This window comes from Pseudomonas sp. FeN3W (assembly GCA_030263805.2).
Taxonomy (GTDB): domain Bacteria; phylum Pseudomonadota; class Gammaproteobacteria; order Pseudomonadales; family Pseudomonadaceae; genus Stutzerimonas; species Stutzerimonas stutzeri_G.
This window is the reverse complement of the sequence record CP136010.1, coordinates 2,577,062-3,038,434: the sequence shown is the minus strand read 5'-3', so window position 1 is coordinate 3,038,434 and position 461,373 is coordinate 2,577,062. Positions and strand designations below refer to the sequence as shown.

Sequence of the window (461,373 nt, the reverse complement as noted above, 5' to 3'; positions counted from 1 at the left end):
GAAAATGCCGGTGAGGGTACACAAGGCCAGGAAGGCCACACCAAAGATGATCATTGTTCTTGTCCTTTTTGGTTGCGCCGCCTGCAGAGGGCTTGGCGCGTGTTATCGAGGTCGTTGTTTTTATCCATCGATCAGCCGCGAGTAAGGCTTGCTCGCGCTGAATGTGCACGCGGTCTATCGGCTCTGGCTGCCCTCCTGACGCAGCAAGGCGTCCAGTGTGTCGAGCCGGGCGCCGTCGAAGGCGACCAGCGTACCCTGTTCGAAAACCCGCCGCGCCAGGCCGGTGAGCACCTGGCCCGGGGGCAGTTCGATATGCAGGCGCACCCCGCGTTCGTAGGCGGTGCGCAGGGTGCCGTGCCAGTCGACGACACGGCACATGTTGAAGGCGAGGTCATCGCGCAGACGCTCGGCATAGAACAGCGGGCGCGCCAAGGTACCGCTGAGGTAGCGAATCCGCGGCGCGCGCAAGCTGACGGCGGCGAAGGCTTCGGCCAGCTGCCGCGCCGGCTGCTCGAGCAACGCGCAATGCGACGGCACGCTCATCGCCAGACGCCGCGCACAGGAGGCACCGAGGGCCTTGGCGCGGGCGGCGACCGCGGCCATGGCGGTATCGCTGCCGGCGATGACGAGCTGGTTGTCGGCGTTGATATTGCCCAGATGCACCGGCCCCTCGGCTTCGGCCAGTAGCGACTCGACCGTGCCCAGCGACAGGCCGAGGATGGCGGTCATGCCGTAACCCTCGGGGTAGGCCTGCTGCATCAGCTCGCCGCGCAGGGCGACCAGACGCAGCGCGTCGGCGAAATCCAGCGACTCGGCGACTACCGCCGCGGCGTAGGCGCCGATGGACAGCCCGGCGACGTAGTCCGGCCGCTGGCCGCGACGCATCAGCAGGCGCGCCCCGGCGACCCCGGCGACCAGCAGGCAGAGCTGCACGGCGCGGGTCGAGGCCAGCGCCTCGGCCGAATCCAGCGCCAGCACGTCCTCGCCAAGTACCGCGCTGGCCTCGGCCAGGGTTGCCGCAACTTCCGGTGCATCCGGCAGGCGCTGCAGCATGCCGGGCTTCTGCGCACCCTGGCCGGGAAAGGCGAACAGGCTGCTCATGCCGCCTGCTCCGCATGCCAGGGATCGTCAACCAGCCGGGGGCCATCCGCCGTCTTGACCAGCACCCGCGAGGACGTGCCAGCCCACTCGCGCAGCGCCAGGCCACCCAGCGGCGTTTCCAGTTGCAGATCGACACGGCAGGCGCTGCCCTCCAGCAGCTGCAGTAACGGGCGCGCCTCGCTGCGTGGCAGCGGGCGCTCGGTTCTGAGGAGCAGATCGAGATCGCTGTCCGGATGCGCCGTCGGCAGCCCGGTGGCCAGCTGAAAACCGGCCGAGCCGGTGACGCCCCAAACGTGGCCCAGCGCGTCGAGCAACGGGCGAAGCTCGGCCAGCACACGGAATACCGGAAGATCTTCGCTGGCCTGACGACCGAGCAAATCTTCCGGCGCGAGCCGATGAGCGATCACCTCGACCGGCATCAGCGCGGCCAGGCGTTGATCACGCGTCGCACCACGCAAGCCGACCGCGACCAGGCCAGAGGCCACGCGCGCACGTCGCACCACCACCGGCTGGCCAGCCGCGAGCACGGCGACCGCCCAGGCCGGAGCATCGACCGGCAACTGCTCGGGGCGCATGCCCCAGAGCAGGTCGTGGGGCAGCAGATCTTCAGGCTGGTACATGGCAGTCTCCTGCTCTTGTTGTTCATTGCCGGGTTGACCGGCCAGGGACGGCCGCCTCGTTGGCGGCCGCGCCCGTTACCACTGCGCGCGCAACAGCTCGCGTACCCGCGATGACGCCTCGCGGTTCGGCGCGCCCAGACGGCCGCGCAGGTCGCTGCTGTCGCCAATGTCCGCCACAGCCTTGTTCAGGCAGTCGCGCACACGCGCCAGATCATCCGCCGAGGGCTGCTCGATGCTGTCCACCGAGAGGGTTTCCCAGAGCAGGCCGAGGGTCGCGTAGTTGTCGATGTCGTAAGCCATTGGCGGCACCGATTCGGCCAGGGCTTCGAGCTCCTCGACGCTGCGCAGGGTGATGCGCGCCGCGGCGGCCTTGCCCATGGCGTGCACCATCACGCCCGGATCGCGCAGTGCGATGATCCGCTGGGCCTGATAGCCATGAGCGAGAAAGGCGCCGGACATGGCCTTGCCCACCAGCAGCGCGATCACCGGGTGCCCGGCCAGCCGCGCACGGGCATAGCCGTCCACCGCGCCGGCGAGGGCCTGATGAATGCCGAGGGCTTCCTCGCGGCGGCCATAGGCCTGGCTCGGCACGTCGACCACGGCGACCAGCACGCGCTTCTCCGCCTTGTCGCGATCGGACTCGATCACCTCGTCCACGGCCTGGCCCAGGGCCCAGCCTTCGAGCAGGCCGACCTCGCCATTGCGCGCGCGCGGGAAGGGATTCTCGGCGTCTGGCACCACGGCGATATAGCGGGCGGCGCGCTCACCGAGCGTGCCGTCGACCACCTTCACCGAGGCCGGATAGCCCGCCAGTACCTGACCGCCGGCCAGGGCTTGCAACCAGTTCAATCCACGGCTCATTGGGCATCTCCTTGGTAGAGGGCACGCACAGCGGCGGCATCGAGCTGCGCGCGGGTGTCGGCGTCGGCCAGACGCTGCAGGTACCAGGCGTGGCGGCGGCTGCGCGGTTGTTCCGGCTTGCCCCGGGCGAACAGGCTGTGCAGTTCGGCGCGGATCGCGTCGCTGTCGTCGGCGACGTAGCTGTCCACCAGGCCGCTGGCATGGCGCTGCTCGCCGCCGGTCAGGCTCCAGATGAACGGACGGTCGCGCGAGTCGTATTCCTCGATGCCGGCTTCCTGCTCGATCACCTGCGGGCCGTTGAGGCCGACGCGGGCCTCACGGGTGACGACCAGATAACTGCATAGCCCGGCGGCGATGGACATACCGCCGAAGCAGCCGACGGAACCGGCGACCACGCCGATCACCGGCTGGTAGTCGCGCAGTTCGACGATAGCCGCCTGGATCTCGGCGATGGCGGCCAGGCCCAGATTGGCTTCCTGCAGGCGCACGCCGCCGGTTTCCAGCAAGAGCACGGCGCGGGTCGGGATGCCGTTGCGGTTGTCCTCGACGGCCAGCTCCAGGCTGCCTGCGATCTTCGCGCCGCCGACCTCGCCCATGCTGCCGCCCTGGAAGGCGCCTTCGATGGCGGCGATTACCGCCGGCTGGCCGTCGATGGTGCCCTTGGCCACCACCACGCCGTCGTCGGCCTGGGTGACGATGCCCTGCTTCGGCAGCCAGGGCGAGGTGACGCGATCGAACGGATCGAGCAGTTCGCGGAAGCTGCCTTCGTCCAGCAGTGCGCGGGCGCGCTGGCGGGCACCGAGTTCGACGAAGCTGCGCGACTCGAGTAAACGGGCCACGGTGTTAGCGGACACATCAGTCATGGCCGACCTCCTCCAGTCCCTGCTCCAGACGCAGACGCACTACGCCGGGCGTGGCCCCAAAATCGTGAATATCGATGTTCAGCGCCGGCAGGTTCTGCTCGCGGAACATCCGCTCGAACAGGCTCTTCCAGCGTTGCTCGGCGCCATTGACCGAGGTGACCACCTGGATCGCCAGCTTGCCGGCCTGGCCGGGTTCGAGCAGCACTTCCAGATCGCCCGAGCCGACCACGCCGACCAGGGCCTTGCCGCGGGCGGGTTGCCCGGCGGCGAATTCGAAAGACAGGGTTTCCATGTTCAGTTGCTCCCAGTCGGCGCCGGCGCATGCGGCGCCAGGCGGTCGAGGAATAAGGTGGCGGCCAGCAGGTCGGCGGCACCGCCCGGCGAGGCACGCAGCGACAACATCTCGCCTTCCAGTGCGCGCAGCTGGCGGCGCCCGGCGAGGCTGGCGCAACCGCCGGCAGCCAGTACGGCACGGGCGCCCTGCTGCATCCGGGTCAGGCCGTCGAGGCCGGCACGGTGCAGCACGCAGGTGTCGCTGAGCTCGGTCATGATTGCCAGCAACGCATCGAGCCGGGCGTTCTGCTCGCCGGCCCCGCCGCGGCGACTTACCAGCAGCTGCGGCAGGCCCTGTTCGATGACGGCAGGAAAGCCATGCTGCGCCTGCTCCCGCGCACCGAGCACACCATAGGCACGGCAGACGCGCGCGCCGTGGCTGTCGGAAGTGACCGGTACGGCCGGGTCGCTCAAACGGGCCAGAGCCGCGGCCGTTGCCGCAACGCCTCGGGCGTCAGGCGCGTCGGCTTCCAGCGCCGCCGCCGCACTGAGCAGCCCCAGCGCCCAGATCGCCCCTCGATGGGTATTTACGCCACCCGTCACGCGGAGCATGTCGGCTTCGCCGTCGCGGCCCAGTTGGCCGAGGGTTTCGCGCAAGGGCTGGCCAACTTCGCCAATTTCCTGCGCCGCTTCGGCCATCGCCTTGAACGCCGGCCACAGCGCATGGGCCGAGGCGTGCATCAGACCCAGATGCAGATCGTCGTGCGCGCCGTTGCCGCGCCGATCCACCAGCCCTGGCTTGGGCGACAGGTCGGCCTCGTCGATCAGCGCCTGCACCGCCAGATCCGCCAGGCGCTCGGCCAGTGTCGGCTGCGCCTGTCTTGCAATGAGTGCGCTCATCACCAGCTCCTGAACTTGGCAGGCGGGTTGTAGAGGCCGCCGGACCAGTCGACCAGCTCAGCGATGCTCTTGGCCGCCAGCAGCTCGCGGGTCGCGTCGTTGCGGCGGATGCCGAGGTCTTCCGGCAGGGCGATCAGCCCTTCGCGGCGCATGCGCTCGGTGTCCTTCGGGTTGTGCCGCAGGCCGATGCTGGTGACGCCGGCCACCGCGGCGATCATCGCCTGGCGTTCCTCCAGCGAGCGGGCCTTGTACAGGTAGGCGATGCCTTCCTCGGTGAGCAGATGGGTGACGTCGTCGCCGTAGATCATGATCGGCGCCAGCGGCATGCCGCTCTTCTTTGCCACGTCCACCGCATCGAGCTGCTCGACGAAGGTGGGCTTGCCGCCTTCCTGGAAGGTCTCGACCATCTGCACCACGAGCTTCTTGCCGCGTTCGAGCAGGGTCACCGGGGCTTCGCCGCCGGGCATGGCCATGTCCAGCCAGGCCGGGGTCGGATGGCGGCGACCGCGCGGGTCGTGGCCCATGTTCGGCGCACCGCCGAAACCGGCCAGGCGCCCGCGGGTCACGGTGGAGGAATGGCCGTCGCCATCGACCTGCAGGGTGGCGCCGATGAACAGGTCCACCGCGTACTGCCCGGCCAGCTGGCACATCATGCGGTTCGAACGCATCGAGCCGTCGCGGCCGGTGAAGAACACATCCGGGCGCTGAGCGATGTAGTTCTCCATTCCCAGCTCGGTGCCGAAGCAGTGCACGCTCTCGACCCAGCCGGTCTCGATCGCCGGGATCAGCGTCGGGTGCGGGTTGAGCGTCCAGTTGCGGCAGATCTTGCCTTTCAGGCCGAGGGATTCGCCGTAGGTCGGCAGGATCAGCTCGATCGCGGCGGTGTTGAAACCGATGCCGTGGTTGAGCGACTGCACGTTGTGTTTTTCGTAGATGCCGCGGATCGCCATCATCGCCATCAGCACGTGCACCGGCTTGATGTGGCGCGGGTCGCGGGTGAACAGCGGCTCGATGTAGAACGGCTTGTCGGCCACCACCACGAAATCGACCCAGCTCGCCGGGATGTCCACGCGCGGCAGTTCGTCGACGATCTCGTTGACCTGGACGATGACGATGCCGTCGGAGAAGGCGGTCGGCTCGACCAGCGCCGGGGTGTCTTCGGTACTGGGGCCGGTGTAGATGTTGCCGTGGCGGTCGGCCTGGAAGCCGGCCACCAGCGCGACATTGGGGATCAGGTCCACCAGCAGGCGCGAGTAGAGTTCGATGTAGGTATGGATGGCGCCGACTTCCAGCAGGCCGTCCTCGAGCAGTTGGCTGATGCGCAGGCTCTGCGGGCCGGCGAAGGAGAAGTCGAGCTTGCGCGCGATCTGCCGTTCGAACAGATCCAGATGCTCGGCGCGGCTGACGCTCGGCATAATCATGTGCAGGTCGTGCAGCTTGCCGGGGTCGGCCTTGGCCAGGGAGCGGGAGAGGAAGTCCGCCTGCTTCTGGTTGTTGCCCTCGAGCACCACCCGGTCGCCAGGGGCGATCAAGAGTTCGAGGGCCTCGACGATCCGCTCGCTGGGCAGCACCACGCCATCGGCGAGGCTGCGCACCTGATCGAGACGACGGGCTTTTTCAGCGCGACGACGCGACCACTGCGGCGGTGGGGAGATTGTTGTTGTCATGGCGACTCCACAGTTTTTCCGCTTGTGGAGCGCACAGTAGGGACGTGACCGAAGGGTCATCAATCAAGCAGCAGGCACGACCATTACGCTTGGGTTAACGATATGTCTGAACGGCCTGTTTGCGAGGCATGCAGCAGGCGCGGCGCATTGCGCGCCATGCCTCTTGGAGCGATTACTTGTCGCGATTGATGTTGAACGGCGACCAGGCCTGGCGTGTCGGCATCACTTCCAGGCGGTTGATGTTGATGTGCTCCGGCAGGGTGGCGACGTAGAAGATTTGCTCGGCGATGTCCTCGGCGGTCAGCGGCGTGGTGCCGCGGTACAGCGCGTCGCTGGCGGCCTGGTCGCCCTTGGTGCGGACCAGGGTGAACTCGGTCTCGGCCATGCCCGGGGCGATGTCGGTGACGCGCACGCCGGTGCCGAGCAGGTCGCAGCGCAGGTTGTAGCCGAACTGCTCGACGAAGGCCTTGGTCGCACCGTAGACGTGGCCGCCCGGATACGGCCAGTGGCCGGCCACCGAGCCGATGTTGACGATGCTGGCGCCCTTGCCGGTGGCGATCAGCGTCGGCAGCAGCGCGTGGGTGACGTTGACCAGGCCGGTGATGTTGGTGTCGATCATGGTGTGCCAGTCGGCCAGGTCGACCTGCTGCGCCGGCTGCGGCGCCAGCGCCAGACCGGCGTTGTTGACCAGGCAATCGATCTGGCTGAACTCGCTGGGCAGCTGCTCGACCACCTCCTTCACCGCGCCGGCATGGCGCACGTCGAGGGTGGCGATATGTACCGGCACCTTCGCCGACAGCTCGCTCTGCAGCTCTTCCAGGCGCTCGCTGCGCCGCCCGGTGAGGACCAGCGCCCAGCCAGCCTCGGCGAAGCGGCGGGCAGTGGCGCGGCCGAAGCCGGAGGTGGCGCCGGTGATGAATACAATCTTCTGTTTCATGCTGTTCCTCTTTCTCTGTAATGCCCGACCGTCGTATAGGCGACGCGGCATGGGGGCGCTGTAACGGCGTCCAGCCTAGTGTCGCGACAGCGTTGAAATGTCGGTTCGCGTGATAAGCGTGCGATCTGCCGTGATTGCGAGGGTGGTGCCGTCCCGTAGGTTGGGCTGAGCTCGCGAAGCCCAACGGCGATGTCCAGCCTGACCTCGGCATTGCGCCCACCATCGCCCGTTGGGCTTCGTCGCGTTGCTCCTCAACCCCAACCTACTGTCTACATACGACATTTGACCGATGGTGCCACACTAGGGTCTGTTCCCGCTTCGTCGCAAGCCGCGTCGACCGCCAAAGCTTCACCGAATGGTCATCGCAGCTTCATCGACGCTTAGCGGGACTGCAACAGAGCCTGACTACCTTCTCGTCTAGACAAGTTGGCCGACCTCCCCGGCCGCGCAGACGAGAGGGCAAGACATGAATGCGGCTATTCGAGTCGAGCGACTGAACAAGACCTTCGCCGGCAAGCAGGCGCTGTTCGACCTGGGCCTGACGATACAGCCGGGCGAGATGGTGGCGCTGATCGGCGCGTCCGGTTCCGGCAAGTCCACGCTGTTGCGCCACCTGGCCGGACTGGCCTGCTGCGACCGCGCCGCGGGCGGGCGCATCGAGGTGCTCGGCCGCGAGGTGCAGGCCACCGGCCGTCTGCATGGCGAGGTGCGCCGTTTGCGCGCCGACATCGGCTACATCTTCCAGCAGTTCAACCTGGTCAACCGCCTCAGCGTGCTGGACAACGTCCTGCTCGGCTTTCTCGGCCGCATGCCGCGCTGGCGCGGATCGCTGGGCATGTTCAGCGACGAGCAGAAGCGCCAGGCCATGGCCGCACTGGAGCGCGTCGGCCTGGCCGAGCGCGCCGCGCAGCGCGCCTCGACGCTCTCCGGCGGCCAGCAGCAGCGGGTGGCGATCGCCCGCGCATTGACCCAGCAGGCCGAGGTGATCCTCGCCGACGAGCCCATCGCCTCGCTCGACCCGGAGTCGGCGCGCAAGGTCATGGAAATCCTCGCCGACATCAACCGCCAGGACGGCAAGACCGTGGTGGTGACCCTGCATCAGGTCGACTACGCCCTGCGCTACTGCTCTCGCGCCGTGGCGCTCAAGGGTGGGCGCATCCATTACGACGGCCCCTCGGCGGCACTCAGCGACCACCTGCTCAACGATCTCTACGGCGCCGATCTGGACGCCAGCCTGCTGTTCTCCGACCGCGCCCGCGCCGCCGAGCCGCGGCAGCTGCAGCTGGTCAACGGCTGAGCCGCAAGCCGACCCGACAACCAACGCCACACCTCAGGAGTGACCTCCATGTTGAAACGCTTCAGCCGCGCCCTCGCCGCCTCCACGCTGCTCGCCGGTGCGATGTTCGGCACCGCGCAGGCCGCCGAGACCATCACCTTCGGCATCATCTCCACCGAGTCCTCGCAGAACCTGCGCAGCGTCTGGGAACCCTTCCTCGCCGACATGAGCAAGCAGACCGGCTACGAGGTGAAGGCCTTCTTCGCCCCGGACTACGCCGGGGTGATCCAGGGCATGCGCTTCGACAAGGTCGATCTGGCCTGGTACGGCAACAAGTCGGCGATGGAAGCGGTGGATCGCGCCGGCGGTGAAATCTTCGCTCAGACGGTCGCCGCCAACGGCAGCCCGGGCTACTACAGCCATCTAATCGTGCACAAGGACAGCGCCCTGAATTCGGTCGAGGACGTGCTGAAGAGCGCCAAGAGCCTGACCTTCGCCAACGGCGACCCGAACTCCACCTCCGGCTACCTGGTGCCCGGCTATTACGTATTCGCCAAGAACAAGGTCGACGCCGGCCAGGCTTTCAAACGCAGCCTCAACGGCAGTCATGAGGTGAACGCGCTGTCTGTGGCGAACAAGCAGGTCGATGTCGGCACCTTCAACAGCGAAGGCATGGAGCGCCTTGAGATCACCGCGCCGGACAAGGCGGCGCAACTGAAGATCGTCTGGACCTCGCCGTTGATCCCGGCCGACCCGCTGGTGTGGCGCAAGAGCCTGAGCGACGAGCAGAAGAACAGGCTGCGCGAGTTCTTCATGAGCTACGGCGCCAAGCCGGCCGAGAAGGAAATTCTCGCCAACCTGCAGTGGGCGCCGTTCCGCGCTTCCGACAACGACCAGCTGCTGCCGATCCGCCAGCTGGAGTTGTTCAAGAAGCGCAGCGAAGTCGCCGCCGACAGCAAGCTCTCCGACAGCGACCGCCAGGCGCAGCTGCAGGGCATCGACCAGGAGCTGGCCAAGCTGGAGCAGCGCATGGCCGAGCGCGAGCAGAAGAGCGCCGCCGCCAAGGCCAGCTGACCAACGCCGGGCGTGGCGCGCTGGCGCCACGCTCCCGTCCGCGCCGTTTTCGAGAACCGAACATGACCACTCTGAGCACCACACCGCCTCTGGCGGGCAACGACAAGCGCAGCTGGCTGCGCCTGCTCGGCTGGGGCCTGTGCCTGGCCGTGCTGGCCTGGTCCTGGCAGGGCGCGGAGATGAATCCGCTGCTGCTGATCCGCGACAGCGCCAACATGGCGACCTTTGCCGCCGACTTCTTCCCGCCGGACTTCAGCAACTGGCAGCTGTACCTCAAGGAGATGGTCACCACGGTGCACATCGCCCTGTGGGGCACCCTGCTGGCGATCGTCTGCGCCATTCCGCTCGGGATTCTCAGCTCCGAGAACATCGTGCCCTGGTGGGTCTACCAGCCGGTGCGCCGGCTGATGGACGCCTGCCGGTCGATCAACGAGATGGTCTTCGCCATGCTCTTCGTCGTCGCCGTGGGCCTGGGCCCCTTCGCCGGCGTGCTGGCGCTGTGGATCAGCACCACCGGCGTGCTCGCCAAGCTGTTCGCCGAGGCGGTGGAAGCCATCGAGCCGGGGCCGGTGGAAGGCGTGCGCGCCACCGGCGCCAGTGCGCTGCAGGAAGTCATCTTCGGGGTGATTCCGCAGGTGCTGCCGCTGTGGATTTCCTACTCGTTGTACCGCTTCGAATCCAACGTGCGCTCGGCCACGGTGGTCGGCATGGTCGGCGCCGGCGGTATCGGCGTGATCCTCTGGGAAGCCATCCGCGGCTTCCAGTTCGGCCAGACCGCCGCCCTGCTGCTGATCATCATCGCCGTGGTGAGCCTGATCGACCTGCTCTCCCAACGTCTGCGCAAACTTTTCATCTGACGGAGTGAGGCGCCGCGCGCCTCTCGAAAAAACCATGCAGTTGTCTAGACAACCCAGCGAACCGCTCTACCTCGAACTGGCCCAGGTGCTGCGCGGCGAGCTGCGCCACTACCGCATCGGCGACTTTCTCCCCGGCGAGATGCAGCTGGCGCGGCGCTTCGCGGTCAACCGCCACACCCTGCGCCGCGCCGTCGACGAGCTGATCAACGAAGGCCGTCTGTTGCGCCGCCAGGGCAAGGGCACCCAGGTGTTGCAGCGCCCGCTGGTCTATCCGCTGCAGGCCGACAGCGCCTACAGCGAATCGCTGGCCGCCCTCGGCTTGCGTACCGAGGCGCGCCTGCTCGAGCGCCGTCAGCTCAGCGCCAGCGCCGAGGAGGCACGCCACCTGCAACTGGCCGAAGGCGCCGCGCTCATCGAGCTGAGCACCCTGCGCCTGCTCGACGGCGAGCCGGTCAGCCTGATCCGCCACCGCTACTGCGCCAGCCACGCCGAACGGCTCGCCGACTACCAGGGCGGCTCGCTGCGCCGCTACCTCGGCGAACGCGGCCTGCCGCTGACGCGCCGTTTCAGCCTGATCGGCGCGCGTCTGGCCGATCGCGACGAGGCCGCACAGTTGCTGATGCCCCTGCGCATGCCACTGCTGTCGGTATTCACCCTGTCCTGCGATGCCACCGGGCGACCGGTGGAGATCGCCCTTTCGGCCAGCCGTTCCGACCGTTTCCAGTACCAGGTCGCCACCTGATGGAGAACTCCATGCACACCCGCGAACAATCCCCCCGCCAGCGCTGGATGGCCGTGCTGGCCCGCGCCAGCGCCGCCGACCTGGTGCCTTTCGAGAGTGACCTGCGCGACTGCGCCTACCAGCTGATCCGCCCCGCGGAAATCGGCATGACCCTGGTTCGCGGGCGCATGGGCGGCACCGGTGCGCCGTTCAACCTCGGCGAGATGAGCGTCACCCGCTGCGTGGTGCGCCTGGCCGACGGCAGCACCGGCTACAGCTACCGCGCCGGCCGCGACAAGCGCCAGGCCGAGCTCGCCGCCCTCGCCGACGCCCACCTGCAGGGCCCACAGCAGAGCCGCTGGCTCAATGAACTGATCGAACCGCTGGCCACCGCGCAGGCCCGACGCGCCGCGCAAAAGGCCGCCGAAACCGCCACTACCCGCGTGGAGTTCTTCACGCTGCTGCGAGGAGAAGACTGATGAATCGCGCCCCATCCGACCTATTGCAGGCCGCCTTCGCCGACCCGGTGCTGGATGCACAGAAGAGCTTTCGCGCCGCGCTCAAGTCCCTGGCCGAGCCGGGCACGCGCCAGCCGCTGGTCAGCGTCGCCGCCATCGACCATCTGCAGGCCGCCAGCTACGCGCTGTGCCTGAGCCTGCTGGATAACGACACACCACTGTGGCTGGCGCCGGCCTTCGATACCCCGGCGATTCGCGCCAACCTGGCCTTCCACTGCGGCTGCCCGATCGTCGAGGCGCGTGAGGAGGCCATGTTCGCCCTGCTCGACGCCGCCGCGCTGGACGACCTCTCCGGCTTCTACAACGGCAGCGAGCGCTACCCGGACCAGTCCTGCACGCTGCTGATCCAGCTCGACCGTCTCGACCGCGGCCCGGCGCTGAGCTGGCAGGGCCCGGGCATCGACGGCAGCCGCCTGGTCGGCCTGCCACTGAAGCCAGCGTTCTGGCAGCAGCGCGCCGCACGCAACGACTTCCCGCGTGGGCTCGATGCGCTGTTCTGCGCCGACGGCGAAGTGCTCGGCCTGCCGCGCAGCACGCGGATCGGCGATTCGCTGCAGGAGGTGGCCTGATGTACGTCGCGGTCAAGGGTGGCGAACAGGCCATCGACAACGCCCACGCGCTGCTGGCGAAGAAGCGCCGCGGCGACACCGGCATCGCCGAACTCGGCGTCGAGCAGATTCGCCAGCAGCTACCACTCGCCGTGGCGCGGGTGATGAGCGAGGGTTCGCTGTATGACGAAGAACTCGCCGCGCTGGCGATCAAGCAGGCCGCCGGCGATCTGGTCGAGGCGATCTTCCTCTTGCGCGCCTACCGCACCACGCTGCCGCGCTTCGCCGAAAGCCTGCCGGTGGACACCGGCGCCATGCAGCTCAGCCGGCGCATCTCGGCGACCTTCAAGGACGTGCCCGGCGGCCAGCTGCTCGGCCCGACCTTCGACTACACCCACCGCCTGCTCGATTTCGCCCTGCTCGCCGAAGGCCAACACCCCGGCCCGCCGGTGGATGAAAACACCACGCTGAGCAATTGCCCGCGGGTACTCGGCCTGCTCGGCGAGGAAGGCCTGATGACCCCGGAACTCGACCGCGGCGAGCCGGTGCCGGACCTCACCCGCGAGCCGCTGGAGCTGCCCTGCAGCCGCGCCGAACGCCTGCAGGCGCTGGCCCGCGGCGACGAGGGCTTTCTGCTGGCGCTGGGTTATTCGACCCAGCGTGGCTACGGCCGCAACCACCCGTTCGCCGGCGAGATTCGCATCGGCACCACCGAGGTCTGGATCGAGCCGCAGGAGCTGGGCTTCCCGGTCTGCCTCGGCGAGATCGAGCTGACCGAGTGCGAGATGGTCAACCAGTTCGTCGGCGAGAGTGCCGCGCAGGCGCAGTTCACCCGCGGCTACGGCCTGGCCTTCGGCTATGCCGAGCGCAAGGCGATGGGTATGGCGCTGGTCGACCGCGCGCTGCGTGCCGGCGAGTACGGCGAGGAGGTGCAGGGCCCGGCGCAGCAGGAGGAGTTCGTCCTGATGCACTGCGACAACGTCGAGGCCGCCGGTTTCGTCTCGCACCTGAAGTTGCCGCACTACGTCGACTTCCAGTCCGAGCTGGAGCTGATCCGCAAGCTGCGCCAGCCGCAGGCCGAGCAGACCGAAGCCGACGCCGAGACGCCTGCGAAGGAGAAACGCGCATGAATGCACAGGCCATTCCCGCCCGCGAGGCGGGCTACAACTTCGCCTACCTCGACGAGCAGACCAAGCGCATGATCCGCCGCGCACTGCTCAAGGCGGTCGCCATTCCCGGCTATCAGGTGCCCTTCGGCGGCCGCGAGATGCCGCTGCCCTACGGCTGGGGCACCGGCGGCATGCAGCTGACCGCGGCCATTCTCGGCGCCGACGACGTGCTCAAGGTGATCGACCAGGGCGCCGACGACACCACCAATGCGGTGTCGATCCGCCGCTTCTTCGCCCGCACCGCCGGGGTCGCCACAACCGAACGCACCCCGGAAGCGACGGTAATCCAGACGCGCCACCGCATCCCGGAAACCCCGCTCGCCGCCGGGCAGATCATGGTCTATCAGGTGCCGATTCCCGAGCCGCTGCGCTTCATCGAGCCGTCGGAAACCGAGACGCGCACCATGCACGCGCTGGGCGACTACGGCGTGATGCACGTGAAACTCTACGAGGACATCGCCACCTTCGGCCACATCGCCACCAGCTACGCCTACCCGGTGACGGTGGACGGGCGCTACGTGATGGACCCGTCGCCGATTCCCAAATTCGACAACCCCAAGCTGGACCGCAGCCCGGCACTGATGCTGTTCGGCGCCGGCCGCGAGAAGCGCCTCTACGCCGTGCCGCCGTACACCCGCGTGGTCAGTCTGGATTTCGAGGATCACCCCTTCCAGATCCAGCAGTGGGAGCAGTGCTGCGCCATCTGTGGCAGCGGCGATTCCTACCTCGACGAGCTGATCGTCGACGACGCCGGCAGCAAGCAGTTCGTCTGCTCGGATACCGACTATTGCGCGCAGCGCGCCCAGCCCCAGGAGAGCCGCCCATGAGCGCCGCCGAACAATTGCTGCCCGCCGCGAGCGTCGGCACCGAGCCGCTGTTCGCGGTGCGCGACCTGACCCGTCTGTACGGTCCGGACAAGGGCTGCCAGGGCGTGTCCTTCGAGCTCTACCCCGGCGAAGTGTTGGGCATCGTCGGCGAGTCCGGCTCGGGCAAGTCCACCCTGCTCTCGCTGCTCTGCGGCCGCTGCCCGCCGGATCGCGGCAGCGTGCAGTACCGCGATGCTGCCGGCGACTGGCTCGACCTCTACGCCGCCAGCGAGGCCGAGCGGCGCACGCTGCTGCGCAGCGAATGGGGCTTCGTCGAACAGAACCCGCGCGACGGCCTGCGCATGGGGGTTTCCGCCGGCGCCAACATCGGCGAGCGGCTGATGGCCCAGGGCGTCAGGCATTACGGCCAGCTGCGCGCCGCCGGGCTGGACTGGCTCAGACAGGTGGAGATCGACCCGGCACGCATCGACGACCTGCCACGGACCTTCTCCGGCGGCATGCAGCAGCGCCTGCAGATCGCCCGCAACCTGGTCTCCAGTCCGAAGCTGGTGTTCATGGACGAACCCACCGGCGGCCTCGACGTGTCGGTGCAGGCACGTCTGCTCGATCTGCTGCGCGGGCTGGTGCGTGAGCTGGACCTGGCGGTGGTGATCGTCACCCACGACCTCGCCGTGGCGCGCCTGCTGGCCGACCGGCTGATGGTGATGCGTCGCTCGCGGGTGGTGGAGGCCGGCCTCACCGACCAGATTCTCGACGACCCGCAGCACCCCTATACGCAGCTGCTGGTGTCCTCGGTGCTGCAACCATGAAGGAATCCGTCATGACGAACCTGATCGAGGTCCGCGACCTCGCCAAGACCTTCACCCTGCACCAGCAGCACGGCGTCAGCCTGCAGGTGCTGCGCGGGCTGAACTTCACCGTCGCCGCCGGCGAGTGCCTGGTGCTGCACGGCCAGTCCGGTGCCGGCAAGTCGACGCTGCTGCGCACGCTGTACGGCAACTACCTGCCGGCCGGCGGCAGCATCCGTATCCGCCACGCCGGCGACTGGCTGGAACTGGTCGGCGCCGAGCCGCGCCAGGTACTCGCCGTGCGCCGGCAGACGCTGGGCTATGTCAGCCAGTTCCTGCGGGTGATCCCGCGGGTGCCGGCGCTGGAGGTGGTGATGGAACCGGCACTGGCGCGCGGCTGGAGCCGTGCCGAAGCCGAGGCGCGGGCCAAGGCGCTGCTGACCCGGCTGAACATTCCCGAGCGGCTCTGGCAGCTGGCCCCCGGCACCTTTTCCGGCGGCGAGCAGCAGCGCGTCAACCTGGCGCGCGGCTTCATGGTGAGCTGGCCGGTGCTGCTGCTCGACGAACCCACCGCCTCGCTGGACGAGGCCAACGCCGGCGTGGTGCTGGAACTGATCGCCGAAGCCAAGGCCGCCGGCAGCGCGCTGATCGGCATCTTCCATGACCGCGCGATCCGCGAGGCAGTCGCCGACCGTTACCTGGACATGACGCAGGAGGACCTGGCCCATGCCAGCTGAACAGATACTCAGCAACGCCCGCCTGGTGCTGGCCGATCAGGTGATCCATGGCAGCCTGCTGATCCGCGACGGCCTGATCGCCGACATCAGCGAAGGTGCCAGCAACCTGCCTGAGGCGCAGGACCTGGACGGCGCCCTGCTGCTGCCGGGGCTGGTGGAACTGCACACCGACAACCTGGAAAAGCACATGAGCCCGCGCCCGGGAGTGGACTGGCCGTCCGCCTCGGCGGTGCTGACCCACGACGCGCAGATCGTCGCCGCCGGCATCACCACGGTGTTCGATGCGCTGTCGATCGGCGACATCAATCCCAAGGGCAAGCGCATGCAGCAGCTCGGCGTGATGCTCGAGGCCATCGCCGAGGCCGAAGCGTCCGGACAGACCCGCGCCGAACACCGCCTGCACCTGCGCTGCGAGGTCAGCCACCCGCAGTGCCTGGAACTGTTCCGCGAGCTGGTCGAGCAGCCCCTGGTGCAGCTGGTCTCGGTGATGGACCACGCGCCGGGCCAGCGCCAGTTCGCGCGCATGGAGAAGTACCGCGAGTACTACATGGGCAAGTACCACCTGAGCCCCGCGGAGATGGATGCCTTCGTCAGCGAGCAGCTGGCCAACTCGGCGCGGCACAGCGACTCGCAGCGCGCCGCCATCGTCGACATCTGCCGCAGCCGCGACCTGGCGCTGGCCAGCCACGACGACGCGACCCTGGAACACGTTAGCGAGTCGGCGGACTACGGCATGGCCATCGCCGAATTCCCCACCACCTTCGAGGCCGCCGAGGCCAGCCACGCGCGCGGGCTGAAGGTGCTGATGGGCGCGCCGAACATCGTCCGCGGCGGCTCGCACTCGGGCAATATCGCCGCCGCCGACCTGGCCCGGGGCGGCGTGCTGGACATCCTCTCCAGCGACTACTACCCGGCCAGCCTGCTGCAGGCCGCGCTGGGTCTGGCCGAACAGGACAACGGCTATGACCTGCCGCGCGCCATCGCCACCATCAGCCTGGCGCCGGCACGCGCGGCCGGGCTGGACGATCGCGGCGAGATCGCCGTCGGGCTGCGCGCCGACCTGGTCCAGGCGCAGGTGCACAAGGGCCAGCCGGTGATCGGCCAGGTCTGGCGCCAGGGCCGGCGGGTGTTCTGATGCATTCGCGCCCGCACCATGATGTCCCCTGCGGGGCGGCTTGCCGCTACCATGCCGGTCCACACCCCGCGTTCTCCCGTCTCTGGAGGTGATCTGATGCAAGGCCGCCTGATCTACCTGATCGGCCCGTCCGGCGCCGGCAAGGACAGCCTGCTCGACGCCGCACGCGAAGCGCTCGCCGCGCGTGGCGTGCGCATCGCCCGGCGGGTCATCACCCGCTCGGCCGAAGCCATCGGCGAAGCCGCACACTCGGTGAGCGTCGAACAGTTCGCGCGCCTGGAGGCCGAGCGAGCATTCGCCCTCGCCTGGCGCGCCAACGGGCTGGCCTACGGCATTCCCGCCGAAATCGACGCCTGGCTGGCGGCCGGCGAGGATGTGCTGGTCAACGGCTCGCGCGGCTATCTGCCCGCGGCGCGGCAGCGCTACCCGGACCTGCTGGCGGTGCTGCTGACCGTCGAGCAGGACGTGCTGCGCGAGCGCCTGCTGACCCGCGGCCGGGAAACGCCCGAGCAGATCGAAGCACGCCTGGCACGCAATGCGCTGTTCAGTGGCGAACTGGACGACTACATCCGCCTGGACAACTCCGCCTCGCTGCAGAGCAGCGTCGAACGCCTGCTGCAGCTGCTCGACGAGCATCGCCAATGCGGCTGACCCTGCTCGGCACCGGTGGCGCCGCACAGGTGCCGGTGTATAACTGCGCCTGTCCGGCCTGCCGCGCCGCGCAGCTCGACCCGCGTCGCCGCCGCCGTGCCTGCTCGGCGCTGGTGGAATGTGGCGATCAACGCTGGCTGCTCGACAGCGGTCTGCCTGATCTCTGCGAGCGCTTCGCCCCCGGCAGCCTCAGCGGCATCCTGCAGACGCACTACCATGCCGATCACGCCCAGGGCCTGCTGCAGCTGCGCTGGGGCGTGGGACTGAGCATCCCTGTGCACGGCCCGGACGATCCCGACGGCCTCGCCGATCTCTACAAGCATCCGGGCATCCTCGATTTCAGCGAGCCGTTCGCCGCCTTCGAAGAACGCATGCTCGGCACGCTACGGGTCACCGCGCTGCCGCTGGTGCATTCGAAACCCACCTTCGGCTACCTACTGGAAGGCAATGGGCGCCGTATCGCCTACCTCACCGACACCGTCGGCCTGCCGGACAGCACACGCGAACGGCTGCAGGACACCGCGCTGGATGTGCTGGTGCTGGACTGCTCACAGCCACCGCGCGATACGCCACCGCGCAATCACAACGACCTGACCCGCGCACTGCAGAGCATCGATGACCTACGCCCGGAACAGGCCGTCCTGACCCATATCGGCCACGAGCTGGATGCCTGGTTCATGCAGGCGCCACGGAAACTGCCGGGCAACGTGTGCCTGGCATACGACGGGATGACGCTTTAGCGCTTCGCAGATAGACGTTTCCATGGACCAGAGGCGGGAGAAACACCGAGCCGCCTGCTCGCAACGCGTGGAAAACGCTGCGCGGTTTTCCACCCTACCGATGGCGATGGCGATGGCGATGGCGATGGAAGCGTAGGGTGGATAACGCGAAGCTTATCCACCATGGGTCCGTTGCATGGCGAAACGTCGGGCAGGGCCATGAAGCATGGAGCGGATTCCGGACTGACGCCGGCTAGCGCCCCGGCTGCGGGCGGAAACCCGGCACGCTGCTCGGGCGTTCGACCCGCGCGGCCGGCATGCTGCAGTTGAGGTCACGGAACGGGCGACCGTCGAGTTTCTCCCAGCCCTCGCCCGGTGAGGTCTGGCGGCAGATGATGGTGCCGTCGAGTTTGCTCTGCCATTGGTAATAGGGCGCCGGCGCGGCGCTGGCCGCGATGGGCAGGAACAGACTGAGGGCGAGCAGAACAATGCGCATGGCGGACTTCGGCGTTGCGATGGCGCCACTCTAACCCTTCGGCCGCGCTACGCAAGCGCCGTCCGGCGCGCTCAGTACCAGACCCTGGCGGCCTCGCGCATGAAGATTTCCACGGTCTTCGGCCCGATCCCCTCGAATTCCGCCAGCCGCCGTTCCAGGTCCTTGCGGTTCTCGCTGAGTTCATGGATGCGCCCGAGCTTGCCGCCATATTCCTGGTTGAGCTTCTCGCAGAGCTTGAGCAACCGCTCGGCGGTGGACTCGTCGTAGCGTACGTAGTGCCCTTCGCCGAGCATGTCCACCAGCTGCTGCCAGCTGCAGTTGCTCAGCTTTCGCGGCGTATCGCGCTTGTGCTTGTCGACGATCACGCGATACGCCTCGGCGGCGATGTCCTGCTGGATGCGCTTGCCGAACAGAAAGCTGGCGAGAAACCACTTGAACAGCGCGTGCTCACCGTCACTCATGTCGATGCCCAGATCCTTGGCGCTGATTTCCGCGCTCATGACGAGCCCTCCATCGAACGATTTGTCCGCATTCGAAGCCCACGCGCCGGGCAAGTTTCGCGCTCACTTCAGCCCTGATGAGCGGTTTCTTGCCGAACCTTCTCATCACATAGGCGGATTTTTGCCTATCCCATCTGTCTGTGCAGGCAGCAGCCCTTGTAGCAGGGACCATACGAGACTGGCACGGCTTCTGCTAATGGCAATGTGCTCGATGCGATTCCAACGACAAGAAGAGCTACCAGCGATATCCATCCCTCCGGACCTCTCCGGTGTCATCGCCCCTCTGCTTGTCCGTCTGGCGCGTTCCCGAACGCGGCATCGTCTATCGTCAACATGCTGCGTCAACCAATAAAAACGAAACGGAGATCCACCATGAGACTGACCAAACGCCTGGGCCTGCTCGCTGCCGCTGCGGCCTTCACCGCCAGCACCGCGGCTGTCGCTGCGCCGACCTTCATCAACATCCTCACCGGCGGCACCAGCGGTGTGTACTACCCGATCGGCGTGGCCCTGTCGCAGCAGTACAACAAGATCGACGGCGCCAAGACTTCCGTGCAGGCCACCAAGGCTTCGGTGGAAAACCTCAACCTGCTGCAGGCCGGCCGTGGCGAACTGGCCTTCTCCCTGGGTGACTCGGTGGCCGACGCCTGGAACGGTGTCGAGGACGCCGGCTTCAAGGCGCCGCTCAAGCGCCTGCGCGCCATCGCCGGTACCTACAACAACTACATCCAGATCGTTGCCAGCGAAGAGTCCGGCATCAAGACCCTGGAAGACCTCAAGGGCAAGCGCATCTCCGTCGGCGCGCCGAAGTCCGGCACCGAGCTGAACGCCCGCGCCATCTTCAAGGCCGCCGGCCTGGACTACAAGGACATGGGCCGCGTCGAGTTCCTGCCCTACGCCGAGTCGGTCGAGCTGATCAAGAACCGCCAGCTGGACGCCACCCTGCAGTCCTCGGGCCTGGGCATGGCCGCCATCCGCGACCTGGCCAGCACCATGCCGGTGACCTTCGTCGAGATTCCGGCCGCCGTGGTCGAGAAGATCGAGAGCGACGCCTACCAGGCCGGCGTGATCCCGGCCGGCACCTACGACGGTCAGGATGCCGACGTTCCTACCGTGGCCATCACCAACATCCTGGTCAGCCATGAGAAGGTCTCCGACGAAGTGGCCTACCAGATGACCAAGCTGATGTTCGACAACCTGTCGGCCCTGGGCAACGCCCACTCCGCCGCCAAGGACATCAAGCTGGAAAACGCCACCAAGAACCTGCCGATTCCGCTGCACCCGGGTGCCGAGCGCTTCTACAAGGAAGCTGGAGTTCTCAAGTAACCCAGCGCTGACAGACGGGCGGAGCGGGCCCTGCGGCCTGCTCCAGCCCGCATCCTTGTAGCAGCAGGCTTGCCCGCGTTGCCTCGTTGGCAAGCCTGCTTCTACAGGCCCCACCTTGCAGTGAGAGAGTGATTCCCATGAGCGAAAGCCAAGGGCTGCACGCCAGTCCCAGCGAATGGCCGAGGGCGCTGTTCTATGTCGCCCTGCTGTTCTCCATCTATCAGATCGTCACCGCCGCCTTTCACCCGGTGTCCAGCCAGGTGCTGCGCGCCGGTCACGTCGGTTTCCTGTTGCTGCTGGTGTTCCTCTGCTATCCGGCCCGCGGCAACGGCAAGCCGTTCCAGCCAGTGGCCTGGCTGCTCGGCCTGGCCGGTTTCGCCACCTTCTTCTACCAGTGGTATTTCGAGGCGGACCTGATCCAGCGCTCCGGCGACATGACCACCACCGACATGGTGGTCGGCCTGACGCTGATCGTGCTGGTGTTCGAGGCCGCCCGCCGAGTCATGGGCATCGCCCTGCCGATCATCTGCGGGCTGTTCCTCGCCTACGGCCTGTTCGGTGAGTACCTGCCCGGTGATCTCGCGCACCGCGGCTATTACCTGGACCAGATCGTCAACCAGCTGTCGTTCGGCACCGAAGGCCTGTACGGCACGCCGACCTACGTCTCGGCGACCTACATCTTCCTCTTCATCCTGTTCGGCTCGTTCCTCGAGCAGGCCGGGATGATCAAGCTGTTCACCGACTTCGCCATGGGTCTGTTCGGCCACAAGCTCGGCGGCCCGGCCAAGGTCTCGGTGGTGTCCTCGGCGCTGATGGGCACCATCACCGGTTCCGGCGTGGCCAACGTGGTCACCACCGGCCAGTTCACCATCCCGCTGATGAAGCGCTTCGGTTATCGCCCGGCCTTCGCCGGCGGCGTCGAGGCCACCTCGTCGATGGGCAGCCAGATCATGCCGCCGGTGATGGGCGCGGTGGCGTTCATCATGGCCGAGACCATCAACGTGCCCTTCGTCGAGATCGCCAAGGCCGCGCTGATTCCGGCGCTGCTGTACTTCGGCTCGGTGTTCTGGATGGTCCATCTGGAAGCCAAGCGCGCTGGCCTCAAGGGCCTGCCGAAGGACGAGTGCCCGAGTGCCTGGGCCGCGGTGAAGGAGCGCTGGTACCTGCTGATCCCGCTGGTGGTGCTGGTCTGGCTGCTGTTCTCCGGACGCACGCCGATGTTCGCCGGCACCATCGGCCTGGCGCTGACGGCGATCGTCATCCTCGGCTCGGCGATCATCCTCAAGGTGTCGTCGTTCGGCCTGCGCATCGCCTTCTGGATCGCCCTCGGCCTGCTCTGCGCCGGCTTCTTCCAGCTCGGCATCGGGGTGATCTTCGGCGTCATCGCCGCGCTGGTAGCGGTGTGCTGGTTCATCAAGGGCGGCCGCGACACGCTGATCATCTGCCTGCACGCGCTGGTGGAAGGTGCGCGCCATGCGGTACCGGTGGGTATCGCCTGCGCCCTGGTCGGCGTGATCATCGGCATCGTTTCGCTGACTGGCGTGGCCTCGACCTTCGCCGGTTACATCCTCGCCGTGGGCCAGGACAACCTGTTCCTCTCGCTGCTGCTGACCATGCTGACCTGTCTGGTGCTGGGCATGGGCATCCCGACCATTCCCAACTACATCATCACCAGCTCGATCGCCGCACCCGCGCTGCTCGACCTTGGCGTGCCGCTGATCGTCTCGCACATGTTCGTCTTCTACTTCGGCATCATGGCCGACCTGACTCCGCCGGTGGCGCTGGCCTGCTTCGCCGCCGCGCCGATCGCCAAGGAGAAGGGCCTGAAGATCAGCATGTGGGCCATCCGCATCGCCATCGCCGGTTTCATCGTGCCGTTCATGGCGGTGTACAACCCGGCGCTGATGATGCAAGGCGGGGACTGGGGCGCCACGCTGTACATGCTGTTCAAGGCGGCGTTCGCCATCGGCCTGTGGGGCGCGGTGTTCACCGGCTACCTGCAGCGGCCCATGGCGCTGTGGGAGAAAGTGCTGGGCTTCGTCGCCGGTGCGGCGATGATCCTCGCCACGCCGATGAGTGACGAGATCGGCTTCGCCCTCGGCGCGATCTTCCTCGCTCAGCACATCTGGCGCGCCCGTCGCGCCGAGCCGGCGGCGGCGTGATCGGTCTGTGCCTGGGGCTGGCCGGTGTGGTGTGGGCCGAAGTGCCCACGCCCACCTTCACCCTGGCGTGGAACCACACGATCGAGAAGATCCGCTGGGAAGAGGATTACCGCGTGACGCCGGACGGGCTGCTGCTCGGCGAAGCGCGGGTCAAGGGTTCTGGTGCCGGGATGGAGATTCCGGATGACGCCGAACTGCGCGACGGGGCCTGGCACTACCAGCGCCAGATGCCAGCGTTGCCACTCCTGCGCCTGGGGCGAACCCCCGAGGCAGGGGATTACCAACTGTGTTTTGACCAGCGTTGCCACGCGATGAGCGAATGGCTAGGCCCGCCACAAGCGGACCAGCCGACGCTGGAAGTCTGGGGCTGTACCGTGCAAGCGGCGAGTGTCGGGAACGATTGACCGGCTGGCCGGTGGTCGTTGAGGAGGGGTGTTCGCGCAGGCGGCACCCCTTTTTCTTTTGGCTCGTCGCGATCAGCCAGTTTCGACAGTCTGGAGTTCCGCTCGTCGGCAGGCAGTTCCGTGAGTGCCGCGACCGCCTGGTGAAAGCGCGCCCAGTCCCGCTCGCATCGCTCGAACAGCGCGGCAAACGCCGGCACCCAGCGGTCGTACAGGCCGAACGGCAGCAGCGTGGCGTTGTTCAGCGGCTGGGCGAACCAGCGATCGAAGCGACCATCGCCGTTCCACTGGCTGTCACGCAAGTGTCGATAGCGCTGGCGCAGCGTTGCGAACTCGGCCTGCTTCAGCGCACGCAACTCGGTTGCCGGGCGCCCCGAGGCATACAGCTGGTCCAGCCGTTGACGGGTATCGAGCAACAGCTCAACCAGTTGCCGATAGCGCATCCGCGCCTGGTCATCCTGCTCCGGCAGCCCGCGGCTGGCACGCCACTGGCGCAAGCCCTCGCGCTCGACGAAGGTGGCATAGGACTCGTTGAAGGCGGTGTCGCCGGGCAGATACAGCTGCTGATGCGCCAGTTCGTGGAAGATCAGCGCCGCCAGCTGCTCGTCGTTGCGCCGCAGCATCGAGCTGAGTAGCGGATCGGCGAACCAGCCGAGCGTCGAATAGGCTTCGACACCTGCCACATGGGTATCCAGCCCGCTCAAGCGCAACCGCGCTGCCTCGCCGCGGGCGGCACCCTGGCGGAAATAACCGCGATAGGCGACGCAACCGGCGATGGGAAAGCAATGCTCCAGCGGTTTGACCGAGAACGCCTCGGTGGCGAACAGGTTCCACACCACATAGGGCCGGCCGAGTTCGGCGTAGAGCCGATAGCTGTCGTTGTCCGGCAGCGCCAGCGCCTGGCTGGCGAAGCGACGCGCCTGGAGTACCTCGCCCAACCGTCGACGCAACGCCGCATCGCGCGATTCATCGGCGAGCAGCGCTTCGATGGGTTCGCGTTGGCGCAGCAGATCGAGCTGGCCAGCGGCGAGCTGGCCGTAATAGCTGCAACCATTCAGACAGACGGCAAGCAACAGGGGAACCCAGCGCAGGCTGCGGCTGTCGATGGAGGCGGCGTTGGGCTTGGGCATCGGGTGTACCACTCAGTGGCCGGGCTGGCGCCGGCGCGCGTAGCGCACCCTACAAAGGCCGTGCTGCCGATTGCAACCTGCGGCAGCCCATGACGTCCTCAATCGAACCCTTGCCGGCCTCTGATCACCGGCTGGAGCCTTGTACATGCGCGGTTTCCTTCTCGTCACCCTGCTCGCCAGCCTGGCCGGCTGTTCCATGTGGATGCCCAAGCCCGATCCCGAGCAGGCCTGGATCGAGCTCAACCCGAACGGCGAAACCCAACTGCAGGCGGTCGCCGTAGATGGCAAGACGTTGGAGGACGACCGCTACTTCCAGGTGCCGCCTGGCAGCCGCAAGCTGGAGATGCGCTACCGCTTCGAGGTCAATGGCGCCAACGTCGGCCCCGGCAGCAGCTCGCTGCCGCGCGACTGCAAGCTGACCCTGGAATACGACAAGTTCACCGCCGGCGCGCGCTATCGCCTGGTGGCCGGCGGCTATGGCTTCCGGCCCTGGGCCAAGCTCTACGACCAGCACCAGTACGTGCTGGCGCGCGCCGAGGAAAAGGGCTGCGGCGACCTCGCCGGCCGCTGAGTTCGCGTTGAAATGCGCCGTCATCTGGCGCACCCTCGGCGACATCGGTGAGGCGTAGCGCGTCTCGCCCAGCCATTCGCCGAGGATTCAGCCATGCGTCGCTCACTCCCCCTCGCCCTGCCCGCCCTTCTCGCCCTGGCCGGCTGCGCCGGGCCGCTGCCACAACCCGACCCGAACATGGCCTGGGTCGACATGACCGCGCAGCCCAGCGACATCTTCATGTCCGACCAGCTGGACGGCAAACGCACCCCCGACGGCCGTTATTTCCAGGTCCCGCCGGGCGCCCATGAACTCGAAGCGCGCTACGAATTCGAAGTGACAGGGGGCGACTTCGGCCTGTTCGGCGAAACCCACACCATTCGCTGCACCCTGGTGATCCGCTACGACGACTTCCAACCCGGCCAGCGCTACCTGTTCCAGGCCCGCTCGCTGGGTTTCACCCCACAAGGCTGGTTGCGCGACGAACAGCGCAACGTGCTGGTCGAGGCCGAGGCCGAACATTGCCGCTGAGCCCGCTCGCACCCGACCGCCTTACGTCATGAGGTAAACGATGTCCCGCATTGCAAACACCCGCTTTTCCGCGCTCGACCTGGCGCCGATCCGCGACGACGGCACGCCGGCCCAGGCGCTGCACAATGCGCTGGCCCTGGCACGTCACGTCGAGGGGCTCGGCTTCCAGCGCTTCTGGGTGGCCGAGCACCACAACATGGACGGCATCGCCAGTGCCGCCACCGCGGTATTGCTCGGCTACCTGGCCGCCAATACCACGCGCATCCGCCTCGGTGCCGGCGGGGTGATGCTGCCGAACCACGCGCCACTGGTGATCGCCGAGCAGTTCGGCACCCTGGAAGCGCTCTACCCGGGCCGCATCGACCTCGGGCTCGGTCGCGCCCCCGGTGCCGATCAGTTCACTGCCCATGCGCTGCGCCGCGACCGCATGGGCAGCGCCGACGATTTCCCGCAGGACGTCGAGGAGCTGGAGCTGCTGCTCGGTCCGCGCCAGCCCAATCAGCGCGTCATCGCCATGCCGGGAGTGAACAGCAACATACCGATCTGGCTACTCGGCTCCAGCCTGTTCAGCGCCCAGCTGGCCGCGGCCAAGGGCCTGCCCTACGCCTTCGCCTCGCACTTCGCGCCGCGCTACATGCACCAGGCGATCAAGCTCTATCGCGACAACTTCAAGCCCTCGGCGGTGCTCGACAAGCCCTACGTGATGCTCGGCGTGCCGCTGATCGCCGCCGACAGCGACGAGCAGGCCGAGTACCTGGTGACCAGCGTCTACCAGCGCATCCTCTCGCTGATCCGCGGCCAGAGCCTGGTGCTGCGCCCACCGGTGCAGAGCATGCAGGGCCTGTGGCTACCGCATGAGCAGCAGGCGGTGGGCGACTTCCTCGGCCTGGCGCTGATCGGCGGTCCGGAAAAGGTTCGCGCCCGCCTTGAGGTGCTGCTCGAGCAGACCCAGGCCGACGAGCTGATTTTCACCTGCGATCTCTACGAGACCACTGACCGCCACCGCGCCTTCGAGATCGTCGCCGACCTGCGCCAGTAGAAAGCGGGGCCGGCCACGCGTGGCGATCAGCTGTTCTCGAGGCGGAAGCCGACTTTCATGGTCACCTGGAAGTGACCGACCTTGCCGTTCTCGACGTGCCCACGGATTTCGCCGACCTCGAACCATTCGACGTTCTGCAGAGACTTGGACGCCTCGGCGATACCGTTCTGGATCGCCTCATCGACGCTGTTGCGCGAGGAGCCGACGATTTCAACCTTCTTGTACGTGTGATGATCCGACATGATGTCCCCTTCTGGTCTGAAGAGCCTCCGCTCGGTAATGCGCGTCCTGCCTGATTGAGGCCCGCAGAGCGCCCCGGAAGTTCAGCGCAGCGGTCGACCGGTCGATCGCGGATGACGAATCGCCCCGGTGGAAAATGCTGCGCAGTTTTCCACCCTACGCATCCACGTTGTGGTCCGTAGGGTGGATGTCGCTTCTTACATCCACCGCGTGCCGCCCGGCCTACGGTGTGCAGGCATACGTAGGGTGGATAACGCGCAGCTTACCCACGCGCTCCCGGCACGCTCACTCAACGCGCCGATAGCGGTAATGCTGCGGCTTGAACACCTGGTTGAAATGCCGGCCCAGCGAGTCGGCGTCGAGCAAGGCCTGCACCGCTTCGGGCGGGACCGCTTCATAGCGGTACAGCGCGCCGCTGCTGAACTCCACTTCCAGCACCTGCTGCTCGGGGTCGTAGCCGAGCGCGCGCAGGCTGCTGGAATTCACCGCGACACGCTTCATGGCACCACATCGGTCTGCGGGGTAAAGCCTTCGGCCTGCATGCGCCATAGTGCGGCGAACTCACCGCCGCGGCGGCGCAACTCGTGCGGCGGGCCGTCTTCGACGATGCGGCCGTCGCGCAACACGAGGATGCGGTCGAAGCTCGCCAGGGTGGACAAGCGGTGCGCCACCGCGACCACGGTGCGGTTGTGCACCAGCAGGTTGAGCGCCGCCTGGATCTCGCCTTCGGACTGGGTATCCAGCGCCGAGGTGGCCTCGTCGAGGATCAGGATCGGTGCGTCCTTGAGGAACGCCCGGGCGATGCCCAGGCGCTGTCGCTGGCCGCCGGAGAGCATCACCCCGCGCTCGCCGACCAGGGTCTCGTAACCCTCTGGCAGCTCGCGGATGAAGCCGTCGCAGAAAGCACTGCGCGCCGCCTCGATCACTTCCTCGTCGCTGGCATCCGGACGCCCGTAGCGAATGTTCTCGCGGATGCTGCGGTTGAACAGCGCGGTCTCCTGCGGCACCACGGCGATCTTCTCGCGCAGGCTGTCCTGGCTGACGCTGCGGATGTCCTGGCCGTCGACCAGGATGCGCCCGCCCTGCACATCGTCGAGGCGCTGCAGCAGGTTGATCAGGGTCGACTTGCCAGCCCCGGACGAGCCCACCACGCCGACCTTCTGCCCCGCCGGAATGTGCAGGTCGAGATCCTCGAACACCACGCCGCGGCCCGGATAGGCGAAGCGGATGCGTTCGAAGGTGATGTCGCCCTCGGCGAGCATCAGCCGATTGTCGCTGTCGTCCAGGCCATGGGGCTGCACGATGATGCGCAGGGTATCGTCGATGGCGCCGATCTGCTGCGTCGTGTCCACCAGCGCCAGGGCCAGATCCCGCGAGCCGTGCAGGATGCGAAAGGTCAGCGCGCTGACCAGCACGACGTCACCGGCGGTCACCGTGCCGGCGATCCACAGCTTGATCGCCCACACCAGCATGCCGCCGGCCATCACCGACAGGCAGATGTCGTGCATCACCCGCGCCTTTTCCAGATACATCCAGCTGCGCCGCTGGGCGCGGGCTTCGTAGCCGATCTCGTGGGCCAGGCGCTCGGCCTCGCGGTAGCGGGCGGAAAACGCCTTGATGGTCCAGACATTGGAGACCGCGTCCACCAGCTCGCCGCCGACCCGTGCCGATTGCGCGGCGAACCGTTGGTGTTTGGCGCGACCGCGAATGCCGAAACCGGTGATCAGCGCGGCAACGATGGCGACGAAGCCGATCAGCGCCACGGCCATGCGCACGTCCACCGTGAGCAGCACCACCACCGCACCGAGGAAGTCGACGATCGGCGGCACGATCTTCCACGCCAGGCCGCCGTAGATCGCGCCTGCAGCCTGGCCGACGGCGGAGATGCGATTGCCCAGCGAGCCGGCGAAGTGCTCGGTGAAATAGCGCATCGGATGGCCGGTCAGGTGCTTGAACAGGTCGACGCGGATATCCACCACGCTGGCCACCACGGTGCGACAGCCGAGCCAACCGCCGAGGCGCCACAGCACGTTCTCGGTGACGATCAGGCCGATGAACAACCCCAGCGGCCACCAGACATTGGCCGATGCGCGATCCGCCGTGCCCTGCGCCATGGCATCGACCAGCAGTTTCATGCCGTACTGCACCGCCACCGCGCAGCTGGCCGCACCGATGATCAGCGCCAGCAACCCGCCGAAATGCCAAGGCCGGGTGCAGATGTAGTGCCAGAGGAAGGCGACCGGGCGGCTGGGTAGCGGCAGCTCTTCCGGCTTGGCCTGAGGCACGCCGGCCGCCTGGTTCACGGTAGGGCTTCGGCGTGGCGCGACGTGGAATTCGACTGACTGAAGCGCGCCTGTTGCAGGCGCAGCTCATCGGCCAGCCCCTGGTGCACGCAGCGCTTGCCGTGCTCGTCGGGGAAGCCGAGCAAGCCGACCGGACAATGCCGCTCGTCCGCCCAGCCGGGGTAGTCCAGCACCGGATACAGGCAGATGCCTTCCACCGGCACCCCAGCCTGCATCGCCAGCCCGGCCTGCTCGCTGACATAGCGCAGCCAGTCGCCACGCAGGTCGCCCTCGGCGCCGGTCTCGGCGATCAGCAGCGGACGCTGGTAGCGCTGCCAGATCTCCCGCAGGATGCCCTTGAAGGGTCGGTAATCCGGGTTGTCGCGCTCGATGGTGTGGCCATCGCCGTGGTACCACTGGTTGTTCGAGTAGTAGTTGACGCCAATGATGTCGAGGTATTCCGGCGCGCCGCCGAGTCCCGGCCATTGCTCGCCGCAGAGCATGTCCCAGGCCTCGAACTGCGCCTGGCGGAAGCGCTCGGCGTCGCGCTGCGGACCAGGCCGGTCGTTGCCCGCGATTACATGAATGGCCGGATCGACCTGGACGAAACGCGCCCGCGGCTCGACCGCGCGGATCGCCTGCATCGCGGCAATGGTGGCGCGCACCAGCTGGTGCTTGAGCTCAGGGCCGCGGCCGCGGGCCATCGGGTTGAAGTAGGCCTCGTCGCCACCAGCCCAGGCCCAGAAGGAGATTTCGTTGAGCGGTGCGAAGAACGGCACCTCGCCGGTCTCGTCCTTGATCAGCTGCGCGGCCGCCGCGGCATAGCGGGCGAAGCGCTCGACGAACGGCGGGCGCCAGATGTCGATGTCGTCCGGCCAGCCGTAATGGCACAGGTCCCAGATCACCTGGGTGCCCTGGCGCTGCGCCGCCTGCAGCATGGGCAGGAAGCTCGACCAGTCGTACTGCCCCGGCGTGTGCTCGATCAGGTGCCAGCGCAGGCCGTCGCGCACCGTGCGGATGCCGTGGCGGCGCAGCGCGGCATAGTCCTCGGCGGCCCAGCGGTCATGCCCGGTGGCGACCAGCAGGTCGAGCCGGCGACCGTCGCCGCGCCGATGGGTCGAGCATTCGAAGCCGCCGAGGAAGAAACTGTCGAACAGGCTGGGATGGTGCATCGTTTACCTCTGTGTCATGTCGGGATCGGGGGGGTGTTGGGCTTCGCTTCGCTCAACCCAACCTACGGTTGATCGCCGGATGCGTAGGTTGGGTTGAGGAACGCAGTGACGAAGCCCAACGAGCGAACCCCGCCCCACCACCGCGCGCCTGCCGCTCCATGGGCAACGCACGCCGCCCACTCAGCGCATCGCCGCCCGCCTCAACCCACGACCGGCGCCATGGCGCGTTCGGCTTCCTCGATGCGCTTGTACAGCGCCAGCGCCTGCCCCACCACCTGATCCATGTTGTAGTACTTGTAGGTGCCGAGGCGGCCGACGAAGGTCACGCCGGGCGTCTCGTCCGCCAGCTGCTGGTAGCGCTTGTACAGCTCGGCATTTTCCGGCCGCGGGATCGGGTAGTAGGGATCGCCCTCGGCCGCGGGGTACTCGTAGGTGATGCTGGTCTTCGGGTGCACCTGCCCGGTCAGGTGCTTGTATTCGCTGATGCGTGTGTAGGGCACGTCTTCGCTGGGGTAGTTGACCGTGCCCACGGCCTGGAACCGTTCCTGCTCGAGCTGCTTGTGCTCGAACTTCAGCGAGCGGTACGGCAGCTTGCCGAAGCGGTAGTCGAAGTACTCGTCGATCGGCCCGCAGAAGATCAGCTGGTCATGCTGCACCTCGTCGCGGATCTCGCGGTAATCGGTGTTGAGCATCACCTTGATGTTCGGATGCGCCAGCATCTTCTCGAACATCTTCGTGTAGCCGTGCTTGGGCATCTGCTGGAAGCTGTCGGTGAAGTAACGGTCATCGGTGTTGGTGCGCGTGGGGATGCGCGAGGTCACCGACTTGTCCAGCTGCGACGGGTCCAGGCCCCATTGCTTGCGGGTGTAGCCGCGAAAGAACTTCTGGTACAGCTCGCGGCCGATGCCGTTGATCACCACATCCTCGCTGGTCTGGATGTTTTCCACCGGCTCGGCGCGGCTGGCGAGAAAATCCGCCGCTTCCTCTTCGCTGCTCATGTTCAGGCCGTAGAGCCGATTCAGCGTGGTCATGTTGATCGGAATCGGCACCTGCTGGCCGTCCACCTGCGCCAGCACGCGATGCTCATAGGGGCGCCACTCGGTGAACTGCGAGAGGTAGTCGACGATGCGCTGGGCATTGGTGTGGAAGATGTGCGGGCCGTAGCGGTGGATCAGCACGCCGGACTCGTCGTGGTAGTCGTAGGCGTTGCCGGCGATGTGCGGCCGCCGGTCGACCACCAGCACGCGCTTGTTCAAGCCCCTGGCCAGCCGCTCGGCGAGCACGCTGCCGGCGAAACCGGCGCCGACGATCAGGTAATCGAAGCCACGCCTGCGCGCCTGTGGCTGGTCGCCCGCGCCTGCGCCGAGACGTTCCGGGTTGCTGTCCTGCGGGCTCATATCGCGCATTGCATTTTTTCCTTCATCAGGCTCCAGGTGTGATCCCAGGACATGTCGCCGAGGATCTCGTCGGCCTTGGCCAGGAGACCGTCACGGTCTTCGGCATCGGCCAGGGCGGCTTCGCTGGCGGCGACGAACGCTTCGGCGCTGTCGGCGATGCGCACGATGCCGGTGTCGCCGTAGGTGCGCAGCACATCGGTGATCGGCGTGGACACCACCGGGCAGCCGCCGGCCAGGTATTCGGGGGTCTTGGTCGGGCTGATGAAGCGGGTCGATTCGTTCAGCGCGAACGGCATGATCGCCACGTCCCAGCCGGACAAGTATTGCGGCAGCTCGTCGTAGGTCTTGCCGCCCAGGTAGTGGATGTTGTCGCGCTGCGGCAGCTCGGCGGGGTCGATCTTGACCACCGGGCCGACCAGGACGATCTGCCACTCCGGCTTCATCCGCGCGACCTGCTCGATCAGTTCGAGGTCCAGGCGTTCGTCGATCACGCCGTAGAAGCCCAGACGCGGATGGGGGATTTCCGCCTGGTCATCCGGGTCATGCTGCGGCCGGCGCGCGGCGGCGAAGTGCTCGACATCCACGCTGCTGGGGAACGGGTGGGCGTTGTCGTGGCGCTGGCGCTTGGCCTCGTAGAGGCTGTAGCCGCCGGTGAAGACCAGGTTGGCACGGCACATCAGCTCCACCTCGCGCTCGATCAGCTGCGGCGGCGCCCCGCGAAACGCCGAGAGCTCGTCCATGCAGTCGTAGACGATCAGGTTCGGCGCCAGGTGATCGGAGAAGGCCAGGCTCATTGGCGTGTAGTACCAGAGCATCAGCTCACCGACGCCGAGTTTTTCCAGGTAGTCGTCGAGCAGCTGGCGTTGCACGCGAATCGCCTCACCGCCCTCGCAACCGGCCGGCAGGCGCGGGATCAGCACCTGTACGCCGTTCTCCTCGGGGCGCACTTCCAGCCAGGGCTGGGCATCCTCGGTGGGAATGGGTTCTTCATGGAAGAGCACGTTGTAGTCGCGGGCGAAGCGCGACATCAGGTGCTGCGGGCGCTGGTAGACGAAGCTCCAGCGTAGGTGCGAGAGGCACAGCAGCGTCGGGATCTGATCATCGAAGACCACTTCGGCCGGCGCCTGCTGCGCGTTGCGGGATTTACCGATGTCGTACTGGAACGGGCCGGCCCAACTCATGTAGCACCTCATTTCGGTAGCCGTGCCCAGGCATTCCTGCCCACTCACCATGCCACGTCGATGCCAGCGCTGCCCTGCGTAAGGCGAGTCATCGCGCCACGACAACGGAGCCATCAGATGGCCTGCAACCCGCGTCGTTCGCCGATAGTGGACGGCAATCGGCGGTTCGGGTTCCCGCCAATCATCCGATAGCACAGCCCGTCGGCCGTCCGGCGGCTGGATGGAACTCGCCAGAACCTTGTCCCGTCCCTATCAACAGGACGCCTTACACCGGCACCGGAACTCCTGCGCGCAGCTCGTCGTCGCCGTCCCGTTCCGTTTCGCCGATTCCAGATTACGGAGACTCATGCAGCGCCACTCACTGGCCAGCCGCAGTGTCCCGAGCGTGTCGAAAAGACAGCGAATGCGGAGGTAGACAGATGATTCTGGTAACAGGAGGAGCCGGCTACATCGGCTCACACGCGGTGCTCGAACTGCTGCAGGCCGGGCACGAAGTGCTGGTGCTGGACAATCTGTGCAACAGCTCGCAGACGGCTCTGGACCGCGTCGAACAGCTCGCCGGCAGGCCGCTGCAACTGGTCAGGGGCGACGTGCGCAATCGCTCGCTGCTCAAGGCACTGTTCGCCGCCTACCCGATCAGCGCGGTCATGCATTTCGCTGGCCTGAAGGCGGTTGGCGAAAGCGTGCGTGAGCCGCTGCGCTACTACGAAACCAACGTCGGCGGCAGCATCGCGCTGTGCCAGGCGATGGCCGAAGCCGGTGTGTTCAGGCTGGTGTTCAGCTCATCGGCGACGGTCTACGGCGAATCGCCGGTGATGCCGATCATCGAGGACCGGCCCATTGGCGTGCCGACCAACCCCTACGGCCAGTCCAAGCTGATGGCCGAGAACGTGCTCAAGGGCCTGGCCGACTCCGACCCGCGCTGGTCCATCGGCCTGCTGCGCTACTTCAACCCGATCGGCGCACACGAGTCGGGGCTGATCGGCGAAGACCCCAACGGCGTGCCGAACAACCTGCTGCCCTACATGCTGCAGGTGGCGGTGGGCCGACGAAAGCAGCTGAACGTATACGGCAACGATTACCCGACCCCGGACGGCACCGGCGTGCGCGACTACATTCACGTGGTCGACCTGGCCAAGGGACATCTGAAAGCGCTGGAGCGACTGCAGCTGATTCATGGTGTTTCCACGTGGAACCTCGGCACCGGCAAGGGCCATTCGGTACGCGAGATGATCACCGCCTTCGAGGAAGTCACCGGCCGCCCGCTGCCCCACGTGATCAAGCCACGTCGCAGCGGCGACATCGCCCAGTGCTGGTCGGACCCGAGCAAGGCCGAACTGGAGCTGGACTGGCGCGCCGAAAAGGATCTGACCACCATGCTTGCCGACGCCTGGCGCTGGCAGAGCCGCAACCCGCGCGGGTACGCCGAGGAAAAGGCCGCCGCCGCGGAAGCCACTGCGCAGACCGCCCTGGCCAGCTGAGGCCCGGTCGTGCGGCGCATCCCGCCGCACGACCAGTCGCTCGAGACGGCGATGCTCGTCCTAGTGCCGGTCGATCTGATGACCGACACCGGACGAGGAAAGCGCCGGCTCATCCCCACGCCACTGCAAGCGGTTGTCGATGCCATCCAGGGTGACCTGTGCCGGGCCGTCGAACACCAGCTCCAGCCCATGCTCGGCGCCCGACACCTCGACGATAGCGGTCTGGCCACGGCCGAGGACGATGGTGCGGACACGGTTCTTGTTGGTGTCCACGGTCAGGCGGTCGACGGACTTCGCCGATACGCTAATGCCGCTGCCGGACACCTCCAGCGCGGACGCCTTCTCCAGGCTGACCTCATGATCTGTCCCGTAAACCTGCACCACGCCGCACTCCCCGGTGAGGCTGATCCTGTTGGCGTTGCCGGAGATGTTCACGTCCTTGCCGAGGCAGGGCACATCCCGCGACAGCTCGATGCCCTCCAGTTCGATCGGTTGAGCATGGGCCGCCGTCGTCAACAGCAGGCCGACCGCGAGCATCGCAGCAGAAGCGCAAGCATTCATTCGCTAAGTCCTTTCGAGGCAGAAGAAAGCATCGGAGAAAACCGCTGCGATCGGTGATCGCTCCGCTGCCGTGCGGCGTAGGACTCGATGGCGACGACCGAGTTCAAGCCGCCATGGACGCGCCGCGAATGACTGCGGTTGCCGCGGTGCCAGGCGTCTGCACGCTCAGATCACGACACCCCGAACGTATTCTTGAAATGACCGCGCTGCGCCTTCCCCATACAAGAAAGGCTGCCGTGGAAGCGATCTGCGCATTCCAGACCCCGCGTCTTTTGCGGGACCATCCAATCGCAAATCAAGCCACGCCGACGCTTACCCGGGCTTCTCTGCACTGCGCAGCTCGTCTCGCAGCCACTCAGCCAGGCGCTCGGCCCGCCGGTCCAGCCGCCGCGCCGGCACCCAGAGCGCCAGCCGGGCGCTCGTTTCGACGAAACCCCAGGGCGCCAGCAAACGCCCTGATTTCAGGTCGTCGGCGACCAGTTGCTGCGGTGCGATGGCCACTCCGAGACCAGCCAGTGCCGCCTCGAGAAGGAAGTACAGGTGCTCGAAGCTCTGCCCGAGGCGCAGCTGCGTGGGGTCCAGCTGCTGCCGGCGAGCCCAGCTCGGCCAGGCCTGCGGGCGCGAGGCGGTATGCAGCAGCGCCTCTTCCAGCAATGCCGCGGGCGGCGCGCTGCGCAGCTCGGCACAGCGCGGATGGTAGGGGCTGAGCACCGGGCCAATGCGCTCGGCGGCCAGCTCGAACACCTGCATATCCGCCGGCCACGGCGGCTCGGCGTACCACAGCGTGGCATCCAGGCCCGGCTTGCGCGGGTCCAGCTCGCCTTCGCTGGCGGACAGCTGCAGGCGCAGCTCGGGCAGGTCGCGATTGAGCCGGTCCAGCCGCGGAATGAACCAGCGCGCCAGCAGGCTGCCGGGGCAACCGAGGACGAATGGCGCTTCGGCGGTCTGCCGCTGCAACTCGGCACAGGTGCTGCGCAAGCGCTCGAAGGCCTCGCTGGCGGCATCGCGCAGGCGCACCCCGGCATCCGTGAGTTTTACGCCACGACCTTCTTTGACGAACAGGCCAATGCCCAGCTGCTCTTCGAGCTGCTTGACCTGCCGGCTGACGGCTCCGTGGGTGACATGCAGCTCGCGCGCCGCTTCGCTTACGCTACCCAGACGAGCGGCCGACTCGAAAGCGCGCAAGGCGTTGAGCGGAGGAAGATCCCGAGCCATGAATGTGAGTTTTCCTGACAGGTTATGGCGATCTTATCGCTTTTAACCCGGCGCCGGCAGCCGTAAGCTCTCCTCAATGACTGCCGTAGGGTGGAAAACTCGCGAAGCGAGTTCCACGCTGGCGTGCATCGATCGCGTGGACAAGGCTGCGCCGTTGTCCACCCTACGGTCACCCGACTGCGTGTCGGCACCATCCAAGGAGCCTCACATGACCTCATACCGCACCGGCCCCGACACCCGCGGCCTGTTCGGCCGCTTCGGCGGCCAGTTCGTCGCCGAAACCCTGATGCCGCTGATCAACCAGCTGGCCGCCGAATACGAGAAGGCCAAGAGCGACCCGGCCTTCCTCGAGGAGCTGGCCTACTTCCAGCGTGACTACATCGGCCGCGCCAGCCCGCTGTACTTCGCCGAGCGCCTCTCCGAGCACTTCGGTGGCGCGAAGATCTACCTCAAGCGCGAAGACCTGAACCACACCGGCGCGCACAAGATCAACAACTGCATCGGCCAGATCCTCCTGGCCAAGCGTATGGGCAAGCAGCGCATCATCGCCGAGACCGGCGCCGGCATGCACGGCGTGGCCACCGCCACCGTGGCCGCGCGCTTCGGCATGCAGTGCGTGGTGTACATGGGCACCACCGACATCGAGCGCCAGCAGGCCAACGTCTTCCGCATGAGGCTCTTGGGCGCCGAGGTGATCCCGGTCACCGCCGGCACCGGCACGCTGAAGGACGCCATGAACGAAGCCCTGCGCGACTGGGTGACCAACGTTCACAACACCTTCTACCTGATCGGCACGGCCGCCGGCCCGCACCCCTACCCGGCCATGGTGCGCGACTTCCAGTCGGTGATCGGCAACGAGGTTCGCGAGCAGATCATGCAGAAGGAAGGCCGCCTGCCCGACTCGCTGATCGCCTGCATCGGCGGTGGTTCCAACGCCATCGGCCTGTTCCACCCGTTCCTCGATGACGAAGGCGTACAGATCGTCGGCGTCGAAGCGGCCGGCCACGGCATCGACACCGGCAAGCACGCCGCGAGCATGGCCGGCGGCGCGCCGGGCGTGCTGCACGGTAACCGCACCTTCCTGCTGCAGGACGCCGACGGCCAGATCACCGACGCGCATTCGATTTCCGCCGGCCTCGACTACCCCGGCGTCGGCCCCGAACACGCCTGGTTGCACGAGATCAAGCGCGTCGAATACGTGCCCTGCACCGATGACGAAGCCCTGGCCGCGTTCCACCAGTGCTGCCGCCTGGAAGGCATCATCCCGGCGCTGGAATCGGCCCACGCCCTGGCCGAAGCCTTCAAGCGCGCGGCAACGCTGCCCAAGGAACACCTGATGGTGGTCAACCTCTCCGGCCGCGGCGACAAGGACATGCAAACCGTCATGCACCACTACGACGAACAGGAAGAACATATATGAGCTCGGTGAACTCCCGCTTGCAGGCCCGCTTCGCACAGCTGAAGCAGGAAAACCGCGCCGCGCTGGTGACTTTCGTGACCGCCGGTGACCCGGACTACGCCACCTCGCTCGCCATCCTCAAGGGCCTGCCGGAGGCTGGCGCCGACGTCATCGAGCTGGGCATGCCGTTCACCGACCCGATGGCCGACGGCCCGGCGATCCAGCTGGCCAACATCCGTGCCTTGGCAGCGAAGCAGAATCTACCGAAGACGCTGCAGATGGTCCGCGAATTCCGCGAGACCAACAGCAGCACCCCGCTGGTGCTGATGGGCTACTACAACCCGATCTTCGCCTATGGCGTCGTGCGCTTCGTCAGCGATGCGAAGGAAGCGGGTGTCGACGGCCTGATCGTCGTCGACCTGCCGCCGGAGCATAACGACGAGCTCTGCGACCCGGCCCAGAACGCCGGCATCGACTTCATCCGCCTGACCACCCCGACCACCGACGACCAGCGCCTGCCGGTGGTGCTCAATGGCAGTTCGGGCTTCGTCTACTACGTCTCGGTGGCCGGCGTGACCGGTGCAGGTTCCGCCACCCTGGAACACGTCGAGGAAGCGGTGGCGCGCCTCAAGCGCCATACCGACCTGCCGGTGTGCGTAGGCTTCGGCATCCGCACGCCGGAACAGGCCGCCGCCATCGCCCGGCTGACCGAGGGCGTGGTGGTGGGCTCGGCGCTGATCGACCAGATCGCCGGGGCCAAGAGCGCGGAGGCTGCGGTGGAAGGTGTGCTCGGCCTGTGCCGCGAGATCAGCGCCGGAGTACGTGGCGCCCGCGGCTGAGGTTTAGGGTCTGTTGCCGTTTCATCGCGAGCCGCGTTGCTGCGAGAAATGGCAACAGACCCTAGTGCCGTAACCGAAAAGCCGCTGCCCCCGTGAGAGGGCAGCGGCTTTTTCATTCATGCACCTGGCGTCCGTGGTTTACCGCGGAAATGGCGTCCCTGGTGGGCTTCAGCCGACCAGCCGCATCTATCGGCTGCATCGAACACAGCACGCTGTGCGCGCCACCGCGATATCGCCGAGCCCATTGACTTGCATCAAAGTGCAAAAGACAACGGACGGAAGCCATTTGATTTGCTTTCTATTGCAATAAATAAACTTCCAACCTAGATTGTTTGCAATTTTCTGCAAACACTACCGACATGCCCTATTCCCTGACGATCCAGGCCTTCATCGACCAGCAATGGCGCGATGCACTGGTCATGCAGTTCGCGAACCCCGAGCAGGTCGAAGGTCATCGCTGCGCGAGCGGCTATGTGCAGAGTTACCTTCTCGATCACCTCGATCTGATCGATACGCCGTTTGCCGAGTCGGTGAGCGTCTGCAACCGCCTCGGCTGGCATAGCCAGTACACGAGCGGTTTTCCCGCTTTCGTCTACGACATCATTCCCTCTGGCGCGGCGCGAAAGTCGCTGGAGCGCCGCTTCGGCCACGAGCGACCGGTCGATATGGACCTCAACCTGTTCCTGCTCGAGCGCTGTGCGCCCGCGCCTATCGGCCATCTGCGCGTAAAGGAATCCATCAGTCATATCGATGCGAACAGCCGCGTCGCCTTCAGCCGCGCCGATGTGGTGGAGCGCACCAGCGCCTTTCTCGAATATGCCTATGAACAGGGTGCAGCCATCGGTGGCGCAACCGGCGCCGGCGGTGAGGCGCCCAAGCTGCTGATGACCGAAGACGCCCACGGCGACCTGCATGCCGATGCCACCCTGCCTGATGAGCAGGCCCATCGCCATTGGCTGGTGAAGTTTGCGCGCAACCAGGCCGGCGAGCGGGATCGCGACATCCTGCGCACCGAGTATCACTACTACCAGGCCATTCGCCAGCTGGGCCTCGACACCATTCCGGCGGACGGGCTGGTGCTGGAGGAAGCCGATAGGCCGAGCCTGTGGATGCCACGCTTCGATCGGCGGGCCAGTGGCGGCAAGGTCGAGCGCGTCGCACTGGAGTCCGTCTATTCGCTATGCGACAACACGCGGCCCGGCTCGCACATGCAGCATGAAGACGTTATCGCCAGGCTCGTGCAGCTGTGGACGGAGGCTGGCCAGCAGGCAGATATCCCAGAACTGGTATTCGAGTATGTCCGTCGTGACCTGCTCAATCGCATCCTCGGCAACTCCGACAATCACGGCAGAAACACTTCGATCGCCCGCAGCGGTGGCCGTCTGGCACTCGCGCCCATCTACGATCTGGCGCCCATGGTGCTCGACCCGGAAGGTATCAGCCGCGTCACCAAATGGCGCGATGAGCGGCTGGGTGAACCGCAGTGGCGAGACGTATGCGCCCAGCTGAATGCCTTCGCAGATCCCGAAACCATCTACGAACGGCTGCGGCAAGCCGCGAGGGATTTTCTCGCCTTGCCCAATCTGCTGAGCGGTATTCCAACCGGCATCAAGCAGGCCACTGGACGCTTGCCGGTGCTCCAGTTGGAGCTCAACCTGAAACGCTGGGGGCTGCTGTGAAGACGATGAGCATCGAAGAGCGCGACCTGCTGATTCGCTCGATCTGCCAGCAGGTCGCCGACGGCACACTGGGCATGCCGGACGCGATCCGGCGGCTGCGCGTCGAGGTTACAGGGTTGAATCAGGCCCGCTTCGCCAAGATGTGCAAGATCTCCATGCGCGCCCTCAACCACCTGGAATACGGCGACGGCAACCCCACCCTCAAGACGCTGGAGTCGGTGTTCAGGGTGTTTGGCATGCGGATATCGCTGGCGATGGTTACCGGGCCGGTCGAGACACAGTGAGACGTCAACCTGAGCTGCGGAGGGCGTTCATGAAGGTAGGCCCTTGCCGTTACAGCTTGCGGTAGCGGCGATACTGCTGAAAGTTTTCCCATGAGGGAAAAATATTCTCGCAGAACAAATCCTCGCCCATCGATGACCAATATCGACCCGCTTGATTTCGACAGCGCCGGCCGAGGGCGTAGCATGCCCTGCACATCCCCAGCAGCCACCGAGGAGATTGTTCATGCCTGATACCCCTTACGTCCCGCCGAAGGTCTGGACCCACGACGCGCCCTCGGGCGGCAAGTTCGCCAGTATCAATGCCCCCACCGCCGGTGCGCGGGAGGAGAAGGTGCTGCCGGTGGGCAAACATCCGTTGCAGCTCTACTCGCTGGCGACACCCAATGGCGTGAAGGCCTCGATCATGCTTGAAGAGCTGCTCGCCGCCGGCCACACGGGTGCCGAGTACGACGCCTGGCTGATCAACATCGGTGAGGGCGACCAGTTCGGCAGCGGCTTCGTCGAGATCAATCCGAACTCGAAAATTCCCGCGCTGGCCGATCACAGCGTCGATGGCAAGCCGCTGCGGGTGTTCGAATCCGGCTCGATCCTGGTCTACCTGGCGGAGAAGTTCGGCGCCTTCCTGCCCACGGAAACCCGTGCGCGTACCGAAACGCTGAACTGGCTGTTCTGGCAGATGGGTTCGGCGCCCTTCCTCGGCGGTGGCTTCGGGCATTTCTATGCCTACGCGCCGGAGAAGTACGAGTACCCGATCAACCGCTACGCCATGGAGGTCAAGCGCCAGCTCGACGTGCTCGACCGCCAGCTGGCGGAAAATCGCTACGTGGCCGGCGACGACTACAGCATCGCCGACATGGCGATCTGGCCCTGGTATGGCGTGCTGGCGCTGGGCGAGCTATACGGCGCCGGCGAATTCCTCTCCGTGCAGGACTACAAGCACCTGCAGCGCTGGGCAGCGGAAGTCGCCGAACGCCCGGCCGTGATCCGCGGGCGCAAGGTCAACCGCACCTGGGGCGAGGAAGCCGAGCAGGCGCCGGAGCGCCACAGCGCAGCCGACCTCGACTGACGTTACAACCGATCGGACGGTGGCCGGGGTGAAGCCCTTTCCACCGCCCTCGTGCGCGCCGTCGCCATGTAGCCGGCGCGCTCTGCTCGGAAGCCTTCCCAGCATCGCGCAGCAACTGCGCCGCCCTCCTCCGACCGCTGATCCTCCACGCTGAACTATGCCGGTGCGCTCCGACCCAATGTCTATGAGCGCCGCGAAACCCGCGACCGGCGCGGCATCGCCAGCACTCGGGGCGCCAACGTCGCAACACGCGAAGCGCTCGCAACCCCGGTTGTTCAACACAACGTGAGGTGGATCATGAGACATACACTGGTAGCAGCGTTCGCAACGCTGACCGACGCCAACCGCACCCGCGGCGACCTGATGGCGCGGGGCATTCCGCGGGAACAGATTCACGCCGTAGGCGCCGAGAGCGCCGATATCCATGCCTACGACGCGCCCTACACCACCACCCCGGACACCCCTGTGGACCGCACGCATCACGAGTCCAAGGTCGCGCACTTCTTCAAATCGCTGTTCGGCCACGAGCCGCACGAGCAGCACCGCGCCTACGCCAGCGCCTATCCCGATGCGGTACGCCGCGGCGCGCTGGTGATCGCCGTGGACGTCGACGATGAGGATCAACTGGCCAAGGCGCGCGATGCCCTGGAATACAACGGTGCCATCGACATCAACGAGCGTGGCGGCAGCGGCGCAGTCGAAGGCTACGCCGGCCCGACCAGCCCCTATGCCGGCGCAACCGGCGGCGACAGCCACCTGGACAAGCACTTCAGCGCAACCGGCACGGCAACCGCTGGCAGCGACCGCCCCCTGAGCGGCGTGCACACCGGCGACAGCGCCCGCGTTGGCGATACAACCGCGCCCAGCGCCGACCCGACCGATTACAACGACCGCAGCTCGGCCGACACCGGTCGCTATGACATCGGCAGCGCGGCCAAGCGGGCCGGCACCGACTACCCGGACACCACCGCCACCACGGTACCCACCGGCGCCGGCACGACCGGCCACGGCAGCAGCCCGGAAACACCGGAAGTGGCGCCCGGCGTCGGCACCCGTGACGCCGGCCTCTGCCGCGACCGCATCTGCGTGATCCAGCGGCCGAGCTGATCCGCCGTCATCCACGGGCCGCGCCATGCGGCCCGTTCTTTATCTCAGCCGGTGTCATCGACTCGCTGGTAAACGACCACGCCGCCAGGTGCGGCCCACACTGCGCCGCCACAGTCTTATGCAGCATTTCGCCCTGCGGCGATTCGCGCAGGGCCGAGCTGGTGAGCAGCCGATACCGCTGGCGTATGCTGGGATCTCCCGGCGGCCCGAGTGCTGCCACGTCCTGCCTGCCCTGCGAGACCAAGCCATGCGTACGTCGAAAGCCGTTTCGCCCTGCCTGCTGCTTTGCTTGTGCGCCGCTGTCGGCAGTTGGGCTGCCGGGCCGGCCATGCAGCAGACGGAAGGTGATTCGAAGCGTGCGTTCCTGCTGCATGAAGGCGGCAACATGCACACCGACCAGGCGGCCCTGCGCGAGCGTCGCGCCCGGGCCTACGAAGTCGAACTGCGCGAAGCCCATGACGAGCTGATGGCCGCCAAATACGCCATCACCCAGAAATACCTGGCCAAGCTGCCGGCCCATGAGCGCGACGCCATGCAGGCCGAACTGGCCGCGCAACACGCCACCTTCGCCTACCGCTACCCCGAAGCCCACGCGCGCTTGCTGCAGAGCAACCCGCACAAGGCCGATATCAGCCAGGACTAACGGGTCCCGAGGGCAACCCGCGTAGGGTGGAAAACGGCAACGCCTTTTCCACGCGTCCACATCACCACACTACGAAACGCGAGAAGTTCACGGCGTCCTAGCGCCGGCGCCGACTCTCGCCCAACGCCCGCCGCAGCCCGGCTCGGCCAATCGCCAACGCCAGACATTCCTCCACCGCACCCAGCGCCGCATTGACCAGCGGCCTGGGCTGATAGGGTTTGCGCAGGCTCAACCCGATCTTGGCTGCGACCAATGCCGCCGTCGCGCCGAGCAACGCCGGCACCAGCACCGGCTCGCGGCGCACGCCTGCCAGCGCCGCCGCACTCACGCCGCCGGACAACGCGCGGAACATCATCGACGGCACGATGGTGCGATCCGGCGCGAAGGGCATCTTGTCGCCAATCATCTCGCTGGCCGCGAGCGTTGGCAGAAAGGTCTGCGCCGTATCCGACGTCAGCAACTGCACCGCCTCACCCGCCCCGGCTAGATCATCGCGCTCGCTCAACGCCCGACTGACCAGCGTCGGCGCCAGTATGCTGCGCATGCCCGTCACCGCTCCGATCGCCAGGGCGGCCCATAACAGATTGCTCGAAGTCGACATCGTCAGATCTCCCGGTGGTTACCTATACCGACCGGGCGCCCGCCACCGGCGTTCGGCTGCGCAGCGCAGACAGCGACGGATGACACGCCGCAGCATCCTCACCACTGGTAGAGCCCGTAGGCGACCACGCCAAGACCGAAGCCCATCTGCGCCAGCAACAGCGCGCGGATGGCGAAGGTGTAGCTGATCACCCGGCTCTGCCCCAGCGCATCGGCGGCGAACAGCCGGTAACTCTCGGGATAGTCGGCTTCCATCTCCTTGAGTGCCGCGATGGTCAGCTCCAGCAGCTGTCGGCTGCGTGCATCCACCAGCCAGAACACCTGCGCCAGCAGCATGGTGAAGGCGCCCAGCAGGATCAGCAGCCCAGGCGAGAACCCCCGCTCCAGCGCCGCCAGCACGCCGCCGTCGGCAAAGATCGCCAGCACCACGAAGAAGTTGAAGCCACGCAGGCGCTGCTCGGCATTGAGCTTGAAGTGCGCCCAGACAAACTCTCGACCATCCACGCGATTGCCCTCTGACGAAACCGGCGAGCGCTGTCACACGGCGCGGCGGCAGCGATCACTCAGATCCCGGCAATAAATCCCGCCGGGAAAGGCGTGCCGCTCAGGCCGGATCGACCAGATCCTGCCACTGCGCGTGGCGCTCGATGTACTTGGCGATGAACTCGCACTGCGGCACCACGCGCTTGTCGCGCTGCCGTGCATCCTCCAGCGCGGCCTTGGCCAGCACGCTGCCCATCCCCTGCCCGGACAGGCTGGGGTCGACCTCGGTATGGGTGAAGACCACCCGCTCGCCTTGCTCGCTGTACTCGGCAAAGCCCAGTGGCTGGCCGTCGACCAGCAACTCATAACGCTGCTGCGCGGCATCGTGGCGGACGGTGGCTTGTCGATCGCTCATGGTAACTCCTCTCAATGAATGACTGCGGCTAGAGGTACGAGTAGGCGCAGTGTATGAGGGTTCAGCGTGAGACGCGGCTTCACGTGCCTGCCCTCATTCCACCCCGACAAAACCACCGGTCTGGTGCTGCCACAGCCGCGCATAGAGGCCGCCGCGGGCGATCAGCTCGGCGTGGGTGCCGGTTTCGATCACCTGGCCCTCGTCGATCACCACCAGTCGATCCATGCGCGCGATGGTCGACAGCCGATGCGCGATGGCAATCACCGTCTTACCTTCCATCAGGGTATCCAGGCTCTCCTGAATCGCCGCCTCGACCTCCGAATCCAGCGCCGAGGTGGCTTCGTCGAGCACCAGGATCGGCGCGTCCTTGAGCAGCACCCGGGCGATGGCGATGCGCTGCCGTTGCCCGCCGGAGAGCTTCACGCCGCGCTCGCCGACCATCGCCTCGAAGCCCTTGCCGCCCTGGCTGTCGTCCAGGGTCTTGATGAACGCGTCGGCGCGGGCCTTGCGCGCCGCGGCCCAGAGTTCTTCTTCCGTGGCGTCGGGCTTGCCGTAGCGCAGGTTGTCGCGGATCGAACGGTGCAGCAGCGAGGTGTCCTGGGTGACCACGCCGATATTGGCGCGCAGGCTTTCCTGGCTGACCTCGGCGACGTTCTGCCCATCGATGAGGATGCGCCCGCTTTCCAGGTCATAGAGACGCAGCAGCAGGTTGACCAGCGTCGACTTGCCGGCGCCGGACGGCCCGACCAGGCCGATCTTCTCGCCTGGGCGAATGTCGATGGTCAGCCCGCTGATCACCCCGCCCTGCTTGCCGTAGTGGAAATGCACGTCGTCGAAGCGCACGCCGCCCTGCTCCACCTGCAGCGGCCCGGCGTCCTCGGGGTCGAGCACCTGGCGCGGCTGGACGATGGTCTTCATGCCGTCCTGCACGGTGCCGACGTTCTCGAAGATGCCGTTGACCACCCACATGATCCACTCGGCCATGTTGTTGATGCGAATCACCAGGCCCAGCGCCAGGGCGATGGCGCCTGTCGTGATCAGCGCCTCGCTCCACAGCCACAGCGCCAGCGCGCCGGTGCCGACGATCAGCAGGCCGTTCATGAAGGTGATGAGGAAATCCAGGCTGGTGATGACGCGCGACTGCAGGCGGAACTTGCCGAGCAGCTCCTGCATGGCCTCGCGTGCGTAGCTTTCCTCCTCCCGCGAGTGGGCGAACAGCTTGAGCGTGGCGACGTTGCTGTAGCCGTCCACCACCCGCCCCATGACCTTCGAGCGCGCGGCGGAAGCGGCCGCCGAGCGCGCCCGGATACGCGGCACGAAGTACCAGAGCGCGGCGCTGTAGCCGACGATCCACAGCAGCAACGGCACGATCAGACGCAGGTCGGCGGCGGCGAACAGATACAGCGCACTGCCCGCATAGACCACCACATGCCAGAGCGCATCGATCACCTGCATGGCCGAATCGCGCAGCGACGGCCCGGTCTGCATGACGCGCTGGGCGATGCGCCCGGCGAAATCGTTCTGGAAGAAGTTCAGGCTCTGCTTGAGCACGTAGCGGTGGTTCTGCCAGCGGACCAGGTTGGTCAGCCCCGGGTTGATCGCCTGATGGGTGAGCAGATTGTGCAGGCCGAACACCAGCGGCCGAATGACCAGCGCCACCGCCGCCATCCACAGCAATTCGTTGCGGTGCTCGGCGAAGAAGGTCCGCGCATCGCCGGTCGCCTGGGCCATATCGATCAACTGACCGAGAAAGCTGAACAACGCCACCTCGATCACCGCCGCGAAAAAGCCGACCACCAGCACAGCCGTCATCAGCGGCCAGACCTGCTTCAGGTAATGGGCGTAGAAGCGCAGCATCCCGGCGGGCGGCGCGACGTCCGGGCTGGGCTTGAAGACATCGATCAGGTTTTCGAAACGGCGGAACAGCATGGGGAAGTCTGCTTTGTGGCGAGGTGGGCGAACGTCGTTCGCAAATACGCCCGCGCGGGCGCGGCATCCCGGTTGGACGCCCCAAGCCCCGGAGCGTTTCGCCAACCACCTGCCCTGCCCGTCGATTCGCATCGGTGGACAAGCGCAGCGTTGTCCACCCTACGCCACTCCGCACCCCTCTGCCGACAGCGCATGCGTAGGGTGGAAAACGGCGAAGCCTTTTCCACGCGTTACGTCCGGGCTACCTCGCTGGTTGTCCGGCCGATTACGCGTCCGCTCTGCGAGCGCGTCCAGCCATTCCAGTCCACGACACAGCATCCGGCGTACCTAAATCTGTTCCCATCGGTATGCTGCAACCTCGCATCCATGTAACGCAGAGCAATGAACAGACCCAGCACCGGCCGCGACTGGCTTGCCCGCGCCGCGCCATCGACAAAGATGGAGCGCATCGAAGCCTATTTCCGCGGGCACGGCTATACGCCTCATCGGCATGACACCTACGCCATTGGCACCACACTGTCGGGCGTGCAGAGCTTTCATTACCGGCAATCGATGCGGCACAGCCTGCCGGGCGGCACCATCGTGCTCCACCCGGACGAGATCCATGATGGCGAGGCCGGTACAGAGGCCGGCTTCCGCTATCGAATGCTCTACATCGAGCCGTCAATGATTCAGGACGTGCTGGGCGGCGAGCCGTTGCCCTTCATATCGGGCGGTCTGTCGAATGACCCTCGGCTGCTTTCAGCCACCCGTCGCCTGCTTCACAGCCTGGACGCGCCACTCGACCCGCTCGAAGAGGACGATGCCATCTACGACCTGGTGCAAGCGCTAAGGTCTGCTGCAGGCAAGCCGCGCGGTCGGCAGGCCGTTGACTACATGGCGGCTGAGCGGGCCCGCGCGTTCATTCATGACGCGCTTGGCGAAGGCATCACCCTGGATGCCCTGGTGCAGGCCAGCGGTCGGGACCGCTGGAGCCTGTCGCGTGACTTCCGCGCGCTGTACGGCACCAGTCCTTATCGTTACATCACCCAACGGCGCCTTGCCGAAGCACGCAACCGGATGCTGGCCGGTGAGTCACTAACCGATGCTGCGCTTGGAAGTGGCTTTTTTGACCAATCCCACATGACCCGACTGTTCACACAGACCTTCGGCATCTCCCCCGCCCGTTGGCTGAATATGCTCAAGCTGCGGTAGCCGACCGCAGGCGGCACTTGCACGATCATGCGATACGGATCGAGCGGTGCAGCGATAGCGTAGTGGGCACCTACCACAGCCACTCGCGAGCCTCCCCATGAACACGCCAAAGCCCACCTACTCCGCCATCAACTTCGCCGACAAATTTGCGTTATTCCATGACCAGTGGGCGCAAAAGGTCATCTCCGAAATGAACGACTACCAGTTCAAACTGGCCCGGCTGGAGGATGAGTTCATCTGGCACCGACATGCCGACACGGATGAAACCTTCATTGTGCTTGAGGGCGAGCTGGTTATTTATTTTCGAGACGGGGAGGTGACCGTTGGCGCCGGAGAGCTGTATGTGGTGAAGAAAGGGATAGAGCACAAGCCCCATGCACCGAAGGAAGTGAAGCTGCTGCTGATCGAGCCGAGGGGTGTGTTGAATACCGGAGATGAGACCAACGAGCGGACGGCTGAGAATGATGTCTGGATTTGATTGAGACCGACCAGCAAGCGGAGAGGCGGATAATCGCTCCCTCCTCCTGCGGCTTCGCTAGCCTTTTGGGATCGATTCCGAACGCAGATAGGGCAGCATGTGCGCCACGTAGTCCGCCTCTGCCGACACCGCTCATGCATAGGATGGAAAACGGCGAAGCCTTTTCCACGCGTATGGCCAGGCTACCTCGCCGAAGAATTAATCCAAGGTGCGCATGAGGGGAGTACGTGTCTACCATTTATGTAAAGCAACCTTGACCTCGCAACCAACCACCTCTAGTGTAAAGCTCGCTTTCCATTCAGAGGTCACTGCGCATGGGCCATCAACGCTTTCTCGTTCACTTTTCCCTGGCGAAGGGGGCGTATGTCGTCGCCGTCGTGATCAGCGTCCTGCTGCTCATCAATCTTCACGGTGGCGCGCTACGCACCCTCTCCGCCCTGCTGCCGGTGTTGCCGATGATCGCGGTCGCAATAGTCGTGATCCGGCAGATTCGTCACCTCGACGAGCTTGCACGGTTGATCCATCTCGAAGGCCTGGCCGTTGCGTTCGTTGGCACGGCGCTGGTCACCTTCAGCTATGGCTTCCTCGAAACCGCCGGCTTTCCGCGGCTGTCGATGTTCCTGGTCTGGAGCCTGATGGCGCCCCTCTGGGCATTGGGCAGCTTTTTCGCCTGGAGGCGCTACCGGTGATCAACCATGTGCGCGAGCGGCGCACCGAACGCAACTGGTCGCAGGCCGACCTGGGCGAGAAGCTGGGCGTCTCGCGGCAAACCGTCAATGCCATCGAAACCGGCCGCTACGATCCCAGCCTGCCGCTGGCCTTCAAGATTGCCCGGCTGTTCGAAGCCCGTATCGAGGATCTGTTCGAGGGCCCGGAGGCATGATCCGCAACCCTGCCTGCCGGTTCGATAGCTTGAGCGGAACACCCTGTACCTTCGTTGGCCGAAGAAGAGGCAAACGCCGCCGCTAGCCCTTGGGAATCGATTCCGGCCGCAGATACGGCAGCATATGTGCCACGTAGTCCGCCTTGCCCAGCTCGATCCCTTCCTTACGCAGGATCGAATACGCGGTCATCACGTGGAAATAGAACTGCGCCAGCGTCCAGTCACGGGCGTACTGGTCCGCGGCCAGGTCGAAGATCATCCCGTTGGCCAGCTCGTGGGCGATTGGCTTGTCCGCTTCCATATCCAGCGCATCGGCGGCGAGACCGTCGAGTAACGCCACCGTCTCGTCGATCCGGGCATAGGCATCGGCCAGCGTGCCCGGCCGCTCACCCGCCTGCCGCCCCTCGTCCAGCAGTTCGTTGATCACAGCCGGGAAGGCCTCGCCTCTCAGCCGGCAAACGGCCTCCCGCGCCTGCACACAGGCAAAGCGAACCTGGGTCGACAGCGGAAACATATCCGGCGCCAGCCGCGCGGATAACAACGCCCCTGCCTCCCCTTCCGGCAGCTGGGCCTGCGCCTTCTTTAGCCAGCCTGAGAGGGTTTTGAGCATTTGGGTGTAGGTTGGGACAAGGAGGGTTGTAAGTTGCATGGGTTTTAACCTTGTGGAGAGCTACGCCGGAGAAAATGACAGGGACAGAGCTATGTAGCCAGCCACCTGAAAATAAAACTGTCCTCTTTTCGTTTCTTTCTCTTATTGTAACTTTTCGACTAGCAGATCTTCGCTGTGCGCTGGCAATCCCTAAGAAACGTGTAAAAGGTGATATCCGTGCATTGAGTCCAAGACACCGACTGCCAAATGCAATTAAAGAAAAGGTAAGTTGGAGATGCAAATGTGAATAGGATAATTACTACTGACAAACATGAAAGAAGCATAATTAACGAAAAATTTATGTAGTTAGTAAAATTCCCATAAAAATAAAAAAACCGTCAAGAGTGAAGCTTCCGCTACCCATTATCGCAATCAATATAGATATCAAAGCTATACTCAATGCGATCACCCGCTCTTTTGGGAGACTAAAAAACTTTCCCATTGATTTCCCATAACTTCCAATGGCTCTATCTTCGTAATTCTTCATCTTTAGATACGTCTCCTCGAAGACCATGCAAATTTTGGCAAGCGCCATAACATCGCAATTCATCTTTCGGCATAACCAAACTCTCTTATAATTATTCATATTTTTCTGATCATAAGTATTGAGCGACGAGACAATTCCTTGTGCCATTAGTGCTTTTGCTACCTGATCTTTACTTTCTAAATGCATAAAAAGCAAACCTAATATCTCAAAAAAAACTGCCATACCAAAAATTGAGAATGCTGCCGGAGGCAATCCAATTGAGTATAAATATGCCGATGAAAGGAGAAAAAATATAAAACAAACCCAAGAGATATACGATAGCCCGCCTAAAAATCCAAATTTTCGAGGATGCAGATCCAAATAAAAAGTCAAATAGAACTCTTTTGCGAGATATCTAATCTGTACTATATTCATACGCGCGCGCCATGTAGTGCCAACCTAATCAGGGCAGCCAGTCAATAGTCATCGTCCACACGGCCTGTATTTTCATAGAAGCTTTCAAACATCTGACCGGGCATAGGAATTTCTCCGCTTTCTATCAAAGCAGCTTCAATATCATCAACGTTAGCTTCTTCAACATCCATGATAACGCGTATTCTTAGAAACTCATCAACAAGGGAATAATTTTTATCATCACACATGTTAATTATATTTCTTGATAACAACCAACTTATAGAGCTTAACTCAATTAGCTCATGAGCTTTGGTCTGATCAATTTTGCTAGGGAATTTTCCCCCAGCAAGCTCGACCAATATAGAGTAATCCGAAAATACAGAATCATTCTTCATTGTATGAATCAAAAGATCATAATCCCTTCCTCTCGATTCATAGCAAATAGTTCTTAAGGAGTCCGCCAGATCTTTTGTATCTATGCAGCCGTCTGGATCAGCATATTCATGTTCAACAACGTGTGAACCCAACAACTGTAACAAATGAGGATGCCCGCCTGATATTTCTGCAATTCGATCAATCACATCCGGGTTGATTTTTAAAACCTCTCCTTCGCTTTCTGCCGACGATAATACTGGGCGGTTGCAGGAGCTGAGTGCAACACGGTTATTGAATTGAAACCGGAGCATCATGCCGCATTGCCATGGCATTTTGCATGACCTCTCCCATCACCTCGATGGGGCATTTGAAGTCGAAGCGCTTGCGCGGTCGCATGTTCAGTTGCAGCGCAATGGCGTCCAGCTCCTCCTGGCTATGTACCGACAGGTCTGTGCCCTTGGGCAAGTACTGGCGAATCAGGCCGTTGATGTTTTCGTTGCTGCCGCGCTGCCAGGGGCTGTGCGGGTCGCAGAAGTAGATCGCCACGCCGGTTCTTTGGGTGATCTCGGCGTGTCGCGCCATCTCCCGGCCCTGGTCGTAAGTCATGCTCTTGCGCATCTCCAGCGGCATGCTATTGAGCGCGGCGCTGAAGCCTTCCAGCGCCGAAGTCGCCGTCGCGTCGTTCATCTTCACCAACATCAGGTAGCCACTGGTGCGTTCCACCAGCGTACCGACGGACGAGGCGTTGGCCTTACCCTTGATGAGGTCGCCTTCCCAATGCCCCGGCATCAGCCTGTCTTCAATCTCCGGCGGGCGCACATGAATACTGACCATCTCGGGGATCTGGCCGCGCCGATCCACGCCACCAGAGCGCGGCCGGCGCGTCGTCTTGCCTTGGCGCAGACAGATGATCAGCTCCTTACGCAGCTCACCCACTGGCAGGGCATAGATCGCGTTGTAGATCGTCTCGCGACAGACGTAGGCATCTCGCAGGTTGGGTATGTTCATGCTGCGCAGCTTGCCGGCAATCTGCTCGGGAGACAAACGCTCACGCAGCATATGGGTCACCAGTTCGAAGCGCTCGCTACCCGGCAACAGTTTTCGCATCGGTCGACAAACCTGGCGGCGGGCCTGCATTTGCTGCTGGGCCAGGCGGGCCGAGTAGCCACCGCAAGCACCTCGGTTACGGCGCAGCTCACGGCTGATGGTCGAAGGGGATCGGTTGATCAAGCAGGCAATCCTGCGCAGGCTGAAGCCTTGGGTACGACCGATTTGAATGGTGGCGCGCTCTTCAACGCTGAGTTCGGTATAAGACATAGGGGCAGCACCGTACCGGAAAGGTCAGGTGTTGCACTCAGTTTTTGCCGCCGCCCTGCTTTAAACTTTTCGTCCAAAAGCGCTAATGCGGAATCTTTGTCTAGCGGCTCTAGATTAATGGACTTATAAATAAATCTAGTTACGCCTCTGTCAGTAGCTGCCATATCTTGGTAAAACGGGCTGACGCCTGCAAGCAGAAACCTTAGGTTTTTAATGCCCTGCAGCTGCACCTCTGTCCCTAAAGTTCTCATCAAACGTGCAATGGCCGGCGCACATTTCTCACACTCATCAATAGCGATAATAAGCTTATCCGCTTGAGCCAATTGCAGCTTAAACACTTGGTCCGATATTATCTTGGACAAAGCTGCAAGATGCCGACCTTCCTGAAAAAAGCTATACGCCTCCGTTGACTCATATGAAATAATTTTGGGAATTCCAATTACAACCTTGCTTTCTGCCCTATCAAAACTTGCGAGTTTCTCTAAAACCAAGAGAGCCGCATCATCTACCGTCTCAATATCAGCATGCCCAACCGCTATTAAGTAAATCGAATTTTCATTCGAAGCGAATCCATCCATATGCAGCAATGTCCTAGATAAAAAAGACGATTTACCTATACCGAACGAACCCTCAATACAAACTGACCCCTGATTTATAGCTCTTGCCAGCTGCGAAATCTCCTTATCTCTACCAAAAAAATCTTCAGGCAAACTAGCAATATCTGACGGAGTAAATGGGTTAATCATAAGAGCAATACCGTAATATCATCGTCTGTGAAGGCTATTGAAAATATACAATATATAAAAGTCTTCCCGTTGCGGTATCACAATCCTTTTACCGTAACGATGCAACGGGATCGAGCACTATATTTCTGACGTTTTCCACATTAACCATTGCTTCCGTATGGGTAAAGCAGACGATGGATTAATCCTCGGTTTTCACGCCGTCGCCTGACGCGCGGTGATTCGCGCCGTATGCACTTTACGGCCACCTACCCTGTCCACCCCTGCATGGCTCAGTTGCGGAGGTGATTGTGGAAGGCATGTTTTTCAGTAGCGCAACGACGTTGATACGCACACTGGTGGTGGGCGTGCTGGCGTATATCAGCCTGGTGCTGTTGTTGCGCCTGTCGGGGCGGCGGACGTTGTCGAAGATGAATGCGTTCGATCTGGTGGTGACGGTGGCGCTGGGTTCGACCTTCGCGACGATTCTGCTCAATCGCGATGTGTCGCTGGCCGAGGGGGTGCTGGCGTTCGCCCTGTTGATCGGGCTGCAGTACGCGGTTACCTGGTCCAGCGTGCGGGTGGCGTGGGTGCGGCGTACGGTGACGGGCGAGCCGGCGCTGCTGTTCTTTCGCGGGCGTTTTCTCGGCGATGCCATGCGCGTGGCGCGGGTGACCGAGGATGAGGTGCGGGCCGCCGCGCGCAGTCAGGGGCTGGCCGCGCTGGATGGCATCGAGGCGGTGGTGCTGGAGACCGATGGCAGTTTCAGCGTGATCACCGATGGCGCCGGCGACAGCCGTTCCACGCTGGACGGGGTGAATGTGCCGGGGCCGAACGAAAAGGGTGTTTGAGGCCGTGGCACCCTTCGCTGGCGGCTGATCGACGGGCCTGCCTCCGGGGGCCCGCGCCGGTCCGGTTGCCGCCACGCGGCGCTGCCGCCAGACTCGTTGCTCCTGCCAACCCTTCGATGCGACTCCCACCGATGAAAACCAACCTCGACGAAATGCTCGCCTTTATCAGCGTGGTCGACAGTGGCTCGATCAGCGCTGCGGCCGTGCAGCTGGACCAGACCGCTTCGGGCGTCAGCCGGGCGTTGAGTCGGCTGGAGGACAAGCTGGCGGTAACGCTGTTGCGCCGCACCACACGGCGCCTCGAGCTGACCGAGGAGGGCGAGGTGTTCCTGGCGCAGGCGCGGCGCATTCTGGCCAGCGTGGAGGAGGCCGAGGAACAGATGGCGCTGCGGCGGCAGACACCGGCGGGGCGTCTGCGGGTCAACACCGCGTCGCCGTTCATGCTGCACGTGATTGCGCCGCTGATCGGCGACTTTCGCGCGCGCTACCCGCAGATCGAGCTGGAGCTGTACAGCGACGATCGCATCATCGACCTGCTGGAGCGGCGCACCGATCTGGCCATCCGCATCGGCCCGCTGCCGGATTCCAGCCTGCATGCGCGGCCGCTGTGTCACACCATACGGCGGGTGCTGGCGAGCCCGGCCTATCTGCAGCGGCATGGCGTGCCAGAGAGCGTCGAGGCGCTGGCCGGGCACAGTCTGATCGGCTTTACCGAGCCCGATCGCCTCAACGACTGGCCGCTGCGCCATGCGCTGGGGGAGAGCTGGCGAATCACCCCGGCGCTGCGTGTCTCCAGCGGCGATACGGCGCGTGAACTGGCGCTGGCCGGTGAGGGGCTGGTGTGTCTGTCCGACTTCATGACGGACAAGGATCGCCAGCGCGGCGAGCTGGTGGAGGTGCTGGCGGCGCAGCGCGTCGATGTGCGCCAGCCGATCAATGCGGTGTACTACCGCAACAGCGCGCTGGCTTCGCGCATCGCCTGCTTTATCGACTTTCTCAGCGAGCGCCTGGGCGCGTAGCCGGCCACGCTCAGCCGTTGCCGAGCATCTCGCCAACCTTGGTGGCAAAGACGTCGATGGCGAAGGGCTTGGTGATCACCGCCATGTCCGGGCCGAGAAAATCGTTGGCGGCAAAGCTCTCGGCATAGCCGGTGGCGAACAGCACCTTCAGACCGGGGCGTTGCTGGCGGGCGATGTCGGCCAGTTGCCGGCCATTCATGCCGGGCAGGCCGACGTCGGAGACCAGCAGGTCGATGCGCTGCTCGCTCTCGGTGATGCGCAGCGCTTCGCTGGCCTCGCCGGCTTCCAGCGTTTCATAGCCCAGCTCGTTCAGCACCTCGACCACCAGCGAGCGGACCACCGGCTCATCCTCGACCACCAGGATGGTTTCGCCAGAGCCTGTAGGCGTGCGCTCGGGTTCGTGGGCGAGGGCGCTGACTTCGCCCTGATGCACCGGCAGGTAGAGGTGCACCCGCGTGCCGATATCCGGCTCGGACTCGATCTGGATGTAGCCCTTGGCCTGCTTGATGTAGCCATACACCATGGACAGCCCGAGCCCGGTGCCCTGGCCGATCGGCTTGGTGGTGAAGAACGGCTCGAAGGCCCGTGCCACGACGTTCGGCGCCATACCGGTGCCGGTGTCGGTGACGCTGAGCAGCACGTATTCGCCGGCACTCATGCCGCGCTTCTTCGGGTCGGGTGTGTCGCCCATGGTGAAGCTGGCGGTGGACAGGGTGATGCGGCCGCCGTAGGGCATGGCATCGCGCGCATTGATGACGAGGTTGATCAGCGCGCTTTCCAGCTGGTTGACGTCCATGCAGGCAGGCAGCAGCCCGGCGCTGAGCCGCGTCTCGATGGTGATGTTCTCCCCCGTGGTGCGATGCAGCAGATCCTCCAGCGAGGCCACCAGCTGGTTGACGTCGACCGGTTTGAGGTCGAGCGCCTGCTGCCGGGAGAAGGCCAACAGGCGCTGGGTCAGCGCGGCGGCGCGCTGGGCGGACGTCACGGCGGCACCGATGTAGCGCTCCAGCTCCAGCGGCTCGTTGCGCTGATGGCGCCGCTGCATCAGGTCGAGGCTGCCGATGATGCCGGTCAGCAGGTTGTTGAAGTCGTGGGCGATACCGCCGGTGAGCTGGCCGACGGCTTCCATCTTCTGCGCCTGGCGCAGGGCTTCTTCGGCGCGGCTGCGCTCGGCGACCTCGGTGGCCACCCGCGCTTCGAGGGTCTCGTTGAGCTGGCGCAGGCTGTTCTCGCTGACGCGCAGGGCGTCTTCGGCATGCCGGCGGGCGCTGACATCCGTACAAGCTCCGGCGACGTAGACCAGCTTTCCGCTTGCGTCGCGGAAAGCCTTGGCCTTGCAGGCGAGCCAGCACTCTGCGTTGGTATGTACCAGACGAAACTCCACAGTGAAGTCATCGCCGGCAGCATAGTGCTCAAATGCCAAGCGCACCTGCGCACGGTGGTCAGGATGTACTTGCTCCACGAAACCATCGACGCTGGTGACCTTCATCCCGAGCGGCAGGCGGAATATCTGCTCCAATGCATTGTCCAGACTGAGGCTGCCGTCACGGAGAAACCAGGTGAACGTACCGGTGCCAGATGCGAGCAGTGCGGCACGAAACAGCTCCTCTGAGTGACTGAGGCTGGCCTTCTCCTGTCGCGCTACGTCCTCGGTGACATCTTCCACCTGATGGATGATGTAGAGCACTTCGCCGTGCTCATCGAGCACCGGAACGTTCACCGGCCGCCAGTAGCGCAGCTCGAAGCCACCACCCGCCGCCGCAGGCCGCGGGATGTCATAGCGGGTGATCGCCATGCGGTCCGGTACTCGGGTACGAAGCACCCGCTCCAGCGAGTCGCGTAGTACACCTGAGCCAATCTCGGTAGGGTCGTTCGGATTCTTGCGGAACACCTCGAATACCGGCCTGCCGATACTTTCTTCCCGGCTGGTATAAGTCGCGCGCAGTTGCGCATCGCTCGCGGCCAGGATGGTGAAGTCCCGGTCCGGCGCGAGGATCAGGTGCAGGTTGGGGACAGCTTCGAATATCGCCTGATAATTGAGCGTCTGCGTCATCGGAGTAGCGGAACCTTTGAATGAAAACCCCGGCAAGGCGGTTTGCCATCAGCCAGAGGCCGCATGGTTTGAGCGTACGTGTTCTCGATGCGTCAGGCCGGAATCGGCTAAATCCCGATACGGCCCGAGCAATTGCCATATCTAGCAGAGGTGGCGAGCGCGACGATGGTTCCGGCCACCTGACGGAGCGCAGGCGAATACCGGGGTAGACCGACGCGCGGGCGGCATGCGATGCAGGCAGCGGTCGCATAATTGGCCGGGAGAGGGATGGTCAGGGCGATGAAGCAGGCTCGGGATGGCCGCAGCCGGGCCAAAACCAAGCGGCCCTGCCCAGCGAAGTGCTGAACAGGGCCGCGTCGTTTTCTGTCACTGCGGACGCATCCGCAGGCTGGCGCTTACTGGCCGAGCAGGCCGGCGTTCTGCGCCGAACCGAAGGCGAAGCCGATGAATTCCTGCACGCTCATCTCGCGGCCATTGAAGGTCACCCGGTTGTCGGCGTAATGCAGCGAGCTGACCAGGCGTTCGCCTTCCAGACGCGACCAGCCGGTGTTCAGCGCCATGCCGCTGAACAGCTCGGTGGCGGCATCGGTTTCCTGCTGCAGTGCGGCCTTATCGAGCTGGCCGTCAGGCTGGTTGTTCTGCGCGACCAGCCCGGCGATGTCGCGCACCAGGTCCTTGTCGATACCGGCTTCGGCCTCGAGCGAGGCGAGCATGCTGGTGATCATCGCATCCGGGGTGAAGGCGTCCGCGCTCGGCGATTGCAGATCCAGCACGACGGACAGGCGGGCTGAGCCGTGGGCGGTTTCGAAGCCGAATTCGTCGATGGCCAGGGTGGGTTTGTGTTCGAGCAGCTGCAGGCCATGGGCCTGCAGTTCCTGCTGCTGGGCGGTGGTCATGCCGGCGAAGGATTCCTGCGGCATGGCGCTGCTGTCGAGGATTTCCTTGTAGCTCGCCAGCAGCGCCTTGAGGCTGCTTTCCTCGAGGTTGCGCAGGCTGAAGGCAAGGACGAGGTTGCGCAGTTTCTGGCCTTTGGCGCTGACCTCGCCGATGCGGTAGGCGATGCTCTGGTCGAGGCCACGGCTGCCGTGGCTCAGCGACTCTTCGACCGAGGCCTGCTGGATGACCACCGCGGGTTCGTCGCCGGCCTTGATCTCCATGCGCTCCAGGGTGATGGCGGACGGGCCGAAGCCGAAGCCCGCGTCATAGTCCTGCTTGTCGGCGCTCAGGCCGATGCCACGCAGGCTGACCTGTACCGGCTGGCCACTGTCGCTGCGCTGCAGGTCGATATCGACTTGCGCCAGTTCACCGTCCATGCGCACGTCGCTGCCGTCCTTGTTCGCCTCGAAGTTGAGGGTGGCGGGGGCGATGCGCACGCTGCCGTACTCGTCTTCGATATTCAACGCGGCGGTGCGCAGATCGCCGGCCTGGCCGCCGTCGTAGCCGATGGTCACGTCACCCACCAGCGGCACTTCGCCGGAAGCGGCGTCGAACAGCTTCTGCGTCAACGGCGTGCGTTCGAGTTCGAAGTGACTTTGCGCGGCGACCGGCATCAGTTGGCCACGGGTCAGGCGCGAGACGGGGAAGGGGCCGTGTTCGAGGCGATCCCGCAGCAGCAGGGCGTAGTGCTCGGTGTTGCCTTCGTCGTCCGCCACTTCGATGCCGATCTGGTAACGCGCGTCGCTGGACAGCAGGCCGCGCTCGAAGCTGAGCAGACTGAGGCTGACATCGGCACCGGCGCCGACGCCCATCTCGCGCAGCTTGAGGTTGGCCTGCTCGACGGCATCACGGGCGGTCGATTCGACCTGGGTGCTGGTGTAGAAGGTGGCGGCGCCGAAGAGGGCCAGGGGTACGGCAACGGCGAGTGCGAGTTTTTTCATGGAAGCATCCTGTGCGGTGGCTGGGCAGACGTCCTGTCAGCCGGGGGTTGGCAAGCGGCGGCACTCTAGCAGCGCGTGGCGGCAGGCTCCAGCGCGCCTGGGCAGAGGATGGGAAGGCTGAGAACGCGGCAACAGAATCGGGCGGGACGACGCCTGCTGCGCCTTCGCCGCCCTGTCTGCGTGATTAATGCACGTTGTCCGATTTCGGCATGGGTATCGCCACACTGCTTTCCACGCTGCCGGCCTCGGCATTGCCTTCCTTGTAGAAGGGCTCGATTTCCTCGCGGGCTTGTTGCCAATGCTCGCTTTCCTTGCCTTCCGGCTGGCCTTCGGCTTGCCAGATCTCATAGGCGCGCTGGCGGATTCGTTCATCGACGTTCATGTGACAACCTCCTGGTCACGGGCTCGCGAACGCGAGCCGCTAAGCAGTGGAAAGGGGGCTGCGGTGGAGGTTCCGGCGGGGCGACGAGCGCACTTGGCCAAAACGTCGCAGGCCGGATAACGCCGCGCATGGAACCGCCGCCGCTGATGCGGTCGAAGCTCTGGATAAATGGCGCCGACTGGCGTTTCATTCGCTTCGCGCCGCGCCCCTCCGGGCCGGCGTACCGCCTTCTCGCACAGGACTGACCGATGAGTATCGCCGCCAACGCAGGACGCCTGCCCGCCCCGCACACCCTGACCCACCTGCCGCGCCTGGTGGCGCGTTACTACAGCGACCGGCCGGACCCGTCCGACCCGGCGCAGCAGGTGGCGTTCGGTACCTCCGGGCATCGCGGCTCCTCGCTCAAGGGCAGCTTCAACGAATGGCACATCCTCGCCACCACCCAGGCGATCTGCGACTACCGCCGCCAGGAAGGCATCGACGGCCCGCTGTTCATGGGCATGGACACCCACGCGCTGTCCGAACCGGCATTCATCTCGGCGCTGGAAGTGCTCGCGGCCAACGGCATCGAGACGCGCATCGACGCCGGCTGCAGCGAAACCAACGGCGAGCCGGGCTACACACCGACCCCGGCGATCTCCAACGCGATCCTCGCCTACAACCGCGGCCGCACCAGCGGGCTGGCCGATGGCATCGTCATCACGCCTTCGCACAACCCGCCGGGCGATGGCGGCTTCAAGTACAACCCCAGCAACGGCGGCCCGGCCGATACCGGCGTGACCAAGTGGATTCAGGAGCGCGCCAACGCGCTGCTGGTCGCCGGACTTGAGGGCGTCAAGCGCATGGATTACCGCCAGGCGCTGAAGGCCTCGACCACCCAGCGCTTCGATTTCATCGAGGCCTATGTCGGCGGGCTGGAGCGGGTGATCGACCTCGACGCCATTCGCGGCTCGGGCCTGAAGTTCGCCGTCGACCCGCTGGGCGGCGCCGGCGTGCACTATTGGCCGCGCATTGCCGAGCGCTTCGGCCTGCCGCTGGAGGTGCTGTCCACGGTGGTCGACCCGACCTTCCGCTTCATGCGTCAGGACTGGGACGGCAAGATCCGCATGGACTGCAGCTCGCCGCATGCCATGGCCGGGCTGATCGAGAACAAGGACCGCTTCGACGTAGCCTTCGCCTGCGACACCGACCACGACCGCCACGGCATCGTCACCCGCTCCGGCGGGCTGATGAACCCCAACCATTACCTGGCGGTGGCCATCGAATACCTGTTCACCCATCGTCCGGGCTGGAGCGCCGAGGCCGGCATCGGCAAGACACTGGTGTCCTCGTCGATGATCGACCGCGTCGCCGCCGGCATCGAGCGCCGCCTGGTGGAGGTGCCGGTGGGCTTCAAGTGGTTCGTCGACGGCCTGATGGACGGCAGCCTGGGCTTCGGCGGCGAGGAGTCGGCCGGCGCTTCGTTCCTCGACAAGCAGGGCGGCGCCTGGTCCACCGACAAAGACGGGCTGATCCTCGGCCTGCTCGCCGCGGAGATCACCGCAGTCACCGGCAAGGACCCGAGCGAGCGCTACCAGGCGCTGACCGACCGCTTCGGCGCGCCGGTCTACCAGCGCATCGACGCCCCGGCCAATCGCGAGCAGAAGGCGCGCCTGGGCAAGCTCTCCGCTTCGCAGGTCGCCGCCAAGGAGCTGGCCGGCCAGCCGATCACGCGCATCCTCACCGAGGCACCGGGCAACGGCGCGGCGATCGGCGGGCTGAAGGTGGAAACGGCGAACGGCTGGTTCGCCGCGCGGCCGTCCGGCACCGAGGACGTCTACAAGATCTACGCCGAGAGCTTCGAGGGCGAGGCGCACCTGGCGCGCATCCAGGCCGAGGCCAAGGCGCTGGTGGATTCGGTATTGGCGGGCTGACAGTCCAGGCCCGGCGTCAGGCGTCGGGCTCCAGCTGCTGACGGTCACTGATGCTGACCGCGACCTGCGCGGCTTCGACGTCGTCAGTCAGGTAGCGGCTGATGCCATTGGCATCGGTGACCCGATAGAGCGTGGCGATATCCGGGTGGCGCAGGTGCTCGGGAATGTCGGCGCCCTCGAGCTTGGTCACGGTCACACTCATGGCTCGGCTCCTGTTGGCGGTGTCTGTCTGGCATGTGACTGCGCCGCAGCCGATGCGATCCGCTGAAACCGCCTCCGGACCCAGCGCATCCGACACGACGCGAGCGCCCGTTCAGGGCAGCGCATCCAGCGCCTTTTCCACCTCCAGTTCCAGCGCATACGCCGGCTGTTCCACGGCGCGGTGATCCAGCGTGTAGCGCCGGGCGAACTCCGCGACGCCCCAATCCAGGTACTGTTCGACGTGCTTGAGCTCGTGGGCCCAGAGCGCGACGTTGTCCTGCGCGTCGCTGGCGTGGCGGAAGACGATTACGTCGATCAGGGTCACGGCGTTGACGTCCGGGTTGCGCAGCAGCGTGTTGCCGGCATTCAGCGCGACCTCGTCGCCGACGCGATAATGCGCGCTTTCCAGCACGACCAGTTCGAAGAAGGGTTCGAGCTGCGAGCGGATATGCAGCGGCATCGGCTCGACGCCGCCGGCCACCAGGCGATCGCGCGATTGTTGAATCCAGCTCTGCAGCGCCAGCGCGGCCAGGCGCTGTACGCGGTCGTACACGGCCTGGGTGTCGCTTGCCGAGCCGGGCACGCAGAGGCAGCTGCCACTCAGGCAGATCGGTTGCTGGCCGGGCGGGCAGGCGGTCTGTGCCAGAGCCGGAGCGCCGGCCCAGGCCATGCATGCGAGCAACAGGGGGAGGCGGCGAAGAAGCGGGATGAACGACACGCGAAGTCCTCGAAGGCGAGGGCGAGCCCCGGACCGGTGCGCACTATAGCCGTGCGCCCGGGGCTCGCGAAGAGGGCCTTCAGATCACCGGCGACGCGGCGCTCACCACGCGCAGGGCCAGGCCTTCGTAGGGGTCGAGGTTGAAGGTCAGCTCGCAGTTCTCGGTGAGGTCGCCTTCGACCCGCTCGTGGATGATGTCCACTACCGGGCCGGGCGCGACGCCGGGCAGGCAGACGGTTTCGCTGATGGTCTCGGCGCTGAAGTTCAGCGCGGTGATCTGCACGCCTTTGCCGGCCGGCAGTTCGTGAACCATGATCAACAGCCCCGGCGCCTGCACATCGGGAATCAGGATCTGCTTGCTCGCGGCGATGTCGTAGGCCTGGCGCACGCTGAGGATGCGCTTGAGCTGGCAGGCGAAGGAGCCGCCGTGCTGCAGCTGCTCGGCCAGGCTGCCGTACAAGGCGCGGGCTTTCGGCAAGCCTTCGGCGGACGTCGACGCCTCGGGTGCCAGGTCCGCCAGGTCATAACCGCCACGGTTGATCCAGCGCGTGTCGCCATCGCCCATCAGATGCTCGACCTGCTCGGGCGCCAGCGGCAGGGCGCCGACCAGATCCCAGCCGGAGAGGGCGAACACGCCGGGCTGCATGGCATTGAACATCACCAGCAGGAGATGCAGGCGCTGGATCTGCTCCACTTCGGCTGGGCCGATGGCGTCCAGATCACGGATATTCAGCGCCGCCGCGATCACGCTGGCGGTGGTGCAGGCCACGCCGTTGGTGACGAACTTGAGGTTGTAGGGCGCGTGCTCGCCGGTCAGCCGTTCGTACAGCTCCTCACGAATCAGCTCGCGCAGGTGCCCGCCGGGCAGCGTCTGACCCTTGTAGTGGTAGTGGTCGTAGGCATGCAGCGTCCAGAAATGCACCAGCTCCAGGGTCAGCTCGTCGTGGTTCTGCAGCGCATGGATCAGCGAGGCCGGGTCGATGCCGAAGGCGTGCACCTCGCGCAGCATCATGCGCAGGAACTCGGTGTCGCCGGTCACCAGCGCGTGGTGGTAAGCCGGACGGGTGATGAAGTCGTAGGACAGGTCGGCGCCGCCGTGGGACATGGCGGCGATGTCGTCGATGGTCAGGTTGAGTTCCTGGAAGCTGAAACCACCGGCCTTGCGGATCGCGCCGGCGAGCAGCTGGTTGCCGGTGACCGACAGCGGGTGGCCTTCGGACCAGGCGGTGCCCTCGGCCCGTCGCTCGACGCCGAGGAAACCGTTGGCATCCAGGCGCAGCACCCGCGCGCCGGCGACGTCGATGGCATGCAGGGCATCGCCGATGATCAGCTGCTGGGCGGCGAAGGTCGGATCGAGCCAGTTCAGCGAGGGCTGGCCTTCCTTGAAGTAGTGCAGGTAGACCCAGCGCCTGACCTTGCCGTCGACGCCGGTGATCTCGCCGGTGACGCTCCAGTCGGTGTCCTTGATGCCGGGCTCGAAGAAGATCACCCGCTGCAGCTGGCCGACGATGTAATGCTTTTCATGCAGGCGGTCGACCACCGGCGGTTCGAGGTTGACCGAATCGCGTCCCGGCGGCACCTCGGGCAGCAGTTCCCAGTCTTCCTCGCGGATCTCCACCATGTGGTAGAGCCCGGGGTAGTCGCCGTAGGCCATTTCCGCGAGGCGGAAGTCGGCGCCCTTGCCGGTGTGCGCCGGAACGATGTCGTCGATGACGATGGCGTTGTGCGCGGCGGCGACCCGGCTGAGCTGCAGCATCTGCTCTTCGGTGCCCAGCTTCGGGTCGATATCGAAGCTGATGCGATCGAAGTTGCCGTCGATGGTCGGCGTGAATTCGCGACCACGCAGGCCACCGGAGCGTTTCATCGGACCGTTGTGAATGCCCTGCACACCCAGCTCGGAGAGCGCGCTCCACAGGCGATCATCACCCAGCGCTTCGAGCACCGTACCGCCCTCCGGGGTGATGATGGCTGCCGGGTAGGCGGTGAACCACACCGAGCCGATGGCGCTGGCATCGCGCGGCCGTGCCTGGGCGTAGGGCCGCTGCCAGAGCCGCGCCTGGCCGGCGTAGAGGCGCGAGCGCTCGCGCGCCGCGTGCAACATGGACTGGTCCACCAGCCACTGGATATAGCTATCGTCTGGGGTGCTCATGCGACCTCGGTTCCCGCTGTGCTAAGGGAAATGTAGTCGTTTGAGTCGAGTGCTCCGTCATCGTTGCATCGGATCGTCCGCCGAAGTTGTCCCGGCCAGCCGCGACGGCCGGGCATCCGACGCGGCCCGTGGCCGACCGCGCAGACGGCGCCAGCCCAGCAGCACGCCGCTGACGGCGATCACCAGCATGCCGGCGCTGAACGCCAGCAGCAGGCCGTCACGCAGCAGCGGCCGTTGCAGCAAGGGCAGCCAGTCCCAGCTGTGCAGCAGCTTGAACACCCAGCGCACGGCCCGCCGGCGCTGGTCCAGCTGTTCGATGACGGTGCCGCTGTAGGGATCGATGTGCAGCCAGGTCGCCGCCGGATCGTCGAAACGCACCCGCAGCAGCGGCAACCGTCGCGGCAGATGGCTGTAGAGGCTCGGTTCGCTGCGGGCGTAGTAGTGGAAGTCTTCCTGTTCCAGCCAGTCGAAGCGCAGCCGCTGCTCCGGCCAGGCCTGGCGGACCTGGCGCTCCAGCACCGCGCGTTCCAGGCGCAGCTGTGCCGGCGCGGAACTGGTCGCCGACAGGATGCGGGTTTCACCCCTGGCATCGATGCCGAGCAGATAGGGCTGATCACCGAGCACCTGCCATTGCAGTTCCACCGCCGCGATACCGGCCTCGCGGAAACGTGCCAGCGTGGCGCTCAGATCCGTATCCAGCGCTTCGGCATTCAGCGGCGCTTGCTGCAGCGCGGCGGCGTCGATGGTCGAGCGTTTCTCGAACAGGCTCCAGGGCTCCATCGACAGCATGCCGCTGACCAGCCAGACCAGCAGCGCCACGCCGATCAGCAGGCCGCCAACGTGATGCACGCGGCCAGCACCGGCCGGGTAGGGCGAGTGCGAGCCGTTGCGGTAGCGGCCGGCGAAGCGCCAGCGCAGCAGCCCGATCGCCATGCCCAGCAGCACCAGCACCGCGGCGAGCAGCGCACCGTAGACCAGCGCCACCGACCAGAGCGCCTTCGGCATTACCTCACGCAACGGGTAGAACCAGTGCAGCCAGGCCCCCAGCAGGTTCCAGGCACGCTCGTGGGCCGTGGCGTCGCGCACCACCAGCCCGGTATGGCTGGACACGTACAGCAGACGCCGTTCGGCATCGTCCGCCTGGAGGCGATACAGCGGTCGCTCGCGGGCCAGCGCATGATTGCGCGTCCAGGCGTCCTCCTCGACCCGGTCGAGCAAGCGCACCTCGGCACCGGCGAATTGCCGCGCGCTGGCCAGGGCCTCGGCAGCGCCGATGTGTCGGATGCGCGTGCCGCTGCGTGCATCCACCACCAGCAACGGACCGTCGCCGTAGTCCAGCAGATAGCGCGGCGAGCCACCGGCGCCCGTCAGACGCAGGCTGAGCGGGGTACGCGGGTCTGCGCCGGCGGCAAGCGCTGCGCCCGGTGCGATGCAGCAATCGGCACTCAGCGGCTGCAAGCGCGACAGGTGCTCGGCCGGCGTCAACTTGGGATAAGCGACGAAGAGCATCACCACGCCGCTGACGATCCAGAGCAGGACGAACAGGCCCAGCCCGATGCCCAGCCAGCGGTGCGCGAGGTACAGATAGCGCTTCATGGCGGTCAGAAGTCCAGAGTCACGGCGGCATACAGCGCGCGGCCATCACCCGGCGCATGCAAGGTCTCGGCACCGTCGTACCAGACGTACTCGTAGTAGCGGTCAGTAAGGTTCTTCAGCTGCAGGTCGACGGCCAGCTGCTCGGTCAGCTGGTAGCTGGCGCCCAGGTTGAACAGCACGTAGCCGCCGTACTTGCCCTGGATGTTCTCGCGCTCGAGGTAGTAGTCGGTCTGGCCGTTGAGCCAGGCGCTGAGCTGCAGCTCCGGCGCCGCCTGGTAGGTGCTGCCGGCCGAGTACAGCCGCTGCGGCACGTGGTCGATCTGCCGGCCCTGGCTGGCCGGCAGGCTCGGGTCGGCCTTCTCGATCTCGGAGAACTGCCAGGAGTGCGCCAGCCACAGGCTCAACTCCGCGCTCGGGTAGAGGTTGAGCTGGGCGTCGTAGCCCCAGCGGCGCGTCTGCCCGAGGTTCTCCGATTCACCGCTGGGGTCGTTGAGCCGGCGCCGCACCTCGTCCGTGGCCACCTGCTCCCAGTAGGCGATGCGCCCATCGATCCAGTGCGCTGGGCTGAACTTGATGCCGGTTTCCCAGCCATCGTTGATCGATGGCGAGAGATCGCTGGTGCGCGGCGGCACCTTGTAGGCGGCCGCACCCGTGCCGATCTGGAAGGTCCGGCCCCAGTTGCCATACAGGCTCAGCTGCTCGATGGGGGTGTAGATCAGGCTGATCTTCGGCTGCTCGATGCTGCCGTAGTCGTTGATGGCGTAATCGTTGCCACTCAGCTCATCGGTGAAATCGCCCCTGATGCGATCGACGCGAAACGCCGGGATGATCTTCAACGACTCGACCGGCTGGATCACCGCCTGCAGGTAGGCGCCGTAACTGTCGTAGTCGAAACGCTGGTCGCGGGTCTGGGTCACGACCTGGCGCTCGACGGTGGTGTAGCGCTCGCTGCGGTTGCGCTGCTGCTCGGTGTCCAGGCCGCCTTCGAGGGCCAGGTCATGCAGCCAGGACAGGACCGGCCGGTAGGTCAGCGAGGTGCGCGCGCCGTAGTGTTTCTCTTCCGTCGTGCGCCGCTGTTGCGGCTGGGCCTGGGAGAAACGCACCCAGCGGTCGTCGTCCAGGGTGTTGAGCCAGACCTTGGTCGACCAGCTGAGATCGCTGGCCAGCTGGCTGTCCAGATGCAGGCTGAGCTGGTTCATGCGCCGCTCGCCCATGTCGCTGGCCGACAGCGCATAGGACCGGCGTGGCGAGTGCCGTGCGTCCTCACGCGACAGGTAACCCGGCTCGTCGGCCTCGGCCTCGTAGTGCCGGGCGATCAGACCCAGGCGCCAGTTGCCGTCATCCGGCGTGTAGAACCATTTGCCGGACAGGCTGGTGCGTTCGCTGCCGGCATGGTCGCGATAGCCGTCGCTTTTCTGCTGGCCGATGAAGTAGTTCTGCGTCCAGTTGCCGCTTTCGATGCCCTTGGCCAGCTGCAGCTCCTGGGTGTCGTAGCTGCCGTAGCGCAGGCGCGCCTTGCCGTAGTCGCCACCGATGCGCGACTGCACGGCGACGTTACCAGCGATGTTGTACAGGCCATAGCGCGGGTCGTTGGTGCCACGCACCACCTCGATGCCGTCGATCTCCAGCGGAAACAGCATGTCCAGATAGGGCATGTTGCCGTCGTTGCTGTTGCTCGGGACACCGTCGATCAGCAGCTTGACCGCGTTGACCTCGCCTTCGCCATTGAAGCCGCGAAAGGACAGCTTGCCCGAGGTGGTGCCCTGGCCGAATTCGGTGAGCATCACCCCCGGCGCACGACGAAAGAGCTCCCAGGCATAGAGCACCGGTTGCTGTTCGAGGATGTCGCCGCCGAGCAGATCGACCGAGCTGATCACACTGCTGGTCGGCAGGCCACCACCCGACTGGGTCGCGGTGACGGTGCTGCTGCCCAGCGACAGGGCGGAGGCGGCGGTATCGGCAAGGCTTGCCGGCACATAGGCAGCGGCCAGGGCCGCGACAAGCAGACAGGGCAGCGCAGGGCGCCGCGAAGGGTGCGCAGGATGTTCGAGCATCTCGCATGTTCCTTGTGCAACAGGCAGGGCCGTACGGCGAATAGCCGCAGGCGGACGCCAACACCACAGTGGTCAGTGCAGGCAGTTCAGGCGTAGCAACGAGGGGGGTGACGCCGGCGGCGTCAGGCGAGGGGAGAGGCGCGAGGATTGAGGGCCGGCCACTGTTGCCGTGGCGACGGCCGATGGGCACGGGCTTCGACAATGAGGACAGGGCCGCCCCGAATGTCCTGCGGCAACAGCGGCGCTGCGCCGGGCAGCGCCGCCAGGCCCATCGAACCGGCACAGCAGCAGCACGGCGGCATCCCGCCATGGGCGCTCGGCTCATGCTCGCCATGGGCCGTCGACTCGTGCAGCGCGTGCGAGTGCTGCTGCGCCTGCATCAGCGGGCAATGTCCGCTCCAGCCGAGCAGCCGCTTGGCATCCGCCGGCAACAGGCCCGACAGCGGCATGCTCAGCAGATGGATCAGCAGGGCGAAGCTGGCGAACCAGGCGGGGAGGCGGCGGCGTGTCATCGGTGATCCGAGCAGGCGCAGGTATGCATGGCGTTCATGACAGGAACGACTCTCAACAAAAAGAGTTGAGCAAACTCACGAATGTTCGCTGCGCGACGCACTCGCCACGCAACGAACAGCGGACCTCAGCGGGCGTCGAGCAGTGCCTGCGCCGCGTCGGTGGGCTGGCCAGCCAGCTGGCGCTGCGCCTGCTTCTGCTGCTTGTAGGCCAGCGCGGCGGCCGGCACCGGCGTCACGGTGCCGGTTTCCAGCCATTTCTTCAGGCGGTTGGCATCGGCCATGTGGGTGTACTTGCCGAACGCGTCGAGCACCACGAAGGCCACCGGGCGCTGCTTCATGGTGGTGCTCATCACCAGGCAGTGGCCGGCGGCATTGGTGAAGCCGGTCTTGCTCAGCTGGATGTCCCAGTTGTTCTTGCGTACCAGGGCGTTGGTGTTGCGAAAGCCGAGGGTGTAGTTCGGCTTGCGGAAGGCCACGGTCTTCTCGCCGGTGGTGCTGAACTGCTGGATCAGCGCGTACTGGCGACTGGCGCGGATCAGCTTGACCAGGTCATTGGCACTGGAGACGTTGCGCTCGGACAGCCCGGTGGGCTCGACGTAATGCGTGCGGGTCATGCCCAGCGCCCGCGCCTTGGCGTTCATCGCCTGGATAAAGGCCGAGTAGCCGCCCGGATAGTGGTGGGCAAGGCTCGCAGCCGCGCGGTTCTCGGAAGACATCAGGGTCAGCAGCAGCATCTCGCGACGGCTGATCTCGCTGCCGATACGCACGCGGGAGAACACGCCCTGCATCTCCTTGGCATCGCGGATGGTCACCGGCAGGGCCTGATCCAGCGGCAGCTTGGCATCCAGCACGACCATCGCGGTCATCAGCTTGGTCACCGAGGCGATCGGCACCACCATGTCCGGATTGCTGGAATAGAGCACTTCGTTGGTCTTCAGGTCGACCAGCAGGGCGCTGCCGGAGGCGAGTTCCTGAACGGTCGGCTTGGCGGCTTGGGCATGGATGGCTGGCAGCGCGGCCAGGCAGGCGAACAACAGACTGGCGAGGGTACGACGAAAGTTCACGATGGGTTTTTTCCCCGCGATGGAAGGGCGAAATGCGCTAAATGCGACGTGGTAGACGTTGCGCCAGTATAGGGAATCGCCCGCAGACTCGCCTCTTTCCGATGAACGGTTCGTCGGACGAAGCAGCGCCAGAGCAGCCGCTTGAGGTTCCGGCCGGCGCTGCATGCGAAGACCGGGCCGCACCTCTGCCTGTTTTCGGAGTCCAACAACCACACTTACCGAGGGGAGGTCCCACCATGTCCCGTTTCAGCAAAGCCACCACCCGCGAAGAAGTCCAACACGAGATCGACAGCCTGATGCGCGCGCTCGATGAGCTCAAGCACGATGCCGCCCACGACTCGCGCAAGCGCCTGAGCGCACTGCGTTCGCGTGCCGAGTCGCTCTGGCACGACAACGATTGGGATGAGCACTATGCCGATATCTCCCGACGCACTCGCGAAGCCAGCCGTGCTGCGCGTGAATGCGCCAAGGAACATCCGCTGGGCACCCTGGCCCTGGCCGCGGGCGCCTTTGCCGTGATCGGCTATCTGATCACCCGCCGCTGATCGGCAACCGTCATGCTCAATGCCGAAACGCCGCGGTTGAAGTTCGCCCTGTACGGCGCCCACGACGACCTCGGCAGTGCGCTGCTGGTGGAGCTGCTCAGCCGCCAGCATGAGGCCGTGGCATTGCTCGACGACCTCAATTCGATAGCCGCCCGGCCGGGTCTACGGACCAAGCCGGGCGACCCGTTCGATGCAGTGAGCGTCAGCGAGAGCGTGGCCGGGATGGATGCGGTGGTCTGCCTGTTTCAGACGCCGCGGCTGCCGGGAGCCGATGCGGTTACCGGCGAGTCGCCCCAGCGCGATTTCTACCAGGCGGTCGAGGCACTGTTGCTCGGCCTGGAGCGTGCCAAGGTGGAACGCCTGCTGCTGGTTGCCGATTTCCCGGCAATCGAGCTGCAGCCGGAAGTCGAAGCGGCGCTGCAACGCCTGATCGCCCATCCGCTGAACTGGACGCTGGTGGACGCGCCCTCAGCCGGTGACCAGCTTACCGTCGAGGCGCTGGCCGAAGCGGCTGGCAAGGGCGACGCCAATCCCTATCGGGAGCTGCAGCGCATCGCCGCCGGCATCGTCGATGAACTGGAAAGCCCCCAGCACATCCATCAGCGCATCCACTTCAGTAGCTAACTAAGCTGCCGGCGCAGTTCGGCAAGCACCGGCGCGCTGTCGGGGCGTACGCCGCGCCACAGTTCGAAGGCCTCCGCCGCCTGCTCGACCAGCATGCCGAGCCCGTCACGAGTGTCCGCGCCCAGCGCTGCCGCCCACTGGCAGAACGCCGTGGGCCTGGCGGCGTACATCATGTCGTAGCAGAAGGTCTGACCTGGCCGGATCAGGCTGTCGGCCAGCGGTGGCAGTTCGCCACCGAGGCTGGCCGAGGTGCCATTGATGATCAGGTCGACCGGTTCGGTAAGCTCGGCGAAGGTGCTGGCGGACAGCGGGCCCAGTTCGGCGAATTCCTGCGCCAGCTGTTCGGCCTTGCTCGGCGTGCGGTTGGCGATGATCAGCGCCGCGGGCTTGTGTGCCAGCAACGGCTCGAGCACGCCGCGCACGGCCCCGCCGGCGCCGAGCAGCAGGATGCGCTGTCCACGCAGCGCCACGCCGGCCTTCAGCAGATCGCTTACCAGCCCGGCACCGTCGGTGTTGTCACCGAGCAGGCGGCCGTCTTCGAGCTTCTTCAGGGTATTCACCGCGCCGGCCCGGCGGGCACGCTCGGAGAGTTGATCGGCCATCCCATAGGCCTGTTCCTTGAACGGCACGGTGACGTTGGCGCCCTGGCCGTCGCGGAAAAACGCGCGGGCGAACCCGGGAAAGTCGTCCAGCGGCGCCAGCAGCGGTTCGTAGCTCAGCGCCTGGCCGGTCTGCGCGGCGAACAGGGCGTGGATCTGCGGTGATTTGCTGTGGCCGATGGGGTTGCCGAAAACGCCGTAGCGGTCCATGGGACTCCTAAGATGAAAGCAGGAAGCTTGAAGCTTGAAGCTTTTTTCTTCCCGCTTCCAGCTTCAGGCTTCCTGCTCTCCAAGCCAATCGCGGTCCTGCAGGAAGTATTCAGTCAGGCGCGCTTCCGGAGTGCCCGGTTCGGGATGCTTGTCATAGCCCCAGGCCACTTGCGGCGGCAGCGACATCAGGATGGATTCGGTACGCCCGCCCGATTGCAGGCCGAACAGGGTGCCGCGGTCGTAGACCAGGTTGTATTCGACGTAGCGGCCGCGGCGCAGCAGCTGGAACTGCCGCTCGCGGTCGCCGAACGGCGTGGCCTTGCGGCGCTGGACGATGGGCAGATAGGCGTCGAGGTAGGCATCGCCGACCGCGCGCATGAAGGCGAAACTGGTGTCGAAATCCCACTGGTTCAGGTCGTCGAAGAACAGCCCGCCGACGCCGCGCGGCTCGTGGCGGTGCTTGATGTGGAAATAGCGATCGCACCATTCCTTGTAGCGCGGATAGACATCCGCACCGAACGGCGCGCAGGCGTCCCGCGCGACCCGGTGCCAGTGCACGCAGTCTTCTTCGGCGCCGTAGTAAGGCGTCAGGTCGAAGCCGCCGCCGAACCACCAGACCGGTTCCTCGCCTTCCTTCTCGGCGATGAAGAAGCGCACGTTGGCGTGGGAGGTGGGTACATACGGGTTGTGCGGGTGGATCACCAGCGACACGCCGAGGGCCTCGAAGCCGCGCCCGGCCAACTCCGGGCGATGGGCGCTGGCCGACGGCGGCAGGCTGTCGCCATGCACGTGGGAGAAGTTCACGCCGCCCTTCTCGATCAGTGCGCCATTCTCGATCACGCGGGTCCGGCCACCACCGCCACCGGGCCGCGTCCAGGCATCCTCGACGAAGCGCGCGCCGCTATCTTCGCCCTCCAGCGCAGCGCAGATGCGGTCCTGCAGATCGAGCAGGTAGGCTTTGACGGCTTCGGTCCTGTGGTTCACGAAATCACCTTGCAAATGGCCGCTCGCAGCCCCTCGAGGCGCGGCTGAGCGGTGCTTGAAACGGGGTCGGCCGGCAAGCATAGCATTCAGCCGATTGACGAACGCAGCCCCGGCGGGTTGGATAGACGCTCTTTCAATGACCAGGAGCCAGACATGTCCCAGCGCATCCAATTCAGCCAGCACGGCGGTCCCGAAGTCCTGGAACAGGTCGATGTGCCGCTCAGCGCGCCGGCCGCAGGCGAAGTGCGGGTGCGCAACCATGCCATCGGCCTGAACTTCATCGATACCTATTTCCGTGGCGGTCTGTACCAGCCGCCGAGCCTGCCATCCGGGCTGGGCGTCGAAGGTGCCGGTGTGGTCGACGCGGTGGGCGAGGGCGTGCAGCACCTGAAGCCGGGCGATCGGGTCGCCTATGCCACCGGCCCGCTGGGTGCCTACGGCGAACATCACACGCTGCCGGCGCGGCATCTGGTCAAACTGCCGGATTCGATCAGCTTCGAGCAGGCTGCCGCGGTGATGCTCAAGGGCCTGACCTGCCAGTACCTGCTGCGCCAGACCCACTCGCTGCAGGCCGGCGAGACGGTGCTGTTCCATGCCGCCGCCGGTGGCGTCGGATCGATCGCCTGTCAGTGGGCGCGCGCACTGGGCGCACAGTTGATCGGCGTGGTGGGCTCGGCGGAAAAGGCCGAGCGGGCCAAGGCCCTCGGCGCCTGGGCCACCATCGATCGCACCCGCGAGGACGTGGTGCAGCGCGTGCTGGAGCTGACCGAAGGCAGGAAGTGCCCGGTGGTCTACGACTCGGTGGGCAAGAGCAGCTGGGAGACCTCGCTGGACTGCGTCGCCCCACGCGGCCTGCTGGTCAGCTTCGGCAACGCCTCCGGCGCCGTCACCGGGGTGAACCTGGGTGTGCTGGCGCAGAAGGGCTCGCTGTTCGTCACTCGGCCGACTCTGGCCGGTTACGCCGACACGCCGGAACGGCTGCAGGCCATGGCCGATGAACTGTTCGAGATGATCGGCAGCGGCAAGATCCAGGTCGAGATCGGCCAGCGTTATCCGCTCAGCGAAGCGGCCGAAGCCCAACGCAAACTGGCGGCGGGGGAAACCACCGGATCGACCATTCTGCTGCCCTGACCGCCGCGGCGGCTGCCTTTATAAGGGCAGCCGCGCAGCGGTTTCACCGTCGGTTCAGGCCGGACGAATCACTTCGCCCGTGCGCAGATCGCGAATGACGCTGGGGTTGCGCCGTCCGCCCAGCGGGCCGGTGAACACGGCGTCGAGCTGACGCGGAAAATACTGCTCGACCCGCAGCCGCGAGCGCGCCGCGGGACGACCGGCAGGGTTGGCGGATGTCGAGACCAGCGGGCCGGTCAACGCACACAACCGCGTGACCAGTGGATGATCGGTTACCCGCAGCGCGACGCTGTCGTGCCGCCCGGTGATCCACTCCGGCAGGCGACCGCGATGCGGCACCAGCCAGGTGTTCGGCCCCGGCCAGGTACCAGCCAGGCGGTCCAGCCAGCGCTCGGGCAGATCCTCCAGCAGGAAATCGAACTGCTCGATGCTGTCGGCGATCAGGATCAGGCCCTTCTCCACCGGCCGCTCCTTGAGCGCCAGCAGGCGCAGCACCGCCTCTTCGTCCCATGGGTCGCAACCCACACCCCAGACCGCTTCGGTCGGGTAGGCGATCACTCCGCCGGCGCGAACCACCCGCGCCACTTGCTGCACACGCCAATCGCCGATCATGCCGACCTCTGCCTGACTGAAAAACCGGCAGTTTACCCAAGGCATCTGCCGTCGAGCAGGGGGCTGGGCGGCCGATTCGCAACAGCCTGCAACAGACCATCCGCATTTCGAGCGCGCAAACGACAGGGCGTGGATCGGCATTCGCACGACAGGTCTGCTGTGCGGCTCGGCTTCGCCTAATGCGAGATCACCGTCCAGAAACCGTTGTCGCAGGCCACCAGCCCGTCGACTTCCAGTTCGGTCAGCTGCGCCAGCACCTGCCCCAGCGGCTGTTCGAGCACCATGGCCAGTGCTTCGCTGCTGCGCGGGGTGGCCAGCAATTCGCGCAGCAGCGGATTGTCCGGCTGCTTCGGCGTCGGGCCTTCGCCGTCGGACGACCCGACGCGCTGCCAGCCACGCAGGGCTTCGAGCACATCCTCGACCGACTCCACCAGCGCCGCGCCCTGGCGGATCAGCTGATGGCAGCCACGGGCGCCGGGATGATGGATCGAACCAGGAATCGCGTAGACCTCGCGGCCCTGCTCGGCAGCGAGTCGCGCGGTGATCAGCGAACCACTGGACGGACTCGCCTCGACCACCAGCACGCCCAGCGAAAGGCCGCTGATGATGCGATTGCGCCGCGGAAAATTGCTCGCCTGCGGCGGACAGTCCAGCGGCAACTCGGACACCAGCGCGCCGCCTGCTTCGACGATCTGCCGGGCGAGGCCGATGTGACGCTGCGGATACAGCCGTTCCAGGCCGGTACCGAGCACCGCGACGGTCTTGCCGTCAACATCCAGCGCACCCTGATGCGCAGCGCCATCGATGCCCAACGCCAGCCCGCTGGTGATGACGAAGCCGGCACCGGCCAGGCTGCGGGAAAAGGCGTGGGCATTGTCCAGACCATTGCGCGAGGCGCGGCGGCTGCCGACCATCGCCAGCTGCGGTCGCTCGAGCAGGCTCGGATCGCCGGCAATGAACAGCAGCGGGGGCGCATCCGGCAGTTCAGCGAGCAGTGCCGGGTAGTTGGGATCGTCCCAGCAGAGCAGATGCCGGTCCGGCTGCTCCAGCCAGGCGAGGGCGGCACTGGCACGCTCGCGGATGTCGGCACTGCGTCGTGGCTCGGCACAACTGACCGGCAACCCCAGCGACCGCCAGGCACTGGCCGGCGCGCTCAAGGCCGACGCGGCATCGGGAAAGGCGCTCAGCAACTTGCGCAGGCGGCGTGGGCCGAGTTCGGGCAATAGATGCAGACGCAGCCGGGCTTCCAGCTCGGCAGGGGAAATGGCAGGCACGGTGAACACTCCTTGTCTCGTTACACCGCATCCGTGCGGTGTCGCAGCATGAAAAAACCCCGCTTTCGCGGGGCTCTGTTGTTTCAGGGGTTACGGACCTTGTCGCTCACCGCCAGTGAGCGGGTGGCCTGCAGTATCAGGCCGTAGCTGAGCTTGTCGTAGGTGCGGAACACCATCAGCAGACCGGAACGCTCGTCCGGAATCTTCACGTTCTCGCCGGTCACGCGGTCACGTACGGTTTCGCCGGTCTTGTAGACCGCCAGCACGTTGCCGTCCTGCAGACCGTCGCGAGCCCCCTTGTTCAGGGTGACCACGTCGAACTGGCCGATCTGGGTAACGCCACGCGGTACATCGAGAATCACGCCGTCCACATCCGTCGAAGGCGAGCTGGGCATGAACGTCGAGTTGATCGCACGCTCTTCGCTGGGGAACAGGCGATCACCGATGCGGGCTTCCTGGGTGGTGCGGGTCAGGTGCATGGTGGCGATGTCGCCTTCGACCTCGACGATGTCCACGGTGCCGATGTCATCGGCGTTGATGCCGAGGAACTCGCCGGTTTCCGGATCGACGTAGGTCTTGCCCTGACGGAAGATGCCGTACGCCGGCATGTTCTCTTCGAAGCTACCGCGGCCGTAGATGCGGTCGCCCGCGCCGCTGACCACCCGCTCGGCGTTGCCGGCGACGATGTAGGGCGCACCCTGGAACTGCTCGGCGGTGTCGATGATGCGGTTGCTCAGCAGGAAGCTGTTGATCGCCTCCAGCGGAATGGTCGGGATGGCTTCGGCCATCGGCGTGGTGCGTACGGTCGGCGAAAGCTTGATGGTGCCACGCGAGGCGCCGCGGTCGAGCACCAGGCGCGGCTGGCCGTCAACGTAGACCAGGCTCAGGGTGTCGCCGGGATAGATCAGATGAGGGTTGGCGATCTGCGGGTTGGCATGCCACAGCTCCGGCCATTTCCACGGCTCGCGCAGGAAGCGGCCGGAAATGCCCCAGAGTGTGTCGCCCTTCACCACTGTATAACGCTCCGGATGGTTGTCCTTGAGCTGCACCGCAGCCTGGGCGAGCCCGCCAACGGCCACCAGCAGCAGGGCGAGTAGTGATTTCCTCATGTGGTGAATCCCTTTATTATGTGCCTTCACGTAAAGCGCCCTAGCGCCGCGGAACCCTTTTGGATCGCGGCATTAAGCCGTTTTCCATGCTGCTCGGCATCTTAGCAGCGGCTTTTGACTTTATTCCATAAGTGCATCACAAACGCATATGGCCATTCTGAACATCCTTGAATTTCCCGATCCGCGGCTGCGCACCATCGCCAAACCGGTGGATGTGGTCGATGACGGCATCCGTCAGCTGATCGACGACATGTTCGAGACCATGTACGAGGCTCCGGGCATCGGCCTGGCCGCGACGCAGGTCAATGTGCACAAGCGCGTGGTGGTGATGGACCTGTCCGAAGACCGGTCCGAGCCGCGAGTCTTCATCAATCCCGAATTCGAATCGCTGACCGACGAGATGGATCAGTACCAGGAAGGCTGCCTGTCGGTCCCGGGCTTCTACGAGAACGTCGACCGCCCGCAGAAGGTGCGGATCAAGGCGCTGGATCGTGACGGCAAACCCTACGAACTGGTCGCCGAAGGCCTGCTCGCGGTGTGCATCCAGCACGAGTGCGATCACCTCAACGGCAAGCTGTTCGTCGACTACCTGTCCAGCCTCAAGCGCGACCGGATCAAGAAGAAGCTGGAAAAGATCCACCGCCAGCAGGCTTGATTCCCGACCCTCAAAGGCTTGCTATACAGACTGAGTGAAAACGTCGCGAGCGAAGGTTAGGCAAGGACTAGGCGTCCCCGCAAAAACAGGCGAGGAAGCGGAGTTTACGGGTTGTAAATGAGCATTCCGAGCCTGGTTTCAACGCAGCATCAACCGAGCGCAGCAGTTTTCAGCAGCCTGTGCCGCAAGCCTTTTTCTTAGCGAGCCCCCATGACCCAGCCCTTGCGCATCGTTTTCGCCGGCACCCCGGAATTCGCCGCCCAGCACCTGCAAGCCCTGCTCGACGCGGGCAAATCGATCGTTGCCGTCTACACCCAGCCGGATCGCCCCGCAGGACGCGGCCAGAAGCTGATGCCCAGCCCGGTCAAGCAGCTCGCGGTGCAGCACGATATTCCGGTATTCCAGCCGCAGACGCTGCGGGACCCGGCGGCGCAGGCGGAATTGGCAACCCTGCAGGCGGACCTGATGGTGGTGGTCGCCTATGGCCTGATCCTGCCGCAGGCGGTGCTCGACTTGCCGCGCCTGGGTTGCATCAACAGTCATGCCTCGCTGTTGCCGCGCTGGCGTGGTGCCGCGCCGATCCAGCGCGCGATCGAAGCCGGTGACAGCGAATCCGGCGTCACCGTGATGCAGATGGAGGCGGGCCTGGACACCGGTCCGATGCTGCTCAAGGTCAACACACCGATCACTGACGACGACAGCGGCGGCACGCTGCACGACCGTCTCGCCGTACTCGGCTCGCAGGCCGTGGTGCAGGCGGTCGATGCCCTGGCCGACGGCACGCTCGCAGGGGAAGTGCAGGACGATCGCCTCGCCACCTATGCGCACAAGCTGAGCAAGGACGAAGCCCGCATCGACTGGACCCGCCCGGCGCTCGAGCTGGAGCGGCTGATCCGTGCCTTCAACCCCTGGCCGATCTGCCACAGCACGCTCAATGGCGAAACGCTGAAGATTCACGCCGCACGCCTCGGCGAGGGCCAGGGCGAGCCCGGGCACATCCTCGAAGCGAGCAAGGCCGGACTGACCGTTGCCTGCGGTGAAGGCGCCCTGTCGCTGACTCGCCTGCAGCTGCCCGGCGGTAAGCCACTGGGCTTCAGCGACCTGTACAACAGCCGCCGCGAGCAGTTCGCCCCCGGCCTGGTGCTCGGTCAATGAACCCGCGCCTGGCCGCCGCCCGTGCGCTGAGCGTCGTGCTCTCGGGCAAAGCCTCGCTGGGCAGCAGCCTGCCGGAGGTCCTGGGCAAGGTCGACGCCCGCGACCGCGGCCTGACCCAGGACCTGGCCTTTGGCACCGCGCGCTGGCAGCCACGCCTGGCCGGCCTGGCTGACAAGCTGCTGCAGAAGCCATTCAAGGCTGCCGATCGCGATGTCGAAGCCCTGTTGCTGGTCGGCCTGTATCAGCTGCTGCATACCCGCATCCCGGCCCATGCCGCCATCGGCGAAACCGTCGGCTGCGTCGACAAGCTGAAGAAGCCCTGGGCCAAGGGCCTGCTCAACGCCGTGTTGCGCCGCGCCCAGCGTGAGGGCGAAGCCCTGCTGGCCGAACTCGAGCACGATCCGGTGATTCGCGTCGCTCACCCGCGCTGGCTGCAGAAGGCGCTCAAGGCCCACTGGCCCGAGCACTGGGAAGCCATCTGCGCGGCCAACAACGCGCACCCGCCGATGATGCTGCGGGTCAATCGCCGGCAGGTCAGCCGCGACGCCTATCTGGCTGAGTTGCAGGCCGCCGGAATCGACGCCCATTCGTGCGAGCTCAGCGAGGACGGCATTCGCCTGGCCGCGCCGTGCGACGTGCATCAGCTGCCCGGCTTTGCCGAAGGACGGGTCAGCGTGCAGGACGAGGCCGCACAGCTGGCCGCCGCGCTGCTCGACCTGGCGCCGGGCCAGCGCGTGCTGGACGCCTGCTGCGCACCGGGTGGCAAGACCTGCCATCTGCTCGAGCGCGAGCCACAGCTGGCCGAACTGGTTGCGCTGGATCTGGAACCCAAGCGATTGGTGCGCGTGCGGGAAAACCTCGAGCGCCTGCAGCTCAACGCCGAACTGGTCGCCGACGACGCCCGCGCCACCGAGCGCTGGTGGGACGGCAAGCCGTTCCAGCGCATCCTGCTCGACGCGCCCTGTTCGGCCACTGGCGTGATCCGCCGCCACCCGGACATCAAGTTGACACGCCAGGCCGATGACATCGCCCCCCTTGCCACGCTGCAGGGCGAGATGCTCGATGCGCTGTGGCCGACCCTCGACGTCGGCGGCGTCCTGCTCTATGCCACCTGCTCGGTGTTGCCGACCGAGAACCGCGAGGTGATCGGCGCCTTCCTCGAACGCACGCCCGGCGCCCGTGAGCTGGATCTGCCAGGCGGCTTCGGCCTGCAGCAGCCGCATGGTCGCCAGCTGCTGCCGCAGGAGAACGGCCACGACGGCTTCTACTATGCCAAGCTGATCAAGATCGCGGCCCAGCCACGTGGCGTCAGTGGCTGAGCCGAAACCCCGGCGCGGTGCGCGCGGGCCCAACATGGAAGCGGCGGCAAGCGTCCGCCTCTCAGGAGTGATCGCGTGAAGATCATCATTCTCGGCGCCGGCCAGGTCGGCGGTACCCTCGCCGAACACCTCGCCAGCGAAGCCAACGACATCACCGTGGTCGACACCGACGGCGACCGTCTGCGCGATCTCGGCGACCGACTCGACATCCGTACCATCCAGGGACGCGGCTCCTTCCCCACGGTCCTGCGCCAGGCCGGCGCAGACGACGCCGACATGCTGGTGGCGGTGACCAACAGCGACGAAACCAACATGGTCGCCTGCCAAGTCGCCTACACCCTGTTCCATACGCCGACCAAGATCGCCCGCGTGCGCGAAGCGGCCTATCTGGTGCGCTCCGGTTTGTTCGCCAACGAGGCGATCCCGGTCGATGTGCTGATCAGCCCGGAGCAGGTGGTCACCAACTACATCAAGCGCCTGATCGAGCATCCCGGCTCGCTGCAGGTGATCGACTTCGCCGAAGGCAAGGCGCAGCTGGTGGCGGTGCGCGCCTACTATGGCGGTCCGCTGGTCGGCCAGGAGCTGCGCCAGCTGCGCCGTCACATGCCCAACGTCGATACCCGCGTGGCCGCCATCTTCCGTCGCAACCAGGCCATCCTGCCCCGAGGCGACACGCTCATCGAGGCCGATGACGAGGTGTTCTTCATCGCCGCCAGGGGCCATATCCGCGCGGTGATGAGCGAAATGCGCCGGCTCGACGAGAATTACAAACGCATCGTCATCGCCGGTGGCGGCCACATCGGCGAGCGACTGGCCGAAGCGATCGAGAGTCGCTATCAGGTGAAGATCATCGAGATGAATCCGGCGCGCTGCCGCTACCTGTCGGACACGCTGGACAGCACCATCATCCTGCAGGGCAGCGCTTCGGACCGCGACCTGCTGGTCGAGGAGAACATCAGCGAAGCGGACGTGTTCCTCGCGCTGACCAACGACGACGAGGCCAACATCATGTCGTCGCTGCTGGCCAAGCGGCTGGGCGCGCGCAAGGTGATGTGCATCATCAACAACCCGGCCTACGTCGATCTGGTTCAGGGTGGCGAGATCGACATCGCCATCAGCCCGCAGCTCGCCACCATCGGCACCCTGCTCACGCACGTGCGCCGCGGCGACATCGTCAGCGCCCACTCGCTGCGCCGTGGCGCGGCCGAAGCCATCGAGGTGATCGCCCATGGCGATCCGCGTTCGAGCAAGGTGATCGGGCGTCCCATCGAGAAGATCGCGCTGCCGCCGGGCACTACCATCGGTGCGGTGATTCGCGACGACCAGGTGCTGATCGCCCATGACGACACACGAATCGAGTCCGGCGATCACGTCATCCTGTTCCTCGTCGACAAGAAGCATATTCGCGACGTCGAGCGCCTGTTCCAGGCCGGTCTGACTTTCTTCTAGCGATCGTTGCGACTGCATAGACGGCCCGCCACTCGGCGGGCCGTTTCGTTTTTTCAATTACCCACCACTCCTGGCCCGATCAGCTGCAATACACGGCATTCCTGCCGATCGCCTCCATTCGATCCCAATGCCCTCCGATTTCCATTTTATGACCAGCTTTTGTACCCTCCTGGCTTGCCGTCTGCGCGGCCTGACGATTGAGCCACACTATCGTCGCTCGGTTTTACCGCACCATCCGTCGTCAGAAGAGTCCCTAACTGAACTCGAGCAATTGCCCCTCCTAGACAAATAACGATCCGATTCCTCGGGTCTCTACAAGGAACAGGAGAAACTCCATGAGGAACAGCACCATCCCGACACGCTCCCGCCGGCTGCTGATCGGCTGCGCCGCCCTGGCCAGCATCGGTTTCGCCAGCCTGACCCAGGCCGATACCCTGGAAGACATCAAGGACAGCAGCAGCGTCCGCATCGGCTACGCCAATGAAACCCCCTTCGCCTACACCGCCCTCGACGGCAGCGTCACCGGCGAATCGCCCGAGATCGTGCGCAAGGTGTTCGAGCGCATGCAGATCGACACCATCAAACCGGTGCTCACCGAGTGGGGCTCGCTGATTCCCGGCTTGCGCGCCGGGCGCTTCGATCTCATCGCCGCTGGCATGTACATCACCCCGGAGCGCTGCAAGCAGGTGCTGTTCACCGATCCGCACTACCGCCTGCTCGACACCCTGCTGGTGGCCGAAGGCAACCCGAAGAACCTGCGCAGCTACGAGGACATCGCCAACAATCCCGACGTGAAGATCGCCATCATGTCCGGCACGGTGAACCTCGGTTACGCGCGCCAGGCCGGCATCAAGGATTCGCAGATTCTGCAGGTCCCCGACACCACCTCGCAGCTGCAGGCGGTACGCGGTGGCCGCGCCGACGCCGCCATCGGCACCCAGCTGACCATGAAGGGACTGGCGGACAAGGCCGGCGACGATGTCGAAGCCATCGCCGACTTCAAGGACGATCCGGCACGCGCGGGCTACGGCGCGCTGGCCTTCCGTCCGCAGGACAAGGCGCTGCGTGACGCGGTCAATGCCGAGCTCAAGCAGTGGCTGGGCAGCGAGGAGCATCTGAAGACCATCGAACCGTTCGGCTTCGATCGTTCCAACGTCACCGACAAGACTGCCGCCGAGCTCTGCGGCGCCTGAAGCCCGTCGGGATGGCTGGTTGGCGCCGCCGACCCGCTGTCCCGCCTGTGAACGCTGAGCGAGGCTGCGCCACTGTTTGCGCAGCCTCGCTCAGCGCTCCGGAAAACCGGATAGCGCCATCATGATCGAACTGCTTCCTCTGCTGTTGCAGGGTGCCTGGGTCACCGTGAAGGTGACTTTCTTCGGCTCCCTGCTGGCCATCGCCTGCGCGCTGATCGCCGCGCTGGCCCGGCTTTCGCCAGTGGCGCCATTGCGCTGGCTGGCCATCACCTATATCGAGGTCTTCCGCGGCTCGTCGCTGCTGGTGCAGCTGTTCTGGCTGTACTTCGTGCTGCCGATGCCACCGTTCAATGTCGAAATGAGTGCCTTCGCCGTGGCCGTGGTCGGCCTTGGGTTGAACATCGGTGCCTATGGCGCCGAGGTGCTGCGCGGCGCGATCCGCTCGGTGCACCAGGGCCAGCACGAAGCCTGTCAGGCGCTGAACATGACGCCGCTGACACGCATGCGCCGGATCATCCTGCCGCAGGCGTTGCTCGCGGCGATTCCGCCCGGCACCAACCTGCTGATCGAGTTGCTGAAGAACACCTCGCTGGTGTCGCTGATCACCCTGTCGGATCTGGCCTTCCGCGCCCGCCAGCTGGATCAGGCGACGCTGATGACCATGGAGATCTTCGGCTTGGCGCTGGTCATTTATTTCGTCCTGGCGCAGGCGATCAATTTCGGCATGCGCCAGCTGGAACGCCGCCTGGCCCGCGGACGGATGCGCGGAGGCTTGTCATGAACTTCTTCGACTGGCACTTCGCCCGCGAGATTCTGCCGCGTCTGCTGGATGCCTCGCTGACCACCATCGGCATCGCCCTGGCCGGTTTCGCCATCGCCGTGGTGCTCGGCCTATTCCTCGCCATTGGCCGCCGCAGCCGCCTGCGCTGGCTATCCTGGCCGATCACCGGGCTGATCGAGTTCATCCGCAGCACGCCGCTGCTGATCCAGGTGTACTTCCTGTTCTACGTGTTCCCCAACTACGGCCTCAACCTCAGTGCGATGCAGGCGGGCATCATCGGCATCGCCCTGCACTACGCCTGCTACACCGCCGAGGTCTACCGCGCCGGCCTGGACGCGGTGCCACGCTCGCAGTGGGAAGCCGTCACCGCGCTGAACATGAAGCCCTGGACCGCCTACCGCGACGCGATCCTGCCGCAGGCGCTGCGCCCGGTGCTACCCGCGCTGGGCAACTACCTGATCTCGATCCTCAAGGACACGCCGGTGCTGTCGGCGATCACCGTGGTGGAAATCATGCAGCGGGCCAAGAACATCGGTTCCGAAAGTTTCCGCTATCTCGAGCCGATCACCATGGTCGGCCTGTTCTTCCTCATTCTCAGCCTCGGCCTCGCCTGGTGCGTGCGCCGTCTGGAAAACCGCATGGAGCTGGCCCGATGAGTACGCCAATGCCTGCCACAGAACAACTGAAAACCGCTGCCGAACCAGCCGAGGCAGCGTCACCGATGGTGCGCTTCGCCGGCGTGACCAAGCGCTACGGTGAACTGACCGTGCTCGACGGGCTCGATCTGCAAATCGAGGAAGGCGAGAAGGTCGCGATCATCGGTCCCAGCGGCTCGGGGAAATCCACCCTGCTGCGGGTACTGATGACCCTGGAAGGCATCGACGAAGGCGTGATCGAGGTCGACGGCGAGCCACTGACGCACATGCCCGACGCCAGTGGCCAGCTGGTCCCGGCCAATGCCCGTCACCTGCGACGGGTGCGCGGCAAGGTCGGCATGGTGTTCCAGAGCTTCAACCTGTTCCCGCACATGAACGCCTTGCAGAACGTCATGGAAGCGCCGGTGCAGGTGCTCGGGCTGAGCAAGCGCGAGGCCCGCGAGCGGGCAGAGGAGCTGTTGGCCATGGTTGGCCTGGAAGACAAGCTGGAACACTTCCCGGCGCAGCTCTCTGGCGGCCAGCAACAGCGCGTGGCGATTGCCCGTGCACTGGCGATGCGGCCGAAGGTGATGCTGTTCGACGAGGTGACCTCGGCACTGGACCCCGAGCTCTGCGGCGAAGTGCTGAATGTTATCCGCCGCCTCGGCGAGGCACACAACCTGACGATGCTGATGGTGACCCACCAGATGGGTTTCGCCCGAGAGTTCGCCGATCGGGTGTGCTTCTTCCATCAGGGCCGGATTCACGAGCAGGGCAGCCCGGACGAGCTGTTCAACAACCCCCGCGAGGAACGCACCCGGGAGTTTCTCAGCGCGGTCAACGAGGCCCACTGACCCGGCGCAGGGAAGACAGCGAAAGCGCCGCAGCAGCTAAGACCAATGGCGTATGCTGCCGCTATTGCCCGGCGGCGGCGATGCACTAAAGTGAGGAAACGCCCGGAGCGGCGCACCGAAAAGGTCTTCAAGATGCTCGAATCGCTGGAAAAGATGCTTTCCCAAGGCATGGACAATCCGATGCTGCGTTTCGGCCTCGGCAAGGGCTACATGGATGCAGGGCAACCGGCGCGGGCGGCAGAGCATCTGCGCCGCTGCGTCGAACTCGATCCGAAATACTCCGCCGCGTGGAAACTGCTGGGCAAGGCGCTGCAGGCCAACGGCGACAAGCCCGGCGCCCATCAGGCATGGGAACGCGGGATCGCCGCGGCGAACGCCCAGGGCGATAAGCAGGCGGAAAAGGAAATGAGCGTATTCCTGCGCCGGCTCGACCGGCTGACGCCCGACTGAACCGGCGCGCCGCGGCCAGCGGTCAGGTTTCGCGCACGAATTGCAGGCCGACCCCTTCGGCATCCACCCGCATCACCACCATCCGCAGTTCCGGCGCCGGAATCGGCAAGTCCTGGACCTGGCCGGTGACCTCGTCGCCGGGATGCAGCACCACCAGCTCCGGATGCCGGACGTAGACGCCGCCATCGGATAGATCGCGGGTCTGCGCGAAGACCTCGCCAAAGGCCGGATGCGCAATGCGGATGCGGCACTTCATGTTGGTACGCGGATGCTGTCTCTGGTTTTGCATGCGCTCGTCCCTGTCGTTGTTGTTTTAGCCTGATCAGTACCAGCGCTTCTCGCCGGCGGGGCGCTTCTTGAAACGCTTCATGGTCCACATGTACTGGCTGGGATGGGCGCGCACATACTTCTCGATCATCGTGCTCATCGCCGCCACGCCAGTTTCCGCATCCTCGCTGTACATCCCTTCGGGCGCGGCCTCGAGGATCACTTTGTAGCCGGAACCATCATCCAGACGCAACGCATGAAGAAACACCCCAACCGCCTTGCCACCGGCGAGCATGCCGGGGACGAACTTGCTGGTCAGCGCCTGGGTGGCGAAGAAGGGTACGAAGATGCCACTGCCTTCGCTCGGCTCGGGGTCGGCCGGGATACCCACGGCGCCGCCACGGCGTACTTCCTTGATGACGCTGAGAATGCCTTCGCGGGTCGACGGGGCGACGCGGTTGCCCAGCTGCACGCGCTGACGCTGCAGCAACTCGTCCACCGCCTTCAGCTTCGGCGGTCGGTAGAAGATGATCGGCTTGCATTGCGCGCAGTAGAAATGATTGAGCACTTCCCAGTTGCCCAGGTGACTGGTGATGCCGACCACACCCTTACCCGAGGCCAGAGCCTGTTCCAGTACCTCCAGCCCCTCGACCTGGCGGACCAGCCTCAAGGTCTTTTCCGCCGGCCAGATCCAGGCGCAGGCGCTTTCGGTGAAAGTCATACCGGTTTCACGCAGGGTACGGCCGAGCAGGGCGTCGAGTTCCGCCGGACTCAGCTCGGGGAAACACTTGTGCAGGTTGATCCGCGCGACGTCCCGCGAGCGGTTCGGCAGCTTCCACATCAGCCAGCCGATCATCGAGCCCACGCCCTGGACCATGCGCCAGGGCAGTCGAGCGAACAGTCGCAGGGAGCCGACCAGCAGGGCGCCTTTGAGCTTTTCCACGGAACACTCCAGAGACCGAAAGGGCAATAGTTTAACCACTTCGGGGCGATTGCCGTGGGGCCGTGCGCGCACATCACCGCAACGGGGTGAAGCCGTTCGGATACAGACTGCCAGAGACGTGTCCATGCCCGCCTCGCCGTGTCGCAGACCGAGATATTGCCCTCGAGCAAAGGCCTTCAGGCAGCGACTGATATTAAAATGATATTACTTTGACGCCAATTAAACCACGCACCGCCGGCTGTCCCGACCGACGAGCGGTCATGCCGTCCGCTTGCCGAGTGCCCAGAAAATCCCAAGGAAGTTGCACATTGAGAACAGAAGCAGCAAACAATCGCCGGAGCGCCTCTGCCACCGTCAAGCCGGTTACGGGTTTCGCCGTTCTGCTGGTGCTGATGATCAGCATTGCCGTAGTGGCCAGCTGGCAGGTCGGGATCATCGACTCGACGCTGAGCGCAATCGTCGACGGCAATGCAGTCAAGCAGCGCCAGGCCATCAACTTCCGCGGCAGCGTACATGACCGCGCCATCGCCTTTCGCGACTTGGCCCTGCTGGATGACGAAGACGAGCGCCAAGCGAGCCTCGAGGAAATCCGGCGTCTGACGCTCATGTACGAGGAATCGGCCCGCCGGCTGGATACCATCTTCAGTGACCCAGACGGCGCCGGGAACGAGGAGCGGGCACTGCTCGACGCCATCAAGGCCATCGAACGCCGCACCCTTCCGATGCTCGAGCGCATCCTCGGACACTATCGGAGGGCGATCGGGCAGCCGCTGAGCGGGTGCTGATGCAGGACGCCCGCCCGGCCTTCAGCGACTGGCTGGCCAGCATCAACCGCTTCATCGACTGGCAGGAAAGCAAGAGCCAGCATGAAACCGGCATCACCCGTGCGACGGCCGGGAGCTTCACCTCTCTGATGTTCATCCTCTGCAGCATCGGTGTGCTGATCGGCGGTACCGTGGCCTTGCTGATCAACCGCTACCTGCTGCATAGCCTCGGGGGCGAACCGAGAAAGGTCGCCGCGATGGTGCAGCGCATTGCCGACGGCGATCTCAGCGCGACGATCCGCAGCGATCATGCCGAAAGCGTAGCGGCGGCGGCCGCCGACATGCAGACGAAACTGCGCGAGATGCTCATGCAGATCGCCACCACCGGCTACGACATCGGTTCGCAGATCAAGCACCTGAACGAATCCTCACGCAGCATGCTGCGTACCACCGAGGAACAGGCCGCGCGTTCCACCGCCGCCGCGGCCAGCCTGGAGGAAATGACCCAGAGCCTGCGGGAAGTCTCCGGCATCACCCAGCATGCCGAGACCAATTCGGTGAAGGCCGCACAGCTGTCGGCGGCCGGCATGGAACTAGTCAGATCGGTGGCCGGCGAAGTGACCACGGTAGCCCGTGCCGTGGCGGATACCTCGGCGCAGATCACCTCCCTGCAACGCCGCTCCGAGGAGATTTCCGGCATCACCGGAGCCATTCGCAGCATCGCCGACCAGACCAACCTGCTGGCACTCAACGCCGCCATCGAGGCGGCACGGGCCGGGGACAACGGCCGCGGCTTCGCGGTGGTGGCCGACGAGGTGCGCCAGCTGGCACAACGCACCACCGAGGCGACCGAGGAAATCGCCCAGATGCTGGTGCTGATCCAGAACGAAACGCGCGAGGCGGTCACGCTCATGCAGAGCACCGGAGCCCAGGTGCAGCATGGCCTGGAACTGGCCAACGAGGCCGCCGAGCGCCTGGAAGAGATCCACGGCCAGTCGCAGGATTCGGCGCGCAACGTGAGCCAGATCGTCGAACTGACCGAACAACAGGCGTCGGCGATCGGCGAAATCGCCAGTCACGTCGAGCGGATTTCACTGATGTCCGGGGAAACCTCCGAGGCCACGCAAGGCAACGCCAGAGCCACCGAGGTGCTGGAGCGAACCACGCGGCTGCTGGAGCAGGAGGTCCAGCGCTTCCGTATCGACTGAAACAGGCCGGACGAGAATCGCCCGGCCATACAACGGCGCCGGCGCGGCTCAGCGATCGACCAGCAGGGCGCCGTGCCGCTCGCAATCGATCAGGTGATCCATGACCATCCCCGTAGCCTGCATGTAGGCATAGCAGATGGTCGGCCCGACGAAGCTGAAGCCAGCCTTCTTCAACGCACGGCTCATCGCCTCCGCCTCGGGCGAGACCGCCGGCACCTGGTCGAGGCGCTCGAAGCGGTTGATCTTCGGCACATCACCGACGAACGACCAGACGAACCCCGCCGGATCCTCCAGCTGCAACCAGGCACGCGCGTTGCTGCGCGCCGCCTCGAGCTTGCGCCGGTTGCGGATGATGCCGGGATCCTGCATGCGCTCGTCGATCTCGGCATCGCTCATGTGCGCCAGGCGCTCGGCATCGAAGCCGAACAGCACCTGCCGATAGCGCTCGCGCTTGCGCAATACGGTGATCCAGGAAAGCCCCGCCTGAAAGGCCTCGAGCAAGAGGAATTCGAACAGCACCTGCGGATCGCGGGCCGGTACGCCCCATTCGCGATCGTGGTAGTCGATGTACAGCGGGTCCGTGCCGCACCAGGCGCAACGTGGCATGTGGTCTCCTTGCGCAGGCCTCGTCCGATGGCCTAAACCATCGCAAGCGCAGCCATGCGGGGGGTATACTCCGAGGCTTTCTGTCGAAGCCCAGCACAGGTGAAATTTTGAGCCAGACTACGCCTGCCGTGCGCACCTTCCAAGACCTGATCCTCGCCCTGCAAAGCTACTGGGCCGAGCAGGGTTGCGTGGTCCTGCAGCCCTATGACATGGAAATGGGCGCCGGTACATTCCACACCGCCACCTTCCTGCGCGCCATCGGTCCCGAGACCTGGAACGCCGCCTATGTTCAGCCTTCGCGCCGTCCGGCCGACGGCCGCTACGGCGAGAACCCCAACCGCCTGCAGCACTACTACCAGTTCCAGGTCGTGCTCAAGCCCAACCCGGACAACATCCAGGACCTGTACCTGGAGTCGCTGCGCCGCATCGGCGTCGACACCTCGGTGCACGACGTACGTTTCGTCGAGGACAACTGGGAGTCGCCGACCCTCGGCGCCTGGGGTCTGGGCTGGGAAGTCTGGCTCAACGGCATGGAAGTCACCCAGTTCACCTACTTCCAGCAGGTCGGCGGCGTCGAGTGCTACCCGGTCACCGGCGAGATCACCTACGGGCTCGAGCGCCTGGCCATGTACCTGCAGGGTGTCGACTCGGTGTACGACCTGATCTGGGCCGATGGCCCGTTCGGCACCGTGACCTATGGCGACGTGTTCCACCAGAACGAGGTGGAGCAGTCGACCTACAACTTCGAGCACGCCAACGTGCCGAAGCTGTTTGAACTCTTCGATTTCTACGAGAGCGAAGCCAACCGCCTGATGACCGCCGAGCTGCCACTGCCGGCCTACGAGATGGTGGTCAAGGCCTCGCACACCTTCAACCTGCTCGATGCTCGGCGCGCCATCTCGGTGACCGCGCGCCAGCAGTACATCCTGCGCGTGCGCAGCCTGGCGCGCTCGATCGCCCAGAGCTACCTGCTGGCCCGGGCCAAACTCGGCTTCCCCATGGCCACCCCCGAACTGCGTGACGAAGTGCTGGCCAAGCTGGAGGCTGCAGAATGAGTGCACTGGATTTCCTCGTCGAACTGGGTACCGAAGAACTGCCACCGAAGGCGCTCGCCAAGCTGGCCGAAGCCTTCTGCGCCGGTATCGAGAAGGGTCTGAAGGACGCCGGCCTGGACTTCGTCAAGGCCCGCGCCTACGCCGCGCCGCGCCGCCTGGCGGTGCTGGTCGAGCAGCTGGCGACGCAGCAGCCCGATCGCAGCATCAACCTCGACGGCCCACCGCTGCAGGCGGCCTTCGACGCCGAAGGTGAGCCGACCCAGGCCGCGCTGGGTTTCGCCCGCAAGTGTGGCGTGGACCTGGCCGAGATCGATCGCAGCGGGCCGAAACTCAAGTTCAGCCGCACCATCGAGGGCCAGCCGGCCGCCCAACTGCTGCCAGGTATCGTCGAAGCCTCGCTGAACGACCTGCCGATTCCCAAGCGCATGCGCTGGGCCGCCCGCAAGGAAGAGTTCGTCCGCCCGACCCAGTGGCTGGTGATGCTGTTCGGTGAGCAGGTGATCGATTGCGAGATCCTCGCCCAGCGCGCCGGTCGCGAATCGCGCGGCCACCGCTTCCACAGTCCGGGCCAGGTGCACATTTCCAAGCCGTCCAGCTACCTGGAAGACCTGCGTGGCGCCCATGTGATCGCCGACTTCGCCGAGCGCCGCGAGCTGATCGCCAAGCGCGTCGAGCAGCTGGCTGGCGAGCAGAACGGCACGGCCATCGTGCCGCCGGCGCTGCTCGATGAAGTGACTGCACTGGTCGAGTGGCCGGTGCCGCTGGTCTGCTCGTTCGAGGAACGTTTCCTCGAAGTGCCGCAGGAAGCGCTGATCACCACCATGCAGGACAACCAGAAGTATTTCTGTCTGCTGGATGCCAACGGCAAACTGCTGCCGCGCTTCATCACCGTGGCCAACATCGAATCGAAGGACCCGGCGCAGATCGTCGCCGGCAACGAGAAGGTCGTGCGCCCGCGTCTGACCGACGCCGAGTTCTTCTTCAAGCAGGACAAGAAGCAGAAGCTCGACAGCTTCAACGAGCGTTTGAAGAACGTGGTGTTCCAGGCCCAGCTCGGCACCGTGTATGACAAGGCCGAACGCGTCTCGCGTCTGGCCGGGCTGATCGCCGAGCGCACCGGCGGCGACAAGCAGCGCGCCGCGCGCGCCGGCCTGCTCTGCAAGTGCGACCTTGCCACCGAAATGGTTGGCGAATTCCCGGAAATGCAGGGCATCGCCGGTTATTACTACGCGCTCAACGACGGCGAACCGCAAGACGTGGCGCTGGCGCTGAACGAGCAGTACATGCCGCGCGGCGCGGGCGGCGAACTGCCGAGCACACTCACTGGTGCGGCCGTGGCCGTGGCCGACAAGCTCGACACCCTGGTCGGGATCTTCGGCATCGGCATGCTGCCCACCGGTTCCAAGGACCCCTACGCCCTGCGCCGTGCCGCCCTCGGCGTGCTGCGCATCCTCATCGAGAAGCAACTGGACCTGGATTTGGTCGAGGCGGTGAACTTCGCCATCGGCCAGTTCGGTACGCAGGTCAAATCTGCCGGGCTTGCCGATCAGGTACTGGAATTCATCTTCGACCGCCTGCGCGCACGCTACGAGGACGAAGGCGTCGACGTCGCCGCCTACCTCTCGGTGCGTACCGTGCAGCCCGGTTCGGCGCTGGACTTCGATCAGCGCGTGCAGGCGGTGCAGGCGTTCCGCACATTGCCGGAAGCCGAGGCGCTGGCCGCCGCCAACAAGCGCGTCTCCAACCTGCTGAGCAAGTTCGAGGCGAAGCTGCCGGAAGCGGTTGAGCCGCGCTGGTTCGACAACGCCACCGAGTTCTCGCTGTATTCGGCGATCCAGCAGGCCGAGCAGGCCGTGCAGCCGCTCGCTGCCGCGCGCCAGTACCGCGAGGCGCTGGAGCGCCTGGCGCACCTGCGTGGCCCGGTTGATGCGTTCTTCGAGGCGGTGCTGGTGAATGCCGAGGATGCCTCGGTGCGTGCCAACCGTTATGCCTTGCTGGCCCGGCTGAGAGGATTGTTCCTTGGCGTTGCCGATATTTCCGCACTTGGCTAAGCCCGTGAAACTGATCGTGCTGGACCGCGACGGGGTGATCAACGAAGACTCCGACGAGTACGTCAAGTCGCTCGACGAGTGGATTCCGATCCCGGGCTCGCTGCAGGCGATCGCGCGGCTGTGCAAGGCCGGCTGGACGGTGGCGGTAGCCACCAACCAGTCCGGCGTGGCACGCGGCAAGTTCGACCTGAGCACCCTCGGCGACATGCATTTCAAGATGCAGCAGCTGGTGATGGAGCAGGGCGGGCGCATCGACCTGATCGTGCACTGCCCGCACGGTCCGGACGACGCTTGCGAGTGCCGCAAACCCAAGGCAGGAATGTTCCGCACTATCGCCGAGCATTTCGGCCTGGCAGACCTCAAGGGCGTGCCGGTGGTGGGCGACAGCCACCGCGACCTGCACGCCGGTATGCTGCTCGGCGGTTTGCCCTACCTGGTCAGGACCGGCAAGGGCTTGCGTACGCTGGAAGGCACCTTGCCGCCCGGTACGCAGGTCTTCGATGACCTCGCCGCCGTAGTCGATCATCTACTCGAGAGTTCTCGATGAGCCTCCTGTTCCCCGTTCGCATCGTCCTCTTCTATTTCCTGCTGGCCTTCACCGCGTTCGCTTGGTGCCTGGTCAGCCTGGTGTTTGCACCTTTCATGGCGTTTCGTGCCCGCTATCGCTTCGTGGTGCAGAACTGGTGCCGCTGCGCCGTCTGGCTTGGCAAGACACTCGTTGGCCTGCGCTATGAGGTGCATGGCGCGGAAAACGTGCCGGCACGTCCCTGCGTGATCCTCGCTAAGCATCAGAGCACTTGGGAGACCTTCTTCCTCTCAGCGTACTTCGAGCCGCTGACCCAGGTACTCAAGCGCGAGTTGCTGCGGGTACCGTTTTTTGGCTGGGCGATCATGCTGCTCAAGCCCATCGCCATCGACCGCGACAACCCGAAAGCGGCGCTGCGCCAGGTCGCCAAACAGGGCCACGAGCGCCTGGAGCAGGGCGCCTGGGTACTGATCTTCCCGGAGGGCACCCGCACGCCGGTGGGCCAACCGGCAAAGTTTTCCCGCAGCGGTGCGGCACTGGCGGTCAACGCCGGGCTACCAGTGTTGCCGATCGCCCATAACGCCGGCATGTTCTGGCCCAAGGCCGGCTGGGGCAAGCGCCCCGGCACCATTCAGGTGGTCATCGGGCCGCCGATGCTGGCCGAAAGCGAAGGCCCGCGCGTGGTGGCCGAACTCAACCAGCGCGCCGAAGACTGGGTCAACGCGCAGGTCAGCCAGCTCGAAGCACAGGGTCGCCCGACCTCCTGATCACCACCGGGGCGGCAGGGATGCCCGCCCATCCTAGCGAGTCCCTATGCAGCAAATACCCAACCACCAGCTGGTCGCCGAATGGCTGCGCCTGCTGAACGGCTATCCTGCGGATGCCGCCGCCGCGTTGCAGGCGGTGGCGGCCGATAAGAGCCAGGAACTGGCCGAGCACTTCTATTCGCAGATGCTTGCCGATCCCCATTCGGCCAGCTTCCTGTCTCACGATCAGGTGAGGAACCGTCTCGGCAAGTCCATGCAGAAATGGATCGTCACGGTCTGTTCGTCGACGGCCCACGGCGACCTCGACGCCGTGATCGACCTGCAGCGCAAGGTCGGTGATATCCACGCCCGTATCGAGATTCCGGTCAGCCTGGTGCTGCGCGGCTCCCGCTCGCTCAAGGGCCGCCTGCGCCAGCTGCTGGAGCAGCGTGAACTCGACGAGCCGGTCAGGCGCAAGGCCGCACGCATGGGTGCCGATCTGATCGACCTAGCGGTGGAGATCATCTGCTTCGCCTATTCCCAGTCCCACGACCGCAATTCGCGGGCGGAAGAGGCCTATCGGCTGTTCTCGGTTTCGCAGAACATCGGCGTCGAAAAGGAGCGACAGCGCGCGGCACTACTCGATTGGGAAAATCAGCTGATGTTCGACCTGGCGATCGGCAACCTGACCGGTGCACTGCCGCAGCTGGCCGGTTCCGAGTTCGGCCTGTGGTTTCGCCACAAGGCATCCCACGCGTTCCAGGGCTCGCCGGAGAGCGCGAGTATTCTCGACTACATCGCGCAGATCGATGGAGAGCTCAAGGCCATCGCCACGTTGGACGATGCCGCTGGGCGCCTGGCCAAGCTGCACCAGATCCGCGAGCAGACGCGCTCGATCAAGTTCCTGCTAGACAGCCTGTTCGAACAGGCCAACGACCTGGAAGCCGGCCGTGACGTGCTGACGCGGCTGCTCAACCGCAAGTTCCTGCCGGTGGTGATGGCCAAGGAAGTGCTCTACGCGCGCCAGTCGAACAACACCTTCGGCGTGCTGGCCATCGACGTCGATCACTTCAAGCGCATCAACGATACCCATGGCCACGACAGCGGCGATCAGATTCTGCAGCAGGTTGGCGCGTTGCTGGCGAGCAACACCCGCGGTGGCGACTATGCGTTCCGCCTGGGTGGTGAGGAGTTCCTGCTGGTACTGGTGGACATCGATGCCAACAAGGCGCTGGCGGCTGCGGAAAAGCTGCGCGAACGCATCGCCCGAGAATACTTCCGGCTATCCAGCGGCGACGTGCTGCAGGTCACGGTCAGCATCGGCATGGCGGTCCATGACGGCCATCCGGACTATGAACGGCTGCTGCAACAGGCCGATCAGGCGCTTTATCAGGCCAAGCACAGCGGGCGCAATCGCTGCGTGCTACACGCCGGCTGAAGACAGGCCCACCGTATAAAGCAAGAAGGGGAGCACCGCGAGGAGGTTGCTCCCCTTCTTTCTGCGCCTCGATTCAGGCCGGCGCGGAAGACCGGATCAGGTGATCGAAGGCACTCAGCGAGGCCTTGGCGCCTTCACCCACGGCGATCACGATCTGCTTGTACGGCACCGTGGTCACGTCGCCCGCGGCGAATACGCCGGGAATACTGGTCTGGCCCTTGGCATCGACGATGATCTCGCCGAAGCGCGACAGCTCCAGGGTGCCCTTGAGCCATTCGCTGTTGGGCAGCAGGCCGATCTGCACGAAGATGCCTTCCAGCTCGACGTTGTGCAGCTCCTCGCTGATGCGGTCCTTGTAGATCAGCCCGGTGACTTTCTGGCCGTCGCCCTTGACCTCGGTGGTCTGCGCCATTTTCAGCACGCGGACGTTGGGCAGGCTGTTGAGCTTGCGCTGCAGCACCGCGTCGGCCCGCAGTTCCTCGCCGAATTCCAGCAGGGTGACGTGGGCGACGATGCCGGCCAGGTCGATCGCCGCTTCCACGCCGGAGTTGCCGCCACCGATCACCGCCACGCGCTTGCCCTTGAATAGCGGGCCGTCGCAGTGCGGGCAGTAGGCCACGCCACGGCCACGGTACTCCTGCTCGCCGGGCACGTTCATTTCGCGCCAGCGCGCGCCGGTGGCGAGGATCAGGGTCTTGGCCTTGAGTTCGCCGCCGTTCTCGAACTGCACGCGGTGCAGGCCGTCTTCGCCCGCCGGGATCAGCTGGCTGGCGCGCTGCAGGTTCATGATGTCGACGTCGTATTCGCGCACATGTTCTTCCAGCGCGCGGGCCAGTTTCGGCCCTTCGGTTTCCTTCACCGAGATGAAGTTCTCGATGGCCATGGTGTCGAGCACCTGGCCGCCGAAGCGCTCGGCCGCCACGCCGGTGCGGATGCCCTTGCGTGCGGCGTAGATCGCCGCGGCGGCGCCGGCCGGGCCGCCACCGACCACCAGCACGTCGAAGGCGTCCTTGGCCTTGAGCTTCTCGGCATCACGGGCGCTGGAGCCGGTGTCGAGCTTGGCGAGGATCTCTTCCTCGCTCATGCGGCCCTGGGTGAACAGCTCGCCGTTGAGGTAGATGCTCGGCACCGACATGATCTGGCGGGCTTCGACTTCATCCTGGAACAGCGCGCCGTCGATGGCGACGTGCTTGATGTTCGGGTTGAGCACGGCCATCAGGTTCAGCGCCTGGACCACGTCCGGGCAGTTCTGGCAGGACAGCGAGAAGTAGGTTTCGAAGCGGTAGTCGCCCTCCAGCGCCTTGATCTGTTCGATCACCTCCGGCGCGGTCTTCGACGGATGGCCACCGACCTGCAGCAGGGCCAGCACCAGCGAGGTGAATTCGTGGCCCATGGGGATGCCGGCGAAGCGCAGGCTGATATTGCCGCCGATGCGGTTGAGGGCGAACGAGGGCTTGCGCGCATCGTCGCCGTCGGTCTTGAGGGTGATCTTGTCGCTGAGGCCGGCGATGTCCTGCAGCAGGCTCAGCAGCTCCCGGGATTTCTCGCCGTCATCGAGGGAGGCGACGATCTCGAAGGGCTGGGTGACCTTCTCCAGGTAGGCTTTCAACTGGGTCTTGAGATTGGTGTCCAACATTGGCGACTTACCCCATCAAAGTATGTTGGCCCTGAGGGCTCTAAGTGAATGACTCGAATGGACAAACTCTACCTGGCTGTAGGGTCATTACGAAATTGATTAAAACAGTCGTGACGATTCAATCTGCCTATCTGAAAAAAGGAAACCCCAGCCAGGACCGGGGTTTTCTTCGTAGCATCACGCGGGTTTACAAGCGCATCAGAAGTCCAGATTCGAGACTGCCAAGGCGTTGGATTCGATGAATTCCCGGCGCGGTTCCACCGCATCGCCCATCAGTGTATTGAAGATCTGGTCGGCGGCGATGGCATCCTCGATCGTCACCTTGAGCATACGGCGCACGTTCGGGTCCATGGTAGTTTCCCACAGCTGGTCCGGGTTCATCTCGCCCAGCCCCTTGTAGCGCTGCACGCTATGACGGCGGGTGCCTTCGGTCATCAGCCAGTCGAGCGCTTCCTTGAAGCTGGCCACGGGCTTCTTGCGTTCGCCACGCTGCACGTAGGCGCTGTCCTCGAGCAGGCTGTTGAGCTTCTCGCCCAGCGCGGTGACGGTGCGGTAGTCGTTGCTGGCGAAGAAATCACGGTTGAAGGTGATGTAGCTGGCCAGCCCGTGGGAGCTGATCTCCACCTCGGGCAGCCACAGGTGCCGCTCCTTGTCCTCACGCAGGCTGGCCTTGTAGACCAGTCCGGAACGTTCGATGCCCTTGAGCAACGCGCTGTACTGCTCCAGCCAGGCCTGCATCGCGGCCTGGTCGGCCAGTTGCTCGACGGACACCCGCGGCAGGTAGATGAAGTGCTCGGTCAGCTCCTGCGGATACAGGCGCGACAGACGCTGCAGGGTTTTCATCACCGTGCGGTAGTCGTTGACCAGTTTTTCCAGCGCCTCGCCGGCCAGGCCGGGGGCGTCTTCGTTGACGTGCAAGCTGGCGTCTTCCAGGGCCGACTGGGTGAGGTATTCCTCCATCGCCTCGTCGTCCTTGATGTACTGCTCCTGCTTGCCGCGCTTGACCTTGTACAGCGGCGGTTGCGCGATATACACGTAGCCTCGTTCGATCAACTCGGGCAGCTGGCGGAAGAAGAAGGTCAGCAGCAGGGTACGGATGTGCGAACCGTCGACGTCAGCATCGGTCATGATGATGATGTTGTGATAACGCAACTTGTCGATGTTGTACTCCTCGCGGCCGATACCGCAGCCCAGCGCGGTGATCAGCGTGCCGACCTCCTGGGAGGACAGCATCTTGTCGAAGCGCGCCTTCTCGACATTGAGGATCTTGCCCTTGAGCGGCAGGATCGCCTGGGTCTTGCGGTTACGGCCCTGCTTGGCCGAGCCACCCGCGGAATCACCCTCCACGATGTACAGTTCGGACAGCGCAGGATCCTTCTCCTGGCAGTCGGCGAGCTTGCCCGGCAGACCGGCGATGTCCAGCGCGCCCTTGCGACGGGTCATTTCCCGCGCCTTGCGCGCGGCCTCACGGGCGCGGGCGGCGTCGATCATCTTACCGACCACGGCCTTGGCTTCGTTGGGATGCTCGAGCAGGAAGTCGGCGAAGTACTTGCCCATCTCCTGTTCCACCGCGGTCTTCACCTCGGAAGAAACCAGCTTGTCCTTGGTCTGCGAGCTGAATTTGGGGTCCGGCACCTTGACCGAGATGATCGCGGTCAGGCCTTCGCGGGCATCGTCACCGGTGGTGGAAATCTTGTGCTTCTTCGCCAGACCTTCCTGCTCGATGTAGTTGTTCAGGTTACGCGTCAGCGCAGAGCGAAAACCGGCCAAATGGGTGCCGCCGTCACGCTGGGGGATGTTGTTGGTGAAGCAGAGGATGTTCTCGTTGAAACTGTCGTTCCACTGCAACGCGACTTCGACGCCAACGCCATCGTCACGCTGGATGTTGAAGTGGAACACCTGGTTGACCGCAGTCTTATTGGTGTTCAGGTAGGCGACGAAAGCACTCAGACCGCCTTCGTACTTGAACAGCTCTTCCTTGGCGGTACGTTCGTCACGCAGGAAAATGCCGACGCCCGAGTTGAGGAACGACAACTCACGTAGGCGCTTGGCCAGAATGTCCCAGCTGAAATGAATGTTCTGGAAGGTCTCGGCAGACGGCTTGAAATGAATCTGCGTGCCCGAAGTATCGGTTTCGCCAACTGGGGCGAGGGGTGCCTGAGGTACGCCGTGGCGATAGAGCTGTTCCCAGACCTTGCCTTCGCGGCGGATGGTCAACATCAACTCTTCGGACAATGCGTTGACCACTGAAACCCCTACGCCGTGCAAACCGCCGGAGACCTTGTAGGAATTGTCGTCGAACTTACCGCCGGCGTGCAGCACGGTCATGATGACTTCTGCAGCCGAAACACCTTCTTCATGAATATCCACCGGGATGCCACGGCCGTTGTCGCGGACACTGATGGACTCATCCGTATGAATGGTGATGGAGATTTCACTGCAGTGGCCGGCCAGCGCTTCATCGATCGAGTTATCGACGACTTCGAAGACCATGTGATGCAGGCCGGTACCGTCGTCGGTGTCGCCGATATACATGCCGGGTCGCTTGCGCACTGCATCGAGGCCTTTAAGTACCTTGATGCTTGACGAGTCGTACGTATGGTTTTCGCTCATGCCTTCACTCCCGAGGGGCCGTGGACGTGGGTGATTTGCCCATGTTCCACGTGAAACATTGAGACTGGCGTCTGTTCATGCCAGCCTTCTTGCAAAACAGTTGAATCGACACAGGTGATAAAAACCTGACAGTTAAGTTGCTCAAGCAACTTGCACAGCGCAAGCCGATGCTGCGCATCCAATTCGGACGGCAGATCGTCGACCAGATAGATGCATTGACCGCGCTTCGCTTCGCTGACCAGATGGCCCTGAGCAATGCGCAATGCACACACCACCAACTTCTGCTGGCCGCGAGAGAGCACTTCAGCCGCATTGTGGTTACCGGCCTTCAATCGCAGATCCGCTCGCTGCGGGCCGGCTTGGGTATGCCCTAACGATCTATCTCTTTCCAACGAGGACGCCAGCACATCAGCCAAGGATCGGTCCTTATCCCATCCTCGGTAGTAACTCAGCTTCAAGCCGTCCTGGTCGAGCAGGGCGGCCAGCGTCGACTCGAACACTGGCTTCAAGGCCTGAATATAGGCTCGCCGATATCCGTCAATCTCATCGCTGGCCAGCGTCAACTCTCGGCTCCAGGCGGCGTCTGAAGCGCCGTCCAGTGTACCATGCCGCAGCCACGAGTTCCGTTGTCGGAGGGCCTGCTGCATGCGCTGCCAAGCCGGCATGAAACGATGTTCCACGTGGAACACGCCCCAATCGAGAAACTGCCTGCGCAACTTGGGGGCGCCTTCGAGCAAACGAAAGCTATCGGGATTGATAAGCTGCAAAGGCAGCGTATCGGCAAGTTCCGCGGCCGACCTGACCCCTTGCCCATCGATACGAATTCTGACGTCGCCGTTACGGTCTCGTGAAACACCCAATGCACGACTGTGTTGATCCGGCAGATCGACCTGACCAAAGATAGTGCAAGCCGGCTGTTCGTAAGTGATGACCGGATTCAGCCGAATGCTGCGAAACGAACGCGCCAGACCCAACAGGTGGATGGCTTCGAGCAGGCTGGTTTTGCCGCTGCCGTTATCGCCGAAGAGGATGTTGATGCGAGGGGAGGGAGACAACGTCACCGGGTGCAGATTGCGAACCCCGGTGACGGAAAGACGGCTGAGGGACATTAAGTTGTTTTACAGACGCATCGGCATCACGACATAGGCGGAGTCGTCGTTGTCGAATTCCTGAACCAGAGCGCTGCTGTTCGCATCAGACAGAATCAGACGCACCTGCTCGGTGGTCATCACGCCAAGCACATCGAGCAGATAACTGACGTTAAAACCGATCTCCAGCGAACCACCGTTATAGTCGACCGCAACCTCTTCCTCAGCCTCTTCCTGCTCAGGGTTGTTCGCCTGAATCTTCAGCAGCCCACTTTCCAGCTGCAGACGAATGCCACGGTACTTTTCGTTAGACAGAATCGCCGTGCGGCTGAATGCTTCACGCAGTAGCTGACGATCCCCCACCACCAGCTTGTCGCCGCCACGCGGTAATACGCGCTCGTAGTCAGGGAACTTGCCGTCCACCAGCTTCGAAGTGAAGGTGAACTCGCCGGTGGTAGCGCGAATGTGATGCTGGCCCAGAACGATGCTGACCTCGGCGTCCTGATCGTTGAGCAGACGCGCCAGTTCGAGGATACCCTTGCGCGGCACAATGACCTGGTGCCGGTCGGGTTGCTCGATTCCCGCCTGCATCGAGCACATCGCCAGACGATGGCCGTCCGTTGCAACTGCGCGCAGCATGCCGCTGGAAACTTCGATGAGCATACCGTTGAGGTAATAACGCACGTCCTGCTGCGCCATGGCGAAGCTGCTGCGTTCGATCAGCTTACGCAGCTTGCCCTGTTCGACGGTGAATGAAAGCGAACCAGGGCCTTCTTCAACCGTAGGGAAGTCGTTGGCCGGAAGTGTAGAAAGCGTGAAACGGCTGCGCCCGGACTTGATGACAACCTTCTGATCATCGAGCCGGATATTGATCAGCGCGTCGCTCGGCAAGCTCTTGCAAATGTCCATGAGCTTGCGCGCTGGAACCGTGATTTCACCCGGCTCGGCTGCGTCTTCCAACGCAACGCGGCCAACCAGCTCGACTTCGAGATCGGTACCGGTCAGCGACAATTGCTGTCCTTGCACCACAAGCAATACGTTGGACAGCACCGGCAAGGTCTGACGGCGCTCTACGACGCCAGCAACCAGCTGCAGGGGTTTCAACAGGGCTTCGCGCTGAATGGAGAAATGCATGGTCTGGTCCCTTGCCTATAGATTAGGTCGCACTCAGGTTGTCAAAGTTCGCAGCAAATTCTTGTAATCTTCACGGATATCCGCGTCAGTTTCCCGTAGTTCGGCGATCTTACGGCAAGCGTGGAGAACCGTGGTGTGATCCCGCCCACCGAACGCATCGCCGATTTCCGGCAGGCTGTGGTTGGTCAGTTCCTTGGACAAGGCCATGGCCACCTGCCGCGGACGGGCGACCGATCGCGACCGCCGCTTCGACAGCAGATCGGAAATCTTGATCTTGTAATACTCAGCCACGGTGCGCTGGATATTGTCGACGCTGACCAGTTTATCCTGCAACGCCAGCAAGTCCTTCAGCGATTCACGAATCAGTTCGATGGTGATATCGCGCCCCATGAAGTGCGCATGGGCGATGACGCGCTTCAGCGCACCCTCGAGCTCACGTACGTTCGAACGAATTCGCTGGGCGATGAAGAAAGCCGCATCGTGGGGCAGGTCAACCTTCGCCTGGTCCGCCTTCTTCATCAGGATCGCTACGCGAGTCTCGAGCTCGGGCGGCTCGACGGCAACGGTGAGCCCCCAGCCAAAACGCGACTTCAGACGCTCCTCGAGGCCATCGATTTCCTTCGGATAGCGGTCACTGGTGAGGATGACCTGCTGACCACCTTCGAGCAACGCGTTGAAGGTGTGAAAGAACTCCTCCTGCGAGCGCTCCTTCTTGGCGAAGAACTGGATGTCGTCGATCAGCAGCGCGTCCACCGAGCGGTAGAAGCGCTTGAATTCATTGATGGCATTGAGCTGCAGCGCCTTGACCATATCGGCGACGAAGCGCTCGGAGTGCAGGTAGACCACCTTGGCGTTGGGGTTCTTCTTCAGCAGGTGATTGCCCACCGCATGCATCAGGTGGGTCTTGCCGAGGCCGACGCCGCCATAGAGGAACAACGGGTTGTAGCCGTGCTTGGGATTGTCGGCCACCTGCCAGGCTGCGGCTCGCGCCAACTGGTTGGATTTGCCCTCGACGAAATTCTCGAAGGTAAAGGTCCGATTGAGGTAGCTGGTGTGCTTGAGGCCACCCTCCACCTGCACGGCACGCTCGACACGCGGCTGTTCGGGTTCACTGGTGTCTGCCGACAACGGCTCGAAGCGTGGGGCCTGCGGCTGCACGAGAGGCGCAGGGGCGCTTATAGCCGGTGGCTGCGGCTGGGCCCGCGCAGCTGCAGCAGAAGGCAGTGCGGCGGATGAGGTTCGTTTACTGCCTATAAGGAGAGAAAGCGCCGGAGCTAGTCCGCTGGAGCGCTCCGACAGCAGTTCGAGCAAACGAGAGAGGTACTTTTCATTGACCCAGTCAAGCACGAAGCGGTTGGGCGCATAGACGCGCAATTCATCATCGTCGCCTTCCACCTGTAGCGGGCGAATCCATGTGTTGAATTGCTGAGCAGGCAGTTCATCGCGCAAAAGCTCAACACACTGCTGCCAAAGTTCCACCGACACGGAAGCTCCTATCGACTCAGTCGAGGTAAGACGGCGGCCATTGTAGCGACGCCACCGCTGGTTATCCACAACAAACCGGGATGGCTGGACGAACAACCACCAACGCCTGTTAACCGTCGATTCGATAGGAAAATTTTTCTGCCAAAGGCTGTTGATAAACGTCGCTGAGGGCAGTGATCAAGCCTGTTCAAAAACCGTGCTTAACAAGATCTGTGGATATCTCACTGTTTAATCCCCAGCTTGCTCAGAACCTCTGCACGGGCAGAACACGGCTTCCACACCTGGTTCAGATTCGCTGAAACACTTGTAAAACCTGGCCTGTAGCCATCTATCCACAGAAAGCACGCTGCACATATATAAGCATTACATCTTAAGAGCTTATATTTCTTTCTCTTTTATTTTTTCAGCCATACAGCGCTGGTTGGAAATTGACCTGGCCCGACAGCTTCTCTACAATCGCCGGTCTCTTAAAAGGGGGCCATTCCGGCCCGCAATGAATCACCAGGTAAACGCACCATGAAACGCACTTTCCAGCCCAGCACCATCAAGCGCGCTCGTACTCACGGCTTCCGTGCCCGTATGGCCACCAAGAACGGTCGTCAGGTTCTGTCGCGTCGTCGCGCCAAAGGCCGCAAGCGTCTGACCGTCTGATATCGGAACAGGTAGTGAGTCGGGGCTTCGGCCGGGAAAAGCGACTGCTGACTCCCCGCCAATTCAAGGCAGTCTTCGACTCCCCTTCCGGTAAGGTGCCTGGCAGGAACGTCCTGCTGCTGGCACGTGAGAACGATCTGCAACACCCCCGCCTTGGGCTAGTGATCGGCAAGAAAAGCGTCAAGCTTTCGGTCGAACGTAACCGCATCAAGCGGCAGATACGTGAGACCTTTCGCCATCACCAGTCGGATCTGGTGGGCTGGGACATCGTGATCGTCGCCCGCAAGGGATTGGCTGATCTGGACAATCCCGAACTGGCGAAGCAATTCGCCAAGCTCTGGAAGCGACTGTCACGCAGTCCATCCAAGACCGCCGTCGAACCTGGAGCCGCCAACAGCACCCATGCGTAAATTGGCCATCGCTTCGATCAGAGTCTACCAGTACGCCATCAGTCCGATGATGGCCAGTCACTGCCGTTTCTATCCAAGCTGCTCCTGCTATGCACTCGAGGCCATCGAAACTCATGGCCTGTTGCATGGTGGCTGGCTGAGCCTGCGCAGGTTAGGGCGCTGCCATCCGTGGAACCCCGGCGGCTACGATCCCGTGCCTTCCCATAACACCTCCAATTCATCTCCGATGGCCGAGTAACCATGGATATCAAACGCTCGATACTGCTCGTCGCATTAGCAGTCGTTGCCTACCTGATGGTTCTTCAATGGAATCAGGACTACGGTCAGGCAGCCCTACCGACCGAAACCGCGCAAAGCCAGCCGGGCGCACCGGCTCTTCCGGATAGCCCGGCCGCCAACAGTGAAGGCACCGCTGGCGACGTGCCCGCGGTTGCCGGCCAGCAGCAAGCCAGCGCTCTGCCGGCTAACGCGCCGAGCAGCCAGCTGATTCGTGTGCGCAGCGACGTGCTGGATGTGGCCATCGATCCGCGCGGCGGCGACATCGTCGAACTGCATCTGCCGCAGTACCCGCGTCGGCAGGATCGTCCCGATGTGCCGTTCCAGCTGTTCGAGCGCAGCGGCGAGCGTGTCTACGAGGCACAGAGCGGCCTGATCGGCGACGGCCCGGACAAGGCGAGCGGTCGTCCTCAATACAGCAGCGAGAAAAGCGAATACCAGCTGGCCGAAGGTCAGGACCAGGTGGTCGTCGATCTGAAATACAGCGCCGATGGTGTCAACTACATCAAGCGTTTCACCCTCGAGCGCGGCAACTATGCGCTCAAGGTGAACTACCTGATCGACAACCAGAGCGCTCAACCCTGGACCGGTTACCTGTTCGGCCAGCTCAAGCGCGACAACAGCGGTGACCCGTCCTCGAGCACCGCCACCGGCACCGCTACCTATCTTGGCGCTGCGCTGTGGACCAAGGACGAGCCGTATCGCAAGGTCTCCATGGGTGACATGGATGAAAGCAATCTGCGTGAAAGCGTGCAGGGTGGCTGGATCGCCTGGCTGCAGCATTATTTCGTCACCGCCTGGATTCCTCAGCCGGGCGATACCAACCAGGTACAGACGCGCAAGGACAGCCAGGGCAACTACATCATCGGCTTTACCGGCCCAGCCGTCAGCGTACCGGCCGGCGCACAGGGCGAGACCGGCGCCACGCTGTATGCCGGACCGAAGAGCCAGGACAAGCTGGAAGAACTGTCGCCCGGTCTACGCCTGACCGTCGACTATGGGATCCTCTGGTTCATCGCTCAGCCGATCTTCTGGCTGCTGGAGAACATCCATGCACTGCTGGGCAACTGGGGCTGGTCGATCATCGTTCTGACCATCATCATCAAGCTCGCTTTCTTCCCGCTCTCCGCGGCGAGCTATCGGTCGATGGCGCGAATGCGCGCAGTGTCGCCGAAGATGCAGGCGCTCAAGGAACAGCATGGCGACGACCGCCAGAAGATGTCTCAGGCGATGATGGAGCTGTACAAGAAGGAAAAGATCAATCCGCTGGGCGGCTGTCTGCCGATTCTGGTGCAGATGCCGGTGTTCCTGGCCCTGTACTGGGTGCTGCTGGAAAGCGTCGAGATGCGCCAGGCGCCGTGGATGTTCTGGATCACCGACCTGTCGATCAAGGATCCGTTCTTCATCCTGCCGATCATCATGGGCATAACCATGTTCATCCAGCAGCAGCTCAACCCGACACCGCCGGATCCGATGCAGGCGCGAGTGATGAAGCTGCTGCCGGTGATCTTCACCTTCTTCTTCCTCTGGTTCCCTGCCGGTCTGGTGCTGTACTGGGTGGTCAACAACGTCCTGTCCATCGCTCAGCAGTGGTACATTACCCGCAAGATCGAGGCCGCGGCGAAGCCCGTCTGACGCCTCAACCGCCAATGCACAACGCCCCTTGATTGGGGCGTTGTGCTATCTGCCATCCAGAAAGGAGGCCGCATGAATCCAGTTCGCGACACCATTGCCGCCGTCGCTACCGCCCCGGGACGCGGAGGAGTCGGCATCGTTCGGGTGTCAGGGCCGCGGGCCAAGGCCATCGCCATTACCCTGACCGGTCGTGAGCCGACGCCGCGGTATGCACATTACGGTGCGTTTCACGCAGACGACGGCGAGGTGATCGACGAAGGCCTGTTGCTGTTTTTTCCAGGTCCGCATTCATTCACCGGTGAAGACGTACTCGAACTTCAGGGGCATGGTGGCCCGGTCGTTCTGGATATGCTGCTGCTGCGCTGTATCGAGCTCGGCGTGCGCCTGGCTCGACCAGGAGAATTCAGCGAACGCGCATTCCTCAACGACAAACTCGATCTGGCCCAGGCCGAGGCGATCGCCGATCTTATCGAAGCCAGTTCGGCGCAGGCCGCGCGCAATGCGGTGCGTTCTCTACAGGGCGAATTCTCTCGCCGCGTGCATCAGCTGACCGAAAAGTTGATTCAGCTACGTATCTATGTCGAAGCGGCGATCGATTTTCCCGAAGAGGAAATCGACTTCCTTGCCGATGGGCATGTTCTGGCACAACTGAATGCCGTGAAGACCGAGTTATCCACAGTGCTGCGCGAAGCCGGACAGGGCGCCCTGCTGCGCGACGGAATGACCGTGGTGATCGCAGGGCGCCCCAACGCCGGCAAGTCCAGTCTGCTCAACGCACTGGCGGGCCGTGAGGCCGCCATCGTCACCGATATCGCCGGTACCACCCGGGATGTCCTGCGCGAACACATCCTGATCGACGGCATGCCGCTGCATGTGGTCGATACCGCAGGCCTGCGCGACACCGAAGACCAGGTGGAGCGCATCGGTGTGCAGCGCGCGCTCAGCGCCATCGGCGAAGCGGACAGGGTGCTATTGATGGTCGATGCCAGTGCGCCTGAGGCGCAGGACCCACTGGCCCTGTGGCCGGAGTTTCTCGAGTCCAGTCCCGCGCCGAACCGGGTGACGCTGATTCGCAACAAAGCCGACCTCAGCGGTGAGCCGATCTCGATTCGCTTTGACGAGAACGGACAAGCGACACTGAGCCTTTGTGCACGATCCGGCGAAGGTATCGAGTTGCTGCGCGAACACCTCAAGCAGTGCATGGGATACGAACAAACCTCTGAAAGCAGTTTCAGCGCCCGCCGCCGCCATCTGGACGCATTGCGTCTGGCCGATCAGTACCTGCAGCATGGCCATGCCCAGCTGACGCTGGCCGGCGCCGGCGAGTTGCTGGCCGAGGATCTGCGCCAGGCACAACAGGCGCTTGGCGAGATCACGGGTGCGTTCAGCTCGGACGACCTGCTCGGGCGAATCTTCTCGAGCTTCTGCATCGGCAAATGACATGCACAGGGCGCTAACCGCGCCCGCCCCCTCCATCACAACGCATAGCGCCACGCAGAAGAACTCGTGACGCAGGCATTCGGCTGCCCATTTCTCCTGTCATGAGTCCTGTGGAAAAAGCCGCCTGAGGGCAGTAGAAAACTCATGACAGAAGCTGGTGAAAAACCGCCCTGTGCATAAGCTTCACTTTAATCCACAGGATGCAGACGGTATCCACACCGTTAACGCCCAACCGAAGCACAGCTTTATCCTTCGCTACAGAGTAGACATGACAAGGGATACAAGCGGTTATCCACAGAAAATCGCTTCACCATTCATAAACACATAAATAAGCTTCTTATATATTTCTTCTCTATTTCTATGTTTATCCACCGACTTGTCTCCGCCCGATGGTTGGTCATTTTTTGCTCAGAGCCCTTCTTTAGCTCCGGCTAAATCCCTATACTTCGCGGCTTCCCGAATTTCCCATCTGAACAGGCACGAGGTGCATGGTGGACTTCCCTTCCCGTTTTGACGTGATCGTTATCGGTGGCGGCCATGCTGGCACCGAAGCTGCGCTGGCAGCGGCACGCATGGGCGTGAAGACCCTGCTGCTCAGCCACAATGTGGAAACCCTCGGCCAGATGAGCTGCAACCCGGCTATCGGCGGCATCGGCAAGAGTCATCTGGTCAAGGAAATCGACGCCCTGGGTGGGGCCATGGCAATGGCTACGGACAAGGGCGGCATCCAGTTCCGTGTACTCAACAGCCGCAAGGGACCAGCGGTGCGCGCCACCCGTGCGCAAGCGGATCGAGTTCTTTACAAGGCTGCAGTGCGTGAAGCGCTGGAGAATCAGTCCAACCTGTGGATATTCCAGCAGGCCGCTGACGACCTCATCGTCGAGCAGGATCAGGTTCGTGGTGTGGTTACCCAGATGGGCCTGCGGTTTCTGGCCAGCTCGGTGGTGTTGACGACAGGAACCTTCCTCGGTGGACTTATCCACATCGGCTTGCAGAATTATTCAGGTGGGCGCGCAGGCGATCCGCCTTCGATCGCCCTGGCTCAGCGCCTGCGCGAGTTGCCACTGCGCGTCGGTCGACTGAAAACCGGCACCCCGCCTCGTATCGATGGTCGTTCGGTGGATTTTTCCCTGATGACCGAGCAGCCTGGCGACACACCGCTGCCGGTGATGTCGTTCATGGGCAGTCGTGAGCAGCATCCGCGTCAGGTCAGCTGCTGGATCACTCACACCAACGCCCGCACGCACGAAATCATTGCTGCCAACCTCGATCGTTCGCCGATGTATTCCGGCGTGATCGAAGGCGTGGGGCCGCGCTACTGCCCGTCGATCGAAGACAAGATCCATCGTTTCGCCGACAAGGACAGCCATCAGGTCTTTCTCGAGCCGGAAGGCCTGACCACCCATGAGCTGTATCCCAATGGCATCTCCACCTCGTTGCCGTTCGATGTGCAGCTGCAGATCGTGCAGAGCATCCGTGGCATGGAGAACGCCCACATCGTGCGGCCGGGCTATGCCATCGAATACGACTACTTCGACCCACGCGATCTCAAGTACAGCCTGGAGACCAAGGTGATCGGCGGGTTGTTCTTCGCTGGCCAGATCAACGGCACCACCGGTTACGAAGAGGCCGGTGCCCAGGGGCTGCTCGCCGGAGCCAACGCCGCGCTACGCGCGCAGGGCAAGGACAGCTGGTGCCCACGGCGTGACGAGGCCTACCTCGGTGTGCTGGTCGATGACCTGATCACCCTTGGCACTCAGGAGCCCTATCGGATGTTCACCTCGCGTGCCGAATACCGGCTGATCCTGCGCGAGGACAACGCCGATCTTCGTCTGACCGAGAAGGGTCGCGAACTGGGGCTGGTGGACGATGCCCGTTGGGCGGCGTTCTGCGCCAAGCGCGAAGGTATCGAGCTCGAGGAGCAGCGCCTGAAGAGCTGCTGGGTCCGTCCCGGCACCCCACAGGGCGATGCGATCGTCGAGCGCTTCGGCAGCCCTCTGGCCCGCGAGTACAACCTGCTCAATCTACTGGCTCGTCCGGAGATCGATTACCAGAGCCTGATCGAACTGACCGGTGACGGTGCGCCGGATCCGCAGGTCGCCGAGCAGGTCGAGATCAAGACCAAGTACGCCGGCTACATCGAACGTCAGCAGGACGAGATCGAGCGACTGCGTGCCAGCGAGAACATCGCCCTGCCGGCTGATCTCGACTACACGACGATTCCGGGCTTGTCGAAGGAAATTCAGCAAAAGCTCGATCAGGCAAGGCCGGAGACACTCGGACAGGCATCGCGTATTCCGGGAGTCACTCCCGCTGCGGTGTCGCTGCTGATGATTCATCTGAAGAAGCGCACTGCCGGCCAGCAGCTGGAGCAGAGCGCCTGATGAGCCTGGTCAGCGAATCCCATGCCGCGGAACTCGTTCGTGGCGCCCAGGCGCTGGGCGTCGAGTTGAGTGAAGGGCAACAGCAGCAGTTGCTGGCCTACCTGGCGCTGCTGATCAAGTGGAACAAGGCCTACAATCTCACCGCCGTGCGCGATCCAGACGAAATGGTTTCGCGGCACTTGCTCGATAGCCTGAGCGTGGTGCCTTTCGTTGCCGGGGCTGGACGGACCTGGCTGGACGTCGGCAGTGGTGGTGGCATGCCTGGCGTGCCGCTGGCGATCATGTTTCCCGATCGCGGCTTCACGCTGCTGGACTCCAATGGGAAAAAAACACGCTTCCTGACGCAGGTAAAGCTGGAGCTGAAACTGGCCAACCTCGAAGTCGTGCACAGCCGAGTCGAGCAGTTCCAGCCGGCGGAAGCCTTCGAAGGCATCACCTCGCGTGCCTTCAGTTCTCTCGAGGACTTCGCCAATTGGACGCGTCATCTGGGCAATACCGAGACGCGCTGGCTGGCGATGAAGGGCGTGCAGCCGGACGACGAGCTGCAACGGCTGCCTGCGGATTTCCGCCTCGATGCCTGTCACGTACTCAAGGTTCCCGGTTGCCAAGGCCAGCGCCATCTGCTGATACTGCGCCGCACTTCATGACCCGGACAGACACTGACCATGGCTAAAGTCTTCGCCATTGCCAACCAGAAAGGCGGTGTCGCCAAGACCACCACCTGCATCAACCTCGCGGCTTCGCTGGTTGCCACCCGCCGGCGCGTGCTGCTGATCGATCTCGATCCGCAAGGCAATGCCACCACCGGCAGCGGTGTGGACAAGCTCGGCCTGGAGTACTCGATCTACGATGTGCTGATCGGCGAATGCAGCCTGGTCGATGCCATGCAGTTTTCCGAGCATGGCGGCTATCAGCTGCTGCCGGCCAACCGCGACCTGACCGCGGCGGAAGTGGCCCTGCTGAACCTGCCGGCCAAGGAAAAACGCCTGCGTGAGGCACTGGCACCGGTGCGGGAGAACTACGACTACATCCTCATCGATTGCCCGCCGTCGCTGTCGATGCTGACCATCAACGCGCTGGCTGCGTCGGACGGCGTCATCATTCCCATGCAGTGCGAGTACTACGCGCTCGAAGGGCTTACCGATCTGGTCAATTCGATCCAGCGTATCGGCCAGGCGCTCAACCCCAGCCTGAAGATCGAAGGTCTGCTGCGCACCATGTACGACCCGCGTAGCAGCCTGACCAACGATGTATCCGAACAGCTCAAGGCGCATTTCGGCGACAAACTCTACGACACCGTCATCCCACGCAACGTGCGGCTTGCCGAGGCCCCCAGCCACGGCATGCCGGCGCTGGTCTACGACAAGCAATCCAAGGGTGCTCTGGCCTATCTGGCCCTGGCCGGTGAACTGTCGCGACGCCAGCGCCAGTCGGCGCGTGGCGCCCTCGCATAAGGACTACTCATGGCGACCAAGAAAAGAGGCCTAGGCCGTGGACTCGACGCTCTGCTCGGCGGCGCCAGCGTTTCGGCAATGCAGGAAGAGGCTGCGAAGGTCGATACCCGTGAACTGCAGCACCTGCCGCTGGACCTGATCCAGCGCGGCAAGTACCAGCCGCGCCGCGACATGGATCCGCAGGCCCTGGAAGAGCTGGCGCAGTCGATCAAGAACCACGGCGTGATGCAGCCGATCGTGGTGCGTCCCGTCAGTGGTGGCCGCTTCGAGATCATCGCCGGTGAGCGCCGCTGGCGCGCCAGCCAGCAGGCCGGCTTGGAGAAGGTACCGGCGCTGGTTCGCGAAGTGCCGGACGAGGCGGCCATTGCCATGGCGCTGATCGAGAACATCCAGCGCGAAGACCTGAATCCGATCGAGGAAGCCGTCGCGCTGCAGCGCTTGCAACAGGAGTTCCAGCTGACCCAGCAGCAAGTCGCCGACGCCGTAGGCAAGTCGCGCGTCTCGATAAGCAACCTGCTGCGCCTGATCGCACTGCCGGAAGAGATCAAGACACTGCTGTCCCACGGAGACTTGGAGATGGGGCATGCGCGTGCGCTGCTTGGCCTGCCGGCCGAACAGCAGGTCGAGGGCGCGCGGCACGTTGTCGCACGTGGGCTGACCGTGCGCCAGACCGAAGCCCTGGTGCGTCAGTGGTTGAACAGCAAGGAGACACCGAAAGCCGAGGCCAAGATCGACCCGGACATCAGCCGTCTGGAGCAGCGTCTGGCCGAACGCCTGGGCTCTCCGGTGCAGATCAAGCACGGGCAGAAGGGCAAAGGGCAGCTGGTGATCCGCTACAGTTCGCTGGATGAACTGCAGGGTGTATTGGCCCACATCCGTTGATACAAATTGTTTGTAGTGCCGGTCGGAAAATACTACCGGAGAGTTGAACCCTGGCTGGCCTGCTCCTATACTCGCCGCGCTTTTTTTGACTGCGGACAATTATTTACGCGGCCTGCTGCAGCGATGGAATTCAGGTGAACATACGCAACAGAACACCCTTCCATCGCCTTCCGGCGTTTCGCGTATTGCAGATGCAGGCGATGGTCGTAGTAGCGACCGCTGTCTCATGTGGCCTGGTTTTTGGTATGGTCGCCGGCTACTCCGCGCTGTGCGGCGGTTTGATTGCGCTGTCGGCGAACGTGTATTTCGCGTACAAGGCCTTTCGTTACTTTGGCGCACGTTCGACTCGGGCGATCATCCAGTCGTTCTGGTCCGGCGAGATGGGTAAACAGATTCTGGCAGCAGCGCTTTTTGCGTTGGTGTTCGTGGGAGTGAAACCGCTGGAACCGATCGCCTTGTTTGCCGGCTATCTGCTGGTTCTGGGCGTCGGAGCAAGCGCGCTCCTGCTGATGAAAAACAATCCGAAGCATTGAGCATTGAGGCGTTTATGGCGAGTACCCCCGCTGAATATATCCAGCACCACCTGCAAAACCTCACCTACGGCAAGCTGCCGGCAGGTTACGAGCGTGCTGATGGCTCCGTTCTCGATCAGGCCACCTGGACCATCGCTCAGACAGGTCTGGAAGCTCGCGACATGGGCTTCATGGCATTCCACCTGGATACCCTCGGCTGGTCGCTGCTGATGGGCGCCATCTTCATCCTGCTGTTCCGCAGCGCCGCCAAGTCGGCCACCGCCGGTGTACCGGGCAAGCTGCAGAACTTCGTCGAGATGTGCGTCGAGTTCGTCGAAGGCGTGGTGAAGGACACCTTCCACGGCCGCAATGCTCTGATCGCTCCGCTGGCGCTGACCATCTTCGTCTGGGTGTTCCTGATGAACAGCCTGAAGTGGATTCCGGTCGACTACATCCCGGGTCTGGCCAGCCTGCTGGGCCTGCCGGCATTCAAGATCGTGCCGACCGCCGACCCGAACGGCACCTTCGGCCTGTCGCTCGGCGTGTTCATCCTGATTCTCTTCTACAGCGTCAAGGTCAAGGGTTTCGGTGGCTTCAGCAAGGAGCTGGCGTTCACTCCGTTCAACCACTGGTCGCTGGTGCCGTTCAACCTGTTCCTCGAGATTCTCGGCCTGCTGACCAAGCCGCTCAGCCTCGCGCTGCGTCTGTTCGGCAACATGTATGCCGGTGAGGTGGTGTTCATCCTCATCGCTCTGCTGCCGTTCTACGTGCAGTGGACCCTGAATGTGCCTTGGGCGATCTTCCATATTCTGGTGATCCCGCTTCAGGCCTTCATCTTCATGGTACTGACGGTGGTGTACCTGAGCTCTGCCCATGAAGAACATCACTGAAAACCGCTAACGCTTTAACCGAAAAACCTTAACCCCCCTTAGCTTCAGGAGCTTTACATGGAACTCGTCTACATCGCCGCCTCCATCATGATCGGTCTGGGTGCCCTGGGCACCGGTATTGGCTTCGCCCTGCTGGGCGGCAAGCTGCTGGAATCCACTGCTCGTCAGCCTGAGCTGGCTCCCCAGCTGCAAACCAAAACCTTCCTGATGGCCGGCCTGCTCGACGCCGTGCCGATGATCGGCGTTGGTATCGCGATGTACCTCATCTTCGTTGTCGCCGGTTAATCACTTTCCGGTTTGAGATGGGGTTCGCCGGGCGAGCCCCGTCGCCGTGGAATGACTCCCGCGTTGAACGAGATAGCACGAGGTAAATCGCTGTGAACATTAACTTGACGCTGTTCGGTCAAACGCTCGCCTTCGCTATCTTCGTCTGGTTCTGCATGAAGCTCGTATGGCCGCCCATCACGGCAGCCATGGCAGCACGCCAGAAGAAGATCGCTGAAGGACTGGATGCGGCAGGCCGTGCGCAGCAAGACCTGAAACTGGCTCAGGACAAGGTGTCCAACACCCTCCGCGAGACCAAGGAGCAGGCAGCCCAGATCATCGAGCAGGCGAACAAGCACGCCAATGCGATCATCGAGGAAGCCAAGCAGCAGGCACGTGTCGAAGGCGAGCGACTGGCCGCCGGCGCCCGCGCCGAGATCGAACAGGAAGTGAACCGTGCCAGGGACCAACTGCGCAGTCAGGTAGCGGCTCTTGCCGTCGCCGGTGCAGAGAAGATCCTGGAGTCCCAGGTGGACGCCAAGGTGCACAACGAGCTGGTCGAAAAACTGGCCTCCCAACTCTAAGCGAGGCAAGCGATGATCAATACCCAGACGCTTGCTCGGCCTTACGCGAAAGCCGCTTTCGAGTTCGCCAGCGCCGCAGGAACGACCGAGTCCTGGTCGAAAATGCTGAACCTGGCCGCCATCGCTGTTGAAGTCCCAGAAGTCGCAGCGTTGCTGAACGACCCCCGCCTGACCAGCGAAAGCAAGGTCCAGGGGCTGGTGCGTCTACTCGGTGACGACGCCGACGAAGCTTTCCGCAACTACGTCCAGACCCTTGGCGAGAACGATCGCCTGTCGGTACTGCCGACCGTGTGGGAGCTGTACGAGGACATCAAGGCGCAAGCCGAGAAAACGCTCGAGGCAGAAGTTGAAACCGCCTTCGAGCTCAGCAACGAGCAACTCCAAACTTTGGCTGCCGCCCTGTCGAAGCGGCTAGATCGCACCGTCAACCTCCAGCAGGCCGTGAATCCTGCGCTGATCGGCGGCGTGTTGATTCGCGCCGGTGATGTGGTTGTCGACGGTTCGGTCCGCGGCAAACTGAGCCAGTTGGCCGAATCGTTGAAATCCTGATTTGAGGGTCATGGCATGCAGCAACTGAATCCTTCCGAGATTAGTGAAATCATCAAGCAGCGCATCGAGAAATCGAATGTCGCTGCTCAAGCCCGTAACGAGGGCACCGTCGTCAGCGTTTCTGACGGTATCGTACGCATCTACGGTCTGGCCGACGTCATGTACGGCGAGATGATCGAGTTCCCTGGCGGCATCTTCGGTATGGCACTGAACCTGGAGCAGGACTCCGTAGGTGCCGTGGTTCTGGGTAACTACCTGGGCCTGACCGAAGGCATGAGCGCCAAGTGCACCGGCCGCATCCTCGAAGTTCCGGTTGGTCCGGAACTGCTGGGTCGCGTAGTCGACGCACTGGGTAACCCGATCGATGGCAAAGGCCCGATCAACGCTCAGGCAACTGATGCGGTCGAGAAGGTCGCGCCGGGCGTGATCTGGCGTAAGTCCGTCGACCAGCCGGTGCAGACCGGTTACAAGTCGGTCGACGCCATGATCCCGGTAGGCCGTGGCCAGCGTGAGCTGATCATCGGTGACCGTCAGATCGGCAAGACCGCCCTGGCCATCGACGCCATCATCAACCAGAAGAACAGTGGCATCCGCTGCGTCTACGTCGCCATCGGTCAGAAGCAGTCGACCATCGCCAACGTGGTGCGCAAGCTGGAAGAGCATGGCGCGCTGCACAACACCATCGTTGTCGCTGCGTCCGCTTCCGAATCCGCTGCCCTGCAGTATCTGGCTCCTTACGCCGGTTGCACCATGGGCGAGTACTTCCGCGACCGCGGTGAAGACGCGCTGATCGTGTATGACGATCTGTCCAAGCAGGCTGTGGCTTATCGCCAGATTTCCCTGCTGCTGCGTCGTCCGCCGGGACGTGAAGCCTACCCGGGCGACGTGTTCTATCTCCACAGCCGTCTGCTGGAGCGTGCGTCGCGTGTTTCCGAAGAGTATGTCGAGAAGTTCACCAACGGTGCCGTAACTGGCAGGACCGGCTCGCTGACCGCTCTGCCGATCATCGAAACCCAGGCGGGCGACGTTTCCGCGTTCGTTCCGACCAACGTGATTTCCATCACCGACGGTCAGATCTTCCTGGAATCGGCGATGTTCAACGCAGGTATCCGTCCGGCCGTCAACGCCGGTATCTCGGTATCCCGCGTCGGTGGCGCCGCGCAGACCAAGATCGTCAAGAAGCTGTCCGGTGGTATCCGTACCGCTCTGGCTCAGTACCGTGAACTGGCTGCGTTCGCGCAGTTCGCTTCCGACCTCGACGAAGCGACCCGCAAGCAGCTGGAGCATGGTCAGCGCGTTACCGAGCTGATGAAGCAGAAGCAGTACGCGCCGATGTCCATCGCCGACATGTCCCTGTCCCTGTACGCCGCCGAGCGTGGCTTCCTGACGGACGTGGAAGTGGCCAAGGTTGGCGCCTTCGAGCAGGCCCTGATCGCCTTCTTCAACCGCGAGTTCGCCGATCTGATGGCGAAGATCAACGTGAAGGGTGACTTCAACGACGAAATCGACGCTGGCCTGAAGGCTGGTATCGAGAAGTTCAAGGCCACGCAAAGCTGGTAAGCCGCAGCGGGAGCCGAGAGGCTCCCGCCTGCTAACCCGATAGGTGTCAAATGGCAGGCGCAAAAGAGATTCGCAGCAAGATTGCGAGCATCAAAAGCACGCAGAAGATCACCAGCGCCATGGAAAAGGTGGCGGTCAGCAAGATGCGCAAGGCACAGATGCGCATGGCTGCCAGCCGCCCATATGCGGAGCGGATCCGGCAGGTCATCGGCCATCTGGCCTTTGCCAACCCGGAGTACCGTCACCCGTTCATGGTGGAGCGTCCGGTCAAGCGTGTCGGCTATATCGTCGTGTCTACTGATCGTGGTCTTTGCGGTGGCCTGAACATCAACCTGTTCAAGGTCCTGATCAAGAACATGAAGGAGTGGCACGACCAGAAGGTCGAAGTCGACCTCTGCGTGATCGGCAACAAGGGCGCGAGCTTCTTCCGCAGCTTCGGCGGCAACGTCGTCGCAGCGATCGGCAACCTCGGCGAAGAGCCATCGATCAACGATCTGATCGGCAGCGTCAAGGTCATGCTCGATGCCTTCCACGAAGGCCGGATCGATCGCTTGTACCTGGTATCCAACAAGTTCATCAACACCATGACCCAGAAACCGACGGTCGACCAACTGCTGCCACTGGCCGCAGACGAGAACGCCGAGCCGGTCAAGAAGGGTCAGTGGGACTACCTCTACGAGCCGGACGCCCAGCAGCTGCTGGATGCCCTGCTGGTTCGTTTCATCGAGTCCCAGGCCTACCAGGCGGTGGTCGAGAACGGCGCGGCCGAACAGGCGGCGCGGATGATTGCCATGAAGAACGCAACCGACAACGCCGGTGAGCTGATCGGCGACCTGCAACTGGTCTACAACAAGGCCCGTCAGGCTGCGATCACTCAGGAAATTTCGGAAATCGTCGGCGGCGCTGCCGCGGTTTAAGAACGGTTCAAATATTCAGAGGAACCAAACATGAGTAGCGGACGTATCGTTCAAATCATCGGCGCCGTTATCGACGTGGAATTTCCGCGCGATGTGGTACCGAACGTCTATGACGCGCTGAAAGTTCAAGGCGCCGAGACCACCCTGGAAGTCCAGCAGCAGCTGGGCGACGGCATTGTCCGTACCATCGCCATGGGTTCGACCGAAGGCCTCAAGCGTGGCCTGGACGTCGTCAACACCGGCACCGGTATCTCCGTACCGGTCGGCAAGCAGACCCTGGGTCGCATCATGGACGTCCTGGGTAACCCCATCGACGAAGCCGGCCCGATCGGCGAAGAAGAGCGCTGGACCATTCACCGCGCTGCTCCGTCCTACGCAGAGCAGGCTGGCGGCAACGAGCTGCTGGAAACCGGCATCAAGGTTATCGACCTGGTTTGCCCGTTCGCCAAGGGCGGTAAGGTCGGTCTGTTCGGTGGTGCCGGTGTCGGCAAGACCGTAAACATGATGGAGCTGATCCGTAACATCGCCATGGAGCACAGCGGTTACTCCGTGTTCGCCGGTGTGGGTGAGCGTACTCGTGAAGGTAACGACTTCTATCACGAGATGAAGGACTCCAACGTTCTGGACAAGGTTGCCCTGGTTTACGGCCAGATGAACGAGCCGCCGGGAAACCGTCTGCGCGTAGCGCTGACCGGCCTGACCATGGCCGAGAAGTTCCGTGACGAAGGCCGTGACGTTCTGTTGTTCGTCGACAACATCTACCGTTACACCCTCGCCGGTACCGAAGTATCCGCGCTGCTGGGTCGTATGCCTTCCGCGGTAGGTTACCAGCCGACTCTGGCCGAAGAGATGGGCGTTCTGCAGGAGCGCATCACCTCCACCAAGAACGGCTCGATCACTTCGGTACAGGCCGTATACGTACCTGCGGACGACCTGACCGACCCGAGCCCGGCGACCACCTTCGCCCACCTCGACGCCACCGTCGTACTGTCGCGTGACATCGCCTCCCTGGGTATCTACCCGGCGGTCGATCCGCTCGACTCGACTTCGCGTCAGCTGGATCCGCTGGTGATCGGCCAGGAGCACTACGACACCGCTCGCGGCGTTCAGTACGTGCTGCAGCGCTACAAGGAGCTGAAGGACATCATCGCGATCCTCGGTATGGACGAACTGTCCGAGACCGACAAGCAGCTGGTATCCCGTGCTCGTAAGATCCAGCGCTTCCTGTCCCAGCCGTTCTTCGTGGCCGAAGTCTTCACGGGCTCGCCAGGCAAGTACGTTCCGCTGAAGGAAACCATCCGTGGTTTCTCCGGCATCCTCAATGGCGACTACGACCATCTGCCGGAACAGGCGTTCTACATGGTCGGCAGCATCGACGAAGCCATCGAGAAAGCCAAGAAACTGTAACTGGCGCGCCCGTTCGCGGGCGCCAACCAGCTTGACCGGCAGCTGCCGGTCAGGCTGATTACCGAGGCATGAACATGGCTATGACAGTGCATTGCGACATCGTCAGTGCGGAAGAAGAGCTGTTCTCGGGGCTGGTGGAAATGGTCGTCGCCCACGGCAACCTGGGTGACATCGGCGTTCTGCCGGGTCACGCGCCGCTGCTGACCGATCTCAAGCCGGGTCCGGTTCGAGTGATCAAGCAGGGTGGTGACGAGGAGATCTTCTACATCTCCGGCGGCTTCATCGAAGTGCAGCCGAACATGGTGAAGGTTCTCGCCGATACCGCTACGCGCGCCAAGGACATCGACGAAGCTGCCGCTCAGGCTGCCGTCAAAGCTGCCGAGAAGGCCCTGCACGAGAAGGGCGCGGAGTTCGATTACGGCTCCGCCGCCGCTCGTCTGGCCGAGGCCGCAGCCCAGCTGCGGACCATCGAGGCAATGCGCAAGAAGTACGGCCGGCACTGATCGGCCCGCGACTTCATCGCGCTCGAGTAAAAGGGTAGCCTTGGCTACCCTTTTTCTTTTTCTGCCATTTGTCGGCGCTGATACCAGCTGCACCCTGACTGCGTATGGGTGAGCTGACGGGCCGAAACCGTTCAGGAATCGCTTCATGTCTCTCGATATCGTCATTCTCGCCGCAGGCCAGGGCACGCGCATGCGTTCGGCGCTGCCCAAGGTGCTGCATCCGGTCGCCGGAAAATCCATGCTCGGGCATGTCATCGACACGGCCCGTGCGCTGCAGCCGCAAAGCATCCAGGTGGTCATCGGCCACGGTGCCGAGCAGGTGCGCCAGCGGCTGACCGGCGATGATCTAGCCTTCGTCATCCAGGCCGAGCAGCTGGGAACTGGCCATGCCGTGGCCCAGGCGTTGCCGAATCTGTCGGCCGAGCGCGTGCTGATCCTCTACGGTGACGTACCGCTGATCGAAGTTGAAACCCTGCAGCGTCTGTTGCAGAAGGTCGGGCCGGAGCAGCTGGCGTTGCTGACGGTGAAGCTGGACGACCCAACCGGCTATGGCCGCATCGTCCGTGATGCGCGCGGCGAAGTGCAGGCCATCGTCGAGCACAAGGATGCCAGCGACGAGCAGAAGGCGATCCGCGAGGGCAATACTGGCATTCTCGCCGTACCGGGCAACCGTGTCGGCGAATGGCTCGGCCGCCTGTCCAACAGCAATGCCCAGGGCGAGTATTACCTGACCGACGTGATCGCCATGGCCGTGGCTGACGGTCTGCGCGTCGCCACCGAACAGCCGCTGGACGCCATGGAAGTGCAAGGCGCCAACGACCGCATCCAGCTGGCGGAGCTGGAACGCCACTACCAGCTGCGTGCCGCTCGCCGTTTGATGGCCCAAGGCGTGACGCTGCGCGATCCGGCGCGTTTCGATCTGCGTGGCGAGGTGGACGTCGGGCGAGACGTGCTGATCGACGTCAACGTCATCCTCGAAGGCAAGGTGACCATCGAGGACGATGTGCAGATCGGACCGAACTGCGTGATCAAGGACAGCACGCTGCGCCGCGGTGCGATCGTCAAGGCCAACTCCCATCTCGAAGGTGCGGTGGTCGGCGAAGGTGCCGATTGCGGCCCGTTCGCGCGGCTGCGTCCGGGCAGCGTGCTCGGTGCCAAGGCGCACGTGGGCAATTTTGTCGAACTGAAGAACGCGACCCTGGGCGATGGCGCCAAGGCCGGTCATCTGAGCTACCTGGGCGACGCCGAGATCGGCGCGCGGAGCAATATCGGCGCTGGGACAATCACCTGCAACTACGACGGCGCCAACAAGTTCAGGACAGTGATGGGCGAGGATGTCTTCATCGGCTCCAACAGTTCGCTGGTTGCACCGCTGAATCTGGGGGATGGCGCGACGACCGGCGCCGGTTCGACGATCACCGAGGACGTACCGGCGCATACTCTGGGCCTCGGCCGCGGCCGCCAACGAAATATCGAAGGCTGGCAGCGACCGAAGAAGCAGTCGTAGATCCTGCGTTCGGAACGGGGATGCCGGCGTGCTCCCCGTTATCGGGGCCGAGGCTGGATCGCCAGCAGCTTGCAGCCCGCAAGCACTTATGTTTTGATTCGCGCCGTTATCTTTCGAATCGAAACATATACATGTCGAAGCGCAACACCCCGCAACGTCGCCACGCGATCCTCGCCTTGCTCAACGAGCGCGGCGAGGTCAGTGTGGATGAGCTGTCGCGGCGCTTCGAAACCTCGGAAGTCACCATCCGCAAGGATCTCACCGCACTCGGGAAGAACGGCCTGCTGCTGCGCCGCTACGGCGGAGCGGTGCAGTTGCCGCAGGAGCTGATCGGCGACAGCGTGCAGCCGGTGTCGTCCTGGAAGCAGGCGATTGCCGCCGCCGCGGTCGGCTGCATTCGCGAGCACGCACGGGTCATCATCGACAGCGGCACCACCACGGCGGCGATGATTCCGCAACTGGGCCACAGGCATGGCCTGGTGGTGATGACCAATTCGTTGAACGTGGCCAATGCCCTGCGTGAGCTGGAGCATGAACCGGTGCTGCTGATGACCGGCGGCACCTGGGACCCGCATTCGGAGTCCTTTCAGGGCCAGGTTGCCGAGCAGGTGCTGCGCTCCTATGACTTCGACCAACTGTTCATCGGTGCAGATGGCATCGATCTGGAGCGGGGCACCACCACCTTCAACGAACTGCTAGGGTTGTCCCGAGTGATGGCCGATGTCGCGCGGGAAGTCATCGTGCTCGCCGAGGCCGACAAGATCGGTCGGCGCATTCCCAATCTCGAGCTGCCTTGGAGCAGCGTGCATACCCTGATCACCGATGAGCGCCTCAGCGACGAGGCGCGCAGCAGCATCCTGGCCCGCGGCGTCAAACTGATCTGCGTGGCCGTCGAAACCAATCTGGAGACCTGAGCATGTGTGGCATCGTTGGCGCCGTCGCCGAACGCAACATCACCGCGATCCTTCTCGAGGGCCTCAAGCGCCTGGAATACCGTGGCTATGACAGTGCCGGCGTTGCCGTGCTGGATGAGAACGGCACGCTCGAGCGCCTGCGCCGTAACGGCAAGGTCGCCGAACTGGAACAGGCTCAGCAACAGACGCAGCTGGCCGGCCGCCTGGGCATTGCGCATACCCGCTGGGCGACCCACGGTGCACCCTGCGAGCGCAATGCTCATCCGCATTTCTCCGGTGACGATCTGGCCGTGGTGCACAACGGCATCATCGAGAACCACGAGGCACTGCGGGCTCAACTCAAGGAGATGGGTTACGTATTCCTCTCGGATACCGATACCGAAGTCATCGTGCACCTGCTGCACCACAAGCTCGCTTCGCTTGGCGACCTCACCGTTGCGCTGAAGGCGGCAGTCAAGGAACTGCATGGCGCCTACGGCCTGGCGGTGATCTCGGCCCGCCAGCCCGATCGCCTGCTCGCCGCGCGCAGCGGCAGTCCGTTGGTGATCGGTCTGGGCCTGGGGGAAAACTTCCTCGCTTCCGACCAGCTGGCGCTGCGTCAGGTCACCGACCGTTTCATGTATCTGGAAGAGGGTGACATCGCCGAAATCCGCCGTGATGCGGTGCATATCTGGGATGTCGATGGCCAGCCGGTGCAGCGCGAGGCCGTGCAGTACCACGAAGGTGCCGAAGCGGCGGACAAGGGCGAGTATCGCCACTTCATGCTCAAGGAGATTCACGAGCAGCCGAAGGTCGTGCAGCGCACCCTGGAAGGCCGGCTAGGCGATCATCAGGTGCTGGTGCAGGCGTTCGGACCGCAAGCCGCCGAGCTGTTCGCCAAGGTGCGCAATGTGCAGATCGTCGCCTGCGGCACCAGCTATCACGCCGGCATGGTCGCGCGTTACTGGCTGGAAGAACTGGCCGGTATTCCCTGTCAGGTCGAGGTTGCCAGTGAGTTCCGCTACCGCAAAGTGGTGGTGCCGTCGGACACCCTGTTCGTCACCATCTCCCAATCCGGCGAGACGGCCGATTCGCTTGCAGCGCTGCGCAACGCCAAGGCGCGCACCGAGCAGGAAGGTCGCTATCTGGCCAGCTTGGCGATCTGCAACGTCGGCATCAGTTCGCTGGTACGCGAATCGGACCTGACCTTGCTCACCCAGGCCGGCCCGGAGATCGGCGTGGCTTCGACCAAGGCCTTCACCACCCAGTTGGTCGGCCTGTTGTTGCTGACCCTTTCGCTGGGCCAGGTCCGTGGCACGCTTTCCCCTGCGCTGGAGGCCGAGCTGGTCGACGAGCTGCGCCGGCTGCCGACCCGCCTCGGCGAGGCGCTGGCGATGGACGCTACGGTGGAGAAGATTTCCGAGCACTTCGCCGAGAAGCACCACACCCTGTTCCTCGGCCGCGGCGCGCAGTATCCGGTGGCGATGGAAGGTGCGCTCAAGCTCAAGGAAATCTCCTACATCCATGCCGAGGCCTACCCGGCCGGTGAGCTCAAGCACGGCCCGCTGGCACTGGTGGACGCCGACATGCCGGTGGTCACGGTGGCACCGAACAACGAGTTGCTGGAGAAGCTCAAGTCCAACCTGCAGGAAGTGCGCGCCCGTGGCGGCGAGCTGATCGTCTTTGCCGATCGTGAAGCCGGGTTCGACAACGGTGAAGGGATCTTCGTGGTGAACATGCCGCATATTCACGACGTCCTGGCACCGATCCTCTACACCCTGCCGCTGCAACTGCTGTCGTACTACGTTGCCGTGCTGCGCGGTACCGACGTCGACCAGCCGCGCAACCTCGCCAAGTCCGTCACGGTGGAGTGACCGGCTAGCGTGCCTATACAAAAAAAATGTGGGATGAAAATAAAGTCTCAGACGTATTCGCAGTCGTGTTCCAGCGCGGCAGCTTCGGTGAACAGTGCGAAGGTCCGTTCGGCGGCGACCAGCATCGGGTCCCAGGCGCAGCTGGCGGCATCCTGTTCGAGACGGGCGAGAAAGGCTGGCCAGAGCCTGGCGACGTCACCATGCTCGAGGTAGCGAACGGGCGCGGTCGGGTTGGCCTGGCGTATCCGCCGTGCGAGTACGCGGCCACCCAGGCGCGACCCTTCCAGCACGTAGGCGACGCCCCAGCAGCTGGCGAAATCGCTCAGTGACGGTAGCGACAGCGCTGGCGGAGGCGGGCACTCCAGCTCGGCCAGATCGGCCCACAAGGCATGGCGGCGCACCCGCATTGGCCAGTCGTCCAGCAGATCGGCGAAACCGGCGCGCTCCAGCGCGATCTCCGTGGCGCTCAGGACCCGGCTGTGGGCACGCAGGAAGCGGCGATAGCCATCCGGCTGATCGAGGCTGAAACTCGAGAAGGCGGCATCGACCTGTTCATGCAGCGGCGCCGTGGCTTGTCTGAGGCGTGCACGCAGCTCAGCCATCGGTCAGGCTGCCTTCCTTGAGTGCCAGGTAAATTTTGTTCGCCAGCTGTTCCTCGCGGAACGGCTTCTGGATGATCGAGTAGCCGGCCAGGCCCAGTTCGCACAGTTCGGCGTAGCCGGTCACGAAAATGACCGGCAGCTCAGGGTGGCGCATGCGCACGGCGCGGGCCAGTTCGCCGCCGTTCATCCCCGGCATGGCGAAATCGGCCAGCAGCAGATCGACTTCGATATCACCTGCCAGCAGCTGCAAGGCGTGGTCGCCGCTGTCCGCCTCGGTCACCGCGAAGCCGAGATCCTGCAGCATCAGTGCGGTCACCTCGCGCACGCTGGGATCGTCGTCCACCAGCAGGATGCTGTGTTGCGCATTGTCTTCGCGGCTGCCGGCACTCACAGCCACGGTCGGCTCCTGCTGCTGCGGAGCCGCGGTGCGGGGCAGGAATACCTTGACCGTGGTGCCGACGCCCTCGCGGCTTTCGATACGGGCACCGCCACCGGATTGCTTGGCGAAACCGAAAACCTGCGCCAGGCCGAGGCCCGAGCCTTTGCCGACTTCCTTGGTGGTGAAGAAGGGCTCGAACGCCTTGCTCAGCACTTCCTCGCTCATGCCGGTGCCGGTATCGGTCACCGACAGCACCACGTACTCGCCTGGGCCGGGGTCTTCGGCGCGCAGTGCCGCCTCGCTGACCACCACATTGCGCGTGCCCAGCGTCAGTCGCCCGCTGTCACCCATGGCATCGCGAGCATTGATCGCCAGATTGAGGATGATCATCTCGATCTGGGTCGGGTCCACCAGCGCGTGCCAGATGTTGGCCTGGGTGTCGGTCTCGATGCTGACGCTGCCGCCGAGGGTGCTCTTCAGCAGGCTGAGCAGGCTGACCAGGGTGTCGTTGAGGTCGATCGCCGCCGGCGTGAGCTGCTGGCGCCGGGCGAAGGCGAGCAGCTGACTGGTCAACGTGGCACCGCGCTCGCCGGATTCGCGGATGTACTGCAGACGCCGCAAGCTACGCTCTGCCGGGGCGCCCTGTTCGAGATCGCTCTGCAGAAAGCTGGCGCTGGTGAGGATGACCGTCAGCAGGTTGTTGAAGTCATGGGCGACGCCGGCGGTCAGCTGGCCGACGGCTTCCAGACGCTGCATCTGCTGCAGCGTGGCCTCGACGCGTTCGCGCTCCTGGATTTGCGCGCGCAGCTCGCGGTTGGCCTCGGCCAGTTTGTCGACCGCGGCGATTTCGCTGGTGATGTCCCGCGCCGCCGAGTAGATGCGTCCGTCATCGGCGACCACCGACCAGGACAGCCAGCGATAGCTGCCATCGCGATGGCGCATGCGATTGACGAAACGGTTGGTGACCTTGCCTTGGCCGACACGGGCATTTTCTTCCTGGGTCGCCTGCAGATCGTCGGGATGCACCAGCCAGCTCAGCGGGTGCTGCATGAGCTGTTCCAGCGGCCAACCGAAGGCGTCTTCCCAGATGGGATTGAGCGCGACCGGCATCATGTCCAGGTGGGTGACCGCCAGCAGGTCGCGGGACAACTCCCAGGTGCGGTCACGTTCGCGGGTGCGCTCCTGCACGCGCTCGCCCAGGGTTTCGTTCATCTGCCTGAGGGTCTGGGTCGCCAGCTGTTGTTCGGTGATGTCCATCATCACGCCGACGAAGCGCGAGCACTGCTCGCCTTCGAAGAAGGCCTGGCCGCGGGTTTCCATCCAGCGCAGGCTGTCGTCATCGAAAAGCACGCGGTAGGTGATGCAGTACTCACCGCCGTCTTCGCCGGCGATGGCGCGGGCGATCTCCTCGCGTATCCGCTCGCGGTCTTCCGGGTGGCAGAGCCGTTCGAACAGCGGCATGTCCACCGGGTCCTGCGCGCCGATACCGAGCATGGCCCGGCAGCGCTGATCCCAGATCAGCGTGCCACTCTGCGGTTCGTAGTCCCACATGCCCAGGCGTGCCGCATCGATGGCCAGGCGCGCGCGCACCTCGACCTCGCGCAAGGCCTGTTCGGCCTGCAGGCGGCGGCGCCGTTCGTCGACTTCGGCCAGTGCCCGCTCCACGGCCTTGGGCAGAAAGCCGAGGTTCTGCTTGAGCACGTAGTCGACGGCGCCGGAGCGCATCATGTTGACCGCGTGCTCCTCGCCGAACACGCCGGAGAGGAAGATGAAGGGGGTCTGTGGCGCCAGCCGGCGTGCTTCCTGCAGGGCCTGGCTGCCGGAGAAGCCTGGCAGAATGAAGTCCGCCAGGATCAGGTCGAAGGCGCGCCGCTGCAGTGCTTCCACCACGCCGGCATGGCTGTAGACCAGTTCGGTGTGCAGGGTGTAGCCACTGCGCTCCAGCGCCAGCTGGGCGAGTTCGGCGTCGTGCGGGCTGTCCTCGATGAACAGGACGCTGATGTTCTTTGACGCTGGCATATCCATCCTGTCGAGGAAGCACGAATCATTGAAACGGCACGCCAGGCGCGGGCTGGCAATGCTCGTTCAGTTCTTTTCGTCTTTGTTGCGCGCGCGTTTGAGTCGCAGCGAACCGGGTGGCGGCTCGTTGAGCACGGCCCAGAAGATGCCGAGGTCGGAGATTGCGGCGACAAAATCTTTGAATTCGACCGGTTTGACGACGTAAGCGTTCACCCCGAGCTCGTAGGCTTTCATCAGGTCGGGTTCCTCCCGCGAGGAGGTCAGCATGACCACCGGAATGCTGCGCAACTCGGCGGTCTCACGTACGGTCTTGAGCACTTCCAGGCCGTCGACCTTGGGCAGTTTCAGGTCCAGCAGCAGCACTGCCGGATTGCCATCGGCGCGATCGGCGTAGGCGCCGGTGCGCTGCAGATAGCTCAGCGCCTCGGCACCGTCACGCATGATCACCACTTCATTGGCCAGCTGGCTGCGCTCCAGCGCGATCAGCGTGAGTTCCAGGTCGTGGGGATTGTCTTCGACCAGCAGTATCGGTTTGAGCATCAGATGTCTCGGTCCAGGAGGGGCGATGTGTAGGACAGTTTGGGGAGTGAGAAGTAGAACGTGGCGCCCTTGTCCAGCTGGCCTTCGGCCCAGACCTGGCCATCGTGGCGCTCGATGATGCGGCGCACGCTCGCCAGGCCGATGCCGGTGCCTTCGAATTCCTCCATACGGTGCAAGCGCTGGAACACGCCGAACAGCTTGCTCGAGTACTGCATGTCGAAGCCGACGCCGTTGTCACGCACGTAGATCACCACCTCGCCGGCGCGCTGCTCGGCGCCCACTTCGATGACGGCCACCTCACGGGTGCGGCTGTACTTGACCGCGTTGTCGATCAGGTTGCGCAGCACCATATGAATGAAGGCGGCATCGGCGACGACGATCGGCATCGGCAACAGGTGCCATTCGATCTGGCGATCTTCGCAGTCGGGGGCCAGCTCTTCGCGGATCGAGGCGACCAGCGCACCGAGGTCGACATCCGACAGCCGCAATGCCGAACGGCCCATCTGCGAGAAGCTCAGCAGGTTGTCCACCAGCGTGCCGGCAAAGCGTGCAGCGTCGGCGATGTTGTCGAGAAAGCGAATCCCGCGTTCGCTCAGCTGCTTGCTTTCCATCTCGCTGAGCAGCTCGGTGTAGCCGGCGATATGCCGCAGCGGCGCGCGCAGGTCGTGGGAAACGCTGTAGGAGAAGGCCTCCAGCTCCTTGTTGCTGGCGCGCAGCTCGCCGGCCAGCTGGGCCATCTCCTCGGCTTTACGCAAGACGATGCCGAGTACCGCGTTGCGCAATTCCAGCGCGCCTTCGATCACCACCTGATCCCAGGGCTGAGCATAACCGCGCAGGGTTTCCTGCCATCGTTCGAAGCTGTGCCGCGGACTGAGCGCGCCGCTCTGACGGTCGATCTGCTTTTCCGGCTGCCCGGCCCAGTTGACGGTCTTGATCTGTTCGTGGCGAAACCAGATCAGATAGTGCGCGTGCAGGCGCGAGATGGAGATGGCCATGACCCCGGCGCAGTGCTTGGCGAGCACCGGCATGTCGGGAATGTCGCGGCTGATGCAGTCACTGTAAAAGACCAGCTCGTCGCGCCGTTCACCCAGCCACTGCGCCAGCTGCAGGAGCTGCTCATGATCCGGTGTGTCGCCGACGGTCTCGCACTTGTCCGCGGAGATGATCGCCGCGCCGCTGGCGCCGGCGAATCCCAGCACCACCTCGGGGAGGTTACGAAAACCCTCGACCACGCTGTCGCGATCGGCCATCGCCGCGAGCAGGTGGACGATCTGGTGACGCAGTTCCAGCTTGCGTTGCGCGAGAATCTCGCTTTCCCGCGCCTCGATCTGCAGCGAGAGGATGCGGCCGAGCAGCTCGCAGGCAGTGCGCGTCTGGTAAGTGACCGCTCGTGGTTCGGCATCGTGGCAGGAAATCAGTCCCCAGAGGCGGTCGCGGATGACGATGGAGATCGACATCGATGCCAGCGTGCCCATGTTGCGCATGTACTGCAGATGCACCGGGGAAACGCTGCGCAATGCGGCGAAGCTCAGGTCCAGCGGTGCGCCGGAGTCCGGATTGAGCGCCGGCACCAGCGGCGAGGGTTGGTAGTTGGCGTCCTGAATCACCCGGATCAGGTTCTCGCGATACAGCCGGCGCGCTTGCTGTGGGATGTCGGCGGCCGGGAAACACAGTCCGAGATAGCTCGGATAGCCGGGGTCGGCGACCTCTGCCAGTACCACGCCGTTGTCGTCGGCATCGAAGCGATAAGCCTTGACGCGGCCGAAGCCGGCGATGCGCTTGACCTCCCGAACCGCCAGTTGGCAGAGCGCTTCGAGCTCGCGGCTGTCCTGCAGCTGGGCGACGAAGGTGCGCATCAGCGGGTAGAGGGTGTCGTAGGCCTGGCCGGAGGTTTCCGCGCGTTCGAATTCGAGGATCAGCTGCCCGCGATGGCGATGGCCGAGCAGGGCGAACGCCTGGCCGGCGACACCGGTGAGACCGATGCTCACATCGCTCAGATGGAAGGGGTTGTGGTCGTCTTCGCTCAGAGCCGTTAGACCGGCTTCGATGCGTGCGGTGGGCAGCAGGTTCGACAGTGGCTGGCCGAGCAGCGAGCGGGCGTCGATTCCGAGCCAGTGCTGAACGTTTTCACTGACCTGCTGCACGCGCAGCTCGGGCTCGCTGACCACCAGCAGGAAACCGTGAGGCTGGATGCTACCGGGGATGTGGATCGGCTCGTTGGCGCATCGGTCAATGGCCTGGAGCAATTCCTGGGCTTCGGTAGTGGTCATTGTGTGTCCTTGTTCAGGTCCGAGTGGACCAGATGCGGCTGGCAGGCACCAATGCAAATTGCTACCTAATGTCTGCAATTGTGCGGATTGAGTCGGGCGAGTCGCCGTGAATGACTTAATCGAATGATTCGCTAGGCCATGCACTTTAACGCGACAGCACTGGCTCGCCAATCCGGCGGACTGTATAAACGGGACCTTGCCTGGGGGCATACGACAGGAGGTGGATATGGAAGAAGTCATCGAACAGCTGCGCGAGCTCAACGAGCCGGTGCCGGTGCCGCTGGAACTGCCCGACGACGATCTGCTGGTGGAGATCGAGGAACAGCTGTTGATCAACCTGCCGTTCGGCCTGCGCGAGTTCCTGCTCCAGGTCAGCGATGTGATCTACGGGCGCCTGGAGCCGGTCACCGCCACCGATCCGCAGTCGCACACCTACCTGCCGGAAGTCGCCGCCAATGCCTGGGATGCTGGCGTGCCACGCGATCTGATTCCGATCTGCCAGGACGGGCGTGACTACTATGTGGTCGACCTGGAAGGCGAAGTAACCCTGTGGGACGGCGATGACTGCGAGCTGACCCAGGAAACCTGGGAGACGGTCTGGCACTGGGCACGCGACGTCTGGCTGGAAAGCTGAAGCGGATGTACGACGCTGTCCACACGGCGGCGCCGTGGCGGCCTGTTAAGCTGTGCACCCGCCAGCCACTTTCCAATACTTCATGCTGACTCTGAGCAACCTCTTCCTGTTCATGCTGCTGGCTGGCGCGGGCGCCTGGCTTTGGCATTCCCATGGCATTCGCGAGCGTGCCCTGCAGGCGGTGCGGCGGCACTGCCAGAAGCTCGATGTGGAACTGCTCGACGGTAATGTGGCGTTTCGCAAGCTGACCCTGTTGCCGGATGCACGCGGCCAGCGCCGGCTTGCCCGCATCTACGGGTTCGAGTTCACGGTCACCGGTGAGCAGCGGCACCCCGGCACCATCGTCATGTTCGGCGCCCAAGTCGGCCGTATCGAACTGGCGGCGCATCCGTTCCAGCCCGCAGACGAGCCGGGGCGGGTGATTCAACTGGACGACTGGCGTCGCCCCCGCGATTGATGGGTCAGTCGTCTATGCGGCACTCGGTCATGCCCTGTTGCAGTTCCGCCTGCGCCTGCGGCTCGCTGAAGATCAACTCTATCCTCGAATCCCGCCGCCACTCGCTGCTCCTGAAGACCAGCGCCTGACCATCCAGTGCATTGGCCGATTGCCAGCCGCTGCGGCCGTGGGCCACCAGCTTGGCGCGACGCCAGGGCCAACGCGCCAGCCATTGCGAGAGCTGGTCGAGATCGAAACGCTGGCTCGGATGCCAGCGCCAGCCGATGCTCCAGTGCTCCGCTGTCGTCTGAGCCTGGCAGATCGGCTGGCGCGGATCGAGCCACACCTGCGCCAGCGCCGCCGAACCGCTGGGCAGGGTGGGCGCGCGTGCTGATTCACTGGCGCATGCACCGATACCGGGAAGACGTTCCAGGGGCAGCTGGCCTTGTGTGGTCCAGTAAAGTGTTTGCTCGGGCAGTTGCTCGGCCAGTCGTGTTCGGCCGGGTGCATCCAGTGATTCACTCTTGTTCATCAACAGCAGACCGGCTTGCGCCAGGGCCTGCTGGTGGCTGTCAGGCAGGGCTTCGCCGCGGCTGAGGGCGCCGGCATCCAGCACCAGCACGCTCGGCTGGATGCTCAGCACGCTCTGCCATGGCGGCTGGCCGAGCTGGCGCAGCAGTTCCGCTGGATGACCCAGGCCGGAGGGCTCGATCAGCAAGCGGTCTGGTTTTGCCTGGCGTAGCAGGCGCGCCAGGCCGACCTGGAACGGCACGCCGTTGACGCAGCACAGACAGCCGCCGGGGATCTCCGCCAGACTGATATCGTCTGTTTCGGTCGTCAGCAATGCGGCGTCCAGGCCGATCTGGCCGAACTCGTTGATCAGTACGGCCCAGCGTTCGTCGGCGGGCTTCTGATCGAGCAGATGGCGGATCAGGCTGGTTTTGCCGGCGCCCAGCGGGCCGCCGATGACATGGGTCGGAATATGTTCGAGCATGGCGGCTATGTTGCGCACTTTGCGCTGGGTCTGAAAGGGGGCAGTGGCTCATGCTAAAGTCGCCGGCGGTTCTCGGAGAGGTGAAATCGTGCGGCTACCGTTCTTGCTGACAGTCCTGTGCGGCCTGCTCGTCGCTGGCGACGTGATGGCCGAAGCGTGCGTCATTAACAGCCACGACGACCGCGTGGCAGTGAAGCTTTGTCAGGCGAACATCAACATCCCCGCAGAGCTGTTCCGCACCGGTTTCTGTCAGCCGCAGCTGAAGGATCACGAGGTCGAAGTCGAGTTCGTCGACCACTGCCCGGACGGTGCCTTCGGTGTCTGCCGCAACGCGCAGGTGTCGAACATGCCGTACCGGCAGGACATCCACTATTACGGCATCGCCAGTGATGCGCGCTTTCTCCAGCCCGCCTGCGAACAGAACAACCAGGGCCGCTGGGAGAAGAACTGACGCCAGCCCAGCAGCCATAGGGGTTTCACGTGGAACCTCGGCTGGATTTCCCGGTTGCCTTCTACCGAGCCGGTTTCAATGCGCCGCAATCGTCCGCTATCCAGCGCGCGTGGGATTCGATTCGTGACGTTCCGGTTTCAGTGCCCTGGCGGTATTGGCTCTCCACGGTGCTGACGAATTCCTTGTCGCTAATGAAGCGCGTCTCACCCTGACCTCGCGCATCAGGGCACTCGAAACGGAATTTCCACAGCTTGTCGCCACGCTCGGTGATCTCCTGGGTACAGGCCGGATCATCCTGAAAGGGCAATTCATCGGACTCCACCTGGGCCTTGCTCAGACAGATCTGCACACCCTTGCCGCCAAGCTTGACGCCTTGCGCGGCCAGCATTTCCTCCATCATCCGGCGTTGATCGGCGGGCAGGTTCTCCATCTGCGCCAGCATCGCGTCCATGCCCGGCATCTGTTGGCCGTCCACCTGTATATCGCCGCTGCTGAATTCCCAGAGGCCCGGCAGGATCTGCTGCGCATGGGCGGGCATCAGCGTCAGGGAGAGAAGCGCGAAAGCGGCCAGACGTGGCAGTTGGGTCATGAGCGTGGCTCCGGAGATGGGTTTTGTTCCTTCAGCCTAGTCGAGCTTTTCCGCACCGTGCCCGAACGGGCAGCGGACAGCAAAGAACGCGACAGCGATTGCCGATGGATTTATGTTGTTGAGAAGCGTTAGCATTAGCGCCTGCAGCGCTCATGGGAGGCCGCATGGCAACTGAAGGTATGGTTCGGCAGCAGATGCTGCATCGGCTCTATGCCGACCATCACGGCTGGCTGAACGGCTGGCTGCGGCGCCAGCTGGGCTGCAATCAGCGGGCCGCCGATCTCGCACAGGATACCTTCGTGCGGGTGATGACCAAGGATCAGGACATGAGGGCCATCCGCGAACCCAGGGCTTACCTGCATACCATCGCCAAGGGCCTGTTGATCAACCATTGGCGGCGTCGGCAGATCGAGCAGGCCTATCTCGATGCACTGGCACTGCAACCCGAGCCGGTTGCACCGTCGCCGGAATCCCAGGCGCTGATCGTCGAAACCTTGCTGCAGGTCGACGCCATGCTGGCTCAGCTGCCGTCAAAGGTGCGCAGCGCCTTTCTCATGTCGCAGCTGCAGGGCATGACCTACGCTGCAATCGCCGTCGAACTCGGTGTTTCCGAGCGGATGGTGAAGAAGTACATGGCTCAGGCCATGCTGCATTGCCTGCTGCTGGTGGCGGAGGACTGATGGGTACCGATTACCGCGTGCTGCAGGAAGCGGCGAAGTGGTTTGCCGTGTTGCAGTCCGGCGCGGCCAGCGCTGGCGAGCGCCAAGCCTGGAGCGCGTGGCTGGAACAGCCGGAACATGCCCGTGCGTGGGCCAAGGTCGAGCGCATAAGCGGTCAGTTCCAGCCGCTGGCCGACGATGCCGTCGGGCGCACCGCCGGCGCGATGTTGCACAGCCGCCAATCGAATCGCCGCCAGGCACTGAAGGTGCTATCCGTGCTTTGTGGTGGTGCGGCCCTGAGCCTGGCCGGCGGATCGCTGCCCTGGCGACAGTGGGCGGCCGATGAGCGGACCGCGGTCGGTGAAGTTCGTGATCTGCGTCTGGCCGATGGCTCGCGGCTCTGGCTGAACACCGATACCGCAGTGGATATTGCCGATGACACGACCGCGCGCAGGCTGGCCCTTTACCGTGGCGAGCTGCTGGTCGATGCCTCGCTCAGTCGAAGCGGGCGGCCGTTGCTGCTGACCAGCCGTGAAGGCCGCGTGCGCAGCGAGCAGGCCGCGCGTTTCTCGCTGCGCCAGGAAGATGGCCATACCCGGCTGAGCGTGTTCGCCGGCGTTGTGGATATCCAGCTGGATGGTTTCGGCACCACCCGTGTGGCGGCCGGGCAGCAAACCGATTTCGGTCGCCGCCATATCGCGCCCCTGTCGGCGGCACGCGCCGAGCATCAGGCCTGGGCGAGCGGCGTGTTACTGGCGGACAACCAGCGCCTGGAGGATTTTCTCGTCGAGCTGTCGCGCTATCGACACGGCTATCTCGGTTGCGATCCGCGTATCGCCGATCTGCGCGTGGTCGGCGCCTTTCCCCTCGGTGACACCGAGCGTGTGCTGGATGCGCTGGCGGCGACGCTGCCGGTGCGTATCGAGCGGCGCATGGCCTGGTGGGTCAGCCTCGAACCTGCCGCGGCACGAGGTGGCGCGTAGCTCGTTGCGGACACGAATAAAAAATATTCGCATCTGTAGTTCCCCTTCTTCGATCTGGCTGGGCATAGGGCTAAATCCGTCACTCGAACAGGAACACCCATGCGCTCGACCGCCTTGCCGTTCATTCCCAATCGCTCCCGCGCCCTGGCACTCGGCATTCGTGCCGCGCTGCTGTGTCTGCCGCTGGCCAGCGTCGTGCCCGGCGCTGCTGTGGCGCAGTCTGCGACCCAGCAGGCGGTACGCAGCTACGACATTCCCGCCGGCCCGCTATCGAGCGCACTGAGCCGTTTCGCCGGTGAGGCAGGTGTGCTGCTCTCGGTCGATGGCAGCCTGCTGCAGGGCCTGGACAGCAACGGCCTGCAAGGGCAGTACGGGGTCGACGAGGGCTTCGCTGCGCTGCTGCAGGGCAGCGGCCTGCAGGCCGTACGCGACAGCCAGGGCAACTATTCGCTGACTCGCCGCACGGCACAGAGCGATGCCGTCGAGCTGCAACCGATGACCGTCGAAGGCTTCGCCCTAGGCAACGCACTGGGCTCGATGGACGGCTACAACGCGACCCACAGCAGCGTGGCGACCAAGACGAGCATGCCGTTGGTGCGCACCTCGCAAAGTGTTTCCGTGGTTACTCGTGAGCAGATCGACAAGCAGGGCTCGATGACGGTTGCTGAAGCCGTGCGTTACACACCAGGTGTACTTAGCAACCCCTATGGCAACACGCGGCGCTACGACTACTTGGCGATGCGGGGGATCAATGATGGCTCGGTCGACAACATCATCATCGACGGCTTGAAGTCCATGGGTGACCCAGGCTCTTACAGCAGCCTGCAGATCGACCCCTATTTCATCGAGCGTATCGACGTGCTCAAGGGGCCGTCGTCTGTTCTGTATGGTCGCAGCAATCCCGGTGGGCTGGCGTCGCTAACGACCAAGCGACCCCAGTTCACCGAGGCTGCTCGCATAGATCTGTCTTACGGCAGCAATGACTACAAGAGCCTCGGCTTCGATGTCACCGGACCGCTGAACGAGAATATTGCCTATCGCGTGGTCGGGGTGGCGAAAGACGCCGATAGTCAGGTCGACTATGTCGAAGAAACCCGCTACACGCTGATGCCCAGTCTCACGCTGAACCTCAGCGAGGACACCAACCTAAACCTATATGCATATCTTCAGCACGACCCCAATGGGGGATATCACGGAAGTTTGCCGGCTTCCGGAACGTTGGGAAAACGGAATGGCCGTCGTTTGTCCGGCAGCTTCTTCGAAGGCGACCCAGATATCGAAGAGTTCAAGCGTACGCAAACCATGGTTGGTTACGAGTTCCAGCATCGTTTCAATGATGTATGGAGTGCGCGGCAGAACTTCCGTTATCTGGATGCAGAGGTGGAGAACAGCCAGGTCTGGCAAAGTGATTATTACTGGGTACCCACTGATAGTAACGAGCTTTATCGCGGGTTCAGCGGAGGAGAGGAAAGCCTGCATGCCTGGATCGTCGACAATATGCTGCAAGCTGAATTCGCTACCGGTTCCGCCCTTCATACCGTTGTTGTAGGTCTGGATTACCAATATACGAAAAACAAGATTTTCAACGACGCGGACCGCTCTGTTTACGACCCTAGAACGCCCGGCACAGTGCCAACTCTTGATACTGGCAGTTCAGGCTATCCATCCTTTGCGTTATCGCCGTTTGCTACAGCGGATGCGTTGCGCCGGCAAAAGCAAGCCGGTCTCTACATTCAGGATCTGGTGGAGCTGGGTAATTGGAATCTCTCAGCAGGGTTGCGCCAGGATTGGTACGACGTATCGATCGATGATTCCATCAGCGGCAAGGATGCGAATCAGGGCGAGAAACTCAGCGGCCATGTAGGAGTGCTCTATGCGTTCGAAAACGGCATTTCTCCCTACCTGAGTTATTCGACATCGTTCAATCCGACGTCCAACTACTCCAGTGGCGCTCAGATACTGGAGCCGACTACAGGCAAGCAGTGGGAAACCGGCGTGAAGTACCAGCCGGTCGGCAGTGACGACCTGTATACCCTATCGTTCTTCACGATCGACATGGAAAACCTGTTCGCCAAGGAGAACAGTCTGGTCACCGATAACTTCTATAAGGGTGTCGGTGGCATGAAGTCGCGAGGGGTTGAGCTTGAGGCTCGGGTGAGTGTTACCAAAAACTTGCGCTTGCTCGGCAGCGTCACGCTGAACGATGTGGAGTACAGCAAAAGTTATTACGCCTATAACTCTGCCGGTGGGGTTGTCGACGCAAAAGGCAATACCCCATATCAAACGCCTGAACGCATGGCGAGCCTGTGGGCTGACTACAATTTCGCCGATGGGCTGCTGGCGGGCTTGAACATTGGCGGTGGCGCGCGTTATGTCGGTTACAGCTGGGGCAACGACGCCCATGATTTCAAAGTGCCGTCCTACACCCTATTCGATGCCTCCATCGGCTATGACCTCAGCCGAGTGGGGCTGAACGGCACATCGCTTCGACTCAACGCCAACAACCTGACCGATGAGTACTACGTGGCGTCCTGCTACAACGCCTCCTCGTGCTATCTGGGTGCAGAGCGCAATGTCGTGGCGACCATCACGTATCAGTTCTGATCAACAAACCAGCCGCCGGCCTCACAGGGCCGGCGGCTTTGTGCTTTCTGAAAGACGGACGACCGACGATGCGTTCCATTCTCGTGCTCTTGCACCGCTACATCGGCCTGGCCACGGCGATCTTCCTGTTCCTCGCCGGTATCACCGGCAGCATCCTGGCCTTCCATCACGAGCTGGACGAATGGCTCAACCCGGAGTTCTACCACACCACCAGCGAGGGTCCGGTGCTGGCGCCAGGAACGCTGGTGGAACGCGTCGAGCAGGCCAACCCGCGCATGCAGGTCTGGTACATGGAATTTCCCAGCGAGCCCGGGCACGCCGCTTTGATGGCGCTGGTGCCGCATAACGATCCGGTCACCGGCAAACCTTATGACGAGCGGCCGGTGGTGCAGTACATCGACGCGGTGACCGGCGAGCCGGTGGGTACGCGCTACTGGGGCGAATGCTGCTTCTCGCGCAAGAACTTCGTGCCCTTCATCCTCGAGTTCCACTACAACCTGTCGTTGCCCGGCAACTGGGGGCTGTGGTTGATGGGCATCGTGGCGATCGCCTGGGTGATCGATTGCTTCGTCTCGCTGGTGCTGACCTTTCCTCGTGGCCGGCCTTTCCTTTCCAAGTGGTGGACGGCCTGGAAGATCAAGCGTCAGCGCATGAACCACGACGTGCACCGCGCCGGTGGCCTGTGGCTGTGGCTGCTGCTCACGCCGGTGGCGGTCAGCAGCGTGGCGATGAACCTGCCGGAGCAGGTGTTCAAGCCGGTGGTTTCACTGTTCTCGCCCGTTGAGCCGAGCGTCTACGAGGCCCGTGGGCGGATGCCGGCCGAGCAGCTGGGCACCACCGCCTACGACTTCCACCAGGCATATGACTACGCCATGCAGCACGCCACCGAGCTCGGCCTGACTGAAGCGATCACCGAGCTTTACTACAGTTTCGAGTACAACTTCTACGGTGCCGGCTTCGGCGAGCACGACAGCAATCAGGGCAACGCCTGGCTGTTCTTCCATGGCACCGACGGGCGCCTGCTCGGTCAGGAGATTCCCGGCCAGGGCACGCTGGGGCAGCAGTTTCACCTACTGCAGCCGGCGATCCACGGCGGGCGTATTCTGGGTTTGCCGGGGCGCATCCTCATTGCCGTGCTGGGCGTGGCGATCGCGGTGCTGTCGGTCACCGGAGTGGTGATCTGGTGGCGCAAGCGACGGGCACGCATCAGCGCGGCGCTACGTGAACCGCGCAGGAGACGCGCGGCGTCGGGTTAGTTCGGTTGGCGAGCGATAATGGTCATGAGTTGAATCGAGGATCATCCCCTCACCGCTATGCCGGGCGCCCCAGCCCTCTCCCCAGAGGGGCTAGGGGGTGGTTCTGAGAGGTATGTGAGTACTGCGGCAGTGCTCAGTGTCTGTGTGGGCATGGATGGTTGTTGTGCGAGGTGCTGACGGATTAGGCCTGCCGCTCGCTAGGCCGGGGATTGGTCCGCCAGCGTCTGAGCCATCGCCGAACAGTCCCCTCGCCCCTTTGGGGAGAGGGCTAGGGTGAGGGGCGAGCGATCAAGCCCAATGCCAGATTTGGTTCGTACGCTGCAAACGAAACGAGCCACGCAGGCGGGAGCGCCATCCTCACTCCGCCCGGTTGACCAGCTCAGGTAGTTGCTCGGCCAGTTTCTGCACCCGCAAAGGCGAGCGGATAAAGCCGCGCTGGCGACCGTCCGGGCCGATCAGCACAAGGTTGCCGCTGTGGTCGACGGTGTAGTTTTCCTTGCTGGTATCGCCCGGAATGAAGGGAATGCCGACGCCGTTGGCCAGGGTCTGAATGTTGTCCAGTGGGCCGGTCAGGCCCTGGAAGCCGGCGTTGAAATAGCCCAGATACTCCTTGAGCTGCGCGGGCGTGTCGCGATTCGGATCGACGCTGACGAGGATGATGCGCAGCTGGTCGCGCACGGCGTCAGGCAGCATGCCGTTGAGCTGGCGCAACTCGGCCAGGGTGGTGGGGCAGATATCCGGGCAGAAGGTGTAGCCGAAGAACAGCAGCGTCCACTGCCCGCCCAGCTCGTCCACTTTTACCGCTTCGCCGTCCTGATCCGTCAGGCTCAGCGACGGCACCGTGCGGCTCTGCGGCAGCAGGACGATGCCGGCATCCAGCAGCTGGGTGGGGTCGAGCTGGCGCTGGCTGTTGAGCACCTTGGAAACCGTCAGCCCGACGACCAGCGCGATCAGCGCCACGAGAATGAAGACGGTTTTCTGGATGCGGGTCATGGGTGTCCTTGATCGATGGCTCAGAAATCGAGCAGCAGATAATGATCAACCAGCAGCGCGATGAACAGCGCGAACAGGTACCAGATGCTGAATTTGAACGTCTTGATTGCCGCATGTGGCCGGCTGTCGCGGTACAGCGCGATGGTCCAGTAGAGGAAGCGCGCACCCAGCAATGCCGCGGCGGCGAGGTACAGCGGGCCGCTCATGTGAATGGCGAAGGGCATGAAGCTGACCGCCAGCAGCATCACCGTGTAGAGCAGGATATGCACCTTGGTGTAGTGCACGCCGTGGGTCACCGGCAGCATCGGCACGTTGACCTTGGCGTACTCGTCCTTGCGGTGAATGGCCAGCGCCCAGAAGTGCGGCGGCGTCCAGGCGAAGATGATCAGCACCAGCAGCAGCGGTTCGGCGGTAACCTGGCCGGTTACCGCGACCCAGCCGAGCAGCGGCGGCGCGGCGCCGGCCAGGCCGCCGATGACGATGTTCTGCGGCGTGGCGCGCTTGAGAAAGCCGGTATAGATCACCGCGTAACCGATCAGCGAGGCCAGCGTCAGCCAGGCGGCGAGGACATTGGTGAAGGTCAGCAGCAGGGCCAGCCCGCTGACGCCGAGGACGAAAGCGAAGGTCAGTGCCGCCGCTGGCGAGACCCGGCCTTCGGCCAAGGGCCGCTTGTGGGTGCGGGCCATCACCGAATCGATCTGCCGGTCCACCACATGGTTCACCGCCGCCGCACCGCCGGCACACAGGGCGATGCCCAGGTTGCCGAACAGCAGCACCGTCCACGGCACGCCGGCGCGGGTGGCGAGGAACATGCCCACCAGCGAGGTGATGAGCATCAGCAGCACCACCTTCGGCTTGGTCAGCTCCAGGTAGTCGCGCCAGCTGGCCTGGGCGTCGCGTTCGCTGAGTAGAGTCGCCATGGGGGTTCTCCTTGTGGTCATGCGCGGGGCAGATCGAGCTGCCCCGTCGTGTTCGAAATCGTCGCTGTCGCGCTCTGCCGAGTCGCATGCGCGGGCCGGCGCAGCCGGTAGTTGATCAGCACCAACACCAGCAGCAACGCGGCACCGCCGCCGTTGTGCGCCACGGCGACCGCCAGTGGCAGGTTGAGCAGCACGTTGCTGATGCCCAGGCCGACCTGCAGCGCCAGCGCGGCGACGAGCAGCCCGGCCAGCCGGCCGAGGCTGCGACGCCAGAGCATGGCTGCCAGCGCCAGCAACAGCAGCGTCACGCACAGCGCGCCGATTCGGTGGGTGAGATGGATGGCGGTGCGCGCTTCGCCGTAGAGCAAGCCGCCGAGGTAGTTCGGGCCGATGTCGTGGTGGGTCAGGTTGAAGGCGTTGGCGAAGTCCATCCGCGGCCACCATTCGCCGTGGCAGGTGGGGAAATCGGTGCAGGCCACCGCCGCATAGTTGCTGCTGACCCAACCGCCCAGGGTGATCTGCGCCACCACCGCGAGCAGGGCGATGCCGGCGAATCTGCGCAGACGACCGTCCACGGCCGGCAAGGGAGCAAGTGCGCCGGAGAGCCGCAGGCACAGCAGAAACAGCAGACTGAGCGTAGTGAAACCCCCGAGCAGGTGCGCAGTGACCACCTGCGGCCAGAGTTGCAGGGTCACCGTCCACATGCCGAAGATCGCCTGGGCGATGACCACCGCGAGCAACAGCAGCGGCAACTTGAGTGGCTGCCCGGGTTGGCCACGACGGCGTATCGCCTGCACGGCGAGGGCGAGGATCACCAGCCCGAGGGCGCCGGCGAAATAGCGATGGACCATCTCATTCCAGCCCTTGCGCACCTCCAGCGGTGCATCGGGAAAGCGCAATGCGGCGAGGTTCTGCTTGTGTTCGCTCATCGGCACGGCGAGAAAACCGTAGCAGCCGGGCCAGTCCGGGCAGCCGAGGCCGGCGTGGGTCAGCCGCGTATAGGCACCGAGCAGCACGACCACCACCGCCAGCAGCGTGGCGATCAGGGCGAGACGGTATCCGGGTTTGGCCATTGGTTTCTCCTTGGGCGGCCAGTTTGGGACCCCAGCGAAGCGGCAGAGTGCGTCAGCCGATCTGCGAGATCTTCAGCAGGTATTTCAGGTCATCGAGGATCGCCTTGCCGTCGGCTTTGGCGTCGTAACGCAGCACCAGATTGCCGTGCGGATCGACGATCCATAACTGCGGCGTGGCCGGTGCTTCGGAGTTGCGGGCATACACGTTGGCGTCGAGGTCGTGGCGTTGCAATTGCGGATACTCGCGGCGCAGGCGCTGTTCGTAGGCCTCGTCCAGAGCGGTCGCGCTGGCCAGTGCGTGGCTGGCTCGGGCGGCCTCACGGGCCAGACCGATATTGATCTGCCGGGCCAGATAGACCAGCTGCTGGCACTGTGCTTCGCAGCCCTGCGGGGCGGTGACCAGCAGCTCCCAGCGCCGTTCGGCGTCAGTCGCGGTGACGCCGATGGCGGCACGGTCCTGGCCGTTGGCGATCAGCACACCGTCGTAGCTGCGGGTCTGCGGCACCCAGAAGCCGAAGCGATACATGGCCGAGGCCAGCAGCATCGGGCCCAGTACCACGGCGATGATCAGCAGCAGTTGCAGCCGGCCACGACCGCGTTTCGGCTCACGGCCGGCAAGGGTTGGATTCATCGTCGTCACTGTGCTTCTCCCGTGCCTGATGCACGCCGAAGTAGATGAACAGCGCCAGCAGGGCGGCCGCCATGGCAAACCACTGCACGGCGTAGCCCAGATGCTGCGACGGACGCATGCTGGTGATCGCCCAGTCGGCGCGGTAGGCACTGGGGCCGGGCTCCAGACGCAATTCATGGATCACGCCTTCGCGGCCGGCCTGCCGCCACATCGCTTCGATGTCGACATGGTTGATCAGCCGCGGCCAGCCCTCGGCCGTGCGGTGGCTGAAGATGAACGGTTTGCCTGGCGGCACGTAGACCCAGGCTGCCAGCTTCAATGGCTGCGTCGGCGTGTCGAAGGCCGGCGGCACACGGCGATCAGGCCAGGGAATCCAGCCACGGTTGACCATCACCCAGCGGCCGCTGAGTTCGTCATGGAAGGGTTGCAGCAGTTCGACGCCGACCTGGCCGTCGCGGGTGCGGCTGTCGAGCAGGAAGCTGTGTTCGGCATCGAAGCGACCCTGCAGGAACACCCGGGCGAAGGCCGGATCGTTCAGCCGTTCGATCTCGTGCGGTGCCAGCGGTGCGGCCTGCTGACGGGCTTGCTGGCGTTCCAGCAGCTCGCGCTTCTGCTCGCCACGCTCCAGCTGCCAGAAGCCCAGCCAGACCAGCACCGGCAGCATGGCCAGCACCAGCAGGGTCGGCAGCAGCCCGGGCCTGAAGCCGCTCATGGCCGGCAGCCTGTTGTGTCGATACGGCTGGCTATACTCCACCCCCAATACCCCTGTCGTGGAATCGCTCATGCTCAAGGCGGCGATCGTTCTGTTGTTAGTGGCCACGCTGGTCAGTCTGTTCAGTGGGTTGTTCTTCCTGGTCAGGGACGAGGGCCGCACCTCCCGCGTGATCACGGCCCTGTTCATCCGGGTCAGCCTCAGTGCACTGACCGTTGCGCTGATCGGCTGGGGTTTCTATACGGGGCAGCTGCGTCCCGCCTTCGGTTTCTGATTCGCTAGATCACGTAGACGAAGACGAACAGCGCGATCCACACCACGTCGACGAAGTGCCAGTACCAGGCCGCCGCCTCGAAACCGAAGTGCTGCTCCGGGCTGAAATGTCCGCGCAGAATGCGCACCAGCATCACCGTGAGGATGATCGCGCCCATGGTCACGTGGGCGCCGTGAAAGCCGGTGAGCATGAAGAAGGTCGCGCCGTAGATGCCCGAGCCCAGGGTGAGCCCGAGTTCGGTGTAGGCATGCACGTATTCTTCGATCTGCAAGACCAGGAACGCCGCACCGAGCAGTACGGTCAGGCCCAGGCCGAGCTTGAGGTGCTGGCGGTTGTTCTTGCGCAGCGCATGGTGCGCCCAGGTCAGGGTGAAGCTGGAGCTGACCAGCAGGATGGTGTTGATCAGCGGCAGGCCCCAGGCACTGATGGTGCCTTCCGGTGCCGGATAGAGCTTGGGATCGGGGGTATTGAGCAGTGGCCAGGTGTATTCGAAGTTGGGCCAGAGCATGTTGCTGATGCCCTTGTCGCCTTCGCCGGCCAGCCAGGGGCCGGCCCAGTAGCGGATGTAGAACAGCGCGCCGAAGAAGGCGAGGAAGAACATCACCTCCGAGAAGATGAACCAGCTCATGCCCCAGCGGAACGAACGGTCCATCTGTGCGCTGTACAGTCCGGCGCGGCTTTCCTTCACCACGGCGCCGAACCAGCCGAACATCATGTAGGCGATCAGCAGGGCGCCGACGAAGAAGATGATGGGCCCGTTGGATGAATCCCGCGCGGCCTTCAGGTCGTTGAACCAGCTGCCCAGTCCATAGAAGGTGACCAGCAGGGCGATGGTGGCGATGATCGGCCATTTGCTCTGATCGGGAACGTAATACTGCTCGTGGGTGGTCTGTTGGCTCATTGCAGACTCTCCTTGGCCGGTGCCGATGTGGCGTTGGCGGCCACCGGCGGCTGGCGGGACGTGATGTCGAACAGCGTGTAGGCGAGGGTCAGGTGATGCACGTCGGCGGGCAGGTCGCGATCGACGATGAAGCGCACCGGCATTTCGATGCGCTCGCCCGGTTGCAGCACCTGCTGGGTGAAGCAGAAGCATTCGGTCTTGTGGAAGTAGGCGGCCGCCCGTGACGGCGAGACACTGGGAATCGCCTGGGCGGTCATCGGCTTGTCGGTCGGGTTGTAGGCGACGAAGCGGATTTCCTGGCTGGCGCCCGGGTGCACGCTGAGCTGGTCGGCCAGCGGGCCGAACTGCCACTGCATGCCGGCGGCGTTGGTGGCGAGGAACTGCACCCGCACCGCACGCGCCTCGTCGGCGCTCTGCACGCCGGTGTAGGCGCCGGCGGTCTTGCCGTTGATGCCGAAGGCCTGACACATCACGTCGTAGATCGGCACCAGCAAGAAGCCGAAGCCGAACATCGCGATCACGACGAACACGAGGCGGCGGACCAGGCGCCGAGTGGACAGGGCTTCGCTCATGGCAGCCTCTCCGATTGGCAGTTGCGGGTGGCCCGGCACCCCCCAGCCAAGCCCCGATGCGTGCTCACGGCAACAGCTCCCCGCCGGTGCCCTTGCGGTGTTCGTGCACGTCGCTCATGTCCGGCGGCACCTGGAAGGTATGGTAGGGCGCCGGCGACGGCACGCTCCATTCCAGCCCCTCGGCGCCGTCCCAGGGCTTGGCTGGTGCCGGTTCGCCGCCGCGGATGCACTTGATGACGATGAACAGGAACAGCAGCTGGGTGGCGCCGAACATGAAGGCACCGACGCTGGAGACCATGTTGAAGTTGGCGAACATCATGTTGTAGTCGGGGATGCGCCGCGGCATGCCGGCCAGACCGACGAAGTGCATCGGGAAGAACGCCAGGTTCATGCCGATGAAGCTCATCCAGAAATGCAGCTTGGCCAGCGTCTCGTCGTACATGTGGCCGGTCCACTTCGGCAGCCAGTAATAGGCCGAGGCGAAGATGCCGAAGATCGCTCCGGGCACCAGCACATAGTGGAAGTGCGCCACCACGAAGTAGGTATCGTGATACTGGAAGTCCGCCGGGGCGATGGCCAGCATCAGCCCGGAGAAACCGCCGATGGTGAAGAGAATCACGAAGGCCACGGCGAACAGCATCGGCGCCTCGAAGGTCAGCGAGCCGCGCCACATGGTGGACACCCAGTTGAACACCTTCACCCCGGTCGGCACGGCGATCAGCATGGTGGCGTACATGAAGAACAACTCGCCGGTCAGCGGGATGCCGACGGTGAACATGTGGTGCGCCCAGACGATGAAGGAGAGGAAGGCGATCGCCCCGGTGGCGTAGACCATCGAGGTGTAGCCGAACAGCGGCTTGCGGCTGAAGGCCGGGATGATCGAGCTGACCGCGCCGAAGGCCGGCAGGATCATGATGTACACCTCGGGATGGCCGAAGAACCAGAACACGTGCTGGAACAGCACCGGGTCGCCGCCACCGGCCGCGCTGAAGAAGCTGGTGCCGAAGTGGATGTCCATCAGCATCATGGTCACCACGCCCGCCAGCACCGGCATCACCGCGATCAAGAGGAAGGCGGTGATCAGCCAGGTCCAGACGAACAGCGGCATCTTCATCAGCGTCATGCCTGGCGCGCGCAGGTTGAGGATGGTGGCGATCACGTTGATCGCGCCCATGATCGAGCTGATGCCCATCAGGTGGATGGCGAAGATGAAGAAGGTCACCGACTCCGGCGCGTAGGTGGTCGACAGCGGCGCATAGAAGGTCCAGCCGAAGTTCGGCCCGCCGCCCTCCATGAACAGCGTCGAGACCAGCAGGCCGAAGGCGGCTGGCAGCAGCCAGAAACTGAAGTTGTTCATCCGCGGCAGGGCCATGTCCGGCGCGCCGATCATCAGCGGGATCATCCAGTTGGCCAGGCCGACGAAGGCCGGCATCACCGCGCCGAAGACCATGATCAGGCCGTGCATGGTGGTCATCTGGTTGAAGAACTCCGGCTGCACGATCTGCAGGCCCGGCTGGAACAGCTCGGCGCGGATCACCATGGCCATCGAGCCGCCGAGCAGGAAGGCGCAGAAGCTGAACCACAGGTACATCGAACCGATGTCCTTGTGGTTGGTGGTCAGCAGCCAGCGCGAGAGACCCTTGGCCGGGCCGTGGTGGTGGTCATGTCCGGCATGACCATGATCGTCGATCACTGCACTCATCACCGAATCCTCTTACTGGGTGGCTTCTTCGGCCTGTTTGAAGTCGAGCACGTCTTTCGGCGTGACCATGTCGCCGGTCTCGTTGCCCCAGGCGTTGCGCTCGTAGGTGATGACCGCGGCCAGGTCGACTTCCGACAGCTGCTTGCCGAACGCCGCCATGGCGGTGCCGGGCTTGCCGTTGACGACGATGTCGATGTGCGCCTCGATGTCGCCGGTGGCGATGGCTGAGCCCTTGAGGGCCGGGAACATCGGCGGGATACCTTCGCCGCCGGCCTGGTGACAGGACGCGCACGAGGTCTGGTAGATCTTCTCGCCGCGTTCGGTGAGTTCTGCCAGCGTCCAGTCCTTGCTGGTCAGTTCGGCCACCTTGGCGGCCTCTGCTTTCTTCTCGCCGAGCCAGGCGGCGTAGTCCTCGGCGGATTTCACCTCCACCACCACCGGCATGAAGCCGTGGTCCTTGCCGCACAGCTCGGTGCACTGGCCACGGTAGATGCCGGGCTCTTCGACGCGGGTCCAGGATTCGTTGATGAAGCCGGGGATGGCGTCCTTCTTGACCGCCAGATCCGGTACCCACCAGGAGTGAATGACGTCCGCTGCGGTGATCAGGAAGCGCACCTTGGCGCCCGCGGGAATCACCAGCGGCTCGTCGACTTCCAGCAGGTAGTTCTCGCCCTTGGGCGCCTGGTTGTTGATCTGCTCGCGCGGCGTGGTGAGGTTGCTGAAGAACTCCACATCCTCGCCCAGATACTTGTAGTGCCACTTCCACTGGTAGCCGGTGATCTGCACGTCGACGTCCGATTCGCTGGAGTCGTAGATGTGGATCAGCGTGCGCGTCGCCGGGATCGCCATGCCCACCAGGATCAGCAGCGGGATGACCGTCCAGAGCACCTCGACGCGGGTGTTTTCGTGGAAGTGAGCGGAGTGCTGACGCTTGGAACGGCGATGCGCGACCATCGACCAGATCATCACGCCGAATACCAGCACGCCGATGACCACACAGATCCAGAAGATGGTCATGTGCAGATCGAACACCGAACGGCTGACATCGGTGGCGCCGGAGCGCATGTTCACGTCCCAGGCCGCCTGAGCCTGGCCAAATATTGCCGAAAGCCCAAGCCCCATCCAGATGCATGGATGTCGAGACATTGCGGGTTCCCCTTATGATTCTTGTTATCCCGCCGACCGCCATCGCACCGCCGAAAATCGGCTGGCCGGGGAAACCATTCCCGTCATGCCAGCTACGTTCTCGATCGGTCCGATTCTGCCCAACGCCACCGGCGAAACGCTCGCCGGCGCCATGGACGCTTGCACGCGCAGTCGGAACTCAATCAGGTACGCCTACGATTCGGAGTATAGACAGCGATCCCACTCTGGCAATTTAAGCGCGGGGCGCGTCTGGCTCGGGCTGTGTGGGGGCATCGTTCTTCTTCACGCCGCGCAGGTTCATCAGCGCCAGGCAGACCTGCAGGGTGATCAGCGCCCAGGCCTCGGCGTGCCAGCCCCAGATCACCCAGAGCAGGTTGCTCAGCAGAAAACAGCAGAAGCCGACGAAGCGCCGGCCGGGCTGCAGCGAGCCGATCAGCCAGGCGGCGGTCACCGTGACCAGCATGGCCGGCCATTGCAGCAGATCGATATAGACGTCCAATTCAATCCTCCAGAAGGGCCGGCAGCGCATGGGCTTATCCGATGCGCTGCCGGCGTGTGCACGTTGTGCATAGTCGTGTCTGAAAGATGAGGGGGTGGTCGCCCTGATTAGTTCCCGTCGGCCGCTGCGGCAAGATGCACGGCCTGTCGGCGGCGACCTTCCACCCGCCGTGTCAGTGCCCGCGGTTCGATGATCAGCCGTGCGCCGCTGCCCTGATTCGCGCGCTGCCATTCTTCCAGCAGCTCCATGCAGGCATGGTCGATGTACTGCAGGTGCGTCATTGGCACATGCACGCAGGCATTCTTCGGTATGCCCTCCAGCGCACGGGCCAGTCGCGGCACCTTCAGAAAGGTCGCTGCGCCCTGCATGCGCAGTTCGACCCGGCGGCCTTCCTGCACCACAGTGACCTTCAGCTGCGAAGCCTGCCAGGCCAGTTGCCCCAGGGTCAGCGCGAAGCCCAGCAGCACGCCGGTCAGCAGGTCGGTGGCGACGATGGTCAGCGCCGTGACGAGATGGATCAGCATGGCCATGCGCCCGTAGCGGCCGAGCTGGCGCAGCGCGTTCAGGTCGATCAGCTTGAGCCCGGTGTAGACCAGCACACCGGCCAGGCTGGCGATTGGAATCTGCTCCAGCAGCGCGGCCAGCAGCACCACCGCGGCCAGCAGCCAGAGTGCGTGCAGCATGGCCGACAGCCGCGTGCGCGCACCGGCCTGCACGTTGGCCGAGCTGCGCACGATCACGCCGGTCATCGGCAGCGCGCCGAGCAGGCCGCAGAGCATGTTGCCGATGCCCTGAGCGCTGAGCTCGCGGTCGAAATCGGCGCGCGGACCCTGGTGCATGCGGTCGACCGCTGCCGCCGACAGCAGGGTTTCGGCGCTGGCGATAAAGGCCACGGCCAGCGCCGCGACCAGCAGACCGGGGTCGGCGAAGGCCAGCAGATCGGCCGGTTGCAGCCAGCTGATGGCATCGGCGAGATTGTCCGGCACCTCGACACGGCGCACGTCGAGCCCCAGCCACAGGCCCGCCAGGGTTGCCGCCACGACACCCAGCAGCGCGCCGGGCAGCAGGCGCAGGCGCTGCGGCTTGAGCCGATCCCATGCCCACATGCAGGCGATGGTCAGCAGGCCGAGAGACGCGGCGATCAGTCCGTTACCGCCGCCGGAAAACGGCAGCGCGGCCCATAATGCGGCGGGAAAGGCGCCGAGATTGTCCAGTCCGGAGGCTTCCGGCTGGCCGTCCAGCATCACGTGCAACTGCGACAGCACGATGAGGATGCCGATGCCGGCCAGCATGCCGTAGACCACCGCCGGCGCGGTGACGCGGAACCAGCAACCCAGTTTCAGCCGTCCGGCCAGCAGCTGCAGTGCGCCGGCCAGCAGCAGGATCGGCCCGAGCATGGCAGCGCCATACTGCTGCACCAGTTCGAACACCAGCACCGTGAGTCCGGCGGCTGGGCCGCTGACCTGTAACGGCGCACCGGCCAGCCAACCGACCACCAGCCCGCCGACGATGCCGGTAATCACGCCCTTGGCGGGCGGCATGCCCGAGGCGATGGCGATGCCCATGCACAACGGCAGGGCCACCAGAAAAACCACCACGGAGGCCATCAGGTCACGCGGCAGCGTTGCTTTGAGCGTTTCTGCATTCATTCGAAAATCCTCGACACGCGGCGACGCCTCTGGACGCCGCCTGAAGCGACAGCCAATGCCTTGCGGCCGGCGGTTCAGGCTTGCAGGTAGCGCGCTGCGGGCGTTGCCACCGGCAGCGGGCCGTCGCCGTCCAGCGGCGCGAAGCGGCCGCTGCTGGCGTCGTAGGCGAGGATTTCGCTGGTTTCGATGCAGTAGACCCAGCCATGGATCGACAGCTGACCGCCGGCGAGGCGGGCGGCGACCGAAGGATGGGTGCGCAGGTGGTCGAGCTGCGCCACCACGTTCTCCTCGGTAAGCACGCCCAAGGCCTCGCCGGCCGTGCAGCTGCAGTTCTGCTCGACCAGGCTGCGCGCCACTTCGCAATGCCGCAGCCAGGCCTTCACCGTCGGCATCCGCTGCAAGCCGGCGGGATCGAGCACGGCCTTCATCGCACCGCAATCGGAATGCCCGCAGACGATGATGTGCTGCACGTCTAGCGCCATCACCGCGTACTCGATGGCGCTGGAGACGCCGCCGTTCATCTGGCCATAGGGCGGCACCACATTGCCGACGTTACGGGTAACGAACAGGTCGCCGGGCGAACTCTGGGTGATCAGCTCGGGAACGATGCGTGAGTCGGCGCAGGTGATGAACATCGCGCGCGGCTGCTGGGCCCTGGCCAGGCGGGCGAACAGCGCCTGCTGTTCGGGGTAGACCTCGGTGCGAAAGCGGCGAAAGCCATCGACCAGATGGGCGAAGGATTCGTCGGCGCTTTCGCCACGTGTGGATGGTTCGTTGCGCTCGGCGCGAGCGGTGAAGATTTCACGCATGGGTCAGGTCTCCTGATGCAGGGGCAAGGCGTGCCAGCACTCAATCAGGCCGTTTGTGCGCCTGGTGACTGGCTGGTCAAATTTGCCCCGAGGCTAGTCGGCGAGACTTAACTGAAGCTGAACGAGCCGCTCTAGGACGAGCCTTTGCGGCAGATTGACAGCCACCGTAATGATGGCGCTGGCGGCGCTTGCGAGACCTCAGAGCAACGACATCTGCGAACCCGGCACGGCGAAACGGCTGCAATCCAGGCCGAAGTTCTGATCCCGTCGGTTGAGGCCCAGGCGCTTGCACGCCAGCTGAAAGCGCTGGGCCAGCAGCTGGGCGAATTGACCTTCACCGCGCATGCGGCTGCCGAAGCGGCTGTCGTAGTCCTTGCCGCCGCGGGACTGGCGGATCAGGCTCATGACATGGGCGGCGCGCTGCGGGAAATGCTCCTGCAGCCATTCATCGAACAGCGTCGCCACTTCATGAGGCAGGCGCAGCAGCACATAGCCAGCCGATCGCGCGCCGGCCTCGCGGGCGGCTTCGAGCAGGCGCTCCAGCTCCATGTCGTTGATCATCGGAATCATCGGTGCGCACATCACGCTGACCGGCACGCCAGCCTCATGCAGGGTGCGCAACACCCGCAGCCGCGCCGCCGGCGAGGCCGTGCGCGGTTCCATGATGCGCTTGAGCTCGTCGTCCAGCGTGGTCAGGCTGACTGCGACGCTGACCAGCCGCTGCTCGGCGAGCGGCACCAGCAGATCGAGGTCGCGTAGCACCAGCGAGCCCTTGGTGATCAAGTGCACCGGGTGTTTGAAGCGCAGCAGGATCTCCAGCGCCTGGCGGGTCAGGCGCTGCTCGCGCTCCAGCGGCTGGTAGGCATCGGTGTTGATGCCCAGGGCGATCGGCTGCGGCACGTAGCCGGGCTTGCTCAGCTCGGCCTCCAGGCGCTCGGCGAGGTTGGTCTTGGCGATCAGCCGCGTCTCGAAATCGATGCCGGGCGAGAGGTCCCAGTAGGCATGGCTGGGCCGTGCGAAGCAGTAGATGCAGCCATGCTCGCAGCCACGATAGGGATTGACCGAGCGATCGAAACCCACGTCGGGCGACTGGTTGCGGGTCAGTACGCTCTTGGCCGTCTCCAGGCGCACTTCGGTGGCGCGGGTCGGCGGCACCTCCTGCTCCCAGCCGTCGTCGTACGCCTCGCTGCGTGTCGGGGCGAAACGGTTGTCCGGGTTGATCGCGGTGCCGCGACCGCGTGGTGTGGCACGGTGGAAGCTCATGGGTCATCGATCCTGTTACTGTTCATGCATACAGTAATTGCCTCAGTGACAGCATGCCAGCGCCGCTGATCGGCGCTGCCTGCTACCACCTGTCGGCTGGCTCGGGAACATTTGCCCCGCGTGCGGGACAAAGGGGCTGACCGGGTAACGCTTGCACGCGCGAGCGACGCCTGTCGTGGAGCCGGCCGGCAAACAACAAGGACGATCGGAGCGCGACGCGCAACCGATCCGGCAGTACCGGCATGCACCGCTTGCGTGCGCTCCATCCTTCACGTCACTGCCGCTACTCGTCAGGAGCAGACCATGCATCCCACCGGCTCTTTCCACACCCGGGAGAACAATTTCGACTTCCTGCGCTTCTTCGCTGCGGCGCTGGTGCTGTTCGCCCACAGCTATCCGTTGGTTGGCCGTCGCGGTGATGAACCCCTGACGTTGCTGACCGGCTACGAAAAGGGCGGCTCGATCGCCGTCGGCATCTTCTTCGTCATGAGCGGCTATCTGATCACCTCGTCCTGGCTGGCCAGCAGCAGTCCGAAGAGCTTTCTGATCAAGCGGGCGCTGCGCATCTTCCCGGCACTGATCGTCGCGGTATTGCTTTCGGCCTTCGTCATCGGGCCGTTGGTCACGCAATTCGACCTCGCGCGCTATCTGGCCGCGGATGGCACCTGGACCTATCTGCAGAACATCCTGCTGGTGACGCGCTACGAACTGCCCGGGGTGTTCACCGGCAACACCTACCCCGACGTGGTCAACGGCTCGCTGTGGACGCTGCCGCTGGAAGTGCTGATGTACATCGGCGTGATGATTCTCGGGCTGACCGGTTTCCTCAAGCGGCGGCTGATCTTCCTGCCGATTGCGGTGCTTGCGGTCGGGCATTTCTGGCTGCTGGGCAAGCTGGGGATCGAGTCCTACTTCATCAAGAACATCTTCAAGCTGGGCCTGCTCTATTACAGCGGCGCGGCGCTGTTCCTCTATCGCGACGACATCCCCTGGCGTGGCTGGATCGCGGCGCTGTTGTTTGCCGCGCTGGTGGCGACCTTCCGTACCGACATCGGTCCGCTGGTGTACTTCATCGCGCTGCCGTATCTGGTGCTCTACCTGGCCTATGCGCCGTTGCCGCTGATTTCGCGCTTCGGCAAGTACGGCGATTTCTCCTACGGCCTGTACATCTACGCCTTCCCGTTCCAGCAGCTGACCGTCTACCTGTTCGGCCCGCAGATCGGCGTGCTCGGCCTGACGCTGATCGCCTTCGTGCCGACGCTGATCCTCGCCGCGCTGTCCTGGCATTTGATCGAAGCGCCAGCGATGAAGCTCAAGCGTCTGTTCGCCTCGCCACCGCAGCCGGGACGGGCGACGCCCAAGGTGGAAGGCTGAAAGGGCCGCATCGCACGGATAGGCAGGTGCCCCGCGCACCGCGGGCTTTTGGGGCGGCGCGATCTCAGCTGGTGCGCGGAGCGCACCCGGGATCGTCGTGGGCAAGGCAGCCTGTAGGTTGGGTTGAGCGCAGCGAAGCCCAACGAGCGGAGCGTCATGCCGGAATGGGGTATGCGGCGTACCGAGTGTTGGGCTTCGGCGCTGCGCGCCTCAACCCAACCTACGCGCTGAAAGGCCGCATCGCACGGATAGGCAGGTGCCCCGCGCACCGCGGGCTTTTTGGGGCGGCGCGATACTAGCTGGTGCGCGGAGCGCACCCGGGATCGTCTGTGGGCAAGGCAGCCTGTAGGTTGGGTTGAGCGCAGCGAAGCCCAACGAGCGGAGCGTCATGCCGGAATGGGGTATGCGGCGTACCGAGTGTTGGGCTTCGGCGCTGCGCGTCTCAACCCAACCTACGCGCTGGCCCCGTTGGGTGCATCCCGGACCTTCTGGCACCTTCAACCGAGGCGGCGGACCTGCAGGTCCCGGTAGCCGGCCGCCGAATCGCCGCGCAATTCCAGCTGCCCGGCCGCAGCCAGTTCACGGGCGCGCCAGTAGAGGAAGAAATCGGTGGCAAAGAAGCCGTCGCAATGGCCCATGACCTCGGCCATCGCACGCGCCAGCGGAGCGAACTGGTTGGGGCTGGCAGCGACCAGCGCCGCGTCGATCAGCCGATAGTCTTCGCCCCGAAACGCCCCCTCGCACCAGCGGCGAATGTCATGCGAGCTGGCGCGCTGCTCGTGCCAGACCGCGGCCAGTTCAGTCTGGCGAGATGCCGGAACCGCCTGGGGACGGTAGAGCGCCGCCAGTGCTTCGGGCGAATGCATGGACACCGCCTTGCGCTGGCCGGCGCGGCTGTCTCCGGTACCGCAAGAGACTTCATGCAGTCCACAGCTTGAGCCCTGCAATGCCGCGGCGACGCGCGCCAGCAGCAGCTGTTCGGATGCGCTGTCGCCGTGCCAAACCGTTACGGCTGCAGCCTGTTTGGCTAGGTTGGCTAGCCAGCGTGCATCAGCCGCCAGCTCATCGGCGAACGCCGGGCGCGGCGCCACCTCAGCGGGCCAGACCTGCTCCCAGAATGCGGCGCGAGCAGCACAAGGCGCGCTGTCCACGCCGCTCAACGGCCCGACGGCCAGGTCGTCGCGCAATACCCGCACCTGTGCCTCAGGCTCGTGCCTGGCCAGCAGCGCACGCACGCTGTCGCCGGCCAGGTCGCCGCAGGTCAGGTGCAGCACAGCGGCTACTCGGGCTTCTTCAATTTCGGGTTGGGGAAAAACTGCACCGACTGCACCTGCGGGTTGGCCGGCTTGGGCTGCACCTTGTTCACCCGCGTGCCGAGCTCGGTCGGTACCGACTGGCCCTGCGCATTGAGGGTGTCGGCGTAGCCGCAATCGATGCATTCGCGATGCGGCACACCGTCGACGTCCCACATCTTGATGCAGTCCGTGCCGCCGCACGCCGGGCACACGGCCCCGGCGATGAAGCGCTTGGGGGTGACACGGGTTACTTCGTCGTTCATGCCGCAGCCTCCGCTACCAGCCCGAGGTGGCGCAGCAGGGCGTCGATGGACGGCTCGCGGCCTCGGAAATCGACGAACAGTACCATCGGCTCCTGGGAGCCGCCACGGGCCAGGATCGCCTCGCGGAAGGCGCGCCCGGTCTCGGCGTTGAACACCCCTTCTTCCTCGAAGCGCGAGAAGGCGTCGGACGACAACACCTCGGCCCACTTGTAGCTGTAGTAGCCGGCCGCGTAACCGCCGGAGAAGATGTGCGCGAAGCTATTGGGGAAGCGGTTGTACGCTGGTGGGCGCATCACCGAGACCTCGTCGCGGATATGTTCGAGCACCTCGAGCACACTGCGGCCGTCGCCGTGGGTGGCGTGCAGTTCGAAGTCGAACAGGGAGAACTCCAGCTGGCGCGCCATCATCATGCCGGACTGGAAGTTCTTCGCCGCCAGCATCATGTCCAGCTTGTCCTGCGGCAGGGCTTCGCCGGTCTGGTAGTGGCCGGAAATGTGCGCCAGGCCTTCGGGGTCCCAGCACCAGTTCTCCATGAACTGGCTCGGCAGCTCCACCGCATCCCAGGCCACGCCGTTGATGCCCGACGCGCCAGCGTGCTCGACCTGGGTCAAGAGGTGGTGCAGGCCATGGCCGAATTCGTGGAACAGCGTGGTGACCTCGTCATGGGTCAAGAGCGCCGGGCGCTCGCCCACCGGCGGGGTGAAGTTGCAGACCAGGTTGGCCACCGGCGTCTGCAGCGTGCCGTCAGCGGTGCGGCGCTTGTCGCGGGCGCCGTCCATCCAGGCGCCGCCACGCTTGTTCGGTCGCGCGTAGAGGTCGAAGAAGAAGCGCCCGACGTGCTGGCCGTGCTCGCGGATTTCGAACAGGCGCACGTCCGGATGCCAGCCATCGAAGCCTTCCAGCTCGTGGATCTCGATGCCGTACAGGCGCTGGACGATGCTGAACAGCCCGGACAGCACCTTGTCGATGGGGAAATAGGCGCGCAGTTCTTCCTGGTTCAGGCTGTAGCGCTGCTGGCGCAGCTTCTCGGCGTAGTAGCCGAGGTCCCAGCTCTGCAGGTCGTCCAGACCCTGCTCGGCGGCGAAGGCGCGCAGTTCGGCCAGGTCGCGCTCGGCGAACGGCTTGCTGCGCAGCGCCAGGTCACGCAGGAAATTCAGCACCTGCTCGGTGGATTCGGCCATCTTGGTTGCCAGCGACAGCTCGGCGAAGTTGCCGTAGCCGAGCAGCCCGGCCAGCTCATGGCGCAGTTCGAGGATCTCGGCCATTACCGGACCGTTGTCGAACTGCCCGGCGTTCGGGCCCTGGTCCGAGGCGCGGGTGCAGTAGGCGGTGTAGACCTCCTCGCGCAGGGCGCGGTTGTCGGCGTAGGTCATCACCGCGTAGTAGCTGGGGAATTCCAGGCTGATCAGCCAGCCGTCGAGGCCCTTGGCCTTGGCTGCCTCGGCCATCTGCGCCTTGGCCGAATCGGTGATGCCGGCCAGCAGGCTTTCGTCGGTGATGTGCCGGGTCCAGGCCTGAGTGGCGTCCAGCAGCTGGTTGGAGAACTTGCTGCCGAGCTCGGCAAGCTTCATCTGGATGGCGCCGAAGCGCTGCTGCTCGACCGGCGGCAGGTCGATGCCGGACAAGCGGAAATCGCGCAGCGAATGCTCGAGGATGGTCTGCTGCGCCACCTCGAAACCGGCAGCCGCGGGGCTCGCGGCCAGCGCCTGGTAGGCCTCGAACAGCGCGCGGTTCTGCCCGAGTTCGGTGTAGTAGGCCGACAGCTTGGGCAGGCAGGCCTCGTAGGCCGTGCGCAATTCCGGGCTGTTGCACACGGAGTTGAGGTGGCCGACTGGGCCCCAGGCGCGGGCGAGGCGCTCGTTCAGCTCGTCCAGTCCGACCACCAGGGTCTGCCAGTCCAGGCTCTCGGCCGGGCGGCTGAGCAGCTCCTGGATCGCCACGCGGTTGTCGCCGAGGATGGTGTCGACGGCTGGTTCGACGTGCTCCGGGCGAATCTCGGAGTAGGGTGGCAGGTCGAATTCTTGCAGCAGGGGATTGTTCGCGCTCACGGGGACACCTTGTGACGAAGAGGATTGCAGGCCGCTCGCTGGAGCGAGGCCGGACGTGGCAGGCAGATGTCCTAGATGGACGCGCTGTCGTGCTTTTTCAACGCCGGTCGGCCGGTTGTTACTCTGACCACGGCGGGCGGCATGCTGCTCAGCCCGGGTCCGCAGCGGCAATGCCGCCCATCTTAATTACAATCGACCCTTCCCGCAGCCAAAGAGGTTTCTATCGTGGCGATACGCAGCTACCACAACAGCACTCCACAACTGGGCGAGCGCGTGTTCGTCGACGACTCCGCCGTGGTCATCGGCGATGTCGAGATCGGCGCCGACAGCTCGGTGTGGCCGTTGACGGTGATCCGCGGCGACATGCACCGCATCCGCATCGGTGCGCGCTCGAGCATCCAGGACGGCAGCGTGCTGCACATCACCCATGCCGGGCCGTACAACCCGGACGGCTTTCCGCTGACCATCGGCGACGAGGTCACGGTCGGGCACAAGGTCACCCTGCACGGTTGCACCCTGGGCAACCGCATCCTGGTCGGCATGGGCTCGATCGTGATGGACGGCGTGGTGGTCGAGGACGAGGTGATCATCGGCGCCGGCAGCCTGGTGCCGCCGGGCAAGACGCTCGAGTCGGGCTACCTCTACGTCGGCAGCCCGGTGAAGCAGGCGCGGCCGCTGACCGACAAGGAGCGCAGCTTCTTCAGCTATACCGCCGGCAACTACGTCAAGCTCAAGGACCAGCACCTCGCCGAGCGCGGCTGAGCCCGCTCACTTGGCGAACAGCTGGCCGATGTCCTTGAACGCCTTGAACTCCAGGGCGTTGCCGCAGGGATCGAGCAGGAACATGGTGGCCTGCTCGCCGACCTGGCCTTGGAAGCGCACGTAGGGCTCGATGACGAAGCGCGTGCCACGTGCCTTCAGCCGCTCGGCCAGCGCTTCCCATTGTTCCCAGCCGAGCACCACGCCGAAGTGCGGCACCGGCACGTCGTGGCCATCCACCGGGTTGCTGTGCGCCGCCTCCTGATGCGGCATCTTCGGCGCTTCGTGGATCACCAGCTGGTGGCCGAAGAAATCGAAATCCACCCAGTGCTCGCTGCTGCGGCCCTCGGCGCAGCCGAACGCCTCGCCGTAGAAGGCGCGGGCGGCGGCCAGATCGTGGACGGGAATGGCGAGATGGAAGGGCGAAAGCGTCATAGGTGGAACTCCTGAGCATGGGACGCTTCGAGTCTAGAGCCTTTTTCTGCCGATCGGCCTACCCTCAGCAGAACGGAGACGAAAGGAGAGACGTCGATGCGCGCCATGTTGCTGGAACAGATTGGCCAACCGTTGCAGCTGCGCGAGCTGCCCGAGCCGCAACCGGGGCCCGGTGAGCTGCGGGTCAAGGTACTGGCCTGCGGCGTCTGCCGCACCGACTTGCACGTGGTGGATGGCGAGTTGCCGGAGGCGCCGCTGCCGATCATTCCCGGCCACGAAATCGTCGGCCGCGTCGATGCGCTGGGCGAAGGCGTCAGTGGCTTCGAGCTGGGCCAGCGGGTCGGCATCCCCTGGCTCGGGCATACCTGCGGCACCTGCAGCTATTGCCAGCACGCCGAGGAAAACCTCTGCGACGCGCCGCAGTTCACCGGTTACACGCGGCCCGGCGGCTATGCCGAGTACGTGGTGGCCGATGCGCGTTTCGCCTTCGATCTGGGTGAGGAGGGCGACGCCGTGGCACTGGCACCGCTGCTCTGCGCCGGGCTGATCGGCTGGCGCTCGCTGGTCAAGGCCGGGGATGGCAAGCGTCTCGGCCTGTATGGCTTCGGCGCCGCAGCGCATATCGTCATGCAGGTCGCGCGCTGGCAGGGTCGTGATGTCTATGCCTTCAGTCGTCCCGGTGACCTGGCGGCGCAGGACTTCGCCCGTTCGCTGGGGGCGCTCTGGGCTGGTGATTCGGGCGAGTCATCGCCAGTGCCGCTGGACGCGGCGATCATCTACGCACCGGCCGGCGAGCTGGTGCCGGCGGCACTGCGTGCCGTGCGCAAGGGCGGTCGGGTGGTCTGCGCCGGCATCCATATGAGCGACATCCCGAGTTTTCCCTACGACATCCTCTGGCACGAGCGCGAGCTGGTCTCGGTAGCCAACCTGACCCGTCAGGACGGCCTGGACTTCTTCCCGGTCGCGGCGCAGGTCGGCATCCATACCGAAACCCATGCCTACCCGCTGGAGCAGGCCAACCAGGCGCTGGACGATCTGCGCCACGGGCGTTTCCAGGGCGCGGCGGTGCTGGCGCCCTGAAAAATCGAAACCGCATGCGGCGGGTTTTCGAGTAGATCGTAGGTGGGGCCGCGTAGGTTGGGTGGGGGCGCCTAGCCTGAGCGCAGCGAAGCCCAACGGGCCGGTGCGTCAGGCGACGCCTCGGTGCGAGTTGGGCTTCGGCGCTGCGCGCCTCAACCGCAACCTACGGTCCCCCCACAGGGCTGTGCATGTGGGCGGAGTGTGGTGGTCGGTCGTAGGTTGGGTGGGGGCGCCTAGCCTGAGCGCAGCGAAGCCCAACGGGCCGGTGCGTCAGGCGACGCCTCGGTGCGGGTTGGGCCTCGGTGCTGCGCCCCCCGCCCCAACCTACGGCCTGGCCTATCGCGGTGGATCAGAACGCCGGCACCACGGCGCCCTGGTATTTCTCTTCGATGAACTGGCGCACGGCTTCGCTGTGCAGCGCGGCGGCCAGCTTCTGCATGGACTCGCTGTCCTTGTTGTCCGGACGGGCGACCAGGATGTTCACGTAGGGCGAGTCGCTGCCTTCGATCACCAGGGCATCCTGGGTCGGGTTCAGCTTGGCTTCCAGCGCGTAGTTGGTGTTGATCAGCGCCAGGTCGACCTGGGTCAGCACGCGCGGCAGGGTCGCGGCTTCCAGTTCGCGAATCTTGATGTTCTTCGGGTTCTCGGCGATGTCCTTCGGCGTGGCGGTGATGCCGGCGCCGTCCTTCAGCGTGATCACGCCGGCCTTGGCCAGCAGCAGCAGGGCGCGGCCGCCGTTGGTGGCGTCGTTGGGGATGACCACGGTGGCGCCGTTGGGCAGCTCGTCCAGCGACTTGACCTTGCTCGAGTAGGCACCGAAGGGCTCGATGTGCACACCGGCAACGCTGACCAGCTCGGTGCCCTTGCCCTTGTTGAACTCATCCAGATACGGCTGGTGCTGGAAGAAATTGGCGTCCAGGCGCTTCTCGGCAACCTGGATGTTCGGCTGCACGTAGTCGGTGAACACCTTCACGTTCAGCTCGACGCCCTGCTCGGCCAGTTGCGGCTTGACGAACTCCAGCAGCTCGGCGTGCGGCACGGCGGTGGCGGCGACGGTCAGGGTTTCGGCAGCCTGTGCGGAAAACGCCGCGACGGTGGCCAGGGCGGCAATCAGTTTCTTCATCATTCGGTTCCTTCGTAGGTTGAGCGGGGTGCGAAGGTTCGCTCGCCCTGGTTGCGGTTCATTTACGCGAAAAGTGGGTAACCAGCCGGTCGCCGACGCTTTGCAGCACCTGCACCAGTACCAGCAGCAGGACCACGGTGACCACCATCACGTCGGTCTGGAAACGCTGGTAGCCGAAGCGGATGGCCAGGTCGCCGAGGCCGCCGGCACCCACCACACCGGCCATCGCGGTGTAGGAGACCAGGGTGATGGCGGTGACGGTGATGGCGGCGATGATGCCCGGACGCGCTTCCGGCAGCAATGCGCTGAAGATGATCTGCCGCGTCGTCGCGCCCATTGCCTGGGTCGCCTCGATGATGCCGCGGTCCACCTCGCGCAGGGCGGTTTCCACCAGGCGCGCGAAGAATGGCGCGGCACCCACCACCAGCGGCGGGATCGCCCCGGCCACGCCCAGCGAGGTGCCGGTGATCAGCACGGTGAAGGGGATCATCACGATCAGCAGGATGATGAACGGCAGCGAGCGCAGCACGTTGACCACGAACGACAGTGCGGCGTACAGCGGGCCGTTCTCGAACAGCTGGCGCGGACCACTGAGAAACAGCAGCACGCCCAGCGGCAGGCCGAGGATGATGGTGAACAGCAGCGAGCCGCCGAGCATCAGCAGGGTGTCCAGCGTCGCCAGCCAGATTTCGTACCAATCTACGTTGGTGAACAGAGCATCCATCAGCGCAATACCTCCACGTGCACGTCGGCCGCCTGCAGTTGTGCCATTGCCGCTGCCATGTCACCGCCGATCAGCGCCAGGGTGAGCTGGCCGTAGGGGGTGTCCTTGATGCGATCGATGCGTCCGGAAAGGATGCTGTAGTCGACCCCGGTTTCACGGGCGACGGTGCCCAGCAGCGGCTTGTAGGTGGCGTCACCCTGGAAGGTCAGGCGCAGGATGCGCCCCGGCACATGGGCGAAATCGTCGTGCAGCTCGCTTTCGTCCATCGCCTCGTCTTCCAGCACGAAGCGCTGGGTGGTCGGGTGCTTGGGGTGCAGGAACACTTCGGTGACCGGCCCCTGTTCGACGATGGCACCGGCGTCCATCACCGCGACGCGGTCGCAGACGCGGCGGATCACATCCATCTCGTGGGTGATCAGCACGATGGTCAGCTTCAGCTCGCGGTTGATCTCGGCCAACAGTTGCAGCACCGATGCGGTCGTCTGCGGATCGAGGGCGCTGGTGGCCTCGTCGCAGAGCAGGATGCTCGGCTCGGTGGCCAGTGCCCGGGCGATACCGACGCGCTGCTTCTGGCCACCGGAGAGCTGCGCCGGATACTTGCGCGCGTGCTCCTTGAGGCCGACGCGATCGAGCAGGGCGGCGACGCGCGCATCGATCTCGCTGCGCGAGCGGATGCCGGCCAGACGCAGCGGCATGGCGACGTTGTCGGCCACGGTCTTGGACATCAGCAGGTTGAAGTGCTGGAAGATCATGCCGACGCGCTGACGAAAGCGCCGCAAGCCGTCGGCATCCAGCGCGGTGACGTCTTCGCCGTTGACCAGGATGCGCCCGCCGGAGGGTTCCTCGAGGCGGTTGATCAGGCGCAGCAGGGTGCTCTTGCCGGCGCCGGAGTGGCCGATCAGGCCGAAGACTTCACCGGAGGCGATCTCCAGCTGCGTCGGTTGCAGGGCGGGGACGTCCCTGCCGCCGGTCCGATAGGTTTTGTGGACTTGATGGAATTCGATCACGGGCGAACCTTGTGGGTGCGGCGTTCGTTGCCGGGATATTCGGCGAAAGCCGGGCATTCTACCCGTTTGCCGGCCGGGTCGCTCGAATGTGCCCATTCGATTGGCTGAATATATCGCTGCCATAGGCAATGCAAATCGTCGCAGGCGGCAACCTTGCGGCGATCGATGGGGTCACTAACCGGTACGCCGTGAATCGATCACGCATCTGGCCAGCTCCCGGCCCGATCGTTCGCGGTTCAGCTAACCGGCTAACCGAGGCCCATCATGACGCATAAGACCCCCAAACAGAGCGAGCTCGCCGGCACCGACACCGTCGACCGCGGCAATCACAACGCCAAGCTCGATCAGCTGGAAGAGTTTCGTAGCGATGCCACCGGCGAGGCGCTGCGCACCAATCAGGGCGTGAAGATCGCCGACAACCAGAACACCCTCAAGGCCGGCGACCGTGGGCCCTCGCTGCTCGAAGATTTCATCATGCGCGAGAAGATCACCCACTTCGACCATGAGCGCATCCCCGAGCGTATCGTGCATGCCCGCGGCGCCGCGGCGCACGGCGTGTTCCAGAGCTACGCCGATCACAGCTGGCTGACCAAGGCCTCGTTCCTCGCCGCCGAAGGCAAGGAGACGCCGGTATTCGTGCGCTTCTCCACCGTGCAGGGCTCGCGCGGCTCGGCGGACACCGTGCGCGACGTGCGCGGCTTCGCCACCAAGTTCTACACCGACGAGGGCAACTTCGACCTGGTCGGCAACAACATGCCGGTGTTCTTCATCCAGGACGCCATCAAGTTTCCGGACTTCGTCCACGCGGTGAAACCCGAGCCGCACAACGAGATCCCGCAGGCGCAATCGGCCCACGATACCTTCTGGGATTTCGTCTCGCTGACGCCTGAGTCCGCACACATGGTGCTCTGGACCATGTCCGACCGCGCCCTGCCGCGCAGCTATCGGGCGATGGAAGGCTTCGGCGTGCACACCTTCCGCCTGATCAATGCCGAGGGCGTCAGCCGCTTCGTCAAATTCCACTGGAAGCCGGTGGCCGGCGCCTTCTCGCTGGTCTGGGACGAAACGCTGAAGATCGCCGGCAAGGACCCGGACTTCAACCGCCGCGACATGTGGGAGTCCATCGAGATGGGCGACTACTTCGAGTGGGAGCTGGGCGTGCAGGTGGTCGAGGAGGCCGACGAGCACAAGTTCGACTTCGACCTGCTGGACCCGACCAAAATCATCCCCGAGGAGCTGGTGCCGGTGCAGAAGCTCGGCAAGATGACCCTCAACCGCAACCCGGACAACTTCTTCGCTGAGACCGAGCAGGCCGCCTTCCACATCGGCCATATCGTGCCGGGCATCGGCTTCACCAACGACCCGCTGCTGCAGGGCCGGCTGTTCTCCTACACCGACACCCAGCTGCTGCGTCTCGGTGGGCCGAACTTCCACGAAATCCCGATCAACCGTCCGCTGTGTCCGTTCCACAACAACCAGCGCGACGCCTTCCATCGCCAGACGATCAACAAGGGCCGCGCCAACTACGAGCCCAACTCGGTCGACAGCGGTTGGCCCAAGGAAACCCCGCCGGCGGCCCAGGGCTGCGGCTTCGAGAGCTATCCGGAGCGCGTCGAGGGGCACAAGATCCGCAACCGCAGTGAATCCTTCGGCGACCACTTCTCCCAGGCCACGCTGTTCTGGAACAGTATGAGCGGCCCGGAGAAGGAGCACATCATCGGCGCCTACACCTTCGAGCTGGGCAAGGTGGAGCGGGTGTTCATCCGCGAGCGCCAGGTCAACGAGATCCTCGCCAACATCGACCTGGAGCTGGCCCGCCGTGTCGCCGAGAACCTCGGTCTGCCGGTGCCGAGCGCGCCGACCGTGACGCCGAAGACGCCAACCCCGCAGGATTCGCCGGCGCTGAGCCTGATGAACCATGCACCGGGCAATATCAAGTCGCGCAAGGTGGCCATCCTGGTAGCCAACGGCGTCGATGGTGCGGCGATCGATGCATTCAAGGCCAAGCTGGCCGAGCAGGGCGCGCTGGCCAAGATCATCGGCCCGTCGCCGGCTCCAGTGAAAACGGCGGACGGCAAGATGCTGCCGGTCGATGCCGCGATGGACGGCATGCCCTCGGTGATGTTCGACGCGGTGTTCGTCCCCGGCGGTGCCGATGCCGCGGCGGCCATGGCCAAGTCCGGCGAGGCCAAACATTACGTGCTGGAGGCCTACAAGCATCTGAAACCCATCGTGGTGCTCGGTGCAGCGCGGCCGCTGTTGGCGTCGCTGAACCTCACCTCCGATGCCGGATTACTGGAGGGCGATGACGTCGATGCGGTGTTCGGCAACTTCGCCCAGGCGCTCGGTCAGCACCGGGTATGGGCTCGTGAGGCCGCAGCGGAAGCGATTCCGGCATAACGGGTCAGCGTAGGGTGGATGGCTGAAGCCATCCACGCGGATGAGGCGGCAGGTCCGGCATGAGGCGAAACCAGGCGCTGACGCGTGGAAAATCGCTTCGCGAGTTTTCCACCCTACGCAAGTTCCAGCCGGGCGGCTGGTCAGCTGTCCTGCAGCTCCCGCCAGTGCAGGAACAGCCGCAGGTCGAACTCGATCTGCCCATAGCCGGGCAGCATGTGCTCGCACAGCTTGTAGAAGGCGCGGTTGTGCTCGCTTTCGCGCAGGTGGGCGAGCTCGTGCACCACGATCATCTGCAGAAATTCCGGCGCCGCCTCGCGAAACAGTGCGGCGACGCGGATTTCCTTCTTCGCCTTGAGCTTGCCGCCCTGTACCCGCGACACCGCGGTATGCAGGCCCAGCGCACGATGGGTCAGGTCCAGGCGATTGTCATAGAGCACCTTGTCGATCGGCGGCGTGCTTTTCAGGTACTCCTGCTTGAGCGTTTGCACGTAGCCGTACAGGGCTTTGTCGCTCTGCACCTGATGCCGGCCGGGATAGCGCCGCTGCAGATAGTCGCCCAGACGCTGCTCGGCAATCAGCTGGCGCACTTGCGTCAGCAACGGCTCGGGGTAGCCGCGCAGGTACTTGAGATCGGTCATGCGCGCTTCGGCCAGGCGAAGCTGAGCAGGAACAGCGCGGCGGCGCTGACCACGATGGACGGCCCGGCCGGGGTGTCCTCGAACCAGGACAGCGTCAGGCCCAGGCATACGGCGACGATGCCCAGCGTGCTGGCGCCCAGCGCCATCTGCTCCGGGGTGCGCGCATGGCGTTGTGCGGCGGCGGCGGGAATGATCAGCAGCGAGGTGATCAGCAGCACGCCAACGATCTTCATCGCCACGGCGATCACCACGGCGATCAGCAGCATCAGCGCCAGGCGGATGCCGGCCACCGGCAGCCCTTCGACCTTGGCCAGCTCTTCGTGCACGGTGATCGCCAGTAGCGGTCGCCACAGCGGGATCAGCATCAGCAGCACCAGGGCGCTGCCGCCGATGATCCAGGCCAGATCGCTCGGCCCGACCGCGAGCAGATCGCCGAACAGATAGCCCATCAGGTCGATGCGCACGTCATCCATGAAGCTCAGCGACACCAGGCCCAGCGACAGCGTGCTGTGCGCGAGGATGCCGAGCAGCGTGTCCGAGGCCAGGGGCTGGCGCTGCTGCAGGGTCACCAGCAGCAGGGCGAGCAGCACGCAGCCGACGGTCACCGCCAGGGTCAGGTTGACGTCCAGCATCAACCCGAGGGCGACGCCGAACAGCGCGGCGTGTGACAGCGTGTCGCCGAAATAGGCCATGCGCCGCCAGACGACGAAGGAGCCGAGCGGGCCGGCGACCAGCGCCAGGGCCAGGCCGGCGAGCAGGGCGTTGAGAAGGAAATCAGGCATTGCGCAGGCTATCCGTGTTTACAGTCGGGGCCGTGGACGTGGGGCTTTCCGGTCACCACGCTGCCGTGCAGATCGTGGCTGTGGTCGTGCTGGTGGTGGTAGATCGCCAGGCTGCGTGCATCCTGACCGAACAGCTCGACGAAGGCCGGGTCGCTGCTGACCTGTTCCGGGTGCCCCGAGCAGCAGACGTGGCGGTTCAGGCAGACCACCTGATCGGTGGCACTCATCACCAGGTGCAGGTCGTGGGAGACCATCAGCACGCCGCAGCCGTAGCGGTCGCGCAACACACCGATCAACCGGTACAGCTCGGCCTGGCCGGCGACGTCGACACCCTGCACCGGTTCGTCCAGCACCAGTAGTTCGGGCTCGCGCAGCAGCGCGCGGGCGAGCAGCACGCGCTGCATCTCGCCGCCGGAAATCTTCTGCAGCGGGCTGTCGATGACATGCTCGGCCCCCACTTCGTCCAACGCTGCCAGGGCGCGGGCGCGGTCGACACCGGGCACCAGGCGCAGGAAACGCAGTACCGACAGCGGCAGGGTGGCATCGACGTGCAGCTTCTGCGGCATGTAGCCGACGCGCAGCTTCGGCTTGCGCCAGACCTGGCCGCGATCGGGTTTCAGCAGGCCGAGTACGGCGCGCACCAGCGTGGTCTTACCGGCGCCGTTGGGGCCGATCAGGGTGACGATCTCGCCGCGATGCACCTGCAGTTGCGCGCCTTCCAGCACGTTCTGGCTGGCGAAGCGCACGTGGATGTCATCCAGCCGCAGCAGCACCTCGCTCATGCGGCTTCCCGGCAGTTCGAGCAGAGGCCGACCACTTCCACGGTCTGCCCCTCGACGGTGAAGCCGACGCTGCCGGCGGCGGCGTCGATGGCCTCGGCGATGGCCGGGCGCTCCAGCTCGATGGCGGTGTGGCAATGACGGCAGATGAGGAACTGGCCCTGGTGCGGATGCTCCGGATGGTTGCAGCCGATGAAGGCGTTGAGCGATGCGATGCGATGCACCAGGCCGTTCTCCAGCAGGAAATCCAGCGCGCGGTAGACGGTGGGTGGTGCGGCGCGGCGGCCGTCCTGCTCGCTCAGCACGGCGAGGATGTCGTAGGCGCCGAGCGGCTTGTGGCTCTGCCAGACCAGCTCCAGCACGCGCTTGCGCAGGGCGGTCAGGCGCACGCCCTGGCGCGCGCAGAGGCTATCGGCTTCGGCCAGCGCGTGGCTGACGCAATGGTCATGGTCGTGGGGCGTACAGGCCAGCGGGGTCTTGGACATGAGCGGCGACGTGTTGGGGTAGAGACGTTATTATGTACCAATTCCCTCCGTACGAGTGACGCCCGTGAATCGTCTTTTCTCTCTTCCCTTGTTGGCGGCGCTGGTTGCCGGCGCCGCGTCCGCCCACGCCGAGGTTCGTGTGCTGACCAGCATCAAGCCGCTGCAGCTGATCGCTGCGGCCGTGCAGGATGGTGTCGGTGAGCCTGATGTGCTGCTGCCTGCCAGCGCTTCGGCGCATCATTATTCGCTGCGTCCGTCCGACGTACGGCGCATCCGCGATGCTGAGCTGTTCTACTGGATCGGTCCGGATCTGGAGAGCTTCCTGCCGCGCGCGCTGAGCGCTCGCGAAGGCACGACCGTGGCGGTGCAGGACCTGCCGAAGCTGACCCTGCGTCGTTTTGGCGATGCGCACGTGCATGACGCGGCTGAGCATCACGATCACGACGATCACGACGATCACGACGATCACGACGATCACGACGGCCATGACCATGATGCTCACGGGCATGAAGAGGCCGCGCATGGCGAGACCGCCCATGCCGACGAGCACGACCACGACCATCGCCCGGGCACGCTCGATGCGCACCTGTGGCTGCTGCCGGCCAATGCGCTGATCATCGCCGAGCGCATGGCGGCTGACCTGGCCGTCGCCGATCCGGCCAATGCACAGCGCTATCAGGCCAACTCGGCGGCCTTCGCCCGGCGCATCGAGGCCCTCGACACACGCCTCAAGCAGCGCTTCAACCAGGTGCAGAACAAGCCATTCTTCGTTTTCCACGAGGCCTACGACTACTTCGAGGCGGCTTACGGTCTGCGCCACGCCGGCGTGTTCAGTGCCGGTGGCGAGTCGCAACCCGGCGCCCGGCATGTGGCGGCGATGCGCGAGCGGCTGCAGCAGGCCGGGCCGAGCTGCGTGTTCAGCGAACCGCCGGCGCGTCCGCGTCTGGCCGAAACCCTGACTGCCGGGTTGCCGGTGAAGATGGCGGAACTGGATGTGCTGGGCATCGGCTTGCCGACGGACGCCAAAGGTTACGAACAGCTGCTCGAAGGTTTGGGCGATACCCTGGCCGACTGCCTGGAATCGCTGTAACACCCATGACCTGTAGGTTGCGGTTGAGGCGCGCAGCGCCGAAGCCCAACTCATGCCGAAGCGTTGCCTGGCACATCGTTGGGCTTCGCTGCGCTCAACCCAACCTACGCCCACCTACGTGAGGGCCGGTCTTTCAGCCGGCTTGGCGGATGCCATCGGCGAGCTGCGCGATCATCGTGTCGATCTGCGGTTTCTCGACGATCAGCGCCGGCGACAGCGCAATGGTGTCGCCGCTGGCGCGTACCAGCAGGCCCTTCTCGAAGCACTCGCGGAACATCTCGTAACCGCGCTTGCCGACGCCATCGGCATGGGCGGCGAACTGGATACCCGCGACCAGCCCGACCGTGCGGATGTCGATCACGTTGGGCAGGTCCCTGAGGCTGAACAGCGCTTCCTGCCAGTAGGGCTCCAGGTCGATGGCCTTCTGGAACAGGTTTTCCTGCTGATAGATCTGCTGGGTCGCCAGCGCCGCCGCGCAGGCCACCGGATGCCCTGAGTAGGTGTAGCCGTGGAAGAACTCGATGACGCTTTCCGGCCCGTTCATGAACGCATCGAACAGGTGGTCGGCGACCAGCACCGCGCCCATGGGGATCGCGCCGTTGGTCAGCCCCTTGGCGCAGGTGAGGATGTCCGGCGTGACGCCCCAGCGCTGCGCGGCGAAGGCTTCGCCGACGCGACCGAAGCCGGTGATGACCTCATCGAAGATCAGCAGGATGCCGTGCCTGGCGGTGATCTCGCGCAGCCGCTGCAGATAGCCCACCGGCGGCAGGATCACCCCGGCCGAGCCGGACATTGGCTCGACGATCACCGCGGCGATGTTCTCCGCACCATGCAGCGTCACCAGTCGTTCCAGTTCATCGGCGTGCTCCACGCCATGCTCCGGCAGGCCGCGGCTGAAGGCATTGCGCTGCAGATCGAGGGTGTGCGGCAGATGATCGACACCCGGCAGCATCGGGCCGAAGGCGCGGCGGTTGTTGGCCATGCCGCCGACCGACATGCCACCGAAGCCGACGCCGTGATAGGCCAGCTCGCGGCCGATCAGCCGCGTGCGCGAGCCCTGACCGATGGCACGCTGATAAGCCAGAGCGATCTTCAGCGCGGTATCGGCTGATTCCGATCCGGAGTTGGTGAAGAACACCCGGTTCAGGCCTTTGGGGCTGATGGTGGCGAGCTTCTCCGCCAGCTCGAAGGGCAGCGGATGGCCCATCTGGAAGGTCGGGGCGAAATCCATCTTGGCGATCTGCTTGCTCACCGCCTCGCTGATTTCGCGGCGCCCATGGCCGGCATTGCAGCACCAGAGCCCGGCGGTGCCGTCGAGCACCTGACGGCCGTCGCTCGCCGTGTAGTACATGCCCTCGGCGCTCTCCAGCAGACGCGGCGTGGCCTTGAACTGGCGGTTGGCGGTGAAGGGCATCCAGAAGTGATCAGGCGAGGCGTTGGGATGGAAATCCTGGGACATGGGCTGGCTCCGGGTGGCGAGCAACTATGCTGCGGCAGCGAGCCGCAGGGTTTTCATCGAGTCTATGTTTAATAAAACGAACAAAACAAGGCGATTGGCCGGCCGTTCGTAAAAAATATTGATAGGGTCCGCACCGCTGGTTTAGGGTGCCTTTTCCACAGTCCGAAGATCTGACAGAGAGGATGCACCATGCCCACCCTGACCCTCGCCGACTGGCAACAGCGTGCCCGCGACCTGCACATCGAAGGTCGCGCCTTTATCCAGGGTGGATATTGCGCCGCGGTGGACGGTGGCCAGTTCGACTGCATCAGCCCGGTGGACGGACGGCTGCTGGCGCAGGTCGCCAGCTGCGACCAGGCCGATGCCGAGCGTGCGGTGGCCAGCGCCCGTGCTGCATTCGAGGCCGGCAGCTGGTCGCGACTGGCACCGGTCAAGCGCAAGGCGGTAATGATCCGCTTCGCCGATCTGCTGGAAGCCAACCGCGAGGAGCTGGCGCTGCTGGAAACCCTCGACATGGGCAAACCGATCGGCGACTCGCTGGCGGTGGACATCCCCGGCGCCGCGCGGGCGCTGCGCTGGAGCGGCGAGGCGATCGACAAGATCTACGACGAGGTGGCGGCCACGCCCCATGACCAGCTGGGCCTGGTTACCCGCGAGCCGGTCGGCGTGGTGGCGGCCATCGTGCCGTGGAATTTCCCGCTGATGATGGCCTGCTGGAAGCTCGGCCCGGCGCTGGCCACCGGCAACTCGGTGGTGCTCAAGCCCTCCGAGAAGTCGCCGCTGACCGCCATCCGCATCGCCCAGCTGGCGATCGATGCCGGCATCCCGGCCGGCGTGCTCAACGTCCTGCCGGGCTACGGCCACACCGTCGGCAAGGCGCTGGCGCTGCACATGGACGTCGATACCCTAGTGTTCACCGGTTCCACGCGGGTCGCCAAGCAGCTGATGATCTATGCCGGCGAATCGAACATGAAGCGCGTCTGGCTGGAGGCCGGAGGCAAGAGCCCGAACATCGTTTTCGCCGACGCGCCCGACCTGCAGGCGGCAGCGCAAGCCGCGGCTGGCGCAATCGCCTTTAACCAGGGCGAGGTCTGCACCGCCGGCTCGCGGCTGCTGGTGGAGCGTTCGATCAGGGAGCGCTTCCTGCCGATGGTGGTCGAGGCGCTCAAGGGCTGGAAGCCGGGCAATCCGCTGGACCCGGCGACCAACGTCGGCGCGCTGGTGGATACCCAGCAGCTCAATACCGTGCTCGGCTATATCGACGCCGGTCGCGAGGCGGGAGCGCAGGTGCTGATCGGCGGCCAGCGTACGCTGGAGGAAACCGGCGGGCTGTACGTCGAGCCGACCATCTTCGATGGCGTGAGCAACGCGATGAAGATCGCTCAGGAGGAAATCTTCGGCCCGGTGCTCTCGGTGATCACCTTCGACAGCGCAGAGGAAGCGGTGGCGATCGCCAACGACACGCCCTACGGCCTGGCTGCGGCCGTATGGACCGCCGACCTGTCCAAAGCGCACCGCACCGCGCGGGCGTTGCGCGCCGGCAGCGTGTGGGTCAACCAGTACGACGGCGGCGACATGACGGCGCCGTTCGGCGGCTTCAAGCAGTCCGGCAATGGTCGCGACAAGTCGCTGCACGCCTTCGACAAGTACACCGAGCTGAAGGCGACCTGGATTCAGCTCTGACGTCATCCGTAGGGTGGATGTCGCTTTTTACATCCACCTTGTCGCACAGCCATGGTGGATCGATGAAGCGTGATCCACCCTACGGTTTTCTGAGCGTTCAGCTAGCTTTGCCCCCACTGCCCGCTGCGGCGCATCGCGCCCCACTGGTGCTTGCGCCGGGAGAACCATTGCCAGAGCCCACGGCAGCGCCAGACGGTGTTCAGCTGGCGGTAGCCGAAGTTCTCCAGCACGGCCATCAGAAACAGCTGCAGCATGTCGCGCCGGCGGTTGTAGACGCGGAAGGACATGGTCTCCAGCAGCAGGCCGTTGACCGATAGCAGAATGCCCATGCCAATCGCCACCAGCAGGAAGGCCGCCAGCGCCGCGTAGGACACCACCCCGAAGGCGAACCCGGCGAGCATGAAGCCGTAGCCGACCAGCTCGATCAGCGGGCCGACCCATTCGAACAGTGTCATGAACGGCCAGGCCAGCCAACCCGGCGTGCCGCCACGCCGACTGAAGGCCAGCCGCGCATGGCGGCTCAGGCTTTCCGCCAGGCCGCGTTGCCAGCGGCTGCGCTGGCGGCCGAGAGTGCCGAGGTCTTCCGGGCATTCGGTCCAGCAGATTGGATCGGGCAGGTAGCGGATGCGGTAGGGGATGCGCTTCTCGCGATGATAACGGTGCAGCCGCACCACCAGCTCCATGTCCTCGCCGACGGTATCGGTGCGATAGCCGCCGATCGCCATCACCCGTTCGCGGTCGAACAGGCCGAAGGCACCGGAAATGATCAGCACGGCATTGAGCGGCGACCAGCCGAGGCGGCCGAAGAGAAAGGCGCGCAGGTACTCGACGATCTGGAAGCGCGCCAGCCAGTTGCGTGGCAGCCCGGCCTGGATCAGAAAGCCGCCACGCACCTGCGAGCCATTGGCGATACGCACCGTGCCGCCCGCGGCAATGGTGCGCTCGTCCTCGAGGAAGGGCTGCACCACGCGCAGCAGGCTGTCGCGCTGCAGGATCGAGTCGGCATCGACGCCACAGAACAGGCCGTAGCGCGCGGCATTGATACCGGCATTCAACGCATCGGCCTTGCCGCCGTTGGCCTTGTCCACCACGCGCAGGTTGGCGTAGCGGCGCGAGCGGTAGATGGCCTGCACCGGTTGATGAGCCACCGCCTGGCGTAACGGCTCGGGGTGCGGCACCAGGTCGAATTCCTCGATCAGCACGGCGAGCGTGTTGTCCTTCGACCCATCATTGATCACCACGATCTCGAACTCGGGGTATTGCAGCTGCAGCATCGAGCGCACCGAGGTGCGGATCGTCGCTTCCTCGTTGAAGGCCGGCATGAGCACCGACACCGGTGGTTCGACGCCGAGATAGGGCGCCAGCTCGCCGGTTTCCGCGCGCTGGCGGATATAGCCCATCAGGCTGGCCATCGACAGCAGGTTGAGCAGCAGATACATGCCGTTGAGCAGCAGGAAATAGAGGATGAATGCGACCTGCAACCACCACAACCAGGTTTCGGTCACCGGCGCACCTCCGCGATGGCCCGCCGCAACGCGTCCTTACCGTAACGATCATGAACCTGCTCGAGCAGTTGCTGCAGGCCTTTCGGCGTTGCGCCTGGCAGCGTCGCCAGGCTGTCGGCCGCGGCCTGGCGCACCCACCAGCTGCTGTCGGCGAGCAGTGGCAGGAACAGCTCGCCGTCTTCCCAGCGCGCCTGCTTGTGCAGCGCCTGTAGCGCAGCCAGGCGTACGCTGTCCTGCTGGTGTTCGAGGGCACGCAGCAGGCGCGGGCGATCACGCGGATCGCCGAGCTCGTACAGGCAGCGCAGCGCCACCTGCAGGTATTCCGCGGGCGCGCCTTCGTCCAGACGGGCTCGCGCCCAAGGCGCAGCATGGCGCGGATCACCCTGCGTCAGCAGTGGAACCAGACGCTCCCGGCGCGGATCTTCCGAGGAGGCCAGCACGATCAGCAGGGGCGTGGTCACGGCCTGTTCGCCAGCCTGCTGGCAGAGGCTGATCAGCCGCGGCAGCGCCCAGTCGGGGCGATTCACCGCCGCCGGCAGGATCAGCTGCATGGCTTTGCTGGCGTCCATCGCTACCAGGGTCTGGGCGGCGGAGAGGGCGACGATGGCGTTGCGGTTGAGCAAGAGCGGCTGCACCGCGCCCCAGTGCGCCGGATCCGCCAGATGGCGCAGACAGGTCAGGCCGATCAGCTTGCTGCGCACCCGTCCGCGCAACAGGGCCAGTGCCTGACGATCCATGCCCAGGGTGATCAGCGCGCGGTTCATGCGCTCGCGCGCGGCGCCGCGCAGCTGCAGCTGGGTGCGGTTCCACTGCAGCAGGAACCAGAGCTGATGCCGCCGCGGCAGCGGCGCATGGCTGGTCGGCAGTTCGTCGCTGAGGCTGCAGAGGGCGAAGAAGGGCCGCCACTGTTCGTTGAATTGCTGACGGCGCACGGCGCGCCGGCGCGACAGCTCGCCGAGCAGCAGCACCTGCAGTAGCACCAGCAGGGTCAGCGCACCTAGGCCGAAGGCGCAGTACAGTGCCAGCTGCAGCATGCGATCTTCCGGCCAGACACTCAGCCAGAGTCGACCGGGTACCTCGCACAGCCAGGGCGGGCAACCGGCCAGCCATTCAGAACGCATGTCGCAGGCCGAGCTGCAGCCATTGCCGGTCGTAGTAGCTGCCCTGCTGGTGATAGCCAACCTCCCAGCTCAGCGCCCAGCGGCTGTCGAACCAGTGGCGACCCTGCAGGCTGACGGCGCGCACGTCGCTGGTGATCAGCTGCTGTTCCTCTACCGCCTCTTCCTCGCCGACGGTCAGGCGCAGGCCGGCGTAGCTCAGGCCATGGTAGTAGTAGTCCAGCGCCAGGTCATGGCCGATCGGCGTGCCGGCATTGGCGACATCGGTGACATTCAGCGTGTAGCCGGCGCGCCAGGCGTTCCAGTAGCGTTCGGCGCTCAGCGCCAGGCGGTCGACCCGGGTGGTCTCGTATTCGGTGCGGCGGACACTGACGGCGCCGAGGTAGCCGTCCGGCAGCCGCCGCTGCAGGCGCAGATCGGCATGCCATTCGGGGAGGAAATACGGCGATGGCTGGTAGCCGACCTCCGGTTGCAGGGTCCAGTTCTCGTCCAGCGCAATGACGACGCCGGCTTCCACGCCCTCATCCCACTCGCCGAAGCGTTGCTCGCGGGTGAGCGCGCCATACCAGCCGAGGCCTTCCGGTTTCGTCGAGGCGTAGTCCAGGCGCTGGCTGCGCCAGTTGTCGAAGCCGCTGTCGAGCCAGTCCTGGCGGGCGGAAATTTCCAGTTCGTGGCGCCGCCTGGTCGCGGCATCGACCACCGGAACTGGTGTCGCCGCACTGCTGGGCACAGTCAGCGCGGCACGAGCCTGCTGGATCACCTGCTGCACCTCGGCATAGTCCGGCGCGAGCTGGGCGGCGCGCTCGAGCGAAGCCAGCGCACGTTGTGGATGGCCGGCCCAGAGCAGTGCCTGGCCCTCGCCGAGCAGGTAGTCGGCGTTGTCCGGCTGTTGCTGCAGCAGGTGGCGATAGATCGGCAGCGCCCGTTCCGGACGGCCTTGCCAGCTCAATATGCGGGCGAGCAGGAACTGCGCCGCGGTGTCGTCCGGCTGCTTGGCCAGATGAGCCTGCAGCGTGGCTTCGGCAGCTTCCAGTTGTTGCGCCTGGACCTGCCGCTCGGCGGTGGCGACATCCGCCAGCGCCGCACCGCAAGGCAGCGCCAGGGCAAGCAGCATGACCGCTCGCTTCATCGGCGACCCCTCAGCAGTCGGCGAATGCGTGCCAGCAGTTCTTCCGGCTGGAAGGGCTTGGTCACGTAGTCATCGGCGCCGAGCTCCAGCGCGCGGACGATGTCCACCTCGCGCGCCTTGGCGGTCAGCATCAGCACCGGCACGCTGTGCCAGCCGGGTTGCGCCCGCAGCCGTTCGATCAGCTCGAGGCCGTCGTGGTAGGGCAGCATGATGTCCATCAGCGTCAGGTCCGGCGGCTCGGCCTGGGCGAAGTGCTCCAGGGCCTGGCGGCCATCGGCGGCGTGGTCGACGACGAAGCCGTGACGTTCGAGCATGTAGCGGATGAGAAAGGCGATGTCCTCTTCGTCTTCCACCATGAGAATGCGTTTGCTGGCGGATTCGCTCATGGATGAGCCTCGTCGGTTTCGTGAGTGTGCCCCGGCGGCCAGTGTTGCAGCAGGTGCTGGATCAGCCTGGCCAGCTCATCGCCGTCGTGACGGGATTTCACCAGTTGGCGCAGCGCCAGGCGGTTGTCCTGAATCGGGGTGTCGAGCGCGGAAAAGATGATCACCGGTGGTGGCGGGACGCTCTGTGCCAGCTGGTCGAACAGCTCGGTGCCCTGGCCGTCCGGCAGCATCAGGTCGATGATGGCCAGGTCGAAGGTCTGTGCCGCGATCAGCTCGCGGGCGTCGTGCAGCGTCGCGGCGCCGGAAAGGTCGACGTCGAGCGCGGCGATCTGCCTGGCCAGCAGGACCCGCAGGTCGTCGTCGTCCTCGACGTGCAGGATGCGTGGCTTGTGCCCGCCGAGCTGCAGGCAGGCGCGGATCACGTCCATGACTCGTGAGGGATCGATCGGTTTGTGCAGCCAGTCGATCACACCCACCGCGCCGCCGCGCAGCGTGCCGTCGTCGTTGTCGCGGCGCTGCGGCTGCAAGCTGACGATCAGCACCGGCAGGTTGCGGTAGTTGTGCTGGCTGCGCAGGCTCTGCAGGAAAGCCGCGCTGTTCTCGTCATCCAGTGCCGGGCTGAGGGTCAGTGCCTCGACGTCGAACTTCAGCAACAGCTGGCGTGCCTCGGCTGCGCTCCCACTGATCAAGGTGGCGTAGCCATGTTGCTGCAGCGCTGTGGCCATCTGCTCGGCGGCCCGCGTGTCCGGCTCGAGGATGAGGATCAGCGGCGCGTCGTCACCCTGAGCGGCTCTGGCCCGTGGTGCGGCGGGTCGCTGCAGGGGCGCTGCGGATTGCTCCTCCAGTGGCAGCTGCAGCCAGAAGCGCGAGCCGTGGCCTTCCTGGGAGTCGAAACCGATCTGCCCGTGCATCTGCTGCACCAGCGAGCGGGTGATCGCCAGGCCCAGCCCGGTGCCGCCACGTTGGCGGGCGTCGGAGGAGTCGGCCTGGGCGAAGCGTTCGAAGATCCGCCCGCGGAAAGCCTCGGGAATCCCCGCCCCGTGATCCTGTACACCGAGTTCCAGCACGTTGTCGTGGTGACCAAGATCGACCGTCACGCTGCCGCCGGCGGGGGAATGCTTGATCGCATTGGACAGCAGGTTGGCCATCACCTGGGCGAAGCGGTCGGGGTCGACCATGGCGTCGCTCGACCGCGACTCGTCGCCGCTCACCAACGCGAGGCTGACGCCGTAGTCGCGGGCGTACGGCTCGATGTCCGACAGCGCCTGCTGCACCAGCGCGCGCACGTCGTGGCGGCCGAAGTTGAACGCCAGGCGCCCGGCTTCGAGCTTTTCGATGTCGAGGATGTCGTTGATCAGGCGCACCAGGCGTTCGCTGTTCTTGTGCGCGATATCCAGCAGCGGGCGGGCGTCGTCGCCGATATGCCCGGCGATACCGCCGATCAGCATGCCGAGCGCGCCGCGGATGGCGGTCAGCGGCGTGCGCAGTTCATGGCTGACGGTAGAGATGAATTCGGTCTTCATCTGCTCCATGCGTCGGCGCAGTGAGATGTCCACCGCTACCGTGACCACATGGCAGGTGCGTGCCGAGATCCGCAGCGGTCGCTTGACCACCTGGAACCAGTGCTCCGTGCCATGGGCATCGGTCAGCGCAACCTCGCTACTGCGCAGTTCGCTGCTGCCTCCCGCCAGCTCGGCCAGCTCTTCGTCACCCAGCAGCAGCGGCTGCAGCCGCACGGCTGACGGCACTTCATCGGGGCGACGCTGCTCGATGTCCTGCGGGCGCACGTTCAACAGCGTCGCGAGCGCCGAATTGCAGAGCAGGAAGCGACCCTGGGCGTCGCGAACGAAGATCAGGTTGTCGTCGGTGTCGACCACCCGGCGGAGGAACACCTGCTGATCGTGCAGGCTGTCGCGGTTGCGCTGCAGTTCGCTGACGTCGCGCGCGATGGCCAGATGGTCGCCCAGCCCGGTGGGCATCAGGCGCACCTCGAAGGTGCGCTGGGTCTGCAACTCGCACCAGGTCTTCTGGCGTAGTGCGCCTTCGTCGGTCTGATTGAGCAGCTCGACGAGCAAGGGTTCGATCGCTTCCGGTGGCGGCGCGCGGCGCGGGGTGCCACGCGAAATGCTGGAGACCTGCTGCCGCTCATCGACCGCGTAGAGATGGTCCGGGATGGCCTGCAACAGCGCTCCGAGACGTGCCTCGCCGGCCTGGGCACCACGGGCGAGCTGCTGGCGAATCTGCAGATTTCGCTGCAGGGCCCAGAAGGCGGCCAGGAACAGTCCGATCACCACCAGTGTGCCGATCAATGCCAGCCGTTGAGCGCGCTCGGTGGTGCGTGCCACGGCTTCGCTGGCGGCGGCCAGGTGGCTGCGCTCGTGCTGCTCGACGGCGTTGAGCAATGCGCGCAGGCGGTCCATCAGCAGGTGCCCGCCGGCCTTGCGTAGACGCTCCACGGCAGCCTGCAGCCCGGCTTCGCGGCGGGTCTGTATGTTGCCTGCGGCTACTTCGAGGCGTTCGGCGATGGTCGCATCGAGCGTCTGGAACCAGCGCCGATCGGGAAAGTGGCGCCCCTCGACCTGGCGCTGCAGGCTGCGCCGGTTGCCTTCCAGCTGTCTGAGGCCACGCTCGTAGGGCTCGAGATAGGTGGGGTCGCCGGTGAGGATGAAACCGCGCGAACCGGTTTCGATGTCCTGCAACGAAGAAAAGATCGCCTGGACCGAGGTGATGATTTCCAGGCTGTGACTGACCGAGCGATTGGTCTGCAACAGCGCTTCCTGCGTGCGCTTGCCTTGCCAGCCAAGCGCGACGAGCAACAGAAACGCAGCGAGAAAGGCGATTGAGTGCCAACCGATCGCGAGTCTTGCGGGCAAACCGGACTCCTTCCGACGGGGACGACTGCACAGAATCCCCAGTTGCCTCGCTACCGCGTGGTCACCGGGATGAGTTCAGTATAGTCAGACCTGCCCGGACCACCGCGGTTCGCCGCCGAAAGGGCCGGGCGCTCAGCGCTGGGCGATCTGCACCTGGTTGCGGCCATTGTGCTTGGCCACATACAGCGCCTGGTCGGCACGCTCGAGCAGCAGGCCAGCGGCGCTGTGACCGTCGGTTTCGCAGATGCCGGCGCTGAAGGTCACGCAGAACTCCTGGTCGCCGGCATTGAAGCTCAGCGCGGCGAAGCGCACGCGGATTTCGTCGAAGATGCGCCGCGCTTGCAGGGCCGAGCATTCGGGCAATACGGCGACGAACTCCTCGCCGCCATAGCGGCCGAGGCTGTCGATACGCCGCAGGCGCTGGCGCAGCAGGTTGGCCAGGGCGCGGATCACGTTGTCACCGGCGGCGTGCCCGTAGGTGTCATTGACCTGCTTGAAATGATCGAGATCGAGCATCACCACGCTGGCCGGTTTGCCGGTACGGGTGGTGCGCTGCACTTCCAGCGCCAGCTGCTCCTTGATATCGGCGTGCTTGAGCAGGCCGGTAAGGCTGTCGCGGGCCAGCGCGGTGCTCAGCGAGCGCGCACGCTGGGCATGGGAGTACACCGCGGCGACCAGCGCGGTGTCGCTGATCGGCTTGGTGATGAAGTCGTCGCCGGCCTTGAGCAGCGCTGCCATCTGCCGGTGGGTATCGGTCTCGGCAGAAAGGTAGATGATGGTCACCCGCAGCCATTCGTCATGCAGGCGGATCATCTGCGCCAGCTCCGGGCCGGAGCAGTCCGGCATGTTGATGTCCAGCAACAGCACCTCGGGATTGAAGCTGCGCATGGTGTCCAGCACGCGGGTCGGTTCGGTGAGGATCTGCACCTGCATCTGCGCGTTGCGCAGCACCAGGCTGTAGCGTGCCGCCAGTTCGGCGTCATCATCGACGATCAGCACGCGGAACGGCTCGCCCTGCTGTCGATCGAGGCAGCGCTCCAGGCTGTTTTCCAGCTGGGTGATGTCCAGCGGACGGACGAAGAAGCCCTGGGCCCCGGCGCGTACCGCGGCCAGCTGGCTGGCGAAATCGGCACGATCATGGATGACCAGCAGCGGCAGTGGTTGCTCGAGGCTTTGCTGCAGGGCGGCCAGCGCCTCGAAATCGCCTTCCTGTTCGACGCTGACGATCAGGGCGTCGGGCAGCTCATCGGCCACGGCCTCCTGCAGCGCGGCGAAACTGAGCCACTCGCTGACCAGATAGCCGAAGTTGCGCAGGGTCACCGCCATGCTGGCGCCCGCGACCGGATCGGCCTTCATCAGGTAGATGCGACAGCCGGGTGCCGGGTCCTCGTGATGTTCGGGCAGCTCCGCCGCGCCGTGGCGTTCCTGGCCGGGGGTTTCGCTGGCCAATTGCAGCACCGCGCGGGCGAAGGCCTCGGCCGCGCGACTGCCCGGCTTGGCCGAATCCAGCCAGCGGTCGGCACGTTGTTCGAGTTGTCTGGCGCGCTCCCCGAGCTTGGCGAAACCAAAGGTACCGGCGGCGCCGGCCAGACGATGCAGGCGCTCGCGGATGTTCAGCATCACCAGCCGGCGGCTGGCAGTGGCGCGAGTCTGCTGCAGATCCTGGGCGAGCGCGGCGAGGTCAATCAGGTCGGCCTGCAGCCGTTCGCCGAATTGCTGTTCCAGCTGCGCCAGCTGCTCCTGCAGCGCCAGGCGGGTGCGATCATCCATGCTCGGCCTCCCAGATCTGCCGCAGCTGGGTGGCAAGCTGCAGCGGATCGAAGGGCTTGCTCAGCACCTGGCGCACGCCGAGCTGGCGCAGCTCCTGCAGCCGTTCGGGCTGCAAGTGGCCGGTGAGAAACACCACGGGCGTCTGCTGCAGGTCGATCAGATGGGAGAGCTGGCGAACCAGCTCGATGCCGTCCATCTGCGGCAGCATCACATCGAGCAGGATCAGATCAGGGGCGAAGGCCTGCACCTGATCGAGCGCGGCCTGACCGGACTGGCAGCTGAGCACCTCGAAGCCGCCGAGCTTTTCCAGGGCGATACGCGTCACCACCTGGATGGACGGTACGTCTTCGACGTGCAGGATGCGCTTGAGCTGTTTCATCATGGTCTCTCCTTGGCCTGGCCTTGTGCGGGTAGTTCGAACCAGAAGCAGGCGCCACGGCCGGGCTCGGATTCGAAGCCGATCTGCCCGCCCATGTGCTCGATCAGCTCCTTGCTGATCGCCAGGCCCAGCCCGGTGCCGCCTTGCTGGCGGCTGTCGGACGAGTCGGCCTGGGCGAACTTCTGGAATACCCGCGCATGAAATTCGTCGGAAATGCCCGGGCCCTGGTCTCGGACGCTGACCCGGACCCGGCCGTCACTGAATTGGGCTGACAGTTCGACCTGCTCACCGGCCGGGGAGAACTTCGCTGCGTTGGAAAGTAGATTGCTCAATACTTGCTGCACACGCATGGCATCGACCGTCACGCTCACCGCCGGGCAGGCGCCGAGGTGCAGCTGCACGCCATGCCGCTCGGCGTAGCTGCCGTTACTACGCAGGGCCAGTTCCAGCAGGGGCGGCAGCGGTTGCTCGAGCATGTCGAAGCGCATCTTGCCGGCGTGCAGTTTTTCCATATCCAGCAGATCGTCGATCAGCGCGCCCAGGCGCTGGCTGTTCTGTTGGGCGATATCCAGCAACTCGAGCATCGATTCAGGCACTTCGCCCATGACGTTCGAACAGATCAGCGCCAGGGCGCCGGTGATGGAGGTCAGCGGCGTGCGCAGCTCGTGGCTGACGGTAGAGATGAACTCGCGCTGCAGGCGTTCGATGCGCTTGCGTTCGGTGATGTCGTGCATGACGACGACCGCGCCCAAGGGATGGCCGTCGGAACTGAACAGCGGATCGGCGTTGGAGAGCACATATCGTGGCGCGCCCTGACTCAGCAGGACCATTTCATGGTTGATGACATGCTCGCCATGTAGCGCACGGCGCAGCGGAATCTCTTCGGGCTGCAACGGCGTCATGCCGTCGGCGCGAAACAGTTGATAGCGCGTCGCCCACTGCTCCGGCGAGCCCGACTCGGCGTCAGCCCCATGCCACTGTTTAGCTTTCTCGTTGAACAGGGTCAGATTGCCCTCGGCGTCGCAGGCGATCACCGCTTCGCTCAGCGCTTCGAGCAGGCGCCGGTTCATTTCCTGCTGCTTGTCCAGCTCCAGCTGTTCGGCCTTGCGCGCGGTGATATCGGTGACGAAACCATGCCAGAGCACCGAGCCATCGACCTGTTGCAGCGGCGTGGCCCGCGCCTCGACCCAGATCAGCCCCTTGCGCGGGTGCTCGACGCGGTGCTCGCTGTGCCAGGGCGTGAGCTCGCTCGCCGCCTTGCGGATGCTGAGCAGCAGCGCGCTGCGGTCGGGCCCGTGGACCCGGCAGACGATCGGTGCGAAGCTGCTGGCCAGCTGTGCGGGGCTGAGCCCGTAGGTTTGCTCGACGCCTTCGCTGACGTAGGGAAAGCACGACGCCCCATCGGCGCGCCAGTGGAACTGGAAGAGCATGCCCGGGACCTGCGCGGCGATCTGCTGCAAGCGTAGTTGCAGCTGCTCCTGATAGGCCAGGTCGTAGGCGTTGACCAGGTAGCCGCGCAGGTGCTCCTGCTCGTCATGGATCGCGCTCACCCCCAGCAGCACCGGCACCTCGTTGCCGTTCTGGTGGCGCAGGCGCCATTCGGACATGTCGCGTCGACCGCGGTGCAGCGGCGCGGTCAGTACCGAGAAGTCAGCCTCGACCGGCATCTGCAACTCGCTGGAAAGCAGCAGCGCCCGGCGCTGCAGCGCCTCCGGGCGGAACAGCGCGGCGGTCAGCGGATGGCCGACCAGGGTCTGCTCGCTGTAGCCCAGCAGGCGCTCGGCGGTCGGGTTGACGCTGGTGACGATGCCGTCGGGACGGGTCACCAGTACGGCGCTGGAGGCGCTGTCGAGGATCGCCTGCTGCAACGCCGCCTGCTCGGCGTGGCGGTGCGCCAGCAGATGCTGCTCGAACAGGCGGATCACCTGACGCCCGAGGCGCTCCAGGGTCTCGCGTTGCTCCGGGCTGAGGCGCCGTGGCTGGCGGTCGATCACGCACAGGGTGCCGAGGTTGTAGCCATCCGGCGAAGTCAGCGGCGTGCCGGCGTAGAAGCGGATATGCGGGTCGCCGAGCACCAGCGGGTTGCTGCAGAAACGCGGGTCCTGCAGGGTATCCGGTACCTCGAAGATTTCGTCGCCAGTGATCGTGTAGGTGCAGAAGGAGATTTCCCGCGGGGTCTCGCTGACGTCGAGGCCGACCCGGCTCTTGAACCACTGGCGACGGTCGTCGACCAGCGAGATCAGCGCGATGGGCGTGTCGCAAATCTGCGCGGCAAGCGCGGTGAAGTCATCGAAAGCGCTGTCCTCGGGCGTGTCGAGGATTTCGTAGCGCAGCAGCGCTGCCAGGCGTGACAGCTCGCGTGGCTGGGCGGTGGATGGCATTGGCGTCGTGCTTTGTTGCGGTGACTCCATCGTCGCGCCTTGCTGGTTCGGTGGGAGGCATCCGGGTCGGCAGCGTGTCACGACCGGGGGATTAAGCAGTTCTGCCTAGTATCGGCCACTTAGCCAGATGCTGCGAATCTGCTCGGCCAGCTGCATAGGGTCGAACGGCTTGACGATCACGTCGCGCGCGCCCAGCTTGCGCAGGTGCTCAATCTCGCTCGGCTGCACCTTGGCGGTCATGAATGTTACCGGAATCCGTTCCAGGTCGATGCGCTCGCGCAGCCTGAGCAGCGTCTGCGGGCCGTCCATGCCCGGCATCATCACGTCCAGCAGGATGAAGTCGGGGGCGAAGGCTTCGACTTCCTCCAGCGCCTGTGCGCCCGAGGAGCAGGACAGCACCTGATATCCGCCAACGGCCTCCAGGGCCAGTTTGGTCACCGCCTGAATCGACGGATCGTCTTCAACGTGCAGGATGCGCCTGAGTTCGGCCATTGTGCCTCCGGGGGGTCGTTTGCGTGCGCGTCCGCTTATACGGAAGCATCAGGATTGATCTTGCGCCAGCGGCACGACTGGCAGTTCGCACCAGAAACAGGCGCCTTCACCGAGCTCGGAATCGAAACCGATCCGGCCGTGCATGTGTTCGATCAGTTCCTTGCTGATGGCCAGGCCCAGGCCGGTGCCTTCCTTCTGGCGGCTGTCGGAGGAGTCGGCCTGGGAGAATTTCTGGAAGATCCGTGTGTGGAATTCGGGGGCGATACCCGGTCCCTGATCCCGTACCGAGATTCGTATCCAGCCGTCGCACCGCTCGCTGGCGAGCGAAACAGTGCCACTCCGCGGCGAGAATTTGACCGCATTGGAGATGAGATTGGCCAGTACCTGCTGCAACCGATCGTCGTCTGCCATCAGCTGGACATCCGGCGTCGGCAGCAGCTCCAGTGCGACGCCGTGTTTGGTGGCATAGCCCTGATTGGCGGCGATCGCCTGTTGCAGCAATGCCGGCAGCGCATGCGCGCGAACGTCGAGGGTCATCTTGCCGGCGACCAGCTTGTCGATGTCCAGCAGATCGTCCACCAGGCGTCCCAGACGCAGGCTGTTCTGGTGGGCGATGTCGATCATCTGGCGCATGTTCGGCGAAGGCTCGCCGAGCGCACCGCCGACGATCAGGCCGAGGGCGCCGGAGATCGAGGTCAGTGGCGTACGCAGCTCGTGGCTGACGATGGACACCAGTTCGCTCTTCATTCGCTCGATGCGCTTGCGCTCGGTGATGTCGCGCACCAGGCCGATGAACCGGCGCTCGCCGTGGTGGTTGATCTGCGAGACGCGCAGTTCGATGGTGAAGGTTTCGCCGGTACGGCGCAGGGCGGTGAGTTCGCGGTTCTGTTCCAGCGCCCGAGGAATGCCGCGTCGCTCGTAGGTCTCCAGATAGCTGTCGTGGGCGGAGCGGTCCGGTTCGGGCATGAGCATCGACAGGTTGCGGCCGATGACCTCTGCGGCGCTGTAGCCGAAGATCTGTTCGGCGGCGTGGTTGAAGGTCTCGATGATGCCGCGGGCGTCGATGATGATGATGGCGTCGATCACGTTGTCGATCAGCATGCTCAGGTAGCGCTCGCGCTCCTGCATCTCTTCCTTGGCCAGTGCCTGGTCGGTGACGTCCCAGATGAAACCGTCGCACCAGCCGACCGGGTCGTCGCGTTCGCGCAGTACGCGGGCCTTTTCGCGCACGTAGACGGTCCGGCCTTCGGCATTGATGAGCCGGTAGATGCCCTCGAAGGTGTCCTGCTCGGCGTGTTGCCGGGCCAGCTCGAGGTCGTCTGGGTGGATCAGGTTGGCGTAGCTGCGCATGCGGTCGCCAATGAAATCGCTGGCCGGGTAGCCGGTCAGGCGTTCGATGCCGTTGCTCAGATAGCTCATGCGCCGGCGGCCGTCGTTGCGGCAGCGGTAGACCACGCCCGGCAGGTTGCCGACCATGGCGCGGTAGCGGCTCTCGCTCTTCTGCAGCGCGCGGGTGGCTTCCATCAGTTCGGTGATCTCGGTGACGAAGCCGTGCCAGAGCACGGTGCCGTCAGGGCGACGTTCGGCGGTGGCACGTCCCTCGGCCCAGAGCAGGCCGCGTTGCGGATGCTGGATGCGGAATTCCACCGAGCCGGTCGTCGACCGCGCGGCCAGGCGCAGCAGCGCGGCTTTCAGCCGTGGCAAATCCTGCGGATGAACGTGCGCCAGCGCCTGGGCAGCATCTACCAGTAGCCGCTGCGGGTCGATACCGTAGAGGTCTCGTGCGCCCTCGCTGACATAGAGGAAGGCATAGCGGCCGTTGGCGAACCGCTTGAGCTGGAACACCATGCCGGGCAGCAGGCTGGCGATTTTCTGCGCGCGGTCGAGCAGGCGCTGGCGGCGACGGCCCTGCTGTTGCTGGCTGAACTGATGCTGCAGCTGCGCGCCGATGCGCCGTTGCAGCAGCACCGCCAGGGTCAGCAGCAGCGCCTCGGCGATCAGCCAGGCCAGACTCCATTTGAGCAACAGCCGGCGTTCGGCCTGCTGGTGCTCCTGCTGCATCGCGCTGATATCGCGCCAGACCAGCGCCGCTGCCAGCAGCGGCGCCGATGGCTGGGCCCGGCGGTCGCTGTGCAGGGGAATCTGATTGAGCATATAGGTGCGACCGTCGGCACTCAGCAGGCGCAAGGCCAGGCCGATCTCCGGCTCGGGCAGCATGCCTTGCTGCGCCCAGTGCAGAATCTGCGTCGCCGAATGCTCGATCAGCAGCCAGTCGCCGTCGCTGCGCAGTTGCACGCCGCTGGGGGCTTCCACGTCGGCTGCCTGCAGTGCCTGGCGATTGACCATCAGCGCCAGTCCGGCGGCCAGCTGGTCGCCCAGCTCGGGCAGTTCCGGCAGCACGTTGTAGCCGACTTCCAGGGCGCCGATGATCTCGCCGGACTCGCTGTCGGTTGCACGCAACGGAACGATGGCACGACTGCTGGCGCCGAGCGCATTGACCTCCATGCCGTACTGCATGCTGCCTTCGCTTATCGCGCGGCGCAGCATTGGGCGTTGCGCCGCCATTGCGTCACCGAAGCGCTCCGGTTGCTGCATGCGCAGCAGGGCGACCCCGGCGTCGCTCCAGAAGATCTGCAACTGCAGTGCGCCGTGGCGTTGCATGGCGCTCCAGGCCGGGCTCAGCGCGGCACGCAGACGCTGGCGTGCCAGTTCGATGCGCGCATCGTCCATGGCCCTGCCATCGCGTAGCGCCGTATCGATCTGGCGTAACTGGCGCAGCACTTCGGCATTGCCAGCCAGCGCAGTGGCGACCATGTCGGCCTGACGCCGCTGATTGAGCTGCGCGCTCTGCAACGCGAGGCTCTGCAGTTCGCCGTGGGTGTCGATTTCCAGGTGCCAGGCGGCATCGCGCGCGCGGTAATCGTTGAACGCCAGGCTGCCGAACAGCAGCACCAGCAGCAGGCTGCCGAGCGCGAAGATCCAGTGGGGGGTGGTGATGCCGGCGTTCGTCATCGGCGGGCCGGCCAGTGGCGCGAGGTGCTGCGCTCGCCGTACGACGTTTGCATGAGCCGCAACTTTCCAGGGCAAAAAAGAAACAATGATAGCTCTATGCTAGTACGGCCGGTAGCGTCTTTCGGGAACGCACGTCAGCCTTGCGCTACGTACCGAAGCGTAGCGATTGCAGCCGAATCTGGCTAAAAAATCACCAGCTTTTAGACGGTCGGTCGGGCCGTTTCCTAGACTCGCCGACGCCTGGTGTTAGGCTGAGGCCAGGTGAACGTCAGCGGAGGTCGTTGGCGCACCGTTCTGCAAGAGGCACCCCGTTATCATGTGGCACACCGGTTTACTCGACCTGTCGGTCTGGCAACTCATCGCGACCACGCTGCTGCTGACTCACGTCACCATCGTCAGCGTCACGGTCTATCTGCACCGTTACTCGGCGCACCGCTCGCTGGAGTTGAATCCGGCGCTCAAGCATTTCTTCCGTTTCTGGCTGTGGCTGACCACGGCGATGAACACCCGCGAGTGGACCGCCATCCACCGCAAGCACCACGCCAAATGCGAGACCCCCGATGACCCTCACAGCCCGGTGCAGAAGGGCCTGAGCACGGTGCTGCGCAAGGGCGCCGAGCTGTACATGGAAGAGGCGAAGAACGAGGAAACCCTGCGCATCTACGGCAAGAACTGCCCGGACGACTGGATCGAGCGCAACCTCTATTCGCGTTTTCCCAATGTCGGCATCGTACTGATGCTGCTGATCGACCTGGCGCTGTTCGGCGCGCTCGGCCTGACCGTCTGGGCGGTGCAGATGATCTGGATTCCGTTCTGGGCCGCCGGCGTGGTCAACGGCCTCGGCCATGCGGTCGGCTATCGCAACTTCGAATGTCGCGATGCGGCGACCAACCTCGTGCCCTGGGGCATCCTCATCGGCGGCGAGGAGCTGCACAACAACCATCACACCTATCCGAACTCGGCCAAGCTGTCGGTGCGCAAATGGGAGTTCGACATGGGCTGGGCCTGGATTCGCCTGTTCAGCCTGCTGCGGCTGGCCAAGGTCAACCGTACCGCGCCGATCGCCCACCGCATCGAGTGCAAGCAGCAGCTGGACATGGACAGCGCCATGGCGATCCTCAACAACCGTTTCCAGATCATGGCGCAGTACCGCAAGCTGGTCATCGTGCCGCTGGTGCGCCAGGAGCTTGGCCGCGCCGACGCCACGCTGCGTCATCAACTGCGCCGCGCCAAGCGTCTGCTGGCGCTGGAGCCGAGCCTGTTGCAGCAGGATCAGCAGGCGCACATCGACGACATGCTGGCGCAGAGCCAGTCGCTCAAGGTGATCTACGAGAAGCGTCTGGCGCTGCAGCAGATCTGGACGCGAACCAGCTCGAACGGCCATGAAATGCTGGCGGCGATCAAGCAATGGGTACACGAAGCGGAGGTCAGCGGCATCCAGTCGCTGCGCGAATTCGCCGAGCATCTGCGGACCTATTCACTGCGCCCGTCAGTCGCCATCGCCTGACCTTCCATCGGCTCAAGCACAAGGCCTCCAGCCGGCCGGAACTTTGCTTCTGGCCGGCTCTCTGAACAGCATTCTCAATATGCAGTACTGTCGCAATCGCGACGGTCGTTTCAGGAAGAAGGCTATGCGGCTGGCGAGTGATCTGGGTGATTCGGGTATGGGCATGCCACCGGGCGGCGATGCGCAGACATTGCTGGCGCTGATGCATGCGCGCGCGGAGGCTGCCCGTCTGGGCGAGCGCGAGCAACTGTTCAGCACCCTGTTGGGCGGCGTCAATGCCGTGCTCTGGGCGTTCGACTGGCAGGCGCAGCGGATGATCTACGTCAGCCCTGCCTACGAGCGCATCTTCGGGCGCTCGCCGGCCCTGCTGCTGGCCGATTACGGCGAGTGGCGCAACGCAATCTATCCGGATGACGTCGAGTTTGCGCAGAAGAGCATGCTCGCCGTGCTCGATGAGGGCGCGGTGGAAACCCGCGAGTACCGCATCATCCGCGGTGACGGGCAACTGCGCTGGTTGAGCGACAAGTGTTTCCTTGGCCGCCGTGCCGATCGTGGCCAGGGCCCGATCATCGTCGGTATCGCCGAAGACATCACCGAGAAGAAGCAGCTCGAAGGCGAACTGCAGCGCCTGGCCACCACCGATGTGCTGACCCAGAGCAGCAACCGCCGGCACTTCTTCGAATGCGCTCGCGCCGAGTTCGAGCGAGCGCGGCAGTTCGCTTCTTCGCTGGCGTTCCTGCTGCTGGATATCGATGACTTCAAGCGCATCAACGATACCCACGGCCACCAGATGGGCGATCAGGTGCTGCAGAAGGTCGCTCGTTGTGGTGCCTCCGTGCTGCGCCAGAGCGATCTGTTCGGGCGTATCGGTGGTGAGGAATTCGCTGCGGTGCTGCCGGGCTGTCAGCCGGATCTGGCCGAACAGATCGCCGAACGCCTGCAGCGCGAGATCGAGCGGGTGGTGTTCACCGCCGAGAATGGCGAGCGCTTCCGTGTCACCGCCAGCCTGGGTCTGACCTCCCTGAAAGCCAGCGATCTCGAGCTGAGCAGCGTGTTCGCCCGCGCGGACGCGGCGATGTACACCGCCAAGCGCCTGGGCAAGAACCAGGTGATCGTCGGCTGAGCTGACTGGCGGGGTGTTCGATCGGTTCAGTTGGCCAGCTCGTCGTAACCACGCTCAGTGAACTGCAGCAGGCAGAAGCCATGGCCGAACGGATCGGCCATGAGCGCCAGTTTGTGGCCAACCTGAGTCGCTATCGGCTGCTCCAGCCGTGCACCCTGGGCGATGGCCCTGGCGGTCGCGGATTCGATGTTCTCGACGACGAAATCCAGGTGCAGCGGCGTCCAGTGCCGCGCGTAGTCGCGGTGCCGAGAGCCGTCCGCTGTGGCGGCGCTGCCAGCGGTCTTGTGCAGCAGATAGATTGGCGTCGGACCGCCGAGCATTTCCACGGCGAAAGTGCCGAGACGGCGGCCGACCCGCAGGTCGAACACCGATCCGTAGAAGTCGACGGCCCGTTCCAGGTCGTCGACGTCGAGGTTGACCAGAAACTCCATCGAACCTCCTCCTGCCTGGCTGGCAGGCTCAAGGCCAGCGTTTCAGCGCGACAGCGGTGCCGGCTGCTGCTGGGTGATGCAGTGGATGTTGCCGCCGCCGACCCGGCCACCGCGTGACGGGCAACCGCCAGCAGAACTCGGACGGCGCCGGCTGGGAGTTCGTCCGTGTAGCCATCGATGATGCCAGCCGAATAGCGTTCAGCTCCCTGCATCCCGATGAGCGCGGCACCAGCGCCTGCGGCGCGCTTCTTCAGGCGCTGCGCTACTACCGGGGCCTCGGCTTACTCGCATCATGACTGACAATGGCGTCTGCTGCCGATCCAAGCGCTTGCGCCGCCTGGTGCGCAGACTTGGCTTGCTCCATCTATGGACCAAATCCTACAGGCATCGCACCAATGGCAAGGCCGGACGCTTCATCCAGACTAGCTTGCGTGAGTGGGCATACGTCTGCAGTTATGACACTCCAGAGCAACGTGCCGCTCACCCGCTACCTTGGCTGCATCAATACAACTGGCACAGACCTCATGCCAGTCTCGGTTACCCACCTCCCATCAGCCGCGCTCCACTTCCTCCGGTCAACGCGGGTTTACACAGCTAGCAGCCACAGCCGCCAGTTCAAGAGCGAGCTGCGCGGGTGGCTCGCGCTTTTTACGCCAACCGTGACTGCAGAGCGATGGATCGACAAGGCGTGTCCACCCTGCGCCGTGCGAATGGGCAGGGTGAGCAATGGCCGGAAGGCTGTTGCCGACCTCCTGGCCAGGCCAGAGCCGTGCTGGCTGGTGGTCGACGTCGGCGGCCGTTAGCCGAGAATCGCGTTGAACAGCAGAAGGGTGAGCAAGGAGCTGAGCCAGCCGAGCGTGGTTGGAACCGACCAGGTGAGCAGCTGGTGCTTGGCATTGGTCACTCCGAGCATGCGGTTGACGACCCAGAAATAGCTGTCGTTGAAGTAGCTGAATACCATCGACCCGATCGCCGCTGCCTGGGCGGCGAATACCATGTTGACATCGGGTATCGAGGCCAGGATCGGCGCGGAAATGGACGCGCCGGTGATCATCGCCACCGTACCGCTGCCTTGGATCAGGCGCACCAGCGAAGCGATCACGAAGGGAATCAGCACGGCCGGCAGTGGCAGCGTGGCCACCCACTCGCCCATGTACTGGCCTGCACCGCTGTCGCGCAGCACCGCACCCAGCGCGCCGCCGGCACCGGTCACCAGCAGGATGATGCCTGCGCTTTCCACGCCCTTTTCCATATGCGCGATGACTTCCTCGCGCGGACGCCGTGGCACCAGGCCATACAGCGCAGCCAGCACTCCGAGCCCGACGGCGATGACCGGGTTGCCAACGAAAGCGATCGTTTGGCCGAACAGGCTCTGGGCGAGGGTGCTGTCACCGTTGAGCTTGGTGATCGCGACGATCAGGGTGTTGGCGAAGATCAGCAGAATCGGCAGCAGAATCGGCAACATCGACAGCCACAGCGGTGGCAGTTCGGCCTCGCGGGCATCGGCACGCTCGAGCACATCGCGGTAGGCTGCGGCCGGCTCGAGCGGTGCCTGGCCGCTCTGGGCGATCATCGCCTCGATCCGCGGGCCCATGATGCGGGCATAGGCCACCAGCACGAACATGCCGGGAAGGGTGAACACCATGCCCCAGAAAATCATCAGCCCGACGTCGACGTTGAAGATCCCGGCGATGCCCAGTGGCCCGGGAGTCGGCGGCACCGCATGGTGGGTCAGCATCAGGCCGGCGGCCAGGGCGATACCCAGGGTAAGCATCGATTTGCCGGTGTTGCGCGACAGTGCACGGACCAGCGGGTTGAGGATCACGAATGCCGAATCGCAGAAGATCGGTACCGAGACGATGTAGCCGGTAACCATCATCGCCCATTCTTCGCGCTTGCTGCCCAGCCAGCGCACGAAGGTGTAGGCCATTCGCTCGGCCGCGCCGGAGACTTCCAGCAGGCGGCCCATCATCACACCGAAACCGATCACCAGGCCGATGGTCGACAGCGTGGCACCGAATCCGGTCGTGATGGATTTGACCAGCGCATCGGGCGCCATGCCGCCGACCAGGCCGGCGATCGATGCGGCGATGATCAGCGCCAGCAGGGCGTGGATACGGGTCTTGAGCACCAGTACGATGAGTACGATGATGGCCAGGACCAGGCCCACCATCAGCTGTGGGCCGGCGATAGCAGTTGCGTCCATTGGAAATTCCTCTTGTTGTTATTGGATGGCACGACGACGCCCCATGGCGCCGTCTGGGTCAGCGATTCATGTCGCGCTGATATGAGCCCTCACCACGCTGTCGAAATCCGCATCGACGCGAAAGCCCAGCTGCAGCGGTCTCTGGATGTCGAAGTCACCGGGCCAGCTGCAGACGATGCGCTGCACCCGCTCGTCCGGCTCGAAGCTGACCCGTGCGCGCGCCGCATCGCCGCCGATGCGGGCGAGGCTGTCGAGCATGTCGCTGACACGCACGCTGATGCCGGGCAGGTTGAGCGTGCGGCGTAGGCCGAGCGCCTGGCCATCGAGACGCGCGGCATGGACCAGGTTGTCGATCACGGTCTGTGGCGAGGACAACCACAGGCGGGTTTCGAGCGGCACTGGGCAGTTGCTCGCTTCGCCCGCCAGCGGCTCGCGCAGGATGCTGCTGGCAAACGACGAGGCGGCGGCGTTGGGCTTGCCGGGGCGCACGGAAATCGTCGGCAGACGGCAGACCCGGCCATCGACGAAGCCCTTGCGCGAGTAGTCGTTGATCAGCAGCTCGGCCATCGCCTTCTGCGCGCCATAGGACGATTGCGGCAGCGGTGCGAGGACTTCGGAAACCTGCTCGGGCATCGGCCCGCCGAACACCGCCAGCGAGCTGGCGAAAACGAAGCGCGGCGTTTGCCCCTGCTGGCGGCATGCCTCGAGCAGGGCACGGGTCGCATCGAAGTTGACCCGCATGCCCAGGTCGAAATCGGCTTCGGCCTGGCCGCTGACGATTGCGGCCAGATGGTAGACCAGGGAGATGTCAGGACCTATCAGCGAGGTGATGAAGGCTGGGTCGGCGATGTCGCCGGTGTGCGAGACCACGCGGGGATCATCGATTGGGCAGGCTGCCAGGTCGGCCGTGACGAGGGTGGCGCCGGCTGGCAGCAGGTCGCTCGCACCGGGCGCCAGCAGCGCTTCGATCAGACGGGTGCCGAGAAAGCCAGCGCCGCCGGTTACCAGGATCTTCATGTCTGTACTCCGTTTCAGGAAATATCCGAAGCGTCCTGTCGAACGCCCGTATTCTTGTTATCGACGAACCAGGTGACAGCTAGTTGTCATGTTGTATGATGAATTTAATGTGGACGCAACCGTTGGCAATGTTTCTTTTGCCCGCAGCGTGGCAAAAGTCGCAGCGGTTGCCAGGAGATCCGAGTGGATATGCTGAACGACACCACCCCCAGACTCGCCGAACGACTGGCCAAACGCCTGAGTGCGGCGGTTCATGAAGGCCAGCTGGCCGCCGGCAACCGGCTGCCCACCGAACAGGCCTTGTGCGAACAGTACGGCGTCAGCCGCACCGTGGTACGCGAAGCCATTTCGATGCTCAAGCGCGAGGGCATGCTCACCTCGCGGCAGGGCAGTGGCACCTTCGTCGTGCCCAATCCATCCGTGGCACTGCGCTTGTCTCCGCCTCAGGGCAACTTCGAGGCGGTGGTCGAAATCCTCGAGTTGCGCAGCGCGCTGGAGATCAAGGCCGCCGAGCTGGCTGCGGCGCGGCGTAACAATGCTCAGCTGCGGGCGATGCGCAATGCCCTGGCCGAGCTCGACGAGGCGGTCGAGCGGGGCGAGAACGGCGTGCGCGAGGACCTCGCCTTTCACCGCGCGGTAGTCGCCGCCACAGGCAACCAGCACTTTCTCGAAACCATCGATTTTCTGCACCAGCTGCTGCAACAGGCGATCAGCGTGACTCGCCGCAACGAAGCGCGTAATGCCCAGTACATGCGACAGGTCGATCAGGAGCACCACGCGCTGCTCAACGCGATCGCTGTCGGTGACAGCGAGGCGGCACGACGTGCTGCCTCCTCGCACTTGCGCAACGCCGAAGCCCGCCTGCGCGAAGCGCGAAGCGAGGCCGACGCATCCGGATAACAACCACAAGAGGATTCACCCGTGACAGCGATATCCAGTATTGGCGTGGTCGGCCTGGGCTCCATGGGCCTGGGCATGGCGCGCTCCCTTTGGCGCGCCGGGTTGCCGGTATGGGGCTATGACATCCGCGAGGACGTGCGTCAGGCCTTCGCCGCCGAAGGAGGCCAGCCGGTGGTCGCGCTGGGCGATAGCGCGGCGCTCAGCGATCTGCTGTTCATCGTGGTGGTCAATGCCGCCCAGACCGAGCAGTTGCTGTTCGGTGAGCAGGGTATCGCCTCGCGGTTGCGCCCGGGCACTGTGGTGATCGCTTGCGCGACCATCTCCGCTACAGCGGCGCGGCGCCTCTCGGCACGGCTGGCCGAGCAGCAGGTGATGATGCTCGATGCGCCGATTTCCGGGGGTGCGGTGCGTGCCGCGGCAGGCGAGTTAACGATGATGGCCTCGGGGCCGGCTGCTGCCTTCGAGCGGGCGCAAACGGCCCTCGCGGCGGTCGCTGCCAAGGTCTATCGGCTGGGCGAGGAGGCGGGGCAAGGGTCGCAGATCAAGCTGGTCAATCAGCTGCTTGCCGGGGTTCACATTGCCGCGGCGGCCGAAGCCATGGCCTACGGCATCCGCCAGGGCTGCGATCCCAAGGCCCTGTACGAGGTGATCAGCCACAGCGCCGGCAATTCCTGGATGTTCGAGAACCGCGTACCGCACTTGCTGGCCGGCGATTATCGGCCGCGCTCGGCAGTGGACATTTTCGTCAAGGATCTGGGCCTGGTGCTCGACAGCGCCCAGGATGCGGTCTTCCCTCTGCCGCTGACCGCCAGCGCGCATCAAATGTTCAAGCAGGCATCGGCCGCCGGGCTGGGACGCGAGGACGACATCGCCGTAGTGAAGACCTTCCCCGGCATCAGCCTGCCTGCTGCGGCCAACGAGGAGATTTGACCATGCCTCTGATCGGATGCATTGCCGACGATTTCACCGGAGCAACCGACCTCGCCAGCATGCTGGTACGTGGCGGTGCCCGCACCGTGCAGACCATAGGCGTGCCGTGCCGGCCATTGGCGCTGGGCGAGGCCGACGCGCTGGTCGTGGCACTCAAGTCACGCAACCTGACACCCGAGCAGGCGGTCGCGCAATCGCTGCAGGCATTGGGATGGCTGCGCCAGCAGGGCTGCCAGCAGTTCTACTTCAAGTATTGCTCGACCTTCGACTCCACCGCCGAGGGCAATATCGGCCCAGTCAGCGATGCGCTGCTCGACGCGCTGGGCAGCGACTTCACCGTGGCCTGTCCGGCCTTCCCGGAAAACCGCCGCAGCGTATTCAACGGCTACCTGTTCGCCAACGATGTGTTGCTCAACGAAAGCGGCATGCAAGACCATCCACTCACGCCCATGCGCGACGCCAACCTGCTGCGCGTGCTGCAGCCGCAGACACGTTATCCGGTCGGCCTGATCGACTACCGAACGCTACGTGCCGGTGTCGAGGCGACCCGTCAACGGATCGCCGCGCTACGCGCCGACGGTATCGGCATCGCCATTAGCGACGCCATCGACAACGAGGATCTAACCGTGCTCGGCAGTGCCTGCGCCGACCTGCCGCTGGTTACCGCCGGGTCCGGGTTGGCGCTGGGAATGGCCCAGGACTGGCAGGCCAGGGGGCTGTTGCAGGCCAACGGCGAAGCCAGCCGGCTGGAGCCAGGCTGGGGACGCCAGGCGATTCTCAGTGGTAGCTGCTCGCGGGCGACCCTCGGTCAGGTCGAGCAGGCTGCAGCGGTCTATCCCGCCTTCCGCCTGGAGGCCGCCGAGCTGATGGCTCGCGGCGACGCGCTGGTCGGCGAGGCGCTGGCCTGGGCCTCCGGGCATCAGGGGCCATTGCTGATCTACGCCAGCAGTCCGGCCGACGAGGTACGCCGCGTGCAACAACAGTTCGGCGCGCAGCAGGTCGGTGAACGCATCGAATCGGCCCTGGCCGAGATTGCCCGCGCGCTGGTCGAACAGCAGGGCGTGGGCCAGTTGCTGGTCGCCGGTGGCGAAACCTCCGGTGCGGTGGTCGGTGCGCTGGGCATCGAAGGTTTGCGCATCGGGCCGAGCATCGACCCCGGCGTGCCCTGGACCCAGACGCTCGGCCAGGCCGGTCGGCCGCTGGCGCTGGCGCTCAAGTCCGGCAACTTCGGCAGTGCCGATTTTATGATCAAAGCATGGGAGATGCTGGCATGAGCAAAGAAAGCGCACTGCGCGAAGAGATCGTCGAGATCGGTCGCTCGCTCTATCTGCGTGGGCTCAGCCCGGGTTCCTCGGGCAATATCAGCGTGCGTCTGGACGATGGCTGGCTGCTGACGCCGACCAATGCCTGCCTCGGCCAGTTGGATCCGGCCGACATCGCCAAGCTCGACTGGCAGGGCAACCACCTGGCTGGCAAGCCCGCATCCAAGGAAGCCTTCCTGCACCGCGCGGTCTACGAAGGCCGCGAGGGTTCGGAGGCCATCGTGCACCTGCACTGCACACATTCGGCAGCGCTGTCCTGCCTCGATTGCCTGGACGCGTCCTCATGCCTGCCGCCGCTGACGCCTTACTTCGTCATGCGCGTCGGTCGGTTGCCGCTGATCCCGTACCACCGGCCCGGTGATCCGCAATTGGGCGAGGCGATTCGTGGTCTGGTCGGCCAGCACAGTTCGGTGTTGCTCGCCAATCATGGGCCGGTCGTCTCGGGCAAGAGCCTGGAAGCGGCGACCTACGCCATCGAAGAGCTCGAAGAAACCGCCAAGCTGTACCTGCTGCTGCGCCAGCAGCCGGTACGTACGCTGAACGACGAACAAATCGACGAACTGCGCCAGACCTTCGGCGCTCAATGGTGATTGCCATGCCACGCTTCGCTGCCAACCTCAGCATGATGTTCAACGATGCACCCTTTCTGGAGCGCTTCGGTCGCGCCGCCGCCGCCGGTTTCCAAGGCGTGGAGTACCTGTTCCCCTACGAATTCGCACCGGCGGAGCTGGCCGGGCGCTTGGCCGACCATGGGCTGGAACAGGTGCTGTTCAACCTGCCGCCGGGTGACTTCGCCGCCGGCGAGCGCGGTATCGCCGCGCTGCCGGGCCGCGAGGCGGAGTTTCGCGAAAGCGTCGATCGCGCCATCGAATATGCCCGCGCGCTGGGCTGTCCCAGGCTGCACGCGATGGCGGGGCTGGTGAGCGATGAAAACCTGCGCCCGCGCATGCGCGAGGTCTATCTGGACAACTTGCGTTACGCCGCGCGGCGACTGGCCGAGCATGACCTGACCCTGTTGATCGAGCCGATCAACAGCCGCTCGATTCCGGGCTACTTCATCAATCGACAGGTCGAGGGTCATGCGATCCTGGCCGAGTTGGGCGAACCTAATCTGCGTGTGCAACTGGACCTGTTTCATGCGCAGATCATGGAGGGCGATCTGATCGCCGGTTTCCAGCGCTTCTGCGCCGGCGTCGGGCATATCCAGATCGCTGGGGTGCCGGATCGGCACGAGCCGGACCTCGGTGAAGTTAACTACCCGTACTTGTTCGCCCTGCTCGACGAGGTCGGCTACGACGGCTGGATCGGTTGCGAGTACAACCCGCGCGGCTTGACCGAGGACGGCTTGGGCTGGTTCGCCCCTTGGCGACGCTGAGCCGGCAGCGGCTGCTGCTGGGTGATGCAGTGGATGTTGCCGCCGCCGAGGAGGATCTCGCGGCCGGACACCATGGCGACCTGATGCTCGGGAAAGAGCTGCGCCAGGATGCGCTCGGCTTCGGCGTCCAGCGGGTCGCCGAAGGCCGGGGCGATGATGCCGCCGTTGACGATGAGAAAGTTCACGTAGCTGCCGGCCAGTCGTATCGACGGGTCGCGCGGCTGGCTGCCATCCAGGGCGAGCACACCGGCGCATTCTTCAGTGGTCGCGTGCAGCGGGCCGGGGATCGGCATCTTGTGCACCGTCAGCGCGCGGCCCTTGGCGTCGCGAGTGCTCTGCAGCACGGTCATGGCCGCCTGACAGCGCGCGAAGTTGGGGTCGTTCGCGTCGTCGGTCCAGGCCAGCAGCACTTCGCCCGGGCGTACGAAGCAGCAGAAGTTGTCGACGTGGCCATCGGTTTCGTCGTTGAACAGGCCGTGCGGCAGCCAGATGATGCGGTCGACCGCCAGGTGCTCGCGCAGCACCGCCTCGATCTGCTCGCGGGACAGATGCGGATTGCGGTTGCGATTGAGCAGGCACTCCTCGGTGGTGATCAGCGTGCCTTCGCCGTCGACGTGGATCGAGCCGCCCTCGAGCACGAAGCCCTCGGTGCGGTAGCGGTCGCAGTATTCGATCTCGAGGATCTTGCGTGCCACTTCGTCGTCGCGCTGCCAGTCAGCGTAGAGCCCGCCGTCTTCGCCACCCCAGGCATTGAACGTCCAGTCGACGCCGCGCAGGCCGCCTTGGTCGTCGATGACGAAGGTCGGCCCGGTATCGCGCACCCAGGCGTCGTCGCTGCTCAGTTCCACCACGCGGATGCGCGGATCGTCCAGTGCCGCGCGGGCAGCGAGGTACTGCTCGGCGCTGGCGCAGACGGTGACCGGCTCGAAACGGGCGATCGCCTTGGCCACGGCGGTGAACGCGGCCTGCGCGGGCGCGCCGTTGTCACGCCAGTTGTCCGGGCGTTGCGGCCAGACCATCCAGGCCTGGCTGTGCGGTGCCCATTCGGCGGGCATGAAGTAGCCGTCTTGGCGGGGCGTAGAGCTGAGGGTGGTCATGGCTGAGATCCTGGTAGGGTGGAAAACGGCCGCAGGCCTTTTCCACCATGTGCGTCCCTGGTGGAAAACGCTGCGCGGTTTTCCACCCTACGTTCATTCCGACGGCGTTTCACCGTCCAGGGTCTTGATCGAGCCGTACAGGTTCGGCCGGCGATCACGGAACACGCCCCAGGCGCTGCGGATGTGTTCCAGCTGGTCGAGGTTGAATTCATGCACCAGCACGCCTTCGCTGGTCTGGTCCATTTCCTCGACCTTGGCCCCGAACTGGTCGGCGATGAACGACGAGCCGTAGAAGGTGATGTCGTAGCCGTCCTGCTCTTCCTTGCCGATGCGGTTGCTGGCGATCAGCGGCATCAGGTTGGCGCCGGCATGGCCCTGCTGCACACGCTGCCAGTGGTCGCGCGAAGTGATGGTCGGATCGTGCGGCTCGCTGCCGATGGCGGTCGGGTAGAACAACAGTTCGGCGCCCATCAGCGCCATGCTGCGTGCGGTCTCGGGGAACCACTGGTCCCAGCAGATGGCCACGCCGATCTTGGCGTAGCGGGTGTTCCACACCTTGAAGCCGGTGTCGCCGGGATTGAAGTAGTACTTCTCGTGATAGCCGGGGCCATCCGGGATGTGGCTCTTGCGGTAGACGCCGAGCAGCTTGCCGTCGGCATCGATGATGGCGATGGAGTTGAAGCGGGCACGTCCGGCCAGCTCGAAGAAGCTGATCGGCAACACCACCTGCAGTTCGGCGGCGACCTTCTGGAAATGCTGGATAGCCGGATTTTGCTCGACCGGCGTGGCCAGCTGCAGGTACTCGGCATTGGGCTTCTGGCAGAAGTAGGGTGTCTCGAACAGCTCCTGGATGAGAATGATCTGCGCGCCCTTGGCGGCGGCCTCACGCACCAGTTTGTCGGCATTGGCGATGTTGGCCTGGCGATCCCAGGAACAGGCCATCTGGGTGGCGGCAACGGTAACGACTCGGGACATGGAAACCTCGCGGCTGCGGTTGAAAGGGCGGCGGCTATCGAAGGCGCAAATTTATTCGATAGTTATCCGGATTGATAGTGCCATGAATGCCTTGGTGAACGAGCTGGCTAACCGTTTATCGATATTTATCGATCAGTAGTTCGGCGATTCACGCTTCGGCAAGCACGGCGGCAGATACAGATTAAGGTAGGCATCGAATACGCGCAGGCCTTCCTCGGCCATGCGCGGCGTCAGGCTGCCGTACAGCTGTATGGATCGAGCATAGACGCGGTCGCCGAGTTCCACGGCCATGGCGAACACATCGATGTCCTGCGGCAGCGGCGGCAGGGCGAAATGCCGTTCGAACACGGCCTGCATGGCCTGGCCGAGTTCCAGGTCCAGACGCTGATCGGTCTGCGTCACCTCGCCAAGGCCATGCTGCACCAGGATCAACTGGCGGGCGGCGCTGTCCTGCTCGTAGATCCTGAGCATGCGTTGTTCGATCAGCCGCGACAGGTCGCGCCAGCTGGTCAGGCTCTGGTGATCGATGGGCTGCTCGAGGCTGGCCCTGAACATCGCGTGCACATCCGCCGTCAGCGCCGCGAGCAATGCCGGTACGCCGGAGAAGAAGTGGTAGACGGAAGAGGGCGGGATGCCGGCACGCTCGGCCACCGCGTATACCGACAGCGTCGCGGCGCCCTGCTCGGCGAGCAGTTCGCGGGCGCTGGAGAGAATCTGCCGGATGCGCGCCTGGCTGCTGGCGCGCGGGCGGCGACTGGGCGTCGCGGGGTTGGGCTTGGTCATCGGCGTATTTGATGCCAGCCCGGCGGCGGATGCAAACCGCCGTGGCGGTCGCCCCGAGCGCGCGGGCCTGCGGCTAGACGGTATGCAGATACCAGTTGTATTCCAGGTCCGAGATCGAATGCTCGAACTCGGCCAGTTCGCTCTCCTTGCAGGCGACGAAGATATCGATGTAATCGGGGCTGATGTAGCGCGCCATGATCTCGCTGTCGTCCAGCTCGCGCAGGGCGTCGCGCAGGTTGGTCGGCAGGCTCTGCTCGACCTGCTCGTAGGAGTTGCCCTCGATGGGGGCATCCGGCTCGATCTTGTTGGTCAGGCCGTGATGCACCCCCGCGAGAATGCCGGCGAGCAGCAGGTAGGGGTTGGCGTCGGCGCCGGCGACCCGGTGCTCGATGCGTACCGCGTCCGGGCTGTCGGTCGGCACGCGCAGTGCCACGGTGCGGTTGTCCATGCCCCAGCAGGGCGCGTTGGGCACGTAGAACTGGGCGCCAAAGCGGCGGTAGGAGTTCACGTTGGGGCAGAGAAAGGCCATCGAGGCCGCCATGGTCTGCTGCAGGCCGCCGATGGCGTGGCGCAGCGGCTCGCTTTCCAGCGGATTCTCGGTGGCGAATATATTGTTGCCCTTCTTGTCGAGCAGCGAGATGTGCACATGCAGACCGTTGCCGGCCTGGCCCGGGTAGGGTTTGGCCATGAAGGTGGTGTCCATCTCGTGGTCGTAGGCGATGTTCTTGATCAGGCGCTTGAGCAGCACTGCGTAATCGCATGCCTTGATCGGATCGGCGACGTGGTGCAGGTTGACTTCGAACTGCGCCGGGGCGCTTTCCTTGACGATGGCGTCGGCTGGAATGCCTTGCTCCTTGGCGCCTTCGAGAATGTCCTGCAGGCAGTCGACGTACTCGTCGAGATCGTCGATCAGGTAGACCTGGGTCGAGTGCGGGCGCTTGCCGGAAATCGGCGAGCGCGGCGGTTGCGGCCGGCCGTTGATGTTCTCCTGATCGATCAGATAGAACTCGAGTTCGAAGGCGGCGCAGATGGTCAGGCCCAGCTCGTCGAACTTGCTCACCACCTGGCGCAGCACCTCGCGCGGGTCGGCGAAGAAGGGATCGCCGTCACGCTCGTGCATGGTCATCAGCAGCTGCGCGGTGGGGCGCTTCTGCCAGGGTTCCTTGCACAGCGTGTTGGGAATCGGGAAGCAGGTGCGGTCGGAGTCGCCGATGTCCATGCCCAGGCCGGTGCTTTCGACGGTGATGCCGTTGATGTCGAGGGCGAACAGCGAAGCGGGGAGGTTGATACCCTTTTCGTAGACCTTGTGCAGGCTGGCGCGCTCGATGCGCTTGCCGCGCACGACTCCATTCATGTCGGTGATCAGCAGATCGACGTACTGAACCTCCGGATGTTCCTTGAGAAATGCGTTAGCTTCGTTGAGCTGAACGGCACGCGGCGGGGCCATGATGAATTACCTTAATTGTTAAAAATTTCAATCATCAGATGCTTGTCTGGGAGTCAATCGAAAAGCCTGTTCACTGTCAATAGTAGCCCGCCAGCGCCCCATGAGTGCCCACAATGGGCCTTTTTTGGGGCATCTCCGGCGCGCTGGAGGTATCGCGCGCCAGGCTAATATTCGGGCTATTGTCTATAAAAATGAACAAGACTACTCTCCGGTATGCCCCATTCGACCAACGAGTATCCCATGCCTCGCAAGCCCCTGATCGGCGTTTCGGCCTGTACCAAGCAGATCGGACATCACAGCTTCCACATCGCCGGTGACAAATACCTGCGTGCCGCGGCGATTGCCGGCGTGCCGCTGGTGATCCCGGCGCTGGATGAGCTGATCGACCCGGCGACTCTGCTGGAAACCTTTGATGGTCTGCTGTTCACCGGCTCGCCGTCGAATGTCGAGCCGCATCAGTATGGCGGTCCGGCGAGCGAGGCGGGTACCCATCACGATCCCTTGCGCGACCGCCTGACCCTGCCGCTGATTCGCGCGGCCGTCGAGGCGGGCATCCCGGTGTTCGGCATCTGCCGGGGCTTCCAGGAAATGAACGTGGCCTTTGGCGGTAGCCTGCTCCAGAAGGTTCACGAGGCCGGCCCCTATCAGGACCACCGGGAACGTCCGGACGATCCGCTGGAGGTGCAATACGGCCTCAGCCATCCGCTGCATGTGCAGCCGGGTGGCCTGCTCGAGCAACTGGGCCTGCCGGCGCAGATCCAGGTCAACTCGGTACATGGCCAGGGCGTCGAGCGGCTCGGCGCCGGTCTGCGTATCGAGGCGCTGGCGCCGGACGGGCTGATCGAGGCGTTCTCCGTCGAGCAGGCGCGCAGCTTCGCCCTGGGCGTGCAGTGGCATCCGGAGTGGCAGGTTCACGAGCATCCACACTATCTGACGTTGTTCCGTGGCTTCGCCGAAGCCTGCGAGGCGCACGCCCGACAACGCTGACGGCCGACCCTGGCGGCCCTCCCCAGCAATCCCGAGGTCAACATGAGTATCCAACTCGACCAGCTCACCGGCTGGCTGAAAGAACGCAAGATCACCGAAGTGGAATGCCTGATCAGCGACCTGACCGGGATCGCCCGCGGCAAGATTTCACCGACCAATAAATTTCTCGACGAAAAGGGCATGCGTCTGCCGGAGAGCGTGCTGCTACAGACCGTGACCGGTGATTACGTCGAAGACGACATCTATTACGAGCTGCTCGACCCGGCCGACATCGACATGTTCTGCCGGCCCGACCCGAACGCGGTGTTCCTCGTGCCTTGGGCCATCGAGCCGACCGCCCAGGTGATCCACGACACCTACGACAAGACGGGCAACCCCATCGAGCTGTCGCCGCGCAACATCTTGAAGCGCGTACTGAAGATGTACGCCGATCGCGGCTGGCAGCCCATCGTCGCGCCGGAGATGGAGTTCTACCTGACCAAGCGCTGCGAGGATCCGGATCTGCCGTTCCAGCCGCCGATCGGTCGTTCCGGCCGCCAGGAGACCGGCCGCCAGTCGTTCTCCATCGACGCCGCCAACGAATTCGATCCGCTGTTCGAGGACATGTACGACTGGTGCGAAGCGCAGGGTCTGGATCTGGACACGCTGATCCACGAGGAAGGTACCGCGCAGATGGAAATCAACTTCCGTCATGGCGAGGCGCTGCACCTGGCCGACCAGATCCTGGTGTTCAAGCGCACCATGCGCGAGGCGGCGCTCAAGCACAACGTCGCCGCCACCTTCATGGCCAAGCCGATGACCGGCGAACCGGGCAGTGCGATGCACCTGCACCAGAGCGTGATCGAGCTGGAGACCGGGCGCAACATCTTCTCCAACGAAGACGGTTCCATGAGCCAGCTGTTCCTGCACCACGTCGGCGGCCTGCAGAAGTACATCCCCGAGCTGTTGCCGATGTTCGCGCCCAACGTCAATTCGTTCCGCCGCTTCCTGCCCGACACCTCGGCGCCGGTGAACGTCGAATGGGGCGAGGAAAACCGTACCGTCGGCCTGCGCGTGCCGGATTCCGACCCGCAGAACCGCCGCGTCGAGAACCGCCTCGCCGGCGCCGACGCCAACCCCTACCTGGCCATCGCCGCCAGCCTGCTGTGCGGCTACATCGGCATGGTCGAGCAGTTGCCGCCGAGCCAGCCGGTCAAGGGCCGTGGCTATGAACGGCGCAATCTGCGCCTGCCGCTGACGCTGGAAGCGGCGCTGGAGCGGATGGAAACCTGCCGCGAGCTGGAGAAGTACCTGAGCCCGAAATTCATCACCGGCTACGTCGCGGTCAAGCGCGCCGAGCAGGAGAACTACCACCGCGTGATCAGCTCCTGGGAGCGGGAATTCCTGATGCTGTCGGTCTAAAAGCAGCCGGAAGCCGGAAGCCGGAAGCCGGAAGCCGGAAGCCGGAAGCCGGAAGCTCGGGGCTTCAAGCTTCAAGCTTCAAGCTTCAGCCAAGAGCAAAAATCAAACGACGGGACCAATCGAGAGGTGACTGATGAGCGATTCGCAAACCCTGCACTGGCAAGCGCTGAGCCGCGACCATCATTTGCCGCCGTTCACCGATTACAAGGCGCTGAACGCCAAAGGCACGCGCATCATCACCAAGGCGTCCGGCGTCTACCTGTGGGACAGCGAAGGGCACAAGATCCTCGATGCCATGGCCGGGCTCTGGTGCGTCAACCTGGGCTACGGTCGCGAGGAACTGGTCGAGGCCGCGACCAGGCAGATGCGCGAACTGCCGTATTACAACCTGTTCTTCCAGACCGCCCATCCGCCGGCCGTAGCCCTGGCCAAGGCGATCGCCGACATCGCGCCGGCCGGGATGAACCATGTGTTCTTCACCGGCTCGGGCTCGGAGGCCAACGACACCGTGCTGCGCATGGTGCGCCATTACTGGGCGATCAAGGGCCAGCCGGCGAAGAAGGTGGTCATCGGCCGCTGGAACGGCTATCACGGCTCGACCATCGCCGGCGCCAGCCTTGGCGGGATGAAGGCCATGCACGAGCAGGGTGACGGCCCGATTCCCGGTATCGAGCACATCGACCAGCCCTACTGGTTCGGCGAAGGCGGCGACATGAGCCCGGAAGAGTTCGGCGTACGCATCGCCGACCAGCTGGAGCAGAAGATTCTCGAGGTCGGCGAGGACAAGGTCGCCGCCTTCATCGCCGAGCCGATCCAGGGCGCAGGCGGCGTGATCATCCCGCCCGAGAGCTATTGGCCGCGGGTCAAGGAAATCCTCGTGCGCTACGACATCCTGTTCATCGCCGACGAGGTCATCTGCGGCTTCGGCCGTACCGGTGAGTGGTTCGGTAGCGACTACTACGGCCTCGAGCCGGACCTGATGCCGATCGCCAAGGGCCTGACCTCCGGCTACATCCCCATGGGCGGCGTGGTGGTACGCGACGAAGTGGTGCACACGCTCAACGAGGGCGGCGAGTTCTACCATGGCTTCACCTACTCGGGGCATCCGGTGGCTGCTGCGGTGGCGCTGGAGAACATCCGCATCCTGCGCGAGGAGAAGATCGTCGAGCGGGTCAAGACGAAGACGGCACCCTATTTGCAGTCTCGCTGGCAGGAACTGCTCGAGCATCCGTTGGTGGGCGAGGCGCGAGGTGTCGGCCTGCTCGGTGCGCTCGAACTGGTCAAGAACAAGAAGACCCGCGAACGCTTCGCCGACCCCGGCGTGGGCATGCTCTGTCGCGAGCACTGCTTCCGCAACGGCCTGGTGATGCGTGCGGTTGGCGACACCATGATCATCTCGCCACCGCTGGTGATCGGCGAAGAGCAGATCGACGAGCTGGTCGGCAAGGTGCGGTTGTGCCTCGACGCCACGGCCAAGGATGCGCTGGGTTGAGCCGGGCGGCAGCCCGCGCCAGCTGAGCTAAGTTTGTCGTTTGCACCGCTGTGCGTTCGGCTTGTTGAAAAGTGGGGCCTGACCTTGCCAGACTGCGCGCGTGCTGGAGGCCAGACCTGCCGAGGGTGTGTCGATGCCGCCACACCGCCAGGCCGCCGTGTGTTCATGGCCTGTTCCACTGCCCCGACATTAATGATGACAACAGGAGCTGCACGGATGAATCCCTTCGCCAAGACACTACTTGCCATGACGCTGGCCGGCACCGTTGCCGGGGCTGCGCAGGCCCAGGAAAAGGTTCTGCACGTCTACAACTGGTCCGACTACATCGCCGAAGACACCCTGGAGAACTTCACCAAGGAAACCGGTATCAAGGTCGTCTACGACGTTTTCGACAGCAACGAAGTGCTGGAAGCCAAACTGCTGGCCGGCAGCTCCGGTTATGACGTGGTGGTGCCGTCCAACCCTTTCCTGGCCAAGCAGATCAAGGCCGGCGTGTTCCAGAAGCTGGACAAGTCCAAGCTGCCGAACTGGGAAAATCTCGACAAGGACCTGCTCAAGGCGCTTGAGCCGAGCGATCCGGGCAACCAGTACTCCATTCCCTACATGTGGGGCACCATCGGCATCGGCTACAACGTCGACAAGGTCAAGGCCGTGCTGGGTGAAAACGCGCCGGTGGATTCCTGGGACCTGGTGTTCAAGCCGGAAAACATCGAGAAGCTGAAGTCCTGCGGCGTTTCCTTCCTCGACTCGCCGACCGAAATCCTCCCTGCCGCCCTGCATTACCTGGGCTATGCCCCGGACAGCGGCAAGGCCGACGAGCTGAAGAAGGCCGAAGAACTGTTCATGCAGATCCGTCCGCATGTGGCCTACTTCCACTCCTCCAAGTACATCTCCGACCTGGCCAATGGCGAGTCCTGCGTGGCGATCGGCTATTCGGGTGACATCTACCAGGCCAAGGCGCGCGCCGAGGAAGCCGGCAACGGCGTCAACGTCGGTTACAAGATTCCCAAGGAAGGTGCCGGCAGCTTCTTCGACATGCTGGCCGTGCCGGCCGACGCGAAGAACGTCGACAGCGCCCATGCCTTCATCAACTACCTGATGAAGCCGGAAGTCATGGCGTCGATCACCGACTACGTGCAGTTCCCCAACGGCAACGCCGCGGCCACCCCGCTGGTGGACGAGGCGATTCGTACCGACCCGGGCATCTACCCGAGCCAGGACGTGCTGAAGAAGCTGTACACCTTCCCTGACCTCGATCCGAAAACCCAGCGCGCCATGACCCGCAGCTGGACCAAGATCAAGTCGGGTCGCTGATACGACCGATCCGGTGCCGGGCCGCATGGAGCATGCGTACCGGCACCGGAGTCCGGCCAGGCGCAGCTCGTTGCGTTGCCACGTATTCCTTGTCTTTTGTGATGCACCGACATTTGCATCAAATCTGTTGATTTTCAGAGGTTTTTCCAATAAACAGCCCGCCTTTCCCGCCGGGATCACGCGCGGCCTGTAACAAGAGGACTCATCCCATGCGCTCGACACTCAAGTCGTTGATCGTCGCCGCCGCCGTAGCCGGTGCGGCCACCGCCCAGGCCGCCTCCGTGCATATCTACAACTGGTCGGATTACATCGGCGAAACGACGCTGGAGGAGTTCGAGAAGGAGACTGGCATCAAGCCCGTCTACGATGTCTTCGATTCCAACGAAACCCTTGAAGGCAAGCTGCTGGCCGGTCGTAGCGGCTACGACGTGGTGGTGCCTTCCAATCATTTTCTCGGCAAGCAGATTCGCGCCGGCGCCTTCCAGGCCCTGGACAAGAGCAAGCTGCCGAACTGGGAAAACATCGATCCGGCACTGCTCAAGCAACTGCAGAAGAACGATCCCGACAATGCCCATGCGGCACCCTATCTGTGGGGCACCAACGGCATCGGCTACAACGTCGAGAAGGTCAAGGCGGCCCTCGGCGTCGACCGGATCGACTCATGGGCGGTGATCTTCGAGCCGGAAAATGCCGAGAAGCTGGCCAGCTGTGGCATCGCCTTTCTCGATTCCGCTGACGAGATGATCCCGGCCATGCTCAATTACCTGGGGCTCGATCCCAACAGCGAGAACGCGGCGGACTATCAGAAGGCCGAGGAGAAGCTTCTGGCCGTGCGACCGCATGTGCGTTATTTCCACTCGTCCAAATACATTTCCGATCTGGCCAATGGCAATATCTGCGTCGCCGCCGGGTTCTCCGGTGACGTCTTCCAGGCCGCCGCTCGCGCCGAGGAAGCCGGCAAGGGTGTCGAGATCGCCTACGCCATTCCCAAGGAAGGCGCGAACCTCTGGTTCGACATGCTCGCCATTCCCGCGGATGCCAGCAACGTCGAAGAGGCCCATGCTTTCATCAACTACCTGCTGCGCCCCGAGGTGATTGCCGCGGTGAGCGACTACGTCGGTTACGCCAATCCCAATCTCAAGGCAGGCGAGCTGATGGACCAGGAAGTGCGCGGCGATGCCTCGGTGTATCCGCCGCAGGAAGTGCTCGACCGGCTGTACGTCTCCGCCGAGCTGCCGCCCAAGGTTCAGCGGCTGTCGACCCGCTCCTGGACCAAGGTGAAATCCGGCAAGTGAACTTCAGGGCCTGTTCCCGTTCCGTCTGCGGCAGTGCCGGTGGCGAATCGGAGCCGGCCGATCGGGAGCGCGTCTGGCGACGCGCTCTCTGCAACGACCATTAAATGCCCGGCGCAGGCCGGCCAATCTTTTTCATTTCGGGAGTTCGCGCATGGCCGTTGCCTCCAGCGCCTACAAGAAAGCCCTCAGTGGCGAAAGCAAGAACAAGCAGGTGCTGCTGAAGATCGACCGCGTCACCAAGAAGTTCGACGAAACGGTGGCGGTCGATGATGTCTCGCTGAGCATCCATCAGGGCGAAATCTTCGCGCTGCTCGGTGGCTCGGGTTCGGGCAAGTCGACCCTGCTACGCATGCTCGCCGGCTTCGAGCGGCCCACCGAGGGGCGCATCTTCCTCGATGGACAGGACATCACCGACATGCCGCCCTACGAGCGGCCGATCAACATGATGTTCCAGTCCTACGCGCTGTTCCCGCACATGACGGTGGAGCAGAACATCGCCTTCGGCCTCAAGCAGGATGGCCTGCCGAAAGAGGAAGTCGAGGCGCGGGTGAAGGAAATGCTCGGTCTGGTGCAGATGACCCAGTACGCCAAGCGCAAGCCACATCAGCTGTCCGGTGGCCAGCGCCAGCGCGTCGCCCTGGCGCGCTCGCTGGCCAAGCGGCCGAAGCTGCTGCTGCTCGACGAACCCATGGGCGCGCTGGACAAGAAGCTGCGCTCGCAGATGCAGCTGGAACTGGTGCAGATCATCGAGCGCGTCGGCGTGACCTGCGTGATGGTCACCCACGACCAGGAAGAGGCCATGACCATGGCCGAGCGCATCGCCATCATGCATCTGGGCTGGATCGCCCAGGTCGGCAGCCCGATGGACATTTACGAGACGCCGGCGAGCCGCCTGGTCTGCGAATTCATCGGCAACGTCAACCTGTTCGACGGCGAGCTGATCGAAGACATGGGTGACCATGCCGTGATCGCCAGCCCAAGCCTTGAGAACCCGATCTACGTCGGCCATGGCATCAGTACCCGCGCCGAGGACAAACAGATCACCTACGCGATTCGCCCGGAAAAGCTGCTGATCGGCACCGAACTGCCAGAGCTGGAGCGCCCCGGCTACAACTGGGCCAAGGGCGTCGTGCACGACATCGCCTACCTCGGCGGCCACTCGGTGTACTACATCAAGTTGCCGTCCGGCGGCGTGCTGCAGGCCTTCATGGCCAACGCCGAACGTCACGTGAAACTGCCGACCTGGGAGGAAGAGGTGTACGTGTACTGGTGGGATGACAGCGGCGTGGTATTGCAGGCATGAAGCGCTCGCCCCTGAATACCGGGCGCCGACTGGTCATCGGCGTGCCCTTCCTGTGGCTGATGCTGTTCTTCCTGCTGCCCTTCGCCATTGTGCTGAAGATCAGCTTTGCCGAAGCGGATGTGGCCATTCCGCCGTACACCGACATCTTCGCCTATGCCGACCAGCAGCTGCAGGTGCTGATCAACCTGGGCAACTACATCTTCCTCAGCGAAGACGAGCTGTATCTGGCGGCCTATCTGGGCTCGCTGCGGATCGCCTTCTTCAGCACGCTGCTCTGCCTGCTGATCGGCTATCCGATGGCTTACGCCATTGCCCGTGCGCGCAAGGACCTGCAGACGGTTCTGCTACTGCTGATCATGATGCCGACCTGGACCGCCATCCTGATTCGCGTCTACGCCTGGATGGGCATCCTCAGCAGCAACGGCATCCTCAACGGACTGTTGCAGGGCCTCGGCCTGATCGACGCGCCATTGCAGATCCTCAATACCGACGCCGCGGTGTACATCGGTGTGGTCTATTCCTACCTGCCGTTCATGATCCTGCCGCTTTACGCCAACCTGGTGAAGCATGACCCGAGCCTGCTCGAGGCGGCTTCCGACCTCGGCGCGCGCAACCTCACCAGCTTCTGGAAGATCACCGTGCCGTTGTCGAAGAACGGCATCATCGCCGGCTGCATGCTGGTGTTCATTCCGGTGGTAGGCGAGTTCGTCATCCCCGAACTGCTCGGTGGCCCGGAGACGCTGATGATCGGCAAGGTGCTGTGGCAGGAGTTCTTCAACAACCGTGACTGGCCAGTGGCTTCGGCGCTGGCGGTGGTGATGCTGGCGATCCTGCTGGTACCGATCATCCTGTTCAACCGGAACCAGGCGAAAGAGCTGGAGGGCAAGCTATGACCTACCCGACTCGCTGCCTGTCCTGTTCAACCGGCTCTTCATCCATAAGCATGGCCAAGGAACTGGAGGGCAAGCTATGAGGCGCTGGAGCTTTTCCAACCTGATCCTGGTGCTCGGGCTGCTGTTCATCTACCTGCCGATGGTGATTCTGGTCATCTACTCGTTCAACGCCTCGCGGTTGGTGACGGTGTGGGGCGGCTGGTCGCTGAAATGGTACGCCGGCCTGCTCGATAACTCCCAGCTGATGGGCGCGGTGATGCGCTCGCTGGAAGTCGCCGCCTACACCGCGATCGCCGCGGTGGCGCTGGGCACCATGGCCGCCTTCGTGCTCACGCGTATCCCGGTATTCCGCGGCCGCACGCTGTTCGGTGGCCTGGTCACCGCGCCGCTGGTGATGCCGGAAGTGATCACCGGCCTGTCGCTGCTGCTGCTGTTCGTCGCCATGGCGCAACTGATCGGCTGGCCGGCGCAGCGCGGGCTGGTGACCATCTGGATCGCTCACACCACGTTCTGCTCGGCCTACGTTGCGGTGGTGGTGATGGCGCGCCTGCGCGAGCTCGACCTGTCCATCGAGGAAGCGGCGATGGACCTCGGTGCGCGGCCGTGGAAGGTGTTCTTCCTGATCACCATGCCGATGATCGCACCGTCGCTGGCCGCAGGCGGCATGCTGTCCTTCGCCCTGTCGCTGGACGATCTGGTGCTGGCCAGCTTCGTCTCCGGCCCCGGCTCGACCACCCTGCCGATGGAGATCTTCTCCGCCGTGCGCCTGGGGGTGAAGCCGGAGATCAACGCGGTGGCCAGTCTGATCCTGCTCAGCGTGTCGCTGGCAACCTTCCTTGCCTGGTATCTCACCCGGCGTGCCGAGAAGCGCCGCATCCGCGCGATGCAGCAGGCGATGGATGAAACCACTGGCAATCCCACCTGGCGCCAGGTGATCGACAGTCGCAAGGTGCCGGTGCCGCCCTCGGCGCATAGCTGAATCCACCTACGGTTCTCGGCGATGGTGTGGATGCGAACCCGTTCGGCGGGTTGCAACCCGCCCTGCGTTGGACGGCATCTCGTTCGGCGCATAGCTGACAAATCCACCGTAGGTTGGGTTGAGGCGCGTAGCGCCGAAGCCCAACACACGCGCAGGTGATGCACGACCTCCGCCCGTTGGGCTTCGCTACGCTCAACCCAACCTACGGTAGCGCCGGGGGCGAGCCGTGTCGCAGGCCCGTCCGCGCGGTCACGCATCCGCCTGACCGGCATGTAAGCCTTGCCTTATCGGTGGGTTCTGTTTTTACGGTGAGGCACGGCTCGGCGATGGTGTGGGTGCGACCCCCGTTCGGCGGGTTGCAACCCGCCCTGCGTTGGACGGGATCTCGTTCGGCGCATAGCTGACAAATCCACCGTAGGTTGGGTTGAGGCGCGTAGCGCCGAAGCCCAACACACGCGCAGGTGATGCACGACCTCCGCCCGTTGGGCTTCGCTACGCTCAACCCAACCTACGGTAGCGCTGGGGGCGAGCCGTGTCGCAGGTCCGTCCGCGCGGTCACGCATCCGCCTGACCGGCATGTAAGCCTTGTCTTATCGGTGGGTTCTGTTTTTACGGTGAGGCACGGCTCGGCGATGGTGTGGGTGCGAACCTCGTTCGGCGGGTTGCAACCCGCCCTGCGTTGGACGGGATCTCGTTCGGCGCATAGCTGACAAATCCCCCGTAGGTTGGGTTGAGGCGCGTAGCGCCGAAGCCCAACACACGCGCAGGTGATGCACGACCTCCGCCCGTTGGGCTTCGCTACGCTCAACCCAACCTACGGTAGCGCCGGGGGCGAGTCGTGTCGCAGGCCCGTCCGCGCGGTCACGCATCCGCCTGAAGTCGCGGTTTCCTGCGGTTCCTCGCAACCCTGGCCGCCGTCCGGCCGGGGACGTAGCCAGACCGGCGCCAGGTAGCGGCAGGCCAGGGCAAAGGCTGCCAGCCAGCCGAGGCCGGCCAGCAGCGTCAGCACCTGCGCCGGCGCGCCCGAGAGGCCCGCGCCCGCGCGCAGCAATGCGGCCAGCACCAGCAGTGCGGCCGCCAGCGGTACCCAGCGCCGCTGATCCAGTGCATAACCGCTGTGGGTGCGCCCGGCGATGCACAACACGGCCAGAATCGATACGCCCATGGCGCCGAGCGTCAGCAGATGGCGCCCGGCGCTGCTGGCAAAACCGTCGGTGAGCAGTGAGATGCCCAGTGCGCCATAGCCCAGCGCCATCAGCCAATAGACGCTGTAGAGCATCAGCGACCAGCGCTCCAGCAACGCGCGGCCGATGTGCCAGTCGTTGAGCAGATTGAGCATGGCTGCCGCCGTGGCCAGCGCCAGCCAGCCGTTGAGCGGCGCCGGCAGGGCCAGCCATTCGGCGAGGCTGAACAGGCTGATGCAGAAGATCGCCAGATTGCGTCGTGGCGGGCGCGCGCGGTAGTCCTCGTCCACTTCGTGCCCGGCATTCCGGCGTGCCTGAATGGCGTCGTTGAGGATGCGCATGGAGATTCGGCTCATGGCTACCACGATCAGCACCATCATCACGCCGATGCCAGCGTACAGCCAGCGCATCGGGTACTGGCCGCCGACGGCATCGATATGAAAGCCGACAGTCACCAGCGCCAGCGCGCCGAGCCCGCCGCAGAAGCCGTACTGCCGGCGCAGCGGGTCGCCCAGCAGACGCGGTGCGAGCAGCACCAGCAGGGCGATGGCGAAGACGCTGTTGAACAGCGCCGCCGGCCACGGCCCGATTGCGCCGGAAAGCCAGAAGCTCAGCCTGGCCGCGAGCCACAGCAGTAGAAAGCCGAAACCTACCGGCCGACCGAATGCCGCGGTGGCGGTAAATTCCGGCACCGCGGTGAGGACGAAGCCGGCGACTGCCGCAAGACCGAAGCCGAGCAGCATTTCGTGGGCATGCCATACCAGCGGTCCACCCGGCACGCCTGGCAGCGGCAACCCGAACCCGAGAAAACCCAGCCATAGCGCGACGCCAGTCACCGCCAGCAGCACGGTGGCGAGAAACAGCGGACGGAAGCTGCACAGCAGCAGCGGCCAGTTGGCGAGTCGCGGCGATAAGGTTTTCAGCATCGTGAGCGCGCTCTGCTGGCGGAGGGCGAGGGTGCCGCCTCGCGAATGACGACTTTGGCGACGTTAGGCAAGGTCTGCGGCGCACGGCTGGCCAGGCCGAAACTCTCCCGTACGGCCGGCAACTGCAGCAATTCGGCGGTGTGCTGGTAGATCCAGGCGTCGCTGCGCTGCACGGCTGGCAGATCCAGCGCCAGGTGACTGACGATGCGCCCCGGCTCGGCAGCCATGATCAGGATTCGATCCGCCAGGCGCACGGCTTCCATCAGGTCGTGGGTAATCATCAGCACGCCCATGCCGCGTGCGGCCTGCTCGGCCAGCAGGAGTGCATAGAGATCTTCCTTCAGGCCGATGTCGAGCGCGGCGAATGGCTCGTCGAGCAGCAGCAGGTCGGGTTGCAGTACCAGCGCCCTGGCCAGCGATACACGACTCTGCATGCCGCCGGAGAGTTGGTGCGGGAACTTGTCGAGGTCGCCCGCCGCCAGCCCCAGGCGCAGCGCCAGCGAACCGGACTGTCGCAGGCGCTCGCGCCGACCGCCGCCACGAGCCTTGAGTCCCAGCGCGATGTTGTCGACGGTGGTCTTCCATGGCAGCAGCCGCGGGTGCTGGAACATGCTCGCAGGGTTGTCGAAACCGTTGTCGATTCGCCCCTCCTGCACGTCCAGCAAGCCCGCGCACAGGTGTAGCAGGGTGGTCTTGCCACAGCCGGACGGGCCGACCAGCGCGACCACCTCGCCGGCAGCAAGACTGAAATCGATGCCGCTGAAGATCTCGTCACGGCCAAAGGCATGCGCCAGGCCGTGGATATGCAATTGCGTCATGAGGCCACCTCGCGCCAGCGTTCGACTTCGCGCTTGATCGGCTCCAGCAGCAGGTACTCGACAGCCAGCAGCAGGCCGACCACGGCGGTAATCCAGGCCATGGTGGCGCTGGTGTCCAGGTGCGAGCGCGACACCGCCAGGGCGGCGCCGACGCCGTCCTGGGTGGCCAGCAGCTCGGCCATCACCACGATCTTCCAGGCCATGCCGAGGGCGGTGATCCAGGCGGGGAACAGGTAAGAGACGACATGCGGCAGGTAGACGTCGAAGAACAGCATGTGTCGTGGCAGGCGGAAGGCCAGAGCCATGTCCTTGAGCTGGTTGTCCAGGGTGCGGGTGCCCTGCAGTGCGCCGACGAACACCAGCGGAAAGCTGGCGATGAATACGGTGAACACCGGCGTGCCGTCGCTGGCGCCGAACCAGAGCATGGCCAGTACCAGCCAGGCGATCGGCGGCATGCCCATGAGCACGGTGACCAGCGGCCGCGCCATCATCGAGGCGGTCATGGACACACCGGCGGCGAGCCCGAGCACGCTGCCGACCAGTACGGAAAGCGCGAAGCCGAGCAAGGCCCGGCGACTGGTGGCCAGCAACTCCGGCCAGGCTGCCCCTTCGTCGATCAGCTGGAGCAGACGGGAGAAGGTTTCCAGCGGTGCCGGCAGCACCAGCGCGCCATAGTGGCTGGCAATCGCCTCCCAGGCCGCTAGCAACAGACACAGGCTGGCCAGCGCGCCCCAGCCGCTCCACAGGTAGCCGGGCAGGCTGGCCAGCCAGCTGCGCAGCAGGCTCATGGCTGGTCATCGACCGGTGAGTAGAAGTCATCTGCTGGCAGCTTGCCGCCAATCAGCGCCGGATTCTTTTTCAGTAGCAGCTCGAACAGGAACTCGACCTCCGCTCGCGCTTCGCTGGCGGGTACAGCGTTCATCTGCGCCACGGCCAACGAATCGGTTACCGCTTCGGCGTTGAGCATCGGCAGATGACTGGCGACCAGCTGGCCGCAGCGCTCGGCGTTGGCGCTGCACCAGTGCAGCGAGTCGGTGTAGGCCTGGGCGATCCGCGCGGCGATCTGCGGCTGGTCTTTCACGCTGGCCATCAGCGCGATACCGGCCTGGGGGATGCGCGCTTCGCGTTGCAGCAGGCGACCCCATTCCTGTTGCAGGTCGACGCTGCGATACAGGTCCGGTGCGACCAGCCCCAGCGGCCCCTCGCTGGCCTTGCGCAGGGCCATGGAGATGGCCGGCTCGGCGAGCAGGGCGTGGTCGGTGCGGCGCATCAGCAGCAGCTGCATGGCGTCGATGGGGGTGGCGACGTAGCGCAGACGCAGGTCCTTGCGCACATCGATGCCGGCACGCTCGGCCAGCAGGCCGAAGAGGATATCCGGCATGTCGCCGCGGAACGGCATGGCGATTTCCTTGCCGCGCAGCTCGTCCAGGGTGGTCAGGCCCTGTTCGCGGGACACCAGCCAGAGCAGCCCCCAGGTCGAGACATTGAGCATGCGCAGCTTGGCGCCACGGTTGTAGAGGTTGGCCGCGACGTTGACGGGCATGGCCAGCACGTCCGCCTGCTGGTTCAGCGCCAGCAGGCGCAACTGGTCGGGATCGCGCCAGCTGACGAATTCCACCTTGTCCGCCAGGTCGTCCAGTGCGCCGGATTCGACCATGTGGATCAGCGGATTCGATACCGACGAAGAAGGGCCGGCCAGGACCAGGCGCGGCAGTTTGTCCGCCAGCGCTGGTGCCCCGGCCACCAGCAGGACGACCAACAGCAGACGGCGGAGCATCAGAAGCTCCCGCTCAGCGCGACGGTAATGCCGCGCCCGGGTGCTTCCAGCTCGTCGCCGCTGATGCCATCGGCCAGATGCTCGTGGTAGGCCTTGTCGAACAGGTTGCTCAGGCGCACATCGAGGTTGGCGGTCTGCAGCACGCCGATCTTGCCGAAGCCCCAGCCGAGACTGGCATCGGCGGTAACGAAGCCTGCGGTACGGTCCTCACCGCCGCGGGTGAACTCGATCGCTACACGATCCTGCTCGGCGACCGCACGCAGCTGGGCATGCCAGTAGAGACCGCGCTCGGCTGGCTGGCCGATGCCCAGGGTCAGCTCGTGGGCTGGCATCTGGTGCAGTGGTTCGTCGTCCTGTTCGTTCTCGCCGCGCAGCCAGGTGAAGCTGCCGTCCACCACGAAGGCGCCGACACCCTTGCTGGCACTGCCTTCGAGGCCGTAGATCACCACTTTGTCGAGGTTCTCGGTGCGCTTGATCGGCAGCCCGTTGGGCGCGTTGGTGCCGGTCACCCGGCCGGCGATGTAATCGTCGATGCGGGTGTGGAAGGCTGCCAGCTGATAGGTGAAATCGCCATCGCTACCCTTGAGGCCGAACTCGAAACTGGTGGAGCGCTCCGGGTCCAGCTGCGGATTGCCGACATGGAAGTAGCCGTCGCCGCGCGGCGCATCGTCGTAGCGCTCGCGCATGTCGGCGGCGCGGTAGGCCTGGCCGATGTTGGCGTAGAGATTGAGGGTGTCTGTCAGCGGGTGCAGCGCGCCCAGCGACCACGACAGGTTATGGTCGCTGCTGTCCAGGCCGCTGGTTCTCAATGACGGGCCGTTGCCCTTGGCGCGGGCATCGGCGCTGATGCGATCGTAGCGGGCGCCGGCGGTGAACCGTGTCTGGCCGAGGTCGAATTCGTCATGCACGAACAGCCCGTAGGATTCGATCTCGGCATCCTTGAAGGGGTCGTTGCGCTGGTTGTTGTTGAAGGTCGGTGGGCCATCCACGTAGCGCTCCGGATCGCCGGTCATCTTCCAGCCGTCGACGCCCACCGTCAGCAGGTGATCGGCGACCGGCACCACCCAGCTCGAGCGCAGCCCATGAGTGATGAAGCTGACGTCGTTGCGAACGTAGTCGCGGTCGAGCCGTTCGGAGTAGGCACGGATCTCCCGGTAGACCTCCTGACGATAGAGTTCGGTGGTCAGGGTGCCTTCACCGAGGCCGTTTTCCAGACCGATCTGGAACAGCTCGCGCTGCTGTTGCGGCGAATGGATGGTCGCGGTACCGAGTGGTACCGGGATGCCGGCGCCGCCCGGCTGGCCGCCGGTGCGCGCCGAGCCCGGGTACCAGACGTCGCGGTCGGTGTGGCGCTGGACGTTCAGGTTGACGCTGACATCCTCGGCCAGGCGCTGCTTGTACTTGAGCAACAGCGTATCGGAGCTGTAACCGGTGTTTTCTTCGGTGCCGCTGGGGCTCTTGTAGTCGTTGACCTTGCGCCCGGCAACGCCCAGCACCAGCGCATGATCGCTGCTGGAGTCGCGCAGCAGCGTAGCGCCGGCGAAGCCCTTGTCGATGCTGCTGGCGCTGGTGGAGAAACGTCCGCTGCGTTCGTTCTGCTCGGTGAAGCGTGCCTGTGGCGTGATCAGGTTGACCACCCCGCCCATGGCGCCGCTGCCGTACAGCACCGAGCCCGGTCCCTTGACCACTTCGGCACGCTCCAGCAGGCCGAGATCGAGCATGGATGCCAGCGAGCCCTGCGGCTGGCCGGAGTTGACCCGCACGCCGTCGACCATCAGCACCACGCTTTCCTTCTTCATGCCGCGCAACACCGGGTTCTGTCCCCAGGCGCCGTCGCTGTGCACGGCCAGGCCCGGCTTGCCGCGGAACAGGCTACCGGCCGGCGCTGCCGTTTCGGCTGGCTGTGCCTGCAGCACCTCGATGGCTTGCGGAATGTCCTGTGTCGCGGCCTCGTAGCCCTTGGCGGTGACGACGGTTTCCTGCAGCTCCAGCGGAGCGGCGAGTGCGGAGGTGCTGGCGGCCAGGCAGGCCAGGGCGAGTGGGTGAAGACGGAGGATCATCGAACGGCTCCCGGATGGTTCGTCGGCTGCGATAGCGACTGGATGGGAGCGATTCTGGTTTAGTTGATAATAATTATCATTTGATCGGAATCAAGTTTGCCGCTCGCCGCCTTACCGCTGCCACTCGCAGAAGCAGGCCACCGCCAGCGAGTGGGTGGCGCGTACCTTGCGCCCGGCCAGCACCGCCTCGAGGATCGGCTCGACGAAGCTGTTGTCCGAGCTGCATACCGCGCCCTCGCTGTAAGGCCCTATATAGACCAGCTCGCCATGTTGATCCCAGATGCCGACGGCGGGGCTGGCGGGCAATAGATCGGAGCCGGGCAGGGAGCCGAGGGATTTGAGCGACGCCAGCGGCTGTGGCAAGCGGCCCTTGCTGCCCGGCCTGCGTACTTCGTAGAAGACCACCGGTTGTCCGGCAAAGTGCTTGAGCAATTCTTCCAGGTGCTGCTGATTGCCGACGTTGCACGGGCATCCCGGGTCCCAGAAGTGCACGAAGCGCACCGGTCCCGGGCCCTGCAGCTCGGCCGGCAGGCGCAATGCATCGCCGGAGAACAGCTCGGCGCGCTCGCCGTCGAAAGTGCGCAGGTAGCGCGCCTCGAACCACCAGAACGCGGCCAGCATGGCGCCGCCCCAGAGCAGGGCGACCAGGGCGGCGATCAGGTATTTGCGACGAGCACTCATGGCGGGTTCCGATATGGGTGCGCAAGCTTGCCATGGGGCGGCGCAGAGCTGAATATCCCAGGTCAACGCAATCGAAGAATTTCCATGCCCTCGCGTATCGATCCCGAGCGCCTGCGTAACAGCCTGCCCGCCCTGACCGAGGCGGTCGCCGCAAGCGCCGAAACCCTCCATTACCAGGCCTACTACGGGCTCGATCTGCCGCATCGCACGCAGGTCCAGCGCCGCCTGGGACGCTTTCGCGTGCACGACTACGATGTCGTCGCCCAGGCCTGGTGGCCCGAGCAGCCCCACGCCAGCCTGCTGATCCTGCACGGCTACTACGACCACATGGGCCTGTATCGGCATGTGGTCGACTGGGGGCTGCAGATGGGGTTCGCCGTGCTCGCCTGCGACCTGCCGGGCCATGGGCTGTCCAGCGGCCCGCGGGCAAGCATCAACGAGTTCGCCGAATACCAGGCGGTGCTGGGCGGGCTGTTCGAGCAGGCCCGTCAGCTCGATCTGCCGCGTCCCTGGCATCTGCTTGGCCAGAGTACCGGCGGTGCCATCGCGCTGGATCACCTGCTGCATCAGGCGCATAGCCCCGACCTGGGGCGCACCATCCTGCTGGCGCCGTTGATACGCCCGCGCGCCTGGTTGCGCTCGCGGATCAGCTACGAGCTGCTGCGGCGCTTCGTTCAGCAGATTCCGCGAACGTTCAGCGAGAACTCCGGCGACCCGGCCTTTCTCGAGTTCGTCCAGAGCCAGGACCCGCTGCAACCGGACATTCTGCCCACGGCCTGGGTCGGCGCCCTGTCACGCTGGATTCCCCGTATCGAGGGTGCGGCTGACAGCAGGCACGCGCCGTTGATCATTCAGGGCGAGGCGGACATGACCGTGGATTGGCGGTACAACCTGCCGATCCTGCAGCGCAAGTTTCCCGGTGCGCAGGTGCTGCGATTGCCAGAGGCGCGCCACCACCTGGTGAACGAGCGCGAGGAGCTGCGTCAGGCGTACTTCGACTTCCTGCGCGAGCGCCTCAGATAGCGGATCAGATGCTCTGCTGCGGCTCCAGCTCGGCGCCGCTCATGCCCACCGCCAGGCCGGCGCGTAGTGCCTGCAGCGCGGCCTGGTAATAGGCCTTGCCTTCGTCCGACTGGGCGAATGTCACGTATTCCTCCAGCTCGGCATCGGACAGGTCGCGATAGACGTACAGCAGCGTGTTGTCGAGATCGGCATCGATCTGCTCGATCATGCGCTGTCGCTGGCTGCTCAGCAGGCTCTGCGCCTGATTGCCACCGAGCAGGCCGGGGATCATCTGGCTGAGACTGTCGGCGGCGACGCCGGCCAGCGCCAGGCTGACTTCCGCACCCGCCTCGCTGGCTGGCAGCGCCTGGGCCAGATGTCGGATCAGCAGCTGCCGGTTGCTGCCGGCTTCCACCCGCGGCAGGCCGGCGGCGTGCTTGGCCAGCTGTTCGCGGCGTGCGGCGAGCACTTCGGCCGATACGATCTTGCGCCCGAGGGTCGATTGGAAGAATTCCAGCGCCGGCTGTGGTTCGGCCAGGTTGTCGCGCAAGGCCTGCTGCGCGCGCTGGTCGATGGCATGGGCGGCGAAGCGGCGATTGCTGTTGGTCACCAGCGCCTGGAATACCGCCGGGGGCAGGGTGTCCTTGTAGCGTTGCTGGGCCGCGGTCAGGGCATCGCCGAAATTGGCGCGCTGCTCGGTCCAGCCGGCGGTTTCGTAGAGTTCCTGATAGGTGTCGGCGAAGGTGCTGAAGCTCAAGGTCAGCAGTACACAGGTCAAGAGGGCGCGCATGGAAGCTCCTGTCTGGCGGGCGGTTCATTTTCCGTGCCTCGACGCATGCTTGTCGAGGCGCACGGCTACTGCTGCCATTTGGCGCAGCGACGCAGCTTGTAGCGGAGTCTCAACAGACCCTAGACTCCTGCGGTATCCCTTCGGAGTCACTTCCTTGCCGTTCTCTTCGATCATCGACGACCTGGCCGAGCGCGGCTGGTCGCTGCAGAGTTCCTTCCTTCCCAGTAATGTGACCCACAAGCTGGCCGACGAGTGCCGCAGACGAGAAGCCGAGGGTGCGCTGGCACCGGCCGGGGTCGGTCGCGGTGAGGCGCAGGCGGTGCGCGAAGGCATTCGTAGCGATCATATCCAGTGGCTCGAAGCGGGCCAGTCGGCAGTCTGCGACCAGTACCTCGGGCTGATGGACGAGCTGCGGCAGAACCTCAACCGCGAGCTGTTCCTCGGCCTGGAAGAGTTCGAGTGCCATTTCGCCTTCTACCCGCCGGGTGCCTTCTACCAGACGCACCTGGACCGCTTTCGCGATGACGACAGTCGCTCAGTCACCGCCGTGCTGTATTTGAATCCGGACTGGCAGCCCGGCCATGCCGGCGAACTGCGGATGCACATGCCCGATGGCACGCAGCTGGACGTGCCACCGCTGGCCGGCAATCTGGTGGTCTTTCTCTCCGGCGATTTCCCCCATGAAGTGCTGGTCACCCAGGCCGACCGTCTGTCGCTGACCGGCTGGTTCCGCCGGCGACCGGCGGATGTGCTGGCGCTCTGACGAGCAAAACGCGCGGACGAAAAAAAGCCCGGCGCAGGCCGGGCTAAAGGGAAGTAACTGTTTTCAGGCTACATGCCCAGCCAGTTCGGCAGCGCCAGGGAAATCGACGGCACGTAGGTGATGATCATCAGGAAGCTCAGCAGCAGCGCCAGCCACGGCATTACCGCACGGATCACCTGAGTGACCGGCATGCCGGTCACCGCCGAGGCGACGAACAGGTTCAGCCCCACCGGCGGCGTGATCAGACCGATCTCCATGTTCACTACCATGATGATGCCCAGGTGGATCGGGTCGATGCCCAGCTGGATGGCGATCGGGAACAGGATCGGCGCCAGGATCAGGATGATCGCCGACGGCTCCATGAAGGCACCGGCGATCAGCAGCACGATGTTCACCACCAGCAGGAACATCCACGGCTGCAGGCCGGCCTCGATGACCCAGGCAGTGATCGCCTGCGGAATCTGCTCGGTGGTCAGCACGTGGGCGAAGAGCATGGCGTTGGCGATGATGAACATCAGCATGATGCTCAGCTTGCCCGACTCCAGCAGCACCTTCGGGCAATCGCGAATGCGCAGGTCCTTGTAGACGAACAGTGCGACGAAGGCCGAATACACCGCCGCCACGGCCGCCGCCTCGGTAGGGGTGAACATGCCCGAGTAGATACCGCCGAGGATGATCACCATCAGCAGCAGGCCCCAGACCGCCTTGCGCGCGGCGGAGAGCCATTCGCGGAAGCTGGCGCGCGGCAGTGCCGGCAAGTTCTTCTTGATCGCGATGACGTAGATGGCAACCATCAGACCCAGGCCGAGCATGATGCCCGGGACGACACCGGCCATGAACAGCTTGCCGACCGAGGTCTCGGTCGCAGCGGCGTAGACCACCATGACCACCGACGGCGGAATCAGGATGCCCAGCGTACCGGCGTTGCAGACGATGCCGGCGCCGAAGGCCTGCGGATAGCCGGAGCGCACCATGCCGGCGATGGCGATGGAGCCCACCGCCGCCACGGTGGCCGGCGACGAGCCGGACAGCGCGGCGAACAGCATGCACGCCAGCACCGCGCCGATCGCCAGGCCGCCACGGATGTGGCCGACGCAGGCGTTGGCGAAGTCGATCAGGCGGCGGGCCACACCACCGGTGGTCATGAAGGCACCGGCCAGCAGGAAGAACGGGATCGCCAGCAGGGTGTAGTGCTCGGAGGTCTCGAACAGCTTGATCGCCAGTGAGCGCACCGAGTCCTGGCTGAAGATCATGATGGTCAACGAGCCGGCCAGGCCGAGGGAAACGGCCACCGGCACGCCGATGAACATCAGCGCGAAGAGGGCGACGAACAGGAACAGGATGGTCATTGCTTGGGCTCCTCTTCGCCGAGCTTGGCCGCTTCGGCCGCTTCATCGGCCAGGCCGAGGCCGGTCTGCTCGTTACGCAGAATGCGCACGAAGATTTCGGCGAAACGGATGAACACCATGGCGAAGCCGAATGGAACGATCATGCCGATGTGCCATTGCTTGACGCCGATGTGACCCAGGTCCTCGGCGCCGATGTTGGCGATGAACAGGGTCTGGATCCACTCGAAGCTGGCCACGGTCAGCAGGCCGGCGTAACCCAGGCAGAACAGGCAGGCGATGATGCCGATGACACGCTGGATATGCCTCGGCGCCAGCTTCACCAGTGCATCGACGCCGATATGACCGGCGGTGCGCACGCCATAGGCGAGCCCGGAGAAGATCAGCCAGGCGAACAGCGCCTTGGTCAGCGCGGTGCTCCAGGTCATGGACTGGGCCAGGCCGATGATGAAGTCACCGATGGCGAACCAGAAATCGGCGCTTCCCTCGAACCGGTCGCCCAGGTCGTAGAAAAGGGTGTAGAGGTTGTTGAGGATCACGTAGACGAAGGTCACCAGTGTCATGGCGGCCAGCAGAAAGGCGATGAAACCTTCCTCGAAGTGGTCCCAGACGCGCCAGAGGGCGTTCATGGATGACATCTCCCGATGGACTGCTTGTTGTATCGAAGGCAGCACGGAGGTGCGCCGTGAACCAGCCGGGGCAGGCTGGGGGACAGAGCAATGAAAAACTCTTGTTGTCGCCATCGAAGCGGCGCGGCCCGGGATCGCCTTGGCCTGACCTGTCTGCCCTTGGTGCGGGCTTCGTCTTCGCTAGCTGCTTTGTTTTTTCACTGAGCTGTCGGGTATCGCTGGGTGATGCGGCAAAGGGGCGGAGTGTCCGCCCCTCGGCAGAGGCTTAGTTAGCCTGGTTGGCAGCTTCGGCGGCCTTGATCAGGTCAGCACCGATTTCGCCTTCGAACTTCTTCCAGACCGGCTTCATGGCTTCGCGCCACTTGGCACGCTCTTCCGGCGTCAGCACGAGGATTTCGGTGGTGCCGGCGGCCAGAATGTCAGCCTTGGCCTTCTGGTTCAGGTCGTCGGCCTGCTTGTTCACCTCAACAGTGACTTCTTCCACGATCTTTTCCAGCTCGCCACGTACATCGGCAGGCAGGCCGTTCCAGAACTTGGTGTTGGTGATCAGCATGTAGTCCAGCAGGCCATGGTCGGACTCGGTGATGTGCTTCTGCACTTCGTGCATCTTCTGCGAGTAGATGTTCGAGTAGGGGTTCTCGGCACCGTTGACCACGCCGGTCTGCAGGCCCTGGTACACCTCGGCGAAGCTCATCTTGCGCGGGTTGGCACGCAGCGCCTTGAACTGCTCGTCCAGCACTGCAGACGCCTGTACGCGGAACTTCAGGCCGCGCGCGTCTTTCGGCTCACGCAGTTCCTTGTTGGCCGACAGCTGCTTCATGCCGTTGTGCCAGTAGCCCAGGCCGGTGATGTTCTTGTCTTCCATGGAACGCAGCAGGCCCTGGCCAGCCTCGCTCTTCTGGAAGCGGTCGACTGCCGCGATGTCATCGAACAGGAACGGCAGGTCGTAGACCTGAACGCCCTTGGAGTAGTGTTCGAACTTGGCCAGCGACGGAGCGATCAGCTGCACGTCACCCAGCAGCAGGGCTTCCATTTCCTTGCCATCACCGAACAGCGAGGAGTTCGGGTAAACCTGCACCTCGACCTTGCCGGCCAGACGCTCTTCCACCAGTTTCTTGAACATCAGGGCGCCCTGGCCTTTCGGCGTGTTTTCGGCGACCACGTGGGAGAACTTGATGGTGATCGGGTCAGCCGCGTGGGCCAGACCAGCGATGCTCAGCGACAGGGCGCATGCCAGCGCCTTGGCAGTCAGTTTGAACATTGATGTTTCCTCTTGTTGTGGGTGGGAGGCCACACGGCATCCCGGCAGTAACCAGCTGGACAAGTCTAGGCGCTGAAGCCTGGGTGCGATGCTCCATCGCAACTCGTTCCGTCCGGTTCATTGAGTTTCAGGAGCAATGCCTGTGCCAAGAGCTGGCAGAGCCGCCTGAGGGCAGTGAGTTTACCCAGCAATAGATGAAGGTTTGAATGGCCAATTGCCAACAAGCGCGTCTAGGTCGCACCTTTGCGCGGGAGTTCTGGCGCTGGCACGGCCCGCGCACAGGCCGTGGTCGCTGCCGGCGAGCACGGTCCTAGTCAGTGAAGAGGATGGCGGATTTCCGCCATCTACTCGTTTTCATCGGGCGAGGTTCCGCCAGCGTCGGTAAAACTCAGCCCGTGCTTGCGTAGCTTGTCGTGCAGTGTCTTGCGCGGCAGGCCCAACGCCTCGGCGACGCTGCGCAGCGAGCCATGCGGGCGATTCAGCTCGGCGGCGATCAGCGCGCGCTCGAAGGCCTCGACCTGCTCGCTCAGGTTGCCGCCGCCGCCGATGCCGACAGCCGGCTCGCCGGCCGACTGGTCGAGCCCCAGGCCAAGGCCCAGGGCGAAGCGCTCGGCGGTGTTCTGCAGCTCGCGCACGTTGCCCGGCCAGGCGTGACGTAGCAGTACGGCGCGTTGTTCCGGCTGCAGCTCGCGGATCGGCAGGCCATGGCGTCGGGCCGCGGCTTCGGCGAAATGCTGGAACAGCAGCAGGATGTCCTCGTTGCGCTCGCGCAGCGAGGGAATCCGCAGCGGCGCGACGTTGAGCCGGTAATACAGATCGGCGCGGAAACGGCCCTGATCCGCGGCCACCCGCAGGTCCTCCTTGGTCGCGGCGATGACCCGGATATCCAGGGCGATCGACTGGTTGCCGCCGAGTCGTTCGACCACCCGTTCCTGCAGCAGGCGCAGCAGCTTGACCTGCACATCGAGGCTCATGCTCTCGATCTCGTCGAGGAACAGCGTACCTCCGTTGGCGAATTCGAACTTGCCGATGCGCCGCTTCTGCGCACCGGTAAAGGCGCCCGGCTCGTGGCCGAACAGCTCGCTTTCCACCACCGATTCGGCCAGCGCCCCGGCGTTGATCGCGACGAACGGGCCGTTGCGCCGGCTCGACAGGTCATGCAGCGCCCGGGCGACCACCTCCTTGCCGGCGCCGGTCTCGCCGAGAATCAGCACATCGGCCTGGGTCCCGGCCAGCGCGCCGATCTGCTCGCGCAGGCGCAGCATCGCCTGGGAATGGCCGAGCAGGCGCGCCGACAACTGTTGGCGGTCGGCCAGGGCCAGGCGCAGGGAGCGGTTGTCCAGCACCAGTTGGCGCAGCGCCAGGGCGCGGCGCACGCTGTCCAGCAGCGCTTCGCTGGGGAAGGGTTTCTCCAGGAAGTCGTAAGCGCCGGCACGCATCGCCTGCACCGCCAGCTGGATGTCACCGTGTCCGGTGATGAGGATCACCGGCATCTCGCTGTCGCGGGTGCGCAGCTGTTGCAGCAGCTCAAGACCATCGATGCCGGGCATGCGAATGTCGCTGACCACCACGCCCGGCCAGTCCGCCGGCAGGCGCGCGGCCAGATCGCGGGCATCGCCCAGGCTGACGACCTTGAGGCCAGCCAGGTCGAGGGTCTGGCTCAATGCCTGACGCAGGTGCGGATCGTCGTCGATCAGCAGCACCTGCGCCTGGGCGCTGATCGGGTGGTCACTGCTCATTGAAAATGGTCCTCGCTGGGGAAGGCGACGCCAGGCTCGGCGCAGCGCAGAAACAGGTTGAGCTGGGCGCCGCCCTCGGGGTGGTTGCTCATGCGCAACTCGCCGCCCAGGGCGCGGCTGAGGGTATCGCAGATCGCCAGGCCGAGGCCGAGGCCCTGGGCGCTGGTCTTGGTGGTGAAGAACGGCTCGCGGGCGCGCTGCAGCGCTTGCTCGCTGAAGCCGGGGCCGTTGTCGCGCAGGGTCAGCAGCACGCCGTCACCCTGCTGCTCGGCGCGCAGCCAGATGCGCCGCGGCTGCGGTCGCTCGGCCAGCGCATCGAGGGCGTTGGCCAGCAGGTTGGCGAGGATCTGCCGCAGCCGCGTTTCGCCGGCCTGCACCCACAGGGTCGCTTCCGGTAGATCGCGGATCAGCTCGACACCCATGGCCTGGCGGCGCTTGGCGAGCAAGGCGAGGGCGTCGTCCAATGCCGGCTGCAGCGCCACCCGTTCCGGCGCGTGCTGGTCGCGGCGGGCGAAGGCGCGCAGGTGGGCGATGATCGACGCCATGCGCGCGGTCAGTTCGCTGATCAGCCTGAGGTTGTCACGGGCTTCGGCGTTGCGCTGCTGGTCGAGCAGCACGCCGGCATTGTCGGCATAGCTGCGGATCGCCGCCAGCGGCTGGTTGAGCTCGTGGCTGATGCTCGCCGACATGGTGCCCAGCGCCGACAGCTTGCCGGCCTGCAGCAACTCGTCCTGGGCGCGCACCAGTTCCTGCTGGGCCTGCTCGCGTTCCAGCACCTCGATCTTCAGCCGGCTGTTCAGCGCTTCGAGGTCGTGGGTGCGCTCCAGCACGCGTTGTTCGAGCTGCTGTCGCGCCTGGCTGTCCAGTGCCAGGCGTTCGATGAAGTGTCGGCGGCGCTGCATCAGCAGGCCGAGCCAGAGCAGCAGAGCAAGCAGGGTGGCAGCGCCGATGGCGACCACGGTGCGCACCGGTCGCTCGATCAGGTTGATCGGCGCAAGGATGCGCACCGTCCAACCGGTCTCCTTGAGTTCACGGCTCTGGATCAGCCAGGCATCGATGTCCAGGGTCAGGTGGCGCGGCTGCAGAGTTGGGTAGGGCTGGTCGGAGGCGATCTGCTCGCGTTCGTCAGCTTCCAGCGCGCGGGTGGCGCGAAACCGCCACTGCGGTTGCGAGGTCAGAATGACCACGCCGAAGTTGTCGGTCACCAGTAGTTGCTCCGGGGTATTGCCCCAGAGCGTCTCGGTGTGGTCGAGGTCGACCTTGACCACCAGCACGCCGAGGATGCCGCGCTCGTCGCGCACGGCGGCGCCGAAGTAGTAACCGCGCTTGCCGGAGGTGGTGCCGAGGCCGAAGAAACGCCCCAGGCGACCCTCCATGGCCTGACGAAAATAGGGGCGGAAGGCGAAGTTGCGGTCGACGAAGCTGTCTTCCTCGTCCCAGTTGGAAGCTGCAAGCGTATTGCCTTGCGTGTTCATCAGGTAGATCACGTCGGCGCCGGTCTGGTTGCGCAGGCGTTTGAGCAAGCGATTGGCATCGTCCCGCACGGCCGGTGCTTCGGCCTGCTGCAGGACTGCTCGCAAAGCTGGCAGGTCGCCGAGGATGCGCGGCAATACCTCGTAGCGGTTCAGCGTGCCGAGCAGGTTGGCGACATAGAGATCGAGGGTCTGACGGTTCTGCTCGGTCAGCTCGTTGCGGTAGTAGCGCTCGGCGAGCTGTTGCAGCGGCCAGAGCAGAGGCGCGAGCAGCAAGGCCAGCAGGGCGAGGTTGCGCCAGCGAGGGCGACGGGGAGGATGCAATGCAGTCATGCGTGGGCGCCTGGATGTCGGGCGCATTATGCACGCAGAGCGTACCGGCGTTCAGCGTCGCTTATCGAGCCGACCGGCTTGGACTGGAATGACAGGGCGGTCGAGGTGCTCAGCCGCTGCTTGCCCTAACGGCCGGCTGCAGCGGTTTGGGGCGCACTCGCTGCGTCGACGTGCCGGGATCGGGCAAGGCACTCGTGCAATGCCGTCTCCCAGTCCGGCAGGCGGATGCCCCATTCGTGTTGCAGGCGTGCACAGTTCAGGCGGGAGTTGAGCGGGCGCTGGGCGGCGGTCGGGTAATCCTTCGACAGGATCGGCGTGATCTCGGCGCGCAGACGGCCCTGCTGACGAAGCTGCTCGGCAATGCTGCAGGCGAAGCCGTGCCAGGAGGTCTCGCCACTGGCTGTGAGGTGATACAGGCCGCTGGGGCCTGCTTCGCCTGCACTTCGCTTGCGCACCATTTCTGCCGTGGTACGGGCGATGGTGGCGGCCCAGGTCGGTGCACCGATCTCGTCGCTGACCACCGACAGCGCATCGCGCTCCTGCAGCAGGCGCTGCATGGTCAGCAGAAAGTTCTTGCCGTGCTGCGAATAGACCCAACTGGTACGCAGGATCAGGTACTCGCAACCGGCGGCCTGAATCGCCTGTTCGCCGGCCAGCTTGCTGGCGCCGTAGACGCTGAGCGGCTGTGGCACGTCCGCCTCGCTGTAGGGCTCGGCCTTGCGGCCGTCGAACACGTAGTCGGTGGAATAGTGGATCAGCGGCACGCCAAGACGTGCAGCCTCTTCGGCGAGTACCTGCGGCCCGCGCGCATTGACCGCGAAGGCCAGCTCACGGTGGCTTTCCGCCGGGTCGACGGCGGTGTAGGCCGCCGCATTGATGATCAGGTCCGGCCGCAACAGGCGCACCTGCTCGCGAATCTGCTCCGGATCAGCCAGATCCAGTGCGTTGTGCCCAAGCGCCAGCAGCTTGCCGGCGCCCGCCAGCTCCAACTGCAGCTCGCGGGCGAGCTGGCCCGTGCTGCCGGTGATCAGGATTTTCATGGAAACAGCTCCGCATCGCTGAGGCGCTTGCCAGCCTGGTCCTTCGCGGACAGTTGTGGTGCTTCGTCGAACGGCCATTCGATGCCGAGCTCCGGATCGTTCCACAGCAGGCTGCGCTCGTGCTCCGGCGCGTAGTAGTCGGTGGTCTTGTAGAGAAATTCGGCAGTTTCGCTGAGCACCACGAAACCGTGCGCGAAACCTTCGGGAATCCACAGTTGGCGCTGGTTCTGCGCACTCAGGTGAGTGCCGCACCAGCGGCCGAAGCTCGGTGAACTCCTGCGCAGGTCGACGGCGACATCGAACACCTCGCCGGCCACTACCCGCACCAGTTTTCCCTGCGGCTGCTGGATCTGGTAATGCAGACCGCGCAGCACGCCGCGCTGGGACTTGGAGTGATTGTCCTGGACGAACTGTCGCTTGAGCCCCGTGGCCGCTTCGAAAGCGGCCGCGTTGAAGCTCTCGTAGAAGAAACCGCGTTCGTCGCCGAAGACCTTGGGCTCGATGATCAGTACGTCGGGAATGCAGGTTTCGATCACTTTCATGCGTCTTCACCCGCCAGCTTGAACAGGTACTGGCCGTAGCCGGTCTTGCCCAGGGCATCGGCGCGGCGCAGCAGCTGCTCGCGATCGATCCACTTGTTCTGGTAGGCGATTTCCTCCAGGCAGGCAACCTTCAGGCCCTGGCGGTGCTCGATGGTCTGCACGTACTGCGAGGCTTCCAGCAGGCTGTCGTGGGTGCCGGTGTCGAGCCAGGCGAAGCCGCGGCCGAAGCGTTCGACGTTGAGGTCGCCGCGCTCGAGGTAGGCCATATTGACGTCGGTGATCTCCAGCTCGCCGCGTGGCGAGGGCTTGATCGACTTGGCGATCTCGATCACGTCGTTGTCGTAGAAGTACAGGCCGGTCACCGCGTAGCTGGACTTGGGCTTCTTCGGCTTTTCCTCGATGGACAGCGCCTTGCCGCTCTCGTCGAAGTCGATCACGCCGAAGCGCTCCGGGTCCTTGACCCAGTAACCGAACACGGTGGCGCCGCTTGGCTGGGCCGCGGCGCGTTGCAGTTTCTCGGTGAAGTGCTGGCCGTGGAAGATGTTGTCGCCGAGGATCAGGCACACCGAATCGTCGCCGATGAACTCTTCGCCGATCAGGAAGGCCTGCGCCAGGCCGTCCGGCGAGGGCTGCTCGGCGTAGCTGAAGTTGACCCCGAACTGGCTGCCGTCACCCAGCAGGTTCTTGTACTGCGGCAGATCCTGTGGCGTGGAAATGACCAGGATGTCGCGGATGCCGGCGAGCATCAGCACCGAAATCGGGTAGTAGGCCATCGGCTTGTCGTAGATCGGCAGCAGCTGCTTGGATACGCCAAGGGTGATGGGGTGCAGACGGGTGCCGGAGCCTCCGGCGAGGATGATTCCTTTCATGCGTTCTCCAGGGCGCCAAGGCGCTCGCGTTGATAGCTGCCGTCCTGAACGCGACGGCACCATTCGAGGTTGTCCAGGTACCACTGCACGGTCTTGCGCAGGCCGGTCTGGAAGGTTTCCTGCGGCACCCAGCCGAGCTCGCGCTCGATCTTGCTGGCGTCGATGGCGTAGCGCAGGTCGTGGCCCGGACGATCCTTGACGAAGGTGATCAGGTCTTCATAACGGGCGAGCCCGGCAGGCTTGCTCGGCGCCAGCTCTTCCAGCAGCGCGCAGATACCGCGCACCACCTCGATGTTCTTCTGCTCGTTGTGACCGCCGATGTTGTAGGTCTCGCCGACCTCGCCTTCGCTCACCACCTTCAGCAGCGCGCGGGCGTGGTCCTCGACGAACAACCAGTCGCGGATCTGCGAGCCGTCGCCGTAGACCGGCAGCGGCTTGCCATCGAGGGCGTTGAGGATCACCAGCGGGATCAGCTTTTCGGGGAAGTGGAACGGCCCGTAGTTGTTCGAGCAGTTGGTCACCAGCACCGGCAGCCCGTAGGTGCGTTGCCAGGCGCGCACCAGGTGGTCGGACGAAGCCTTGCTGGCCGAATAGGGCGAGCTGGGCGCGTAGGGTGTGGTTTCGGTGAACAGGTCGTCGACGCCGTGCAGGTCGCCATACACCTCGTCGGTGGAGATGTGGTGGAAGCGGAAGGCCTCGCGGCGCTCGGCCGGCAGGCTCTGCCAGTAGGCGCGGGTGGCCTCCAGCAGCTGATAGGTGCCGACGATGTTGGTCTGGATGAATTCGGCCGGGCCGTCGATGGAGCGGTCGACGTGGGATTCGGCGGCCAGATGCATGATGGCGTCTGGCTGGAAGTCCAGCAGCGCCTCGCTGACCCGCTCACGATCGGCGATGTCGGCCTGAAGGAACTGATAGCGCGGGTTGCCTTCCACGCTGGCCAGCGACTCGAGGTTGCCGGCATAGGTCAGTTTGTCCAGGTTGAGCACGCTGTGCTCGGTATCGAGGATGAGGTGACGGATCAGTGCGGAGCCGATGAATCCGGCACCGCCAGTAACGAGAATGCGCATAGTGATGGGGCTTCCTTGGCGCGCTGTCGAGCATCAGGCTCTTAGCATGTCGGCACGATAGACCGGCCACTGATACAAAAATTCCCGAGCGCTTCGGAGCGTCGGGTAACCGTGTGGTTACCAACATAAACACAGAGTGCTGGCGTGATGCCATAAAGCTCTGGGCTAGAGCGGTTGCCCCGGTGATGCGGGTGCTTTGAGGAGCGCCGCTAGCGCAACGACACCCGCAGTCGCGACAGCGCTCCGATGAAGAACACCGTGCCGATCAAGCCCAGGGCGAGCAGCTGCGGCCAGACGATGGACGGGCCGGCGCTGCGGAACAGGATCGCCTGCGCCAGCTCGACGAAATGCGTGGTGGGTGCCACCAGCATGATGTTCTGCACCAGCCCGGGCATGCTCTCGCGCGGCGTCACGCCACCGGAGAGGATCTGCAGCGGGATCAGCGTGAGAATCACCAAGAGGCCCAGCTGCGGCATGGAGCGCGCCACCGTGCCGAAGAAGATGCCCATCGAGGTGGCGGCGAACAGGTGCAGCGCCGCGCCCCCGGCGAACAGCCACAGCGAGCCCTGGATCGGGATGTCCAGCCAGCCCTCGACGACGAAGCGCAGGGCAAACGCCGCTGCCGCCAGCACCACCAGGCCCATGGCCCAGACCTTGCCGACCATGATCTCGAACGGCGTCACTGGCATCACCAGCAGGTGCTCGATGGTGCCGTGCTCGCGCTCGCGGATCAGCGCCGCGCCGGTGAGGATGATCGCCAGCATGGTGATCTGGTTGATCACCTCGTTCACCGCGCCGAACCAGGCCCGGCTGAGGTTGGGGTTGAACGCGGTGCGCACCACCGCTTCGACGGGCAGGGCGTCTTCACTGCGGTAGCGACGGACGAACTCGGCGGTTTCGCTGGCGATGATCTGCTGAATGTGCCCGGCGCCGGTGAACGCCTGGCTGACCTGGGTGGCATCGACGTTGAGCTGGATGGTCGGCTGGCGGCCGGCGAGCAGGTCCTCCTGGAAGCGCGGCGGGATGTTCAGGGTGAAGGTATAGAGGCCGTCGTCCATGCCGCTGTCCATTTCCTGCAGGGTGATGGCTTTCGGCTCGATGAAGTAGGGTAGCTGGAAGGCATTGATGATACGCAGCGAGGCCTGCGAGCGGTCCTCGTCGACCACCGCGATGCTCGCCCGGTGCGGCGCCTCGGGAACTGCCGTGGCGCCTTCGTAGATGGCCAGGGTGAACGAATAGATGATCAGCACCAGCATCGCCGGGTCGCGGTAGAGGCTGCGCAGTTCCTTGAGGCCGAGTTGGAAGATGTTGCCGAGTTTGCGTCGCAGGCCGCCCATGTCATTTCTCCTGCTTGCGCAGGCCGGCGACGCTGAGCAGGGTCAGCAGCGGAATGGCCAGCAGCATGGGAATGAAATAGGGATACAGCTCGGCCAGGCCGAGCGATTTGGAGAACACCCCGCGGCTGATGATGAGGAAATGGCTGGTCGGGTAGAGCTTGCCGAGGAAGGCGCCGACGCCCTCCATCGCCGAAACCGGATGGATCAGCCCGGAGAACTGGATCGCCGGCAGCAGCGTGACGATGGTGGTGCCGAAGATCGCCGCGATCTGGCTGTTCAGGATCGACGACATCAGCAGGCCCAGACCGGTGGCGCAGGCGACGTAGAGCAGCGCGCCAAGGCAGAGGGTGAGAATGCTGCCCTTGATCGGGATGCCGAAGACGAATACCGCCAGCAGTGCCAGGGTGGCGAAGTTGAACATACCCAGGGCGATGTAGGGCAGCTGTTTGCCGAGCAGGAATTCCAGGCGAGTGGTCGGCGTGACATAGAAGTTGGTGATCGAGCCCAGTTCCTTCTCGCGCACCACGCCAAGGGCGGTGAGCATCGCCGGGATCATCATCAAGAGCAGCGGAATCATCGCCGGCGCCATGGCCGGCAGGCTCTGCACGTCGGGGTTGTAGCGGTAGCGGATGGCGACGTCGGCCGGTGACACCTGCCCATCGACACCGGCCTCGCGGGCCAGTTGCTGCAGGTAGCTCAGGTGAATGCCCTGCACATAGCCCTTGACGGTGTCGGCACGCATCGGCATGGCGCCATCGATCCAGAACGCTACTTGCGGGACCGCACCGCGCTTGAGGTCGCGGCCGAAGTTCGGCGGGATTTCCACCGCCAGGCTGATGTCGTTGCTGCGCAGGCGCTGGTCCAGCTCGGCATGGCTGGCCAGCGGCGCCTTCTCGATGAAGTAGCGCGAGCCGGCCATGTTCAGCAGGTAATGCTGGCTGGTGGTGGTCTGGTCGCGGTCGAGCACGGCATAGGTCAGGTTCTCCACGTCGAAACTGACCCCGTAGCCCATGATGAACATCAGCAGCACGCTGCCGAGCATGGCCAGCGTCGCGCGGATCGGATCGCGGCGCAGCTCCATGGCCTCGCGGCGGGTGTAGCTGAGCAGGCGGCGCAGGCTGAAACGGGCCTGGCGTGCGTTATTGCCTGTGGTCTGGGTGGGACGGCTCGTTGCGGCGAGCGGCGCTGCTGGCTGTTCGGCAGCACATGCGGCGGCGGCTTCTTCCAGGTAGGCGATAAAGGTCGCTTCCAGCGTCGGCAGCCCGCGCTTGGCCATCAGCGCCTGCGGCGTGTCGCTGTCGAGCACCCGCCCGGCGTGCATCAGCGAGATGCGGTCGCAGCGCAGTGCCTCGTTCATGAAGTGGGTGGAGATGAAGATGGTCACGCCGTCTTCGCGCGACAGCTGCACCAGGAGCTCCCAGAAACCGTCGCGCGCCACCGGATCGACCCCCGAGGTGGGTTCGTCGAGGATCAGGATTTCCGGGTTGTGGATCACCGCCACCGCCAGCGACAGGCGCTGGCGCACGCCCAGCGGCAGGCTGCTGGGCAGGCTTTCGGCGTCGCCGCTGAGGCCGAAGCGTTCGAGCATCTCCTGGATGCGCGCCTCGCGCCGCTCTGCCGGCAGGTGGAACAGCCGCGCGTGCAGGTCGAGGTTCTGCCGCACGCTCAGTTCGCTGTACAGCGAGAAGGCCTGGGACATGTAGCCGACGCGCTGGCGGGTCTGCATGTCGTGCGGGTCCACCGGTTTGCCGAACAGCAGCGCCTCGCCCTCGCTGGCGGGCAGCAGGCCGGTGAGCATCTTCATGGTGGTGGTCTTGCCGCAGCCGTTGGAGCCGAGGAAACCGAAGATCTCACCGCGAGCGATGCGGAAATTGACCCGGTCCACCGCGACGAAATCGCCGAAGCGCATGGTCAGGCCGTGAGCCTCGATGGCGATGCTGTCGCTCGGCGGCTGCGGCGGGATGATCAGCTCGCGGTGCTGGCTGCGCTTGGCATCCGGCAGCAGGCGGATGAAGGCCTGCTCCAGGGTATCGCTGGCGGTGCGCGCCAGGAGCTCGGCCGGTGTGCCGGTGGCCAGCACCTGACCGGCGTCCATCGCCACCAGATGGTCGAAGCGCTGCGCCTCGTCCATGTAGGCGGTGGCCACCAGCACGCTCATCTGCGGGCGCTCGCCACGGATGCGCTCGATCAGCTCCCAGAACTGCGCGCGTGACAGCGGGTCGACGCCGGTGGTGGGTTCGTCGAGGATCAGCAGGTCGGGATCATGGATCAGCGCGCAGCAGAGGCCGAGCTTCTGTTTCATGCCGCCGGAGAGCTTGCCCGCCGGACGCTCGACGAAGGGCGCCAGGCCCGTGCTGCGAGTCAGCTCGGCGATGCGCCCGCGGCGTTCTTCGGCGGCCTGGCCGAACAGCCGGCCGAAGAACTCGAGGTTCTCGAACACCGTCAGTGTCGGATAGAGATTCTTGCCCAGCCCCTGGGGCATGTAGGCGATGCGCGGGCAGACCGCACGGCGGTGGCCGGCATCGCTCATGTCGCCATCGAGCACCTGCACGCGGCCCTGCTGCAGCTTGCGTGCGCCGGCGATCAGCGCCAGCAGGCTGGACTTGCCGACCCCGTCCGGGCCGATCAGGCCGACCATGCAGCGCGCCGGCAGGCTCAGGCTGAGGTCATCCAGCGCGCGGGTCTTGCCGTATTGCAGGCTGACGCCGCTGATCTCGGCGACCGGGGCAGGGGACTGGTTCATTGGCCGACATTGATCTGCAGGTGCGCCGGCCATTCGGCGTCGGCGTCCAGCTTCAGGTAGGCGACGCCCGGCAGGCCGGTCTTGACCTGTTCCATGTGCTGTTTCAGCAGCTCGGGATCGATCCGCGCCTTGACCCGGAACATCAGCTTCTCGCGCTCGCTTTCGGTTTCCACCGTCTTCGGCGTGAACTGCGCGACGCTGGCGACGTAGGTGATCTTCGCCGGGATCACGTACTGCGGCGCGGCATCGATGATCAGCCGCGCCTCGGAACCCATGGCGACACGGCCTGCCTGGCGCTCGGGCAGGAAGAAGGTCATGTAGACGTCGGCCAGGTCGACCAGATTGAGCAGCTTGCCGCCGGCGCCAAGCACCTCGCCCGGCTGCGCCACGCGGTACTGCACGCGGGCCACGCGGTCGGTCTTCAGCTCGCTGTCGCTGATGTCCGCCTGCAGCCGCACCACGCTGGCCTGGGCAGCCTCCAGCGCCGATTGCGCCTCGATGACCTGCGACCTGGCTGCAGCGATACCGGCATCGGCGGACAACACCTGGGCGCGCGAGGCGGCCAGCGCGGCCTGAGCGCTCTGCATGGCGGCGAGATCATCATCCAGCTGCTGGCGCGGCATGGCGTTGCGGTCGACCAGCGTCTTGGTGCGCTGGTGGCGCTTCTGCGCGGCGGTCAATTCGGCACGGCGCTGCAGCACCACGGCCTCGGCGGTGGCTTTTTCGCTCTCGCGCTGGGTAACCAGCGCCTGGGCGGTGAGGATGGCGTTCTCCGCCTGGCGCACCTGGGCGCGGGCCTGGTTGAGCTGGGCGTCGAGCACTTCGGTGTCCATGCGAGCGATGACCTGGCCCGGCTGGACGAAGTCGCCCTCGTCGACGCTGATCTCGCGGATACGCCCACCGAGCTTGGTCGCCACGTCTATCTCGGTGGCTTCGATGCGCCCGTTGCCGCTGGCGAAGCCATCGCCCAGACCATCCGTACGCAACTCCGACCAGGCCAGCAGGACGATGACCACGAGCGCGACGAGTGCGAACAGCACCCGGCGAAGGTTTTTCTGGGCTGGCGCTTTCATGAGCATTCCTTACGTGAAGCGATAGTTCGCATGCTAAGCGATGGCCGGGTGGGTTGCGCTTAGCCTGAATCAATAAAACCGCTGTTTAGCGCGTTTATATGACCGTTTCGCCGGATTTCACCGCGCAAACTGGCTTTTTGCCACCTCGATCGTCCAGCGTTGCAACTGGCGGCTCAACTCGTCGCTGGCCGCGCCGAAGGCCGCCACCACGCTTTCCAGCTGCGGGCTCGCGCTGGGCCGACGAATCTCGAAGCGGCGGCTGGCGAGGATGCGCTGGCCCGGGGCCGTGGCCAGCTGAGCATCCAGCCGGACCAGCACCTGCGGCCGGCCATCGATGTATTCGCTCTGGAACGCGCGCAGTTCGCTGAACAGCTCCAGCTCGGCGAACAGGTTGCTGTCCTCGTTGCTCACCGCCACCGGTCCGCTCTGGCGGAACTGCTCGATCAGCCGGTCGCGCAGCAGGGTCGGCGCGGCGTCGCTCCAACGTGCGCCCTGGTAGCTGCTGATCTGGTTGCCGTCCGGCACCACGGCAATGCGCGAGCCGGCCAGGATGCGGCTGGCATGCGGGGTGTGGATGCGCAGTGCCTGCTGCAGCCGCTCGCCTGGCTGGCTGGCCGGCGCCTCGGCGGCAGGCAGCAGGTACACGCGGATCGACTCGGCCTCGGGCAGCAGGGTGCAGGCCGCGAGTGTGCCAAGCAGGCTCGCGAGGGCAAGGGGGCGGATCAGCGCAAGGCGACTCATGGGGTGAACTCCTGGATCTTCTCGCGGCCGAGCAAAAAGCCGCTGGGATTGTCTTCGAGGCGCTGGGTGACACGCCGCAGGGCGCCGAGGGTGCCGCGCAGTTCGTTGACCGCCGGCCCCAGCTCGCTGAAGCCCTGCAGGCCATTGTTCAATGCACCCTGATTGCTCGATAGCAGGTCGTCCAGGCGCGACGTGGCGCGCTCCAGCGCGGCCATGGACTCGCCGGCGCTGCTCAGCAGCTGGCGTCCTTCGTCATCGATCAGGCCGTTGGCGTTCTGCGTCAGGCGGGTGATCTCCGCCAGCGCGGTGTTGGTCTGTTGGCCCAGCTGGGCGAGCTGGGTCAGCGCTTCGCTGAGATCGCCACGCTGTTCGGCCAGCACGCTGGTGGCCTGTTCGAGATTGGCCAGGGTGCGGCCGATGCGCTCGGCGTTGTCCTCGGAGAGCATCAGGTTGGCGCTGCGCAGCAGGTTGTTGATGTTGGTCATCAGGTCCTCGCCGTTCTCCAAGAGCGCGCTCAGTGGCGAGGGGTCGGCGATGATCAGCGGCGGCTCGCCGCGCTTGCCCTCCAGCGGCGGGCTCTGCGGTGTGCCGCTGTGCAGCTGGATGATCATGCTGCCGGTGATGTTGGCCAGCGCCAGGCGTGCGCGGGTGTCCTGCTTGATCGGCGTGCCGGCATACACGCGGATGCGCGCGCGCACCTTGCGCGGATCGTCCGGCTCCAGCCACAGCGCTTCGACGTCGCCAACCTTGATGCCGCTGTACTCCACCGAACTGCCGTTGGACAGCCCGCTGACCGCGCGATTGAAGCTGATCTCGTAATAGTTGTATTCGCGATCCATGCTCGACTTGCCCAGCCAGAGGGCGAACAGCAGGGCGCCGCCGACCGCGAGGACGGTGAACAGGCCGATCAGTACGTGATGGGCGCGGGTTTCCATGTCAGTTCTCCAGCAGGTCGGCGGCTTGCTGCGCCGCCCGGCCGCGCGGGCCGTGGAAGTAGTCGCGGATCCAGGCGTCGTCGGTGGCTTCCACCACCTCCAGGCGATCGGCCACCAGCACGCGCTTGCGCGACAGCACGGCGACCCGGTCGCAGATGGTGTAGAGCGTATCCAGATCGTGGGTCACCAGAAACACGCTGAGGCCCAACGCGTCGCGCAGGGTCAGGATCAGCTGGTCGAAGGCCGCCGCGCCGATGGGGTCGAGGCCGGCGGTGGGCTCGTCGAGAAACAGCACTTCCGGGTCCAGCGCCAGCGCGCGGGCCAGCGCGGCGCGCTTGATCATGCCGCCGGACAGCTCGTCGGGGTACTTGCAGGCGGCGTCGGCCGGCAGGCCGGCCAGCGCCAGTTTCAGCCGCGCCAGGTGCTCGGCGTCGCGGCGCTCGAGCCCGGCGTGCTCGATCAGCGGCAGGGCGACGTTCTCCTGCAGATTCAGTGAGGTGAACAGCGCACCGCGCTGGAACAGTACACCGAAGCGCCGTTCCACCTGGGAGCGGCGTTCGGCCGACAGCTCCAGCAGGTTTTCGCCGAACACGCTGACGCTGCCGGCGTTGGGCCGGCGCAGGCCGACGATGCTGCGCAGCAGCACCGACTTGCCGGTGCCCGAACCGCCGACCACGCCGAGAATCTCGCCGCGACGGATGTCGAGGTCGAGGTTGTCGTGCACGGTCTGGCTGCCGAAGCGGTTGACCAGCCCGCGTACCTGGATCAGCGCGTCGTCGCTCACCAGCCCATCTCCATGAAGAACAGCGCGGCGATGGCATCCAGCAGGATCACCATGAAGATCGCCTGGACCACGCTGGAGGTGGTGTGCTCGCCCACCGACTGCGCGCTACCGCTGACCTTGAAGCCTTCCAGACAGCCGATCACCGCGATGATGAAGGCGAACACCGGGGCTTTGCCCAGCCCGACCAGAAAATGGCTGACGGCGATGTCGCGCGCCATGATGTTGAAGAACATGGTCGGCGAGATGTCCAGCGCCAGCACGCACACCACCAGCCCGCCGGCGATGCCGCTGAGCATGCCGACGAAGGTCAGGATCGGCAGCGTGATCAGCATCGCCAGCACCCGTGGCAGCACCAGCAGCTCGACCGGGCTCAGGCCGAGGGTGCGAATGGCGTCGATCTCCTCGTTGGATTTCATCGAACCGATCTGCGCGGCGAAGGCGCTGGCGCTGCGTCCGGCGAGCAGGATCGCCGCCAGCAGCACGCCGAATTCGCGCAGGAAGGAAAAGCCCACCAGGTTGACGGTGTAGATGGTCGCGCCGAAGTCGGCGAGCACGGTGGCGCCGAGAAAGGCCACCACCGCGCCGACCAGAAAGGTCAGCAGCGCGACGATCGGCACCGCGTCCAGCCCGGTCTGTTCGATATGCACGGCCAGCGAGGTGAGCCGCCAGCGTCGCGGCCGTGGCAAGGTCAGCAGCAGCGTCTGCAGGGTCAGGCCGATGAAGCCGAGTAGTGCGCGCTGTTGCTTCCACAGCGCGGCGACGGCGCCGCCGATATGCGCCAGCACATCGCCGAATTCATAACCGCGCGGCGGCTCGGCGGCATCCGGTTGATTCAGGGCGGTGGCGACGGTGCGCAGCAGCGCCAGGCGTTCGGCCGGCAAGCGCGGTGCCCAGGCTTCGATGGCGGCGATCCGCGCGTGTCCCAGCAGCTCCACCAGCAGGCCGGCGCCTGCCGTATCCAGTGCACCCAGTTCGCTCAGTTCGATCTGGCTGCGCTCGTCGATCCGCGCCCTGAGCCGCTTCACCTCATGTTGCAGTGCCGCGTAATGGGCGAGGGTCCAGTCACCGACTATGCGCGCCCGCAACGGTGAAGCGCCCGGTTCGATTGTCACCGAACCGGGAGACGAGGACGTGGTGGCGCTCATCTTCTGCAAACGGGTGCCTATGTCGGGCGATGGAGTCCTGATTGATGCTAGCAGGGCACTGCCCGGCAAAACAGGACCGGGTAGCCCAACGTCGGCAATCGGCGGTGGGCGTCGGTTGCTGATCCATGGGCCTCGACGGTCGCGTCAAAGTGCGCCGTTACGCTCGAGCCGATAACTGCTGATCGCCTCGTACACCGCCTTGCGCAACCGATTGATGCCACCGATGGGGCGATGCTCCGGCAGTGCGTGCCAGGGGTTGAAGCTGAGGTTGTCGCAGGCCAGGTTCTGCTCGGGGCTGTCGAAGTCCTGCGGCGGCAGGCGGATGTCGGCGACCGTCTCGAACGGGGAAACGGCCTCGCTCCATTCGATGCTGGTGTCCTCGATGGGCATGTAGTGCTCGGCGTTCTGCCGCTGCACCTGCAGGGCGAAGCAGGCGGGTGCGCGGTCGAGGGACAGTTGCTGGTAGAGCGCGCTGCGCAGGAAGTTCGGCAGGTCGTGGTTCTGTTCGGGCAGCTGGTAGGTCGGGCAGTCTTCCGGCGCCGGGATGACCCGGTACTTGATGTTGTGCGGGCCGAACTTGTACGGCGCCACGGAACTGTAAGTGGTGGCCACCGGGCTCTCGGGCGCGGGCGCCAGGGTCTGCAGCGCGATGAATAGATGGCGCAGCTCCCAGCTGCGCGGATCGATGCTCGGGAAGAACGCCAGCGCCTTCTTGCCCTGCGCCTGGGCGGCGAAGTTGCTGCGGTACTCGGCGACATCGCGGACGAAGAACACCGGATGGTTGAACATCACGAAGTCCTGCTCGCCGGCGTGGCGCGGGTCACGCGTGAGCTTTTCCCCCGGCACGTCGAGCAGCTTGATCGCCATGCCGCGGGCGTCTCGGATGCGGTCGAATTGTGGGTAGGCGTTGCCGTTGGACAGCCGTACCCAGGCCTGCCAGGTCTTGCCCGGCTCGTTGAAAACGCCCTGGCGCAGTGCCGGTTCCAGGTCGGCGCGCACGCTGACTTCGGCGCGTACGCAGCCGTGGGCCTTGGCATGGGCGTCGCGCAGCACGCGGGTGTTCTCGCTGTGCTGTTCGACCACGGCGATGGCGTCGGCGATGATCGCCTGGGTGTCGGCCGCTTCGCTCGGCGCGATGACCTCTTCGCTGGAGACGGGGCCGCGATGGGTCAGGTGAAAATGCACGGCGGCAATCGCCCAGCCGGCCAGGCCGATGACAGTGATGGCCAGCAGCAGCCGGCCCAACAGGCGACCGATCCAGAGCCAGAGTCTTGTGAGCATGTGGCAGATCCTTGTACGGGGACGGGTCAGGGGCAGCTTGGGCCGGGGTTGTGGGCGCGCGCCGGCAATTCCTCGAGGCGCGGCTCGAAGCGGGGGTCGCCGAGCACCTTGAGGTACTCGACCAGCGCCCAGCGCTCATGCGGCGCCAATGCCCGGCCGATCACGCCATTGCCGCGGCAGCCGGCGCGGAATTCATGGCCGCGGTTGCCGTTGCCGGTGATCGCGGTATCCAGCAGAAAGCCGCCGTCGAAGCGCTCGGTGCGAATACCCACATGCCGCGGATCGTATTCGCGGCTGCCGACCCAGAACTGCTTCTGCCGTTCGGCCACCGGCGACAGCAGCTGGAACAGCGTCGGCACCGAGCCGTTATGCAGGAACGGTGGCGTCGCCCAGATGCCGTCCAGCGGGCGTGCCTTGTAGCCGCGCAGTTCCTGCACGCCGATCGGCAGACCGAAGCCGTCGAATTCCGCGCGCTCGGCCTCGCCGATGCCGGCGTCACGGTAGGCGCGCGCTTCGACATAGGCGGTGATATAGGCCAGCCCCTTGGCGCTGGACAGGCTGGCGAGATCGAGCGGGCCGGATGGCGCGCCATACAGCTGTACATCCAGACGATCCAGCTCGTCCTGGGTCCAGCCCAGGCGGGTCAGGTCGAAGCGATGGTCGGCGATATTGTCGGCCGTGGTCGGATCGGTACCGACGAAGGAGGTGGGGATCACCTTCATGCGCCACTCGGGGTCGCGCTCGGCAGCGAAGCGCTTGTCGACCGGCTTGGGCCTGGCGTCGTGACAATGCGCGCAGTTCTCCCGATACAGTGCGCGACCGAGGCTGGCCTGCTGGAGATCGATCGCGCCCAGCACTTCTTCTGGCCAACGTGGCGGGGTCAGCTGCATGAGGGTGGTTTCCAGCCTGTGCAGGTCGCGTACACGAACGCCCGATGCGTAGCGCTCGTTCTCGGCGACGGGCTGGCCGTTCTCGTGCAGCAGCTGCAGCGTGGCGCCGACACCCAGCGCTTCGCCGATATTGCGCGCCATCGGCTGCATGGCCGAGCCGTTCCATTGCACCCAGTCGAACTTCCAGATATCCCACAGATGCGGGTAGCTCACCGGCGCGTTGGCCACGCGGTAGTTCGCCGGATCGATGGCATCGCCGAACACGCTGTTGGCGATGCGGCCGAATGCATCGGTGCGGCCGAAGCCTTCTTCGGTGGGGTAGAGCCCACGGTGCCAATCGTTGTAGGCGGTGCCGAGCAGGCGGTCGAGCACCTGCTTGAAGTCGTGGCGCAGCTGCTCGCGATCCTGCTCGTAGCGTTCGCCCAGCACCTGCTCGGCGAAGCGACGGAACTTGAGCGGGTTGTAATAGGTGAAGGCCATGCTCATGCCGAGCGCCTGGCCAAAGGCGCCACCACGCAGGGTCGGTACGGTGGAGGCCAGCGAATGCATCGCCGCGCCACCGTCGATACGAATGGCCTGACCCTGATAGCGCAGCTCGCCGGTGTGGCAGGCCGCGCAGGTGACATCCAGGTACGCGCGGCCGCTCTCATCATCCTCGTGACGGGCAAAACCGACCGGCAGGTTGCCAGGATTGGCCGCGGTGGCCTGCTGCGCGGGATCGACCAGAAAGCCGAAGCGGGCGAGGTAGTCCGGCGTGGCGAACTTGTCCCGGCTGAAGGGCAGCTCCAGCGCGCGGAACCAGTCGTACTCCAGCCCCTTAACCTGGGTGCCTTGCGGCGTGTAGTAGTAGGTCTGCCGCTGCGCGGCGTCCCACTGCTCCAGATAATTCAGTGCCTCGGGCGCCTTGTACTCGGGCAGGTTCGGGTAGGCCACAAAATACAGCCCAACCCCCGCGGCCAGCACAGCCAACAACAAGACAGCCCCCAGGGCTCGGCGCAGCAATCGCATCGGTACATCCTTGTAGCATCATGGCGAGTGCGCGTTTATGGCAGAGTTGTGGGGTGATGGCAATAAGATGTCGCCGCTTTTGCGGTGACAGATAAGGGTGAATGCGTGCTCGGACAGTTATTCAATGTCAAGCAAACTTCCCTTCACGGAGGCTGAAATGCATGAGATATAAGTTAAGTAGTTAGAATTTTTCTTAACTAATATGCCGTGCTCGGGTATTTGGACATCAGCCACTCTGTTAATTCTGGATGTAACCGTATACGAATAGGCGCCATTGGTGAACGTGACAGAGTTACTCAGTTCGCTGCCGGTCGCGTTACCTATTGATATGTCAACCTCATCAACTAATCTGTTTAATTCAAGCTCGGGTGTGCGGCCCGGATGCCCAAATTTATAGCTGATCGTATTGTTCTGTTTATATAGCTCTAGGGTTCTATCGGATTCCGATTTGCAGTAAAAAAATGGTGGTAGACGTTCCACTGCTGCTGTAACTGGAGCAGTAAGTGCCACGATCATAGCATAGATGCTGGCGTGTATAATTCTAAGCATCATATTGGACGGGGTGCCTCAGGCGGTGAGAAAGTTTAGTTTTTATTAATAGCTTGCAATAGCTCTGTAGCTGTCAGGCGCTTCAATGAATGTGCGACAGGGTCCGTTTCCACATCCAGTGCTGATGCTGTAACACCATCGACGTCATAAACCAAATAAGCGTTACCGGTCACTACATAAATTTTCCCGGCTGCTGACGCTATGGTTTTCGGAGTAGTAGAAATTAGATCTTCGATCGAGTCGTAGCGAAGCGCAACAAGCACATTGCCTAGCTTGCCGAGGGGTGTCACAGCGGCTTCAGCAGGCTCGGCCATAACAGATTTTAGGGACGCTCTATTAGACTCATCAATCCAGGCGTCTGTGTAACGGAAAGCTATCCTGGTAATTGCTCGATAGTACCTTGTTAAGGTTGCAAAAAGCTTTTCGAATGGAGGCACCATTCTGCCCGTTGCGAATATTGCTGTATATGCAGTCGATAAGAGGGATATTATCTTTGAATTTTAGGGTATAAAAGACTTCGAAATGTGTATTCGATCCAGAGTTTTCATAGCTCAATGCGGGCCCGCCATTGAACCGCACCAACGTTCTGGCTGGCTGCCCTGCGTAGCCAACAATGTCGGTGATAATTGTCGTTTCCGTTCCCTGCTTGATCGTCAGAGTGCCCGCGTCCATGTCTGCTGTATAGATTTCCGCCACCCCGTCATCGTTGGATGAAATGGTGTAAGCGCTTGCGTGTGCGCTAGTGGTCAGCGTTAGTGAGATAAGCAGAGCTAAAAACCGTACGTGTTTCATGGAGCGAAGATTTCCTTGCCGAGGACGTTTTCCTAAGGATGGATTAATACTTTCTTGCATAGCCGGCTATAAGTTTCTGCTGATCAGATCCGTTGATTATTCTACGAGTCCTTACATAATCTACCCCAGCAGAACTAATATAGCCGTTTAGTTTTTTGCCGGTAAAAATCCCTTCTTTCATACCCCAAATCATAATTGGCACAGAGTGTTTAGGCTCGGCTGTTTTATCCGGGCGGTTGCAGGAGCTGAGTGCAACACGGTTATTGAATTGAAACCGGAGCATCATGCCGCATTGCCATGGCATTTTGCATGACCTCTCCCATCACCTCGATGGGGCATTTGAAGTCGAAGCGCTTGCGCGGTCGCATGTTCAGTTGCAGCGCAATGGCGTCCAGCTCCTCCTGGCTATGTACCGACAGGTCTGTGCCCTTGGGCAAGTACTGGCGAATCAGGCCGTTGATGTTTTCGTTGCTGCCGCGCTGCCAGGGGCTGTGCGGGTCGCAGAAGTAGATCGCCACGCCGGTTCTTTGGGTGATCTCGGCGTGTCGCGCCATCTCCCGGCCCTGGTCGTAAGTCATGCTCTTGCGCATCTCCAGCGGCATGCTATTGAGCGCGGCGCTGAAGCCTTCCAGCGCCGAAGTCGCCGTCGCGTCGTTCATCTTCACCAACATCAGGTAGCCACTGGTGCGTTCCACCAGCGTACCGACGGACGAGGCGTTGGCCTTACCCTTGATGAGGTCGCCTTCCCAATGCCCCGGCATCAGCCTGTCTTCAATCTCCGGCGGGCGCACATGAATACTGACCATCTCGGGGATCTGGCCGCGCCGATCCACGCCACCAGAGCGCGGCCGGCGCGTCGTCTTGCCTTGGCGCAGACAGATGATCAGCTCCTTACGCAGCTCACCCACTGGCAGGGCATAGATCGCGTTGTAGATCGTCTCGCGACAGACGTAGGCATCTCGCAGGTTGGGTATGTTCATGCTGCGCAGCTTGCCGGCAATCTGCTCGGGAGACAAACGCTCACGCAGCATATGGGTCACCAGTTCGAAGCGCTCGCTACCCGGCAACAGTTTTCGCATCGGTCGACAAACCTGGCGGCGGGCCTGCATTTGCTGCTGGGCCAGGCGGGCCGAGTAGCCACCGCAAGCACCTCGGTTACGGCGCAGCTCACGGCTGATGGTCGAAGGGGATCGGTTGATCAAGCAGGCAATCCTGCGCAGGCTGAAGCCTTGGGTACGACCGATTTGAATGGTGGCGCGCTCTTCAACGCTGAGTTCGGTATAAGACATAGGGGCAGCACCGTACCGGAAAGGTCAGGTGTTGCACTCAGTTTTTGCCGCCGCCCCGGTTGGCTTACGAAATTGAAATTGGCTTGTAGAGTGCGGGCGGATCGTAAGGTTGATACTCATCATTTGATCAGCAGCACCGACGGGTTGATCTTGAAGCTCAGTCATTACCTAGCGCGCCGCGCGCATGCTTAGCGACAGCGGGCTACAGGTGGTCCCCGCAATCAATTGAAGAACTATAGGATTGATCGTCATGTTCTCCGTCCACAATCCTTGTTCTACTTTTTTTGAAGATGGAGTGCCTATAAGCCATCAGCTCCCATGGGAGTAAGATATTTTCGCTCGAAGTATTTCTGGCTTATTGATCTGGTTGTGGTTGTATTTGTTTTTAAATCAGTTACGCGTTCAACCCCTGTAAGCTTCTCATACTCGAATTCGGCAGAGTGCTTTTCGTGGCCCACTGATTTTGAGGCGATGTAACGACAACAGCCATCTCGAGATAAGGATAGTATCGCCCTTTCGCTATGCAGAACTTTAGGGTTCGACAGCATTGACGTTTCCTCAGAGTATTCAAATGCTTTTTTATTTGGCTTGTAAGTCCATGCAATGTAAGTTGTATTGGAGCCAGTGCTGCTCTCGAGTACTCTCAAATCAGGGAAGCCGTCGAAATTGTAGTCCTCGAACACTATCGATGTGGTATCCGTTAGGGTCTCTACTTCAAGATTTTGGGTTCTGCCATCTATAAATTTAATTGCTATATTAGTGTTTGGGTGATTTTTGGAAATGTCTATTCCGTTAATGAGATTTTTGTAGCTTTTGCTGAGGGCGCTGGCATGAATACTGTGGCTAATCCTGTCACCTTTCCAAGTGCCCTTCATCAATTGATTGTCAAGCTCGGCACTTATCTTTACCTCGCCTAAGGTGGACTTTTCTATCAATATTATATGGTTGTTTTCAATTGAGCCTCGCAGCGGTATGGCTGTGCCATATTTTTTATAGTGGTAGCCTCCTACGATATCGCCGTCAGTTTCCGATAGCGTCATAAAAATTTCGCTTCCAGCGACCTTGCCTTCATAGGCTATTATCTCTGTTACAGATGCAGTTTCAGCATGGCATACGTGCAGATAAGCTAATGAAAGAACTGCAGTGATAACTTTCTTCATAGAATTCCCAAAGCTCGCTTTGCTCGTTCCAGCATTTGCGCGCGGTGATGCATGTTGTTAGGTTCTTTGCTTCTGTTTGGGTAGAATGGCCTGTCCTGCCTTGCCCATCCATTCACGTAGACTGATACCCAAAATAAGTCATCGCTATCAGCGGCTGCATTTAAGTTAGGTTTCAGCATAGCCCAGTAGTAGCCGGATGCGAGTGCTGCAAGCTTTGGATTGTACGCCAGCTGCTCTGCGCGCTCAGTGGAACTTGTAATATCGAGGTTTTCGAACTCTTTTATGTTTTTTAGAAAGGCTTCGCAGGCTTCGTAATTGCTTCGCCCAGTTATTTGCAAGAGTCCGCGCCCTTTAAATTTTTTCCCGTCGCCTGCTTGGGTGTTTCCCAGGTCTGAACGACCTTCGTATTGTTTGCCAGAGCTGAGTTCCGCAGAGTACCGTAGCTCTCCTGTTTCATGCCCTATTTGAGACAAAAAATGTGCTATACGAAGAGGTGTGTTTATTTCAAATGCTTCAAGCGTATTGTTGATCGGAAGAAGGTACTTATCGAGTATCTCGTCGGAAGCTGAGTTCATGATATATGCAAGCGTTGCTCTAGAAACCAGAAGAGCCCTGTTGGCGAAGCTTGATAAAAAACCGTTTGGTGAAATATTCCACATTATTCCGCTCGTAGGAATCCCATGTCTCCCAGCTAAATCGCTCCACCAACTCAACGTCTCGATTCGCTGCTTTTCCACCTCCCAAACAAGGTTCGGTTTTCCGGGCTCCTCCGCTAACAAGGGATCAAGCTCATCCCACTTGGCCTTGTTCCAGAACCACTCGCTTTCATATCTTGCAACCAGTTGACCGAGTACTTGAGCGTGCCAAGGCCTGGCCAGCGCTGCTCGGATTTCAGCGCTGGTCAGTACGCCATCCTTATCGGTATCGGTGATATCGTAGAGACGAGCGAGCGTTACGATTGGGCCGCCATCGGCCTTGCTGATCTGCGCCCGGTAGTTGTGCTGTTCGTCTGCGCTCAGCAGGCCTCTGGCATTGAAAGCGTAGGCGAGCTTTTCGAGGGGCGTTCCGGTTTCCTCGATGCACTGGAAGCCTTCCCACTCCCACGGGCTGTGGCGAGTAGTGATCAGCTCCTGCTCGGCGAGCCAGCCGTCGATGGGATTGCCGTCAGCGTCGGCGAACAGGCCGTCCAGCCGCCACCAGTGCATAGTGTTGTCAGCGCCATCCTTGACCTGGATTTTTCTCGAAGCGGGAAGCTCATCCAGCAAGGACTGCGGAATGATCAGGTCGACGCCGATCTGCGTGCCGTCGTCGTCCAGCTTGGGCGGGTTTTCGGCGCTGATATTCTCCCGGTGCGGGATCAGTTTGCTCGCGCCTTTATAGACCTTGAGCAGGGTTTTCTGGTCGTCCGGCAAGCGACTGGCCCAGGCGCGGCTCCGGGCGATGAACGCGGGCACATCGTCGCAGCTGAACAGTTCGACATGGACCATGCGCTGAGCAGCGCTGTCGTGATTCTGGTACAGGCCGGGATGGCCAATAAGGTCACCTGCCTTGATCGGCACTCCGCTGTCGAGAACGACTACCTTGTCGTATTCCGCTGGCTCGCTGTGCGGTTTGAGCAAGCTGGTGGATACATAGCCGGGTATGTGCCCCTCGTCGTCGGCTGATAGGGCGGGTTGTGCCGTCCCGCTGATGAGGCTGAGCAGCTTGCTGAACTCGCCTTCCGTCTCGCCGATGGTGAGCTCGGCACCCTTGGACAGCTCCGACAGCTTGGTGGTGTGCTTGCTCGGACCTGCGCGAACGCTCAGGCCATCGTGCTGCGTATTCACGGTATAGCGTTTGGTTTCCCAGAAGGCGGGGCGCGGAAGGTCCGCTTGTGCCTGGTAGCCCGCCCAATCCAGCAGGTGCATGTACAGGCTGTAGAGGGTGAGGCTTGGAGGGGTTTGTCCTTCGACGATGCTGCCGTCAGCGTTCTTCAGTGGCGGCGGCTGCAGGCTGTGCTTGACCAGCACGAACCCCGTGGAAAAGGGCGCACGTTTGACCAAGGGAATCTCGTCGGTGAATTCGCTGACCGGGTAGCGCTGGTCGATGCGGTAGGCAATCACCTCGCCGTCGGCGATACAGCGCACGCTCGACTGGTCGAATACAGCGGCCGTGCCTTCGTCGAAATGCACGCCGCCATGCCATAAGCCGTTTTCGCCGGTGGGGTAGAACCCGCCTTTGGCCTGGGCCATATGTGTAAGCAGTTGCAGCGGATTGTGGCTGGTGTCCTTGCTGGGAAACGGATAAGCCCAATTGATCGGCTTGTGTTCGGCCATGTTCGATGCTTCCTTGCGTTCGAGCCGGCTGCGCAGCCGGCTCTGTCCTGTTCTTAGCCTGAAAAATTGAGCGAGCGCTTGCGTTTGCTGAGCAAGCTGTCCGCCTTACCCGGCATTGCCTGCTCTAGTAGGCTTCCGGCCTTGTCGCTATCTGCCATTCCCGGTAGCACCGGTGATTTGATCTTGATCCCCGAACCCTTGCCCGGTGCGCCGCCGGCGTTGATTCGCGCCAGCGGGCCGGAGACGGTGATGCCGCCGGGGTCGAGCTTGATGAAGCTGCCGCCGGCCTTGAGGGTCAGTTCGACGCCGGCTTCGATGACCATTTTCTGCCCGGCCTTGAGGTGTATCTCGCGGCCGGCCCTGGTCAGCTGGGCGGTGCCGAGCTTGATGTGCTGGGTCTGGGCGATGGTGAGGTGGTCGTCGGGTTTGACTTCGACCTTGCGATCGCCTGCGATGATGAGGTGCTCCTCGGCGCGGAACTCGCTGTAGCTGTTGGCTTCGACGGTTTCGTGGCGTTCGTGGCCGACGCGGATCTTCTGGTCGTGCTCGATGTTCTCGTCCCAGTCGCGCTGGGCGTGGACGTAGATCTGCTCGGCGCCCTGGCGGTCTTCGATGCGCAGTTCGTTGTAGCCGCCACCGCCCGGGCTGCTCAGGGTCTTGAACAGCGTGCGGGTCTTGTTGGCCGGGAGGTCGTAGGGGACCTGATGCTCCTTGTGGTACAGGCAGCCGGTCACCAGCGGCTGGTCGGGATCGCCTTCGAGGAAGGTCACCAGCACCTCCATGCCGACCCGCGGGATGGCGATGCCGCCGTAGCGGTCGCCGGCCCAGCTGGAGGAGACGCGCAGCCAGCAGCTGGTCTTGTCGTCGGCCTGGCCTTCGCGATCCCAGTGGAACTGGACTTTTACGCGGCCGTACTCGTCGCAGTGGATCTCTTCGCCGGCGGGGCCGGTGACCACGGCGGTCTGGCTACCGAGCACCTTCGGTTTAGGATGGTGAAGGGCCGGGCGGAAGGGGATGTCCCAGGGCGTGGCGCTGAAGCGGTTGCGGTAGCCCTGATGGAACTGAGCGTTGCCTGGAGCGCCCTCCCCCCCAGCCCCTCTTCCGGAGGGAGAGGGGAGCTCCAGTACCGACTCCTCCAACACCTGCGGCTGCTTGCCTTCATGCAGCACCTCGGTGAGCAGCCAGAGGTCGTTCCATTCGCGGCGCGGGTGGTCGGAGATTTCCAGTAGATGGCCGCTGACCAGTCGCGGCTGGTCGCTGTTGCCCTCGCCCAGGCGGTAGTCGTGGCGGTGGCGTTCCAAAGCGCGTTGCGACAGGTGCTTGCCATGGGCGCGTTCGGTGAAGCGGCCCGGATAGTCGTAGTCTTCCAGGTCGGGCTGCGGCATGGCGTCCGCCGCCGGCTCGCCGCGATGGGCCGCTTCCATCAGTAGCCTGGGTTGTTCGAAGTCGTAATCACGACGGCTGACGCGGCTGGTGCGGGTCGCGACGCGCACGGCGAAGCGCTTGATCACCGGCTCGTCGGCCGTCATGCCGTTGTCCTGCAGATAGGCGGTCGGCTGGCCGAGCCTGGCGAAGCTGGTCTGATCATCGCCGAAGACCAGCGCATGACCTGTCGTGCTGTGCTCGAAGTGGTAGTGGATACCTTCTTCCTGGCACAGACGCTGAATGAAGTGCAGGTCGGATTCGTCGTACTGCACGCAATACTCGCGCGGTGGGTAGACCACCGGGCCGAGTTGGAAGCGGTAGGCGTTGGCCTGGATGCCGTGTTCCTCGAGCACCTGGGCGACGATCTGCGGCACGCTGAGGTGCTGGAAGATGCGCTGGTTGGTGCTGTGGACGAGATAGGCCAACTGCGGCACGAGCGTGAGCCGGTAGCGGGTCAGGCGCTTGCCCGATTCACCCTGGGCGATGCGGTGGACCAGGCCGTGGATGCCCATGCCGGCGGGGTCGAAGGCGAGAAAGGCGGGCTTATGCAGCAGTGCCTGTAGATCCAGGTCGGGGCGCTCGCTGACCAGTTCCAGGTCGAAGCGATAGGGCTGGCTGATGGCCTCGCGGCCCTGGAATTCGAGCACCTTGAAATCGTGTGCGACGCCTTCCAGGGTGAGGCTGAAATGGGTTTCGTTGGCCGCGTTGAACATGGGCTTTCCTTGTCCTGATGTCATCCATGGGTGTGCCCGAACCAGCGCTGCCAGCGGCTCGGTACGGGGCGGCTGAAGGCGTGCAACAGGCCCGCTGCATCGATGCTGCGCTGCGCCTCGTCGAATGCCAGCGCCAGACGCAGTGCCGGCCAGCAGTGCGCGGGCAGTTGCGGCGGTCGTTGCAGGGCGCGGTCCAGTTCCATCGCCTTGGCCTGGCGGGCGCTGAGCCGGCGAAACGGATGGCTGCCGCTGGCCAGTTCGTAGAGCACGCAGGCCAGCGCGTAGATATCGGCGCTGGCGGTCAGCTCGCTGCCGTCGAGCAGCTCCAGTGCCGCATAGCGCGGCGTCCAGGCCGCAAAACGCGTGCGGCACAGACGCGGCAGGCCGGGCAGCAGGCCTTCCAGCGATTGGCCGAGGCCGTAGTCGAACAGGCGCAGGCCGTCATCGGCGAGCATCACGTTGCTCGGTTTCAGGTCGCCATGCAGCACGCCCAGGCTGTGGGAATAGCTCAACGCTTCCAGCAGTGGCAACGCGATGCCCTGCAGTTCGCTCCAGGCCATGCCCTGCGGGCGCTCGCACAGCAGCTGGTCAAGGGTTGGCCCCTTGAGCAGCTCCAGGGTGATGAAGGCGCGCTGGCTGCCCGGGTCGATGTCGAAGTTGTACAGACGCACCACATGGCGATGGCTGAGGCGTGTGGTCAGCGCGTATTCGCTGTAGAGCAGCGCGCTGGCGTCGGGGTATTCGGCGAAATCCTCGCTGAGTGTCTTCAGTGCCACGTAGGGTTCCGGATCGCCGAACTGTTCGCGCAGCAGGTCACGCGCGCGATAGACCGCGCCCATGCCGCCGACGCCGAGCAGGCGTTCGATCCGGTAGCGGCCGCCGAGTACGTCCGGCAGCTCGCCGGGGACTGCCTTCGGTTCGACCGCTGCAGGCGTGGCCGCGGTAGACGCCAGGGCAAAGTAGGTGAGGTCGCTGGCCTGCAGTTGCCGTGCGTTCATCGGCGGATCACCACGGCGCTGATGTTGTCCCGCGCCGGCCCCTTCAATGCCTGGCGAAACAGCCGTTCCAGTGCCAGGTGAGTGGATGGCAGGCTGAGTGCTGCACCGAGGGCATCGGCGGACATGCTTTGATGAAGCCCATCGCTACACAACAACAGCGTGTCGCCGGGAAACACGTCGAACTCGAGTATGTCCAGCTCCAGCTTTTCACTGGCCCCGATGGCGCGGGTCAGCGCATGGGCGGCCGGGTGTTTGGCGGCCAGCTCGGGGCTGAGCTGCTGCTCGTCGATCAGTTGCTGCAACAAGGAGTGGTCGCGTGACAGCTGATAGAGACGGCCGCCGCGCCACAGATAACAGCGGCTGTCGCCGGCCCAGATGCATGCCGCACGGTCATCCTCCACGAGGAGGGCGACTACGGTGCTGCCGATCACCGGGTCAGGACGTGCGGCGGTGACCGTCAGTTCCTGGCTGAGCCGCCGATTCAATTCATGCAGGCAGCGCCGCAGCGCCAGCACCCGCTCCGGCAGGTCACCCGCAGCGGAAAGATCGGCCAGCTGTTCGACGATCAAGCGACTGGCCAGCGCGCCGTTCTGGTGTCCGCCCATGCCGTCGGCCACGGCCCACAGCCCCGTCTGCGGCAGGTCGAGGAAGGCATCCTCGTTGCGCGCCCGCACCTTGCCGGTGTCGGTGCGCGCCACGCTGCGCCAGCTGCATGCCGTCGCGCTCATCACAGTGCCGCCGGCAGCTTGAAGCCGCGCAACAGTGCGAGGTCGAACGGATTCGGCGAGCGCTGGGCGTGCAGCAGGTAGTTGGCGCGCAGGCCGCCGAGATCGGCCTTGAGCATCAGCACGTCGCGGCCGCTGTGGTAATCCACTTGCATCAGATCGATCAGGCGGAACAGCGACCAGGGCCCGGTGTTCTTCTCGATGCCGACGCGGCGGCCGCCGAGTTCTTCCACTACCAGGCTGGTGCGCCCATCGTCGGCTTCGGCCGGCCAGCGGAAGGCGGTCTGCACGATCGGGCCGTGGCGGTATTCCAGCTGTTGGTTGCCGAAGCGGAAATCGGCGCGGCCGAGGCTCGAATCCAGCGAATAGGGTTCGAGCTTGAACAGGATCTGCGGTTCGTTGGGGTTCTCGGCGAAGAAGCTGCGGCGAATGGTCTGCGCCCGGCTCATCTGCGCAAGGAATTGCTCGGACAGCGGCAGGCCGCGGCCGTCGACGCGGCGCAGCTGGTACTGGTCGGCGCTGCCGCTGACGAAGGGCTTGAGGTAGCGCTCGAAGAAGCTGTCCGCCAGGCCCTGGGCCTTGAAGAACTCGCGGAAGTCGGCGAGGGCGACGTCGCTGGCGCTGTGGGCACTGAACGGATAGCGCTCGCGCAGGGCACCGCGGTAGCTGGCGTAGAGCTCGTTGCGATAGCGCTGGTTGAGATAGTGATAGGCGTCGCTGAGGACCAGCGACCAGCTGTCCTCGGCCAGCAGACCAAGCCACTTGCCGACCGGTTGCGGCAGCCGAGCAGCACTGCTGCGCAGCTGGTTGATGGCGTCGCGCTGGCCGCCCATGCGCGCCTTGGCCATCTCGAAGGCAGCCTGTTCCGGTGCGCTGGCGTGGGCCAGCGCGGCCAGCTGCAATTGCAGGGCGTCGAGTGCCTGCAGGCTTGCCGTCAGCTCCGGGCCAGTCGCGCCGTTTTCGTCGAGCAGCTGGTGCAGCGGCGCGAAGCGGCGTTCGAGGGTCTTGCGTGCGGTGTCCGGTACATTCTTCAGCAGCGCAGCTTGTGCCTGTTCCGCCGCGGCGGTGGCCAGTTTGGCCGCTTTGCCAAGCTTGCCGCCAGCGTTCTGGGCGGCATCGGCCAGGTCGCCGGCCTCCGCAGTCGCGTCGGCGAGACCGGCAAAGCGGGTGTTTTCCCGCACCGCCAGCAGCAGTTGCAGCAGCGGCGAGTTGGCTGCGGTGAGCCCGGCGAGCTGCGCGGCACCCTCGGCCGCACTACCGGCCGGGAGGATGTTCAGCTGAGCGATCGCCTCGCTCCAGTGCGTGGCGTAGTCGCGGAAGTACAGCTGCTCCATTTCCACCAACAGGCGGCCGAGGTCCTTGGCGCTGAGGCTGTCACCTTCGCCCAGCACCCAGTTGTCGCGCAGGATCTCGCTAACCAGCTCGGCGCCCTGGGCGACGAACAGCTTGTTATAGCCGCGCTGGGTGTAGAAGCCGGGAATCGCATAGTCGCCACCGACGAACAGGGACGCCTGCGGACCGAGCTGCGTGTTCAGTCGATAGTCGGGAAGGTTGCGCGCCTGATCGCGCAGCATGCGGTATACCACTGCCGCCAGCGATTCGCTGCGCAGCTGGGCACGGGCCTTGGCCACCAGACTGTCGTTCAGCTGATAGGGCACGAACGACTCCTCCAGCAGGCGGGAAAAATGGGTGTTCAGGCCTTGTTGGGCAACCGCGTTGCCGCCATGACGCAGCGACCAGTCGGCGGCCAGCCAGTCCTTGAGAAAGGCCGCATCACGGCGTTCGGCCAGGTTCAGCATGAGGTACGCGCGCAGGCTGCCGAGCAGTTGTTCGCGGTCGTTCAGGTTGGCGCGAATCTGTGCTTCCAACTGACGGCCGACACGTGGCAGCAGCAGCGTTTCCAGATCGCGGCGGTAGGCGTCGTGCAATGTCGGATCGACCGCCTCGCCCTGGTACAGGCCACCGCGGCGCAGCCAGGACACATCGTCCCTGGGCGGAAAGACCTGGGTTGCCGCGTAGCTGCCATCCAGCACCTTGAGGGTGCGCAGTGCTTCGTCTTCTGCCTCGATGGTCTTGCGTTCGCCGCCCAGCGTCTGGGCGATGTCCCGCAGCTGTTCGAGGCGCTCGTGGTTGCTGGAGAAGTTCAGTGCCCAGGCGCCGCCGAACAGCACCAGGCAACCGAAGGCGCCGGCATAAAGCGCGCGTTGGCCCCAGTCGATGCGGCGGACCTCGCGCTGGTCGAGGCCCGCCAGTTCGGCTTCGGGAAAGATCACTCGGCTGAGCAGCTGATTGATGAAGCGCGCGCGGCCGCTGCGCAAGGTCGGTAGCGCACTACTGGCCAGGCCGAGCTGGCGGCCAATGCCGGCGGTGAGCGGGTCGAGACCCTCGCGCAGCTGTGGCGCGCTGGTCAGGTAGAAGCCACGCAGTTGGCTGGCACGCTGGTAACGGTTGCCGGCGAAGGCCAGTTCGATGAACAGGCTCAGACGCTCGCCGATCTGCCCCAGCTGATGCGGGAAGTCGAGAATGCGGCCGCGGCGCTGGGTATCGCGTTCCTGGTGCATGCGCATGATTACCTGGCTGTTCAGCCGGCGCAGCAGTTCCTCGAACTCCTCGCGCACCACCTGCGCATCGCTGCCGTTCTGCTCCTTACGGAAGCTTGCACCGAGTACCTGATCGCTTTCCTCGCGGGACAGCTGATCGAAGAACTCGTCGAAACCGAGAATCCGATCGGCCTTGCTCAGCACCAGGTAGACCGGCACGTCGACGTTCAGACGCTGATGGATCTCGTGCAGGCGCTGGCGGGTCTGGCGGGCGAGGTTTTCCAGCTCCAGTTCATTGCCGCCTAGCAGCTGGTCCACCGGCAGGTTGACCAGCACGCCGTTGAGCGGTCGTGCGCGACGCTTGCGCAGCAGGCCGAGCAGGGTGTCCCAGGCGCTGCCGTCGACGGCTGCGTCGGGCTGGGACAGATAGCGGCCGGCGGTGTCGATCAGCACCGCATGATCGGCGAAATACCAGTCGGCATAGCGGGTGCCGGAGACATCCTTGGTCAGGCGCTGCTGCTCGCTGCGGTTGAGCGGGAAATCCAGCCCGGAGAAATCCAGCAGGCTGGTCTTGCCGCTACCCTGCGGGCCGATCAGCAGGTACCAGGGCAGCTCGCTGCGCCATTTCTCGCTGCGCCCACGATAGAGGCTGGAGGTCTTCAGGGTACGCAGCGCCTGCTTGAAGCGATGGCGCAACTCCTGTTGCTCCTCGCCGATCAGACCGTCGCGGCGCAGCTGCTCCTGAACGTCCTGGTCCTCGGCGTCGCGCTTCTTGCGCGCGCTGGCGCGCCAGCTGGCGAAGACCATGGCCAGGCCCCAGCCGAGGAACAGCACGCTGATGCTCAGCAGGCGGCTGCTGGATGACTCCCAGAACCGATGGTCATTCACCGCCAGCAGCGGCCCGACGAACCACACCAGGACCGCCAGCAGCAGGACCAGCAGCAGGCTCCAGACCCAGGTTCGGCGCAGTATGGCGCCGAGTTTGCCGAAGAACGTCTTCATCTCATTTCATCCCTGAAAAAGTGGAGTCGCCGGCATCCATGTCCAGCGAGCGATAGGGTTGCAGCACGCTCTCGCGCTGTTCGCCGAGCACCCAGGCGAAACCGCCGTAGATCACTCCGAGGCACATCAGAGTGAACAGCGCGACCATCCACCAGGGCACGATGCGCACCAGGCGCCGGCGGCTGTCCTTGAGGCCTTCCCAATGCGGCGACAGCTCGCGCGGTATATCGCCGCGCATCTGCCGGATCTGCCGGTAGAGGCTGTCGCGCACCGCTTCCAGCTCGAGCATGCCGCGCGGTAGCACGCGGTACTTGCCCTCGAAGCCAAGGGACAGGCACAGGTACATCAGCTCCAGCATCGGCAGGTGCTTGACCGGGTTGCGCGCCAGTCGCTCGAGTAGTTGGAAGAACTTCTCGCCGCCGAAGGTCTCGTTGTGGAAGGAGGACAGCAGGCTCATCTGCGACCATTCACTCTCGTTGCCCCAGGGCGTGGTCACCACGGCCTCGTCGAGAATGGTGCAGAGCACGTAGCGCGCCGCCATCACCTGGCTGCTTTCGGCGCCATCATGCAGCGAGCGGTGCTCGAACAGCTTGATCGCACTGCTCAATTGCCGGTGCAGTGCCTGCAGGTCTTCGCTGTCCAGGCTGTGCTTGAGCCGTACCACTTCCGACAGTAGCGGCGAGGCGGCGGCCACCAGCGGATTGAGACTGATGTTGAAGGTTTCCGCCGGGCGCAGGCGGGCGGCGTAGATCATCCGTTCCTCCAGCTGCTCGAAGCGCGGCGGGGTGTCGAAGTCGGTCAGCGGGCTCTGTGCCGGCGCTTCGCCGGCGCGGTTGACGATGACCGTGTGGTCGTTCTGTCCGTAATCCATTTCCTTGATCATGTCGCTCAGTCCCTGACCGCCCAGAATTTCAGTTCGAGCCCGGCGAAGTCACCGGACACATGGAAGGCAAAGCCGCCGGAGCGCTCCAGCTGCGCCTGGTCCTCGGAGCTGAGCTCCAGCGCGAAATAGGTCTTGCCGGCATGGAAGGGGATCTGCCGCGGCGCCACCGGCAGCGGCTTGAGGCGGATGCCCGGCAGATGCAGGTTGACCAGTTGGCGGATGCGTTCCACCGGGCCGATCTTCAGGTGCGCCGGCAGGCGGTTGCGCAGGGTTTCGGAATCGCATTGGGCGCTGGCGGCGAGCACGAAGGAGGCCGTGCCGAGCAGCTTGTGGTCATGCAGTGGCGATACCTGGATACCGTACTGGCGCTGCTGCAGCAGCAGTTCGATGGCGTGCTGCTCGAGCACCATCGACAGCACCTGGCGGATCGCGTCCATCAGCTTGCGGAAGCTCGCGCCCTGGTCACTATGCTGGTAACGGCCATCCAGGCGCGGGCGCTTGCTCTCGCTGGAGAAGGTCGCCAACTCGCCAAGCAGGCCAAGCAGGTCGCGGTAGATCTGCTCCGGGTGTACCTGCTCCACGCCCAGGTAGTGGCGCAGCACCGGCTCGTGACGGTTGATCAGCTGCAGCATCATGAAGTCGCCGACCTCGGCGCCACCCACCTTGCCGGTGGCGCTGATGCGCTCGGCGAGGGTATCGCCGCGGTGGGCGAGCATGCTGATCACTTCCTTCAGGCAGGACAGCAGGTAGCCCGAAGCCTGGAAGTTGACGTAGGTCGGAATGAACTCGGGGTCGAGGCTGATGACCCCGTCCGGCGTGGTGTCGAGCACCTCGCACAGCTGCAGCTTCACGTAGGCCTGGTCGCTCTGCTGCTCGCCCAGCAGCAGGCGGAAATCCGGCAGCCCGGTGCTGACCTGGCTGGAGCTGCTGTCGCCGGCATTGGAGTCGGCGACATCCAGCTCATGGGCGGTGTAGCGCGCCAGCACGTCCTTCTGTTCGGGGCGGCGGGTCTCAATGTGGTTGCCGGTGACCAGCGGCAGCGCAAGGTATACCGGTGTACTGCCGGTGTTCGGCGGGATGTCCAGGGCCAGTGGCTCGCGCTCGCTGCCCAGCTCGAACAGCGTACCGTCCGGTAGGATGCCGCTGGCCTGGCTGAGCACCAGCTTGCCCATGTTGAGGAACTGGCGGTCGATCTCCAGGTTGAAGAACCCCCAGGCATAGTTACCCAGCTTCTGGGTGCGCGCCTTGAGCTGGTGGTCGTAGTAGCGATCGCTTTGCTGGAAGTGCTGCGGGCGCAGCAGCATGCCTTCCTGCCAGACAACTTTTTGCAGGCTCATGCTTACTGTCCTTCTTCGGCGAGCGGGTCGAGCAGCGCGATGCCGCGCTCGTCCAGGCTCAAGGCGACATGGGTGCGCTCTTGCGGCGGCACGGCGATGACGTAGCGCCAGCTGGCTTCCGGCAGGTCGCGGTAGGCCGCCAGTACGCCGACGTAGCGACTGCCGTCCTGCACCGAGAGCCTGAGTTCACGGCTCTCGCCGGGACGCAGTTCCAGTTCCTCGGAGGTCACCAGGTCTGGCGCCAGGACTTCCTTGGGCCGCTGGTAGAGGGCGAAGAAGTCGCCGTTCTCGAACGCCACCGGATGCTTGAGCTCCAGCAGGCGCAGGACGATCGGCGAGGGCCGGCCGTTGAGGTCGGGGTTGAGACGGTCGCTGCCGTGCAGTTCGAGGTCGAGCTTGGTCAGCTTGGAGTAGGGCGACAGCGCCGAGCAGCCGCCCAGCACGAGCAGCGAGGCCAGCATGGCCAGAGTGATGCGACGAGACATGGAATCATCCTTGATGGGTGGAATCGAGCGTGGCGATCAGGCGCACCTGCTCCTCATAGGTCTTGGCAAAGTCGCGGGCGAACAGTCGCTCGCTCCAGTCGGCATCCTGGCCGAGGCTCTGATGCAGCCTGCGATAGGCGCGCCAGCGACTGCCGGAGGTGGCGATCAGCGGTTTGCGGCCCTCGCGTTCGAAACGCAGCGCCAGCTGCTCTGGTGCCAGTTGCTCGAACATTGCGTGGACGGCCGCGCGGCTGGCAGCCAGCAGCGCCACCTGATGTGCTTGCAGGTCGCGAAAGGCGCGGCCGATGGCCTGTTCGGCCGATAGCTGGCCGGGCTTGCCACCGCGCAGCAGGGCGCTCAGCGCTTCGCCGCTGTCCGTGCTGTGCTTGAGCGGATTGTTGCCGGAACTCTGCACCGTAGTCAGGGCCAGGCGCAGCTCGTTCTTCAGCTCGCTGCGGGTGCGCAGGCTCTGCTGCAGGCCGCCGACGCTCTGCTTGAGCAGGCGAGCGGCGTTCAGCGCCAGCGCCTGGCGCTGCTCCTCGTCGAGCTCATCGAGTTCGATACCCAGCGCCTCGCCGAAACGGGTCCAGAATCCCTGCGGCAGTCGTTCGGGCTCGGCTTCGCGCTTGGCTTCCGGCGCGGCCTTTGGCATGACCAGCTCCGGCAACGGAAGGCTTTCCATGTCGATGCGCGCGTAGTCGCGCTGTTGCGCCTGGCGTTGCGGCGCAACCAGGGCGAGGTCGAGGTCGTCGACCTCGGCATAGACGCGCTCCTGCTGATCCATGGCGACCAGCGGATCGAGGTCGAGAAACGCGTCGTCGGGGATGATGCTGCCGGCCGGCTGTGGGCGACCGATGTCACCTTCGAACAGCGCCGGGTCCTGGATCAGCCGTGCGCGAATCTCGAAGTCGCCGAGGCAGTAGACGCTGCCGTGCTCGACTCGCTGCGGCTGGCCCTTGACCAGGCTGGCGCCGCTATCCTTGAGCTGGACGCCATTGCTGCTGGTGTCGGTGAGGAAGAAGGCGCCGTCGCGATAGCTGATTACCGCATGACGCCCGGAGAGTACGCGCTTGCGATCCGGGATCACCCAGTCGCAGCCTTCGGCCCGGCCGATCACGCCGCCGGCCTGCTTGAAGGTTTTGGTGGTCAGCAGACCCGGCACGAATTGCTGGGCACCCACCATATCGAAGACCAGTTCCATGGTCGTGTCGCTCCTTGCGGTCACTGGCCGCGATTCAAAGCCTGCGGGTCGCCCAGCGGACGATAGTGGTCATCGTTGAATTTGTAGTTGCCGGTGCAGCCGGTGAGCAGGGCTGCGGCGAAGAGCGAAACGAGGGCGTAATAGCGCACGGGCACGCGATTTCCTCCTTGAAGTCGTGTGTGGGGGCAAGGTGCGCATGGCGCGACCTGGTCGGCGCATTGAAGTTCAGTTGTCCTGCAGGCTCGGTGATCGGGTTCACAGAACACTAGTTGGATGCGTCTAAAACGAGCGTGAGGTCAGGTTGGCGCAGTCCGATGGCGCCGCATGGCGGGTTTTCCTTGCATCAGCATCACGATGCAGGCAGGCGACCTGCACTCGCCTGGTGTTGGCTTTTGGTCGTTTGCGGACAACGGCCTGAAGATGGTGCGCAGAAACGACAAAGCCCGCAGCGAGCGGGCTTTGTCGGAGCGCTTCGAGCGGGGCCTCGAAACGACTATCTATCTATATGGCGCATCCGGCGGGATTCGAACCCACGACCCCTGCCTTCGGAGGGCAGTACTCTATCCAGCTGAGCTACGGATGCGTTGCGGGGCGCAATCATACGCATGTCGTTGACGGGCGTCCATGCTGGTGCGGCCGGGTGGATATGCCCAGGTGCGGCTTTTTCGCAGCTGTCTGTGGCCGCACCGGCTGGTACCCTTGCGTGTCGCGGCCCGGGGCCGTGGGTGTTCGAATGGGCGAGGGGATGGAGATGTCGGGCCATATCAAACTCTGGGATGCGCCGCTGCGGCTGTTTCACTGGTTATTCGCCGGGACGGTGGTCGCAGCCGTCGTCACGGGCTGGGTGGGCGGCAGCCTGATGCTGTGGCATGGCCGGCTCGGTCTGCTGGTGCTGGGGCTGCTGGTATTCCGTCTGGTGTGGGGCTTCGTCGGTTCGACCTACGCGCGCTGGTCGCGGATCTTCGCGGCAACCGTCGGGGTGAAGGATTATCTGCAGGGCAACTGGCGCGAAGCCGGGCACAATCCGCTCGGTGCGTTTTCGGTGCTGGCCATGCTCCTGCTGGTGGGCTTTCAGGTGACCAGCGGCTTGATGGCAACCGATGACATCGCCTTTCAGGGCCCGCTTTATGCGCTGGTCAGCAGCGAAACCGGCAGCGCGCTGAGCGGGCTGCATCGGCAGGCGAAATGGTTGCTGCTGGTGCTGATCGGCATGCATGTCGCGGCCATCGTCTATTACACGCTGGTGATGCGTCGGCCGCTGGTGCGGGCGATGATTGCGGGAAGAACTCGGCGTGAGCATCCGACCCAGCAGGATGCCCGCGGTGGTTCGCTGCTCGCGGCGGTGCTGGCGATTGCGCTGGGCGCCGTTTGCGTATGGGGCGTACAAGCGGTGGGGGATTGGCTGGAGCCGGAACCCGCAGCGGTCGCACCGAGTCTGGACTGGTGAGCCAGCCGACGGGCAGGTGTCGACCGGCTGCGACGGGTCAGTCGGCGCGGAACTTGTCGTGGCAGGACTTGCAGCTACCACCGACATCACCGAAGGCTTTCTTGATGGCGGCCTGATCGCCTTCTGCCGCGACCTTGGCGAGCTGGTTGGCGGCGGCAGTGAAGTTGCGGCCGATCTGCCCGGCCTCATCGAGGTTCTGGAAGAACTCAGGCTTCAGGCGGGTCGCCTTGCCCAGCTGCTCGGTGGTGGTATCCGGGCTGTACAGGCTGCCCATGCCGGAGTTGGCGATGGCTGCGATGGCATTGGCGGCGGCAGCCACCTTGGCCTGATCGTAGGGCTCCTTGCCGTCGACTACCTGGGCCTTGATCTTGCCCATGTTCCACGACATGAACTGGTAGCCGGCCTGGCGGGTTTCGACCATCTCTTCCGGTTTCATCTGCGCCTGGGCGGCAGTGCTGACCAGCAGGACGGCGGCCACGGCGCCTGTCATCAATGCTTTCACGGTAACTCCTTATCGATCCTTGGTTGTCGGCGGCTGGCGCCGTTCGTGCGCAACTATACCCCGGCCAGTAGCAGGTTTTGGGTAACAAGTCGTGACAGACCGTGCGATGCATCAGGCTGGTCAATGGCGCGACAACGTCATGCGTCATGAGCTTGCCGGGTCAGTGGCTGCGGTCCTAGCATGGCTGTTCGCAGTGCAATGCGGCGACAGGAACCGGGCGGCGCAGGACGGTTCAGATGATCGTCGTATCAGCCAAACTTTCCGCAGCGGGCCTGCCGCTACGATGCCCGAGGAGACTGCCATGCAACTCAAAGACACCGCTCTGTTCCGTCAGCAGGCCTATATCGATGGCGCCTGGGTCGATGCCGACAGCGGCCAGACCATCAGCGTGAACAACCCGGCCACCGGCGAGACGCTCGGCACGGTGCCGAAGATGGGCGCCGCGGAAACCCGCCGCGCCGTCGATGCTGCCGAGCGTGCACTGCCGACGTGGCGTGATCTGACCGCCAAGGAGCGTTCGCAGAAGCTGCGCCGCTGGTTCGAGCTTTTGATGGAGAACCAGGACGACCTCGGCCGGCTGATGACCCTCGAGCAGGGCAAGCCGCTGGCCGAGGCCAAGGGCGAGATCGCCTACGCTGCCTCCTTCATCGAATGGTTCGCCGAGGAAGCCAAGCGCATCTACGGCGACACCATTCCCGGCCACCAGAAAGACAAGCGCATCATCGTCATCAAGCAGCCGATCGGCGTGACCGCGGCGATCACGCCGTGGAATTTCCCGGCAGCGATGATCACCCGCAAGGCCGGCCCGGCACTGGCGGCCGGCTGCACCATGGTGATCAAGCCCGCATCGCAGACGCCGTTCTCGGCCTTGGCGATGGTCGAACTGGCCGAACGTGCCGGCATTCCCAAGGGCGTGCTCAGCGTGGTCACCGGCTCGGCCGGCGACATCGGTAGCGAGCTGACCGCCAACCCCAAGGTGCGCAAGATTTCCTTCACCGGCTCCACCGAAGTGGGCGCCAAGCTGATGGAGCAGTGCGCGCCGGGGATCAAGAAGGTCTCGCTGGAGCTCGGCGGCAACGCGCCGTTCATCGTCTTCGACGACGCCGACCTGGACGAGGCGGTGAAGGGCGCCGTGCAGTCCAAGTACCGCAATGCCGGGCAGACCTGCGTCTGCGTCAACCGCATTTATGTGCAGGATGGCGTGTACGACGCCTTCGCCGAGAAGTTTCAGGCGGCTGTGGCCAAGCTGCGGGTCGGCAATGGCCTGGAGGAGGGTTCCGACCTCGGCCCGCTGATCGACGATCGCGCGGCCGCCAAGGTCCGCGAGCATATCGAGGATGCTGTCGCCCAGGGTGCGCGGCTGGTGGCGGGCGGCCAGGCTGATGCATTGGGCGGCAGCTATTTCGAGCCGACCGTGCTGGTGGATGTGCCGGACAGCGCCAAGGTGGCCAAGGAAGAAACCTTCGGCCCGCTGGCACCGCTGTTCCGCTTCAAGGACGAGGCCGAGGCGATCGCCAAGGCCAACGACACCGAGTTCGGTCTGGCCTCCTACTTTTATGCGCGCGATCTGGGCCGGGTGTTCCGCGTCGCCGAGGCGCTGGAGTACGGCATGGTGGGCATCAATACCGGGCTGATCTCCACCGAAGTGGCGCCTTTCGGCGGGGTGAAGTCCTCCGGCCTTGGCCGCGAGGGCTCCAAGTACGGCATCGAGGATTACCTGGAGATCAAGTATCTCTGCATGGGCATCTGAGCCACCTGTGACAGCTGGCCTCAGGGTCTGAGGCTGGCTTTTTGCTATCGGTCCGTGCAGAATCGCGCCCCCGCTTGGCGCGATTCCACTCCAGGGGTCTGTCGCCATCCACCTAGACCGTCGCTAGGCTGTGGTGACATCTCCAGTGAGCATCTCCGCCCAAGTTTCCTTCGTTCTGGTTGCCTACAACGAACCCTGGCGCGCGGATCAGCTTTGTCAGCTGGTGCGCGAACTGCGCCCCGGTATGCGTGTGCAGCCAGCGGCAGACGGGCATGCCGCGCTGGAACTGTGCAAGCGTCAGGTGCCCAGCCTGCTGATCGTCGATGGTGAACTGGATGGCCTCGATGGCCGCCAGCTGCTGCGCGAACTGCGGCGCCACGGTCCGACCCAGCGCCTGCCCTGCGTGCTGATCAGCGCACGCACCGATACCGCCAGCGTACGCACCGTGCTGCCGCTGGCACCCGCCGCCTACCTGGGCAAACCCTACGATCTCGACGACCTGCGCCAGCGCCTGGACCGGTTGCTGCCACGCTCGGCCGGCCGTGCAGGGATGACGACGCCTGCTCCGGCAGACAACGTGGATCGCTTTCTCGAGCGCATGCGCCCCTATAACCGCGGCGCGCCGCTGCAGGAGGCTGTGCTGGTGGCCCTGCAGCGCCTGCAGGGCGGCGATCAGGATTTCGCCGAGCTCGAAGAGCTGTTGTCCCGCGACCCGCAGGTGACTGCACGACTGATCAGCGTCGCCAGCAGCGGTGCGCAACAGGCCACGCCTTGCCTGAGCCTGGGCGAGGCACAGCGTCGACTCGGTGCTGCGCGCAGCCTACAGCTGGTGACCGAACTGGCACTGCAGCACAACGCCCGGCTGGTCGAGCCACGTCTTGCCGAACTGGGCGCGCAGCTCGGCGCGCAGGCGCTGCGCACCGCACGTCTGGCTGACTGGCTGGCAGGGCAGTTGAAGCTGGACAGAGAGCTCTGCTTTAGCGCCGGCCTGCTACGGAACATCGGTGAATTGGCGCTGTTGCGCAGCCTGCAGGACTGGCTCGACAGTGGTGGCGAGCTGGATGAAGCGGATCTGCAGCGCTGCCTGCGCGAGCGCGCGGCCGGCTTCGGCTCGGCGCTACGGGCACAGTGGGCGCTGCCGCTGGAGCTGCGCCAGGTGATTACGGCCTACTATGCCCTGGGCGCCGGCGCACTCAGCCGCGAAGCGCTGGTGCTCAACCTGACGCGGCTGCTGATCGAGCTGCCGGAAGACACCGAGCCCGCCTCCCTGGCCAGCAAACGAACGGTGCGTTTGCTACGTATCGACCCCGACCTGTTGGCCCGCGCCCCGCGGCATGCCGTTTCCGGCTGAAGTCGCTGTACCCGCTTTGGCGGCGACATTCCCCTGATTGATAGTGCTGCTCGACGCCGGTTCGGCTGCCGGCAATATCGAGCGCTGACGCGCGCTACATCCCTTTCCCGCTTGGTATTGCTTGGCGATGTCGGCCTATCGACATGCATAACGTGACTCCTATATTCTGCTGTGCGAAACATGATTCCGTGAAATTACAATTCCAATCAGCATTTCACACAGCGGAGGCCAGTCATGACAGATGTCGTACGGCTCGAAGTTCAGGGCGAGATCGCGCTGATCACGGTCAACAATCCACCGGTCAACGCTCTCGGCCAGGCGGTGCGTGACGGGCTGCTGAAGGCCTTTCAGCGTGCCGAAGCGGACCCACAGGTCCGCGCCGTGGCGCTGATGTGCGAGGGCAATACCTTTATTGCCGGCGCCGACATCAAGGAATTCGGCAAGTCCCCGCAGGCGCCGAGCCTGCCAGACGTAATTGAAGTTATCGAAGTCTGCAGCAAGCCGAGTGTCGCGGTGATTCATGGCACCGCGCTGGGTGGCGGACTTGAAGTGGCGCTGGGTTGTCATTACCGCATCGCGCGCAAGGACGCCAAGGTCGGCCTACCGGAAGTGAAGCTGGGTCTGCTGCCGGGCGCCGGCGGCACCCAGCGCCTGCCGCGTCTGGCCGGTGTCGCCAAGGCGCTGGACATGATCGTCAGCGGCCAGCCCATCGGTGCGGCGGAGGCGGTCGAGCACAACATCGTCGATGAGCTCTTCGACGGCGAACTGCGCGAAGCCGGCCTCGCCTATGCCCGCCGTATGGTCGACGAAAGCCGCGCACCGCGACGCACTGGCGAGCAGACCCAAGGCCTTGAGGGCGCCGACAACGAGGCGCTGATCCGCACCAAGCATGCTGAAGTGGCCAAGCGCATGCCTGGACTGTTCTCGCCGTTGCGTTGCATCGCGGCGGTCGAGGCGGCGACGAAGCTGCCGTTGGCCGAGGGTCTCAAGCGCGAGCGTGAACTGTTCGCCGAATGCCTGAACTCGCCACAGCGTGGTGCTCTGGTCCACTCGTTCTTCGCCGAGCGTCAGGCCGGCAAGATCAACGATCTGCCGGCAGACGTGAAACCACGGCCGATCAAGACCGCCGCGGTGATCGGCGGCGGCACCATGGGTGTCGGTATCGCGCTGAGTTTCGCCAATGCCGGTGTGCCGGTGAAACTGCTGGAGATCAACGATGACGCCCTGCAACGCGGCCTGCAGCGCGCTCGCGATACCTACGCAGCCAGCGTCAAGCGCGGCAGCCTGACCGAGGAGGCGATGGCGCAGCGCCTCGCGCTGATCGCGGGCGTCACCGATTACGCCGCCCTGGCCGATGTCGATGTAGTGGTCGAAGCGGTCTTCGAAGAGATGGGCGTCAAGCAGCAGGTCTTCGAACAGCTGGACGCGGTATGCAAGCCCGGTGCGATTCTCGCTTCGAACACCTCATCGCTGGATCTGAATGCTATCGCCGCCTTCACCAAGCGGCCGGAAGACGTAGTCGGGCTGCATTTCTTCAGCCCGGCCAACGTCATGCGCCTGCTGGAGGTGGTACACGGCGAGAAGACCAGCCACGAGGTGCTCGCCACTGCCATGGCCATCGGCAAGAAATTGAAGAAGGTCTCGGTGGTGGTCGGCGTCTGCGATGGCTTCGTCGGCAATCGCATGGTCTTCCAGTACGGCCGCGAGGCGGAATTCCTCCTGGAGGAGGGCGCCACGCCACAACAGGTCGACGGCGCCCTGCGCAACTTCGGCATGGCCATGGGGCCGTTTGCCATGCGCGACCTGTCCGGCCTCGACATCGGCCAGGCGATCCGCAAACGCCAGCGCGCGACGCTGCCGGCGCACCTGGATTTCCCGACCGTCTCGGACAAGCTCTGCGAAGCCGGCATGCTCGGGCAGAAGACCGGCACCGGCTACTACCGCTACGAACCCGGCAACCGCACCCCTCAGGAGAACCCCGAACTTGCGCCTATGCTGGAAGCAGCCTCGCGGGAAAAGGGCATCGAGCGGCAGAAGCTGGACGAGCAGTACATCGTCGAGCGTTGCATCTTCGCGCTGGTCAACGAGGGCGCGAAGATTCTCGAAGAAGGCATCGCCCAGCGCGCCAGTGACATCGACGTCATCTACCTGAACGGCTACGGCTTCCCGGCCTTCCGCGGTGGGCCGATGTTCTATGCCGACAGCGTGGGCCTGGACCGGGTGCTGGCGCGAGTAAAAGAACTGCACGAGCGTTGTGGCGACTGGTGGAAGCCGGCGCCGCTGCTGGAAAAACTGGCCGCCGAAGGCCGCACCTTCACCGAATGGCAGGCCGGACAATGAGCGCCGCCCGCCTGCAAACAGAACGCAGCATGAGGACCTTCCCATGAACGTCAACTACACGGCCGAAGAGCTCGCCTTCCGCGACGAAGTGCGTGCCTTCCTGAAAAGCGAGCTGCCGGCGGACATCGCCGCCAAGGTCAAGCTCGGCAAACACATGTCCAAAGCAGATCACGAGCGCTGGCAGCAGATCCTGGTCAAGCGTGGCTGGTATGCGCCGGGCTGGCCGGTGGAGCTGGGCGGCACCACCTGGGGACCGGTGGAAAAGCACATCTTCGACGAAGAGTGTTCGGCCTTCGGCGCGCCACGTACCGTGCCCTTCGGCGTCAACATGGTGGCCCCGGTGATCATCAAGTTCGGCACCCAGCAGCAGATCGACCACTACCTGCCGCGCATCCTCTCCGGCGAGGACTGGTGGTGCCAGGGCTACTCCGAGCCCGGTGCCGGCTCCGACCTCGCCAGCCTGAAGACCCGCGCTGTACGCGACGGCGACCATTATGTGGTCAATGGCCAGAAGACCTGGACCACCCTCGGTCAGCACGCCAACATGATCTTCTGCCTAGTGCGCACCGACCCGGAAGCCCAGCAGCAGCGCGGCATCAGCTTCCTGCTGATCGACATGAAGAGCCCGGGCATCAGCGTGCGGCCGATCATCACCCTGGACGGCGACCACGAGGTCAACGAAGTCTTCTTCGACAACGTCCGCGTGCCGGTGGAGAACCTCGTCGGCGAGGAAAACCAGGGCTGGACCTGCGCCAAGTACCTGCTGACCCACGAGCGCACGGGCCTGGCCGGTATCGGCTCGTCCAAGGCGGTGCTGGCGCATCTCAAGCGTATCGCCATGAAGGAGGTCTGCGACGGCAAGCCGATGCTCGAAGACCCGCTGTTCCGCGCCCAGGTCGCGGAAGTCGAGATGCAGCTGATGGCCATCGAGATGAGCACCCTGCGCATTCTCGCCGCGGCGAAGGAGGGTGGCGTGCCCGGTGCCGAGTCCTCGATCCTCAAGGTCAAGGGCACCGAGATCCGCCAGGCGATCACTCACCTGTTGCGTAAGGTTATCGGCCCCTATGCGCTGCCGTTCCTGGAAGAAGAGCTGCAGCTGGACTACGACGGTGAGCTGCTGCACGCCGACTACAGCGCGTCGCTGGCCGGCGACTACTTCAACATGCGCAAGCTGTCGATCTTCGGCGGCTCCAACGAAATCCAGAAGAACATCGTCTCGAAGATGATTCTCGAGCTGTAAGGGGGCACCGCAATGGACTTCAAACTGACTGAAGAGCAGCAAATGCTGCAAGACACCGCGGCGCGTCTGGTGCGCGACGCCTACCCGTTCGAACAGCGCGAGAAATTCAGCGAGTCGGAACTGGGCTTTTCCGCCGAGTTCTGGTCGCAGCTGGGAGAGCTGGGCCTGACCGCCGTGCCGTTCTCGGAAGAGATCGGCGGCTTCGGTGGCGGCGGCGTGGAAACCATGCTGGTCATGACCGAGCTGGGTCGTGGCCTGACGCTGGAACCCTATCTGCAATCGGTGATCTTCGCCGGTGGCTTGATCGACCAGCTCGGTTCCGATGCGCAAAAACAGGATCTGCTGCCGCAGGTCGCCGCCGGTTCGCTGCAACTGGCGGTGGCCTTCGACGAACCGCAGAGCCATTACAACCTCAACGACGTGCAGACCAAGGCCGAGGCGGTGGACGGCGGCTATCGTCTGAACGGCCGCAAGGCCGTGGTGATCGGCGGGCACAGCGCCGGGCAGATCATCGTGTCGGCGCGCACTTCCGGTGACAGTCGCGATGAAACGGGCATCAGCCTGTTCCTTATTGATCCGAACGCCCAGGGCGTCAGCCGTCGCGTCTACCCGACCATCGACGGGCGTAAGGGCTGCGACTTGTTCCTCGACAACGTGCAGGTGGGTGCCGAGGCGCTGCTTGGTGAGCTGGGTAATGCCTTGCCCGCGATGCGCTACGAGCAGGGCCGCGCCATCGCCGCGCAGTGCGCCGATGCGCTGGGCAGCATGGACGAAGCCTGCAAGCTGACCCTGGACTACCTGAAGACGCGCAAGCAGTTCGGCGTGCCGATCGGCAAGTTCCAGGTTCTGCAGCACCGTATGGTGGACATGCAGACCGAGCTGGAGCAGGCCACCAGCATGGCGATCCTTGCCGCGACCTTTGCCGACGGCGAAGACAACGACGAGCGTAGTCGCATCATCGCCGCCGCCAAATACATCTGCGCCCGCGCCGCGCGCAAGGTGGCTGAAGAGGCGATCCAGCTGCACGGCGGAATCGGCATGACCTGGGAATACAACCTCGCCCACCACGCCAAGCGCCTGGTGATGATCGCCCACCAGTTCGGTGACGACGACCATCACCTGAAGGCCTATGCGAAGTTGATGCAGGTGGCGTAAGGCGCCAATCGCGACACGCGACCGGGCCCCTGTGGCCCGGTTTTGCTTTGCAGAGATAGGTCAGGTGCTTAGCCGACTGCGGGCAGGTGTGGCGGAGGTGTCGTCTTCACTTTCGTAGGGCGGCGTTCCGCTTCAGCTCGCGCCAGCAACCAAACGGTGGGCTGAAGCCCACCCTACGGCGCTGCGCGCAAGGTGGCAGTCTCGTAGGGTGGAAGACGGCGAAGCCTCTTCCGCCGTTGCGTGCCAACCGGGGCGTGCCATGGCCGGCAGGCTCGCGAAGTGATCGTTCACACCGGTGGCAGTTCGTAGGGTGGATGTCGCTTTTCACATCCACGCTGTTGGGTTGGCACCCGTGATGTGGTGGATCGGTGAAGCGCGATCCACCTTACGCCTGACGTTCCGCGTTCGATCAGGCCGGCTTCGCCTCTGCTTCGGCTGGCGCTGTACCCTGCGGCTTCCACTCCTGCAGGCGATCCAGGCTGCCGCGGTAATGTTTGAGCCCCATGCCGAGCAGGACTATCGCGCCGACCAGCGCAACGCCGGTGACGATCAGCAGCGAGTAGCGCAGCGCGTTGTCGTCGCCGAAGACGAAGTCGGTGCCCAGCGCCACGGCGGTCGGGCCGATGCCGAGGCCGACCATGGTGATGACGAACAGGTACACCGCCGAGGCCTGGCCGCGCATGGAGTTGGGCATGATTTCCTGGATCGCCGCCGGGCCGACGCCGAAAGGCATGGCGATGGTGAAGACGTGCAGGGCGATCAGCGCCAGCGCCAGTTCGCCGGTGCCGGCCAGGTAGGCGAGGTTGAGCGGCAGGGTCAGTGCGGCGGAGATAATGCCGACGCGCAACGGCGCATCGCGATAACCGCGGCGGTGCAGCAGGTCCGACAGCCGCCCGCCGGCGATGATGCCGATCGAGCCGGCCACCGCCACCACCGAGCCGTAGAGCACGCCGACATCGCTGGCCGACCAGCCGTAGGTGCGGATGAAGAATGTCGGGATCCACGCCGAACTGCCGTAGGCGGCGAAGGCCAGGCAGGCGAAGCCGAAGTTGTGGCACAGCACGGTGCGACGGTTCTGCCGGATATAGCCGGCCACCTCGCTCAGTGGCACCTCGACGCCGGCGCCGACGCCTTTGCGCGATGGCTCGCGGATCAGCAAGAGCACGGCGGTGAACAGCACACCGGCCGCGCCGAGTACGAGGAAGATCAGCTGCCAGGGGCGCACCATGCCGAGCACCGGCAGCTCCACATCGCCCTGTGCCGAGGCGAACTTGACCACCAGCCCGCCGAGCAGAAACGCCAGGCCCGAGCCGATGTAGATGCCCATCGAATAGACGCTCATGGCGGTACCGCGCAGCTTGGGCGGGAAGCTGTCGGCGATCAGCGAATAGGCGGAGGGCGAAAGCGCCGCCTCGCCGACACCGACGCCGATGCGAAATACCAGGAACTGCCAGAAGGTCTTGGCCGTGCCGCACAGCGCGGTCATCAGGCTCCACACCAGCACGCCGATGGCAATGATGCCGCGGCGGCTCTTGCGATCGGCCAGGCGTCCGATGGGCACGCCGCAGATGGTGTAGAACACCGCGAAGGAGAAGCCCATGAGCAGGCTCATGTGGGTATCGGTGATGTCCAGGTCATGGCGGATCGGTTCGACCAGCAGGTTGAGGATCTGCCGGTCGACGAAGGACAACACGTAGGCGAGCATGAGGATGGCGACCGTGACCCAGGCGCGGGCGCTTGAGGGGTAGCCGTTATTGTTGTTGTGCATGGCAAAGGCTCCATTGGCGAGAAGGGCTGTAACCAGCCCATCCTCACTTTTGTCGGAGATCAGCCATCCGGCAAGTGGAATAACCCTCGCATATGTTTCGAAATATGCTAACGCTGTTCCGCTCTGCGAAATCAGCGCGCTTGTTAGGTTACGCCATGGTTCGCTGTTGGCTCGGCATCAGCTCCGGCAACAAACGCGGCGTCCAGAGGCTGTCGGTGAAGCCGCGACGGAAGAAGCCGAAGTGGCCGATCCGCGTGGCGCCGATTTCCGCGGGCGCGATGCGCTGCATGGTTTTTGGTGCTGAGCTGTAGAAGCCATGCAGGGATTCGGTGTTGCGCGCCGACATCATTTCGTCGTCGCTGAAGGACAGCGAAGTCAGGGGCGTGCGCACGGCCGCGAAGGCCTGGCGCATGGGCTCGCCTTCGACACCGACCAGGTACTCCGGATGCAGGCACCAGCGCCGCCACTGGCGAATCACCCCGGCCGGCAGGTCGCCGACCGCCCCGATGCGACCACCCGGGAAGTAACCCGCCATCGCGGTCAGTACCGGCGCCAGGCCATGCCAGAGCAGCCAGGCCTTGCTGCGGATTTGCGGGCTGTTCTCGCGCCAGTAGCCGCTGCCGGCGGCGATGGTGACGATGCGGGTCAGGCGCTCATGGCCTTTGACCAGCGGCAGGATCTGCGCGCCGACACTGTGGCCGATCCAGTACAGCGGCAATTCACCGGCGGCTTCGGCGGCCGCGGCGAGCACTGCGCTGCAGTCGTGGCGCGCCCAGTCGAGGATGTCCACGTTCAACTGGCGGAGCGGCACCCGCCGCGAGCGGCCCATGCCGAGGTAATCGAAGGTCACCGCCAGGTAGCCCTGGCCGGCCAGCCAGTTGGCGAAGTCGGTGTAGAAGCGCTGCGGCACGCCCATCGCCGGCGCGATGAGCACGACGCCGCATGGCGCGCTGCTCGGCTGATACCAGTAGCTGGACAGGGCATGACCGTTGCCGTTGTCGATGGAGCGTTCTTCAACCTGTATCGTCGCCATCTTGTTGTTCTCCGCGCTTCTGCGATTGCTGCGATCGGTGCAGTATACGAAGGGTGGAAGATAATTCTAGAAAAATATTCTAGTCAGATTGGAGGCCGGATGGCCCGTAGTAGCCGCAAGCAGGAAATCCTTCAGGCCGCACTCGCCTGTTTCACCGAATTCGGCGTGGAGGCGACCACCATCGAGATGATTCGTGATCGCTCCGGCGCCAGCATCGGCAGCCTCTATCACCACTTCGGCAATCGTGAGCGGATCATCGCCGCGCTGTATCTGGAAGGCATCGGCGAGTATGCTGCGCTGCTCGAAGCCGGGCTGATCGAGACACTGGATGCCGAGGCCTGCGTCCGCCTGTTCGTCACCCGCTACATCGACTGGGTGGTGGCGAACCCGGATTGGGCGCGCTTCGTTCTGCACAACCGCGGGCGGGTCGAGGCCGGGGAGATGGGCGAGCAGCTGCGCGAGGTCAATCGCGCCCACGGCGAGCGGGTTGGGGCGATTCTGCGGCGTCATCGCGAAAGCGGGGCGTTCCGGCGGATGCCCGGCGATTGCTTTCTCGCGGTGGTGATCGGACCCTGCCACGACATGGCGCGCAACTGGCTGGCGGGACGTTTCCGTACCGCGCTGGCCGACTGCCGCGAGCTGCTCGCGGACATCGCCTGGGCCAGCGTCAGGGCCTGACGATCAGACGCCGAGGCTTTCGATATCGCGGGCGAGCATTTCCAGCTGGTGGGCCAGCGAGTTCTTCAGGGTGTCCTCGCTGAGCTGGAATGACGGCGCACCGCAGGTCAGCGCCATGATGCTGCCGTCGGCCAGGTGCAGCGGCACACCGGCGGCCATCACGTTGCGGTCCCAGTCGCCCAACGACAGGCAGAAGCCGTGCTGCATGAACTCTTCGAACGAGGCGTGCAGCGAAACCTCGATGGCGGCCCAGCCATCGCCGTACTTGCTGGCCAGCGCGGCCATCAGATGCTCGCGTTCCTTCTCCGGTGTGGCGGCGAGAAAGGCACGACCGGCGGCGGTGGTGGCCAGCGGCAGGCGCACGCCGGCATCCATGCGCAGGGTGGTGACCTCGGCCGGGCGGCAGTTTTCCACGTAGATCATCGACAGTCGGTCGCGGCAGGTCAGGCCCACGGTGGTGTTGGTGCGGCGGGCGAACTCATCCATGTACGGCTTGGCCAGCTGGCGCACGCGCAGGTTGGAGACGTAGGCGTAGCCGAGCGCCAGCACGCCGGAGTCGAGCTGGTATTTCTCCAGCTGCTGCGAATAGCTGAGGTAGCCGAGCTTGGTCAGTGTGTAGGTCATGCGCGACACCGTCGGCTTGGGTAGCCCGGTGATGCGTGCGATGTCCTGGTTGCCCATCACCACCGAGCCATGGGTAAAGGCACGCAGCACGTCCAGCCCGCGGGCCAGGGCCTCGACGAACTTGCGGTCCTTGGGAGTGCCGGTGTCTTCGATGTCGTCGCTCATGGTTTCGGTCTGTCTGGCTAGTGGGCAGCGGTGGCGAACGATAGCAGATCACTCGACCGCGAGCAGTGCGGCCATTGGCGATCATTGCGACGGAAAAAGCGATCTACTACTATCGGATTCGACATCCAGTTTCGCACAGTAAAACAATAATTCATTTTGGAGAATGTCGATGTCCGCTTCCGTACAAGGCTACGTGGCTACCGAACTCGCCCGTGGCGGCTACCAGAACGTCCATGACCTGCTCTCTCAGGCCTGCGCGAAGCATCCGCAGCGCGCGGCATTTTCCTGTGGCGACGACTACCTCACTTACGCCGAGCTGGGCAGTCGTGCCGATGCTTTCGGCCGCTACCTGCGGCATCACGCTGGGTTGCAACCCGGAGACCGGTTGGCGCTGCAGCTGCCCAATTCGTTGCAATACCCCATCGCCGTGTTCGGCGCGCTCAAGGCTGGGTTGGTGATCGTCAATACCAATCCGCATTACACGGCCGCCGAGGCCCGTCATCAGTTCCGTGACTCCGGCGCCAAGGCGATCCTGGTGCTCGATCGGCTGTTGCCGCTGGTACGCGCGGTGCAAGCGGACACCGAGCTGGAGCACGTCATGCTCACCAGCGTCGATGACCTGCAGAGGCCGACTCACGAAAGCGGCGAGGCGGGAACGCAACGCTTCATGCAGGCCCTGCGGCTGGGGGCGGAAAGCCCGCCGCTGGAGCGCGAGGCAGGGCTCGACCGGCTGGCGTTGCTGCAGTACACAGGTGGCACCACCGGTGTGTCCAAGGGCGCGATGCTCACGCATCGCAACCTGCTGGCCAATGTGTTGCAGACCATCGAACTGTTCGACCGGCCGGGGTTGCTCGAACCGGAAAAGGACGTGCGCATCGCGCCGCTGCCGCTGTATCACATCATGGCGTTTGCCACGAACTGCCTGAGTTCGGTAGGCATGGGTCTGCACACGGTATTCATCCGTGACGGGCGCAACCTGGACGAAACCATCGGTGCCATGCAGCGCTATCCGTTCAGTCTGCTCAGCGGCATCAACACGCTGTTCGTCGGGCTGATGAATCACCCGGAGTTTCGCAGCATCGATTTCTCCCATCTGAAGTGGGCGACGTCCGGCGGCGCGCCGCTCAATAGTGAAGTCGGGCGTCGCTGGGAGGCACTGACCGGGGCGCCGATCCGCGAAGGTTTCGGCCTGACCGAGGCCTCGCCGGTGGTAGCGACCGGTACTCAGCTCAGCCCTTACCGCGAGGGCTACATCGGCCAGGCGCTGATCGAAACCGAGCTGCGCACCGTCGACGACGAGGGCAACGACGTAGCGCCGGAAACGCCGGGCGAGCTATGGCTGCGCGGCCCGCAGGTGATGCAGGGCTACTGGCAGCGCCCGGACGAGACAGCCAAGGTGCTCACGCCGGACGGCTGGTTGAAGACCGGCGACATTGCCTTGCTGGATGCCGACGGCTTCGTGAAGATCGTCGACCGCAAGAAGGACATGATCCTGGTTTCAGGCTTCAACGTCTTTCCCAACGAGATCGAGGATGTGCTCATGCAGCACCCATCCGTGCGTGAATGCGTGGCGGTCGGTGTGCCGGATGCGCGCAAGGGCGAGGCGGTGAAGGTCTTCGTCAGCCTCAAGGACGATGCGGTCGACGCGCAGGTGTTGCTCGAGCATTGCCGGCAGTACCTCACCGGCTACAAGATGCCGAGCTATCTCGAGTTGCGCGACGAGCTGCCGAAGACCGCCGTGGGCAAGTTGCTGCGTCGGCAGTTGCGCGACGAGGCGCGGGGCAGCGCAGGTTGATCGCCACCTATATATAAGTGGTGAGCTGACGAACGGGTAGTGGCGCTCAGACCCCTGGTCGGCCTTGAGCAGCCGCTCTCGAAGGCATGGCAATCGGGCGGAAATATCAATCCGCGCTTGTTGCCCTAAGGGGTTTCTGATATAAAGCAGCGCTCTTTTCTAGGGGCCCGGTATCTTCGTTCGCAACGTGGCCGGTAAGACCCCCATGAAACGTGGCGCTGAGCGCCGAACTGACAAGTGAATTCAAGCGGCCAACCCATGCCGGGTTGGGCATGTGGTTTTAGAGGGCTGAGGCATGTCGAGAGTCTGTCAAGTTACCGGTAAGGGTCCGGTAACCGGGAACAACGTTTCCCACGCAATGAACAAAACCCGTCGTCGTTTCCTGCCGAACCTGCAGCATCATCGCTTCTGGGTCGAGTCGGAGAACCGCTTCGTCCGTCTGCGCCTGAGTGCCAAAGGCATGCGCATCATCGACAAGCGCGGCATTGACGTCGTTCTGTCCGAGCTGCGCGCCCGCGGCGAAAAGGTTTAAGGAGAGCAATCATGCGTGACCTGATCCGTTTGGTGTCCAGCGCCGGTACCGGCCACTTCTACACCACCGACAAGAACAAGCGCACCACCCCCGACAAGATCGAAATCAAGAAATTCGATCCGGTCGTACGCAAGCACGTGATCTACAAGGAAGCCAAGATCAAGTAATTGATCGGCCCTTGAAGAAAGAACCCGCCTCTCGGCGGGTTTTTTCGTTTCTGGCGAACGTGGCTGCCGATGCCTGACACCAGTCGTCGTTCGCGTTGCCTAGTTTGATATGCATCATGTACGGCGCCTGTCGAATTCGCCTATCGTGCGAGCTTTCATTTCTCCCAATTTCGGCACGAGGATGCGCAGCGCATGGCGAAGACGGACGGGCCCATCGCGGCAGACAGCAAGAGCACTTCCAGCATCGCCCTGCAGGCGGCTTCCGAAGACATCTGGTCGCAGAAGTACCGTCTGACCAGCAAGGACGGCACGCCCATCGACGACAGCGTCGACGCCACCTGGCAGCGGGTCGCCCGCGCCCTGGCCGACGTCGAGCTGGCCGAGCAGCGTGAGCACTGGCACGAGCGCTTCCTCTGGGCGCTGCGCAACGGCGCCATCCCGGCCGGACGGATCATCTCCAACGCCGGCGCGCAGGACTACAAGCCGGCCACCTCGACCATCAACTGCACCGTCTCGGGTTCGATCACCGACTCGATGGACGACATCCTCGGCAAGGTCCACGAGGCTGGCCTGACGCTCAAGGCCGGCTGCGGTATCGGCTACGAGTTCAGCACCTTGCGTCCGCGTGGTTCCTTCGTCTCCGGCGCTGGTGCGCACACCAGCGGTCCGCTGTCGTTCATGGATATCTTCGACAAGATGTGCTTCACCGTGAGTTCGGCTGGCGGCCGCCGCGGCGCGCAGATGGGCACCTTCGATGTCGGCCATCCGGATGTGCGCGAGTTCATCCGCGCCAAGCGCGAAGACGGCCGGCTGCGCCAGTTCAACCTCAGCCTGTTGATCACCGACGAGTTCATGCAGGCGGTGGAGGCCGACGGCGAGTGGCCGCTGATCTTCCCGGTGCACGCCAAGGAAGCCGCCGAGCTCGATCTGGTGGACGCCGAGCATGTGCTCTGGCGCGAATGGCCGGTGCATGACGGCTATATCGTGCGCGACGATGGCCTGGTCGCCTGCAGGATCTACGGGCGGGTCAAGGCGCGGCATCTGTGGGACATGATCATGGTCTCCACCTATGACTACGCCGAGCCGGGCTTCATCCTCATCGACCGCGTCAACCAGCTGAACAACAACTGGTGGTGCGAAGCGATCCGCGCCACCAACCCCTGCGGCGAGCAACCGCTGCCGCCGTACGGCTCGTGCCTGCTGGGCTCGATCAACCTGACCCACTTCGTCATCGACCCGTTCGGTGCGGACGCGCGCTTCGACTGGGACAAGTACCGCGAGGTGGTGCGCGTCTTCACTCGCATGCTCGACAACGTGGTGGAGATCAACGGACTGCCGCTGGAACAGCAGCGTCACGAAATCGAAAGCAAGCGCCGCCATGGCATGGGCTTCCTCGGCCTCGGCTCGACCCTGACCCTGCTCAAGCTGCGCTATGGCAGCCCGGAAGCCTGCGTGTTCACCGAGGAAGTCGCCCGCGAGATGGCGCTGGTCGGCTGGGAACAGGCGCTGGAGCTGTCGAAGGAGAAAGGGCCGGCACCGTTGCTGAGCCAGACCTTCGACGTCACCGCCGAGATGCTGCGCAAGCGTCCGGAGATGGCCAAGGACGGTTACAAGGTCGGCGACCAGGTCGCCGGTCGCGTGCTGCACGCCAAGTATTCGCGTTACATGCAGAAGATCGCCGAGTACGCCCCGGAGCTGATCGAGGCGCTGGCCGAGCAGGGCGCGCGCTTCACCCACCACAGCTCCATCGCGCCCACCGGCACCATCAGCCTGAGCCTGGCCAACAACGCCTCCAACGGCATCGAGCCGAGCTTCGCCCACCACTATTCGCGCAACCTGATCCGCCCCGGGCGCAAGGCCAAGGAGAAGATCGAGGTGTTCAGCTACGAGCTGCTGGCCTATCGCACGCTGGTCAACGAGCGCGCCAGGCCGGGCTCCGACGAGCCGGGCGAGAAGCTGCCGGACTACTTCATCTCCGCCGACGACGTCAGCCCGACCCAGCACGTGGATATCCAGGCCGCTGCGCAGCGCTGGGTCGACTCGTCGATCTCCAAGACCGCCAACGTGCCGACCGACTATCCGTTCGAGGCGTTCAAGGACATCTACCGCTACGCCTGGCGCCAGGGCCTGAAGGGCTGCACCACCTTCCGCTTCAACCCGGCGGCCTTCCAGGGCGTGCTGGTCAAGGAAGCCGACCTGGAGAAGACCCTGTACCGCTTCACCCTTGAAGACGGCAGCGTGGTCGAGCTCAAGGGCAACCAGGAAGTCGAGTACGACGGCGAGGTGAACACCGCCGCCAACCTGTTCGACGCCCTCAAAGAAGGCTACTACGGCAAGTACTGAAGCCGGCCCGCCAACCGTTTGGACGCCGGGCCGCGAGCGCCGCCCGGCAGGAGAGATTGCACAATGACCGTAAAGATCACCCAGCGCATCAAGGGCTTCAAGGTCGTCGACGAGACCCTCGAGCGCCCCGCGACTGCGGCCAGCGCTAGCGACGGCACGGCGAGCAAGGCCGTCAACGTGGTGGAGATGGACGAGAGCCTGCAGCGCCCGGAAACCCTGATCGGCATGACCTACAAGATCAAGTCGCCGCTGTTCGAACATGCGCTGTACGTCACTGTGAACGACATCGTGCTCAACGCCGGCACGCCGCATGAGCAGCGCCGCCCGTTCGAGATCTTCATCAATTCCAAGAACATGGACCACTTCCAGTGGATCGTCGCGCTCACCCGGATCATGTCCGCGGTGTTCCGCAAGGGCGGCGACTGCACCTTCCTCGTCGAGGAGCTCAAGGCAGTGTTCGACCCGCGTGGCGGCTACCTGAAGAAGGGCGGCGTCTACATGCCGTCGATCGTGGCCGAGATCGGTGCGGTGCTGGAGCGCCATCTGATCGCCATCGGCATGCTCGAAGGCCAGGCGCTGGACGAAGCCCAGCTCAAGTACCTGGCCGAGAAGCGCGCCGCCTACGAGGCCAGTCAGGGCGCCGTGGCGGTGGAGCCGGGCGAAGGCTTTCCGGCTGGTGCGCAGCTATGCAACAAGTGCAATACCCAGGCCGTGGTGCAGATGGACGGCTGCGCCACCTGCTTGAACTGCGGCAACTCCAAGTGCGGCTAAACGGCTTGCGCTGATGCTGTGACGCCCGTCAGGCCCGCTTTACCCGGCGGGCCTGGCTCTGCTAGTTTTCGGTCCTACCTATCGCCTTCCGGCCTTTGACCTAATGCCTTCCACTGCTCGCAGCCTGTTACCCATGAAGCCAGCCGGTCTCGGTGCGGCGCGGCTGTGCGCAATCGCTCCACCTCCCTCTGTCGTTGCCGATCTGGCAATCGCGCCACCACCTCCACAGGCGGTCGCGCTGGGCTGATCCGCCCACACTTCGCAGCTCCGGTTTTCGCTTCCGATCCTTCTGGGTCGGAGCGCGCACGCTTTCGGCGTTCGCTGGAGCCTGTTCGGCTTCGACAGGTAATCACTGATGACTTTCAACAAACCGTTGTGGACGTCCTATGGCGTCATGACCGTGTTCGTGCTGCTGTGGGGCAGCGCGGCAATCTTCACCCGCTGGGGGCTGGACCACGGCACCCCCTTCGCCCTGCTGATCGTGCGTTTCGTTCTGGCGCTGGCTGCCGTTCTGCTGATCGGTCTCTACCGCCGGCGCTGGCGACCGGCGCCTGGTACTGGCTGGCAGACGGCGGCCACTGGCCTGCTGCTGATCGGCTGCTATTCGATCTGCTATTTCCAGGCCATGGCCCATGGTGTGACGCCGGGTGTGATCGCAACGCTGCTCGGCGTGCAGCCGATCCTCACCCTGTTGCTCCTTGAACGACGCTTCTCGCCGCTGCGTCTGCTGGGGCTGTTGGTGGCACTGGCCGGATTGGCCGCGGTGGTGTTCCAGAGCCTGGTGCTGGCGCGCTTTTCGCTCGCCGGGATGCTCTTCGCCCTCGGCGCGCTGCTATGCATGACGCTGGGCGCGATCCTGCAGCAGCGCGTTCGCCAGAGCCCGGTGGAGGTGCTGCCGACCCAGTACGGTGTCAGCCTGCTGCTGTGCCTGGCGTTCGTGCCGTTCCAGGCGATCCACCTGGAAGCGGTGACAGGCTTCATCATTCCGGTGCTGTGGCTGGGTCTGGTGATTTCGGTGGCGGCGCAGCTGCTGCTGTACCGCATGATCCAGACTGGCAATCTGGTCAACGTCACCAGCCTGTTCTACCTGGTGCCGGTGGTGACCGTGGGGATGGATTACCTGTTCCTCGGCAATCAGCTGTCGCGCATCGGATTGCTGGGCATGGGCGCGATTCTGCTGGGCTTGGCGCTGGTGTTCAGGGCGGCACCGCAGCAGCCTTCGCGATGAACGACCGGCCGGGCAGCGGAGAGGCTGCCCGGCCAGGTTCTGGCTTTAGCTGACCACGCGGTAGCACGGCGTGTAGGGCACGCCGCCGGGCAGTTTCATGCGGTGCTGCTCGACGAAGGCCTGCAGCAACTTGTCCAGCGGCTGCATGATCGCGGCATCGCCGTGGATCTCGTAACGGCCGTACTGCTCGATGCGGCGGATGCCCTTGTCCTTGACGTTGCCGGCGACGATGCCGGAAAACGCGCGGCGCAGGTTGGCGGCCAGCTCATGGGGCGGCAGGTCGCGGCGCAGCGGCAAGCTGGCCATGGCCTCGTGGGTCGGATCGAACGGTCGCTGGAAACCTTCCTCGATCTTCAGCAGCCAGTTGAAGTGGAACGCATCGTTGCGCTCACGGCGGAAGCGTCGTACTTCGCGCAGGCCCTCGGTCATCTGGCGCGCCACTTCGGCCGGGTCGTTGAAGACGATCTGGTAGCGCTTCTGCGCTTCCTCGCCAAGGGTCGCACCGACGAAATCGTGCAGCTGCTGCAGATAGTCCGCGGCATCGCTTGGCCCGGTGAGGATGACCGGGAACGGCACGTCACGATTGGCCGGGTGCAGCAGGATCCCGAGCAGGTAGAGGAATTCCTCGGCCGTGCCGACGCCACCGGGGAAGATGATGATGCCGTGTCCGACACGGACGAAGGCTTCCAGGCGCTTCTCGATGTCCGGCAGGATCACCAGCTCGTTGACGATCGGGTTCGGCGCCTCGGCGGCGATGATGCCCGGCTCGGTCAGTCCCAGGTAACGGCTGCCGACGCGGCGTTGCTTGGCGTGGGCGATGGTGGCGCCCTTCATCGGCCCCTTCATCACGCCCGGCCCGCAGCCGGTGCAGACGTCCAGGCTGCGCAGGCCCAGTTCATGGCCGACGCGCTTGCTGTACTTGTATTCCTCGGTGCTGATCGAGTGGCCGCCCCAGCACACCACCATGCTCGGCTCGACACCCGGGCGCAGCGTGCGGGCGTTGCGCAGCAGGTGGAAGACGTAGTCGGTGATGCCCTGGGAGGTGCTCAGGTCGATGCGGGCACTGCTCAGTTCGCTCTCGGTATAGACGATGTCGCGCAGCGCGCTGAAGAGCATTTCGCGGGTGCTGGCGATCATCTCGCCATCGACGAAGGCGTCGGCCGGGGCGTTGAACAGTTCGAGGCGTACGCCGCGATCCTGCTGCAGGATGCGCACTTCGAAGTCCTCGTAGGCTTCGAGGATGGTCTTGGCGTTATCGATGCGCGTGCCGGTGTTGAGAATTGCCAGGGCACACTGGCGGAACAGTTTGTGCGTGCTGCCGGAACCGACTTCGCTCAGTTGCTGCACTTCGCGTTGCGAAAGGGTTTCCAGACTGCCTTTGGGGGTAACCGAGGCGTTGATTACGTTGCGTTGGGTCATTGGTGATTCCTGAATTCGATGGCGACACCATCGAGGAGCTGGTGCACCGAAACGGCGGCTGCGTGCCGCCATCTTAACGCGATGACGCAGCGGTGGTGGGCGATCCGTTCGGTAGGCGAGCAGGCAAAGCGCGCCGAGAGCCGTGGCAGTTCGACCCTCGGGGCAATCGGCGGTTCGCCCGCAGCGCAAGTGCCTGGCTGGTCAGGTCCAGCCGTAGCGCACCAGGTGGAAGAAGATCGGCGCGGCGAAGCAGACCGAATCGAGCCGGTCGAGCATGCCGCCGTGGCCCTCGATCATGTGCCCCCAGTCCTTGACGCCGCGGTCGCGCTTGATCGCCGACATCACCAGGCCACCGAAGAAGCCCAGCAGGTTCAGCAGCAGCGCCATCAGGGCCGCCTGCCACCAAGCGAACGGGGTGATCCAGAACAGCGCCGCGCCGATCAGCGTCGCGAGGAAGATCCCGCCGACGAAGCCTTCGACGGTCTTGGACGGCGACAGATTCGGGGCGATCTTGCGCTTGCCGGCCAGCTTGCCGCACACGTACTGCAGCACGTCGGAGAGTTGCACGACGATGATCAGCCAGGCGATCAGCAGCAGGTTGCGACCGTCGTAGTTGGCAATCTCCAAGGTGAGCAGGGCAGGGACGTGGGAGACGCAGAAGACTGCGATCATCAGCCCCCATTGCACCTTGGATGCGCGTTCGAGAAAGCGCGTGGTATCGCCACCCAGCGACGCCAGGATCGGCAACAGCAGAAAGACGTAGACCGGAATGAAGATGGCGAACAGGCCGTACCAGCCGACCGCTACCAGCAGATATTGCAGCGGCAGTACCAGATAGAACGCCGCGACCAGCGCCGGATAGTCGCTGCTGCGTGTCGGCGTCAGCGTCATGAATTCGCGCAATGCGAAGAACGACACTAGGTAGAAGAGGATCACCACGGCCGTGTGGCCGAGCCAGAAGGCGATGCCGATCAGCGCGACCATCACCCACCAGGCATTGATGCGCGCATTGAGGTTGTCGATCACCGGGCTACTCTCGCCGCCGCTGCGACGCTTGAGGACGAAGCCGATCAGCGAGGCCAGGGCGAGCAGGGCGCCGATACCGGCGAACAGCAGCAGGGTATTGCGATCCATGTCAGTCTTCCTTCGGGGCCAGTTCTAGCAGAGCCAGGCGAGCGCGCTGCAGAAACGCGTCCTTGTCCTCGTCCTTTTCGATGCTCATGGGCGCGCCGAAGCTGACGCTGCACAGCAGCGGCAGTGGCAGCGGCAGGCTGCGGCTCTTGGGCATCACCCGATTGAGGTTGGCGATCCACACCGGCACCAGCTCCACGTCCGGGCACGCCAGGCCCAGGCGATACAGCCCGCTCTTGAACGGCAGCAGGCCTTCTTCCAGATTGCGCGTGCCCTCGGGGAAGAGGATCAGCGAATCGCCGCCAGCCAGGGCGTCGAGCATCGGTTGCAGTGGATTCGACTCCGGGCCGCTGCGCTCGCGATCCACCAGCACGCCGTTGAACAGACGATGGATGACGAAGCGGCGCAATGCGCTGCTCTGCCAGTAATCGGCGCCGGCGACGGGCCGGGTCCTGCGCCGCAGGTCAGGCGGCAGCGATGCCCAGAGCAGCACGAAATCGCCGTGGCTGCTGTGGTTGGCGAAGTAGATGCGTTGCCGGTTGAGCGGCGCGCAGCCGATCCAGAGGCTGCGCGTACCGGTCAGCAGGCGTGCAACGGAAGTGATCGCGAAGGCGAGCAGGGCGCCGAGCATGGGATGTTCCTCGGTAGCGGGCGAAGTCGGTGGTGCGGGCGGTGTCGGTTCAGTCCGCTTCGGCGGGCGCCGATGCGGTTTCCGCCAGGCCTTGTCTGACCCGGTTGCTCAACGTGAGGATCGACAGCCCGGCGATCAGCAGCAACAAGCCGTTGATCCAGGCAGCTGGCAACAGGTCCAAGGCGACGCCGGTGGCCAGCACGCCGAAGGCGAAGGCCCTGTCGCTCTTGCCCATCGGGCCGTCGTAACGACGTGAGGCGCCTACCATCGGGCCGAGCACCCCGGCGTACTCGGTGAGTGCTGCGAGCACCACCACCAGTACCACGGCAGCAGGCCAGACGCCGGCCACCAGCGCGAGTGGCAGATAGAGCGCCGCATCGGCGGCCACGTCGCAGAGTTCGTTGAGGTAGGCGCCGAGCTTCGATTGCTGGCCGAATTCCCGCGCCAGCATGCCGTCGATGGCGTTCAGTGCCATGCGCAGCAGCATCCACAGTGGGATCAGCAGGAAGACCCAGAGGTGCTCGATCAGCAGCGCAACCACCGCTGCGACTGCCAGAGACACGACCAGCGCTGCCAGCGTGACCTGATTGGCCGTGATGCCGCTGTCATGGAGGCGCTGGACCAGCGGGCGCAGTAGTGCCTGAAAACGGGGTTTGAGCTGATAGATGGAGGGCATGCATCGATTCCTTTCGATGATGGGGGCGTCGCGCATTTCGGCTCACGCCGGCGCGCATCCTGTGCGCCCGGCACTTTGGGGTAAAGCCAGCGCTGTCGCAAGTTGCGCTGGAAATTTTGCGAGGTGTTGAACGCTTTCGCCGCGCGGCGCCGGTACCGCGGGCCTAGAAGGCAAAAGGCAGCGCGCTGGAGGGATGCTGGCGCGCTTTCAGCAGCCGATGAAATTCGCCGGGATCTTTCACCTGCACGTCCGACTTGCCTTCGTGACGCTGCGCCGCGATCAGGCGCGACAGCCAGAAGCGCACGCAGGCCACGCGCAGCATCGGCTGCCAGAGCTCGGCTTCGGCCGGCGTGAAGCGGCGCAGCGCGGAGTAGGCAGCCAGCAAGGGCTCGCTGCGCTCGCCGTCGATCTCGCCGTTGGGGTGCGAGCACCAGTCGTTCACTGCGATGGCCAGGTCATAGAGCATCGGCCCGGAGCAGGCGTTGTAGAAATCGATCACGCCGGTCAGGTGGCTGCCCTCGAACAGCACGTTGTCGCGGAACAGGTCGGCGTGCAGGTTGGCGCGCGGCAGGGCGAGCAGCTTCGGGCGCAGCTCGGCGATCTCCGCCAGGCCGTCGCGCAGCAGCGGCAGCTGGTCCTCGGACAGGCTCAGCGCCAGGCTCGGCCCTTGTTCCTGCATCCAGTCCAGGCCGCGGTCGCTGGCGCGTTCCAGGATGCGCTCGCGGGTCGCCAGATGCAGACGGGCCAGCAACCGGCCGACTTCGGCGCAATGGTGCGGATTGGGCTCGACCACATGCTTGCCGGGCAGCCGCGGCTGCAGCAGCGCGGGTTTCTCCGCCAACTCGCGCAGGGCCTCGCCCTGTTCGGTGCGCAGCGCGTAGGGCACCGGCAGCCCGGCGCGCTGCAGCACGTCGAGCAGTTCGATGAAGAACGGCAGGTCCTGCCTCGGCCCGCGCTCGATCAGCGTCAGCACGTATTCGCCCTGCTCCAGGCTGACGAAGAAGTTGCTGTTCTCGCTGCCGGCGGCGATGCCCTGGAAGTCGCGGAGCCGCCCGAGCCGGTACGGTGCCAGAAAGGCTTCCAGTTCATCGCGTTGCAGGGGCGTGAATACCGACATGCTGTCCTCCCGGCGGTTGATGGGTTACCAGCTGAAGATCTTCCACGAGGGAATCAGCATGTCCGGCTGGTCGGAGCGGACGAAGTTGCCGTCGTTGCCGTCGGCGCGCACCAGGAAGTACGGCTTGCCATGCTTGGGCGTGACTTTCACGGCATAGAGGAAGCCATTGACACGGTATTCCTCGACGGTGCGGTCGCCTTCCTGACGGATGGTCACGTCCGGCTCACCTTCGACCGACTCCTGGGCGAAGCCGGCCAGAGGGGCGCATGCCAGCAGGCTGGCCAGCATCAGGTGTTTGAGAGCGCGCATGGTAACCTTGTCCCTTTGTCGATAAGTGGTCCTTGGCATTCTAGCTCCGGGCCCGCCGAAAAGGTTGATTCCGCTCATGAGCCAAGCTCCCCTCATCCTGGTGGACGGTTCGTCCTACCTCTATCGCGCCTTCCACGCGCTGCCGCCACTGACCACCTCCACCGGCAAGCCGACCGGCGCGGTCAAGGGCGTGCTGAACATGTTGCTCAGCCTGCGCCGGCAGTATCCGGACAGCCCCTTCGCCGTGGTTTTCGACGCCAAGGGTCCGACCTTCCGCGACGCGCTGTTCGAGAACTACAAGTCGCATCGCCCGCCGATGCCCGATGACCTACGCTCGCAGGTCGAGCCGCTGCATGCCAGCGTCCGCGCGCTCGGTATGCCGCTGCTGTGCGTCGATGGCGTGGAGGCGGACGACGTCATCGGCACCCTGGCCCGCCAGTGCGCGGCGCTCGGCCGCGACGTGGTGATCTCCACTGGCGATAAGGACATGGCGCAGCTGGTCTGCCCGCATGTCACGCTGGTCAACACCATGACCGGCAGCGTCTACGACATCGAGGGGGTGAAGGCCAAGTTCGGTGTCGGCCCGGAGCTGATCATCGACTTCCTCGCGCTGATGGGCGACAAGGTCGACAACATTCCTGGCGTGCCAGGCGTCGGCGAAAAGACCGCCTGCGGCCTGCTCAACGGTATTCCCGGTGGGCTCAGGGGGCTCTACGACAATCTCGAGCAGGTCGCCGGCCTGCCGATCCGCGGCGCCAAGTCACTGGGCGCCAAGCTGGCCTCGCACCGCGAGGCGGCGTTCATGTCCTACGAACTGGCGACCATCAAGCTCGACGTGGCGCTGGACGTCGAGGTCGGTGACCTGATGCCCGGGGAACCGCACCGCGAGGCGCTGATCGCCCTTTATCGCGAGCTGGAATTCAAGCAGTGGCTCGACGAGCTGCTGCGCGAGGCCAAGGCGGCGGGGGAGAACTGCGAGGTGGCGCCCGAGGATTGCTCGATCCAGGCCGAGGCGCAGTACGATACGGTGCTCGAGCAGGCCGAGTTCGACGCCTGGTTGGCTCGGCTGCAGGCCGCTGAATGCTTTGCCTTCGATACCGAGACCACCAGCCTCGATGCCCAGCGCGCCGAACTGGTCGGCCTGTCCTTCGCCGTCGAAGCGGGCCAGGCGGCCTATGTGCCGCTGCGTCATTCCTACATGGGTGTGCCGCCGCAGCTCGAGCTGGACGCGGTGCTCGCCGCGCTCAAGCCGCTACTGGAAGATCCGGGCAAGACCAAGATCTGCCAGCATGGCAAGTACGACATGAACGTGCTCGCGCATTACGGCATCGAGATGCGCGGCCAGGCCTACGACACCATGCTCGAATCCTACGTGCTCGACGCCACCGCCACCCGCCACGATATGGACAGCCTGGCGCTGAAGTACCTCGGCCGTGGCACCATCCGCTTCGAGGACATCGCCGGCAAGGGCGCCAAGCAGCTGACCTTCGACCAGATCGCCATCGAGCAGGCCGGGCCCTACGCGGCCGAGGATGCCGACGTCACCCTGCGCCTGCACCAGACCCTGCTCGGCAAGCTGGAGCAGACGCCGTCCCTGCTCAGGGTGCTGCGCGAGATCGAGATGCCGCTGGTGCCGGTGCTGGCGCGCATCGAGCGCAACGGCGCGCTGGTCGATGCGCAACTGCTCGGCCAGCAGAGCGTCGAGCTGGGCGACAAGCTGGTGCAACTCGAGCGCGAGGCCTTCGATATCGCCGGCGAAGAGTTCAACCTCGGCTCGCCCAAGCAGCTGGGTGCGATCCTCTATGAAAAGCTCGGTTGTCCGGTGCTTTCCAAGACCGCTGGCGGGCAGCCGTCGACCGCCGAAAGCGTGCTCGCCGAACTGGCCGAGCAGGATTACCCGCTGCCCAAGGTGATCATGCAGCACCGCACCCTGAGCAAGCTCAAGGGCACCTACACCGACAAGCTGCCGCAGCAGATCAACCCGCGCACCGGGCGCATCCACACCAGCTACCACCAGGCGGTGACCGCCACCGGCCGGCTGTCCTCGTCGGACCCGAACCTGCAGAACATCCCGATCAGGACGGCCGAGGGACGGCGTATCCGCCAGGCCTTCATCGCCGCGCCGGGCTACAAGCTGCTGGCGGCCGACTACTCGCAGATCGAGCTGCGCATCATGGCCCACCTGGCGCAGGATACGGGCCTCTTGCACGCCTTTCAGAACGACCTGGACGTGCATCGCGCCACCGCCGCCGAGGTCTTCGGTGTGCCGCTGGACCAGGTGACCGCTGATCAGCGACGCAGCGCCAAGGCGATCAACTTCGGCCTGATCTACGGCATGAGCGCCTTCGGCTTGGCCAAGCAGATCGATGTCGGCCGCAAGGAGGCGCAGGAGTACATCGACCGCTATTTCGCCCGTTATCCCGGCGTGCTTGCCTACATGGAGCGCACCCGTACCCAGGCCGCCGAGCAGGGCTATGTCGAGACGCTGTTCGGTCGTCGGCTGTACCTGCCGGAGATCAATTCGAAGAACGGCGCCATGCGCAAGGGCGCCGAGCGCACCGCGATCAACGCGCCGATGCAGGGCACCGCGGCGGACATCATCAAGCGTGCCATGATCGCCGTGGACGGCTGGCTGCAGGACAGCGCACTGGATGCGCGGGTGATCCTGCAGGTCCACGATGAATTGGTGCTGGAAGTGCGCGAAGACCTGGTCGAGCAGGTCCGTCAGCAGATTTGCCCGTTGATGAGCGAGGCCGCCCAGCTGGACGTACCGCTGCTGGTCGAAGCGGGCGTTGGCAACAACTGGGACGAGGCGCACTGACCGAGCTGCCGAAAAATGTCGTTAGCCGACGAAATTTTTTTCGTCCGCGTTGAACTTCCGCTGCAACCATTCGGTCAGAGCATGCGAAGGGTGTAAAAGCCCTTCGATGCTCCTTGTTGTGTTAAGTGTTGGCAGATCTCTGGACCCCGCCCTAGCGGTCCGGATTTGAACCTCGAACTTCCCCCTCCCCCAATGAAGTTCGAGGTTTTTTTTGCCTGCAGAAAAGTGGCATAGCCCGCCTCAAGCGGTAACGACCTGCGCAATAACCTGCGCAGGCGATCTGTGGATAACCTTGTTGATAAGCTGTTCGCAGTGCGGTCGTCCGCGAGTTGTAGCCGCGCTGCGCAATTTGCTGCCACGGCTGCGCAGGAATTTGCACAGTTTTCTGTGCTGGGCATCACTTCTGCCAGCGGGGCTGTGCACTGCGTGGATTGTATCTTTTTGATAAATAAATAGTTTTTTATTTTTGGCATGGTGCTTGTCATTAGGAAATGGCCATTCGGCACTCATTTCAGACAAGGAGAGCACCCATGCCAACACCCGCGTATCTGTCCCTCGAAGGCACCAAGCAAGGCCTGATCACTGCCGGCACTTTCACCGAGGATTCGGTTGGCAATATTTTCCAGGAAGGCCATGAGGACCAGATTCTGGTGCAGGCCTTCCAGCATCAGGTCATCATTCCGCGTGACCCGCAGTCCGGCCAGCCGACTGGCCAGCGCGTGCACAAGCCGCTGATGATCACCAAGGTGTTCGACAAGTCGTCGCCGCTGATCTTCAACGCCCTGACTTCCGGCGAGCGCCTGAACAAGTGCCGTCTGGAGTGGTATCGCACGTCCTCGACCGGCACCCAGGAACACTACTTCACCATCGAACTGGAAGATGCGGTGATCGTCGACGTGCAGTCGCGCATGCCCAACTGCCAGGACCCGAACATGTCCCATTTCACCCATCTGGAAGACGTGTACTTCACCTATCGCAAGATCGTCTGGACCCACGAGGTCTCCGGCACCTCCGGCTCCGACGATTGGCGCACCCCGATCGCAGGCTGATTCGCCGCGGTCCCGCTTCGGCCAGGCTCGCCTGGCCGAACGCTTTTTTGCGAAGCACTGAACAGATTCCGCCATCGTCGCTCCGGAATGCGCGAACCACGCATTCTAGGGCGGACGGCCTGTGTTACACGGGGCTCCGCAAGCGCCCATGCGCTGATACATGGACTGAACAGGAGGAACATGGATGTTCGCCCCAGCCAACCAGACCCACTTCACGCTTTGCCTCGAAGGCATCGAGCACGACTTCAAGGTGCTCGAATTCCAGGGCCGCGAGGCCATCAGCCAGCCCTATCGCTTCGACCTGGATCTGGTCAGCGAGCGCCCCGACCTGGATCTGGAAAGCCTGTTGCATCGCCCGGCCTTTCTTGCCTTCGCGCCGGATGGCAGCGGCATCCACGGGCTGGTGCATCAGGCGGCCCAGGGTGAATCCGGCCAACGCCTGACCCGCTATCGCCTCACGCTGGTGCCGCAGCTGGCCTACCTCGCCCATCGCACCAACCAGCGCATCTTCCAGCACTTGAGCGTGCCGCAGATCGTTGCCCAAGTGCTCGAGGAACACGGCATCCAGGCCGATGCCTACCGCTTCCAACTCGGCCCGGTGATCTACCCAGAGCGTGAGTACTGCGTGCAGTACGACGAGACCGACCTGCACTTCATCCAGCGCCTGTGCGAGGAAGAGGGCATCCACTATCACTTCCAGCACAGCGCGTCCGGTCATGTACTGGTCTTCGGCGATGACCAGACGATCTTCCCCAAGCTCACCGCCACCGCCTATCAGCAAGACAGCGGCCTGGTCGCCGACCAGCCGGTGATCAAGCGTTTCGGCCTGCGCCTGGAAACCCGCACCAGCCGCGTCACACGCCGCGACTACGATTTCGAGAAGCCACGCCTGAGCATGGAGGCCGCGTTCCACAGCGATTTCCAGCCCGACCTCGAGGACTACGACTACCCCGGCCGCTTCACCGAGCGCACCCGCGGCAAGCACCTGTCGCAGCGTGCTCTGGAACGCCACCGCCACGACTACGAGCTGGCCGAAGGCGACAGCGACCAGCCGCGGCTGGCGAGTGGGCATTTCCTCCCGCTCGGCGAACACCCCCGCAGCGACTGGAACCAGCTCTGGCTGCTCACCGAAGTGCTGCACGAAGGCAAGCAGCCGCAGGTGCTGGAGGAGTCGATACTGGAGCTCCCCTCTCCCTCCGGGAGAGGGGCTGGGGGTGAGGGCGCTCCAGGCAACGCTCAGTTCCATCAGGGCTACCGCAACCGCTTCAGCGCCACGCCCTGGGACATCCCCTTCCGCCCGGCCCTTCACCATCCTAAACCGAAGGTGCTCGGCAGCCAGACCGCCGTGGTCACCGGCCCCGCCGGCGAAGAGATCCACTGCGACGAGTACGGCCGCGTAAAAGTCCAGTTCCACTGGGATCGAGAAGGCCAGGCCGACGACAAGACCAGCTGCTGGCTGCGCGTCTCCTCCAGCTGGGCCGGCGACCGCTACGGCGGCATCGCCATCCCGCGGGTCGGCATGGAAGTGCTGGTGACCTTCCTCGAAGGCGATCCCGATCAACCCTTGGTGACCGGCTGCCTGTACCACAAGGAACACCAGGTCCCCTACGACCTGCCGTCCAACAAGACCCGCACGGTGTTCAAGACTCTGAGCAGCCCGGGTGGTGGTGGCTACAACGAACTGCGTATCGAAGACCGCAAGGGCCAGGAACAGATCTACATCCACGCCCAGCGCGACTGGGACGAGAACATCGAGCACGACCAGAAGATCCGCGTCGGCCACGAGCGCCACGACACCGTCGAAGCCAACAGCTACAGCGAATTCAAGGCCGAGGAACACCGCACCACCCACGCCGATCGCAAGACCGAAGTCCGCGCCAACGACCACCTCACAGTCGGCAACAGCCAGCATCTGAAGATCGGCACCGGGCAGTTCGTCGAAGCCGTTCAGGAAATCCACCTCTCCAGCGGCCTCAAGGTTGTGCTCGAAGCAGGCAGCGAACTGACCTTCAAGGCTGGCGGCAGCTTTATCAAACTGGATGCCAGCGGCATCACCATGGTCGGCCCTTTGATCAGGATGAACTCGGGTGGATGTCCGGGAAAGGGATCGGGCGCGGCGCCGGTATTGCCGGGGCAAGTTAGGCCGGCAGATGCGGATGTGCCTGGGGCTGTGCTTGAACATCGGCTGAAGCAAGCGAGATTCAGCCATACACCGCTACTCGAGTTGTGTCAGAAGCCTCGGGGCGGTACGCCAATGCAATGCCCGCTGACCAACTGTCCTTGTCGTCATGCCGCCCAGTTAGGGAGCTGATTGATGTCTGTACAGATACTCGCAGGGCTTCCCAATCTTTCTACCCCACTCTTCATGCTGCTCGAATTGGATGAGCCGCTGCTGCAGCGGATTTACCAGCTAGAACCTGATCCACGACCGGAAGCTCTGTTTGCTGATACCGAGCTGGGCGCTCATGTCGAACTAGGACCTTGGCTGATACAACTGACGCCGGATAGCGCCTGGTTGACTGCGTATCGCCAAGCACCAGAGCAATGGCCTGGCGTGTTGTTGAGTTCCGGGCGGCCAGTTGATGAGCTGTTGGCCCATCTGCGCGCAATGCTGGTCGTGCAGTTTGAAGGTGAGCGTAAGGGGATACTGCGCTATTACGACCCACAGGTGGCCAGTTACCTTTTCGCGGCGACCGAGGCCGTTATCACTTGGCTAGGCCCCATCGAGCAGTTGTTCTGGCATGGCGCCACCTGGGCAGACCGCAGCGAGAACATCAGCCATTGGCACACCCTACGGAGCGAGTCGACCAATCATGGAGCGCCACCGAAGGGCAGGCTGATACTCGACAGAATGCAGATCGCTGCTCTCGAACGGCAGCAACTAGAGGCATTTGCCTATGAGTGCTGGCAGGAGCATTCACAGGCCGAGTTCAACCAGATCTTGGGCTATCTGCAGCAGGGTCTTGCCTCTGGGTTCGACGACGAGAAGAGCCTGGGCGCATACCTAGAAGCCCGCCTCACTTATCCCCAGCACCTAAGCCATCCCCAAATCGCATCGGGCCAGGTGCAGTTTCGTCTGCAGCAATTGCAATCCTGGCTGGAAGCCACACCAGCCCCCTCGGAGAGTCAAGGATGAATGCCAAACTAGGGAGTCTGTCCGGCAATCCGGCCTGTGAAGCTGGCAAGCTGATCGTCGAAGTGATTGGCAAAGATCACCCGCCGGAACAGCGAGTGGTGATCTATGACGAAACCGATCATGAGCTGCAGGAGTGGCTAACCCAGCAGGCCAAACAAGAGCTTGTAGCTGATTCTCGGCGGAGCAGCACCCTGCATATCTGGGATTGGCAGCAGCAACCCAAGCGCCATCTCTGGCTGGAGATCGAAGCAGAGCGCGGCAGTCCCATCCGCGTGCCGCTGATGGATGACACACGCGTTACCCCGCGTCAGCGTGAGCGGCAGTGGAACTGCATCGTCCCTGTAGTACCCATGAGCACCATGCTCGGTATCAGCGCCAACCAGCAGCACCGTGAATACCCCGTGCATGTGCGCCCCGGCTTTATCTACCTGTTCTATCGCGGCAAAGTGTGGCGTGAACTGGAGATTCGTCAGGCTGAGGGGCAGGTGACTTATTACGACGTGCGCCTGAGTGACTTTCGCAATGGCGAGCACTTTCGAGACGGCGCCCGCACGGCCACCGGCAAAGGGCTGAGCGAGATTTGGCTGCCAGCCAGATGGAACAACCGCGCGGCCCCGGATATCGAGGTAGCTTATGCTGAGGTGCAATGGCCTGCCGTTCGCCTGAACGCCATGGAGCGCAATGCTCGCCTGCGTCGCGCCCGTTGCAATCGCTTGGGCCTGGCCGTGGCCGAACGCAGCTTCGGCAACACCACTTACCGGGCCTCAAGCCAGCAGCAAGCCTTCTACCTGCACAATGTCCCCGCCCATCGTCCGCGTGACCCTGCCCGCGAATGGTTGTTCGATCAACCGCTCAAGTATCTGCACGATCTGAGCGGCCATTACCCCGTGCAGAGCCAGCAGTATGCTCAGCAGGTTCATCAACGTCACGAGCGCGGTGAGTCCACCCCAGGGCCAACGCATGCACGGCAGACGCAGGATGACCTATGCCCGGAGACCGGCGCCTGGGCTGTCGAACTGGGCGACACGCTACAGAGCCTCCAGCATTTCTGTAGCGCAACCAACGAGCGTGAACACTGGCAGGCCGCTGCGGCTGAAACCGACATGCTGGCCACGGTCAAAAAACGCCAGATCGCCGGTGTACTGGTGGAAGATGGTCTCTACCGCATGCGCCACCTGGTGGCGCGCACCAACCAGGCCCAAGCGGTGCTGCAGCTGTGTGCGCAACGGGCCACTTTCCATGCCCATCACGCCTCGGCATTGTTGATTCAGCGCATGATGGTTCCACCCCATATCGGCGGGCAAAGCAACCCGCTGCACCGCTTCATCAGCCAGGTCAGCCAAGAGGGGCGCAAACAGATCGACCTGTGTTCGGGCCAGCATGCTCGTCAATTGGCCATGGCCTGCCTCAAAGCCGCACAAGACAACCTCGCCGCCTGGCTGGAACAGGCAGCCAACCAGCATGCGCTGGGCGATCATTTCTGCTTGGAGGGCCTCGACTACGCCGGTGCCTTCCAGCTTTGCAGCCAGTTCTTCGTCTGCCTGGCGCGCACGGCCGATCAACAGGACCCATTCCTGGCGGCAGGCGATGCCCCACGCACAAGCGCGGGCAGGAGACTGCTATGCAAGATTGCGCAGAGCGCCAGCCAGCCTCTGCACCGGATGTTGTGGCCAGAGGCGGACGACGACACCCTGCTCAAGCCCTATCAAACGGTGCAAACACCGAATAACGGCGAAGGCCATTATCGTGCCGATGCGTTGAACCAGGTGGCGCAGCTCAATGCTCCGCCCGGCGAAGAGCCGGCGACCCTGGAAGGCAACACGCTCGCAGGCTTGATGCAGCAACCGGACTTCCTGCTCCTGCCTTCCGCCAAAAGCGGCGCTGCCGCGCTGATAACCGTATGGGAGAACCTGAGCAGCGCCCTGAAGGAGGCACAGAAAAGCCTCGCCAGCGCAACGGCCGAGAACAGCCAGGCGACCACCGAGAGCCGACGCAGCCGGGTTGAGGTGAACCAGCGCGAAGGCGAGCTAAGCCGCGAACAAGAGCAGATTTCCCGGCAAAGAGAAGCGTTGGGTAACGAGGCATTTCCTGCAAAATACCGGTTGTATACCAAGGACCTGCAACTGCTGCGCAGCATGCTGCAACAGGACTTCGGTGACATGGTGTTCATTCGCCGCACGGCCGCTAACCAGAAGAACTACTACTTCTTCGGTTTGACTGACCTCCCAGCGGCACCGCAAAACGCGCGTCGGATCTTTGGTGAGCTGCTGGATATGGAGGGTCAGTTACTGGCCAGCAGCAATGGTCGCATAGTCAATCGGGCCGGCACCGACCAGCAGGCTCAAGAGCTCTTGTTACTGGCCATCCCCAAGAATCACCGCACCGCCCGCCTGATCAGTGAGCTGAACCGGCAGATTGCCGAAGAACTGCGTATCCAAAACGACCTCCAGCAGGCGCGAGAGCGCCGGGAGGCCGCCCGTGGCCGCCTGAGCGAAGCCAACAATGCCCTGAAACAGGCGCAAGAGCGGCTGGCCCAACAAGAACGGGGCTGGCGCCGAAGCGCACGCGGCGTGCTCGGCTCCACGGCCTTTCCGGCTGGCGTGTTGATTCTGGAGGTTTTTAATGTGCGGGCGGAGTGTGAAGCTAGAGATGCAGCAATAAGAAATAAAGGTGAATTTAGGTCTGCTGTGGGACTAATCAGTGCAGGAACTGATTTGCTATTAGCCATGGAGTTTCTAGCCAATAAAGTCGCGCACAACCATCCGCTGGTACAAAACTTTCAGAATAGGTACGCCGAAAGGGTAGTGCTGAGAATCCCTCCAAAAGTGGCTGGAGTATTTGGCCAGAAGTTGATCACGGAAGTAACCGGCAAACTGGCCCTCCAAAGCTTCGCCGGCACGCTCTTTGTCGGTATCAGCATTTACGATGCCCTGCACGAAGTCAGCCTGGGCGACGATGCCGCCTGGGGCTACGGGCTGATGGCCGTGGGTGGCCTGGTTGGGGTAGTTGGCGGCTTCTTTACCGCCAGCGGTGCGGCCTTCCTGGGTATGGGCCCTGTTGCCTGGGCCACCCTGCTGCTGATTCTGGCCGGTGCGGCGCTAGTGTGGTGGCTGGACGACAGCCCCATCGAGGAGTGGCTGACCAATGGCCCCTTCGGCAATAACCGCAGCGATAAAGTGCCTCACCTCTGGAACGACCCGCAGGAGGCCTTCTACCGCCTGGTCAGCCTCTTTGCCGGTATTCGTATCCGCATCGGCGCCAACCCGGAACAGGCACGCCACAGCGGCGCCATGGGCCTGCTCGTCCCCGCCGAATACCATGCGATGCGTCGCTCAAATACTCAGGTACGTATCGAAAGCAACCTGCCTGGGCTCGCTGCCACCCTGGGCAGCGCCAATATCAGCGCGGTCAGCCAACTGCGCAGCAGCAGCCATCGCCTCAGCCCGCGCGACATGATGCAGTCCAGCAGCCATAGCCTGAGCCCCATCCAACCCCTGGCCCAGCGCCTGTACCCCGATGCCCTGGAACTGTTCTACGAGGTGCCGGTTTCGCAGAGCATGCCACGTACCCCCCCACATCGATGGCAGACTTACAGCCTGGCCGTGCGCGCCCAGATAATCCTGCAAGGAGAGGATCGTAACTGGGTGTTCCCGGCGCCGCCCCCGACCGATGTCCTGCGTTACGACCCGAAGCGGCATGATAAACCCGAGTTCAGCAAAACCAATCAGCCCTTCTGGGCCAATGAACAGACCCATTCGGACAGCCAGCCGTAAGGATGCCCCATGACTGCCCACTACAGTTCCAGCGCCTACCAGCCAGCTCGCATTCCCGACCAGCCAGCAGCGACCAAGCGCAGTTGGCTGTTCCGCTTTGGCAGCTCGCGCCTGCCCTGGGGGCATACCGAGGACATCGTGCCTCTCAGCATGCTGCGGCAAAGCACGCCAGCCGGGTTACGTGCCCAAGAGAAATACCAGCAGGACGTGGCCGCCGGACTTCGCCAGGAAGAAAAGTTCGCGCAACGTGATTACCACCATATCAACGATCACGAGCGTATTCGCTATGCCCCATTCTCCAAACGCACGACCTTCTGGTTTTATCTATTGGGAGGGGGCCGCTTTGTTTTTTGGGTGATGATGATTATGTCGCCTATAAGCTGGCTGCTTGTAGCTGATGCTCATCCAGACGGTTTTACCCAAGGCTTAACTAGTGTTGTTCTAAAGACGGCGCCTTGGTTTTTGGGAGTTCCCCTCGCCTGCTGGGCCATAGGCTCCCTAGTCGTAAACAAGTTTACTAACTGGGTCGTTCGCCCTTCCAAAGGCCCGCTGTGGGAGTTCAATCGCCGTACTGGCATGGTCACGATCTTCGATTACGACAATATGGGCGAGTACAAACGCAGTGGCACCATCGGTGAGTTCACTTACCCCTTTCATGAGTTCGATGCCTATATCAGCAGCGGTCCCGACCGCCAGGGGCTGATCTGGTATCAACTGCATCTGGTGCATCGCTATCACGACCTGTCTATCAATCTTTTCCCCATCGTGCCCAAGGATTCCAGCATGTCGCCGCATTTCGCTGCCTGGGACTTTCTGCAGAACTACATGGACATCGGCCGCCCGCTGCCGGATATCCCGCTGTTCGAGAAACACCGCGCAAACGACCCGACCACGGCGGCACATGACCGCCGCACGGGCCGCCCCGAGCGCTACTGGCGTGATATGGACGATGTAACCTGGGAGGCGCAGTTGAAGCAGAACCTGGCTCGCGTCAACGCCTACGACATCACCGGGCGCCTCAACCTGATGGCCAAGCATGTGCGCTATGCCGATTGATGATGAGCCCATGGCTGCCCAGTACAGCCCCAGCGCCTACCAGCCGGCGCGCATTCCCGACCAGCCAGCAGCGACCAAACGCAGTTGGTTGTTCCGCTTTGGCAACTCGCGCCTGCCCTGGGGGTATACCGAGGACATCGTGCCTCTCAGCATGCTGCGGCAGAGCACACCAGCCGGGTTGCGCACCCATGAGAAGTACCAACAGGACGTGGCCGCCGGGCTTCGTCAGGAGGAAAAGTTCGCGCAACGTGATTACCACCAGATCAACGATCACGAGCGCATCCGCTATGCCCCATTCTCCAAGCGCACAACCTTCTGGTTTTATCTATTGGGGGGAGGGCGATTTGTTTTTTGTGCTCTTCTGGTTCTACTTCCTTTCGCATGGGCTGTAGATGCTTATCACAATCCTTCAGGTTTCCTATCAGGGCTCTGGGCTGTCGTACTAGAAACAGCACCGTGGTTTTTAGGCCCCCCCCTCGCCTGTTGGGCCATAGGCTCCCTAGTCGTAAACAAGTTTACTAACTGGGTCGTTCGCCCTTCCAAAGGCCCGCTGTGGGAGTTCAACCGCCGCACTGGCATGGTCACGATCTTCGATTACGACAATATGGGCGAGTACAAACGCAGCGGCACCATCGGTGAGTTCACCTACCCCTTTCATGAGTTCGATGCCTATATCAGCAGCGGCCCCGACAGGCAGGGGTTGATCTGGTATCAACTGCATCTGGTGCATCGCTATCACGACCTGTCTATCAATCTTTTCCCCATCGTGCCCAAGGATTCCAGCATGTCGCCGCACTTCGCTGCCTGGGACTTTCTGCAGAACTACATGGACATTGGCCGCCCGCTGCCGGATATCCCGCTGTTCGAGAAACACCGTGCGAACGACCCGACCACGGCGGCACATGACCGCCGCACGGGCCGCCCCGAGCGCTACTGGCGTGATATGGACGATAAGACCTGGGAGGCGCAGTTGAAGCAGAACCTGGCTCGCGTCAACGCCTACGACATCACCGGCCGCCTCAACCTCATGGATCGCCATGTGCGTTATGCCGATTGACTGCGGCCGGCTGGGAGCCTCTATATCCCGTCCTATAGTTCCCGGTAGGCCTATCGGAACCAGCCTTTAAGGCAACTCCAACCCACCCCCCGCCTTGTGCAACCCACGCAGATGCTCGCCGATCTGGGCCAGGTTCACTTCGATCGCTTCGAGTTCCGCCCGTCGTTCATCGCCCAGCAGCAGCCGGACTTCCTGGTCCAGTTCTTCGCTCAGCTGATTCAGGCGTAGTTGCCGTTGTTCGCTTTCGCGTTCGAGGCGAGTCCATTCGCTAGGTTGTGGCAGGCCGTAGCCGTGGCCGTCGAGCAGTTCGGCGGGGCGGCTGAGGTAGCCGCTGTTGGCCAGGATTTCCTGCAGGGCGCCGTCGGCTTTGTTCAGGGTGGCGTCGCGCCCGCGGCCGCCGAGGTAGCGGTTCTTCAGTTCGTCCTGGGCGAGGAGCAACTGGCGGCGCAGGGCGGCCTGTTCGACCAGCAACAGGGCGGCAGCGGCACGCAGATCGGCGCGGTCGATCCACGGCTGGCGCTCGACGGCGTCGAGTTCCAGCCACTGTTCGACGCTGTCCTGCGGCAGACCGAGGCGCTCCTTGAGGATCGCGAACATGGCCTGGTAGCGGTCGCGGTAGGAGTCGAAGCGATAGCCCAGGCGCAGCGCTTCACGAGGATCGTCGAGCACGTTGGCATCGGCCAGGCCGCGGTGGATCAGCACCTCCAGCAGTCCGTTGGGCATGATGCTGTCCAGTGCGACCAGGTCGCTGCGCGCCGTGCCGCTGCGCAGCAGTTTCAGGGTTTCCACCGCGCAGTTGTTGGACAGGAAGTAGTAGTCGCCGTCGTAGCTCCAGTGCAGTTCGGCGCTGCGCTCGACCAACTGGCGAACTTCTTCGGGATGTAGTTTCAAGGGCACCGAGGCCAGCCCGCGCAGCTCCACCTTGGTGTATTCGTCGATCACCTGACCCAGCGGCAGTATGAACAGCCGCGAAGGATAGACGCCGGTGAGGCCGTCCCAGCTGGACAGCTGCACATCGTCGACGAAGGCGCGGAAGGACAACACCAGGTGGTGGTCCAGATCCAGTCGACAATCGGGTCCGGGCTCGCGGCCTGGTGCGCAGATCACCAGGCGCAGCATGCTATGGCCCCAGCGGCTGACCCAGGCATCGTTGGCTTCGGCGAACAGGTAGTCGACCTCGTAGACACGCGCAGGGTCGAGGCTCAGTAGGGGCGTGCGGCCGAACTCGCGGCCGGCATTGAGGAAGGGGTAGCCCGGTGCGCAATCGGCGGGTTCCGGCACCCAGCCGAAGTGTTCGTTGAAGTAGCGGTGCAGGGATGGGCGCCGGCAGGCGTAGCTGGGGTCGAGCAGGAAGTATTCGAGATTGACCGCGACGAATTCCAGCGGGCTGGTCAGCTCGTACGGGTCGGGACTGCGCGCCAGCTGTGCGTTGTCCTGTTCACGCAGGCCGCGCTTGCCGACCCGCTGCGGCCAGCCGGCCAGATCGAGCAGGCGCGGGTCATCGCTGAGGGTGAAGCGGCGGTCGGTCTGGCCGCGGCAGTCGTCCGGCAGGCCGACCTGCCCGAGATTGCTGGCGCGTTGACGGCACTGGCCCTGCAACAGGTGCTGATTGGGCGACCACAGGCGCGCGCGATCGTAGAGATGCGCCACTTCGTGAATGACGGTGGCGAGCAGCTCGCGGCGCACCGTGCCGTGGGGACGATGGGTTTTCTCCTCGGCAGCGCTGCCGTCGGTCAGTGCCGGCAGCAAGCGGCGGTTGAGTTCCAGGCGTTTGCCGCCGGCGCGGCCATAGGCCTGTTCCGGCAGGTTGTCACGCCATTGCACGCGGACCTCGCGATCAAGGCTCTGCACCAGGCGCGGGGGCAGTGCGGCCATGGCTTCGTCCAGCAGCGCCTGGCTGGCCGCGCGTTGCTCGGCATCCAGCGTGCGTGAATCTAGAACCAGGCGCAGTTCGGCATGAGCCGCGATGCTGGCCAGGCTCAGGCAGCTCGCCAGCAGCCAGGCGCCGAGGCGTGTCACAGCGCGAGGATGGCTTCGGCCAGTTCCAGGTCGCTGGCATTGCGCGCTGCCGGGAGTTCGCTGCGCAGGGTGCCTATCGCGGCTTCCAGATGCGCACCGCGAATCTCGCCGGCGCTGGCGACGAAGCTGGCGGCGTCTTCACGCGCTTCGACGACGACCTTCATGTCACTGATGCGGCTGGTCACGTCGGAGGTGAAATTGATGCTGCGGTCCAGGGCACGCACGACGATGTTGCTGGTGGCGACGAGGGTCTGCGCCTGGGCAGTGCCTACGGCGACGGCCAGCGCCAACGGGGCGGCGAGCAATAGCTTGTTCATCGATGAATCTCTCACGGGTCTGGTCACCGGCAGGCCGGTGCGGTTATTGGACGAGGATCGCTTCGGCCAGTTCCAGGTCGCTGGCGGCAAGCTCCGGATGCTCCTGGCGCAGATGCGCCATGGCCGCCTGCAGGCGGACCGCGGTGAGCTGCCCATCGCTGGCGACGAAGCCGGCGGCGTCTTCGCGGGCCTCGGCGATCAGCTTGTTGTCGAAAGGGGCGCTGGTCAGCTGGCTGCTGACATAGCTGCTCTGTACGACACCGGCAGTGGTGACATCGAAAGCCTGGGCGGTGCCAGCGGTGAGGCCGAGAAATAAGAGAACGATTGAATACGAACGCATGCGGAACCTGTTGCCGGGAAAAACGGCGCCAAGGCTAGCGAAACGCCGGCTGCAGAGCCAGCGCTCGGTTGCTTCCGCAGGTTGCAGCAGCGCTTATGCTGCTGCATGCATCAGAGCGCCAGGATCGCCTGAGCCAGTTGTAGATCGCTGGCGCCCAGTTCTGGCTGCTGGCTACGAATGTGGCGTAGTGCCGCTTCGAGATGGGCGCCGCGCAGATCGCCCTGGCTGGCAACGAAACGCGCCGCATCGTCGCGGGCATCGAGCACCAGTTTGTCGTCGCGAAGCGACGAGGTCAGGTCCGAGGTGGCATCGACGGTGTTGATCAGGCCGCCGACCACCATGTCGGTGGTGGCGGTGAAGCTGGCCGCGGAGGCGCCGCCGCTCAGCAGCAAGCCGGCAGCGAAGAGAGGGAGCAGGATTCGGGACATGGCAGATCTCCAGTGGTGAGGCTCTAGACCGTGCCATGGGCGTTGCGTTCCCGCTGTCACTGCCGTCCGAGCAGCCTAGGCGGGGGGTGGCGGCAGGCGGGAACGCTCGGGTTGCCTCAGCGCCAGAACGGCTTGTCCAGTTCGCTAGCACGTTCGCTGTGGCTGATGCCGACATCGGCCAGCTGGCGGTCGTCGAGCTGCGCCAGCTGCTGACGGGTACGGTAGTTGCGTTGCCAGCGCTGCAACACTTGCAGCAACTGTAGCCAGTTGCGGCGGGCGCCGGTGGCGCCGTACGGACGAGACAGCGTGCGGTCCATGCTGCGGCTCCTTCCCGGTGTGTCCGGGTGCGGGTTATGGGAGAACAGGATCGCGCGCGTCAGACAAGTGCAACAGCCACAGGAATTCTCGATTGTGCCGGTGCAGTTCCAGAATGGATGAAACTGTATGGGTCGTGAATACGCCAACTGTTTTCGCTGCGCTGCTTATCGGTCCCGTGTGCGCGCCAGCGCGCCCGGCGTGGTGCCGAACTGTTGGCCGAATGCGGCGATGAACGCCGAGGTGGAGTCATAGCCGCAAGCCAGCGCGACGTCGGTTACTGGCTAGCCCTGTTCCAGTAGCGGCAGGGCGCTGAGCAGGCGCAGACGCTGGCGCCAGGCGCGGAAGCTGAGGCCGGTGTCGCGCTGGAATTGGCGGGTCAGGGTTTTCTCCGAGATGTGCAGTTGCTCGCTCCACTGCGCCAGGCTGAGGGACAGGTCCGGCTGTTCATACAGTGCCTCGCAGATGCCGTGCAGACGTACCTCGTCGGGCCAGGGCAGAGAATAGCCGAGGTCCGGGGCGGCGCGCAGCTGGTCAAGGATAACGGCAGCCAGACGGCCGTCGGCGCCCTGTTCGTCATAGTCCACCGGCAGCGCACCAAAGGCGCGGATCAACTCGCGCAGCAACGGGCTCACGGCCAGCACCTGGCAATGCGCAGGCGCCCAGGGCACCGCACGCTGGTCGATGTACAGGCTGCGCATCTCGGTCTGCGGTGAGCTGATCACCTCGTGCAGCAGGCCCGGCGGAATCAGGATGGCGCGCTGCGGCGGAGCGAGAAAGCGCCCGCGCTCGGTATGCACGCGCAGCACGCCGCTGATGGCGTAGGACAGTTGTGCCCAGGGATGGCTGTGGCGTGGCGTGGTGGTTCGTTCAGCCAGGGATTCGCTGCGGGCGAAGAGCGGGCGCGGCAGTGCATCCATGACTGGGATGCTGCGTTGCACGAGGCTGCTTTGTCCTTTTCTCGACATTTGTCTGGCTTATGGCGTTAGTCGGATATGCAGCGCGACAGTAGACTCGCTGGCAGCCTGCCGCAAGCCACACAATCAGGAGCGCCCATGGCCAGACCTCGCCTGTTACCGGACAACTTCACTCTGGCCCTGCTCGGTGCGGTGGCCATCGCCACGCTGCTGCCAGCGCGGGGGCAGGGCGTGGCGGTATTCGAGTGGATCACCAACCTGGCCATCGGCCTGCTGTTCTTCATGCACGGCGCCAAGCTCTCGGGCAGTGCGATCCTCGCCGGCATGGGCCATTGGCGCCTGCATCTCCTGGTGTTCAGCTGCACCTTCGTGCTGTTCCCGCTGCTCGGCCTGGCGCTGCGCCCGCTGCTGACGCCGATGATCGGCGCCGAGCTGTACCTGGGCATGCTCTACCTCTGTGCCTTGCCGGCCACGGTGCAGTCGGCCATCGCCTTCACCTCGCTGGCGCGCGGCAACATCCCTGCGGCGGTATGCAGCGCGGCGGCTTCCAGCCTGATCGGCATCTTCCTCACGCCGCTGCTGGTACTGCTGCTGATGGGTGCCCAGGGCGAAGGCGGCTCGACGCTGGATGCCATCGGCAAGATCGTCGTGCAGCTGCTGCTGCCGTTCATCGCCGGGCAGATCGCGCGGCGCTGGATTGGCGACTGGGTGGCGCGCAACAAGGGCTGGCTAAAGAACGTCGACCAGAGCTCTATCCTGCTGGTGGTCTACACCGCGTTCAGCCATGCGGTGGTCGAGGGCATCTGGCAGCAGGTGCCGCTGCCGCAGCTGCTGGGGCTGGTGCTGGCCTGCTGCCTGCTGCTGGCGCTGGCCCTGCTGATTACCTGGCTGGCGGCGCGCTGGCTGGGCTTCGACCTGGAGGACCGCATCACCATTCTCTTCGCCGGCTCGAAGAAGAGCCTGGCCACCGGCATCCCCATGGCGCAAGTGCTGTTCGCCGGCGGTGCGCTGGGCACGCTGATCCTGCCATTGATGCTGTTTCACCAGATTCAGCTGATGGTCTGCGCGGTACTGGCGCAGCGCTATGCGTCGCGACCAGAAACAGCAGCGGTCGCAAAAGCGGGCTGACTTGAAGCCAATCGGCGGCGGATTCGTGACTGCAGCGCAAAGATCATTTGCCCGTTACGGTCTGGGAGCGGTGCGCAGGGGTGGCTAAGCTGCGCGCCATTCTGTTGCTGAGGCATTCCCATGAAGAAGATTCTGCTACTCAACGGCGGCAAGGCCTTCGCCCACTCGGCCGGCCAGTACAACGCCACGCTGCATCAGGCAGCCATCGAAACCCTGACTGCGGCCGGCTTCGAGGTCCGCACCACCGAGATCGACGCCGGCTACGACGTGCAGCAGGAAGTCGAGAAGATTCTCTGGGCGGATGCGCTGATCTATCAGATGCCCGGCTGGTGGATGGGCGCACCCTGGACGGTGAAGAAATACCTGGACGAGGTGTTCACCGCCGGCCACGGCAGCCTCTACGCCAACGACGGCCGCACCCGCTCGGACGCGTCGCAGAAGTACGGTAGCGGTGGTCTGCTGCAGGGCAAACGCTACATGATTTCCGCCACTTGGAACGCGCCACAGCAGGCCTTCGACGACCCCAGCGATTTCTTCGCCGGCAAAGGCGTGGATGCCGTCTACCTGCCGTTTCACAAGGCCCACGAGTTTCTCGGCCTGCAGGGCCTGCCGACCTTCCTCTGCGTCGATGTGATGAAGCGGCCGCAGATCGAGGCGGATGTCGAACGCTATCGGCGGCACCTGGGCGAGGTGTTCGGCTTCAGCGTCTGACCTTCGACAGGCAAAGAAAAACCCCTCGCGGTTTGGCCGGGAGGGGTTTTTCGTTTCAGCGCGAGGCGATCACTCCACGGCCTTGACCATATCCTCGACCACCTTCTTGGCGTCGCCGAAGACCATCATCGTCTTGTCCATGTAGAACAGTTCGTTGTCCAGACCGGCATAGCCGCTGGCCATGGAGCGCTTGTTGACGATGACTGTCTTGGCCTTGTACGCCTCGAGGATCGGCATGCCGGCGATGGGCGACTTTGGATCGTTCTTCGCCGCCGGGTTGACCACGTCGTTGGCGCCAAGTACCAGCACCACGTCGGCCTGGCCGAACTCGGAGTTGATGTCCTCCATCTCGAAGACCTGCTCGTAGGGCACCTCGGCTTCGGCCAGCAGCACGTTCATGTGCCCCGGCATGCGGCCGGCGACCGGGTGGATCGCGTACTTCACGGTCACGCCCATGTGCGTCAGCTTCTCGGCCAGCTCCATCAGCGCGTGCTGCGCGCGGGCCACCGCCAGGCCGTAGCCGGGAACGATGATCACGGTGTCGGCGTTGGTCAGCAGGAAGGCGGCGTCGTCGGCCGAACCGGACTTCACGTTGCGCTCCAGCTGGGCGCCCGCCGGGCCGCCGGCATCGGCGTCGGCCCCGAAGCCGCCGAGGATCACGTTGAAGAACGAGCGGTTCATCGCCTTGCACATGATGTACGAGAGGATCGCGCCGCTCGAGCCCACGAGTGAGCCGGCGATGATCAGCATCGAGTTGTTCAGCGAGAAGCCGATACCGGCGGCCGCCCAGCCCGAATACGAGTTGAGCATCGACACCACCACCGGCATGTCCGCGCCGCCAATGGGGATGATGATCAGCACGCCGATGACGAACGCCAGCGCCACCAGGATGGCGAAGGCGGTCAGGTTGCCGGTGAAGGTGTAGACCAGGCCCAGGCCGACGATCGCCAGGCCCACGGCCAGGTTGACCATGTGCTGGCCCTTGAATACCACCGGGGCACCCTGAAACAGGCGGAACTTGTACTTGCCCGAGAGCTTGCCGAAGGCGATCACCGAACCGGAGAAGGTGATGGCACCGATGGCCGCGCCGAGAAACAGCTCCAGGCGGTTACCCACCGGAATCGCGTAGCCGATCTGTTCGACGATGCCCAGCGACTGCGGCTCGACCACCGCGGCGATGGCGATGAATACCGCGGCCAGGCCGATCATGCTGTGCATGAAGGCGACCAGCTCGGGCATCTTGGTCATCTCGACGCGCTTGGCCATGACGGTGCCGACGCTGCCGCCGATCAGCAGGCCGACGATCACGTAGCCGATGCCGGCGGTGGCCAGCTCGCTGCCGAGCTTGAAGATCAGGCCGACCGTGGTCAGTACGGCCAGGCCCATGCCAATCATGCCGAACAGGTTGCCGCGACGTGAGGTGGTGGGGTGGGACAGGCCCTTCAGTGCCTGGATGAAGCACACCGAGGCGACCAGATAGAGCAGGGTGATCAGGTTCATGCTCATGGCTTACTTGCCCTCCGCCTTGGCCGCGCTGCGGTCCTTCTTCTTGAACATTTCCAGCATGCGACGGGTGACCAGGAAGCCCCCGAACACGTTGACCGCGGCCAGCGCCACGGCGAGGGTGCCCATGGCCTTGCCCAGCGGGGTGACGGTGAGCGCTGCGGCCAGCATGGCGCCGACGATGACGATCGCCGAAATCGCGTTGGTGACCGCCATCAGTGGCGTGTGCAGGGCCGGGGTGACGTTCCAGACCACGTGGTAGCCGACGTAGATCGCCAGCACGAAGATGATCAGGTTGTAGATGCCGTCCGAAATCAGATCCATGTTCGCGTCTCCCTTAACCGTTGGTCCGCACGACCTGGCCGTCGCGGCACATCAGGCACGCGGCGACGATGTCGTCTTCGAGGTTGAGCTGGAACTGGCCGTCCTTGTCGATGACCAGCTTGAGAAAATCCAGCAGGTTGCGGGCGTATAGCGCCGAGGCGTCGGCCGCTACCAGCGTCGCCAGGTTGGCGTGGCCGACGATGGTTACACCGTGGCGCACCACCACCTGGTCGATCTCGGTCAGCGGGCAGTTGCCGCCGTGGCCGGCCGCCAGGTCGACGATCACCGAGCCGGGCTTCATCTGCTCGACGGTGGCTTCCTGCAGCAGCGTCGGCGCCTTGCGGCCCGGGATCAGCGCGGTGGTGATGACGATGTCCGACTGCAGCGCACGCTCATGCACCGCCTGCGCCTGACGCGCCATCCACGAGGCCGGCATCGGCCGCGCATAGCCGCCGACGCCTTCGGCGCATTCGCGCTCCTCGTCGGTCTCCAGCGGCACGTCGACGAACTTGGCGCCGAGCGACTCGATCTGCTCCTTCACCGCCGGACGCACGTCCGAAGCCTCGACCACTGCACCCAGGCGCTTGGCTGTGGCGATGGCCTGCAGCCCGGCGACACCGGCGCCGAGGATCAGCACGCGTGCGGCCTTCACCGTACCGGCGGCGGTCATCAGCATCGGCATGAAGCGCGGGTAGTGATGGGCACCGACCAGCACGGCCTTGTAGCCGGCGATGTTGGCCTGCGACGAGAGCACGTCCAGGCTCTGTGCACGGGACGTACGCGGCGCGGCCTCGAGGGCGAAGGCGGTGACGCCGCGGGCAGCCATGCGCGCGATGCAGTCATTGTCGAACGGGTTGAGCATGCCCAGCAGCACACTGCCGGACTGCATCTGCGCCAGTTCGGCATCGTCCGGCGCATTGACCTTCAGCACCAGCTCGGCGGCAAAGGCCGCGGCGGCATCGCCGATGGTTGCGCCGACCGCCTCATAGGCGCTGTCCGGCACGCTGGAAAGCAACCCGGCGCCGCTTTGCAGCGTCACCCGGTGCCCTTGGCCGATCAGTTTCTTGACGGTTTCCGGGGTTGCGGCGACGCGCGTTTCCCCGGAGTGGGTTTCGAGAGGAACACCGATGTGCATTGTTGTTGTTCTCCTGCGTGATCATGACCGGTGCTGCGGCGAACCACGCACCGACGTGCTTTTCACCCGTCCGCTGCTCTGGCGAACGGGGTATGGAACAGGTGAAGCCAGCCGGGCGATGCGCAAAAACGGATCGCCCGGCGCGGCATTCTGCAAGCCTTGAAAAAATCAAACAACTGTTTCAATCAAACGATTGTATTTGACGCGCCGGTCGCAGGATGACTACCTGTTTTCCGTGCTTCGCTGCAGATTGCGTCCTGTTTGGCTCTGCGTACGACCAGTTCGTCCGCGCCAGGCACACGACACGGCCGCATCATGAATGACGCGCCATTGACAGGGTATTCGTCAGCGGTGCCAAGCATCTCCGACCTTGGTGTCGGGTTAAGTCGGGTATGCAGGAAAAACGCGCGCACGTTGAAATGTCATTCAATCCTTGTAGTCCAACTAGGCTGGTTGGACCCGATTGGAGTGTTTCGAACGCAGTGACGTCGGGTCGCTGCGTATCGCTGGTGGAGCTGGACGATGCCCGAACTCGATGTAAACGAAGTCACCACGCTGCTCGAACAGCCGGCCCAGCGCCGCTTGCCGTTCGCCTTTGCGCGTCGGCACGGCGTGATCCTGCTGGAGCGTGGCGGCGAGCTGCACCTCGGCCTGCGCGAGGGCGCCGCGCTGACCGCAGTGCAGGAGGCGCAGCGGGTGGTCGGCATGCGGCTGCCGATGCAGTGGCTGGCCCAGGCGGATTTCGATCAGGCGCTCGGTGCCGCCTACCAGCACGATTCATCGGCGGCGATGCTGATGGTCGAGGGGCTGGGCAACGACCTCGACCTGGCCAGCCTGGCCGACCAGATCCAGGAAACCGAGGACCTGCTGGAGCAGGAGGACGACGCGCCGATCATCCGTCTGATCAACGCGATCCTTGGCGAGGCGATTGCCGAGAACGCCTCGGATATCCATATCGAAACCTTCGAAAAGCGCCTGGTGATCCGCTTTCGCGTCGACGGCATCCTCCGTGAAGTGGTGCAGCCCAAGCGCGAGCTGGCGGCGCTGCTGGTGTCGCGGATCAAGGTCATGGCCAAGCTGGACATCGCCGAGAAGCGCATCCCGCAGGACGGCCGCATTTCCCTGCGGGTCGGCGGCCGCGAGGTCGATATCCGCGTTTCCACGCTGCCCTCGGCCAACGGCGAGCGGGTGGTGCTGCGTCTGCTGGACAAGCAGGCCGGGCGCCTGACCCTGCGCCACCTGGGCATGAACGAGCAGGACCGCGACCACCTGGAGCAGGCGGTGAAGAAACCGCACGGCATCATCCTGGTCACCGGCCCCACCGGCTCGGGCAAGACCACCACCCTGTACGCCGCGCTGACCACCCTCAACGACCGCACCCGCAACATCCTCACCGTCGAAGACCCGATCGAATACCACCTCGAAGGCATCGGCCAGACTCAGGTCAACACCAAGGTCGACATGACCTTCGCCCGCGGCCTGCGCGCCATCCTGCGCCAGGACCCGGACGTGGTGATGGTCGGCGAGATCCGCGACCAGGAGACTGCCGACATGGCGGTACAGGCCTCGCTCACCGGCCACCTGGTGCTTTCCACGCTGCACACCAACAGCGCCATCGGTGCCGTCACGCGGCTGGTGGACATGGGCGTCGAGCCGTTCCTGATCTCCTCGTCGCTGCTCGGCGTACTGGCCCAGCGCCTCGTGCGAGTGCTGTGCAATGACTGCAAGCGCGCCTACGTTGCCGATACCGCCGAGTGCGAGCTGCTCGGCGTCAGCCCGGCCGAGGCGCCGACGCTGTACCACGCCGAAGGCTGCGAGCAATGCCGCGGCCTCGGCTACCGCGGGCGTACCGGCATCTACGAGCTGGTGCTGTTCGACGACACGCTGCGCACCATGGTGCACACCCGCGCCAGCGAGCAGGACATGCTGCGTCATGCGCGGGCACTGGGCCCGAGCATCCGCGAGGATGGCCTGCGCAAGGTGCGCGAAGGGGTGACCACCATCGAGGAAGTGCTGCGGGTGACGCGTGAGGAGTGAGGGATGAGGTTGTTTCCGGCTCGCCTGCAGAGGCATCTGCAGCCTGACCGCCACTGGTCGATGGCGCCGTTCGCGGCCAAGGCCGCTCCCAAAGGTATGCGCTGTCTGTGTGAGAGCGGTCTTGACGGCGAATCGCCCCTGTTGGAGGCCGCCTGATGGCTGCCTTCGAATACCTCGCCCTCGACCCCCGCGGCCGCGAGCAGAAGGGCCTGATCGAGGCCGACAGCCCGCGTCAGGCGCGGCAGCTGCTGCGCGAGAAGCAGTGGGCGCCGCTGGAGGTGAAGCAGGCCAAGTCCAAGGAGGATGTCAGTCGCGGCGGTTTCAGCTTCGGTCGTGGGCTGTCGGCGCGCGATCTGGCATTGGTCACCCGGCAGCTGGCGACGCTGGTGCAGGCTGCGCTGCCGATCGAGGAAGCCCTGCGCGCGGCGGCGGCGCAATCCACCTCGGCGAAGATCAAGTCGATGCTGCTGGCGGTGCGTGCGCGGGTGATGGAAGGCCACAGCCTGGCTGCGGCGCTGCGCGAATATCCGTCGGCCTTTCCCGAGCTCTATCGCGCTACCGTGGCGGCCGGCGAGCATGCCGGCCATCTCGGGCTGGTGCTCGACCAGCTCGCCGACTACACCGATCAGCGTCAGCAGTCGCGGCAGAAGATCCAGCTGGCGCTGCTCTACCCGGTGATCCTGATGGTCGCCTCGCTGGCCATCGTCGTGCTGCTGCTCGGCTACGTGGTGCCAGACGTGGTCAAGGTCTTCGTCAACACCGGCCAGGAGCTGCCGGCGCTGACCCGTGGGCTGATCGCCACCAGCGACGTGGTGAAGAACTGGGGCTGGCTGATCGTGCTCGGCATCGTCGCCGGCGTGCTGGCCATGCGTGCGGCCCTTCGCGATCCGGCGCTGCGCCTGCGCTGGCATGCGTTCATTCTTCGAATACCGCTGATCGGGCGCCTGAGCCGGGCGACCAACACCGCGCGCTTCGCCTCCACCCTGGCGATCCTGACCAAGAGCGGCGTGCCGCTGGTGGAGGCGCTGTCCATCGCCGCCGCGGTGATCGCCAACCTGCGCATCCGCGAGCGGGTGGTGGAGGCTGCGCAGAAGGTGCGCGAAGGCAGCAGCCTGACCCGCGCGCTGGATGCCACTGGCGAATTCCCGCCGATGATGCTGCACATGATCGCCAGCGGGGAGAAATCCGGTGAACTGGATCAGATGCTGGCGCGAACCGCGCGCAATCAGGAGAACGACCTCGCCGCCCAGGTGTCTCTGCTGGTCGGCCTGTTCGAACCGTTCATGCTGGTGTTCATGGGGGCGGTGGTGCTGGTCATCGTGCTGGCGATCCTGATGCCGATCCTCTCTCTCAACCAACTGGTGGGGTAACGACAATGAAGTTGCAACGACGTACGCAAGGGGGCTTCACCCTCATCGAGATCATGGTGGTGGTGGTCATCCTCGGCATCCTCGCCGCGCTGGTGGTGCCGCAGGTGATGAGCCGCCCGGACCAGGCCAAGGTCACCGTGGCCAAGGGCGACATCAAGGCGGTCGCTGCGGCGCTGGACATGTACAAGCTGGACAATTTCGCCTACCCGAGCACCCAGCAGGGGCTGGAGGCGCTGGTGAAGAAGCCTTCCGGCAACCCGCAACCGAAGAACTGGAACCGCGACGGCTACCTCAAGCGCTTGCCCAAGGACCCATGGGGCAACGACTACCAGTACCTGTCGCCGGGCACCCAGGGCCAGTTCGACCTTTACTCCTTTGGCGCCGATGGCAAGCCCGGTGGCAGCGACCTCAACGCCGACATCGGCAACTGGGACCTGTAATCGATGCGGCGCCGCGCCCGCGCCTTCACGCTGATCGAACTGCTGGTGGTCATCGTCCTGCTGGGCATTCTGGTCAGCGTGGCGGTGCTCAGCGTCGGCGGTTCGAGCTCCTCGCGCGAGCTGCGTGACGAGGCGCGGCGACTGGCCGCGCTGATCGGCGTGCTCAGCGACGAGGCGGTGCTCGACAGTCGCGAATACGGCCTGCTGGTCAACAGCGAGGGCTATCGCGTACTGCGCTACGACGAGGCAGCCACGCGCTGGTTGGACGTCGAGCGACGCAAGGTGCACAAGGTACCGGAGTGGATGCGCCTGGATCTGGAACTGGATGGCACGCCGCTGGAGCTGCTGGCCCCGACCCAGCGCGAGGACGACCGCGCCGGGCTGTCGCGCGAAGGCGAGCGAACGGCACGCCGTGCGCCGCGGCTGGAGCCGCAGTTGCTGATTCTCTCCAGTGGCGAGCTGTCGCCGTTCAGCCTGCGCCTGTCCGAACGCAAACCGGGTGGCGGTGCCTGGCTGGTTGCCAGCGACGGCTTTCGCCTGCCCGAGGCCGAAGCGCTCGGAGATAGGCGATGAGCAGGCACCTGGCCAGGGCTGGCCGCGGTTTTACCCTGCTCGAAGTGCTGGTGGCGCTGGCGATCTTCGCCAGCGTATCGGCCGTGGTGCTCACCGCGGCCGGGCGCAGCCTGAGCAATGCCGGGCGCCTGGAAGAACTGACCCTGGCCAGCTGGATCGCCGACAACCGCATCAGCGAATTGCAGTTGCAGCAGACCCCGCCTGCCATTGGCCGCGAGACCCAGGCGCTGGAATACGGTGGTCGCCAGTGGCAGACCCTCAGCGAAATCGAGGCCAGCGCCGACCCCGGCCTGCTGCGGGTGACCGTCTGGGTTGCGCTGCAGACGTCGCGTGGCCGCAGCGACCCGCTACCCGAGCGGGCGGTCACCAGCCTCACCGGCTTCATCGGTGTCGGCCCGGGAGCTGCACGCCAATGAACGCTCACGTGCGCACCAGCACCGGTTTCACCCTGCTCGAACTGCTGATCGCCATCGCCCTGTTCGCACTGCTTGGCCTCGGCACCTATCGCATGCTCGAAGCGGTGCTGCACAGCGATGAGGCGGTGCGCGCTCAGGAGCTGCAATTGCGCGAGCTGAGCCGCGCGGTGTGGGCCTTCGAACGCGACCTGCAGCAGGTGATCGGGCGGCCGATCCGCGATGGCTTCGGCGACGAGCGCAATGCCTTCATCGGCCAGCTCGAAGGCGAAGACGGCGCGCCGCTGCTGGAGCTGACCCGTGCCGGCTGGCGCAATCCCACTGGGCTGCGGCGCGCCAATCTGCAGCGGGTGCGCTGGCGTCTGGCCGGCGACAACCTCGAGCGCGTCTACTGGGTGGTGCTGGACCGTGACGTCGACAGCGAGCCGCGCGTACAGCGGGTACTGGAAAACGTGCAGGGCCTGCAGTTGCGCTATCTGGACGAGGAGGCGGTGTGGCACGAGGAGTGGCCGCCGTTCGATTTCGGTCGCGGCAGCCCGGAGAATGCCGCCGAGCGCCTGCCGATCGCCCTGGAGCTGAATATCGAGCACGCCCGCTACGGCCGTATCACGCGTCTGCTGCGCTTGCCCGACGCCGCCGAACAGGCGACGCAGCAGGCGCTGCCCGGCGCCGAGGGCGTGCCCGAGCCGTTCGAAGGGGAGTTGCCGCAATGAGGCACCAGCGCGGCGTGGCGCTGATCACCGTGCTGCTGGTGGTGGCCATCGTCACCGTGGTCAGCGCAGCGATGGTAGCGCGCCAGCAGCTCAGCATTCGTGCCAGCAGCAATCAGCTGCAGGCGCGCCAGGCCTGGCATTACGCGCTGGGCGGCGAAGCGCTGGCCCAGGCCATGCTCGCTCGCGATCTGCGGACTGGCGCGTCGGGCGAGACGGGCGAGACGGGCGCCAATGGTGAGGCCGCGGCCGTCGATCATCTGCTCGAGCCCTGGGCGCAGCCGCTGCCGGCCTTCGAGATCGATCAGGGCGAGATCCTCGTGCATATCGAGGATCTCTCCGGACGCTTCAACCTCAACGACCTGCTGCGCGACCAGCAGCCCAATCCTGCCGCGGTCGAGCAATTCCGCCGCCTGCTGCTGCGTCTGCAGATCAGCGCGCCCTATGCCGAACGCCTGCTCGACTGGATCGATCCCGATCAGCAGCCGAGCGGCGAACTGGGTGCCGAAGACAATGCCTATCTCGGCCTCGATACGCCCTATCGCAGCGCCGGTCGACGGTTGCATGATCTGTCCGAATTGCGCCTGCTGCTGGACATGCGTGAAGAGGATTTCCAGCGCCTGGCGCCCTATGTCGTCGCGCTGCCGCCGAACGTGCCGTTGAACGTCAACACGGCGAGCGCGATGGTGCTTTCCAGCCTGAGCGACAACCTCAGCCTCGGCGCGGCCGAGTCGCTGGTCGAGCTGCGCCGCGCCGCACCGTTTCGCAACAGCGCGGCGTTCCTCGCGCAGCCGGCGCTGGCTGGAACTACGCTGCAGGGCACTGCGCTGGCGGTTGGCAGTCAATTCTTCCAGGCCACCAGCGAAGTGCGTCTGGGCGATCGCCGGCTGGCACTGGTCAGCCTGTTGCAACGCGAGCAGGACGGCAGCGTCCGTGTGCTCGCGCGAAATCTCGGTCAGCCTGCCCGGCAGACCCTCCCATCCGACGGAGAACGCTAGACCATGGATTGCCTGTTTCTGCCCGCCGACTGCCCGACCCGGCTCGATGCCGAGACCCGCGTCTACTGGCTGCCCAAGGAAGAACCCGGCCGCTGGCAGCCGCTGGGCGAATGCGCCGCAGGCAACGGTGCGATCAGCCTGATCCTGCCGGCGGAAGTCTGCAGTTTTTTCGCCGTCACCCTGCCGACGCGCAAGGCGCGCTGGATGCAGCAGGCGCTGGCCTACGCCGCCGAGGAGCTGCTGGCGGAAAACGTCGACGATCTGCATCTGGCCCTCGGCGAGGCACTGCCGGACGGCCGCCTGCGGGTCGTGGCGATCCGTCGCCAGCTGCTGGATGACTGGCTTGATCAGTTGCGCGAGCTGGGCCTGTTGATCGTGGCGATTCATGTCGACGCCGATCTGCTGCCGCGGGAGGGCACGCAGCTGTTGTTCATCGGCGAGCGCGGCCTGCTCGGCGGCGTCGGCGAAACGCGCTTGGCCTTCGCCAGCGAGGACTGGCCGCAGCTGTCCGATCTCTGTCCGGCGCCCTGGCATGCCCAGGGCAGCGAAGGCGAGCCGCCGCTGACGCTCGACGACTACCGGCAGGTGGACGATCCCTACGCGTTTCTCGGTGCGCACCGCGCGGCGGCGATCAACCTCGCCCAGGGCGACTTCGCCGTGGAGGTCGGCAACACCGGCCTCGGTTACTGGAAACCGCTGTTCGCCGTCGCCGGCCTGATCCTGCTGGTGCAGCTGGGCTTCAACCTGAGCCAGGCCTGGTATTTCCAGCGTCAGGGCGATGCCTACGCCGAGGCCAGTCTGGCGCTGTACCGTGAGCTGTTTCCCGAGGACATCCGCATCGTCAACATGCGCGCGCAGTTCGATGATCATCTGGCCCGCGGCAGCGGAGGGCAGGTTGGTTTCCTGCGCCTGCTCGACCATGCGGCCGCGGCGCTGGAAGATGGCATTCCGGTGACCATCGGCCAGCTCGACTACAACCAGGACCGTGGCGACCTGGCGCTGCAGGTGCAGGCCATGGACTTCCCCACGCTGGAAACGCTGCGCCAACGCCTGGGTGATACCGGGCAGAGCGTGCAGCTGGGCTCGGCCAGTCGCGAAGGCGACAGGGTCAGCGCACGCGTGGTGATCGGAGGCTGATGATGAATCTCAAGCAACAACTGGCCGTGCGCCTCGCCGATTCGCCGCTGTGGCAGCGCTGGCAGCGGCTGGCCCCTCGTGAGCGCACCTCGCTGAGCCTGCTCGGTGCCTTTCTCCTCGCCGTGCTGTTCTATCTCTGGCTGTGGTTGCCGGCGCAGCGCCAGGCTGCGGACGCCCGCGAGTACTACCAGGTGCAGCGCGAACTGCATGCCTACATGGAGCAGAACACCGAACTGGCGCGGCAGATGGAGCGTAGCAACCAGGTCGAGCTGGCACCGGAACAGCTGCAGGGGGTGATCACCGAAAGTGCGCAGCAGGGCAATCTGCTGATCGAGAGTTTCGACAATGGCAGCGACGGCAGCCTGCAGGTGAGCTTGCCGGGGGCATCGTACGCATTGCTGTTGCGCTGGTTCGAGACCCTGCAGGGGCAGGGCGTGAGCATCGCCGAGGTCAGTCTGGAGCGCGCCGGTGAAGGCCTGGTGAATGCACGGGTGAGCTTTCGCGCGGGGAGTTGATGGTGCCGCCGGTGCCGGCAGCCGGATCCACCACCGGGCGGGGCCGTGCGATCAGGCACAGACCCGGCGGCACCGGCTATCAGTGTGGCGAGTTGAACTGCATCGCCAGAGCGCGCAATGCGGCTTCGGCGGCGAGCACCTTGGCGATCGCGTCGTTGGCCTTCTCGCGGGTGATGCCCAGGCGATCGAACAGCTGCTGCGGCACTTCGGCGTCCGGCCCGCTGCCGATGCCGCGGTTGCGTAGCATGCGCACCGCCAGGCAGACCAGGTTCGGGTAGGCCGCGTCATCGCCGTCATAGCCCGGATCGCTCTGGAAGCGCAGGGCGGCCGCCAGTTCCTCGGGCATGCCCCACAAGCGCATCAGCCAGGCGCCGATCTGTTCGCGGGTGATACCCAGCAGATGCTGCTCGACGTGGCTGTGCGACAGATGCGGATTGGCTTCCAGATGCCGGCAGATCAGCGAGAAATGCGGCGGGAATACGTGTGCCAGTACCAGATAGCCGAAGTTGTGCAGCAGCCCGGCGAGGTAGCTCAGGCCCGGCTCCGGCCGCTGCTCGCGAGGGATGGCGCGGGTCAGCCCCTCGATCACCGCAGCGGTGTAGATCGCCTGCTGCCAGTAGGGCGTGGCGTCCTGCGGCTTGTCGTCCGGTAGGCTGATGGTCTTGCCCAGGGCGAGACCAAGAGCCAGGTTGATCACCAGATCGAAACCGAGCACGCGGACGATGGCGTCTTCCACCGAGCGGATACGCCCGGGCGCGGCGTAGTAGGGCGAGGCCGCCCAGCTGATCACCTGCGCGGCCAGTGCCGGGTCGGTTTCCACCACGCCGGTGATATCGTCCACGGTGGCCTCGGGATTGACCCTTAGCTTGATGATCTTCTGCGCCGTATGCGGCAGCGGCGGAATTTCGATGGTCTCTTCCAGGCGCTTCTGAATGCGCCGCGCGGTGAAGCTCTGCACCGCCTGGCTGATCTCCGCGCGGTCGTCGTGCGGACGGTCCAGGTTCGGTCGAATGCTGCTCAGCGGCACGGCGAAGCTACCGGCCGTGGCCTTGCTCAGCAGGCGCTTGAAGTCAGTACTGGCAACCTCCACCAGCAATCCGGGCTGGCCGGATTCCACCAGCAGCCGGGGCTGCTGCATCAGGCACTCTTCGTACAGGCAGGGCGAGCTGGTCAGCGGTGGCAGGCCGGGCAGGCGGCTCAGCTCGTGCTTGGCGAGCATGCGCGCCAGTCGCTCCGGTTTGACCGCGGCCAGCTCGCGGCCGGAGAGTTCGGCCAGTCGGGCAAGGTCGAGCAGATGATCCTGCGGGAAGAGCACCAGCATCGCGCCGATGCTGTCGTCCAGCAGCACCGCCTGCACCCGCTGGGCAGCGGGAAAATTGGGGCGGTCGCGCTGGATCTGGTAGTCCACACCGAGGTCTTTCAACAGCTTGGTGATCAGTAGCGGAAGTTCGGAGCAGCTTTCGGTGTCGACAGCAGTATTCATAAGCGGACCCGTTGTAGTGACCTGTCGGAGTATAGCGAAGCCGTCAGGCGTGGGCGCTGCGGCGACGGATGGTTGTCATACCTGGCCGTATTCCTGGCCGTGACGCAGCCAGCGCTCGAGCAGCGGGCTGACATGCTGCGGCCAGCGCGCCAGCAGTTCCTGCGCGGCATCGCGCACCGCCGGCAGCAGCTCGGCATCGCGCATCAGGTCGGCGACCTTGAACTGCAAGAGGCCGGTCTGACGGGTGCCCAGCATCTCGCCGGGACCGCGCAGCTCCAGGTCCTTTTCGGCGATCAGGAAGCCGTCGCAGGTCTCGCGCATGATCGCCAGACGCTCGCGGCCCAATTGCGACAGCGGCGGATGGTAGAGCAGCACGCAGTGGCTGGCCGCGCTGCCGCGGCCGACCCGTCCGCGCAGCTGGTGCAGCTGCGCCAGGCCGAGGCGTTCCGGGTTCTCGATGATCATCAGGCTGGCGTTGGGCACGTCGACGCCCACCTCGATCACCGTGGTGGCGACCAGCAGCTGCAGCTCGCCGCGCTTGAACTGCTCCATCACCGCGGCCTTCTCGGCCGGCTTCATGCGCCCGTGGATCAGCCCCACGCGCAGCCCGAGCAGCGCCGCGCAGAGGTCCTCGAAGGTGGTTTCCGCAGCCTGGCAGGTGAGCTCTTCGGATTCCTCGATCAGCGTACACACCCAGTACGCCTGGCGCCCTTCGTTGCAGGCGACGCGCACCCGCTCGATTACTTCCAGGCGGCGGCTGTCGGCGATCACCAGGGTGTTGACCGGGGTGCGGCCCGGCGGCAGTTCGTCGAGGATCGAGGTGTCGAGATCGGCGTAGGCGCTCATCGCCAGGGTGCGTGGGATCGGCGTGGCGGTCATGATCAGCTGGTGCGGGCAGAGTCGGCCGTCGATGCCCTTCTGGCGCAGGGCCAGGCGCTGCTGCACGCCGAAGCGGTGCTGCTCGTCGATGATCACCAGCGCCAGGCGCTTGAACACCACCTCGTCCTGAAACAGTGCGTGGGTGCCGACCACCATCGGGCAGCCGCCGGCGATGCGTTCCAGCGCGCTGGCGCGGGCCTTGCCCTTGAGCTTGCCGGCGAGCCAGGCGACCTCGATGCCGAGCGGCTCGAGCCACTTGCTGAAGTTGAGAAAGTGCTGCTCGGCGAGAATTTCCGTCGGCGCCATCAGCGCCACCTGATAGCCGGCTTCCAGCGCCTGCAACGCGGCGAGGGCGGCGACCACCGTCTTGCCGGCGCCGACGTCACCCTGCACCAGGCGCAGCATGGGCTCGTCCTGTGCCAGGTCGTAGGCGATCTCGGCGCCGACCCGCTGCTGCGCGCCGGTGGGGGCGAAGCCGAGGTTGGCGAGAAAGCGCTGCGGCAAGGTTTTCGCCGGTGGCAGCGCCGGTGCCTGCTGGGCGCGAACCCGCTCGCGCAGACGCTGCAGCGACAGCTGATGGGTCAGCAGTTCCTCGAAGGCCAGGCGGTGCTGGGCCCAGTGGCGGCCTTCGGCGAGTTCTTCCAGATTGGCGTCGGCCGGTGGCCGGTGCAGGTAGCGCAACGCCTGATCCAGCGGGCCGAGCCGATAATCACGGGCCAGTTCGGCGGGCAGCCAGTCCGGCAGGCTGTGCGGGCCGAGCCGTGCCAGCGCCTGCTCGCTGAGGTTGCGCAGACGCTGCTGGGTCAGGCCTTCGGTGGTCGGGTAGATCGGCGTCAGGGTCTGCTCTACCGGTGCCGGCTCGCCGGTCAGTGCGCGGTATTCCGGGTGGTAGATCTCCAGACCAGAGGCCCCGGGACGCGCTTCGCCGTAGCAGCGCAGCTGGGTGCCACGCTTCATCGCTTCCTTCTGCGCCTGGCTGAAGTGGTAGAAGCGCAGGCTCAGCGTGCCGCTGCCGTCCTGCAGGCGTACCAGCAGGCTGCGGCGGCGGCCCATGACGATATCGGCGCCGGACACCACGCCTTCGATCACCGCGTCCTGCCCCGGGCGCAGCGCGCCGATGGGCACCACGCGGGTGCGGTCCTGGTAGCGCAGCGGCAGGTGAAAGAGCACATCCTGCAGGGTTTCCAGGCCGACCCTGGCGAGCTTCTCGGCCAGCGCGGCACCGACGCCCTTGAGTGCGGTGACCGGAACGGTCGCCAGTTCGCTCATGGTCTCAGGCTTTCGCCGATGGCGGCTTGCCTACCGAACACAGGCGGATCGAGTCGGCGAGGATCTCGATGGCCTTGGGCCGCGGGAAGCTGGCGCGCCAGGCGATCGCCACGGTGCGAAACGGCACCGGCGGGGTCAGCGGGCGGGTCTCCAGCACGCCGGGGGAGTAGTGGTGGCTCTCTACCGCCGACAGCGGCAGGATCGACACGCCCAGCCCGGAGGCGACCATGTGGCGAATGGTCTCCAGCGAGCTGGATTCGACCGTGGTGTGGCTCGGTGCCTCGCCCTTGCGGCTGGTCGGGCAGGCTTCGAGCACCTGATCGCGGAAGCAGTGACCTTCACCCAGCAGCAGCAGGCTCTTGTCGTTGAGCATCTCGGCGTCGATGGTTTCCTTGGCGGTCCACGGATGGTCGGCCGGCATCAGCACGTAGAAGGGCTCGTCGTAGAGCGGCTTGGTCAGCACGTCGGCTTCCTGGAATGGCAGCGCGATGATGATCGCGTCCAGTTCGCCGGTGCGCAGCTTGTCGCGCAGGATGTGGGTGAAGTTTTCCTCGATGTACAGCGGCATGTCCGGCGCCACGCGATGCAGCTGCGGAATCAGATGCGGGAACATGTAGGGGCCGACGGTGTAGATGGCGCCGACCTTGAGCGGTGCGGCCAGCTGATTCTTGCCGACCTGGGCCAGCTCGCGAATGCTCTGCGCCTGCTCCAGTACCTTCTGCGCCTGGGTGACGATGCCTTCGCCGACCGGCGTCAGGCGCACCGCGCTCTTGGTCCGCTCGAAGATCAGCACACCTAGCTCGTCCTCGAGCTTCTTCACACCGACCGAAAGGGTCGGCTGACTGACGTGGCAGCGTTCAGCGGCACGGCCGAAGTGCTGTTCCTGGGCAAGGGTGACGATGTAGCGCAGTTCGGTCAGAGTCATAGTTAGCATCCATCAGAGTGCCAGCAAGCATAGCCTTTTGCGCTGCCCATAACCAACCAGTGGCAAGCATGCGAAAGCCGGTACACTCCAGTGCATAAGGCCCGCGTTCGGGTATCACTGAGGGAGCAGAAGATGGGCAAGCGCCTGAGCGTATTGATCGCAGGCTGCGGCGACCTTGGCAGTCGTCTCGGCCTGCAACTGAGTCGGGACGGCTGGACGGTGTATGGCCTGCGGCGCAACGCTGCGCAGCTGGCGGTACCGATCCTGCCGGTCAGCGGCGACCTTTACGAACCGACCTGTCCGCGCTGCTGGCCCAACGGCGGGCTGGATTATCTGGTCTATGCCGCATCTGCCAGCGAGCACGACGAAGCCGGCTATCGCCAGGCCTACGTCGAAGGCCTGCGCAACGTGCTCGGCTGGTTGCAGCAGCACGGCCAGCGGCCTCGGCGGCTGTTGTTCGTTTCCAGCACCGGTGTGTATGCCCAGCGTGACGGCGAGTGGATCGACGAGGATTCGGCCACCGAGCCCGGCGGCTTCACCGGCCGGGTGATGCTCGAGGCCGAGCAGCTGGCGCTCGACAGCGGCCTGCCGGTGACGCGCGTGCGCCTGGGCGGGCTGTACGACCCGAAGCGTCCCTGGCTGCAGAACCAGGTGCGCGCCGGTTTGCGCGTCGAGCGCGATCCGCCGCAGTACAGCAACCGCATCCATCGTGACGACGCCGCCGGGCTGCTGGCGTTCCTGCTGCAGAGCGATGCCAGTGGTGCTGCACTGCAGGATTGCTATCTCGGCGTCGACGATGACCCGGCGCCGCTGCACGAGGTGGTCGACTGGCTGCGCGAACGCCTGGGTGTCACCCGCTGGGCCGAGCAGAGCATGACCCGCCGCGCCGGCAGCAAGCGCTGCAGCAATGCCCGCGCCCGCGCGCTGGGTTGGAAACCCAGGTTCCCCAGCTATCGCGACGGTTACGCTTCGCTGGATCGCAATCGGCATTAGTGGCCTGTTTGGTCAGTTCAGTTGGTCAATTGCGGCGCCCATAGCCCCGATACTGTGTTGCTGCTCCTCGCCATAGCCCCGCTATGGCTCGTCGCCGCGCCTTGTCTCGGAGCCATGTCCAGCCGAACTTGCCTCAACCCACTCACCGCACAGGCCACCAGCATGCAGCCCGTCGGTAACCGGGCAACTCTCGTGCGGCGCCGCTTACTAAATCCCTGACAGCACGCCGCACCGAAAGAGGAGCAAGAGCGAGGCAGCAAAGGAGAATCACCGCGACGGCGTTTCCGAAACCCGACAGGAGATTGTCCATGAGAGCCCTCCGCTGGCACGGCAAGCACGACATCCGCTGCGACAACCACGTCCCCGATCCCTCCATCGAAGACCCGCGCGACGCCATCATCAAGGTGTCCTCGTGCGCCATCTGCGGCTCCGACCTGCACCTGTACGACGGCTTCATGCCCGGCATGCAGCACGGCGACATCATGGGCCACGAGTTCATGGGCGAGGTGATGGAGGTCGGCTCGGCGAACAAGAAGCTCAAGGTCGGCGACCGCGTGGTGGTGCCCTTCACCATCGTCTGCGGCGAGTGCGACCAGTGCCGGCGCGGCAATTTCTCGGTGTGCGAGCGCACCAACCGCAACAAGGACATCGCCGACAAGGTCTTCGGCCACACCACCGCCGGGCTCTACGGCTATACCCACCTTACCGGCGGCTATGCCGGCGGCCAGGCCGAGTACGTGCGCGTGCCCTATGCCGACGTCGGCCCGGTGGTGATCCCCGACGGCCTGACCGACGAGCAGGTGCTGTTCCTTGGCGACATCCTGCCCACCGGTTGGCAGGCCGCCGCGCAGTGCGATATCCAGCCCACCGACACAGTGGCGGTGTGGGGCGCCGGCCCGGTCGGTCAGTTCGCCATCCGCAGCGCGGTGATGATGGGGGCCGAGCAGGTCATCTGTATCGACAACGTGCCCGAGCGGCTGTCCATGGCCCGCGCCGGTGGTGCCATCACCATCAACTTCGACGAGGAAAGCGTGCTCGAACGGCTCAAGGAGCTGACTCGCGGCAAGGGCCCGGAGAAGTGCATCGACTCGGTTGGGATGGAAGCGCACGTCACGCGTTCGATCGACTCGATGTACGACCGCGCCAAGCAGGCACTGATGCTCGAGAGCGATCGCCCGCACGTGCTGCGTGAAATGATCTACGTCTGCCGCCCGGCCGGGATCATCTCGATTCCCGGCGTCTACGGCGGGCTGATCGACAAGATCCCGTTCGGCGCGGCGATGAACAAGGGCCTGACCTTCCGCATGGGCCAGACCCACGTCAACCGCTGGACCGATGACCTGCTCAAGCGCATCCAGGAAGGGCAGATCGACCCGAGTTTCGTCATCACCCACAGCGTCAGCCTCGAGCAGGGTCCGGAGATGTACAAGACCTTCCGCGACAAGCACGACGGCTGCATCAAGGTCGTTCTGAAACCCTGAAGCCTGCAGATCGCCGATCCCTACGGTAGGGATCGGCCGAGCCACGATATCGAGCGAGGAGTTCTTATGAGCATTCCACGTCAAATCACCCGGCCCAATCATTCCGCGCGCTCGCTGGCGCGGGGGCTGGGCTGGTTCAGCATCGGTCTGGGCGTCGTCCAGTTGGTCGCGCCGCGCCAGGTCGCGCGCTTTATCGGCATGTCCGGCAGCGAAGGATTGGTCCGTGCCTGCGGGCTGCGCGAGATCGCCACTGGTGTCGGCATCCTCCTGGCGGATGATCCGAAACCCTGGATCTACGGCCGTATCGGCGGTGATGCGCTGGACCTGGCCGGCCTCGGCTGGAGCATCGAGCATGGCAACGAGCCGGCCAATGCGGCCATCGCCGCCGGCGCGGTGGCCGGTATCACCGCACTGGACCTGAGCTGCGCCAAGGGCCTGGATGCCGAGCAGGTGCCGGTCGTCGAGTGGGACTATAGCGACCGCAGCGGATTTCCCGGCGGCACTGCGCAGATGCGTGGCAGCGTCGAGGCCGAGTACGCTGCCGCACGGGCCGAGCCCAACGGCTATTCGCCATCGCTTCACTGAGCTGAAACTCGGGGTCGGCCAGGTCTGGCTGGTCGACTCTGAGCGCGATGATCCAGCGCATTTGCTATGGTGGCCGGCCGTTTCGCTCGCAGCCCTGCGCTGCGCCGCCACCTTGCAGATGAGAGTCCATGTCTTCGGTCGTCAATGTCGTTCTGCCCGTCTTTGCGCTGATCCTGCTCGGTTACCTGTGCCGCCGTAGCGGGCGGATGGGGCCGACCGGCGCCTCCGAACTCAACCGTTTCGTGGTCTGGCTGGGCTTGCCGGCGCTGCTCTTCAGCGTCGTCGCCACTTCGACCTGGGAGCAGCTCTGGCAGCCGGGCTTCATCGCCGCGTTCGCCATCGGTTGCCTTGGTGTATTCGCCGTCACCCTCGGCTATCGCATGTTGCAGAAGCAGCCGCTGGTCGATGCCAGTCTGGACGCGTTGGGTGCGTCCTACGCGAACACCGGCTATGTCGGGATTCCGCTGTGCATGCTGGTACTCGGCGACGAGGCGCTGCAGCCGGCGATGGTCGCTTCGATCATCGTCGTCTGCGTGCTGTTCGCCATCGCACTGGCCTGCGTCGAGACCGGGCTGCACGTCGGCCAGGGTCTTTTGCGCACGTTGGGCAAGGTGAGCTGGGCGCTGGTGCGCAACCCCCTGGTGATCGCGCCGCTGCTCGGCGCGCTCTGGGCGGCCAGTGGTGCAGCGCTGCCGGTGCCGCTGGCCACCCTGCTCGACCTGCTGGGGGCGGCGGCGGCGCCCTGTGCGCTGGTCTCGCTGGGCCTGTTTCTCGCCCAGCCGCAGCCGGGAGGGCGGGTGCAGGGCGTCTGGCCGCTGGTGGGGCTCAAGCTGCTGGTGCAGCCGCTGATCACCTGGTACCTGGCTTTTCAGGTATTCGAGCTGCCGACGTTGTGGGCCTATTCGGCGCTGCTGCTCGCCGCGCTGCCGACTGGCACCGGGCCATATATGCTTGCCGAGTTCTATGGGCGCGAGGGCTCGCGGGTGTCGCGGGTGGTGCTGCTATCGACGCTGGGCTCGCTGATCACCCTGTCGCTGATTCTGGTGTTGTTGCCGGTCTGATATGCGCGCTCACTTGCGCGTGGATAAGCCTGCGGCGTTATCCACCCTACGCCAGATCTGCCGTAGGGTGGATGGCCACCCCGTGGAAAACCGCGAAGCGTTTTCCACGCGCCAACCCTCCCCCGACTGTCAGCCCATCGCCCGTGTGACTTCCAGCACCACGGCAGCGATGCGATCGCACTGGCTGTAGGCCCCGCCAAGCAGCTCCTCGCCGAACACGTCCGGGTCCACCTCGCGATAGGTCCAGCCGAAGGCGCCGCCGTCCAGGCGCCGGCGCACTTCGGCAAGAAAGGGGTCCTGGTTGTCCAGCATGGCCACGCCGGTATACAGCAGCAGGGTACCGCCCGGAGCCAGGCGCTGCAGCGCCGCATCGAGGATCGCCAGCGACAGCCCGGCGCCCAACGGTCCGCCGCCATGGCGATAGGCGCGCTGATCGGCGTCGATCAGATAGGGCGGGTTGGCCAGGATCAGGTCGAACTCGCCGTCCACTGCGCTCAGCAGGTCGCTGTGCCGGGTGCGCAGATTGTCGGCACCGGCCAGTGCCGCGTTGATGCGCGTCAGGCGCAGCGCCTCGGGGTTGATGTCCACCGCCAGTACCTCGGCCTGGGGCCGCGCCAGCGCAGTGAGAATCGCCCCGGCGCCGGAGCCGCAGCCGATGTCCACCGCACGGCGGATCATCCCGGTGTGCTGGTTCAGATGGCAGCGGATGGCATTGGCGAAACGGTAGGTGTCCGGGCCGAAGAACACCGCGTCGCTGGCCGTGGTGGGAAATGCCGAGTGCAGGAACAGCTGGCCGTCCAGGCTCGACAGGCGCACCTTCGAGCGCCAGCGCGAGCCACAGGCTTCCAGCACCTGCGCCTGATCCATCAGGCTGAACAACGCGCCCGGCAGCAGCTCGTGCTGGAAAGGTCGGCTCCAACCGAACACTCCATGCAGGTCGTCGGCCAGGGCATTCTCTGGGCGCTGGTTGACCCGTTCGTGGGTCAGCGGGGTGGGCGTGATGAAGTGATAGCCGCGATCGCGCAGGGCCTGGCCCAGGTGCAGCAATGCGCGGTCCTGCGCAGTGTCCATGGTCATGGTGCTTTCCTTGATCGATCTCGTCAGTTGAACAGTCCGTTGAACAGCCGCGTGGCCAGCAGGCCGGCGGCGCTATGGTGGCGCTGCGGGGCGAGCAGTGGCAGCAGCAGGCGCATGCGTGCGGCGCGGTCGGGCAGACGGGCGACTTGCTGCTCCAGCAGCTGCAACTCCTCATCGAAATCGTTGCCGCTGGCGTGCTCGGCGGGTTGCGGCACCGCCGGTGCCGGCGCGGCGCGTCGTGCGTTGAACGCCGCCTGGCGTTGCAGCAGCGCACCGCGCGGGCTGCGCTTGCCCTCGGCTTGCCAGTCGGCGGCGATCCAGTCATGGATCATCTGCTGCTCGTAGGCGCTGAATACCCCGAACATGGGCGCTTGTTCGCCGACGATAAGCTGCCAGAAGCGGCTTTCCTGCGGGTCGTGGCCGCGCTTGATCCAGCCGCGCTTGTCCAGCACGGCGAGGAACTGTTCGACGTCCTCGCCGAGCCACTGGTTGACCGTGCGGCCTTCGAAGCGGCAGTAGTCGGAGTGGACGAACTGGCCGACGGCGGCCTTCTTCTCGAAGATGCGTTGCACCTCGCGGTCGAGGTCGAAGTCGCCGATCACCGAGACGGTGCTGGCGCCCAGATCGTTGAGCCGGTAGCCATTGCGCACCCGGCGATAGAACTCGGCGCTGTCGCCCACCTGCGGCCAGGCATCCAGCAGGCTTTGCACGGCCTTCTTCGCGTGGCCGTTGTCGGCGTTGTCGACGGTGACATGGAGGGTGAAGTAGTAGGGGTCGATGCCCAGCTCGGTCAGCTCGTAGGCCGTGATCAGCAGGTGCAGCGGCAGCTGCTCGTAACCGAGGTTGAAGCCGATGATTTCCGGCAGGAACTGCTCGGCGTGCTCGGCCAGCGCCAGCTGGATGGCGCCCTGGACGAAGTGCTCGTCATCCAGCTCCTGCCAGTCGTCGCAGCCCTGGCTGGCCAGCAGCTTGCGGTAGAGCACCACGTGATTCTTCTCCGGCAGACCTTCGCCGAGCTCTTCCAGATAGGTCCGGATCAGCGCGGTAAAGCGCGCATCGTCCCAGCGCTGCAGCAGGCCATAGAGCCAGGCGCCGTCGACCAGCTTGGTCGGCGCTACCCCGCGCAGGAAATGCAGCGCATGGGCCTTGCTCGGGAAGTAGCTGCGCGGGCCGCCTGCGCGACGCTGTTCCAGGTATGCCTGGTACTGACGGCCGACCGCTTCGGTGCGCTGCATGACCCAGTGTTCCAGCCTGGCCGGGTCCTCCGGCAAGTCGGACGGCAGTGCGGCCGCAGCCTCGAGCTGCGCACGCAGGTAGTCCGCAGCGCTGTCGCGTGATTGCGCGTCGACCTCGCGGGCAAGGGCGAAGTACAGCGCACGTGAGGGCTGGTCCTGCGCCGGCTGGAGGGCAGAAGTGATCGGCAGGCTGCGAGAAGTCAGTTGCATGAGTCTTGTTCTATGGCAGTTCTAGTCCAGTTTTGGCTGCCGGGCCTGGGGTTTAGTTCAGCTGTACCGCCGAGCGGCCATTGGTCCAGAAAAGCACCGCTGTGCTGCAACTTCCGCGGTCACGTCTCCTCCCAATCGATAGAGCCTCCCGGACGGGCCGGGCATGGCCACAGGCAAGCGAGGAGCAGCTGATGAGTGAGAACGACCAGGGTCGCGAGAGCATCGAGTCCATCGACCAGAGCGGCGATGCCCACGAGCAGAATCCGGAAACCACGTCCACGCAAGGCGAGGTCGCCGGTGGCGACGAAGCCGACGTACCGGGCGGCGCCTACAATGTGCCGCCGGGTCTGGCCGAGGAGGTGAGCGAGGAGGAGGCGTTGCGCGAGTCGAAGCGCTCTTCATGATTGTGAGCGCCAAGGCCAGGGTCAGCCGGCACATGCGCTCCGGCTGGCCGACTGGCGGCAACCGTCGCTCGGCATCGTCAGGGTTTGGCGAGAAACTTGATATCCGACGGGCGCTCGACCGGCAGGGTCTGCAGCGTCTCGCCGAGCTTTCCGCTGTCTGGATCGCGCTGGATCACCGTCAGGTTGTCACTCAGCTGATTGGCGATCAGCAGGAAACGCCCGTCGGGGGAGATGGCGAATTCTCGTGGTTCGCGGCCTTCGCTGGGGCGGCGCTGGATTTCCCGCAGGCCGCCATCGCGTTCGATGGCGAAGACGATGATGTGGTTGTAGTCGCCACGATCGCTGACGTAGAGGAAACGGCCATCGGCCGAGGTGTGGATCGCACCCGGTGAATGACGCACCTCGCTAGCGGCATCCTTCAGGTCCAGCAGCTGCCGGCGAGCCAAGGTGCCGTTCGTGTAATCGAAGCTCGCCACCTGGGCGCTCAGCTCGAGAGCGAGGTAGGCGTGCTTGCCATTGGGATGGAAGACCAGATGGCGCGGGCCGCTGCCCGCTGGCAGCTCGATGCTGGCGGGCTCGTCGGGGTGCAGGGGGCGTTCGGCGTTGCGCGGGTCATAGCGGTAGACGAAGACCCGATCGGCGCCCAGGTCGCTGACCAGCAGAAGCCTGCCGTCGGGGCTCGGCACGGCGGAATGCACATGGGCTGACTGCTGGCGTTGCGGGTGCACGCCGCTCGCCTGATGCGCAAGCATCTGCGTGACCGGCAACGGATGGCCATCCTCGGCCAGCGGCATCACCGCCAGGCTGCCGCCGGGGTTCGGCCGCGAACCGTAATTGCTGATGAACAGGTAGCGCCCGTCATGGCTGAGGCTGGCATGGGTCGGTTCGTCGCCCAGGCTGATGTTCTGCCCGATGGGTTGATGGTCGCCGCTGCTGTCGAGCTGCCAGGCGCTGACACGACCGACCGGGTCGGTGTGGGTCGGGCTGTTCTCGTTGGCGGCATAGAGGCGCCCGCGCTGCTCGTCCAGCACCAGCCAGGAGGGGTTGTGGCTGGCGAGCGTTTGCAGCGGTTGCGGGTCGATCCGACCGTTCACCGGATCGAAGTGCAGGCGCAGAACGCCCGGGCTGTCGCTGTCGTGCGTGTAGCTACCGATAAGGATCTGCATGTCGTCGGTCTCGGCTCGCGCGCCGGCAGACAGCGTCGCGCCGACCAATAGAGCGAGAGCGAGGCGAAGCAGTGCAGGGCGTTTGCGCTTGGTCATTGAAGTCATGCCACTATGACCGCCGGCGGCGCCCAATGCTCCCGAACAGGTAGTTCGAACAATACCCGACTGCCAGGGTCTGATATGCACCTGGGCGGAACGCCAGCCACCCGCGAATTCAGGATGATTCATGGACCATTTGCTACCCGTTCAGCTTGTCGAATTGCAAAGCGCCGCCGCCGATCTGGCTGAAACCGTCATTGCGCCGCAGGCCGCCGAGGTCGACGCCGACTGTCGCTGGCCCGCTCACTCATTGCGTGCGCTCGCCGACGCCGGGCTGCTCGGCCTGCAGGTGCCGAGCGAACTGGGCGGCTTGGGGCAGGGCCTGCTGGGTTTGTGCGTGATTACCGAAACCATCGCCCGCGCCTGCCCGTCGTCGGCGCTGTGCTACGGCATGCATTGCGTGGCGACCGCGGTGATCGCGGCCAAGGCCACCGAGCATCAGCGTGAACACTACTTGCGGGAGATCGCCGCGGGACGGCACATCACCACGCTGGCGCTCTCCGAGCAGGGCACCGGCGTGCATTTCTACCTGCCGGAGACCCGCCTGGATGCCGACGGCGCAGACTTCGTGGTCGAAGGCACCAAGCAGTTCGTCACCAATGGTGGCTATGCCGACTCCTACGTCGTATCCACCGTCGCGGCGGGTGCCGAGGCGGGTGATTTCAGTTGCCTGATCGTCGATCAGGACAGCGCCGGCATGCGCTGGCTCGAGCCCTGGGCCGGCTTCGGCATGCGCGGCAATTCCTCGCGGCCGTTGCAGCTCGATCGCGTGCGGGTGCCGGCGAGCAATCTGCTCGGCGAGCCGGGCGATCAGGTCTGGTACGTATTCGAAGTAGTCGCGCCGTTCTTCCTCATGGCCATGGCCGGAACCTATCTGGGCGTTGCCCAGGCGGCGCTGGACGAGGCGAGCCTGCATCTGCGCTCGCGGCATTACAGCCATTCCGGCGAGTCGCTGCGGGATGTGGAAAGCCTGCAGATCCGCTATGGCGAACTCTGGACCGAGCTGGTCAAGACCCGCGCGCTGGTGCGCGAAGCCGCACGCCGGGGCGATGGCGCCCACCCCGAAGCGTTGTCGTTCATCCTGGCGTGCAAGGCCGATGCGGCGGAAACCGCAGTGCGTCTGGCCAACGAGGCGATGACCCTCTGCGGCGGCGCGGCCTATCGCGAGAACAGTCGTGTCGCCCGTCTGCTGCGTGACGCGCGGGCCGCGCACGTGATGACCCCCACCACCGGCCTGCTCAAGCTCTGGACCGGTCGCAGCCTGCTGGGGCTGCCGCTGCTATGAGCGACTTGCTGCTCGACCAGATCGCGCTGCTGGAGGCAGGCGATGCAGCGTTGCGCGAGCAGATCGACAGCTGGGCAATGGCCCATGGCCTGCAGGTGCGCAGCCTTGATCCGGGCGCGTTGCTGCCCGATGAGTACGAGCCGGTGCTGGTGCTGCTGGCGCCCGGTCTGCCACGCCCGGTGGCGCAGGCCCGGCAACTGCGCAGTCGCTGGAAGGCCACGCAGCTGCTGTTTCTCAGCGACGAAGCGGGGGTCGACTCGCTGCACCGTGAGCTGGGTCCGGCGCCGTTGCTCGGGCCTTACTGGTCCATCGTCACCCTCGGCGCCAGCGCGCTGGTGCAGCTCGATCAGGCCCTGGCCAGCGTTCGCCGGCGGGCGCGCCTGCGCACCACGCTGGCACAGGCCAACGCGATGGTCGATGGCGTCCAGTTGAGCAAGCGCTCGTCACCCACGGCGGAGCTCTATCTGCACCATTTCATCGACGCGGCACGTGACGCCATCGTCGGTCTCGACCGCGCCGGGGCGGTGCTCTACTGGAGCGCCGGTGCCGCCGAGCTGTTCGGTCTGGGCCGCGGCGAGGTACTGCGCCGTGAGGCGCGCCGGTTGCCGTTCTGGAGCGACGAGCTGGGCCAGGCCCTGGCACAGGTGCAGGATTGCGACACGACGCTGACCCTGCAGCACGACGATGCGGCTGGCGGCCGGACGCTGGAGATCGTCGTCGCCGCCGTGTGTTCGGCGGACGGCGCAGTGGTGGGCGCGGCACTGACCTTGCGCGATGTCTCGGCCCTGGTCGCCGAGCGTCGCGCCAACGAGCTGCATGGGCGGCAGCTCAGCGAGGAGCGCGCCCACCTGCAACGGCTGTTCGACCAGGCGCCGGGCTTCATCGCCATCACCGAGGGGCCGCAGCACGAGCTGAAGATCGCCAATCGTGCCTTCCACCAGTTGGTCGGTGCCCGCGAACTGCTCGGGCGTCCGGCGCTCAAGGCGTTTCCGCAGCTGGAAAGCCGCGCGCTTTCCGATTTGCTGCAGCAGGTCTATGTCACCGGGCGGCCCTATATCGGCCGCGACATCGCCGTACGCGTACGCCCGCAGGCCGGCGGCAAGGCCGAGCGGCACTATGTGAATTTCATCTTCCAGCCGGTTTTCAGCGAGGACGAGCAGGTCAGCGGAATCTTTTGCCAGGGGCATGACGTCACCGCCCAGGTGCTTGCGCAACAGGCGCTGCAACGTTCCAGCGAGCAGCTGCAGGAGTTGGTCGAGGAGCGCACCCGCGAGCTGGAACTCAGCCGGCAGGCGCTGTATCAGTCACAGAAGCTTGAGGCCATCGGCAAGCTCACCGGCGGCGTGGCGCACGACTTCAACAACGTGCTGCAGGTGATCGCCGGCAATCTGCAGTTGCTGCAGCCGCTGGTGGAGGCCAACCGTGGCGCGGCGAAGCGGGTCGATGCCGCCAGTTCCGCCGTCGAGCGCGGCGCCAAGCTGGCGCGGCAACTGCTGGCGTTCGCCCGTCGGCAGCCGCTGCGCCCGCAGCCGACCAACCTGGGTCGGCTGTTGCATGACCTCGACGAGCTGCTGCGCCAGGCGCTGGGCGAGCGTATCGAGATCGAAACCGTGGTGGCGGACGGGTTATGGACGACGATGGTCGACCCGAATCAGCTCGAACAGGTGGTGCTGAACCTGACGATCAATGCCCGTGATGCCATGCCCGAGGGCGGCAAGCTGACCCTGGAGCTGGGTAATGCCATGCTCGACGAGCACTACACCGGCACCCAGACTGACGTCGCGCCCGGGCAATACGTGCTGCTGGCGGTTTCCGATACCGGCGTCGGCATGCCCACTGAAGTCATCGAGCAGGCCTTCGAACCGTTCTTCACCACCAAGCCGGAAGGTCACGGTACCGGGCTGGGGCTGAGCATGGCCTACGGCTTCGCCAAGCAGAGCGGCGGGCACATCCGGCTGTACAGCGAGCTGGGCGCGGGAACCACGGTAAAGCTCTATCTGCCGAGCACCGAGCAGCCAGAGGTGCAGGCGCAGCCATCCACCGTCGGGCCGGTGGTGGGCGGCAGCGAAACCATCCTGGTGGTCGAAGACGATCTGCCCGTGCAGGCCACGGTGATCGAGCTGCTCACCGGTCTCGGCTATTCGGTGCTGCGCGCCAACGATGCGCAGAGCGCCCTGAGCATCCTGCAGAGCGGCCTGCCCATCGACCTGCTGTTCACCGATGTGGTCATGCCGGGGCCGCTCAGCAGCACCGAACTGGCGCGCCAGGCACGCCTGCTGCTGCCGGATATCACCGTGCTGTTCACCTCCGGCTACACACGCAACGCCATCGTGCATGGCGGGCGCCTCGATCCAGGCGTGGAGTTGCTGAGCAAGCCCTATCGGCAGGAGGACCTGGCGCGCAAGGTGCGCCAGTTGCTGAGCAGGCAGCACAGCGACGACGAACCCGCCGATCAGCAGTGGGTGATGGTGGTGGAAGACCAGCCGCAGCTGCTCGCAGTGGCCTGCGAGATGGTCGAGGAGCTGGGCTATCGCGCCTGCGGCTACCCGAATGCGGAAGCGGCCGCGCAGGGGCTGCATGAGCAGCGCTTCGATCACCTGCTGCTGGACGTCAATCTGCCAGGCCGATCAGGCCCCGACTTCGCCGCCGAGGCCTTGCGAACCCAGCCATGGTTGCGGCTGATTTTTGTCTCCGGCGAAGGGCGTATCGAAAGCAACCTGCCGGCGCGCTCGCTGCCCAAGCCGTTCAGCTTCGACCAGCTCGCCGAGATCCTGCAGGGCTGAGGTCGTCGCCGCGCGTCGATGGGCGGGCGCCGCTACGTGACAAGCCATGCAGGCCGATGGCGACGGGTGCCGCCAGGGCCAGCCAGCTCAGCCAGTCGCCCGCGCCTTCGGACACCAGACCGGCGATCAGCCCGAGGGTGGACAGCACGCCGATCAGCACCGGCCACAACCAGATGCGCATCATGAGCGTACCTCCGTCGCGCCGCGCTTGAGCCACAGGTACAGGCCGCTGCCGAGCACGACAATGGTGAGAATATCCAGCAGCGCCCAGAGGACCTTCAGCGGCAGGCCGCCGTAATCGCCGAAATGCAGCGGTTCGGAGAGCTGCAGCGCAGTGACATACCAGGGCCGGGCGCCGGCTTCGAGCACCTCGCCATTGGCCGGGTCGACCAGCAGCGCCTGGGTCAGACGCGAGGTCAGCGGGGTATCGCCGCGCAGGATCACCGCGACATGCTCCGGCGTGGCGCGCAGTGTGCCGGGGTAGGCGATCATCGACACGGCCATGTCGGGTGCCGCGGCCAGCACACGGTCGACGGCGGTCTGCAGCGAGCCGTCGGCAGCGGGCGCATCGCTGGCGTCCGCCGCGAGCAGCACGCGGGTCTCACCGGCTTGCAGCGCGGCGACCTGTTCGGCCTGCCAGGCCTGGAAGATCAGGTCCGCCCAGGTATTGATCACCCCGGTAAAACCCACCGCCAAGGCCCACACCAGCGTGACGATGCCCAGCAGGTTGTGCAGGTCCAGCCAGCGGGTGCGCGCGGTGCGTTCCTGGCGCACCTCGCCGAAGCGCAGCTTGCGCATGAAGGGCGCGTAGAGCACCACGCCGGAGACGATCGCCACCATCAGCAGCAGGCCCATGAAGCCGAGAAACAGCTTGCCCGCGAGCCCCGCGTAGAGGTCCACGTGCAGGCGGTACATCACGCTCATGAAGCCTTCGTCGAAGTTCGGCGCGCCGAGTACCTCGGCGCTGCGGGCGTCGGAAAGGATCAGGGTCGACTCGCTCTCGTCGGTGTCGACGCGGGTATCGAGCTTGACGTACCAGACGTCCGGCGCGTCTTCCTCGGCGAAGAAGTACAGCGGCACCAGACCGGGATAGGCCTTCACCGCTTCGGCGGCGACACGGTCGACCGCAGCGCGCGGCGTGCCCTCGGGCATCGCCGGCGCTTCGATCTCGTTGCCGGTGAGGTGATCGATCTCGTGCGAGAAGATCAGCGGCAAGCCGGTCAGGCACAGCATCAGGATGAACAGCGTAGAGACGAGGCTGGACCACTTGTGGACCCAGCCCCACCGCCGCAGGGTGACTGCCTGCATCAGAAGTCGACCGTAGCGCTGACCGAGAGCGTGCGTGGGGCGCCGAGGACGAGGTAGTTGGAGCCTGGGAAGCCGCCAGCGGAAGCCCAGTAGTCGCGGCCGGTGGCGTTGTCCAAGCGAGCGCGCAGCGTGACGTCGCGGTCCTCGATGGTCATGCGATAGCGTGCGCCCAGATCCAGGCGGGTCCAGGACGGCAGCCTGAGGTCGTTGTCGGCGCTGGCGTACTGCTTGCCGGTATGCACCACCAGGCTGGTCAGCGTCAGCCCCTGCACGCCGGGCACGTCCCATTCGCCGCCGAGGTTGGCCTGGACCTTCGGTACGCCGATCGCGTCGTTGCCGTCGTTGGCGCCGTTCAGGGTCTTCTTCTGCTCGGCGTCGATCAACGTCACGCCGCCCAGCACGCGCACGCCGAAGACGGGTTCGCCGAACACCGATAGCTCGATACCGCGGTTGCGTTGCTCGCCGCCTTCGCGAAGCACGCTGTTTTCGAGGACGCTGAATGGGCGTTCGGTATTAAAGACTGCCACGCTTGCACCTAGGCTGCCGCCGTCGTACTTGAGGCCGACTTCGGTCTGCTTGGATACGTAGGGATCCAGTGCTTCGCCGGCATTGGTGACGGGCACACCACCGCTGGTGGCGGGCGCAATGTCGCCAGCGGTCAGGCCTTCGATGTAGTTGGCATAGATCGAGGTTTCATCCGTCAGCTTATAGACGATACCGGCCACCGGCGTCGTTTCGTAGCGGTTGTAGGAGGAGGCACGGTTGCCATCGTTGTAGTCGTAGGTCTTCGTCTCGATGCCCTGGCGACGTGCGCCGAGGGTGACCAACAGGCGGTCGTCCAGGAAACCGAGCGTGTCGGCGATGGCCAGGCTCTGGGTATGGATGCGGGCGGTGATCTTCGGATCGGACATCGAGCCACTGGAAGAGGTGATGGCCGGCTCGGAAATGTCATAGGGATCGTAGAGATCGCCAGCAAATCCTCCGAAATCGGACGCTTGCCAGGCATTGCGATCCTTGGAGCTGTACATCGATCCCGACAGCACCCATTCGTGGGAGACCGCGCCCGTCTGCATCTTCGCTCGCAGGCCAGCCTCGCTGGTGGCGATGCTTTCCTCGCGGTAGTTGTCGAAGCGGTAAGCCGAGGTCACGCCGGTGGCCGTGGACGTCGGGTTGGCCAGAAGGTTCTTTTCCTCGCCGTCGCGTACGCCGGCGGCCAGCCAGCCGGTAACGGCATCAGAAAAGTCGTACTCGGCCCGGAACGTACCGAAGGTCTGCTTCTCCTTGGAGTAGGTCCAGGGCTGGGCGAAATTGTCGTCCGCATCCGGCGCGCTGGGGATGCCGCCGCTGGGCGTTACGTTCGGGCGCGGGCTGTCGATGAAGTGGTACTGATGGCCGATATCGGCGGACAGACGAAAGTTGTCGCCCTGATAGTCCAGGCCCAGGGCGAACATATCCAGCGTGCGGTCTTCATCCTCGACGGTGGTTTCGCCGGCGCGCTTGGCGGCGTTCAGGCGCACGCCGAAGCGGTTGTCCTCGCCGAAGCGGCGGGCGATATCGGTGGCGACTATACCGTGGCCGCCGTTTTCTGCACCCAGGGTCAGACGCGTGAGCGGTTCATTTGGCGCGCGCTTGGGCAGGATATTGATCGCGCCGCCGATACCTGTGCCGCCCGGCGCCGCACCGTTGAGGAAGGCGCTGGCGCCGCGGAATACCTCGACCCGCTCGATGAACTCGGCGGCCACGTATTGGCGCGGCAGCAGGCCATAGAGGCCGTTGTAGGCAATATCGTCGGAATACAGTGGAAAGCCGCGCACCACATACAGTTCCTGGAAGTTGCCGAAGCCGCGGGCGATGCGCACCGAAGGATCGTTCTGCAGCACGTCGGCGACACTGCGCGCCTGCTGGTCCTGGATCAGTTGCGAGGTGTAGTTGGTGGAGGTGAACGGCGTTTCCATGTAGTCGCGGTTGCCGAGGATGCCGACCCGGCCACCACGGGCGACCTGTTCGCCGACGTAGGGCTCGGTCAGACCGCCGGCCGAGGCGTCGGCGCTGGCAGTGATCTCCACCGATTGCAGTTCGACCGGCTCGGTGGCAGTGCCCTGAGCCTGCTCTTCGAGTGGTTCCTGGGCCATGAGCGGTGAGCCAGCGAAACTGGCGGCAAGGCAAACGGGCAGCAGTGCGGTTTTACGCGGGAAGCGAAGAGTGGGCATGGCGGACCTGACCGGACGTTGAACTGTGAGGGTGGCGGATGATGGCGCGATGGGCAGTTGAGAGCCTGTGCCATCTGAGAGCCACTATCATATTTCAATGCTAATAATTCGCAACCGTATTCCGTCCGATGGTTCCGCGGCATGCTGGCGTGACGTCGGCGCAGGGCCTCTGGCATGCGGGTCGCGTTTTCGCAGAAAAAACTGATTGAGTCTGTCGATTCTGGATGTCACCGGACGACTAGCTGGTGAACCTCCCGTTCAACCCGATCAGAGGAGACGGACATGAACAACCAGAACAGCCAGGACGAGAGCGCCATTCGCCAGCTGCACGAAACGTTCGAACAAGCCACCAAAGCCAAGGATCTCGAGCGGATCATGGCGCAGTACGCCGACGACGTAGTCGCCTTCGATGCGGTTGGCGCGCTGCAATTCAAGGGCGTCGACGCGTACCTGGCGCACTGGCAGCGCTGCTTCGAGTTCTGTCAGGGCGAAGGCTTCTTCGAGACCCATGAGCTGCATGTGGATGTCGGCGGCGAGCTGGCCTGCAGCCGCATGCTTACCCACTGTGGCGGCCCCAATGCCGAAGGCGAGATGCAAACGGCCTGGATGCGCGGCACGCGGGTCTGGACGCGGCGCGATGGCGAGTGGAAGGTGATCCACGAGCATTTCTCGATGCCCTTCGATATGCAGACCGGCCAGGTATGCATGGATCAGACGCCATCGCAGCAACAGACCGGTTGAGGCTGGCCCGCGGTCTTCGTCGCGCGCTCGGGCGAGGTCGTTCAATGGCTGCTAGCTTTGCTGCGTTGCCGGCAGCCGGAGCCCCGCCATGAATTACCTGTGCCTGATCTATTACGACGAACAGCGTGTGGATGCGATGACCGACGAGCAGTGGCATGCGCTGGTCGCGCGCTGCCTGAGTTGTGCCGAGGAGCTGCGTGCCAGCGGCCACATGCTCGCCGGCGAACCGCTGCAGTCGGTGCGTACCGCGCGCACGGTGCGTGTGCGTGACGGCGTCACCTCGGTGGTCGACGGCCCGTTCGCCGAAACCCGCGAGCAGCTGGCGGGCTTCTACCTGATCGAGGCGGCCGACCAGCAGGAGGCCGAGGCCATCGCGGCGAAGATTCCGCCGGCCAGCCTTGGCTGCGTCGAGGTCCGGCCGCTGCGCCAGCTGCCGCAGCGCTGAGCATGCCGCTGACCGGACATTTCACGGCGGCGCGGGTCGAGGCGGTCTACCGCAGCGAATCGCGTCGCGTGCTGGCCACGCTGATCCGTCTGCTGGGCGACTTCGATCGCGCCGAAGAGGCCCTGCACGATGCCTTCACCGCGGCCTTGCAGCAGTGGCCACGCGATGGCGTTCCGGACAATCCGCGCGCCTGGCTGGTTTCCGCCGGCCGCTTCAAGGCCATCGACGCTCTGCGCCGCCGGGCACGCTTCGATGCCTCGTTGCGGCTGCTGGCCGAACAGCTGGAGGACGCGGCGCAGGCAGTGGAGGTCGATGAGATGGAAGACGACCGTCTGCGGCTGATCTTCACCTGCTGTCATCCGGCCCTGCCGGCCGATAGCCGCGTGGCACTGACCCTGCGTGAAGTCTGCGACCTGACCACCGAGGAGATCGCCCGCGCCTTTCTCGCCCCGCCGGCCACCGTCGCCCAGCGCATCGTGCGGGCCAAGGCGAAGATCCGTGACGCCCAGCTGCCCTATCGGGTGCCCGAGCGCGACGAGTTGCCGGCGCGGCTGGAGAGCGTGCTGCGGGTGGTCTATCTGGTGTTCAACGAGGGCTACACGGCTTCCGCCGGCGCCGAGCTGACCCGCGCCGACCTCTGTGCCGAGGCGATTCGCCTGGGCCGACTGCTCCTCGAGCTGTTGCCCAACGCCGAAGTGATGGGGCTGCTGGCACTGATGCTGCTGCACGATGCCCGCCGGGCTGCGCGTACCGATGCAACCGGCGAACTGGTGCGGCTGGACGAGCAGGACCGCAGCCTGTGGAACCGCCAGCAGATCGCCGAAGGATCGCAGCTGGTGCAGCTGGCGCTGACCAGTCGCGCGTTCGGCGCCTACGCGCTGCAGGCCGCCATCGTCGCCGTGCATGCCGAAGCGCCGGGCGCCGCGCAGACCGACTGGCCGCAGATCGTGCGGCTCTACGATGTGCTGCTGCAGTTGAGCGCGTCGCCGGTGGTGGAACTGAACCGCGCGGTGGCCGTGGCCATGCGCGATGGTCCCGAGGCCGGTCTGCTGTTGGTGGATGAGCTGCTGGGGCGCGGTGAACTGCAGGACTATCACCTCAGCCACGCAACCCGCGCCGATCTATTGCGCCGGCTGGCGCGCATCGACGAGGCCTGCGAGGCCTATCGCAGCGCGCTGCGCCTGGTACAGCTGGAGCCGGAGCGGCGTTTCCTGCAGCGCCAGCTGGACGAGCTGGACGAGCTGGGCGACTGACTGTATCCAGAACCCATTGTGGGAGCGGTCTTGACCGCGAAAGGCGCGCGGCGCGCGGTGTAATCACATCTAGGCAAGCCTTTAGCCCAGCCCGCGCCGGGGCACGCGCTTCGTGGCCAAGGCCGCTTGCGCGAGTCGTGCGGAAAGCGAAGCTGAATGCGCAGCGCTTGGCCTTCAGGGGCTGGTGGCTTCCACTCCTGCGTGACGGCTGCTCAGGTCTCGGTGCTGCCCGCCGGCAAGTAATCGCTGCGGCTCAGACCGTGGCGCTGCATCTTCTCGTTGAGGGTGCGGCGCGGCAGCTGCAGCTGGGTCATGACCTCGGCGATGTTGCCTTTGCACTGTTGCAGGGCGTTGTGCAGGCATTGCGCCTCGAAGGCTTCCATCTGTTCGGCCAGCGAATGGCCGCCGCGGCTCGCCGTGGCCGGGGCGCTGAGGCCGAGGGCGTGGCGTTCGGCGGCGTTGATCAGCTCGCGCACGTTGCCCGGCCAGTCGTGGGCGAGCAGTTGCGTCAGTTCGCCGGGCGTCACTGGCGGGGCGGCACGGCCGTGGCGCTGGGCGGCCTGGCTGGCGAAGTGTTCGAACAGCAGCGGAATGTCCTCGCGCCGCTCGCGCAATGGCGGGATATGCAGCTCGGCGACGTTCAGCCGGTACAACAAATCTTCGCGGAAGCGGCCGCCGCGCACTTCTTCCAGCAGGTCCGGCTTGGCCGCGCTGATCACCCGCAGGTCGACCTCGATGCTGCGGTTCGAGCCCAGGCGCTCCAGGGTCTTTTCCTGCAGCACGCGCAGCAGCTTGACCTGCTGGGCCAGCGGCATGCTTTCGATCTCGTCGAGGAACAGTGTGCCGCCGGCGGCGTGTTCGATGCGGCCGATGCGCTTGCCCTGGGCGCCGGTGAAGGCGCCGCTCTCGTGACCGAACAGCTCGCTCTCGAAGATGGTTTCCGGAATCGCCGCGCAGTTCAGCGCCACGAACGGTCCGCCGGCGCGCGGGCTGAAGTCGTGCAGGCAGCGCGCGACCTGTTCCTTGCCGCTGCCGGTCTCACCACGGATCAGCACGTTGACGTCGGTACCGGCCAGCTCAAGCACCTGCCGGCGCAGGTTGACCATCGCCCGTGACACGCCGAGCAGCTGCGATTCGATACGACCCTTGCGGGCGAACTGTTCGCGCAGCTGGCGGTTCTCGCAGACCAGCCGGCGCTTGTCCATGGCACGGCGCACGCTGTCCAGCAGGCGCTCGGGGGTGAAAGGCTTCTCGATGAAGTCGTAGGCGCCCTGGCGCAGTGCCTGCACCGCCATCGGCACGTCGCCGTGGCCGGTGACCATGATCACCGGCAGGTCGGCGTCCAGCGCCACCAGCTGCTCGAGCAGGCCGAGGCCGTCGAGATCGGGCATGCGTACGTCACTGATCAGCACGCCGGGGAAGTCGCGATCCAGCGCGGTCAGCGCCTCGCGGGCGCGGGAGAAGGTGTGCACCTGAAAGCCGGACAGCTCCAGCCACTGCTGCACTGCCTGGCGGATCGCCGCCTCGTCGTCGATGAAGATTACCTGCCCGGCCATTGCCTGCTCCTCGCGCTCGCGTCGCGGCAGTTTACTCGGCGGCGTGCGCTTCGGGGCACCTGTAAAAACATCGGCGAGTCAGGCAGCGCAAGGCAAAAGCAGGGGAGAACAGTGCAGTTCACAAGTTGTAAACGAGCATGTTCTGAGCCTGTTTTTAACGCAGCGATGACAACGCAGATCGTTTTTAGAGGCGCTCTTCGGCAGCCGGTAGCGTCAGCGTGAACACCGCGCCCTGCTCGTCGTTGCTGACGTCCAGCGTGCCGCCCATCTCTCGCACGATGCCGTAGGACACCGCCAGCCCGAGGCCGAGGCCCTGGCCGACCGGTTTGGTGGTGAAGAAGGGCTCGAATACCTGGTCCAGATGTTCGCTGGCGATACCGCCGCCGTTGTCGCCCACGCTGAGTTGCCAGCGATCGCCGTTGAGTTGGCAGAGGATGCGCAGGCGCCGCTGCGGACGTTCGGCCATGGCATCCAGCGCGTTGTGCAGCAGATTGATCAGCACCTGCTCGAGGCGGATGGCATCGCCGCTGACCGCGGCCTCGGCCGGCACCTTGCGGAACACTTCGACCTGCTCGCTGCGAATGCGCGGCGAGAGCAGCTGCAGGGCTTGTTCCAGCACCTCGGCCAGGCTCAGGCGCTGGCGCAGCCCGGCCGGGCTCTTGCGGGCGAAGGTCTTCAGGTGGCTGGTCAGCGCCGCCATGCGTTCGAGCAGGCCTTCGACATGACCGAGGCCTTCGCGCACCTCGCCGTCGCGACCGCTGTCGAGCAGCAGGCGCAGACTGGCGAGTTGCATGCGCAATGCGGTCAGCGGCTGATTGATCTCGTGGGCGAGGGCGGCGGACATCTGCCCCAGTGCGGCCATGCGTGCGGCATGCACCAGTTCGTCCTGGGCGGTGTGCAGCTCGCGGGTGCGTTCGTGCACCAGGCGTTCCAGTTCGCTGCGGCTGCGCTGTTCGACGCGGCGGGTCTTGCCGCGTTGCGCCAGGTAGAGCAACAGAAAGGCCAGGGTCATCCACACGCCCGCTGCGGCCAGACGATAGCTGCGCACGCTGGCGACCACCATCTGTGGGTCGTGCAGCAGGTGCAGGGTCCAGTCGTCTTCCGGTAGCGCCAGGCGTTGCCAGAGGTATTCGCGACGACCGTCCGGGCCATCCACCAGGCGCCGCTCGCTACCTTCGGCGAGTTGTTGCACTCGGCTGCTCGGCAACGGCTGCAGCGTCTGTTCGGCGTAGCGCCGGGCATCGACCAGGCGGCTGCGTACCTCGTCGCTGAGCGGGCGCAGGTAGCGGAAGCGCCAGGCCGGGCGGTTGGTGAGGATAACGATATCCAGCGAGTCGGCGATCAGCAGGATGCCGGGCTGGCCGACCCAGTCGCGCTGCATCTCTTCCAGCTCCAGCTTGACCACCAGCACGCCGAGCACCTCGCCGGCGGCGTTCTTCACCGAGCTGGAGAGAAAGTAGCCGGGAATGCCGGTGGTGACGCCGACGGCGAAATAGCGGCCGTTGTCGTTGCTCACCGCATCGCGGAAATACGGGCGGAAGGCATAGTTGTTGCCGACGAAGCTGCTCCAGTCGCGCCAGTTGCTGGCGGCGATGGTCTCGCCGTCGCGGTCGAGCAGGTACAGCACCGAGGAGCCGGCCGCGTGGTTCTGCTGTTCCAGGCGCTGGTTGAGCTGGCGGCGCAGCGCGCGGTTCGCCGGGTCGGCGAGCAATGCCTGGATATCGCTGTCCAGCGCCAGCAGCGCCGGCACCGAGCGGAAGCGTTCGACCTGGGTGTGGATCGCCTGGGCATAGAGCTCCAGCTGGCCCTGAGCCTCCTGGGCGCGCTCGGCCCAGGCGCGTTGCTCGGCCAGACGCCCGGCCCAGTACATGCTCAGCAGCAGGCCGATGAGGATCAGCGCAACGATCAGGGTTACCCGCAGGCGGTTGGACGGTGCTGGCATGACGACGCTCGCGACAGGACGCGACGATGGTAAGCGATAGTCGGCAGCGGTGGCGCATTGCCGAGGCTCGCCATAGCACCAAAAAGTTTTGACCTGGCTCAGTAGAGGCATAGTGCCATCATTGTTATGCTACGGGGCGTTACTTTCAGCTTCAGCAGGGATCGCTAGTACGGAACGGCCAGCCGCTCCAGTCGAGGTCCGCCTTGCTTAGAAAAATCCTTGTCAGCCAGCTCCGCTTCGGTATGTATGTCCATGGCCTGGACGGCAGCTGGTTCGATCATTCCTTCTGGCGCAGCAAATTCCTGCTCACCGACCCCGCCGACCTGCAGGCGCTGCGCAATTGCGGCGTCAAGGCGCTGTGGATCGATACGGGCAAGGGCGTCGATGTCGAAACGGCGACGCCGCCAGCGAATGAGGCCCCGCAGCCGGTCGCCGAAGCCATGCCGATAACCCCTCGGCCTGCCGCACAATCGCAGCAATGCAGTGTTCAGGATGAAATGCAGCGCGCCGCCCAGTTGATCAAGCGCTCCAAGCAGCAGGTGACTTCGCTGTTTAACGAGGCGCGGTTGGGCAAGGCCGTCGATCCGCAACAGTGCCTGCCGCTGGTGGAGCAGATTTCCGAATCCCTGGCGCGCAATGGCTCGGCATTGCTCAGCCTGGCGCGGCTGAAGACCAAGGACGAATACACCTACATGCATTCGGTGGCGGTCTGCGCGCTGATGGTCGCGCTGGGTCGGCAACTGGGTCTGCCCGAGGACCAAGTGCAGGAAGCCGGCATGGCCGGGATGCTGCATGACATCGGCAAGATGGCCATGCCGTTGGATGTGCTGAACAAGCCGGGCAAGCTCAGCGACGACGAATACGCCATCATGCGCAGCCACCCCGAGCGCGGTCATGCGATCCTGCTCGGCGCGGGATCGGCCGTGTCCGAGGCTGTTCTTGACGTCTGTCTGCATCACCACGAGAAGATGGATGGCACCGGCTATCCACATCGGCTGGCCGGCGAGCAGATCAGCCGGCTGGCGCGGATGGCCGCCATCTGCGACGTGTATGACGCCATCACCTCGGATCGCCCCTATAAAACGGCCTGGGATGCCTCGGGCTCGCTGGCGCGCATGGCGCAGTGGCAGGGCCATTTCGATACCCAGATCCTGCATGCCTTCGTGCGCACGGTAGGGATCTACCCGCTGGGCTCGCTGGTGCGGCTGCAGTCGGGGAGGCTCGGCGTGGTCATCGAACACAATGCGCAACAGCTGACGGCGCCGCGCCTGAAACTGTTCTATTCCACACGCGCCCGCGCGACGATCGTGCCAGTGGAACTGGACCTCTCAGCCCCACAGTGCAACGACCGCATCGTCGGCCGCGAAGACCCGGCCGCCTGGGGCTTCAGCAACCTCGATGCGCTCTGGACCTAGATTGGCGGTCGTAAAACGGGGGCCATGCGACTAGAATGTCGCCCCCGAATGCGATTCGCCCGGCGAGTCGCTCAGAGAAGAGCTGGTAATGCCCATGACCTGGCTGCCTGGTCCGCCATAGCGCTCCACCCCCTCGCGTCACTTTGCGACTGCCTGTCATGGGGCGGTCGTACGCTGCTGTCCGTGCGCTTCGTCGACTGACAGCCGAATCAATCACACCAAAAACTCGCCTTGTATCGCTGCCGGCCGCCCGTGGCCTGCATGGTGGTGCTTTTGCTCTGGATAGTCCGATGCTGCAATCGATCAAACAAAACTGGTTCTCCAACGTCCGTGGCGATGTGCTGTCCGGCCTCGTCGTCGCGCTGGCGCTGATTCCCGAAGCCATCGCCTTCTCCATCATCGCCGGGGTCGATCCGCGGGTCGGCCTGTATGCCTCGTTCTGTATCGCCGTGGTGATCGCCTTCGTCGGTGGCCGCCCGGGGATGATCTCCGCAGCCACCGGTGCCATGGCGCTGCTGATGGTGACGCTGGTGCGCGAGCACGGCCTGCAGTACCTGCTGGCGGCGACGCTGCTCTGCGGCCTGTTGCAGATCGGCGCCGGCTACCTGCGCCTGGGCTCGCTGATGCGTTTCGTCTCGCGTTCGGTGGTCACCGGCTTCGTCAACGCGCTGGCCATCCTGATCTTCATGGCGCAGCTGCCGGAACTGACGAACGTCACCTGGCACGTCTACGCCATGACCGCCGCGGGCCTCGGCATCATCTACCTGTTCCCCTACGTGCCGAAGCTCGGCAAGGTCATCCCGTCGCCGCTGGTGTGCATTCTCAGCCTGACCGCCGTGGCCATGTACCTGGGCCTGGATATCCGCACCGTCGCCGACATGGGCGACCTGCCGGACACGCTGCCGGTCTTCCTCTGGCCGGACGTGCCGCTGACCTTCGAAACCCTGGCGATCATCTTCCCGTATTCCGCCGCGCTGGCCGTGGTCGGCCTGCTGGAATCGCTGATGACCGCGACCATCGTCGACGACCTGACCGATACTGGCAGCGACAAGAACCGCGAATGCAAAGGGCAGGGCGTTGCCAACATCGTCTCCGGCCTGTTCGGCGGCATGGCCGGCTGCGCGATGATCGGCCAGTCGGTGATCAACGTGAAATCCGGCGGCCGCACCCGTCTGTCCACGCTGATCGCCGGCGTGGTGCTGTTGCTGATGGTGGTCTTCCTCAGCGACTGGGTCGGGCAGATCCCCATGGCCGCGCTGGTGGCGGTGATGATCATGGTGTCGATCGGCACCTTCAGTTGGGATTCGGTGCGCAACCTCAAGCGCTACCCGCTTTCCACCAACATCGTCATGGTCGTCACCGTGGTGGTGGTGGTCTTCACCCACAACCTGGCCTACGGTGTTCTGGCGGGCGTGCTGCTGGCGGCGATGTTCTTCGCCAACAAGGTCGGCCACTACCTGCACATCGGATCGGCGCTGGATGCCGCCGGCAATCAGCGCACCTACAAGGTGATCGGGCAGGTATTCTTCAGCTCATCGGACAAATTCAGCGGTGCGTTCGATTTCAAGGAAGCGCTCGGCAAGGTCACCATCGACCTGTCCCGCGCACATTTCTGGGACATCACCGCCGTGGCGGCGCTGGACAAGGTGGTCATCAAGTTCCGCCGTGAAGGCACCGAGGTCGAAGTGCTGGGTCTGAACGAAGCCAGCGCCACCATCGTCGACCGCTTCGGTGTGCATGACAAACCCGAGGCCATCGACAAGCTCATGAGCCACTGACCAGGAGAACGACAATGACCCACGTAATGGCTTGTATCGACGGATCACCGCAGGCCGCGGCGGTTTGCGACTATTCGGCCTGGGCCAGCAAGCGCCTGGGCACGCCCCTGACGCTGCTGCACGTGCTCGACCGCCAGCAGTATCCGGTGTCGGGCGACCTGAGCGGCATCATCGGCCTGGGCAGTCGCGAATTCCTTCTGCAGGAGCTGGCCACGCTGGACGAGAAGCGCGCCAAGCTGGCGCTGGAAGAGGGCCGGATGATGCTCGATTCGGCACGCCAGCGGGTCATCTCCGCCGGTATCGCCCAGCCCGAGTGCCGGCAGCGCCACGGTGATCTGGTCGAATCCCTGCGTGATCTGCAGGACGAGACGCGCCTGCTGGTCATCGGCCGTCAGGGCGAGGACAGCGGCGATGCCATCCAGCACATCGGCAGCCAGCTGGAGAACGTCATCCGCACCATGCAGCGGCCGATTCTGGTCGCCGCCAGCGATTTCAGCGCACCGCAGAGCGTGATGCTCGCCTTCGACGGTAGCGCCACCAGCCGCAAGGGCGTGGAAATGCTCGCCGCCAGCCCCCTGTTCAAGGGCATGCCGATTCACCTTGTGATGGTCGCGGCGGACACCGCCGACAACCAGGCCCAGCTGGAAAATGCCCGTGGCGTGCTGAGCGCCGCCGGTTTCAACGTGGAAACCGCCATCCGTGCCGGTGAAGTCGAGCCGACCCTGCACGCCTATCAGGCCGAGCACGGTATCGACCTGCTGGTGATGGGCGCCTACGGCCACTCGCGCATTCGCCAGTTCTTCGTCGGCAGCACCACCACCAACATGATCCGCACCACCTCCACGCCGCTGCTGTTGCTGCGCTGATCGCCAACCGCTGCGCGCCCGTCGCCGGGCGCGGCGGCGGTCAGCGGTAAAGGTCCGCCCGGCTCCACGGCAGTTCGTGGGAGCCATCGGCCAGCGGCTTGCTGGCAAGAATCTGGTGCAGGTTGATCCAGTTATGGCGGAAGCCGTAGGCGCAACCGGCCAGATACAGGCGCCAGATGCGCAACGCGCGTTCGGGAACCATCCGTTTGGCCTGCTCCAGCTGCGCTTCCAGCCGCTCACTCCAGAAATCCAGCGTGCGCGCGTAGTGCAGGCGCAGGCTTTCCACGTCGACGATTTCCAGCCCGACATCGCTGATGCAGCTGCTGATGTTCACCAGATGCGGCAGCTCGCCGTGGGGGAATACGTAGCGGTCGATGAATTCGCCGGCACCGTGCCCGACCGGGCGGCCGTCGATGTGCCGGGCGGTGATGCCGTGGTTCATCACCAGCCCGCCCGGGCGCACGGCGCCGAACAGCCGCTGGCAGTACAGCGGCAGGTTGGCATGGCCGACGTGCTCGAACATGCCGACGCTGACGACCTTGTCGAAACGGCCATCCTGCGGCAGATCGCGGTAGTCCATCAGCTCCAGGGTGATCTGCTCTTGCAGCCCTTGCGCGACCACCCGTTCGCGGGCCAGTTCGAGCTGTTCGCGGCTTAGGGTGATGCCGAACACCTTCGCGCCGAACTCGCGGGCGGCATAGCGAGCCAGGCCCCCCCAGCCGCAACCGACATCCAGCAGACGCTCGCCAGGCTTGAGCCGCAGCTTGCGACACAGGTGGCGCAGCTTGGCCTGCTGCGCCTGTTCCAGGTCCTCGCTGCCGGTTTCGAAATAGGCGCAGGAATAGACCATATCCTTGTCCAGCCAGAGCCGATAGAAATCGTTGGACAGGTCGTAGTGATAGGAAATGGCTTCAGCGTCGGTCGCCTTGTCGTGCGCCTCGCGCGCAGGCAGCGCAAGGTCGTCCTCGCCCAGCGCCCGGGTGATCACGTCGCCGATGCGAATGACCTCATCCACGGGCCCGAGCAGGTCGATCTGCCCCTCGACATAGGCCGCGCCGAGCACATCCAGGCTCGGCTGTCTCAGCCGAGTGACCAGGCTGGGATCCTTGATCACCAGCGTGACGCAGGGAGTTGGACCGATGTCGATCTCGTTGCCATCCCATAGCTGCAGCTTCAACGGCAAAGCGAGTTCTTTAAGGGCCGGTAGCAATGTTGCCAACATGCTCGATCTCCTTTTCCATGCACGAAGAAAATCCTAGACCATGAATTCGCAAACGGTAGGCTATGGTGATGATAGTTTCGCGCTATGGTTCGAACGGCAGCGAACGTGCATTTGACGGCTTAACTCGCCGGGCCGCGCATGAGGGCTTATGGAACACAACGATTCACAACGCGTACTGATTCTGGTCGCCAGCGGCCCCAGCATCCCGGCGCGCTGCGCCGCACCTTTTCATATCGCCACGCTGCTGGCCTGCATGGATGCCGAGGTCAGCCTCTACCTCACCGGCGAGGGCACGCAGCTGGCACGCCGCGAGGTCGCCGAAACGCTGCGCGCGGTGGCAGGTGGCGAGCCGCTGCTGCACTTCATCCGCAACGCCAAGCAGGCCGGCGCGCGCTTGCTGATGTGCCGCCAGCCCGGGGTTCCGCTCGACCCCGCCACGCTGATCGCCGAGCTGGATGAAATCTCCAGCGGCGGTGAACTGGCGCAGATGATCCTCGAATACGAACGGGTGCTGACCCTATGAATGTGCACGGCCTGGAATTCCCCGACTCGCTGCGCTACGCGCCGGAGCACAGCCTGTGGCTGCGCGAGGAGGCCGACGGCAGCCTGACCATCGGCCTGACCGCTTACGGCTGCGCACTCTACGGCCAGATCTTCGCCTTCACCCCCAAACGCGTCGGCGCCCGCATCGAGCGCGAGCGCAGTTTTGGCGTGGTCGAGTTCGCCAAGGCCGCCTCGTCGGCGCGCAGCCCGGTGAGCGGGGAACTGCTGGCGGTGAACGAGGCACTGCTCGAGCGTCCGGCGCTGATCAATCAGGATTGCTACGGGGAGGGCTGGATGGTCCGCCTGCAACCCACGGACTGGGCCACCGTGCGTGACCAATTCCCGCTGGGTGAAGGCGCCGAAGCCGCCATCGCCGAACGCATGCGGCTGGACAACTTCGACCCGGACAACGCCCATGTGCAGGCGTTGCAGTGGAAATAGCGGGTGCTTGAGGCGGGCTAGTGGTGGAGGGTTTCAGCCCTCCACCCCCAAAAACGATTTGTGGGCAAACCTGGTAATTGCGGCGCGATACGCGCTCAAGGCTTGTCCGGCGTCGACAGGTCCAGCACCTTCGCGCAGCTCGCCTTGATCGCATGATCCAGCTGGCGGATACAGATATCGATAGCCATATCGCGCGTGCGCTTGTTCGTCCACTCAAGCTCGGCCAGCGTCTCGATCAGATCCTGATGGCCGCTCTCGTTGACCAGCATGCCGTGCTGCACCGTCAGCGTCCGACCCTGAAAGCTCAGCTGCACCGGGTCGCGCCCGACGAGGGATGCACCTTCAGCCAGCAGGCAATCGATATGGTCACGCAGCGCGTGCAACGTACGGCGCTCATCTGGCGGGTAACCCACGACACCTCTCCTATCCCTGGAAAGAAAAGCCACAATTGTGACGCGCTTCGCGCTGGAGCGCGATGGCTTTTTGATATTGCGAAGTGAGGCAGGCTGTCGCAGGGTGGTTGCGAGGGTGAGAAGCGCAGCGTGGCAGGCGAAATGGCGGAAGGCAGTGGGAGTCGAACCCACCCGGGAGCGGCTGCCGCCCCCAACCGGGGTTGAAGCCCGGCCGCACCACCGGGTGCGATTGCCTTCCATCACGATTGCCAGGCAACGTGGTAATTCCCCGTGGGTACTGGCGCCAACGTTGTGCGGGCAGGACGAAAGCTAACACGTCTGCACCGATTAGTGGCAGCATCGGCCAACTGCGAAGCCGGTCACAAGCAGGTCAACCGAACGCAAAGGATGCGAAGAGGCATTGATACGCCGAAGACAGGGAGAGGGAGATATGAAGGCTGAATGGAGCGACGCCCCGAACTACGTCAGAAGGCGCCCGCGCAAGGGAGCCGTAGCATGGCTGATACCAGGGCTGATCGGCACCGTAATCATGCTAGCTGCGCTGCGGATGGCGAGTTCGTCATTCCTCAAAGGCACCGCCCAGAGCATCGCCGATAAGCGCATCCAACCCAAGCCAGCCCCCATCGCCGAGATCACGCGCGCAGAGCCAGCATCGACCAAGGACTGGGATAGGGTAGTAGAGGAAGTGGCCGCAAGAGGTGCAACGTCTCAGCCGCAAACTGCCCAGCCCCAAGCCGGTACGGCAGAACCGCCACCCAAGCAAACCGTCTTCAATGACCAAAACTACGTTCCGCAGGGGGCAGCCAATATCGTTCCGGCTACTCGGGTTATCCCCGAGCCGGCCGTAGCGATCCCAACCCGGCAAAAAGAAATTGTAGTTGTAGGCAAAGAGCGACGGATCAGCGAATTTTGCCCAGGCGGGGAAGGGAGCATTACGCGCAGAAACTGTAAATCGAGCGTTAATTTAAATTTGCGGAACTGAATATTTTAAGGAATTAACGGGTGGCGCGCGAGGTTGTCTTGCGCATGAAGTTTTCGGGGAATTAAAATTAAAGCATTTAAATTTATCTGTAAGGTTTTTGCAGGAATTATCGCTGTAATAACTGCGCTATCCGTATCGCTGTATTTCTTCTCAGATCAAATCCCGGCGGCTTTAGACAAGTATTTTTATCGATCCAGCCTGTGGGAAGGTAACTGGTCATCGAATACTGAATACACGATAGCGCCGGGGTTGAGCGACCATTTGCCGCCAGACTCGCCGAAGATCATCATCAGGCTGAAGTCTGATGCTGAACGTGGCACTGTTCAAGGGGATGTCATATCCGAGGCTCTCTGCGAGCTGCAGCCTATTACATGGATATTCTACTTTGATAGCAAGAAACCCAACCTTTTATCCTTTGGCCGAACCAGAGATTTTCAGGTGAGCTATCTTCGGGCAGGTATAAAAGTACCAATCGCCATAGTTCGGGCAGAAATACAAGAGCCAGTCGACGATATGCAAGTTTTAGTATTAAGCTTGATCAGCTCCCATGTTGATAGTGCTCTTCCTCATGTTTTTGGTGTTGCAAAAAATCTCAATGCTTTTGATGAGGATGTTGAGTATTTGAACGAGAGATGTGCGGATATAACTATGCGATTTCATAAGTCGCTAGCCGATCAGTGGATGAAAGAAAAAAAGAAAGAGCGCGAAAAAGATGATCGGTGATGGCGGTACTTAGACTGTGCTGTTCGTTTAGCTAGATTGGTTCAGACTTATGAGGGTAGGACTTGGAAGAGGTTGAATCCTTCGTTGGGCCTCAGGTGCTTAGAGAAGTGCACTTGGCAGGCGGCGGTCGGGCGTTTAATGGGATAGATGAGTACGTCGATCTGGAAACACCTACACTTAACGGCAAACATCTAAGACTTAAACTGGCAAGTTTTTCTGCCTTATATTCTGAGTTAAAAAAACTCAGAATTCCTATTGTAGGATGCGATTTTTTCCACACTCAAGATCAAGCTAGCGGACTCGTGCCGCCGGAATGGCGAGTGACGTCAGTAACCGGACCCGCGTGGCTATGTGCTGACCAAGGCCATAATTGGTCATTCATACAAAATTCAGCCTTTGACGCAAATAACGGATTTTTGTGCGACCTAGCTTCACGTCTTTCACATCAGATAAGAGCGTGTGAATGGCGCGTCAGAGAGCTGTCTAACTGCTATGCAAAACAACTGGCTAGTAGTTTGCCTAGGAATTATAAAGAATCAGCTTTGTTTTTAGATGGCAATACTTCTCAATGCTACATGGCGTTTCAATCCTTCCTTATTGATGCTTGCATACTGCGAGACTATTTTTGTGAGTTTTATGCGGCCGTAATTTTGGGGGAGAATAAAATAGCCAAAAGTAGTATCGCGTCTATTGGTGGATTGATGAGCCATTTTAAAAAGAATCCGCCGAATGATGCAGTAGGTAAAGAGCTACATGCTTCCGCAAATAACGGGCAATGGCTGTGCGAACTCGGAGCTTATCGTAATCTCGTGGTTCACGCTGCGCCACTTTCTCAAGCTGGAGAGTCGCTCTATGCCGTAGTCCGACATTTTCCCCTCCCGCAAGGGGAAAAGCTTCCTGCTATCAAACTACCGATTCCTAAAAATGCTTCTAACCTAAGAGAAGCGCGTAATAATGGCGACTATTTTGAAAATGTAGACTTTGCTCGTTTCTCTAATTCCGTTAAAGACGTGGAAAACTGTAATGATGCACTAGAGTACAGCCACCTATGCATGCAGCTGCTCGGCGCACTATCTGAATCGATAGCAAAAATTTCTCCGCTGAAGCCAACAATTCCAATAGCTAAGCCACTGCCGGGGACTTTGAAAATCACGCCGCTAGGCGACGAATAGCCTGGGGACTTTGTGTCGAAAAAGTGTCGAAACCAAAGCGCGATATAGCCCAACGATAGCCGGAACAACCAAAAAGGCAGACCCTAATGACCTGCTTTGCCCAACATAGGCCATTGATAGGCAGGGCAAAAACAGGATTTGAAGCCCGGCCGCACCACCGGGTGCGATTGCCTTCCTTATCTGGTGTTGCTGTAAGAAAGGAAGCGGCGACCAGCCTACCCCAGCCCGGACTGGATCGCCAAGGCGCTGTCCTGGCGGACTTTGCGTTCGTTACCGAAGCGGCGGGTTAGGCCGACGCGGTCGAAGTGTTCGAGCAGTTGGATGCTGCGTTTGCGGCCGAGCTGGATGCGGTCGCGGAAGGCGGCGGCGCGGATCACGCCGCTTTGTGCTTCAAGTTGCAATACATGCCCCGCGAGTTGGCGAATGGTGAACTCGGGGTAGAACAAATCTTTCACCACCTGTTGCACCAGGCCGAGACGGGCGAGCTTGCGGAGCAGGTTGCGCATCTGCGTTTCGTCGACGCCGAGGTCGCGGGCCAGGTCGCGGACCCAGGGTGGGTCGAAGTGGCCGGCTTCGAGCAGCGGCCACAGGCGTTCCTTCAAACCTTCTTCCGCATCGCTCAGGCGCACCCGGTGATCGGGACGGTGCAGCCAGGGGCCGCTGGTTTCGATGCGGCCGGCGGCCAATGCCTGTTCCAGCAGGGCGATGAACACCGGCCGCTCCAGTTGTGGCAGGGCATAGCGGCGTAGGCGGTCGCGATCGGGGCCGAGTTCGTCGGGTTGTTCTTCGTGAAAACGCTGGAGTGAGTCGAGCAGGGTGGCGTCGAGTTCGCGCCAGCGGGCCTGATCGAACAGTCGTGGGCCGAGCCGAGTGCCGATCTCCAGTACGCCATGTGGTAGCTGCCAGCCTTCACGCGGGCGGTTGAACTGGCGCTCCAGGCTTTGCGGGTCGATGCCATTGGCGGCGCTGGCGAGCAGTGGCGGCAATGCCTGCTCCAGGCCCGGCTGGTCGAGGGCGCGAAGTTGTTCCAGCCGCGCGGCACGGCGGCGATTGCGCGCTGGTGCGTAAGGGTCGAGCACGCGGCCGCCGCCAAGGGTGCGCTGGGCGGACTGGTCGCGCAGGACGATGCGGTCGCCGTGCACCGCATGGCTCGGTGCATTCAGCAGTAGCTGGGCGAAAGCGCGTTCGCCGGGTGCCAGGCTCGTGCCTTCGAGCAGGGCGACGCGGGCGGTGACGTCCTGGGCGCCGAGGTGTACGTGCACCGGTGTCCAGTGCTTGAGTTCGTGGGCTTCGCCGGGCAGCAGCTGGAAGTCGATATCGATGCGTTGGGTCGGCGCATGCAACAGTGGGTGCAGCAGCCAGTCGCCACGGTGGATCTGCTCCACTGCCAGCCGCTCGCCGGCAAGATTCAGCGCGACGCGCTGGCCGGCATGGGCTTCGTCCGCTTCACGGTTCTGCGCGTGCAGGCCGCGGACGCGCACGCGTTTGCCGGTGGGGCCGAGCAGCAGTTCGTCGCCGATTCGCACACGCCCGGCAAAGGCGGTGCCGGTGACCACCACGCCGGTGCCGGTGACGCTGAAGGCGCGGTCGATGGCCAGGCGGAAGTGCCCGCTGTCGCTGCGGGCTGCAGTGCGCGCGGCTTCGTCGATAAGCGCGGTGCGCAGGGCGTCGATGCCATCGCCGCGGATGCTGGAAACCGAAAAGATCGGCGCGCCGGCCAGTGGCCCGTCCGCCAGTAGGTCTTCGATCTGTTGCTGGACTTCGGCGATGCGCGCCGACTCGACGCGGTCGATCTTGGTCAGCGCCACCATCGCGCGGCGAATGCCGAGCAGTTCGACGATGGCCAGGTGTTCGCGGGTCTGCGGCATGACGCCGTCGTCAGCGGCGACCACCAGCAGCACGCAGTCGATGCCGCTGGCGCCGGCCAGCATGTTGTGCACGAAACGCTCGTGGCCCGGCACGTCGATAAAGCCGGTGAGGCTGCCTTCACCGAGGTCGGCGTAGACGTAGCCGAGGTCGATGGTGATGCCGCGCTCACGCTCCTCGCGGCGGCGGTCGCCCTGTTGCCCGGTGAGGGCTTGCAGCAGTGCGGTCTTGCCATGGTCGATATGGCCGGCGGTACCGACGATCAACGGGCCAGCTCCTCTTGCAGGTGCGTCAGTTGCTCGAGGAACGCCGGCTCGTCGTCGAGCTGGCGCAGGTCGAGCCAGAGGGCGTCGTCATCGATGCGCCCGAGCACGGGAATCGGCAGGCAGCGCAGGGCTTCTTCCAGCTGACGCAGGCTGCGGCCGCGCAGGCGCTTGGGTTGCTGCGGGCGGATGCACAGCGCGGCGCTGGGCAGGCGTGCCACCGGCTGCGCGCCACTGCCGATCATGCCCAGGGCATCGGTTACTGCGACTTGCCAGGTTTCGTCGAGCACCGCGGCCAGCGCCGGGGCGATGCGTTCGGCCTGAATGCGGATATCCGCCTGCGGACGGCTGAGCAGGCGCAGGCTGGTGAGGCGCTCGGCCAGGCGGTCGGGGTCGCGATAGAGGTTGAGCACCGCTTCCAGCGCGGCGAGGGTCAGCTTGTCGACGCGCAGGGCGCGCTTGAGCGGGTTCTTCTTGATCTTCTGGATCAGCGCCTTGCTGCCGACGATCAGCCCGGCCTGCGGGCCGCCGAGCAGCTTGTCGCCGCTGAAGGTGACGATATCGGCGCCGTCGCGCAGCGCTTCCTGCACCGTCGGCTCCTTGGGCAGGCCCCAGCGCGAGAGATCGAGCAGGCTGCCGCTGCCGAGATCCTCCAGCAGCGGCAGGTCGTGGGCATGGGCGATGCGCGCCAGTTCGGCGGTGGCGACGCTGGTGGTGAAGCCCTGCACGCTGTAGTTGCTGGTATGCACGCGCATCAACAGGCCCGAGCGCGGGTTGATGGCCGCTTCGTAATCCTTGGCGTGCGTGCGGTTGGTGGTGCCGACTTCATGCAGCTTCACACCGGCGCGGGCCATGATGTCGGGGATGCGGAAGGCGCCGCCGATCTCGATCAGCTCGCCGCGGGAGATGATACCTTCCTTGCGTGCACCGAGGCTGTTCAAGGCCAGCAGCACGGCGGCGGCGTTGTTGTTGACCACGGTGACGGCCTCGGCCCCGGTCAGCTCGCGGATCAGCCCTTCGATAAGGTCGTCGCGGTCACCGCGTTTGCCGCTGGCGAGATCGAATTCCAGGTTGAGCGGATAGCGCGCGGCGAGGGTGATCGCCTCGATGGCCTCATCCGGCAGCAGGGCGCGGCCAAGGTTGGTGTGCAGCACCGTGCCGGTGAGGTTGAACACCCGGCGCACGCGACTGCGGTGCTGGCTGGCCAGGCGTTCGCCGGCACGCCCGGCGAGCACCGCTTCGGACAGTTCCAGCGCGGCGAGCTGGCCATGGCGGGCCGGTTCGCGCAGTTCATCGAGCAGGTCGCGCAGGGTGCTCAGCAATGCCTGGCGGCCGTAGCGCTGCTGCAGCGGTTGGCAGGCCGGGTCGCGCAGCAGCTTGTCGACCGAGGGCAGGTGATTGCTGCTCATGCATCGCTCCCCGGTGCCAGCAGGAGGTTGGGCGCCTGGCGCTGGAAGCCCTGCTCGGCCAGCAGCATGTCCAGGTCCAGGGTGGCGAGGTCGGCGGAGAGGCTTTCGCCATCCGACGCCAGTTCGAGATAGAGCTGCTTGAGGTAGCTGTTGCACTCCGGGCAGACCTCGGCCTTGACGCCCTGGGGCGAGCCTTCGAAGTGCAGGTAGTCGAGCTTCTTGGTGCTGCGGCAGTGGCTGCATTTCAGCCGTACGTAGTGCCATTCGCAGGCGCACAGCGAGCAGACCAGATAGCGCAGGCCGTTGAGCTGACCAAGATGGCGAATGATGCCGGCCATGGGCGGCGCGCCGCAGCAGGGGCAGTGGGTCTGGTCTTCGCGTTCGCGCAGGCTGGTGAGGTCCAGTTGCAGCAGCCAGTGGCTCCAGGCCAGTTGCAGGCCGGCGCCGAGGAAGGGCACCAGCGCCGGCGGCAGGCTGTCGTACTGGCCGCTGAGCAATGACACGGCCCAGGCCTTGCGCTGGCCGCCGTCGGCCCCGCGCAGCTGCTCGATGGCAGCGGCTACGGCCGGGTTGTCCGGCACCACGAAGGCCGCCAGCCAGGCATCCAGCAGCGGCAGCCAGGCGCCTTCACGCACCAGCGTGTCGGCGGCGAGCGGCGGCAGGTCGTGCTTGAGGCATTCCGCTGTGCGATGGGCGTCCACCGGCAGTTCGGCGGGGTGGTTGTCCAGCGCCTGCTGTTGCGCCTGGCAGATGGCGGCGAGCAGGCGCAGGTAATCGGCGAACGGATGGCCTTCGGCGAGCCTGTTCAGTCGCTCGCTGCGCCGGGCGAACAGGTCGCGCGGCGGCAGGTTGATGAAGGGTGGTTTGCTGGCAGCGGCTTCGATCTGCCCGGGCTCGAGAATGGTGCCTGCCACGCAGGACTCCTTTTCGTGGGGTTGTGCCGAACAGCATAGTCCGTCACCGACTACCGCTCGGCTTTCGATGATGCGAGGGGCCGAAGATTCCCGCGTGTACGGGAATCTTCAGGTTACGGCGGTGTGCTTATTTGCGTTCGGTGATCTCCCGATACCAGGCCGGGTGGTGCTTGCGTGCCCAGGCCCGGCTGACGGTGCCGTAGAGCATCGCACCCATCGAGCCCTTGATCCAGATCGCCGCGTAAATGTGCACGATGATGCTGACGATCAGCACGAAGGCGGCGGCTGCGTGCAGCAGGCTGGCCCAGCGCAGCGAGACGATGCCGAAGAAGCTGCTGAAATACTCGCGCCAGATGACGATGCCGCTGAGCAGCAATACCAGCATGCTGATGATCAGCACCCAGAACAGCACCTTCTGCCCGGCGTTGTAGCGGCCGACTTCCGGCAGTTTTTCCTCGCGGTTGTGCACCACGTCGTTGATCTGTCGGAGCCACTGGCGGTCGCGCGCTTCGATGCGGTTGTGCCCGGCGAAGCGAATCGCCAGCCAGAGGAAGAAGACGAACATGGCGACCCCGATGAAGGGGTGCAGGATGCGCGTCCAGGTGCCGCCGCCGAACAGCCCGGAAAGGCCGAACAGCGCCGGATGGAACAGTGCCAGGCCGGACAGCGCGGCAAGAACGAAGAGGATGGCAACGATCCAGTGATTGGTTCGCTGCGAGGGGTTGTAGCGTTCGATGTCGTTGTTATTCATCGTTGGCTCCTTGAGCGATCGACTCCGAGGATGGCCCCGCGCACGGGGCCGCCGGGATCAGGGTCGCGGCTCCTTGGTGTCGACCACGTGCACCGAGGGGTCGACCTGGTGCACCACGGGCTCGCTGAGTTCGGCCTTGCCGTCCTCTTCCTCGACGCGGATCGGCCCGACCCGCGTGTAGTGGAAGAAGCCGGCCAGCACCGCCGCACCCATGCCCAGCAGGGCGAGGGGCTTGGTCACGCCTTTCCACAGGCTGACCAGCGGGCTGATGGTCGGCTCGTTCGGCAGGTCGTTGTACAGCGAGGGCTGATCGGCATGGTGCAGCACGTACATCACGTGCGTACCGCCGACGCCATCGGGGTCGTACAGGCCGGCCTGGTCGAAACCGCGTTCCTTGAGGTCGGCGATGCGCCCGGCTGCGTGATCCTTCATGTCTTCCTTGCTGCCGAAGACGATGGCCCCGGTGGGGCAGGTCTTCACGCAGGCCGGCTCGAGCCCGACTGAAACACGGTCGGAACAGAGCGTGCACTTGTAGGCTTTCTTGTCCTTTTCGGAGATGCGCGGGATGTCGAACGGGCAGCCGGTGATGCAGTAACCGCAGCCGATGCAGTGGTCCTGATTGAAGTCGACGATGCCGTTGGCGTACTTGACGATCGCTCCCGGCGACGGGCAGGCCTTGAGGCAGCCCGGGTCGGCGCAGTGCATGCAGCCGTCCTTGCGGATCAGCCACTCGAGGTTGCCGCTATCAGGATTCTCGTACTCGGCGAACTTCATCACCGTCCAGGATTCGGCGGTGAGGTCGATCGGGTTGTCGTAGGTCCCGTGGCTGGTGCCGACCTCGTCGCGCAGCTCGTTCCATTCCGAACACGCCACCTGGCAGGCCTTGCAGCCGATGCACTTGGAGGTGTCGATCAGTTTCGCCACTTCGCCGACCTCTCGGATCGACGGCCGCTCGGTGGTCGTGGCGGAGCGGGCAATCACGTCTTGAGTAGCCATCATGCCTTCTCCACGTTGACCAGGAACGACTTGAACTCCGGCGTCTGGGTGTTGGCGTCACCCACGAACGGCGTCAGCGTGTTGGTCAGGTAGCCGTTGCGCGCCACCCCGGCGAAGCCCCAGTGCAGCGGGATGCCGATGTGGTGCACGGTCTGGCCGTCTACCGTCAGCGGCTTGATGCGCTTGGTCACCACCGCCACCGCCTTGATGTAGCCGCGGTTGGACGACACCTTGACCCGCTCGCCGGCCTTGATGCCCAGCTCGTTGGCCAGCACTTCGCCGATCTCGACGAACTGCTCCGGCTGGGTGATCGCGTTGAGCCGGCAATGCTTGGTCCAGAAGTGGAAGTGCTCCGTCAGCCGGTAGGTGGTGGCCGCGTAGGGGAAATCCTCCGCGGTGCCGAACAGCTCCATGTCGTTCTTGAACACCCGCGCGGCCGGGTTGCTGATGGCCTGGACGTTGTCCGGGTGCATGGGGTTGCGCCCGATGGGCGTCTCGAACGGCTCGTAGTGCTCGGGGAATGGCCCCTCGTTCATCTTGTCCACGGCGAACAGCCGCGCCACCCCTTCGGGGTTCATGATGAACGGGTTCATGCCGGCTTTGGGTGGCGAATCGACCTTGAAGTCGGGCACGTCGGTGCCGCCCCACTTGCTGCCGTCCCACCACACCAGACGCTTCTTCTGCGGATCCCATGGATCGCCGGCCGGGTCGGCCGAAGCGCGGTTGTAGAGGATGCGCCGGTTGGCCGGCCAGGACCAGGCCCAGCCCAGCGTCTGGCCCATGCCGTAGGGGTCGGCGTTGTCGCGTCGGGCCATCTGGTTGCCGGCCTGGGTCCAGGCGCCACACCAGATCCAGCAGCCGCTGGACGTGGTGCCATCGGCGCGCAGCAGGCCGAAGCCTGGCAGCAACTCGCCGGCCTTGGCCACCTGGGCGCCGGTCTGCAGGTCGAAGACGTCGCTCAGCGCCCTGCCGTTGTACTCCTGGGCGATTTCCTCGGCGGTCGGTTCTTCCGGCTGACGATAGCCCCAGTCGATGTTCAGTAGCGGTTCGGCGAAGGCGCCGCCTTCCTTGCGATACAGCTCGCGCAGACGATGGAACAGCCCGCCCATGATCACCACGTCGGTCTGCGCCTGGCCCGGTGGCTCGGCGGCCTTCCAGTGCCACTGCAGCCAGCGACCGCTGTTGACCAGCGAGCCGTCCTCCTCGGCGAAGCAGGTGGTCGGCAGGCGGAACACCGTGGTCTGGATGCTGGCGGTGTCGACGTCGTTGTATTCGCCGGCGTTGCGCCAGAACTCCGAGGTTTCGGTGGCCAGCGGGTCCATGATCACCAGGTACTTGAGCTTGGCCAGCGCGGCGCTGACCTTGGCCTTGTTGGGGAACGAGGCGATCGGGTTGAAGCCCTGGCAGAAATAGCCGTTCACCTGCCCCTGGTACATCATGTCGAAGACCTTGAGCACGTCGTAGCCGGGGATATCCAGCTTCGGCAGCCAGTCGTAGCCCCAGTTGTTCTCCGCGGTGGCGTTCTTGCCGTACCAGGCCTTCATCAGGCTGACGTGGAACTTCTCGTAGTGCTGCCAGTAGGACAGTTGCCCCGGACGCAGCGGCTTGGCGGTGCGCTTGGCGATATAGGCCGCGTAGTCCTGCTCGGCTTCCAGCGGCAGGGTCATGTAGCCCGGCAGCAGGTTGGAGAGCAGGCCGAGGTCGGTCAGGCCCTGGATGTTGGAGTGCCCGCGCAGGGCGTTCATGCCGCCGCCGGGCATGCCGATGTTGCCGAGCAGCAGCTGCACCATGGCGCCGGTGCGGATCATCTGCGAGCCGGTCGAGTGCTGGGTCCAGCCGAGGGCGTACATGATGGTCATGACCTTGCCCGGCGCCGAGGTCTCGGCGATGGTTTCCCAAACCTTGAGCATCTTGTCCTGCGGTGTACCGCAGATGTTGCTGACCACCTCCGGGGTGTAGCGGCTGTAGTGCTGCTTGAGCAGGTTGTAGACGCAGCGCGGGTGGGTGAGGCTTTTGTCGACGCGGGCGAAGCCTTCCTCGTCGAGCTCGTAGCTCCAGCTGGCCTTGTCCGTATAGGTGCGCCGGTCGCCGTCGTAGCCGTTGAACAGACCGTTCTCGAAGCCGAAGTCTTCCTTCACGATGAACGAGACATCGGTGTAGTTGACCACGTACTCGTGCTGGATCTTGTCGTTTTCCAGCAGGTAGTTGATCAGCCCGCCAAGGAAGGCGATGTCGGTACCGGTGCGGATCGGCGCGTACAGGTCGGCCACTGAGGCCGAGCGGGTGAAGCGTGGATCGACCACCACCAGTCGCGCCTTGTTGCGCGCCTTGGCTTCGGTGACCCATTTGAAGCCGCACGGATGCGCCTCGGCGGCGTTACCGCCCATGATCAGGATCAGGTCAGCGTTCTGGATATCGGACCAGTGATTGGTCATGGCTCCACGGCCAAACGTCGGGGCAAGACTTGCCACCGTCGGGCCATGTCAGACACGTGCCTGGTTGTCGAATCCCAGAATGCCGAGTGAACGAACCACCTTGTGGGTGATGTAACCAGCCTCGTTGGATGACGCCGAGGCCGCGAGGAAACCGGTGCTCAGCCAGCGGTTGACCGTCTGGCCCTGTTCGTTGCGCTCGATGAAGTTGGCATCGCGGTCGTCCTTCATCATCCGCGCGATGCGATCGAGGGCTTCGCTCCACTCGATGCGCTTCCACTCGTTGCTGCCGGCTTCGCGGACTTCCGGATGGGTCAGGCGGTTGGGGCTGTGAACGAAGTCCAGCAGGCCGGCACCTTTCGGGCACAGCGTGCCGCGGTTGACCGGGTGATCGGAGTCGCCTTCGATGTGGATGATGTTTTGTGCGACGTTCTTGCCGCCGCTGCCCTGGCTGTAGATGATCAGTCCGCAACCGACGGAGCAGTAGGGGCAGGTGTTGCGGGTCTCGCGCGTATTGGTCAGTTTGAAATGCCGGATCGACTCGGCATACGCCGTCGGCGGGGCCATACCCAATGCCGCCATGCTCGACGCCCCAAGGCCCACACCGCAGACCTTGAAGAACTGTCGACGGTTCATATCCATCGGAGGTTCTCCTTCTTATCAGGCTGGTACGCCGATGCTTTGCCGGCGTCTGCTTAGCATCTTAGTCAAGAATGGGCAAAGTGAAAGGCTAATTCCGCGTTCCGCTGCCTTGCGGCGTACCGATGAACGAGCCTGGTCTGGGGCGGGCATTCAGGCATCGGCGGCCGTGGCCAGCTGCTTTTTCCACTCCCGGGGCGATTGCCCGGCGTGCGCCTTGAACGCCCGGGAGAATGCGGCTTCGCTACCGTAGCCAACCTCGGTCGCGATCACCTTCAGGGAGCGTCCTCGACGCAGAGCCTTCTGCGCCAGGCGGACGCGCCAGCCCTGCAGATACTGGCCCGGCGTGGTGCCGACCGTTTCGCGGAAGGCCGTGGCGAACACGCTGCGCGACATCCCGGCGACGCTGGCCAGCCCCTCGAGGGTCCAGTCCTGCGCCGGCGCTTCGTGCATCGCCACCAGCGCGTTGCGCAGGCGCGGGTGCGCCAGCCCAGAGAGCAGTCCGCCATTCACCTCGTCACTTTCCATCAGCTGACGCAGGACCTGGATCATCACCACTTCGAGCAGCCGCTCGACCAATGCCACGCGTCCGCAGCGTTGTTCGAAGGCTTCCTCGAACAGCAGCGAGAGGATCGGCTCGGCGCCCCAGACCTGGTCCAGCGGCAGGCAGACGACATCGGCCAGCGCCGAGGCGATTGGGTTGCTGGTACCGCCTTCGAACGCCAGGTTCGCGCAGACCATGTCAGCGTTCTGCGCGGGGGCGATGAGGAAACGGTGCGTCAGCGGGCGCGGAAACAGCAGCAGGCTCGGTCGCTCGACCTGCAGCGATTCCCTGCCATAGCGCACCTCGAGCGTGCCGCTGCGTACCAGATGCAATTGCCCGTGCACGCCATCGCTTTGCAGGGTGTTGATGCCGCACAGCGGCCCGGTGTTGAACACCTGTGCGCTCATCGGGAAGTGGGTCATCAGCGCGGCAAGTCGGTCGGCCATTTTCGTACTCCTGATCATGCTTTCCGGATTCTACGTCACCAATAGTTTTTTCTGGTGAGCAGAATAGCGTTCACCGGGCAACAACGCCCTGGGCCTACCAACAGAACAGGAACTCTAGCCATGACCATCGAAAAGATTCTCTACACCGCCACTGCAACCGCCACCGGTGGCCGTGAAGGCCGCGCCAGCTCCTCCGATGAGGCGCTCGATGTGCAACTGTCCACCCCGCGTGAACTGGGCGGCGCTGGCGGCCCCGGTACCAACCCGGAGCAGCTGTTCGCTGCTGGCTACTCGGCCTGCTTTCTCGGCGCGCTGAAGTTCGTCGCCGGCAAGCAGAAGGTCGCCCTGCCGGCCGACACCCGCATCACCGGCAAGGTCGGCATCGGCCAGATCCCCACCGGTTTCGGTATCGAGGCCGAGCTGACCGTCAGCGCGCCCGGCATTGCCCGCGACGTGTTGCAGGGCCTGGTCGACCAGGCTCACGTGGTCTGCCCGTACTCCAATGCCACCCGCGGCAACATCGACGTAACCCTGATCCTCGCCGACTGATCCAGCCCACCGTACCTACGCACAGGAGACACACGCCATGAATGCCATCATCCGTAGCTTCACCCTCCCGCTGCTGGCCATCGCGCTGCAGCCGGCCTTCGCCGCGCAGCTGGAGCAGCCCACGCAACCGACATCCAGTATCGCCAGCGCCCGCACCGCCAGCACCATCACCACGGCCGACGGCGTGCAGCTGTACTACAAGGACTGGGGCCCGAAGGACGGCCCGGTGGTCACCTTCAGCCATGGCTGGCCGCTCAACTCGGACAGCTGGGAATCGCAAATGCTGTTCCTCGCATCCGAGGGCTACCGCGTGGTCGCTCACGACCGCCGCGGCCACGGCCGCTCCAGCCAGCCGTGGGGAGGCAACGACATGGATCACTACGCCGACGACCTGGCCGCGGTGATCGAGGCGCTGGACCTGAAGGATGTCACCCTGGTGGGTTTCTCCACCGGTGGCGGCGAGGTGGCCCGCTACATCGGTCGCCACGGCACCGGGCGGGTGAAGAAGGCCGTGCTGGTCAGCGCAGTGCCGCCGATGATGTTGAAAACCGCGGATAACCCGGGCGGGCTGCCGCTGGAAGTGTTCGACGGCATCCGCAAGGCATCGCTGGAGGATCGCGCGCAGCTGTACCTCGATCTCGCCTCCGGCCCGTTCTACGGCTTCAATCGACCGGGAGCCAAGGTTTCCCAGGGGCTGATCGACAATTGGCGCGCCCAGGGTCTGCAGGCCGGGCACAAGAATACCTACGACTCCATTGCCGCCTTCTCGGCCACCGATTTCCGCGGCGACCTGAAGAAGTTCGACGTGCCGACGCTGGTGATCCACGGCGACGATGACCAGATCGTGCCGCTGGACAGCTCGGGCAAGGCCTCCGCCGTGCTGATCGAGGGCGCGCAGCTGATCGTCTATCCCGGTGCGCCGCACGGCCTGACCGACACCCACAAGGAGCGCTTCAACAACGATCTGCTGGCGTTCCTCAAGAAGTGATGTGCAGCAGCCTCGTCGAGCGGCTCGGAGCACCGCGCCGCTTGCCGCTCAAAAACGACAAACCCCGCCAGATGGCGTAATGCTGTTCACTTAAGCAGAGCAGCCTTTCGATCCACTGGGTAGCGGGTCTTGGAAATCTTCACCGTCCTTGGCCTTGATGGCCTCGGACGGTGGTCCAGGAACAGCCCGCCGATTCCCGCCCTCAACTCCGACAACCGCCTTCCGGTTGCTGAAATCGGGTTGGCCGCAGCCATCACGATCAATTGCACAGCGATGTATTGGGCCACGGGCTTGAAGCGGATGTCGCATGGCCAAGGGCGACTGCCGCCTGACCGGCTTCACGGCGGATGATGTTGTAGGCCAGCAATAGCCCCCAGACCTCCTGGTAAATCAACTCCTTGGGCATCGTAGCGCTCGCGACCCCACTGGCTACCCGTTTGGCGGAACAGCCACTCCACCGGATTGGCCCCCAGTCGTTTGCGCGCCTCCGTAATACGGCTTCTGGCCAGCAAGTCGTGAGAAGCCAGGCCCTGAGCGCAGATGTTCAGGCGCCGCGCTACTTCATGGACTGGCTCGTCGCGAAACAAAGCCATGCCAAGCAGCAACCAGAGCACCTGATCGCCGGGCAGACGCCGCCGGATCGAGGCCTGGGCGGAGAGGTCCAGCGCGGACGCGACCCACTGATTGGAATGTTCTGAGTGAAGGTGCTCAGATCGGCGAAGTTGAACAGTTCACCCAAGTCGAGCAGTTGCTGTTGGAGAGACATAAAAAATCCGATGCCAGAAGCCTGGCATCGGATTTCGGGGCAGCCCCGCTGGGGCTCAAATGCTTAAGTGAACAGCATTACGCCAGATGGCGGGGTTTGTCTGTGGACTGCGTTAAGGCAGTCCGGATCTTCTACACGACGCCGATCAGGCGTTCTGGCGGATACCGGCCACCAGCCAGGGCTGGTTCTCGCCCTGGGTGCGTTCCATGCGCCAGCTCTCGCTGAACGGCTCGCCCTGGTCGAAGCGCGAGGTCTTGGCGACGCCGGTGAAGGTCAGGGTCGCGGTGGTCTTCTCGGCATCGTCGTCGACGCCGTCGAGCTGGATCTGCAGATCGTCGATGTAGGTCGACTGATAGGCATCGCCGATCTCGGCGCGCTCCTGCTTGAGGAAGCCCAGCAGCTGCGGCGTGACGAACTCGGCGATCTTGTCCATCTCGTTGGCGTCCCAGTGCTGCTGCAGCGAGAGGAAATGCTCGCGCGCGGCGGCGACGAAGCTCTGTTCGTTGAACCAGGCCGGGGCATTGATCACCGGAGCAGCGGCGACCGGGGCGGCGCTGCCGCCGAAGATGGAGGTCGCCGGCTGCTGCGGCATTTCACGCTGCATCGGCGCATGGCCGGCCATGGCGGGCTGCTGCTGGCGACGGCGGGCGGCGAGGAAGCGGAACAGCAGGAACGCGATCAGGCCGAAGATCAGGATATCCATGAACTGGATGCCCTCGAAGCCGTCACCCATGAACATCGAGGCGAGCAGGCCGCCGGCGGCCAGACCGGCCAGCGGACCGAGCCAGCGCGAGGCGCCGCTGGCGGCAGCGGGTGTCTGACGGCCAGCCTGATTCGGTGCGGCCTGGGTCTGCTGAGGCGCCTGGCGGGTCTGGTGGCTGGGCGCCGAGCCGAAGCTCTTGCCGCCGCCGAAGCGCTTGGCGTGGGCGTCGAGCGCGAAGGTCAGGCTGATACACAGCGCCATGAAGATGCTAAGCACACGTTGCATTGAGTGTTCCCGCTAATAAAGAGTGGAGTACGCGCGCCATCCTGCCGAGGCGGGCAGGGGTTGGCGAGGGGCAGTATGTTACGAGCTTTTGCTTACGACCGTTGGTCGCGTCAGAGATGTCTACGGATGTCGCTAGCGCCCTGATGCGCCAACGGAGCCAGCCGGCTCCGTTGGCGCCTGAGATCAACGCCAGTTGTACAGCTCCTTCTCGGAGATCTCGTGCATCGGCTTGACCTGTTCCTGGAAGGCTTTCATCGAGGCCCAGATGCGGCCGTTCAGCTCGCTCTGCGCGGCCAGCTCGCCGAGCACCAGCTCCGACTGCTCCTGCATGGCGCCGAGCACTTCGTCGGGGAAGCGCTTGAGCTCCACGCCCTGCTGCTTGAGCTGGTCCAGCGCCAGGGCGTTGTTGTAGACGTAGTCGTCCATCATGTCACGGCTGGCCGCGCGGGTCGCCTCGGTGAGGATCGCCTGCAGGTCCTCGGGCAGGGTGTCCATCGCCTTCTGGTTGACCAGCAGCTCCAGCACCGCCTGTGGCTCCTGCCAGCCCGGGTAGTAGTAGTACTTGGCGGCCTTGTGCAGACCGAACGCCAGGTCGTTGTACGGGCTGACCCAGTCGGTGGCATCGATGGCGCCGGTCTGCAGCGCGGTGAACACTTCGCCGCCGGGCAGATTGACGGTGGTCGCGCCGAGCCGCGCCAGCACTTCGCCGCCAAGGCCCGGCATGCGGATCTTCAGACCGCGCAGGTCGTCCAGCGAATTGATTTCCTTGTTGTACCAGCCGCCCATCTGCATGCCGGTGTTGCCGACCACCATCGGCTTCACGCCGAAGGGTGCATAGGCTTCTTCCCAGAACTTCTGGCCTTCGCCCTTGCTCAGCCAGGCGTTCATCTCGATGGTGGACAGCCCGAACGGTACCGAAGTGAAGAACTGCGCGGTGGGCACCTTGCCCTTCCAGTAGTAGGCGGCGCCGTGGCCCAGTTCGGCGGTGCCGCGGGAGACGGCATCGAACACTTCCAGCGCCGGCACCAGCTCGCCGGCGGCGTAGACCTTGATGGTCAGGCGGCCGTCGCTCATCACCTTGACCCGCTCGGCCAGGCGTTCGGCGGCGGTGCCCAGGCCCGGGTAGTTCTTCGGCCAGGCGGTGACCATCTTCCAGGTGTAGGTCTTTGCGGGTTCGCTGGTGGCCTGCTGGCCTGTGGTCTCGACTTTCTTGTCGTCGTTGCAACCGGCGAGGCCGAGGGTGGCAAGCAAGGCAGCGGCAGCACCGAACAGATGGCGGCGTTTCATGGGGCGGTATCCTTGGAAGATTCTTCTTATAGGAGTGGCTTGTTGGTATGCCGGGTTGACGTTAGCGTCAACCCTACAGGGCTTCAAGTTTTGCGTAGCTGAGCATCAGCCATTTGCTGCCTTCATCCTCGAAGTTCACCTGCACCCGGGCCTGGGCACCGGAACCTTCGAAGTTGAGGATGGTGCCTTCGCCGAACAGCGAATGGCGCACGCGCTGGCCGAGGCTGAACGGCGTTTCCGGTACGCCGGCACCGTCGAATAGCGAGGAGCCGCTCATGCTCTTGCCACTGAACGAGCGCGTCACGGTATTGCTCAGACGCACTTCCTGGATCAGCGCCGGCGGCACTTCGCGGACGAAACGCGAGATCTTGTTGTAGGTCTCGCTGCCGTACAGCCGGCGTGTTTCGGCGTAGGTGATCACCAGCTGCTGCATTGCACGGGTGATGCCGACGTAGGCCAGGCGGCGTTCCTCTTCCAGACGGCCGGACTCCTCCAGGCTCATCTTGTGCGGGAACAGGCCTTCTTCCATGCCGACCAGGAACACCAGCGGAAACTCCAGGCCCTTGGCGCTGTGCAGGGTCATCAGCTGCACGCTGTCCTCGTGGTCGCCGGCCTGCTGTTCGCCGGCCTCCAGCGAAGCGTGGTCAAGGAAGGCAGCCAGTGGCGACTGGATGTCGTCATCCTCTTCGCTGTAGCTGTCGAAGGCGCGCGCGGCGGAAACCAGTTCCTCGAGGTTTTCCACCCGCGCCTGGGCCTTCTCGCCCTTCTCGTCGCGGTGGTAGGCGAGCAGGCCGGACTGTTCGATGACCAGCTGCGCCATGTTGTGCAGCTGCATGCCCTCGACCTTCAGCGCCAGGGTGTCGACCAGCTCGACGAAGGCATTCAGCGCGCTCGCCGCACGCCCGGAAACCGCCTTGGTGCCGACCGCCTGGTGCAGCGCCGCCCACATCGACAGGCCTTGCCCACGCGCCAGCTGGCGCAGCGACTCGACGGTCTTCTCGCCGATGCCGCGCGCCGGCACGTTGATCACCCGTTCCAGCGCCGCGTCGTTGTCGCGGGTCTGGATCAGGCGCAGGTAGGCCATGGCGTTCTTGATCTCGGCGCGCTCGAAGAAGCGCTGGCCGCCGTAGATACGGTAGGGAATCTTTTCGCGCAGCAGCGCCTCTTCCAGCACCCGCGATTGCGCGTTGGAGCGATAGAGGATGGCGATCTCGCTGCGGCTCATGCCGTCGCGGATGGCCTTCTCGATGCTCTCGACCACGTAGCGCGCTTCGTCGTGCTCGTTGAACGCGGCGTACAGGCTGATCGGCTCGCCCTCGCAGCCGGAGGTCCAGAGCTCCTTGCCGAGGCGGCCCTGGTTGTTGGCGATCAGCGCGTTGGCGGCCTTGAGGATGCAGGCAGTGGAGCGGTAGTTCTGCTCCAGGCGGATGGTTTCGGCATCCGGGAAATCGGCGCTGAACTGGTGCAGGTTCTCGATGCGCGCACCGCGCCAGCCGTAGATCGACTGGTCATCGTCGCCGACCACCATCAGGCTTTCGCCACCCTTGGCCAGCAGCCGCAGCCAGGCGTACTGCACGGCGTTGGTGTCCTGGAACTCGTCCACCAGCACGTGGCGGAAGCGCCGCTGGTAATGATCGAGCAGGCCCGGATGATCGCGCCACAGGTCCAGGGCGCGCAGCAGCAGTTCGGAGAAATCGATCACCCCGGCGCGGGCGCAGGCCTCTTCGTAGGCTTCGTAGATCTTCAGCTGGGTGGCGAGGAACAGATCGCCGCCGGCCTGGATGTTGCGCGGACGCAGGCCCTCATCCTTCTGCGCGTTGATCCACCACTGCGCCTGGCGCGCCGGCCAGCGCTGCTCGTCGAGGCCGAGCTCGCGGATCACCCGCTTGACCAGGCGCTGCTGGTCGTCGGAGTCGAGAATCTGGAAGTTCTGCGCCAGCTTGGCTTCCTGCCAGTGCGCGCGCAGCAGGCGGTGGGCCAGGCCGTGAAAGGTGCCGACCCACATGCCCTGCGGGTTGACGTGCAGCAGCTGCTCGATGCGCTGGCGCATCTCGGCGGCGGCCTTGTTGGTGAAGGTCACCGACAGGATCGAGTGCAGCGAGGCGCGTTCGACCTGGTGCAGCCAGGCGATGCGGTGCACCAGCACCCGGGTTTTGCCCGAGCCGGCGCCAGCCAATACCAGCTGGCGGCCCAGCGGCGCGGCCACGGCCTGGCGCTGGGCATCGTTGAGGGAGTTCAGAAGGAGAGAGAGATCGTCATGCATCGCGGCATTCTATTGGAAATGCCTGCGCTGCGCTCGCCCTGCGGTCCATTCGCCGGTGCCGCCTGCGGCATACTGGCGCGGCTGCGTCCTGACCGGACACGCCGAGTGGCACCTCCGCTGGTCGGCTGGAGTACCGATCGCCGTTTTTCCGACGCACCATGGTATGACGCAAAGCTAGCAACGTGCCATTATCGACGGTGGTATGGTTCCGAGGGAGCCTGTTTTAGGTGCAGTTATTACTAGAACAATATTCATGACCGATTCCATCCGAGCCGCCTGCCCGGCATCAACACAGCGATCCTCACGCGGGGCATCGGAGGCCGATCTGATCGCCGAGCGTACCCGGCTGCTGTATCGAGGTTCGCGCGTGCCTGCCTGGCTGTTGCTGCTGGCTACGCTGGTCCTCGGCGTGGCGCTCTGGGGCGAGCAGGGTGGTGTCGAACTTGGGCTGTGGCTGGGCTGGATGGGCGCGCTCGCACTGTTGCGCTTGCAGCAGATCTTCGCCTTCAACCGGGCCAGCCCCGAAGCGCAGGCCGCGCCGTGCTGGCGCTGGCGCTTTCTGCTCGGCAGTGGCGCGTCTGCGCTGAGCCTGTGCTACGCCATGGTCGTGCTGGTGCCGGCCGATGTCTTCGTTACCCAGGCGCTGCTGTACGGGCTGATCGGTTCGGTCGTCGTGGCCGCCAGCGTCGCTTACGGGGTCTGCCTGCCCGCCTTCTTCAGTTTCGCCGTGCCCTGCCTGTTGCCGACCGGCCTTCTGCTGATGACCAGCGGGCATCCGCTGCAGCAGGGCTGGGGCTTGCTGGCGATGATCGTGCTGGCCACCCTCAGCCTGATCGGCTGGCAGATCAGCCGGCTGGTGAACGACGGGCTCGAACAGCGACTGCACAAGCAGCAACTGATCGAGCGGCTGGAAACCGCCGGCCGCGAAGCCGACCAGCTCAATCGCCGCCTGGCCTCGGAAGTGGAGCAGCGCCGCCATGCCGAAAAGCAGCTGCGCAGTGCCTTCGATGGCCTCGAACAGCGCGTCTCCGAGCGCACCGCGGAACTCGCGCAGCTCGCCGACGAGCTGGGCGAGAGCGAGGCGCGGCTGAATCTGGCGCTGGATGCCAGTGGCCTCGGGCTGTGGGACTGGGATCTGCAGAACAACCATGTGCATCATTCCCGCCTGGAAGTGGTGTTCGGCATCGGCCGGCAGCACCGTTACGACGAAGATGGCTCGCCGCTGCCGGACATCCATCCCAAGGATCTGGACGGCGTGCGCGCCACCCTGATCGCGCACCTGCGGGGTGAAACCGAGCAGTTCGCCGTCGAATACCGTGCACTGCGTGCCGACGGCAGCGAACTCTGGCTCGAGGACCGTGGCCGGGTGATCCAGCGCGATGCCGCTGGCCGTGCCCTGCGCATGATCGGTACCCGCCGCGACATCAGCGAACTGCGTCGCCAGGCCGAACAGCAGCGCCTGGCGGCGACGGTGTTCGAAGCCGCCAGCGAAGGCATGGTGATCATGAACGATCGCTACCGCGTGCTGGCGGTCAACGACGCCTGCTGCGCGCTGTCCGGCTACAGCCGCGAGGAGCTGCTCGGGCACAGCGTGGCGCGCATCGCCGGCTCGCCGGAGAGTCAGCGTCAGTACCAGGCCATGCGCGAAGCGCTGGAGCTGCACGGTCACTGGCAGGGCGAGCTGATCGAGACCCGCAAGAGCGGCGAGGTCTACCCGCAGTGGGTGCAGCTGCGCGAAGTGCGCGATGCCAGCGACAGCGTCACTCATGTGGTCGCGTTCATCTCCGACCTCAGCGTGCGGCGCAAGATCGAGGAACGCCTGCGCTATCTGACCCATTACGACGATCTCACCGGGCTGGCCAACCGTGGCCTGCTCAAGGAGCGTCTGCACGAGGCCTGCCAGCGGGTGCGTCGCAACGGTCGCAACATGGCGGTGCTCTACATCGATCTGGACCGCTTCAAGCTGCTCAACGAAAGCCTGGGCCATGAGTCCGCTGACGCATTGCTGCGCGAGATATCGCGGCGGATCACCCAGACCCTGGCCGATGCCGACACCATCGCGCGGCTGTCCGGCGACGAGTTCGTCGTACTGTTCGATGCCTATGGCAGCCTCAGCAGCCTCGCGCACCTGGGCAGCCGTTTGCTGCAGCGAATCCGCAAGCCGCTGATCATCGATGAGCAGGAGCTGGTCATCAGCGCCTCCATCGGCGTCAGCCTGATGCCGGACAACAGCCGTGATGCGGAAGTGCTGCTGCGCCAGGCGAACATGGCCATGCAGCAGGCCAAACACCTGGGCGGCAACACGCTGCAGTTCTTCACCGACCGACCGCAGGCGTCGAGCATGCAGTACCTGCAGCTGGAGAATCAGCTGCGCAAGGCGCTGGAAGTCGGTCAGCTGGAGGTCTTCTACCAGCCACGCCTGAGCCTGGCTGGCGATGCCCTGGAAGCCGCCGAAGCGCTGGTGCGCTGGCGTCATCCGCAGCGCGGACTGGTCGCGCCGGCGCACTTCATTCCGCTGGCGGAAGAAACCGGTTTGATCATTCCGCTCGGTGAGTTCGTCTTGCGTGAGGCCTGCCGCCAGGCGCGCCAGTGGCAGCAGGACGGGCTGGCCGAGATTCGCGTGTCGGTGAATCTTTCGGTCAAGCAGCTGCGCCAGGGCAACTTCGTCAGCCTGGTGCGCCAGGTGCTGGAGGAAACCGGGCTGCCGGCGACCATGCTGGAGCTGGAGTTGACCGAAAGCCAGCTACTGGACGACATCGACAATGCCATCAGCATCAGCGAGCAGCTGCGCGCGTTGGGCGTGCGGCTGGCGATCGACGACTTCGGCACCGGCTTCTCGTCGCTGAGTTACCTCAAGCGCTTCCCGGTGGACTACGTGAAGATCGACCGCTCGTTCATCAGCGAGCTGGAGCATTCCAGCCAGGATGCGGCGATTACCCGGGCGATCATCGCCATGGTCCACAGCCTGGAACGCAAGGTGGTGGCCGAGGGTGTGGAAACCCAGGCGCAGATGGATTTCCTCAAGGCCAACCAGTGCGACGAAATCCAGGGTTACCTGCTCAGCCCGCCGGTGCCGGCCGAGCAGTTCGCCGAGCTGCTGCGCTAGGCTGCGGCGTCGCGATGCGACGCCAGCTACGCGCTCAACCGCGCGTGGTGCTGCCGTCCAGCTCGCGCATCAGCAGGGCGTAGCGCAGATCGACGTCTTCCGGCACCGGCAGGTATACCGTATGGCCGTCGCCCGGTGCCACCTCGATGGCATCGCCGCGCTTGTTCTCCAGCCGCTCAAGACGCAGGTTGAGATTGCCCTGCGGCGTCATCAGCTCCAGCCGGTCGCCCACCGCGAAGCGGTTCTTCACCTTCACCTCGGCCAGGCCGTTGCGCCGCTCGCCGGTCAGCTCGCCGACGAACTGCTGGCGCTCGGAGAGCGAGAAGCCGCGTTCGTAGTTCTGGTATTCGTCATGCACGTGGCGACGCAGGAAGCCTTCGGTGTAGCCGCGGTGGGCCAGTGATTCGAGGGTGTCCATCAGCGACCTGTCGAACGGCCGGCCGGCGAGCGCATCGTCGATGGCCTTGCGGTAGACCTGCGCGGTGCGTGCCACGTAGTAGTGGCTCTTGGTGCGGCCTTCGATCTTCAGCGAGTGGACGCCCATCTGCACCAGGCGCTCGACGTGCTGCACGGCGCGCAGGTCCTTGGAGTTCATGATGTAGGTACCGTGCTCGTCCTCGAAGGCGGACATGAATTCGCCCGGACGGCTACTGTCCTCGAGCAGGAATACCTCATCGGTCGGCGCGCCGACGCCGAGAGTCGGCTCGGGGCTGGCAGCCTGTGCCGGTTGCACGACGATGGGCTCGTACTTGTGCACGATGTCGCCGACTTCGTTCTCCTTGGCCTCGTGGGTCTTGTATTCCCAGCGGCAGGCGTTGGTGCAGGTGCCCTGGTTGGGATCGCGCTTGTTGATGTAGCCCGACAGCAGGCAGCGGCCGGAATAGGCCATGCACAGCGCGCCATGGACGAACACTTCCAGCTCCATGCCCGGCACCTGTTCGCGGATCTCGCCGATCTCCTCCAGCGACAGCTCGCGGGACAGGATCACCCGGCTGACGCCCTGGCTTTCCCAGAACTTCACCGTCGCCCAGTTCACTGCGTTGGCCTGCACCGAGAGGTGGATGGTCTGCTGCGGGAAATGCTGGCGCACCAGCATGATCAGCCCGGGGTCGGACATGATCAGCGCATCCGGTCCCATCGCCACCACCGGCTCCAGATCCTTGATGAAGGTCTTCAGCTTGGCGTTGTGCGGGGCGATGTTGACCACCACGTAGAACTGCTTGCCCAGCGCATGCGCCTCGTCGATGCCGAGCTTGAGGTTGGCATGGTCGAACTCGTTGTTGCGCACCCGCAGGCTGTAGCGCGGCTGCCCGGCGTACACCGCGTCGGCGCCGTAGGCGAAGGCGTAGCGCATGGATTTAAGCGTGCCGGCGGGCGACAGCAGCTCGGTGCGGAAGGGGGTGCTCATGGCGCGGAAACTCGCAGGGCGTCGGACAAGCGCGGCATTCTACTGCGCCCGCCCGCGGATTGCGCGGCCGATGCCTGCAAGGCCGTAGGTTGGGTTGAGGAGCGAAGCGACGAAGCCCAACGCCATTCGTGGCGACGACGGAATCCGCTGTGCCGTCGTGCTGCCCATTGTTGGGCTTCGCTTCGCTCAACCCAACCTACGGCGGCACGACGGCAAAACCTGCTCTGCCGGGCTCAGGCGGCGGATGCTTCCTTGAGCATGGCGTAGAGCCGATCCTTGAGCTGCAGCTTTTCCTTCTTCAAGGTCTCGACCTCGTTGTCGGTGCCCGGGACGATGTGCGCTTCGATGTTCTTGACCCGCTGATCCAGCTCGTTGTGCTCGTCGAACAGGCGGGAAAAGGTCTTGTTTTCCGCCTTCAGGCGGGTGATCAGGTCGCGGTACTCGGGGAACATGGCAACTCCTGCGGCATGGATGAGCGGGGCGGGCAGATCAGGCGGGCCGAGCTGCCTCTTGCCTTCATGGTCGTACTGGCGCTTGCCAGCGGTATTGACCCGCGTCATATGCACTCGGGAAGCCGGACAGCAAAACGCCGGGGCGAGCCCGGCGTTTCGGTCTTGCGCCTGGATCAGGCCGCGGCGATCACGTCGCCATGGTTTTCCGGCTCGATCAGCGCGCGGTGCAGCGCGGCGATGGCGGCGTCGTAGTCCTCTTCGTTGACCACGCACTGCATCTCCACCTGACGGATCGACTGGTGGATCGCCTGGATGCTGATGCCCGCTTCGGCCAGCGCCGCCACGGTCTTGGCCAGGATGCCCTTGACCTTGAGGTCCGAACCGATCGCCGAAACGATGGCTAGGTTGTGCACCGTGACCTCGGCCGCGGGGTACTTTTCCTCGATCAGCTTGGCCGCGCGGTTGATCAGCTTGCGCGAGCCGGAGGCGTAGTAGGTGATGCTGTTGGCATCGGAGTCCTTGTTCACCACGTAGAGCTTGAGCTGCTTGAGCAGCTTGCTGATCTCCATGTCATGGCTGATGTCGCCGAGCATGTCCTGGTCGAACACCTCGATGCCGAAGACGTCCTTGCGCCCGGCGATGATTTCCACGCAGGGCTTCTCGCTCTTGTAGTCCTGGCTGATCAGCGTGCCGCCGTGCTCGGGCTCGAAGGCATTCTTGATGCGCAGCTCGACACCGGCACGGCGCAGGGTCTTGGCCGCGCGCGGGTGGATCGCTTCCATGCCGAGGTTCGACAGCTGGTCGGCAACGTCGTAGTTGGTGCGGCCGATGGTCACCACCTTGTCGGCACCGACCAGGTTCGGGTCGGCGGAAGAGAGGTGGAATTCCTTGTGGATGATCGCTTCATGCGCGCCGGTGGCGGCGGCGATCTGGGCGAAGGTGATCTCGCTGTAGCCGCGGTCGTAGGTGTTCATCAGGCCTTCGGCGCAATGCGTGTAGCCGGTCGCGACCACCAGTTCGCGGCTCAGGTCGAAGCCGGCGAAATGGCTGGCGATCATCTCCTCGAACGGCAGCGGCGCTTCCTGCTGCCAGCCGGTGAGGTCGGCCAGGCGCGCGGTGACGCCGCGTTGCTTGAGCGCCAGCACCGAGTTGAAGGCACTGTGCGCTTCACCGAGGGAGGCGAGCATCTCGCGCACCTTCATCAGGTGCTCGGAGAGCTGGAAGTGGCCGTAGGCGCAGAGCTTCTGCAGGCTGTGCATGCACTCGCTGGCATCGTCGATGCGCGAATTGATGAACTGGTTGGCGGCGTGCAGCTCGTACTCGGAGCTGAACAGCTCGGCGTTCTTCGCCAGCATGCGCTGGCGCACGCCCTCGAGCGCCTCGCGCCAGGCGCCTTCGCTCTGGGCATCGGCAAAACGCTGGTAGACGCCCGGCTCGCCGGTCTTCTTGTGTTCCAGCAGCAGATTGGTCATGCCGCTGTAGGCCGAGACGACGAAGATGCGCTGGTACAGCGCTGCGCCTTCCCGACGGCCGATGAAGATGTTGTCGAGGACTTCCTCGAAGCGGCTCATCGACGTGCCGCCGATCTTTTCTACGGTATGCATCTTTTTATTGCGTCCGAATCTGGCAGGCCGTTGACGGGCCTGGCGCGCGGTTGGCGCACCTGTCGTTCAACGAGCTGGAATGAATTTCCCTGGGCCGGTAGCGATCGGCCAAAGCCGGGGAGGGGGCCCGTCATCAGACGCGCCCCGTCGCCTCAGAGATACTGTTGCGGCCGAATGTCCAGCGGCTTGAAATTCTCGCGTTCGGCGACGAAGGCCGGGCGCGGTTTCTGCTCGCAGAACGGAGCCTGCACGGCATTATCCACGTGGTTGTAGACGTAGAACAGATTGCTCCGTGCGCTGGGCGTGATGTTGCCGTTGGAGCCGTGCATGGTGTTGCAGTCGAAGAACACCACGCTGCCGGCCGGGCCGGTGGCGCAGTCGATGCCGAAGCGGCTGGCCAGCTCGCTCAGGCTGTTCTGATCGGGCACGCCGAACTCCTGCTTGCGCAAGGATTTCTCGTAGTGGTTCTCCGGCGTGGCGCCGACGCAGCGCACATAGTGCTTGTGCGAACCGGGCATCAGCATCAGCGGGCCGTTGTACGGCGCGTTGTCGGTCAACAGGATCGAGCAGGACAGGCAGCGCATGCGCGGCATGCCGTCCTCGATGTGCCAGGTCTCGAAGTCCGAGTGCCAGTAGAACTCCTTGCCGGTGAAGCCGGGCTTGAAGTTCATCCGCGACTGATGCACGTACAGATCACCGCCGAGAATGTAACGGGCGATACCGGCAGTTCGTTCGTCGGCGGCTACACGGGCGAACAGCTCGTTGTCGCTGTGAATGTCGAACACCGAGCGGACCGCGCCGCTGTCGGGTTCCTTGATGGTCTTGCCGGAGCCGGCGACGGCCGGATCCTGGCGCATGCGCTCGAGTTCGGCACGGAATACCGCGACTTCGTCGGCGCTGAACAGGTTGGGGATGACCAGGTAGCCGTCGCGCTCGAAACGCTCGATCAGCTCCGCCGCTATCGGCGCATTCTCTAGGTCGCTGCGGTAGACGACCGGATCCAGGCGTTCCTGCCAGCTGGGCTGGTCTTCCTGGCGCGAGGGATACAGGTCGGCTTGCATAGGGTTCACGCATACCTCCTTTTCTTGTGATGGGGGCGGCTCGGCGGCCGCCCCGGGTAAACCGGTATCAGACGGTTTCGGCCTCCAGCGGATAGACGCCGCTCTCGTCATGCACTTCCTTGCCGTTGAGCGGCGGATTGAAGACGCAGGCCATCTTCATGTCCTCGCTGCCGCCCCGCAGCAGGTGCTCGTCGTGCTTGTCGAGGATGTACAGCGTGCCGGGTTCGATCTTGTAGATCTTGCCGTCGGCGATGGTCTCGATCTCGCCGTTGCCACTCATGCAGTACACCGATTCCAGATGGTTCTGGTAGTGGATGTGCGTCTCGGTGCCGGCGTAGATGGTGGTGATGTGGAACGAGAAACCCATGTTGTCGTCTTTGAGCAACAGGCGGGTGCTATCCCAGGTGCCGGTCTTGCTGTGGACCTTGCGGTCGGTCTGCTCGCACTCGGCGAGGGTTCTGACGATCATTGCAAATACCTCAGGAAGCTTGGTTTTCGGTCTGCTCGCTCATCACGGCGGCAAAGGCCTTGTCGAGGATGGCGAGTGCACGGTCGATCTGCTCTTCGCTGATGATCAGCGGGCAGAGGCACTTGACCACTTCGCTGTGCGCGCCGCTGGTTTCGATCACCAGGCCGTTCTCGAAGGCGTGACGGCAGACGGCGGAAGCGATGTCGCCATCCGGGCAGCTGATGCCGATCATCATTCCGCGGCCCTTGAGAAACAGCGAGTCCGGGCCGTGGCGGCGGACGATGCGCTGCATGCCGTCGGCGATGCGCTTGCCCTTGGCCTTCACGCTGTTGGCGAACTCGTCGTTCTGCCAGAAGTGCTCGACGGCCGCAGCCGCAGTGACGAACGCGTGATTGTTGCCGCGGAAGGTGCCGTTGTGCTCGCCCGGCTTCCACTGGTCCAGTTCCGGGCGCAGCAGCACCATGGCGAATGGCAGGCCGTAGCCGGACAGCGACTTGGACAGTGTCACGATATCCGGCTGGATGCCCATCTCCTCGAAGCTGAAGAAGGTTCCGGTGCGGCCGCAACCGGCCTGGATGTCATCGACGATCAGCAGCATCTCGTGCTTGCGGCAGAGCTTCTCGAGCTTGCGCATCCACTCGGTCGACGCAATGTTCAGACCGCCTTCGCCCTGGACCACCTCGACGATCACCGCGGCCGGCTTGTCGATGCCGCTGGAGGGGTCGGAGAGCAGCTTGTCCATCATGCCGATGGTGTTGGTCTTGTCGCCGAAGTAGTTGGCGTAGGGCATGCGGCTGACGTCGCTGAGGCCGATGCCGGAACCGCCACGATGATGCTGGTTGCCGGTCGCGGCCAGGGCGCCGATGCTGCAGCCGTGAAAGCCATTGGTGAAGCTGATGATGTTGTTGCGCCCGGTGACCTTGCGCGCCAGTTTCATCGCCGCTTCCACCGCGTTGGTGCCGGTCGGGCCGGTGAACTGCATGCGGTAGTCGCCCATGCCGCGCGGCTCGAGGATCAGGCGGTTGAAGGTGTCGAGGAAACGCTCCTTGGCCGCGGTGTACATGTCCAGGCCATGGGTGATGCCGTCGTTCTGGATGTACTCGAGCAGCGCCTGCTTGAGTACCGGGTGGTTGTGCCCGTAGTTGAGCGTGCCGGCACCGGCGAGGAAGTCGATGTAACGCTTGCCGTCCTGCGTGACCAGTTCGGCACCCTGGGCCTGGTTGAAGACCACGGGGAAGGAACGGCAGTAGCTACGAACCTTGGATTCGTTCAGTTCAAAAGTTTTCATGCGTGCTCCTTGAGCTCTTCTTCTAGATGGGAAACGGTGAACGGGCCGGCGCGGTAGAGCACCTCGTCCTCGTGCTGACCGCCAAAGTGCGCGGCGCGGGAAAACAGCGTGCGCGTGGTGCAGTCGGCACCCAGCCGGTCGAATGCCCGCTTGAACAGCGCCTGTGACGCCGCGTTGTCCGGGGAAATGGTGGTTTCCATGAAGCGCACGTCGTGCTCACGGGCCACACGGGCCGTCAGCGCCAGCAGCATGCGCAGGGCCAGGCCCTGTCCGCGCATCGAGCTGTCGACGGCGACCTGCCAGACGAACAGGGTGTCCGGGCGGGCAGGGGGGCGGTAACCCGAGATGAAACCAACCAGTTCGCCCTGGGCGTTCTCTGCGGCGATGGCGGTGTCGGCGAAATCGGAGCACTGCAGCAGGTTGCAGTAGACCGAATTGGTATCGAGGGGCTGGCAGCGTGCCACCAGCTGATGCAGGTTGTAACCGTCGCCGTCGGTTGGGCGACGGAGCACTACGGTGGGGAAACTCAAAACAATGCCTTTGGGGTTGTTGATTGAATTCCTTTTTAGGGTAGGCATATCCGGAGAAGTTTCTCAACCCGGACTTCTGAATATGCGAAGTGCAGAGTGCTGCATATATCGCTCGACCCCGCGTAATTACGGCGATTGCGCCGCGGATGTGTCAGTCTGTTTCATTTCGCTCAACTGGCAATGAAGACTGATAGTTGCGGGAGAGTTTCTGGAGTGACTCGGGAAGTTCGATGGCAGTGATGCGCAGAAGTTCGCCCAGGATGACCTTGGTGTGGCTGCAGGTGGCATGAATGCTGGGTTTGCTGTGGGTAATCGATACCCGGATCGTTCGCCGTGCGACCCCTGCTGTGCCTGGCGTGCTGCGCAGAAGTGTGCTGGGAAGAATCAGGCTGAGAATTGGCGCGGAAATAGCGAGAAAAGGCGGCGTGAACTATCGATAATATTTCGCTGATATGACGTCTGTATGTCGGTGCGGTATGGCCAGCGCCGAGCTAGTTGCTCGGCGTAGTTGTCCTGGCCGCGCTCGATGATTTCAGGAAGTCTGTCGATCCGCTCTATCTCGCGTTATACGGGGGCTGTGGCGAAGTTGCCGGAAGTTGCGCCAGGCAACTTCATTGCCACCAGCGATGTCCCTGGCGTTCGATGAATTGATGGGCCTGTTCCGGGCCGTCCTCGCCGGCCGGATAGGGGCGCGGTTTGCGGTAGTGGCTGTGCCAGCCGCGCAGGATCGGATCGACCCAGTTCCAGGCTGCTTCGACCTCATCCCGGCGCATGAACAGCGTGGAATCGCCTTCGATCACATCCAGCAGCAGCCGCTCGTAGGCTTCCCAGCGGCGGGTGCTGCTGAAGGCATGCGCCAGATTCAGATCCAGTTCCACCGGTTCCAGCTGCATGCCCTTGCCGGGTGCCTTGGCCATCAGCTGCAGGCTGATGCTTTCTTCCGGCTGCAGGCTGATCACCAGGCGGTTTACTTCACCCTTGCTGAACAGCAGGTGCGGCACCTGCTTGAAGGTGATGATGATCTCCGAGCGCTTGCGCGCCATGCGCTTGCCGGTGCGCAGGTAGAAGGGCACGCCAGCCCAGCGCCAGTTGTCGATCTCGGCCTTCACCGCGACGAAGGTTTCGGTGTCGCTGTCGTTGTCGATGTTGGGCTCGAAGTAGTAGGCCTGCACGTCGTGGCCACCGATGCGGCCGGCGCCGTATTGCCCACGCACGGTCTTGTCCAGCACGTCGTTGCTGGTGATCGGCTTGAGCGCCTCGAGCACCTTCACCTTTTCGCCGCGGATGTGCTTGGCATCGAAACGCACCGGCGCTTCCATCGCCACCAGGCAGAGCAGCTGCAGGAGGTGGTTCTGCAGCATGTCGCGCATCGCGCCGGCGTTGTCGTAGTAGCCGCCGCGGTTCTCCACGCCGAGGGTTTCGGCGACGGTGATCTGCACGTGGTCGATATGCCCGGAGCGCCAGATCGGCTCGAACAGGGCGTTGGCGAAGCGCAGCGCCATGAGGTTCTGCACCGTTTCCTTGCCCAGGTAATGGTCGATCCGGTAGATGCGCGACTCGGGGAACACGGCGCCGATCGACTCGTTGATCTCCAGCGCCGAGTCCAGCGAATGGCCGATGGGCTTTTCCAGCACGATGCGCGCATCGTCACCGGCCAGCCCGGCGCTTTCCAGGTTGGCGGCGATGGGTTCGAACAGGTCCGGCGCGGTCGCCAGGTAGTACACCCGCACACGGCCATCGGCCTGGCCGAGGTGATGGGCAAGGCGCACGTAATCGCCGCGCTGGGAGGCGTCCATGGCGAAATAGTCCAGGCGCTGGGCGAAGGCCTGCCAGGTGTCGCTGCTGAAATCGCTGCGGGCAACCTGGGCGCGGCAATGCCGTTCGGCCAGGGCCAGGTAACCGTCGCGGTCGAGCTTCTTGCGCGCCAGGGCGAGTATCCGTACGTCGGCGTGCAGGCGCCCGTCACGGTGCAGGTGGTAGAGCGCCGGAAGCAGTTTATGCAGCGTCAGGTCACCGGTCCCGCCGAACACGAGCATGTCACAGGATATCGACATCGATTCTCTCCCAGGGCCAAAAAATGGGCGTCGTGGCGAGGCTTGTAGTATAACTACCGCCCCACTACAACCCGCTGACGGCTGAGCGGCGTCGATCGCGCCCGAGCAAAGCCATCAGACGAGAGCATAGCGAGTCCGGAACGTGAATCTGCTGCAGCACATCGCCCAATCCAGAAGCCTGCTACGGAAGTCGGAGCTGAAAGTGGCCGACCATGTCCTGCTCGATCCGGCGTCGGTGATGCACAGTTCCATGGCCGACCTGGCCCACGTGGTCGGTGTCAGCGAACCCACCATCGTGCGTTTCTGCCGCGCCATCGGTTGCCTGGGCTTTCAGGATCTCAAGCTCAAACTGGCGCAGAGCCTGGCGGCTGGCGCCAGCTTCGGTCAGTTCGCCATCAGCGAGAACGATTCGGTGGCCGACTTCGCCTTGAAGATCTTCGACACCACGCTGCACACCCTCATGGAAGTGCGCGAGCGGCTCGACCCCGAAGCGTTGCAGCGCGCCATCGCCGCCATGGCCAAGGCCGAACGTGTGGAGTTCTACGGTTTTGGTGCCTCGGGCGCGGTGGCCACCGACGCCCAGCACAAGTTCTTCCGCCTGCTGCTGTCAGCCGCGGCCTATTCCGATCCGCACATGCAGGCCATGTCGGCGGTGACGCTCAAGCCCACCGACGTGGCGATCTGCATCTCGCAGTCCGGGCGCTCGAAGGATCTGCTGATCACCGCCAATGTGGTGCGTGAATCCGGCGCGACGCTGATCACCCTGTGCCCAAGCCAGACGCCGCTGGCCGAGCTGGCCACCATCAACCTGGCGATCGACGTGCAGGAAGACACCGAGATCTACACCCCGCTGACCTCGCGTATCGCCCATCTGGTGGTGATCGATGTGCTGGCGATGGGCGTCGCCATGGCCCGCGGGCCGAGCCTGGTCAATCACCTCAAGAGCGTGAAGCGCAGCCTGCGCAGCCTTCGCCTGTCGCCGCAGAAGGTCAAGACGCACGAAGATTGATGCGCCACTGCACCTTCACGGTCGCGTAATCATGCTGACTTCAGGTTGTCATCCACGACGTCGATGCTGATCTCTCCTTACCTGTTCTGGGAGATCGCCTCATGCTCCGGCACACCGACGACAGCAACCAGCTCGACAGCAAGTCCCGTCGCAAACAGCAGGATGAGCGGCGCATGCGTTTTCGCCGCGCCATCGAGACCTATGCCGAGCAGCGTCAGCTGCAGCATGAGCTGGGTGAGTTCCCCGACCTGGCATTGATCAGCCCGTCGATGGATGCGCGGCATCGGCAAAGCGCCGCGCCAGTGCGCTGATCTGGGGCGCGTTCGTCGCGGATGAAGGCGAGGAATGCCTGGGCTAAGGGGCTCATATGCTTGCACCGGGCCAGCTTCGAGACCGCGGCAGCTCCACCGGCAGCTCCGGCAACGCACTCTTGCGTGGCTGGCTGAACCGCATTACGCGCAAGCGGATTTTTGCCTCATGGCTGGGCGCGCGGCGCGCACCCAGCCATGGTGTGTCACCAGGCGTAGGTCAGGCTGCCCACCACCGTACGGCGAGTACCGTAGAACACGGAGTTCTCATAGAAGCCCGGGGTGAAGTAGCGCTTGTCGAACAGGTTGCTCGCGCTGAGATCCACCGACATACCCTTCAAATCTTCGCTCAGGTGCCCCAGGTCATAACGCACGCTGGCATCGGTGAGGGTGTAGTGCGGGACCTTGACGGTGTTCCTGGCGTTGTACGAGGAACCGATATAGCGCTGGCCGACGCCCATGCCCAGGCCTTCCAGCGGGCCGCCCTGCACGCTGTAGTCGAGCCACAGCGAGGCGGTGTTTCTGGGCACCGAAATCGGCACGTTGCCCTCGAGGCTGTAGGCGCTGGCGCCGGTGCCCACAGGGTTGGCCTTGGTCACTTCGGCATCGGTGTAGGCGTACGAGGCGATCAGGTCCAGGCCATGGGTCAGCTCGGCCTTGCCTTCCAGCTCGACGCCGCGCGAACGTTGCTCGCCGGTCTGTACCTGGTAGCTGGGGTTGGTTGGGTCGGTGGTGGTGACGTTCTTCTGGGTCAGGTCATACACCGACAGGGTGATGAAGCTGTTGTAGCCGGGTGGCTCGTACTTGATGCCCAGTTCGTACTGTTCGCCTTCGGTGGGCTTGAAGGAGCTGCCATCCTGGGCGGTACCGGACGTTGGCTGAAACGAGGTGCTGTAACTGGCGTAAGGGGTGACGCCGTTGTCGAACAGGTAGGCCAGGCCCACGCGACCGGTGAACTTGTGGTCTTTCTGCACGCCCCGCATGTCGTACAGGTAGCTGTACTCGCGCCCCTCGACCCAGTCCTGGCGCCCGCCCAGGGTCAGGCGCCATTTGTCGAGGCTTAGCATGTCCTGAAAGTACAGGCCTTTCTGCGACACGACACTTTTGCCGTCGGTCTGCAACGTGCTGCTCCAGGTTGGGCTGGCATTGTAGACCGGGTCGAAGATATCCACGGTCTGGTTGCTGGTGACCCCGCTGCGCGATTCACGGCCCGAGTAATGCCCGTAGTCGAAGCCCACCAGCACATCGTGGCTGATCGGCCCGGTGGCGAATTGGCCGCCAAGGTTGTTGTCGAGCAGGAAGGTGTCGGTTTTCTTCGGCCGCCTCTGGTAGCCAAAGGTGTAAGTACGGCCGTCGGCGCCGAGCTGGCCGCTGTTGCGGGCACCGTTGCTGATGAAGTCAACATTGGTCTTCATGTAGCGGGCATTCTGGGTGAACGTCCAGTCATCGCTCAGCTGGCGCTCGAAGTTGTAGCCCAGCGAGGTGTTCTCCACCTCGTACTTACTCACGTCCGGATCGCCCAGGTAGGTGCTCGACGGCACGTGGCCGAACGGCGTGCCGGTCAGCGTGCCGTTTACCGGAAAGCTCTGTTCGGCGCCGCCCTTGCGGGTCTTCAGGTAGCTGGCGATGACGGTGAAGCGGGTGTCATCGTCCGGCTTCCAGGTCAGCGATGGCGCGATGTAGGTGCGGTTGTCCGGCGAGTGGTCGACCTGAGTGCCGCTGTCGCGCTTGAGGGCCACGAAGCGGTAGGTGAGCTCACCCTGGTCGTCGAGCCGGCCGCCGAGGTCAATGGCGCCTTGCTTGCGATCATGGCTACCGCCCTGAATCTGGACCTGGCGAATGGTTTCGTCGCTGGGGCGCTTGCTGGTCAGGTTGACCATGCCGCCGGGGGCCATCTGGCCGTACAGCACCGAGGCTGGGCCCTTGATCACGTCGATGCGTTCCAGGCCGTAGGTTTCGAGGTCGGTGTCGTACTGGTTGAAGCCGCTGCGCAGGCCGTCCTTGTAGGTGCCGAACAGGTTGAACGAGCGAAAGCCGCGCATGTAGATGTCGGGCGCACCCTGGCCTCCCACGTAGTCGATGGCGCGGATACCGGGGGTATAGGCCACGGCGGAGTTGAAGTCCTGCACGCCGCGCTTGTCCATCTCGTCGCGGGTGATGACCGAGATCGACTGCGGTACTTCGCTGATCGGTGTGTTGGTCTTGGTGCCGATGCTGGTGTGGGTGGCGACCATGCCGTTGCCGGGGCCGGAGAGGCGCTCGGCCTGGGCATTGATCGTGATGCTGTCCAGCTCTATCGAGCCGCTGACGGACGCGTTCTTGCGCAGGATGTAATTGCCGTTGGCCAAGGGCACGGCTTGCAGGCCCGAGCCCTTGAGCAATTGCTGCAAACCCTGTTGCACGTTGTAGTCGCCTCGCAGGCCTGGGCTGTGCAGACCTTCGACCATGGCAGGGTCAAGTGGCAGGGTAATACCCACGCTGCTGGCGAATTCGGTCAGCGCGGCGCTCAGAGGGCCGGCGGGGATGCTGTAGTGGCGATTCTGCTGCTGGGCGATCGTATCGGCCAGCAGCGTGGGGCTGGCCAGGCCGCTGCTTGCGACCAGCAAGCCGAGGGTCGCGCCGCGTACTGCGCGGGCCAGGAGATAGGAGGGTTGGCGGTGCCATTGTGGTTGTCGCATCGAGTGTTCCCCGTTGGTCGGTATTGGCGGTGTCTACGGGGAGGACACGCCATCGACGGAAAAGACGACAACGATTTTCGTTTGAGTTTTATTCTCAGGTCGATCTGGGCGCGAGGGTCACCCAGTAGCGGCTACGATAGTGGATTTCCACCGGCAGCGTGCGGGCCAGGGCGGCCAGGGCTTCGTCCGTATCGTGCAACTGGAAGGCGCCGGAGATTAGCAGCCCGGCCACCGCCGGGTCGCAACGCAGCAGGCCGGGGCGGTAGCGGGCCAGTTCGGTGGCGAAGTCGGCCAGGCGCATTTTCTCGGCGCGCAGCACGCCCCGGGTCCAGTCGCCGGCATGGGCGGCCAGCGGCACGGGCGTATCGACGCCATCGGCTGCGAAAAACGCCTGTTGGCCCGCCGGCAGGAAGCGTTGGGCGCCATGCCGTGGCTGCAGTTGCACCGCGCCCTCGAATACCGCCACCTGCGTTTCGTCCTCGAACTGGCGCACGCTGAAGCGCGTGCCCACTGGGCGCACCCGGCCTTCGGCGGTTTCCACCAGCAGGGGCCGGCCGGCGCGGTCCTGGGCGCTGGTCACCAGTATTTCGCCGGCGCGCAGGCGCAACAGGCGCAGGTCGTCGTCGAAGACCACGTCCAGAGCGCTGTCGGTGTTGAGCAGGACGCGGGTGCCGTCGGCCAGGGTCAGCTCGCGTCGTTCGCCGACGGCGGTGCGCTCGCCGGCGCTCCAGGCGCGCCAGGGCAGTTCGCGGTAGCCGAGCGCGCCGAGCGGTGCGGCGGCGAGCAGGGCGAGCAGCTTGAGGGTGTCGCGGCGGTCGATGCCCTGCGCGCGGTCCAGGACCGGCACGCCGACCTCGGTGGGAATCTCCCGCAGGTGGGCATGGAAGCGCTCGGCCAGGCGCCAGGCGCGTTCGTGGTCGGCATGGCTGGCTCGCCAGCGGGCGCAGGCGTCTCGCTCGGCTTCGTTGGCGTTGCCCTGCAGGCGCACGAACCAGCGTGCGGCCTCACGGGCGATGCGGCGGTCAATGGGCTGCGCGCTCATGGCAGTTCCGCGGCGAGCACGATGCATTCCTCGTAGGCTCGCGCCAGGTAACGCTGCACCGAACGCACATGGATGCCCAGGTGCGTGGCGATCTGCTCCTGGGTGTGCCCTTCGAGCTGGGACATCAGGAAGGCCTGGCGGGCTCTGGTCGGCAGGCGGGTGAGTACCTGGTCCACTTCGTTGAGGACTTCGAGTATCAGCGCCTGGCGCTCCAGCGTGGGCGCTTCGTCTTCCGGCAGACTGGCCAGGGCTTCCAGGTAGGCCTGCTCCAGCGAACGACGACGGTAAAGGTTGATCAGCAGGCGGTTGGCAACGGTTGCCAGGTAGGCGCGCGGCTCGGCCAGTTGCAGCGGCGGCCGGGTGAGCAGGCGAAAGAAGGTGTCCTGCGCCAGGTCGGCGGCATCGGCGCTGCAGCCCAGGCGCCGGCGCAACCAGCCCTGCAGCCAGCCGTGGTGTTCGCTGTAGAGCCGGTGCAGTTGGCTGTGATGCGAGCTGTCGCCTGGCGAGACGGGGCGCATGGTGGAATCCCTGGCGCCCAGCGCCGTTGCTCAAATGAGAATTCGTCGCATTCTAAGCGGCGGTAGGGTGGACGGCAACGTCCCGATAGGCTCCTGCGTCTTCATGGGATCGTCATCTGCGACCGTCATGCCGATGTTCCCAGTCTTGTTTCGGCAGAACAGCACATGTCCCCAGTACTACACCGAGCAGCGTCAGCTGCATGCCGAACTGAACGACTACGCCGATGCGCTGGTGATCAGCTCGCTGCGCTCGTCGTCGGCGAGCCGGCGAAGCGCTCCGCCAGCGCACTGATCTGCGCGCGCTCTTCACGGAGGAAAGCGAAGAACGCCTGGGCCACCGGGCTCAGGCGCTTGCCGCGCGAATGCACCACGCACCAGCTGCGATACAGCGGCAGCTCCTCGACCGGCAGCTCGCGTAAGAGCCCGCTGGCCAGCTCCAGATGCACCGCATGACGCGGCAGCAGCGCCAGGCCGAGCCCGGCCACCACGCATTCGCGCAGCGCGTCCAGTGAGGCGACCTGGGTGGTCTGGGCAAAATGTGCGCGCTTCTGGCGCAGGTAGTCTTCGCCAGCCCGGCGCGTGCCGGAGCCGGGCTCCCGCACCAGCAGGGAATAGTCCGTGAGGTCCTGCAGGGACAGCGTGGCGGCGTGACACAGCGGATGGTCGGGCGGCGCCACGGCGATGATCGGGTTGTTCAGGAAGGGCATGAACTCCAGGTCCATGTCGGTGGGCACCTGGGACATGATCAGCAGGTCGTCGCGGCTCACCGACAGGCGCTTGACCGCCTGGGCATGGTTGACCACCACCAGTTGCAGGCTGACTTCAGGGTGCAGGCGCTTGAAGGCGGCGAACAGATGCGGGGTGATGTACTTGGCGCTGGATTCCACTGCCAGGTTGAGCTGGCCCTGCAGCGAGCCCTGCAGATCCGAGAGCTGCATGTCGAGACTGTCGAGGCGACCGAAGATGTCGGTGCTGGCTCGTTGCAGTGCCTCGGCCGCATCGGTCAGGTAGAGCTTCTTGCCGAGGTACTCGAAAAGCGGTTGGCCGACCAGTTCCTCGAGCTGCCGAATCTGCAAACTGACGGCGGGTTGGGTCAGTGCCATTTCCTCGGCGGCACGGCTATAGGAATGTGTCTCGCACACAGCGCGAAATACCTGAAGCTGGCGCAATGTCATGCGCATCAGCGATTTTCGCATCACGATCTCCGCAGTTTTATTGAAACGCAGCGCCCTGGCAGCGTTGCCGGAGGTGCTGACCATTCGGCCAGATTAGTGCTGCTCAGGGCGAATCTATAAGTAATTACTTATTCTCAGGCAAACAATTATTCATTTTCAGTAATCACCCCAGCGGGCGTAGGGTGAAACGGCTCGTTGCAAATGCGAGTGATCATGACCCGCACGCGGGTCGCCTGCTCAACGATCCGAGGGAAGACAGCGTGATCAAGAAGCTGCTGATCGCCAACCGCGGGGAAATCGCGGTGCGTATCGTCCGCGCCTGTGCCGAAATGGGTGTCCGCTCGGTGGCGGTATTCTCCGAAGCCGACCGCCATGCGCTGCACGTCAAGCGTGCCGACGAGGCGCATTTCATCGGCGAAGACCCGCTGGCCGGCTACCTGAACCCCCGCAAGCTGGTGAACCTGGCTGTGGAAACCGGCTGCGATGCGCTGCATCCAGGCTATGGATTTCTTTCCGAGAATGCCGAACTGGCAGAGATCTGCGCCGAACGTGGGATCAAGTTCGTAGGCCCTTCGGCAGACGTGATTCGCCGTATGGGCGACAAGACCGAAGCGCGGCGCAGCATGATCAAGGCCGGCGTGCCGGTCACGCCGGGCACCGAAGGCAACGTCGCCGATCTTGCCGAAGCGCTGCGTGAAGCCGAGCGTATCGGCTACCCGGTGATGCTCAAGGCCACCTCCGGTGGTGGCGGTCGCGGTATTCGCCGTTGCAACTCGCAGGCAGAGCTGGAATCGGCCTACCCGCGAGTGATCTCCGAAGCGACCAAGGCCTTCGGCAGTGCCGAGGTCTTCCTGGAAAAGTGCATCGTCGAACCCAAGCACATCGAGGCGCAGGTGCTGGCCGACAGTTTCGGCAACACCGTGCACCTGTTCGAGCGCGACTGCTCGATCCAGCGCCGCAACCAGAAGCTCATCGAGATCGCGCCGAGCCCGCAGCTCACCCCCGAGCAGCGCGCCTATATCGGCGACCTGGCCGTGCGTGCGGCCAAGGCGGTGGGCTACGAGAACGCCGGCACCGTGGAGTTCCTGCTCGCCGATGGCGAGGTGTACTTCATGGAAATGAACACCCGGGTGCAGGTGGAACACACCATCACCGAGGAAATCACCGGGATCGATATCGTCCGCGAGCAGATCCGCATCGCCTCCGGCCAGCCGCTTTCGGTCAAGCAGGAGGATATCCAGTATCGCGGTTTCGCCCTGCAGTTCCGCATCAACGCCGAGGAGCCGCGTAACGACTTCCTGCCCTGCTTCGGCAAGATCACCCGCTATTACGCGCCGGGCGGCCCGGGCGTGCGCACCGATACGGCGATCTACACCGGCTACACCATTCCGCCGTACTACGACTCGATGTGCCTGAAACTGATCGTCTGGGCGCTGACCTGGGAAGAGGCGCTGGCCCGCGGTTCGCGGGCACTGGACGACATGCGCGTACAGGGCGTGAAGACCACCGCCACCTATTACCAGCAGATTCTCGCCAGTCCGGATTTCCGCAGCGGCCAATTCAACACCAGCTTCGTCGAAAACCACCCGGAACTGCTGAATTACTCGATCAAACGCAAGCCGGGCGAGCTGGCCCTGGCTATCGCTGCCGCCATCGCCGCCCACGCAGGACTGTGAGGAACGAACCATGACTGCTCAGAAGAAAATCACCGTTACCGACACCATCCTGCGTGACGCCCATCAGTCGCTGCTGGCCACCCGCATGCGCACCGAAGACATGCTGCCGATCTGCGAAAAGCTCGACCGTGTCGGCTACTGGTCTCTGGAAGTCTGGGGCGGCGCGACGTTCGATGCCTGCGTGCGCTTTTTGAAAGAAGACCCCTGGGAGCGCCTGCGCCAGCTCAAGGCGGCGCTGCCCAATACCCGGCTGCAGATGCTGCTGCGCGGGCAGAACCTGCTCGGCTACCGCCATTACAGCGATGACGTGGTCGAGGCGTTCTGCGCCAAGGCGGCGCAGAACGGCATCGACGTGTTCCGCATCTTCGATGCGATGAACGATGTGCGAAATCTGGAAACCGCGATCAAGGCCGTGAAGAAGACCGGCAAGCACGCCCAGGGCACCATCGCCTACACCACCAGCCCGGTGCATACCGTCGAACTGTTCGTCGAACAGGCGCGGGCGATGCGCGACATGGGCGTCGATTCCATCGCCATCAAGGACATGGCCGGCCTGCTCACGCCGTTCGCCACCGGCGAGCTGGTGCGTGCGCTGAAGGCCGAGATCGATCTGCCGGTGTTCATCCATTCCCACGACACGGCCGGCGTCGCCAGCATGTGCCAGCTGAAAGCCATCGAGAACGGCGCCGACCACATCGACACGGCCATTTCCTCCATGGCCTGGGGCACCAGCCACCCCGGCACCGAATCCATGGTCGCCGCGTTGCGCGGCACGCCCTATGACACCGGCCTCGATCTGGAGCTGCTGCAGGAGATCGGCCTGTACTTCTACGCGGTGCGCAAGAAGTACCACCAGTTCGAAAGCGAGTTCACCGGCGTCGACACCCGCGTGCAGGTCAACCAGGTGCCGGGCGGGATGATTTCCAACCTGGCCAACCAGCTGAAGGAGCAGGGCGCGCTGAACCGCATGGATGAAGTGCTCGCCGAGATTCCGCGCGTGCGCAAGGACCTCGGCTACCCGCCGCTGGTAACCCCGACCTCGCAGATCGTCGGCACCCAGGCGTTCTTCAACGTGCTCGCCGGCGAACGCTACAAGACCATCACCAACGAGGTGAAGCTCTACCTGCAGGGCCGCTACGGCAAGGCGCCGGGCACCATCGATGCCAAGCTGCAGCGCCAGGCCATCGGCGGTGAGGAGATCATCGACGTGCGCCCGGCCGACTTGCTCAAGCCGGAGCTGGACAAGCTGCGCCAGGAGGTCGGTGCGCTGGCCAAATCCGAAGAAGACGTGCTGACCTACGCCATGTTTCCCGACATCGGCCGCAAGTTCCTCGAGGAACGCGAGGCTGGCACATTGGTGCCGGAAACATTGCTGCCGATCCCTGACGGCAGCACCGCGACGGCCGCAGGCGGGCAGGGCGTGCCGACCGAATTCGTCATCGACGTGCACGGCGAGACCTATCGCGTGGATATCACCGGTGTCGGCGTCAAGGGCGAAGGCAAGCGGCACTTCTTCCTCTCCATCGACGGCATGCCGGAAGAGGTGGTGTTCGAGCCATTGAACAACTTCGTCGGCGGCAGCGGCGGCGGCCAGCGCAAGCAGGCCAGCGGTCCGGGCGACGTCAGTACCAGCATGCCGGGCAACGTGGTCGACGTACTGGTCAAGGAAGGCGACGTGGTCAAGGCCGGCCAGGCCGTGCTGATCAGTGAGGCGATGAAGATGGAAACCGAAATCCAGGCGCCCATGGGCGGAACGGTCAAGGCCGTGCATGTCGCCAAAGGTGACCGGGTGAACCCGGGAGAAGTCTTGATAGAGATCGAGGGCTGAGTGAAGGGTGGCGTGGCGGTCTGATCGCGCCACGCCAGCGCCATTCCGAGCGTTCTGGCTGCCTGCGCGACAGCCAGCGGAACGGACGGTGCTGGCAGTGTGTCCCCTTTGGGAGCCCATGCGGCTCCTTTTTTTTGAGCCAGTGTCTGCCAGGGACCGGTGCAATGACCAAGCTGTGGAGACTGTAGATGGGGATCGACCCAGTAGTGCTGTTCTTCGTGTTCGGCCTGTTTGCGGGCCTGGTGAAGAGCGAGTTGAAACTGCCGCCGGCGCTCTACGAGACGCTGTCGATCGTCCTGCTGCTGGCGATCGGTTTGCACGGTGGCGTGGAGCTGGCCGAGCAGGCCAGTGCGGCACTTCTGGGCCAGTCGCTGCTGGTGCTGGGGCTGGGCGTGTTGCTGCCGGTGCTGGCCTTCATCCTGTTGCGCGGCCTGCGCTTCGACCGGGTCAACGCGGCGGCGGTGGCGGCGCACTATGGTTCGGTGAGCGCCGGTACCTTCGCCGTGGTGGTGGCCTATCTGGTGGCGCGGGAAATCTTCTTCGAAAGCTACATGCCGCTGTTCGTGGCGATCCTCGAGATCCCGGCGATTCTGGTCGGCATCCTGTTGGCCAAGGGCGTCTCGCGCGATACCGACTGGAAGGAGCTGGGACGCGAGATCTTTCTCGGCAAGAGCATCATGCTGCTGCTCGGCGGCTTGCTGATCGGTGCGGTCGCCGGCAAGGACGCGATCAAGCCGCTCGAACCGCTGTACACCAGCATGTTCAAACCGGTGCTGGCGTTCTTCCTGCTGGAGATGGGGCTGATCGCCTCCGGCCAGCTCGGCTCGCTCAAGCGCTTCGGCTTCAAGCTCGCCGCTTTCGCCTTGCTGATGCCGCTGATCGGTGCGCTGATCGGCGCCCTGCTGGCGCGCCTCATGGGGCTGTCGCTGGGCGGCACGGCGATGCTCGCCACGCTGGCGGCGAGTGCCTCGTACATCGCGGTGCCGGCGGCGATGCGCCTGGCGGTGCCGGAAGCCAATCCGTCGCTGTCGTTGACCGCTTCGCTGGGCATCACCTTTCCGTTCAACATCCTGATCGGCATACCGCTCTACCTGGCCCTGGCCGAGCGGCTGATCGCCTGGGGGTTCTGAGATGAACGCGCACAACCGTACGCTGCTGACCGTGATCTGCGAGGCAGCGCTGGAACACAAGCTGGTAGGCGACCTGAATGCACTTGGCGCGCCGGGCTGGACCCTGTCGGACGCCCGTGGCAGCGGTAGCCGCGGGGTGCGCAGTGCCGGCTGGGATACCGACGGCAATATCCGCCTGGAGGTGATCTGCAGCCGCGAGATCGCCGAGCGCATCGCCGAGCATCTGCAGGCCCGCTACTACGAGAACTTCGCCATGGTCTGCTACCTGGCCGAGGTCGAAGTGCTGCGGGCCGAGAAGTTCTGACGCGCCTGTGATGCCCCTCGGCCGGTGGACGTCCACCCTGGACTCTGAATCGATGGAACCTTCGATGCACGCCCTGCTGCAGGAAATTCTCGACGATGTGCGCCCGCTGCTCGGGCAAGGTCGCGTGGCCAGCTACATTCCGGCACTGGCCGACGTGCCGCCTGACCAGCTGGGCATCGCCGTATGCAGCGCCGAGGGCGAAGTGTTCGAGGCCGGCGACGCGCAGACGCCGTTCTCGATCCAGAGCATCTCGAAAGTGTTCAGCCTGGTGCAGGCCATCGCCCATCGCGGCGAGTCATTGTGGGAGCGGCTGGGCCACGAGCCTTCCGGGCAGCCGTTCAATTCGCTGGTGCAGCTCGAGTTCGAACGCGGCCGCCCGCGCAACCCGTTCATCAACGCCGGGGCGCTGGTGATCTGCGACGTCAACCAGTCGCGCTTCGCCACCCCGGAGCTGTCGATGCGCGATTTCGTCCGGCACCTGTCCGGCAACCGGCAGATCGTCTCCGACACTCGTGTCGCCGAATCCGAATACCAGCACCGCGCGCGCAATGCGGCCATGGCTTACCTGATGCAGGCCTTCGGCAACTTCCACAACGATGTCGAGGCGGTATTGCGCAGCTATTTTCATCACTGTGCGCTGCGCATGAACTGCGTCGACCTGGCCCGCGCGTTCGCCTTTCTCGCTCGCGATGGTGCCTGCCCGCAAAGTGGCGAGGCGGTGCTGGCGCCGCGTCAGGCCAAGCAGGTCAACGCGATCATGGCCACCAGCGGCTTGTACGACGAGGCCGGCAACTTCGCCTATCGCGTCGGCCTGCCCGGCAAGAGCGGGGTCGGCGGCGGCATCGTCGCGGTGGTGCCGGGGCGCTTCACCGTCTGCGTCTGGTCGCCGGAACTCAACGCCGCGGGCAATTCGCTGATCGGCATGGCCGCCCTCGAGGCGCTGTCGCAGCGTATCGGCTGGTCCATCTTCTGACGCGCCGTCGCGGCGGCGCCTATCCTTCGAATTCCTCTGGAGAGAACCAAGCATGAATGACGACAAGAAGAGCGAAACCGCCCAGGAAGCCCTGGAACACATCGTCTCGGGTGTAAAGCGCTTCCGCGAAGAGGTCTATCCCGAGCAGCGCGAGCTGTTCGAGAAACTCGCCTACGAACAGACGCCGCGGGCCATGTTCATCACCTGTGCCGACTCGCGGATCATCCCCGAGCTGATTACCCAGAGCTCGCCCGGCGACCTGTTCGTCACCCGCAACGTCGGCAACGTAGTGCCGCCCTACGGGCAGATGAACGGCGGCGTGTCGACCGCCATCGAATTCGCCGTGATGGCGCTCGGCGTGCAGCACATCATCGTCTGCGGCCACTCCGACTGCGGCGCGATGAAGGCGGTGCTCAACCCGGCTCAGCTGGAGCGCATGCCGACGGTCAAGGGCTGGCTGCGCCATGCCGAGGTGGCGAAGATCGTCGTCGAGCAGAACTGTGGCTGCGCCGACCACAACACCCTCGGCATCCTCACCGAGGAGAACGTGGTGGCTCAGCTCGATCACCTGCGCACGCATCCCTCGGTGGCGGCGCGGTTGGCCAGCGGTCAGCTGTTCATCCACGGCTGGATATACAACATCGGGACCAGCGAGATTCGCGCCTACGATGCCGAGAAGGGCGAGTTCCGCCTGGTCGGCGACGGCCCGCTGCCGATGGCCACGCCGCGGGCGCGCTACCAGCTGAGCTGATGCGCTCCCGGGCGCTCTCGGCCTGGTGACGAGGCGCGGGGTCAGCGGCCGCCGGCCAGCGTCTTGCCGCGCTCCTGGATCAGAATAGCAGAGGTCCGGAGTCTTGCTGCAGCCGGCGTAGCCTTCGGCGATCACCTCGTCGAGCGCCTTCTGCAGGCGATTGACCACTGCGTCCGGCGTATCAGGACTCAGCGCCAGATACAGCGGTTCGCTGCGATAGCTCAGCGCTATGCGCAGCTGGCCCTCATCGACGCCCTGCAGCCGCGCGTAATGACGCCACACCGGATCGGCCACCGCCCACAGGTCGATGCGCCCGGTCAGCAGCTTGCGCAGGTTTTCGGCGTCGTTGAGGCTGTTGCTGGTGGCGATGCCTTGGCTTTCCAGGAACAGGCTGACGCTGCCGTTGGCGTGGCCGCCGATCTGGTAGCCCTGCGCCTGCTCCAGGCTGTCGAACTTCAGGTCACTGTCGGCCGGCGCCAGCAGCACGCTGGCGTGATGGGCCAGCGGCCCGACCCACTTGAACTGTCCGGCGTTCTGCGGCGTGCGCGCCACCGAGAACAGGCCGTGGGCGGGCTGCTGCCGGGTCTGCTCGTAGAGCCGGCTCCAGGGTCCGCGCAGGGTCAGGTTGTAGGCGATGCCGGCGCGGCGAAAGATGTCACGCACGGTGTCGGCATCGATGCCCTGCACATCGTCGCCGCGGGCGAAGCCCTTGCTGTTGGGCCCCATGTTGAAAGGCGGAAAGCTGTCGGTTTGCAGGGTGATCTGATAGTTGGCAGGCAGTTCGGCCTGGGCGGCGCATGCAGCGCTGATGAGCAGGACGAACAGCGCCCCGGCAGTTCGGGATCTGGCCATGGCATCGGCTCCTTGACGCTTTTCTTGTTGTTGGCGTGAGCAAGGGTAGCGGTGCTGCCGGGACATCGCCAGCCGGCCGCGCTGCCCTGCGGGGCAGCGCGCATTTTTGCCGGTGTCGTTTTCAGTCGGCCATTTCGCCGCAGAGGTCGCGGCAGAACCAGTGTTCCACCTCGGCGTGATCGAGCCCGGCGGCGAGCAGGGCGAACAGCTTGCCCAGCGCCGCTTCACGGGTCATGCCGCCGCCGGAGACCAGGCCGGCATCGCGCAGGCCGCTGCCGGTGGCATAGACGTCGAAGTCGACATGACCGCCCGGGCACTGGCTGATCGCCGCCAGCACCACGCCCTGTCGATGCGCGTGGCGCAACGCTTCGATGAATGCGGCATCGCCCGTCGGACCGGTGCCGCTGCCATAACATTCGAGCAGCAGCGCCTGGGCGCCACTGGCGACCAGCGCCTGCACCTGCGCGGCACCGACGCCGGGGTACAACGGCAGCACCACGACCTGCACCGGTCGCTGCGGCAACAGCGCCGGCGGACGCTCGCTGGCTGCTGCGGCGAGGCGCTTGCGCGGCGCCTCGGCGAAGGCGTCGAAGGCATCGCTGCGCCGTTTGCTGACCCGCGCGCCGTGCAGCAGCACGCCGTTGAAGAACAGTTGCACGCCTTGCACCTGCCCGGCCTGCAGGGCGCGCATGGCACCGAACAGGTTGGGCCAGGCATCGCTGCCCGGGCTTCCCGCCGGCAGCATGGCGCCGGTGAGCAGCACGGGAATCTCAAGATCGAGCAGCAGGAAGGACAACGCAGCGGCGCTGTAGGCCAGGGTGTCGGTGCCGTGCAGCAACAGCACCGCATCGCAGTCGCCCTGCGCCACGGCTTCGCGGACGGCGGTCGCCATCTGCAGCCAGTGCGTCGGCTGCATGTTGGCGCTGTCCAGCAGCGGTTGCAGTTCGCGGAAGGTCCAGCTCGGCAGCGGTCCGGCTTCCAGCGCCTGCTGCGCCCGCAGGCGGGCTTCGAAGCCGGAGGCCGGCATCAACCCGGCGGCGCTCTGTTGCATGCCGATGGTGCCGCCGGTGTAGAGCACCAGCAGGCGTTCGATTGATTGGTTCACACGCGCTCCTCGCTCGTTCGGCGCAGGCCATCAGGAAAACAGGCGGATGGGGCCAGCCCCGTGCGCGATCGCGCAGAGGGCTGGCCGGTCGCGTCGGAACGCTTAGCGGCGCTCGGTGGTTTCGGGCGTGGCGGACATGTTCGCCTTCCACACGGCCGGGTCGAGATCCAGGTCGGCGAAGTCCTTCGGATCGAGCACGGGTTGCTCGATGCCGGCGCGGATCTGGCGGTCGTAGTCGCGCATCAGGCGCAGGCCGACCTTGAACAGCAGGGCCACGGCGACCAGGTTGGCGATGGCCAGCAGACCCATGGTCACGTCGGCGAAGGCGAACACGGTGCCCAGGTCCTGCACCGAACCCCAGAGCACAAGGATGACCACGAGGATGCGGTAGATCACCACCGGCATGCGCTTCTCGGTGAAAAAGCCCAGCGCGTTCTCACCCAGATAGTAGTTGTAGATCAGCGTGGTGAAGACGAACAGCAACAGCGCGATGCTGACGAACACCCGGCCCCACTCGCCGACCACGGCGGCCATGGCGCTCTGGGTCAGCACGACACCGGCCTGCTCCATGCCCGGCTCGTAGACACCCGAGAGCAGGATGATCAGCGCCGTGCAGCTGCACAGGATGATGGTGTCGATGAACACCGAGAGCGACTGCACGATGCCCTGCGCCACCGGGTGCTTGACCTCGGCGACCGCGGCGACGTTCGGCGCACTGCCCAGGCCTGCCTCGTTGGAGAACAGGCCGCGCTTGACGCCCATCAGGATCGCCGCGCCGATGCCGCCGGCGAACGCCTGCTCCAGACCGAAGGCGCTGCGCAAGATCAGGCCGAAGGTTTCCGGCACCGCACTGAAGTTGCTGCCGATGACGAACAGCGCCATGCCCAGGTAGGAGAACGCCATGACCGGCACCAGTACGTCGGCCCACTTGGCGATGCGGCGGATGCCGCCGAAGATGATGCCGGCGATGACCAGCGTCAGGGCGATGCCGCTGGCCACGGTCGGCACGCCGAAGGTGTCATGCAGCGAGCTGGCGACGGTGAACGACTGCACGGCATTGAAGCCGAAGCCGAAGGTCATCAGCAGCAGGATCGAGACGACGATGCCCAGCCAGCGCTGGCCGAGGCCGTGCTGGATGTAGAAGGCCGGGCCGCCGCGGTAGGTGCCGTCCGGCTCGCGACGCTTGTACAGCTGCGCCAGCGAACACTCGAAGTAGCTGGTCGCCATGCCCACCAGCGCCACCACCCACATCCAGAAGATCGCGCCCGGGCCGCCGAGCATGATCGCCACCGAGACGCCGGCGATGTTGCCCGCGCCGACGCGGCCGGCGACCGAAAGCATCAGGGCCTGGAAGGAAGAGAGCTGTCCCGGCTGACGCTCGAAGGCGTGGCCGAAGATGCTGAACATGTTGCCGAAATAACGGAACTGGACGAAGCCGGAGCGAATCGTGAAGAGCAGGCCGAGGCCGATCAGCATGACGATCAGCAACTTGCTCCAAATGAGGTCATTCAGAAGGTCGAGCATGGCAATGTTCACCTTGTTGTCGTTGTTAGGGTGTCGGCGCGCGCCGCTGCGCCGTGCAAGCGAGGGATGTTTCAACAGTAGCGTCGACAGGACAATTTCGCAGGTGGCCGCGATGTGGCGCGACCTGATGCTAGAATGGCGGCACTCGCGCCACCCTCAGGGCATCCCCGTGACCTCCCACCTCGCCGAAAACCTCAAGTTGCTCTGCAGTCACTATCGCTCGATTGCCGAGGTGTGCCGCAAGCTGACCATCAATCGGGCGCAGTTCAACAAGTACCTGGGCGGGCAGAGCCGTCCCACGCCGTTCAACCTCAAACGCATCGGCGACTTCTTCGGTGTCGAGGGCTATGAGCTGGAGATGCCACCCGAGCAGTTCGTCCGGCTGGTCGGGGCGCGCCATCCGGAAGCCCAGGCGCTGCCACGGACCGATCCGCTGCTGGCCCTGCTGCAGCCGCTGCGCGAGCACGCCACCAGCCTGTCGCGCTACTGCGGCTACTACTTCGAATACGCCAACTGCATGTCGGTGCCGGGCAGCATCCTCATCTCGCTGGTGCATCTGCGCGAGGAGAACGGCCTGTACCTGTTCGAGCGCCAGGAGCGCCAGGAACGTGCCAGTCCCACCCTCGGGCAGGCCGAGGACTGGGTGCGCTGCCGCTACCTGGGCGCCGCCTTCGGTCTGCAGGACCGGCTGTTCCTGATCGACTACGAATCGCTGACGCTCAACGAGATGAGCCAGACCATCCTCATCCCCAGCTTCAAGAGCCGCATCACCCGGCTCAACGGCCTGAAGACCGGTGTCTCCTCCGGCGACCGCCGCACGCCGGCGTGCACTGCGGTGGTCTGGGAATACCTGGGCCGCGAGATCAACCGGGTCAGCGCCTATCGCCAGGTGATGCTGTACAGCCCGGACGACCCGCGTATCGACCCGGACATCCGCGAGCGCCTGGCGACCCCGCATGTGGAGAACGGGCTGTTTGGCATCGAGTGAGGACGCTCAGAGCAGCTGGCGGCACTGGATGAAGCCCGAGCGCTCGGCGATGCGGTCGTAGAGCATGCGCCCTCTATAGTTGCTCTCCTGGGTCAGCCAGTGGACGCGCTCGGCGCCGGCGGCTGCGGCCTGGGCATAGACGTGCTCGATCAGCCCCCGGCCGATGCCCGTGCCGCGCGTGCCCTCGGCCACGTAGAGGTCCTGCAGGTAACAATAATCACCACGAGTCCAGCAGCTGCGATGGAAGATCCAGTGCACCAAGCCAATGGCGTGGCCGTCATGCCAGGCCTGCGCGGCATGCATCGGTTCGGCCGGATCGAGGAAGCGCTGCCAGGTGAGGTCGCTGGTTTGCTCGGGAATGTCGGCGGAATAGAAGCGCTGGTAGCCCCGCCAGAGGTCGTGCCAGGCGGCGTGGTCGGCGGCGGTGATGGGGCGGATCTCAAGCACGGTGCGTTCCTCGACAGTTGGTAGTGGACATGCGCGCGGCAAGCGCCTGGTCGCGCGGCTCAGGCGAGGCGGTCAGGCCCTGGCGAACTCCGTCCTGGTCGGCCGGCGAGCGGTTCTGCCCGAGCTTCCACTTGCCCTTCAGTTGGCGAATCGGCAGGGCGAAGCCGACGATGGCGCGCAGCATGGCGTCGAGGTAATCGGCGGGTGCATCGCCTACGGCCCAGGGCTGTGGCCGGCTGGCTTCATGCCGGTCGCTGAGGCGGCTGACGATCCGTAGCAGGCTGTCGCGCTCCTCGATCAGCTGCACCGGGCCGCGAGCATGCACGGCAATGTAGTTCCAGGTCGGCACGACCTTGCCGTGCTCTGCTTTGGCCGGGTACCAGCTGGGGCTGATGTAGGCGTCGGGGCCGCTGAACACGGCGAGCGCTTCGCTGTCTTCCCGCAGCTCGCGCCAGTGCGGGTTGGCCCTGGCGAAGTGACCGTAGAGGGTACCTAACTCGCCTTCGTCGGGTTCCAGCAAGCAGCGGCAGGTGGCTGGCCTGCACGCCGTCCGTGCCCGCGCTGGCCAGCAGCGCGAATGGCATCGCCCGAATCTGGCGGTGCAACTCGCCAAGATCGTCCTGGCGGAATGAGGCGGGCAGGTACATGGCATCTCTCCGAATACGGTTTTGCCATGCTAGGCAGGATATTGGCCCGCTGTAAGATCCATTACCTGTGACCTCGATAGAGCCAATGCGCCCTATGCCGACCATACCTCCGTTGCCCGTCGATCTTTCCGGCATTCGTCTGGAGCGCAGTCAGGGGCTGACGCGTCAGCTTTATCAGACCCTGCGCGAGCGCATCCTCGATGGTCGTCTGGCTGGAGGGAGCCGGCTGCCGGCCAGTCGCGATCTGGCGGCATTGCTGGCGGTGTCGCGCAACACCGTTACCCGAGCGTTCGATCAGCTCTATGCCGAGGGCTACATCGAAGGTCGGGTTGGCGATGGCACCTACGTGGTGGAGCTCGGCGGCGCGCGGTCGCTAGCGCAGCCGGCTGCTTCCGGACCGGCTACGACCGAGGCACTGTTGCGCCTGCAGCGCCATCACCTGGCGCCGCCGGTGAGCGGTGCGCCGCGGGCCTTTCGCATCGGTGTGCCGGCCTTCGATCTTTTCCCCTTCGACATCTGGGCGCGGCTCATGGCGCGTTTCTGGCGCAAGCCATCGCCGGCGCTCCTGGGCTATGGCGACCCGGCGGGTGAGCCTGCCTTGCGCGAACTGGTAGCGGCCTACCTGCGCAGCAGTCGCGGGCTGAACTGCGATCCGTCCCAGGTGGTGATTACCTGCGGTGCGCAGCAGGGCATCAGTCTGTGCGCCCAACTGCTGGTGCAGCCAGGCGATCGGGTGGCGCTGGAAAATCCGGGCTACCGCGCCGCCGGTCATGCCTTTGCCGTGGCGGGCGCCGAGCTGTGCGGCGTCGCGGTAGACGGCGAGGGGTTGGACACCGCCGCGCTTGCGCAGATCGAAGGTTGCCGGCTGGCCTATGTCACGCCGTCGCATCAGTATCCGACCGGGGTGACGCTGTCGCTGGCACGGCGTCTGGAACTGCTCGCCTGGGCCGAGCGCAACGAGGGCTGGATCGTCGAGGACGACTACGACGGCGAGTACCGTTACAGCGGCACGCCGCTGACCCCCTTGGCGGCGCTGGACCGGCAGGGGCGGGTGCTCTACGTCGGCACCTTCTGCAAGATCGCCTTCCCCGCGCTGCGCCTCGGCTATCTGGTGTTGCCTCCCGGCCTGGCCGAGGCGTTTGCCCGCCGCCGCGCGCTGGATATGCGTCACTCCGATCCTGGCAGCCAGGCGGTGATGTCCGAATTCATCGCCGCCGGGCATTTCCAGCGCCACGTACGCCGTATGCGCCAGGCCGCCCGGGCACGCCGCGACACCCTGCTGCAGCACTGGCCAGAGGCGATAGCGGGTTGCGCGGCTTTGCCGGCAGTGGAAGCTGGGCTGCATCTGTGTGTGCCGGTGCACAGTCAGGCCCGCGAAGCGGAGCTGGTGGCCGCGGCGCGAGCGGTCGGGGTGGAAATGAACGGGCTGGCCGACTACTGGCTGGACGGTCAGCCGCCGCAGGACGCGGCGGGCGGCCTGGTGCTGGGTTTCGCGGCGGTTCCGGAGATGGAAATCGTCGCCGCGTTGCAACGCTTGCGACGTGCCTGGGACCTGCCGTGCTAGCGACAGATCCCAGTACGGTCCTCACTCCTTATTGCTGGCGTCGTAGATTGCGCGGTCGAGCTCCTGCTCGCTGCGGCCGACCAGCGTGGTGGTCATCAGGTCGCCGGCGACGTTCACCGTTGTGCGCGCCATGTCGAGGATGCGGTCGATGCCGGCGATCAGCGCCACGCCTTCCAGCGGCAGACCGGCGGCGGTGAGCACCAGGCCGAGCATGATCAGCCCGGCGCCGGGGATGCCGGCGGTACCGATGGAGGCCAGCGTCGCGGTGAGGATGATCATCGCGTACTGCCCGGCGCCGAGGTCGATGCCGAAGGCCTGGGCGATGAACAGTGCGAGCACGCCCTGGTAGATCGCCGTGCCGTCCATGTTGATGGTCGCGCCCACCGGCAACACGAAGCCCGCCACACCCTCGGACACGCCGAGGTTCTTGCGCGCGCATTCGATGGAAACCGGCAGGGTGCCGGAGCTGCTCGAAGTACTGAAGGCCACCGCCAGCGCGGGGGCGATGCCCTGGAAGAAACGCAGTGGGTTGAGCCGCGCCAGCAGGCCGAGCAGCCCGCCGTAGACCAGCAGCACGTGGGCGATGCTGGCCAGGTAGATCACGCCGATCACGCCCGCCAGCGGCAGCAGCACTTCAGCGCCGTGGCTGCCGACCACGCCGGCGGTCAGGGCGAAGACGCCGATCGGCGCGACGCGCATCACCAGGTCGGTGAGCTTGTAGAAGCTCTCGGCGAGCGCATCGAACAGACGCACCGCCGGCGCGCCGCGCTCGCCGATCAGGTTGATGCTCACGCCCAGGGCGATGGCGAAGACGATGATCTGCAGGATGTTGCCCTCGGCGAAGGCGGTGACCGGGTTGGCTGGCACCAGGCCGACCAGAATGGACACCAGCGAGGGCGCCTGCTTGGCCTGCTCGCTGCCGCTGGCGACCATGTTCATCCCTTCGCCGGGGCTGAACAGCGCGCCGAACAGCAGGCCGATGCTGACCGCGAAGGCGGTGGTCACCAGGTAGATGGCGATGGTCTTGAGACTGATGCGGCCGAGCTTGGCGCTGTCCTGCATCGAAGTGATGCCAGCCACCAGCGAAACGAACACCAGCGGCACGATGAGCATCTTGATCGCATTGAGAAACAGCGTGCCGATCGGTGCCAGCAGCTGCGCATCCGCACTGAAGGCCATGCCGGCGGCGACGCCGAGGAGCAGGCCGATGAGGATCTGCTGCCAGAGCGGCAGGCGGACGAGCAGGCGCAGGGGAGCGGAGAGGGTCGTACTCTGAGTCATGGGTTTTCCTGTTGTTTTTATTGTGCGAACGGGCCGGGCTGGCGGCCCGTAAAGCGAGCGCCCGACGTCGGAGTCGGGCGCAGGGGAGCGATCACACCACCAGCGGTGCCAGGCGTGGCGCGATCATGTTTTCCGGGCGCAGGATCTCGGCCAGCATGGCGTCGTCGAGCAGCCGTTCTTCGCGCACCAGCTCCAGCACGCTGCGGCCGCCGAGCAGGGCCTCGCGGGCCAGGCGGGTGCTGTTGTCGTAGCCGATGTAGGGATTCAGCGCGGTGATCAGGCCGATGGAGCTTTCCATCAGCTCGCGGCAACGGTCTTCGTTGGCGCTGATGCCCTCGATGCAGTGCTCGCGCAGCATGTCCATGGCGCGTTGCAGCAGGCGGATCGAATCGAACAGCTTGTAGGCGATCAGCGGCTCCATGACATTGAGCTGCAGCTGCCCGCCCTCGGCGGCCATGGTCAGCGCCAGGTCGTTGCCGATCACTTCGAAAGCGACCTGGTTGACCGCTTCCGGAATCACCGGGTTGACCTTGCCCGGCATGATCGAGCTGCCCGGCTGGCGCGGCGGCAGGTTGATCTCGTTGAAGCCGGTGCGCGGCCCGCTGGAGAGCAGGCGCAGGTCGTTGCAGATCTTCGACAGCTTCACCGCCAGGCGCTTGAGCATGCCGGAGAACAGCACGAACGAGCCCATGTCCGAGGTGGCTTCGATCAGGTCGGCGGCCTGGCGCAGCGGCTGGCCGCTGATCTCGGCCAGGCGCTGCACGGCGATGGCCTGATAGCGCGGGTCGGCATTGATGCCGGTGCCGATGGCGGTGCCGCCGAGGTTCACTTCCAGCAGCAGCTCCGGGGCGAAGCGGCGCAGGTGTTGCAGATCCTCGCCGAGGGTGGTGGCGAAGGCGTGGAATTCCTGGCCGAGGGTCATCGGCACGGCATCCTGCAGCTGGGTGCGGCCCATCTTCAGCACATGGGCGAAGGCGTGGCCTTTGCCGGTCAACGCTTCGCAGAGGCTGTCGAGGCTGGCCAGCAGGGTGTCGTGGCCGAGCAAGAGGCCGAGGCGAATCGCGGTGGGGTAGGCGTCGTTGGTCGACTGCGCCATGTTCACGTCGTTGTTCGGGTGCAGGAACTGGTATTCGCCCCTGGCGTGGCCCATGGCTTCCAGGCCGAGGTTGGCGATCACCTCGTTGGCGTTCATGTTGGTCGAGGTGCCGGCGCCGCCCTGGATCATGTCCACCACGAACTGCTCGTGGTACTCGCCGCGAATCAGTCGGGCGCAGCCCTGGCTGATGGCCACGTGCTTGGCTTCGGGCAGGTAGCCCAGCTCGCGGTTGGCGTCTGCCGCCGCCTGCTTGACCATCGCCAGGGCGACGATCAGTTTGGGGTAATGCGACAACGGCACGCCTGAGAGGCGGAAGTTGTGCAAGGCGCGCAGGGTCTGAATGCCGTAGTAGGCGTCGGAAGGAACGGGGAGGGTGCCAAGCAGGTCTTTTTCGACCCGCGATGATGCAACTTCGGACATGATGGTAATGTGGCTTCGCTAGGCGCAGGCAGTGCTGCAGTGCGCCTAAAGTAAGGTCTGCGGTCTGTTCGAGGCCAATGCCGTTGCTGGCTGGCTCATGCCGAAACGGCATAATGTTGGTGTGACTTCCCGCTCGTCGCCATCGTATGAGGGCCCTTTCACGTGAATCTGGAAACCAAGTGGCTGGAGGATTTCGTCGCCCTCGCGGCGACTCGCAGCTTTTCCCAGGCAGCGCAGCGCCGCTTCGTCACGCAGCCGGCGTTCAGTCGGCGCATCCGTTCGCTGGAAGAGGCGCTCGGCCTGCAGCTGATCAACCGTTCGCGCACGCCGATCGAGCTGACTGAGGCAGGCCAGCTGTTCCTCGTCAGCGCACGCAACATGGTCGAGCAGCTCGGCGAGGTGGTGCGCCACCTGCACCATGTCGAAGGCCAGCAGGGCGAGGTGCTGCAGATTTCCGCGGCGCACTCGCTGGCGCTGGGCTTCTTCCCGGCGTGGATCGCCGGTCTGCGCCACGATGGGCTGAACCTGGCTACCCGACTGATCGCCACCAACGTCGGCGAGGCGGTGCATGTGCTGCGCGAAGGCGGCTGCGACCTGATCCTCGCCTACTACGATCCGGATGCCGCGCTGCAGCTCGACCCGGAGCTGTTCCCTTCGCTGCACCTGGGCCGTACCGAGATGCTGCCGGTCTGTGCAGTCGGCGCCGACGGCGTGCCGCTGTACGACGTCGACAGCGGCCAGACCGTGCCGTTGCTGGCCTACAGCGCCGGCGCCTTTCTCGGTCGCTCGGTGAACCTGCTGCTGCGCCAGCGCGCGCTGCGTTCGACCACCGTCTACGAGACGGCCATGGCCGACAGCCTGAAGAGCATGGCGTTGCAGGGGCTGGGCATCGCCTGGGCGCCGCGACTGAGCGTCGAGCCCGAGTTGCAGCGCGGCGAGCTGGCGATCTGCGGCAGCGAGCAATGGCGCGTGCCGTTGGAAATCCGCCTGTATCGTTGCTCGCTGATGCGCAAGGGCGCAGTGCGATTGCTCTGGCGAAGGCTGGAAAACCGTACCGCGGAAGCCCAGCGACAGGCAGGCGAGGCGGCGGGTTAAAGCGCTCTGCGCAGCCGTCGCCAGCGCCTGCTGAGAAGGCGGTGACCGCTAGCTCGTCGTCGCGAGCGCGATGGTATGATCGCGGCCTTGCCGCGCCTACTGCTTATTCGCCTCGCGCGGCCGCTGGAGCCCTTTCGTGCCCACTTCAAAGCCAATCGGCCTGCGTCAATGGATCTGGCGGGCCTTCGTTCGCAGTGCGCTCATTCCACTGGTGCTGGTGGAGACCGCGCTGATCGCGATCTATCTGCTGACCAACAACGCGATTCGCGATGCGCAGGTCGAACATCTGCGCGAAACCGCGCTCAACGATCTAGAGGCGGCGGTGAGTCTCGAGTCGCGGCTGATCAGCGAGCAGCTCGGCCAGGTCAGCTCACTGACCCAGTTGTATCGCAATCTCACCGCGCAGGCGCTGCAGGGCGAAGCGCCGCAGCAGGTGCCCGAGCTGGCGCTGAGCGACGAGGGGGTGCGCTACAGCCCAAGCGACGATGGCGGCGCCGCCGTGTTCTATTCCAACGCCACCGCCCCCGAGCGGCACGACCTGCAGAAGATCGCCAGGCTGCGGCAGCTGGAGCCGCTGATGAAGGAGGTCGAGGCGCGCAACCCGCTGGTCGCCAGCCTTTATTTCAACAGTTGGGACAGCTTCAACCATATTTATCCGTGGTTCTTCACGCTCGACCAGTACCCCGCGGACATGGATATTCCCAAATACAACTTCTATTACCTGGCCGACGCCGAGCACAACCCGTCGCGCGGCGTGGTGTGGACCGACGTCTACCTCGACCCGGCCGGGCACGGCTGGATGATGTCGGCGATCGCGCCGGTGTACCGTGGCAATTTCCTCGAAGGCGTGGTCGGCATCGACATCACCGTCAGCGGCATTCTCGAGCAGATCGGTCAGGTACAGGTGCCCTGGGGTGGCTACGCCATGCTGGTCAGCGACGACCTGTCGATCATGGCGCTGCCCGAGCCTGGCGAAGCGGATTTCGGCCTGGCCGAGCTGACCGAACACTCCTATCTGGATGCCATCCGCCGCGAGGTGTTCAAACCGGAGGATTTCCAGCTCGACCGTCGCCCGGAAACCGCCGAACTGGCCGCCGCGATCTCCGGTAGCAGCAGCGGCGTGCAGCAGGTGATGCTCGGCGGCCGACCGCAGCTGGTGGCCTGGACCACCGTGGCGCAGACCGGCTGGCACCTGCTGGCGGTGGTCGATGAGGCTGCGGTATTTCGCCAGACCAATGCGCTGGCGAGCCGCTATCAACAGATCGGCTATCTGCTGATTGCTGGGCTGGTGCTGTTCTATATCGGCTTCTTCGCCCTCATGTGGCTGCGTGCACGCCAGCTCAGCGGTGCGCTGCTGACACCCATCGCCGGCATCTCGCGGATGCTCGGCGAGATTGGCGTCGGCCGCTGGCAACCGGAGCCGGCACAGTCGCAGATTCGCGAACTGGACGAGATGTGCCGTCACACCCAGGACATCGGCAGCCGCCTGGCCTATAGCGAGTCCGAGCGCTGGGAGGCGCAACGACGCCTGGAACTGGTGCTGGAAAGCGCGACCGAAAGCCTCTGGGAATACGACATGCCCAACCACCGGCTGCGTATACGCGGCGGCATGGTGACGCGCTTCGGCCTGCCGTCGGGGCAGCTCAGCGACAGCGAGTTTCGCCGCCGTATCCACCCCGATGACTTGCCGCAGGCGCTGGCGCAGATCGAACGCGTCAGCCGCGGACTGCAGCAGCGCTATGAGGCCGAGTACCGCTTCGCCGATACCCAGGGCCAATACCACTGGTTGCTCAGCCGCGGGCGCGTGCTCGCGCATGACCCGGATACCGGCGTGGCGAAGATACTGGCCGGCACCCATGTGGATATCGATGCGCTGAAGCGGGTCGAGGAGGAGCTGCGTACGGCGACCCTGCAGGCACAGGCTGCCAGCGAAGCGAAGGGCCGGCTGCTCTCGGGTATCAGCCATGAATTGCGCACGCCGCTCAATGCGATTCTCGGTTTCGCCCAGCTGATGCGCATGGACTGCGACGACGAAAGCCAGTCCGAGGCGGCGGAATACCTCGACGAGATCCTGCTCGCCAGCCGCCATCTAAACCAGCTGCTGGGCGAGATTCTCGAATGGTCCAGCCTGCAGAACGAACCGGCGCAGCTCGAACTGCAGGCGGTGGACGTCTGCAAGCTGATGCGCGAATGCGCCGAACTGGTCTCGCTCGACGTTCAGCAGCGCGGCCTGCATCTGCAGTTGCAGTTGCCGGATGAGCCACTGCAGGTGCTCGCCGAGCCGCGCCGGCTGCGCCAGGTGCTGCTCAACCTGCTGTCCAACGCGATGAAGTACAACGTCCCCGATGGCCACATCAGCCTGCGCGCCGAAACCAGCCCGGGGCATGTGCGCCTGCTGGTCGAAGACTCGGGGCTGGGTATCGAGCCCGCACAGCAGGCGCAGGTGTTCGAGCCCTTCCAGCGGCTCGGGCGCGAGAACAGCATGATTCAGGGCACCGGTATAGGACTGTCGTTGTGCCTGGAATTCGCCCGCCTGATGAACGGCCAGCTGGGGCTGCACAGCGAACCCGGCGTCGGCAGCCGTTTCTGGATCGACTTGCCACGCCTGGCGCCTGCTGCGTTGCAGTAGCGCCTGGTCGCACGGGGTACTGGCTGGTCACGCCTTGCGCTATACTGCGCGGCTTTCGCGCGGGTGGCCATGGTCGATCCGCGATTGTCCCGGCCACGCTCTTTTGCGTGGTTTGTTGTTATTGACGCGCCCGCGGGCGCCCGATGAGAGGCACGACGATGAGCGCACTGGTAGGCGTGATCATGGGCTCCAAGTCCGACTGGTCCACCCTGAGCCACACCGCCGAGATGCTGGAAAAGCTGGGCATCCCCCATGAAGTGACGGTGGTGTCCGCCCATCGCACCCCGGACCTGCTCTTCCAGTACGCCGAACAGGCCGAAGCCCGTGGGCTGCGCGTGATCATCGCTGGTGCCGGTGGTGCCGCCCATCTGCCGGGCATGTGCGCGGCCAAGACGCATCTGCCGGTGCTTGGCGTGCCGGTGCAGTCGTCGATGCTCTCCGGGGTCGATTCGCTGCTATCGATCGTGCAGATGCCGGCCGGCGTGCCGGTTGCCACCCTGGCCATCGGCAAGGCCGGCGCGATCAACGCCGCGCTGCTGTCGGCAAGTATCCTCGGCCACGAATTCCCGGAGTATCACCAGGCGCTGAAGAAATTCCGCGACGAGCAGACCCAGACGGTCCTCGACAATCCGGACCCGCGCGGTTGAGCCGGGACTAAACTTCGCTTCCTCGCGCTGTGCCTGTCACGCGCTGAATCTGCCGCCTAGTGAAGGGCCGTTGATATGAAAATTGGTGTGATCGGTGGCGGCCAGCTGGGCCGCATGCTGGCCCTGGCGGGCACTCCGCTGGGCATGAGCTTCGCCTTCCTCGACCCGGCGCCGGACGCCTGCGCCCAGGCCCTCGGCGAACACATCCGCGCCGACTACGACGACAAGGATCACCTGCGCCGGCTGGCCGACGAAGTGGATCTGGTGACCTTCGAGTTCGAGAGCGTACCGGCCGAGACGGTGGCCTTCCTCTCGCAATTCGTGCCGGTCTACCCGAGCGCTGAATCGCTGCGCATCGCCCGCGATCGCTGGTTCGAAAAATCCATGTTCAAGGACCTCGGCATTCCCACCCCGGACTTCGCCGACATCCAGTCGCAGGCCGATCTCGACGCCGCGGTGGCCAGCATCGGCCTGCCCGCCGTGCTCAAGACCCGTACCCTGGGTTACGACGGCAAGGGTCAGAAACTGCTGCGCAAGCCGGCTGACGTTGCCGGTGCCTTCGCCGAGCTGGGTAGCGTGCCGTGTATTCTCGAAGGCTTCGTGCCCTTCACTGGTGAAGTCTCGCTGATCGCCGTGCGTGGCCGCGACGGCGAAACCTGCTTCTACCCACTGGTGCACAACAGCCACGAGAGCGGCATCCTGCGGCTGTCGGTGGCCAGCAGCAACCATCCGCTGCAGGCGCTGGCCGAGGATTATGTCGGTCGTGTGCTCGAGCAGCTGGACTACGTTGGCGTGCTGGCCTTCGAGTTCTTCGAGGTCGATGGCGGCCTGAAGGCCAACGAGATCGCCCCGCGCGTGCACAATTCCGGGCACTGGACCATCGAAGGTGCCGAGTGCTCCCAGTTCGAGAACCACCTGCGTGCCGTCGCCGGGCTGCCGCTGGGTTCGACCGCCAAGCTGGGCGAGAGCGCCATGCTCAACTTCATCGGCGAAGTGCCGCCGGTGGAGAAGGTCATCGCCATCGAGGACTGCCATCTGCACCACTACGGCAAGGCCTTCAAGGTCGGGCGCAAGGTCGGTCACGCCACGCTGCGTTGCCCGGATCGCGCCACCCTCGACCGGCAGATCACCGCCGTAGAGACGCTGATCCCGCATTCCTGACGCCCGGCCGTCAGGCTTCGGCGAACGGTGACAGCGCCCTCGGGTCCGATTGGTTACCCACCTTTCGGATCTCAGGAGCTTATCCATGGGCATCATCGGCACCATCATCATCGGTCTTATCGTCGGCCTCATCGCACGTTTCCTCAAGCCTGGCGACGACAGCATGGGCTGGATCATGACCATCCTGCTCGGTATCGGCGGCTCGCTGCTGGCGACCTATGGCGGCCAGGCGCTCGGGCTGTATCAGGCCGGCGAAGGCGCGGGCTTTATCGGCGCGGTGGTCGGTGCGATCATCCTGCTGGTCATCTACGGCATGGTCACCAGCCGCAAGCATTGATCCGCCGGGGGCCGCGCCCTGCGGCCCCGTTCTCTCGCATGTAGTTGCCTTATGCGCACATTCGTCCTCTCGCTGCTCTGCTGCCTCGCTTTCGTTTCCCACGCCCAGGCCATGCCGCCCGAACTCGACTGGCTCGAACTGATGCCGCCCGAGGACCGTCAGGCGCTGGAGGAAATGCCCGAAATCGACCACTCGACGCCGGAAGATGCCGGCTTCAGCGACCAGGGTGGGCTCAAGCAGGAAGCCGGGCTGCCGGCGGTGATGTACTCGGCCAAGACCGTCGCCGAACTGAATGGGCGCGAGATCCGTCTGGGCGGCTATCCGGTGCCGCTGGAAAGCGACGCGCGCGGGCGCAGTATCGAGTTCTTCCTGGTGCCCTATCCGGGCGCCTGCATCCACGTGCCGCCACCGCCGCCGAACCAGATCGTGCTGGTGCGCTACCCGAAAGGCATTGCCCTGGAGGACATCTATGCACCGCTGTGGGTCGACGGACGCCTGCAGATCGAGCCGGTCAGCAACGACCTGGCCGACGCCGCCTATGCGCTGGAAGCGGCGGCAGTCGAGCTGGTCGACGAAAGCGATCTCTGAGGCGCGTAGGTTGAGGAGCGTAGGTGTAGGTTGGGTCGGGGCGCGTAGCCTGAGGCGCGCAGCGACGAAGCCCAACGCGTGCCGCGCCCGTTGGGCTTCGCTGCGCTCAACGCCAACCTACCCGTACACCGTTCGTGCATGGGTGCAGGGGGTAGGTTGAGTCGGGGCGCGTAGCCTGAGAAGCGTAGCGACGAAGCCCAACAGGTGCATGCCGTGCCCGTTCGTGCATGAGCGCCACGAGGTGGGGCGAGGCATGGGTCGGTTCGGACACGTAGGTTGAGGAGCGTAGGTTGGGTCGGGGCGCGTAGCCTGAGGCGCGCAGCGACGAAGCCCAACGTGTGCCGCGCCCGTTGGGCTTCACTGCGTTCAGCGCCAACCTACCCGTGCACCGAATAGACAGCTTCCAAGGAGTCCCGAATGCCGCTGGATACCGGACAACGCCAGGCCTTCCGCGCCCTCGCCGAGCACACCGCGGGGATCGACGAGCAGGTCTACCGCCGCTTCGAGCGCGATCCACTGGATCCCATCATCGGCCTCGGCGCCGCCGATGCGCCGCTCTGCTTCTTCGGCCGCGACCCGGGCCGCGAGGAGGTTCGTTATGGCGAGCCCTTCATCGGCTCCGGCGGGCAGATCGTGCGGCGCGTGCTGTATCGCCACCTGCATGGTGAGGAGATGCCGGATTTCGAGGCGGGGCGGGCGCTTGGGCAGCACTACTTCTGGATCAATACCGTGCCGTACAAGCCGCTCGGCAACAAGGCCTGGTCGATGGCAGTCAAGCGCCGCTTCCATCCGCTGATGCGCCAGCTGCTGGTGGACAGCTGGCGCGGGCGGCACATCATCACCCTCGGCCGCGAGGCGTTCCTCTGGTTCGGTATCGACCAACCGCGTGAGGCACGCCAGCTTCTGGAAGACTTCTGGCAACGTGAGGATCGCTTCACTGCCAGCTTCGACGTCGAACTGCAGGATGAGCAGGGGCAGAGCCGCACGTTCACCCTGCACCCGCTGCCGCACCCCTCACCGCTGAACCAGACCTGGTTCAAGCGTTTCCCGGACCTGCTCGAGGCGCGCCTGCGCCAGCTCGACGGCTAGCTGACCTGATTGCTGATCTGCCCGGCCTGCCAGGCGGCGACGTTGCCCAGCGTGGTGCCGGCGATGGCGGCCAGCGCTTCGTCGGTGAGAAATGCCTGGTGCGCGGTGACGATGACATTGGGAAACGACAACAGCCGCGCCAGCACATCGTCCTGCAGCGGCAGGCCGGAGTGGTCCTCGAAGAACAGCCCGGCCTCCTCCTCGTAGACGTCCAGGCCCAGATAGCCCAGCTGGCCGCTCTTCAGTGCGCCGATCAGTGCCGGCGTGTCGATCAGCGCGCCACGGCCGGTGTTGATCAGCATGGCGCGCGGCTTCATGGTCGCCAGGCTCCGCTGGTTGATCAGGTGGTGCGTCTGCTCGGTCAGCGGGCAGTGCAGACTGACGATATCGCTGCTGGCGAGCAGCTCGTCGAGAGCCAGGTAACGCATGCCCAGGCGTTCCAGCTCCGGGTTGGGGAAGGGGTCGTAGAGCTGCACCTCGCAGCCGAAACCGAGCATGATCCGCGCGAACACCGCGCCGATCTGCCCGCTGCCGACCACGCCGACCCGCTTGCCCACCAGATCGAAGCCGGTCAGCCCTTGCAGCGAGAAATTGCCCTCGCGGGTACGGTTGTAGGCCCGTGGCAGACGTCGGTTGAGCGCCAGGATCAGCGCCACGGTGTGCTCGGCCACCGCGTGCGGCGAATAGGCCGGCACCCGTACCACCGGCAGGCCGAGACGCTGGGCACAGGGCAGATCGACATGGTTGTAGCCGGCCGAACGCAGGGCGATCAGCCGCGTGCCGCCAGCGGCCAGCTTCTCCAGCACGGGCGCCGATAGCACGTCATTGACGAATGAACAGACCACCTCGGCGCCCGCGGCCAGCGCTACGGTATCGGGATCAAGGCGCGGCTCGAGGAATTGCAGCTCGAAGCCATGCGCCTGATTGGCAGCCTGGAAGCTGTCGCGGTCATAGGGTTTGCTGCTGAACAGGGTGATGCGCATGGGAGCCTCGCGATAAAGGGCGACTGCCCACAGGGTGCGGCAGATGCCCGCCGAGGCCAAGCCGATTCTGCCGACAGGCTCTGCCTGGTCTGGCGTCTTGGCCCGGTTCGGCGCTCAGCCTTCGCTGCGCTGCGGGTCGGCGCTGCGCGGGTAGGTGCGCTCCTCCTGGATGCTGCCGTCCTTCTTGTGAATCTTCACCGAGGCCGTCTTGCCTTCGAGGAAGGTTGCGGTCACCTGCAGCATCTCATCCTTGGTCGCAGCGGTCTTCGAGGCGCGGGTCGCCCCCTGCTTGCGCAGTTCCCAACCGTTATTGGTGGCGTTGATATGGTAGTTGTCCATGCGTGCCTCCTCTGACGTGATGCAGGTTTAGAGGGGCGTCGGCCGGGGCGGTTCGCCGAGTCGGCACACCGCGGCGTGCAGGCTGATAGCCTGTGCGTCCAGCCCTCGCGGAGCATCTCATGTACACGCACGCCCGATTGCGCGCGATCATCACGGCCGACCCGCTACGCATGCGGGTGCTCGGTCTGGTGAAGGCGCTCGCTCTGCCGGATTGCTGGGTGGCAGCAGGTTTTGTGCGCAGTGCGGTGTGGGATCACCTGCATGGACGTGACAGCAGCCCGCTGCCTGCGGATATCGATGTCATCTGGTTCGACCCCGACCGGCCCGACAAGGCGCGGGATACCGGGCTCGAGGCGGTACTGCGGCACTCGGACGGCTCGCTCAACTGGTCGGTGAAGAACCAGGCCCGCATGCACCTGCACAATGCGGATCAGCCCTACCGGTCGGCAGTGGACGCGATGACCCACTGGCCGGAAACGGCCACTGCGGTCGGGGTTAGGCTGGGAGCGCTGGATGAGATCGAGGTGGCGGCCCCGCTGGGGCTGGACGATCTGTTCGATCTGATCGTCCGACCCACGGCGGCCTTTCGTGCCGGCAAGCGACAGGTCTATCTGGAGCGCCTGGCTGTGAAGCGCTGGCCCGAGACCTGGCCTGGCCTGCGCATACTGCAGGACTGATCGTCAGCGCCGTACTGCGGCTTAGATGAACGCCTGCCGCGCTACGCCACGAGGCAGGCGATTGCGCCCCGGCAGCTGCTCCAGGCGTTTCTGCCATTCGGCGCGCGCGGACAGGACGGAAGCCGGCTTCGTGGCTGTTGCGGGCGCAGTCGCGACGGACTTCACCGGCGCTACGGGTGTACTCGCTGCAGTTTTCGCTGCCGCTGCGGGAGCCGTCGTTGCCGTCTTCGCCACGGCTGCGGGCGCACCCGCAGCGGTCTTCGCCGCCTTCGCCGCGGCCCTCAGTTCGGCGAGGCTCGGTGTCTTGCGTACAGGCTCGCTGACCGCCTTTTCCACGCTGCGTAGGCACAGCTTGCAGGAAACCTGAGCGGCATCGTCGGAACTGTTGAGGCTTGAGCCGGTGCGCCCGCATGCGACATTCCCATGGGGCGCGGAATAGTGAATCACCAACGTACTGTCTCCTGAATTTCGGGGCGCGGGATTCTACACGCTCGGTCCGCCCAGGCAATGCCGGTGGCAGAAACTCAGAGGGCAGCCGTCCGTGCGCCGACGGCAGTCGATTGCAGCGCATCGGCGCCCGGCGAAGTCATACCGACGAGGTTCGGCATGACCGCACGGATGATGTCGGCGAACAGCTGCAGCTTGGCGGGATAACTGCGCGCGTGCGAGTAGATGAGGTAGCGGGCAGCGGAAAACGAAAAAGGCCCGCATTTCTGCGTAATGCTGTTCACTTAAGCGGGGCAGCCTTACGATCCACCGGATATCGGGTTTTGGAAATCTTCACCGTCCTTGGCCTTTTTGGCCTTGGACGGTGATCCAGAAACATCCCCCCGACACCTCCTCTTAACTCAGCCAACCTTCTACCTGTTGCCGATACCGGATTGGCCGCTGCCATGACGATCAGTTGCACCGCAATGTACTGGCAGGCGGGCTTGAAGCGTATATCCGATGGTGTTCGGCCAAAGGTGACTGCGGCTTGGCTGGCCTCCCGACGGATGATGTTATAAGCGAGCAGGAGCCCCCACACCTCCTGATAAATCAGCTCGACCTTCTTGCTCCGTAGCGTCACCGCGTTTTGTTGCATTGAGCTTTTGATGTCCCTGAAGCCCAACTCAATCTCCCAACGCTCCAGATACAACTCGGCGACAGCTTTTGTGCTGTACCCCTTGGCCGGCAGAGAAGTGAGCAACGATCTGACGCGCCCTCGGCTTTCATAGCTGACCTCACGCACCTCCCAGTGTGTAGGCAGCTCGGGATTACGTTTGCGTGCCTGGGGCGAGACCTTCATCCGAACACGGCGATCATGTTCGCCATAACGCTCGACTTCCTCCATCACCAGCCCCTTGCGCGCTGGCGTCAGCCAGTGCCGATTGCTTCCTCCACCCACCACGCCCAACAGCAGATCAGCACCCCAGAAGCCCTTGTCGAACAATGTGATCGAATTGTCCGGGATCTGACTCAGGAAGGTTTCGGCCAGGCGCATTTCGCTGTCCCGGTAGGGACTAAGCTGAGCATCGAGGATCACGTGGGAGCGCACATTCATCAGGGCAACAAGCCGTAGCATTGGGAAAGGCGTCTGGCGGTCGTTGCCCGTATTGCCAGAACCGAAATGTTCTCTCAGCTCAGGTGAGTCAGGGGTTCGCAGAAATGCGCCATCTACTGCGAATACTTGCAAGCCGTGCCAAGCATCGCCTTCGTATCGCTCGCAGCCCCATTGTTTACCTGTCTGACGGAACAAGGACTCGACCGGGTCGGCACCCAGCCTTTTACGCGCTTCAGTCACACCGCTGCGCGCCAGTAATTGATCAGATGCCAGGCCTTGAGCGCAAATATTCAGGCGCCTGGCTACTTCATGTACGGGCTCATCGCGGAACAGCGCCATGCCCAGCACCAACCAAAGCACCTGGTCACTCGGTAGGCGTCGCCGTCTTATGGTGGCCTGAGCAGAGAGGTTGAGCGCACTGGCAACCCATTCGACAGGGATGTTCTGAGTGAAGGTGCTGAGGTCGGAGAAGTTGAAGAGGTCGCTAAGGTCGAACAGTTGCTGCTGAATGGGCATAAAAAATCCGATACCAGGAGACTGATATCGGATTTTCTGGAAAGCCCGGCTTGGACTCAAATGCTTAAGTGAACAGCATTACGCATTTCTGCGAGCCTTTAAATCGTGGTGCCGGCACCAGGAGTCGAACCCGGGACCTACTGATTACAAGTTTGTGGGTCACCAATTATATGGTTATATGCAGAGATAGATGAGCCTCTACATAGAGTGGGTTTTGGCTTAGTGGGAGCCTCACCAAGTAAGACCAAAATAGACCAAAATCGATAGCCCATGCTAGCCCGGTGATAGCCTGGCGGGTAGACGACAAGGAGTGAGATCGTGAAGTTGAAGTTCAACAAGAGGGCGTTATTAGCGGTTGAGCTACCAGTGGCGGGGAAGCGAGTGGCAGTGTATGACACAGAAATTCCGAAGTTGGCGATGAGAGTAACCTCGGCTGGGAGCCGTACCTTTTATGTCGTCAAACGGGCCGGCGCCTCCATGGCTTGGATAAAGCTCGGTAGCTTTCCTGAAATGACCGTCGAGCAAGCCCGTGCTGAGGCGCAGAAAGTCCTCGGTGAATTTGCATCGGGTGCCAACCCCGCTGCAGCTCGCCGGGCAATCCGGCAAGAGCCAACCTTCAGCGAAATGCTTGTCGAGATGCTGGCCAAGAAGAGAAAGCGTGACGGCTCGTCCATCACTGAGGCCACCAAGAAAGACTATCTCGATACCGTTCGGCTTCACATGAGCTCGATTGCCAGTAGCAAGCTGTCACATATCACTCGCTCTGAGGTGAAGGCTATCCACAGCAAGACGAGTAAAAAGAGTGCCCGCCAAGCAGACAAAGCTGTCGCTATCATTTCATCCGTCTTTAATTACGCCGCTGATCAGGAACAATTTAGTGGCACTAATCCAGCGAGTCGCATCCAGAAGAACCCAGTTACTGATCGGGATCGCTTCGCTCAAGCCGTTGAGCTTCCCTATCTTTTGGCCGCAGTCGCCGAATCCAATCAAGGTGACTTTTTTTGGCTCTCGATTCTCACGGGCGCGCGTCGCTCCAATTTACAAGCTATGGCTTGGCGTGATATCGACCTGGGTGGCCGAGTCTGGCGTATCGGCGTTACCAAAAATGGTACGCCGCAGAATGTCACTCTTTCACCCGAGGCTGTCGCCATTTTGCAAGCTCGCAGGCGCCGCCACGCTGAGAGCTCGTCTTATGTTTTCCCGGGCAACGGAAAGAAGGGACACTTGGTTGAGCCCAAAAAAGCCTGGGCATCAATACTTCGGCGTGCCAGCTTACGACGTCTGCTGGATGTCCTAGAGGGACTCGGTAAGTTAACTGCCGAAGAGCGGCAGCAGGCCGATGAGGCAGTGGCCGAAACGCCCGCAATAGCTGAGCGGCGATGGTATGGCTTGGCCGAGGCGTTGGGACTCGACCGGCAAAGCTACGATATGACGGATTTACGTATTCATGACCTTCGCCGCACGCTAGGTAGCTGGCAAGCGAAGACCGGCGCATCGCTGCCGATTATCGGAAAAAGCTTAAATCACAAGAGCTTACAGTCCACGGCTATTTATGCACGCCTTGATCTAGATCCGGTGCGTCAGTCAGTTGAGGCCGCAACGCGGGCCATAATAGAAGCTGCTGGGCCTCGAAAGGCTGCAGCACCGACTTCAAAATTAGGTGCCCTCGGAGAGCTAACTCCTGAGTCTAACTGAGACCTATTGTTCTGATTCGGGCTAGGAGCCCATGTCGAACAGGTTTCCGCGAATATCGAACAGTTCCGAAAACATCGGTAAACTTGTTGCTGGATTTATGCGTAGGAATGGCTGATCCCGATAGTTCATCAGAACATAATCGGGTATCTCAGAGTCGCCGGCTGGCTCGCACCATGTTTGCGAGTTAAGTGGTAGGTGCTCTTGTGAGAGAGGTGTGGTTAACCCTAGCGAGTCATGTACTACTACAGGCTCTTTGCCCGCAATATAAATGATAGTGACATATCCGAAATCTTGAGGTTGGCTCTCTTGCGTGGTATGGCGTAGTAACCGTTTTATCCAGTTCATTTTTAAAACCAAGAGCCTACATTGGATCTCGATTTTTTCATCGTCAGTTGTCGACTGTCGCCATCTAAATTTTCAAGCTGCAAACGGATAAAGTCGCTGTCAGCACCCTGATTCCTTCGGATATAAACCGTTACTTCAACCTCGTAGAAGCCTTCCTGCGCTTCTGCCAATGTCACTATGTCTTCTGCGTGCCGATATATCTGTTCCATGCGATTACCCGTAGTCAAGCGAAATACGCGCCCCTAGGTAGGAGGCAAACCTGCAAGGTTTAAACCCATGGCGCGCTGCCGGTGTTGGTGCACCGCCGGCTGGCCCAGCCGCTTAACCGGCGGCCTCGGTTGCATATAAATTCAATTTACCTTTTCTCTAATTAGTAGCAAGGGCTCTACTGGAGTTTAAGTGTTGCTTTAGAGCGGCTATCTCTGTGATTCGAAGAAGAAAAAAGATAGCCCGCGGGATGTCAGTCAGAACCGAGCTCAGTCGCCATCTGTCGCCAATCCGTCGCCAAGTATTGGGACTGCATCGCCTGCTGGGTCGCCATTGTCGCCGTTGTCGCCAGGAGATTACTTTCGGTAGAAGCCGGTCCCGAGTTGGCTGGCGGACACAGCCCAGATCGTGCAGTCAGCTAGGTTGCGTTCATGATGGGTGGGCGCGTTCGTGACTGCCGCGTAGGTGTTTGTGGAGGTGCTACATTGCCTACCACAGTTGTGGCCAGCCCAGTGAGGCCGCTTCCCTTGAGTGTCGGCGATGGACTAAATGAGATGGGAGGGCCGCACCGGTTTTCCCATTGATCGATGCTGCGATGGCCAATACTGCTGGGCATCTAGGCTGGATACACAACTGCCGCGCATGGTGGTCGCTATGTTCCTGACCAAGAGCCTGCGGTCCAGCCGCACCGCACGGCCGTGTGGAGGCGCCGCTATAAGACCTTACAAACATCTGAAAGTGGTGCTGAAGCACTAGTTGGCCCATATGACGGCGAAATCTACGGCGAGGGCGTGGCCTGCACGCCATGTCGCGTCGCGGCCGCTCGGTCCGCCGCCGATCAGGCCGAGCTACAGAGCATTGATAGCTCCAAAGGCTCGAAGGCGGCCGTCGGCAGGTCCGGCAGTAGCCTCATCGTTCAAGTTACACCTTCTAAGTTGGCGACAGTGGCGACAGTGGCGACAATCTTCCCTCGCGTGGAGGGGGTGCCGGCGACACATTGGCGACACCCGGCGACGCTTCGGCTGGAGCAGAACTTACGTTGCTGCTTGTTGCCAGTGGGTTCATTCTGAAATTCTTGCCATCGGCCGTTAGCAATTGGCGATGCTGGGCAAGCAGCACCAGTAGGTGATCGCGCTTTTTCGCACTTTTTCTGACAAGGCGCGGTCCATCACGCTGTAACGTTCGAGCGTCGAACGTTACCCAATTTTTTTCGCGCAGCCAGTCGAGCAGTTGCTGTGCCAGCATCAGATCGGGATCGATGACAACCGGACTCGTTAGGCGTAGAGCCTCGACTAGATACCAGCGCACTAGCTCAGTCGCACGCTCAACAAAAGGCTGGGCCAACAGACCGGTGTTCTCAACGATAGCGAGAATACCAGCGATACGTAGAATGTGTTCTGCCCCCTTCGCAGCGGTGGCCTTGATCTCTTGTAAGTCACCTCCTCGCCCCAGCGCGACTTCGATCTCGTCGTGGGCTTTGATCCAGACCGATTTCGACTGGGAGTCCATTGTCAGCGTTGGTGGGGCCAGATTGCCCCGATCATCTACGCGCGGCTCTAAATTGAGGAGCTCGGTCATCCGTTCCGAATAGCGCACAAATCGCGGGTCGAGGTTTGGATCGGTACTTCGGTAGAGGCGGGTCCCCGCTAGTGACTGTGGCCAGGCGATCAAGAAGCGGGCAAGGAAGCCTTGCCCCCGCATGACAGGATTGCCTAACACGCTTTCTGCCACAACCGGTTGGATCATCAGATGCGCACTTAGCCGACATCCGCTACGTGATGCGCTCTCACCATCCGCAGCACGCAAACGGGTTACCGGAGCACCGTCCCAAAGCTTCGAAAGACCGGCCACGCTTTTCAGAATATTCTCAGGCTTGCTTGCATAGCCACCGAAGAACTGCCCACCTTCATCACTGAACAGACCTTGGGACGGCCGTCCCCGCAATAGGGACTTTTGCAGCCCCTCCAGCGTAGGCTCCTCGGCCAGGATAAATGGTAGAGACGGAGCCATTGGCTCCTGCAGCCTGGTCAGCTCGGCGGCGAGCACGCCAGGATCGCCCTTGCTCCTCTCCAATATATCCGTGCGAGCACGTTGGTAGGCATCCCGGTGATCTCGGTACTTTCTCTGTTCTTCAGCGTGAGCTGTAGTGGTCAACCCATCCCGGACAGTGGGTTAAGTTTTTCTTCGGCCACCGCAGGCGGCAGCCCGTCGTTGAATTGATGCGGTCTGATCCAGTTGTAGCGATGCATCAGGTAATGGCTGATGTCTCGCTGAGCCTCCAAGGCTGTCAGATATCCAGTTGCTGGGATCCATTCCGACTTCAGGCTGCGGAACAGGCGCTCCATCGGCGAGTTGTCCCAGCAATTTCCTCGGCGGCTCATGCTCTGCTGCATCCGGTAGCGCCATAGCCGTTGCCGGAAGAGGCGGCTGGCGTACTGGCTGCCCTGATCCGAATGGAATAGCACCTGTTGTGGCTGGCCGCGTTGTTCGTAAGCCATGTCGAGAGCCTTAATCACTAGCTCAGCATCCGGCTTCGTGGAAAACGCCCAGCCAATCGTCCGTCGTGTGTACAGATCCAGCACTGCGGCCAGGTAATGCCAGCGACCTTGTGCCCAGACGTAGGTAATGTCGCCGCACCACACCTGGTTCGGGCGCTGGACTGCGAACTTGCGGTTTAACCGATTCGGGATATCCGGGCGCTCAACTGTGGCCTGCTTGTAAGCGTGCGAGCCCGGCTGCTTGCTGACGAGGCCCAGCTCACGCATCAACCGACGCACACGGAAACGGCCAATCGTCACGCCGTCCACGCGCAACATGCCCAGGATGCTTCGGCTGCCAGCCGAGCCTCGACTTTGGCTAAACAACTCGTTGACCCGGCTACGTAGCGCAACGCGACGAGCATCGACACGGCGACGTCGAAGGCGATGGGCGTAGTAGCACGACCGCGCCACATCGAAAGCTGAACAGACCACTTCTACCGGCTCCTGCTCACTCAACTGGTCTATCAGCGCGTACGATCGAGTTCGTCCGACATCAAGAGAGCGGTAGCCTTTTTTAATATCGCTTTCTCCCGTTCCAGCCGGTTGATCCGGGCTTCTAGCTCCTGAATCTTCTGCTGCTCGGGTGTCAGCGCCTTGCTCTTCGGCGTGACGCCCTGACGCTCGTCCTGAAGCTGTTTCACCCAGCGGCGCAATGCCGAATCCACGATGCCCAGCGAACGGCAGGCCTCGATATGGCTATAGCCTTGATCCAGAACCAAGGCAGCAGCCTCGCGTTTGAACTCGGCGGAAAACGTACGTCGTTGCTTGCTCATCGAACACCTCTTGATGGCGAGGATTTTCGCCTAAATCGGTGTCCGGGATCAGTAGACCACTACAAGCCTCTAAAAGCGCTTGCTGATGCACATAGTGCGACCGTAGCGCTAGGCGATCCGCAGCTGATTTTCGGTCTCCGGACTCCGCGATGGTGAGGGCAAAAAGAGATAAAGGGATCAGTTGGCCGTCACGCTCAACATTACCGTGAGACTGTGTTGCCAGCGCAGCAGCGGTCAGGATCGACTGAGCGGCAAGCGCCTCAGGAACTTGCACAGCCTCGACAATGGCGGCAGCGGCTCCCCCCAAAACCTCTCCCAAGGCATTCAGAGGGAAAGGGGCGGCGACTTCCAGATCAGGTAGCAGCCGTAGCGGCTCGGGATACGTCGGATCGGTCATGAGCGATGCGTTCATGCGTATCCCTCCCGCCATTGGCGCAGGTCGTTGAAATCGCTGAGCGACAACGGAGCGTTTTCAGGCCAAGCTGGAAAAACCAGTCCGATGCTGAGCGTCTGGGCAGCTGAGGTTGCAGCGGCACGACCAGGATTACCTCGCGTTTGGCGATCATCATCACCTGCGATGATCAGCTCCGTATCCGGGTACCTCCGTTGCAGTTCCCGGCCAGCCGTCAGCAGGTTGCCGGCATTCATTGCGCAGGCCACCGATGCACCGGTGGACTCATGGAGGGTCGCTCCAGTTGCCCAACCTTCACAGATATAAAGCGGTTGGCCTGTTACTGGGGCTCCAAGAGGTGCATAACAGCCAGTAATCTGTCCCCCTCGCAGGAACCTTTTGTTACCGTCTGGATGAATTCGCTGCAGGTTCACTAACTGGCCTGCGTAGTAGAGCGGGACCAGCAACGCGCCACCAAGCTGACGCAGGTTGTGGCCCTCGCAACCCTTGCTGGCTAGGTAAGGGTGGTGCGGCTCAGCCGGTCCAGCCTGGCTCCACAGCTGGCATGCGTACCGGGCGGCAGCCTGCTGAAGCTGGCACCGCTCAGCTTCCCTCTGGTGCCTAGACCGTTCTAGTTGTTGCCGTAGCACATTGGCCTCAATGGGGTGGGAGGCTTTGAGGCTGTTCCAGGTAAACCGCTCACCGGTTTTCCAGCTCCCGAAAGCGCCGCAGGAAAAAGCGCCATCGATATGCAGGGCGTACCATCCGTTTCGGGAACCAGTACGGTCGTAGGGTACGTGGAATCGGTGAATTCTCCCGTCCGGAACAGGACACAGCTTGATTGGGCCAAACCGATGCTCCAGCTCGCCACGGAACAGCGCTACCGGATCAGAGATCATTGTGCAGCTCTCCCGTGTGCGTTCCGCGGCGGCTGACCAAAAAAGTCGCAAGATCGCTCACGCGATAGCGCACACAGCGGCCAATTTTCAAATAAGGCAGGCTATAACGGCCAGTGGATCGCCACGTGGCCAAGGTGATCGGCTTTACTCCCAAGACAAACGCGACCTCATCCGGAGTGAGGAGGAAAGGCGCATGTTTGATATCGCTTCCTAACAGAGAGGTGATTTCGCTGCGAGCATCCTCATAATTGAGGCTGGTTTTTTCGGGCTTCATAAAAACTCCTACATGTACGGCGGTTCACCGTCATGCCTATTCTTTTATGAAGCCGGTTGGCTGTGTTTCGCCTAATTGAGGACTTTCTGCAATTAGGCTGACAATCGGACTCTCAGCGCCGTGAGGGTCCACTCTGAGAGGCGCGAAACGAGACCATTGCAGCCGGTTTTCTGGCTACGTCGCCCGAAGTAAGTGCCGACAGATAACCTTCGCGAAGCGAGTTAGTCACTGCGCTTGAGCGCGGACGGGTCCATGACTTCGGTGTTGTAGCTTATCCCTAGGTAGCGAGCAGCTTCGCCGTATGATGCGGCTAAGGCAATGCTCGCTTCAGCGAAGCGAGCAGCTAATCATGAAAACGTGATGATAAAAAGAATGAGCTGTTACCTATCAACCCTGTAATGGGCCCTTCAATGTTGCACAACCATATAAACGTAGACTGAAAGCTTTTTTTGCTATCGGCGATAATTAATAAATGAGCCCTGCAGGCGGGGCATGCCAACGTTTCCATGAGCCAGCGTTGGGCGGTTGCTAGTAGTATTGCCGTATATAGCTGTAGGCTTTCTCGAACAGCTCCTCTTCCTGATGCAGGCGGTACTTGAACAGAGCCTTGCGCAGGGCCTTTTTTACTTCCCGCTCGCCGGCCAGGGTGTCCTGCCAGCCGGGGAAGCGCACCAGGCGGACGATCTCGTCGATGTCAGCCACCACCCGCTCGACGATGATCGGCGTTTCCTCCGTCTTGACCTCGTTGAACAGCTCGGTGAGGGCTGCCTTGCCGCGATCCTCGTCTTCCTCGGGCGGCACCTCCTTCTCGGCCTGCAGCACTTCCTTGGCGATCTCCAGCAACTGCTTGAGGAACTCGACACTGTTGAGCACCCCTGACTCGAAGCGGTCACGTAGCGCGTCCAGGCGCTCGGAGAGTTTCTTGAACTTGGGATTGCCCTGGTGCTTGCGCAGGCGCCGGGCGACCTTGATCTCGATTTCCTTGGCCTTCTTCGGCTCGGGATTGGACAGCACCGCCTCCAGCAGGTCGGCATCCAGGATCAAGGTGTCCAGATCGTCGCGCACGGCATCGACATGCACGTTCTGATGGATCAGCTCGATGGTCTTGGCGCCCAGTGAGTGCCAGATCAGCTTGCCGTGGCCGCTGGAGGGCTGCACCGACTGGTACACCTGACTCAGCCACTTGTAGTCGACGGCATAGGCGCCCAGCAGCGGATCGGGCGACAGCGCTTCCCAGATCTTGTTGAGCAGGCTGTACTCGGCGGCGAAGTTGTCGCGCATCTCGTTGTTGGGCAGGCACTGCTGGGCCGCGATCAGCCCCTCGTAGCCTTCCTGGATGCGATCCACGCCGGGGAAGAAGGCAAGGCACTTCTGCATGACCTCGGGCAGCTTGTCCTTCAGCTCCTGGATGTTGCTGACCACCTGCTTGACGCTCTGGTCGTCGAACTCCAGCGCGGCGGCCACGTCGTCGAAGATGCCCAGATAGTCGACGATCAGGCCGTGGGTCTTCTGCTCCGAGTAGGTGCGGTTCACCCGGCAGATCGCCTGCAGCAGGGTGTGGTCGCGCAGTGGCTTGTCCAGGTACATCGCCTGCAGGATCGGCGCATCGAAGCCGGTGAGCAGCTTGGCGGTGACGATGATCAGCTTCAGCGGGTCGTTGGCATCGCGGAAGCGATCCAGCAGCCGCTCCTCCTCGTCACGCAAGCGGTCATAGGCGGCGTACTCGGGATGTTCCTTCTTGTCGGAAGCCTGCACCGACATGACGATCTCGCTGGCCTCGGGCGGCAGCAGCTTGTCCAGCTCGGCCTTGAACAGCAGGCAGGACTCCCGGTCGAAGGTGACGATCTGCCCCTTGAAGCCGTTCGGCTCCACCTTGCTCTGGAAGTGCTGGACGATGTCCTCGCAGATCCGGCGAATGCGCTCCGGCGTTTTCACCAGCACCGCCATCTTGGCGGCGGTCTTGGCGAGGTTGTCCTTGTCCAGGTCGGACAGGCTGCCGGTCATCTCGGCATAAGCGGCATCGATGGCTGCCTTGTCGATGTGCAGATCCACCAGGCGCGGCTCGAAGTGCAGCTGCAGCGTGGCGCCGTCGCGGATCGACTCCTCGAAGCCGTAGCGGCTCATGTAGCCCTTCTCGTCCTCGTCGGCGCCGAAGGCGTAGAAAGTGTTTCGGTCGGCGCGGTTGATCGGCGTGCCGGTCAGGCCGAACAGGAAGGCATTGGGCAGCGCCTCGCGCATCTTGCGGCCGAGGTCGCCCTCCTGGGTGCGGTGCGCCTCGTCCACCAAGGCGATGATGTTGCTGTGCGTGTTCAGCGCACCATCAGCCTCGCCGAACTTGAAGATCGTGGTGATGATGATCTTACGCACGTCCTGCGCGAGCAGCTGCTGCAGCTTGTCGCGGGAGTCGGCCTTTTCCAGGTTGGGAATGTCGGCGGCGGCGAAGGTGCCGGTGATCTGGCTGTCCAGGTCAATCCGATCCACCACGATCAGCACCGTGGGGTTCTTCAGCAGCGGGTGCATGCGCAGCTTCTGCGCGGCGAACACCATCAGCAGCGACTTGCCCGAGCCTTGGAAGTGCCAGATCAGGCCCTTCTTCGGATAACCGGCCAGCACCCGCTCGACGATCCGGTTGGCCGCCTCGTATTGCTGATAGCGGCAGATGATCTTGATCCGCCGCTGCTTCTTGTCGGTGGCGAACAGGGTGAAGCTGGCGAGGATATCCAGCACTACATGGGGTCGCAGCATGCTCTCGGCGGCGCGCTGCAGGCTCTTCAGCGGATGCTGCAAGGCATCGCTGCCTTCGCCATCCAGATGCCAGGGCCCCCAGTCCTTCACCGGCAGGCCGATGGAGCCGTAGTGGTATTCTTTGCCCTCGGTGGCCACCGAGAACACGTTGCAGACGAACAGCTCGGGGACGGACTTCTCGTAGTCACCATTTACCTGCAGGGCGCCGTCCACCCAGCTGACCGCCTTACGGGTCGGCGTCTTGGCCTCGATCAGTACCAGCGGCAGGCCGTTGACCAGCAGCACCAGGTCGGCGCGGCGCTCGGTGGCACCGGCACGATAGACGAACTGCTGGGTCAGTACGTACTGGTTCTGCTCGGGCGTCGCGAAGTCGATCAGGCGTACCGGCACATGCTCGTTGTTCGGGCCGAACGGCATGGAGCGCTCGCCGCGCATCCAAGCGGTCATTTCCTCGTTGGCGCGGATAAGGCCATCCGAGCGCACCGACAACACGATGGCGCGCAGCTTGTAGAGCACCTCGTCGGCACGGTCGGGCTGCTCGGCGATCTCGGGGTTCAGGCGGATCAGCGCGGCGCGTAGCCAGGGTTCGACCAGCACCTCCTGGATCTGCCGCGGCATCTCGGCAGGAGCGACATGACTCCAGCCGATGCCCTTGCTGCCGATACTGTAGGGCGCTGCGGCCTCCTGGAGGCTGCCCGGTTTGGAGGGCTTGAGGGGGCCGGCGAGCAGATCGCGGACGTAGGCTTCGACGGTATTTGACTCGTTGAACAATTATGCAGCCCCCCCAATTTCCTTGATAGAAATTAGCTTCGCTAACTGCCGGGCGTCATCCCACCGAGACTGCTGTGAAACTATTGTGCTGTTGAGCGCCTGCAGTTTTTTGAGTGCTGATGCTTGAGCATCAAGACTCGGTATTTCTAAGGGCATTTGAAGCAAGTTGGCGCGATTGATCTTCTTCATGCTCGCGCTAGTGCCTGCTGCAATTCGCATCAGAAATTCACGGGCAGAAGTCGTCTGCAACAAGGCTTCCAGATATCCGGAAAATACCAATGATGGGTTTGGTCTGAGTCTCATCATTGTGTCTGGAAAGGATACGTCGTCACGCTCATCGCTAAATATTCCAACATATCCAACCCGGTCCACTGTGTTGGAGCGAGATATCAGCATGTCTCCTTTCGAGAGCTTTGCTGCAAGCATCTTAGTCGTTGGCTCTACGGGCTTGAAGTCCCCGGAAACGTACCCTGAATCGCCCCTGGTTTCGTAGACACCTCCAAGCCTCATAATGAGGCCCATCAGGAGGTGCCATGAGCAACCAGCGTTACCCCGAAGAATTCAAGATCGAAGCGGTCAAGCAAGTCACCGAGCGCGGTTTGCGCGTTGCCGATGTGGCGGAGCGTCTAGGCGTGTCCGCGCACAGCCTGTACGCCTGGGTAAAGCGCTACAGCAAGCCCCAAGCACAGCGGCAGCAGGTAGATGATCAACAGGCCGAGCTGCGTCGCTTGCGCGCGGAACTCAAGCGGGTGACCGAAGAGCGAGACATCCTAAAAAAGGCCGCCGCGTACTTTGCCAAGGAGTCCGGCTGAAGTACGCCGTCATCAGCAAGCTGTCGGTGGAGTACCCGGTACGGCGTCTCTGCCAGACCCTCCAGGTACATCCCAGCGGTTACTACGCCTGGCTGGCCGAGCCGAAATCCGCACGCGAGAAGGAAGATCAGCGCCTGCTCGGATTGATCAAGCATGCCTGGCTGGAAAGCGGCGGGGTCTACGGCTACCGCAAGATCCACGACGACCTGCGTGAGCTGGGCGAGTCCTGTGGCCGGCACCGCGTGGCTCGCCTGATGCGGGTGGAGGGGCTGCGTTCGCAGACCGGTTATCGTCGGCGCCCCGGCTATTACGGCGGTAAGCCGACGGTGGCTTCGCCCAACCGCCTGGAGCGGCAGTTCAAGGTCAGCGAGCCGAACAAGGTCTGGGTCACCGACATCACCTACATCCGCACCTATGAGGGCTGGTTGTACTTGGCGGTGGTGCTGGATCTGTTTTCGCGCCAGGTGATCGGCTGGTCGATGAAACCACGGATGTGCAGCGACCTGGCCATCGATGCGTTGTTGATGGCGGTCTGGCGGCGCAAGCCCAGGCAGGAGGTGATGATCCACTCCGACCAGGGCAGCCAGTTCAGCAGCTCGGACTGGCAGAGCTTCCTAAAGGCCAACAACCTAATCAGCAGCATGAGTCGACGCGGTAACTGTCACGACAACGCGGTCGCGGAAAGCTTTTTCCAGTTGCTGAAGCGGGAGCGCATCCGACGGAAAACCTACGGCACTCGCGAAGAAGCCCGCAGTGATGTGTTCGATTACATCGAGATGTTCTATAACCCCAAGCGCCGGCACAGCAGCGCTATGCAGCTGTCGCCAGTGGAGTTTGAAAAGCGTTATTTCCAGAGCTTGGAGAGTGTCTAGGAAAGCCGGGGCGATTCACCCATCACGGGACAGTGCTGCCAACCCGAGCACGAAATAACCAGTGCCTGCCTCCTTCGGTGGAGCGCTACAGCCACTATCTGGTGAGCCTAGTAACAGATCGCCAAGCAGGTAGGGCTTTATCTCTTCTTGTCGATAGCCTTCAAGCAGAGAGTCCTTGAACGCTTGTAGCATTCGACGAGCAGCGACAACTACCTCTTCAATGGCATGGCACTGGTCTTTCGAAGCCATCAGCAAAGCGACAGCCGACTGTTGCGCCACTGCCGGCGGTAGCAAGAATTCAAATTCAGCCAAGTCTGAGAAATTGATGTATGGATTTACAGACCCTTTCGAGTTCTTTATAGAGAAATCATTGAATTCATCTATCTGCATCAGATGCGGCAAGAACTCTGGAAGAAGTTCTTCCGGTTTTTTTGGTTCCAAGACGAATGTGGTATTGGCGCAAATCCCCTCAAAGTCAGCGACGGCAACCTTGCGCAGGTAGGTCCGCCGCGAGCCATACAGCACTTGACCTGTCTTGAAACGCATGTGGAACGCCGGCCCAAGATAGCCTGACCCGATCTCACCCCAGCGCCGAATGCGGAGGTCATCGGTATCCATGTGCTCGCCGGCCACATAACGCTCCAGGCCGGAGGTTTTTGGATCGACCTTGTCCTTAACTTGACGCACCACATCGCCAAACTTTACCCGACGCCAGCCGGGTTTTAGAGATTCATTTTTCATGTTGTTGCCTCACGAACGGCAGAGCGTATTCAAAATATTCAGCCTTGGGAGAGCGTTGCTCCTCCCAACGCTTCGCCCCGGCAGGCCGTTCTCGATGATCTGCATGGGTAAGAACCAGTCGCTTCTTGGCACGAGATACCCCGACAAAATATGCGCAGCGGTTCTCAGCTTGATTGCCGAAGAAGATTTCGTCTTCGACGGCCATGATGATGACTGAGTCGAACTCAAGGCCTTTGCTCTTGTGGATGGTCAGGATGCGTACCGCCTGGTCATCCGAAAACCGTTCAAGGGCTTTAGGTAAATCGGGCTCAAGATTGAGCAATTCCTCAATGCGCACCTTAGTGCTTCGAACGACTTCGTTGAGACGATCACGAGACTCATAGTCCGGCGACAACGCAACGAGAATTTCAATATTGATTTGCCTCAAGAAATATCTAACATACTCCCACCAGCCAGAAAAAGGCTCCGTGATCAGGCCGTTAATGGCCGCCTCTTTCCGTTGCTTTTTGATCAGTTGATCAAAATCCTTGCGTGCGTTCGACTGAACATCCTCATCCGCGAAAGGAACCAGCTGATTCATTAGCCGAATCCAGGCTTTTGGCTCGCGCTGGCCGTAGAGACAAGATAGATAGTCCACAATCAAGCGGGCGGCGGGTTCGACCGTGATGTCCTGCATCTGCTGCTCGTTGCGGAAGGGAATGCCGCGTGCCTCCAACGCAGCCATCAGATGGTCGGCGTAAAGATCAAGCTGTTTGGAAATAAGAACCGCAATTTCCGCCGGAGGTAGCTGTTCGGTCTTTATCCAGCCATCAATCAAGTCTGCTAAATATTCAGCTTCCTTGCGGCTGTCTTCGAAGCGCCAAGCGAATACCTCGCCCTCATCGCCGGCAAGCTGATCATCGGGCATGACGGACGTAGGGTCGAGCACATGGATAATTTTGTTCTGCAGGCGCAGCAGGCGCGGCTTCGAACGAAAGTTGCGGTACATATTGAGCGGTACCGCCGTGAAATCGGCAGCGAAGGTCTGGAAGATTCCGTCCAAGGCGCCCGCCCAGCCCATGATCTTTTGCTTGGTATCGCCCACTGCGGTCAGGCGAATGTTGGTGCCTTGAAAAGCGAGCTTCAGAAGTTCGTATTGCAGATTGGTGCAGTCCTGGAATTCATCCAGAAAAACATCGCTGTAGGTCTGACGGATGGCGTTACGTGCCATCTCTGATTTCTGCAGAATCTGGATCGCCAGCGGAACCAGGTCAGCAAACTCGATGAGGCTGCGGGAGGGACCAGGTTTGCGATCAGCGATTTTGTATCCGGCATCCAGCGCATAGTCACCCGTTAGCACCGGCCGGAAGCGGTCGATAATGCGTTTGGCAAAAGCGTGAAAGGTGTAGCTGTCAAACCGCGAAGCCAACGCAGAGCCACAACGGCGCTTTACCCGCTCCTTCAGGTTGCTACTGGCGTCAACCTTGAACGAGATAGCCAGAATTCGTTTGGGATAGCGGCAAGTGCCTGTACGCAGCAGAAAGTCAGCCCGCTGCGCAAGCATTTCGGTCTTACCCGCACCAGGGCCCGCCGTTAGCGCCAGGCAGTGCACTTGCTCCTTTGCCGCACGCAGGGCGTTGGGTTCAAGTGTCAGCCCATCTGCGGGCAGCCATGCATCGACGGTTATCACTCAGGCAACTCCGCAAGCTTGGCGATCACGGCATCGGCCAAGCGTCCGAGAGATTCGGGCATGTTCGCGAGCATGTCCTCATCACTGAGCTTGGCGAGCGCATCAATATGCGCTGCCGGTTTGCTGCCAAGCTTGAAGCTGCGGTGATATGTGCCGAACAACTTCAGTTCGTCCTTGCTGTATTGGTTTGCGTCGTAATGGCTTTTCCCTAGGACAGCCTTAATCGTTGAATCATCGGGATCTTCCTTCACCACGCCATAGGCGTCCGGGTAGGCGAGCAGCATCGCGAAATCAAGATCCATGGGAAACGAGAAATACACATCTCGCAGTTCGAGCAGAGATCTGTAGTTTGCGTAAGCTCGAACCTTGTCAGTTGCATCATTCCACTTGGGAATGCCATGGTCTGCAGGAAGCACCTTTCCTGGTTCATGCACCGCCAACTGGTCGTTGACGTACTTGATTCGCCCCCATCCGGCCTGATAGCGCGCGACATCCAGATCTAGCAGCGTCAGATAGGGAATCTGCAGGGCAGACAATAGGCGCCAGAAGTGATTGACGTGGCGCCCACCCAGGGGCGCTATCGAGACAGCTGACTCGTCAACTGGAGCACCTTTGGCCTGAAGGAGTCGTGGAAGCACGATTTCTTCGCTGTCGCCTTCTCCTAACACCACAAGGCGGGAGAAATAGACTTCCGGAAAGACCTGCACGGCCTCACGCACAAACTTGTGTGCTTCGTCCGTGATGTCGGGTAACTGGATATGAGTAACGCGCGATGTTCGTTCCTCGGTCAGGCGCAGATACCGGATCCGTTCGGGAGCAACGCGTCGCAGCATCGACGGAGCGTGCGTGGCAATCAGGGCTTGCGCATCGCCGCTACCGGTCATCACGTTCAGGGCATTGACGATTCGCCCCAGGTAATGGGGTGAAAGGCTGTTTTCGGGCTCTTCGACTGCCACCAAAGTAAAAACAGGTGGACGCAACTTGTCAGCGTCGAATGACTGGTCTTCTTCGGCCAGTACGGCTCGACCAATGGCCTGTGACGACAGCACTAGGGAAAGATAGAGCATAGACTTTTGGCCATCGCTCAGGCGCGCGAAGTCCACCAACTGCTCATCGTGCCCGGGCGAAAAGGAAACCGACATATGCCTCAGCAAGGCTTCAATCTCAGAGGCCACGAAGGTGATTTTCGGGTCGGTAAAGAAACGGCCTTTGTGCAAAGTGTCCCAAGCCGCTTTCAAGCTTGTGCTGAAGGCATCTACCGATGGGTTGGCCGCTAGACTGTCGCTGATCTGGTCAGTGAGACCCTTGATGACATCACGCTCCGCATCCCAATTCACCGCGCGCAGCATGCGCCCAAGCAACGCATTGGCGCCGTAGGCAATGTGATCTGCTGGATCACGGCGGGCTGGCAAGTAGTGGACATGTATATGGTTGCGCTCAGATCTGGGCACTTGCGCTGTGTTGAGCGGCGAACCATCTGCATTGATATCCAAGACATAGGCCAAGGTCTCTTCTATGTCGCCATCCTGCCCCATGGTGGCACTGAGGCGAAAACGTACACGCGGAACGCCATCTGCCTCATCAAGCCGCATGTGGCCAAAGTGAGGAGCAACGGTGCTGTTGTCTTCATCTTCCGCCAACTCCGGGAATAGGAAATCGGCCTCTATCCAGAGCTGACGTTCTTCCGGCGCGCGCTCCTCATCGAAGGGGACGTGAAAGTCCGATCGCAGGATGCGACGCAATGATGGATCGAAAGCAAACAAGCGGCACAGCGCCTGGAGCGCAGCTGTTTTACCGGAACCGTTGGGGCCTATTAAGTACGTGATCTCATCGAGCCGTAACTCTGTTGGCTCTGAACAAAAAGATTGAAAGTTTGACAGGCGAAGCGTCTGCAATTTCATACTTCTTAACTTCCTGATTGTTGTGCCTGCAGTTCGTTGGGTGCTCAAAGCTAACCATCAGCGGGTCTTGGATGCACTTTCTGCATTGCCATCCTGCTCCTTGTCTTCCCTCACTGTCCGGTAAGCCTGGTGGGGATGCTTTTCGCTTTCCGGATACAGCAGCGTCAGTATGCCGGCCTCGCGCATGGGCTTGAGGTGCATGCGGGTGAGTTCGCGAGAGTCCTTGCGCCCGAGGATCTGCGCCAGCTCCTGAGCGGTATAGGGACGCAGCGCGCACAGCTCGCGCAGCAGTTCACGCACCGTGGCCTGGCGCGGTTTCAGACCCGCCGCCTGGATGCGTTGCAGCAATTCCGCTGGAATCCCCACAAGAGCTTGTGGGGATTGCGGGTCGAGCTTGTGGGGATTTGCCGAAATAACCACATCCTCCCCTGAGCTTGTGGGGATTTCCAAGGGCAGCTCAGCCTGTACGGTTTCGGCTCGCGGTGCGTGCTCCGCCGAGTTCAGTACATAGTAGGTGCGGCTACCCGCGCCCTGCTTGAGCAGCAGGCCGCGGTCGCGAAGCCGGCGCAGCACCTGGCTGGCGGCCAGGGTATCCGAGCCGCAGAAATCCCGGCAGGCGGTGTTATCCACCGCTCCGGTGGCTCTCACATAGATCAGCACCTTGGCCTCATCGGAACCCAGATTGCTGCCGGCATAGTTGCGCAGCCAGACGTGGTCTTCTTCCGTCAGCAGATTGTGCAGGAACAGGGTGAGCTTGAACTCATTGGCCTGGCGGTCCGAGTGAAACTCTGGCAGTGGCAGGCCGGCATCGGCCGCCAGCCGGCGCATGGCACGAATGCCGGTGCCCTTGGCCTCGGCCAGGTGCAGATCATGCAGCACCGCCGCGATGGCCGGATTGCGCAGGCGCGAACCGGGCTGGCCCAGCTGTGCCGGCTCCTTGAGGGAGTAACCAGCATTACGGATCTCGATGCGGTTGCTGTAGCGGATGATCTGCGTCGGGCTGTGCTGGGCGTAGTTGCGGTGCATTGCAGCATTGGCCAGCGCCTCTCGGATCACCTTGCGCGGCAGGATGGGCTCCTGAACGCTGTGCAACTGGCCCTCGGGCAGGCGAAAGCCCTTGGGCAGCTCATCGATGATGCTGGCTTCGGCCTGCGGTAACGCCAGCAACAGAGGCTTGCGGATGTCGATGGACTGGAAGCGGTTTTCCGGGTCTTCCACCCACTCGGTACCAGGTACACGGATGTAGTCGATGCGCACCATAGGGAGCAGGCGGCGCAGGGCAAGCGGCTTGCCGAGCAGCACGATGCCGGCCAGCGTCGGTTGCAGCGTGCCGTCCACCCGCCGTACCGCCCCCAAGGCTTCGAGCATGTCTGCGTCGCCATAGGCCAGCTCTTCTGCCTGTGGATTGATGCGAGCGCGGTCACGCCGGTAGGCGGCAATGGCGGCAGGGTCGAAGTCGTCCATCCGGGCATCGGATAGGACACTGAAATCGGGGCCGTGCAGGGGCTGACTTTCCCCCCGCAACACCCACAGATCTTCATCTACGCAGCGCTGGTCACTGGAACCAATACGGCGGTAGGCGCCACCCGGCAGGCCCGTGGCCTTCTTGTAGATGGGCTTTTGGGTGACATCGGCCTCGGGCACATAGACCACCAGCAGCGTCTTGCCTTGCACCTGTTCCAGCTGCATTTCCGGGCGCAGCGTGACGTTGAGCATGCTGGCGCACTGGCTGGCGAGATCACGCTGCACCTTATCCGGATCAGGCAGTCCCGCTGGCCGGTAAACGGTATCGCCCTTGTCGTTGACCGCCCAGTCCACCCCCAGCAGCAGGTAGCCACCGTCCAGGCCGGGTTCATTGGCGAAGGCGACCACGGTCTCCATGACCGACTTGCCGATGTCGCTGGAACGCTTGGCCTCGATCCGGGCGGACTCGTCCACCGCATTGAGCTCGTCCAGCAGTTCGATGGCGCTACGCATCGGCTCCCTCCTGCGCGATCAGCCCATCCAGCGTTTCCACCAGTTCATCCATCTGCAGCCAGAACGTCCGGCCGCAGTCCTGCCAGCTGGCCCAGGCTTCCTGCAAGCTCTGCGCCGGCTGGCCTGCCGAGGCGCTACCGCTCTGGCGCTTTACGTAGAGCGGGATGGACAGGTTGAAGCCGTTGCCGGCGAGGTCGTCCAGGGTGGCCACGCGGGCGAAGCCCGGCTCGTCGGCAAACGCCTGCCAGGCATCGAGGATGCGCTTTTGCTGCTCGGCCTTGAGGAAACTCTGCGCCCGCTCGCGGGTCACCTCGTTGACGGCATCGATGAACAGCACCTTACCCTTGCGCTCGGCAGGCTTGTGCCGGTTGCAGATCAGAATGCAGGACTCCATCGGCGAGTTGTAGAACAGGTTCGGCCCAAGGCCGATGACGCCCTCGACCCAGTCCTGCTCGACCATCTTGGCGCGCATCGACTGCTCCTCGTTACGGAACAGCACTCCATGCGGCCATAGCGCCGCGCTGCGGCCCTTGTCGCTGAGGCTGGCGAGAATGTGCTGCTGGAAGGCGTAGTCAGCGCGTCCCTGAGGCGGCGTGCCGAGGAAGTTGCGCCCCCAGGCGTCCTGCTCCCAGGCCGTGCGGTTCCATTGTTTGATCGAGTACGGCGGGTTGGCCAGGATCACGTCGAACTTGCGCAGGCGGTCGCCGGCAATGTGCTTGGGCTCCGCGAGGGTGTCGCCACGGATGATCTGGAAGTCCTCGACGCCGTGCAGGAACAGGTTCATCCGGGCGATGGACGAGGTGATCAGGTTGCGTTCCTGACCGTAGAGCTTGAGGGTGCGGTACTCGCCCCCGGAGCGCTTCACCTCGTCGAGCGCGGAGATCAGCATTCCGCCGGTGCCACAGGTGGGGTCGTAGATCGACTCGCCAGCCTGGGGCTTGAGCAGCTGGGTCATCAGGTGCACGACGGTGCGATTGGTGTAGAACTCGGCGGCGGTGTGGCCGGAGTCGTCGGCGAACTTCTTGATCAGGTACTCGTAGGCGTTGCCCAGCTCGTCCTCGGGCACGTTGGCTACCGAGAGGGTCTGGGTCGAGAAGTGCTCGATCAGGTCCTTGAGGGTCTCGTCAGGGAGGCGCTCGCGGTTCGTCCAGGCCGCATCGCCGAAGATGCCGTCGAGCAGCTCCGGGTTGGCCGCCTCGATATCGCGCATGGCTTTTTGGATGGCCATGCCAACATTCATCGGCACCTGGCGGACATCGCGCCAGTGCGCGCCGGTCGGGATCTGGAAGCGATGGTTCTCGGCGAACTCAGCGTAGGACAGGTCACCATCCGACTCTTGCAGGGCGGACTGGTACTCCTCGTCCCATACGTCGGAGACACGCTTGAAGAACAGCAGCGGGAAGATGAATTGCTTGTAGTCGCCGGCATCGATGAGGCCGCGCAGCAGGACTGCTGCGCCCCAGAGATAGCTTTCCAGTTCCTGTTGAGTGATGCGCTTAGGACTGCCTAGCTTCTCTTGTTCCATTTGAGCAAACTTTTCCTTCAAGCGTATACGCGCAGCGTTCGCCATTTCTTCAGTGAAGATCTTGTTGTCTTTGAAAGGGCGGTCTGAACTCATTGCAACCATCCTCCTTCAGTCATGACCTGCACGAGCCGTTCTTCCGCCTCGCGGCAACGGTTGAGCGCCTCCTTAAAGGCTGCAATCGCTTCCGGCAGCGGCGGGATATCCTCCTGCAACGGTGGCAGCACGTAGCGCGAGATATTCAGCGTCCAGCCTTCGGCCTTGATCTCGTCGAGGTCGACGATCCGCACGGCGTCCAGCACATCGGCGAAATACTCGTACCACACTTGGATCTGCTTGGCGTGTTCGAGCTCCAGGAAGTTTTGCGCCCGGCCACGGCGGAACAGGCGCGAGGCATCGGCAATCATCACCTTGCGCTTCTTGGCCTCGGGCTTGCGCAGGCGCAGCAGCAGGATGCAGGCGGCCAGGCCGGTGCCGTAGAAGATGTTCGGGGCCAGTCCGATGACGCCCTCGATCAGATCCATTTCCAGCAACTTCTGGCGAATGGTGCCTTCCACACCCTTGCGGAACAGCGCCCCCTGCGGCAGTACCACAGCCATGCGCCCGTTGCCCTTGGCCATGGACTTGACCATGTGCTGGACCCAGGCGAAGTCGCCGGAGCCGGACGGCGGTACACCGGCGAAGTTTCGCCCAAAGGGATCGTTCGCCCACAGCTCTTCCCCCCACTTCTCCAACGAGAACGGCGGGTTGGCAATCACGCAGTCGAAGGTGGCCAGGCGGTCGACATCGTAGAACGCCGGGTTGCGCAGGGTGTCGCCGCGAACGATCTGGAAGTCTTCGATGCCATGCAGGAACAGGTTCATCCGGGCGATGGCGGAGGTGGTTAGGTTCTTTTCCTGGCCGTAGAGCTTGCCCCACAAGCGTTTGACGTCGCCGTGCTGCTCCTTCACGTGCTGGACAGCGGCCAGCAGCATGCCGCCCGTACCGCAGGCAGGGTCGTAGATGGTTTCGCCTTCTTTCGGATCGAGCATCTCGATCATCAGGCGCACCACGCTGCGCGGGGTATAGAACTCACCAGCCTTCTTGTTGGTGGCGTCGGCGAACTTCTTGATCAGATACTCGTAGGCGTCCCCCAGCACGTCAGATGCCACGTTGCGGTTACCCAGGGGCAGGCGCGAGAAGTGCTCGATCAGGTCTTTCAGCAGCGCATCCGAGAGGCGCTCCTTGTTGGTCCACTGGGCGTCGCCGAACACACCGTAGAGGGTTTCGGGGTTGGCTCGCTCGATGGCGCGCATGGCCCACTGCAGGGCTGAGCCGACATTGACCGACTTTTCCCGCACGTCCTCCCAGTGGCAGAACTCGGGGATCTGGAAGCGGTGCGACTCGGGGAACAGTGCCAGCTCTGCGTCGCCGCTCTCCTCGACGATCTCGGCGTATTCCTCGTCCCAGACATCGCAGATGCGTTTGAAGAAGAGCAGCGGAAAGATGTAGGTCTTGAAGTCAGCTGCGTCCACCGGGCCGCGCAGGATGTTGGCGGATACCCAAAGGTGCGATTCAAGCTGAGCTAAGGTGATCTGGTGGGTACGCAACGGTGATGATCTTCTGAGTACGGTTCAGGTGTTCTTGGTGCGCGCGAAGAGTGCACGCTCGGTTAACCGACGATGATACGCGGCTATAGCCGTGGAGGCTTAGTTTTGACGGTAACATTCAGAGCTTCCTCTCTATCTAAGGCATGGGCATTGCCTTTTTTTGAGGGCACGGCACGAAGACCCTGAACCGGTAGGGCCTAGAGACATATCTATCCTTGTCCTCAGCCCCTCCCCTACGGTACAGATCAAAGGCTGTACCGTAGAGGGGGGCTACAGGCCCAGCATGCGGCGAACCGCAGCCCTATCAAGCTCAGCGTGTTCTTGACTTATACGATCTAAATGTTCAAGCGCATCCAGTATTCGCTTTTCTTCGGGATCCATTGGTTGGGGCGGGGAGTCTAGCGAAATATTTGTTATATCTTGTATGGCTCGCATTGATTCAAGTGTTCTAGCTAAATGTGAGCTGATTTTTCGGACTATTCCGAAGTTCCGCTCAGCTTCAAGTATTGCTTTCTTTTCGCTCTTCGTGCATTTCTTGAAAGCCCTGGCTGGAAGCTTAAAGTCAACAAGTTCTGTAGTGTCGATTGGGGTGGAGAATTTGGACTTTCCAGAATACTTTCGCCATCTGATTGTTACTGCTGTGACCCCTTGCTCGATACTGCAGATGTGGGTCCAGAATCGAAAGTTCGGATTGCTTTCTTGATCTAGCCTCCTGGAGGCTTTGTAGTTTTCGACAACAGCTTCTGCAAAATAAAACAATAAACTAACAATTCGCTGGATTTCGCTGCTGAACACTACCTTTGAGGCATTTGCATTTTCGTGAAGCTCCGCGATGGCTAGGCTCAGTTTGTTTTTCTGCATCTTATACCTCAATGCTGTTTTGGTGGTGCCATTCTGCTAGGCATTGTGAGATGTATCCTGCAACGAGAAAGGCGCGCTAGAGCGCTGTGTAATTGAGCGAAAAGGGCGTTTACGCGAAGCGCGGAAGGTTTGTAGCGAGTGATAATAGTTGTGTCGAGATAAAGCGGAGAATGTCATGGCTGGCATACATGCTCGGCAAGCTATCCAAAGCCTTAATGTGCTTCGTCGGACGGCTGTCTTGTTGAAGAGCCTCCAGTCCTTGCTCGGTACCGTCTCAGTGCGAGGCTTTCAATATTCTGATTTTAGTTATCGCTATTGGCTTATTTCCTCGAAGGCTTATTTCTTAGTGCTTGGGGATCTGAAGCAAGTTGACATGGCGTTGTATTATAGGGTCTGTTCGATACTGGCAGTTGTTGAATCGTTTTTGGCGGACTTTCCATTTGAACGTGAAGAGGTTATGGAGAGTCTCGGATCGATTCGTATTTTGACGATCAACTGTCGGTTGAGGGTTGGGCGAAGTATAAAATTAATCAAGCCTATGCTGCCTTCAGTTGAAGATTGCCAGCGAGGTTGATTCTTTTGCAGTAGGGCGGCCGCAAACTGAGTGCAACACCAGGCCTTTCGTTATGGCGCTGCCCCTCCTACGACTACTCCGAATGTTGAAAAGCGCACTACCATTCAGATTGGCCATGCCTAGGAGCTCAGTCTTCACAGGGTTTGCATACTTGATCAGGATGATTTCCCTCGATCCTTAACCGTGGACCTGCGTCGCAACCGGGACGCCGGCGGCCACTACTTCAGCCCAGCAGCGCATGCAGGCCCCCGCGTGAGCGTGCCGACCTAGGGGCAAGCTATTGCCAGAGACCGAGCACTTCGAGTGGCCCATATGTTGCAAGCATTTGTCTCATGAGCAGGTTGCCGGCCAGCATGCGCAGCATGAACATACCCAGACGTAGAGAACCTACGTCGCCCGCCGGAGATCAGAAGTCTGTCTGATGTCCTGTCATTGGGAAGGCGACCTGGTTAAGCGCATCAGCGGCTACCTGGCGGCAGCAAACAGAATATCAACGGACTGTTTCGTCAGTACCTGCCGAAGGGCCCTGACCTGTCGGTACAGTCGGAACAGCTGGGCCTCAAGTGCTTTGCAATAGAATATGGGTATCCGGATTTTTTGGTTGATTGGCTCATATCATGATGACGGAACCAACCATCAGCTCAGCGGATTACCTGGTTGATGACGACTCTTCTTCACGGCCCCTGCAAGTTTGCAGCAACGCCCAGGTTCGCATGCCGAGATACGCAGTGAGGCTTCGCGATCAACACACCATGCATTCACAATGTCACTGCAAGGTCCGGCATGTCTCTGCTCAGTCCTTACGGCCTGAGCTAGCCCTATACAGCTGTTGTTTGCTCTCCTCGCTGATCCCCGTCAGGATGCCGCAGGCATTGATCTCCCGACCCTCGTTGCAACTCGCCCTCAGTGAAACGAGTTGTTGCTCAAGCGCTTGCAGAGCAGTTATCTGCGACCGCACATGAGAGATGTGGTCATCGAGCATGGCGTTGACGGCGGTACAAGGCTGGCGAGGGTCGTCCTGATAGCTCTGTAGCTCGCGAATCTCTGTCAGTGACAGGTCCAGAATTCGGCAGCGGCGGATAAAGGCAAGCCACTCGCCATGCTTCTCGGTATAGACACGGTAACCATTCTCCTGCCGTTCTGGCGGCGGCAACAGGCCCTGCTGCTCATAGAAGCGGATCGTCTGCGTGTCGATACCCGCTATCTGGGCTAACTGACCAATGCGCATCAGGCTTACTCCTCAACGGATCATCTGTCCCATTGACCTTATAGTAGCTATATAGTTTTTAATACTAGCAATCTATGTTGGTTAACTGGAGCCGTATCGTGAGTAAAGCCTGTGGTGGCCCATGTAGCTGCGATGCAACGCCTGCAGCGGATACCGATATGCCGGTCTCCTCCGAAGCGTCAGGGGAATGGGTCAGCGTGTATGCTGTGCCGAAGATGGATTGTCCCTCAGAAGAACGGATGATCCGCTTGGCGCTGAACGGCTTTGATGAGATTCGAACGCTGTCCTTCGACTTGTCGAACCGCCGATTGGAGGTCGTGCATGACGGCGAGGCTGAGCCCATTACCGCGAAACTGGCGACCTTGGGGCTAGGCGCCTCTCTTCAGGAAACCGTCATTGCCGACCCAGAGACGATCAAGGCCGCTGAGAGCTCGGCAGTCTCTGCTACGCAGGAGTCAGGCACTCTGCGCGTGTTGCTCGGTATCAATGCGATCATGTTCGTGGTGGAAATGACTGCTGGCCTGATCGCCCAGTCTACCGGCCTGATCGCTGATTCCCTGGATATGTTTGCCGATGCAGCCGTCTATGGCCTGGCTCTCTATGCCGTAGGGCGCAGTGCGAAAATGCAGGTACGTGCCGCGCATCTGGCAGGGGTACTGCAACTGATTTTGGCTATCGGCGTACTCGTCGAGGTGGTGCGACGCTTTGTTTTCGGTAGTGAGCCTGAATCGCTGATGATGATGGCGATCGCCTTCGTCGCGTTGATCGCCAATACCGGTTGCCTGCTGTTGATATCCAAGCACCGCGAAGGCGGCGCGCATATGAAGGCAAGCTGGATATTCTCGGCCAATGATGTGGTGATCAACATGGGCGTCATCGCCGCCGGTGCCTTGGTCGCCTGGACGGGGTCCAGCTACCCTGACCTGATTATCGGTACCATCGTGGGCCTGATCGTCCTCAACGGCGCTCGGCGCATCCTGGCGCTCAAGGGGTGAGGCTGCACGGTACGCAGCTATCGATGCCTGGGACACTTGATCGAAGTGGCTGTACAAGCGCGCTAGGCCTGAACGACAGCATATAGCGCGAAGGCTCGGAGCCAGCAAGGTAGCGTATCTAGGAATCAACCAAGGAAGGAAGATGATGGATAGTATCTGGCTGGTACTCGGCCTGGCGCTGTTGCCCGCCTTAGGCAATTTTAGTGGTGGGCTCGCTGCGGAGGCCTCCCGAACTACCGGGCGCCGTCTCAATTACGCCCTTCACGGCGCTGCCGGCCTCGTCATTGCGGTGGTGGCGGTTGAAATCATGCCGCGCGTGCTAGAGAACCTCTCAGCCTGGGTAATCGCCCTCGCTTTCGCGCTGGGCGGCATTGCTTACGTAGGTATCGAGAAGCTCGTTGAGAGTCTCCAGAAGCGACAAGGCCAGCAGGGAGAAGGCGGTCAGACGAGTGTCTGGATGATCTATATCGCCGTATCCATCGACCTGTTCAGCGATGGCCTCCTGATCGGGGCGGGGTCGGCGGTCTCACCGTCGGTCGCGATAATCCTGGCGGCGGGTCAGGTTCTCGCCGATGTTCCTGAGGGCTTTGCGACGATCGCCACCATGAAAGATAAAGGAATCCCTCGTAGCAAGCGGATACTGCTCTCTGCTTCCTTCGCGATTCCTGTGCTCTCGGCAGCCGTCTTTGCTTACTTCGTACTCAGGAACCAGCCGGAGGCATTTAAGCTAGCGGCACTGACGTTCACGGCAGGCCTTCTCACGGTCGCTGCCATCGAAGATATGGTCTCCGAGGCTCACGAGAGCGGTGACGATACGCACATCTCACCGCTGGCTTTCATAGGCGGCTTCGTCCTGTTCGTTCTGGTATCAGCGGGCTTGGAAGGGGTGGTATCGCAAAGCTAACGTACTGCTCCCCAACACAGCCACTGTCGTGCTGGCCGAATACGAAGCAGCTCCCAGCTTACGGCGCACCTAGTCGAGTCCAGAAACATTCACTTTGCCACCCTGGCCAGCCGGCCGAATGAATTGACGCAGCTTGATTAAGCGGAGCAAGAAAGCATGAGCCACAGGGTTGATCCTGGATTCGGAGGCGAGAGAGCATTGGGTGATAAGTGCGCGCTACCCTCTAGCCTATACACGGGCGTGCGCTATAAGCCGCTTCTGACAGGGGGGATGGCTCTACTTGCTGGAGGCGCCATGCCGCTTGCCTTTGCCCCTGTGGGCTGGGCATGGCTTGCGGTGATCGCTCTGGCAACATTTTTTGTCCTGACCGCGCAGTCTTCAAGGCGTCAGGCGCTGTGGTCGGCCTACCTCTTTGGCCTTGGCTACTTCGGCGTGGGTGTCTCCTGGGTCTTTATCAGCATTAGCCAGTACGGCAATGGCCCCGTGGTGGCGGTGTTAGTCACGGCGGCCTTTGTCTCGCTGCTCGCCCTCTTTCCATGGGGCGTCGCGTACCTCGTGCGCTGCCTGCGCCCTGAGATGGATGCAATGGCACTCTGGCTAGGGCTACCTGCGGCATGGGTGCTGAGTGAATGGATGCGCACCTGGTTCTTGACCGGCTTTCCCTGGCTCTTCATTGGCTACAGCCAGACCGACACCACACTTGCCACTATCGCTCCCGTCTTTGGCGTGCTTGGCGTGAGTTTACTGGTGGCACTTCTCGCTGGCGGGCTTGCCTGGGTTGTCCAGGGGCCAAGCCTGCGCCGTGCTGCGGTAGTCGGTGCCGTGTTAGTCGCTACCCTCGCCGGCTTGCAACTGCTGGATCGTGAATGGACGCAGCCAGCCGCTGACCCGATCGATGTCGTCCTCTTGCAAGGAAACATCGCGCAAGACAAGAAATGGGACCCGAGATACCGGGACATCACACTTGAGCGCTATCAGGCGCTTACCGCGCAGCATCTCGGAGCCGATATCGTGATCTGGCCAGAAGCGGCAATCCCGATGTGGCATGACCAGGCCAAAGCATATCTTGCTGAGCTTGAGGCGTTAGCCGATCAGGCAGGCACATCGTTAATGATTGGCGTCCCGGTACGCGAGGCGGAGGGCCGTACCTACAACGCCGTGGTAAGCCTCTCCGATCCCTCAGGCTTCTACTACAAACGCCACCTGGTGCCCTTCGGTGAATATGTTCCGTTTCGGGATCTTTTGGGGTCGGCCCTCGACGTGCTCGGGGCGCCCATGTCCGACTTCACACCGGGACGGGAAGCGCACGTCCTGAATGCAGCAGGGGTGCCCGTAGGGGCACTCATCTGCTACGAGGCGGTCTTTGGTGCCGAAGTCACTGAGCTTCTGCCCGAAGCGCAGTTACTGGTGAATGTCAGCAACGATGCCTGGTTCGGCAGCTCGCTCGGCCCCCTCCAGCATTTCCAGATGGCACGCATGCGTGCCATCGAAACCGGACGTGACCTTCTTCGAGCCACGAACACCGGTATCACAGCAGCCATCAATCATGAGGGCAAAGTGCTCAAGCGTGCTCCGCAGTTCGAAGTGGCCACCCTCAGCGCCGAAGTGACACCGCGAACTGGCGCGCCCCCTTATGTGCGCTGGCGGGATTGGCCTGTCCTTGGCCTGACCGCACTCGGACTCGGCCTGCTCCTGCTCCGTCGAATTCGTCGGCATCATCGGTTGGGTACATGACGCTTGTTATTTAGCAGCGAGCAAATTCTAGATTGGGTCAGGAGGAAGGGGATATGTCTACTTATGGCAGTCGGCTCGCAGAGAAAGCCCACGAGCCGGGAAAGGCGATGCGCTGGCTGTGGCTCTCGCTCCTGTTACTGTTTGTCGATCAGGCGAGCAAGTACCTTGCCAGCACCATGCTAGCGCATGGTGAAAGCGTGCCTGCCGCACCCTTCTTCAATTGGGTCCACCGCCACAATACGGGGGCGGCCTTCAGCTTTCTCGCGGATGTCGGCGGTTGGCAGCAGCCGCTTTTCATCGGACTGGCCCTGGTTATCTCGATATTACTGGTGTACTGGCTTTGGCGTTCACCACGCGTACTGAGTTATCGGCTCGCCCTCAGTGCGATCCTCGGCGGCGCGTTGGGCAATGTCGCAGATCGCTTGCGGTTAGGCTACGTAGAGGATTTTCTCGATTTTCACTATGCCCAGTGGCACTGGCCATCGTTCAACCTAGCGGACGTATGGATCTTCCTCGGTGTCGCCCTCTTTATTTGGGCGGAAATACGACATCAACCAGGCAGCCGCCGCCGCTGAATCGCCTAGCGTCTTCGCTATCGCATGCTTGACTTCCGGAATAGGCGCGTCCTGGGCCTTGATAAGGCGGCACGCCTTCATGAGCCAGCTGTACGTTCCTGATGCACGACTGCTGCCAAGGGCTCTGCTGCATCCTAACCAATCTGGAAGAGCGCACCCTGCTGGACCTGCTACCCGGTCGTCAGCAAGAGAGGGTGACAAGACGCCTCATGAGCATGGCCAACCGCCACCAGGTCGAGATCGTCAGCATGGACATGTGGAAGCCCTACCGCCGCGCCTTCCAGACGGTGCTGCCACAGGCCCGTATCGTGGTCGATAAGTTCCACGTCGTGCGCATGGCCAACGAGGCCTTAGAGAAGATCCGCAAAGGCCTAAGGAAGGAGTTGAAGCCCAATCAGCGCCGGACCCTCAAAGGTGACCGGAAAATCCTGCTGAAGCGCGCTCACGACGTTTCAGACCGCGAACGGCTCATCATGGAGACCTGGACAGGAGCATTCCCCCCAGCTCTTGGCGGCTTACGAGCACAAGGAGCGCTTCTACCATATCTGGGACTGTACCAATCGGCGTGGTGCCGAACAGGCTCTCGCCACCTGGATTGACAACATCCCTCAGGGGCAGAAGGAGGTTTGGAAGGATCTCGTCAGCGCCGTCAGTGGCTGGCGTGAAGAGATGCTGACCTACTTTGAGACCGACATCCCGATCACCAACGCTTTCACGTAGTCGATAAACCGCCTAGCCAAGGACAAAAACCGTGATGGCCGGGGCTATTCGTTCGAGGTAATGCGAGCCCGGATGCTCTATACCACCAAGCACAAGAAGAAGGCGCCACAAGTCAAGGAATCCCCGTTTCTGGGCAGAGCCACCATGACCTACAACATGGGACTCCCCGAGCCTGAGAAGAACTTCGGTGTCGATCTATCAACCTTCTGGAAGGACTAAGGGTTGGATGGGGCTGGAAGGCCCATCAACCACTTAATCCGGATACCCTAGAATATTAGTTCGTACTAACGCTTCGGCTTTAGGCTCTACGGATTTTCGTGTGTAATCGATCGCCGTCGACAGTCCCGGCCAGACGGTTCGCGACTAATTGCCGGCGGCCGGTAAGCCAGGCGCCGCCTGAGGTGTGGTATCGGCTCGCGGCGCCCAGGAGCTATCAACACCTAACCTGGTCGGGACCGTTTCCAAAGGGTTTTTTGGAAAGCCCGGCTTAGGGGTGAGCTTATGAATGATCAGCGGGATGCGCAGCGTGATGCCGCATATTCAATTCAATAACCCTGTTGCACTCAAGTCTGCATGTCGGGAATGGACAAACACAGCTTGGTTTGCTTGACGGCTGGTGGCTTGATGACGCTCATCTGTCGACGCTATAGCTTTCGGCGCTGGCCGGTTTAGTCACCATCGATAACCAGCAGGCTGCCAGTCAATAAGCATCAGATCCGGTGCGCGTTTTGGCTGCTGCGAGGTTGATGGGATAATGGGCGCCAAGGGGGGGCAAAGCCTAGCGTTCTGCTAGCCCGGCGCTAGCCCGGCTTAGAAACGAAAAAGGCCCGCATCGCTGCGGGCCTTGTTCTATATGGTGCCGGCACCAGGAGTCGAACCCGGGACCTACTGATTACAAGTCAGTTGCTCTACCAGCTGAGCTATACCGGCAAGTGAGGGTCGCCATTATATCCATTGCGCGCGGCGAGTAAACCGTTTGGTTACGGTGACTTGCAGTCGCTTATTCAGGCCGCTTCACATTCTGCGCGGACGCGTTGCGCTCGGCGAGCAACAGCAGGTTGCGTGGGGTCAGTTGGCTGGGGCAGAAGGTGCCCAGGCGAACGTGATAGCCTTGCTCTTCCAGCAGCAATGCACGGTCGAGCAGCAGCCAGAGTTCGAGCGGGCGGCGGAACAGGCCGCGCACCAGTTCCAGATTGCGAACTTCGGCCAGGCGCTGCCAGCCAGTGCGCTCCAGGGCCGGCCAGTCCTCGTCGCCCGGTGCGGGTAGTTGCTTGAGTGCGGCGAGATCGCGGCAATAGTTGGCGAAGTCTTTCTTCAGCCAGGCGCTGGGTAGCGACGGGGTCGACAGGTATTCGTCCTGCTGGCGCAAGCGGCGCTGCAGGGTATCGAAGCCCAGGCGCCAGGCCATGGACTGGTCACGGTTGCGTCGCTCGCGGGCGCCGGCGGTGACGGTTTCGCTCAAGGGTATACCGAGGTCATCGCGCGTAAGCTGCAACGACGACGCGCCGGCTGCCTGTGACAGTGGGGTGTACTGCTCATCGGCGATGCGGTTGTAGCAGCAGGGCGCCACGGCAAGCTGGCGGCATTGTTTGGCGATGGCCAGTTGCAGCAAGCGAACATGCAGGTCGCCGCAGGCATGCAGGGCGACCGGCGTATGCGTAGCATGCAGCTGGTCGCTGGCAGTGGCGGCCAGCACGTCCTGACAGCGGTGGCTCGCATTGATACCGAGTCTTTCGCTCAGTTGTGCGCCGGCGTTGACCAGCGCTTCGTCCCACTCCAGGCAGGTCAGTGCGGCGCTGTTTCTGGCCAGATGCCGACCGAGATGACCTTTACCGGAACACCAGTCGAGCCAGTGCCGCGGCGTTTCGCGAAAGTGCAGGCGCGCGCCGAATGCCTGGATCTGCAGCGATTTGCGTCCCGGTATGTCGAGGTTCTGACGATGATTCACGGCCGGCGGCTCGCTTGCGGGCAGTTCGTCGATCTGGCTCAGCTTACAGGCGAGCGCAGCCAGCTGCGGGAAAGGCGCTGGTGCGGCGAGTTCGCCTGGCTGGTTGTGCGCGGCTTCGGCATCGGCCAGTGAGCGTGCCCGCAGCCAGGCGGCGAGCTCCGGGTAGTCGCTTTCCCAGGTCAGGCTTCGGCAGACGAATGGACGCGGGCGCCAGAGCGCCTGGTGCTCGCTCAGAAAACGGTCGAGTGCCTGGAAGCGTTCGAGCAGAGAAGGGGAGGCAGTCATCGGCGGGCAGGCGTTCGGGCGGGAGCCGATTGTAGCGGGATGCTGCGCTAGGAAGCACAACGCCCGTCGAGGGACGGGCGTTGTAGTTGCAGTTACTGGCCGTAGACCTGTTCCGGCAGCCAGGTAACGATTCCTGGCCACATGTAGGCCACCACCAGCATGCCGATCTGGATCGCGATGAACGGCAGCACGCCCTTGTACATCACGCTGGTCGGTACGCTGCGGGGGGTGACGCCGCGCAGGTAGAACAGCGAGAAGCCGAAAGGTGGGGTGAGAAAGGAGGTCTGCAGGTTGATGGCGAACATCACGCCGAGCCAGACCGGGTCCAGGCCCATGGCGAGCAGGATTGGGCCGACGATGGGCACCACCACGAAGATGATCTCGATGAAATCGAGAATGAAGCCCAGCAGAAAGATGACCAGCATCACCACCAGGAAGGCGCCGAGTACACCGCCAGGCAGCGAGTGCAGCGCGTCTTCGATTAGCACTTCACCGCCAAAGCCGCGGAACACCAGGGAGAACAGCGACGCACCGATGAGGATGAGGAACACCATCGAGGTGATTTCGGTGGTGCCGAAGGCTACCTGCTTGAGCTGGGCGAAATTCAGCTGGCCCTTGGCGATCGACAGCACGGTCGCGCCCAGGGCACCGATCGCCGCAGCCTCGGTCGGGGTGGCATAGCCCGCCAGAATCGAGCCGAGCACGGCAGTGATCAGCGCCAGCGGTGGCAGCAGCGCACCGATCAGCTTGCCCCACTCGATCGGCCCCAGTTCTTCCTGCGGCAAGGCGGGCAGCTTCTTCGGCTGGAAGATCGCCACCACGATGAGGTAGAGGATGTACATGCCAACCAGCACGAGGCCGGGAATCAGCGCGCCGACGAACAGGTCACCGACCGAAACGGTCTTCGGCGAGAAGATGCCCATCTTCAGCTGTGCTTGCTGGAAGGCGCTGGACATCACGTCGCCGAGCAGAACCAGAATGATCGATGGCGGAATGATCTGGCCGAGGGTGCCGGTGGCGGCGAGAGTGCCGGTAGCGATGGCCGGGTCGTAGCCGCGACGCAGCATGGTCGGCAGTGCCAGCAGGCCCATGGTGACCACGGTGGCGCCGACGATGCCGGTGCTGGCCGCGAGCAGCGCGCCGACCACGCAGACCGAAATCGCCAGGCCGCCACGCAGGGTGCCGAACAGTCGCGACATCGATTCCAGCAGGTCTTCGGCGACGCGCGATTTCTCCAGCATCACGCCCATGAAGACGAACAGCGGCACCGCCAGCATCGTCTGGTTGTTCATGATGCCGAAGATGCGGTTCGGCAACGCGTGCAGGTAACCCACGTCGAACGAGCCGGTGACCACGCCGATGCCGGCGAACAGAAGTGCCATGCCACCCAGGGTGAAGGCGACCGGGTAACCCGACATCAGGGCGAAGCAGATGCTGATGAACAGCAGGATGGCCATGATCTCACCCATGCTTCACCTCCTGCTCTGCTTCAGGCAACCGACCGGCGAGGCGGTAGCCGGACTTGATCAGGTCGGAAAGGCCCTGTAGCGCGAGGCTGCCGACCAGCAGCAGGATGATGCTCTTCTGCAGGTAGACGAACTTAAGCCCGCCTGATTCGTTGGAGCCTTCGTGAGTCGCCCAGGAGCTGCTGACGTAGTCCCAGCTGTTCCAGCCGAGGAACAGGCACACCGGCAGCAGGAACAGCAGGTGACCAAGGCCGTCGACGGCGGTCTGCCGGCGACTGCTGAACTTCTGATAGAAGATGTCGACGCGAACGTGGCCGTTGCGTTGCAGGGTCCAGGCGGCGGCGCCCATGAACACCAGCGCATGACCGTACATCACCGCTTCCTGCAGGGCGATGGCGCCGATGCCGAAACCGTAGCGCAGTACCACCACGATGGCGGTGCCGATGACGAGAAACAGGGTGATCCAGGCACAGAGCTGGCCGAGGCGCATGTTGAACGCATCGATGAGGCCAGCCACGCGCAGCGGGGGCGGGAGGCTCTGGGACATTTTTAGTCCTTCTAGTAGACGCAAGGTTGGCGGGAGAGGGCGATTCTTGCAGCACTGGCGTCTTGCAGCAATCGGCCTACGACTTTTAGCTTATGCGCTAGGCTTGAGGCGCCGGAGGCTCTAATGTTAGTTGAGCCCGGAGTGGCGGATGCATTTCCGGCGCAGGTTTTGCCTTACGAGCCCGCAGTCAGTTTGACCCAGGGATTCGAAACGGAACGAAAGGCGCAAGGTGGTCCGGCAAAAAAGCGTAGCCTTGCCGTTGCGCAATAAGAACAAATAACAAGGAGTAACCTCATGAAACGTCGTGACATTCTCACCGCCGCTGGCGTAGGCCTGGCGGCCACTGCGCTGGCTGGCTGCAATGACAAGAGCGATAAGCCGGCAGCGGGCGAAAGCACACAGGCCAGCGAACAGCAGACATTCAACTGGAAGATGGTCACCTCCTGGCCGAAGAACTTCCCTGGCGTAGGTGTCGGGGCGGAGAACTTCGCCAAGCTGGTCAACGAGATGAGCAACGGCCGCTTGACCGTCAAGGTGTACGCCGCCGGTGAGCTGGTTCCCGCCCTGGAAGTGTTTGATGCGGTATCGCGCGGCACGGCCGAGATGGGCCATGGCGCCCCTTATTACTGGAAAGGCAAGGTGCCGGCGGCGCAGTTCTTCTGTGCGCTGCCCTTTGGCCCGAACGCGCAGGAAATGAACGCCTGGCTGCATCGTGGCGGCGGCATGGAACTGTGGGAAGAAGTCTACAAGCCGTTCGGCGTTCTGCCGATGGCCTGCGGCGCCACCGGCGTGCAGACCGCTGGCTGGTTCAACAAGGAAATCAACTCGGTCGACGACTTCAAGGGCCTGAAGATGCGTACCCCGGGCCTGGGCGGCGAAGTGCTGACCAAGATGGGCGGCACCGTGGTGAACATGCCGGCGGGCGAGATCTTCACCGCTCTGCAGACCGGTGCGATCGACGCCACCGAGTGGATCGGCCCGTACAACGACTTGGCGCTGGGTCTGCATAAGGCCTCCAAGTACTACTACACCCCGGGCTGGCAGGAGCCGAACGTCACCTTCGAGCTGGACGTCAACCTCAAGGCCTGGGAAACCCTGCCCGACGATCTCAAGGCCATCGTTCGGGCGGCCGCCCGTGCGGTCAATGGCGACATGCTCGATGACTACAACGCCAAGAACATGGAAGCGCTGGAGCAGCTGCGCGAGCAGGGTGTTGAAGTACGCCGTCTGCCAGACGAAGTGCTGGCACGCCTGAAGGAAGTGGCGGCCGAAGTGGTCGACGCCTCCGCCAACGCCGATCCGGTAGCGGCCAAGGTGTGGGAACAGCAGAGTGCCTATCTCAAGCGGCTGTATGAATACGCCGAGCTGAACGAGAAGGACATCTACAACATCCGCGGCTGATAGCTGCCCCGGATGTGAAAACGCCACACCGGCTACGGGGTGGCGTTTTTTTTTGCGATCGAGTTGTCCGTGGTGACTGCAGCGGTCAGCCTTCCAGCGTCGCGTTCAGGCTGATGCGGGCGTTGAGCACCTTGGACACCGGGCAACCTTCCTTCGCCTGATTGGCGATCTGCTGGAACTGCGCGTCATCCGCGCCCGGAACCCGCGCCTTGAGGGTGAGATCGATGGCGGTGATGCTGAAGCCTTCGCCATCCTTGTCGAGTGTGACTTCGGCGCGGGTGTCGATGCGTTCGGCGGTCAGCCCGGCCTGGCCCAGCATCATCGACAGGGCCATCGAGAAGCAGCCGGCATGGGCCGCGCCGATCAGCTCTTCCGGGTTGGTCCCCGGCGTGTCTTCGAAGCGAGTGTTGAAGCCGTAGGGGTTGTCCTTCAGTGCTCCGCTCTGAGTGCTGATGGTGCCCTTGCCGTCTTTCAGGCCGCCTTGCCAGACGGCGGAAGCGCTCTTCTTCATGAACTGACCTCGAATGAATGCGTGAATGGGTTCAGCGTGCCGCTATTGAAGCTGTTCGGCCGCGAGGATCGCGCTGGCCAGTTCCATGTCGGTGGCCTCCAGCTGCGGCTGCTCGCTGCGTAGTTGCTGCAGCATGGCTTCCAGATACGGGCCGCGGATCTCGCCATTGCTGGCCACGAAACTACCGGCATCTTCGCGCGCCGGTATCACCAGCTTGTCGTCCTTGAAGGTCATGTAGGTGGACGCGGTGGTCGCACCCGAGGAGAGAATGTCGCGGACCAGGCCATCGGCCATGGCACTGCCAACGGGCAGCAGCGCCAGGGTGAACGCTGCGAAAAGTGTCTTGCGCATGAGCGGAAACCTCCTTGCTATCGTTCTTCTGAGAGTGCGATGCGCGAAGGAGAGTTCCGGTTGTCGCTAGTCGCGCCCGTCGATCAGGCGCCGGATGCGCGCGGCGAGGATGTCGATGCTGAACGGTTTGGCGAGGATATCCATGCCGGGGGCGAGGAAGTCGTTACGCATCTCGTCGTCCGGTACGTAGCCGGTGATGAACAGCACCTTCAGTTCGGGACGGTGCTGTCGCGCGTTTTCCACCAGCTGCCGTCCGTTCAGACCGGGCAGGCCGAAATCGGTGACCAGCAGATCGAGGCGCTGATCGCCGTGCAGGTGGGGCAGCGCGCTGTTGGCATCGACCGCTTCCAGCACCTGGTAGCCCAGTTCCTGCAGCACTTCCACGACGAGCATGCGCACGGCGGCCTCATCCTCCACCACCAGCACGATCTCGCCGTTCGTCGCGATGGGCACGTCCGTCGCCTGCGATGCTGCAGGCGGCAGCTCGTCCTGGACCTCGTTGCGCGGCAGGTAGAGGATGATCTGCGTGCCTTCGCCCAGCGTGCTGTCGATGCGCACGTGGCCACCGGTCTGCTTGGCGAATCCGTAGACCATCGACAGGCCGAGGCCGGTGCCCTGGCCGATGGGTTTGGTGGTGAAGAACGGCTCGAAGGCCTTGGCGATGGTCTGCGCCGACATGCCCGAGCCGTTGTCGGTGACGCTCAGCACCACGTAGTCGCCCGGTTCAGGGGCGTCCGGCTGGCGCTGTTGGATTCGTACGTTGCGCGTGTTCACCCCGAGGCGCCCGCCATCGGGCATGGCATCGCGGGCATTGATCACCAGGTTGAGCAGGGCGTTTTCCAGTTGGTGACCGTCGGTGTAGGCGAGCCAGGCGTCCGCCTGCAGTTCGACTTCCAGGCGGATGTGCTCGCCCATGGTGCGGCGCAGCATGTCTTCCATGGACACCACCAGCAGGTTCACGTCGACCGGCTTGGGGTCCAGCGACTGGCGGCGGGCGAAGGCCAGCAGGCGATGCGTCAGCGCGGCGGCGCGGTTGGCCGAGGTGGTCGCGGCGTCGATGTAGCGGTCGAGATCGCCGGTATTGCCGCTGGCGACACGCCGTTGGATCAGGTCGAGCGCGCCGAGCACACCGGTCAGCATGTTGTTGAAGTCGTGCGCCAGGCCGCCGGTGAGCTGCCCGATGGCTTCCATCTTCTGCGCATGGCGCAGCGCTTCTTCGGCGCGCTCGCGCTCGGCCATCTCGATGTGCAGGCGGCTGTTGATCGACGCCAGCTCGCGGGTACGTTCGGCCACCCGGCGCTCGAGGCTGTCGTTGAGTTCGCGCAGCGCCTCTTCGGCGGCAACCTGGGCGGTGACGTCGGTATTGGTGCCGAACCAGTGGGTAACCTGGCCGAAATCGTCACGAATCGGCAACGCCCGGGAGAGGAACCAGCGGTACTTGCCATCCTTGCCGCGCAACGGAAAGGTTTCTTCCCAGATCGAGCCGATGGCGAAGGCGCGCTTCATCGACGCGCTGACCCGCTCATGGTGGTCCGGATGGTTCACCGTGCGCCAGCCAAGGGCGCGCATGGCTTCGTCGGTGGTGCCGGTGTAGTCGTACCAGCGTTTGTTGTACCAGTAGATGTGGCCGCTGGGGTCGGCCATCCAGGCGAACTGGCTCATGTTGTCGGCGAGGGTGCGGAACTGCTCTTCGCTCTCACGCAGTGCACGTTCGGCGCGCATGCGCTCATCGGCGGTCCAGGCGCGGTCGGCGACTTCGCGGATAAACGAGATGTCGTCGTCGAGCCAGCCACGGGGCTGTTCTTCGAGCAGCATCATCACGGCGGAAAGGCGGCCCTGCTCGAACAGCGGGACGCAGACGATGCTGCGAATCTGGCTATCGGCGAAGTTCTCCGCATGGCTGGCCGTGCGGGCGTCGTGCAGCACGTCTTCGATCACGACCAGTTCGTTTTCCTGCAGATCGTAGAAGAAGTCGCCGTAATCGGCGAAATGCACCACTTCGCTGCTGCTGTCCGAACTGCCGTCGCTCCAGTAGCGCTCGATGGTTGCGCTCTGAGTGGGCGCATCGACGCTGGCGAAAAGCACGCGCGAAACACCGATGGTACGGGCGATCACGCTCACCGCGGCGTGGGCGATGGTCTGGCTGTCGTGCTGCTCGCGCAGCAGGTCGCCCAGTTCGATTAGCGCGGTTTGGCGCTGTTCGGCCTGCTGGCGATCCTTGATCTGCTCTTCGAGCATCTCGTTCATGCGCAGCATGCGTTCGGCGGCGTTGCGTTCGGCGGTGATGTTGCGTGCGGTGCCGAGGATGCGCACCTTGCCGCTCGAATCGACGAGGCGGCGGCCACGATTGGCGAGCCAGGCGAACTCGCCGATGCGGGTATCGAAGATGCGGTAGTCGAGCTGGAACTCGCCGTCGCCACGTCCCGCCAGCGTCTCGCCCAGCGCCTTGAGCAGGACACTGCGATCGTCCGGATGAATCCGCGCAAGAATCTCTTGCACGCCCAGCCCCGGTTCATCCGGTGCCAGCCCGGCCATGGCCTTGAGTTGCGCGTCCCACTGCAGCGAATGGTGGCTGTCGCGGTATTCCCAGACGCCGATCGAAGCGATTTCGTTGGCGAGGCTGATGCGCTGTTCGGCTTCACGCAGCGCCTTGCTGGCCCGCATGCGCTCGGCGGTGGCGCGGATACGCTCCAGCACCTCGCGCGCCAGGCCGATGTCGTCCGGGCTCCAGGGCAGTGGCTGGCTGCGGATGAACATGAGCACCGCCGGCTGGGTGCCGGACTCGACGCCAGGCAGCTCGGTGAACAATACCGAGCGGGCGGCCAGATGCTGCAGCAGCGAGTCGCTGTGCGACGGGGCTTCCTCGAGCAGGATCAGGTTCTCGTGCGGCAGGCTATCGATGGCAACGGCGTCGTCCGGATTCAGGCTATGACGCCCCACCCGGCTTTGAGCATCCGCCGCCAGCCATTCCTGTTTGACGGCCAGCGTGGCGTCTTTCACGGTCCCCCAGGCGATGCAGTCGCAGTGCATCAGCTGGGCCAGGCGCTCGTCGAGCACACAGCAGACATCGACCCGCTCGTTGCAGGCCTGCAGACAATCGCTCAGCTCGAGGAGAAAGGCCTGCAATGCCTGGTGCTGGGTACGCTCACTGATGTCGCTGAAGGTGCAGATGGCGCCCTGCAGTTCGCCGTCGCGGTAGATCGGCGCCACCCGGTATTCCACCGGCAGGCTGCTGCCATCGACGCGGAAGAACAGCTCGTGGTCGACGTGGCGTGGTTGGCCGGTCGTGGCGGTGTGCTGGATTGGGCAGTCCTGCACCGGGTAAGGGCTGCCGTCCGGATGGCTGTGGTGGATCACATGGTGCAGCTGGCGGCCGAGCACTTCCTCGCGACTGGCGAAACCCAGCAGGTTGAGGAAGGCATCGTTGCACAGGGTGACCACGCCGCTGCGGTCGATGGAGTAGAAGCCTTCATTGGCCGAGTCCAGCAGCAGGCGGGTGAAGGCTTCGCTTTCCAGTCGCTGCATTTCCGAGCGTCGGCGGCTGTCGACGTCCTGAGCCACACAGACCCAGTGCAGCAATTGTCCGTCGGCATCGTAGATCGGTGCGGCGCTGGCTTGGAACCAGCGCGGCTGACCATCGATGTCGCGCAGGGGCAGTTCGAGCTTGAATGGCAGTTGGCGTTGCAGCGCGGCCTGCCACTGCTCGGTCGTACGCTGGCGATCGTTTGCGGCGACCGCGACAAGCCAGCCGTCGCCACGCGATTGTTGCTCGTCGAGGCCTGTGAACTCACACCAGTAGCTGTTGCAATAGCTCAGGCTGCCATCGGCATCGCATTGCCAGACGACTTGCGGGCTGAGGTCGACCAGCGTGCGATAGCGCTCCTCCATTTCCCGGGCGAAGCTCTGCTGCAGGCGTGTTTCGGTCAAATCGCGGAGGATCTTGACGAAGCCTTGCGGCTTACCGTCGTGCAAAAGCGGGGTGAGCACACCACTGCCCCAGAAGCGGGAACCGTCCTTGCGCTGGTGCAAGCGCTCATCGATGGCGCTGCCTTTCTCCAGCGCCGTGCGCATTTCCTGCTCAAGGGCGTGCTGCGCCTGATCCTCCTCGGTGAAGATGCGGGCGAACGACTGGCCGATCACTTCTTCGGCAGACCAGCCGAGCATGCGCTGTGCACCGCTGTTCCAGCTGGTGATGCGCCCGTGCGGGTCGGTGGCGAGGATGGCGTAATCCTGAGCGCTTTCGATGATCTGGCGGCTGCGCGCTTCTTCGTCGCGCAAGCGTCGCAGTTTCAGCAACGCCATGACCTGACGCGCCACCGCCTGCAGCTGTGTGCCCTGACGCGGCGAGAGCTCGCGTGGTTTGCGATCACAGACGCACAGCGTCCCCAGCGGCAGGCCGTCGTCGTCGCGCAGGATCGCCGCGGCATAGAAGCGTGCGGTCCCGCCTGCGGCGAGACGTGGCATTTCCACGGGTGCGCTGAGGTCGCCGCTGTGCTTGGTGATCAGCGGCCCGGATTGCCGGATCGCCTGGGCGCAGAGCGAGCGCGCCAGTGGCACGGGCTCGCGTTCGAGCGCGAATGCGCCCTTGCAATACTGGTACTGGTCATCGATGAAGTGGATCGCCGCCGCCGGACAGGCGCAGAGGTCCGCAGCCATGGCGGCAAGCTCGTCCAGCTGCGCGTCGCACGAGGCGTCGAGCACGGCATAGCGAGCCAATGCGATCAGCCGTTCAGCTTCATTCCAGGTCGCTGCGGGGGCGCTGTGTTCGGCGTTCAAGGTGTCCTGCTCGGCTATCCATGGCACTGAGTAATTCAGACGGGTATTTAGTTAAACACTCGCCAGCGCGGGGCGTTGTCGAGCGGTCAGCAAAAGACTACGCCGAGGCCGCGTGGTTCAGGCGGTAGGCGAAGAAACTCCCGACGAACGGAACGCCTCGCTGGTAACGCAACGGGTCGTCAGCGCTGTACTAACGTGCCGCATCCAATGCCCTGAGCAATGCGGCGTCGCGCTGGTAGACGTCCGGGCGGTAGCGCAGCTGGCCGTTATCATCGACGGCCGCGGTCCAGTAGGCCATCAGGATCGGCGTGCGGTGCGCCAGGCGGTATTCATGAGTCTTGCCGGTCTGCAGCAGCCTGGTGACGGTCTCGCGCTCAGTCTCGTCGAGCAGCAGATCGACCAGCTGCAGCGCTCCTTCGACGCGCACGCAGCCGGAGCTGAGGGCGCGGTCGGTACGATCGAACAGCGGCTTGCTCGGCGTATCGTGCAGGTACACCGAGAAGGGGTTGGCGAAGCGGATTGCCACCTGCCCGAGCGGATTGGCCGGGCCTGCCTCCTGGCGCAGCATGATGTTGCGTGGTGCCTGCCAGTCGACGCTCGCCGGGTCCAGATCGTTGCCCTGAGCATCGAGTACGCGCATCCCGTGACGTGCGAGGTAGCCGGCGTCCTCGCGGATCAACGGCAGCTTGTCCTGCTGCAGGATGGTTGGAGGTACGGTCCAGGTGGGGTTGAGCGTCAGACGGCTGATCTGTGATTTCAGCGGCGGTGTCTGCCGCGCCTGGCGGCCGACCTGGGTGCGTGTCTGCCAGAACGGGCAGCTGTCGCGGTAATAGATAAGCCGTGCACCTGCGATATCCACCAGCAGCGATTGCGGCTCGAGGTCGCGGCTGATCCAGCGCAGGCGCTCCAGATTGATACGTATCTGGTCGAGACGGCTGGCCGGGCTGACGTTCAATGCGGCCAGGGTGCCGGCGCCGATCACACCGTCGGCTTCCAGGCCATGTTGCGATTGGAAGCGGCGCACCGCCTCGACCAGCTCGTCGTCGTAGCGCTGCTCCAGCGCTGCTGGGCTGCCGGTATCGGCGAGCAACAGCTCGCGCAGCAGCGGCACGCGTTCATCGCTCATGCCGGGGCGCAGCGTCGCGCCGGTCGGCACTGGCCGCCAGGCAGGCAGCGGCGCCAGGCGCAACCGCGCATAGGCGGCGCGCAAGTCGCGATACAGCGCAAGGGCCGGGCGCGCGTGCTCGAAGGCCCGCGGCAGATCGGTCAGGCCCTGCACGGCGATCTGCAGCAACTGCTGGCTATCGTCGCGCGCTGCTGCATCGGGGCTGCGCCAGATCGGCTCGACATCCGCCTGGCGCAGGCGACCACGGGCCAGATGGTGCAGCGCTTCGAGATAGGCGTGGCTGGTGAGGATGTCAGCGCATTCGCGATGCAGCGGTGCGGCCGAGGACTGATAGAGCTGCTCGCGTATGCGCTCCGGCTGATATTGCGCCGGGTCCAGGCCATCATCGGTCAGTTGCGCGAGCTGCTGCAGCAGGCCGTCGAGCGTCGCATAGGAATTCCACACCGGCTGGTGATGCACTGCTGCATAGAACGCCGACAGTCGCTGCAGCGCCTCTGGCTCCAGCCTGTCCGGCATCGCGGTGCAGCGCTGCGGCAGGTTCGCCAGCGCGGCTTCGAGCGGCGTCGGCGGCGCGACGAGCGGCTCTGCCGAGACGGCGATCGGCGCGAGGCAAAGCCAGACGGCAAGACGAAATGCACGTTTTTTGAACAATTTATCGCTCCAGGCCATTCCCGTGACTGCTAGACTGCGCGCCTGTAGGGCCGCCGTTCCGGTGTCTGCCGGCATTCTTTCGGGCCCATAAAAACATATCCTGCCGGGCATTTGGCGCACGTTCGTCCTGCTCGGCTTCGTTGCGCTGCTGCTCTGTTCGGCGGCGAGTATGCGGCGCCGTCCGGGCCCGACGAGGTTGCTTGCTCAATGATGTCCATGCTTCGACGTGCCTGCCTGGCGGCGGGACTTTTCGTTCTCGCTTCGCCTGTCTGGGCGGCCGGTGCAAGCTATCAGCCGATGGTCGACAGCCTGGCCCGGCTGGCGCCCAAGCTCGATCGCCAGGTTCTGACCCACGCCGTCGCGGCCATGCAGTGCGCCGTCAACAACGGTGCAAGCGCTGCCCAGCGCCTGGCGGTGATCGATTTCTCGCGGCCTTCCAGCGAACGACGCCTGTGGATCTTCGATCTGGAAAAGGAAGAGTTGCTGCTCGAGGACCTGGTCGCCCATGGCCAGAAGTCCGGCGACAACCACGCCACGCAATTCTCCAACACGGTCGGCAGTCACCAGTCCAGCATCGGTCTGTTCCGCACCGCCGAAAGCTACAGCGGCAAGCACGGCTACTCGCTGCGCATGGACGGACTGGAGCCGGGTATCAATGACCGCGCCCGCGAGCGCGCCATCGTCATCCACCCGGCGGCCTATGTGAATCCTTCCTGGATCGCTACCCAGGGGCGCATCGGCCGCAGCCAGGGCTGCCCGGCGGTACGGCCGGAGGTGGCGCGGATGGTGATCGATAGCCTCAAGGGCGGCCAGTTCATGTTCTCCTGGTACCCCGACCAGCAATGGCTGCAGTCCTCGGCGTATCTCAACTGCAAACCCAATCAGGTGGCGAGCATTCTCGCCGCACGTTCGGGCGGCTGATTCAGCGTTCAGATCGTTGCAAGGGGCGGGGCGGCGTCATCCGCGCAACTGCGGGCACTGGGGCACTGACGCAGTTGCGCGTCGAAGCTCGCGTAGGGTGGATCACGCTTCACCGATCCACCGGGCGGAGTCATGGTGGATGTAAAAAGCGACATCCATCCTACGCCAGCTTGCAGCCGCTTTACTTCTGCTCGCTCTGCGGGGTCACCCGCAGCACTTCTTCGACCGTCGTCAGGCCGGCGGCGATCTTCTGTGCGCCCGAGAGCCGCAGGCTGCGCATGCCGTCCTTGAAGGCCTGACGGCGCAGGGCGACGATGTCGGTGTCGGCGGTGATCAGCGGCTTGATCGCGTCGTTCAGCAGCATGATCTCGTATACCCCGGCGCGACCGCGGAAGCCGGTATCGCGGCATTCCAGACAACCGACCGCCCGTTGCGCGGTGCTCGGCAGCGGGGCGTTCCAGGGTTTGGTCAATGCGCTCCAATCGTCTGCATCGAGCTGCACCGGCGCCTTGCAATGCGGGCACAGCGTACGCACCAGGCGCTGGGCCATGACGCCGAGCAGCGTGGCCTTGAGCAGGTAGTGCGGCACGCCCAGTTCGAGCAGGCGGGTGATGGCGCTGGGCGCGTCGTTGGTGTGCAGGGTGGAGAGCACCAGGTGCCCGGTCAGCGCCGCCTGGATCGCCATCTCGGCGGTCTCCAGGTCGCGGATCTCACCGACCATGATGATGTCCGGGTCCTGGCGCATCAGCGCGCGCACGCCGCTGGCGAAGGTCAGGTCGATGTTGTGCTGCACCTGCATCTGGTTGAAGGCGCCCTCGATCATCTCGATCGGGTCCTCGATGGTGCAGACGTTCACTTCCGGCGTCGCCAGCTGCTTGAGCGTGGTGTACAGCGTGGTGGTCTTGCCCGAACCGGTCGGTCCGGTGACCAGGATGATGCCGTTGGGCTGGCTGGTCATGCTCTGCCAGCGACGCAGGTCGTCGGCGGAAAAGCCCAGCTGGTCGAAGCCCTTGAGCAGCACCTCGGGGTCGAAGATGCGCATCACCATCTTCTCGCCGAAGGCGGTTGGCAGGGTCGACAGGCGCAGCTCCACTTCGCCGCCGTCCGGGGTCTTGGTCTTGACCCGGCCATCCTGCGGCTTGCGCTTTTCCGCGACGTTCATCCGCCCCAGCGTCTTGAGCCGGCTGACCACCGCCATCGCCACCTGTGGCGGAAACTGATAGACGTTGTGCAACACACCGTCGATACGAAAGCGCACCGTGCCCTGCTCGCGGCGCGGCTCGATGTGGATGTCGCTGGCGCGCTGCTGGAAGGCGTACTGGAACAGCCAGTCGACGATGTTGACGATGTGCGAATCGTTGGCGTCCGGCTCCTGGTCGCTGGCGCCGAGGCTGAGCAGTTGCTCGAAATTGCCGACGCCGCTGATCTTCTGCTCGGTGCCGCTGGCGCCGCTGACCGACCGGGCCAGGCGGTAGAACTCCACGGTGAAGCGCTGAATGTCGCTCGGGTTGGCCACCACGCGCTTGATCGGGCGCTTGAGCACGTGGGTCAGGTTGGCTTCCCAGCCGTGCACGAAAGGCTGGCAACTGGCGATGGTGACGGCGCTGGCGTCGACCGCTACGGCGAGAATCCCGTGGCGCTGGGCGAAGGCGTAGGACATCAGCGGGGTGATCGCGGCGACGTCGATCTTCAGCGGGTCGATGCGCAGGTACGGCTGGCCGGCGCGCTCGGCCAGCCAGACGGTCAGCGTTTCCAGATCGAGCTTCTTGCCCGGCCGCTGCAGGTCATCGAGCTGCTGCGCGGCAAGGAATTCCAGCGGGTGCTGCTGGTTGGCCAGCGCGCTGCGGCGTACCGTCAGGCATTGTTCGGCGCTGTCCTGCGCGATCCGCCCCTGGGTGACCAGCTCGCGCAGCAGATCGGCGAGATCGAGAGGGCGGTCCTGGGTGGGCGAGTTCAGCACGGACATGGGATTCCTTCGATGCGGCGGCGAAAAGGCCAAGCTTGCCGCTAAAGCCCCGGCGTTGTCTGCCGCCGGGGTTCAACTTTGCGCAGCCTGCGCCGTCTTGGGACGTTATTTCTCCAGCTGCTTCCAGGCCTTGAGCGTCCAGACCAGATGTGCCTGCTCAACTCGTAGCGCCAAGGCTTCTTCGTCGATGGCCTGGCGGGCCAGTTCATGCAGCTTGGCCAATTCGCCATACAACCGGTCGGCTTCCGGCAGCTCCAGCACGTCGCGGGCCAAATGCAGCCAGACCAGTAGGCGCTCCATGCGCGGGCTCTGTTCGGCGAGGTCTTCGGGTTGCTGCTGGTAGCGCGGCAGTTG

410 protein-coding genes, 3 tRNA genes and 8 pseudogenes (2 of these 421 only partly in view) are annotated in these 461,373 nt (G+C 64.2%); 186 read left to right on the top strand and 235 right to left on the bottom strand.

The genetic code is table 11. The features are described from left to right. The 9 genes from madL to P5704_014395 form a co-directional block, all read right to left on the bottom strand. On the bottom strand, positions 1–54 hold the beginning of the coding sequence (madL, locus tag P5704_014435; GenBank protein ID WOF77262.1) for a malonate transporter subunit MadL. It extends 345 nt beyond the left edge of the window; only the first 54 of its 399 coding nucleotides appear in the window; its start codon is at positions 52–54; its stop codon lies off the left edge, out of view. A 120-nt stretch (positions 55–174) separates the two neighbouring features. Further along, entirely contained in the window at positions 175–1,101 is a 927-nt protein-coding gene (mdcH, locus tag P5704_014430) for a malonate decarboxylase subunit epsilon (GenBank protein WOF77261.1), read from the bottom strand. Further along, positions 1,098–1,721 (bottom strand): malonate decarboxylase holo-ACP synthase, encoded by a 624-nt coding sequence (locus P5704_014425; GenBank protein WOF77260.1) that lies wholly within the window; start codon positions 1,719–1,721, stop codon positions 1,098–1,100. The genes mdcH and P5704_014425 overlap by 4 nt, the downstream gene beginning before the upstream one ends. A 75-nt stretch (positions 1,722–1,796) precedes the next feature. Further along, positions 1,797–2,582 (bottom strand): biotin-independent malonate decarboxylase subunit gamma, encoded by a 786-nt coding sequence (gene mdcE, locus P5704_014420; protein WOF77259.1) that lies wholly within the window; start codon positions 2,580–2,582, stop codon positions 1,797–1,799. Continuing rightward, the gene (locus tag P5704_014415; protein WOF77258.1) at positions 2,579–3,445 is read right to left on the bottom strand and encodes a biotin-independent malonate decarboxylase subunit beta; all 867 of its coding nucleotides are present in this window, start codon (positions 3,443–3,445) and stop codon (positions 2,579–2,581) included. The genes mdcE and P5704_014415 overlap by 4 nt, the downstream gene beginning before the upstream one ends. Next, positions 3,438–3,737 (bottom strand): malonate decarboxylase subunit delta, encoded by a 300-nt coding sequence (locus tag P5704_014410; GenBank protein ID WOF77257.1) that lies wholly within the window; start codon positions 3,735–3,737, stop codon positions 3,438–3,440. Before P5704_014410 ends, P5704_014415 begins: the two co-directional genes overlap by 8 nt. A 2-nt stretch (positions 3,738–3,739) precedes the next feature. Beyond that, a complete protein-coding gene (locus P5704_014405; GenBank protein ID WOF77256.1) occupies positions 3,740–4,618 on the bottom strand; it encodes a triphosphoribosyl-dephospho-CoA synthase in 879 nt (292 codons plus the stop codon). Then, complete coding sequence (gene mdcA / locus P5704_014400) at positions 4,618–6,285, bottom strand: malonate decarboxylase subunit alpha (GenBank protein ID WOF77255.1); 1,668 nt, start codon at positions 6,283–6,285, stop codon at positions 4,618–4,620. Before mdcA ends, P5704_014405 begins: the two co-directional genes overlap by 1 nt. Before the next feature lie 172 nt (positions 6,286–6,457). Beyond that, the gene (locus tag P5704_014395) at positions 6,458–7,222 is read right to left on the bottom strand and encodes an SDR family oxidoreductase (protein ID WOF77254.1); all 765 of its coding nucleotides are present in this window, start codon (positions 7,220–7,222) and stop codon (positions 6,458–6,460) included. A gap of 466 nt (positions 7,223–7,688) precedes the next feature. On the opposite strand from P5704_014395, the gene phnC reads away from it, so the two are divergent. The 13 genes from phnC (at position 7,689) to phnP (ending at position 18,263) form a co-directional block, all read left to right on the top strand. Then, positions 7,689–8,519: a phosphonate ABC transporter ATP-binding protein gene (phnC, locus tag P5704_014390; protein ID WOF77253.1), complete on the top strand. Its 831-nt coding sequence runs from the start codon at positions 7,689–7,691 to the stop codon at positions 8,517–8,519. Between the two features lie 48 nt (positions 8,520–8,567). Continuing rightward, complete coding sequence (gene phnD, locus P5704_014385) at positions 8,568–9,572, top strand: phosphonate ABC transporter substrate-binding protein (protein ID WOF77252.1); 1,005 nt, start codon at positions 8,568–8,570, stop codon at positions 9,570–9,572. 62 nt (positions 9,573–9,634) lie between these two features. Further along, positions 9,635–10,429: a phosphonate ABC transporter, permease protein PhnE gene (phnE, locus tag P5704_014380; protein ID WOF77251.1), complete on the top strand. Its 795-nt coding sequence runs from the start codon at positions 9,635–9,637 to the stop codon at positions 10,427–10,429. Positions 10,430–10,463: 34 nt separating this feature from the next. Next, entirely contained in the window at positions 10,464–11,171 is a 708-nt protein-coding gene (gene phnF, locus P5704_014375) for a phosphonate metabolism transcriptional regulator PhnF (protein WOF77250.1), read from the top strand. An 11-nt stretch (positions 11,172–11,182) separates the two neighbouring features. Then, positions 11,183–11,629, top strand: a complete 447-nt coding sequence (gene phnG / locus P5704_014370; GenBank protein WOF77249.1) for a phosphonate C-P lyase system protein PhnG — start codon at positions 11,183–11,185, stop codon at positions 11,627–11,629. Next, the gene (gene phnH / locus P5704_014365) at positions 11,629–12,237 is read left to right on the top strand and encodes a phosphonate C-P lyase system protein PhnH (GenBank protein ID WOF77248.1); all 609 of its coding nucleotides are present in this window, start codon (positions 11,629–11,631) and stop codon (positions 12,235–12,237) included. The genes phnG and phnH overlap by 1 nt, the downstream gene beginning before the upstream one ends. Continuing rightward, positions 12,237–13,346, top strand: coding sequence for a carbon-phosphorus lyase complex subunit PhnI (locus P5704_014360; protein WOF77247.1), 1,110 nt, complete (start codon positions 12,237–12,239; stop codon positions 13,344–13,346). Before phnH ends, P5704_014360 begins: the two co-directional genes overlap by 1 nt. Next, positions 13,343–14,212, top strand: coding sequence for an alpha-D-ribose 1-methylphosphonate 5-phosphate C-P-lyase PhnJ (locus P5704_014355; protein ID WOF77246.1), 870 nt, complete (start codon positions 13,343–13,345; stop codon positions 14,210–14,212). The genes P5704_014360 and P5704_014355 overlap by 4 nt, the downstream gene beginning before the upstream one ends. Beyond that, positions 14,209–15,021 carry a phosphonate C-P lyase system protein PhnK gene (gene phnK, locus P5704_014350; GenBank protein WOF77245.1) on the top strand — a complete coding sequence of 271 codons (813 nt, stop codon included), beginning with the start codon at positions 14,209–14,211 and terminating at the stop codon, positions 15,019–15,021. Before P5704_014355 ends, phnK begins: the two co-directional genes overlap by 4 nt. An 11-nt stretch (positions 15,022–15,032) precedes the next feature. Then, positions 15,033–15,737 carry a phosphonate C-P lyase system protein PhnL gene (gene phnL, locus P5704_014345; protein ID WOF77244.1) on the top strand — a complete coding sequence of 235 codons (705 nt, stop codon included), beginning with the start codon at positions 15,033–15,035 and terminating at the stop codon, positions 15,735–15,737. Then, positions 15,727–16,872: an alpha-D-ribose 1-methylphosphonate 5-triphosphate diphosphatase gene (locus tag P5704_014340; GenBank protein ID WOF77243.1), complete on the top strand. Its 1,146-nt coding sequence runs from the start codon at positions 15,727–15,729 to the stop codon at positions 16,870–16,872. Before phnL ends, P5704_014340 begins: the two co-directional genes overlap by 11 nt. Before the next feature lie 96 nt (positions 16,873–16,968). Further along, complete coding sequence (phnN, locus tag P5704_014335) at positions 16,969–17,523, top strand: phosphonate metabolism protein/1,5-bisphosphokinase (PRPP-forming) PhnN (GenBank protein WOF77242.1); 555 nt, start codon at positions 16,969–16,971, stop codon at positions 17,521–17,523. Continuing rightward, entirely contained in the window at positions 17,514–18,263 is a 750-nt protein-coding gene (gene phnP, locus P5704_014330) for a phosphonate metabolism protein PhnP (protein ID WOF77241.1), read from the top strand. Before phnN ends, phnP begins: the two co-directional genes overlap by 10 nt. A gap of 232 nt (positions 18,264–18,495) precedes the next feature. Here phnP and P5704_014325 read toward each other — a convergent pair whose 3' ends face one another. Together P5704_014325 and P5704_014320 are read right to left on the bottom strand one after the other, a co-directional pair. Next, on the bottom strand, positions 18,496–18,738 hold the full coding sequence (locus P5704_014325) for a hypothetical protein (protein WOF77240.1): 243 nt from the start codon (positions 18,736–18,738) through the stop codon (positions 18,496–18,498). A gap of 71 nt (positions 18,739–18,809) precedes the next feature. Further along, entirely contained in the window at positions 18,810–19,238 is a 429-nt protein-coding gene (locus P5704_014320; GenBank protein ID WOF77239.1) for a DNA methylase, read from the bottom strand. A gap of 372 nt (positions 19,239–19,610) precedes the next feature. Between P5704_014320 and P5704_014315 the strand changes: the two genes are divergently transcribed. From P5704_014315 to P5704_014305, 3 genes are all read left to right on the top strand, one after another. Then, a complete protein-coding gene (locus tag P5704_014315) occupies positions 19,611–20,564 on the top strand; it encodes a TAXI family TRAP transporter solute-binding subunit (GenBank protein ID WOF77238.1) in 954 nt (317 codons plus the stop codon). Positions 20,565–20,701: 137 nt separating this feature from the next. Next, entirely contained in the window at positions 20,702–22,726 is a 2,025-nt protein-coding gene (locus P5704_014310) for a TRAP transporter permease (GenBank protein WOF77237.1), read from the top strand. Further along, entirely contained in the window at positions 22,723–23,130 is a 408-nt protein-coding gene (locus P5704_014305; protein WOF77236.1) for a DUF1850 domain-containing protein, read from the top strand. The genes P5704_014310 and P5704_014305 overlap by 4 nt, the downstream gene beginning before the upstream one ends. 71 nt (positions 23,131–23,201) lie before the next feature. Here P5704_014305 and P5704_014300 read toward each other — a convergent pair. Continuing rightward, positions 23,202–24,257 (bottom strand): annotated as a pseudogene (locus P5704_014300) (aminopeptidase). Positions 24,258–24,402: 145 nt separating this feature from the next. Here P5704_014300 and P5704_014295 point away from each other — a divergent pair. From P5704_014295 to P5704_014285, 3 genes are all read left to right on the top strand, one after another. Next, a complete protein-coding gene (locus tag P5704_014295) occupies positions 24,403–24,828 on the top strand; it encodes a hypothetical protein (GenBank protein WOF77235.1) in 426 nt (141 codons plus the stop codon). A gap of 93 nt (positions 24,829–24,921) precedes the next feature. Continuing rightward, complete coding sequence (locus tag P5704_014290) at positions 24,922–25,338, top strand: hypothetical protein (protein WOF77234.1); 417 nt, start codon at positions 24,922–24,924, stop codon at positions 25,336–25,338. A 40-nt stretch (positions 25,339–25,378) separates the two neighbouring features. Next, on the top strand, positions 25,379–26,377 hold the full coding sequence (locus P5704_014285; protein WOF77233.1) for an LLM class flavin-dependent oxidoreductase: 999 nt from the start codon (positions 25,379–25,381) through the stop codon (positions 26,375–26,377). A gap of 26 nt (positions 26,378–26,403) precedes the next feature. Here P5704_014285 and P5704_014280 read toward each other — a convergent pair whose 3' ends face one another. The 6 genes from P5704_014280 to P5704_014255 all read right to left on the bottom strand — a co-directional run bounded on the left by P5704_014280 (position 26,404) and on the right by P5704_014255 (position 32,649). Continuing rightward, positions 26,404–26,619, bottom strand: coding sequence for a dodecin family protein (locus P5704_014280; GenBank protein ID WOF77232.1), 216 nt, complete (start codon positions 26,617–26,619; stop codon positions 26,404–26,406). Between the two features lie 283 nt (positions 26,620–26,902). Further along, positions 26,903–27,118, bottom strand: a complete 216-nt coding sequence (locus tag P5704_014275; protein WOF77231.1) for a KTSC domain-containing protein — start codon at positions 27,116–27,118, stop codon at positions 26,903–26,905. After that, positions 27,115–28,920 carry an ABC transporter ATP-binding protein gene (locus P5704_014270; GenBank protein ID WOF77230.1) on the bottom strand — a complete coding sequence of 602 codons (1,806 nt, stop codon included), beginning with the start codon at positions 28,918–28,920 and terminating at the stop codon, positions 27,115–27,117. Before P5704_014270 ends, P5704_014275 begins: the two co-directional genes overlap by 4 nt. Next, positions 28,917–30,071 carry a beta-glucosidase gene (locus P5704_014265; protein WOF77229.1) on the bottom strand — a complete coding sequence of 385 codons (1,155 nt, stop codon included), beginning with the start codon at positions 30,069–30,071 and terminating at the stop codon, positions 28,917–28,919. Before P5704_014265 ends, P5704_014270 begins: the two co-directional genes overlap by 4 nt. A gap of 200 nt (positions 30,072–30,271) precedes the next feature. Beyond that, positions 30,272–31,477, bottom strand: a complete 1,206-nt coding sequence (gene glf / locus P5704_014260) for a UDP-galactopyranose mutase (GenBank protein ID WOF77228.1) — start codon at positions 31,475–31,477, stop codon at positions 30,272–30,274. Then, positions 31,465–32,649, bottom strand: coding sequence for a glycosyltransferase family 1 protein (locus tag P5704_014255; protein WOF77227.1), 1,185 nt, complete (start codon positions 32,647–32,649; stop codon positions 31,465–31,467). Before P5704_014255 ends, glf begins: the two co-directional genes overlap by 13 nt. A 419-nt stretch (positions 32,650–33,068) precedes the next feature. On the opposite strand from P5704_014255, the gene galE reads away from it, so the two are divergent. Beyond that, positions 33,069–34,130 carry a UDP-glucose 4-epimerase GalE gene (gene galE / locus P5704_014250; protein WOF77226.1) on the top strand — a complete coding sequence of 354 codons (1,062 nt, stop codon included), beginning with the start codon at positions 33,069–33,071 and terminating at the stop codon, positions 34,128–34,130. A gap of 60 nt (positions 34,131–34,190) precedes the next feature. On the opposite strand, the gene P5704_014245 is transcribed toward galE, so the two are convergent. Both P5704_014245 and P5704_014240 read right to left on the bottom strand, forming a co-directional pair. After that, positions 34,191–34,691 carry a DUF3060 domain-containing protein gene (locus P5704_014245; protein ID WOF77225.1) on the bottom strand — a complete coding sequence of 167 codons (501 nt, stop codon included), beginning with the start codon at positions 34,689–34,691 and terminating at the stop codon, positions 34,191–34,193. Positions 34,692–35,003: 312 nt separating this feature from the next. Next, positions 35,004–35,906, bottom strand: a complete 903-nt coding sequence (locus tag P5704_014240) for a LysR family transcriptional regulator (protein WOF77224.1) — start codon at positions 35,904–35,906, stop codon at positions 35,004–35,006. A 208-nt stretch (positions 35,907–36,114) separates the two neighbouring features. Between P5704_014240 and trpB the strand changes: the two genes are divergently transcribed. From trpB to P5704_014205, 7 genes are all read left to right on the top strand, one after another. Further along, positions 36,115–37,326 carry a tryptophan synthase subunit beta gene (gene trpB, locus P5704_014235; GenBank protein ID WOF77223.1) on the top strand — a complete coding sequence of 404 codons (1,212 nt, stop codon included), beginning with the start codon at positions 36,115–36,117 and terminating at the stop codon, positions 37,324–37,326. After that, positions 37,323–38,144, top strand: coding sequence for a tryptophan synthase subunit alpha (gene trpA / locus P5704_014230; protein WOF77222.1), 822 nt, complete (start codon positions 37,323–37,325; stop codon positions 38,142–38,144). The genes trpB and trpA overlap by 4 nt, the downstream gene beginning before the upstream one ends. Before the next feature lie 359 nt (positions 38,145–38,503). Next, positions 38,504–39,823 carry a HipA domain-containing protein gene (locus P5704_014225; GenBank protein ID WOF77221.1) on the top strand — a complete coding sequence of 440 codons (1,320 nt, stop codon included), beginning with the start codon at positions 38,504–38,506 and terminating at the stop codon, positions 39,821–39,823. Positions 39,824–39,828: 5 nt separating this feature from the next. Continuing rightward, positions 39,829–40,107: a helix-turn-helix transcriptional regulator gene (locus tag P5704_014220; protein ID WOF77220.1), complete on the top strand. Its 279-nt coding sequence runs from the start codon at positions 39,829–39,831 to the stop codon at positions 40,105–40,107. Between the two features lie 223 nt (positions 40,108–40,330). After that, positions 40,331–41,173: a glutathione-dependent disulfide-bond oxidoreductase gene (gene yghU, locus P5704_014215; protein ID WOF77219.1), complete on the top strand. Its 843-nt coding sequence runs from the start codon at positions 40,331–40,333 to the stop codon at positions 41,171–41,173. Positions 41,174–41,470: 297 nt separating this feature from the next. Continuing rightward, on the top strand, positions 41,471–42,280 hold the full coding sequence (locus tag P5704_014210; GenBank protein ID WOF77218.1) for a hypothetical protein: 810 nt from the start codon (positions 41,471–41,473) through the stop codon (positions 42,278–42,280). Positions 42,281–42,527: 247 nt separating this feature from the next. Next, positions 42,528–42,923, top strand: coding sequence for a hypothetical protein (locus tag P5704_014205; protein ID WOF77217.1), 396 nt, complete (start codon positions 42,528–42,530; stop codon positions 42,921–42,923). Positions 42,924–43,020: 97 nt separating this feature from the next. On the opposite strand, the gene P5704_014200 is transcribed toward P5704_014205, so the two are convergent. The 4 genes from P5704_014200 to P5704_014185 all read right to left on the bottom strand — a co-directional run bounded on the left by P5704_014200 (position 43,021) and on the right by P5704_014185 (position 46,350). Further along, positions 43,021–43,524, bottom strand: coding sequence for a DUF4126 family protein (locus P5704_014200; protein ID WOF77216.1), 504 nt, complete (start codon positions 43,522–43,524; stop codon positions 43,021–43,023). A gap of 98 nt (positions 43,525–43,622) precedes the next feature. Further along, the gene (locus P5704_014195) at positions 43,623–44,027 is read right to left on the bottom strand and encodes a hypothetical protein (protein WOF77215.1); all 405 of its coding nucleotides are present in this window, start codon (positions 44,025–44,027) and stop codon (positions 43,623–43,625) included. Between the two features lie 100 nt (positions 44,028–44,127). Then, positions 44,128–44,421, bottom strand: a complete 294-nt coding sequence (locus tag P5704_014190) for a GNAT family N-acetyltransferase (protein WOF77214.1) — start codon at positions 44,419–44,421, stop codon at positions 44,128–44,130. Between the two features lie 93 nt (positions 44,422–44,514). Next, positions 44,515–46,350: an ABC transporter ATP-binding protein gene (locus P5704_014185; GenBank protein ID WOF77213.1), complete on the bottom strand. Its 1,836-nt coding sequence runs from the start codon at positions 46,348–46,350 to the stop codon at positions 44,515–44,517. A 381-nt stretch (positions 46,351–46,731) separates the two neighbouring features. On the opposite strand from P5704_014185, the gene P5704_014180 reads away from it, so the two are divergent. The 4 genes from P5704_014180 to P5704_014165 all read left to right on the top strand — a co-directional run bounded on the left by P5704_014180 (position 46,732) and on the right by P5704_014165 (position 48,905). After that, entirely contained in the window at positions 46,732–47,544 is an 813-nt protein-coding gene (locus P5704_014180; GenBank protein WOF77212.1) for an AraC family transcriptional regulator, read from the top strand. 97 nt (positions 47,545–47,641) lie between these two features. Continuing rightward, a complete protein-coding gene (locus P5704_014175; protein WOF77211.1) occupies positions 47,642–48,022 on the top strand; it encodes a cupin domain-containing protein in 381 nt (126 codons plus the stop codon). A 314-nt stretch (positions 48,023–48,336) separates the two neighbouring features. Beyond that, positions 48,337–48,711: a hypothetical protein gene (locus P5704_014170; GenBank protein WOF77210.1), complete on the top strand. Its 375-nt coding sequence runs from the start codon at positions 48,337–48,339 to the stop codon at positions 48,709–48,711. Continuing rightward, positions 48,708–48,905, top strand: a complete 198-nt coding sequence (locus P5704_014165) for a helix-turn-helix transcriptional regulator (protein ID WOF77209.1) — start codon at positions 48,708–48,710, stop codon at positions 48,903–48,905. The genes P5704_014170 and P5704_014165 overlap by 4 nt, the downstream gene beginning before the upstream one ends. Positions 48,906–48,987: 82 nt before the next feature. Here P5704_014165 and P5704_014160 read toward each other — a convergent pair whose 3' ends face one another. The 5 genes from P5704_014160 to P5704_014140 all read right to left on the bottom strand — a co-directional run bounded on the left by P5704_014160 (position 48,988) and on the right by P5704_014140 (position 52,872). Beyond that, positions 48,988–49,515 (bottom strand): DUF1993 domain-containing protein, encoded by a 528-nt coding sequence (locus P5704_014160; protein ID WOF81236.1) that lies wholly within the window; start codon positions 49,513–49,515, stop codon positions 48,988–48,990. A gap of 337 nt (positions 49,516–49,852) precedes the next feature. Continuing rightward, complete coding sequence (locus P5704_014155) at positions 49,853–50,455, bottom strand: hypothetical protein (protein WOF77208.1); 603 nt, start codon at positions 50,453–50,455, stop codon at positions 49,853–49,855. A 41-nt stretch (positions 50,456–50,496) separates the two neighbouring features. After that, entirely contained in the window at positions 50,497–51,123 is a 627-nt protein-coding gene (locus P5704_014150) for a hypothetical protein (protein ID WOF77207.1), read from the bottom strand. After that, positions 51,098–52,126, bottom strand: coding sequence for an IS30-like element ISPsp7 family transposase (locus tag P5704_014145; GenBank protein ID WOF77206.1), 1,029 nt, complete (start codon positions 52,124–52,126; stop codon positions 51,098–51,100). The genes P5704_014150 and P5704_014145 overlap by 26 nt, the downstream gene beginning before the upstream one ends. Next, a complete protein-coding gene (locus P5704_014140) occupies positions 52,036–52,872 on the bottom strand; it encodes a hypothetical protein (protein WOF77205.1) in 837 nt (278 codons plus the stop codon). Before P5704_014140 ends, P5704_014145 begins: the two co-directional genes overlap by 91 nt. A gap of 287 nt (positions 52,873–53,159) precedes the next feature. On the opposite strand from P5704_014140, the gene P5704_014135 reads away from it, so the two are divergent. Together P5704_014135 and P5704_014130 are read left to right on the top strand one after the other, a co-directional pair. Beyond that, positions 53,160–53,699: a DUF421 domain-containing protein gene (locus tag P5704_014135; protein WOF77204.1), complete on the top strand. Its 540-nt coding sequence runs from the start codon at positions 53,160–53,162 to the stop codon at positions 53,697–53,699. 131 nt (positions 53,700–53,830) lie between these two features. Continuing rightward, complete coding sequence (locus P5704_014130) at positions 53,831–54,718, top strand: LysR substrate-binding domain-containing protein (protein ID WOF77203.1); 888 nt, start codon at positions 53,831–53,833, stop codon at positions 54,716–54,718. A gap of 10 nt (positions 54,719–54,728) precedes the next feature. Here the strand turns inward: P5704_014130 and P5704_014125 are convergent, their stop codons facing one another. The 3 genes from P5704_014125 to P5704_014115 form a co-directional block, all read right to left on the bottom strand. Further along, entirely contained in the window at positions 54,729–56,771 is a 2,043-nt protein-coding gene (locus P5704_014125; GenBank protein ID WOF77202.1) for an ATP-binding protein, read from the bottom strand. 395 nt (positions 56,772–57,166) lie between these two features. After that, positions 57,167–58,648 (bottom strand): YdgA family protein, encoded by a 1,482-nt coding sequence (locus P5704_014120; GenBank protein ID WOF77201.1) that lies wholly within the window; start codon positions 58,646–58,648, stop codon positions 57,167–57,169. A 184-nt stretch (positions 58,649–58,832) separates the two neighbouring features. Further along, positions 58,833–59,030 carry a DUF2934 domain-containing protein gene (locus tag P5704_014115; protein ID WOF77200.1) on the bottom strand — a complete coding sequence of 66 codons (198 nt, stop codon included), beginning with the start codon at positions 59,028–59,030 and terminating at the stop codon, positions 58,833–58,835. 248 nt (positions 59,031–59,278) lie between these two features. Here P5704_014115 and pgm point away from each other — a divergent pair, with 248 nt between their 5' ends. After that, positions 59,279–60,943: a phosphoglucomutase (alpha-D-glucose-1,6-bisphosphate-dependent) gene (gene pgm / locus P5704_014110; GenBank protein WOF77199.1), complete on the top strand. Its 1,665-nt coding sequence runs from the start codon at positions 59,279–59,281 to the stop codon at positions 60,941–60,943. Positions 60,944–60,959: 16 nt separating this feature from the next. Here pgm and P5704_014105 read toward each other — a convergent pair whose 3' ends face one another. From P5704_014105 to pbpG, 7 genes are all read right to left on the bottom strand, one after another. Further along, positions 60,960–61,145, bottom strand: a complete 186-nt coding sequence (locus tag P5704_014105; GenBank protein WOF77198.1) for a hypothetical protein — start codon at positions 61,143–61,145, stop codon at positions 60,960–60,962. Between the two features lie 111 nt (positions 61,146–61,256). Next, positions 61,257–61,814: a DUF4157 domain-containing protein gene (locus tag P5704_014100; GenBank protein ID WOF81235.1), complete on the bottom strand. Its 558-nt coding sequence runs from the start codon at positions 61,812–61,814 to the stop codon at positions 61,257–61,259. 127 nt (positions 61,815–61,941) lie between these two features. Further along, on the bottom strand, positions 61,942–64,011 hold the full coding sequence (gene treS, locus P5704_014095; protein WOF77197.1) for a maltose alpha-D-glucosyltransferase: 2,070 nt from the start codon (positions 64,009–64,011) through the stop codon (positions 61,942–61,944). Between the two features lie 57 nt (positions 64,012–64,068). Then, a complete protein-coding gene (locus tag P5704_014090; protein ID WOF77196.1) occupies positions 64,069–65,607 on the bottom strand; it encodes a PepSY domain-containing protein in 1,539 nt (512 codons plus the stop codon). Between the two features lie 5 nt (positions 65,608–65,612). Next, on the bottom strand, positions 65,613–67,661 hold the full coding sequence (locus P5704_014085) for a TonB-dependent receptor (GenBank protein ID WOF77195.1): 2,049 nt from the start codon (positions 67,659–67,661) through the stop codon (positions 65,613–65,615). Between the two features lie 122 nt (positions 67,662–67,783). Further along, positions 67,784–68,173, bottom strand: coding sequence for a DUF2946 domain-containing protein (locus tag P5704_014080; protein ID WOF77194.1), 390 nt, complete (start codon positions 68,171–68,173; stop codon positions 67,784–67,786). A gap of 125 nt (positions 68,174–68,298) precedes the next feature. Beyond that, positions 68,299–69,237 (bottom strand): D-alanyl-D-alanine endopeptidase, encoded by a 939-nt coding sequence (gene pbpG, locus P5704_014075; protein WOF77193.1) that lies wholly within the window; start codon positions 69,235–69,237, stop codon positions 68,299–68,301. 236 nt (positions 69,238–69,473) lie between these two features. Here pbpG and P5704_014070 point away from each other — a divergent pair, with 236 nt between their 5' ends. Both P5704_014070 and P5704_014065 read left to right on the top strand, forming a co-directional pair. Beyond that, positions 69,474–69,782: a DUF883 family protein gene (locus tag P5704_014070; GenBank protein WOF77192.1), complete on the top strand. Its 309-nt coding sequence runs from the start codon at positions 69,474–69,476 to the stop codon at positions 69,780–69,782. 12 nt (positions 69,783–69,794) lie between these two features. Then, a complete protein-coding gene (locus P5704_014065) occupies positions 69,795–70,406 on the top strand; it encodes an NAD(P)H-binding protein (protein WOF77191.1) in 612 nt (203 codons plus the stop codon). Here the strand turns inward: P5704_014065 and aroE are convergent. Together aroE and hemF are read right to left on the bottom strand one after the other, a co-directional pair. Continuing rightward, complete coding sequence (gene aroE / locus P5704_014060) at positions 70,403–71,215, bottom strand: shikimate dehydrogenase (GenBank protein WOF77190.1); 813 nt, start codon at positions 71,213–71,215, stop codon at positions 70,403–70,405. The genes P5704_014065 and aroE overlap by 4 nt on opposite strands. Positions 71,216–71,278: 63 nt before the next feature. Then, entirely contained in the window at positions 71,279–72,199 is a 921-nt protein-coding gene (hemF, locus tag P5704_014055; protein WOF77189.1) for an oxygen-dependent coproporphyrinogen oxidase, read from the bottom strand. 153 nt (positions 72,200–72,352) lie between these two features. Here hemF and P5704_014050 point away from each other — a divergent pair, with 153 nt between their 5' ends. Next, positions 72,353–73,330, top strand: coding sequence for an NADPH:quinone reductase (locus tag P5704_014050; GenBank protein WOF77188.1), 978 nt, complete (start codon positions 72,353–72,355; stop codon positions 73,328–73,330). 54 nt (positions 73,331–73,384) lie between these two features. On the opposite strand, the gene P5704_014045 is transcribed toward P5704_014050, so the two are convergent. From P5704_014045 to P5704_014035, 3 genes are all read right to left on the bottom strand, one after another. Further along, positions 73,385–73,942: a Sua5/YciO/YrdC/YwlC family protein gene (locus P5704_014045; protein WOF77187.1), complete on the bottom strand. Its 558-nt coding sequence runs from the start codon at positions 73,940–73,942 to the stop codon at positions 73,385–73,387. Positions 73,943–74,118: 176 nt separating this feature from the next. Beyond that, a complete protein-coding gene (gene dprA / locus P5704_014040) occupies positions 74,119–75,216 on the bottom strand; it encodes a DNA-processing protein DprA (GenBank protein ID WOF77186.1) in 1,098 nt (365 codons plus the stop codon). An 83-nt stretch (positions 75,217–75,299) separates the two neighbouring features. Then, on the bottom strand, positions 75,300–76,325 hold the full coding sequence (locus P5704_014035) for a LysM peptidoglycan-binding domain-containing protein (GenBank protein WOF77185.1): 1,026 nt from the start codon (positions 76,323–76,325) through the stop codon (positions 75,300–75,302). Between the two features lie 148 nt (positions 76,326–76,473). On the opposite strand from P5704_014035, the gene def reads away from it, so the two are divergent. The 9 genes from def (at position 76,474) to P5704_013990 (ending at position 84,816) form a co-directional block, all read left to right on the top strand. Further along, positions 76,474–76,980 (top strand): peptide deformylase, encoded by a 507-nt coding sequence (gene def / locus P5704_014030; GenBank protein WOF77184.1) that lies wholly within the window; start codon positions 76,474–76,476, stop codon positions 76,978–76,980. A 210-nt stretch (positions 76,981–77,190) separates the two neighbouring features. Next, complete coding sequence (fmt, locus tag P5704_014025) at positions 77,191–78,135, top strand: methionyl-tRNA formyltransferase (protein ID WOF77183.1); 945 nt, start codon at positions 77,191–77,193, stop codon at positions 78,133–78,135. After that, the gene (gene rsmB, locus P5704_014020; GenBank protein ID WOF77182.1) at positions 78,132–79,454 is read left to right on the top strand and encodes a 16S rRNA (cytosine(967)-C(5))-methyltransferase RsmB; all 1,323 of its coding nucleotides are present in this window, start codon (positions 78,132–78,134) and stop codon (positions 79,452–79,454) included. The genes fmt and rsmB overlap by 4 nt, the downstream gene beginning before the upstream one ends. Before the next feature lie 75 nt (positions 79,455–79,529). Further along, complete coding sequence (gene trkA / locus P5704_014015; protein WOF77181.1) at positions 79,530–80,903, top strand: Trk system potassium transporter TrkA; 1,374 nt, start codon at positions 79,530–79,532, stop codon at positions 80,901–80,903. 335 nt (positions 80,904–81,238) lie between these two features. Beyond that, positions 81,239–82,096: an ectoine/hydroxyectoine ABC transporter substrate-binding protein EhuB gene (gene ehuB / locus P5704_014010; GenBank protein WOF77180.1), complete on the top strand. Its 858-nt coding sequence runs from the start codon at positions 81,239–81,241 to the stop codon at positions 82,094–82,096. 121 nt (positions 82,097–82,217) lie between these two features. Further along, positions 82,218–82,877 (top strand): ectoine/hydroxyectoine ABC transporter permease subunit EhuC, encoded by a 660-nt coding sequence (ehuC, locus tag P5704_014005; GenBank protein ID WOF77179.1) that lies wholly within the window; start codon positions 82,218–82,220, stop codon positions 82,875–82,877. Further along, positions 82,874–83,533 (top strand): ectoine/hydroxyectoine ABC transporter permease subunit EhuD, encoded by a 660-nt coding sequence (gene ehuD, locus P5704_014000; protein ID WOF77178.1) that lies wholly within the window; start codon positions 82,874–82,876, stop codon positions 83,531–83,533. Before ehuC ends, ehuD begins: the two co-directional genes overlap by 4 nt. Beyond that, the gene (gene ehuA, locus P5704_013995) at positions 83,530–84,366 is read left to right on the top strand and encodes an ectoine/hydroxyectoine ABC transporter ATP-binding protein EhuA (GenBank protein WOF77177.1); all 837 of its coding nucleotides are present in this window, start codon (positions 83,530–83,532) and stop codon (positions 84,364–84,366) included. Before ehuD ends, ehuA begins: the two co-directional genes overlap by 4 nt. Positions 84,367–84,498: 132 nt before the next feature. Next, positions 84,499–84,816, top strand: coding sequence for a tetratricopeptide repeat protein (locus P5704_013990; protein ID WOF77176.1), 318 nt, complete (start codon positions 84,499–84,501; stop codon positions 84,814–84,816). 22 nt (positions 84,817–84,838) lie between these two features. On the opposite strand, the gene P5704_013985 is transcribed toward P5704_013990, so the two are convergent. Next, positions 84,839–85,105 carry a PilZ domain-containing protein gene (locus P5704_013985; GenBank protein ID WOF77175.1) on the bottom strand — a complete coding sequence of 89 codons (267 nt, stop codon included), beginning with the start codon at positions 85,103–85,105 and terminating at the stop codon, positions 84,839–84,841. Between the two features lie 33 nt (positions 85,106–85,138). Beyond that, entirely contained in the window at positions 85,139–86,026 is an 888-nt protein-coding gene (locus P5704_013980; protein WOF77174.1) for a lysophospholipid acyltransferase, read from the bottom strand. Between the two features lie 308 nt (positions 86,027–86,334). On the opposite strand from P5704_013980, the gene P5704_013975 reads away from it, so the two are divergent. Beyond that, a complete protein-coding gene (locus P5704_013975; GenBank protein ID WOF77173.1) occupies positions 86,335–86,811 on the top strand; it encodes a hypothetical protein in 477 nt (158 codons plus the stop codon). Continuing rightward, positions 86,811–87,998, top strand: coding sequence for a methyl-accepting chemotaxis protein (locus P5704_013970; GenBank protein WOF77172.1), 1,188 nt, complete (start codon positions 86,811–86,813; stop codon positions 87,996–87,998). Before P5704_013975 ends, P5704_013970 begins: the two co-directional genes overlap by 1 nt. Positions 87,999–88,046: 48 nt before the next feature. Here the strand turns inward: P5704_013970 and P5704_013965 are convergent, their stop codons facing one another. Continuing rightward, a complete protein-coding gene (locus P5704_013965) occupies positions 88,047–88,604 on the bottom strand; it encodes a DNA-3-methyladenine glycosylase I (protein WOF77171.1) in 558 nt (185 codons plus the stop codon). A gap of 107 nt (positions 88,605–88,711) precedes the next feature. Here P5704_013965 and glyQ point away from each other — a divergent pair, with 107 nt between their 5' ends. From glyQ to P5704_013940, 5 genes are read left to right on the top strand one after another with little or no spacing between them, the layout of a single operon-like run. Continuing rightward, positions 88,712–89,659 carry a glycine--tRNA ligase subunit alpha gene (glyQ, locus tag P5704_013960; GenBank protein ID WOF77170.1) on the top strand — a complete coding sequence of 316 codons (948 nt, stop codon included), beginning with the start codon at positions 88,712–88,714 and terminating at the stop codon, positions 89,657–89,659. After that, positions 89,656–91,710, top strand: a complete 2,055-nt coding sequence (gene glyS, locus P5704_013955) for a glycine--tRNA ligase subunit beta (protein WOF77169.1) — start codon at positions 89,656–89,658, stop codon at positions 91,708–91,710. The genes glyQ and glyS overlap by 4 nt, the downstream gene beginning before the upstream one ends. A gap of 4 nt (positions 91,711–91,714) precedes the next feature. Continuing rightward, positions 91,715–92,257: a D-glycero-beta-D-manno-heptose 1,7-bisphosphate 7-phosphatase gene (gmhB, locus tag P5704_013950; GenBank protein WOF77168.1), complete on the top strand. Its 543-nt coding sequence runs from the start codon at positions 91,715–91,717 to the stop codon at positions 92,255–92,257. Next, positions 92,254–93,003, top strand: a complete 750-nt coding sequence (locus P5704_013945; GenBank protein ID WOF77167.1) for a lysophospholipid acyltransferase family protein — start codon at positions 92,254–92,256, stop codon at positions 93,001–93,003. Before gmhB ends, P5704_013945 begins: the two co-directional genes overlap by 4 nt. A gap of 46 nt (positions 93,004–93,049) precedes the next feature. Next, positions 93,050–94,420 (top strand): GGDEF domain-containing protein, encoded by a 1,371-nt coding sequence (locus P5704_013940; protein WOF77166.1) that lies wholly within the window; start codon positions 93,050–93,052, stop codon positions 94,418–94,420. Positions 94,421–94,493: 73 nt separating this feature from the next. Here the strand turns inward: P5704_013940 and ahpF are convergent, their stop codons facing one another. The 5 genes from ahpF to dnaA all read right to left on the bottom strand — a co-directional run bounded on the left by ahpF (position 94,494) and on the right by dnaA (position 102,376). After that, positions 94,494–96,056, bottom strand: coding sequence for an alkyl hydroperoxide reductase subunit F (gene ahpF, locus P5704_013935; GenBank protein ID WOF77165.1), 1,563 nt, complete (start codon positions 96,054–96,056; stop codon positions 94,494–94,496). 198 nt (positions 96,057–96,254) lie between these two features. Next, positions 96,255–98,669 carry a DNA topoisomerase (ATP-hydrolyzing) subunit B gene (gene gyrB / locus P5704_013930; protein ID WOF77164.1) on the bottom strand — a complete coding sequence of 805 codons (2,415 nt, stop codon included), beginning with the start codon at positions 98,667–98,669 and terminating at the stop codon, positions 96,255–96,257. Continuing rightward, positions 98,666–99,778: a DNA replication/repair protein RecF gene (gene recF / locus P5704_013925; protein ID WOF77163.1), complete on the bottom strand. Its 1,113-nt coding sequence runs from the start codon at positions 99,776–99,778 to the stop codon at positions 98,666–98,668. The genes gyrB and recF overlap by 4 nt, the downstream gene beginning before the upstream one ends. Positions 99,779–99,787: 9 nt before the next feature. After that, the gene (dnaN, locus tag P5704_013920) at positions 99,788–100,891 is read right to left on the bottom strand and encodes a DNA polymerase III subunit beta (protein WOF77162.1); all 1,104 of its coding nucleotides are present in this window, start codon (positions 100,889–100,891) and stop codon (positions 99,788–99,790) included. Positions 100,892–100,924: 33 nt separating this feature from the next. After that, positions 100,925–102,376: a chromosomal replication initiator protein DnaA gene (gene dnaA / locus P5704_013915; protein WOF77161.1), complete on the bottom strand. Its 1,452-nt coding sequence runs from the start codon at positions 102,374–102,376 to the stop codon at positions 100,925–100,927. Positions 102,377–102,892: 516 nt separating this feature from the next. Between dnaA and rpmH the strand changes: the two genes are divergently transcribed. From rpmH to glmS, 21 genes are all read left to right on the top strand, one after another. Beyond that, positions 102,893–103,027, top strand: a complete 135-nt coding sequence (gene rpmH, locus P5704_013910; GenBank protein WOF77160.1) for a 50S ribosomal protein L34 — start codon at positions 102,893–102,895, stop codon at positions 103,025–103,027. 14 nt (positions 103,028–103,041) lie between these two features. Next, positions 103,042–103,437, top strand: coding sequence for a ribonuclease P protein component (gene rnpA / locus P5704_013905; protein WOF77159.1), 396 nt, complete (start codon positions 103,042–103,044; stop codon positions 103,435–103,437). Continuing rightward, a complete protein-coding gene (yidD, locus tag P5704_013900; GenBank protein WOF77158.1) occupies positions 103,430–103,675 on the top strand; it encodes a membrane protein insertion efficiency factor YidD in 246 nt (81 codons plus the stop codon). The genes rnpA and yidD overlap by 8 nt, the downstream gene beginning before the upstream one ends. A gap of 2 nt (positions 103,676–103,677) precedes the next feature. After that, positions 103,678–105,348 carry a membrane protein insertase YidC gene (yidC, locus tag P5704_013895; protein ID WOF77157.1) on the top strand — a complete coding sequence of 557 codons (1,671 nt, stop codon included), beginning with the start codon at positions 103,678–103,680 and terminating at the stop codon, positions 105,346–105,348. A 72-nt stretch (positions 105,349–105,420) separates the two neighbouring features. Beyond that, positions 105,421–106,788, top strand: a complete 1,368-nt coding sequence (mnmE, locus tag P5704_013890) for a tRNA uridine-5-carboxymethylaminomethyl(34) synthesis GTPase MnmE (GenBank protein WOF77156.1) — start codon at positions 105,421–105,423, stop codon at positions 106,786–106,788. 491 nt (positions 106,789–107,279) lie between these two features. Continuing rightward, positions 107,280–109,172 carry a tRNA uridine-5-carboxymethylaminomethyl(34) synthesis enzyme MnmG gene (gene mnmG / locus P5704_013885; protein WOF81234.1) on the top strand — a complete coding sequence of 631 codons (1,893 nt, stop codon included), beginning with the start codon at positions 107,280–107,282 and terminating at the stop codon, positions 109,170–109,172. Next, positions 109,172–109,819 carry a 16S rRNA (guanine(527)-N(7))-methyltransferase RsmG gene (gene rsmG / locus P5704_013880; protein ID WOF77155.1) on the top strand — a complete coding sequence of 216 codons (648 nt, stop codon included), beginning with the start codon at positions 109,172–109,174 and terminating at the stop codon, positions 109,817–109,819. The genes mnmG and rsmG overlap by 1 nt, the downstream gene beginning before the upstream one ends. Before the next feature lie 18 nt (positions 109,820–109,837). Continuing rightward, a complete protein-coding gene (locus tag P5704_013875) occupies positions 109,838–110,626 on the top strand; it encodes a ParA family protein (protein WOF77154.1) in 789 nt (262 codons plus the stop codon). 9 nt (positions 110,627–110,635) lie between these two features. Beyond that, on the top strand, positions 110,636–111,508 hold the full coding sequence (locus P5704_013870; GenBank protein ID WOF77153.1) for a ParB/RepB/Spo0J family partition protein: 873 nt from the start codon (positions 110,636–110,638) through the stop codon (positions 111,506–111,508). A gap of 134 nt (positions 111,509–111,642) precedes the next feature. Continuing rightward, the gene (locus P5704_013865; GenBank protein ID WOF77152.1) at positions 111,643–112,041 is read left to right on the top strand and encodes a F0F1 ATP synthase subunit I; all 399 of its coding nucleotides are present in this window, start codon (positions 111,643–111,645) and stop codon (positions 112,039–112,041) included. A 14-nt stretch (positions 112,042–112,055) separates the two neighbouring features. Next, a complete protein-coding gene (gene atpB / locus P5704_013860) occupies positions 112,056–112,910 on the top strand; it encodes a F0F1 ATP synthase subunit A (GenBank protein ID WOF77151.1) in 855 nt (284 codons plus the stop codon). A gap of 57 nt (positions 112,911–112,967) precedes the next feature. Next, complete coding sequence (gene atpE, locus P5704_013855; protein ID WOF77150.1) at positions 112,968–113,195, top strand: F0F1 ATP synthase subunit C; 228 nt, start codon at positions 112,968–112,970, stop codon at positions 113,193–113,195. A gap of 92 nt (positions 113,196–113,287) precedes the next feature. Then, entirely contained in the window at positions 113,288–113,758 is a 471-nt protein-coding gene (locus P5704_013850) for a F0F1 ATP synthase subunit B (GenBank protein ID WOF77149.1), read from the top strand. A 12-nt stretch (positions 113,759–113,770) separates the two neighbouring features. Then, positions 113,771–114,307, top strand: a complete 537-nt coding sequence (locus P5704_013845) for a F0F1 ATP synthase subunit delta (GenBank protein ID WOF77148.1) — start codon at positions 113,771–113,773, stop codon at positions 114,305–114,307. Positions 114,308–114,322: 15 nt separating this feature from the next. Next, a complete protein-coding gene (gene atpA, locus P5704_013840) occupies positions 114,323–115,867 on the top strand; it encodes a F0F1 ATP synthase subunit alpha (GenBank protein WOF77147.1) in 1,545 nt (514 codons plus the stop codon). A gap of 50 nt (positions 115,868–115,917) precedes the next feature. Continuing rightward, positions 115,918–116,784 (top strand): F0F1 ATP synthase subunit gamma, encoded by an 867-nt coding sequence (gene atpG / locus P5704_013835; protein ID WOF77146.1) that lies wholly within the window; start codon positions 115,918–115,920, stop codon positions 116,782–116,784. A gap of 30 nt (positions 116,785–116,814) precedes the next feature. Next, a complete protein-coding gene (gene atpD, locus P5704_013830) occupies positions 116,815–118,191 on the top strand; it encodes a F0F1 ATP synthase subunit beta (protein WOF77145.1) in 1,377 nt (458 codons plus the stop codon). A 74-nt stretch (positions 118,192–118,265) separates the two neighbouring features. Beyond that, complete coding sequence (locus P5704_013825; protein WOF77144.1) at positions 118,266–118,694, top strand: F0F1 ATP synthase subunit epsilon; 429 nt, start codon at positions 118,266–118,268, stop codon at positions 118,692–118,694. Between the two features lie 145 nt (positions 118,695–118,839). Beyond that, complete coding sequence (glmU, locus tag P5704_013820; protein ID WOF77143.1) at positions 118,840–120,201, top strand: bifunctional UDP-N-acetylglucosamine diphosphorylase/glucosamine-1-phosphate N-acetyltransferase GlmU; 1,362 nt, start codon at positions 118,840–118,842, stop codon at positions 120,199–120,201. 131 nt (positions 120,202–120,332) lie between these two features. Next, positions 120,333–121,115, top strand: a complete 783-nt coding sequence (locus P5704_013815) for a DeoR family transcriptional regulator (protein WOF77142.1) — start codon at positions 120,333–120,335, stop codon at positions 121,113–121,115. Positions 121,116–121,117: 2 nt separating this feature from the next. Next, positions 121,118–122,968 (top strand): glutamine--fructose-6-phosphate transaminase (isomerizing), encoded by a 1,851-nt coding sequence (glmS, locus tag P5704_013810; GenBank protein ID WOF77141.1) that lies wholly within the window; start codon positions 121,118–121,120, stop codon positions 122,966–122,968. Positions 122,969–123,015: 47 nt separating this feature from the next. On the opposite strand, the gene P5704_013805 is transcribed toward glmS, so the two are convergent. From P5704_013805 to P5704_013790, 4 genes are all read right to left on the bottom strand, one after another. After that, positions 123,016–123,570, bottom strand: coding sequence for a biliverdin-producing heme oxygenase (locus P5704_013805; protein WOF77140.1), 555 nt, complete (start codon positions 123,568–123,570; stop codon positions 123,016–123,018). Continuing rightward, a complete protein-coding gene (locus P5704_013800; protein ID WOF77139.1) occupies positions 123,563–125,968 on the bottom strand; it encodes a response regulator in 2,406 nt (801 codons plus the stop codon). The genes P5704_013805 and P5704_013800 overlap by 8 nt, the downstream gene beginning before the upstream one ends. Before the next feature lie 66 nt (positions 125,969–126,034). Then, the gene (locus tag P5704_013795) at positions 126,035–126,508 is read right to left on the bottom strand and encodes a response regulator (protein ID WOF77138.1); all 474 of its coding nucleotides are present in this window, start codon (positions 126,506–126,508) and stop codon (positions 126,035–126,037) included. Further along, on the bottom strand, positions 126,508–128,778 hold the full coding sequence (locus P5704_013790; protein WOF77137.1) for an ATP-binding protein: 2,271 nt from the start codon (positions 128,776–128,778) through the stop codon (positions 126,508–126,510). The genes P5704_013795 and P5704_013790 overlap by 1 nt, the downstream gene beginning before the upstream one ends. A 226-nt stretch (positions 128,779–129,004) precedes the next feature. Between P5704_013790 and P5704_013785 the strand changes: the two genes are divergently transcribed. Continuing rightward, positions 129,005–129,412, top strand: a complete 408-nt coding sequence (locus tag P5704_013785; GenBank protein WOF77136.1) for an SMI1/KNR4 family protein — start codon at positions 129,005–129,007, stop codon at positions 129,410–129,412. 82 nt (positions 129,413–129,494) lie between these two features. After that, positions 129,495–129,869 carry a DUF3301 domain-containing protein gene (locus tag P5704_013780; GenBank protein ID WOF77135.1) on the top strand — a complete coding sequence of 125 codons (375 nt, stop codon included), beginning with the start codon at positions 129,495–129,497 and terminating at the stop codon, positions 129,867–129,869. Between the two features lie 4 nt (positions 129,870–129,873). On the opposite strand, the gene P5704_013775 is transcribed toward P5704_013780, so the two are convergent. Then, positions 129,874–130,860, bottom strand: a complete 987-nt coding sequence (locus P5704_013775; protein WOF77134.1) for a CobW-like GTP-binding protein — start codon at positions 130,858–130,860, stop codon at positions 129,874–129,876. Positions 130,861–130,930: 70 nt separating this feature from the next. On the opposite strand from P5704_013775, the gene P5704_013770 reads away from it, so the two are divergent. Then, positions 130,931–131,293 (top strand): NADH:ubiquinone oxidoreductase, encoded by a 363-nt coding sequence (locus P5704_013770; GenBank protein ID WOF77133.1) that lies wholly within the window; start codon positions 130,931–130,933, stop codon positions 131,291–131,293. Between the two features lie 61 nt (positions 131,294–131,354). On the opposite strand, the gene P5704_013765 is transcribed toward P5704_013770, so the two are convergent. Then, positions 131,355–131,882 (bottom strand): DUF3617 domain-containing protein, encoded by a 528-nt coding sequence (locus tag P5704_013765; GenBank protein ID WOF77132.1) that lies wholly within the window; start codon positions 131,880–131,882, stop codon positions 131,355–131,357. 164 nt (positions 131,883–132,046) lie between these two features. Between P5704_013765 and P5704_013760 the strand changes: the two genes are divergently transcribed. The 4 genes from P5704_013760 (at position 132,047) to P5704_013745 (ending at position 137,384) form a co-directional block, all read left to right on the top strand. Continuing rightward, a complete protein-coding gene (locus P5704_013760) occupies positions 132,047–132,562 on the top strand; it encodes a sigma-70 family RNA polymerase sigma factor (protein WOF77131.1) in 516 nt (171 codons plus the stop codon). After that, positions 132,562–133,524: a FecR domain-containing protein gene (locus tag P5704_013755; protein ID WOF77130.1), complete on the top strand. Its 963-nt coding sequence runs from the start codon at positions 132,562–132,564 to the stop codon at positions 133,522–133,524. Before P5704_013760 ends, P5704_013755 begins: the two co-directional genes overlap by 1 nt. Before the next feature lie 99 nt (positions 133,525–133,623). Continuing rightward, positions 133,624–136,128 carry a TonB-dependent siderophore receptor gene (locus tag P5704_013750; GenBank protein ID WOF77129.1) on the top strand — a complete coding sequence of 835 codons (2,505 nt, stop codon included), beginning with the start codon at positions 133,624–133,626 and terminating at the stop codon, positions 136,126–136,128. 68 nt (positions 136,129–136,196) lie between these two features. Further along, positions 136,197–137,384, top strand: coding sequence for a PepSY domain-containing protein (locus P5704_013745; GenBank protein ID WOF77128.1), 1,188 nt, complete (start codon positions 136,197–136,199; stop codon positions 137,382–137,384). Between the two features lie 357 nt (positions 137,385–137,741). Here P5704_013745 and P5704_013740 read toward each other — a convergent pair whose 3' ends face one another. From P5704_013740 to P5704_013720, 5 genes are read right to left on the bottom strand one after another with little or no spacing between them, the layout of a single operon-like run. Then, positions 137,742–138,377, bottom strand: a complete 636-nt coding sequence (locus P5704_013740) for an SCO family protein (protein WOF77127.1) — start codon at positions 138,375–138,377, stop codon at positions 137,742–137,744. Between the two features lie 20 nt (positions 138,378–138,397). Further along, positions 138,398–139,297 (bottom strand): heme o synthase, encoded by a 900-nt coding sequence (gene cyoE / locus P5704_013735; protein ID WOF77126.1) that lies wholly within the window; start codon positions 139,295–139,297, stop codon positions 138,398–138,400. A 17-nt stretch (positions 139,298–139,314) separates the two neighbouring features. Beyond that, a complete protein-coding gene (locus P5704_013730; protein WOF77125.1) occupies positions 139,315–140,370 on the bottom strand; it encodes a COX15/CtaA family protein in 1,056 nt (351 codons plus the stop codon). Between the two features lie 52 nt (positions 140,371–140,422). Beyond that, complete coding sequence (locus tag P5704_013725; protein ID WOF77124.1) at positions 140,423–141,001, bottom strand: hypothetical protein; 579 nt, start codon at positions 140,999–141,001, stop codon at positions 140,423–140,425. Continuing rightward, positions 140,976–141,713 carry an SURF1 family protein gene (locus tag P5704_013720; protein WOF77123.1) on the bottom strand — a complete coding sequence of 246 codons (738 nt, stop codon included), beginning with the start codon at positions 141,711–141,713 and terminating at the stop codon, positions 140,976–140,978. The genes P5704_013725 and P5704_013720 overlap by 26 nt, the downstream gene beginning before the upstream one ends. A gap of 70 nt (positions 141,714–141,783) precedes the next feature. On the opposite strand from P5704_013720, the gene P5704_013715 reads away from it, so the two are divergent. Next, positions 141,784–141,987 carry a twin transmembrane helix small protein gene (locus tag P5704_013715; GenBank protein WOF77122.1) on the top strand — a complete coding sequence of 68 codons (204 nt, stop codon included), beginning with the start codon at positions 141,784–141,786 and terminating at the stop codon, positions 141,985–141,987. A gap of 4 nt (positions 141,988–141,991) precedes the next feature. Here P5704_013715 and P5704_013710 read toward each other — a convergent pair whose 3' ends face one another. The 8 genes from P5704_013710 to P5704_013675 all read right to left on the bottom strand — a co-directional run bounded on the left by P5704_013710 (position 141,992) and on the right by P5704_013675 (position 150,528). Beyond that, a complete protein-coding gene (locus P5704_013710; GenBank protein ID WOF77121.1) occupies positions 141,992–142,888 on the bottom strand; it encodes a cytochrome c oxidase subunit 3 in 897 nt (298 codons plus the stop codon). Beyond that, positions 142,885–143,460: a cytochrome c oxidase assembly protein gene (locus P5704_013705; protein WOF77120.1), complete on the bottom strand. Its 576-nt coding sequence runs from the start codon at positions 143,458–143,460 to the stop codon at positions 142,885–142,887. Before P5704_013705 ends, P5704_013710 begins: the two co-directional genes overlap by 4 nt. A gap of 64 nt (positions 143,461–143,524) precedes the next feature. Further along, positions 143,525–145,162: a cytochrome c oxidase subunit I gene (gene ctaD, locus P5704_013700; GenBank protein ID WOF77119.1), complete on the bottom strand. Its 1,638-nt coding sequence runs from the start codon at positions 145,160–145,162 to the stop codon at positions 143,525–143,527. Positions 145,163–145,174: 12 nt separating this feature from the next. Beyond that, positions 145,175–146,308: a cytochrome c oxidase subunit II gene (gene coxB, locus P5704_013695; GenBank protein ID WOF77118.1), complete on the bottom strand. Its 1,134-nt coding sequence runs from the start codon at positions 146,306–146,308 to the stop codon at positions 145,175–145,177. A 232-nt stretch (positions 146,309–146,540) separates the two neighbouring features. Next, positions 146,541–146,807, bottom strand: a complete 267-nt coding sequence (locus P5704_013690) for a hypothetical protein (GenBank protein WOF77117.1) — start codon at positions 146,805–146,807, stop codon at positions 146,541–146,543. 107 nt (positions 146,808–146,914) lie between these two features. Beyond that, positions 146,915–148,456, bottom strand: a complete 1,542-nt coding sequence (locus P5704_013685) for a SulP family inorganic anion transporter (GenBank protein ID WOF77116.1) — start codon at positions 148,454–148,456, stop codon at positions 146,915–146,917. A 74-nt stretch (positions 148,457–148,530) separates the two neighbouring features. Beyond that, a complete protein-coding gene (locus tag P5704_013680) occupies positions 148,531–149,265 on the bottom strand; it encodes a carbonic anhydrase (protein ID WOF77115.1) in 735 nt (244 codons plus the stop codon). 198 nt (positions 149,266–149,463) lie between these two features. Continuing rightward, complete coding sequence (locus tag P5704_013675; GenBank protein ID WOF77114.1) at positions 149,464–150,528, bottom strand: PA0069 family radical SAM protein; 1,065 nt, start codon at positions 150,526–150,528, stop codon at positions 149,464–149,466. 303 nt (positions 150,529–150,831) lie between these two features. Between P5704_013675 and P5704_013670 the strand changes: the two genes are divergently transcribed. Then, a complete protein-coding gene (locus tag P5704_013670; protein WOF77113.1) occupies positions 150,832–151,902 on the top strand; it encodes an acyltransferase in 1,071 nt (356 codons plus the stop codon). Between the two features lie 497 nt (positions 151,903–152,399). Here P5704_013670 and P5704_013665 read toward each other — a convergent pair whose 3' ends face one another. From P5704_013665 to prlC, 3 genes are read right to left on the bottom strand one after another with little or no spacing between them, the layout of a single operon-like run. After that, positions 152,400–153,176: a DUF1835 domain-containing protein gene (locus tag P5704_013665; GenBank protein WOF77112.1), complete on the bottom strand. Its 777-nt coding sequence runs from the start codon at positions 153,174–153,176 to the stop codon at positions 152,400–152,402. A gap of 5 nt (positions 153,177–153,181) precedes the next feature. Further along, positions 153,182–153,460: a YheV family putative zinc ribbon protein gene (locus P5704_013660; protein WOF77111.1), complete on the bottom strand. Its 279-nt coding sequence runs from the start codon at positions 153,458–153,460 to the stop codon at positions 153,182–153,184. Continuing rightward, entirely contained in the window at positions 153,457–155,508 is a 2,052-nt protein-coding gene (gene prlC, locus P5704_013655) for an oligopeptidase A (protein WOF77110.1), read from the bottom strand. The genes P5704_013660 and prlC overlap by 4 nt, the downstream gene beginning before the upstream one ends. Before the next feature lie 225 nt (positions 155,509–155,733). Between prlC and P5704_013650 the strand changes: the two genes are divergently transcribed. Then, positions 155,734–156,270 (top strand): gamma carbonic anhydrase family protein, encoded by a 537-nt coding sequence (locus P5704_013650; protein WOF77109.1) that lies wholly within the window; start codon positions 155,734–155,736, stop codon positions 156,268–156,270. Between the two features lie 6 nt (positions 156,271–156,276). Here P5704_013650 and P5704_013645 read toward each other — a convergent pair whose 3' ends face one another. After that, positions 156,277–156,702 (bottom strand): VOC family protein, encoded by a 426-nt coding sequence (locus P5704_013645; protein WOF77108.1) that lies wholly within the window; start codon positions 156,700–156,702, stop codon positions 156,277–156,279. Positions 156,703–156,798: 96 nt separating this feature from the next. Here P5704_013645 and P5704_013640 point away from each other — a divergent pair, with 96 nt between their 5' ends. Beyond that, the gene (locus P5704_013640; GenBank protein WOF77107.1) at positions 156,799–157,782 is read left to right on the top strand and encodes a zinc-dependent alcohol dehydrogenase family protein; all 984 of its coding nucleotides are present in this window, start codon (positions 156,799–156,801) and stop codon (positions 157,780–157,782) included. Positions 157,783–158,131: 349 nt separating this feature from the next. Here the strand turns inward: P5704_013640 and P5704_013635 are convergent, their stop codons facing one another. Genes P5704_013635 through P5704_013625 form a run of 3 tightly spaced genes read right to left on the bottom strand, consistent with a single transcriptional unit; the run spans position 158,132 to position 160,636 of the window. Continuing rightward, on the bottom strand, positions 158,132–158,905 hold the full coding sequence (locus P5704_013635; GenBank protein WOF77106.1) for a MetQ/NlpA family ABC transporter substrate-binding protein: 774 nt from the start codon (positions 158,903–158,905) through the stop codon (positions 158,132–158,134). A 58-nt stretch (positions 158,906–158,963) separates the two neighbouring features. Continuing rightward, positions 158,964–159,629: a methionine ABC transporter permease gene (locus tag P5704_013630; GenBank protein WOF77105.1), complete on the bottom strand. Its 666-nt coding sequence runs from the start codon at positions 159,627–159,629 to the stop codon at positions 158,964–158,966. Then, positions 159,629–160,636, bottom strand: a complete 1,008-nt coding sequence (locus P5704_013625; GenBank protein WOF77104.1) for a methionine ABC transporter ATP-binding protein — start codon at positions 160,634–160,636, stop codon at positions 159,629–159,631. The genes P5704_013630 and P5704_013625 overlap by 1 nt, the downstream gene beginning before the upstream one ends. 264 nt (positions 160,637–160,900) lie before the next feature. Between P5704_013625 and katE the strand changes: the two genes are divergently transcribed. Continuing rightward, a complete protein-coding gene (gene katE, locus P5704_013620) occupies positions 160,901–163,036 on the top strand; it encodes a catalase HPII (GenBank protein WOF77103.1) in 2,136 nt (711 codons plus the stop codon). A gap of 140 nt (positions 163,037–163,176) precedes the next feature. Here the strand turns inward: katE and P5704_013615 are convergent, their stop codons facing one another. The 4 genes from P5704_013615 to zur are packed head-to-tail and all read right to left on the bottom strand — an operon-like array spanning position 163,177 to position 165,720. Then, positions 163,177–163,674: a M48 family metallopeptidase gene (locus P5704_013615; protein WOF77102.1), complete on the bottom strand. Its 498-nt coding sequence runs from the start codon at positions 163,672–163,674 to the stop codon at positions 163,177–163,179. Then, complete coding sequence (gene znuB / locus P5704_013610; GenBank protein WOF77101.1) at positions 163,671–164,456, bottom strand: zinc ABC transporter permease subunit ZnuB; 786 nt, start codon at positions 164,454–164,456, stop codon at positions 163,671–163,673. The genes P5704_013615 and znuB overlap by 4 nt, the downstream gene beginning before the upstream one ends. Before the next feature lie 8 nt (positions 164,457–164,464). After that, positions 164,465–165,238 carry a zinc ABC transporter ATP-binding protein ZnuC gene (znuC, locus tag P5704_013605; protein ID WOF77100.1) on the bottom strand — a complete coding sequence of 258 codons (774 nt, stop codon included), beginning with the start codon at positions 165,236–165,238 and terminating at the stop codon, positions 164,465–164,467. Further along, on the bottom strand, positions 165,235–165,720 hold the full coding sequence (gene zur / locus P5704_013600) for a zinc uptake transcriptional repressor Zur (protein WOF77099.1): 486 nt from the start codon (positions 165,718–165,720) through the stop codon (positions 165,235–165,237). Before zur ends, znuC begins: the two co-directional genes overlap by 4 nt. A 64-nt stretch (positions 165,721–165,784) precedes the next feature. On the opposite strand from zur, the gene P5704_013595 reads away from it, so the two are divergent. Continuing rightward, the gene (locus P5704_013595) at positions 165,785–166,810 is read left to right on the top strand and encodes a zinc ABC transporter substrate-binding protein (GenBank protein WOF77098.1); all 1,026 of its coding nucleotides are present in this window, start codon (positions 165,785–165,787) and stop codon (positions 166,808–166,810) included. 133 nt (positions 166,811–166,943) lie between these two features. Here the strand turns inward: P5704_013595 and P5704_013590 are convergent, their stop codons facing one another. Further along, entirely contained in the window at positions 166,944–168,269 is a 1,326-nt protein-coding gene (locus tag P5704_013590) for an aspartate aminotransferase family protein (protein WOF77097.1), read from the bottom strand. A 189-nt stretch (positions 168,270–168,458) separates the two neighbouring features. On the opposite strand from P5704_013590, the gene P5704_013585 reads away from it, so the two are divergent. Continuing rightward, on the top strand, positions 168,459–169,952 hold the full coding sequence (locus P5704_013585; protein ID WOF77096.1) for an aldehyde dehydrogenase: 1,494 nt from the start codon (positions 168,459–168,461) through the stop codon (positions 169,950–169,952). Between the two features lie 101 nt (positions 169,953–170,053). On the opposite strand, the gene P5704_013580 is transcribed toward P5704_013585, so the two are convergent. The 10 genes from P5704_013580 to P5704_013535 form a co-directional block, all read right to left on the bottom strand. After that, entirely contained in the window at positions 170,054–171,457 is a 1,404-nt protein-coding gene (locus tag P5704_013580; protein ID WOF77095.1) for a glycosyltransferase family 2 protein, read from the bottom strand. Further along, positions 171,454–172,578, bottom strand: coding sequence for a HEAT repeat domain-containing protein (locus P5704_013575; protein WOF77094.1), 1,125 nt, complete (start codon positions 172,576–172,578; stop codon positions 171,454–171,456). The genes P5704_013580 and P5704_013575 overlap by 4 nt, the downstream gene beginning before the upstream one ends. Beyond that, positions 172,568–173,704, bottom strand: a complete 1,137-nt coding sequence (locus P5704_013570) for a YaiO family outer membrane beta-barrel protein (GenBank protein WOF77093.1) — start codon at positions 173,702–173,704, stop codon at positions 172,568–172,570. The genes P5704_013575 and P5704_013570 overlap by 11 nt, the downstream gene beginning before the upstream one ends. Then, the gene (locus P5704_013565) at positions 173,701–174,090 is read right to left on the bottom strand and encodes a response regulator (protein ID WOF77092.1); all 390 of its coding nucleotides are present in this window, start codon (positions 174,088–174,090) and stop codon (positions 173,701–173,703) included. Before P5704_013565 ends, P5704_013570 begins: the two co-directional genes overlap by 4 nt. Further along, the gene (locus P5704_013560) at positions 174,087–176,963 is read right to left on the bottom strand and encodes a CHASE3 domain-containing protein (GenBank protein WOF77091.1); all 2,877 of its coding nucleotides are present in this window, start codon (positions 176,961–176,963) and stop codon (positions 174,087–174,089) included. The genes P5704_013565 and P5704_013560 overlap by 4 nt, the downstream gene beginning before the upstream one ends. Positions 176,964–177,095: 132 nt before the next feature. Next, the gene (locus P5704_013555; protein ID WOF77090.1) at positions 177,096–178,733 is read right to left on the bottom strand and encodes a diguanylate cyclase; all 1,638 of its coding nucleotides are present in this window, start codon (positions 178,731–178,733) and stop codon (positions 177,096–177,098) included. Next, on the bottom strand, positions 178,726–179,112 hold the full coding sequence (locus tag P5704_013550; protein WOF81233.1) for a response regulator: 387 nt from the start codon (positions 179,110–179,112) through the stop codon (positions 178,726–178,728). Before P5704_013550 ends, P5704_013555 begins: the two co-directional genes overlap by 8 nt. Further along, positions 179,112–181,523 (bottom strand): PAS domain S-box protein, encoded by a 2,412-nt coding sequence (locus tag P5704_013545; GenBank protein WOF77089.1) that lies wholly within the window; start codon positions 181,521–181,523, stop codon positions 179,112–179,114. The genes P5704_013550 and P5704_013545 overlap by 1 nt, the downstream gene beginning before the upstream one ends. 75 nt (positions 181,524–181,598) lie before the next feature. Further along, positions 181,599–181,985, bottom strand: a complete 387-nt coding sequence (locus tag P5704_013540; GenBank protein WOF77088.1) for a response regulator — start codon at positions 181,983–181,985, stop codon at positions 181,599–181,601. A gap of 48 nt (positions 181,986–182,033) precedes the next feature. Further along, positions 182,034–184,997: a PAS domain S-box protein gene (locus P5704_013535; GenBank protein WOF77087.1), complete on the bottom strand. Its 2,964-nt coding sequence runs from the start codon at positions 184,995–184,997 to the stop codon at positions 182,034–182,036. Between the two features lie 316 nt (positions 184,998–185,313). Between P5704_013535 and desA the strand changes: the two genes are divergently transcribed. Together desA and P5704_013525 are read left to right on the top strand one after the other, a co-directional pair. Further along, complete coding sequence (gene desA, locus P5704_013530) at positions 185,314–186,504, top strand: delta-9 fatty acid desaturase DesA (protein ID WOF77086.1); 1,191 nt, start codon at positions 185,314–185,316, stop codon at positions 186,502–186,504. Positions 186,505–186,628: 124 nt separating this feature from the next. Further along, entirely contained in the window at positions 186,629–187,627 is a 999-nt protein-coding gene (locus P5704_013525) for a sensor domain-containing diguanylate cyclase (GenBank protein WOF77085.1), read from the top strand. A 26-nt stretch (positions 187,628–187,653) separates the two neighbouring features. Here the strand turns inward: P5704_013525 and P5704_013520 are convergent, their stop codons facing one another. Beyond that, a complete protein-coding gene (locus tag P5704_013520) occupies positions 187,654–188,058 on the bottom strand; it encodes a VOC family protein (GenBank protein ID WOF77084.1) in 405 nt (134 codons plus the stop codon). A 98-nt stretch (positions 188,059–188,156) separates the two neighbouring features. On the opposite strand from P5704_013520, the pseudogene P5704_013515 reads away from it, so the two are divergent. Beyond that, positions 188,157–188,656 (top strand): annotated as a pseudogene (locus tag P5704_013515) (DDE-type integrase/transposase/recombinase). A gap of 201 nt (positions 188,657–188,857) precedes the next feature. Here the strand turns inward: P5704_013515 and P5704_013510 are convergent. Together P5704_013510 and P5704_013505 are read right to left on the bottom strand one after the other, a co-directional pair. Further along, positions 188,858–190,264: a gluconate:H+ symporter gene (locus tag P5704_013510; protein ID WOF77083.1), complete on the bottom strand. Its 1,407-nt coding sequence runs from the start codon at positions 190,262–190,264 to the stop codon at positions 188,858–188,860. Between the two features lie 66 nt (positions 190,265–190,330). Then, complete coding sequence (locus P5704_013505; GenBank protein ID WOF77082.1) at positions 190,331–191,281, bottom strand: SDR family oxidoreductase; 951 nt, start codon at positions 191,279–191,281, stop codon at positions 190,331–190,333. 189 nt (positions 191,282–191,470) lie between these two features. Here P5704_013505 and P5704_013500 point away from each other — a divergent pair, with 189 nt between their 5' ends. From P5704_013500 to P5704_013480, 5 genes are all read left to right on the top strand, one after another. Further along, a complete protein-coding gene (locus P5704_013500; GenBank protein WOF81232.1) occupies positions 191,471–192,181 on the top strand; it encodes a FadR/GntR family transcriptional regulator in 711 nt (236 codons plus the stop codon). Between the two features lie 63 nt (positions 192,182–192,244). Next, on the top strand, positions 192,245–193,111 hold the full coding sequence (locus P5704_013495; protein WOF81231.1) for an NAD(P)-dependent oxidoreductase: 867 nt from the start codon (positions 192,245–192,247) through the stop codon (positions 193,109–193,111). Between the two features lie 2 nt (positions 193,112–193,113). Beyond that, a complete protein-coding gene (locus P5704_013490) occupies positions 193,114–194,385 on the top strand; it encodes a four-carbon acid sugar kinase family protein (GenBank protein WOF77081.1) in 1,272 nt (423 codons plus the stop codon). Next, positions 194,382–195,023, top strand: a complete 642-nt coding sequence (locus tag P5704_013485; GenBank protein WOF77080.1) for an aldolase — start codon at positions 194,382–194,384, stop codon at positions 195,021–195,023. Before P5704_013490 ends, P5704_013485 begins: the two co-directional genes overlap by 4 nt. Before the next feature lie 5 nt (positions 195,024–195,028). Next, positions 195,029–195,808 (top strand): hydroxypyruvate isomerase family protein, encoded by a 780-nt coding sequence (locus P5704_013480; GenBank protein WOF77079.1) that lies wholly within the window; start codon positions 195,029–195,031, stop codon positions 195,806–195,808. Here the strand turns inward: P5704_013480 and aguA are convergent. From aguA to P5704_013460, 4 genes and pseudogenes are all read right to left on the bottom strand, one after another. Next, positions 195,805–196,905 (bottom strand): annotated as a pseudogene (gene aguA / locus P5704_013475) (agmatine deiminase). The gene P5704_013480 and the pseudogene aguA sit on opposite strands and share 4 nt — an antisense overlap. A gap of 93 nt (positions 196,906–196,998) precedes the next feature. After that, on the bottom strand, positions 196,999–197,880 hold the full coding sequence (gene aguB / locus P5704_013470) for an N-carbamoylputrescine amidase (protein WOF77078.1): 882 nt from the start codon (positions 197,878–197,880) through the stop codon (positions 196,999–197,001). Positions 197,881–198,012: 132 nt separating this feature from the next. Next, the gene (locus tag P5704_013465) at positions 198,013–198,663 is read right to left on the bottom strand and encodes a TetR/AcrR family transcriptional regulator (protein WOF77077.1); all 651 of its coding nucleotides are present in this window, start codon (positions 198,661–198,663) and stop codon (positions 198,013–198,015) included. A gap of 73 nt (positions 198,664–198,736) precedes the next feature. Next, positions 198,737–200,113, bottom strand: a complete 1,377-nt coding sequence (locus P5704_013460; GenBank protein ID WOF81230.1) for a glutamine synthetase family protein — start codon at positions 200,111–200,113, stop codon at positions 198,737–198,739. A gap of 237 nt (positions 200,114–200,350) precedes the next feature. Here P5704_013460 and P5704_013455 point away from each other — a divergent pair, with 237 nt between their 5' ends. From P5704_013455 to P5704_013420, 8 genes are all read left to right on the top strand, one after another. After that, positions 200,351–201,097, top strand: coding sequence for a gamma-glutamyl-gamma-aminobutyrate hydrolase family protein (locus P5704_013455; GenBank protein ID WOF77076.1), 747 nt, complete (start codon positions 200,351–200,353; stop codon positions 201,095–201,097). Between the two features lie 42 nt (positions 201,098–201,139). Continuing rightward, on the top strand, positions 201,140–202,498 hold the full coding sequence (locus P5704_013450; GenBank protein ID WOF77075.1) for a glutamine synthetase family protein: 1,359 nt from the start codon (positions 201,140–201,142) through the stop codon (positions 202,496–202,498). 133 nt (positions 202,499–202,631) lie between these two features. Further along, positions 202,632–203,990 carry an aspartate aminotransferase family protein gene (locus P5704_013445; GenBank protein WOF77074.1) on the top strand — a complete coding sequence of 453 codons (1,359 nt, stop codon included), beginning with the start codon at positions 202,632–202,634 and terminating at the stop codon, positions 203,988–203,990. 216 nt (positions 203,991–204,206) lie between these two features. Then, entirely contained in the window at positions 204,207–205,304 is a 1,098-nt protein-coding gene (locus tag P5704_013440) for a polyamine ABC transporter substrate-binding protein (protein WOF77073.1), read from the top strand. Positions 205,305–205,513: 209 nt separating this feature from the next. Further along, positions 205,514–206,599, top strand: a complete 1,086-nt coding sequence (locus P5704_013435; GenBank protein ID WOF77072.1) for a polyamine ABC transporter substrate-binding protein — start codon at positions 205,514–205,516, stop codon at positions 206,597–206,599. Between the two features lie 151 nt (positions 206,600–206,750). Further along, positions 206,751–207,902 carry a polyamine ABC transporter ATP-binding protein gene (potA, locus tag P5704_013430; protein ID WOF77071.1) on the top strand — a complete coding sequence of 384 codons (1,152 nt, stop codon included), beginning with the start codon at positions 206,751–206,753 and terminating at the stop codon, positions 207,900–207,902. Positions 207,903–207,913: 11 nt separating this feature from the next. Beyond that, positions 207,914–208,795 carry an ABC transporter permease subunit gene (locus tag P5704_013425; GenBank protein WOF81229.1) on the top strand — a complete coding sequence of 294 codons (882 nt, stop codon included), beginning with the start codon at positions 207,914–207,916 and terminating at the stop codon, positions 208,793–208,795. A gap of 76 nt (positions 208,796–208,871) precedes the next feature. Further along, complete coding sequence (locus P5704_013420) at positions 208,872–209,774, top strand: ABC transporter permease subunit (GenBank protein WOF77070.1); 903 nt, start codon at positions 208,872–208,874, stop codon at positions 209,772–209,774. Between the two features lie 814 nt (positions 209,775–210,588). Here P5704_013420 and P5704_013415 read toward each other — a convergent pair. The 6 genes from P5704_013415 to P5704_013390 form a co-directional block, all read right to left on the bottom strand. Next, positions 210,589–211,884: an NnrS family protein gene (locus tag P5704_013415; protein ID WOF77069.1), complete on the bottom strand. Its 1,296-nt coding sequence runs from the start codon at positions 211,882–211,884 to the stop codon at positions 210,589–210,591. Beyond that, the gene (locus P5704_013410; GenBank protein WOF77068.1) at positions 211,878–212,702 is read right to left on the bottom strand and encodes an ATP-binding cassette domain-containing protein; all 825 of its coding nucleotides are present in this window, start codon (positions 212,700–212,702) and stop codon (positions 211,878–211,880) included. Before P5704_013410 ends, P5704_013415 begins: the two co-directional genes overlap by 7 nt. Then, positions 212,699–213,490 (bottom strand): ABC transporter permease subunit, encoded by a 792-nt coding sequence (locus P5704_013405; GenBank protein ID WOF77067.1) that lies wholly within the window; start codon positions 213,488–213,490, stop codon positions 212,699–212,701. The genes P5704_013410 and P5704_013405 overlap by 4 nt, the downstream gene beginning before the upstream one ends. After that, positions 213,487–214,479, bottom strand: coding sequence for an MqnA/MqnD/SBP family protein (locus P5704_013400; protein ID WOF77066.1), 993 nt, complete (start codon positions 214,477–214,479; stop codon positions 213,487–213,489). Before P5704_013400 ends, P5704_013405 begins: the two co-directional genes overlap by 4 nt. Further along, a complete protein-coding gene (locus P5704_013395) occupies positions 214,479–216,539 on the bottom strand; it encodes a TonB-dependent receptor (GenBank protein WOF77065.1) in 2,061 nt (686 codons plus the stop codon). The genes P5704_013400 and P5704_013395 overlap by 1 nt, the downstream gene beginning before the upstream one ends. A gap of 111 nt (positions 216,540–216,650) precedes the next feature. Then, a complete protein-coding gene (locus tag P5704_013390) occupies positions 216,651–217,220 on the bottom strand; it encodes a DUF6436 domain-containing protein (GenBank protein ID WOF77064.1) in 570 nt (189 codons plus the stop codon). Positions 217,221–217,304: 84 nt separating this feature from the next. Here P5704_013390 and P5704_013385 point away from each other — a divergent pair, with 84 nt between their 5' ends. Beyond that, positions 217,305–218,243 (top strand): alpha/beta hydrolase, encoded by a 939-nt coding sequence (locus tag P5704_013385; protein ID WOF77063.1) that lies wholly within the window; start codon positions 217,305–217,307, stop codon positions 218,241–218,243. Between the two features lie 4 nt (positions 218,244–218,247). Here the strand turns inward: P5704_013385 and P5704_013380 are convergent, their stop codons facing one another. Then, positions 218,248–219,012 (bottom strand): hypothetical protein, encoded by a 765-nt coding sequence (locus P5704_013380; protein WOF77062.1) that lies wholly within the window; start codon positions 219,010–219,012, stop codon positions 218,248–218,250. Positions 219,013–219,166: 154 nt separating this feature from the next. Here P5704_013380 and P5704_013375 point away from each other — a divergent pair, with 154 nt between their 5' ends. Beyond that, the gene (locus P5704_013375; protein WOF77061.1) at positions 219,167–219,775 is read left to right on the top strand and encodes a 2OG-Fe(II) oxygenase; all 609 of its coding nucleotides are present in this window, start codon (positions 219,167–219,169) and stop codon (positions 219,773–219,775) included. Between the two features lie 68 nt (positions 219,776–219,843). On the opposite strand, the gene dctM is transcribed toward P5704_013375, so the two are convergent. From dctM to P5704_013210, 33 genes are all read right to left on the bottom strand, one after another. Continuing rightward, a complete protein-coding gene (dctM, locus tag P5704_013370; GenBank protein WOF77060.1) occupies positions 219,844–221,124 on the bottom strand; it encodes a C4-dicarboxylate TRAP transporter large permease protein DctM in 1,281 nt (426 codons plus the stop codon). Beyond that, positions 221,121–221,750, bottom strand: coding sequence for a TRAP transporter small permease (locus P5704_013365; GenBank protein WOF77059.1), 630 nt, complete (start codon positions 221,748–221,750; stop codon positions 221,121–221,123). Before P5704_013365 ends, dctM begins: the two co-directional genes overlap by 4 nt. A 265-nt stretch (positions 221,751–222,015) precedes the next feature. Next, the gene (dctP, locus tag P5704_013360) at positions 222,016–223,011 is read right to left on the bottom strand and encodes a C4-dicarboxylate TRAP substrate-binding protein DctP (GenBank protein WOF77058.1); all 996 of its coding nucleotides are present in this window, start codon (positions 223,009–223,011) and stop codon (positions 222,016–222,018) included. Between the two features lie 344 nt (positions 223,012–223,355). After that, complete coding sequence (locus P5704_013355) at positions 223,356–224,750, bottom strand: sigma-54 dependent transcriptional regulator (GenBank protein ID WOF77057.1); 1,395 nt, start codon at positions 224,748–224,750, stop codon at positions 223,356–223,358. Beyond that, positions 224,747–226,555 (bottom strand): ATP-binding protein, encoded by a 1,809-nt coding sequence (locus P5704_013350; protein ID WOF77056.1) that lies wholly within the window; start codon positions 226,553–226,555, stop codon positions 224,747–224,749. Before P5704_013350 ends, P5704_013355 begins: the two co-directional genes overlap by 4 nt. Positions 226,556–226,680: 125 nt before the next feature. Continuing rightward, entirely contained in the window at positions 226,681–227,595 is a 915-nt protein-coding gene (rfbD, locus tag P5704_013345) for a dTDP-4-dehydrorhamnose reductase (protein ID WOF77055.1), read from the bottom strand. Further along, entirely contained in the window at positions 227,592–228,137 is a 546-nt protein-coding gene (gene rfbC, locus P5704_013340) for a dTDP-4-dehydrorhamnose 3,5-epimerase (GenBank protein ID WOF77054.1), read from the bottom strand. Before rfbC ends, rfbD begins: the two co-directional genes overlap by 4 nt. Continuing rightward, positions 228,134–229,006: a glucose-1-phosphate thymidylyltransferase RfbA gene (rfbA, locus tag P5704_013335; GenBank protein ID WOF77053.1), complete on the bottom strand. Its 873-nt coding sequence runs from the start codon at positions 229,004–229,006 to the stop codon at positions 228,134–228,136. Before rfbA ends, rfbC begins: the two co-directional genes overlap by 4 nt. Beyond that, positions 229,003–230,073: a dTDP-glucose 4,6-dehydratase gene (gene rfbB, locus P5704_013330; protein WOF77052.1), complete on the bottom strand. Its 1,071-nt coding sequence runs from the start codon at positions 230,071–230,073 to the stop codon at positions 229,003–229,005. The genes rfbA and rfbB overlap by 4 nt, the downstream gene beginning before the upstream one ends. A 209-nt stretch (positions 230,074–230,282) precedes the next feature. After that, positions 230,283–231,410: an ABC transporter permease gene (locus P5704_013325; protein WOF77051.1), complete on the bottom strand. Its 1,128-nt coding sequence runs from the start codon at positions 231,408–231,410 to the stop codon at positions 230,283–230,285. Between the two features lies 1 nt (position 231,411). Beyond that, the gene (gene rbbA, locus P5704_013320) at positions 231,412–234,153 is read right to left on the bottom strand and encodes a ribosome-associated ATPase/putative transporter RbbA (protein ID WOF77050.1); all 2,742 of its coding nucleotides are present in this window, start codon (positions 234,151–234,153) and stop codon (positions 231,412–231,414) included. Continuing rightward, on the bottom strand, positions 234,150–235,226 hold the full coding sequence (locus P5704_013315) for an HlyD family efflux transporter periplasmic adaptor subunit (GenBank protein WOF77049.1): 1,077 nt from the start codon (positions 235,224–235,226) through the stop codon (positions 234,150–234,152). The genes rbbA and P5704_013315 overlap by 4 nt, the downstream gene beginning before the upstream one ends. Positions 235,227–235,343: 117 nt before the next feature. After that, positions 235,344–235,967: an ABC-type transport auxiliary lipoprotein family protein gene (locus P5704_013310; GenBank protein ID WOF77048.1), complete on the bottom strand. Its 624-nt coding sequence runs from the start codon at positions 235,965–235,967 to the stop codon at positions 235,344–235,346. Further along, entirely contained in the window at positions 235,964–236,902 is a 939-nt protein-coding gene (locus P5704_013305) for an MlaD family protein (protein WOF77047.1), read from the bottom strand. Before P5704_013305 ends, P5704_013310 begins: the two co-directional genes overlap by 4 nt. Before the next feature lies 1 nt (position 236,903). After that, positions 236,904–237,689 carry an ATP-binding cassette domain-containing protein gene (locus P5704_013300; protein ID WOF81228.1) on the bottom strand — a complete coding sequence of 262 codons (786 nt, stop codon included), beginning with the start codon at positions 237,687–237,689 and terminating at the stop codon, positions 236,904–236,906. Further along, positions 237,683–238,831 carry an ABC transporter permease gene (locus P5704_013295; protein ID WOF77046.1) on the bottom strand — a complete coding sequence of 383 codons (1,149 nt, stop codon included), beginning with the start codon at positions 238,829–238,831 and terminating at the stop codon, positions 237,683–237,685. The genes P5704_013300 and P5704_013295 overlap by 7 nt, the downstream gene beginning before the upstream one ends. A gap of 144 nt (positions 238,832–238,975) precedes the next feature. Further along, positions 238,976–240,112, bottom strand: coding sequence for a catalase family protein (locus tag P5704_013290; protein WOF77045.1), 1,137 nt, complete (start codon positions 240,110–240,112; stop codon positions 238,976–238,978). A gap of 26 nt (positions 240,113–240,138) precedes the next feature. After that, complete coding sequence (locus P5704_013285) at positions 240,139–242,010, bottom strand: di-heme-cytochrome C peroxidase (protein ID WOF77044.1); 1,872 nt, start codon at positions 242,008–242,010, stop codon at positions 240,139–240,141. A 584-nt stretch (positions 242,011–242,594) separates the two neighbouring features. Beyond that, positions 242,595–242,873, bottom strand: a complete 279-nt coding sequence (locus P5704_013280; protein ID WOF77043.1) for a hypothetical protein — start codon at positions 242,871–242,873, stop codon at positions 242,595–242,597. Positions 242,874–242,904: 31 nt separating this feature from the next. Next, positions 242,905–243,351, bottom strand: a complete 447-nt coding sequence (locus P5704_013275) for a hypothetical protein (protein ID WOF77042.1) — start codon at positions 243,349–243,351, stop codon at positions 242,905–242,907. A 260-nt stretch (positions 243,352–243,611) separates the two neighbouring features. Further along, positions 243,612–244,640, bottom strand: a complete 1,029-nt coding sequence (locus P5704_013270; protein ID WOF77041.1) for an IS30-like element ISPsp7 family transposase — start codon at positions 244,638–244,640, stop codon at positions 243,612–243,614. Between the two features lie 299 nt (positions 244,641–244,939). After that, complete coding sequence (locus P5704_013265) at positions 244,940–245,800, bottom strand: hypothetical protein (protein WOF77040.1); 861 nt, start codon at positions 245,798–245,800, stop codon at positions 244,940–244,942. After that, complete coding sequence (locus tag P5704_013260; protein ID WOF77039.1) at positions 245,797–248,115, bottom strand: hypothetical protein; 2,319 nt, start codon at positions 248,113–248,115, stop codon at positions 245,797–245,799. Before P5704_013260 ends, P5704_013265 begins: the two co-directional genes overlap by 4 nt. Before the next feature lie 53 nt (positions 248,116–248,168). Continuing rightward, positions 248,169–250,253 carry a type VI secretion system tip protein TssI/VgrG gene (gene tssI / locus P5704_013255; protein ID WOF77038.1) on the bottom strand — a complete coding sequence of 695 codons (2,085 nt, stop codon included), beginning with the start codon at positions 250,251–250,253 and terminating at the stop codon, positions 248,169–248,171. A 20-nt stretch (positions 250,254–250,273) separates the two neighbouring features. Next, entirely contained in the window at positions 250,274–251,251 is a 978-nt protein-coding gene (locus tag P5704_013250; GenBank protein ID WOF77037.1) for a serine/threonine-protein kinase, read from the bottom strand. Beyond that, positions 251,248–251,979, bottom strand: a complete 732-nt coding sequence (locus tag P5704_013245) for a PP2C family serine/threonine-protein phosphatase (protein ID WOF77036.1) — start codon at positions 251,977–251,979, stop codon at positions 251,248–251,250. The genes P5704_013250 and P5704_013245 overlap by 4 nt, the downstream gene beginning before the upstream one ends. After that, on the bottom strand, positions 251,979–255,518 hold the full coding sequence (gene tssM, locus P5704_013240) for a type VI secretion system membrane subunit TssM (GenBank protein WOF77035.1): 3,540 nt from the start codon (positions 255,516–255,518) through the stop codon (positions 251,979–251,981). Before tssM ends, P5704_013245 begins: the two co-directional genes overlap by 1 nt. Position 255,519: 1 nt before the next feature. Beyond that, positions 255,520–256,401 (bottom strand): type IVB secretion system protein IcmH/DotU, encoded by an 882-nt coding sequence (gene icmH / locus P5704_013235; GenBank protein ID WOF77034.1) that lies wholly within the window; start codon positions 256,399–256,401, stop codon positions 255,520–255,522. Positions 256,402–256,406: 5 nt separating this feature from the next. Further along, a complete protein-coding gene (gene tssK / locus P5704_013230; protein ID WOF77033.1) occupies positions 256,407–257,738 on the bottom strand; it encodes a type VI secretion system baseplate subunit TssK in 1,332 nt (443 codons plus the stop codon). 2 nt (positions 257,739–257,740) lie between these two features. Continuing rightward, complete coding sequence (tssJ, locus tag P5704_013225; protein ID WOF77032.1) at positions 257,741–258,223, bottom strand: type VI secretion system lipoprotein TssJ; 483 nt, start codon at positions 258,221–258,223, stop codon at positions 257,741–257,743. A gap of 4 nt (positions 258,224–258,227) precedes the next feature. Continuing rightward, a complete protein-coding gene (tagH, locus tag P5704_013220; GenBank protein WOF77031.1) occupies positions 258,228–259,424 on the bottom strand; it encodes a type VI secretion system-associated FHA domain protein TagH in 1,197 nt (398 codons plus the stop codon). A 20-nt stretch (positions 259,425–259,444) separates the two neighbouring features. Then, positions 259,445–259,579 (bottom strand): type VI secretion protein, encoded by a 135-nt coding sequence (locus P5704_013215; GenBank protein ID WOF77030.1) that lies wholly within the window; start codon positions 259,577–259,579, stop codon positions 259,445–259,447. 351 nt (positions 259,580–259,930) lie between these two features. Continuing rightward, positions 259,931–260,007: transfer RNA gene (locus P5704_013210), tRNA-Arg, on the bottom strand. A gap of 162 nt (positions 260,008–260,169) precedes the next feature. On the opposite strand from P5704_013210, the gene P5704_013205 reads away from it, so the two are divergent. Further along, positions 260,170–260,871 carry a cytochrome b/b6 domain-containing protein gene (locus P5704_013205; GenBank protein ID WOF81227.1) on the top strand — a complete coding sequence of 234 codons (702 nt, stop codon included), beginning with the start codon at positions 260,170–260,172 and terminating at the stop codon, positions 260,869–260,871. Between the two features lie 37 nt (positions 260,872–260,908). Here the strand turns inward: P5704_013205 and P5704_013200 are convergent, their stop codons facing one another. Further along, the gene (locus P5704_013200) at positions 260,909–261,361 is read right to left on the bottom strand and encodes a cytochrome c (GenBank protein WOF81226.1); all 453 of its coding nucleotides are present in this window, start codon (positions 261,359–261,361) and stop codon (positions 260,909–260,911) included. Positions 261,362–261,674: 313 nt separating this feature from the next. Here P5704_013200 and gabD point away from each other — a divergent pair, with 313 nt between their 5' ends. The 5 genes from gabD (at position 261,675) to P5704_013175 (ending at position 269,209) form a co-directional block, all read left to right on the top strand. Next, a complete protein-coding gene (gene gabD / locus P5704_013195) occupies positions 261,675–263,123 on the top strand; it encodes an NADP-dependent succinate-semialdehyde dehydrogenase (protein ID WOF77029.1) in 1,449 nt (482 codons plus the stop codon). A gap of 145 nt (positions 263,124–263,268) precedes the next feature. After that, positions 263,269–264,474 (top strand): HDOD domain-containing protein, encoded by a 1,206-nt coding sequence (locus tag P5704_013190; GenBank protein WOF77028.1) that lies wholly within the window; start codon positions 263,269–263,271, stop codon positions 264,472–264,474. Positions 264,475–264,708: 234 nt separating this feature from the next. Next, positions 264,709–266,814 carry a 3-hydroxyacyl-CoA dehydrogenase NAD-binding domain-containing protein gene (locus P5704_013185; GenBank protein ID WOF77027.1) on the top strand — a complete coding sequence of 702 codons (2,106 nt, stop codon included), beginning with the start codon at positions 264,709–264,711 and terminating at the stop codon, positions 266,812–266,814. A gap of 43 nt (positions 266,815–266,857) precedes the next feature. Further along, a complete protein-coding gene (locus tag P5704_013180) occupies positions 266,858–268,054 on the top strand; it encodes an acyl-CoA dehydrogenase family protein (GenBank protein WOF77026.1) in 1,197 nt (398 codons plus the stop codon). Between the two features lie 12 nt (positions 268,055–268,066). Next, entirely contained in the window at positions 268,067–269,209 is a 1,143-nt protein-coding gene (locus P5704_013175; protein ID WOF77025.1) for an acyl-CoA dehydrogenase, read from the top strand. A gap of 409 nt (positions 269,210–269,618) precedes the next feature. Here P5704_013175 and P5704_013170 read toward each other — a convergent pair whose 3' ends face one another. After that, positions 269,619–270,977: an MFS transporter gene (locus P5704_013170; protein ID WOF77024.1), complete on the bottom strand. Its 1,359-nt coding sequence runs from the start codon at positions 270,975–270,977 to the stop codon at positions 269,619–269,621. A gap of 148 nt (positions 270,978–271,125) precedes the next feature. Beyond that, positions 271,126–272,010: an alpha/beta fold hydrolase gene (locus P5704_013165; GenBank protein WOF77023.1), complete on the bottom strand. Its 885-nt coding sequence runs from the start codon at positions 272,008–272,010 to the stop codon at positions 271,126–271,128. 99 nt (positions 272,011–272,109) lie between these two features. Between P5704_013165 and P5704_013160 the strand changes: the two genes are divergently transcribed. Beyond that, the gene (locus tag P5704_013160) at positions 272,110–272,688 is read left to right on the top strand and encodes a TetR/AcrR family transcriptional regulator (protein ID WOF77022.1); all 579 of its coding nucleotides are present in this window, start codon (positions 272,110–272,112) and stop codon (positions 272,686–272,688) included. Positions 272,689–272,691: 3 nt separating this feature from the next. Here the strand turns inward: P5704_013160 and P5704_013155 are convergent, their stop codons facing one another. Beyond that, complete coding sequence (locus P5704_013155) at positions 272,692–273,477, bottom strand: IclR family transcriptional regulator (GenBank protein ID WOF77021.1); 786 nt, start codon at positions 273,475–273,477, stop codon at positions 272,692–272,694. A 169-nt stretch (positions 273,478–273,646) separates the two neighbouring features. On the opposite strand from P5704_013155, the gene P5704_013150 reads away from it, so the two are divergent. The 6 genes from P5704_013150 to P5704_013125 all read left to right on the top strand — a co-directional run bounded on the left by P5704_013150 (position 273,647) and on the right by P5704_013125 (position 280,313). After that, positions 273,647–275,272, top strand: a complete 1,626-nt coding sequence (locus P5704_013150) for an AMP-binding protein (GenBank protein WOF77020.1) — start codon at positions 273,647–273,649, stop codon at positions 275,270–275,272. Between the two features lie 295 nt (positions 275,273–275,567). Continuing rightward, on the top strand, positions 275,568–275,804 hold the full coding sequence (gene rpmB, locus P5704_013145; GenBank protein WOF77019.1) for a 50S ribosomal protein L28: 237 nt from the start codon (positions 275,568–275,570) through the stop codon (positions 275,802–275,804). Between the two features lie 11 nt (positions 275,805–275,815). Further along, complete coding sequence (rpmG, locus tag P5704_013140) at positions 275,816–275,971, top strand: 50S ribosomal protein L33 (GenBank protein WOF77018.1); 156 nt, start codon at positions 275,816–275,818, stop codon at positions 275,969–275,971. A 192-nt stretch (positions 275,972–276,163) separates the two neighbouring features. Beyond that, positions 276,164–278,314, top strand: coding sequence for an adenosylcobalamin-dependent ribonucleoside-diphosphate reductase (locus P5704_013135; GenBank protein ID WOF77017.1), 2,151 nt, complete (start codon positions 276,164–276,166; stop codon positions 278,312–278,314). 63 nt (positions 278,315–278,377) lie between these two features. Continuing rightward, positions 278,378–279,085, top strand: coding sequence for an NrdJb (locus tag P5704_013130; protein ID WOF77016.1), 708 nt, complete (start codon positions 278,378–278,380; stop codon positions 279,083–279,085). Between the two features lie 355 nt (positions 279,086–279,440). After that, positions 279,441–280,313: a DMT family transporter gene (locus tag P5704_013125; protein WOF77015.1), complete on the top strand. Its 873-nt coding sequence runs from the start codon at positions 279,441–279,443 to the stop codon at positions 280,311–280,313. A 45-nt stretch (positions 280,314–280,358) separates the two neighbouring features. Here P5704_013125 and ppnN read toward each other — a convergent pair whose 3' ends face one another. From ppnN to P5704_013095, 6 genes are all read right to left on the bottom strand, one after another. Further along, a complete protein-coding gene (gene ppnN / locus P5704_013120; GenBank protein WOF77014.1) occupies positions 280,359–281,732 on the bottom strand; it encodes a nucleotide 5'-monophosphate nucleosidase PpnN in 1,374 nt (457 codons plus the stop codon). Between the two features lie 201 nt (positions 281,733–281,933). After that, the gene (locus tag P5704_013115; GenBank protein WOF77013.1) at positions 281,934–282,866 is read right to left on the bottom strand and encodes a phosphatidate cytidylyltransferase; all 933 of its coding nucleotides are present in this window, start codon (positions 282,864–282,866) and stop codon (positions 281,934–281,936) included. A 1-nt stretch (position 282,867) separates the two neighbouring features. Next, complete coding sequence (locus P5704_013110; protein WOF77012.1) at positions 282,868–283,494, bottom strand: lysophospholipid acyltransferase family protein; 627 nt, start codon at positions 283,492–283,494, stop codon at positions 282,868–282,870. A gap of 49 nt (positions 283,495–283,543) precedes the next feature. Further along, positions 283,544–284,170: a CDP-alcohol phosphatidyltransferase family protein gene (locus P5704_013105; protein ID WOF77011.1), complete on the bottom strand. Its 627-nt coding sequence runs from the start codon at positions 284,168–284,170 to the stop codon at positions 283,544–283,546. 163 nt (positions 284,171–284,333) lie between these two features. Next, complete coding sequence (locus P5704_013100; protein WOF77010.1) at positions 284,334–285,287, bottom strand: homoserine kinase; 954 nt, start codon at positions 285,285–285,287, stop codon at positions 284,334–284,336. 24 nt (positions 285,288–285,311) lie between these two features. Beyond that, a complete protein-coding gene (locus P5704_013095; protein ID WOF77009.1) occupies positions 285,312–285,596 on the bottom strand; it encodes a DUF2782 domain-containing protein in 285 nt (94 codons plus the stop codon). Between the two features lie 76 nt (positions 285,597–285,672). On the opposite strand from P5704_013095, the gene polA reads away from it, so the two are divergent. Beyond that, positions 285,673–288,417 carry a DNA polymerase I gene (gene polA, locus P5704_013090; GenBank protein ID WOF77008.1) on the top strand — a complete coding sequence of 915 codons (2,745 nt, stop codon included), beginning with the start codon at positions 285,673–285,675 and terminating at the stop codon, positions 288,415–288,417. 240 nt (positions 288,418–288,657) lie between these two features. On the opposite strand, the gene P5704_013085 is transcribed toward polA, so the two are convergent. After that, entirely contained in the window at positions 288,658–288,936 is a 279-nt protein-coding gene (locus P5704_013085) for a hypothetical protein (protein WOF77007.1), read from the bottom strand. 11 nt (positions 288,937–288,947) lie between these two features. Here P5704_013085 and P5704_013080 point away from each other — a divergent pair, with 11 nt between their 5' ends. The 6 genes from P5704_013080 (at position 288,948) to P5704_013055 (ending at position 298,488) form a co-directional block, all read left to right on the top strand. After that, a complete protein-coding gene (locus tag P5704_013080; protein WOF77006.1) occupies positions 288,948–289,466 on the top strand; it encodes an Hcp family type VI secretion system effector in 519 nt (172 codons plus the stop codon). Between the two features lie 184 nt (positions 289,467–289,650). Beyond that, positions 289,651–291,777, top strand: coding sequence for a type VI secretion system tip protein TssI/VgrG (gene tssI, locus P5704_013075; GenBank protein WOF77005.1), 2,127 nt, complete (start codon positions 289,651–289,653; stop codon positions 291,775–291,777). 3 nt (positions 291,778–291,780) lie between these two features. Then, a complete protein-coding gene (locus tag P5704_013070) occupies positions 291,781–292,602 on the top strand; it encodes a DUF4123 domain-containing protein (GenBank protein ID WOF77004.1) in 822 nt (273 codons plus the stop codon). After that, positions 292,599–296,375, top strand: coding sequence for a hypothetical protein (locus P5704_013065; GenBank protein WOF81225.1), 3,777 nt, complete (start codon positions 292,599–292,601; stop codon positions 296,373–296,375). The genes P5704_013070 and P5704_013065 overlap by 4 nt, the downstream gene beginning before the upstream one ends. A 9-nt stretch (positions 296,376–296,384) precedes the next feature. After that, positions 296,385–297,431, top strand: coding sequence for a hypothetical protein (locus P5704_013060; GenBank protein ID WOF77003.1), 1,047 nt, complete (start codon positions 296,385–296,387; stop codon positions 297,429–297,431). Next, positions 297,421–298,488 carry a hypothetical protein gene (locus tag P5704_013055; GenBank protein WOF77002.1) on the top strand — a complete coding sequence of 356 codons (1,068 nt, stop codon included), beginning with the start codon at positions 297,421–297,423 and terminating at the stop codon, positions 298,486–298,488. Before P5704_013060 ends, P5704_013055 begins: the two co-directional genes overlap by 11 nt. A 66-nt stretch (positions 298,489–298,554) precedes the next feature. On the opposite strand, the gene P5704_013050 is transcribed toward P5704_013055, so the two are convergent. From P5704_013050 to P5704_013025, 6 genes and pseudogenes are all read right to left on the bottom strand, one after another. Continuing rightward, positions 298,555–300,507, bottom strand: a complete 1,953-nt coding sequence (locus P5704_013050) for a DUF4105 domain-containing protein (GenBank protein WOF77001.1) — start codon at positions 300,505–300,507, stop codon at positions 298,555–298,557. Next, positions 300,504–300,824, bottom strand: a complete 321-nt coding sequence (locus P5704_013045; protein WOF77000.1) for a DUF2388 domain-containing protein — start codon at positions 300,822–300,824, stop codon at positions 300,504–300,506. Before P5704_013045 ends, P5704_013050 begins: the two co-directional genes overlap by 4 nt. 43 nt (positions 300,825–300,867) lie before the next feature. Continuing rightward, entirely contained in the window at positions 300,868–301,164 is a 297-nt protein-coding gene (locus P5704_013040) for a DUF2388 domain-containing protein (protein WOF76999.1), read from the bottom strand. 110 nt (positions 301,165–301,274) lie between these two features. Further along, on the bottom strand, positions 301,275–301,592 hold the full coding sequence (locus P5704_013035; protein WOF76998.1) for a DUF2388 domain-containing protein: 318 nt from the start codon (positions 301,590–301,592) through the stop codon (positions 301,275–301,277). A 116-nt stretch (positions 301,593–301,708) separates the two neighbouring features. Further along, positions 301,709–301,909 (bottom strand): DUF1127 domain-containing protein, encoded by a 201-nt coding sequence (locus tag P5704_013030; protein ID WOF76997.1) that lies wholly within the window; start codon positions 301,907–301,909, stop codon positions 301,709–301,711. 165 nt (positions 301,910–302,074) lie between these two features. Beyond that, positions 302,075–302,875: pseudogene (locus tag P5704_013025) on the bottom strand (helix-turn-helix transcriptional regulator). Positions 302,876–302,962: 87 nt separating this feature from the next. On the opposite strand from P5704_013025, the gene P5704_013020 reads away from it, so the two are divergent. Beyond that, complete coding sequence (locus P5704_013020) at positions 302,963–303,952, top strand: bile acid:sodium symporter family protein (GenBank protein ID WOF76996.1); 990 nt, start codon at positions 302,963–302,965, stop codon at positions 303,950–303,952. Between the two features lie 120 nt (positions 303,953–304,072). Next, complete coding sequence (locus tag P5704_013015) at positions 304,073–304,663, top strand: NAD(P)H-dependent oxidoreductase (GenBank protein WOF76995.1); 591 nt, start codon at positions 304,073–304,075, stop codon at positions 304,661–304,663. 69 nt (positions 304,664–304,732) lie between these two features. Here P5704_013015 and P5704_013010 read toward each other — a convergent pair whose 3' ends face one another. From P5704_013010 to P5704_013000, 3 genes are read right to left on the bottom strand one after another with little or no spacing between them, the layout of a single operon-like run. Further along, complete coding sequence (locus P5704_013010) at positions 304,733–306,169, bottom strand: NAD(P)(+) transhydrogenase (Re/Si-specific) subunit beta (GenBank protein WOF76994.1); 1,437 nt, start codon at positions 306,167–306,169, stop codon at positions 304,733–304,735. A 3-nt stretch (positions 306,170–306,172) separates the two neighbouring features. Continuing rightward, positions 306,173–306,490 (bottom strand): NAD(P) transhydrogenase subunit alpha, encoded by a 318-nt coding sequence (locus P5704_013005; protein ID WOF76993.1) that lies wholly within the window; start codon positions 306,488–306,490, stop codon positions 306,173–306,175. Positions 306,491–306,503: 13 nt separating this feature from the next. Next, a complete protein-coding gene (locus P5704_013000) occupies positions 306,504–307,625 on the bottom strand; it encodes a Re/Si-specific NAD(P)(+) transhydrogenase subunit alpha (protein WOF76992.1) in 1,122 nt (373 codons plus the stop codon). A 522-nt stretch (positions 307,626–308,147) separates the two neighbouring features. On the opposite strand from P5704_013000, the gene gspE reads away from it, so the two are divergent. The 9 genes from gspE to P5704_012955 all read left to right on the top strand — a co-directional run bounded on the left by gspE (position 308,148) and on the right by P5704_012955 (position 315,818). After that, positions 308,148–309,662 carry a type II secretion system ATPase GspE gene (gene gspE / locus P5704_012995; GenBank protein WOF76991.1) on the top strand — a complete coding sequence of 505 codons (1,515 nt, stop codon included), beginning with the start codon at positions 308,148–308,150 and terminating at the stop codon, positions 309,660–309,662. Between the two features lie 155 nt (positions 309,663–309,817). Continuing rightward, on the top strand, positions 309,818–311,032 hold the full coding sequence (gene xcpS / locus P5704_012990; protein WOF76990.1) for a GspF family T2SS innner membrane protein variant XcpS: 1,215 nt from the start codon (positions 309,818–309,820) through the stop codon (positions 311,030–311,032). Positions 311,033–311,037: 5 nt separating this feature from the next. After that, entirely contained in the window at positions 311,038–311,472 is a 435-nt protein-coding gene (gene gspG / locus P5704_012985; protein WOF76989.1) for a type II secretion system major pseudopilin GspG, read from the top strand. A gap of 3 nt (positions 311,473–311,475) precedes the next feature. Next, on the top strand, positions 311,476–312,045 hold the full coding sequence (gspH, locus tag P5704_012980) for a type II secretion system minor pseudopilin GspH (GenBank protein ID WOF76988.1): 570 nt from the start codon (positions 311,476–311,478) through the stop codon (positions 312,043–312,045). Next, a complete protein-coding gene (gspI, locus tag P5704_012975; GenBank protein ID WOF76987.1) occupies positions 312,042–312,461 on the top strand; it encodes a type II secretion system minor pseudopilin GspI in 420 nt (139 codons plus the stop codon). The genes gspH and gspI overlap by 4 nt, the downstream gene beginning before the upstream one ends. Then, positions 312,458–313,171: a type II secretion system minor pseudopilin GspJ gene (gene gspJ / locus P5704_012970; GenBank protein ID WOF76986.1), complete on the top strand. Its 714-nt coding sequence runs from the start codon at positions 312,458–312,460 to the stop codon at positions 313,169–313,171. Before gspI ends, gspJ begins: the two co-directional genes overlap by 4 nt. Beyond that, the gene (gene gspK, locus P5704_012965; GenBank protein WOF76985.1) at positions 313,168–314,166 is read left to right on the top strand and encodes a type II secretion system minor pseudopilin GspK; all 999 of its coding nucleotides are present in this window, start codon (positions 313,168–313,170) and stop codon (positions 314,164–314,166) included. Before gspJ ends, gspK begins: the two co-directional genes overlap by 4 nt. Before the next feature lie 3 nt (positions 314,167–314,169). Further along, on the top strand, positions 314,170–315,303 hold the full coding sequence (gspL, locus tag P5704_012960; GenBank protein WOF76984.1) for a type II secretion system protein GspL: 1,134 nt from the start codon (positions 314,170–314,172) through the stop codon (positions 315,301–315,303). Next, positions 315,303–315,818: a type II secretion system protein M gene (locus P5704_012955; GenBank protein WOF76983.1), complete on the top strand. Its 516-nt coding sequence runs from the start codon at positions 315,303–315,305 to the stop codon at positions 315,816–315,818. Before gspL ends, P5704_012955 begins: the two co-directional genes overlap by 1 nt. Before the next feature lie 79 nt (positions 315,819–315,897). Here P5704_012955 and P5704_012950 read toward each other — a convergent pair whose 3' ends face one another. The 3 genes from P5704_012950 to P5704_012940 all read right to left on the bottom strand — a co-directional run bounded on the left by P5704_012950 (position 315,898) and on the right by P5704_012940 (position 320,374). Further along, entirely contained in the window at positions 315,898–317,301 is a 1,404-nt protein-coding gene (locus P5704_012950) for an HDOD domain-containing protein (protein WOF76982.1), read from the bottom strand. Positions 317,302–317,376: 75 nt separating this feature from the next. Further along, on the bottom strand, positions 317,377–319,449 hold the full coding sequence (gene recG, locus P5704_012945) for an ATP-dependent DNA helicase RecG (GenBank protein WOF76981.1): 2,073 nt from the start codon (positions 319,447–319,449) through the stop codon (positions 317,377–317,379). Positions 319,450–319,453: 4 nt separating this feature from the next. Next, positions 319,454–320,374 carry a hydrogen peroxide-inducible genes activator gene (locus P5704_012940; GenBank protein WOF76980.1) on the bottom strand — a complete coding sequence of 307 codons (921 nt, stop codon included), beginning with the start codon at positions 320,372–320,374 and terminating at the stop codon, positions 319,454–319,456. A 132-nt stretch (positions 320,375–320,506) separates the two neighbouring features. Here P5704_012940 and P5704_012935 point away from each other — a divergent pair, with 132 nt between their 5' ends. From P5704_012935 to P5704_012920, 4 genes are all read left to right on the top strand, one after another. Next, positions 320,507–321,367 (top strand): SDR family oxidoreductase, encoded by an 861-nt coding sequence (locus tag P5704_012935; protein WOF76979.1) that lies wholly within the window; start codon positions 320,507–320,509, stop codon positions 321,365–321,367. A 308-nt stretch (positions 321,368–321,675) separates the two neighbouring features. Continuing rightward, complete coding sequence (locus P5704_012930) at positions 321,676–322,848, top strand: zinc-dependent alcohol dehydrogenase (GenBank protein ID WOF76978.1); 1,173 nt, start codon at positions 321,676–321,678, stop codon at positions 322,846–322,848. 66 nt (positions 322,849–322,914) lie between these two features. Beyond that, positions 322,915–323,433 carry a transcriptional regulator gene (locus tag P5704_012925; protein WOF76977.1) on the top strand — a complete coding sequence of 173 codons (519 nt, stop codon included), beginning with the start codon at positions 322,915–322,917 and terminating at the stop codon, positions 323,431–323,433. A gap of 128 nt (positions 323,434–323,561) precedes the next feature. After that, positions 323,562–324,494: an AEC family transporter gene (locus P5704_012920; protein ID WOF76976.1), complete on the top strand. Its 933-nt coding sequence runs from the start codon at positions 323,562–323,564 to the stop codon at positions 324,492–324,494. A gap of 129 nt (positions 324,495–324,623) precedes the next feature. Here P5704_012920 and P5704_012915 read toward each other — a convergent pair whose 3' ends face one another. Together P5704_012915 and P5704_012910 are read right to left on the bottom strand one after the other, a co-directional pair. Then, on the bottom strand, positions 324,624–325,571 hold the full coding sequence (locus tag P5704_012915) for a class I SAM-dependent methyltransferase (protein ID WOF76975.1): 948 nt from the start codon (positions 325,569–325,571) through the stop codon (positions 324,624–324,626). A 23-nt stretch (positions 325,572–325,594) separates the two neighbouring features. Further along, positions 325,595–327,016 (bottom strand): iron-containing redox enzyme family protein, encoded by a 1,422-nt coding sequence (locus P5704_012910; GenBank protein ID WOF76974.1) that lies wholly within the window; start codon positions 327,014–327,016, stop codon positions 325,595–325,597. A gap of 191 nt (positions 327,017–327,207) precedes the next feature. Here P5704_012910 and P5704_012905 point away from each other — a divergent pair, with 191 nt between their 5' ends. Next, positions 327,208–327,420, top strand: a complete 213-nt coding sequence (locus tag P5704_012905) for a hypothetical protein (protein ID WOF76973.1) — start codon at positions 327,208–327,210, stop codon at positions 327,418–327,420. A gap of 77 nt (positions 327,421–327,497) precedes the next feature. Here the strand turns inward: P5704_012905 and P5704_012900 are convergent, their stop codons facing one another. Further along, positions 327,498–328,691, bottom strand: coding sequence for a lactonase family protein (locus P5704_012900; GenBank protein ID WOF76972.1), 1,194 nt, complete (start codon positions 328,689–328,691; stop codon positions 327,498–327,500). A gap of 121 nt (positions 328,692–328,812) precedes the next feature. Here P5704_012900 and P5704_012895 point away from each other — a divergent pair, with 121 nt between their 5' ends. Both P5704_012895 and P5704_012890 read left to right on the top strand, forming a co-directional pair. After that, positions 328,813–329,970, top strand: a complete 1,158-nt coding sequence (locus P5704_012895) for an acyl-CoA dehydrogenase family protein (protein ID WOF76971.1) — start codon at positions 328,813–328,815, stop codon at positions 329,968–329,970. Further along, entirely contained in the window at positions 329,967–332,753 is a 2,787-nt protein-coding gene (locus P5704_012890; protein ID WOF76970.1) for a response regulator, read from the top strand. The genes P5704_012895 and P5704_012890 overlap by 4 nt, the downstream gene beginning before the upstream one ends. Here P5704_012890 and P5704_012885 read toward each other — a convergent pair. Genes P5704_012885 through P5704_012875 form a run of 3 tightly spaced genes read right to left on the bottom strand, consistent with a single transcriptional unit; the run spans position 332,716 to position 336,271 of the window. Next, entirely contained in the window at positions 332,716–332,937 is a 222-nt protein-coding gene (locus tag P5704_012885) for a hypothetical protein (GenBank protein ID WOF76969.1), read from the bottom strand. The two genes, P5704_012890 and P5704_012885, sit on opposite strands and share 38 nt — an antisense overlap. Beyond that, a complete protein-coding gene (locus tag P5704_012880; GenBank protein WOF76968.1) occupies positions 332,934–334,061 on the bottom strand; it encodes a PepSY-associated TM helix domain-containing protein in 1,128 nt (375 codons plus the stop codon). The genes P5704_012885 and P5704_012880 overlap by 4 nt, the downstream gene beginning before the upstream one ends. After that, positions 334,061–336,271 (bottom strand): TonB-dependent receptor, encoded by a 2,211-nt coding sequence (locus tag P5704_012875; protein WOF76967.1) that lies wholly within the window; start codon positions 336,269–336,271, stop codon positions 334,061–334,063. Before P5704_012875 ends, P5704_012880 begins: the two co-directional genes overlap by 1 nt. A gap of 282 nt (positions 336,272–336,553) precedes the next feature. Between P5704_012875 and P5704_012870 the strand changes: the two genes are divergently transcribed. The 3 genes from P5704_012870 (at position 336,554) to P5704_012860 (ending at position 338,710) form a co-directional block, all read left to right on the top strand. After that, the gene (locus P5704_012870) at positions 336,554–337,012 is read left to right on the top strand and encodes an SgcJ/EcaC family oxidoreductase (GenBank protein WOF76966.1); all 459 of its coding nucleotides are present in this window, start codon (positions 336,554–336,556) and stop codon (positions 337,010–337,012) included. Positions 337,013–337,100: 88 nt separating this feature from the next. Continuing rightward, positions 337,101–337,457: a YciI family protein gene (locus tag P5704_012865; GenBank protein WOF76965.1), complete on the top strand. Its 357-nt coding sequence runs from the start codon at positions 337,101–337,103 to the stop codon at positions 337,455–337,457. A 2-nt stretch (positions 337,458–337,459) separates the two neighbouring features. Beyond that, entirely contained in the window at positions 337,460–338,710 is a 1,251-nt protein-coding gene (locus tag P5704_012860; protein WOF76964.1) for an RNA polymerase sigma factor, read from the top strand. 212 nt (positions 338,711–338,922) lie between these two features. On the opposite strand, the gene P5704_012855 is transcribed toward P5704_012860, so the two are convergent. After that, positions 338,923–340,266, bottom strand: a complete 1,344-nt coding sequence (locus P5704_012855; protein WOF76963.1) for a sigma-54 dependent transcriptional regulator — start codon at positions 340,264–340,266, stop codon at positions 338,923–338,925. Between the two features lie 184 nt (positions 340,267–340,450). After that, positions 340,451–342,208 carry an ATP-binding protein gene (locus P5704_012850; GenBank protein WOF76962.1) on the bottom strand — a complete coding sequence of 586 codons (1,758 nt, stop codon included), beginning with the start codon at positions 342,206–342,208 and terminating at the stop codon, positions 340,451–340,453. A gap of 203 nt (positions 342,209–342,411) precedes the next feature. On the opposite strand from P5704_012850, the gene P5704_012845 reads away from it, so the two are divergent. From P5704_012845 to P5704_012835, 3 genes are all read left to right on the top strand, one after another. Continuing rightward, positions 342,412–343,623: an HD-GYP domain-containing protein gene (locus tag P5704_012845; protein WOF76961.1), complete on the top strand. Its 1,212-nt coding sequence runs from the start codon at positions 342,412–342,414 to the stop codon at positions 343,621–343,623. A 290-nt stretch (positions 343,624–343,913) separates the two neighbouring features. After that, positions 343,914–345,401 (top strand): SulP family inorganic anion transporter, encoded by a 1,488-nt coding sequence (locus P5704_012840; GenBank protein WOF76960.1) that lies wholly within the window; start codon positions 343,914–343,916, stop codon positions 345,399–345,401. Between the two features lie 14 nt (positions 345,402–345,415). After that, the gene (locus P5704_012835; protein WOF76959.1) at positions 345,416–346,267 is read left to right on the top strand and encodes a universal stress protein; all 852 of its coding nucleotides are present in this window, start codon (positions 345,416–345,418) and stop codon (positions 346,265–346,267) included. A 40-nt stretch (positions 346,268–346,307) separates the two neighbouring features. Here P5704_012835 and cfaB read toward each other — a convergent pair whose 3' ends face one another. After that, positions 346,308–347,489 (bottom strand): C17 cyclopropane fatty acid synthase CfaB, encoded by a 1,182-nt coding sequence (gene cfaB / locus P5704_012830; protein WOF76958.1) that lies wholly within the window; start codon positions 347,487–347,489, stop codon positions 346,308–346,310. A gap of 148 nt (positions 347,490–347,637) precedes the next feature. Between cfaB and P5704_012825 the strand changes: the two genes are divergently transcribed. Both P5704_012825 and P5704_012820 read left to right on the top strand, forming a co-directional pair. Then, positions 347,638–348,012 carry a DsrE family protein gene (locus tag P5704_012825; protein ID WOF76957.1) on the top strand — a complete coding sequence of 125 codons (375 nt, stop codon included), beginning with the start codon at positions 347,638–347,640 and terminating at the stop codon, positions 348,010–348,012. After that, positions 348,009–348,473: a glycine cleavage system protein H gene (locus P5704_012820; protein ID WOF76956.1), complete on the top strand. Its 465-nt coding sequence runs from the start codon at positions 348,009–348,011 to the stop codon at positions 348,471–348,473. Before P5704_012825 ends, P5704_012820 begins: the two co-directional genes overlap by 4 nt. A gap of 95 nt (positions 348,474–348,568) precedes the next feature. Here P5704_012820 and P5704_012815 read toward each other — a convergent pair whose 3' ends face one another. Next, positions 348,569–348,886: a hypothetical protein gene (locus P5704_012815; GenBank protein WOF76955.1), complete on the bottom strand. Its 318-nt coding sequence runs from the start codon at positions 348,884–348,886 to the stop codon at positions 348,569–348,571. Between the two features lie 142 nt (positions 348,887–349,028). Then, a tRNA-Sec gene (locus P5704_012810) sits at positions 349,029–349,124 on the bottom strand. Positions 349,125–349,316: 192 nt separating this feature from the next. On the opposite strand from P5704_012810, the gene P5704_012805 reads away from it, so the two are divergent. From P5704_012805 to P5704_012795, 3 genes are all read left to right on the top strand, one after another. Then, the gene (locus P5704_012805) at positions 349,317–349,868 is read left to right on the top strand and encodes a hypothetical protein (protein WOF76954.1); all 552 of its coding nucleotides are present in this window, start codon (positions 349,317–349,319) and stop codon (positions 349,866–349,868) included. A gap of 249 nt (positions 349,869–350,117) precedes the next feature. Continuing rightward, positions 350,118–350,591: a hypothetical protein gene (locus P5704_012800; GenBank protein ID WOF76953.1), complete on the top strand. Its 474-nt coding sequence runs from the start codon at positions 350,118–350,120 to the stop codon at positions 350,589–350,591. 62 nt (positions 350,592–350,653) lie between these two features. Continuing rightward, positions 350,654–351,763: a hypothetical protein gene (locus tag P5704_012795; GenBank protein ID WOF76952.1), complete on the top strand. Its 1,110-nt coding sequence runs from the start codon at positions 350,654–350,656 to the stop codon at positions 351,761–351,763. A 215-nt stretch (positions 351,764–351,978) separates the two neighbouring features. Here the strand turns inward: P5704_012795 and selB are convergent, their stop codons facing one another. The 7 genes from selB to P5704_012760 all read right to left on the bottom strand — a co-directional run bounded on the left by selB (position 351,979) and on the right by P5704_012760 (position 362,023). Further along, entirely contained in the window at positions 351,979–353,895 is a 1,917-nt protein-coding gene (gene selB / locus P5704_012790) for a selenocysteine-specific translation elongation factor (GenBank protein WOF76951.1), read from the bottom strand. Continuing rightward, entirely contained in the window at positions 353,892–355,301 is a 1,410-nt protein-coding gene (selA, locus tag P5704_012785) for an L-seryl-tRNA(Sec) selenium transferase (GenBank protein ID WOF76950.1), read from the bottom strand. The genes selB and selA overlap by 4 nt, the downstream gene beginning before the upstream one ends. Next, positions 355,298–356,215, bottom strand: a complete 918-nt coding sequence (gene fdhE, locus P5704_012780) for a formate dehydrogenase accessory protein FdhE (GenBank protein WOF76949.1) — start codon at positions 356,213–356,215, stop codon at positions 355,298–355,300. The genes selA and fdhE overlap by 4 nt, the downstream gene beginning before the upstream one ends. A gap of 127 nt (positions 356,216–356,342) precedes the next feature. Further along, on the bottom strand, positions 356,343–356,966 hold the full coding sequence (locus tag P5704_012775; GenBank protein WOF76948.1) for a formate dehydrogenase subunit gamma: 624 nt from the start codon (positions 356,964–356,966) through the stop codon (positions 356,343–356,345). Between the two features lie 57 nt (positions 356,967–357,023). Beyond that, a complete protein-coding gene (gene fdxH, locus P5704_012770; protein ID WOF81224.1) occupies positions 357,024–357,962 on the bottom strand; it encodes a formate dehydrogenase subunit beta in 939 nt (312 codons plus the stop codon). Continuing rightward, the gene (fdnG, locus tag P5704_012765; protein ID WOF76947.1) at positions 357,962–361,036 is read right to left on the bottom strand and encodes a formate dehydrogenase-N subunit alpha; all 3,075 of its coding nucleotides are present in this window, start codon (positions 361,034–361,036) and stop codon (positions 357,962–357,964) included. Before fdnG ends, fdxH begins: the two co-directional genes overlap by 1 nt. A gap of 150 nt (positions 361,037–361,186) precedes the next feature. Next, positions 361,187–362,023 carry an AraC family transcriptional regulator gene (locus P5704_012760; GenBank protein ID WOF76946.1) on the bottom strand — a complete coding sequence of 279 codons (837 nt, stop codon included), beginning with the start codon at positions 362,021–362,023 and terminating at the stop codon, positions 361,187–361,189. A 120-nt stretch (positions 362,024–362,143) separates the two neighbouring features. Here P5704_012760 and P5704_012755 point away from each other — a divergent pair, with 120 nt between their 5' ends. Continuing rightward, positions 362,144–362,572: an organic hydroperoxide resistance protein gene (locus P5704_012755; protein ID WOF76945.1), complete on the top strand. Its 429-nt coding sequence runs from the start codon at positions 362,144–362,146 to the stop codon at positions 362,570–362,572. A gap of 37 nt (positions 362,573–362,609) precedes the next feature. Continuing rightward, positions 362,610–363,560: an alpha/beta hydrolase gene (locus P5704_012750; GenBank protein ID WOF76944.1), complete on the top strand. Its 951-nt coding sequence runs from the start codon at positions 362,610–362,612 to the stop codon at positions 363,558–363,560. A gap of 86 nt (positions 363,561–363,646) precedes the next feature. On the opposite strand, the pseudogene P5704_012745 reads toward P5704_012750, so the two are convergent. From P5704_012745 to uvrD, 4 genes and pseudogenes are all read right to left on the bottom strand, one after another. Next, a pseudogene (locus P5704_012745) lies at positions 363,647–364,326 on the bottom strand (transposase domain-containing protein). A gap of 145 nt (positions 364,327–364,471) precedes the next feature. Then, the gene (locus P5704_012740; GenBank protein WOF76943.1) at positions 364,472–365,314 is read right to left on the bottom strand and encodes a hypothetical protein; all 843 of its coding nucleotides are present in this window, start codon (positions 365,312–365,314) and stop codon (positions 364,472–364,474) included. A gap of 183 nt (positions 365,315–365,497) precedes the next feature. Then, the gene (locus P5704_012735; protein ID WOF76942.1) at positions 365,498–366,601 is read right to left on the bottom strand and encodes a TRAP transporter substrate-binding protein; all 1,104 of its coding nucleotides are present in this window, start codon (positions 366,599–366,601) and stop codon (positions 365,498–365,500) included. Between the two features lie 73 nt (positions 366,602–366,674). Next, the gene (gene uvrD, locus P5704_012730) at positions 366,675–368,864 is read right to left on the bottom strand and encodes a DNA helicase II (protein WOF76941.1); all 2,190 of its coding nucleotides are present in this window, start codon (positions 368,862–368,864) and stop codon (positions 366,675–366,677) included. A gap of 253 nt (positions 368,865–369,117) precedes the next feature. On the opposite strand from uvrD, the gene P5704_012725 reads away from it, so the two are divergent. After that, the gene (locus tag P5704_012725) at positions 369,118–371,970 is read left to right on the top strand and encodes an EAL domain-containing protein (GenBank protein WOF76940.1); all 2,853 of its coding nucleotides are present in this window, start codon (positions 369,118–369,120) and stop codon (positions 371,968–371,970) included. 34 nt (positions 371,971–372,004) lie between these two features. On the opposite strand, the gene yegQ is transcribed toward P5704_012725, so the two are convergent. The 8 genes from yegQ to zwf form a co-directional block, all read right to left on the bottom strand. Next, the gene (yegQ, locus tag P5704_012720; GenBank protein WOF76939.1) at positions 372,005–373,378 is read right to left on the bottom strand and encodes a tRNA 5-hydroxyuridine modification protein YegQ; all 1,374 of its coding nucleotides are present in this window, start codon (positions 373,376–373,378) and stop codon (positions 372,005–372,007) included. 233 nt (positions 373,379–373,611) lie between these two features. After that, positions 373,612–373,830 carry a YdcH family protein gene (locus P5704_012715; GenBank protein WOF81223.1) on the bottom strand — a complete coding sequence of 73 codons (219 nt, stop codon included), beginning with the start codon at positions 373,828–373,830 and terminating at the stop codon, positions 373,612–373,614. A 173-nt stretch (positions 373,831–374,003) separates the two neighbouring features. Beyond that, a complete protein-coding gene (locus tag P5704_012710) occupies positions 374,004–375,434 on the bottom strand; it encodes an aspartate kinase (GenBank protein ID WOF76938.1) in 1,431 nt (476 codons plus the stop codon). Positions 375,435–375,586: 152 nt separating this feature from the next. Further along, the gene (gene thpD / locus P5704_012705) at positions 375,587–376,495 is read right to left on the bottom strand and encodes an ectoine hydroxylase (GenBank protein WOF81222.1); all 909 of its coding nucleotides are present in this window, start codon (positions 376,493–376,495) and stop codon (positions 375,587–375,589) included. A 67-nt stretch (positions 376,496–376,562) separates the two neighbouring features. Beyond that, complete coding sequence (locus P5704_012700) at positions 376,563–376,964, bottom strand: ectoine synthase (protein ID WOF76937.1); 402 nt, start codon at positions 376,962–376,964, stop codon at positions 376,563–376,565. 10 nt (positions 376,965–376,974) lie between these two features. After that, positions 376,975–378,252 (bottom strand): diaminobutyrate--2-oxoglutarate transaminase, encoded by a 1,278-nt coding sequence (ectB, locus tag P5704_012695; protein ID WOF76936.1) that lies wholly within the window; start codon positions 378,250–378,252, stop codon positions 376,975–376,977. Then, positions 378,249–378,764, bottom strand: a complete 516-nt coding sequence (ectA, locus tag P5704_012690; protein ID WOF81221.1) for a diaminobutyrate acetyltransferase — start codon at positions 378,762–378,764, stop codon at positions 378,249–378,251. Before ectA ends, ectB begins: the two co-directional genes overlap by 4 nt. A gap of 629 nt (positions 378,765–379,393) precedes the next feature. Further along, on the bottom strand, positions 379,394–380,836 hold the full coding sequence (gene zwf, locus P5704_012685) for a glucose-6-phosphate dehydrogenase (GenBank protein WOF76935.1): 1,443 nt from the start codon (positions 380,834–380,836) through the stop codon (positions 379,394–379,396). Between the two features lie 142 nt (positions 380,837–380,978). Between zwf and hexR the strand changes: the two genes are divergently transcribed. Together hexR and P5704_012675 are read left to right on the top strand one after the other, a co-directional pair. After that, a complete protein-coding gene (gene hexR, locus P5704_012680) occupies positions 380,979–381,845 on the top strand; it encodes a transcriptional regulator HexR (protein WOF76934.1) in 867 nt (288 codons plus the stop codon). Positions 381,846–381,946: 101 nt separating this feature from the next. Further along, complete coding sequence (locus P5704_012675) at positions 381,947–382,156, top strand: hypothetical protein (GenBank protein ID WOF76933.1); 210 nt, start codon at positions 381,947–381,949, stop codon at positions 382,154–382,156. A 203-nt stretch (positions 382,157–382,359) separates the two neighbouring features. Here P5704_012675 and P5704_012670 read toward each other — a convergent pair whose 3' ends face one another. The 4 genes from P5704_012670 to P5704_012655 form a co-directional block, all read right to left on the bottom strand. Then, positions 382,360–384,831 carry a TonB-dependent siderophore receptor gene (locus P5704_012670; GenBank protein WOF76932.1) on the bottom strand — a complete coding sequence of 824 codons (2,472 nt, stop codon included), beginning with the start codon at positions 384,829–384,831 and terminating at the stop codon, positions 382,360–382,362. A 94-nt stretch (positions 384,832–384,925) separates the two neighbouring features. Continuing rightward, complete coding sequence (locus P5704_012665) at positions 384,926–385,873, bottom strand: FecR domain-containing protein (protein ID WOF76931.1); 948 nt, start codon at positions 385,871–385,873, stop codon at positions 384,926–384,928. After that, entirely contained in the window at positions 385,870–386,391 is a 522-nt protein-coding gene (locus tag P5704_012660) for a sigma-70 family RNA polymerase sigma factor (protein ID WOF76930.1), read from the bottom strand. The genes P5704_012665 and P5704_012660 overlap by 4 nt, the downstream gene beginning before the upstream one ends. Positions 386,392–386,627: 236 nt before the next feature. Beyond that, complete coding sequence (locus tag P5704_012655; protein WOF81220.1) at positions 386,628–387,572, bottom strand: LysR family transcriptional regulator; 945 nt, start codon at positions 387,570–387,572, stop codon at positions 386,628–386,630. Positions 387,573–387,826: 254 nt separating this feature from the next. Here P5704_012655 and P5704_012650 point away from each other — a divergent pair, with 254 nt between their 5' ends. The 6 genes from P5704_012650 to P5704_012625 all read left to right on the top strand — a co-directional run bounded on the left by P5704_012650 (position 387,827) and on the right by P5704_012625 (position 394,228). Then, positions 387,827–389,242, top strand: coding sequence for an acetyl-CoA carboxylase biotin carboxylase subunit (locus P5704_012650; protein ID WOF76929.1), 1,416 nt, complete (start codon positions 387,827–387,829; stop codon positions 389,240–389,242). A gap of 10 nt (positions 389,243–389,252) precedes the next feature. After that, complete coding sequence (gene oadA, locus P5704_012645) at positions 389,253–391,070, top strand: sodium-extruding oxaloacetate decarboxylase subunit alpha (GenBank protein ID WOF76928.1); 1,818 nt, start codon at positions 389,253–389,255, stop codon at positions 391,068–391,070. 188 nt (positions 391,071–391,258) lie between these two features. Beyond that, positions 391,259–392,200, top strand: a complete 942-nt coding sequence (locus P5704_012640; GenBank protein ID WOF76927.1) for a sodium-dependent bicarbonate transport family permease — start codon at positions 391,259–391,261, stop codon at positions 392,198–392,200. Between the two features lies 1 nt (position 392,201). Then, entirely contained in the window at positions 392,202–392,504 is a 303-nt protein-coding gene (locus P5704_012635; GenBank protein WOF76926.1) for a transcriptional regulator, read from the top strand. A gap of 64 nt (positions 392,505–392,568) precedes the next feature. Beyond that, entirely contained in the window at positions 392,569–393,477 is a 909-nt protein-coding gene (glsB, locus tag P5704_012630) for a glutaminase B (protein ID WOF76925.1), read from the top strand. 52 nt (positions 393,478–393,529) lie between these two features. Continuing rightward, positions 393,530–394,228, top strand: coding sequence for a carbonic anhydrase (locus P5704_012625; protein WOF76924.1), 699 nt, complete (start codon positions 393,530–393,532; stop codon positions 394,226–394,228). Between the two features lie 41 nt (positions 394,229–394,269). Here P5704_012625 and P5704_012620 read toward each other — a convergent pair. The 3 genes and pseudogenes from P5704_012620 to P5704_012610 all read right to left on the bottom strand — a co-directional run bounded on the left by P5704_012620 (position 394,270) and on the right by P5704_012610 (position 397,709). Further along, a pseudogene (locus tag P5704_012620) lies at positions 394,270–395,080 on the bottom strand (ABC transporter substrate-binding protein). 121 nt (positions 395,081–395,201) lie between these two features. Beyond that, positions 395,202–396,185: an asparaginase gene (locus tag P5704_012615; GenBank protein ID WOF76923.1), complete on the bottom strand. Its 984-nt coding sequence runs from the start codon at positions 396,183–396,185 to the stop codon at positions 395,202–395,204. A 102-nt stretch (positions 396,186–396,287) separates the two neighbouring features. Then, entirely contained in the window at positions 396,288–397,709 is a 1,422-nt protein-coding gene (locus P5704_012610; protein ID WOF76922.1) for an alanine/glycine:cation symporter family protein, read from the bottom strand. 169 nt (positions 397,710–397,878) lie between these two features. On the opposite strand from P5704_012610, the gene P5704_012605 reads away from it, so the two are divergent. Then, positions 397,879–398,697 carry a helix-turn-helix transcriptional regulator gene (locus P5704_012605; protein ID WOF76921.1) on the top strand — a complete coding sequence of 273 codons (819 nt, stop codon included), beginning with the start codon at positions 397,879–397,881 and terminating at the stop codon, positions 398,695–398,697. Positions 398,698–398,703: 6 nt separating this feature from the next. Here the strand turns inward: P5704_012605 and P5704_012600 are convergent, their stop codons facing one another. After that, positions 398,704–399,144, bottom strand: coding sequence for a GNAT family N-acetyltransferase (locus P5704_012600; protein ID WOF76920.1), 441 nt, complete (start codon positions 399,142–399,144; stop codon positions 398,704–398,706). Further along, positions 399,137–399,791, bottom strand: a pseudogene (locus P5704_012595) (FMN-binding negative transcriptional regulator). Before P5704_012595 ends, P5704_012600 begins: the two are co-directional and overlap by 8 nt. 94 nt (positions 399,792–399,885) lie before the next feature. Here P5704_012595 and P5704_012590 point away from each other — a divergent pair. After that, positions 399,886–401,355, top strand: a complete 1,470-nt coding sequence (locus tag P5704_012590) for a PLP-dependent aminotransferase family protein (GenBank protein ID WOF76919.1) — start codon at positions 399,886–399,888, stop codon at positions 401,353–401,355. 21 nt (positions 401,356–401,376) lie between these two features. Here the strand turns inward: P5704_012590 and P5704_012585 are convergent, their stop codons facing one another. Then, complete coding sequence (locus P5704_012585; GenBank protein WOF76918.1) at positions 401,377–402,636, bottom strand: dicarboxylate/amino acid:cation symporter; 1,260 nt, start codon at positions 402,634–402,636, stop codon at positions 401,377–401,379. Positions 402,637–402,727: 91 nt separating this feature from the next. Continuing rightward, positions 402,728–404,152: an aspartate ammonia-lyase gene (locus P5704_012580; protein ID WOF76917.1), complete on the bottom strand. Its 1,425-nt coding sequence runs from the start codon at positions 404,150–404,152 to the stop codon at positions 402,728–402,730. A gap of 162 nt (positions 404,153–404,314) precedes the next feature. Here P5704_012580 and P5704_012575 point away from each other — a divergent pair, with 162 nt between their 5' ends. The 7 genes from P5704_012575 to P5704_012545 all read left to right on the top strand — a co-directional run bounded on the left by P5704_012575 (position 404,315) and on the right by P5704_012545 (position 411,698). Continuing rightward, positions 404,315–405,247 carry a LysR substrate-binding domain-containing protein gene (locus tag P5704_012575; GenBank protein WOF76916.1) on the top strand — a complete coding sequence of 311 codons (933 nt, stop codon included), beginning with the start codon at positions 404,315–404,317 and terminating at the stop codon, positions 405,245–405,247. Positions 405,248–405,383: 136 nt separating this feature from the next. Next, positions 405,384–407,876 carry an ATP-binding protein gene (locus tag P5704_012570; protein WOF76915.1) on the top strand — a complete coding sequence of 831 codons (2,493 nt, stop codon included), beginning with the start codon at positions 405,384–405,386 and terminating at the stop codon, positions 407,874–407,876. A gap of 158 nt (positions 407,877–408,034) precedes the next feature. Then, positions 408,035–408,523 carry a 5-(carboxyamino)imidazole ribonucleotide mutase gene (purE, locus tag P5704_012565; protein WOF76914.1) on the top strand — a complete coding sequence of 163 codons (489 nt, stop codon included), beginning with the start codon at positions 408,035–408,037 and terminating at the stop codon, positions 408,521–408,523. Between the two features lie 75 nt (positions 408,524–408,598). Beyond that, positions 408,599–409,684 (top strand): 5-(carboxyamino)imidazole ribonucleotide synthase, encoded by a 1,086-nt coding sequence (locus tag P5704_012560; GenBank protein WOF76913.1) that lies wholly within the window; start codon positions 408,599–408,601, stop codon positions 409,682–409,684. An 85-nt stretch (positions 409,685–409,769) separates the two neighbouring features. Next, positions 409,770–410,021: a GlsB/YeaQ/YmgE family stress response membrane protein gene (locus P5704_012555; GenBank protein ID WOF76912.1), complete on the top strand. Its 252-nt coding sequence runs from the start codon at positions 409,770–409,772 to the stop codon at positions 410,019–410,021. Positions 410,022–410,072: 51 nt separating this feature from the next. Further along, complete coding sequence (locus tag P5704_012550) at positions 410,073–410,609, top strand: DUF3299 domain-containing protein (protein ID WOF76911.1); 537 nt, start codon at positions 410,073–410,075, stop codon at positions 410,607–410,609. 417 nt (positions 410,610–411,026) lie between these two features. After that, complete coding sequence (locus P5704_012545) at positions 411,027–411,698, top strand: uracil-DNA glycosylase family protein (protein WOF76910.1); 672 nt, start codon at positions 411,027–411,029, stop codon at positions 411,696–411,698. On the opposite strand, the gene P5704_012540 is transcribed toward P5704_012545, so the two are convergent. Together P5704_012540 and P5704_012535 are read right to left on the bottom strand one after the other, a co-directional pair. Beyond that, positions 411,695–412,681 (bottom strand): 2-hydroxyacid dehydrogenase, encoded by a 987-nt coding sequence (locus tag P5704_012540; GenBank protein ID WOF76909.1) that lies wholly within the window; start codon positions 412,679–412,681, stop codon positions 411,695–411,697. The genes P5704_012545 and P5704_012540 overlap by 4 nt on opposite strands. A 114-nt stretch (positions 412,682–412,795) precedes the next feature. After that, positions 412,796–413,020 (bottom strand): DUF2188 domain-containing protein, encoded by a 225-nt coding sequence (locus P5704_012535; GenBank protein ID WOF76908.1) that lies wholly within the window; start codon positions 413,018–413,020, stop codon positions 412,796–412,798. A gap of 119 nt (positions 413,021–413,139) precedes the next feature. Here P5704_012535 and P5704_012530 point away from each other — a divergent pair, with 119 nt between their 5' ends. Beyond that, entirely contained in the window at positions 413,140–413,697 is a 558-nt protein-coding gene (locus P5704_012530) for a nucleotidyltransferase family protein (protein ID WOF76907.1), read from the top strand. A 21-nt stretch (positions 413,698–413,718) separates the two neighbouring features. Here the strand turns inward: P5704_012530 and P5704_012525 are convergent, their stop codons facing one another. From P5704_012525 to P5704_012515, 3 genes are all read right to left on the bottom strand, one after another. Beyond that, positions 413,719–414,147 (bottom strand): hypothetical protein, encoded by a 429-nt coding sequence (locus tag P5704_012525; GenBank protein WOF76906.1) that lies wholly within the window; start codon positions 414,145–414,147, stop codon positions 413,719–413,721. A 74-nt stretch (positions 414,148–414,221) separates the two neighbouring features. Continuing rightward, entirely contained in the window at positions 414,222–414,428 is a 207-nt protein-coding gene (locus P5704_012520) for a hypothetical protein (GenBank protein WOF76905.1), read from the bottom strand. Then, positions 414,425–415,750, bottom strand: a complete 1,326-nt coding sequence (locus P5704_012515; protein ID WOF81219.1) for an IS4 family transposase — start codon at positions 415,748–415,750, stop codon at positions 414,425–414,427. Before P5704_012515 ends, P5704_012520 begins: the two co-directional genes overlap by 4 nt. Before the next feature lie 324 nt (positions 415,751–416,074). Here P5704_012515 and P5704_012510 point away from each other — a divergent pair, with 324 nt between their 5' ends. Then, complete coding sequence (locus tag P5704_012510) at positions 416,075–417,451, top strand: tyrosine-type recombinase/integrase (protein WOF76904.1); 1,377 nt, start codon at positions 416,075–416,077, stop codon at positions 417,449–417,451. A gap of 347 nt (positions 417,452–417,798) precedes the next feature. Here the strand turns inward: P5704_012510 and P5704_012505 are convergent, their stop codons facing one another. From P5704_012505 to P5704_012470, 8 genes are all read right to left on the bottom strand, one after another. Beyond that, complete coding sequence (locus P5704_012505) at positions 417,799–418,005, bottom strand: hypothetical protein (GenBank protein WOF76903.1); 207 nt, start codon at positions 418,003–418,005, stop codon at positions 417,799–417,801. A 928-nt stretch (positions 418,006–418,933) separates the two neighbouring features. Beyond that, entirely contained in the window at positions 418,934–420,157 is a 1,224-nt protein-coding gene (locus tag P5704_012500) for a YfjI family protein (protein ID WOF76902.1), read from the bottom strand. Beyond that, a protein-coding gene (locus P5704_012495; GenBank protein WOF76901.1) for an IS3 family transposase occupies positions 420,154–421,316 on the bottom strand; the annotation gives its coding sequence in 2 pieces (ribosomal slippage) (positions 420,154–421,061 and positions 421,061–421,316; 1,164 coding nt in all). Before P5704_012495 ends, P5704_012500 begins: the two co-directional genes overlap by 4 nt. Further along, complete coding sequence (locus tag P5704_012490) at positions 421,240–421,713, bottom strand: DUF3987 domain-containing protein (protein WOF81218.1); 474 nt, start codon at positions 421,711–421,713, stop codon at positions 421,240–421,242. Before P5704_012490 ends, P5704_012495 begins: the two co-directional genes overlap by 77 nt. Positions 421,714–421,724: 11 nt before the next feature. Beyond that, positions 421,725–422,606, bottom strand: coding sequence for a toprim domain-containing protein (locus P5704_012485; GenBank protein ID WOF76900.1), 882 nt, complete (start codon positions 422,604–422,606; stop codon positions 421,725–421,727). Beyond that, entirely contained in the window at positions 422,596–422,880 is a 285-nt protein-coding gene (locus P5704_012480; protein WOF76899.1) for a helix-turn-helix domain-containing protein, read from the bottom strand. Before P5704_012480 ends, P5704_012485 begins: the two co-directional genes overlap by 11 nt. Positions 422,881–423,408: 528 nt before the next feature. Then, the gene (locus tag P5704_012475; protein ID WOF76898.1) at positions 423,409–426,396 is read right to left on the bottom strand and encodes an HsdR family type I site-specific deoxyribonuclease; all 2,988 of its coding nucleotides are present in this window, start codon (positions 426,394–426,396) and stop codon (positions 423,409–423,411) included. Next, positions 426,397–426,918 (bottom strand): restriction endonuclease subunit S, encoded by a 522-nt coding sequence (locus P5704_012470; GenBank protein ID WOF76897.1) that lies wholly within the window; start codon positions 426,916–426,918, stop codon positions 426,397–426,399. An 11-nt stretch (positions 426,919–426,929) separates the two neighbouring features. Between P5704_012470 and P5704_012465 the strand changes: the two genes are divergently transcribed. Beyond that, positions 426,930–428,080 (top strand): IS3 family transposase gene (locus P5704_012465; GenBank protein ID WOF76896.1). Its coding sequence is split into 2 segments (ribosomal slippage): positions 426,930–427,167 and positions 427,167–428,080, totalling 1,152 coding nucleotides; the frame shifts between segments, so codons are not numbered across the junction. Positions 428,081–428,095: 15 nt separating this feature from the next. Here P5704_012465 and P5704_012460 read toward each other — a convergent pair. The 7 genes from P5704_012460 to P5704_012430 form a co-directional block, all read right to left on the bottom strand. Continuing rightward, a complete protein-coding gene (locus P5704_012460) occupies positions 428,096–428,821 on the bottom strand; it encodes a restriction endonuclease subunit S (protein WOF76895.1) in 726 nt (241 codons plus the stop codon). After that, positions 428,811–430,490, bottom strand: coding sequence for an ATP-dependent helicase (locus P5704_012455; GenBank protein ID WOF76894.1), 1,680 nt, complete (start codon positions 430,488–430,490; stop codon positions 428,811–428,813). Before P5704_012455 ends, P5704_012460 begins: the two co-directional genes overlap by 11 nt. Beyond that, complete coding sequence (locus P5704_012450; protein WOF76893.1) at positions 430,487–432,391, bottom strand: AAA family ATPase; 1,905 nt, start codon at positions 432,389–432,391, stop codon at positions 430,487–430,489. The genes P5704_012455 and P5704_012450 overlap by 4 nt, the downstream gene beginning before the upstream one ends. Positions 432,392–432,448: 57 nt before the next feature. Next, entirely contained in the window at positions 432,449–434,368 is a 1,920-nt protein-coding gene (locus P5704_012445) for an ATP-binding protein (GenBank protein WOF76892.1), read from the bottom strand. Then, positions 434,361–435,893 (bottom strand): class I SAM-dependent DNA methyltransferase, encoded by a 1,533-nt coding sequence (locus P5704_012440; protein WOF76891.1) that lies wholly within the window; start codon positions 435,891–435,893, stop codon positions 434,361–434,363. Before P5704_012440 ends, P5704_012445 begins: the two co-directional genes overlap by 8 nt. An 89-nt stretch (positions 435,894–435,982) precedes the next feature. Beyond that, positions 435,983–437,479, bottom strand: a complete 1,497-nt coding sequence (locus P5704_012435; GenBank protein WOF76890.1) for a class I SAM-dependent DNA methyltransferase — start codon at positions 437,477–437,479, stop codon at positions 435,983–435,985. Positions 437,480–437,749: 270 nt separating this feature from the next. Continuing rightward, on the bottom strand, positions 437,750–438,340 hold the full coding sequence (locus P5704_012430) for a hypothetical protein (GenBank protein WOF76889.1): 591 nt from the start codon (positions 438,338–438,340) through the stop codon (positions 437,750–437,752). A 175-nt stretch (positions 438,341–438,515) separates the two neighbouring features. Between P5704_012430 and P5704_012425 the strand changes: the two genes are divergently transcribed. Beyond that, complete coding sequence (locus tag P5704_012425; GenBank protein WOF76888.1) at positions 438,516–438,914, top strand: hypothetical protein; 399 nt, start codon at positions 438,516–438,518, stop codon at positions 438,912–438,914. Positions 438,915–439,707: 793 nt separating this feature from the next. Here P5704_012425 and cadR read toward each other — a convergent pair. Then, positions 439,708–440,142 carry a Cd(II)/Pb(II)-responsive transcriptional regulator gene (gene cadR, locus P5704_012420; GenBank protein ID WOF76887.1) on the bottom strand — a complete coding sequence of 145 codons (435 nt, stop codon included), beginning with the start codon at positions 440,140–440,142 and terminating at the stop codon, positions 439,708–439,710. A 98-nt stretch (positions 440,143–440,240) separates the two neighbouring features. Here cadR and P5704_012415 point away from each other — a divergent pair, with 98 nt between their 5' ends. The 5 genes and pseudogenes from P5704_012415 (at position 440,241) to P5704_012395 (ending at position 445,289) form a co-directional block, all read left to right on the top strand. Next, entirely contained in the window at positions 440,241–441,137 is an 897-nt protein-coding gene (locus tag P5704_012415) for a cation transporter (GenBank protein WOF76886.1), read from the top strand. Between the two features lie 142 nt (positions 441,138–441,279). After that, positions 441,280–442,041 (top strand): ZIP family metal transporter, encoded by a 762-nt coding sequence (locus P5704_012410; protein ID WOF76885.1) that lies wholly within the window; start codon positions 441,280–441,282, stop codon positions 442,039–442,041. A gap of 294 nt (positions 442,042–442,335) precedes the next feature. After that, positions 442,336–443,775, top strand: coding sequence for an apolipoprotein N-acyltransferase (gene lnt / locus P5704_012405; protein ID WOF76884.1), 1,440 nt, complete (start codon positions 442,336–442,338; stop codon positions 443,773–443,775). A gap of 53 nt (positions 443,776–443,828) precedes the next feature. Further along, on the top strand, positions 443,829–444,350 hold the full coding sequence (gene lspA / locus P5704_012400) for a signal peptidase II (GenBank protein ID WOF76883.1): 522 nt from the start codon (positions 443,829–443,831) through the stop codon (positions 444,348–444,350). Between the two features lie 128 nt (positions 444,351–444,478). Beyond that, positions 444,479–445,289 (top strand): annotated as a pseudogene (locus tag P5704_012395) (ISL3 family transposase). A 635-nt stretch (positions 445,290–445,924) separates the two neighbouring features. Here the strand turns inward: P5704_012395 and P5704_012390 are convergent. From P5704_012390 to P5704_012375, 4 genes are all read right to left on the bottom strand, one after another. Continuing rightward, positions 445,925–446,000: transfer RNA gene (locus P5704_012390), tRNA-Thr, on the bottom strand. Between the two features lie 70 nt (positions 446,001–446,070). Next, positions 446,071–447,303, bottom strand: coding sequence for a methyltransferase (locus tag P5704_012385; GenBank protein WOF76882.1), 1,233 nt, complete (start codon positions 447,301–447,303; stop codon positions 446,071–446,073). 92 nt (positions 447,304–447,395) lie between these two features. After that, positions 447,396–448,772, bottom strand: a complete 1,377-nt coding sequence (locus tag P5704_012380) for a TRAP transporter large permease subunit (GenBank protein WOF76881.1) — start codon at positions 448,770–448,772, stop codon at positions 447,396–447,398. Further along, on the bottom strand, positions 448,765–449,316 hold the full coding sequence (locus P5704_012375; protein ID WOF76880.1) for a TRAP transporter small permease subunit: 552 nt from the start codon (positions 449,314–449,316) through the stop codon (positions 448,765–448,767). Before P5704_012375 ends, P5704_012380 begins: the two co-directional genes overlap by 8 nt. Positions 449,317–449,610: 294 nt before the next feature. On the opposite strand from P5704_012375, the gene P5704_012370 reads away from it, so the two are divergent. Continuing rightward, positions 449,611–450,717, top strand: a complete 1,107-nt coding sequence (locus P5704_012370) for a TRAP transporter substrate-binding protein (protein ID WOF76879.1) — start codon at positions 449,611–449,613, stop codon at positions 450,715–450,717. A gap of 85 nt (positions 450,718–450,802) precedes the next feature. On the opposite strand, the gene P5704_012365 is transcribed toward P5704_012370, so the two are convergent. The 4 genes from P5704_012365 to P5704_012350 form a co-directional block, all read right to left on the bottom strand. Further along, the gene (locus P5704_012365) at positions 450,803–451,228 is read right to left on the bottom strand and encodes an OsmC family protein (GenBank protein WOF76878.1); all 426 of its coding nucleotides are present in this window, start codon (positions 451,226–451,228) and stop codon (positions 450,803–450,805) included. A 42-nt stretch (positions 451,229–451,270) separates the two neighbouring features. Continuing rightward, the gene (locus tag P5704_012360; protein WOF76877.1) at positions 451,271–451,579 is read right to left on the bottom strand and encodes a DUF2388 domain-containing protein; all 309 of its coding nucleotides are present in this window, start codon (positions 451,577–451,579) and stop codon (positions 451,271–451,273) included. Between the two features lie 66 nt (positions 451,580–451,645). After that, on the bottom strand, positions 451,646–456,355 hold the full coding sequence (locus P5704_012355) for a PAS domain S-box protein (GenBank protein WOF76876.1): 4,710 nt from the start codon (positions 456,353–456,355) through the stop codon (positions 451,646–451,648). 190 nt (positions 456,356–456,545) lie between these two features. Next, complete coding sequence (locus tag P5704_012350) at positions 456,546–458,150, bottom strand: L,D-transpeptidase family protein (protein WOF76875.1); 1,605 nt, start codon at positions 458,148–458,150, stop codon at positions 456,546–456,548. Between the two features lie 189 nt (positions 458,151–458,339). Between P5704_012350 and P5704_012345 the strand changes: the two genes are divergently transcribed. Continuing rightward, a complete protein-coding gene (locus tag P5704_012345) occupies positions 458,340–459,053 on the top strand; it encodes a murein L,D-transpeptidase catalytic domain family protein (GenBank protein WOF76874.1) in 714 nt (237 codons plus the stop codon). Between the two features lie 181 nt (positions 459,054–459,234). Here P5704_012345 and P5704_012340 read toward each other — a convergent pair whose 3' ends face one another. Both P5704_012340 and P5704_012335 read right to left on the bottom strand, forming a co-directional pair. Next, a complete protein-coding gene (locus P5704_012340; protein ID WOF76873.1) occupies positions 459,235–461,019 on the bottom strand; it encodes an ATPase, T2SS/T4P/T4SS family in 1,785 nt (594 codons plus the stop codon). Positions 461,020–461,124: 105 nt separating this feature from the next. Further along, a protein-coding gene (locus P5704_012335; GenBank protein WOF76872.1) for a CYTH domain-containing protein crosses the window boundary here: on the bottom strand, positions 461,125–461,373 show its 3' end. Its footprint extends 1,116 nt past the window's final position; 249 of the gene's 1,365 nt are visible here — the last part of the coding sequence; its start codon lies beyond the right edge, outside the window — the gene reads right to left on this strand; the stop codon is at positions 461,125–461,127.

Coding starts and splice junctions, on each gene's coding strand:
- recG (WOF76981.1), bottom strand. CDS start 319,449: ATGAGCGAACTGGCGACCGTTCCGGTCACCGCACTCAAGGGCGTCGGT.
- rpmB (WOF77019.1), top strand. CDS start 275,568: ATGTCGAGAGTCTGTCAAGTTACCGGTAAGGGTCCGGTAACCGGGAAC.
- P5704_014180 (WOF77212.1), top strand. CDS start 46,732: ATGAACAGACCCAGCACCGGCCGCGACTGGCTTGCCCGCGCCGCGCCA.
- P5704_013170 (WOF77024.1), bottom strand. CDS start 270,977: ATGCACAACAACAATAACGGCTACCCCTCAAGCGCCCGCGCCTGGGTC.
- P5704_013740 (WOF77127.1), bottom strand. CDS start 138,377: ATGACCCGCATCCAGAAAACCGTCTTCATTCTCGTGGCGCTGATCGCG.
- P5704_013445 (WOF77074.1), top strand. CDS start 202,632: ATGAGCGATTCGCAAACCCTGCACTGGCAAGCGCTGAGCCGCGACCAT.
- P5704_013065 (WOF81225.1), top strand. CDS start 292,599: ATGAATGCCAAACTAGGGAGTCTGTCCGGCAATCCGGCCTGTGAAGCT.
- P5704_012775 (WOF76948.1), bottom strand. CDS start 356,966: ATGAATAACAACGACATCGAACGCTACAACCCCTCGCAGCGAACCAAT.
- glmU (WOF77143.1), top strand. CDS start 118,840: ATGTCTCTCGATATCGTCATTCTCGCCGCAGGCCAGGGCACGCGCATG.
- P5704_012885 (WOF76969.1), bottom strand. CDS start 332,937: ATGATGCGCATCTGGTTGTGGCCGGTGCTGATCGGCGTGCTGTCCACC.
- phnD (WOF77252.1), top strand. CDS start 8,568: ATGTTGAAACGCTTCAGCCGCGCCCTCGCCGCCTCCACGCTGCTCGCC.
- P5704_012385 (WOF76882.1), bottom strand. CDS start 447,303: ATGACTGCCTCCCCTTCTCTGCTCGAACGCTTCCAGGCACTCGACCGT.
- tssJ (WOF77032.1), bottom strand. CDS start 258,223: ATGTCTCGTCGCATCACTCTGGCCATGCTGGCCTCGCTGCTCGTGCTG.
- P5704_013185 (WOF77027.1), top strand. CDS start 264,709: ATGACAGATGTCGTACGGCTCGAAGTTCAGGGCGAGATCGCGCTGATC.
- P5704_013615 (WOF77102.1), bottom strand. CDS start 163,674: ATGACCGATCTCAAGTACCTGCGCGGCTACCCCGAGCCGTTGCTGACG.
- mdcA (WOF77255.1), bottom strand. CDS start 6,285: ATGACAACAACAATCTCCCCACCGCCGCAGTGGTCGCGTCGTCGCGCT.
- P5704_012950 (WOF76982.1), bottom strand. CDS start 317,301: ATGAATACTGCTGTCGACACCGAAAGCTGCTCCGAACTTCCGCTACTG.
- P5704_014285 (WOF77233.1), top strand. CDS start 25,379: ATGTCCCGCATTGCAAACACCCGCTTTTCCGCGCTCGACCTGGCGCCG.
- P5704_014205 (WOF77217.1), top strand. CDS start 42,528: ATGCGTACGTCGAAAGCCGTTTCGCCCTGCCTGCTGCTTTGCTTGTGC.
- P5704_013685 (WOF77116.1), bottom strand. CDS start 148,456: ATGAATGCAGAAACGCTCAAAGCAACGCTGCCGCGTGACCTGATGGCC.
- P5704_013510 (WOF77083.1), bottom strand. CDS start 190,264: ATGGACGCAACTGCTATCGCCGGCCCACAGCTGATGGTGGGCCTGGTC.
- P5704_014425 (WOF77260.1), bottom strand. CDS start 1,721: ATGTACCAGCCTGAAGATCTGCTGCCCCACGACCTGCTCTGGGGCATG.
- P5704_012825 (WOF76957.1), top strand. CDS start 347,638: ATGGAACACAACGATTCACAACGCGTACTGATTCTGGTCGCCAGCGGC.
- ectB (WOF76936.1), bottom strand. CDS start 378,252: ATGAAAACTTTTGAACTGAACGAATCCAAGGTTCGTAGCTACTGCCGT.
- atpB (WOF77151.1), top strand. CDS start 112,056: ATGGCGAGTACCCCCGCTGAATATATCCAGCACCACCTGCAAAACCTC.
- P5704_014405 (WOF77256.1), bottom strand. CDS start 4,618: ATGAGCGCACTCATTGCAAGACAGGCGCAGCCGACACTGGCCGAGCGC.
- P5704_012450 (WOF76893.1), bottom strand. CDS start 432,391: ATGAAATTGCAGACGCTTCGCCTGTCAAACTTTCAATCTTTTTGTTCA.
- desA (WOF77086.1), top strand. CDS start 185,314: ATGTGGCACACCGGTTTACTCGACCTGTCGGTCTGGCAACTCATCGCG.
- mdcH (WOF77261.1), bottom strand. CDS start 1,101: ATGAGCAGCCTGTTCGCCTTTCCCGGCCAGGGTGCGCAGAAGCCCGGC.
- P5704_012725 (WOF76940.1), top strand. CDS start 369,118: ATGACCGATTCCATCCGAGCCGCCTGCCCGGCATCAACACAGCGATCC.
- P5704_014090 (WOF77196.1), bottom strand. CDS start 65,607: ATGAAGCGCTATCTGTACCTCGCGCACCGCTGGCTGGGCATCGGGCTG.
- P5704_014065 (WOF77191.1), top strand. CDS start 69,795: ATGCTCAATGCCGAAACGCCGCGGTTGAAGTTCGCCCTGTACGGCGCC.
- P5704_013275 (WOF77042.1), bottom strand. CDS start 243,351: ATGAAACACGTACGGTTTTTAGCTCTGCTTATCTCACTAACGCTGACC.
- P5704_013385 (WOF77063.1), top strand. CDS start 217,305: ATGCCCTCGCGTATCGATCCCGAGCGCCTGCGTAACAGCCTGCCCGCC.
- P5704_014255 (WOF77227.1), bottom strand. CDS start 32,649: ATGAGTTGGGCCGGCCCGTTCCAGTACGACATCGGTAAATCCCGCAAC.
- P5704_013755 (WOF77130.1), top strand. CDS start 132,562: ATGGGTACCGATTACCGCGTGCTGCAGGAAGCGGCGAAGTGGTTTGCC.
- P5704_013480 (WOF77079.1), top strand. CDS start 195,029: ATGCCACGCTTCGCTGCCAACCTCAGCATGATGTTCAACGATGCACCC.
- P5704_014355 (WOF77246.1), top strand. CDS start 13,343: ATGAATGCACAGGCCATTCCCGCCCGCGAGGCGGGCTACAACTTCGCC.
- P5704_012580 (WOF76917.1), bottom strand. CDS start 404,152: ATGTCCGAAGTTGCATCATCGCGGGTCGAAAAAGACCTGCTTGGCACC.
- P5704_014120 (WOF77201.1), bottom strand. CDS start 58,648: ATGAAAAAACTCGCACTCGCCGTTGCCGTACCCCTGGCCCTCTTCGGC.
- glf (WOF77228.1), bottom strand. CDS start 31,477: ATGCGCGATATGAGCCCGCAGGACAGCAACCCGGAACGTCTCGGCGCA.
- purE (WOF76914.1), top strand. CDS start 408,035: ATGAGCGCACTGGTAGGCGTGATCATGGGCTCCAAGTCCGACTGGTCC.
- P5704_014315 (WOF77238.1), top strand. CDS start 19,611: ATGAGACTGACCAAACGCCTGGGCCTGCTCGCTGCCGCTGCGGCCTTC.
- P5704_013435 (WOF77072.1), top strand. CDS start 205,514: ATGCGCTCGACACTCAAGTCGTTGATCGTCGCCGCCGCCGTAGCCGGT.
- aguB (WOF77078.1), bottom strand. CDS start 197,880: ATGTCCCGAGTCGTTACCGTTGCCGCCACCCAGATGGCCTGTTCCTGG.
- P5704_013730 (WOF77125.1), bottom strand. CDS start 140,370: ATGGCCAAACCCGGATACCGTCTCGCCCTGATCGCCACGCTGCTGGCG.
- P5704_014160 (WOF81236.1), bottom strand. CDS start 49,515: ATGCTCAAAACCCTCTCAGGCTGGCTAAAGAAGGCGCAGGCCCAGCTG.
- P5704_013110 (WOF77012.1), bottom strand. CDS start 283,494: ATGCTCGGCGCCCTGCTCGCCTTCGCGATCACTTCCGTTGCACGCCTG.
- P5704_013245 (WOF77036.1), bottom strand. CDS start 251,979: ATGAGCGCGACGGCATGCAGCTGGCGCAGCGTGGCGCGCACCGACACC.
- P5704_014130 (WOF77203.1), top strand. CDS start 53,831: ATGAAAACCAACCTCGACGAAATGCTCGCCTTTATCAGCGTGGTCGAC.
- P5704_013295 (WOF77046.1), bottom strand. CDS start 238,831: ATGAGCGCCACCACGTCCTCGTCTCCCGGTTCGGTGACAATCGAACCG.
- P5704_014175 (WOF77211.1), top strand. CDS start 47,642: ATGAACACGCCAAAGCCCACCTACTCCGCCATCAACTTCGCCGACAAA.
- P5704_013395 (WOF77065.1), bottom strand. CDS start 216,539: ATGATCCTCCGTCTTCACCCACTCGCCCTGGCCTGCCTGGCCGCCAGC.
- lnt (WOF76884.1), top strand. CDS start 442,336: ATGCCGCTTGCCTTTGCCCCTGTGGGCTGGGCATGGCTTGCGGTGATC.
- P5704_013720 (WOF77123.1), bottom strand. CDS start 141,713: ATGAGCGGCTTCAGGCCCGGGCTGCTGCCGACCCTGCTGGTGCTGGCC.
- P5704_012590 (WOF76919.1), top strand. CDS start 399,886: ATGCCGACCATACCTCCGTTGCCCGTCGATCTTTCCGGCATTCGTCTG.
- P5704_013200 (WOF81226.1), bottom strand. CDS start 261,361: ATGACAGGCGCCGTGGCCGCCGTCCTGCTGGTCAGCACTGCCGCCCAG.
- P5704_013115 (WOF77013.1), bottom strand. CDS start 282,866: ATGGATCGCAATACCCTGCTGCTGTTCGCCGGTATCGGCGCCCTGCTC.
- P5704_012640 (WOF76927.1), top strand. CDS start 391,259: ATGGGGATCGACCCAGTAGTGCTGTTCTTCGTGTTCGGCCTGTTTGCG.
- P5704_012820 (WOF76956.1), top strand. CDS start 348,009: ATGAATGTGCACGGCCTGGAATTCCCCGACTCGCTGCGCTACGCGCCG.
- P5704_012660 (WOF76930.1), bottom strand. CDS start 386,391: ATGCGCCCCGTCTCGCCAGGCGACAGCTCGCATCACAGCCAACTGCAC.
- P5704_014265 (WOF77229.1), bottom strand. CDS start 30,071: ATGCACCATCCCAGCCTGTTCGACAGTTTCTTCCTCGGCGGCTTCGAA.
- P5704_014050 (WOF77188.1), top strand. CDS start 72,353: ATGTCCCAGCGCATCCAATTCAGCCAGCACGGCGGTCCCGAAGTCCTG.
- dctM (WOF77060.1), bottom strand. CDS start 221,124: ATGACCATCCTGTTCCTGTTCGTCGCCCTCTTCGCGCTGATGTTCATC.
- P5704_014275 (WOF77231.1), bottom strand. CDS start 27,118: ATGAAGCGTGTCGCGGTGAATTCCAGCAGCCTGCGCGCGCTCGGCTAC.
- atpG (WOF77146.1), top strand. CDS start 115,918: ATGGCAGGCGCAAAAGAGATTCGCAGCAAGATTGCGAGCATCAAAAGC.
- P5704_013550 (WOF81233.1), bottom strand. CDS start 179,112: ATGAAACAGCTCAAGCGCATCCTGCACGTCGAAGACGTACCGTCCATC.
- P5704_013310 (WOF77048.1), bottom strand. CDS start 235,967: ATGAGTCGCCTTGCGCTGATCCGCCCCCTTGCCCTCGCGAGCCTGCTT.
- gspE (WOF76991.1), top strand. CDS start 308,148: ATGCCCGAACTCGATGTAAACGAAGTCACCACGCTGCTCGAACAGCCG.
- P5704_012460 (WOF76895.1), bottom strand. CDS start 428,821: ATGAAAAATGAATCTCTAAAACCCGGCTGGCGTCGGGTAAAGTTTGGC.
- P5704_012910 (WOF76974.1), bottom strand. CDS start 327,016: ATGCAACTGACTTCTCGCAGCCTGCCGATCACTTCTGCCCTCCAGCCG.
- P5704_014240 (WOF77224.1), bottom strand. CDS start 35,906: ATGGCTCGGGATCTTCCTCCGCTCAACGCCTTGCGCGCTTTCGAGTCG.
- P5704_014410 (WOF77257.1), bottom strand. CDS start 3,737: ATGGAAACCCTGTCTTTCGAATTCGCCGCCGGGCAACCCGCCCGCGGC.
- P5704_013500 (WOF81232.1), top strand. CDS start 191,471: ATGCTGAACGACACCACCCCCAGACTCGCCGAACGACTGGCCAAACGC.
- P5704_013745 (WOF77128.1), top strand. CDS start 136,197: ATGCGTTCCATTCTCGTGCTCTTGCACCGCTACATCGGCCTGGCCACG.
- P5704_013405 (WOF77067.1), bottom strand. CDS start 213,490: ATGAGCCTGCTGCGCAGCTGGCTGGCCAGCCTGCCCGGCTACCTGTGG.
- P5704_013675 (WOF77114.1), bottom strand. CDS start 150,528: ATGAGCTTCCACCGTGCCACACCACGCGGTCGCGGCACCGCGATCAAC.
- trpB (WOF77223.1), top strand. CDS start 36,115: ATGACCTCATACCGCACCGGCCCCGACACCCGCGGCCTGTTCGGCCGC.
- P5704_014395 (WOF77254.1), bottom strand. CDS start 7,222: ATGAAACAGAAGATTGTATTCATCACCGGCGCCACCTCCGGCTTCGGC.
- P5704_013555 (WOF77090.1), bottom strand. CDS start 178,733: ATGGATGATCGCACCCGCCTGGCGCTGCAGGAGCAGCTGGCGCAGCTG.
- P5704_012350 (WOF76875.1), bottom strand. CDS start 458,150: ATGGCCTGGAGCGATAAATTGTTCAAAAAACGTGCATTTCGTCTTGCC.
- P5704_012955 (WOF76983.1), top strand. CDS start 315,303: ATGATGAATCTCAAGCAACAACTGGCCGTGCGCCTCGCCGATTCGCCG.
- P5704_013325 (WOF77051.1), bottom strand. CDS start 231,410: ATGGGCGGCCTGCGACGCAAACTCGGCAACATCTTCCAACTCGGCCTC.
- P5704_012900 (WOF76972.1), bottom strand. CDS start 328,691: ATGACTTCAATGACCAAGCGCAAACGCCCTGCACTGCTTCGCCTCGCT.
- rsmG (WOF77155.1), top strand. CDS start 109,172: ATGAGCCTGGTCAGCGAATCCCATGCCGCGGAACTCGTTCGTGGCGCC.
- tagH (WOF77031.1), bottom strand. CDS start 259,424: ATGGAACTGGTCTTCGATATGGTGGGTGCCCAGCAATTCGTGCCGGGT.
- xcpS (WOF76990.1), top strand. CDS start 309,818: ATGGCTGCCTTCGAATACCTCGCCCTCGACCCCCGCGGCCGCGAGCAG.
- P5704_013645 (WOF77108.1), bottom strand. CDS start 156,702: ATGACGCTTTCGCCCTTCCATCTCGCCATTCCCGTCCACGATCTGGCC.
- P5704_013020 (WOF76996.1), top strand. CDS start 302,963: ATGGCCAGACCTCGCCTGTTACCGGACAACTTCACTCTGGCCCTGCTC.
- P5704_013795 (WOF77138.1), bottom strand. CDS start 126,508: ATGCTCAAACCGATACTGCTGGTCGAAGACAATCCCCACGACCTGGAA.
- P5704_013590 (WOF77097.1), bottom strand. CDS start 168,269: ATGTCCCAGGATTTCCATCCCAACGCCTCGCCTGATCACTTCTGGATG.
- P5704_014070 (WOF77192.1), top strand. CDS start 69,474: ATGTCCCGTTTCAGCAAAGCCACCACCCGCGAAGAAGTCCAACACGAG.
- P5704_013575 (WOF77094.1), bottom strand. CDS start 172,578: ATGCGTTCTGAATGGCTGGCCGGTTGCCCGCCCTGGCTGTGCGAGGTA.
- P5704_012675 (WOF76933.1), top strand. CDS start 381,947: ATGCTCCGGCACACCGACGACAGCAACCAGCTCGACAGCAAGTCCCGT.
- P5704_013265 (WOF77040.1), bottom strand. CDS start 245,800: ATGAAGAAAGTTATCACTGCAGTTCTTTCATTAGCTTATCTGCACGTA.
- P5704_013985 (WOF77175.1), bottom strand. CDS start 85,105: ATGCAAAACCAGAGACAGCATCCGCGTACCAACATGAAGTGCCGCATC.
- ehuD (WOF77178.1), top strand. CDS start 82,874: ATGAACTTCTTCGACTGGCACTTCGCCCGCGAGATTCTGCCGCGTCTG.
- ehuB (WOF77180.1), top strand. CDS start 81,239: ATGAGGAACAGCACCATCCCGACACGCTCCCGCCGGCTGCTGATCGGC.
- P5704_012880 (WOF76968.1), bottom strand. CDS start 334,061: ATGCAGGCAGTCACCCTGCGGCGGTGGGGCTGGGTCCACAAGTGGTCC.
- zwf (WOF76935.1), bottom strand. CDS start 380,836: ATGTCGATATCCTGTGACATGCTCGTGTTCGGCGGGACCGGTGACCTG.
- rfbB (WOF77052.1), bottom strand. CDS start 230,073: ATGCGCATTCTCGTTACTGGCGGTGCCGGATTCATCGGCTCCGCACTG.
- P5704_013080 (WOF77006.1), top strand. CDS start 288,948: ATGCCAACACCCGCGTATCTGTCCCTCGAAGGCACCAAGCAAGGCCTG.
- P5704_013570 (WOF77093.1), bottom strand. CDS start 173,704: ATGAAGCGAGCGGTCATGCTGCTTGCCCTGGCGCTGCCTTGCGGTGCG.
- P5704_014155 (WOF77208.1), bottom strand. CDS start 50,455: ATGAATATAGTACAGATTAGATATCTCGCAAAAGAGTTCTATTTGACT.
- P5704_013760 (WOF77131.1), top strand. CDS start 132,047: ATGGCAACTGAAGGTATGGTTCGGCAGCAGATGCTGCATCGGCTCTAT.
- P5704_014035 (WOF77185.1), bottom strand. CDS start 76,325: ATGAGGAAATCACTACTCGCCCTGCTGCTGGTGGCCGTTGGCGGGCTC.
- P5704_014220 (WOF77220.1), top strand. CDS start 39,829: ATGAGCATCGAAGAGCGCGACCTGCTGATTCGCTCGATCTGCCAGCAG.
- yidC (WOF77157.1), top strand. CDS start 103,678: ATGGATATCAAACGCTCGATACTGCTCGTCGCATTAGCAGTCGTTGCC.
- P5704_012445 (WOF76892.1), bottom strand. CDS start 434,368: ATGCGTAGCGCCATCGAACTGCTGGACGAGCTCAATGCGGTGGACGAG.
- P5704_012735 (WOF76942.1), bottom strand. CDS start 366,601: ATGAAACGCCGCCATCTGTTCGGTGCTGCCGCTGCCTTGCTTGCCACC.
- P5704_013175 (WOF77025.1), top strand. CDS start 268,067: ATGGACTTCAAACTGACTGAAGAGCAGCAAATGCTGCAAGACACCGCG.
- phnN (WOF77242.1), top strand. CDS start 16,969: ATGCAAGGCCGCCTGATCTACCTGATCGGCCCGTCCGGCGCCGGCAAG.
- P5704_014415 (WOF77258.1), bottom strand. CDS start 3,445: ATGACTGATGTGTCCGCTAACACCGTGGCCCGTTTACTCGAGTCGCGC.
- P5704_014080 (WOF77194.1), bottom strand. CDS start 68,173: ATGACACGCCGCCGCCTCCCCGCCTGGTTCGCCAGCTTCGCCCTGCTG.
- coxB (WOF77118.1), bottom strand. CDS start 146,308: ATGTCTCGACATCCATGCATCTGGATGGGGCTTGGGCTTTCGGCAATA.
- P5704_014210 (WOF77218.1), top strand. CDS start 41,471: ATGAGACATACACTGGTAGCAGCGTTCGCAACGCTGACCGACGCCAAC.
- cfaB (WOF76958.1), bottom strand. CDS start 347,489: ATGTTGGCAACATTGCTACCGGCCCTTAAAGAACTCGCTTTGCCGTTG.
- P5704_014320 (WOF77239.1), bottom strand. CDS start 19,238: ATGAGCGCGGAAATCAGCGCCAAGGATCTGGGCATCGACATGAGTGAC.
- P5704_012925 (WOF76977.1), top strand. CDS start 322,915: ATGAGCATTCCACGTCAAATCACCCGGCCCAATCATTCCGCGCGCTCG.
- P5704_013380 (WOF77062.1), bottom strand. CDS start 219,012: ATGCGCGCCCTCTTGACCTGTGTACTGCTGACCTTGAGCTTCAGCACC.
- P5704_013790 (WOF77137.1), bottom strand. CDS start 128,778: ATGACCACTACCGAAGCCCAGGAATTGCTCCAGGCCATTGACCGATGC.
- P5704_012360 (WOF76877.1), bottom strand. CDS start 451,579: ATGCGCAAGACACTTTTCGCAGCGTTCACCCTGGCGCTGCTGCCCGTT.
- P5704_014360 (WOF77247.1), top strand. CDS start 12,237: ATGTACGTCGCGGTCAAGGGTGGCGAACAGGCCATCGACAACGCCCAC.
- fmt (WOF77183.1), top strand. CDS start 77,191: ATGACCCAGCCCTTGCGCATCGTTTTCGCCGGCACCCCGGAATTCGCC.
- galE (WOF77226.1), top strand. CDS start 33,069: ATGATTCTGGTAACAGGAGGAGCCGGCTACATCGGCTCACACGCGGTG.
- atpE (WOF77150.1), top strand. CDS start 112,968: ATGGAACTCGTCTACATCGCCGCCTCCATCATGATCGGTCTGGGTGCC.
- P5704_013525 (WOF77085.1), top strand. CDS start 186,629: ATGCGGCTGGCGAGTGATCTGGGTGATTCGGGTATGGGCATGCCACCG.
- P5704_012860 (WOF76964.1), top strand. CDS start 337,460: ATGCCGCTGACCGGACATTTCACGGCGGCGCGGGTCGAGGCGGTCTAC.
- P5704_013105 (WOF77011.1), bottom strand. CDS start 284,170: ATGCCCTCCATCTATCAGCTCAAACCCCGTTTTCAGGCACTACTGCGC.
- ahpF (WOF77165.1), bottom strand. CDS start 96,056: ATGTTGGACACCAATCTCAAGACCCAGTTGAAAGCCTACCTGGAGAAG.
- P5704_013505 (WOF77082.1), bottom strand. CDS start 191,281: ATGAAGATCCTGGTAACCGGCGGCGCTGGCTTTCTCGGCACCCGTCTG.
- P5704_014145 (WOF77206.1), bottom strand. CDS start 52,126: ATGTCTTATACCGAACTCAGCGTTGAAGAGCGCGCCACCATTCAAATC.
- P5704_012485 (WOF76900.1), bottom strand. CDS start 422,606: ATGATCTCTGATCCGGTAGCGCTGTTCCGTGGCGAGCTGGAGCATCGG.
- tssI (WOF77005.1), top strand. CDS start 289,651: ATGTTCGCCCCAGCCAACCAGACCCACTTCACGCTTTGCCTCGAAGGC.
- P5704_014125 (WOF77202.1), bottom strand. CDS start 56,771: ATGACGCAGACGCTCAATTATCAGGCGATATTCGAAGCTGTCCCCAAC.
- P5704_013815 (WOF77142.1), top strand. CDS start 120,333: ATGTCGAAGCGCAACACCCCGCAACGTCGCCACGCGATCCTCGCCTTG.
- P5704_013535 (WOF77087.1), bottom strand. CDS start 184,997: ATGACGAACGCCGGCATCACCACCCCCCACTGGATCTTCGCGCTCGGC.
- P5704_013825 (WOF77144.1), top strand. CDS start 118,266: ATGGCTATGACAGTGCATTGCGACATCGTCAGTGCGGAAGAAGAGCTG.
- thpD (WOF81222.1), bottom strand. CDS start 376,495: ATGCAAGCCGACCTGTATCCCTCGCGCCAGGAAGACCAGCCCAGCTGG.
- P5704_013055 (WOF77002.1), top strand. CDS start 297,421: ATGCCGATTGATGATGAGCCCATGGCTGCCCAGTACAGCCCCAGCGCC.
- P5704_012850 (WOF76962.1), bottom strand. CDS start 342,208: ATGCCAGCACCGTCCAACCGCCTGCGGGTAACCCTGATCGTTGCGCTG.
- P5704_012870 (WOF76966.1), top strand. CDS start 336,554: ATGAACAACCAGAACAGCCAGGACGAGAGCGCCATTCGCCAGCTGCAC.
- P5704_013715 (WOF77122.1), top strand. CDS start 141,784: ATGCTCAAGGCGGCGATCGTTCTGTTGTTAGTGGCCACGCTGGTCAGT.
- P5704_013520 (WOF77084.1), bottom strand. CDS start 188,058: ATGGAGTTTCTGGTCAACCTCGACGTCGACGACCTGGAACGGGCCGTC.
- P5704_013180 (WOF77026.1), top strand. CDS start 266,858: ATGAACGTCAACTACACGGCCGAAGAGCTCGCCTTCCGCGACGAAGTG.
- dctP (WOF77058.1), bottom strand. CDS start 223,011: ATGTTCAAACTGACTGCCAAGGCGCTGGCATGCGCCCTGTCGCTGAGC.
- rbbA (WOF77050.1), bottom strand. CDS start 234,153: ATGAACCAGTCCCCTGCCCCGGTCGCCGAGATCAGCGGCGTCAGCCTG.
- P5704_013710 (WOF77121.1), bottom strand. CDS start 142,888: ATGAGCCAACAGACCACCCACGAGCAGTATTACGTTCCCGATCAGAGC.
- znuB (WOF77101.1), bottom strand. CDS start 164,456: ATGCCTGATTTCCTTCTCAACGCCCTGCTCGCCGGCCTGGCCCTGGCG.
- P5704_014225 (WOF77221.1), top strand. CDS start 38,504: ATGCCCTATTCCCTGACGATCCAGGCCTTCATCGACCAGCAATGGCGC.
- P5704_012835 (WOF76959.1), top strand. CDS start 345,416: ATGACCCACGTAATGGCTTGTATCGACGGATCACCGCAGGCCGCGGCG.
- P5704_012710 (WOF76938.1), bottom strand. CDS start 375,434: ATGCATACCGTAGAAAAGATCGGCGGCACGTCGATGAGCCGCTTCGAG.
- P5704_013315 (WOF77049.1), bottom strand. CDS start 235,226: ATGAAAGCGCCAGCCCAGAAAAACCTTCGCCGGGTGCTGTTCGCACTC.
- P5704_013630 (WOF77105.1), bottom strand. CDS start 159,629: ATGGATGCTCTGTTCACCAACGTAGATTGGTACGAAATCTGGCTGGCG.
- P5704_013125 (WOF77015.1), top strand. CDS start 279,441: ATGACTTTCAACAAACCGTTGTGGACGTCCTATGGCGTCATGACCGTG.
- rfbC (WOF77054.1), bottom strand. CDS start 228,137: ATGAAAGTGATCGAAACCTGCATTCCCGACGTACTGATCATCGAGCCC.
- P5704_012635 (WOF76926.1), top strand. CDS start 392,202: ATGAACGCGCACAACCGTACGCTGCTGACCGTGATCTGCGAGGCAGCG.
- P5704_013160 (WOF77022.1), top strand. CDS start 272,110: ATGGCCCGTAGTAGCCGCAAGCAGGAAATCCTTCAGGCCGCACTCGCC.
- rpmG (WOF77018.1), top strand. CDS start 275,816: ATGCGTGACCTGATCCGTTTGGTGTCCAGCGCCGGTACCGGCCACTTC.
- yghU (WOF77219.1), top strand. CDS start 40,331: ATGCCTGATACCCCTTACGTCCCGCCGAAGGTCTGGACCCACGACGCG.
- phnG (WOF77249.1), top strand. CDS start 11,183: ATGCACACCCGCGAACAATCCCCCCGCCAGCGCTGGATGGCCGTGCTG.
- P5704_013565 (WOF77092.1), bottom strand. CDS start 174,090: ATGAGCGAATCCGCCAGCAAACGCATTCTCATGGTGGAAGACGAAGAG.
- P5704_014295 (WOF77235.1), top strand. CDS start 24,403: ATGCGCGGTTTCCTTCTCGTCACCCTGCTCGCCAGCCTGGCCGGCTGT.
- P5704_012915 (WOF76975.1), bottom strand. CDS start 325,571: ATGACCATGGACACTGCGCAGGACCGCGCATTGCTGCACCTGGGCCAG.
- P5704_013150 (WOF77020.1), top strand. CDS start 273,647: ATGTCCGCTTCCGTACAAGGCTACGTGGCTACCGAACTCGCCCGTGGC.
- def (WOF77184.1), top strand. CDS start 76,474: ATGGCCATTCTGAACATCCTTGAATTTCCCGATCCGCGGCTGCGCACC.
- glmS (WOF77141.1), top strand. CDS start 121,118: ATGTGTGGCATCGTTGGCGCCGTCGCCGAACGCAACATCACCGCGATC.
- selA (WOF76950.1), bottom strand. CDS start 355,301: ATGAGCAGCAATCACCTGCCCTCGGTCGACAAGCTGCTGCGCGACCCG.
- treS (WOF77197.1), bottom strand. CDS start 64,011: ATGAGCACCCCAGACGATAGCTATATCCAGTGGCTGGTGGACCAGTCC.
- rfbD (WOF77055.1), bottom strand. CDS start 227,595: ATGAAAATCCTGATCACCGGCAGCACGGGCCAGCTCGCCCGCGAGCTG.
- P5704_013545 (WOF77089.1), bottom strand. CDS start 181,523: ATGGAGTCACCGCAACAAAGCACGACGCCAATGCCATCCACCGCCCAG.
- P5704_012935 (WOF76979.1), top strand. CDS start 320,507: ATGGGCAAGCGCCTGAGCGTATTGATCGCAGGCTGCGGCGACCTTGGC.
- P5704_013350 (WOF77056.1), bottom strand. CDS start 226,555: ATGACTGCATTGCATCCTCCCCGTCGCCCTCGCTGGCGCAACCTCGCC.
- P5704_013135 (WOF77017.1), top strand. CDS start 276,164: ATGGCGAAGACGGACGGGCCCATCGCGGCAGACAGCAAGAGCACTTCC.
- P5704_013155 (WOF77021.1), bottom strand. CDS start 273,477: ATGAGCGACGACATCGAAGACACCGGCACTCCCAAGGACCGCAAGTTC.
- P5704_012480 (WOF76899.1), bottom strand. CDS start 422,880: ATGAAGCCCGAAAAAACCAGCCTCAATTATGAGGATGCTCGCAGCGAA.
- gspJ (WOF76986.1), top strand. CDS start 312,458: ATGAACGCTCACGTGCGCACCAGCACCGGTTTCACCCTGCTCGAACTG.
- gspL (WOF76984.1), top strand. CDS start 314,170: ATGGATTGCCTGTTTCTGCCCGCCGACTGCCCGACCCGGCTCGATGCC.
- ehuA (WOF77177.1), top strand. CDS start 83,530: ATGAGTACGCCAATGCCTGCCACAGAACAACTGAAAACCGCTGCCGAA.
- oadA (WOF76928.1), top strand. CDS start 389,253: ATGACTGCTCAGAAGAAAATCACCGTTACCGACACCATCCTGCGTGAC.
- P5704_014325 (WOF77240.1), bottom strand. CDS start 18,738: ATGCGCATTGTTCTGCTCGCCCTCAGTCTGTTCCTGCCCATCGCGGCC.
- rsmB (WOF77182.1), top strand. CDS start 78,132: ATGAACCCGCGCCTGGCCGCCGCCCGTGCGCTGAGCGTCGTGCTCTCG.
- katE (WOF77103.1), top strand. CDS start 160,901: ATGACGCATAAGACCCCCAAACAGAGCGAGCTCGCCGGCACCGACACC.
- P5704_014170 (WOF77210.1), top strand. CDS start 48,337: ATGGGCCATCAACGCTTTCTCGTTCACTTTTCCCTGGCGAAGGGGGCG.
- P5704_012865 (WOF76965.1), top strand. CDS start 337,101: ATGAATTACCTGTGCCTGATCTATTACGACGAACAGCGTGTGGATGCG.
- uvrD (WOF76941.1), bottom strand. CDS start 368,864: ATGCATGACGATCTCTCTCTCCTTCTGAACTCCCTCAACGATGCCCAG.
- phnH (WOF77248.1), top strand. CDS start 11,629: ATGAATCGCGCCCCATCCGACCTATTGCAGGCCGCCTTCGCCGACCCG.
- trpA (WOF77222.1), top strand. CDS start 37,323: ATGAGCTCGGTGAACTCCCGCTTGCAGGCCCGCTTCGCACAGCTGAAG.
- P5704_012560 (WOF76913.1), top strand. CDS start 408,599: ATGAAAATTGGTGTGATCGGTGGCGGCCAGCTGGGCCGCATGCTGGCC.
- yidD (WOF77158.1), top strand. CDS start 103,430: ATGCGTAAATTGGCCATCGCTTCGATCAGAGTCTACCAGTACGCCATC.
- P5704_013015 (WOF76995.1), top strand. CDS start 304,073: ATGAAGAAGATTCTGCTACTCAACGGCGGCAAGGCCTTCGCCCACTCG.
- P5704_013440 (WOF77073.1), top strand. CDS start 204,207: ATGAATCCCTTCGCCAAGACACTACTTGCCATGACGCTGGCCGGCACC.
- P5704_012875 (WOF76967.1), bottom strand. CDS start 336,271: ATGCCCACTCTTCGCTTCCCGCGTAAAACCGCACTGCTGCCCGTTTGC.
- P5704_012540 (WOF76909.1), bottom strand. CDS start 412,681: ATGCGCATCACCCTGTTCAGCAGCAAACCCTATGACCGCGACAGCTTC.
- P5704_013420 (WOF77070.1), top strand. CDS start 208,872: ATGAGGCGCTGGAGCTTTTCCAACCTGATCCTGGTGCTCGGGCTGCTG.
- P5704_013990 (WOF77176.1), top strand. CDS start 84,499: ATGCTCGAATCGCTGGAAAAGATGCTTTCCCAAGGCATGGACAATCCG.
- P5704_013585 (WOF77096.1), top strand. CDS start 168,459: ATGCCCACCCTGACCCTCGCCGACTGGCAACAGCGTGCCCGCGACCTG.
- gspI (WOF76987.1), top strand. CDS start 312,042: ATGAGCAGGCACCTGGCCAGGGCTGGCCGCGGTTTTACCCTGCTCGAA.
- P5704_013490 (WOF77081.1), top strand. CDS start 193,114: ATGCCTCTGATCGGATGCATTGCCGACGATTTCACCGGAGCAACCGAC.
- P5704_012430 (WOF76889.1), bottom strand. CDS start 438,340: ATGCAGAAAAACAAACTGAGCCTAGCCATCGCGGAGCTTCACGAAAAT.
- P5704_013260 (WOF77039.1), bottom strand. CDS start 248,115: ATGGCCGAACACAAGCCGATCAATTGGGCTTATCCGTTTCCCAGCAAG.
- P5704_013485 (WOF77080.1), top strand. CDS start 194,382: ATGAGCAAAGAAAGCGCACTGCGCGAAGAGATCGTCGAGATCGGTCGC.
- P5704_013800 (WOF77139.1), bottom strand. CDS start 125,968: ATGCCAGCGTCAAAGAACATCAGCGTCCTGTTCATCGAGGACAGCCCG.
- gspG (WOF76989.1), top strand. CDS start 311,038: ATGAAGTTGCAACGACGTACGCAAGGGGGCTTCACCCTCATCGAGATC.
- P5704_013465 (WOF77077.1), bottom strand. CDS start 198,663: ATGACCAAGCCCAACCCCGCGACGCCCAGTCGCCGCCCGCGCGCCAGC.
- P5704_012940 (WOF76980.1), bottom strand. CDS start 320,374: ATGACTCTGACCGAACTGCGCTACATCGTCACCCTTGCCCAGGAACAG.
- P5704_013635 (WOF77106.1), bottom strand. CDS start 158,905: ATGAAGAAACTGATTGCCGCCCTGGCCACCGTCGCGGCGTTTTCCGCA.
- P5704_013400 (WOF77066.1), bottom strand. CDS start 214,479: ATGCTCCGCCGTCTGCTGTTGGTCGTCCTGCTGGTGGCCGGGGCACCA.
- rfbA (WOF77053.1), bottom strand. CDS start 229,006: ATGAAAGGAATCATCCTCGCCGGAGGCTCCGGCACCCGTCTGCACCCC.
- P5704_012840 (WOF76960.1), top strand. CDS start 343,914: ATGCTGCAATCGATCAAACAAAACTGGTTCTCCAACGTCCGTGGCGAT.
- P5704_013870 (WOF77153.1), top strand. CDS start 110,636: ATGGCGACCAAGAAAAGAGGCCTAGGCCGTGGACTCGACGCTCTGCTC.
- P5704_013750 (WOF77129.1), top strand. CDS start 133,624: ATGCGCTCGACCGCCTTGCCGTTCATTCCCAATCGCTCCCGCGCCCTG.
- P5704_012665 (WOF76931.1), bottom strand. CDS start 385,873: ATGAGCGCGCAGCCCATTGACCGCCGCATCGCCCGTGAGGCCGCACGC.
- P5704_013045 (WOF77000.1), bottom strand. CDS start 300,824: ATGAACAAGCTATTGCTCGCCGCCCCGTTGGCGCTGGCCGTCGCCGTA.
- phnP (WOF77241.1), top strand. CDS start 17,514: ATGCGGCTGACCCTGCTCGGCACCGGTGGCGCCGCACAGGTGCCGGTG.
- P5704_013100 (WOF77010.1), bottom strand. CDS start 285,287: ATGTCGGTATTCACGCCCCTGCAACGCGATGAACTGGAAGCCTTTCTG.
- P5704_013785 (WOF77136.1), top strand. CDS start 129,005: ATGGAAGAAGTCATCGAACAGCTGCGCGAGCTCAACGAGCCGGTGCCG.
- gyrB (WOF77164.1), bottom strand. CDS start 98,669: ATGAGCGAAAACCATACGTACGACTCGTCAAGCATCAAGGTACTTAAA.
- P5704_013805 (WOF77140.1), bottom strand. CDS start 123,570: ATGGCTGAGCTGCGTGCACGCCTCAGACAAGCCACGGCGCCGCTGCAT.
- lspA (WOF76883.1), top strand. CDS start 443,829: ATGTCTACTTATGGCAGTCGGCTCGCAGAGAAAGCCCACGAGCCGGGA.
- P5704_012470 (WOF76897.1), bottom strand. CDS start 426,918: ATGGGCCTCATTATGAGGCTTGGAGGTGTCTACGAAACCAGGGGCGAT.
- P5704_012670 (WOF76932.1), bottom strand. CDS start 384,831: ATGCGACAACCACAATGGCACCGCCAACCCTCCTATCTCCTGGCCCGC.
- P5704_013495 (WOF81231.1), top strand. CDS start 192,245: ATGGGCCTGGGCATGGCGCGCTCCCTTTGGCGCGCCGGGTTGCCGGTA.
- P5704_013030 (WOF76997.1), bottom strand. CDS start 301,909: ATGGACCGCACGCTGTCTCGTCCGTACGGCGCCACCGGCGCCCGCCGC.
- P5704_013205 (WOF81227.1), top strand. CDS start 260,170: ATGGAGATGTCGGGCCATATCAAACTCTGGGATGCGCCGCTGCGGCTG.
- P5704_014200 (WOF77216.1), bottom strand. CDS start 43,524: ATGTCGACTTCGAGCAATCTGTTATGGGCCGCCCTGGCGATCGGAGCG.
- P5704_012855 (WOF76963.1), bottom strand. CDS start 340,266: ATGGCCGGGCAGGTAATCTTCATCGACGACGAGGCGGCGATCCGCCAG.
- P5704_012425 (WOF76888.1), top strand. CDS start 438,516: ATGGCTGGCATACATGCTCGGCAAGCTATCCAAAGCCTTAATGTGCTT.
- P5704_012535 (WOF76908.1), bottom strand. CDS start 413,020: ATGGACAACTACCATATCAACGCCACCAATAACGGTTGGGAACTGCGC.
- P5704_012585 (WOF76918.1), bottom strand. CDS start 402,636: ATGACTCAGAGTACGACCCTCTCCGCTCCCCTGCGCCTGCTCGTCCGC.
- P5704_013305 (WOF77047.1), bottom strand. CDS start 236,902: ATGGAAACCCGCGCCCATCACGTACTGATCGGCCTGTTCACCGTCCTC.
- P5704_013270 (WOF77041.1), bottom strand. CDS start 244,640: ATGTCTTATACCGAACTCAGCGTTGAAGAGCGCGCCACCATTCAAATC.
- P5704_012760 (WOF76946.1), bottom strand. CDS start 362,023: ATGGCCGACCGACTTGCCGCGCTGATGACCCACTTCCCGATGAGCGCA.
- P5704_012930 (WOF76978.1), top strand. CDS start 321,676: ATGAGAGCCCTCCGCTGGCACGGCAAGCACGACATCCGCTGCGACAAC.
- P5704_012410 (WOF76885.1), top strand. CDS start 441,280: ATGATGGATAGTATCTGGCTGGTACTCGGCCTGGCGCTGTTGCCCGCC.
- P5704_013765 (WOF77132.1), bottom strand. CDS start 131,882: ATGACCCAACTGCCACGTCTGGCCGCTTTCGCGCTTCTCTCCCTGACG.
- P5704_014290 (WOF77234.1), top strand. CDS start 24,922: ATGCGTCGCTCACTCCCCCTCGCCCTGCCCGCCCTTCTCGCCCTGGCC.
- P5704_012380 (WOF76881.1), bottom strand. CDS start 448,772: ATGGGTGAGATCATGGCCATCCTGCTGTTCATCAGCATCTGCTTCGCC.
- P5704_012890 (WOF76970.1), top strand. CDS start 329,967: ATGAGCGACTTGCTGCTCGACCAGATCGCGCTGCTGGAGGCAGGCGAT.
- P5704_012370 (WOF76879.1), top strand. CDS start 449,611: ATGAAACGTCGTGACATTCTCACCGCCGCTGGCGTAGGCCTGGCGGCC.
- P5704_013415 (WOF77069.1), bottom strand. CDS start 211,884: ATGCTGAAAACCTTATCGCCGCGACTCGCCAACTGGCCGCTGCTGCTG.
- gspH (WOF76988.1), top strand. CDS start 311,476: ATGCGGCGCCGCGCCCGCGCCTTCACGCTGATCGAACTGCTGGTGGTC.
- P5704_014105 (WOF77198.1), bottom strand. CDS start 61,145: ATGAGTGTGACCGTGACCAAGCTCGAGGGCGCCGACATTCCCGAGCAC.
- gspK (WOF76985.1), top strand. CDS start 313,168: ATGAGGCACCAGCGCGGCGTGGCGCTGATCACCGTGCTGCTGGTGGTG.
- P5704_012365 (WOF76878.1), bottom strand. CDS start 451,228: ATGAAGAAGAGCGCTTCCGCCGTCTGGCAAGGCGGCCTGAAAGACGGC.
- P5704_013780 (WOF77135.1), top strand. CDS start 129,495: ATGCTGACTCTGAGCAACCTCTTCCTGTTCATGCTGCTGGCTGGCGCG.
- glyS (WOF77169.1), top strand. CDS start 89,656: ATGAGTGCACTGGATTTCCTCGTCGAACTGGGTACCGAAGAACTGCCA.
- P5704_013940 (WOF77166.1), top strand. CDS start 93,050: ATGCAGCAAATACCCAACCACCAGCTGGTCGCCGAATGGCTGCGCCTG.
- mdcE (WOF77259.1), bottom strand. CDS start 2,582: ATGAGCCGTGGATTGAACTGGTTGCAAGCCCTGGCCGGCGGTCAGGTA.
- P5704_014340 (WOF77243.1), top strand. CDS start 15,727: ATGCCAGCTGAACAGATACTCAGCAACGCCCGCCTGGTGCTGGCCGAT.
- phnK (WOF77245.1), top strand. CDS start 14,209: ATGAGCGCCGCCGAACAATTGCTGCCCGCCGCGAGCGTCGGCACCGAG.
- gabD (WOF77029.1), top strand. CDS start 261,675: ATGCAACTCAAAGACACCGCTCTGTTCCGTCAGCAGGCCTATATCGAT.
- icmH (WOF77034.1), bottom strand. CDS start 256,401: ATGATCAAGGAAATGGATTACGGACAGAACGACCACACGGTCATCGTC.
- P5704_013845 (WOF77148.1), top strand. CDS start 113,771: ATGATCAATACCCAGACGCTTGCTCGGCCTTACGCGAAAGCCGCTTTC.
- P5704_013725 (WOF77124.1), bottom strand. CDS start 141,001: ATGAATCCAACCCTTGCCGGCCGTGAGCCGAAACGCGGTCGTGGCCGG.
- P5704_012740 (WOF76943.1), bottom strand. CDS start 365,314: ATGCAACGTGTGCTTAGCATCTTCATGGCGCTGTGTATCAGCCTGACC.
- P5704_013095 (WOF77009.1), bottom strand. CDS start 285,596: ATGCGCGCTCTCAAACACCTGATGCTGGCCAGCCTGCTGGCATGCGCC.
- cyoE (WOF77126.1), bottom strand. CDS start 139,297: ATGGCGACTCTACTCAGCGAACGCGACGCCCAGGCCAGCTGGCGCGAC.
- P5704_012715 (WOF81223.1), bottom strand. CDS start 373,830: ATGTTCCCCGAGTACCGCGACCTGATCACCCGCCTGAAGGCGGAAAAC.
- P5704_012655 (WOF81220.1), bottom strand. CDS start 387,572: ATGCGCATGACATTGCGCCAGCTTCAGGTATTTCGCGCTGTGTGCGAG.
- ppnN (WOF77014.1), bottom strand. CDS start 281,732: ATGACCCAACGCAACGTAATCAACGCCTCGGTTACCCCCAAAGGCAGT.
- recF (WOF77163.1), bottom strand. CDS start 99,778: ATGTCCCTCAGCCGTCTTTCCGTCACCGGGGTTCGCAATCTGCACCCG.
- P5704_012920 (WOF76976.1), top strand. CDS start 323,562: ATGTCTTCGGTCGTCAATGTCGTTCTGCCCGTCTTTGCGCTGATCCTG.
- P5704_013670 (WOF77113.1), top strand. CDS start 150,832: ATGCATCCCACCGGCTCTTTCCACACCCGGGAGAACAATTTCGACTTC.
- pgm (WOF77199.1), top strand. CDS start 59,279: ATGAGTATCGCCGCCAACGCAGGACGCCTGCCCGCCCCGCACACCCTG.
- P5704_014140 (WOF77205.1), bottom strand. CDS start 52,872: ATGATTAACCCATTTACTCCGTCAGATATTGCTAGTTTGCCTGAAGAT.
- tssM (WOF77035.1), bottom strand. CDS start 255,518: ATGAAGACGTTCTTCGGCAAACTCGGCGCCATACTGCGCCGAACCTGG.
- ehuC (WOF77179.1), top strand. CDS start 82,218: ATGATCGAACTGCTTCCTCTGCTGTTGCAGGGTGCCTGGGTCACCGTG.
- P5704_013455 (WOF77076.1), top strand. CDS start 200,351: ATGCCTCGCAAGCCCCTGATCGGCGTTTCGGCCTGTACCAAGCAGATC.
- P5704_013280 (WOF77043.1), bottom strand. CDS start 242,873: ATGGCCGAGCCTGCTGAAGCCGCTGTGACACCCCTCGGCAAGCTAGGC.
- atpD (WOF77145.1), top strand. CDS start 116,815: ATGAGTAGCGGACGTATCGTTCAAATCATCGGCGCCGTTATCGACGTG.
- phnF (WOF77250.1), top strand. CDS start 10,464: ATGCAGTTGTCTAGACAACCCAGCGAACCGCTCTACCTCGAACTGGCC.
- znuC (WOF77100.1), bottom strand. CDS start 165,238: ATGAGCGAGGTGCTGCTGCGGCTGGATGACATCCACGTGCGCTTCGCC.
- P5704_013285 (WOF77044.1), bottom strand. CDS start 242,010: ATGCGATTGCTGCGCCGAGCCCTGGGGGCTGTCTTGTTGTTGGCTGTG.
- P5704_013005 (WOF76993.1), bottom strand. CDS start 306,490: ATGGATCTGATTTCGGACGGCATCTACAACCTGATCATCTTCGTGCTG.
- P5704_013640 (WOF77107.1), top strand. CDS start 156,799: ATGCGCGCCATGTTGCTGGAACAGATTGGCCAACCGTTGCAGCTGCGC.
- P5704_013680 (WOF77115.1), bottom strand. CDS start 149,265: ATGCGTGAAATCTTCACCGCTCGCGCCGAGCGCAACGAACCATCCACA.
- P5704_012550 (WOF76911.1), top strand. CDS start 410,073: ATGCGCACATTCGTCCTCTCGCTGCTCTGCTGCCTCGCTTTCGTTTCC.
- P5704_013355 (WOF77057.1), bottom strand. CDS start 224,750: ATGAGCAGTGACCACCCGATCAGCGCCCAGGCGCAGGTGCTGCTGATC.
- P5704_014150 (WOF77207.1), bottom strand. CDS start 51,123: ATGATGCTCCGGTTTCAATTCAATAACCGTGTTGCACTCAGCTCCTGC.
- P5704_013250 (WOF77037.1), bottom strand. CDS start 251,251: ATGAACGCACGGCAACTGCAGGCCAGCGACCTCACCTACTTTGCCCTG.
- cadR (WOF76887.1), bottom strand. CDS start 440,142: ATGCGCATTGGTCAGTTAGCCCAGATAGCGGGTATCGACACGCAGACG.
- P5704_013705 (WOF77120.1), bottom strand. CDS start 143,460: ATGAGCGAAGCCCTGTCCACTCGGCGCCTGGTCCGCCGCCTCGTGTTC.
- P5704_012505 (WOF76903.1), bottom strand. CDS start 418,005: ATGGAACAGATATATCGGCACGCAGAAGACATAGTGACATTGGCAGAA.
- P5704_012755 (WOF76945.1), top strand. CDS start 362,144: ATGACCATCGAAAAGATTCTCTACACCGCCACTGCAACCGCCACCGGT.
- mnmE (WOF77156.1), top strand. CDS start 105,421: ATGAATCCAGTTCGCGACACCATTGCCGCCGTCGCTACCGCCCCGGGA.
- P5704_013365 (WOF77059.1), bottom strand. CDS start 221,750: ATGAACGCCCTCTGGCGCGTCTGGGACCACTTCGAGGAAGGTTTCATC.
- P5704_012375 (WOF76880.1), bottom strand. CDS start 449,316: ATGTCCCAGAGCCTCCCGCCCCCGCTGCGCGTGGCTGGCCTCATCGAT.
- P5704_013450 (WOF77075.1), top strand. CDS start 201,140: ATGAGTATCCAACTCGACCAGCTCACCGGCTGGCTGAAAGAACGCAAG.
- phnC (WOF77253.1), top strand. CDS start 7,689: ATGAATGCGGCTATTCGAGTCGAGCGACTGAACAAGACCTTCGCCGGC.
- P5704_014100 (WOF81235.1), bottom strand. CDS start 61,814: ATGGCCTGGGCCGGCGCTCCGGCTCTGGCACAGACCGCCTGCCCGCCC.
- potA (WOF77071.1), top strand. CDS start 206,751: ATGGCCGTTGCCTCCAGCGCCTACAAGAAAGCCCTCAGTGGCGAAAGC.
- phnL (WOF77244.1), top strand. CDS start 15,033: ATGACGAACCTGATCGAGGTCCGCGACCTCGCCAAGACCTTCACCCTG.
- P5704_013040 (WOF76999.1), bottom strand. CDS start 301,164: ATGCGTTCGTATTCAATCGTTCTCTTATTTCTCGGCCTCACCGCTGGC.
- atpA (WOF77147.1), top strand. CDS start 114,323: ATGCAGCAACTGAATCCTTCCGAGATTAGTGAAATCATCAAGCAGCGC.
- P5704_013070 (WOF77004.1), top strand. CDS start 291,781: ATGTCTGTACAGATACTCGCAGGGCTTCCCAATCTTTCTACCCCACTC.
- P5704_012530 (WOF76907.1), top strand. CDS start 413,140: ATGTACACGCACGCCCGATTGCGCGCGATCATCACGGCCGACCCGCTA.
- P5704_012545 (WOF76910.1), top strand. CDS start 411,027: ATGCCGCTGGATACCGGACAACGCCAGGCCTTCCGCGCCCTCGCCGAG.
- rpmH (WOF77160.1), top strand. CDS start 102,893: ATGAAACGCACTTTCCAGCCCAGCACCATCAAGCGCGCTCGTACTCAC.
- P5704_013000 (WOF76992.1), bottom strand. CDS start 307,625: ATGCACATCGGTGTTCCTCTCGAAACCCACTCCGGGGAAACGCGCGTC.
- P5704_012625 (WOF76924.1), top strand. CDS start 393,530: ATGAATGACGACAAGAAGAGCGAAACCGCCCAGGAAGCCCTGGAACAC.
- P5704_013945 (WOF77167.1), top strand. CDS start 92,254: ATGAGCCTCCTGTTCCCCGTTCGCATCGTCCTCTTCTATTTCCTGCTG.
- P5704_013290 (WOF77045.1), bottom strand. CDS start 240,112: ATGCTCACAAGACTCTGGCTCTGGATCGGTCGCCTGTTGGGCCGGCTG.
- P5704_014085 (WOF77195.1), bottom strand. CDS start 67,661: ATGCTCGAACATCCTGCGCACCCTTCGCGGCGCCCTGCGCTGCCCTGT.
- P5704_014045 (WOF77187.1), bottom strand. CDS start 73,942: ATGATCGGCGATTGGCGTGTGCAGCAAGTGGCGCGGGTGGTTCGCGCC.
- phnE (WOF77251.1), top strand. CDS start 9,635: ATGACCACTCTGAGCACCACACCGCCTCTGGCGGGCAACGACAAGCGC.
- P5704_012490 (WOF81218.1), bottom strand. CDS start 421,713: ATGACCGATCCGACGTATCCCGAGCCGCTACGGCTGCTACCTGATCTG.
- P5704_013660 (WOF77111.1), bottom strand. CDS start 153,460: ATGAACGACGAAGTAACCCGTGTCACCCCCAAGCGCTTCATCGCCGGG.
- tssI (WOF77038.1), bottom strand. CDS start 250,253: ATGTTCAACGCGGCCAACGAAACCCATTTCAGCCTCACCCTGGAAGGC.
- P5704_012440 (WOF76891.1), bottom strand. CDS start 435,893: ATGGAACAAGAGAAGCTAGGCAGTCCTAAGCGCATCACTCAACAGGAA.
- P5704_012340 (WOF76873.1), bottom strand. CDS start 461,019: ATGTCCGTGCTGAACTCGCCCACCCAGGACCGCCCTCTCGATCTCGCC.
- P5704_013165 (WOF77023.1), bottom strand. CDS start 272,010: ATGGCGACGATACAGGTTGAAGAACGCTCCATCGACAACGGCAACGGT.
- P5704_013540 (WOF77088.1), bottom strand. CDS start 181,985: ATGGCCGAACTCAGGCGCATCCTGCACGTTGAAGACGATCCGTCGATT.
- glsB (WOF76925.1), top strand. CDS start 392,569: ATGCACGCCCTGCTGCAGGAAATTCTCGACGATGTGCGCCCGCTGCTC.
- yegQ (WOF76939.1), bottom strand. CDS start 373,378: ATGAGCACCCCCTTCCGCACCGAGCTGCTGTCGCCCGCCGGCACGCTT.
- P5704_014115 (WOF77200.1), bottom strand. CDS start 59,030: ATGAACGTCGATGAACGAATCCGCCAGCGCGCCTATGAGATCTGGCAA.
- tssK (WOF77033.1), bottom strand. CDS start 257,738: ATGAGCCTGCAAAAAGTTGTCTGGCAGGAAGGCATGCTGCTGCGCCCG.
- P5704_012750 (WOF76944.1), top strand. CDS start 362,610: ATGAATGCCATCATCCGTAGCTTCACCCTCCCGCTGCTGGCCATCGCG.
- P5704_012895 (WOF76971.1), top strand. CDS start 328,813: ATGGACCATTTGCTACCCGTTCAGCTTGTCGAATTGCAAAGCGCCGCC.
- P5704_014280 (WOF77232.1), bottom strand. CDS start 26,619: ATGTCGGATCATCACACGTACAAGAAGGTTGAAATCGTCGGCTCCTCG.
- P5704_014185 (WOF77213.1), bottom strand. CDS start 46,350: ATGCTGTTCCGCCGTTTCGAAAACCTGATCGATGTCTTCAAGCCCAGC.
- P5704_012610 (WOF76922.1), bottom strand. CDS start 397,709: ATGCTCGACCTTCTGAATGACCTCATTTGGAGCAAGTTGCTGATCGTC.
- P5704_013875 (WOF77154.1), top strand. CDS start 109,838: ATGGCTAAAGTCTTCGCCATTGCCAACCAGAAAGGCGGTGTCGCCAAG.
- aroE (WOF77190.1), bottom strand. CDS start 71,215: ATGGACCGCTACGGCGTTTTCGGCAACCCCATCGGCCACAGCAAATCA.
- P5704_014310 (WOF77237.1), top strand. CDS start 20,702: ATGAGCGAAAGCCAAGGGCTGCACGCCAGTCCCAGCGAATGGCCGAGG.
- P5704_012700 (WOF76937.1), bottom strand. CDS start 376,964: ATGATCGTCAGAACCCTCGCCGAGTGCGAGCAGACCGACCGCAAGGTC.
- P5704_012805 (WOF76954.1), top strand. CDS start 349,317: ATGAAGGCTGAATGGAGCGACGCCCCGAACTACGTCAGAAGGCGCCCG.
- P5704_013010 (WOF76994.1), bottom strand. CDS start 306,169: ATGAGCATGAACCTGATCACCCTGCTCTATCTGGTCGCCTCGGTGTGC.
- P5704_014245 (WOF77225.1), bottom strand. CDS start 34,691: ATGAATGCTTGCGCTTCTGCTGCGATGCTCGCGGTCGGCCTGCTGTTG.
- dnaN (WOF77162.1), bottom strand. CDS start 100,891: ATGCATTTCTCCATTCAGCGCGAAGCCCTGTTGAAACCCCTGCAGCTG.
- P5704_012905 (WOF76973.1), top strand. CDS start 327,208: ATGAGTGAGAACGACCAGGGTCGCGAGAGCATCGAGTCCATCGACCAG.
- P5704_012555 (WOF76912.1), top strand. CDS start 409,770: ATGGGCATCATCGGCACCATCATCATCGGTCTTATCGTCGGCCTCATC.
- P5704_013130 (WOF77016.1), top strand. CDS start 278,378: ATGACCGTAAAGATCACCCAGCGCATCAAGGGCTTCAAGGTCGTCGAC.
- P5704_013965 (WOF77171.1), bottom strand. CDS start 88,604: ATGCCACGTTGCGCCTGGTGCGGCACGGACCCGCTGTACATCGACTAC.
- P5704_013970 (WOF77172.1), top strand. CDS start 86,811: ATGCAGGACGCCCGCCCGGCCTTCAGCGACTGGCTGGCCAGCATCAAC.
- zur (WOF77099.1), bottom strand. CDS start 165,720: ATGTCCAAGACCCCGCTGGCCTGTACGCCCCACGACCATGACCATTGC.
- P5704_013410 (WOF77068.1), bottom strand. CDS start 212,702: ATGACGCAATTGCATATCCACGGCCTGGCGCATGCCTTTGGCCGTGAC.
- polA (WOF77008.1), top strand. CDS start 285,673: ATGAGCCAAGCTCCCCTCATCCTGGTGGACGGTTCGTCCTACCTCTAT.
- ctaD (WOF77119.1), bottom strand. CDS start 145,162: ATGAGTGCAGTGATCGACGATCATGGTCATGCCGGACATGACCACCAC.
- P5704_012345 (WOF76874.1), top strand. CDS start 458,340: ATGATGTCCATGCTTCGACGTGCCTGCCTGGCGGCGGGACTTTTCGTT.
- P5704_013035 (WOF76998.1), bottom strand. CDS start 301,592: ATGTCCCGAATCCTGCTCCCTCTCTTCGCTGCCGGCTTGCTGCTGAGC.
- P5704_013390 (WOF77064.1), bottom strand. CDS start 217,220: ATGAGTGCTCGTCGCAAATACCTGATCGCCGCCCTGGTCGCCCTGCTC.
- fdxH (WOF81224.1), bottom strand. CDS start 357,962: ATGGCTACTCAAGACGTGATTGCCCGCTCCGCCACGACCACCGAGCGG.
- P5704_013060 (WOF77003.1), top strand. CDS start 296,385: ATGACTGCCCACTACAGTTCCAGCGCCTACCAGCCAGCTCGCATTCCC.
- P5704_014190 (WOF77214.1), bottom strand. CDS start 44,421: ATGAGCGATCGACAAGCCACCGTCCGCCACGATGCCGCGCAGCAGCGT.